This is a genomic window from Vreelandella sp. H-I2 (assembly GCF_052959335.1).
The window spans coordinates 1-461,373 of sequence record NZ_JBRAMC010000004.1 but is presented as its reverse complement, the minus strand read 5'-3'; the positions used below and the strand labels follow the sequence as shown (position 1 = coordinate 461,373).

The following is a 461,373-nucleotide window of genomic DNA, read 5'->3' as shown; positions in this document are numbered from 1 at the left end:
TACCCGCCAGAGCCTTTCCTGCACCTGGCGGCGGGGATCAAGGAAGTGGTGAACGTGCCGGTGATCCACGCTCAGAACATCAAGGATCCCAACCAGGCCCAGCGTATCCTCGAAGGGGGCTACGTCGACTTAGTGGGCATGACCCGGGCACATATTGCCGACCCGCACCTGATCGCCAAGATCAAGATGGGCCAGATCGACCAGATTAAACAATGCGTCGGGGCCAATTACTGCATTGACCGTCAATATCAGGGCCTGGACGTACTGTGCATCCAGAATGCTGCCACGTCGCGGGAATACATGGGTCTGCCGCATATCATCGAGAAGACCGAGGGCGCCAAGCGCAAGGTCGTTGTGGTGGGCGGTGGCCCCGGCGGCATGGAAGCAGCCCGTGTCGCCGCTGAGCGCGGTCACGATGTCACCCTGCTTGAGGCCGCTGACGCCTTGGGTGGACAGATCACGATTGCCGCCCAGGCACCCCAGCGTGACCAGATCGCCGGTATCACCCGCTGGTACCAACTGGAGTTGGCGCGTCTTAAAGTCGACCAGCGGCTGGGTACCCGCGCCGATGAGGCGACGCTGCTCGACCTGCGTCCAGATATCGTTGTCCTGGCCACCGGCGGTCAGCCTTTCCTGAGCCAGCACCCCGAGTGGGGCTACTCGGAGAATCCCGAAGAGAGCCTGGTGGTCAGCACCTGGGACATCCTCTCCGGCAAGGTAGCGCCCGGCAAGAACGTGCTGATCTATGACGCCATCTGCGAATTCTCCGGCGTTTCGGCGGCGGATTTTCTGGCCGACAAGGGCGCCAAAGTGGAGATCGTCACCGACGATATCAAGCCCGGTGCAGCGGTGGGCGGCACCACCTTCCCCACCTACTACCGCAGCCTCTACGAGAAGGAGGTGATCATGTCCTCCGACCTAATGCTGCATAAGGTTTACCGCGAGGGCGACGGTCTGGTGGCGGTGCTCGAAAACGAGTACACCGGTGCTTTGGAAGAGCGTGTGGTGGATCAGGTGGTGGTGGAGAACGGCGTACGGCCCGATGAGGCGCTCTACTACGCCCTAAAGGAGCAGTCCCGCAACAAAGGGCAGGTCGACCTGGAGGCGCTCTACGCTATCCAGCCTCAGCCCAGCCTGAGCGAAGAAGGGGACGGCTTCCTGCTGTTCCGCCTGGGCGACTGCACGGCACCGCGCAATACCCACGCGGCCATCTACGATGCCTTGCGAATCTGCAAGGACTTTTGACTTAGGCGAAAGCCAACAATAAAGCGGGGCGCCAGAGCAGCCCCGCCGCCGAAGCTAATGGCACCAAAGATGAGGTGAGCACCATGCTCGAAACGCTCTTGCCGATACTGATTTTTACTGCCCTGGCCCTGGCAGTAATCGGCGCTGTACGCCGGATACGCCTGTGGCGCCAGGGGCGCCCCTCGCGAGTTAACTTGCTACAGGGGCTTGCGGCTATGCCGCGCCGCTATTTGGTAGATCTGCACCATGTAGTGGGGCGTGACAAAATGATCTCCAACACCCACGTGGCCACCGCCGGCGGCTTCGTGGCGGCCGCCGTGCTGATGATCCTGGTGCACGGTCTGGGGATCGCCAACCCACTGCTAGGCGGGTTACTGCTACTGGCTAGCGCCTCCATGTTCGTCGGCAGCCTCTTCGTGGCGCGGCGGCGGCTTAACCCTCCTGCTCGGCTCTCCAAAGGCCCCTGGATGCGCCTGCCCAAGAGCCTGATGGCGTTCTCGCTGGGTGTCTTCCTGATCACGCTGCCCACGGTGGGCCTGCTGCCCGAAGGATTGCTTGAAGGAAGCGGCAGTTGGTTGCTGGCGCTGGTGTTAGCGGGCGTCGTGGCCTGGGGCCTGGGTGAAATGTTTTTTGGCATGACATGGGGCGGGCCCATGAAGCACGCCTTCGCAGGTGCCTTGCATCTTGCCTTCCATCGTCGCGCCGAGCGCTTCTCCACGAAAAAAGGGGGCGCTGGCCGCTCAACGGGTCTCAAGGCGCTAAACCTTGAGGATGAAGCGGCGCCTCTGGGCGTGGAAAAGCCTGCCGATTTTACCTGGAACCAGCTGCTGGGCTTCGATGCCTGCGTGCAGTGCGGTCGCTGCGAAGCGGTTTGCCCGGCATTTGCCGCCGGTCAGCCGCTCAACCCCAAGAAGCTGATCCAGGACATGGTCGTGGGCATGGCGGGAGGCAGCGATGCCGCCTATGCCGGCTCCCCCTACCCGGGCAAGCCGGTGGGCGAGCACGCGGGTACACCCCACGGGCCTATCGTGGCGCTGGAAGGAAAGGCGTTGGTTGACGCCGATACCCTATGGTCGTGTACGACCTGCCGCGCCTGCGTGGAAGAGTGCCCGATGATGATCGAGCACGTGGATGCGATTGTCGATATGCGCCGCCACCTGACGCTAGAGCGTGGTAAGACGCCCAACAAAGGGGCCGAGGTGCTCGATAACTTGATCGCTACCGACAATCCCGGCGGTTTCGATCCTGGCTCACGGCTTCACTGGGCGGCGGATCTCAATCTGCCGCTCATGGCTGACCTCAAGCAGGTCGACGTGCTGCTGTGGCTGGGGGATGGCGCCTTTGATATGCGCAACCAGCGCACCTTGCGCGCACTGGTCAAGGTGTTGAAAGCCGCCGAGGTAGACTTCGCCGTGTTGGGTAATGAAGAGCGCGATAGCGGCGATGTGGCCCGGCGTCTGGGTGATGAGGCGACGTTCCAATCCCTGGCGAAGCGCAATATTGCCACTCTGTCCAAGTACCGTTTTCTGCAGATCGTGACCTGCGACCCTCACAGTTTTCATGTGCTGGGCAATGAGTACGGTGAGCTAGGGGGACATTATAAGGTACGTCACCACAGCACCTTCATTGCCAAGCTGTATGAGGCCGGTCGACTGGCGTTCGCGCCTTGGAAGGGGGGCAGCGTCACTTATCACGACCCCTGTTATCTGGGACGCTATAACGGCGAGTACGAGGCACCGCGCAACGTGCTCAAGGCGCTGGGCATTGAGGTCAAGGAGATGGAACGCTCCGGTTACCGCTCGCGCTGCTGCGGCGGCGGTGGCGGGGCACCGATTACCGATATTCCCGGCAAGCAGCGGATTCCCGACATGCGCATGAATGACGTCAAGGAAAGCGGCACCGAGCTCGTCGCGGTGGGCTGCCCGCAGTGCACCGCCATGTTGGAAGGGGTGGTGGATGCCAGCGCCGAGGTGCGTGATATTGCTGAGCTAGTGGCCGATGCCCTGGTAGAGCGTCCCGCGGGTGATGCGTCTGGCGGATCCCGTCGGCCTGCTGCAACGAAGACTGCTGAGGAGGTGATCGTATGAGTGAGATACTTCGCCGCGACCCGCGTCGCGAGTGGATCGCCCGGAACCGTCTGCATCCCGAGTACGCCAGCGTGATCGCCGCCCTTGGTGGAAACACGGGTGGCGGAGCGGTTAGCGAATGGATGGGCCCCAACAGCGTGGTGCGCAAGAACCCTCGTGCCATCGGCTTTATCGGCCCCAATGGCGTCAAACGGATTGACCGTAGTGGCCTCCAGCAAGGAGGGCAGTCCACCGCGACAACGACGGCGGCCCGCGATAGCCGCCGCACGGTGACCATAGATCAACCCGCCTTCCTGGTGGCTGTGGTGCCCGACCTGACCGGCGGGCGACTCTCTGGACATGACAAGGATCTGCTGGGCTTGGCCCGGCGCCTGGCGGATGCCGACGCCAAACAGCCTGGTGCCGTGGTGGCGATCCTGTTTGGTGAGCATAAGGAAGAGGCGCTGGGCGAGGCCGGCATTGACCGGGTCGTGCATCTGGACGATGAGTTTTACGCGGGGTTTGCGCCTGAGACGCGCCTGGCGGCTTTAAGCGCCGTCGAGCGGGAGATGACGCCGCGCTTCTGGCTGCTGCCGGACTCCCCGCTGGGGGGCGCCGATCTGGGGCGGCGTCTTTCCTTGCGCTTGGGCGAACGCGCTGCCACGGGGGTGTGGCATGTGGAAGCTGATAATGTGGCCGCTTTGGGTTGGCGCTGTACTGCCCGTGGCGCTGCCGGAAGTCTGGATATTCAACGCCCTCTGCCGCGGGTTGCGCTGGCGCTGGCCGAGTGCGCCGAGCCGGTGGACGAGACGCTTCATGCGGCCGAGCACCTGAGTCTGGCGGCAACAATCCCCACCACCCTATCGCGTATAGAAGACCTGGGGCAGGTGGCCGTGGATCCCGCTGGCGTAGCGCTGGCTGAGGCAGAGTTCATCCTCTCCGGCGGCAACGGCGTGAAAGAGTGGGATGCCTTCCACCACGCCGCCAAAGTGCTCGGCGCCACCGAAGGGGCGTCCCGTGTCGCGGTGGATGACGGCTTTATGGCCCGTGACCGTCAGGTGGGCGCGACCGGCACCTGGGTGACCGCACGAGTGTATATGGCGGTGGGTATTTCAGGCGCTATTCAGCACCTCCAGGGCATTCAGCGCTGCGACAAGGTAGTGGCGATCAATCTCGATCCGGGGTGCGACATCATCAAGCGCGCCGACCTGGCGGTGATTGGCGACAGCACGCAAATTCTGGCCGCATTAGTGACCATGGTGGAACAGCAGCGGGGAGGGCAGCGCGATGCAGCCTGATCTACACCAGAAGCAACAACAACAGGGAATCGACGTGGCGGTGCTGGTCTCCATCGGCCGTCACCCTACCACCGGCCGTGCGAGGCGCGCAGAGCAGGATGCCCGGGGCCTGGAGCTTGCCCTGGCCATGGAAGCCGAACTGCCGTGCACCCGGATTAACGTCCTTCACGCTGGCCCCCAAAGTGATGATGGAGAGGCGGCCCTGCGTGGCTACCTAGGAATGGGGCTGGAGTCTATGACCCTGCTGGAGCAGCCTGAGGGCAGCGATGCTATTCTGGCCCTGGTGGAACATTTAGCCGCAACCTCACCGCAACTGGTGATCACCGGAGCACGGGCAGAGCGCGGTGAAGGTTCGGGGCTTTTGCCCTATGCGTTGGCAGAACATCTCGGCTGGCCATTGGTTAATAGTTTGGCGTCGGTAGAGAAGGTGGAGAATGGCGTGGTGACGCTGCTTCAGGCGCTGCCACGGGGGCAGCGTCGCCGTCTCAAGGTGCGCCTGCCCGCCATCATCAGCGTGGATGAAGCGGCGCCGGCGGCGCGTCAGAGCGCCTTCGGTCCGGCGCGTCGGGCCACCTTTGCGGTCACACCGACTACCCCTGAAGCCGACAGCGAGCTGGCCCAGTGGCATCTGGCCCCTGCACGTAAGCGGCCTAAGCGTCTGAAAATCGTTAAAGCCGCTTCGGCCAGGGATCGCTTCAAGGCAGCAGCTTCCAAGGCCGAGGGCAAGGGCGGACAAGTGTTCACCGATATGACTCCCGAGCAGGGCGCCGAGGTGATCTATAAGCTGCTTAAGGAGGAGGATGTGTTGCGCTAGTCTCTATTCATTGCTTACGTTTAACTTCCTTTCCAGCCCGCCATCCACGCGGGCTTTCTTATCTTCGCGGCCTTGTCTTTGCGATGAGTCAGCCCGCTATTTGCTCGCAAAACCTGGATGTAACCGTAGGCGCTGCCGCTCAAGATGCAGGCCTCGCCAAGCGTGTAGCATCAGCACCGTGATCACGACGGCCCCGCCTGTGAGTGTTGAAACGGTAGGCGTTTCGCCCAGTAACCACCACACCCAGAGCGTACCCAGCGCGGTTTCGACTAGATAAAACAGTGCCACTTCGGTGGAGGGCAGATAACGGGTAGCGCTGTTGATCAGCACCGTGGCCAGCGGCATCTGGATAAGCCCCATCAGCGCCAGCACGCCATAGCGTGGAACGTCCAGCGAAAACGGCGAAGCCAGAGGTAGCGCAATGGCCGCCGAGAGCAAGCCCCCACCGGCAATCACCACGATGCGGTCAATGTCCGGGTAGCGGCGCAACACCGTCAGATTACCGCCTATCGCTGTCGCCGCGGCGAGCGCATAAATATTACCCACCAGCATGCCGTGGGCGCCCTCTCCCATAAAGACCAAGCTCATGCCCAGCATGCAGATGACAATCGCCACCAGCGTTCGCAAGGAGACACGCTCTTTAAGAAAGACCCGTGAAAACAACGCTGCAAACAGAGGAGCTGTACTGAGAATTACCACCACATTGGCCACGTTGGCGTTCATCACCGCCAGCACGAACAGCGCCGAAATCAGCCCCAGCAGAATGGCCGAGGCCAGTGAGGAGAAAGGGGTGACGCGCAGCGTGGCCAGCCGGTTGCCCGTTAGAGACAGCAGCCCCAGCACACAGAACATCAAGAAGCCGCGCCAGAACACGATGGTCCAGCCGTTGGTATCGGCAAGGCGAATCAGCAGGCCGTCGAAGCTGAGAAACACCACGCCCAGTACCACCATAAGCAGGCCACGCTGATAAGCACTCAACTGCATTACATTGACTCCCGGTTGGCGAAAAAGATAACCGCCCGCCCAAAGGCGAGCGGTTGAAAAATGCGCAGCGAGCCAATGGCCGTTGGCCCGCTAAGTTCCCCTTAACCTAGTGAGTGTCGGCCATGGCCGTGCGCGCGGCAGCGGCTTTCTGATGGCGAGGACGGACTACCCAGTAACCCACGCCCCCGGCAAGTAGCAGCATGCTACCGCAACCTATTGCCAGCAGGTAAGCACCGTAAACTGCGCCGGAGGGGAGCGCGAAACCCTTGGCGAAACCCGCCAAGGTGACCGCGTACTGTTGCCATAAGAACAGCCCAATAGCGATTCCAGAGAGCATGGTGCATAGCGCTATCCAGCGGGTACCGGACACCCAGCCGCTTAGCTCACGGGTATCAAATTCATGCAAAAACGCTCGATAGGCTTTCTCAGTCTGGCTTACGCGGGTCATGGTCGAGACCAGCACGATGGCTGCCAATGCCATCAGTGTACTCAACACTACAGGGTGCAGATACACCGGTAAGCTGATCCATTCGGCCTGCACCATCAACGATAGCGCAACATTGCTAACAAATCCGACCACTAGGCCCCCGCTGGCGCCAGCAGCGGTAATTCGCCGACTCCAGATACTCATCAAAGCAACCGGACCCCAGGAGGAGGCAAATAGCGTGGCGGCAAACCAAACCACTGACATAACTGCTGGCGGCTGAAAAAGCGCCAATATCAGTGCTATTAATCCCGCCGAAAGCACCGCGATACGGCTTTTACGCATGGCAGACTTCTCGTCCAGCGAGACGGGCAGGATATCGTTTGAAAGGCTAAAGCCGATAATCGACAGGAACGTCGAGCAGGACGACAGCCCAGCGGCGAAAACGCCGGTGAGAATGACTACCCCAAGCCAGGTAGGCAGTATGTTGAGCGCTACCCAGATCATGGAGCGTTCGGGTTCCAGCTGCGGGTCATACAGATTGATCGCTGCGCCGGTCATCATCATCAGGGCATAGAAGACGGCGAGTGCCACCGCTGTCAGCATGGCCGAGCGCATGACCACGTGCTCGTTGCGCGCCATCAGGTAGCGGCTGGATTGCCAAGGGCTCGCCGCCAATACCGCCGCCCAGACGAGGCCCAGCGTCAGGCCCCAGACAAGCGCTTCGCCGGGCGATGAGAAGCTGGCTTCCGGTCCCTCAATAACGCCATGCCACAGCGCAATGCCGGGCTTGTCTGTTTGGCTTAGCAGGCCTTCAACAACCCCGCTCCAGCCGCCCAGGTCCTGGATCACATATAGAGACCCACCCACCGCGGCCAGCGAGAAGATCACAAACATAATGGTATCGGTCAGCATTACGCCGGGTGAGCCAGAATAGAGAATGAAGCCGGTGTAGGTCATCCATACCAGTACCAGACCGAGCCAATAGGGCATACCGGTCAGTTCGGAGAACATAATACCTGCCCCCTGCATGACCCCCAGCAGGTAAGCGCCCAAGCCGATAATGGTGGTGAGCCCGGCAATGACTTGAACGTGGCGTGAGGCAAAGCGCTTGCCAAAAAACTCCGGCACGGTTCTGGCGCCGCTGCGCCGCAGGTAACGGCCAAACACCAGCGCGCCCAGCAGGCAACCCGAGGTGCTGACCGCTGCAAAGATCAGCATGACAAACGGATAGCCCTGATAGGCAAAGCCCGTCTCGCCGAGAAAGGCGCTGGTGCTTAAATAGCTGGCCACCAGGGTGCCAAGGATGAAAAAGGTAGGCGCATTACGACCAGCGACCAGATAGTCATCCAGGCCTTTCACGCGCCGCCCGGCCAGATGGCCGATGACAAAATAGCCGACTAGGCTTAACAGTATTGCGATGGTATAAATCATGAGCATAACCATGGAGTTGATAACGGGATTGTTAATATTGTTCAGTCATCGTGCAGCGCTTTGCCAGTGCGCTCATTGCTGCCAGCGGCACCCAGTGAGGGAATTACGACAAGACAGGGGCTAAGCAGAGCCAGGAGCCAAACAAAAAGGGCGCCATTGAAATGGCGCCCCGCGAGTAGCGGAAAGATGTTTATCCCGCGACTTTTGGCATTACGTTGAGCTCGCGCCACTCTTTGTGAAGCCCCTTGTAAAGGCTGAAGCACATCAACAAAAGCACCAGCGTAAAGGGCAGCCCCGTGGCGACCGCGCCCGCTTGCAGTGCGCTGAGTGCCGTGCTTCCACCGCCGTATAGCAGCACGCCTGCAATAATACCTTCCAGCGCCGCCCAGAACACCCGCTGGCCCTTGGGCGCATCGGTTTTGCCGCCGGCGGTGATGCTGTCGATCACCAGGGAGCCTGAGTCTGACGAGGTAATGAAGAATACCAGTACCAAAATAATCGCCAGTGTCGAGGTAATACCGGTCAGGGGGAGTTGTTCCAGCATGTGGAACATAGCGAGTGAGACGTCGCCAATGCCGTTGGCCAGTTCACCAATGCCGTTTGAAGCCTGATAAAGTGCCGTTCCACCAAAGGCACTCATCCATACCAGCGTGACCAGCGTGGGTACCAACAGCACCGCGATCAGGAACTCACGCACCGTGCGGCCCCGGGATACGCGAGCGATAAACATGCCCACAAACGGGGACCAGGAGATCCACCACGCCCAGTAGAAGATGGTCCAGCCGTGGTACCAGACATCGTCGTCGCGGCCAATCCAGTTCGACAACGGCAGAAGATGGCTCACGTAGTCCATCGCGGTGGTGCCAATGCCGGTCAGAATCATCAAGGTCGGTCCGGCGATGAACACAAACAGCAGCAGCGCCGCGGCGATGACCATGTTGATGTTCGAGAACAGCTTGACGCCACCGTCGAGGCCCCGCCATACCGAGAACAGCGCAATCACCGTTACCACCACAATGATCGCTAGCTGCGTTCCGATGGTGTCGGGAATGCCGAACACGTAGGCAAGCCCGCTGGCCGCTTGGGTAGCACCAAAACCAAGCGAGGTGGCCAGGCCAAAAATGGTCGCCAATACGGCAAGAATATCGATGATATGCCCTGCCCAGCCGCGGGTTCGCTCGCCCAGAATCGGATAGAACGCTGAGCGAAGCGTGAGTGGCAGACCCTTGTTATAGGCGAAGAAGGCCAGCGACAGCGCGACTACGCCGTAGATCGCCCAAGGATGCAGCCCCCAATGAAACATGGTGGCCCCCATGGCCGCACTGGCCCCCGCCGGGGTGCCCGCTGGCGTATTTAAAGGCGTGCCGTACCAGTCGGTGTAGTAGGCCACCGGCTCAGCAACGCTCCAGAACATCAGACCGATGCCCATGCCCGCCGCAAACAGCATGGCGAACCAGGAAGTGCGTGAGTATTCCGGCTTCGCGTCGCTGCCGCCCAGACGAATCCGCCCGAGTGGCAAGCAGATCAGTACAAGACAAAACACCACAAAAATATTGCCTGCAATCATAAACAGCCAATCGAAGTGTTCAATCGACCAATTCTTGGCAAGCCCCAGGTGAGTATTAGCAGCATCTGGATAAACCAGTGCGTAGATAATAAACAGTAGGATGGCTAGAGCGGAAAGCGGAAAGACGGGGTTATGAAAGTCCAACCCCAAAATCTGAGTATTGTCCTGTCCGGGCGACAGAACCGGGTCGTCGTTGTTATTCATCAGGTTTCCTTGGTGGCTCTTGTTAGGTATCGGAGTTGCGTTACCTTGCCGACGCTAGGAATTGTTGGGCCTGTTTCAAAAGAGGAGTGTCGTGAAAGCGACCTCTATCTATTCGTTCTGGCTAGAATGTCTTGAATAGATATGTGAGTGCCTTTTTGGGGTAAGTTCCAAGACGCGGAGGGGATAGGGTGGAAAAGCGCAATCAACCATAACGAACAGAACAATAAACTACAGGAGCCAGCCATGAATGCAGCCAACCGCGGAGTGGTCTACAAAGGGCCGGGTGAGGTCGCCGTTGAGTCCATCGCTTATCCTGAACTCGCCCTCGGCAATCGCAAATGCGAGCACGGCGTGATTCTCAAAGTAGTCACCACTAATATCTGTGGCAGCGACCAGCATATGGTACGTGGCCGCACCACCGCGCCATCGGGTCTGGTGCTGGGGCACGAAATTACCGGTCTGATCGTCGAATGCGGTCGCGACGTCGAGTTCCTCAAGCCGGGCGATCTGGTCTCGGTACCGTTCAATATTGCCTGTGGTCGCTGCCGTAACTGTAAAGAAGGCCGCACTGGTATCTGCCTCAACGTCAATCCCTCCCGGCCTGGAGCCGCTTATGGCTATGTGGATATGGGCGGCTGGGTCGGTGGCCAAACTGAATACGTCATGGTTCCCTATGCCGATTTTAACCTTCTGAAGTTCCCCGATACCGAGCAGGCCATGGAGAAGATCCAGGATCTCACCTTGCTCTCCGATATCTTCCCCACCGGCTTCCACGGCTGCGTTACCGCCGGTGTTGGTCCGGGAAGCACCGTTTATATCGCTGGTGCTGGGCCCGTGGGTCTGGCGGCAGCGGTTTCCGCTCAACTGCTGGGTGCGGCCTGCGTGATTGTCGGCGATATGGTCGAAGAGCGTCTGGCCCAGGCGCGCAGCTTTGGTTGCGAGACCATCGACCTGACCCAGGACGGCGACATGGCCGACAAGATCGAGGTGATCCTGGGTGAACGTGAGGTCGATGCGTTTGTCGATTGCGTCGGCTTCGAGGCCCACGCCTGTGGCTGCAATCATGGCAAGGAAGCACCAGCTACCGTGCTGAACTCGGCGATGTCGCTGACTCGCGCGGGCGGGCAGATCGGTATCCCCGGCCTCTACGTGACCGAAGACCCGGGTGCCGCTGACGACGCCGCCAAGCAGGGGGCGCTGAGCATGCGCTTTGGCCTTGGTTGGGCCAAGTCCCATAGCTTTCATACTGGACAGTGCCCGGTGATGAAGTACCATCGCCCATTGATGCAGGCAATCCTGTTCGGCAAGGTCAATATCGCCGATGCGGTCAATGTCCAGATGATCACCCTGGATCAGGCGCCCCAGGGCTACGCCGACTTCGATGGCGGTGCGGCCAAGAAATTCGTCATTGATCCCCATGGCAGTGTGGCTTAAGAGCTTATTAATTCAGCAACTTATTAACTCAGCAACTTAGTAACAGCTGTAACGCCTACCTGAGGGCAGGTTAGTGCGAGATAATTTGAGACAGCGCGACCCTAGACGGCGCCCCGCGGGGTGCCGTCTTTGTTCATTCGGCATAAAGCTGATCAAGATAATAATGAGTAACCCATGACCGTCCAGACCGTGATCCCCAAGCGCCGCTTTCGCGGCAAGCCCCGCGGCCGTGAACTCGACCCCCTTCTTCTTGAGGAGTTGCGTGAGCTGCTGGGTGACGAACGCCAGGACGCCACGTTGCGCCGCCGCGACCTACTGATTGAACACCTGCATGTTATTCAGGATACGCGTGGCCATCTGCTGCTGGCGGACCTACGTGCCCTGGCGGCCTACATGAACCTGCCCATGGCCGCGGTCTACGAGACCGCCACCTTTTATGCGCACTTCGATGTTATTCACGACGACCAACTGCCGCCGCCTGCGGTCACCATTCGCGTGTGTGATTCTCTAACCTGCCAACTGGCCGGAGCCGAAGCGCTTAAGGCACAGCTGGAGGCGAGCGTGGATATCGAACAGGTGCGGGTGCTGCGTGCTCCCTGCATGGGACGATGCGACACGGCGCCGGTGGTGGAGGTTGGACACAATCATGTGCCGTTTGCTACTCAGGCGCGTATCGCGTCGTTGATCGAGGCGGCGCATTTTCACCCTGACCCCGTCGCCTGGCAGCGACTTGACGACTATCGCAGCGAAGGTGGTTTGGCATTGCTTCAGGCCTGCCGCCAAGGTGACGTCACGGTAGAGACATTGATGGAGGCAATGCAGCAGGCCAACTTACGCGGCTTGGGCGGCGCGGGTTTTCCTACCTTCAAAAAATGGACTTTCGTGCGCCAGGAGGCCGGCCCCCGTTACTGCGCTATCAATGCCGACGAGGGCGAGCCCGGAACCTTCAAGGACCGCTATTACCTTGAACGCTCGCCGCATCAGTTTCTTGAAGGTGCGCTGGTCAGCGCCTGGGCGATAGACGCCGCGGCGCTGTATATCTATCTGCGCGATGAGTACCCGGCGTTGCATGTCGTGATGCGCGAAGCCATTGGCGAGCTTGAGGCCGCTGGCTTGGTAGCGCCTGGCTATATTGTGCTGCGCCGCGGCGCTGGCGCCTATATCTGCGGCGAAGAATCGGCGATGATCGAGTCGCTGGAAGGCAAGCCGGGCAAGCCTCGACATCGCCCGCCGTTTGTGGCCCAGAAGGGGCTCTTTAACCAGCCGACGTTGGTCAATAACGTCGAGACTGTCTACTGGATTCCGATGATCTGGCAGCGTGGCGCGGAGGCCTTCTCAAGCCAGGGTCGCAACGGCCGCGTGGGTCTGCGCAGCTTCTCGCTTTCGGGTCGCGTCAAACAGCCCGGGGTCTATTTGGCCCCTGCGGGCATCACCCTCAACGAGTTGATTGACGAATATGGCGGCGGCATGGCTGAAGGTCACCGCTTAGCGGCCTACCTGCCCGGCGGCGCCTCTGGCGGTATTCTGCCCGCAGCCAAGGCCGATATCCCCCTCGACTTCGATACCCTTCAGGAGCACGGCAGTTTTATCGGCTCGGCCGCGGTGATCGTGCTCTCCGACCAGGACGATCTGCGCGGGGTCGCTACCAATCTGCTGGCCTTCTTTGCCGATGAGTCCTGTGGTCAATGCACACCCTGCCGGGTGGGCACCGAAAAAATGCTCACGCTGCTCGAGCGGAATGAGTGGGACGCCGCGCTGATGACACAGCTCTCACAGGTGATGATCGATGCCTCCATTTGCGGGCTTGGACAGGCGGCCCCTAACCCGGTGCTGGGGCTGCTCAAGGACTTCCGCGGCGAACTTGCCGCTCAGAACGTCATCGTCAGGGGGTAGTGGGATATGAATTTGGACATGAGTATGAGCGAGCAGAGCTTAAGCAAATGCTTCACGCTGACGCTGGATGGCGTCGAGGTCAGCGCTTACCCCGGTGAAAGCCTCTGGCAGGTGGCCAAACGCGCCGGCGAGACCATACCCCACCTGTGTTTCAAGGATACCAGCGGCTACCGTGCCGACGGTAACTGTCGCGCCTGTATGGTGGAAATCGAAGGTGAACGGGTGCTGGCCGCCAGCTGCCTACGCCAAGCGGCGCCCGGTATGGTGGTCAATAGCGCGAGCTCCGAACGCGCGCATACGGCCCGCAAGATGGTCATGGAAATGCTGTTGGTCGACCAGCCTGAGCGGGAAGATAGCCCCGACCGTGCGAGCCATTTCTGGGCCATGGCCGATCAGTTGGCCATTGATGCCACGGCGGTGCGCCGTAAGCTGCCGAGGCGCGAAGAGCGCGAGACGGCTACCGTGCACCATGTAGCCTCCCGGGCAGGTAGTCTAGAGCAGGACAGCAGTCACTCTGCCATGCGTGTCAATCTTGACGCTTGCATCGAGTGCAACCTGTGCGTGCGCGCCTGTCGCGAAGTACAGGTCAACGACGTGATTGGCCTGGCGCACCGTGGGGCGGCGTCCAAGATCGTGTTTGACTTCGACGACCCCATGGGCGATAGCACCTGCGTGGCCTGTGGCGAGTGCGTTCAGGCCTGCCCCACCGGCGCCCTGATGCCCGCTACCCTGGTCAACGCAGAAGGCCGCGGCGATTCTACCGTGGCCGACCGCCAGGTCGATTCGGTATGCCCCTACTGCGGGGTAGGTTGCCAGCTTACCTACCATATCAAGGACGATGAAATCCTTTATGTGGAGGGCCGCGACGGTCCCTCTAACGAGAGCCGACTGTGTGTCAAAGGGCGCTTCGGCTACGACTATCCGCGCCATCCATCCCGGCTTGTTACCCCGCTGATCCGACGGGAGGGCATCGCTAAAGGGCTTGACCCGGACTTCGACCCCGCCAAGCCCCTGAGCCATTTCCGCGAGGCGAGCTGGGATGAAGCACTGGAGGTGGCCGCTCGCGGGCTTGTCGGCCTTAAAGAAGCCCATGGACCTGATTCCCTGGCAGGGTTCGGCAGCGCCAAGTGCTCCAATGAAGAAGCGTGGCTGTTCCAGAAGCTGGTGCGTACCGGCTTTGGCTCCAACCATGTGGATCACTGCACCCGCTTATGCCATGCAAGCTCGGTGGCGGCGCTGATGGAATGTATTGGTTCAGGCTCGGTCACTGCCTCCTTTATGCAGGCAAGCCAAGCCGACGTGGTCATTCTTACCGGCTGTAATCCGGCGGTGAATCACCCGGTGGCGGCCACCTTCTTCAAGCAGGCCGCCAAGCGCGGCACCAAGATCGTAATTCTCGACCCCCGTGGTCAGGCGCTGGATGCGTATGCCCATTTGAGCGTGCGCTTTTCACCGGGTGCCGACGTGGCCCTGTTTAATGCCATTCTCAATGTGATTATCAGCGAAGAGCTTTATGACACGGCCTATATCGCCGAGCATACCGAGGGCTTTGAGGCGCTGAAGATGCATACGGTCGACATGACCCCCGAAGCGATGAGCGGCTTGTGTGGTGTTGAGCCAGACACCATCCGTGACGTGGCAAGGCTTTATGCCAACGCCGAACGGGCGATGATTTTCTGGGGCATGGGCATTTCCCAGCACACCCACGGCACCGATAACGCCCGCTGCCTGATCTCACTGGCCTTGGCCTGCGGACAGACCGGGCGCCCTGGCACCGGCCTGCATCCTTTACGGGGACAGAACAACGTGCAGGGGGCATCTGATGCGGGCCTGATCCCCATGGTGATGCCGGACTACCAGCCGGTCAGCGATAGCCAAGTACGTGCGGCGTTTGAAGAGCTGTGGAATACCAAACTGGATCCCACTCCAGGCCTCACCGTGGTGGAAATCATGGACGCCATCACCGCAGGCACCATTCGCGGCATGTATATTCAAGGCGAAAACCCGGCGATGTCCGACCCGGATCTGGCCCATGCCCGCGCCGCCCTGGCTAAGCTGGAGCATCTGGTGGTACAGGATCTGTTTGTCACCGAGACCGCCCAGTTCGCCGATGTCATCCTGCCTGCCTCCGCCTGGCCCGAGAAGAACGGCACCGTCACCAACACCAATCGCCAAGTGCAGATGGGGCGTGCGGCGGTACCACTACCCGGCCAGGCCAAGCCGGACTGGTGGATTATCCAGGAGATGGCCAAACGTTTTGGACTGGACTGGGATTATCAGCATCCACGGGACGTCTTCGCCGAGATGAAACGCGGCATGGCCTCCCTCGATCATATTTCCTGGGAGCGTTTGGAGCGCGAGCAGTCGGTGACCTACCCTTGCCCAGCGGAGGACGCGCCGGGGCAAGACGTGGTCTTCAGCGATGCTTTCCCCACCATCAGCGGCCGGGCGAAATTCGCGCCCACGCGGCCACTGCCGCCTGATGAGCCGGTCGATAACGACTATCCGACGGTGCTGACCACCGGGCGCCAGTTAGAGCACTGGCATACCGGGTCCATGACCCGCCGCGCCAAAGTGCTTGATGACCTGGAGCCGGAAGCGGTAGCGAGCCTGGCGCCCGCTGAGTTTATTCGACTTGGAATGGCGCCGGGTGATGATCTGATGATCGCCACCCGGCGAGGGTCTATCACTCTCAAAGCGAGGACGGACCCGGGCATGCCAGAGGGTATGGTCTTCGTGCCTTTCTGTTACGAGGAAGCGGCGGCCAACCTGTTGACCAATCCGGCGCTGGATCCTTATGGCAAGATCCCGGAGTTCAAGTATGCCGCCTGTCACTTGAGCCGCTCGGAAACCGCGATGTTGGAGGAGACCGACGCTTAAGGTAAGTGGGGGACCCACAGGATATTGCCAAGGAAGGCAGTCAATAGGCGCGAGCCTTAAGGACATAAAGCTTTAGGTGTATAAACACTGTGGCCCGCATAAGCGGGCCACAGTGCATTCAGGGAAACCTCAGCCTTGCGCTATCTTTAGTGAAGGGGTGTCTTGGCCTAAGTTCTCTAGCATGCGGGTGGCATACCAGTCGACAAAATCGATAACGCCGAACTCGTAGGTTTCCGAATAAGGGCCGGGTTGATACGCGATGGAGTTGATGCCGCGCTGGTTCTCTTCGGCAAGTTGGCGGTCCTGGTCGTTGGTTGCATCCCATACGCGGCGAAGCTTTTCGGGATCGTAATCAACGCCTTCAACTGCATCCTTGTGAACCAGCCATTTGGTGGTCACCATGGTTTTCTGCGGGCCAAGTGGCAGCACGCGGAACACTACGGCGTGATCACCCATAAAGTGATTCCAGGAGTTGGGCAGGTGCAGGATGCGCAGGGAGCCCATATCAGGGCTCGACAAGCGCCCCATCAGCTTTTTGCAGCCGGGCTGGCCATCCATCGTCATCGACACAATGCCATCCAGCAGCGGCGTGCGGGTCAGGCGATTTTGCTGGCCAAACCGCTTCAACTGGTAAGGCACCTGATCCTGATCCCAATCTGCCTGTTTGCGCGCTACCAGTGTCTTGTAAGCGGGCGTGGCGCGGGGGTCTTCGGTGTCATCAAACTCTTGTAATGAATTAAGCAGCTCAGGGTGGGCGCCATTGCAGTGATAGCACTCACGGTTGTTTTCGATGACTAGCTTCCAGTTGGCTTGCTCGACGATACTGGACTCTACGGCGACCTTGACGTTATCCATCTGGTACGGTTCAAGATAGTGATCCAGCGTTTCCAGAAAATCATCAATCGCGGGTGGCTCTTCGCTCAGGTTGATAAAGATGAAGCCGCCAGCGGTGCACACACTGACCGGTTTGAGCCCAAACTGGTCGAGGTTGAAGTCAGTGCCCATATCGCTACCGGCAAACAGCAAGCGGCCATCAAGCTCGTAGGTCCATTGATGATACGGACATACTAGCTTTGCCACCTTACCTTTATCTTTTACACAGAGGCGCGACCCGCGGTGGCGGCACACATTGTGAAACGCATGGATAGTCCCTTCACTGCCACGCACAATCACGACGGGATTATCACCAATATCCAGCGTCATGAAGTTGCCCTTGGTAGGGATCTCGCATGTCATGCCAGCGAACAGCCATTCCTTCTCAAAGACCTCCTGCATATCAAGCGCGAACAGGCGGGCATCGTTATAAAATGGCTGCGGAAGCGAAAAGGTACGTCCTCTTTCCTGCAGCATCTGGGCCGTTGATGCACGAGCCGCAGCGAGTGGATCGTCCATGATGTAAGAAACACTTTTTTCCATACCAGTATCCTCGTAAACCACCGCTTCCCCTTAAGGACTGCGAGTCGGCCAATAATCAAGATTGCGTGTCTTGTTGTTCTGTTGCGTAACCTGGCGTTTTGTACAAATGGGACCTGACGTTAGTGACACGATTGTGTTGTAGGCTAACCCCTGCCAGTTATCTACCCGCGACATCAGGTGGCGTAGAGGCGACTAAAACAGAAAATTCTAAACGTTCACGAGTGGCACGAGGTAAGTGTGAGTCGTTATCAGGTAAGTCGGCTAGCAGGCGCATCCCCAAAATGCAGCTCAAGGTACTGGACGTATAGCGAATACGGTTCGGTGATGCATGGTGACGAAGGCTGTTCAGGCAGAGGCGATAATGACAACTAATTTCTTCAATCCGGTCACGACCCAAACCTGGACCAACGGCCGCCACCAGGTGCGTTGCGTTAAGGTGATCCAAGAAACCCAGGATGTACGCACGTTTTGCTTTATGGCCGAGCAGCCTGTGCTGTTTTTCTTCAAGCCCGGTCAGTTCGTGACCCTCGAGCTTGAGATCGATAATCAGCCCATCATGCGCTCCTATACGATCTCTAGCTCTCCCTCCATTCCGTACAGCTTTTCAATCACCGTTAAGCAGGTGCCGGGCGGTAAAGTATCTAACTGGCTACATGCCAATTTAAAGGTGGGTGATGAGCTGGTGGTGCACGGGCCGGTAGGCAATTTTAACTCTATCGATTTCCCTGCCGACAAAGTGCTGTTTCTTTCTGGCGGTGTGGGCATTACGCCCTTGATGTCCATGACGCGCTGGCTTTTCGATACCAACGCCGCTGTTGACGTTGAATTCATACACAGTGCCCGCGCCCCACGCGATGTCATTTATCACCGCGAACTGGTGCATATGTTTTCGCGCATCCCTGAGTTCAAGCTGCATATCATTTGTGAGAACAAAGAGGATATCGGTGAGGCCTGGGCCGGCTACCGCGGTTACCTCACTCAGCCGCTGTTTGAGCTAATAGTGCCGGACTTTATGGAGCGGGAAATATTTTGTTGCGGTCCTACCCCCTACATGAATGCCATCAAAAATATTTTGAAAAGCAAGAATTTTGACATGAGTCATTACCACGAAGAGTCGTTTGGCGCCACGCCGGTCGACGTTCGTGAGGACGTGCTTGAACTGGCCGAACAGGCAGAGGTCGACGCCGAAAATGTCGATAGTAGTGATTTGCACAGCATCGAATTCGCCTCTTCTGGAAAAAGCGTCAAGATCCAGCCTAATGAGACGGTCCATGCGGCAGCGGCGAAGCTGGGTCTGCATATTCCCAAGGCGTGCGGCATGGGGATTTGCGGTACGTGTCGCGTAGAGCTCAAATCAGGTGAAGTAGAAATGGAGCATAACGGCGGCATTACGGATGAAGATGTCGAAGAAGGTTATATCCTGTCCTGCTGTAGTCGTCCTAAAGGCGATCTGGTAGTCGATTTTTAGCACCAGCGATAATGTATGTTCCCTTCAATTAATCGCCCTATACGGCACTCGCTGTATAGGGCGTTGTGTATTTAATCACTAATTAATAATTGACCTTAACGAAGCATTTTTTCTCGGCTGACTTGTCGCCATGGCGCGTTGGATCGCCCCGTCGTGACGAGATTTTTGGTCTTTTCCTTTTGCTTTTTCGGCGACTCATCCCAAGCCGTAACCTAATTGTTACCGATGTCGCAAATACATCGCGTGGTGACGTCGGCAAGCATCTTGGGCCCGGACTCCAACGATAGTATCGCGGTAACAACGCGTTGATAGGGACTTTGGTTGAAAGCGACCCGGGTTTATCAGCATTAAAGAGTATGTCCAGCACTTAATAAAAAAGTGACTAATGAGGAGGCGGTAATGCTTCAAAATAATTTTTCCCCTAATGCTCGCTTGGCCCATTACGACAGCTTGCTTGCCGAGGCAATCGCTGAAGAAACGGAACGCCAGGAAGCGCATATTGAGTTGATCGCCTCCGAAAATTATACCAGCAAGCTTGTTATGGAAGCGCAAGGTACACAGCTAACCAATAAGTATGCAGAAGGCTATCCAGGTCGCCGTTACTACGGTGGCTGTGAGTTCGTTGACAAGGTTGAAGCCTTGGCCATTGAGCGGGCTTGCCACCTTTTTAGTGCCAATTATGCCAATGTGCAGCCGCACTCCGGGGCCCAGGCCAATGCTGCTGTGTTCATGGCGCTGGTATCGCCGGGCGATACGGTATTGGGTATGAGCCTGGCCCACGGCGGCCACTTAACCCATGGTGCTGCACCCAACTTTTCGGGTAAGCATTACAACGCCGTGCAGTATGGCCTCAAGCCGGAAACCGGTGAGATTGATTACGAAGAAGTCGAGCGCTTAGCTCGCGAGCACCAGCCGAAGATGATCATCGCGGGGTTCTCGGCTTACTCTCGCGTGGTGGACTGGCGGCGTTTTCGCGCCATCGCCGATGAGGTAGGCGCTTGGCTGATGGTCGATATGGCCCACGTCGCTGGCTTAGTGGCCGCTGGCCTCTATCCGAGCCCGCTCCCTTACGCTCATGTGGTCACCACCACCACCCATAAAACGTTGCGTGGCCCACGGGGTGGCTTGATTCTCTCCGCCCATGGCGACGAAGCGCTGTATAAAAAGCTTAATGGCGCGGTTTTCCCAGGCCAGCAGGGCGGCCCGCTGATGCATGTGATTGCCGCTAAGGCGGTGGCGTTTAAGGAAGCCATGAACCAGGAGTTTGTGCGCTACCAGCAGCAGGTGATCGATAACGCCCAGGCCATGGCCAAGGTGTTCATGGAGCGTGGCTACGACGTGGTGTCCGGCGGCACCGACGACCACCTCTTTTTGGTTTCGCTTATCCGCCAAGGCATTACCGGTAAAGATGCGGATGCTGCACTTGGTCGCGCACATATCACGGTGAATAAAAACACGGTGCCCAACGACCCCCAAAGCCCCTTTGTGACGTCTGGCCTGCGTATTGGAACCCCCGCGGTCACCACGCGAGGCTTCGATGCCGAAGAGTGTAGCGAGCTGGCTGGATGGATCTGCGACATCTTAGATGAATTGGCTGCAGGCAAAGAAACGGCGTCCATTGAAGCCGAGGTGCAGGCCAAAGTGACCGACGTGTGTGCCCAGCATCCTGTTTACGCTGAGTCCGCCGCTGAAGCCGTCGAATCCATTGCTTGAGAGGAGGCCCCTATGCAACGCTATTCCGGCTTCGGCCTGGTCAAGCACGCGCTGAGCCACCACGAGAATTGGGAGCGCCAGTGGCGCAACCCCACACCCAAGAAGCAGTACGATGTGATCATCGTCGGTGGTGGCGGGCACGGCTTGGCGACAGCCTATTACTTGGCTAAAGAGTTCGGCGTCAAGAACGTGGCGGTGATTGAGAAAGGCTGGCTGGGCGGAGGCAACACCGCCCGTAATACAACCATCGTACGTTCCAACTATTTATGGGACGAATCGGCTGCCCTTTATGAACACGCCATGAAACTGTGGGAGGGGCTTTCCCAGGATCTTAACTACAACGTGATGTTCTCCCAGCGCGGGGTGCTCAACCTGGGTCATACCCTGCAGGACATGCGCGATATCCAGCGTCGGGTGAGTGCCAACCGTCTGAACGGTATTGACGGCGAAGTGCTGGATGCCAAGGGTGTGCAGGAACTGGTGCCGATCATGGATTGCTCTGCGAGCGCGCGCTACCCGGTGATGGGTGCCTCCTGGCAGCCGCGGGCAGGGGTGGCACGCCACGACGCGGTAGCCTGGGGCTATGCGCGTGGTGCCGATGCTCACGGCGTGGATATCCTGCAGCAGACCGAAGTCACCGGCTTCAAGATTCGTGACGGACAGATTTACGGTGTACACACCAACCGTGGCGACATTGAAGCTAAAACGGTGGGTTGTGTGACTGCCGGTAACTCCTCCGTGCTGGCCAAAATGGGCGGCTTTAACTTGCCGTTGGAGTCCCATCCGCTGCAAGCCTTAGTCTCTGAGCCGATCAAACCTATTCTCGATACGGTGGTGATGTCGAACCAGGTGCATGGCTACATCAGCCAGTCCGACAAGGGCGACCTGGTGATCGGCGCGGGCATCGACGGCTATAACGGCTATGGCCAGCGCGGCAGTTATCCCACCGTGGAGCACACGCTCCAGGCGATCGTTGAAATGTTCCCAATCTTCTCTCGGGTACGCATGAACCGTCAGTGGGGCGGCATCGTCGATACCTGCCCTGATGCCTGTCCGATTATCTCCAAAACGCCGGTGAAGGGGCTGTACTTCAACTGCGGTTGGGGTACCGGCGGCTTCAAAGCCACACCAGGGTCGGGGCATGTATTCGCTGCCAGCTTGGCCAAGGGGGAAATGCACCCCATCGCCGAGCCGTTCTCCATGTTCCGCTTCCATAGCGGAGCGCTGATCGACGAACACGGCGCTGCCGGCGTGGCCCACTAGGGTACATACGAGAGGAGTATCCGCATGTTCTATATCTACTGCCCCTACTGCGGCGAACACCGTGAAGAAGAGGAATTTCACCCCAAAGGCCAGGCGCATATCGAGCGACCCAAGGAGCCCGAGGCGTGTAGTGACGAAGAATGGGGTGACTACCTGTTTTTCCGTGACAACCCGCGTGGCGTGCATCATGAAATGTGGGTGCACGCGGTGGGTTGCCGCAAGTTTTTCAACGTGACGCGTCACACCGTGAGCTACGAGATTCTCGAGACCTACAAAATGGGTGAGCAGCCCCGTATTACCGCCGAGAGCCTGGCGAGCCAGCAAACGCAGGGCAATGTGCAGGTGGCCTGTGGTGGTCAACAGACCGTGGGCGCCACCAATGCCGCAGTGCCATCGGCCAAGGGAGAGCAGGTATGAGCCAGTCCAAGCAACAAGTGTACCGTCTTAACACGGGCGGCCGTATCGACCGCTCCCGGACACTGAGCTTTACCTTTAACGGTCAGCGTTACCAAGGGCACCCCGGGGATACCCTGGCCTCGGCGCTGCTGGCCAATGGCGTGGATATCGTTAACCGCAGCTTTAAATACTCGCGCCCCCGCGGCATTGTTGCCGCCGGCGCCGAGGAGCCCAATGCCATTGTGCAGCTGGGCAGCAGCGAAGCTGGCCAAGTGCCGAATGTGCGCGCCACTCAACAGGCGCTGTATGACGGCCTGAGCGCGAGCAGCACCAACGGTTGGCCGAACGTTCAGCGCGACCTGATGGGCCTGTTCGGCAAGCTGGGCGGGCAGTTTATGCCACCGGGGTTCTACTACAAGACCTTCATGGCGCCGGCCTCGATGTGGCTGACCTACGAGAAATATATTCGCAAGGCGGCGGGGCTAGGACGCAGCCCCATGGAAGCCGATCCGGATAGCTATGATCACTTCAATCAACACTGCGATGTACTGGTCGTCGGCGCAGGCGCCGCGGGTCTGGCGGCGGCGCTGGCCGCCGCACGCAGCGGTGCACGAGTGATCGTTGCCGATGAGCAGGAAGAGATGGGCGGCTCGCTGCTGGCCAGCCGCGAAACCCTGGAAGGCAAGCCGGCGGATCAGTGGGTTGCACGAGTACTGGACGAGTTGGCGAGCTGCGAGAACGTCACGCTGCTGCCGCGTACTACAGCCAACGGCTATCACGATCATAATTTCGTTACCCTACATGAGCGGCGCACCGAACACCTGAGCGATACGGCGCCGGTGGAAAATGGTCACCGTCAGGTACGTGCGCGCCTGCACCGGGTACGCGCCGGCCAGGTGATCCTATCCACGGGCGCTCACGAGCGGCCATTGGTCTACGCGGGCAATGACGTGCCGGGCAACCTGCTGGCTGGCGCTGTGTCGACCTACATTCGTCGCTATGGCGTGGCACCGGGCCGCAAGCTGGTGCTCTCCACCAGCAACGACTACGGCTACCGCGCTGCCCTGGACTGGAAAGAGTCTGGCTGTGAGGTCGTCGCTATCGTGGACGCCCGCGAGGCGCCGGCGGGGGATTGGGTCGATGCCGCGCGCGCCCAGGGCATCAATATTATTACGGGCAGCGCCGTTATCGAGGCGAAGGGCAGCAATAGGGTTGCTGCAGCGCGGGTCGCCAAGATTGATATTGGCGCTTTCAAAGTCAGCGGCCCGGTTCAGGAATTGGCCTGCGACACCATCGCCAGCTCCGGCGGCTACAGCCCGGTGATTCACCTGGCGTCGCATACCGGCGCGCGGCCTACCTGGCGCGACGATATTCTCGGCTTCGTGCCGGGGTTGGTGAAGGGCGTTCAGGCATGTGGCGGTGCCAACGGCTGCTATGCGCTGGGAGACGTACTGGCGGAAGGTGTCGAAGCGGGCATCAAGGCAGCGGCCGCCATGGAGCATGTCGTTCAGACGGTCACTCTGCCGAGCGCCGAACGTCTGCAGCAAGGGCCTGCGGTGGCGCTCTTCCAGGTGCCCCATGAGAAGCCCACGCTGCGCGGCCCCAAACAGTTCGTCGATCTACAGAACGACGTCACCGCTGCGGGCATCGAGCTTGCGACCCGGGAAGGCTTCGAGTCCATCGAGCACATCAAGCGCTATACCGCGATGGGCTTCGGTACGGATCAGGGCAAGCTGGGCAATATCAACGGCATGGCGATTGCCGCCCGTTGCTTGAATCGCTCCATTCCCGAGGTGGGCACCACGGTGTTCCGTCCTAACTACACCCCGGTCACCTTTGGTGCCATTGTTGGTCGCCACTGCCGTGATCTGTTCGACCCCGAACGCTACACCGCGCTGCACCAGTGGCACGTGGAGCGCGGCGCCGAGTTCGAGGACGTCGGTCAGTGGAAACGCCCCTGGTACTATCCACAAAAACGCGCAGGGGCCGCCAATGGCGAACGCGAGAGTATGGCGGAGGCGGTTGCCCGCGAGTGTCTGGCGGTGCGCGAGAAAGTCGGTATCCTCGATGCCTCGACGCTTGGCAAGATCGATATTCAAGGGCCAGATGCGCGTGAGTTCCTGGCGCGGATTTACACCAACAAGTGGGAGAAGCTGGCAGTCGGCAAGTGCCGCTACGGCCTGATGTGCAAAGATGACGGCATGGTCACCGATGACGGCGTGACCAGCTGCCTTGCTGAAAATCACTTTTTGATGACCACCACTACCGGTGGCGCTGCCGCGATCCTGGAATGGTTGGAATTATGGCATCAGACCGAATGGCCGGAACTGGATGTCTACTTCTCTTCAGTGACTGACCACTGGGCCACCATGACCATCACTGGCCCGGAAGCGCGCAAGCTGCTCGCTGAGATCAGTGATCTCGATCTTGACCGAGATAGCTTTAAGTTTATGGATTGGCGGTCCGGGAAAGTGGCGGGGGTGCCTGCCCGAGTCTTCCGCATCTCCTTTACCGGCGAGCTGACCTTCGAGATCAACGTTCAGGCCAACTACGCCATGCATGTGTGGCAGACCCTGTTCAAGCATGGCGAGAAGTATGGCTTGACGCCCTATGGCACCGAAACCATGCACGTTCTGCGTGCTGAAAAGGGCTTTATCATCGTGGGGCAGGAAACCGACGGCTCCGTTACGCCGGAAGACCTGGGCATGCATTGGGCGATCGGCTACGACAAACCCTACTCATGGATTGGCAAGCGAGCCCTGACGCGTTCCGATACCAAGCGCGAGAACCGCAAGCAGTTGGTGGGACTCAGGCCGAAAGACCCGAAGGTGATTCTCGAAGAGGGGGCCCAGATCGTGCTTGATCCTAAGCATGCGATCCCTATGCCGATGGTGGGTCACGTCACCTCCAGCTACTACAGCCCGATCCTGGACTCAGGGTTTGCGCTAGCGGTGGTCAAGGGTGGCCATCAGAAACTAGGCGAGACGGTCTACCTGCCCATGGCGGATGGACAAACCCATGAGGCTGAGATCGTCAGCACCATTTTCTACGACCCCAAGGGAGAGCGCCAGCATGTCTAACGCGGCTACTTTCGACACCCGTACTGATACCGCTATCCCGGTAGAATCCCCGTTAGCCTATAGCTATCGCCGCAGCGGTGCGCCCCAGGCCAGCGGCCCAAGCCGGCTTCAGCTACGCGAGCGGGCAATGCTTGGGCATTTGATCCTGCGGGGTGGCGCCATCGTGCTTGATGAGGCAGTGCGCGACGTACTGGGAATTAGCTTGCCAGGACAGCCCCAGGCGTTGGTACAAGATGCCAGCGGTGAACGTTCTATCCAGTGGCTTTCCCCAAACGAATGGCTGGTGATCGTACCTGGTGGCGAAGAGTTCCCTCTGGAGACGAAGCTGCGTGAGCATCTGGGGGACGCCCATTTCGCGATTAGTGATGTCAGCGGTGGTCAGACGTTGCTAGAGCTTTCCGGCGAAGCAGCCCGAGAGCTGTTGATGAAAACAGTGATTTACGATGTTCACCCCAGCAATTTCCCGGTGGGCAAGGGCGTCACGACGGTCTTCGCCAAGACGACCACTATTCTTCGTCGCCCTAGTGAAGAGCGCTGGGAGTTAGTGGTACGGCGCAGCTTTGCCGACTACTGCTACCGCTGGTTGCTGGATGCAGCGGCAGAGTATGGCGTCAACGTACAACAATAAGCGGGCAGGCCGGAATGTCGTTCCGGCCGCTATGATCTTCCGCAACGGTCTGCCGCTAACTGAGAAGCATGCACTATGAGCCGAATGAGTGATACCTGGATACTTGCCGCCCAATGCCCTAGCCGCTTGGGGACGGTGGACGTCGTCACACGTTTTCTAAAAGAGCAGCAGTGCTATATCACTGAACTCAACTCTTTCGATGATCGGCTTGGCGGGCGATTTTTTATTCGTGCTGAGTTTCGTCCAGAGCGAGACGGGTTCCATAAAGAGCGCTTTCACGCCGATTTTGCGGCACGGGCAAGCGAATTCGACATGCAGTTTGAGCTGACGGCGCCGGGCAAACGTACCGGCACCGTGATTATGGTCTCCAAGGCCGATCACTGTCTGAATGATCTTCTCTACCGTTATCGGACGGGCCAGCTTCCGCTGGATATCAAAGCGGTGATTTCCAACCATCCCGATCTGGAGCCGCTGGCAACATGGCATGACTTACCCTATCACTATCTGCCGATCACGCCAGAGACGAAATTGCAGCAGGAAGCCCAGGTACGCGAAATCATCGCGGATACCGACGCTGAACTGGTGGTGCTGGCAAGGTATATGCAAGTGCTTTCGCCATCCATGTGTGAGCTATTAGCCGGCCGGGCCATCAATATTCACCACTCGCTGCTGCCCGGTTTTAAGGGCGCTAAGCCTTATCATCAGGCGTATGAGAAAGGGGTTAAGCTGGTCGGCGCAACGGCGCACTACATTAATAATGACCTTGATGAAGGGCCAATTATTGCCCAAGGGGTCGAGCCTGTGGATCACACCCACTACCCAGAGGATCTGGTTGCCAAGGGGCGTGATATCGAGTGCCTCACCTTGGCTAGAGCGATCAGCTATCACTTAGAACGCCGTGTGTTCTTTTATTCAGGGCGCACAGTCGTTTTTGGCAACTAGTTTTTTGGTAACTAGTCTTTTTGTAACCAATGCTTTTTACCTAATGCTGTTGTTAATAAACGCAAACAGTTTGAGTGCGCTTTTATAACTGGGTTGCTGTCGTTACTTAGCTTTTTTCAGAGCGATACGTAACCCCTTGTTATGTGTGAGAAGTTATGTGTGAGAAGTCGTGCTTAAAAGTATTATTTTATAAATATAAAAATATCATCAATAAAAGATAGATTAGTTTTATTTATCATCACATCAATAACTTATATGAAATTGTCAGGCATCGCCTGATTTTCCCCTGTTTATACGTCAAGAGGTGCTCCAATGCCTATCAGTGTTTTCGACCTTTTTAAGATTGGAGTAGGCCCCTCCAGTTCCCATACCGTCGGGCCCATGCAGGCGGCTTTTAAGTATGTCACAACCCTGCGCGAAAACAGCCTGCTCGATGAGGTAGGGCATCTTGAAGTCCATCTTTATGGCTCGTTATCCGCCACCGGTATCGGACATGCCACCGATAACGCGATTATTATGGGATTGATGGGTGAACGCCCTAGCACAATAGATCCCTCGATTATTGAGCCAGCCATCGAGGCGCTTAAAGAGAGCCAGTCATTACAGCTGGGTCGACAAAAAGCAGTGACGTTTGTTTGGGAGAGTGACCTCTATTTTCATGAAGAGAGCTTGCCTCATCACCCTAATGCCATGAAGCTGGCGGCTTTTACGCATCAGGGCGACTTGGTGTATGAAAATACCTATTACTCGGTGGGCGGCGGCTTTGTGGTTGAACAGGCTCAGGTGGATATGCCGCTGGACGATTTGGGTGGCGTTACCATTCCTTATAACTTCGATACGGCAGACGAACTCTTGGCGCTATGTAAAAAAGAACAGCTCAGTGTCAGTCGGCTGATGCTGGAAAATGAGAAAGTCTGGCGGACGGAGGAGGAGGTCAGAAACGAACTGTGGCGTATCTGGCAAGTGATGTGTGAATGCATCGACAATGGATTAACCCACGAAGGGATACTGCCGGGCGGGTTAAAAGTTAAGCGCAGGGCTAAGCTGCTTCACCAGCGTCTTCAAGCGGCAGAGCAGAATGATTGCCTGATAGCCTCAACGTTCTCAGCGATGGAATGGGTGAATATTTTTGCCCTCGCCGTTAACGAAGAGAATGCTGCAGGTGGGCGCATGGTCACTGCGCCCACCAATGGCGCCGCAGGCATCATCCCCGCCGTCTTACACTACTATATGAAGTTTCAGCCCAACGCCTGTGAGAAAAACGTGGTGGATTTTTTGCTGGCGGCAGGCGCCATTGGCATTCTGTGTAAGAAAAATGCCTCGATCTCCGGAGCTGAAGTGGGCTGCCAAGGGGAGGTCGGGTCGGCTTGTGCCATGGCCGCCGCTGGCTTGGCTGATGTGATGGGCGGCACGCCCGAACAAGTCGAGCATGCAGCCGAAATCGGCTTGGAGCACAATTTAGGGTTAACCTGTGACCCCGTTGGAGGGCTGGTTCAAGTCCCTTGTATTGAGCGCAACGCTATCGCAACGGTAAAGGCGATCAATGCCGCTCAGATGGCACTACGCGGCGATGGCACTCACTTTATATCGCTAGATAAAGTGATTCGTACCATGCGCGATACAGGGCGAGATATGTTGGATAAGTACAAAGAAACATCCAAAGGTGGGTTAGCGGTTAATGCTATTGAGTGTTAACAAGCGCCTGCTGGAGTAGCTACAAACGCCGGATACCCGCTGAGGGAGGAATCCGGCGTTTGTGTATGGGGGCGGCCACTAGTCAGTTGATCTGATCTGCTGTTTTTGAGGCTTTCTGAGCCTGTACTTATCAGCCACTTGCAGGCATAGTTCTTGAGTTAGTTTGAAGGCTAACAAAATATTTTTGCCTAGCTAATTCGGTCCTGTTTAGGAGGTGCCTTTTAGTATGTTGATATATATTGTCTTTTTGATGATTTTTGTGGGAGTGACCGTTGCTTTATATCAGGTGTACGAAATTCATTACAATATCAACGTCGGCAATGATAAGAAGTTGTCGAAGGCCGATAAAAACCGCTTAAAAACACTTTCTGACCAAGCTAAAGCCGCCCAACAAAACCATGCATGGGAAGATTTCGATCAAGTGACGGTCAATGCCTTGGGCTCTGAATTCACTCGGGATATCGCCTTGGCAGCGTTTTCTGAAGGGAAAGCAGGCAGCTATGCAGTCCCTTTACTGCGGCGTAAAAAAAGATTGAGCTTTAACGGCGTTAGAGAAGGTGCAGAGGGAAAGCGCATAAAAGTACGCCATTTACCGTTTTGGAAAACAACGCTGCCACATATCAATATACGAGCAGCGTTGATTATCCTGGTGATTGTTAATTGTTTCCTGGTTCAGCTATTAGCGGCCATGACTATCTACACGATTAGCTATCCGATATCGACGCCTTTGCTGACCTGGCTAAACGAACCCTTGATCGTCATGCTGGCTATTTATGCCTTTATCTTCATGACCTTCCTTATCTCAACGTTTGATAGGTATATGCACGACCTTTATCAACTTGGAGAGTTATTTAAGAAAAAAGCTGTTTAAGAAAGCCGCTGTTTAGACATCGGAGCAGCGCGTAATCTCATTAGCTAGCTGTTCCAGCAGCGCATCGTAAAGGCCAGTATCCAGCGTCAGACCCACGCCTAAGGGATCCATGACACCGATATAAGCGGACGTATCCCCAAAGACGTTATTGACCATCTGCGGATTGAACTGGGGTTCACTGAAAACGCACTGGATATTTTCGTCATTCACCAGCCTTTGCAATTCCTCAATACGTGCCGGGCTGGGTGACGATGCATCGCCGATGGAAATGGCGCCTGCCGCGTGCACATTAAAGGCCTCCTCGAAATACTGGTAAGCATCATGGAAAACAATAAAGCGTGTGTCGGCGCTGCTGGCTAAACGGTCTTGAAGAGTCTCCTGAAGGCTGGTTAAGTCCTTGTTGCCCTGGGCGGCGTTGTCGCGATAGTACGCTGCGTTATCAGGGTCGATCTCACTTAGCTGCTCGGCGATGGCATTCAGCCAACGGCGGGCATTGGCAGGATCCAGCCAGGCATGGGGATCCATGCCGGTATGGCTGTGATCATGGCCGTGATGGTCATGATATTCATGGCTGTCTTCATGATGGTCGTGGTTGTGGTCGTGATCATGGTGCCCGTGACCGTGTTCATCCCCATCGTTGAGCGCAAAGGTCGCGCCTTCGCGGTATTCCAATGTGGTGATGCCGGGCACATCCATTAGCTCAAGGTGGTGTGCATCACCGGCTAGGTTGTCAATGGGGCCTGATAGCCAGGGCGTCAGCGCGTCGCTTACCCATATCACCAGGTCAGCATCATCGAGAGATTGTGCTTCAGAAGGCCGTAGCGAGTAACCATGCGGTGAGGCACCGGGTTGAATAAACAGCTCAGGATCGCCGCGCTCCCCCATCACCTTGGCGACCAGCGAATACACGGGTGGAATATCCACCGCCACACGCGGCACGTCTGCGGCGGCAACCAGCGGGAAAGCCGCCAATAGCGGCCAAGGAAAACGAGCTAAGCGGTTATTCATCAGGGGTCTCCTCATCATCAACGATGGCTTTTGCTGGGCTCGAGCATTGGCATCGATACTCGCCTATGCTTGATCAATATGTTATAACATAACAAATAAACAAAAGACGACCTTCGATTATGCGGCTTGCTCAGTTCCCTGATAGCGATGCGATTCTGAACGTTCGCCACTTGAACGTGCGCTTTGGCGGACAGCATATCCTTGAGAACATCAGTCTCGATTTATATCGAGAGCAAGTGGTGACCTTGATTGGCCCCAACGGTTCGGGGAAATCCACTCTGGTGAAAACGCTGATCGGGGCAGTAAGGCCCACGTCGGGCCAGGTGACTATCGCCCCGCAGCAACGTATCGGTTATGTGCCCCAACGGCTGCACCTGGATCCCACCCTGCCCATGACGGTTAAGCGCTTTATCAACTTGCCGCGTCGCCATCCCCATCGCGACGTACAAAAGGCGCTGGAAGATGCTGGTGCCGAGGCTTTGATCAATGCGGCTATGAGCGAACTTTCGGGGGGGCAGTTTCAGCGCGTGCTGCTGGCCCGGGCGCTGCTGACAAAGCCCGACATTCTGATTCTTGATGAAGCGACACAGGGGCTCGACCACCGAGGCACCGCAGAATTCTACCAGCATATCGAAACCGTGCGCCGCACCTATGGTTGCGCTGTGTTGATGGTCAGCCACGATCTCCACGTCGTTATGCGTACCGCTGACCACGTGCTGTGCCTGAATCGCATTATCTGTTGCGAGGGCAAGCCCGAGCAAGTGGCCTCATCGCCGGACTATCAGGCGCTGTTTGGCGATCAGACCGCCCAGACCTTAGCCCTCTACCGCCACCATCATCAGGAGGCTGCCAATGTTGGATGATTTTATGTGGCGGGCGATGATCGCCGGTGTATTGGTGGCCATGGCCGCCGCCCCGCTGGGGTGTTTTGTGGTATGGCGGCGCATGGCCTACTTCGGCGATGCGACCGCCCACGCCGCTATTCTGGGCGTGGCGTTAGCGCTGTTATTGGACGTCTCCATCTTCTTAGGCGTACTGACGGTCGCCCTGGTGATGGCAAGCTGTGTGTCAATGCTCAGTGGACGTGGCTATGCCATGGATACCTTGCTCGGGGTAATGGCGCACTCCGCCCTGGCCATCGGCCTGGTCGCCGTGTCGTTTCTTGCCGGGGTGCGCATCGACCTGAGTGCCTATCTGTTTGGCGATATTCTGGCCGTTGGGAAAACGGATATCTGGATTATCGGCGGCGGAGTGGCCCTGGTGCTGACGCTGCTTTTCTGGCGCTGGTCATCGTTATTGACCTCCACGTTAAGCGACGAGCTTGCTTATGCCAGCGGCATCCAACCACGGCGCGAACAGCTGGTGCTCACCTTGGCGCTCGCTGTAGTCGTCGCCGTGGCGCTGAAGGTAGTGGGCGTACTGCTGATAGCCGCCTTGTTGATCATCCCGGCGGCCACCGCCCGGCCTTTTTGCCGCACGCCAGAAGCGATGGCGATTCTGGCCGCGGGGATTGCCATGCTGGCGGTGACGGCAGGGCTGAGAACCGCCTATGTGATGGATACGCCGACTGGCCCGACAATTGTCACGCTGGCTGCTGTGCTGTTCACCCTGGCCACAGGGCTGACACAAAGCTGGCGCTCACTGCGTCAGCGCCTCCAGCTTCGCGCCAAAACGGCAGCCTCTCCCTCAGATAAGTAAAAGGGGCGGCCAGCGGTATCCACTCGCCGCTGCACAACCTGACCCCAGCTATTTTCTTAAGAACGTTTCAGGAGTCATTTATGTCTTCGCTACCCGCCACTCAGTGGACGCTGCCAGACCATGCCGCCGGGGATCACGACATCAGCGTGTTGCCGCGTATCTTTGAAGACGCCATTAACATCGCGATCTTCCAGCGCCCGCTGCCCGCCGATATTGCCTTTAGCGCTCAGGCGCAATGCCAAACGGATCGTGCCTGGCAATATAGCTGGCTTGGTCACCCTGATGAAGCCTTCATCGCCGACCTGCGTCGTCACCTTCCCGCCCCGGACGCGGCGACCCCGCTGATTGAGGACATGGCGACGATTGCCGAAGCCATCGCCTTTCTGTTTGACACCCAAACCGTCGGTATTCGCTTGCGCCTGCTTAATAGCGCCATGTGCCCGCGCTTTCACTGCGATAACCTCCCCGTGCGCATGGTCACCACCTATTTCGGCCCGGGCAGCGAATGGCTGCCCGAGCACGCCATTAACCGAGAGGGACTGGGCGCGCCGCATCCCGAACGACCCGATATCGCAACTGATACCAGCGCTATTCAACGCCTTTCGCCGGGGGATATAGCGTTAATCAAAGGAAGCGGCTGGGTAGGCTGCGAAGAGCGGGGTCTGGTGCATAGAAGCCCTGCGCTGGAAAACGGTAGCAAGCGACTACTAATGAGCATTGACCCCTTTTAGTGGCTAATAGCAATGTCTCTGGAATCGCTTACCGATGATATGGGTAATCAAATGATGAATAACCAACGTATGCATGAAAAGGCGTTCAGCGCTGGTTTACAGCAAGCGCTAGCCAATCAAGCGCTAGAGGAAAAAGAATGGAAAACCAAACTACTAGCCATGCCTGCCAGCGAGTACATGAACGACGAGCAGCTGGCGTTTTTCCGCCGACAATTGCTGGCCGAGCGTAGCGAGATTGAAGTGCGCTTAAGAGAAATGAAGGAGATGATTGCCTCCCATGAGCGTGATAGCGATGAATCGGATCAAGCCTCCTTTGAGGAGGAGTTACGCTTAGCATTGCGCCAAGCGGACCGCGAGAGTCGATTGCGCAACAATATTACAGCCGCCTTAAAACGTATTGAGAGCGGTGATTATGGTTATTGCGAAGAGACCGGCGAGCCTATTGGCTTACCCCGGCTGATGTTCAGGCCCACCGCGAAGCTGTGCATTGAAGCGAAAGAGCGCCAGGAGAGTAGAGAGCACCACTACCGCAAAGCGAGGTGGGAGTGAGCTATTGCGCAGGAGCCATCATTAATACCGATCAATGTACTGACCGGCTTCCTAGGCAATGGAAAAACCATGCTTCTTAACCGCTGGGTTCATCAAACCTCCCTGCACAATATCTTGGTAGTGATTAATGAGTTTGGTGCTATCGGCTTGGATCACCAGCTGATTACCCAAAGCAATAAGCAAGCAGTAATCGAAATGAGCAGCGGTTGTTTATGCTACACCCTGCGTGGCGACCTGGGCCGAACGCTGCAACAAGCGATGGAAAACCTGGCTGAGTTGTACAATTTTTTCCACACCTCCCAAGAGGTAACCCAATGACAGCTTTAACCTTACCCGATGTAGCTAGCCAAACCAGCCGTTCTCCATGCACCTTAACCTGGGTAGGTATGGAAGGCGTTGCGTTACCTATACTTCTAAGCAGTCGAAGTGTGACAGCCAAAGTAAACGCCGGCGTCAGTCTTGACGTCACTAAAGCTCGGGGTATTCATATGTCCCGGCTGTATTTGGCGCTCGCACCGCTGGAGGAAGCACCGCTGACACTGCCCGCCCTCAAGGACGTACTGAGCGAATTTTTAACTAGCCAAACAGGACTCTCCCAGCATGCCTACCTAAGCTTCGAAGGCGAACTGCCTCTCAAGCGGGAAGCACTGATTAGTCCGCTTGTCGGGTGGAAAAGCTACCCCTTCTCCTTGCACTGCCAATTAACGCCTAATGGTTTTCAGGCTGAACTGGGGCTGACGGTGGGGTATTCGTCTACCTGCCCCTGCTCGGCGGCGCTAGCACGGCAGCTGATTCAGCAGGCCTTTGAGGAAGATTTTGCGGAAATCCCGTTAACCAAACCTGCGGTATCTGCGTGGCTAGGCAGCGAAGACGGGATACTCGCAACGCCCCATAGTCAGCGCAGCAGTGTCGAATGTAGTTTGCGTTTATCTGAAAGCGAAAGCGGAGAATTGCCCCTCGCAGATTCGATAGAAAATTCGATTGACCGTATCGAGCGAGCACTCGGTACCGCGCTGCAAACCGCGGTAAAACGTATCGATGAACAGGCCTTTGCCCTCGCCAACGGACAAAACCTGATGTTTTGTGAAGACGCGGCAAGGCGGCTGGATAAAGCACTCCGGCAAGCGCCGGGAGTGTCGGGTTTTCAGCTTAAGGTCGTGCATGCCGAAAGCCTGCACGCCCATAATGCGGTGGCGCGGAGTGAGTGGAATTGGTGAGTCCGAACGCAGAATAGCTTTTACTAAGGGGCTAAGGCGCTGCCACTGCGCAAGTGGAGATCAACGCGGAGCGGTCGCCATCGCCCCGCGCTAGTCTGCGGACAATGACATCGGTCCTCAAAGCCGCGCCTTGCCCTGGCGGTAGTACGCCTGGTGATTTTCGCTGGGTACCATGGCACCCCCCGTTGTCCAGACAAGATGCGTGGTGTTTGAAAGCGTGCCCTGCAGCCCAAGCGTGGCGCGTTCATCTGCCGAGATGCTCATTAGGCGCGCAAAGCCCGGTAACCCGGCCACGGCGGAAGGCTCAAGGTCTAGGTTTTCACTGTCCTTAATAAGCGCCACCAGCGCGTAGAGATGCTCATCACTGACGGTGTAGATGCCGTCCAGAAGCGGCTCCATCACTTTGCCTACAAAGGCAGATGCGCGCCCAACGGCCAGGCCGTCGGCGCAGGTGAGGTTATCAAGGCCGATGTCCTGAACGCTGATGCCGTTATGAAGCTGCGTGTACATACCCAGCAGCATGCAGGGTGAATGGGTGGGTTCGGCAAACAGGCAGTGGACGCTATCGCCAAATACGTGTTTAAGGCCAAAAGCGATACCGCCAGGTCCGCCGCCTACGCCGCAGGGCAGGTAGACGATCAGTGGGTGCTCGTTATCAACACGTACGTTTTGCGCTTGTAACTGCTCTTTCAGGCGCAGTGCAGCCACGGCATAGCCCAGAAACAGTGAGGTCGAATCCTCATCATCGACAAAGTGGCAGCGCGGCGTGCGCAGTGCTTCTTCACGCCCTTGCGTTACGGCAACGCTATAGTCGGATTGATGTTCAACAACCTGCACGCCCTTTTCACGCAGCAGCGCCTTTTTCCAGGCGCGGGCATCCGCCGACATGTGCACGGTCACGTTGAAACCCAGCTTGGCGCCGATAATCCCGATGCTCAAGCCCAGATTGCCGGTCGAGCCGACCACGATCGAGTGCTGTGAAAACAGCGCGCGAAATGGTTCCGAGGCAAAGTAGGTGTAGTCATCCTCATGAGTTAACAGGCCATGGGTCATTGCCAGCGCCTCGGCATGGAGCAGCACTTCATAGATGCCTCCACGCGCCTTAATTGACCCGGAAATGGGCAAATGGCTATCGCATTTGATCAGAAAGTGATCGGGCGGTGCCACATCAAGCCATTGGGCCACCGCGTGGGCGGCACCGTCTGCTCGATTTAAGGAGGATTCGATGATGCCATCCAGGGTTGACGTTTCGGGAAATGCCTGTACGAAATAGGGTGCAAAGCGCTTAAGGCGCGCGGCGGCATCCTCAATATCGCTGAACTGAAGCGCAAGCTGATGCTCTACTTCGGCGAAGGGGCGCCGCTTGGGATTGAGCCATATCGTTTCATTGCTCTGGCGTATCGCGTTGAGCGTAGTGTCCGTTTTGGCATCCAAGATGCCAAGCCAGTCCTCACGTGTAGAAGTACCCATAGCCTTACCTATGAAAGTTAATGCCAACCAGCAGTAATAAAAGCGAAAAAATTCGTTTGAGTAACAGCGGGTTGAGCCGGTGTGAGAGGCGCGCGTCAAAGCGTGCGGATAACATGCTGGTATCCCTAATAACCATTAGCGGGGGTAGGTAAACATAGACCAAGCTTCACTTGGGCAACCCTTCGGCGCACAGGCCACACGCCGCCGAGGCGGCACAGTGTGCTTCATGGAAAAAAACGCGCCAGCTCAAAAGAGGGACTGTCAACGCGCCGCCGCCAACACCAAAAATACTTGCGAGTATTCCAGCTGTAGAGCCAAGGAGTATGTAGATAATCAGTTCCAATGTAGTCTGTTTCCCTCGGCTAGTGAGAATATCCCGTGTGACCCGAGCGGGAGAGTTGGTTTGGGCTAGGCAAACCCTAAGAAACCTTCTGCTCTGCTAAGTGGCTCGACCTGGGCCAAATACGCCAAGTCGACTTTGGGTCGTTCAAGCATCGCGTCGCCAATAAATAATGTCTCAAGTTCACGAGCAAAGGCGAGAGTTTGCAGATCGCTTCCCCGGCGGCCGATAATCTGCAGGCCGAACGGCATGCCGTTTTGATCGCGCCCGGTGGGGAGTGTGACCGATGGGTGGCCGGCGAGTGTCGAAGCGTAGGCCATGGAGAGCCAGTGGTAATAGCTCTGGGTCGGCTCACCGTCGATTTCGCTTGGGTAGAGTTCGTGCCAGTCGCGCGGGCTGATGGTCGTGGTCGGCGCGAGGATAAAGTCGTGGTGCTCGAAAAACACCTGCCAATCGCGGTAAAGCTGTTGCTGATTGGTCAAGGCGCGCACCACGTCCAGCGCGGAGTAGCTTTCGCCTTCGCGCACGTTATCGCGCACGTTGGGGCCGACTTTATCCGGGTATTGCTGGAGCAAATCGCGGTGAATGCCGGAAAAGCAGAGCGCGCGAATCACGGCGAAGGTGTCGTCGGCGTTTGAACACTTCGGGTGGGTGTCGTCCAGGCGGGCAAACACGTGACCGAAGCGCGAGAGCTTGTCGTGGAAGCTCTCCTTGATGAGCCGTTCGGTCATGGCGAAGCCGAAATCCGGCGTGAAGGCGACCCGTTGGCTGCACAGATCGACACGGGGCAGCTGGCGAAACGCCTCCGGCGTATAGACCGGCTGGCCCTCTACTACCGGGGTCCAGGGGTCGCGGCGATCGGGGCGAATCATGGTTGATAGCATCAGCGCGGCATCATCTACGCTGCGTGCCATGGGACCGTTGAGCGACATGGGTAGCCAGCCAAGCGCCCGGCTATGCCCCGGCACCAAGCCGGGCGAGGGTCGAAAGCCCACTACGCCGCAAAACGCCGCCGGGTTGCGCAGGCTGCCGCCGGTATCCGAGCCGGTGGCCAGCGGCGCCATACCGCAGGCCAGCGCTACGGCGGAGCCGCCGGAGGAGCCCGCCGCCGAGCGGGTCACGTCGAAAGGATTGGCGGTCACGCCGTAAATCGCATTACGGGTGTTGCCTCCGGCGCTCCACTCGGGATTGTTGGTCTTGCCCATCACCACTGCGCCGGCCTGGCGAAGCTGGGCCACCATGGGGTCGTCGCCCTGGGCCACGTTATTGGCGTAGATCTGGCTGCCGAAGGTGGTGGGCAGCCCGGCCACATCGACCATGTCCTTCACACACAGCGGTAAACCATGCAGCGCGCCAAGCGGCTCGCCTTTGTCGATGGCGCGCTGGGCGTCGCGGGCAGCTTGATACATGGCGTCCACATCCTGGGCTACCAAGGCGTTCACGGCGGGGTTGGTCGCCTCAACGCGGACCAGGCAGCTCTCGGTCAGCTCGACGGCGGAGAGTTGTTTGGTTGTGAGCAGGCGGCGCGCCTCGAAAGCGCTCAAATCACAAGCATTCATGTCTAGTTTCCTATCAAGAAGTTACGCCACCGGGGCGAAGGCGGCGAAGTCCCAGGAGCGCCCGGGGGCCACCTTGATCAGCTGGCGTGTATAGGTGGCCTGCGGGTTGCCCAACACCTGCTGGGCGGGGCCGTACTCGACGACCTGGCCTCGATGCATGACCAGCACGTCGTCACAGATTTGCGCCGCGACGCGCAGGTCGTGGGTGATGAACAGAACCGCCACCCCCAGGCGTTTTTGCAAGTCCTCCAAAAGTGCCAGCACCTGCGTCTGCACCGAGACATCCAGCGCCGAGACGGCTTCGTCGGCAACGATCACATCCGGCTCCATGGCCAGCGCCCGGGCGATGGCGATCCGCTGGCGCTGCCCGCCGGAGAACTGGTGGGGAAAGCGGTCGATGGCGTCCGCCGGTAGGCCGACCAGTTCCAGAAGCTCCTTGGCCTTAATGAGCGCGGCCTTGTAGGAGTGACCGTAGTTGGTGGGGCCTTCGGTCAAACTCTGGCCGATGGTCAGGCGCGGGTTAAGCGATCGGTAAGGGTCCTGAAAGACCATCTGGATGCGCCCGCGATGAGGCTTGAGGCTGCGTGAATGCAGGCCTGCGATGTCCTGTCCGCTCACGCGAATGGTGCCGCCGGTCGGGGTGATCAAGCGCATCACGCAGCGGGCCAGGGTCGATTTGCCTGAGCCCGACTCGCCCACGATTCCCAGCGTGCGGCCCTGTTGAAGCTGGAAGGAGACGTTGTTGACCGCGTGGGTGCCGGCGCGTCTGGGGCGCAAGTAGCTCAACAGCGTGCGGCGCGGGGTGAACTCCTTGTGCAGCTCGGCCACGTCGAGTACCTGGCGGTTCCACTGTTCGGCGCGTGGCGGGCGAGGTGTGAGGCTCGGCACCGCCGCCAGCAGGCGCTGGGTATACGCCTCCTTGGGCGCGCTCAGCACCTGATGAACCGAGCCCTGCTCGACGATTTCGCCCTGATTCATCACGCAGACGCGGTCGGCGATATCGACCACGACGCCCATGTCGTGGGTGATGAACAACACGGCGGTGCCGTGCTTTTGCTTTAGCTCGCGAATCAGCTTGAGGATCTGGTGCTGGGTGGTCACGTCCAGTGCCGTGGTCGGCTCGTCGGCAATCAATAGCCGCGGTTTAAGCAGCAGCGCCATGGCGATCATGATGCGCTGGCGCTGCCCACCGGAGAGCTGGTGCGGAAAGCTCTCGAAGACCCGCTGGATATCCGGCAGATGCACCTGCTCGAGCGCCTCGAGCACCTGGGCGTGGCGTTCGGCCTTGGAGGCCTGGGTATGGCAGGCCAACACCTCATCAAGCTGTTTGCCTACGCTAAGAACAGGGTTGAGTGCGGTCATGGGTTCTTGAAAAATCATCGCCATGCGGCTGCCACGAAGAGCGCTCAGGCGCTTCGGCGTGGCGTCCAGAAGCGACTCGCCGTCGAGGGAGATGCGCCCGCCGGTCGCGGCCAGGCTGCGTTTGGGTAAAAGGCCCATGGCGGTCAGCGACGAAACGGACTTGCCCGAGCCGCTTTCGCCCACCAGGCAGAGCGTCTCGCCCGTCTGAATATCGAAGGAGACGCCTCTCAGGATCGGTCGTGGCGTGCTGTCCGTGGTGTTGACCACCAGGGAGTCGACGCTCAATACGGGGGTATTGGAGCTCATGTCAGCCCTCCTTGCGTTTCATGGTGGGATCCAAAGAGTCGCGCGCCGCATCGCCGAGCAGATTGATCGACAGGATACACAGCGACAGCAGCAGGCCCGCCCAGAAGATCAGCGCCGGTTTCAACTGAAAATAGATGCGCCCGTCGGACATGATGTTGCCCCAGGTCGGCGTCTCCGAGCTCAGCCCCACGCCGAGAAATGAGAGCGTCGCCTCGGTGAGAATCGCCGCGGCGCACACGTAGGTGCACTGCACGATCAGCGGGGCGAAGGTGTTGGGCATCAAGTGGCGCCATAGGATCAAGCGGGTCGGCGTACTCATGACCACCGCGGCTTCCACGAATGCCTCTTCCCGGGTGGCGAGCACCTGGGAGCGTACAAGGCGTACGATCTGAGGGATTTCAGGAATGGTGATCGCGATCATCAGCATCCAGAGATTCGCGGAAGTGAGCGAGACGATGGCGATGGCGGCGAGAATGCCCGGAATCGCCATCAGGCCATCCATGAAGCGCATTAGCACCGCGTCGATGGCGCGAAAGTAGCCGGCGACCAGTCCCAGGGGCAGGCCTATCAGCACAGTGAGAAACGCCACTCCCAGCCCTACCATCAGCGATACGCGTGCGCCATACACTACACGGGAGAAAAGATCCCGGCCGTAGGCGTCGGTGCCCAGCCAGTGGGTCGCATTCATGTCTTGAAGACGGTTGGCCGGTGATAGCGCGGTCGGATCAAAAGGCGCTATCAGCGGCGCGAACACTGCCATCAGAACGATCATGGCAAGGAGAGTGCCGGCGATCGGTGTGGTGGTGCGCGCCTTGAGCCCCAGCGCTTTACTGGTCAAGGCGTGTAGAGAGGTTTTCGCCGGCCGTCCGTGTAGTCGAGGTTGTGTATGCATCAGTAACGGATCCTCGGGTCGGTGATGGCGTAGGAGAGATCGATCAAGAGATTAATCAGTACGTAAAGACCGGCGGTAAGCAAAATGATGGCCTGAATGACCGGGTAGTCGCGTGCCAGAACGGCATCGATGATCAACCGGCCAAGCCCGGGGATGTTGAACACGCTTTCGGTCACCACCACGCCGGAGACCATCAGCGCAAACCCGGTACCGATGACGGTGAGAATCGGCACGCCGGCGTTGCGCAGGGCGTGGCGAAACAGCACCAGACGCTCGCCTAGGCCCTTGGCGCGGGCGGTACGGATGTAGTCCTCCTTGAGTACTTCGAGCATGCTGGCCCGGGTCATGCGCGCGATCAGGGCGATATATACCGAGGAGAGCGTCAAGGCGGGCAGCACCAGGCGGCTGGCGAACTCGCCAATACCGTTATCCAGGCTGCGATAGCCCTGGACCGGCAGCCAGCCGAGCTCGATGGCGAACACCTGGATCAGGATGTAACCAATGACGAAAACCGGTACCGAAAAACCGACCACGGAGACCGACATGACCAGATTGTCGATCCAGCTACCCTGACGCCAGGCGGCCACTACGCCGAGCGGCACGGCAATTAGCACGGTGAACGCGATAGCGGCCAGGGCCAGGCTGATGGTGGGCTCCAGGCGCTGGGTGATCATCGACAGCACCGCGGTCTGAGAGATCAAGGATGTTCCGAAGTCGCCTTGAAGCATGTTGCCTATCCAGATGAAAAACTGGGTATGCAGCGGCTGATCCAGCCCCAGGGCCGTGCGAATACTGGCCACCTGCGCTGGGCTTGCCATATCGCCGGCAATGATCACCGCCGGGTCGCCCGGGGCCAGGCGCAGCAGTAAGAACACGGAGAGCGCCACGACCAGCATGACCGGAATCGCGGCCAGCAGTCGTCGAATGAAATAATTAAGCATGGAGAGTTCCTCGAGTCGTCGGCAAAGCGCAACGCACCCCTGCCCACGGTGGGGCAGGGACGTGCATTAGTCGGCTTTCTGCATGCCCCAGAACACGGGAACGGGGCCTTCCACGACGTCGCTCAGCTCGTCGCGCCAGGAGACGACATTCTGGAACTGACCCAGAGGAATGACCGTACCTTGTTCCATGGCGTGCTGCTGAACCGCATCCGCCAGAGCTTGGCGCTGCTCGTCGCCTTGCGCCATGGCATACTCGGCGCGCAACTCCTCCATTTCCGGGTCAGTGGGCCAGCCAAACCAGCTCTCATCTTCTCCGGTACCGATCAACAACGGGTTGATCGAGGGTGACCAGATACTGTCCACGCCGAAGTTGGTGAATATCATATCCCAGCCGCCTTCGCTGGACGGGGCGCGGCTGGCACGCTGGCTGACCAGGGTCTGCCAATCCATCTGGCGAAGTTCGACGTTGAAGCCAGCGCCGCGCAGCGCTTGGGCGACCACGAGCGGGGGCGGGGTGAGGGTGGCCACATCCGAAGGCTGCAACAACACGACCGGGGTCTGGTCGTAACCAGCTTCTTCGAGCAGCGCACGGGCCTGCTCCAGGTCGCCGCCAGCAAGTAGCGATTCGCCCCCGGTTTCGGTCGAGAGTGGTGTGCTACAGCCAAATACCGAGGCACAGGTTTCATAAAAGCGCGGGTCGCCGACCAGCGCCGCCATGACATCTTCCTGGCTGATTGCCAAGAGCGCCGCGCGGCGAATGCGTATGTCGTCGAACGGAGGATGCAGGAAGTTCATGCGGGCCAGTGTCTGCATGCCCAGCGGGTCGAGCACCTCGGCGTGAATGTCCGGATTGCTCTCCAGAAGCGGCAACAGATCGAAGGGCGTGCGCTCGATATAGTCAATATCACCGCTGTTGATGGCGTTGACCATGGTCTGCACGTCGGGCATGTGGATCCACTCGACCCGATCGACGTACACCTCTTTGCTGCCAGCCGTGCCGGAAGGGGCCTCGTCGCGCGGTACGTACCCCTCGAAGCGCTCGTAAACCGCTTTTACGCCGGGCTGAAACTCGTCCCCCAGAAAGCGAAACGGGCCGGAGCCGATCTGGTTGGGCAGCGGATGGCCGGGCTTAACCGAGGCGACCGCTTCGGGCATCATAAACGCCGCTACCGCCGAGGGCTTGGAGAGCAGGCCGATCACATCACCCAGTGGGCTTGAAAGCGTGAGCTCGAAGCGCTGGTCATCGAGTTCGGTCAAGCTTTCCAGGTGATCGAAGATGAGCATGCCGCCGGGGTCGAACGCGCCCCAGCGCTCCAGCGAGGCGATGCAGTCGGCGGCGGTGACCGATGTATCGTCGTGCCAAGTCAACCCGTCACGCAGGGTGAAGGTATAGGTCAACCCGTCATCGGAGACCTCCCAGTCGGCCATCTGCGGCTGCGGGTTCAGATCGGCGTCGAGCCCGAGCAGCGTGTCGTAGATCATGTAACCGTGGTTGCGGGCGATAGTGGCACTGCTCGAAACCGGGTCCAGCGCTCTCAGTGCGGAGTGCATGACCGCACTCACGGTCGTATCGGCCAGCGCCGGTGAGCTGAACGAAAGTGCCCCAGCCATGCCAAAAGCAGTGAGCATCGCTGTTTTTGAAAAGCGGGAGGTAGTCATTAGTGTGTGCATCGCAATCTCCGTTGAAATTATTAATGGCTGGCGACAAACGAAATAGCATTGGGCAAGCAGCGGAAGGTTATTTTTCTAATACGCCTTATTAATTTGCCTCTGCAATCGATACTAGCGCTGGTAAAAGTCATCACGTTAGATGTATTTTTCGAATGCGGTATTGCCTTTAAAGCAATGCAATTTACGAACCAGCCACGAGAGAGATCAATGAACGAACGTCTCCTAATCGACTCAGCGTTGCGTTATTTTCTAGAGATTGTGCGCCATGGTTCGATTAATAAAGCGTCGCATCATCTGCATGTGGCCCCTTCCGCCGTTAGCCGCCAAATTGCTCGTCTTGAGGCGGAACTTGGGAGTCAGCTATTTGAGCGTCATCCCACCGGTATGCGCTTAAGCCCATCCGGAGAGCTTCTAGCGGCGCATGCCCGTAAGGCTCGCCTGGATGCCGTTCGTGTTGTTGAGGAAATTACCGGTCTTGAGGGAATACTGCGCGGCACGGTACGCATTGCCAGTATCGAGGGATTGGCCAGCTATTTATTACCGCACGTCATCAGTGAATACCGTAAAAAACATCACGGTATTCACTTTGATTTGATGGTCACGTCGTCCACTGATGTGACGCAGCGGGTTTGCGAAGGTTTGGCAGATATAGGCCTTACCATTTCGCCCGCACCAGCAAAGAACATTATGGTAGAAAAACGGATTATGGCGCCTATTCACGCAGTGATGCATAACACTCACACGTTGGCGGCTAAAAAAAACGTTTCACTGGCGCAACTCAGCCATTATGCACTGGCGCTGCCTACCGAGAACACCACCATTCGTCAGCTGTTTAACGTTAGCTGTAGTCGGCAGGGACTGTTGATAGAGCCAGTGATGGTGAGCAATTTTGTCACCACTTTGGTTCACTTTGCTGCCAGTAATGGGGGAATTACGCTTATTGGCGATGTCTCGGTGCGACACTTGAGTGACGCAACCCAGATCGTGTCTCTGCCCATTAGGGATCGAGAAATGAGTGGACGCACAATTGAGGTGCAAACTCTGGCTGGGCGCACCTTACCCAAAGGTGTGGCAGATTTTCTGGGCGATTTATGCGTAGCATTAGATCCTGTTGAGCCATGAGTTCATGCTGATCTAGTCAGCGTGAACGTCTATATTTTATTTTTGCTCCTATCAAACACCTTTAGACGCTGCCAGCTTATACAAAAACTTCAGGCTAGCGTTGCGGCGGCAAGCGAAGTGATGTCGCCGTGATCATAAGCGGGATTTACTTCCACTACATTCATGCCGACTAGCTCCATGCTGACCATGCCGCGAACCACTTTCAGCAATAGGTCAGCGGACATGCCGCCGCAGACCGGAGTAGGCGGGGTTGAGGCTGTCGATGTCCAGGCTAATGTAGGCGGGTGATAGCCCACCCGGGCGCGGATCTTTTCGAGCACCGCTTTGGGGCCGTTACCGTTTACCCAGTCGGCATCCAGCATTTCATAGGGATGGTTGTGGCGATCGTAGCTGGTGCGAATGCCAATTTGCAGGGAGTGGGACTGGTGAACATCCATGGCTCGCCTAGCGCACGGAAGGTTGAAGATAGTTGGCCTTAAGTGCGGCGCTTGTTTAGGATCATTAGCGAACCTTGATAACAAAATAGCGAGCCGTTCTCATGAAGCCAGAAACCATCGCCCTTCACCATGGCTATTCACCTGATTCACAAAATGCCGTGGCAGTGCCGATTCATCAAACCACGTCGTTTTCTTTCGATAATGCGCAGCATGCGGCGGATCTGTTTGATCTTAAAGTCGAAGGAAACATTTACTCGCGCATCATGAACCCGACCTGTGCGGTGTTGGAGCAGCGGGTAGCCGCGTTGGAAGGCGGTATCGCCGGGTTGGCGGTGGCCTCTGGCATGGCGGCGATTACCTATGCGATCCAGACCATTGCCGAAGCGGGCGATAATATTGTCTCGATCAGTGAGCTATATGGCGGTACCTACAATCTGTTTGCGCATACCTTGCCACGCCAAGGCATCCAGGTACGTTTTGCGGATAAAGACGATATTGACGGCATTGAAGCGCTGATTGATGAGCGTACCAAAGCGGTTTTCTGCGAAAGTATTGGTAACCCCTCGGGGGGAGTGGTCGACCTAACAAAGCTTGCCGACGCGGCGCATCGTCATGGGGTGCCGGTGATTGTCGATAACACTACGGCAACGCCGTTCTTATGTCGGCCGATTGAGCACGGCGCGGATATTGTCGTTCACTCTGCCACGAAGTATATCGGTGGCCACGGCACCACGGTGGGTGGTGTGATTGTTGATTCGGGCACCTTTCCCTGGGCTGAACATGCCAATCGTTTCCCGCTGCTTAACGAGCCTGACGTTTCGTACCACGGTGTGAGCTATACCCGCGATGTGGGTGATGCGGCCTTTATTGCCCGTGCCCGCGTAGTGCCGCTACGCAACATGGGAGCGGCGCTCTCTGCCCAAGCGGCTTGGAATCTTCTACAGGGGTTGGAAACGTTGTCACTGCGCATCGAGCGTATCTGCGCCAACGCCTTCGCCGTTGCCAATCATCTGGAAAATCATCCGTTAGTCACCTGGGTGCATTACGCAGGCTTGGAAAGTCATCCCGATCATGCGCTGGCGCAGCACTATATGCAGGGCCATGCCTCGGGAATTCTTAGCTTTGGTATTGAAGGTGGCCAGGCCGCTGGTGAGCGGTTCTACGATGCATTAGCGCTGATTCTGCGGCTGGTGAATATCGGTGATGCTAAGAGTTGCTCTTCCATTCCCGCCTCAACCACGCACCGTCAACTGAACGAAGACGAACTAAAAGCGGCTGGCGTCACGCCGGATATGGTGCGTCTGTCGATAGGCATTGAACATATCGACGATCTGCTGGCGGATATTGATCAAGCGCTGGCGGCCTCTCAAGGGTAGCCTGTTTTGCCCCCGCCTTCTCAATGCCTCAAGGCAAGAGATGGCGGGGGCTAAGCCCTCAAACGCGCTTAGATGCCGCCAGGGTATATAAGAACTCTAAACCCAGCGTCGCGGCGGCAAGCGACGTGATGTCGCCATGATCATAGGCAGGGTTCACTTCCACCAGATCCATACCGACCAATTCCATGCCAACCATGCCGCGAATCACTTTCAACATTAGATCGGTGGACATTCCGCCGCACACCGGCGTGCCGGTGCCAGGGGCATAGGCTGGGTCAAGGCCATCGATATCCAGGCTAATATAGGCCGGGTGGTGACCCACCTTGGCGCGAATACGCTCCAGTACGGCGGCAGGGCCATGGTCGTTAACCCAGTCCGCATCCAGCACCTCGTAAGGGTGGTTGTCGCGGTCGTAGCTGGTGCGAATACCAATTTGCAGCGAGTGTTCTGGCACTAACAAACCTTCTTTAAGGGCGTGGTAGAACATGGTGCCGTGGTCAAAGCGAGTGCCGTGTTCGTAGGTGTCAGTGTGTGCATCAAAATGGATCAACGCCAACGGGCCGTGAACGCGGGCGTGAGCGCGCAGCAGCGGCAGGCTAATGTAGTGGTCGCCACCCAGCGTCAGCATTTTTTTGCCTGCGCTTAGCCAGCGGTGAGCGTGATTCTCCAAATTATCGATCAAACTTTCCGGTTCGCCGTACGCGTAATCAACGTTGCCTGCATCGCACACCTTAAGGCGCTCTTCCAGGGCGAAGTTCCAGGGCCAGCGCTTGCCTTCCCAGATCAAATGCGCGGTACTTTGGCGAATGGCGTTTGGGCCCATGCGGGTGCCCGAGCGGCCAGAACACGCTAGGTCAAAGGGAACGCCACTCACCACAACGTCGGCGTCGGTTGCCTTGGGATTCGTTGCTTTCTCTACGCCCATAAAGGTCGAAATTACATCGCCATAAAGACTGGGCATCGTTTGCGCTAGTGGGTGGGTCACCGTCGTATTTCTCCTTACGTATCGGGTAATCGCTGATTGGCGCAAACAATAAGGAATAATTGGTGATAAATTAAATGAATGTTTAGAATTGAATCATTCGTGTTATGAATGACGAGTATTTATGCGCTCACTACGCCATTTTGACCTAAACCTGCTGTTGGTATTTGAGGCGCTAATGCGTGAGCGCCATGTCACTCGCGCGGCAGAAAAGCTGCACTTAAGCCAGCCAGCCCTGAGCCATGCGTTGAAACGCCTGCGTGAAGCGCTGGAAGATCCGCTGTTTATCCGTACCGAAAATGGCATGCAGCCAACCCCCCGGGCGCAGGTGCTGCAGCCTGTGGTACAGCAGGCGTTAGCACTGCTACGGGAAGGCCTAGCACCGCCAGCGGTGTTTGTACCAGCCAAAAGTAAGCGGCGTTTTACGTTGGCGACCACGGATTATTTTGAAGAGGTCATGTATCCGACCTTTCTCAGTCAGCTACTGGCCTATGCACCGGGGATCAGTTTTTCCATTGAACTCATTACCCCCGATGTGCTGAGCGAGGGGCTAGAGCAACGCCATGTGGATATGGTGGTAGGGCTGGACAGCCAACGTACGCTACCCAGCGGCGTGATTCAGACGCCTTGGATGGATGAAGAGTTGGTCTGTCTAGCGGCGAATCATAATAATCGAGTAGGCAATTCTCTGGATATTGCTCAGTTTTCTCAAGAGCTCCATGTGGAACTGGCCGATATCAGCGGCCTGTTGCCCAGTAATATCGATAGTTGCTTAGTCCGGCATGGCTTAACCCGCCGGGTGATCTCTAAAAATCTTAACTACATCGCTGCAGCGCGGGTAGTGGCGCTAACAGAAGCGATCATGACGCTCCCACGCCAAATGGCCGAACGGTTCGTCGCTATGCTACCGGTGCGTTTGGTAGAGCCGCCCAAGGAGCTACCGGCGCTAAACATGACACTGATTCAGCATGGCCTATATGCCAATGAGCCTGCTAATGCGTGGCTTTATGAGGTGCTGACTGAGTTTGCTAAAAGATTTAACTATCAAAAAGGGACGAATCATCAAGCGTGACGGCACTATACAAACCAGCTTATGTTGTCGTTATACAACTCAGTTGAATCAAAGGTTGTATAGTATCAGGCAGGCACGCCGTTAGATCCTAGACTGCTAAAAGGTGAGAGGTTTTTTGCCTTAAATGTCCCGCGCTTAACGTTTTAGTAGAGCGCTGGTAATTAGATGAGGAGAAAACAAGAATGAAGATAGGTGCTCCGAAGGAGAGCGCTCAAGGGGAGGCGCGCGTTGCGTTAACCCCTGAGAGCGCTAAGCAGATCCAAAAGTTAGGCCATGAGTGTTTGGTAGAAACAGGTGCCGGCTTAGCGGCGGGCTTTAATGACGACACTTATCGCGATGCGGGCGTTACCGTGATGGAAGGGGCTGATGCACTCTGGCGCGACGCTGAGGTGGTCATTAAAGTCCGCGAGCCCTCTGAGCAAGAAGCAGAGCGGCTGCGCGAAGGTCAAACATTGATCTCTTTTTTCTGGCCAGCGCAAAACGAAGCGCTGCTGGAGAAGTGTAAGGCCCAGGGCGCCACCGTGATCGCCATGGATATGGTGCCGCGGATTTCAAGGGCGCAAAAGATGGATGCGCTCTCCTCGATGGCCAATATTGCCGGCTACCGCGCGGTAATTGAGGCGGGCAACAACTTTGGCCGCTTCTTCACCGGCCAGGTAACCGCGGCGGGTAAAGTGCCCCCCGCCAAAGTGCTGGTGATTGGGGCAGGTGTGGCCGGTTTGGCGGCTATCGGTACCGCTACCAGTTTGGGCGCTGTTGTACGCGCTTTTGACGTGCGCCCCGAGGTCTCCGAGCAGATCGAGTCCATGGGCGCCGAGTTCCTGTTTCTCGATTTTGAAGATAGCCAGGATGGTTCTGAAAGCGGTGGCTATGCCTCGCCCTCAAGCCCGGAATTCCGTGAGAAGCAGCTTGAGTGTTTCCGCGAGCAGGCGCCGGATGTGGATATTGTGATTACCACGGCGCTGATTCCTGGCCGTCCTGCACCCAAGCTGTGGCTTGAAGATATGGTCGCAGCCATGAAGCCGGGCTCGGTAATTATTGACCTCGCTGCTGAGAAGGGCGGTAACTGTGATCTTACCAAGCCCGATGAGCGCGTGGTCTCAGATAACGGTGTGGTGGTGATCGGCTACACCGATTTCCCCTCACGCATGGCAACGCAGTCATCGCTGCTTTACGCCACCAATATCCGCCATATGCTGACTGACCTGACGCCCGAGAAAGAGGGCGTGATCAATCATAATATGGACGACGACGTGATTCGTGGCGCCACGGTGACTCACCAGAGCGAAATTACCTTCCCGCCACCACCGCCCAAAGTAAAAGCGATTGGCGCGTCAAAGCCCAAAAAGAAAGAAAAAGAGCCCACGCCAGAAGAGAAAAAGGCCACTGAGCTGGCCAACTTTAAAGCACAGACCACGCGCCAAGTGGGCCTGTTAGCTGTCGGTGGCGTACTGATGCTGCTGCTGGGTCAAGTGGCGCCAGCGTCGTTTATGCAGCACTTTATTGTGTTTGTGCTGGCCTGCTTTATCGGCTTCCAGGTGATTTGGAAAGTGAGTCACTCGTTGCATACGCCGCTAATGGCGGTCACCAATGCAATTTCGGGCATCATTATCTTGGGGGCGATTCTGCAGATTGGCTCCGGCAGCGTTGTGGTTAGCGTGCTGGCGGCAATCTCAGTGCTTATCGCGTCAATCAATATCGTGGGTGGCTTCCTGGTGACACGCCGGATGCTGGCCATGTTCCAAAAATCCTAAGCGGCGGAGAGACGATATGTTAGAGCAAGGATTCGTATCTGCCGCGGCAATTGCGGCGAGTGTGCTGTTTATTCTGTCGCTGGGCGGTCTGAGCAACCAGGAAAAAGCCAAGCGAGCCGTGTGGTACGGCATCGTGGGCATGGCGATAGCGGTGTTCTTTACTGCGCTTGGTCCAGGTATTGGTGGTTACTGGTGGCTGATCCCGATGATGCTGATTGGTGCCGGTATTGGTGCCTACGTGGCGGGGAAGGTCGAAATGACCGAGATGCCCCAGCTTGTCGCAGCGCTGCACAGTTTTGTGGGTTTGGCGGCGGTATTTGTGGCTTGGAGCGCCGATTTAGAGCGTCGCCGAGTCATGGCCGCGCGGGCCGCCGAGGCATCGCTAGATCAGTTTTCTGCCTTTGCTGCGCTGGTGGCTACCAAAGCCCCTGATGAACTGATGTTCCTGCAGATTGAAGTGGTATTGGGTATCTTCATCGGTGCGGTAACGTTCACCGGCTCGGTGGTCGCCTTTGGCAAGCTGGCCGGTAAAGTCGATGGTAAGCCACGCCAACTGCCCGGTGGGCATATGCTTAACGCGGGGGCGGCGGTGCTGTCACTGCTGTTGGCGATTTTGTATATCAACGGGGCTGGCTTCTGGACGTTGTTAGTACTGGCGGCTCTGGCGTTCTTTATCGGTTATCACCTGATCATGGGCATTGGCGGTGCCGATATGCCCGTGGTGGTTTCGATGCTGAACAGTTACTCCGGCTGGGCAGCCGCCGCTATCGGCTTCACGCTCTCCAACGATCTACTGATTGTCACCGGCGCGCTGGTGGGCTCATCGGGTGCGATTCTCTCTTACATCATGTGTAAGGCGATGAACCGCAACTTTATCAACGTCATTTTGGGCGGCTTTGGCGGAAGCACTGGGCCCGCGGCGGAGATAGAAGGCGAGCAGGTGGCGATTGATGCCGGTGGCGTGGCGAGTGCCCTGAACGATGCCGATAGCGTCATCATCGTGCCGGGTTACGGCATGGCGGTGGCTCAGGCGCAAACCGCAGTGAGTGACTTGGTACGTAAGCTGCGCACAGCGGGTAAGACTGTGCGCTTTGGTATTCACCCGGTGGCCGGGCGTCTGCCTGGGCACATGAACGTACTACTGGCGGAAGCCAAAGTGCCTTACGACATCGTGTTGGAGATGGACGAGATTAATGATGATTTCGCCACCACCGATGTGGTGATTGTGATCGGCTCCAACGACATCGTTAACCCGGCGGCCGAGGAAGATCCCAACAGCCCCATTGCTGGCATGCCGGTACTGAAGGTGTGGGAGGCCAAGCAGGTGTTTGTCAGTAAACGCGGCCAGGGCACCGGCTACTCGGGTATCGAGAACCCGCTGTTCTTTAAAGAGAACACGCGCATGTTCTACGGCGATGCGCGGGATAGCCTGAATACGCTGTTGCCTCTGATCGATTAGGCCTAGGCGATAGGTACTGAGCCCGCGAGAGATCGCGGGCTTTTTTTGTTCTGTGCATGGGGTTCTGTGCATGGCATCGATACTCCTGCTATGGTCGGATACCACCTATTCTGTTGAGCACTCGCTATTATGAATCAACGCTCTAACCCTCGAGTGCTGCTGCGCTTGCTGGGTCTACTGCGCCCTTACCGATTACGTTTAGCATTGGCTGGCTTGGCGCTGTTATTGGCGTCGGGCAGCGTACTGCTGCTGGGCAATGGGCTGCGGCTAGTCATCGACCGCGGTTTTCTAGCCGCAGATACTCAAGCGTTAGCGCAAACGCTGGTTCTCATGTTGGTAGTGGTGGCCGTGCTGGCGCTGGCTTCCGCGTTGCGCTACTACCAAGTTACCTGGATTGGCGAGCGCTTAGCCGCTGACCTGCGAAAGCGTGTGTTTGATCACTTGTTAACCCTAGAGCCAAGCTTCTTTGAGAGCGCAAGTTCCGGTCGTGCTGCTGGTGAGATCGCCTCACGCTTAACGGCGGACACCAGCGTACTGCAGAGCCTGTTTGGGTCCTCGGTGTCGCTGGCGCTGCGTAATCTGGTCATGCTGGTGGGGGCGGTGATACTAATGCTGGTGACCCAGCCGTGGCTATCAGCGATGGTGCTGATTGGCATACCGGCCACGCTACTGCCCATCGTATGGTATGGCCGACGGGTACGTAGGCTTTCGCGCACCAGCCAAGATCGCGTGGCCGAACTGGGCCGCTATGCCGAAGAGGCGCTCAGCGGTATTCAAACACTTCAGGCGTTTACTCACGAAGCGGAGGATAAAGCCCATTACGCTCAGCGCGTGGAGCAGGCGTTCGACAGCGCCGTAGAGCGCACCCAGCAACGCGCCTGGTTGACCGGTATCGCCATGCTGGTGGTGTTTGCCGCCGTTGGGTTAATGCTCTGGCAGGGTGGTCAGGCCGTGTTGGCAGGCACCATGAGTGCAGGGGAGCTTTCGGCGTTTATTTTCTACGCCGTGCTGGCGGCGGGGGCTATTGCGACACTGGCTGAGGTGGCAGGCGATGTACAGCGCGCGGCGGGGGCAGCGGAGCGCTTGCTTGAATTGCTCGACACGCCACCCACTATCCAGTCCCCTCACAATCCGCCCTCTCTGCCTAAGCCACTGCGTGGCGAGATTAGGCTGGAAAACGTCCATTTCACTTATCCAGGCAGGGAAACCCCTGCGCTTGATGGCTTTGATCTGCATATTCAGCCGGGGGAGCGGGTCGCCCTAGTAGGGCCTTCAGGGGCGGGGAAAAGTACGCTGTTGGCGCTGTTGCTGCGCTTTTATGATCCCAGCCAGGGGCACATAACGCTTGATGGTAGCGATATTCGCACCTTAGACCTTGCTGCCTTGCGCAGTGCCATGGGATTGGTGGCACAAGAGCCGGTGCTGTTTAGTGGCACAGTGACTGACAACCTGCGCTACGGAGACTCTTCGGCTGATATCGAAAGGTTGCGCATTGCCGCCCAGGATGCCAGCGCGCTCGACTTTATCGACGCGCTTCCCCAAGGCTTTGATACGCCCCTAGGCCCCGGCGGTGTTCAGCTCTCCGGTGGCCAGCGGCAGCGGCTCGCCATTGCCCGGGCGTTGCTCAAAAACCCGGCAGTGTTATTACTGGATGAAGCCACCAGTGCCTTGGATGCGGAGAGCGAGCGGCTAGTACAGCAGGCGCTGGATCGGCTGATGGTGGGGCGCACCAGTATCGTGATCGCGCACCGGCTCGCCACCGTTATCGCCGCAGACCGTTTGCTGGTACTCGAAGGGGGGCATTTGGTGGCGGCGGGAACACACGAGGAATTAATCATTTCCAGCCCGCTCTATCGTCATTTAGCCGCGCTGCAGTTTGGCGGTGAAACGTACTAAAACCGATTCCTTAAAAGGGGAGTTGTTATGTCGAGTTTTTTCCAACGTCTTAATGCTATTAATGCCCCGACCATAGGTTTGGGTTGTATGAACCTCTCCCACGGTTACGGCAGCATCGTGCCTGAAAATGCGGCCCTACGAGCGCTGGATGAAGCGTTTGATATGGGCTATCGCCACTTTGATACCGCCACAATGTATGGAGCAACCGCCAACGAACGTTTGGTGGGCCGAGCTCTTGAAGGCAAGCGAAATCAGGTGTTACTCGCCAGTAAATGCGGTATGTCCATGGACCCTGAGTTGGGTAAGCGCGTGATTGACGGCCGCCCTGAAACGCTGCGTAAACAGTGCGAAGCGAGTCTTGAACGCTTGCGTACTGACCATTTAGATCTCTACTACCTGCACCGTTTGGATCGTCAAGTTCCTATAGAAGAGAGCGTGGGGGCGCTGGGACGATTGGTGGAGGAGGGCAAGATCAGCGGCGTGGGGCTTTCTGAAATTTCGGCGACGACGCTGCGCTGCGCAGTAGCGGAGTACCCTATTACAGCGGTGCAGTCGGAGTATTCGCTGTGGACACGCAATCCCGAAATAGCCTTGCTTGATGCGTGCCGTGAGTTAGGGGTTGTCCTGGTCGCGTTTAGCCCGTTGGGAAGAGGCTTCTTAACGGGCGCTGTTAAAGAGCCAGAACGCCTTGAAGAGGGCGATATGCGTCGCAACATGCCGCGTTTCAGTGCCGAGAACTATCCCCATAATCAAAAACTATTTAAACAATTGGCAGCGCTGGCGCAGGCCTTAAGCGTCACGCCGGGGCAGCTCGTACTGGCATGGCTGAAGGCGAAAGGCGACGACATCATCCCCATACCCGGTACCCGCTCCCCTGATCATATGCGCGAAAATTTAGCGGCGGAAACGCTACGCCTTGATACCAACACATTGTCGCAGCTGGACGCCATGATGACGCCAGACCAAGTAGCTGGTGCCCGCTACAGCGAGGCGCAGCAGGCGGATATCGATACTGAGGAGTTCTCTTTTTGATGGTGATGGTTAAAAGCTATTAGCGCAGTCGCAAAAAGCAAATTGTGACTATGATCGTTCTGCTTTAAAAAGTACCAAGTTAATGAGGCGTTCTTACTAGTACGAAACGCAACGTAGAAGACGCACAACGTCAGTTGGCTTGGTAGCGAATCATCTAATCGCCACCGATAAAAGCAATAAGGGGAGAGAGCTATGAGTGGTAAATGTCCTGTCATGCACGGTGGTAATACATCCACGGGTACGTCTAATAAAGACTGGTGGCCTGAAGGAATCAACCTGGATATGTTGCACCAGCAAGATCGCAAATCAAACCCGATGGATGCGGATTTTGACTATCGGGAAGAGGTCAGAAAGCTCGACTTTGACGCGCTCAAGCAAGACGTCCACGCGCTAATGACGGACAGCCAGTCGTGGTGGCCCGCTGACTGGGGTCACTACGGCGGTCTTATGATTCGCATGGCATGGCACTCTGCGGGCACCTACCGCCTTGCTGACGGGCGTGGCGGCGGTGGTACCGGTAGCCAGCGTTTTGCACCACTCAACTCCTGGCCGGATAACGTCAGCCTTGATAAGGCGCGGCGTCTACTGTGGCCGATCAAAAAGAAGTATGGGAACAAAATTAGCTGGGCGGACTTGATGATTCTGGCCGGCACCGTTGCCTATGAATCCATGGGGCTTCCTGCCTACGGATTCTCGTTCGGTCGTGGGGATATCTGGGAACCGGAAAAAGACATCTACTGGGGTGATGAGAAAGAGTGGCTAGCACCTTCCGACGAACGCTATGGCGATGTCGCAAAGCCAGAAACCATGGAAAACCCGCTTTCTGCGGTGCAGATGGGGCTTATCTACGTTAACCCTGAAGGTGTTAACGGTGTGCCTGACCCGCTGAAGACGGCTCAGCAGGTTCGAGAAACCTTCGCCCGGATGGCGATGAACGACGAAGAGACCGTCGCACTCACTGCGGGTGGCCACACGGTCGGTAAGTGCCACGGTAACGGTGATGCGGCTATACTGAGTGTAGAACCCGAAGCTTCCGACGTTGAAAATCAGGGCTTTGGCTGGGGTAACCCGACCATGGGTGGAAAAGCGAGCAATGCCGTTACGTCAGGCATTGAAGGCGCTTGGACCACCAACCCCACCAAGTTCGACATGGGCTACTTTGACCTCTTGTTCGGGCATGAATGGGAGCTGCGCAAAAGTCCGGCCGGTGCTCATCAGTGGGAGCCCATCGACATCAAAGAAGAGGATAAGCCGGTTGATGCCAGTGATCCCTCTATTCGTCACAATCCGATCATGACCGATGCGGATATGGCCATGAAAGTGGACCCAACCTACCGGGCCATTTGTGAAAAATTCATGGCGGACCCGGAATATTTTAAAAAGACCTTCGCTAAGGCGTGGTTCAAGCTGACTCACCGTGACCTAGGTCCAAAATCACGTTATATCGGTCCAGAAGTGCCCGCTGAAGACTTGATCTGGCAGGATCCTATCCCGGCTGGCAGCACCGACTACAGCGAAGAAGTGGTTAAGCAGAAAATCGCCGAGAGCGGCTTGAGTATTAGTGACATGGTTAGCACCGCGTGGGACAGCGCCCGCACCTACCGGGGCTCTGACATGCGCGGTGGTGCCAACGGTGCACGCATTCGCCTAGTGCCCCAGCGGCATTGGGAAGGTAACGAACCGGCACGCCTCGCCGACGTATTGGCAGTATATGAGCAGATTGCCGCCGATACCGGCGCCAGCGTTGCCGATGTCATCGTTCTGGCTGGCAGTGTCGCGATCGAGAAAGCAGCGAAGGCAGCGGGTTATGACGTACGTGTACCTTTCCTGAAAGGGCGTGGCGATGCGATTGCTGAGATGACCGATGCGGACTCCTTTGCGCCTTTAGAGCCGCTGGCTGATGGGTTTCGCAACTGGCAGAAGAAAGAGTATGTCGTAAAGCCGGAAGAGCTGTTGCTGGATCGCGCTCAACTGATGGGGCTGACAGGGCCAGAGATGGTCGTGCTACTCGGCGGTATGCGAGTGCTGGGCACCAACTACGGTGGCACTAAGCACGGCGTATTCACCGATCGTGAAGGCCAGTTGACCAATGACTTCTTTGTTAACCTGACCGACATGGGCAATACCTGGAAACCGGTAGGTAGAAACACTTACGAAATACGCGACCGTCAAACAGACGCCGTTAAGTGGACAGCTTCTCGCGTTGACCTAGTGTTCGGCTCTAACTCGGTGCTGCGCTCTTACGCAGAAGTCTACGCCCAGGACGATAATGACGAGAAGTTTGTTAAAGACTTCGTCGCTGCCTGGACGAAAGTGATGAACGCGGATCGCTTTGACGTCGTCTAAGTACCAAGCGCTTTAATTCTTGTAAGTAAGCCTGCATCTTCGGATGCAGGCTTTTTTATTAGGCGCTCACTAAAAGGCACACAAGCGGGTGCCTTTTAGCCTTATTCATGATGAGAGCTTAGAACTCTTCCCACTCCGCTACTTCATGCGTTTGCTGAGTGGCCTGGGGAGGGCGGCTAGGCGCTTGAGGTAGTCCAGTGCCTGTCCGTGCTTTATGTGCTGCCGTATAGGGTAGTGCAGAGTTCTCAGCGCCCCCTTCACTGAGCACAAACTCGCTCATTAGTTGATCCAGCCGTCGCGCATTGTCGCGCATATTGGTGGCAAGGTTTGCGCTTTGGTTGACCATGGCAGCATTCTGCTGGGTCATCATATCCATCTCTGCGACTGCTGTGTTGACCTGTTGGATACCTGCTGTTTGTTCTCGCGCGCCGGCGGCAATTTCGGCAATGACATCCGACACCTGGGTGACGCTGCGCCGAATTTCCTGCATTCGTTCAGCCGCAGCCGTGACGATGTCGCCCCCTTCTCGTGAGTGGTTAACGGACATGTCAATCAGCGCACGTATGTCGTGAGCGGCAGAGGCTGAGCGACTGGCAAGTGTACGCACTTCGCTGGCGACCACGGCAAAACCACGGCCTTGCTCTCCGGCACGGGCAGCTTCCACTGACGCATTAAGTGCCAATATGTTGGTTTGAAACGCAATCGAATCAATCAAGCCAATAATATTGCTTATTTTATTGGCCGAATCGTTAATTGCGGCCATTTTTGTTTCCATTTGACTCATTGACTCAGTGCCACGCTCTGAGGCATTGGCGGCCTCTAGCGCTAGACTATTTGCTTGCTCGGAGGCTTGAGAAGTATGTGCAACCGTGGAGTGGATTTGTTCCATAGAAGCGGATGTTTCCTGGAGATTGGCCGCTGCTTGCTCGGTACGCGACGAAAGCTCCTGAGTGCCATCTGCCATATCGCTGGCATCCGATAATACCGTGCGCGCGTTTTGGCGTACTTCTTGAAGGGTTAACTGCATGCGTTCTACAAAGGCATTAAATCCATGGGCGAGGTCGCCAATTTCATCCTGCGTTTTGGCTTCCAAACGGCGTGTTAAATCACCTTTTCCTTTGGCAATATCAGCCATGGCACTGGCGGTATGCTTGATGGGGGCAAGTGAGCGCCGCGCCGCATAGGCAACCACCACCAACAGTATGACCAGCAGCACCCCGCCTGCCAATAGCAGCGATGTTAGCAGGCTGTTTGTGACCGTTGTAAAGGCGGTGATAGGAACGGTGACCCCCACCACCCACGAGGTTCCCTCTACTGGGCTCCACATGAGTACGGTCTGCTCTCCGCTGGGCATGGTTATCTCGCCGGAGCCCGCCGTGCCGCTGAGTATTTGCTGACTCAATGCATCCAGCCCTTGGTAGCCCTGCTGATCGGCATCGGTGTAATTGAGCGACATGCGATACTCTTCCACCGGGTGAGCAATGACCTGCCCTTGGCTGTCGATTAGCCAGCCGTAGCTACCTTCACCAACATTAATATCGGAGGTGATATCAGACAATGACGACAGCGAGAAGGCGATACCGATCAAGCCGATACGGTTGCCACGTTCATCGAAGATAGTTTCGACCATCATTGCTGCGGGAAGGTTGGTTGCCATTGATACGAAGGGGTCTAGGATGAGGCTGTCTGCGGTGCCGTTGACGACGAGCGCTTTGAAATAGGGGCGCTCAGAAATATTCATTGTGGCCCCTTCTTGGTTAATCGTATTGCCAGCAGTATCTGATATAAACAGGGACTCAATGGTGCCATCTGAACTATAGCGCTTGGCGAGCCATTCGGTGTGGTCTTCAAGAGAAGAGTTATGAGCGAGACGTTCGTCCAAGGCTAGCAATGATAGCCAACTGCGATAACCGCTAATCCAACGGCTTATTTCATCGGCGCGCGCTTCAACTTGGCGTTTGCCAGCATTGTCGAGCAACTCTGGTATTGCATGGTTAAGCTGTTGATTGACAATGATGCCTAATATAATGGCCACTATCAGAAGTGGAATAGTTACAGCGGTTAATAATTTCTGCGTCAAGGAAAGACGAGAAAGTTTTTTCATTTGAGCCTCGAAATTTAGCCAGTAGTAGGGCACTTATCCGTACCATGCTCTGGTTGTTATGTGTTTGCCCTGCGATGTTTTGCAACTGTTAACTATTAATAGAAAGTAGTGTTTTATTTTAGATAGCTAATTTAAAATAATTTAATGTTAAATTGGGTAGTTTTTTAATTTTTATCGTAATATTGACATGATCGCTGATGGCTTTTATCAGCATTTTAAGAGAGGTTAGCCACTTAGAAAAAGGTACCCAAACTGAACTGAACCTCAAAAGTTGGTCACTCATCCAACGATTGGGGTGTTTTTCATGGCGAAATACAATGAAGCGTTCAAGCTGCTAGTAGTGCAAAGCTACGCAGAAGGACAACAAGGTTACAATAGTCTGGCCAGACAGTACGGTCTCGGCCCTACAACCGTTAGGCGCTGGGTTAAACACTTTGAACAGCATGGTCTAAGTGGCTTGCAAAAAAAGTTCAGCCACTACAGCGCTGAGTTCAAATTAGCGGTGTTGCAACGGATGAGGCAAGAGGAGCTATCAGCCTTACAAGCGACGACTCTGTTCGATATCCGAGGTGGAACGGGCGTCGTACGGCGGTGGGAAAGACAGTAACATGAAGGAGGCTTCCAAGCGTTGGAGCCTAAAGCCCGAGGACGCCCGACGAAGATGCCCCCAGCAGAGCCCCCCAAGCCCTCACTTCCACTGACTGAAAAGAGCTCGCTGGAGCAGCTGCTCCAAGAGAATGAGTACTTGCGTGCTGAGGTGGCCTACTTAAAAAAGTTGAAGGCCTTGCGTCAGGCCAAAGAGCAAGTCGCGCCAAAAAAGCGTGGGTAGTGCCTGAACTGAGGCAAGGCCGCTCTTTGGCGGTGCTATTAGAAATAGCGGGGCTGTCGCGTAGTACGTTCTATTATCAGGTAAGGGGTCAGCAGTTGGAGGATCGCTGGTCTGAAGCGACGCATTCACGTCATCTACGCGCGTCATAAAGGCCGCTACGGTTATCGCCGAATGTTGTGTCAGGCGGGCGAGCAGGTCAACCATAAGACAGTCCAGCGCCTGATGCAGCACCTGGGTTTGAAGTCATTGGTACGCCCGAAGAAATACCGCTCCTATCGTGGACAACAGGCCAGTGTTCCCAATCTTTTTGCCCGTTAGTTTCAGGCTGAACGACCCAACCAAAAGTGGGTAACCGACGTCACGGAGTTTAATATCCGAGGCGAAAAGCTGTACTTGTCGCCTGTGATGGATCTCTACAATGGGGAAATCGTGTCCTACTCAATGCAGAAGCGGCCGCAGTTCCCGCTGATAGGGAGGATGCTGAAAAAAGCCTTGGCCAAGCTGGCCAACCAAGAGGCGCCGTTACTGCATTCCGAGGTTGGCAATACCAGATGCCCGCTTACCGGCGCACACTCAGCGAGTATGGGGTGTTTCAGAGCATGTCACGCAAAGGCAATTGCCCGGATAATGCCGCGATGGAAAGCTTCTTTGGGACGCTGAAGTCTGAATATTTCTACTTGAACCGGTTCGACAATATTGAACAGTTACAGGCGGGCATCCGACACTATAACCATTACTACAACTACGAGCGCATTAAGACCAAGCTAAAAGGCCTGAGTCCGGTGCAGTACCGAAACCAGGCCTTGGTTGCTTAGTTTTTCACTGTCCAAGTTTATGGGGTCAGTTCAAAGCGGGTGCCTTTTAGCCTTATTTATGATGAGAGCTTAGAACTCTTCCCACTCCGCTACTTCATGCGTTTGATGAGTGGCCTGGGGAGGGCGGCTAGGCGCTTTAGGTAGTCCAGTGCCTGTCCGTGCTTTATGTGCTGCCGTATAGGGTAGTGCAGAGTTCTCAGCGCCCCCTTCACTGAGCACAAACTCGCTCATTAGTTGATCCAGCCGTCGCGCATTGTCGCGCATATTGGTGGCAAGGTTTGCGCTTTGGTTGACCATGGCAGCATTCTGCTGGGTCATCATATCCATCTCTGCGACTGCTGTGTTGACCTGTTGGATACCTGCTGTTTGTTCTCGCGCGCCGGCGGCAATTTCGGCAATGACATCCGACACCTGGGTGACGCTGCGCCGAATTTCCTGCATTCGTTCAGCCGCAGCCGTGACGATGTCGCCCCCTTCTCGTGAGTGGTTAACGGACATGTCAATCAGCGCACGTATGTCGTGAGCGGCAGAGGCTGAGCGACTGGCAAGTGTACGCACTTCGCTGGCGACCACGGCAAAACCACGGCCTTGCTCTCCGGCACGGGCAGCTTCCACTGACGCATTAAGTGCCAATATGTTGGTTTGAAACGCAATCGAATCAATCAAGCCAATAATATTGCTTATTTTATTGGCCGAATCGTTAATTGCGGCCATTTTTGTTTCCATTTGACTCATTGACTCAGTGCCACGCTCTGAAGCATTGGCGGCCTCTAGCGCTAGACTATTTGCTTGCTCGGAGGCTTGAGAAGTATGTGCAACCGTGGAGTGGATTTGTTCCATAGAAGCGGATGTTTCCTGGAGATTGGCCGCCGCTTGCTCGGTACGCGACGAAAGCTCCTGAGTACCATCTGCCATATCGCTGGCATCCGATAATACCGTGCGCGCGTTTTGGCGTACTTCTTGAAGGGTTAACTGCATGCGTTCTACAAAGGCATTAAATCCATGGGCGAGGTCGCCAATTTCATCCTGGGTTTTGGCTTCCAAACGGCGCGTTAAATCACCTTTTCCTTGGGCAATATCTGCCATCGCGTTGGCCGTTTGTTTAATCGGTGCGAGCGCACGTCGGGCAGCAAATGCTACGATAACCAATAAAATGATAAGCAGTAGCGCGCCAGCAATGAGCAGAGATTGCAGCAGGTCGCTAGTCACCGCCGTAAAGGTACTAAGAGGCACATTGACGCCGACGACCCACGAAGTTCCCTCTACCGGGCTCCACATAATGGCGTCACGCTGACCGCTGGGTAGGGTCACCACGCCTGCCCCCGCAGTTCCATTTAACATCTTCTGGCTAAGACTATTCATCCCTTGGTAGCCATGCTGGTCGGCATCGGTGAAATTCAGTGTCATACGGGATGCTTCATCAGGGTGTGCAATGACCTGCCCTTGGCTATCGATCATCCACCCGTAGCTACCTTCGCCTACATCGATTGCTGAGGTAATATCAGAGACCGCCGCCATGGAAACGGTCATGCCCAACAGGCCTACTCGGTTACCTCGTTCATCAAAGACGGTGTCGGCCACAATCGCTGTGGGTAGGCCGCTCACCATCGACACTACTGGATCAATAAGCAGGCTGTCGCTTGTGCCCTCGGAAACGAGGGTTTTAAAATAGGGGCGCTCTGTGACATCCAGCTCCACACCCGCATGAGTTAAGGTTGCGCCTGTAGCATTACTGAAAAACAGGGATTCGATGGTCGCACCGGAAGGGTGCCTTTTAGCCAGCCAGTCCAAATGATTGTTGATAGGAATACTAGCAGCGAGCCGTTCATCTTGCGCCAATACGGCTATCCAATCTCGGTGACCTGTAATCCAGCGACTAATTTCATCTGCACGTGCTTCTATCTGATTAGTACTAGCATTTTCTACTAGGTCCGTGACGGCCCGGTTCAATTGTTGATTGACGACAATACCGAGAATGACGGCCACCACTAATAGTGGAATGGCGACAGCCGCCAGCAGTTTCTGCGTCAGTGAGAGACGAGAAATTTTTTTCATTTGTTGCCTCGACGTGTTGACCAGTAATAGATCACTGCCAATAGAGCAGTGTTGTCCCCTGGCTGTTCTATGATTCCCTGAAAGTTTTCTTGTTACCGTTAATGGTTAACGGCCGTAAATGTACAACCTTTAGTTATTTTTGCTGTTATTGATAATAAAAAAACGTTGTCGTTTTTTTATAAATTAATTATTAAATATCTTTAATATAATTCGCTATTTCTAAAGGGTGAGACCATATCCTCTGGATAATCGATGTCTGTGCACACGCCAGGATCATTTACCGACACGCTAACCACACAATTTTTGTGCCGTTTAATAAGCGATGATGCCCCATGAGGAGAATTTAGTTGGGAGAGTTCTTTCCAAAAATTTATTCCAAAAACAACAGGATGACCAGGTTTTCTCTGATATGAAGGCTGTAAAATATTGTCTGTGGTGGCCATGTCCGCCAATACGGAGCAGGTCTGGTGGTTTACCCACGGGAGGTCGGCAAGCCATACCGCCGCGGCACGATATTTATACATGTTTTTATCGCAGCATAGTTGTTTAAAGGCGTCGCTAATACTATAACCAAGGCCTAAGCGACTGTGCTGGCTAATAATAGTGGATGTCTGTGAAGAAAGACCGAGTGATTGGATGCTGTCTTCGGGTTTAATTACAATATTGATGTCTGAGAAGTGTTGTTGAATATTTGTTAAAGTAGAGTTAAGCAATGTTTTTCCATTACTTAGTTTGGCGACTCTTTTATCACTGCCAAAGCGACTCGACTGACCAGCTGCCATGACAACCACTATAATATCGCTACAACTCATTGCGCGCTTTCCCACGATAGAGACGAAGAATATCTGCCATGACGGCTAACGCAATCTCAGATGGTGTTTTGCTGCCCAAATTAAGACCAATCGGCATGGTGATCCTTGCCAACTGAGTTTCGGTCAGGCCGCCAGAGCGTAATAGCCGCTCTGCCCGCTGTTGCGAGGTTTGCTGCGAGCCCATCACGCCGATGTAAAACGCCTCCGTACGGACGGCCTCGATCATTGCCAGGTCATCAATACGCGGGTCATGGGTCACCGCGACCACGGCGGTATTGGCGTGGCAACCGCCCGAGGCGATAAAAACAGAAGGCAGTACCGCTTGTACTTCCACGCCAGGCACATCGAAATTTTTGCGGGCGTCATCGTTGGGGTCGCAAACAATGACTTCAAAACCAAGCGATTGGGCAAACAGGGCGCAGGGCGAGGAGATAGTGGAGATCCCCGCAATAATTAGCCGTAGCGCTGGGCCAATGCGAATGTTGACGCTGGTGGTGCCGAAGGCAACAGCGGGCTCAGCCAACGTGGCAGGATTGAAACGCTTGCGGCCATCGGTCAACGAGATAGAGCGGGATAGCGCTTGTCGGCCCAGTAAGGTGGCATGCATCACTTCAAGGTGTGTGAGGTTTTCGGCCGTCGGTGCCAATTGTTCTACCAGCACGTCCAAGCTGCCTCCGCATGGCAAGCGGACCGAGGCAGCGCTATCCTCGCCGCCATAACGTATTTGTTGAACAGGCTTGTCGAAATCGCCGCTCTGCAGACGGGCGATGAAGTCTTCTTCAACGCAGCCGCCCGATAATGAGCCGATATACTCTCCCGTAGAACACGCTACCAGCATCGCCCCTGGCTCACGAGGTGAGGAACCAAAGGTTTTCAACACCGTGCAGAGCCACACAGTCAGCCCTTCATTAGCCCATTTCAATGCGCGTTCAATAACCTGCAGATCAAGATGATGCATTAACTAACGGCCTCCAAGGGGTGGTTGTGGGAGGCTTTTAGAATCTCGCGAACGGTCTCAGGGGTAAAGGGCGGATGGGTAAAGCGTACGCCTGTAGCGTCAAACAGCGCGTTAGCAATCGCAGGAGCGCCGGGTAGAGCGGTCGACTCACCGACACCCAGTGGCGGCATTTCCTGGCGGTCAAGCAGCATGAGATCGATAGTGGGAAGCTCGGAGAAACGAAGTACTGGGTAGCCTCCCCACTCTCTGCTGGTAGGCAAGCCGTCCTCGAACGTGACCCGCTCTTTCAAAGTGCGGCTGAGCATCTGGATGACGTTGCCATGCACCTGATGACGGACACCCGCCGGATTCACCATGAGGCCAGCATCCTGCCCCACGTAAAGTCGTTCCAAGACAATCTGGCCGCTTTTCACATTCACCTTGAGCTCGACCACCCAGGCGGCTAGCGCCGCGCCAAAGCCTGGGAATTTGCTGTGCACGTACTGCGCATAGGCAAAACCACGGCCGTAATGCCAATCGGCCTCTCTACGCGGATTCGCATTGGCGACGCCTGTTGGCCAGTTCGCTCGCGCTGCAAGCGCCTCGACAAGCTCGCAGGCGCGGGTATCGTTTAGGTAGCGTAATCGATACTCCACGGGATCTACGCCGGCCAAGTAGGCGAGTTCGTCGATATAGCTTTCGTGAGCGAAAGTGTTGGGTAGTGCCGAGACGCCGCGCAGCCAGGAGGCACGGACAAGGGTGGGCACGTCTTCGCACAGGATCTGTCGATGAGGGTAGCGGTAGGGCGGCACCGATGTCCGGTCACCCATCTGGAAAGGAATGTCGATAGGCGGTACTGCCCCCGTCAACAACAGGGCCAGGGTGGGGGCACTGTTCGAGGGGTAGCGCGCACGAAACCGATAGGCTGCTGGGCTGCCGTCGGCATTCAAACCTCCCTGGATCTGCATCGTCTGGGCCGCTCCCTTGGGCTCCCAGAGGTGCTCCTGCGCGCGGGTCAACTGCACGCGAACCGGTCGGCCGACTGCCTGGGAAAGCAGTACAGCATCGGCACCCACATCATCAGCGCAGTTGCGTCCGTAGCAGCCAGCAGCCTCCATGCGGGTAATGGTAATGACACTCTCATCAAGGCCGGTTAGCCGCGCCAGATCGGCACGCAGGCTGTGCGGGTTCTGGGTTCCCGACCAGACGTGAATTGCGTCCTCCTTGGCATCGGCGACCGAGCAGGAGGGGCCAAGAGAACCATGCAACTGAAAGGGCCAGACATAGTGACGATCAATGCGCTGGTGGGTGTCGGCAAGGGCACGCTCTGCATCGCCTTCGTCGAGCAGCAGACGCTCTTCGCTGGGCAGGTCCAGTATCGCCTGTTCGATACTACTCAATGAGGGCAGGCCTTCGACTGGACGCCACTCGACCTTGAGTTGCCTGGCAGCGTTGGCGGCCTGCTCTTCCCGTTCGGCCACGACGCCGACAAAGTCGCCGATGACGACAACACTTACCACGCCTGGCAGGTGTGCCACGGAGCTTTCGTCTACCGTGATTAAACTGGTGCCAATGAAGTCGCCGTTGTCGTGACCTGCATACGGCGGCCGGACAACCCGCCCATGCAACATGTCGGGCAGGCGCAGGTCGTGGACAAAGGTCAATTCGCCTGTGGCTTTGCCGGGTATATCCACGCGGGCGGCGGATTGACCCACCAGCGTGTAGTGGCTGGCAGGTTTGAGCGGTGCGCTATCGGCCAGCTGCAAGGCGTGGCGACTACCGCGCAACAATTGGCCGTAGCTCACTGGCGGATGGCGCTTGTCGCCAGGCTGGAGATGGCCGTCCTGGCAGGTGAGCAGGGAGCGCTCAGTGTCGAAGTGGCGAGCAGCTAGCGTGAGCAGGTACTCGCGCGCCTGCGCAGCGGCCCGCCGCAGTGGTTCGGCGGTGATTTGAATGGTCGCGCTGGCAATGGTGGGCCCTTGATTGGGCACATCGAAGGGGTGGCCGAGCACCATAGTGACGCCATCGAAGGGAACGTTTAGTTCCTCTGCCACGATTTGTGCCAGCGCCGTGCGTATGCCGGTACCCAGATCCACGTGCCCGTTGAATGCGAGGATATGGCCGTCACTCAGTATAGCAATGAATATCTCGGGTTCATGTGGGGTGAAATCAGAGTGTGTACCTGGTTGTCCCGGCGCAGGCTTGGGGGGCGCAACAGGATCCCGGTAGATCACCAGTAGATCCGACTCGTGAAGCAACGACTGCCTTGTATAGTCTGATTTCACAGCCATGATGCACCTCCCGAGCTATCTCTGAGTTTCATGTGTTTGTGTCGATTTGTGCTGATCGTTGAGCCAAAACTAAGGTAAAATTATAGCGTATACGCCATAAAAGCATGCTGGATTGATCCAGCGCAAGCAGTAATTCATACGTTGATGCATCATCGTGATAACCAGTGCCATACTTGATTTGCGATGTCGCCAATATTTAAGGATAGGTAATGACAACGGATAGTGCGCTCAATCACTCGTCTTCTGGCGAGCACCCTACGCCGACAGAGCAGGGGTATGATTTTTCCGAACAGGTAGGCCATCTACTACGCAAGGCCTATCAGCGGCATACGGCTATTTTTCAGCGCTACAGCAGCGACAAGCAGTTAACCGCCATTCAGTTTGTCACGCTGTGTACAGTGATGGAGCGTGGGCCTAGTTCACTTACCGATATCGTCAATGCCACCGCGATTGATCCTGCCACCATCCGTGGGGTTATTAAGCGCCTCAAAGCACGCGAATGGATTGCTTTAACAACCGATCCTAATGATCAGCGCAAAGTCATGGTGGTGATCACCGAGTCTGGAGCTGCCCTGGTAGAGGAAATGGTGCCCAGTGCCAAGCAGATCAGTGATCAGACCATGAAGAACCTTAATCCAGCGGAACGCGTTGCCCTGATGCATCTGCTGGAAAAAATGAATGCGGATGGATGACGCCATGAGAGTGGAGGGTTCCACTTTCATGGCAAGTGGCTTGCTAGCGCTCCTCTAAGTAGCTCAGTGCTTCATCCAGACCTATCACATCACCATACTTGCTATCGATATCAAACAGGTTGGCTTCATGGGGGGCTGGGTGGCGGTCGCCCACGCAGTCTCTAATCACCATCACGCGAAAGCCATATTGCAGGCCATCCACAGCGGTGGCGCGAATGCAGCCGCTGGTGGAGCAGCCGGTAATGATCAGCGTGTCTATTCCCATGGCGACTAGCGTGGAGGCAAGCGAGGTGCCAAAGAAGGCGCTGGCATACTGCTTGGTCATTACCAGCTCATCTTCACGGGGGACCACCTCGGGGCAGAACTCCGCGTAAGGGTTGCCCGCCACCATCGCCCGCATGACCGGTGCCTTCTTGACCCAAATGCCGCCATCGATCTGATCCGGGGCGTGATACAGAATGTTGGTGTGGATAACAGGCGTACCTGTACGTCGCGCGGCATCCAATAGCGGCGGCATATTGGCCACGGCGTCCACCACACCCTGGGCAAATAGCGGCGAGCCGGGGGTGGTGTAGCCCTGCATAAAATCAACTACCAGCAACACGGGTTTTTTACCAAAACCAATGCGCCCATCCCAGACGCCTTTGTAGTTGTTATCTAAGCTGTCATCTAAAGAGCTGTCACCAGCACCGCTGCTGCTGGTTGCCTGGCTGGGATTCGTCATGGCGCTATCTCCTAATAAGCCCCTGATAAGAGTGCACCCGCACCTGGGACAATAGGCTCCAGGTCGAGCGCCTTAAGCATGGCGTAGGTGGTCGCGATAGCCGCGGTCACCACTGGTTTGCCGGTCAGGGCTTCGACTTTGGCGACAGCCGGTAACGACGGCATTTGCACACAGGCTGACAGCACAATGGCATCGACATTAGTTAAGTCGAGACTAGCAACAATCTCAGGAAGGTTGGCGGGGTCGTGGCGAGCAACGTCCAGGTTATTGGGAATCTCAAGCGCGCGGTAGTCGAGCACGTCTATCCCTTCCTGGCGAATGTAGTCGACTACCATTTCGGTCAGTGGCTTCATGTAAGGCGCCACCACTACCACCCGCTTGGCTTTCATCACGCCTAGCGCATCGACCAGGGCACCGGCGCTGGTGACCACCGGCGTGTCGCAGCCGTTCTCTTCGGTACGGCTGCGCAGACGCTTTTGCGACTCTCGGTGGTAACCAGGCCCCATCGCCATGATGGCCACCAGGCAGGCGTAGCCCATCACATCCACTGCGGCATCAGAAAGCTCCAGGGCGCAGCGGTCTGACTCTGCATCCATGGCGGCTAGCTCGTCCTTGCTGACGTTTTTCATGCGCATGCGGCTGGAGTGGAAAGTAAAGCGCTCAGGCCGGATTAACTGACGCGCCGTCAGCATGGCGGGTATTTCGGTCTCCATGGTGATATTGGAGCTGGGGACGATCTGGCCGATACGGTATGTCTTGGCCATGGAATTGTTAGACATAGGGCTGTGATTCATGATCATTGGCCTTTGTTAGAGTTGCTTGCCCAGGAAGTCTTCAAACGCGGCAAAAAAACCGTCGAGATCATCCCAGGGAATCATGTGACCCGCTCGTTCCGCGGTGGAAATGCGAATCGTCGGTAGCAGGGCGCTTATTTCGGCGCGATCTTCATCCTGAATAACCCCACCTTTACCCGCACACATCAGCAGCGTCGGCACTGTGATAGCGGGGAAGTCCTGATGGATATCGACGCTGTGGAACTCTTCAAACGCCTGAACAATGGCGGGCTCAAAGCAAGTGTGTAACCACTCGGCGCGTAACCGCAGTTGCTCGTCGCTCCAGGTGGGGCAGTAGTGGCGCATGGTCTCGATATCGGTACCACGGGTGCAGTCGCGAATCGAATCCACGTACCAGGGCAGCTTGCTGGGATACTCACGACGCCCTGGTCCTGACACCGGTGGATCGATAAGTACCAGCTTGTCGATGCCTTTGGCGCCGCGACTCATGGCGCGCAACCCAAAGCGCGCCCCCATGGAGTGGCCGGCCAGGATGACACTGTTCAGCCCCAGCGCATCGATAAAGGCAATCACATCGTCGGCGCAGGTGTCGGTGTCATAGGCGAGGTCTGGCCCGGTGGACGACAAGCCGCGTCCACGAACATCCAGCACATAAGTGTCGAAATGCTGACCGAGCCGCTCGGCCACAAAGCCCCAGGTGATGGCCGGGCTGGTAATGCCCGGTATCAGCACCAGCGGCTGGCGAGCAGTGTCAGTGCTGTCGCCGAAACGCAGATAGTGTTGGCGAATACCGTTAGCTTGAATATTGGCGCCGTAAAGGTAGGTACTGCTCATGCTGGGCTCCCTTGACTGGTTGGTTGCTTCAGCGGTACTTCAAATGGGTCATAGGCAAATACCCAGGCCGGGTCTTCGTCTTCCCGTAACCAGGTATTGTCGTGGGAAACCTGCTGAACCCGCGAGGCGCGTTCAAAACGGTTAGTGCGGTAAAGCTCGAATGCCTGCTGGTAGTGCTCGGCACCCACTTCCTCCAGGCAGCGCACCAGCATGGCGGCATCCTCGATCGCCATGGCTGCGCCCTGAGCCATATGCGGCTTCATCGGGTGGCAGGCATCGCCCAGCAGCACCAGTCGATTTTCATGCCACAGTGGCAGCGGGTTGCGCTCCAACAAGGGCCATTTGGTGACGGTTTCAGTGCAGTCAATCAGTGCTTGTACGGTGGGGTGGTAACCCTCGAATGCTTTGCGCATCTCTTCTCGCGAGCTGTCGACGAAGGAAGTGCCGTGATTCCAATCGGGCTCAGGCACACCGGTCACGTAGTAATACTCCTTCTCGTCGCCAGTCACGAAGTACACCATCATGTGCCGATCTTCCGACCACCACTTCACGCAGGCTTCGAAATCCAGGTCATATGCCTTGAGTTTTTCGGCAGAGATGATGGCCCGGTGAGCGACCCAGCCGCTATAGATCGGCGCCTCGGGGCCTAGTAGCTTCTCGCGTAGACGCGAATTGACCCCGTCTGCGCCGATCACCAGATCGGCCTCTTCCGTCGAGCCGTCTGCGAAGGTCATCACGACCTTGCCGCCGCTGTCGTCGACATCGATCAGGTGCTTATCAAAATAGAGGTTGTCCTGATCGAGCGTACTGACCATCAATTCGTGTAGATCACCACGGTGTACGGTGATGTAGGCCGCACCATAGTTTTCGCGAGCGAACTCGCCGAGCGGGATGCGCGACTGATACTCGCCGGTCATGCCGTTGCGGCTGAACCAGTAATCGGGGTGTGAGCCCATGGCATTGAGCTTCTCTTCGATACCAATGCGACGCATCACTTTCATTACGTTGGGGCCAAGGTGAATGCCTGCCCCAAGACGCGCAAACGCTGGTGCCTGTTCGTACACCTTGGTGGGGTATCCCGCTTGCTGCAGCAGCGCGCCTGCAGCGGCGCCGCCAAGGCCCGCGCCAATAACGGCGATGGTGGGTTTGTTGTTCATATCCTGCTTTCCTCGCTGTTTTATTCGCCTATCACTCGTTTCTGAATGTGTTCGTGAATGCTATAAAACAACGTATACACCATTTATTTTTTGGTCAAGAATTAGTTTCGAAATTATTTTTTAACTCAAACAAGGCGATATTTTTAAATAAGATCATGAATTTAATGAATTTGTTGTCATTTTTTTGGTTTTATGCAAAAACTTGAAAAACGCATCCATTGAGTGCTATACGTTTATTAGGCTTATTTTTATAGCGTACGCACCTTTAATGCTCGATGGATGTTAGCTCTGCACTTAGCTGGTGCAAGTCGATTGGCCGTATGTGAAAGGGAGATGAAAATAGGCGGGTTTAAGGCGCTACGAAGCTTGTTTGGCAGGCGGTGTTTATTAGTAATATCTAAGTCATATCCAAGCCCTATTCAGAGCAAGAGGGCGGGCTTAACAATAACGATGATGATCCCCTATGACGCTAAAGCTAACTATCAATGGGCAAGAACGCGAGCTGGCTGTGCCGCCGCAGACACCATTGCTCAATGTGTTGCGTAACGACCTGGCGCTCAATGGACCCAAGTATGGCTGTGGTTTAGGCGAGTGTGGGGCATGCAGCGTATTGATTGATGGCATGGCCGCACGCACCTGCGTGCTGCCCGTGTCTGCTGCCGTTGGTCATGAGGTAACCACCCTTGATGGTCTTTCCCAGGGCGGTGAGCTTGATCCTGTACAACAAGCCTTTATCGATGCTCAGGCAGCCCAGTGTGGCTACTGTTTGAACGGCATGATCATCACTATTCGTGCGCTGCTAAATCATAATACCCAACCCTCTGTGCAGCAGATTCGCACCGCTTTAGAGCATAACCTCTGCCGGTGTGGCACCCATGTTGAAATTCTCCAGGCAGCGGAGCGTGCCGTGATCCTTAACGCGGCCGCGTTGCAGGAGGCTCCTCATGAGTGAAGGGCCGATGCTCCATGGCCAGCAAAAACAGGCCGGCATCCCCGCGCTGCTTGCGCAGTCACGTTTTGGTGTCGTCGTGCGTCCAGCGTACTACCGGTGGAATGGCGAGCGTTTTGAGAGTGATCGCTTAGTGGGCGTCGATAGCAGCCGCATTGCTTCGCTGTCAGCATCTATTGAAGTCGTGGTGGAAGGGAATTTTGTGGGGGTGGTTGCCGATAGTTTGGCCTTGGCGACCGATGCTGCTAAACAACTGAAGGTTGAGTGGCAGGCTGTTCACCAGACGCCCGAAAAAGCGCCTGAAAGCGATCAAGCGCCCTCTGAATCGCCTCTTGTTAAGCCTGGCCAGTCATACACGCATTCGAACCATGGGTATGGATGGCCGAGTCGCATGCGCTGGGGCAATCACCCTAGCTGGGTAATTGCCGATTGCCGCGACCAACAATTAAGTGTGTGGGGGCAAACCGCCACCCCAGCGGCGCTTAAACAGGATCTAAGCCGGTTAACCGCGCTGGATATTAGCCAGATTGAGCTTTACAGCGCCGATGGTGTACACGCATCAAGTCAGGCCTCTGGGCTGGGTCGCCATTGCGGTGACGATGCCGCCGTGGATGCGGTGTTGATGTCGCGGGCGGTGGGCGGCCCGATAGCCGTTTGGCTTGATGCCCGCTACGACAAAGATGTTCAGGCATTGGGCCAAGCGCAGCGAATTAGCCTAAAAGCGGATATTGCCAGTAGTGGTGAGATAGCCCGTTATCACTATCAGCAGGCCAATCTCACGGGAGAGGTGGCTGCCGTAGGGTTGTTGTTAAGTGGTAGGGCCGCGATAACAACGTCTAGCGCTGAGGCCACCGCCGGCGAGCAAGACACAACGCCGTTCTCGCCCTATGTATTTCGCGACCAATACCTTGCCGCACGCTCCCAGCCAGACTCGCTCTCCACCAATTCTACCTTGATGGGGATACAGCAGACGTTCGCTCGGGAATCTTTTTTAGATGAGGTTGCCCGCGAGAGTGACCAAGACCCTGTCGCGCTGCGGCTTCGACATCTTGACGATGCGCGTGGTATTGAGCTGATTGAGTCCGTTGTTAAACGGGCCGAGTGGCAAAGGGCGTTCAATTCATCAGCAAACTCTTTACCCCAGGATCTACTGCGCGGGCGGGGCTTTGCCTACTCTCAGCTGCCCGATCGGAATCAGCGCGTGGAGTCGGGAGTGCGCTCTGCCTGGATTGCCGATGTGGAGGTCAATCGTGTTACCGGTGATGTTCAGCTTACCCGTTTGGTAGTTGGTCAGGACGTCGGCTCTGATTTGGATACTGATCGCCTTCAGCAAACGCTACAGGCCCGGGTATTGAGCGAGGCGCGCCCCCTTTTGGGGCAAGCGCCCAGTTTCGATGAGTGGGGTGACGGCAGTCGTACGCTGACTAAAAGTGAATATTCAGCAGGATTACCAGCCAGCGCTTCTTCGCCAAGTCCTGTTGAGGAAGGTGTTAATCAAACCGTCGGTGAAGACGTATTAACTGGGGCGGAGCTATCGCCGGGTGTTGCGGTAATAGCCAATGCGCTTTTTGATGCCACCGGCCTGCGTTTTCGCCAACCGCCGTTTACCGCCAATCGCGTACGCCAGGCACTCGAAGCCTCGTCCATTGAGGAGGCAGGGCGCCCATCTAAATTGAAACCGCTGCGGTCAATGAACCGGCGCTGGTTAGCCGCTGCAGCGTTTACCACCATTGCGGGCACTGCGGCCGTGGCGTGGCCATGGAAAGGGGCCATTGCGCCTGTCTCACGGCCAGCCGCCAACCTCTATTCCGCCGAGACCATTGAGCGCGGGCGACTCGTTGCGGCTACAGGCGACTGCGCGGCGTGTCATACCACAGAAGGTGGTGTGACCAATGCAGGTGGGCGTGGGTTTGAGACACCTTTCGGGACGCTCTACAGCACTAACATTACACCGGATGAGGCGACGGGGATTGGTCAGTGGTCTTACGCAGCCTTTGAGCGCGCCATGCGCCACGGCATTAGCCGTGATGGCAGCCACCTTTATCCCGCGTTCCCCTATACAGCGTTTGCCAAGACCAGTGATGCCGATTTACAGGCGCTTTACGCCTACTTAATGGCTCAGCCTCCTGTAGAGACTGAAAAAAACGCCAATGCGCTCACTTTCCCCTTCAGTGTGCGTAGCTTAATGGCAGGCTGGAATACGCTTTATCACGATGCAACTCCTTTCCAACCTGATCCCATGCAAAGCGAACTGTATAACCGGGGAGCCTACCTTGCCGAAGGATTAGGCCACTGCAGCGCTTGCCATAGTCCCCGCAATGCCATGGGCGCTGAGAAAAACGGCGAGTCGTATTTTGCCGGTGCCTTTGTAGATGGTTGGGAAGCGCCACCGCTTAATACGCTGTCGCGTGCGCCCATCCCGTGGAGTGAAACATCGCTTTACGACTATCTGCGCCACGGTGAATCTGCGCTTCACGGCGTTGCCTCTGGCCCTATGGCCCCGGTGGTAGCGGGGCTGGCTGAGCTGCCTGAATACGATGTGCGGGCTATTGCTCACTATGTGGCCGCCCAGATGCAGGCGCCAACAGGTAATAGCGATGCGGCTATGGCGGAAGCTACGCAGCGCGTAATCAGTGCAGCCGTTAGCTCAACAGAAATGGAGGCAGGGGAGCGGCTCTTCGAGGGCGCCTGTGCGGCGTGCCATGTCGATTCTGGCGTTCCTACCTTTTCGAGGGCGAGCACTAATCTGGCGCTGAATACCAATTTGCACAGCGATCATCCCGATAACGTTATTCAGTCAATTTTGGGCGGTGTTCACGCCGAACACGTTCCCGGTATTGGTAGCATGCCAGGCTTTGCCGACAGCTTTAGTAATACCCAGGTCGCTGATTTGACGACCTACCTCCGAGCGCGTTTTGCCCCAGAGAAAGCGCCTTGGCAAAAAGTAAAACAACGTATCGCTGATTTACGCCAGCCTCACCACAACAACACTCACTCTTTTCCCTGACGTAATAAAACGAGGTGGATTATGAAACGCAGTAAATGGATATGGCTTGTATGGGCAGTGGTCCTGCTGAGCTACCTGGTGCCTTATACCCTTTTGAGCGGTGTAGCGCTCTGGTACGGAAGCTTCCTGTTTTGGATGTTGGCAGGGTTGGCCATCATTGCGCTGAATGTGTTTATCACTAAAGATTTTGAGGAGCACAGCAATGACTGAGTCACTCATCTGGTGGTCCATTGCCATCTACTTATTGATCGCTATTGGCATTGCGATTATGTCTCGCCAAGGCCCTTCCGAAAGTATGTCGGGATATTTCCTGGGTAACCGACAAATGAACGGCTTTGTCTCCGCGCTGAGCTACAGTGCCACGACGTATAGCGCGTTTATGATGGTGGGTTTGGCAGGTCTTACCTATGCCGGCGGCGTTGGCGCCCTAGGCTTTGAAATTATCTATTTTGCCGGGGTTTCCCTGGTGGCTATTTTCGGGCCCAAATTCTGGGCGGTGGGCAAGAAGTTTGGCTTTGTAACCCCCAGTGAGATGCTCGGCCACCGCTACAACAGCAAACATGTGGCCATGGCTGTCTCGATTGCCAGCTGTATCTTCCTGATTCCCTACTCGGCCGTTCAGCTCGCGGGTGTCGGTTACCTGTTGCAGGGTATTACTGACGGCGCGATTACCTTTACTACCGGGGTGGTGCTGGCCACTGTCATCGCCATCTTTTTCTCCTACATCGCGGGTATTCGTTCGGTGATGTGGACCGACTCGCTCCAGGCCATCATGATGATTGTCGCCTCGACGCTGGTGGCCTTCCTGGTGATCCAGGGCTTGGGTGGTTTCGGCGCACTATTCGATACGCTGGCAACAGAGCACCCTCAGTCGCTGACGGTGCCTGGCCCTGGCCTGTTCAGCTTTGTCACTTTCCTGGGGCTCACCATTCCCTGGTTCTTCTTTAGTATCTCCAACCCACAAGTCAGTCAACGCCTGTTTATGCCCTCTTCGCTGCGCTCCATGCGCCACATGCTGATTGGCTTCCTGGTGTTTGGTTTTATCTACACCATGGTCTCCGTGCTGTGGGGGTTCTCCGCCTTAGCGGCCTTCCCTAACCTTGCAAGTGCGGATTTGGCCACGCCCACGTTGCTGGCCTCGGAGTTTGTACCGCCAGTATTAGGGGTGATCGTGATGATCGGCATCATGGCCGCCGCCGTCTCTACCATCGATTCGATCATGCTGACGCTGGCGTCCATGGTCTCCCGCGACGTCTATGCGAACGTTAAACCGAACGTCAGTGAAAAGCGCCAACTGCTGGTGGGCAAGTTCGTAGTGCCGGTGATTGCACTGATGGCACTGGCCTTTGCTGAGCTGCAGCTTGATCTTATTGCGGTGCTGTCGGTGGCTGCTTCCTCTGGTCTGGTAGCCATGGTGCCCGCACTTATCGGTGCCTTCTACTGGAAGCGCGGTACTGGCGTCGGTGCACTGGTAAGCGTGGTGGGCACCAGCGCCTTTGTACTGCTGATGTATGCCACTGGCAATTCACTGCTGGGCCTGCCCGCTGGCGTATGGGGCATTGTGGTCGCTAGCGTGCTGTTTGTTGGCGTTAGCCTTATGACCAAGCCTCATCAAGCCTCTTCGGACGCCTTCTTTACCGCCATCGCGGAAGAGCTGGGTAAAAAGCGCCGTACTACCACCGATCAAGCGACGAAAGAGGCGGCTGCCTAATTGACGTTCAGCTTTGAACCGATAACACCATAGAGCGCTTGGTGTGCCCAAAGGCGAGCACGAGCGCTCTCAGCTAACACTTCCCGGTACGCAATAGCTGTGCTTTCGCCTGGGGAGTTAGGAGACTTTATGGATCACGCAAGCTTTGCTGAAATTTGCCTCCATCAGCTAAAAATGTCCGGCGTACATGAAGGCGAAAAACTCGTCGTGTTGACCCAGGGCAGCGAACGCCTTGATTATGCGGATGCCTTTATGGCGGCAGGGCAACGCCTGGGCGCCAACATGTACCACATGCGGTTGCCCGCGCCGTTACCGACAGGTGGCTGGGCCGTGGGAGCAACGGGACTTGCCAGCATGCCCGATGCGGTGGAAGCGCTAAAGAACTGTGACATGCTGATCGACTGTATTTTCCTCTTGTTCTCGCCTGAGCAAATGGCGATTCAAGCCGCAGGTACGCGCATACTAACGGCGGTTGAGCCGCCGGAGCTGCTGGCCAGAATGCTGCCCACCAAGGAGTTAAGGGAAAAGGTCGAACTGGCCGCCGCGCTGCTGGAAAAAGCCAAAGTGATGCGCATCACCTCACCCCATGGCACCGACGTTACCTACCAACTGAATACTTATGAGACGGTTGCTGAATATGCCTGTACCGATGAGCCGGGACGTTGGGATCACTGGCCCTCTGGCTTTGTCTTTACCGGCGGTGACGACGATGGTGTTGATGGCACCATTGTGGTGGCGCCGGGTGACATTCTGCTACCCCAGAACATGTATGTCAGAGAGCCCTTTACCTACACCATCGAAAAGGGCTGGATTACCGATATACGCGGCGGGCTCGATGCCGAGCTAGTGAAGTCCTATATGGATAGCTTCAATGACCCGCGCGGCATGGGCATGAGCCATGTGGGTTGGGGCATGAACCCGAACGCCAAATGGCATCGCATGGTGCCGGGGGAGTTTCCGGGAGGCATGGGAATGGAGCCACGCAGCTTTTATGGCAACGTGATGTTCTCCACCGGCCCGAACAGCGAGCTGGGCGGGTCTAACGATACTGCCTGCCATCTGGATATTCCGATGCGCAACTGCTCCCTCTTCCTGGATGACGAGCCCATCGTCGTTGACGGCGATATCGTCGTTAAAGAGCTGCAGATGGCGAGAGGCTAATACATCAATAAGGAGTGATTCTGACAAAAGCCCCCGCTCGGGGGCTTTTCAGGTTTAATGCCAAACCATTAACTGCTTGCGATAATCCTCTTGCGCTTGGCTGGCGCTGACCGGCGTCAGCCATACCTGGGTGCCGGGCAGGCACTGGGCCAGGGTGGCGCAGGCGCTTGGCGTGAGGGCGCCCAGGCGCGGGTAGCCGCCTATTGTCTGGCGGTCATTCATCAGTACGATGGGCTGGCCGTCTGGCGGGATCTGTACCGCTCCCAGCGGAATGCCTTCGGAAATGATGCCCGTCAGGGAGCCGTGCAGGGCGGGGCCTGTCAGCCGCACGCCCATACGATCGGCACGGTTATCCACGGTCCACGGTTGGTTGAAGGCTTGGAAAAGAGAACGGCCGCTGAAGGCGGCGACTTGCGAACCGAGCACGATGGGTAAGCGACAGTTCGTCGCTGGCATCTGAAGCCCTTGCCCTTCAGCGATACGTCGAACCGCCGGGGCGGCGCCTTTCCAGGTCAAGCGGTCACCCGCTTTTAGCGGTTTGCCATCTTCGTGCAGGCCGCCCAGTTGCTCGCGGGCGGTGCAGGCGCGGCTACCCAGCACTTCCGGTGCATTCAGCCCGCCTGGGAAGGCGAGATAAGCACGCAAACCTTGGCGCGGCTGGCGAAATACCAAACGCTGGCCGGGTAGGAGTTTAAAACTGACATTGGGCGCGAGCGGCTTGCCATCCAATTGGGCATCCAGATCGGCGCCAGTCAGCGCCAGGCGCACTTCGCTTTCGGTTTCCAAGCTCAAACCGCCACCCATGATAATTTCCAGCGCGGCGCTGTGGGGTGTGTTACCCAAGAGCCAGTTGGCCCAGCGAAATGAGATCCAGTCGGCGGCACCGCCTTGGGTAACCCCTAGGTGACCAACCCCAAAGCGCCCGGCATCCTGGATCAGTGCCAGCGGCCCCGCCTGTTTAACAACCATCCCTGTTCGTGGTTCTTTCATGGCGACTTGATTCATGGCCGCTCCTCCATGGGCGTGGTATCACCACCGTCCGCTTCAAACTCCTCGCGGGAGATTGCTCTAAAGCGCACCTTATCGCCAGGGCGAAACAGTGGTTCACCGCGCTTGGCGTATTCGAATAGTGGCACGTTGGTGCGGCCCAGAATGTTCCATCCTCCCGGCGAGAGCAGCGGGTAGATCGCCGTTTGCCGGTCGGCGATACCGACGCTGCCAGCGGCTACCTTGCGACGCGGGGTTTTCAGGCGTGGCGTGGCCAGCGCTTCGTCTACTAGTCCCATAAAGCCATAGCCGGGCGCGAAGCCCAGCGCGAACACGCAGTAGTCATGGTTACAATGCTGCTGGATCAGCTCGTCGACACTCAAGCCCGCGCGTTTAGCGACCAGGGGCAGCTCGGGTCCGACGCTTTCGTCATACCACACGGGAATATCGTGTAGCTCCCCCGCCTGGGTGTCTGCGGGGGATAGCCCGGAAAGCGCCTGGTTGATCAGCTGGCAGGCCGCGCTGTGGTCCAGTTGTTCACAGTCGTAGTGCACGAGTAGCGTGGTATAGGAGGGCACCAGATCAATCAAAGCGGCCCCGAAAGCACCGCGCAGCGCTTGGTCGGCGGCGATCACCCAGGCCATATTGGCTTCGTCGATGGTGTCGAACAGTCGCACCATCAGGGCATCCATGGCGGCGGTTTCAACACGTACGTTAGTGCTTCTTTCAGCTTTTTTTTCAGTAATGGGTTTCACGCCTGCTCCAGCGCCTGAAAGGCCTCGCGAATGGCGCGCACGGCCGCCACTGACTCGGGGTTATCGCCATGAACGCAGAGCGTATCGCAGGGTAAATGCAGCGTAGTGCCGTCGAGTGCGGTGAGCGGCTCGCCTTTGGCCAGTATGACCGCTTGGTTTACGATGGTGGTCTGGTCGTGGTGCACGGCGTTGGGTAACCGGCGCGAAGCCAGATGACCATTGGCGTCGTAAGCGCGGTCGGCAAAGGTTTCGAACCACAGGGTAATACCCAATTTAGCGGCTAGCTCGCGGTGCGGCTCGGGATTGGCGGTCGACATGATCATTAATGGCAGGCTGGCATCGTAAGCACGCACGGCGCGCATGACGCCTTCGAGTAGCGCCGGGTTGGCAGCCATATCGTTATACAGCGCCCCGTGGGGTTTGATGTAGCTGAGCCGTGCGCCTTCGGCTTGGCAAATGCCTGCCAGGGCGCCAACCTGGTAGAGCACCATATCTTCCGCTTCTTCGGCCGAGCAGGCCATGGAACGGCGCCCAAAACCCATCAAATCAGGGTAACCCGGGTGCGCGCCAATGCGTACGTCATTTTGTACCGCTAGCTTGACGGTGCGGCGCATCACATGGGGGTCAGACGCGTGGAAGCCACAGGCGATGTTGGCGCAATCGACATAGGGCATCGCCTCGGCATCTAAACCAATAGTCCAGTTGCCGAAACTTTCGCCCATATCGCAATTAAGCAGGGGAATGGCCATAGCGACTCCTGTCGTTGATGCAGTGGGTGCTTGCACGTGGCTGATGTTGAAATAAAATCCAACACCAATATATGAACACGGCATCCTGAGTGCCAATCGTTTTTGACGATACTAACTATCGGGCCCTCCTATCATATTGTTATTTGGTGGAAAAATAGTTGACGCTTGGGCACGATACGCTTATCACAGTAAGCGCGGGGCGTGATAATAACGTTGGTGAAACAGCGCTGCCGAAGGTGGTCTCGACGTTGCATAGTGATCTTGTGTTCACGAGCATCAGCACCCAGCCGTCAGCGTTGCGTGTCAGCAAGACGGCGCTTAGTCACTCTCAAAAGTCATTCGTAGGCGTGTCACTATGCTCGATTTTAAGGAACTTGAGGCGTTTGTATGGGCGGTGAGGCTGGGCTCCTTCCGTAAGGCGGCGACCCGTTTGCACCTGACCCAACCCTCGGTTTCTGAACGTATTTCACGTCTTGAAACCGCCGTGGGGGAGCTACTGCTAGAACGTGCCGCCCGGCCCATTCAGCCCACCATGCGTGGACGTGAGTTCTTTGTGCATGCGGAGCGAATGCTGCACCAGCGTGACGAGGCGATGAGGCTTTTCGATGATGAAGAGGCGTTTTCTGCACCATTGCGGCTCGGCACGATTGAAACCATTGCCCATAGCTGGTTTCCCGAGTTTATGCGCCGGCTTACCGAGCGCTATCCGCGCCTGACCATCGAACTGACGGTGGATTATTCGCCGGTGCTCAATGAGCGGCTACTCGGCAACGAATTGGATATCGTGCTGGCGATGAATGGATATTCACCCCGGAAGCAGATCGATTATGAATCATTGAGCCCTTATGAGATGGGCATGTTCGTCTCCCCCCGGCACGCGCCGTTGCTCAGCGAAAGTGCCGACATCTGGGGCAGGCAGCTGCCATTTATCTCCTTTGGCAAGCTGGCGCGCCCCTATACGGAACTGGTGAACTACCTGGCAGAGCAGGGCGTGGCCAGCCCACGTATTCACAGCGTCAGCACGTTGATGACGATAGTCCGCATGACCACTGAAGGGTTGGGGATTGGTGCCTTGCCGGTGGCCACTGTGCTGGAAGAGTGGCAGCGAGGGGAGCTTTACCGGCTTGAACTGCCGGTGCCGTTACCGGCGATGCACTATGATGTGATATGGCGTCACGCTAACCATCCGCGCTTTTGTCGCGGTGTTGCCCGCTTGGCCCAAGAGTGTGCTTGCCGCTATGCACAAGCGCGCCGTGCCGATATGACCACAACACTTTTCTCCGGGCGTTGGGTTGCCACCCGCGCCTTCTCTGGTACCACCAAAGCACCACACTGTTAGCACCATACTATTAATAGAAATAAGAGGGTTCTCACAATGCGCAAAACATTAACTTCCACACTGCTTCTGGCCACCGCCTGCGGTTTAACGGTCACGGCGCACGCCGCAGAGTGGACCATGGCCACACCTTACGGTGATGCCAGCTTTCACACCCAAAACAACAAGCAGTTCGCCGAGGACGTGGCCGAAGCTACCGATGGCGAGTTAACCATTACCGTACATAGCGGCGGCTCGTTGGTATCGCATGGCGAAATCAAGCCGTCGGTTCGTCGGGGCACCATTGATGCGGGCGAAGTCTTCCTCTCGGTACTTTCCAATGATGATCCCATTTTCGAAGTGGACACACTGCCAGGGGTCGCCGGCAGCTACGATGATGCTTACGCATTGTGGGAAGCCACCAAGCCCATGATCACCGAGCTATTCGCCTATGAAGGGTTGATTCCGCTTTACGCGGTCGCCTGGCCTGCGCAAGGAATCTACACGTCAGAGCCGCTCACCGACCCTGAGCAGTTTGAAGGACTGCGTGTGCGTGCACCCAACATCAATACCCAGCGTTTCGTCGACAACCTGGGCGGTAGCCCCACGGAAACCGAAGAGTCTGATATCCCGACCGCCTTCAGCACTGGCCGTGTGGACGCCATGATTACCTCGAGCTCTACCGGCAACTCTATGGCGGCTTGGGACTATGTCACCGACTACACCGACGCTAACCTGTGGTTGCCCAAGAACATTGTTTTCATCAGCCAGCGCAGTTTCGATGGCCTGGATGAAGCGACCCAGGAAGCCCTGATGGAAGCCGCCGCTGAGGCTGAAAAACGTGGCTGGGAAATGAGCCGCGAAGATAACCAGGCAAGCCTGGAGGCATTGGAAGAGAACGGTATTTCAGTTTCTGAGCCAAACGAAGCCGTTTCAGAGGCGCTGCAAGCCGCTGGTGATGAGCTGTTTGAAGATTGGCAGTCTCGCGCCGACGATGAAGCCAAGCAGGCGCTGGAAACTTACCGCGAGCAACGCGACAGCTAATAGCCGAATCATTGTCTCTTGCAGGGGCCGCGGCAACGCCTCCGCCCCTGCTTTTTCCGCGCGCTTTATGAGGCTGCGAACATGACGTTTAAATTCGACAAACTCTATCGCCTCGGTGCTTGGGGGGCGGCGGCGTGCATGGTGGCTATCTGTGCGCTGATAGCACTCCAGGTGACCTTCCGCTTGGTAGATGCGCTGCTGGTGCTGGTGGGTGTGAGCCGGCTAGGCATGAGCATTACCGGCGTTTCAGAAATTGCGTCTTACTTATTAGTCGGTGCGACCTTTCTTGGTTTGGCCTACACCTTTGTGCATCACGCCCATATTCGCGTGACGCTGCTGATTACCCGTCTACCACCGGCAATCCGTGTGTGGTTTGAAGTCTTCTGCCTGATGATTGCGCTCGCGATTAGCCTGATGCTCAGTTACGGCTTGGTTGGCTTGGCGCGCGAGAGCATTCAGTACAACGATGTCTCTTCGGGATTTGTGTCGATCCCACTGTGGATCCCCCAGCTCGTGCTAGCGTTCAGCGTCGGCTTGCTCTGTTTAGCTCTGGCTGAAGCCTTATTGATGGCGCTAAAAACTGCCATTCGCGACCCCTCGAGTTTTCGCGAAGCGTCGGCCCCAGATGACAGCGAGGGGTATTAAATGATGGCCTTACTATTTTTTCTAAGACCCCCGCTTTTAGCTATCTCTCTTTTAACTGCGCTTTTGCGACAAGCGTTTCTGCCCCTTAAATCGGAGAGATCCTCGTGCTACTACTAAGTCTCGCCACCATTTTTACACTTGTGCTGCTACTGGGGAGCGGAGTATGGATCGCCTTCGCGTTGATCGGTACTGCCTGGATAGCGCTCGAGTTCTTTAGCTCCTTTTCACCGGCTTCAATTCTGGCCTCCGATTTCTGGGGGGCGAGTTACGGCTGGGACCTGACGGCGCTGCCCATGTTTATCTGGATGGGCGAGATCCTTTTTCGTTCGGGGCTTGCCGATAATATGTTTCGCGGCCTGTCACCCTGGTTAAACCGCCTGCCCGGGCGCTTGCTACATACCAATATCATTGGCAGCGGCATGTTTGCGGCCGTGTGCGGGTCTTCAGCGGCCACCTGTGCCACTGTGGGCAAGATGACGCTGCCGGAGCTTGAACGGCGCGGCTACGACAGCAACATGGCGATTGGTACGCTGGCCAGTGCTTCGACCTTGGGGCTGCTGATTCCGCCTTCCATCGTCCTGATCGTCTACGGCGTGGTCACCGAACAGTCGATCTCCAGGCTGTTTATGGCGGGTATCGGCCCCGGCCTGATGATCCTGGCGCTCTTCATGAGCTATCTCATCGTGTGGGCACTGCTCAAAGGCAACCGTGAAGGGTTGACCGGAGAAGATGAGTCGGGAATGAGCTTTGGCGAAAAGTTACGCAATACCTGGTCGCTAATGCCCATTCTGCTGCTAATTGGCGGCATTATCTTCTCGATCTATGGCGGCTTGGCGTCTCCCACCGAGGCTGCTGCAGTCGGTGTGGTACTGTCGATCGTGATTGCCCGCTTCAATGGTCATTTTGATCGCAATATTTTCAAAAGCTCGCTGTTTGCCGCGGTGCGTACCGCCTGCATGATTGCTTTCATCATTGCGGGGGCGTCTTTCCTGACATCGGCCATGGGCTTTACCCAGGTGCCGATGAAGCTCGCTCAGGCGATTGGTGAAATGGGTCTGTCGCCCACCATGCTGTTGATTGCGCTTACCTTGTTGCTGCTAGTGATGGGCTGCTTTCTTGACGGTATTTCGCTGATTTTGCTGGTCACGGCGATCATCATGCCGCTGGTGAGTGCGGCAGGATTTGATCTCATCTGGTTTGGTATCTATTTGGTGATCGTCGTCGAAATGTCGCAGATTACCCCACCCGTTGGTTTCAATCTGTTTGTGATTCAAGGGCTGACTGGTAAAGATATCTTGACCATTACGCGCGCCACGCTGCCGTTCTTTTTATTAATGCTACTGGCGATTGCCTTAATGCATATCTTCCCCGGCATTGCGCTCTATCTGCCCGAGGCCATGACCCGTTAACACTGACCTTTGACTACTTAGCCATTTAACCGCGATAGGAGCGTCATCGTCCTGTCATCAATGTTGGCATACCCTACGCGCCGCCAACCCGCGATGAAAGGAGTGCTCCCATGCGCCTGGCCCTGTTTGATCTTGATGACACCCTCCTGGATGGAGACTGCAGCGACCGCTGGAATTTATGGATGATAGAGCAAGGTTGGGTCAGCGATGCCGACGCCTTTATGGCGCGTGCCGAGCAAATGCACCAGGCCTATCACGCGGGCAAGCTAAAGCTTGAAGAGTATTTAGCCATGACCCTGGCGCCGTTGCGCGGGCGCCGGGTAACGGATGTGCAAAAAGAGGTCGAGCGGTTTGTCGCCACGCACCTACAGCCGCGAATTTTTGAACAAGCCTGGGCCTGCCTGGAAACGCATCGCCAGGCAGGCGATACCCTGCTGTTGATTTCTGCTTCTGCGCGGCATCTAGTGCAGCCCATTGCGGAAACTCTAGGGATCGAGCACGTGCTTGCGGTAGAGCTGAGCATCGAGCACGGCATCAATGAAGACGCGCGTTATACCGGTGGTAGCGAAGGCATTTTTTCCTATCGCGGCGGCAAAGTGCTGCGCCTGAAGCAGTGGTTGGTCGAGCAGCAGATTACTCCCAGTCACACCACTTTTTACTCAGACTCCCGCAACGACCTCCCGCTGCTGCAGTACGTGGATTGCCCGGTGGCGGTCAACCCCGACCCCGTGCTGGCTGAGGTGGCGAGCGTTGAAGGATGGCGGCGGTTAGATTGGCGAATACCTAGAGTCACGTCAGGCTCTCCGCCACAGGCCCTATGTCAGCGCCTGCCAAATCAGATTAAACCCAACTAAAAACATGGCTAAAATCACCAGCCGGTAGAAGAGCGTCTCGTTGACGCGACTTTGCAGCCAGAGGCCGTTGCGCACGCCGATCCAGGCGATGGGCACCAGCAGCAGCGACGCCCAGGCGCTGGTGACGTTGATCTCGCCAAGCCACATATAGGGCGCTAACTTGATCACGTTGACTACGGCAAAGGTCACTGCGCAGGTAGCGATAAACGTCTCTTTCGATAGTTTACGCGGCAGTAGATACACGTTTAGCGGCGGCGCGCCTGCGTGGGCCATAAAGCTGGTAAAGCCGCAGACACTTGCAGCTGGCAATGCCCAGCGGGTGGAGATAGGTTTCTTGGCAACGGGCTTGAGCACCATATAAGCGGCGAACAGCAGGGTGATAATGCCGAGCGTCAGGCGTAAGCCTTGTTCGCTCAGGCTGCCAAACAACAATGTTCCCACCGCCACGCCGACAAACAAGCCCGGCACAAAGCGCCACACTTCGGTCATATCATGCTTGCCCCACCACGCTTTGACGGCAAACACGTCCATCACCAGCAGTAGCGGCAGCAGTAGCCCTGCCGCTTGGGTTGGGCTAATCGCCAGTGCCATGAGCGGCACCGAGAGCGTGCCAAAACCACCCGCGAAACCGCCTTTTGAAACGCCGGTCAGGTAAACGGAAAATGCAATTAACAACCAGGCGATGACGGAGTAGTCGGGGAGCATGGATAGTCCTTGGTAACCAGTTATTAAAAGATTCAATGCGAAAACCCCGCGTAAGGCGGGGTTGCAAAGCATAGTACTGGGCAAACGTTAGCAGGCAAATGGAGTGATGTCTCAACTATCACACACAGTACAGGCGCATTGATTATAAAATAATCAGCGTGGCGAGCCCTAAGAACGACAAAAAGCCGACCACATCAGTTACGGTGGTTAAAATCACGGCACCCGATAACGCCGGGTCGATTTGCAGCCTTTTCAATACCAGTGGAATTAACACGCCCGATAAGTTGGCTAGGCTCATATTGATAAAGATGGCGAGTGTTATCACTAAGGTAATCAGCGGATCGTTAAACCATAGATAAGAGATGCCGCCGACTACCAGTGCCCACACTAGGCCATTACTCATTCCTACCCACATCTCTTTATTATACAGCCAGCGTTTATTGTTACCGGCGAGTTGTCCTAGCGCTAAACCACGTATGACAACGGTGAGGGTTTGGCTTCCCGCGATCCCGCCCATGCTCGCGACGACAGGCATCAAGATGGCTAATGCCACAATTTGATCCAATACCGCTTCGAATTGGCCAATAACGAAGGCCGCTAAAAAAGCGGTCAGTAAATTAATGCCCAGCCAAATACCGCGGCTTTTCGCGCTGCGCACAATCGGCGTGAATACCTCTTCTTCATCACTAACGCCTGACATATGCTTGAGCGTCATGTCGGCATCATCTTGGGTGATTTCTAATACGTCGGCAGCATTTAGCTGCCCGACCAATAATCCGTCGCTATCGCATACCGGCACAAAAGGGAGCTCTTTAGAGCGCAACAACACGGCAGCATCACTGACCTTCATTTGATCATTTAAGGTAAACGGATCATCCATATAATCATCCACCACGGTTTCTTGTGGCTGCTTGATTAAATCAATCAGGGTCAGTGTGCCGAGTAAACGCTTATCCTTGTCGGTGATCATTATTTGCTGCGATTCTTCGTCGAGCAGGTGGTGAATTCGAATATATCGCTGTACCGCTTCTAATGAGACGCCTTGCTTTACATTGACTGTCTCGGGGTCCATATAACGCCCGACGACATCTTCCTCATAGGCGTGAAGGTTCTCCACCTGTGCGCGAATGTTCTGATCTAAGCTGGCGTAAACGCTGGTTTTTATCGCCTCGTCAGCAACATCTAATACTTCTGCAGCGTCTTGAGCATCCAAGCCTTTAACAATTTGCTCTACGTCGCTGGCCGATAGGTCTTCTACATAGTCAGCACGAATGCCTTCATCGACTTCTGCTAGCACTTCACCAATTATTTCTTCAGGGATGTATTCCCAAAGCATATCTCGGGTTTTAGCGGGAAAAGACTCCAGTGTGCGTGCAATCGATAAGATATCGAGCTCAGTGAATAGCTCTTTTAGGGCGGATGTATCTTCTTCATCTAGCAGTTTTTGAAGATAGAGCAGCTGCTCCTCTGCGTTGGTATATTTTTCATCATCGCGCATGGAGTCCATCCTTTTGGAAACTAATATTTAACACAACGATTTGAAAGCTCGTGATGGCTCACTATGGATCTTATCGACAGGTTGGGTTGAAAGCCATGAAAGGTATTTGCGAAAGCACAGGATTGGTTAGAAAGGGGGGATTGATTGGTAAGTTTCTTGCGCGATTATTTTAGTGCTGGAAGTGCTTGAGGATGTGCTGCCGCCTGATCGAAGTTCATCGTTCAGGCGGTTCTGGTGAACTACTGGAATGGCTCAACCATTCCGAAACAGGAAGCTGTATGCATTCAGCGCTGGTACGCCGCCTAGGTGGGCGTAGAGAACTTTGGAGCCCGCTGGAAACTCACCGTTGCGCACCCTGTCGATCATGCCGTGCATGGATTTACCTTCGTAAACGGGGTCGGTGAGGACACCTTCCAGGCGGGCACACAGGCGAATGGCTTCCAGCGTGCCTTCGTTGGGCAGACCGTACTCGGGGCCGCCGTAGCGGGTGTCCAAAATGACATCGTCATCGCTAATACCACCTTCCAATTCCACCAGCTCGGCCGTATTGCGCGCAATGCGCAGGATCTGTTCACGGGTTTGCTCAGGCTTGGCAGAGGCGTCAATGCCAATCACTCGCTGGGAACGGCCATCGGCGGCAAATCCCACCACCATGCCCGCCTGGGTGCTGCCGGTGACCGAGCACACCACGATATAGTCAAACGTGAAGCCCAGTTCTTTCTCCTGCAGACGCACCTCTTCAGCAAAGCCTACAAAGCCTAAGCCGCCGTAAGGGTGCTCTGAACAGCCTGCAGGGATGGGGAAGGGCTTACCACCGCGCTGGCGAACATCCTCCATCGCCTGCTCCCAACTGGGGCGAATGCCGATATCGAACCCCGCGTCATCCATGCGCACATCGGCGCCCATGATGCGGGACATCTCGATATTGCCCACGCGGTCATACACCGCATCAGAGTAGTTAACCCAGTTCTCCTGAACAAGTACGCACTGCATACCCAGGTGAGCGGCCACAGCGGCAACCTGGCGGGTCTGGTTGGATTGAATGCCGCCAATCGATACCAGCGTATCGCAGCCCTTTTCCAGCGCTTCAGGAATCAGGTACTCCAGCTTGCGCGTTTTGTTGCCGCCAAAGGCCAGGCCGCTGTTGCAGTCTTCGCGCTTGGCGTAGAGCTCTACTTCACCGCCTAAATGTTCGCTTAGCCGCTTGAGCGGCGTAATGGGAGAGGGGCCAAAGGTGAGCGGGTAACGTGGAAAGCGTTCGAGGTTCATAGCAATCTCCAGCTTTAAACATTGGATGCGATATAGGGCGGTTAAGGTTGTTGTGAACAATTGGCGTGCTCTCTGCTATTTATAGTAAGTGTTAGCTATGATTTTTGTGTTGCAAAATTGGCTGGTTTGGAGCAATGAAAATTGCCTTAAAGTTTCTTTTATGGTTTTAAATATTGTTTATAGGTAAATAAGGTAAATAATAGTGCGCTCAAAAACCTTCCGCTCACGCGCCGAGCCTGACACTCAGGCGGCTGAGCTAGACCGAACCGATCGGCGACTTCTTAAACTGCTTCAGGACGATGCCACGCTCTCCAATGTGGCACTGGCAGAGCAGGTGAGCTTGAGCCCTGCGGCGTGCTTACGCAGGGTGGAAAGGCTCAAGCGGGATGGGGTAATCAGCCGGGTGGTGGCGCACTTAGATCCGGAGCAGCTCCAGGCGGGTATGGTGGTGTTGATTGGCGTGGTGTTGGATCGCTCGACGCCGGAATCCTTCGCCGCCTTTGAAGAGGCGGCCCAGAAGGTGTCAGGCTGCATGGAGTGTCACGTCGTCACCGGGGAGTTTGATTACTTTATGCTGGTGCGCACCCGGGACAGCCAAAGCTTCAACAGGCTGCACGCTGAACAGTTGCTCTACCTGCCCGGCGTGCGTCAGATCCGCTCGTTTATGGGGCTGCGACAGGTGGTCTCTACCCATAAGGTGCTGGTTTAGTCTCTTGGAAAGCGCGCTTCCAGCTCGGCCACCTGATCTGGCGTTAGCCCCTGCGGGTTCTCGCCCCGTAGCAGCAGGTAGAGCTTGGCGGTCTCTTCCAGCTCTTCAGTGGCATACACCGCAGCTTCGAGGTTTTTCCCCGCTACCACTGGGCCGTGGTTGGCCAGCAGTACCGCGCTGTGTTTACCGGCTAAGCCCCGCACCGCATCGCCCAGTTTAGGATCGCCGGGAATGTGATACGGCACTAGCGGTAGCTTGCCCACCCGCATCACGTAGTAGGCGGTGAGCGGTGGTATGCAATCGCAGGGATTCACTTCGGGCAAACAAGAGACCGCCACCGAGTGAGTGGAGTGCAGATGCACAATCGCACCGGATTGCGGGCGCTCCTCGTACATCGCCATATGCAAAAACTGCTCTTTGGTGGGCTTATCGCCACTCAGCAGTTGGCCGCTATTATCCAGATGGGATATCCGCGCAGGATCAAGTCGCCCCAGGCAAGCGTTGGTGGGTGTCATCAGCCAGCCGCCATCGTCCAGGCGCACGCTGATATTGCCGCTGGAACCCATGGTCAGGCCGCGATTAAACAGCGACTTGCCCAGGGTGCTTATCTGTTCCCGAAGACTGTTATGGCGATGTGAGTGGATGCTCATGCCAGCACCTCAAACGCCCGAGTAAAGAAGTCGACGCCACCGAAATTGCCAGACTTCAGCGCAAGCGACAATGGTGCCTCGCGTACCGCCAGTGGAGCTTGAGTCCAAGGCACCCCGGGATCAATCTGCTCACCAATCCGTAGGGTAGTTATCCCTAACGCTGAGACTACTGCACCGGAGGTTTCGCCTCCGGCGACCAGCAACCGGCCCACACCTTCGTTAACTAGCGCGACCGCCAGTTGGCTCAATGCTTCTTCCACTAGCAGCCCGGCACGCTCTACCCCTAACGCTTGTTGGGCCGCTCCTACTTTTGTTGGATCTGCAGAGGCATAGATCAGTACCGGAGCGTTGCTGGATAAACGTTCCAGGGCAAAGGCCAGCGCCTGCTCCCACTGTTTGTTACCTTCGCTAAGCGATAAAGGATCCAGCGCAAAGCCTCCCGATGGGTGGCGTTCCAGAAAATCTGCCACCTGGGCCAGCGTGGCGCGGGAGCAACTGCCAGAAAGCACCAGCGCGCTACCGGAAGCTGGGGACAAACGGCCCGCCTCATTTATGGTGTCTAACCAACTTTGGGCACGATACTGGGCGGGTAGCGCCTGCCCTAAACCAGAGCCGCCGGTAACTAAAGGCATCGCAACGGTAGCTTCAGCCAGGATGTCCAGATCCTGTTCGTCCAAGGAGTCACAAATAACATGGCGAACGCCCTGCTCTGCCAACGCAGATAAATGAGCACGAGTTGCGTCAGCCCCCTGGGCCAGCACGGTACGGTCGGCTAAACCCACTGGGTGTGGTGTTTGGCGAGAGAGCACTCGCACTAGGTCGGCATCCTTCATCGGCGTGAGCGGGTGGTGCTGCATACCGCTGTCGTTGAGCAAGCGGTCGCCTACAAATAGATGGCCCTGGTAGACCGTGCGGCCATTAATTGGGAAGGCGGGAACCATCACCGTTTGAGGCGCTTCTAACGCTTCCAGTAAGGCATCCGCAACTGGACCGATATTGCCCTGGTCGGTGGAGTCAAAGGTGGAGCAGTACTTGAAGAACAACTGTCGGGCCCCCTGCTGGCGAAGCCACTCAAGGGCAGCGAGTGAGTCCGCCATGGCTTCGTCCATCGGGCAGGAACGCGATTTCAGCGCCACGACCACCGCATCGATATCGGTGAGGTCGATCTCTTGCTGGGGCACGCCAATCACCTGCAGGCAGCGCATGCCACCGCGCACCAGGTTATTTGCAAGATCCGTGGCCCCAGTGAAGTCGTCGGCAATAGCGCCTAATACAATTGTCATACGTTGCGTCCGTTGTCAGGGTTCAGGGAGTGGCGGCTTTCATGCGAGCGCGCTTAATCAGTGGCGAGATAATCGTCACTGCCAACAGTAGTGCTGCAATGGCCAGCAAGGTGGCGCTGATGGGGCGGGTGAAGAAAATCGAGATATCCCCTTGGGACATTGATAATGCCCGTCGCAACTCGCTCTCTGCGATGGGTCCGAGTACCAAGCCTAAAATGATCGAAACCAGCGGGAATTTTAGTTTTTCCAGTAAGTAGCCCATGACGCCAAAGCCAAGCATCAACCACACATCAAACATAGAGTTGCGTACCGAGTAGGTACCCACGATGCAGCACATGAGAATGATCGGGCCTAGCGCTGAGTAGGGAACGTTCAATAGCTTGGTGAACAGGGTAATAAATGGCTTAGAGAACAATAGAATCATAAAATTGACGATAAACAGGCCCGCGAACACGGCATAGATTAGGCTGCTATGGGTCATCATAAACATTGGGCCCGGCTGCAGGCCGTGCATGATAAACGCCCCAAGAATTACCGCTGTAGTGCCGCTACCTGGAATGCCCAGGGCAAACAACGGTACCAAGGCACCCATGGCAGCAGCGTTATTCGCAGACTCTGGCGCAGCAATACCTTCTGGCGCTCCTTTACCAAACTTCTCAGGGTGTTTGGACCAGCGCACGGTTTCGCTATAGCTCACCATGGCGGCGGTACTAGCGCCAATGCCTGGTAAGATGCCAATGATGACGCCAATAATAGAAGAGCGCGTAAGCGTGGTGCCGATTTGGCGCAAGATAGGTAGATCAAAGATTTTAACTTTTACTTTCGTAATCGGCTGATGGCTGTCTTGATCTAGGGAGCGTTTCATCACTTCAGAAACGGCGAACAGCCCTACGATCATAGGTATCAGTCCCACCCCTTCCATAAGGTTCAGGTTATCGAAGGTATAGCGGCTGGTGCCGGTCAGTGGGTCAATACCAACGGTGGCGATAAACAATCCAATCGTGGCGCCAATCAGTCCGTAGATCAGGCGCCCACCTAAAGAAGCCACCACGGTTAAGCCTAGGACGGCAAGGGCAAAATACTCAGGGGAAGAAAATTTCAGCGCCACCTTCGCCAGCATAGGAGTAAAGATAATCAACGCAATAGTACCCACCAAGCCCCCAATCGCAGAGCTCAGCACACCAATGCCCAGCGCTTTGCCTGCTTGACCTTGCTGAGTCATCGGGTAGCCATCGAACGCTGTCATTACCGCTTCCGGCGTTCCTGGGGCGCGGTAAAGAATGGCGGTAATCAAACCCGAAAAAACGGTTGCGCCATAAATAGCAGTTAGCAGCATAAAGGCGGTGGTTGAGTCCATGCCATAGGTCACGGGCAACAGGATGACCACAAGAATAACGCCGCTGATACCGGGTAGAGCACCGCCAATAAAACCAATAAATACGGCAGAGGTAAGCAATAGCAGGTTGAGTGGCTGCATCACTACAGCCAGCCCGCCTAGAAAATTCTCTAGCATCATCAACTCCTAAACAGGTAGCAGTAGCGGTTGTCGGCAAGCTTCTTAGCAATAAGTGTCATAGCGGGATGCCAAGCAGCATGACGAAGACACCCTGCATCAGCAGTGTGGCAATCAACACGGTAATTAGAATCGTGCGCAAGGAGCGAGCCCCAAGCAGCAGCGTACCTACCAACGTGAAAGCGATACTGGCGATTAAGAAGCCCACCATGCCGATTAACCAGGTGTAAATAATGGTGGCGGCAATCAGCCACCAGTGGCGCGTGGTCGCTAGAGTAAAGCGTTGCGCTGTGACTGGATCATTCTGAGGAGGACTCTTTTCTTCCGGTACTTCGTCATAAATTGTGCCTCGTCTTGCATCACGCCAAGTGATCAGTAGCAGGGCGCTGCCCAACCCAAGAAGCGCAATGACTAGCGTCAGAGGCCATACGCGGGGGCCGATAAAGGTAGAAACCTCAGCGGAGCTGGGAAACTGCAGTGTGGGCACTAAGCTGACCAGTGCTAGCAACACCACCGCGAATGCGAAGAGAGAAATCCTGGCGTGCATGATAAACCCCGAAGGGAACGTGGCAGGACCTGCCTGATAAAAATAGTCCCAGCCAGTGAGTTAAAAAAGCAGGCAAATTTATTGCCTGCCTTCACTTAGCACTTAATTCGATTTTTATTGATCGTTATTAAGTAGGCGCGAATAGAGTTCATAGTTATTTTCTAGGCGCTGACGATATTCGTCGCTGCCCATCCAGCCTTCACGATAAGTAAGGTTTACTCGCTCGGCGTATGTCTGGTACTCCTCAGAGTCGTAAACCTTTTTGAACGTATCTTCTAAGCGTTTCAGAAGCGGTTCAGGTGTGTCGGCGTGGACAAAAATTGCACGGTCGTTGCCATCGGTTAGATCCCATTCGTATTCAGCTGTCGTTGGAACATCAGGATAATCGGCCAAACGCTCATCGCTGAATACCAGGATTGGCATCATTTGGCCCGCTTCCATATAGCTCAGCAAAGGGCTAAGCGACGTGGTGGTCGCGTCGATATTGTTGCCCAGAACATTAGCGGTGGCATTGCCTGTGCTGTCGTAAGGAATGAAATTCATATCCAGGCCGGATGCATCACGCAACGACAGAAATGAAACGTGGTCAGGGCTAGCGGTGTGAGTGCCGCCCACAGTGACCTCGCCTGGGTTTTCCTTGGCGTATTCCAAGAACGTTTCAAAATCCGGGTAACGCTCTGGGTTGACGAATAATGCCATTACATCTGACTGCATCCGTGCCACTGGCGTGAGTTGATCTAAGCCGATTGGGTTTTGTCCCGCTGCTAAAGACGTCACTAAGGTGGTGGAAGCGAAATCAAGGGTATGGCCGTCAGCTGCGCCAGTAGCGGTGCGCTGGTGCGCTAATGCACCAGAGGCGGAGGGCAGGTTGATAACTGTAATATTTGCGCCGCCCAGGGCTTCTTCAAACATCGGGCGAACCACACGAGCGAAGTTATCCGTACCACCACCAGCGCCTGCCGCTACTAAAAACTGGATAGTCTTTGTCGGATAATCCGTTGCCTCATCGGCGGTGACGGCTGTGGCGACGCTAACCAGCGCGACGCCGAGTGTTGCCATTTTTAGAGTAGATTTAGTGAGCATAGTATTTCTCCTATCTGATTGTTATTGCTTTTAATTCCCGTTAGGGAGGTTTAGTTTAGCGTGCTGTAGATAGCGGCTTTTGGAGCTAAGTTGTTTTGTTGAAACAACTGATCCTGCTTTTCACGAAGCTGTTTTAAGGTTGATTCAGGCAGTGCCACATCCGCTAAGGTAATGGGCTGATTGGGGGCAATGTCTCGGATCACGTGAGCGCCTGGCAGTAGATAAAAAGGCACTTTTGCTTCTGGTGCTAGCGCCGCGGCGGGATGCAACTCTGGACGTAGCCCTTCGATGTGCCTGTGGTGGCCGCGCATTTCGAGGTGCTGGCCTGCTCTCATGTGCTGGGTTGCCCGCGCTGTTAGGTCGAACCTGGGTTTCGTAGCGTGACCACCGCCGGAGGTTTGACCATTGATGACTACATCGAGAAGTGAAATGGGTGCTTCTAGACCAAGCAAGTGGCGAGGCAGATAAATCATCGCACTACTGCCGTTGTGGCTAAGTACATGGCCTTTATCCCTCAGTAGGGACCAAACATGCGCATCTTCGCAGCGCACTACTACAAAAACGCCGCCTGCAAAGCTCAGTTCATCTGGTCGGCGTAGGCAATTAAACACTTCCAAGCGCTCAAGCCCCTGCAGTACCCCACCTTGGTTTTGAATGTCCAATAGGGTCGGTACTTCCGTGGTGCGCAGCACCATGGCATGAAACTCAGGGCGATCCGGACTTAGCCCCGTGGCGTTGGCTACGTTGACCATTTCGCACAGATCAGGCACTGAAATTTGTGGAATCGCAGCAAGTAGCTTGCTACGCGCTTCCACCACATCGCGTTCGCCGCCTGCCGGTAATTCCCAAAGTTCGCTCAAGCCAGGGGCGGGAAAGGCGGTGCCGTTGCAAGTAACGGTCTCGTTTTCCTCATCCCAGATAAAGTCGTATTCGCTGCTTTTACCTGCTGCAATAATCTCAAAGCCAAGGGTGCGGGCCCACGTCAGTAGGCCAATAAGCAGGCTAGGCTGGTCACCATCTAACGGCGTGAATAGACGGCCCTGTTGATAGGCAAGGCGAGTCAAATAGGGGCCAACCACAGATTCTGTCTCTTTAGTGGCAATGCCAACGTGTTTACCTGCCAGCAGAGCAGCTTCTGCATAGCGCGCGCCTACGTCTGGTATGCCGGTAGATTCCACTAAAATATCGAAAGGCAGGTCTTGAACAGTCTCAAAGGCAGCCGTGGCGATAAACAGCCCGTTTTGCCAAGCTTTTTCAGCATCATTTTTAGAATGGCATACCATTATCTGTTCATTAGGGATGCCTGCGTGACGCAGCGCTTCAGCTGCTTTTTCAGGATTAATGTCGATTGCAATACGTGCTGATAGTTTTTCCATTTGGCGCGCTTGTCGCAAAACGCCGCGCCCAAAGTCACCCGCGCCCGCGATGCAGGCCTCAACAACCTTGCCTTTTTCAAAATGTTGTAAGTAGTTCATAAGGTGTTGGTATTCCCTTTACTGGTCAAACTGCTGCGATGACATTTTCTAACGTCATGGCGCTATAGCGGTGAGCGTTTCAGAAATTCTATGAGTGAAATGTAGTGGTATACCATTTTAGGGGTCAATTGATGGGAGTTTATACTTTGGTATCGAGTAGGCCGTTTTTTTATTTATAGCATTGATAAATATGGATTTAAAAAATAAGCGTATGAACGTAATTTGTTTGAAAGGATTTTTTTGGTATGCCATTCTTGATGTTCGCTTACTATGTGAACATGCCAATGGAAGAAGTCGCCCAGCCAAATCAGCCCGGACTTGTGGAGAAAGTCGCGAATTATTTACGTGAACATATCGTGATGGATCATTTTCAGCCTGGCCAGCGTTTACCCGAGCGAACACTGGCGGTTGAGCTTCAAGTATCCCGTACCCCGTTACGAGAGGCGCTGAAGATTCTTGCTGCGGAAGGTCTGGTGGTGATATCGCCAAACCGGGGGGCCGTTGTGGCGGACGTAAGTCCCGCTGATATGAAAGAAAAAGCGTATGTCTTGAGTGTGCTTGAGCAGGCCGCGGCAGAGCTAACGTGCGCCAACGCCAGTGATGATGATATTGCGGAGTTGCAGGCGCTTCACTATGAGATGAAGGCTTCATTCTTAAGACGTGACCGGCAGAACTATTTTCGCCTAAACCAGGATATCCACAACCGGATTGTGGCGTTGTCGGGAAATACGACATTAATTGATATGCATGCCAACCTGAGCCGTCAGCTCTATCGTGTCCGCTACCTTTCAAATCAAAAAAATGAAAAATGGGCAACGGCAATGGAAGAGCACGAAGCCATTCTTGCGGCTTTGAAGGCTCGAGACGGCAAGCGCGTAGGCCAGGAGTTACGAAATCACCTGGGCAAGACATGGGTTAAGTATGCTAATGGGGAAGCTTTGCCTTAGGTACTCGCACAAAGTTTTCTATTTTTTTGTAATCAGCCAGAGGCAAACTAAGTAAAAAACCCCTCAGGTGCTTTCTCTTACGATTAGCTTGATGCCTAAATCAATCCTCTTTTCTGGGTTACCTCCCTTGAGCCGATCAAGTAGCAATCTCGCGATATGCATGCCGATCTCTTGCCGAGGAGGTTCCACCGTGGTCATTGGCGGTACTGTGCTGTCAGTGAAGTCTTGGTTGCCGAATCCCACAATAGCCAAGCGCTTGGGTATCGACCAACCTTGTCGTTGGCATTCAAGCATGGCGCCTAGGGCGACCATGTCATTGGAGCAGAACACTGCTTGGATCTCAGGATGGTCATTGACAAGAGTGCACAGCAATTCGCCAGCTTCTGCGGTATTGCTTCGCCCGGTAAGTTCGCGGACCAGCACCGAGCCGCCAGTGGCGGCGATTGCGTCGTGAAAACCCAGATAACGCTCGTTAGCACGGATATCGCGCTGAAAGTTTGTGCTCAAAAAAGCCATGTGCTGATAGCCGTTGCGCATGAGGTGTTCCGCCACTAGTCGCCCACAGGTGCGGTGCGAAAAGCCCACAACCATGTCCAATCCTTCCTGGCCGTAATCCCACATTTCAATGATTGGGATATCGCTATTGCTCAGCAGTGAGACCGATTTTCGGCTATGCGAGAAACCAGTTAATACTAGCCCAGCAGGATTCCAACTTAGGATCGAGCGGATCAGTTCCTCTTCTCGCGAAGCATCGAACTCGGTGTTGCCTATCAACAGTTGGTAGCCAGCTGCGCGAAGGTTCCTTTCCAGTGTCTCAAGAGTCTCCGAAAAGAAGGAGAAGGTAATCGTGGGAACGATCACGCCGATAATATTGGAGCGCGACGAGGCCAGACCACCAGCCATCGTATTGGGTAGATAACTCAACTTATCAATCGCCGCCTGGATTCGCTCGGCCCTGCGAGAAGAGACCTCATCGGGACGACGCAGATACAGTGATACGGTACTTGGAGAAACATCCGCGAGCTGTGCGACTTCGCTCATGGTGGCTCGTTGTGAACTTCGTTTGTGTTTTTTCACTTTCCCTCTCTACCCGTTTTCTTTTTGAAACAAATCCTTGCATGCTTTTGATCAGACTGAACGGTTATCTCACCACTTTGAATTTACTATAGGTAATGCTGGATAAAACGCGTGCCGGTGATGACATTAGCGCAGACCTTGAGTGATAACCCGATAGCTAGCTATTCGACCAATGGACAATCATTTCATCATTGACCTCTCATATCGTAGCGCTACGATTAAGGCGTGGAAAGTACACCAATGATATAAATTGATGTTCAATTCAAAATAAAAGCATCAGATATACAAAATTTCGTAGCGATACGAAAAGGAGATTACAATAATGAAGCCTATACACCACTCTTTGGCTCTGATAGTTCTCATCGGGGCCTCACATGCCGTTCAAGCCAAAGAGACCTTAGAAATCGTTGTCCCGTTCGCGGCGGGCGGCGCCACGGATATTGTCGCACGTAGTTTCGAACCGATTTTCTCTGAGAAGCTTGATGTCACTTCGGTGATACGCAACCTTGCTGGCGCCAGCGCCACGGTAGGTACCAGCGAGGTCGCCAAGAGTGAAGGCAATCCCAACATCATTGGCTACGAACCGGCTGGTGCACTCAGCATTCAACCCTCATTGAAAAACCTTCCCTATGGGCCGGAAAGCTTCACTTATGTTTGCCGAACCACGTCCAACCCGATGTTTCTGATGGTGTCTAAGTCGTCTGATATCGAAAACTTCGACCAGCTTGTTGCTGCCTCTCAGGAGCAGCCGCTGCTCTATGGCTCTTCAGGCCCAGGCACTTTACCGCATTTGGCACTGGCAGCACTGGTGATTAACAGCGACCTGCAGGCCGAGCATGTGCCCTATAGCGGATCCGGCCCGGCGATGAATGCGTTGGCGGGCAACGAGATTCAAGTCATGGCTGATACCGAGACCATTCTCGGAAATTATGACCTTCGCCCTTTAGCCGTCTTCTCGGAGCAGCGCGTGGAAGGCTACGACGAAGTGCCGACCATCGGCGAGCTTGGGGGGGTGCCGAACATAGACTTCTCCGTTTGGCAGGGTGTCGTGGCGCCCAAGGGCATCAGCCAGGAGCGTGCCGATCAGTTTACTCAGGCGTGCAAGGACACCGTGGAGTCCGATGAGTTCAAGAGCTTTGCCGAACGGGCCAACGTCAACGTTGCCTACCTCGGGCCGGACGAATTCGAATCGTTCGTGAAGGAGCGCTTCGAAGCCAACAAGCAGGTGCTGCGTGATGCAGGCCTGCTTGATTGAAACGACCAAGGCATAACGATTTAGCGAGGTAAGCATCATGGTTGCGAGATTGGCCCATCCCAGGGTGTTGCTGGCCCTGGGACTGTTCCTGACCGGTGTCGTGCTAGCGTTCCATGCCTGGGGCGGTCCCTCCGATGCCATGCTGGTTCCGCGCATTGTGCTGACCTTGTGGTGCGGGGTCGCCCTGGCGATCACGATTGTTGAGTTTTGGCGTGCCTTGGGGCTAGGAAGCTGGTCGCTATCGGCACTCCCCGTGCTGATGGTAGCCATGCTGATCGCCGCCATCGCTATGGCAAGCCTGGGGTTTTTGATCTCCTCGCTGCCGCTCGTCGCCCTGACTCTGTGGATGTTTCGTCTGCATCGCCCACTACCGTTAGTCGTGGGCACGCTCGTGATCGCTGGTGGCTTGTGGTTGTTGTTTCACCACGTGCTGCTGATTCGGTTGCCCACACTATTGACCAGCGGAGCGCTGTGATATGGATACCATTCTTGCCGCGGTAAGTGATGCCGTCACTTGGCAGGCATTACTCGCCATCGTCATCGGTACCTGGGCGGGGATAATCATCGGTGGGTTGCCCGGCCTCGGATCGGTAGTGGGACTGACCATCTTCCTTCCTTTTACCTTCGGCATGGACACCATTACCGGTATGGCGTTGTTGATAGGTGTCTACTGCGGCTCGGTCTACGGTGGGTCGATTACTGCCATTCTCATTAACACCCCCGGCACGCCCCAGTCGGCAGCAACCACCTTCGATGGCTATCCCATGACCCAGCAAGGGCGTGTCGACGAAGCGCTGGGCTGGGCGACGTTCGCGTCCTTTTTTGGCGGTGTATTCTCCTGCGTAATCCTGATTTTCTGCGCGCCGCAACTCGCTAAATTCGCCGTCAACTTCGGCTCGATAGAAGTCTTCGCTCTCATCTGTCTGGCAATGATGTGCATCGTGGGTGTTTCCAAGGGTAGCGTTATGAAGGGGTTGGTTTGCGGAATGATCGGTTTTTTTCTCTCCATGGTGGGGTCGGATCCCATCACAGGTGCCGATCGTTTTACCTTTGGCAGCTATGCCCTGTCTTCAGGCTTAACGCTGATTCCGGTAGTGGTTGGCGCGTTCGCACTCTCGGAAATCTTCATGCGCTTTGCTTCGAGAGACGATCCCAGCGCGAAAATCCCTGAGGCGACCTTGCGGTTTCCCAAACTCGACGAGTGGTTCAAGCGTTTGATCGAGCTGGTGCGTGGCTCGTTGATCGGCAGCTTCATCGGCGCATTGCCGGGAACCGGGGCAGCCGCTGCAGCGTTCATCAGCTATGCCACGGCGCAAAAGCTGTCTCCCCGCCGCGATCGCCTGGGCAAGGGCGAGCCTGATGGCATCATTGCTTCGGAGTCGTCAAACAATGCGGTGACCGGCAGCTCGTTCATTCCTACGCTGGCGCTAGGCATTCCTGGCGATGTCGTTACAGCGATGATGATGGGCGCGATGGTGATCCATGGCATCACGCCGGGTGTGCGATTGATGGTCGATCAAGCACAGACGGTTTACTCCCTGTTCGTTGTGCTGATCATCGTCAACGTTGCCATGCTGATCTTAAGCAAACCCTCTATTAGCCTGTTTCGTTACCTGTTCCGGCTGCATCAGAGCTACATCATGGCCGCCATCGTGATCTTCAGCTTTATCGGTGCCGCGACGGTGCGCGGCAACCCACTCGACTTGGTGGTAGCCGTCTTGACCGGCATTCTGGCCTACGCTCTGCGCCGCGCTGATTATCCGATGGCGCCACTTGTCATTGGTATGGTGCTAGGCCCCGAGCTGGAAAGTTCGTTGCGTCGCGGTCTGCTGATCAAGCGCGGCGATTTCCTTGAATTTTTCACCCATAGCGGGATTTCCATGGTGCTGTTTTCGTTGCTCGCGCTGTTCATCGTGTGGACCGTGTGGTCGAGCATTACCCAGCAGCGGCAGGCATCGACCAACCCTCCACACGCCGAGAGTGATTCAGCCAAGTAAGGCCCTTTTTCGAATTCATACTGGATACGCAACATCATGATCATTACCGACATCAAGACACATGTGCTTTCAGCTCCGCTTGAGCAGCCATTCGCCTTCTCTCAAGGGTGGGTGCATCAGCGCACGGCCATGTTGGTCGAGGTCCACACAGAAGATGGCCTGGTCGGCTGGGGTGAGTCGATCAATCATGGACTTCAGCCACCGCAGATCGCTCAGGCAGTCGTGGAGTATGCCCTCAAGCCGCTGCTCATCGGCCGGTCGGTGTTCGATCACGAGGTGCTATGGGAGGAAATGTATAACCACACCCGCCCTTACGGGCAGAAAGGTGCGGCCCTATTTGGCATAGCAGCGATAGATATTGCGCTATGGGATCTTTTCGGCAAGGCGCTGGGGCAGCCGATTCATCGGCTCATGGGCGGCGCGTTTCGGCGAGAGATCCGTCCCTATGCTACCGGCTTCTACCGTCGCAAGGATGGGCGCTATCCCGAGGACATTGTGGAAGAGGCCTTGCGCCACCAAGCCAATGGTTACCGGGCGATGAAGATCAAGACCGGCTTCGGTGTTAACTCGGATATCCGTGACATGCGCGCCGTGAGAGAAGCGGTCGGTGACGACGTGCAACTTATGATGGATGCCAACTGCGCCTATAGCGTTCCGGCGGCACGTCGCATCCTCATGGAGCTCGAAGAGACGCGGGTGCACTTCTTCGAGGAACCGCTCAGTCCCGAGAATCGTCATGGTTACCGCGAACTCAAGGGTGTATCAAGCACTTACGTGGCTGCTGGCGAGAACGAGTACACCAAGATTGGCTATCGCGAGCTGATCAGCGAGGGGGCGCTGGATATCGTCCAGCCCGACCTGGGGGCCGCTGGCGGCTTTACCGAGTGCCGCAAGATAGCTGCCTTGGCGCAGGCTTGGCACGTACCGCTGATTCCCCACGTATGGGGCACCGGTATCGGCCTCGCCGCTGCCGTGCAATTCATTGCCACGCTGCCGCCACAACCGCTGTCACTGAACCCGGACGAGCCAATGCTCGAGTATGACCAGTCAGCACACCCCTTCCGCCAGGAGCTGATCAGCGGTGAATTCGCGCTCAACAGCCGGGGTTGCGTGGAGCTACCCGACAAACCTGGGCTGGGTATCGAGATCGACCGAGACGTCATCGACCGTTATCGACTCTGAAGCGCGCACGTTCTAGCCAAGGGAGCAATGTATGCACAACGCGAAAAAAGTATTAGTGCTGGGCGTCGACGGTCTGATCCCCGAGTTGGTCGACAGGTTCTGCCACGAAGGGATTCTGCCCCATATCGATCGATTGCATCGCGAGGGTGGCACCACACGACTTATGCCCTACATCTCAACCTGGGGCGATACCAATTTCGTCAACTTCCTGACCGGGCAGGCGCCAGGAAATAGTTGGGTGGGGCAGCGTATCTCTCCCAGCGGGACACGGCACTTGTTGGAATTGATGACCGAAGCGGGACAGAAGTGTGCGTTGGTGCACTTTCCCGAGTCTCTCAAGCCCACCGGCAACAAGGATCTCTGCCTAGCGCCGTTCTGGAGCGGCAAAGGTCCGGCACCGATGGAGATGGCGCCAGCCGGCCTGCACAGCACGGATCTCTCCCAGTGGCCCGATGTCCCCCAGAACGAGGCGTTGGGATGGCCACCGAGCGGTAGCCTTGCCCATCACCAGAAGCACAACCGCCACGCAATCGAGCACTCGGAGGATGGCTATTACGCCGTTATCCGGCTCAATGCCGGCAATACCCTGTCAGTGACCTTGAGCCCCACGGGCGACACGCGGCTACAACTGACGTTACAAGAGAGTTCGGCGACACTGGAAATAGGCGAATGGAGCGACTGGCTGCCCGTCGAGGCGGGAGACGAGCGGGGGCATGTGCGCTTCAAGCTGCTGGCCTACGATGCCGAGCGGGGACACGTGGATCTGCTGCAATCACAGGTCACCATGCCCGAGCGGTTGGGCAACCAACCTGAGCTGGCCGAAAAGCTAACTCGACGCCACGGGCCATTCATTTCCAAGTGGACCGTTTCAGCGGACCCGGACACGCCCTATTACGAGACCAGCTTCGAAGAGGGGCGCTACCAACTTGAGTGGCTTATCGATAGCGCTCTGACCTTGCTGGATGAGGAGGACTTCCACCTGTTCGCCACGGTGTTCCGTCTCAATGACGAAACCCATCACACCTGCTTGGCCTATTGCGACCCCGAATCCCCCTTCTTCACCCCTGATGGCCAGGAACGTTACCTAAACACCATCCGCAGTGCGTACCAAGTACTCGACGATGCGGTGGGCCGCCTGCTGGCCGGGCGGCGCGACGACACCGTGATCGTACTCGCCTCGGATCATGGCGACGTGCCGAACCACTACCTGTGCGATATCCACCGACGGCTGGCCGCGTTCGGTCTCTGTACGCTCGACGACAATGGCCGACCAATACGTCAGCGCAGCCAGGCCTTCCTCAAGGATGAGCGCGGCGGCCTGGAAGTCTTCGTCAATCGAGACACCTTGGAGGAAGGGACCGTTGCCGAGGCTGACGTGGCCGAGGTGCAGACACGCATACTCAAGGCCCTGGCCACGTGGTACATCGATACCCCGCAAGGTGAGCGCAATGTGGTCGCTTTCGCCCTCAAGAAACAGGATGCCAGTGTGCTGGGATACTGGGGTGATAACGCAGGGGATGTGCTGTTCGCCTACGCCTCGGGGTTCGTGTGGGGCGTCAATCGACGTGGCGATACCGTGGCCGCCGTTGAAAGTGCCGGAGCCAACCACGGTCCCCAGGTACCGTCCGCCAGCACCGCATTCGCCTCCAACCATGGTTTGGCGATTCTGCACGGTGAGGGAATACTGCCCGGCTCTAGGTTACCCTTCAATACCCAATGCGGCATCCAGCGAATGGACAATGCCGGGGCCACATTCGCACGCCTGCTAGGCCTGGACACCACTACGCTGGATGGCCTGCCGCTGGGTGCGCTATTAACCGACGATGTCAGATAATGAAGGCATGCCTGAGCCAGCACGATGATACCCAGTGGTCTATTTATGAAGCGTTGAAAGGCTCAAGTGAGACGGGGCATCAGCCGCGTGGTGGGGGCGCTTGACGACGGAACAGACGGTGTCGGACGGCACGCCGAACAACGGCTCCACCTGCCCGGCGTGCGTCAGATCCGCTCGTTTATGGGGCTGCGACAGGTGGTCTCTACCCATAAGGTGCCGATTTATGCAGCTGGTACCGTCAACATCCACGGCCGGTAGGCCAAATGGGCCATGGTGCTAACAGCACTGACTGCCTGTTTTGATACGCTTTTACTTTGCCGACCTCAGTTTATGCACTTTCTGGCCGCACTAACGTATTGACATCCTCATCACCTCCCCCCTTATGAATGACTGATCTAACTAAAACTTATACAAGCCTTTCAAAGGCTGTTGCAATTGTTCACATTCTAAAGCATTTAAAATATAGCGATATCAACCACTTTACGTCACTATTCTTGTTACAAAACGGCAAGAGTTTGCGTCAGTATTGACCAAGCACGTCGCCTAACCCGCCCTAACTTATCTTGGAATATACCAATGCATTTTAGAAACTTATCGATTGGCAAGCAGCTTGGAATGGGCTTCTTGGTCGCTGTACTGTTTTTGGTTTTCACCGGAATATTAAGTTCGGTTAGTCTTAAAAATGTCAACGACACTATGCGGTCTCTGTATGTTGATCGTGTTGTCCCGTTAAAGGGGCTAAAAGTGATCTCAGATGCTTATGCTGTCAACGTGGTTGACGCTGTCAATAAAGCGAATACAGGTTTGATCACTGCAGAGGAGGCTCTGGATGCCGTTCAAAGGGCTCGAGAAGATATTGCGCGCGAGTGGGAAGCGTATATGGCTACAAAGCTTACCGCGGTAGAAGCCAGTCTGGCGGCTGAAGCACAAACACTATTTGGTCCAGCCAATAGTGCCCTGGATGAATTGGAAGGTGCGCTGCAAAATCTCTCAGGCATGGTCAGGGGGCAGTTGGACGCCTATGACGGCCAGTTGTATGCATCGATTGATCCGATTAGTAGCCAAGTTAGCGAAATTATCGACTTGCAATTGGTCGAAGCAAGAAAAGGGATGGAGCATGGCGAAGCTCAATATCGTACGTCAATGCTAGAAACACTGGGACTTGGAATCGTCGCTATTCTGATATCGATCGTGGTGGCGATCATTATTACCCGCGGTATTACCCGTCCATTGAACCAAGCCGTGAATCAGGCGAAAGCAGTGGCGGCGGGAGATTTGTCTGTGAGCATCGAACCGCTTTCAAACAACGAGATTGGCCAGTTGTTGCTGGCACAAAAAACGATGGTCAATAGCCTGGCTAAAGTGGTTTCGGAAGTACGCGGCAATGCTGAAAGCGTGGCGACCGCCAGCGCCCAGATTGCCCAGGGCAATGTCGATTTGAGTCAACGAACCGAAGAGCAGGCATCAGCGCTTGAAGAGACATCTGCCTCCATGGAGCAAATGGGCTCCAGTGCGCTACAAAATGCGGACAATGCACGTTCTGCCAATCAATTAGCCTCCAATGCCAGTGTAGTGGCTAAGCAGGGCGGTGACGTGGTTGGTCAAGTGGTGCAGACCATGCGTGAAATCAACAACAGCAGTAGCCAGATCAGTGACATAGTGGGCGTCATTGATGGGATCGCCTTTCAAACCAATATATTGGCCTTGAATGCATCGGTAGAAGCGGCTCGTGCTGGCGAGCAAGGTCGCGGCTTTGCTGTGGTTGCCAGTGAAGTGCGTAATTTAGCCCAGCGCAGTGCTGAGGCGGCGAAGGAAATTAAAATCCTGATTGGTACCAGCGTTGAGCGTGTGGCGCAAGGCACCACACTGGCTGATCAGGCAGGTACCACGATGCATGAAATTGTCACGTCGATTCAGCATGTCAGCGATATCGTGGGTGAGATCAGCAGCGCCAGCAGCGAACAAAGCAAAGCGGTGGGCCAGGTCAGTCAGGCAATTACTCAAATAGATCAAACGACTCAGCAGAATGCTGCTTTGGTAGAGGAATCTGCCACTGCAGCTGCCAGCCTTAGAGGGCAAGCCGACGAACTTGTGGCGGCCGTCGAGCAGTTCAGGCTTCCTAATTCAAATAATCCTGGTTCGAAGGACGTCAGCCTTGCGCTTCTCAACCCCGCACCTCGTGCTCTTCCTACGTCAGCGTTCTAATCCATCTGTCATGAAGATTGTCGTGTGAACTGAATAATAAGCTGACTTAGAGATACCAAGTAGAAAGGAAGAGCCTTAGTTCTTTAACCTAGGCTCTGGCCGAGTGGTTAGCCAAAGCGCAATCACTATCAATAGGGCTATCACTACCCAGCGTGTCCAACCAGGGCCGAGCGACCAAGCAGTGATGAGCGCACTCAACGCTATCGTGCAAACGGCAAAAATCTTAGCGCGCCTGGGTATGGCGCGCTCTTGCTCCCAGTTAACCAGTAGAGGGCCGACATAGTGGCGGGAGCGGATCCAAACCTCGAAGCGTGGCGAGCCTCTGGAGGCGCAGTAAACCGCCATTAGCATAAACACAGTGGTAGGCAGCAGGGGGAGAAAAATGCCTAGTACTCCGATGCTAAAACTCAACCCTGCCAAGCCCACCCAAAGAATACGTATCAGCGTCATCTAGTCACATTCCTATGGGCCTTATCTCTGCACTTAAGTTATAAACGGCTGTGAATGGAAATTACCTCATTATGATAGTGAATTTTAGATCCCTACTAAAAATAGCCAGCCACTTGGGAAATGTCCTCACCATTTAATATCCCCGCCTGCCAGCGTAGTGTTAGCCAAGCTAATAAATAGTCATAGCGGGCACGGGACAGGTCGCGTAGCGCCTCGAAGCGTTCACGTTCGGCGTTTAGCACGTCCAAATTGGTTCGTTCGCCGCCCAGAATGCTTTTACGCGTGGCTTCCAGGCGTGCTGTCGCGGCGGCGACCGCCTGCTGATAGGCCTCAATGCGCTGTTGGCTGCTACGGGTTAAGCGGTACTGGCGCTCAACATCGCTCAGCAGTTCTATTGTGGCGGCGTCCAGTTCATGGCGCGTTTGTGCATAGGTGCTGTCTGCCTGACGGCTAGCCGCCACGACTTTGCCGCCTGAATAGAGCGGTAAGTTGACCTCCACACCAATACTGTCGGTGTCGTAACGCTGACCAATGACGTTTTCAGAGTTGGAGTCGGATATCTGGCTGCGTGCGTATAGGCGCACATTTGGCAGGTGTCCGGCGCGTTGCTGGTTCAGTTGGTGACGAGCAGCTTCCAGTAGGCTGCGCTGGGCGGCCAGTTCAGGATTATGGGCCAGCGTGCGTTCGTGCCACTGTTCCAGTGATAACACTGGGCTTTCCGGGGTAGATTGTACATTGCGGGCTAGCCGGTCGGCCTGCAATGGGGCGAGTGAAGCGGGTGGGACACGTGTGCCGGTTAGGGCGCGCAGCGCATTGTGGGCATCACTCAAGCGGTCTTCGGCTTCAATCAGTTGGGCTTCCACTAAGCGTGCCTGGGCAGCAATCTCTAACTGGTCGGTACGAGTGCCCTCGCCATAATCGATAAAGCGCTGGCTACGCTGGTGCTCTTCTTGCAGGGCGCGCAGGTGGGCTGTCGCCAGTTCGATATCGTCGTGGGCGTAAAGCACCCCCGTGTAGGCCTGAAGAACTTGAACGGCTAGCGCTTGACGGGCGCGCTCAAGCGTTAGTTCAGCGGCTTGGGCCTTTGCTTTGCCAGCTTGATACTGGGCGAAAGCCGCCGCATCCAGCAAGGGCTGTGTTAGCGTGAAGGAAGAAGAGTAGCTGGTGTAATCCATATCGCTGGTGGTCGTGCCTCGCGGTGTTTCCTGCTGCACTTCCGACCAGTTTTTAGCCCGTGAGTAGCGATAGTTGACTGAGGGCAGTAACGCTGATCGTCCTAGCGCTCGGGCCTGTTGCCCGGCTGCACTCTCGCTCTGTGCGGCCAGCCAGCCTGGATCATGCTGTTTGGCCAGTTCGTAGGCCTCACGGAAGTCCAGTGCGAACGCATTGAAAGAGCAGCAGAGGCAAGCAAGCAACAACCAAGTGCGATATCGCCGTGATGCAGTGCGAATCATGCATCCCCCCAAGCCGTGCGGGCGCGGTCAAGCAGTGGCTTAAACAGATAGTTGAGCAGCGTGCGTTCGCCAGTGCGCACAAAGGCTTCGACCGGCATACCCGCTTTGAGTGGTTGGCTGCCCAAGGGTGAGAGGTCATCGGCGGCTACTTCGACATACATCCGGTAATAAGGCAGCCCTGTCTGTTCATTGGTTAGCCGATCGGCGGAAACCTGGCTGACAACCCCGGGTATGCGTGGTGTGCTGCTACGCTCGAAAGCGGTAAAGGAAAGCTCAACGGGCAGGCCCGCGTGCACTCGGTCAATCTGTTCAACGGGCAACTGGCCCTCCACCAATAAGGGTTCGCCCTGGGGGACAATTTCCATCAGTAAGGCACCGGGCTGGGCCACACCGCCTTCGGTATGCTGGGTTAGCCCCACCACCGTTCCTGAGCGAGGAGCGCGTATCTCGGCATGGGCCAGGTCAAACTCGGTGCTTGCCAGCTGGCTAGTTAGCTCCTGTGCACGTAAGCGTGCCTGGGACAGTAGTTCCTGCACGTCACGCTGATACTCTACATTACGTTGGGTCAGACGAAGCTGTAACTCATCGATCTGGCGTTGGGTCTGCTGCAGCGTGCCGGTCTCTGTGGCAATGTTGGCCTGCAGTTGGGCATAGCTGTTTTCGATTTCCAGCAGCCGGTTGCGGGGAATATAACCGTCGGCAGCCAGCTCGCGCAGGTTGTTGCGCTGCTCACCCAAGGCTGACAGGCGCAGCCGCTGTTGGGTCATCGAGGATTCTAGTCCCGCCGCCCGGGCACGCTGACCATCAAGGTTGGCCTCGATTCCTGATATTTCAGCGGCCAGCGCATTGCGCCGGCTGGTGAATAGCTGGCGCTGCAATGCCAGCATGGTGCCGACGTCCACATCGGCACTACTCACCAGGTCAGAAGGCATGCTAATGGTGTTTAATTGGTCACGCTCGGCCTCCAAGCGTGCTGTTTCTGCCAGTGATGATGCCCGCTGTAAGCGCAGTGCACTGGCTTGATGTTCCAGTCGTGTGGTGTCAAGGCTGATAAGCGTTTGACCTTCTGTCACTTGGTCTCCTTCACGTACCCACAGCCGCTCAATCACACCGCCGGTTGGATGCTCAACCGCCTGTCGATTGCCGGAGACAACCACTGTTGCGGGTACCGCGATACCATTATCCAACGGTGCCCAGGCTGCCCAAGCCACAAACAGCGCTAAGCCTCCCAGTAGTAGCCAACTTCCTATACGTAGCGGTCGTCGCTTACGGCGCATGGCGAGTGCTTGCCAGTCGGGTGTGGCTGAAGAGGTTTGTGTTTTTGCAGCAGGCGGCGCCTGGGAGATATCGCGAAGGGTCATGCGCGCTGCTCCTGACGATTGATGGAAACATTGCCGTAGGTATAAGCGCCTTGCGCATACGGGGTGGCCATCGCGCCATTGGCAGGTGCTGCCGCTTGGCGGGCAGCGCTCAGGGTTTGCAATATCTCTTCAGTGGGGCCGAACTTCTGCAGGCGGCCTTCACGTAGTACTAGCAAGTGAGAGGTGGCCTTGAGTACCTGAGGGCGGTGGGTGATCAGCACCACCGTAACGTGGCGTTCGCGCAGTCGCTGTAACGCTTCCAAGAGTGCTTTTTCTCCGGCGTCATCAAGGCTTGCATTGGGTTCGTCCAGCACAACGAGCGCCGGGGGGCCGTAGAGCGCCCTGGCCAGAGCAATACGCTGGCGCTGCCCGCCCGAAAGGCCGATCCCACTACCTCCCAAATAGGTGTCGTAGCCATTGGGGAGTGCCAGAATTAGTTCGTGTACGCCCGCGGTTTTAGCGGCCTCGACGACCTTCATGGGGTCTGGTTCGCTGAAGCGGGCGATATTCTCCGCCACGCTACCGGCAAACAGCTCGACATCCTGAGGCAGGTAGCCGATATGAGGCCCCAGCAGTGCCTTGTCCCAGTGCTGGATATCGGCACCATCCAGCCGCACGGTGCCGATCTTCGGCTTCCAAACACCCACCAGCAGTTTGGCCAGAGTAGATTTGCCTGACCCCGAAGGCCCGATAACACCGAGCGCGCTGCCTGCTTCCAATTGGAAGCCCACTTGAACCAGCGTGGGTATCTTTCCGCCGGGCGGCATGGCGCTCACCGGCTCCACATTAAGTTTGCCTAGTGGGGCAGGGAGATCCATGCCTGGCTGGCGGGCCGGGTGTGCTGTTAGCAGGTTACCCAAGCGTTGGTAAGCCAGCCGTGTCGATGACCACTGCCGCCAGGCATTGATGACCTGATCAATGGGGCTGAGCGCACGGCCCATCAGGATAGAGCCCGCGATCATCGTGCCAGGACTGATCTGCCCGCCAATCGCTAGCCAAGCGCCCAGCCCCAATACCAGTGACTGCAACGCGACGCGCAGGCTCTTGGAGATAGCAGTAACTAGAGCGGTACGCTCGCTGGCCAGTCCCTGCAGTGCGACAAAGCCATCGTGGAGGAGTGACCAACGGCGTGTAAAGGCCGACAGCATACCCATCGACTCGATGGCATCGGCATGGCGCAATTGTGCTTCCGCCATGGCATTGGCCTGTACAGAAAGCGAACCCGCTTCACGCAGCGGCGGCTGGGAAAGTCGTTCATTCAGCCACGCTAAGCCCACCAGTACCACGGCACCCCCCAGCGCCAGGCAGCCAATCCAGGGGTGGAACATAAACATCACCAGCAAATACAACGGGAACCAGGGGGCATCGAAGAACGCGAATACCGCGTTGCCGGTGATAAATTGGCGCAGCGAATCAAGATCCCGCGTGGCTTGCCCCGCCTGGGCTGCCTGGCCGCTTAGCCCGCGCTCGAAGGCCGCCGCGTAAACCCGCTCCCCCAGTTGTTCATCGAAGCGTTCGCCAATATGAATGACTGCCAGGCTGCGTATGTACTCCAAGGCACCCATTAACGCCAACAGCCCCAGCGCCATGCCCGTTAGCATCATTAGCGTGGTGGTATTGCCGGAAGCCAGTACGCGATCATAGACCTGCAGCATATACAGCGGCGGCACTAGCATCAGCAGATTGATAACCGCACTGAACAGCCCTACCGAGCGCAGTGTGCCGCGATAGCGGCCGAGTGCTCGGTAGAGTTCGTTTCCGGGCTGGCGTTGGGAGGGGGTCATTAGCTATGTCCTTGAAAATAGACGTAACAAATCAACGAATCGCCATAGCAATGCGTCTCGAATTCGTTCTCTCATTAGTGCTTTGGTCACGTCTCTGCTTGACTTCTCGTCTCATCGGGCGAGAATGCCGAGGCACCGCGCCAAGGCATATCGCCCATGACGCGGTGTTTGAACGTTGCGGCAAGGGGATTCCCCTTGCCTTTTTTATTAGGTGTTTATAGCGATGGCGTTGTTCACGCAGCCAGAGCGAAATCGGCGTCGCTGAACTCTTGAACGCCCGTTGCTGAAGCCGGTGCAGAGAAGAGGTCTCCCAGTTCTGCGGTATCAAACTCGTTCTGAGTCAGCAGGCCTTCGGAAACAATATAGTCTTCCAGTGCACTGGTGTTGCCGTTCATCAGACCCCACACGATATCGTGCACGTCATTTCCTGCACCGCTACCACTAGCGTCAAGGCCGTCGATGGCTAGCTCCCAGTTATTAAGGTCGAATGAGCCACCGGATGGTTCAGTCAGGCCATAACCAAACTGCACGCTGTCCAGGTTTCCGGCTAAAACGTGAGCGCCGATGTCATACTGCAGTCCATCAGCTGTGTCGCTGCCGGCAATAAAGGCGTATGAGTTGTTAGCACCGGAAATCGCGTACTCCTCGCCGGACAGCTGACCACTACCAGTGTTGAAACCACCAGTATTTGATTCGCCATGATCAGAATTTTGGAAATTGAATGACCACTCATCAAGATAGTCGGCCAGTGACCAGCTGTCATATTGAGCGTCGTAAGTGATATTGAATGACATGGTATTACTCCTTTTCGGTTTAATATGAAGGAGGCGTATCCTCCTTCATGGTATTCACCCATTAGGGTGAAATCGTTACCCAGGGGCTAGAAACGGTATTCCAGCATGCCCTGAAGGGTTCTTCCGCGGGCCAATGCCACGTTTGCAAGGTTGGTATCGCCCATCGCAACCAGATATGCCTCGTCGGTAACGTTATCCATGGCCAGACTGAAGGTCAGGTTGTCGTTCATGTGATAGAACGCGTAGAGGTCGTAAACTTCGTAGCGTGGCCAAACGGCCAGGGCGTAATTGGTATAACTGCGCTCTGCGTGGTCAATGCTATTGCCCTCGCTATAGCGCCACCGTCCTCCGATATCCAGCCGCCCATTGAGGAAGCGGAGGCCAAGTGTGGCGGAGGCGCGGTCAGCGGGCATAAAGACAGCATTGCCCATGGCACCGCCACAAGATACGATGCTGTTACCTTCGGGATTATCAACCAAGATAGAGCCATTTTGGCGTATTGTGACGACGCGGCCACTAGTAAGCGTACGCTCCCGTTCAAAGACTTCACCGCTAGGTTCCAGACGGCTGGCGCCACCGAGATAATAAGTGTGATGGCAAAACTCGTTGCTGCCTATCATCTGGGTATAGCTCAGGTCGGCATAGGCAAAGCCCGCATCGTAGTTAAGCTGATACTCCACGCCCCGAAAACGGGTGCTATTTAGGTTGTTAACGTAGGCAGAATTACCTAATGAAGCGCTGTGGTAGGCATAAGGCAGGGCTACACCTGTTGCCATGTAAGTAAAGTTGTCGATCTTATTATCAAAGTAGGCCACTTTGGCAGAAAAACGGTCATTGCCGGTCAATAACCCACGCTTGATAATATTGAAGCCTGCTTCCCAGTTTTCTGAACGTTCAGGCTCTAAGTATGGGTTGGGGTACATGTTTTCTGACCCCCCGCCATGTGGACGGCCTGTTTGAAAGCTTTCCGTTACCGCTGGTGGACGCCAACCCTGGCCATAGCTGGTGTACAGTTGTAGCCAATCCAAACCTGGGTTAATGCCAATGCCTAACGTAGGCGATAAACGGCCATCATTTCGATCGACATCATAAGTAATAGGTACCGGGCGGATTTGCCCATCAGGATCCCAAGTCGGCGTATTATCCATATATCGGCGTGTTGTCAGGCCGGTTTGCCCTTGGAGGCGGTAATGGTCATAACGCAAGCCCCCCCAAACCGATAGCCAGTCGCCGTGTTGGTAGTCAATGTTGGCAAACAGGCTACCCATCTGACGCTCGCCTTCCGGTGTTAACCCCGTGGCATATGGCAGGTCAGTATCAATCGAAGGTGACGCCTGCTCACCGCCAGGCTTAAAGGTGTCCTGAAATATCTCAGCTCCATAGTTGATGGCTAAATCGCCCGTACTACCGAGATGAAGGCGCGATGTATTTTCTACCTGAGTGCCTATCGTATCGGTACGAAAGAGGGCGGTATAAGCAGGGGTCGTGGTGGAAGATGTTTCTAACCTATTATTCCACTGCTCATTTTCGGTGGTAACAAAATAGACTTTTGATGAGAAGTCGATAAGTTCATTATCAATAGGATTATAAGTGTAATCCAACCCATAGCTGGTAGATGTGATGTCGTTCGAACCTAGAAGCCGATACTCAATGTCTTCAAGTACCCCTGCTCTCGTGGTGTTTTCAAAGCGTGCATCGTACCCAAAGGCATTGGTATCCAAATAGGTAAACTGAAGCCTATGGTCCGGGTTACCATCAATATTCCAGCCAAATTTGGCGAGTCTGGAATCCATATTGCTGGAGGTATATTCGACCGGATTGTCGATCAGCATTTGTAGCCGCCCTGGCTGCTGCCACTCTTGGGCGATATCATCACTTAAGTTGCCGACCCCAGATGAGCCCGCATGGTAGTCACCAAAATTCCGTTCACTGTAAGCTAGTAGCCCATCCACCTCTTCATTACCGAATGCAACGACGGCACTGCCATTGAAGTGTGTGCCGTTGCCTTGACTGCCTATACCGTGACCTGCTCGTACACGACCACCGTAGCCTTTTTCTGTATCAAGAAAGTCGCTGGCGTTAATAGTGCTGAAGGTAGCTATACCGCCCAGTACGCCAGCGCCCCCTTGACCCGCGCTGGTTCCTTTATCAATAGTGACCCCTGAAATCAACTCAGGGTCGATATACATGGTGCCATTGCGCTGCTGGTGGCCGTTTTGGTTGAAGTTCTGTCGCATGCCGTCGATATTCATATTGACGCGACCATAATCCTGGATGCCGCGAATATTGACCGACAGCCCTGGGTCACGTTGATCAACGGCGGAATAAACTCCCGCAGTTTCTTCCAACATATCAGCGGCATGGCGAGGAGGGCGGCGGTCGATCTGCTCCCGGCTGATAACACTCACCGAACGCGGCTCGTGATAGACCCAGTCGTCACCAATACGATCAGCTGATACCGTCAGAGTGCTAAAGGCTGTTTGGTTGCCCACGGTGATTGAGGTGGTTGGTTCCAGTAGTTCTGCCGTTCTGCCATTGCGGTATGAAATGGTCAGTGATGAGTCGGCTAGCAGTGTGCGAAGTGCTTCATCGGCAGTCATTTCGCCGCGTAAGGCCGGTGCGGTACCGTTGATGGGCTGGCCATCCTGACGGACGACAGCAATCTGCGTGGTAGCGGTAAATTCACCCAGCGAGTAGAGCAGGTGCTGCTCGGGCAGGTCGAACGTATAGCGTTGTTGCACAGGGTTTTGCTGCGTCGCCTCGGATGAGTCCGGCGCGGAGGACTGGGCCTGTGCCAGTACCTGGGTTTGCGCGGCCAGCAAGCCCAGCATAATAGCGGTTGTGGTATATCGACGCTTAGGTTTAAGGCTTGCCTCAAGCGGCTTGAGTGGGAAACCCTTGAATTGCATGAATGTAAAGCCTCTTTTGTTTATGCAAATAATAATCGTTTGTATAAGCCTTAACGTTCGAGGGCGGGGATTCCCTCATCAAAAAATGCATTTATTTTAGTTTTTTGTGTTTTGAGTGAGGAAGGAGGGGGAAATGCGGCTTGTATGGGCTTCAAACATCCGTATCAACACGGTCAACAATTATGTAAGAACTACTGATTGCCGGGGATGTTTAGCGGTGTTGTAGTTGCCCTGTTAGCTTGTTGTCTCGTCAACCAGAGAAGAAAGGCCAATCAATATTTTCAGTCTCCTTACTTTATCAATGTTGGCCTTGAGGCCTTTATTGGCAGGTAACGTTAGTTATCTGCCTTGCATACCCGCTGGGCGGGTATGTTCGTTGGCAGCGCAATCGCGCTGCCCTTAATTTAAAAACGCAACTCCGCCCCCGCCATCAGCGTGCGGCCTGGCCCATAGCTCTTGGAGAAAATATCCGAGTAGCCGGTCACGTAGTTACGATCGCGCACGTTGAGCATGGTGGCGCGCAGCAGCAGGTTGGGGTTGACTTGATAGCTGGCGTAGAGGTCCCAGGTTACGTAGCTGGGCCACAGGTCGAAGTCGAAATCCTCCGGGCCGCCCGCGGCGCTGTAGTTAAGGCGCGTACCCACATCCAGGCGCTGATCGAACCAGCGGGTGCCGAATACCAGACTGCCGCGATCCATCGGTAACTGGCGAGCGCTGTTCATGCCGATCACATCGATACCGCAGTAGGTTTGATGGTCGAGTTGATCCTCGCGGGAGTCGTAACCCGCTTCGATCGCTTCATTGTGAGCATCGGGGTAGCTGCCATCTTCGTTGGGTATATCGTCTTTGATCCAGCCGCTACCCAGCGGGCGGGTCTTCTGGCAGAACTGATTGTCGCTACCCAGTACATGGGTATAGTTGGCTTGGGTGTACCAGCGCTCGGCGTCGTAATCGATCTCCAGCTCCAAGCCACGGAAGTTCATCGTTAGCAAGTTGGGCACGAACATAGTGTGGCCCAGCCCCGTACCCGGCTGCCCCGGCATTACGTTAACCATGGAGGTAATCAGGTAGTTGTCCACACGGGTATCGTAGTAGGAGAGCTTGCTGAAGAAACGATCCCCATCCCTAAACAGATCCTGGGCGGTAAAATTGGCGCCCACATCCCAGTTGCGTGAGGTTTCCGGTTCAGCATAGGGGTTGGGGAACAGCACCGCGAAGGGGTCGCCGGGGTGGCTGCCCTGCATCAGGGTTTCGGTCAGCGCGGGTGGCCGCCAACCGCGGCCCCAGTTAGCAAATAGCTCGACGTTCTCATTGGGGCGGTAAGCAGCAGACAAGGTAGGGAGCAGTTTGTCGAGCGAATTGTCGACATTATACTCACTCAAGACCGTTTTCGAGCGCCAACTGGGTCTGAAGTTGGCACTCGTGTCATACCCGGCGAGTGTGGTAGGGTCATTGACGAATGCCTGCTCTTGGGGAATTCGATCACACTCTCTTTGGCGATTCGCCTCTGGAGTATTCGGACTGTAACACTTTTTTTCTGCGCTATTTAATCTGGCCTGCGCGTGACTCAGCGCCATTGCATAGCGATCATAATATTTCCATTCCGCCCCAGGAAGTTGGGTCGAGCCTTTGAGCTTGTAGTAGTCGTAACGCAGCCCAGCCGCAAAAGTGAAGGTTTCATTTTCCCACTGTAAGTTGCCAAAGGCGCTGGCAATACTGCGTTCGCCGTTGGGCTGCATGGTGTTGTCGTTAGCGCCAAGCTGACGGCCACCGCGCTCTTGCGTCGTCGTCGATTCGCCTTTATCGATAAAGTATTCGATCCCGTGGTTAGAGGAAAAGCCATCCATTCCGCCCAGTGAAAAGCGCGCTGTATTCTCCAGTGTAAAGCCGTAGGTATCGATTTGAGTGCGGTTATTGTTATCCAGACCCGCCCGGCAGGCGTTGTAGTACATGTCCTGAACCGGATTGGTCTCGCAGACGCCCATCATCCAGGCCAGCTCGGTCATGTTGGTGCCACCCTGAACCACAGGCCGGCCAGCTTCGATATAACGCTGCCCTTCTGTTGAAACGAAGTAGGCGTTAGCCTCCAGATCGATCAGAGGGGAGGAAGGATTAAGGTTGTAGCGCAGGCTGACCGAGTCGGACGTTGTGCTGGCATCGCCATAGCGCCGCCAGGCGTCATCGCCATCGCGCACGCTACCATCGACGGGGTCGAGCACCTGACGATCGGAAACGTTGTTATAGGAAAGCTCGGTGCCCAGGTAGGAAAACGTCAGCGATTGGTCGTCATCAATATGAAAGCGCGCCTTGAACAGATTTGAATCCTGCTCATTATCCGTAAATCTGACGCGTTCGACGTCTTGCTCTATCTGCTGGTGAAACTCATCCTGAACTCCTACCGTTAGGAAATCGTAGTTTGGCCGACGGCGCCCAGGCGCATATTCGCCAAAATTACGGTTGCTGCGCGCCGCCAGAAGTTCCCAGCGGTCGCCAAGGCGCCCAGCCACTGCTGCGCTACCAATAAAGTGGACCCCATTGCCTTCGCCGCCCACGCCCGTCATGCCACGTAGCCGCACGCCGATGTCTTTACCCGGTAAAAGAACATCGTCCACATCGATGGTGCGGAAGTTAGCACTACCGGCGATGGCACCTGCACCATGTACCCCCGTGCTGGCGCCTTTCTCGATGACGACATCCGACAATAACTCGGAGTCGACATACATGGTGCCATTGCGCTGCTGGTGGCCGTTCTCGTTGAAGTTCTGGCGCATGCCATCAACCATCATGTTGACGCGTCCAAAGTCCTGCATACCGCGGATATTGACTGACAGACCTGGATCCTGGGCATTGACCGCACTGTAGACACCCGGGGTCTCCTGCAACATATCGGCCGCATGGCGAGGCGGCGTTCGGTCGATCTGCTCGCGGCTGATGACGCTGACCGAGCGCGGTTCGTGATAGACCCAGTCATCACCAATACGGTCAGCCGATACCGTCAGGGTGCTAAATGCCGTTTGGTTGCCCACGGTGGTCGAGGTAGCCTGTTCCAGCAGTTCTGCAGTTCTACCATTGCGGTAGGAGATGGCCAGAGACGAGTCGGCAAGCAGCCTGCGTAGTGCTTCGTCTGCTGTCATTTCGCCTTGCAAGGCGGGGGCGGTACCATCAATTGGCTGAGCATCCTGGCGAACTACAGCAATCTGGGTGATGTTGGTGAATTCGCCAAGCGAGTAGAGTAGATGCTGTTCGGGAAGGTCGAACGTATAGCGCTGCTGCAAAGGGGTTTGCTGCGTCGCGTCGGTTGAGTTTTGCGCTGAGGGTTGGGCCTGTGCCTGAGTGACAAGCAGGCCCAGTATTACAGCGGTTGCGATTGGCGATCGGGGGAAAACCTTAAAATGCATCGAGATAACGCTCCCTTGTTAAGTTAATGATAATTGTTTTTATAATCATTAACGTTTAGGGGGCCGGTTTTCCTCATCAAAAGAACATTTTCAACTAGGGTTGGGTATGCAAATTAGCTGAATAAGGGGCTTGTGCCGCATCGCCTGTCACGGAAATGGCTAGTGAAATAGCGATAATGGCGCTGTGCAGTAGCGAGCCCCCAATGATCGAAAGCAATAGTGGCAACCATACGCTGTGTGCTTCACCTATTAGCCCATATAGAGTACCGAAGCACATCGCTATTAAAGTAATGATACATAAGCATGCGGCCCACCAATTGAGCAGTAGTGTTGCAAAGGGCAGGCAGCAGGTAAGAAGCTTTGGTTTGTGATATCGCGCTATTTTTTCCATTAGTGTTCCCTTTTTAAGAGTAAATCCCGACGCTAATGACGTTTTGTCATATTATTAGTGATTATTTAGCGCCAACGACTCGACGAACGTGAAGGCATCCCGGGCTCCCCTGATAGCCTGACGCTCCTGCTCCTCTGATAACGATATTGCATCCAGTTGAGCAATAAAAAGCCGCCAGTGCAGTCCGCGGCCTGCATCACTGGGAGCAAGGTGGCGAGCGCCAAAATGGGCAGATAGGCCCAACTGGCTTGCATACTTGAGCAGAAATGCTGCGCCAAGGTTCGATCCTTCATTAACATAGAGCCATCCCAATGCAGCCGCTTGGGACCCAACAGTCGGAGGGGGTATGGGGCTCACGTTCAGTTCTTCCGTCTTAATAGATAAGTCATTTATATCGAGTATTACGGAGTTAAAACGACAACGCTGTTCTAGCCGCAGTAACTGCTTGCAGAGATCCGGTTGCTCGTAGAGCGGAGCGGTGTGGCGCTGGAACTGGTATTGCACCGAGAGGAAGCGCCTGTAGCCATCTAGGCTGGTAAATGGTGAAAGTGCCATAATGGCTTTATCGACTTGCTCATGTGCGGTATGGGTAGCAATTTTCAGGCGCTTGCTAAGTGGCAGTGTGCTTGCTGGTTTTGTTTGAGAAAGTAACGCTTCCATAAGGCCCTCGCGAACGGTGGGTGAAGAGCAATGGCCGGACATCAGCAGTGATTAGCCCTGGCCCTCTGGTAAGGCAACGGCTAATTGTTAGCCTGTGCTTGTTGAACGCAGCCAAATAACATCGCCGGGGAGTCGGTGAGCTTTGATTGCAGGTATGTTTTTTAATGTATCCATCAATGTTTCTGGGCGGCCCGTGGGAAAGCTGCCGGAGAAACTCAAGTTAGCGAAGTCTCGGGCATCGAAAAGTACCCGCCCGGCCAGTGAGCGCTCGAGCTGCTCAGCAATGTCGTCAATCCCTGCTTGATCGAAGATAATCCGACCCTCTTTCCAGGCCAGCACCAGCCGAGGATCTATCGTGTGGACTTCCTGAAGTTCGCCGTTGAGTACGATAAGCTGTTGTCCAGCGTTCAAAAGAACTTGGTTGTGGTGGGTATCACGAACGGCTACTTGGCCTTCTTCAACGGTAATGGTGACTCGAGAATGAAATCGGCTAACGGCGAAATGTGTTCCCAGCACACTGATAAAGGTATCTCCAGCGGTAAGTTGTAATGGTCGCTGTGGGTCGTTGGCGACATCAATCCACATTCGCCCACGCCTAAGCGCTAGTACTCGCTGGGTATCGTCCAGCGTGACATCGAGCGCACTGTTGCCGTCCAAAAACAGCGATGATCCGTCTTCCAGTAACGTCTGTTGTACCTGGCCCGATGAAGTAGATATGTCTGCCATCCAGCGGTCCACTCGTGCTGGATCGCGCCAAAGCTCCAAACTTAGCAGTATGGTTACCATTAAAACGGCTGCTGCTGCCCATCCCCCCCAGTGGTTAATTGTGGTCCGCTGTGAACGAGATTTCTGTACCGGGCGCTGCTGGTCTTGCTTCAGCCATAACAACTGGGCTGGCGCTTCGATCTCCTCCCACAGATGGATAGCTTCTTGATAGGCCGTTTTGTGCCTATCACAGCGAGCCAGCCAGTCCTTAAAGTCCAGTCGGTCTTGAGCCGTGGCACTCTCGTCTTTGAGGCGTAAATACCAACCGATAGCAGCATCCAGGGTTTCTTCATCGATATGTTGTGAGCCTGCTGTTTTGCCTGAGGAGGATGTGGTCACGGTATTACCTCGTATCTGAGTGCAGCGTATTATTATGGTTACAACGTTTGACACGCCTATCTTCCTCATCCTTGGTTCGTTTTTGCCACTCCCGACATAGGCGCATTGCACGCATCATATCCTTCTCAACAGTGCTGACTGAGATTTCCAGGCGTGCGGCGATAGTGTTGTAGGTTTCTCCTTCGACACGGTTAAGAAGAAAAACATGCTTAGTTCGTTCAGGCAGGGTGTCTAATTGTTCTATTAACCGTTGCCATTGCTGCAGCGTCATTGCCAGCTTTTCTGGACTAGGTGCTTGAAAGTATTCATAACTACCCTCGTGCTGTTCGTCTTTCTGATGCCGTTTGCGTACTGATTGGGCACGCAAGTGATCAAGTGCCAAGTTGTGAGCGGTACGGTGCAATAGGCCTGGCGTATCTGCATCAGAAGGAGGACGCTGCCAAAGCTTTATGAAAGCGTCCTGAGCAAGATCTTCTGCCTCGCTGGCGTTACCCACGATTTGCCTAAGCCGTCTGATAAGGCGCTGGCGCTCGTTCAAGAACATATGCAGTAGTGACGAAGGTGGCTTGCTCATGGAAGTATTCGCAGGTTCCCTGGCAGGAGAGTCAAGGCGCTAAGGCGAGTAACGGCTTGCCGTGAGGGAGGTCCTCTATGCGCTGCAGTTCGGCCGCGTAAATGTTTGCGATGGTCGCAGGATTGAGCACTTGGCTAGGTAGGCCGTGGTCAATACGCTGCCCTTGATGCAGCAGCCACACGCGATCAGCATAAGTACTGGCGAGATTAAGGTCGTGGAGTACGCAGACAATCGCCATGTGGTGCTGGCTCGCCCAGCTGCGTAGCTGGCGCATCAGGCGCTGCTGCTGCCCGATATCCAAGGCGCTGGTGGGCTCGTCCAGCAGTAGAAGTCCGCCATCCTTGGCGGTAGGAGCACACCTTGAAAGGAGCTGGCAGGCGCCTCGGGCGATCATCACTCGTTGGCGTTCGCCACCGGAAAGCGAGAGCACGCTGCGCTTGGCTAAGTGTGTCAAATCTAAGTCGTTTAACAGTTCAGCGACCAGTGAGTCTGGTGGGTTACTGCCTAAACTCATTAGTTCATCGGTTTGCCAGTCAAAGCCAGGTAGCTCCTGTTGGGCAACCAGCGCCCGGCGGTTGGCAAGCTCGGCAATTGGCCACTCACTTAGGCGCTTGCCATCCAGATGTAGTTCGCCCTGCTGAGCAGGGCGAAAGCCCGACAACATGCTGAGCAGGGTGCTCTTGCCCGCGCCGTTGGGGCCGACAATGGCCAGCAGCTCGCCGGGTCGAATCGTGCCGTCTAGTGGGGCAATAGCGGGGGTGGTGGTTAAGCCAGCCTGATGGAGCGTTAGCATGCTCGGTTCCTGCGCATCAGTAGGTATAAGAAGTAGGGGCCGCCGAGCAGGCTGGTAAGCAGTCCTACAGGAATTTCCGCAGGAGCCGCAACGGTGCGGGCTAAGGTATCGGCGACGACTAGCAACAGTGCACCGCCTAACATGGAGGCGGGTAGCAATAATCGGTGGCCAGGTCCTAACCACAGCCGCAGGCAGTGGGGCACCAGCAGGCCTAGAAAGCCAATCACCCCAGTGAGAGCTACACAAATGCCCACCCCCAGCGAGGTAGCGATAACCACACGGCGTTTTAATCGAGCCGCGTCCAGTCCCGCCGCGTGAGCGGTCGCTTCACCTAGCTGGAGCAGGTCGAGTTCGCGAGCGCTGTGCATTAACAGCCAAAGGGCAACAGCAATGAGTACCAAGGCTAAGGCCGTGGTGCGCCACAGGGCGTTAGTGAGCGTGCCCATGCCCCATAAGCTAAGCTGGCGCAGTTGCTCATCACTGGCGATAAAGGCTAAAACCCCACCGCCCGCCCCGGCCAACGTATTGATAGCCAAGCCAGCCAGTAGCAGGGTCATTACCGCAGCACTGCCGCCGCCCTGGCGCTTGGCAATGCCAAAAACAATCAAACAGACGCATAAGGCGCCCAAAAAGCCTGCTGCAAACTGACCGTAAAGGCTGCCTGCGCCGCTGTCTTGAAACAGCACAATCCACAGCGCTACAAACAGCCCCGCACCACTGGCAAGGCCAAGTAGGGTAGGGTCGGCCAATGGGTTACGAAATAGCCCCTGCATGGCGGCGCCGCTCCCAGCGAGCATCGCCCCTACCGCGACGCCAAGCAGTAATCGGGGTAGTCGCAATTGCCACCACACCTGAACACTGAGCGGGTCGGCTTGGTCGCTGAATAGCCCCCACGGGGAGATGCCCAGCGCACCGGAGCTGGCTCCCCAGCATAGAGCCAACAGCAAGGCAGCGGTTAAGCCGACGAGAACGCGGGTTGTACGGTTTACCGGTAGCTGCACGCGAAAGCGGTAAGCGTTGATAATGGTCATCATGGACTTAACTGGGCGGTGGCGGTTATGCCTAACAGAGCTTCGACGCCCTGACGCAAGGTGAGCAACTGATCAGGGGTACGAGGGCCAAAGCCGAGCAACGCTTGGTCGTTAATCACGATAAACTGCTGCTCGCGTCCTGCGGGGGTTAACGCCATGCCGGGCAGTTGCCACAGTGCGTCCTCTCCGCCCATCGCTGCCAGCCCTCGTTCGGAGACAACCACGATGTCGGGGGCTTCGCGGGCCAGAGCTTCGGCACCCACATTGTGATAGCCCTGCATCTCGGCAAAGGCATTTTCCAGGCCCACCGCTTCGAGCGTGGTATGCGCTGCCGTGTTACTGCCCGCCGCACGGGGCGTTAAGCCGCTATTCTGCATAATAAACATGGCACGGGTCGAGGGTAGGGCTGGCAGGTTGGCTAACCGGTCAAGTTTCTTGTTCAGTGTGGCCGCCAAGGCATCTGCTTCCTGGCTGCGATTGGTTAGTTGACCAACGGCGCGGACTTTTTCGGCCATGGCATCGAGGGAGGGCGGGGCGTTGATGAGAGCTACCTCAAGCCCCACCGCTTCTAGCTGCTCCAGCACCTCTTTGGGCCCTGCGTGCCCGGCGGCTAACACGTGGTCGGGCTGAATAGAAAGCACGCTTTCCGCAGAGAGTTGACGTAGATAGCCGACTGACGGTAAAGCAGCCATTTCCGGCGGATAAAGCACAGTATCGTCCCGCGCGACAACGTTAATATCGGCATCCAAGGCGCCCAGGATTTCGGCGATATCTCCGCCGAGTACTAGCCAACGCCCGTCAGCATGCCGGTGCTCATCGGCATGGGCTAGCGGTGCGCCTACCAGCAGCCATCCCAATGCTATGATGCCAAGCAACAGGCGTGTCTTTAAGTGGTGCTGGATCATGCGACCTCCTCGCAGCTTCCTAGCTCGTCCAGTAGTTGCCGCCACTCGCGTCTTTCAGTACCCCCTTCCTGACGCTCCGCGTAAAGCTGCAGCACTAACGAGCCTTCGGCATCGAAGGCTTCAATGCTGGTCACGCCACCGTCGCGGTTGGGCTTGCTGACTTGCCACACTTGGTCAATCGCAGTGTCATCAAGGTGCAGGGTGAATTGCTCGCCAAACAGGTTTAACCAACCGCGAGCACGTTGGGGAGCGGGTAAATCACCGGTACGGATCTGCACGCAGCCGGGGCTGGCGACAAACAGCATCAAAGGCAGCGCACGTTGGCTTGCCTGCTGAAGCACTGTTTCCAGGGCGTTCACAGGTAGCGCACGGGTATAGCGACCTTCCATTAATTGGTTGGCCTCGATACGCTCCAGTTGATGGCGCTGAAGGAGAGCAAAGAACTGGTGTACATCGCGCATTGCACCCCACTCGCTAGCGAGGTTCGGCGCTTCAGGCAGCGGGCGCTTTAGGCGCGGCATGCTCTGGGTAAACGCCGGTGTGTCCCGGGTGCCCAAGGCGGCTAATGCACCCCAAGGGCGCGGCAGTGGGTTCTCCAGGGCAAAGCATTTGTGAACGGCGCAGCCATGCTGGTTGAATATCTGCAGGCTCCAACGCCACGGCGGCGCTGGCTCTTTTGCGTCAGGCATTGGGTCACGAATCAAACAAGCCCAGTGCCAGTGTGTGTAGAGTAGCCGAAGGTCCAGACCACAGGGATCGAGTAATAAACCTGTTTGTGGCCCGCCGCGGAGCTCAGGGTAATCGCCGGTTTGTTCTAGCACGGCCAGTCGTGAGCGGGTTAGGGCTTTAACCCGCCCCAACTGCGGCAGGTAAGCGGCGATATCGCTGGGTGAAAGTGGCAGCGTCCATACATCGCGCCCTAAACGGGCGGCCTGGAGTTCGCCTTCGCTGATCGCTAAGCGTTCGGCAATCTCAATGGCGGGAAGGCGTGGCTGAGCGGCGCGCGCCGCATCAAGGGCTTCGAGAATGGCGATCTGTTGGGACGGAATCATAACGCACCTCTTTTATGGTTCACTGGTTGGGTTTACCACTGCCAGTTAAGAGTGGCGAACAGGCTGCGCCCGTCGCCCAGGCTGCCGTCAGGGCGGTACCAAACCTTGTCGCCAAGATTGGCTAGGCGCAGCGAGGTATCCACGGCCGGAGTGATTTGCCAGGCGAGATGAACGTCGTGCAGGCCATAGCCGGGCAGGTGTTCGTCGTCGCCCTGCTTATCGAAGGATTGGGCAAAGCGAGCTTGCCAGCCCAGGCGGATATCACTGCTGTACAGTGCCACCTCGCTGCCCAAGGTGGCTTCCAATGGAGTTTGACTACCCAGCGGTTCATCTGAGTCGCGATCTTTACCGGAAACCTCCGAGAGGCCTGCAAAGCTTGTCAGGAATGGGAAGGTGGTAGGCTGCCAGGTAACTCGGGCGTCATAGCCCCAAAGCTGGGCGCGCTGAACGTTTACCGCCTGGGTGGTGCCCGCCATAATATCAACCTGGGTATCGATAAAGTCATCCGCGCGAGTATCGAAGTAGCTGGCGCGCAGTTGCCAGTCACCCTGATGCCACACCACGCCGCTCTCCCAAGTGTGGCTGGATTCAGGCGAGAGATTGGGGTTGGGAATCCAGTAGTTGTCCGGCGTGCAGAAGGCGGGCCCTGCGCAGAAACCCGCGAAGTGGCGCTCGTTAGCATAAAGCTCGGACAGGCTGGGGGCGCGGAAGGCTTCGGCGTAGCCGGAGAATAGCATCAAAGCGTCATCGGGCCGCCAGGCAAGACGAAAACGCGGAGACACTTGGTCGTGGACGCTGTCGGCATCGTTTTGTCCGCTGGCGTCGTAGCGGTCGTAGCGGGCACCCAGGCCAACGTCGAACTGCCCGGCACCGCCATCGGCCAGATAGCGCCCAGCGGTAAGCGTGGTGTCGAGATAGGCTGACTGGGTATCGATGTCGGCTTTAGGAAAGCCATTCGCTTCGCCATCTGGCCGTTGGCGTGCCTGCTCCAATTCGGCGCCGAACACCAGCGTTTGCGAAAGCCAGCCGTGATCCATGGTGTGGAAGCCGTCGCTCTGGAGACCGGTCCGCTCCAGCGTCCGGTTGGCCTGGGCCTCATCAATATCCTGCTGGCTAAAGGTAAGCCGTGAAGTGACTTCGGTTGCCCCACTGGGCTGCCAGCGGTGGCCCAACTGGACGTTGTTGCTTTCCACATCCCGGTCGCGCAGCGGATTGCTGGCATCGGTTGAAAGCTGTTGTGGGTTGGCGGGCTGGGTGGCGTCTTCATCGTAGTGCTGCCAGCTCATAAATACCCGCTGGTCGTCGCTTGGCTCCCAACCACCTTTTAGCAGCAGGCTATTGAGCGTGGCATCCTCTTCTGCTTCATCGCCACCTGCGCGGCGGATATCGCCCGATTCACTGCGGCCGATTGAAAACAGGCCATCCACCTGACCGTTGGCGGTATCGCGGCGGCCAAAGGCGGTAAGGCTTCCCCGCAGCTCATCGCTGGCAGTTGCACCGCCGACGGAAAGGCGCACGCCGCTATCTTCGCCAGGGGCAAGCAGGTTGTTGGCATCCACGCTGGTAAAGCTGACGACCCCGCCCATGGCATTGCTGCCATATAGGCTTGAGAGCGCGCCACGCGCTATCTGCACTTCTTGAATCAAACCAGGGTCAAGGAAGAAGTTGCCGATGTGGCCAGTAGAGATATCCTGACGAACGCCATCCAAGCGCACCAACACCCCTTTACTGCCAAAACCGCGCATGCTGAGTGTTTGGCCATTGCGGCGGCCTTGTCCTGCGACGTGCAGGCCGGGTTGGCGGCTAAGCACATCTTCGACTCGGCTAGCGGTGGTCAGTACGGCGTCATCGCGATCAATAATATCGATAATCAGCGGTGCCCGGGAAAGGTCGGTAGGCGCTCGGGTGCCGGTGACCGTCACCGGGTTAAGTTCGGCATCATCTGCTTGGGCGGCTAGCAGGGGGAGTAGCGTTAACAAGAGGCCATTAAAGGTGCGTATGTGTTTCATGTACCAGAGAGTTCCAACAAAGAGAGGTGGAAGACATCGCTGGCTGGTTGCAGTAAGGCTGCAGGTGGCTGGCTATGATGAGTGACTAACTTTTATATCAGGCGTTAAGAATTAATTTGCCGCTTTTGGTGCGGCGTAAAACGTAGCGGCGCTGTTCATGGTGAATTATCAGTTGGCCTGAACTGCCAAGTAATTCTCTACTATCCACCTCGCGGGGCATTGAGGATGACGTATCTCCCTGACTAGAGCCCTTCTCGGGTAACTGCATGAGAGAATAACTCCTATGTTAATGATAACTATTAACGTTAATTTAGCAGAGTTCTGAGTGTCCCTCAATAGGACTTGGATAGTAAAAGCGTCCAACACTACAAACGTCATTCATCTCACTGCAGGTGCTCCGTCATCATGCTGTCACTTAGCCTCTTTAGAGTCTTCTCAAGCTCAATCGTGACCTAAAAACGACCAGGGGGAGAGCAAAATGAGTAAAGAGATAGAAGATCATCGCCTGTTTAATCACAGCAGCAATCAACCTTTCGCCGAGGTGTTGGCACGTCATGTATCCCGACGTGATGTTATGCGCGGTGGCTTGGGCGTGGCGGCTGCTTCGATGCTCAGTTTCAGTGGCGCTGCCCAAGCACTTACTGCAAGTGGTACGCAGAAAGCACCCCTGACACTCGCTTTCGAAGCGGTGCGCGGCTCACTTACTGATGCGATCGTGGTACCGGAAGGCTATGTGGCCCAGGTGTTAGTGCCTTGGGGCACGCCGTTAAGTGCGGGCGACACGTGGCAGGCTGATCAGGTGATGACCCCTGAGCGTCAAGCGGCAAGCGTGGGCATGCATCATGACGGCATGGCTGGTTTTGCTCTGGACGCCGATAACGCCTCGCGTCGTTTCGTGCTGGCACTGAACAATGAATATATCGACCAAGCTGCGCTATGGGCGCCCCAAGGCGGCCCCACCAATGCCGAAGAGGGCAAGCGGCCAGCAGATGAGTCACGCACCGAGATCAACGCCCACGGTGTCACTCTGGTAGAGGTAGAGAAAGATGCTGACGGCCGTTGGACGCATGTACCGGGATCGCGCTATAACCGCCGCTTCACCAGTGCGACGGTGATGGATCTTTCCGGTCCTGTAGCGGGCAGCGGCTATGTAAAAACGCAGTTCTCTCCGACGGGCATGCAAACCCGTGGCACGAATAATAACTGCGGCAACGGGGTCACGCCCTGGGGCACTTACATTGCCTGTGAAGAGAACTGGCCCGATATTTTTGTCAATCGTGGCGAGCGCTTCCAAGACGACGCCCGCATCGGCATTCCTACGGACAAGAGCCGTTACGGCTGGGATACCTCTAGTGGCGATGCCACTGAAGAAAAAGGTGAGTTCGCTCGCTTCGATATTACCCCGCGTGGCGAAAATGCAGAGAATGACTATCGTAACGAGGCTCGCACTTTCGGTTATCAGGTAGAGGTCGACCCTTACAGTGACGCCCGGGCGGTTAAGCGGACGGCATTAGGGCGTTTTCGCCATGAAGGGTGCTGGTTAGGCAAACTGGAAGCAGGACAGCCGGTGGTTTACTACTCAGGTCATGATGCGCGCAATGAGTATGTGTATAAGTACGTCTCCAGCGCTGCCTGGGACCCTGCCGATGCGAATCGTCCAGGTGAAGCCTACGACCGTCTTTCCATTGGCAGTAAATACCTGGATAACGGAACGCTATTTGTAGCCCGCTTTCACGCCGATGGTAGCGGTGAGTGGCTGCCGCTGACACCTGAGACCCAGACGCGCGATGGCCGCACGCTGGCATCGGCATTGGGGCTGGCCGATAACGATAAAGCGGGCATTATCATTAACACGTGCGATGCGGCGGATTTGTTGGGTGCCACGCCGATGGATCGCCCTGAATGGGCGTCAGTCGATCCCGCGTCGGGCGACGTCTATCTCACCCTAACCAATAATAGCCAGCGTACTGCTGAGGATACCTCTCCCACTTTCACCAACGACGGCGAGCGGTTGGAACAAAGGGGTGTCGGTTACGATCTAGCACCGACCAACGCCGCTAACCCTCGCGCCAATAATGAAGCGGGACACATTATCCGCTGGCGTGAAAGCCGTCTGCCGAACGCCTTTACCTGGGAAGTGTTCGTGTTTGGTGCGGCTACCGATGATACGGATAACCACTCGGGGTTGACTGAAATGAACCAGTTCGCCAGCCCTGATGGTCTTTGGTTCGACGAGCGCAGCGACGGGCAGGGCATTCTCTGGATCCAGACCGATAACGGCTATGATGGCATCACGGAGTACACCAACGACCAACTGCTTGCGGTCGTGCCCAACGGGCTGGACGATATTCAAGGTACCGGGCCGGTGGTTAACAGTAGCAATCAGCAGCAGCTAAAACGCTTTGCGGTAGGGCCGAACGGCTGCGAAGTCACCGGTATTTTTGCTACGCCGGATAAAACCGCGCTGTTTATTAACATTCAGCACCCAGGTAACTGGCCGGCCGATGACGATGCGTTGGCTCAAGACGCTACTGTCGCGGCTAGCGGCCAGGTACGGCCTCGGGCAGCTACTGTGGTGATACAAAAACGCGACGGTGGGCCAGTGGGGGTGTAGTTGAAGAGATTATAACGGTTTGTGTTTAGCTCATAAGCTAGACAGTAAGGCTAGTAAGAAGGGTGGGCTAGTTTGATTAAGCCCACCCTAAATACGGGGAAAGTTCGGGTACGTTAACCCGCTTTCTTGTTAACGTTTTCTTTGGCTAACGTGGTTAGCTTGTCATCCGTAGACTTCTCTTCCTTGAGAGTCTCGGCCAGGATATTTTTAGCTTCGGTGTAACCTAATTGTTCCGCTAAAGAACACAACGTGCCGTAAGTAGCGATTTCATAATGCTCCACTTTTTGTGCAGCACCAATCAGACCTGCATCACGTATAGCGCCTTTTTCGGTCGCTTCAATCAGTTCCTGGCCTTCCTCAATCAAGCTCTCCATGGCATAACATTTCAGCCGTTTGATGCGGATGTCAGGCACGCTATCAGCGACTTGTTCAAGTCTTTCTACCTGGCCTTGGGTCTCATCAAGGTGATGTTTAAAAGCGTCGACCAGTTTAGGGTCATCCGCCGCTCGTGCCATCTTGGGGAGCGCGCGGGTAATTTGTTTTTCTGCACTATTCGTTTCAGAAAGCAGGCGAACGAAAAGCTCGTTAGCGTTTTTAATAACCATGTTTTGCTCCATGCTGGTTGGTAGAAAATTAGCAGTCGCAACTCCATGCGATCATTTAAAGCTAGCAACGAATGTGAGGTTAATAAATATATATAAGTTAAGTTTTATAATGGATTATGCGCCAGGTTTTTTAACGCTTGGATAGCATCCTCCTTCAATGGAAGCTGATTGGCCCATAGGATATCTTCGCGACGATAACCAATATCTCTCAATACTTGGCCGTCGTAGGCTAGTAACGGCAGTATGTGCCGGCGGAAAAGGCGCCGACGCCGATAGCGCCACCAGCACATATCGAGCGCATGGATTACTCTCATTGACGGCATCGCGGGCATGTAGAAATGCAGTTGGGGTGGCTTGGGTGGTGGCACCAGCCGACTAGCTTTTTCCCAGGCTTTATGGGCATGTTGGGTAGGATCTTCACACTTCATTGCGCACCTCCTTTTCACTAGCTGCACAGTCAATGGCGCCAGGGCGCCTACTGGTCAGCGGTGATCAGTGATTCATAAGCGGAGGGTCGCGACCTCTGGTTATCAGCTTGGTACTTTGCCTTGGTTCAATCAAACGAAAAGATCTACACTGTGTGTTAAGTTTTTCTGAAAGGCAGGCGTGATGAATCAATTATCGACGATAACTCCCAGCCGGGCTGCCTTACCGCTACTGGATAGCGAGGTGCTGCGCACCTTTGTGATGATCGCGGAGAGTGGCAGCTTTACCCGGGCCGCCCAACAGCTGTTTCGCACTCCTTCCGCGCTGAGCATGCAGATCAAACGTCTGGAAGAGACGCTCGGGCAAACGCTATTTGTTCGCGAGGCGCGCTATGTGCGCCTGACTGCCGAAGGTGAAATGCTACTGGGCTATGGCCGCCGACTATTGAAGCTTAATGCCGAAGCCGTTACTCAATTTTTAGCCCCTACCTTAGAAGGGCGTGTGGGGCTGGGAATAACTGACGATGTGGTAGGGCGTATTTTGCCCACTGTGTTAACCCAATTTGCCCGCTCGCACCCGGCGGTGCAGGTCGATGTGGTGGTTGGACGCAGTATAGATTTGCTCGCTAGGTTGGATGAGGGGGAGCTTGATCTGGCGCTGGTGATGTCTGGAGAACCTGGACAGGCGGCACGTGGTGAAGTGGTTCGTAGTGAACCGCTGGTATGGGCGGGTCGTGAGGATGGAGTTGCCGTACAGCGTACGCCGTTACCGGTGACCCTGGCTCAGCAGGGGTGTGCATGGCGTAGAATTGCACTCCATGCGCTGGATAGCGCCGGCGTGAATTACCGAATCGCCTACTCCTGCGACCACTGTGCCGGACAAGAGGCCGCTATGCTGGCAGACCTTGCTGTTTCACCGTTTCCGAAAAGTCTGATTCGGCCACCGCTCAAGCGGCTCCACAATGATTCGCTGCCCCCACTCGGTGACTATCAAGTCGCGCTGGTTAAACGGGCTGGCAGTGGGGGTGCCAGCGAGGTATTGGCTGAGCGAGTGGTAGAGGCGTTTCGGGAAGGGTGAAAACGCTCTAGGCTAACCCTCCATTAAGGTACGAAGCGGGAGTTGTTCTTTATTGATAGGGGTCTTGATAACGATATAGCTGAAGTACTTTTCAATGCCGATTTCGCCCTCGATAAGTGCCTCCATCACACGCTGATAATGGGCAATGCTGCGCGTGATAAAGCGCAATAAATAGTCATAGCCGCCGCTAATAAGGTGGCACTCCATGACTTCATCGACCTGGCGAATTTTTTGTTCAAAACGCAGAAAATCTTCGCGATGGTGATCCGACAGGGTGACCTCCGTAAAGACAGTCACGCTTTCCATCATTTTCGACAGATTGAGACGGGCTTGAAATGAAGTGATATAGCCAGCGGCTTCTAATCGCTTGACGCGCTGTAGACAGGGGCTGGGCGATAGCCCGACAGCATCGGCCAAATGCACATTAGTCATTCTCCCATCTGCTTGAAGCTGAACGAGAATATTGATGTCGATACGATCAAGGCGAACGCTAGCCACCATGCAAAATCCTTTATTTGTTATGGGGCGGTAAGAGCCGCCCCGTTGATTTAATTTGCTACCTTTGTCTAAAGCAATTCGCCGCGTAGAGCAAGCTGATGCTGATAAATAAAATCGCTGAGTGAGACACACGACTGACTATGGGGCTGATCCGCTTTGGCATTTCGCGTGATGCGGCAGTGCCCCCCTCGGCTATTCTTCGCAGCTGGGCCTGCCGTTAAGAGCAGAACCTCTCTTTCTGCCTCCATCTCCCGAAGTTTGGTACGCGCGGCCACAAAGCTGCCAGTGGTGAGCCGCTCATTCGCTGAAAGGCCGATGCGCTGATTAAACGTAAAGAACTCCTGCTCATTGAGGGACGTCACTACTCTGAGCTGGTAGAACTTGCGCAGATAGTGAATAGCCCCAGGAGCATCTTCATAAAGTGAGCCAAAGCCAAGTGAGCTGGCAAACTCAATTCCTTCTTGCCAATCCACCTCCAGCCCCCAGCGGTTAGCCAGGGCGCGGTAGACAGTACAGTGAGCCGAAACGGCGCCCATCTGCTCATCCGTGAGTTCATGCAGCGCCTGTACATAGTCTGCTAATACCTGCTCCTGCGGTGGCGGGGCAGGCATCAACGCTAACAGCGGCGATAGGCCCCGCACAATATCTCTATCACGATCAATCAGCACGCCATGGGCATCCATGCATAGCGTCGTATAGTCGGTCAGTTGCATGACGTCCTGCTCTCCTGGCTGTTGCGATTAACTAGTGCGTGGCGCTGGATAACACTTTGTCTAAAATCGCCACTGCTTCGTCGATTTGTTCGTCGCTCGTATTAAGCGGTGCCAGGAAGCGAATGACATTGCGATGAACACCGCACTTGATAACCAGCAAGCCTGCTGCACGACAGTGATCGATGACTTGTTGCACTAGCGCAGCGTCTTCAGGTGTTACCCGTGGGCCGTTGAGAAGCTCAATGGCAAGCATCGGGCCTTGCCCGCGTACTTCGGCAATCAAAGGGTGCTTGGCCTGCAGCTGGCGCAATCCTGTTTCCAGCCGTTTGCCCATGGCGATACCACGTTCAAGCAGTTGCTCATCGGCAAAAATATCCAGTACCGCCAGTGCCGCCGCACAGCTTAGCGCGCTGCCGCCATAGGTGCCGCCGAGCCCTCCCGGCGCGGGAGCTTGCATCATCTCGGTACGCCCAACAACGCCCGAGATCGGCAAACCTCCGCCCAGGCTCTTAGCGACAGTGACCAGGTCAGGCTGGATATGGCTGTGTTCAAAGCCAAACATCTTGCCCGTGCGCCCGAAGCCGGTCTGAATTTCATCGGCGATGAGCACAATGCCGTGGCGTTCAGTCAAGGCGCGAAGTGCCTGCATAAACTCGACTGGGGCAGGCAGGAAGCCACCATCACCCTGTACCGGCTCGATCAGGATAGCGGCGACCTGATCGGGGAGGACTTCAGTGGCGAACAGCGTATCCAGCTCGGCAAGGACGTCCTCACTGCTGACGCCGCGCAGCGCATCCGGGTAGCTCACGTGGTGTATTGCAGGGGGAAAAGGGCCAAAATTTTGTCGATAGGGCTGGCTCATGCCGGTAAGAGTAGTGCCCAGTAGCGTGCGTCCATGAAAACCACCGCGAAAGGCAATCACGTTAGGGCGCCCGGTGTGGGAGCGGGCAATTTTGATGGCGTTTTCCACCGCTTCAGCACCGGAGGTAAAGAGCACGCTTTGGTAGGCGTTGTCACCGCCGACCAACTGGGCCAGCTGGCTAGCCAGTTCTATATAGCCAGGGTAGGCAGCCACCTGGAAGCTCATATGGGAAATACGTTCCACCTGGGCCTGAACCGCCGACACCACCCGTGGGTGATTGTGGCCGACATTGAGTACGCCGATACCCCCCACGAAATCCAAATAGCGATTGCCGTCGACATCAAAGACTTCGCTGCCGCGGGCATGGGAAATTACGATAGGATGGGCGTTCACCACGCCGCGGGGAATGCACTGCTCGCGCTGGCTTAACAGGGAGTGGGAAGTGTTGGCGTCGTTATTCATCTGCGGGCTCCTTAAACGTAGTCACGGTATAGTCACGATTGTCATGTTGCGGTGTGCTGACGTTTTGAGCTTACCGCTGTTAGCAAGCTAGATACGCTTGGCATGGCGTTGGTAACCGCGTAATCCTTCGTATTTGCTAGCTTGTGCAGCATGATTCACTGTCATGGCGAGGACAGTGTAATCTGCGTCTAAAGCGTGGATTTAGGCGCAGCGCTTTTCTTCATGACCGCCAAATCGGTATCCGCTGCCTCTTAGACCACCGTAGGATGAAGTTTTAGCTAAGGACACGATGCGATGGCACTGCTATATAAATCTGACCCGGTGCGCGGGGCTCGGTGGAAAGCGCTTTTTGCCCAACACGCGCCTGATATTGAATTCCGCCAATGGCCCGATATTGGCGATCCTAACGAAATTCGCTATTTGTTAGCGTGGCAGCCTCCGGAAAACGTAATAGAGTCCTTACCATCCCTTGAAGTGCTATTTGCCACTTCCGCGGGGGTCGATCAGTTTGATTTTGACGTACTGCCCCCGCAACTGCCGTTGGTGCGTATGCTCGACCCTGCCATTGAGAGCGGAATGATTGAGTACGCCGCCTTCGCAACGCTGTGGCTGCACCGCCGCATGGGCGACTATGTACGCCAACAGCGCGAAGGACAGTGGCAGGCGCATATGTTGGTGCCTGCGGCTCAGCGGCGTATTGGAGTCCTGGGTTTAGGCCAATTGGGCAGTACGATAGCCTCGCATTTGGCAGGCTACGGTTTCGCTGTTAGTGGCTGGGCTCGCTCATCGCGACAGGTGCAAGATGTTGCCTGTTATCATGGGGAGGCAGCGCTGGATGAGTTTCTCGCCTCCAGTGATATTCTTATTTGCGTGCTGCCGCTGACCGATGCCACTCGCGGTATTCTCAATAGAGACCTTTTTGCGCGTCTGCCCGAGGGGACGGCCTTGATTAACATGGGCCGTGGCGAGCACTTGGTTGATCAAGACCTGACTCAAGCCCTTGATGACGGCCATTTGAGTGCCGCGGTAATGGATGTGTTGAGTGAAGAGCCTCCCGCCGATGACCACCCCTTCTGGCGAGACGAACGAATTTTGCTAACCCCCCACGTGGCCGCGATGACGCAGCCCGATAGCGCCTTTCCCGTACTGTTGGACAACCTGCGGCGTCATCAACGCGGTGAGCCAATGATTGGCCGTGTTGATCCTCAGCGTGGTTACTAAGCTGAGATGAGAAAACGGCGTGAAGCGCCCGCCATAGAGTGGGCACTTCACGCACGTCATCAGGGCTAGTCCAGCCCACCCATATGAAACGCTTTCTCCTCCAGATACTCATCAAGCCCCTGCCGAGCGCCTTCACGGCCCAGGCCAGACTGTTTCATGCCCCCAAACGGCGCGACTTCCATTGAAATAGAACCGGTGTTGAGGCCGACCATGCCGAACTCCAGCGCTTCGCCGGCCCGCCAGGCCCGGCGCACGCTTTCGGTGAAGAAGTAGGCGGCTAGCCCAAAGGGCGTCGCGTTGGCAATACGAATAGCGTCTTCTTCGTTGTCAAATTGCATAATGGGGGCGACAGGACCAAAAGTCTCTTCCTGGGTGACCAGCATGGCTTCGGTTACCTTGGTGAGCAGTACCGGCGCCACAAAGCGATCCTGACCACTGGGCACCTCACCGAGCACTCGTTCAGCACCATGGGACATGGCGTCATCGAGATGGCGGGCGACTTTGCTCACCGCCTGGTCATTGATAAGTGGGCCGATAGTGGTGCCTTCCTCCATGCCGTCGCCACAGCGCAACGCTTCGATTTCGGTCGCCAGGCGGGCCACAAAGCGGTCATGAATGCCGGATTGAACCAGAATGCGGTTGGCGCAAACGCAGGTCTGACCGGCATTACGGAACTTGCTCGCCATGGCACCAGCCACCGCCAGTTCCAGATCGGCATCGTCAAACACGATCAGCGGAGCATTGCCGCCCAACTCCAGGCTGAGGCGCTTGATATCGTCGGCGCTCTGGCGCATCAGCAGGCTACCCACCCGGGTCGAACCGGTGAAGGAGAGTTTGCGCACGGTGGGGTTGGAGGTCAGTTCACCGCCAATGCCTTCGGGCAGCCCGGTGACGATATTCACTACGCCGGGGGGGAAACCCGCACGCTCCGCGAGTACTGCCAAGGCCAGTGCTGAAAGCGGCGTCAGCTCCGAGGGTTTGATCACGATCGGGCATCCGGCCGCCAGGGCCGGGGCGCACTTGCGGGTAATCATGGCGATGGGGAAGTTCCAGGGCGTAATCGCACCGCACACGCCTACCGGCTGTTTGAGGATCACAATGCGGCGATCCGCGCTGGGGGAGGGGATGGTCTCGCCGTAGGCACGGCGTGCCTCTTCCGCAAACCACTTGATAAAACTCGCGCCGTACTGGGTCTCGCCACGCGCTTCGCTGAGGGGTTTGCCCTGTTCCAGGGTCATCAATACCGCCAGATCCTCGCTGTTTTCCAGGATCAGGGCATGCCAGCGCTCCAGCAGTGCTGCTCGCTCTGCCGCTGTGCGGGCACGCCAGGCGGGCCACGCCGCTTCGGCGGCCTCGATTGCCCGGCGGGTTTCGCTGGCACCCATGCTGGGTACGCTAGCCAGCGCTTCGCCGGTGGCGGGGTTAGTAACGGTCAGCGTGGCCGCATCGTCGGCGTCGCACCATTGTGCGTTGATAAAGGCCTGCTCGCGTAGCAGGTCACTGTCACTGAGGGGCAGCGTCGGCATGCTTTTCTCCTTGTCATTGATAGGGCTAGTGATTAAACGGGCGCGGTTGACGGCTGCGTATGGGTCGACCATTGGCACCCCTCCAGCCAGCCAGGCTGTAGTTCAGGCACCGAACCAATCAGCTTGCGGGTGTAGTCGTGCTGGGGGTGATTGAGCACCGTGCTGCAGGGGCCGAACTCCACACACTCACCCTGGTAAAGCACCATGACGTCATCGCACAGCGAGCGTACCGTCGAGATATCGTGGCTGATAAACAGGTAGGCAACGCCCAGTTCACGGCGCAGTTCGGCCAGCAGCTCGAGAATCGCAGCACCTACCACGGTATCCAGCGCCGAGGTCACTTCGTCGCAGAGGATCAGATCGGGTTCTGCGGCCAGCGCCCGGGCGAGGTTGACGCGCTGTTTCTGGCCACCCGATAGCCCGCTGGGCTTGCGGTCGAGCAACGTGCGCGGCAGTTTGACCAAGTCCATCAACTCTTCGACCCGCCGCTGTCGGGCATCGCGGCTCATATGAAAATAGGTTTCCAGCGGCCGGTTGAGCAGCCGCCTGACCGAGTGGGCCGGATTGAGCGCATTGTCGGCGCTCTGGAAGACGATCTGGATCCGTCGGAACTGGTCCGCTGTGCGCCCTCGCAACGTTGGCGATAGCTCATGGCAGTTAAATTGCACTCCCCCCTGGGAGGGTGCTACCAAGCCCGCCACTGCCCTGGCAAGCGTTGACTTCCCCGAACCGGACTCGCCAATGACGCCCAACACCTGACCGCGATCAATCCGCAACTGAATGTGATCAAGCACGATATTATCCGGCTCGCCTCTACGGTTGCGGTGCCCATAGCCGACTTGCAAGTCATCAATGCGCAACAGCTCTTCACCCGTGGAAGAGGAGACGGGTGAAGATGAGTGGATTTCTGGCCGGGCAGCCGCCAGTAAGCTACGAGTGTAGGCATGGTTCGGGTGTTCCAGAATTTGCGCAATGGGCCCTTGCTCCTGCTCTTCACCTGCCTGAAGCACCAAGACGTGATCGGCAATCTGTGCGACGACAGCGAGATCGTGAGAGACGTAAAGCGCCGTGGTTCCACGCTCACGCATAACCCGCTTAAAGGCCCGCAGCACATCGACCTGAGTAGTTACATCCAATGCGGTGGTAGGCTCATCCAGAATCACCAGTGCGGGATCGGTAATTAAGGCCATCGCGGCCATCAGCCGCTGTAGCTGGCCCCCTGAGACCTGATGAGGGTAACGGTTGCCGATATGCTCAGGGTCGGGTAATGCCAGTTCGCCAAATAGTTGAATGGCTTTCTGCTGCGCCTGTTGTCGATCCATAACTCCGTGAATTAGCGCACCTTCGATGACTTGTTCCATTAGCCGGCGCGAGGGATTGAACGCCGCTGCCGCGCTTTGAGCGATATACGTCACTCGGTGACCGCGCAGTGCGCGGGTTTCCACAGCTGAAAGCGACAGTATGTCGGTTTCTCCCAACTGCACACTGCCGCCGGCGATCCGGCAGCCACGACGGGCGTACCCCATCATCGCCAGCGCAATGGTGGTCTTGCCCGAACCGGATTCTCCGATTAGTGCCATCACTTCGCCTGGCTTGAGCGCGAAATTGATCCGGCTGACGATAGTGCGCTCATCCTCACCAGGCGGGGTCGCACAGATATCAAGATCGCGTACGGTCAGCGATTCACCTTGCATAGCGTCATTCCTTCTGGTTGTCGCGGCTGTTCGAGAGACTGTCGATTAACAGGTTGGCACCGACAGTTAATGAGCCAATCGCCAAGGCTGGCGCAATCACTGCCAACGCCCCCTGGCTAAGACCACCGATGTTTTCACGCACCAGGGAGCCCAAGTCGGCGACCGGCGGCTGCACGCCTAAGCCCAGAAAGCTCATGCCGCTAAGCAGCAGTACGATGAACACAAAACGCATGCCCATATCGGTGAACACGGGTTGGATCATGTTAGGAAAAATTTCCACGGCGGCTATGTACAGTCGTCCTTCTCCCCGAGTACGAGCGACCTGCACGTATTCCAGGGTGGCGAGATTTTTGGCCAAGCTATGGGCAATGCGAAAAGAGCCCGGCGCATAGCTGAGTACTGCCGCGAGGATAAGCAGAGGAATAGAGGTGCCAAAAGCTGAGACCATTACCAGGGCCATCATTTTGCTGGGGATCGAGATGAGCGTGTCGAATATCCGGCGGATACTCTCTTCAAGCCAGCGCGGTAGTAACACTGTTAGCATGCCAAAGCCCGCTCCAACTAGGGTTGACAGTAACGCGGCCACCAGCGCCAGCCCCACGGTATAGCGAGCCCCCGTCAATATACGGCTGAGCATATCGCGGCCCATGTAGTCGGTGCCGAGTAGATGGGCAGCACTTGCCCCGCCGTATATCTGATCAGATACAAAGGCCCCCATTGGGTAGGGTGCGAACAGTGGCCCAAACATGGCCACTAATAGCCAGAAGCTAAATAAGCCAAGACCGATCCAGCGGGTTAGTTGCAACCGGGAACGGTTGCGTTGTTTTGGTGAAGTAATCGGCAGGCGACTGCCTGCCATGGCATGTTGATGCGTGTTGCCCTTGGCGGATGGAATTGCCTTGGTGTTATTCATTGGTTTCGCAGCCTCGGGTTAGAGAGGATCGCGCACAGGTCGGCTAGCATGACCAGGAGCAGATATGCACCGCAAAAAATGATTGCGCAGGCCTGTACCAGGGCGAGATCGCGATTGGAAACCGCATCGACCATCAAGCTGGCGATGCCTGGATAATTGAAGATGGTTTCGACAATAATGACACCACCGAGCAGGTAAGAGAGGCTCAGTGCCACTGCATTGGCAATCGGGCCGACGGCGTTAGGCAGCGCATGGCGCAGCACTCGCCGCATTGGTGGAACGCCTTTGAGCCGCGCCATCTCAACGTAAGCGCTGTCGAGTTGGTCGATTAAAGCGGCCCGGGTCATACGAGCCATTTGGGCAATCAATACGCAACACAGAGTGAGCACCGGCATCGCGTAAACTTTCATGAAAGCGCCCAAGCTATCGACGGTGGACACATAGGAGAGCGCCGGTAGCCAGCCGAGTTGCACGGCGAAAATCAGTACTGCCAGCGTGGCCACCAGAAACTCGGGTACCGCGACCATCGACAAAGTGATCAGGTTCAAGGCGCGGTCTAGGGCGCCGCCTCGACGCATGGCGGCAGCGATACCCATAATGAGCGCCAGGGGAACCGATATGACAGTTGTAATGCCGGCTAGCAATAGCGAGTTGGGGAGGCGGTCATTGACCAGCTGTATGACTGGTACACCATTACTGGCGGAATTGCCAAGATCACCAGTGATAAAGCCACTTAGCCATTGCCAGTAGCGTAGTATAGGCGGCTGGTCAAGGCCTAGTTGGGCGCGTAACGCCTCCACCTGTTCAGGTGTAGCGAATTGACCGAGAACCTGCTGAGCGGTATCACCTGGGAGTAGTGACGTAATCGCAAATATCACCAGAGTGACCAGTAGCAGAGTAATAAGGCTGGAAGCCAACCGCCCCAATACAAGTCCTACGAGCGAGTTATTCATTTTTTATCTCCGACTCATGGGCCAAGTTCATCAACATCGGAGAGGCGCTAACCGCTCCGATAGTGATATCCATGGTCTTCATTAGCAGTAAGAAGAGCAGGGATTACCCTTTCCACCAAACATATTCGGCGAACATATATGCCATAAATGGCCCAAGAGGTACGGTACGTTCCATGCCGCCAATACGGGCGTTGTAGCCTTCGACGTCATTGAGGAAAACGGGGATGCCGATGCCGCCCTCCTCGTGGATAATCGTCTGCATGTCTGCATACATCTGCTTGCGTTTGGCCAAGTCTGGTTCACTTCTGGATGAGATAAGCAGTTGATCAAATTGCTCATTTTCCCACCCTGCTTCATTCCAAGGAGCATTGGATAAGAAAAATTGTGATAGTAAAATATTGGCTGTTGGACGTGGTGCTATGGTGCCAAAGCCCAAAGAGTGTTTCATCCAGTGGTTAGACCAGTAACCATCTTCTGGGACGCGGTTGATATTAAGCGTTAGCCCTGCCTGGGATGCGGACTGTTGCAGCATGACAGCCATGTCTTCAGAATATCTGGCCGCCGGGGACGATACTATCGGGATAGTGGCGCCACTTAGGTCTGCTTTGGCAAGCAAGGAAGCGGCACGTTCGGGATCGTACTCTCGCTGTGGCAGCTCATTAAAGAAATAAGGTGAGCTCGGTGCAATAGGTTGATCGTTGGCGACCTCGCCATGCCCACGGAGTGCGACGCGCTTGATTTGTTCTCGATCAAAGAGATACTTCATCGCTTCTCGGAATTCAGGGCGGCTGGTTGGCTGCTGATCAAAGCGCATAATTAAGTTGGTGTATGTGCCTGAATTGTTGGATTTTACAGTCCCGTTTTCGCTTCTGTTAATTTGTTCGACAGAACTCCCGCCGATGTTATAGATCATATGAACGTCTTCAGAAAGAAGAGCATTAACTCGCGAAGATTCATCCCCAATGCCGACTACCTCAATAGCATCCAGGTAAGGATATCCATTGCGCCAATAGTCTTCGTTCCGCATCCCTAGTGAACGCACGCCAGGAATGAACTCTTGGCATTTGAATGGGCCTGTACCCACGCCTTTTGAGAAGTCGGTGGTGCCGTCTGCCACAATCACCAAGTGCGAGACGGCCAGGATAGAGGGCAACTCAATATTGGGGGAGGAGAGGTTGAATTCGACGCGCTGGTCATCGAGAGCCCTGATACTTTCGATTTGATCGACCATGGAGGCGACCTTTGAACCGGTAGCAGGATCTTTATGACGCATGATCGAAAAGATCACATCCTGAGGGGTAAGCGGCTTACCGTCATGGAAGGTAACCCCGCGCCGCAGGGTAAAGATCCAGTGGCTGCCGTTATCAGTGTTTTCAAATGATTCTGCCAGGCAGGGTTGAGGCGTCAGGCTCTCATCGAACTGCGTCAGGCCGTTATAAAACATGTAGGCTCTACAATAGTCGATCCCCGTTGTGCCTAATGCAGGGTCGAGGCTTTCTGCAATCGAAGTTGAGTGAGCGGCAACTCGAATACGGCCGCCATACTGAGGCGACGCGGTTTCGCTATCCGCCCCCCATGCCGAAGAAAAACCGGGAAAGGCACCAGCCGCGGCCGCAAATACGCCCGCTGAGCCAAGAACTTTCATGGCTTCGCGTCGAGATAGCCCGCGCTGCATGGCGTTGTAAACCTGCATGCTTTGTTCAGGAGAAACAAATAGGTCGTCGGAGTTTTTTTCGTGTGTCATAAGCCTTCTCCTTACTGCGATTAAGTGTTTTTGTGAGTCTGGCAGCGTTTGCTTAGATCTTTGTTGTAATAATCGTTTTTATTACTTACTTGGCGAGTCTTGGTAGCAGTGGTCGGGCTGTGATTATGGCTTAATGCAATCGGTCCTGTAGTCGGTACCAGCTACCCACCAAAGGTAAAAACCATGGTTTGCCGAAATGGCCGGGAATCGCTGGCCATTTAGTGTCTTTCCAGGGGTGGCTTTGGCGATTGCCCAGGATGACATTGGCGAGAACGTGCCCCATATGTACCGACATCTGCACTCCATGGCCGCTATAGCCCATGGCGTAGTACATTCCGTTGTGTTGGCCAGCATGGGGTAGCCGATCTTTGCTCATATCCACCAGCCCGCCCCAGCAATAGTCGAGCTGCACCCCTTTCAATTGGGGAAAGGCCTCTTCCAGGCCGCGGCGGAGTATCTCGCCGCTTTTGGCATCCGAGTGGCTACCGGACATGGCAAAACGAGCCCGCCCGCCAAACAGCAGACGGTTATCGGCGGTAAGGCGGAAGTAGTGACCGACAATGCGACTGGTGACATAAGAGCGCCGCTGGGGAAGCAGCTGGGCACACTGCGTTGCTGAAAGAGGCTCGGTGACAACGATAAAACTACCCACTGGCACCAGACGGCGGCGAAACCAGCTCAGCGGGCCTGTTTGCGATGCGCCAGTGGCCAGTAGTACGTTTTCGGCGCGAATATCGCCACTGGGTGTGCCTAATCGATACGCTGATTTCTCGCGGTTCAAGCGTGTCATCGGCGTATGCTCAAAAATATGTGCGCCATGACTGGCCGCCGCTTCGGCTAAGCCGATGCCAAAGCGGCCCATATGCATTTGGCCACCGTTATGCAGCAGCAGTCCGCCATAATAGAGCGGCGAATCGACCTCCGCTTTCACAGCGGTTGCGGAGAGCATCTCCACGTCGTTATCCACATCACGGCGGATGGCGTCGCAGGTGCGCGCCAGTTTGTCGTAGTGTTCCGGCTTAGCCGCCAGTTTCAGCTTGCCGTGGCGCAGGTAATCGCAGTTGATGGACTCTTCGGCAATCACCTGCTCGACGCTGGAGACGGCCTCGGCGTAGGTGGTGTAGTGGGCAATCGCCTGCTCGCGGCCAAGTTGTTCGACCAGACTGGCGTAGTCTTGGGCCACGCCGGTATTGCACTGTCCGCCGTTGCGCCCTGAAGCTTCTCCAATGAGTTGGCCCGCCTCCAGCAGCGCTACGCGGGCACCGCCCTGGGCCAGCGTGCGGGCAGCGGATAGCCCGGTAAAACCACCGCCAACCACCGCAACATCGTAGTGCTCTTGGGTGAATTCCTGCTGGCCTCCGTAGAAAACGGGGGCAGTGGACAGCCAATAGGAGTCGAGTTGCATACACTATTTCTCCGGGGCGTGAACAGTTTCTACTTAGAGGCCAACGAGGGAGGGCAGCCCGCGAATGTCAGCAATTTGGGTGGCACCATAGCCTTGACAGAAGGGTTCGTGATTGCGTGCAACGAAGGCTTTATTTTTAATACCCATTAGGTGGGCTGACATGAGGTCATAGCGGAAGCTTGATGAAACGTGTAGAAGCTCTTCAGGGTGGCAGTCCAAGCTGTCGATCATGGCTTCAAAGGCGGCTAAACGGGGCTTATAGACTTTGAACGTATCAGCTGTGAAAACCTTGTGAAAGGGCACCTCAAGCTTTTTTACGTTAGCCATGATTTGGCTGTCATCGGCGTTGGAGTAAATCACTAGGGGGATTTTGTCGGCAATTTTAGCCAATCCCTCAATGACGTCCGGGTGTGGGCCCCAAGTAGGTACGGCCTGATAATACAACATGCCTTCGTTGTCACGGTATTCGATGCGCCAGCGTTTACATGTGCGCTCCAATGCTGTGCAGAGGATCTCAGCAAAAGGTTTCCATTCGCCGAGAACTTCATCGTAACGGTAAGAGGCAAAATCCTTTATGAAAGACTCCATACGTTCGGCATCAGGAATACGATCAGCGAAAATTTCGCGCGTCATTTCCCCCATCTGGAAGTTGGTGAGAGTGCCGTAACAATCAAAAGTGATATATTTCGGGCGCATGATGTTACTCATATTGTTTGCTCCTCTTCTATATGGCTCAGCGCGATTGGCGACATCTCATTACAGCACTCTCAAGCAGATGACAGACGCTAAAAATGACCGCCTAGCTAACACAAATCGCTTTTTTTGGGATTAAAGCAGCACAGAGTGCGGCAGAAGGATTTTTTCAGGCCATCGCCGCGCTGGTACTTATGGTGTCGGCGGTTCGTTTTTGCGAAGTTCTGGGTAGCGTTGTAACAAGCTGTTAAAAAGGTCGTGCACGAGACCTTTATCTGGAGCCATTAAGTCCTCCGACAATCGCTCATCTAGTGCGTCAAATAGTTGATGCTTTACAAAAAATCGCCATTCCACGGGTAGCGAGGCTAAGATTGACGTCAATTCATCATAACGATTGCGTGTCCAGCGGGATTCAAATTTGGTGCGATATTGACCGTACTCAAATGGTTCGTCAGGGCTTTTAGATGCGGAAGAACGATGACGAAGTTCACGACGTAACGTTTCGGTAGCTTGTTGATCAACAGCGCTATCAGAGATGACGACCCCGTACTGCATTCGCGCGTTATCGAGCGAAACATAGCCGCATTCGAAGTCTCTAAACACGCGTTCGGCTTCACGTTCAAGCGGATCGCCAAAGCCTCCGGCACCTGCGCCAGTTAGGCGGATCACATCTCCTGGTTGACAGTGCACGATATCTGCATTGCCTAGCGCTTCCGGCAACGAAGAGTCAGGATTACGTATGAACTGAGCGTTAGCACCCGCCTGCCCACCTAAAACTCCCCAGGAAGCAAAATGGGTGCGATCACGGTTACGTGCTGAGACCATGCTACCAGGCGAAAAGACCTGAAATTCCATACATAAACCTAATCCACCACGATAATAGCCTGCTCCACCCGAGTCTGGTGACAGGCAGTAGCGGGTTATTAAAATGGGAACTTCTGTCTCATTAATCTCTACTGGAGTATTGCGAAGAAAGGCTACGTTAGCTCCAGAGCCATCAGTGCCATCTCCATGAGGCATTCCGCCGGCACCACCCCCGACTGGACCTAATGAGGCCATTACCGTACGGCCGGTTTGATCCATGGTCTTTACACCCAAAATGGCAAGACCGCCAGCCGCACAGGCTGGCAGCCTCTCTGGGATTGCCCGAGAAAAAGCGCCGAAAGTAAGCATGTGGGTTAGTTTACAGGTGAGACTACGCATGCCGACTGCGGCAGGCGCTACGGCGTTGACCACACTGCCTTCCGGCAGCACACAACGCACAACTCGGTCTAGGCCAGCATTAAGAAGGATGTCATCCTGCAGGGTATAGAGCACATAATGGTACCCTACGAGTGCTAACGCATGACGCTGCATTCCCCCTGTCGGCATGTTGAGGGAAGATGCAAGTTGTGGATCGCTACCCGTATAATCCAGGATTGCCTCCCCGCCCCTGATCTGCAGATTGAGTGCCACTCGCATAGGCTTTCCTCCGACGCTGTCCTCGTCGGCATACTCGGCAAAAAAGTAGTCACCATCAGGGATTGACTTCAGAATCTGTCGTGCTTGTTGCTCAGAATAGTCGAGCATTGCACCCATGCCGGTGCGAAAGTCCTCAAGGCCGAAACGTTCTATGATCTCTAAAACGCGCTTCTCACCGTTTAAAAGCATCGCAATTTGCGCCTTGAGGTCGCCGCGATTCTGTTCAGGCGCGCGTACATTGGTTGCCATGATGGCAAGCAGAGCTTCGTCTAGCACTCCCTCGCGAACGATCTTTGTGGGGGGAAAGCGAATACCCTCTTGCTCGATTTCACTTAGCGAGCGGGACAGCGAGGCGGGGACGGCTCCTCCCATATCGGTATTGTGAATATGTCCACCGACGAAGCAGACTAACTCTCCCCGATAGAATACGGGTTTCCACATCACGATATCCGGAGTATGAGTCGCGACACAGCCGCTATAGGCGTCGTTGGTCATCGCGATATCACCCGGCGCATATTCACCTACTCGATCAAGCACAGGCCCATAATCGAGCCCGATATACCATGTGGCTCCCAAGGTTTTGGGCGAAGCGAATGCGAGACCTTCTGGAGTGACGAGAGCGCAGGAAAAATCTTCAGTTTCTTTAACAAAGGTGGAATGAGCTGTACGCACCAGGGTATAAGCCATACTTTCGGCGGCAGCTACGCAGTAATTAGCAAAAATTTGTAATACCGAGTTGTCGAATGCCATCTCAGTGCTCCTCAGATGCAACAGTGGAATTGATCAGGTGTAGATTGCCCCAGTTGTCGACCTCAACTTTAAAACCTGGTAATACACAGGTTGTACTATCGTCTTGCGCCACGATGGCCGGGCCGTCGAATTGATGTCCGCCTAACAGATCCTCACGGCGATATAGAGCAACTAAACGTTGCGCACCATCCATCCAAACATCGACCATTTGGTGAGGTTCAAGAGGCGAGATAGCATTCTCGATTGGTTGCAGTGAGGGCCGGGGGGTAGGTACGGTAATGATCAGTCGAAGCGACACGATTTGGATGACGGCATTTTCGTCCCGATACTGATAAAGGCGCTCATGTTCGCAATGAAATGCCTCGCGTAGAGATGCCAGCCGAGCTTCTCTTACATCTCCAGTATCGATCGGCGTCTCGATTTCAAAAGACTGCCCTTTGTAGCGCATTTCGGCGGAAAGCGTTATTTCGGACTTAGCATCATTTCCTACTTCTTCGCGAACCCAATCTCGAGCATCTCGTTCTAATGCATCCATATCATCTGCAAGATGCGTCAGTACGGTTTCGTCGAGGTCGTACCAGGTGATGCGAACAAAATCATTGCGAGTGTCGGCGATTAGCCCGCCCAGCGCACTTAGTACGCCTGGTGTAACAGGCACCACAACTTCCTGCATGCTGAGTTCTCGAGCGAGATAGCAAGCAAGCATAGGCCCGGCGCCACCAAAGGGCATTAGAGCGAATTGGCGTGGGTCGATGCCAAACCGTGAAATCATTCGGCTTATACCAGCATACATTTCGGAGATTGAAACATTAATGATCGCTTCGGCAGTCGACTCAATGCCACGCCCTAGCTTGTCAGCCAGCACCTTTATTGCATGACGTGAAGCATCTACATCAAGACTGACGGTGTCGTAACCCAGTGCCGATTGGCCGAGAATGCCCATAACCACAAAAGCGTCGGTAATTGTCGGTTCAATACCTCCTCTTCCATAGCAGATTGGACCTGGCGTTGATCCGGCACTGTCTGGGCCCACCTTAAGAACGCCAAGTTCATCGACTCGCGCAATTGAGCCACCACCATCACCGATCGAGGTTACTGATACGGAAGGAATGTGAATTTGATAGTCGCCGATGTACTCCCCGGTTGCGTACTGAGGTTGCCCGTCAACGATTAGGGCTACGTCGGCAGTTGTACCTCCTATATCCAGGCTCATGACATTATTCAGTCCGCAAAGGCGAGCAACCCATGCTGCACCAATGACACCTGACGCCGTTCCGGAAAGAATCATCTGTACGCAGTCGACTTTTCCACGCTCGGCGCTCATCACTCCGCCGTTTGACTTGGTAACCTGCAAGGGAGCCCTCACGCCAGTATCAACTAGGGCGCTCTGTAAAGAACTAAGGTAGTGCGAGACTCGTGGTTGTACATAACCACCGATGACGGCCGTTAACGTTCGCTCATATTCACGGATGGTTGGCCAAACATCACTGGCGCACGAAACAAAGAAGCCTGGCATTGCTTCTTCAATCATGTCGCGTATGCGATGTTCGTGATCACTATTTCGATAAGCATGGAGAAGCGATATTACGACTCCCTCACACCCGCTATGGCGCAGGCCTTCAATGGCCTCTCTCACACTGTCTAGATCAAGCGCAATAATCTCCTTGCCTTGTGCGTTGATGCGACCGTCAATGCCGAAGGTATGGTTGCGACTGATCAGTGGAGTGGGTCGAGTAGACATCAGATGGTACATATCTTGTGTCTTGAGTCGAGCAATGTTGAGCACATCTTCGAAATGACGATTGGTGATTAGTCCTAGACGAATACCTTTCCTTTGCACAACAGCATTTACACCTACTGTCGTGCCGTGTGTGAACTTTATTACCTCCGAAGGATCGATCCCATAACGTTCTCGTAACGTCTCCATGCCTTTAATTACTTCACTTCCAGGGCTATCTGGACGAGAGAACACTTTGAGGCTGGTCAATGTGCCTGAGACATCATCAAACACGGCAAAATCCGTGAATGAACCACCTATATCCACACCAATTCTAAGGCTCATAGGATAGAACTCTCCTGTGACTGATTATTTAAATGAGTTATGTAAGTCATTGAGTGTCGGACGAAGATTGCACGCCCCTATTCCATTTATCGATACGATCACGTACCTGGAAATAGCTCCCTAGCAGTGGCATGAACCAGGGGCGGCCTGTGTAAAATGGATGGCCAGGCAGCGGGGTGCCGAATGCGTTAAGCTCAAGCGGTTTTTGTTCGATGAGGTGTCGTGCCAGTTGATGCCCTAACCAGCTCATCATAGTGATGCCGCTACCATTACAACCCAGCACGTAGTAACAGCCGTTGGCGTCCTGTCCCATATGAGGAAGTGCATCCAGCGTTACCGCCACGCGCCCGCCCCAGCTAAAGCTGACCCGGATATCACGCAACTGTGGAAAGCGCTTAACCATTTGCTGATGTAAAATGGCCGCGCTCTGTCGGGGGTTTAGTGTGTAAAATCTAGCTCGTCCGCCGAAAAGTAGACGCTGTCTATCCGGTGAGTAACGGTAATAGCTGGTTACGCGGCCGGTTTCAGCGACACTTCGACAGCGAGGTATAAGGGTTTGCTGTAAAGACTCAGGTAGAACTTCCGTTGCGATCTGATGAGAAGTTACAGGAACTACACAGCGTCGCAGCTGCGGCGTCAAGGAGCCTGTATAACCATTGGTGGCAATCACAACTCTGGCCGCCTTCAACGTACCGCGGGCCGTTGTCAAAATGTAGGAGGCTCCCTCGCGTCTGATAGAGCTGACCGCTGCGTTGCTACAGAGCAGCGCACCTGCAGCCAATGCGGCTGATAAGATCCCGGCGTAATATTTCGAGGGGTGCAGCTGTCCAGCATGATTAATCAGAATGCCGCCAATGTAGGCATCAGAGTCCAGCTCTTCTCTGAGTTCTTCTCTGCTTAGGAGGGAAGCATCGGTTTCGCTTAAGGCATTGAGTTTCGGCAGCCGTTTCTCCCATTGTTCGAGGTGCTGAGGTGTCCAAGCGGCTGCAATCCTTCCCCTGCGATGATAGTCGCAATTGATTCTGTGCTCATCTATAAGTGATTCAAGAAAACGATAGCTTGCCGCTGCTTCGCGCAACTTAGCTTCTTCCTTCGACGAATCACCAGTGGCTTTGCCTGGCCGTTTGGACATGCTTTTGCCGACGTTGACCCCTCCTGTTACTTGGCCGCCACTCAGTGTGCTAGCACCAATGCCAGGTAAGCCAGCCTCCAGTACCGTTACAGTCTCACCAGCTTTGGCTAATTCAAGCGCACAGCACAGCCCCGCGTAGCCAGCACCAATCACAGCTGTACCGGTTTCGGATGGCACCTCCGCTGGCGCAGGATCTTGAGGTTGCCAAGCCTCCCACCAGAAGGGCGTCTCTCGAAAATCGTCTGAAAGCATATGTTTTTTCGATGACATGGCATTATCCTGAAATTTATGACTTCACGAGGCCATGCCAATTGCTTTGGCATAGCTGTTTCAATTTCTCAGAGCTTCGTTATAGCGCTCGACAACAAGTGCTTTTGCGCATAACGCATTGTGAAATAGGCTGGCAGCGATCTCTTACATGCTGCGCATTTGGGAATCGGCAAAGTTGCAGTAGCAATCAAAAGTGATGTACTTAGGACACGTAATTTTGCTCATGGGGCTTCGTCCTCTGTTAATTGTTGTATTGATGTCGCTATTCATTACAGCACTCTCAGGCAGGCGCTAGACGCTGAAAGTGCACACTTGTCTGGTACAATTCATCTTTTTTTTAGGTAGGGGCAGCACACAATGCGGCAGGAAGTCACAACCTTTTCTTGCTAATGGCTCAGGCTTTCATCAGTGATGCGTATGACTTGGTGGGGTGTGGGCTCTACCATCTGTGTCGTATTGGTTGCTAAATCGAGAGCTATTCTTTGGGCGCCTAGTGCAATAGAAAAGCCGTGACGACGGAAGAAATGAGAGCTTTAAGCCCCGTCAGCACAGATGACTGTTAAGGTTTATATCAACCCCGTGTTAAGCCCAAGCGGCACTAACATGCTCTTCATGACTATTGAGTGCGCGTACAACAAAATTTTGGCAAATGTAAGTGCCTTGTTCACGCGCCAGATTCGATGACCTAGCATTTCATTGGGTGTTCGGCATGAGCGTTTTTGGGCGACCAAATGCCATTAATACAATTCGTAAGGAGACCGGGGCGCACTCTCTCGTTTTGGTACTCAATATGTGGCTGATAAACTCCTTTTCGTACGCTTATTATCCCATGTCTTATATTTGTGGCTTGGTTACCGGTGGTGTAAACAACTATGCCACCGATAACCACCACATTAACTTCACGGGAAATGCCGGACTGTCGTGCACGGCGTCCACGTTGATAAACAGACTTGCTACCTCTAGTTGGTAGAGAAAGTAACTATCCAATACGTTGCGCAATTCACTGGTTGAGGTCGATCAGCACGCTTTTATGCTGCAGGCAGGCCTCAAAGGCCGCCCGGCCTAGATCCCGACCTACCCCAGAGCGCTTGTAGCCGCCAGTGGGCAGAATGTAGTCGTTACTTCGGCCGTAGCGGTTAACCCATACCGTGCCCGCCGAGAGGCTTCTTACGGTACGTAGCGCGCGCCCCAAGTCAGCGGTATGAATGCCTGCAGCCAAACCGTAAACATCGTGTTCAGCTAGCGCTAACGCCTCTTCTTCATTTTCAAAGGTTTGGATAGTTAACACCGGGCCGAAGATTTCTTCCGCCACTGCAGGATTGTGGCGGTCATCTGTATACAGCAGGGTAGGTTGGTAAAAGTGGCCACCATCATTTCGTTCAAAGCGCTCTCCACCGCTCAGCAGCTCAGCGCCAGCTGCGCGGGAACGCGCCACGATGGTTTCAATGCGCTCCAACTGGGTGTTGGAAATAATCGGTGAAAACCAACCGCCTGTTTGCCATGTGTGGCCAGGGTTGATGGCTTGGAACAGTCCGCTAAGCCGATCAATCATGGGCTCAAGCAGTTCGCGTTGGATCAATAATCGCGAGCCTGCGACGCACACTTGCCCAGCGTTGCCGGTAATTGAGGCGACAAGGGTTTGAGCGGTGCGATCAATATCCGGAATATCCGCAAACACCAGTTGGGGGCTCTTGCCACCGAGCTCCAGGGTGACCGGTTTGGGCCCGGTTTCTGCACAGGCACCCATAATGGTGCGCCCGGTGACCGTTGATCCGGTGAAGGTCACCTTGGCCACATAGGGATGGCGGCATAACGCGTCACCGGTTAACGGCCCATTGCCCTGGATGACGTTAAAGACCCCTGGCGGCATGCCCGCCTCAATAGCTAACTCGGCCAGTCGCACGGCGGTGAAAGGGGTCATCTCCGAGGGTTTAAGCACCACTGTGTTACCCGCCGCCAAGGCAGGGGCTACTTTCCAGCAGGTCATACTGAGCGGGAAGTTCCAAGGCGCTATCGCGCCAACAACGCCCAGCGGCTCGGCAATCTGCATACCCAGGTGATCGTGGGCGGTCGCGGCCACCTCGCCGCCGTGCTTATCGGCGAATTCCGCAAAGAAGCGAATGCCCTCAGCGGTATAGGGCACATCCCAGGCCCGTGTCTGATCAATCGGCCGGGTGGAGCCGAGGGATTCCAGCGGGGCGAGATAGTCAATATCGGCTTCAATCAGATCCGCCCAGCGTCTCATAATGCGTGCCCGTTCCCGCGGCGCGCAGCGTGACCAGTTGCCACGTAAAAACGCTTGGTGAGCACTGGTCACCGCATCATCGACGCGATTGGCATCGGCCACGGGCAGTTCGGCATAGACGGCCCCGTCGGAGGGGCGCGATACGCTGAGAGCACTTGGGTCAATAATCCGCTGGCCCTGAATAAAGTGCGCACAGGGAAGGGCAATACGCCCAGGATCGAAACTCGGCATGATTGTTCTCGATGTCAAAAGGAGTGGGTAGGATCCGTTAGGAAACCAAAGCGTAGCTACCATCCTAGATCGAAAGCCCCAGCATGGGGTGCTGAGTGCGAGCTCCTTGGGCGCATGTGATGCCTTCGGCTTTGTCTCATTCGACCAGATCTGCTGAATTGCCGTAAGCCTCAACTTAGAGCGAGGAACAGCACCTTCCTGAGTGCCAAAGTAGCTGCAAACCGATCAATATCAACTCAAGGAAAATAGTGCGATGACTCACTCCCCGTCGACGGCTGCTTCAGCTACCGGCCCCTCCCGCCTTGAACGTGAGAGCATAAACTGGCGAATAATGACCATTAACGACCTCCATGCGGCGCATAGACTGTCGCTCCGGCTAGGCTGGCCTCACCGCGTCGATGATTGGCAGCAGATACTTAACGTGGGAGAAGGCGTCGTGCTAGAAAGCGTCGATGGTGAGTTGGTGGGAACCGGACTCTGTTTCAATCAAGGGCTGTGGCTACCCTGGGGCTGGTGATTATTAGCGACGAGTGGCAGGGCTAGGGGCTCGGGCGCGAGATGATGACACGGCTGACTATATGATCTTTGGCGCCGATCTTGCTGCCGGTCACCACTACCACTGCTTTGACTTTGACGATTCAGTGATGCCATTGGCAGTAGGTGCGTTGATGCAGGTAGCTCTTACAATATAGCGGCTGGGTGTTGTTAGATATAAGGGTAAACGGGTGATGATAGTAAAGGAGAAACAGTCCCATCCATTTTGGATGGGACTGAGCTCTAGCTCAATACGCGACGCAGAAACGCTGATTGGTGTGTCGTGGGTTTTCCAACTCATTGATCATGGCGATAGCGTAATCCTGCACGGAAATACGGCTGTTGCCTTCGCTATCGGTCAGTAGCGTATCGCCGCCCAGCCGGAAGTTGCCCGTGCGTTCACCGGGGAAAATCTCAGCAGCGGGGGAGAGAAACGTCCACGCTTGCGCCGTTTGCCCGCGCAGCGTTTCAAGGGCCGTTTGCGCCCCCTCCGCCGTTGCTCGGTACTCTGCTGGAAAACCAGGTGCCTCTAACAAAAGCTTACCCGGCGCTACTTCAAGTGTTGCCGCGCCACCCACTATCAGTAGCCTAGGCACAGAAGCTTGTTGAGTGGCTGACAAAATCGAGTGAAAGCCTTTGAGGTAATAGCCGTAAACATCCTCTTGGGCGTGGCCACTAAAGGCGCTGATAACGGCCTCGGCACCGTGTAGCTGCTCGGCAAGCGCATCAGTATTTAACACATCACTTTTCACGGTAGTGAGATTCTCCTGTGGCGCTACCCGCTCGGGCCGAGTCACTAACGCCGTCACGTGATGGCCGCGAGAGAGCGCTTCGGTTAATAGGGCGGATCCAATGAAACCGCTAGCGCCAATCAGTGCAATCTTCATAACAGTTCTCCTTAAGTAGGTTGTTGCTGCATTGTCGGCCGCTTTATTGATTTGAAAAATAGCGATTAACGTAATTTACTGTTATTGATTTCATAACAATAGGGCGTTAAATGACCATCGCCAGCGAATTCGATTTAAACGCTTTACCGATCTTTATCGCCCTGGTGGAGGCAGGTAGCTTTACCAAGGCGGCGGAGCGTCTAGGCTGCACGAAAACCCGGGTAAGCCTGCAAATTCGCCAGTTGGAGGTGCGCCTGGGCGTAACGCTGTTCCTGCGTACCACGCGACGGGTTCAACTTACCCAGGCCGGCGAGGCGCTTTATCATCAATGTCAGCCGCTATTAATAGAGCTACAGGGGACGCTTACCAGTGCCGTGAGTGACACCCAACAGTTGCATGGCGAGCTGCGTATCACGGCACCTGAAGATTACGCCGCCGGGGTATTGAGCGAAGCTGTGGTGGCGTTCAGTCGCTTGCACCCGGCGCTGCATATAGAGCTACGCAGCGGCGACCAGATAAGCGATATGGTGCAGGAGGGTATCGACTTGGCGTTTCGTTTAGGCTGGTTAAAAGACTCCACGCTACGCGCCCGGCGTATAGGCACTTTTCAACAGCACGTGGTGACTGCTCCTGATTACCTGGAACGTCACGTCACGCCCTCACACCCCAAGGCGCTGGAAGACCATGCATGGATCGCTTTTACGCCGTTAAAAGCGCCGTTAACCTGGGCTTTCCAGCGGCGCGATGAGCGGCATGAGGTGCAGATGAGCGCGGGGTTGGCGGCCAACTCAACGGCGAGTTTAGTTGCGCTGATGGTCGCTGGCGGCGGTCTCTCCGTATTGCCGGATATTACCGCGGCACCTGAGATCGCTGCTGGGCGCTTAGTGCGCGTGCTTGACGAGTGGGCACTGCCTGAAGGCGGCGTTTATGCGGTGTATCCGCCAGGGCGGCACATAACCGCCAAAGCGCGCGCATTTATGACCTTTTTTGATGCCTGGTTATAAGCCAGCACTAAGTACTACCGCCGGTTTGGAGCGTAAAGCCCACATCGTGCTGGCGGCGGTAGACGTTTTTGCCGCTTAGCCGCCGAATGAGTTCTTTGGCGGCTAAACGGCCCATCTCTTCTCTGGGTGAAAGAATGGTCGTGAGCTGAGGGGTTACGTGCTGACCAAGCGGGAGGCCGTTAAACCCGGCAATGGCGATATCCCCTGGCACGTTTAGCCCTTGCCGTTGAGCCGCCAGTAGAGCGCCTGCCGCCAAGTCGTCGTTGGCAAAGTGAATGGCCTGGGTATGAGGGTATTGCGCGAGCACTTGAGCCAACCCTTCAGCGCCCGCCTGCAGGCTGCCCAGGGTGTCTAGTTCCAGTAGTGGGGCATCGACCCCTTTCTCCCTTAGCACCGCTTTATGTCCATCAAAGCGCATGCGGGCGCGATAATCCTGCGATAGCCGGGCGCCCACATAAACAATTTGGCGGTAGCCTTGATCGATCAGGTGGGTAGCCATACAGCGGCCGGCGGCCACGTGATCCAGCCCGACGTTAAGATCCATGCCTTTACCCAGCTCCATGACTTCCATAATGGGGTGATCCCAGTTCGCCAGCAGCGTATGACACGCTGTGTTGTGGCGTAGCCCAGCGGTGACCAGTGCCGAGCATGACCAGCCCAGAAAAGTACGCACCAACTGATATTCGCGGTCTAGATCGTAGTCGGTGTTACCCAGCAGGATCTGATACCCCTCGGCTTCCAGCGTCTCCTGCAGCCCCTTGATGACCTCCACAAACACACTATTGATTAGTGACGGCACAATCACCGCAATCAGCCGCGAGCGGGAAGAGGCTAAGCTGCCGGCCACCAAGTTGGGGACGTACCCCAAGCTCTCCACGGCTTGAAGAACACTACGCCTTGCGCTATCGCTAACTTTTTCGGGGTAGTTCAGCGCTCGTGATGCCGTAATCGGGGATACCCCTGCGGCTTGTGCCACTTGGCTGAGCGTGACTTGGTCGGAGCTTCGGCGCTGCCTGGTGTTGGTGGGCAAGCCAGCGTTAGGCGAGTCTTTAGACATTGGTCGCAGGGCCCTAATGTTCAGCTTGTCGTTACGCAGAGAATAATCTAAAACGAATGGTAGCGCTATCATGACAGCGCTACCATTTGTCTTGCGGCCACGGGCAATTCGGCAACGGGTAATGTAGGAGAACGGCACCGCGACGATAGCAACAAAAACAACAATACTTTCACCACAAGCGAGGTGTCGGCAGGTGAGTCAAAACGATCAACAATCACTTCAAGTAGGCGTTATTGGTCTCGGTGCCATGGGCATGGGCACTGCTACCGTATTGCTCCAACACGGCCTTACCGTCACGGGCTGCGATATTGCTGCAGAGGCGCGCGATGCCTTCGTGGCGGCAGGGGGCCGCAGCGTTGCAACACCTGCCGAGCTTGCTCATTGCCATATTGTGTTGGTGGTTGTCGTGAATGGATTACAGGTTGAGCAGGTGTTGTTCGGAGAGCAGGGCGTGGCCAGCCAATTGGCGCCGGGCAGCCTGATTATGCAGTGTGCCACGGTGGCGCCTAGCCAAGCCAAACAGCTGGGTGAGCGCTTATCGGCGCAGGGCTTAATGATGCTGGATGCGCCGATTAGCGGCGGTGCAGCGAAAGCCAAAAGCGGTGAGCTCTCGGTCATGGCGTCCGGCACACCTGAGGCGTTCAGCTTCGCCCAACCAGCGCTTGATGCCATGGCCGCTAAAGTTTATCAGTTGGGTGATGTACCTGGGGTAGGCTCCAGCATGAAGTTAGTCAACCAATTGCTAGCGGGTGTCCATATTGCCACCGCCGCCGAAGCCATGGCGCTGGGCATTCGTATGGGGCTCGACCCCAAGGTCATTTATGACGTCATTACCCACTCGGCGGGTAATTCCTGGATGTTCGAGAATCGTGTGCCGCATATTCTGAGTGGTGACTACACGCCGCTTTCGGCGGTGGATATCTTCGTCAAAGATCTCAACATCGTTCATCAGACCGGACGAGAGCTGGCGTTGGCAACACCGGTAGCGTCTAGCGCTCTGCAGCAGTTTACCGCTGCCAGCGGTTCAGGTTTTGGTCGCGAAGATGACTCGGCGGTGATTAAAGTCTACCAGCGGTTATCGGGCATCGCGTTGCCAGAAGCTGCCAACGACGCCCAGGGAGCCTAATAAAAATGAGCATGGGAGCGAACATCGTATTAGGCGCCATTGCCGACGACTTTACCGGGGCCACCGACCTTGCCAATAATCTGGTGCGCGGCGGTATGCGCTGCCTACAGGTGATTGGCGTACCCCAGCAAGAGATTGACCTCGCTGATATCGATGCGGTGGTAATGGCGCTCAAATCCCGCTCCTGCCCGGTAGAGGAAGCAGTTAATGATTCGCTCGCTGCGTTAGATTGGCTGCAAAAGCAGGGCGCCCGGCAGTTGTTCTTCAAGTACTGCTCCACCTTTGATTCCACCGACCAGGGCAATATTGGCCCGGTGGCGGATGCCCTCCTCGACGCCCTTGGGGCTAGCCAAACCGTAATGGTGCCCGCTTTCCCGATTAACGGCCGCACGGTTTACCAGGGCCATCTGTTTGTGGGCGACCGTTTGCTCAACGACAGTGGCATGCAGCACCACCCCTTAAACCCCATGCAGGATGCGGACTTAGTGCGCGTACTTACTCGCCAAACGCCGCACCCGGTGGGGTTGGTCAACCGCGCTGTGCTTGCCCAGGGGCCAACGGCCACCCGCGCTCATTTATCGGCGCTGGAAGCACAAGGCGTTCGCCATGTGATCTGTGATTCCCTGGATGAGCAGGATCTGAACGTACTTGCCGAAGCGACGGTTTTACTGCCCTTAGTCACCGGCGGCTCTGGTCTAGGGCAGGCTCTGCCTGCCCAGTACCGTGCCCAGGGCTGGTTAGCCACCATCACTGAACCGGGGCGTTTATCGCCTGCCTCCGGCGGGGCGCTGGTACTCTCCGGCAGTTGTTCCCGGGCCACGCTGGCCCAGGTGGCGGATTTTCTGGCCAAGCATCCTGAAGGTGGCTTCGCCCTGGATCCCTTGGCGTTGGCCGAAGGGGGGCAACAGCAGGAGCAGGCGCTGGCCTTTGCCCAGAAGCGCTTATCTCAAGAGGCGCCGGTACTGCTCTACGCCTCGGCTGATACTGAAAAGGTTAACGCCGCCCAGCAAGCCCTTGGCGTTGCGCGTGCGGGTGCGTTAGTGGAAGCGGCGCTGAGCCAGTTGGCTGTCAACCTTGTCGATGACGGCGTTGGCCGGTTGCTGGTCGCCGGGGGCGAAACCTCGGGGGCGGTGGTGTCGGCACTGGGCATCACGACCCTGCGCATTGGCGAGCAGATCGACCCCGGCGTGCCCTGGACCCAGGCCCCGCTGGTGGGCCGCGAAGCGCCGCTGTCGCTGGCGCTAAAATCTGGCAACTTTGGTGGCGTCGACTTCTTTACCCGGGCGTTTGAGGGGCTGGTATGAGCATCCACTTGCATCGCCATCCCCAGAACAGTTTGCGGGAGCAGATCAGCACCCTGGGCAAATCGCTATTTGAGCGCGGCTTGACCATGGGCTCTAGCGGCAATATCAGCGTGCGGCTAGATGATGGCGGCTGGCTGATGACACCCACCAACGCTTGCCTGGGAAGGTTAGATCCGGCGCGCATCTCTCATCTGGATAACAGCGGCCAACTGCTGAGTGGCGATAAGCCTACCAAAGAGCAGTTTTTGCATATGGCGATGTACGAAGAGCGCCCGCAAGCCGGTGCGATTGTGCACCTGCACTCCACTCATTCGGTGGCGGTCTCTTGCCTGCCCGATGTGAATCCCTGCGACTGCATACCACCACTCACTGCCTACTACGTGATGCGGGTGGGCAAGCTGCCGCTGGTGCCGTATCACATTCCCGGCGACCCCAAGCTGGGCGATGCCGTGAGGGGCTTGGCGGGCCAGCATAGCGCGGTGCTGCTGGCTAACCACGGCCCAGTGGTGGCGGGCAAAAACCTCGAAGCAGCGATCTACGCCACCGAAGAATTGGAAGAGACCGCCAAGCTTTACCTGTTGCTGCGGGGCGAGAACCCAAGAGGATTAACACCTGAGCAGGTGGCGGAGCTGGAAGCGCGTTTTCCACGGGATTAACGACGCACTTCACTATGACGTACTTAACAATAAGAAACAGGACAACAAGAGCACCACGATGATTCGATTAGCCGCCAACCTCAGCATGCTGTTTAACGAACACGCCTTTATGGATCGCTTTAGCGCCGCTGCGGACGCGGGCTTTAAAGGCGTTGAGTACCTGTTCCCGTACGCCTATGGCGCCGATGAGTTAAGCGATGCGCTGAACAAGCACCAACTGGAGCAAGTGCTGTTTAATCTGCCGCCAGGCGATTGGGATGCTGGTGAGCGAGGCTTGGCGAGCTTGCCGGGTCGAGAAGGGGAATTTCGTGACTCGGTGGTTGAAGGGTTACGTTACGCCGAGGCGCTCAACTGCCCTCGGGTGCATGCCATGGCGGGACTGCTCCCGGGAGGTGCCGATGCCGCGACCCAGGCTCAACACCACGCCACCTATATCCGTAATCTGCGCTTTGCAGTGAGTGAAGCGGCCAAGGTGGGTCGGGACATACTGATCGAGCCGATTAATACGCGCGATATGCCCGGCTTTTTTCTCTCTCGCCAGGCGCAGGCCATGGCGGTCTTGGAAGAGGTTGGGGCAGAAAATCTCAAGCTACAGTTTGATCTCTACCACTGCCAGATCATGGAGGGCGACTTGATCCGCCACCTTGAACGCCAGTTCAGCGTCATCGGCCATATTCAGGTCGCAGGTGTGCCCGAGCGTCACGAGCCGAATGTTGGAGAAGTGCACTATCCGGCTATTTTCGAGCGCTTAAGTGCGCTGGGCTACACCGGTTGGATCGGCTGTGAGTATAGGCCCAAGGCTGATACCCGTGCGGGGCTAGGGTGGGGCGAAGCCTGGGGGCTAACCACTCACTGATACCCGCCAGGCCAAATAAAAAATAAGTAACGCGCAAACAATAACAACAGTGCATAGGAGCAAAACGATGCATATCGCCATTACCGGCGCGGCAGGCTTTCTAGGCCAGCGGTTGGTGCAACAGTTGCTGACGAGCGGTGAGCTTCGCCAGCAGCCGATTACGCGGCTAACGCTGATCGATCAGATAGAAGCACCGCTGCCTGATGCGGGAAACATCACCGTGACATCAAGGGCACTGGATATTACCGAACCCGGCGCACTGGATAGCGTACTGGAGCAACGCCCTGATGTTATTTATCACCTCGCGGCGGTCGTGAGCTCCGCCGCCGAAGCCGATTTGGAACTCGGCATGCGGGTTAATTTTGACGCTACGCGGGCGCTGCTGGAGGGCTGCCGGGAGCAGGAGCTGACCGATACCCGCTTGATTATGGCCAGCTCCGTGGCGGCCTACGGGGGTGAGCTGCCGGAAGTGCTGGATGATAGGACGGCCCTTCACCCGCAAAACTCCTACGGTGCCCAGAAAGCCATGTGCGAGCTGCTCATCAACGATTACAGCCGCCGAGGGCTTATCGACGGCCTAGTGCTGCGCCTGCCTACTATCGTGATTCGCCCTGGTCGGCCGAATGCCGCGGCCTCCAGCTTTGCTTCGAGTATTCTGCGTGAGCCGCTCAATGGCGAAGAGGCGGTTTGCCCGGTGCCCGTTGAACTGCCGATGTTTGTGATGTCGCCAGGCAAGGTGGTGGATGCGCTAATTCATGGGGCAGAGGTGCCGAGTGCGGCGCTGGCGCCTTTTAGGGCCTTTATGCTGCCGGGCATCACCGTCACAGTGGCCCAAATGCTGGATGCGCTAGGTGACGTCGCGGGAGAAAAAGCGCTTTCACTGGTACGCCATGAACCCGACCCACGCATTGAAGCCATTGTGACGAGCTGGCCCGCTCGGTTTGAAACCACGAAAGCCAAGCAGCTGGGCTTTGTGGGTGATGACAACTTCAAGCAGATCATCGATGCGTTCGTTTCTGAACCATCATGACTACCTCACCTACCCGCAACGGTAGGAAACTGCCAGGGCAACCCCCGCGGTCGGGTAAGTTGCCTCAATGACCACCCTCACAACAATATAAAGAGGGCACTACAATGACGAAGCAACACATGACACCAACGCTCAAGCGCCATGTTCTGGTGGCAGCGATTAGCGGTATCGCCACGGCAGGTATCGCACTTCAAGCCCACGCGGCGACAGAAGTGAACCTGGGCCATACACTCTCCTCGACTTCGCACTACTCGGTCGGTGCTGATGCGTTTAAAGAGACGCTTGAGCGATTATCCGATGGCGAGTTCACGGTCACCGAGCACACTTCTGGGTCGCTGGGCGGCGAGCGGGAGATGATCGAAGGCCTGCAGATCGGTACGGTCGATGTGGTGATTACCTCCACTGGCCCGCTGGGTAACTTCGTACCGGAAAGCTATGTACTCGACCTGCCGTTCCTGTTTGAGAACTACGACCAGGCTCGCTGTGTGTTGGATAGCGAACTGGGCGATGAACTGTTGGAAAAAATGGGCGAGCACGACTTGGTGGGTTTGGCGTGGTCTGAAAATGGTTTTCGCCACCTAACCAATAGCCAGCGCGAGATCGCCACGCCCGCGGATGCCGAAGGCCTGCGCGTACGCACCATGGAGAACGCGGTACACCAGGAAGCGTTCCGCCAGATGGGCGCCCGCCCAACGCCAATGGCCTTTCCGGAGCTGTTCACCGCGCTTCAGCAGGGCACGGTAGATGGCCAGGAAAACCCCATCACCGTGATCGTCGCCACCAACTTCTGGGAAGTACAGGACTACCTCTCGCTCACCGGGCACGTCTACTCACCCGCCATCGTGTTGGGATCGCCGATATTGCTCGATGGCCTGAGTGATGAGGAGCGTGGTTGGTTTATGGAAGCCGCGGCGGCGTCTGCCGAAGCGACCCGCGAAGAGGTGTCGCGTCTGGAGCGTGACGGGGTGGTACTGCTGGAAGAGAACGGCATGACGGTGAAAACCGATATCGATATTGCCCCTTTCCAAGAAGCGGTACAGCCTGCCTACGAGATATTCACCTCGGAATACGGCACTGAAATGCTTGAGCGCGTTCAGGAAACAGCCAGCGGCTGTTAAGTAACACTGTCGAGCGCTTCCCCACCTCGGCCTCCGGCATCGCGGAGGCCGCTTTGGCATGGTGAACTCTTATGCTAGCGGTCTTTCTTCGTTTTGAGCACCAGTTAACCCGGCTCGCTATGCTGCTTGCCGTGGCGATGCTGGCAATCTCGGTGACGCTCAGTTTTTATCAGGTGCTTACCCGGTTTGTCTTCAATGCGCCCTCGACCTGGACGGAAGTGGCCTCCCGTGCGGCGATGATTTGGTGCGTGTTTCTGGCCGCTGCCGCCACCTTTCGGGGCGGTTATATGATGGCGGTAGAGGTCGTTTATAAGCTAGTGCCGGCGCGCTTTCTGACACTACTGGAAGTCGCCATTGTGGTGTGCTGCCTGCTGGTATTGGGGGTGCTGATTCACTACGGCATTCAAATGACCCTGCGGGTGAGCAACCAAACCATGTCAGGCATGAATATCTCGATGGCATGGGCGTATGCAGCGATTCCGACGGGCGCCTGCTTTGCCATTGTGGCCGTGGTGGCGAGGCTGCTCGCACAGCTCACTGGCCGGGAAAAGGTAGGCCCTGAAAATAGCGAGATCGTGCCGGAGGCTGAAGCACCCCAGGGTGCGCCGCGATCAGAGCGGGAGGTACAGCCATGAACATGGTTATCGGCCTGTCGCTGATCATTCTGTTTACCTTCGGGGTGCCGATTGCGATTTCGATTATCCTGGCCTCGATTATCGGTATCGAATTCTTCACGCGCCTGCCACTGCTGCTGGTGCCACAGCAGATGTTTATCGGCATCGATAAATTTCCGCTAATGGCGATTCCCTTTTTTATCCTCGCCGGTAATCTGATGGCCGCTGGGGGCATCTCCCAGCGTTTGGTGGACCTGGCGAAATCCATCGTTGGCCGCGTGCAGGGCGGGCTGGCGATGTCCTGTGTATTGACCTGCATGATGTTTGCAGCGGTTTCCGGATCAAGCGTGGCAACGACCTTTGCCATTGGCGCCATTCTGATTCCCGCCATGGTCAAACATGGTTATCCCAAGCCGCTGGCCGCCTCCATACAAGCCTCCTCAGCAGAGCTTGGGGTGTTAATTCCGCCCTCGATTCCCTTGATTCTTTACGGCGTGAGTACCGATACCTCTATTGGGCAGCTGTTTCTGGCGGGCATTGGCCCCGGCATACTGATTGGCTGTGCTCTGATCCTCTTTCTCTACCTGTTCTGCAAAGTGCGGGGCTACGGAAAAGACGACTATAAAGACAGCACCGGTTTTATGATCTCGGTGAAGCGTGCCTGGGTCGCGATGCTGATGCCGGTGGTCGTGATTGGCGGTATCTACGGTGGGGTATTTACTCCCACGGAAGCCTCCGCCGTGGCCGTGTTTTTTGCGCTGATTGTGGGTGGTTTCTACTACCGTGAGCTGAAGGTCGACGACCTCTGGTCGATTATGCGCCAGAGCGTTGTTTCAACCGCTGCCGTCATGCTGATCATTGCCGCCGCCTCGCTCTTCAGCTTTCTGCTCAGCCGTACGGGGCTGCCTGCGCAAATAGCCACTCTGGTCACCAATACCATCAACGACCCGCTGATGTTTCTGCTGGTGGTCAATGCCTTGCTGTTGGTTGTCGGCATGTTTATTGAAACCTCCGCCGCTATTTTAGTGCTGGCACCGATCTTGACGCCGATCGCTATTCAGTTCGGTATTCACCCTGTTCATTTTGGCCTGGTCATGGTGGTTAACCTGGCCCTTGGCATGATCACCCCGCCGTTGGGCGTGAACCTGTTTGCTGCTTGTGCAGTGGCCAAAATATCGATCGATCAGATGCTGCCCTGGCTGGTGCGCTTTGTGCTGGTGGTGCTGGCCTGCCTGATGGCAATTACCTATATACCGTGGATTTCCATGGGGCTGGTGAATATCTTCTACGGTTAAGCAACGCGCATTTTAGGTTAAAAAAGCACAATAAAAGGAGTGCTGTATGTCTCAAGCATTAACGTTGCCACCGCAGCAGGCGCTGATTGGTGGAGAGTGGGTAAATACCGCCGCTACGCTTCAGATAGAAGCCCCCGCCACAGGAGAGCCGCTGGCGCGCATTGCGCGAAGCCAAGGGGAAGAGGTCAATGCAGCGGTGCAGGCAGCGCGGCTGGCCTTTTCCGGCCAATTAGGCGAGTGGGCTCGCTGGACTGCCCGGCAGCGCAGCGAATGGCTACTGCGCTTTGCCGATGTGATCGAAACACATCATGAACAGCTATCACAGCTCGAGTGTGCCGATACCGGCAAGCCGATGACCCAGGCCAAGGGGGATATATCAGCCTGCGCACGCTATTTCCGCTTTTATGGCGGGGCGGCGGACAAGCTGCACGGTGAAACCATTCCGTTTGAAAACGACTTCGCCGTCATGACCCTGCGCGAGCCTTACGGTGTGTGTGCCCAGATCATTCCCTGGAATTACCCCTCTCAAATTTTCGGACGCTGTGTGGCGGCGGCTTTGGCGGCGGGCAATACCATTGTGCTCAAGCCTGCCGAAGATGCCTGCCTGAGCGTGCTGCGCCTGGCGGAGCTGGCGGTACATCACGGATTGCCCGCTGGTGCGCTCAATGTGGTACCGGGGCTAGGGGCTGAAGCGGGCGCGACGCTGGCTGCCCATCCCCAGATTGACCACCTTTCCTTTACCGGCTCACCTGAAACCGGCACGCATGTGGCCCAGGCCGCAGCGCAACACCACGTGCCCGTGACGTTAGAACTGGGCGGTAAGTCTCCCCAGCTCGTGTTTGCCGATGCGGATCTGGAAAAAGCGCTGCCTGCCGTCGTGCGCGGGATTATTCAGAATGCCGGCCAGACCTGTTCGGCGGGTAGCCGCCTGCTGGTACAGCGTGAAATCGCCGATAGTGTGGTGGCCAATCTGTGTGAGCGCTTTGCTGCTTTGCGCTGTGATGCTGGCGAAGCCGATGCCGACTGTGGCCCGCTGATCAATGCGCGTCAAAAAGCCAAACTGGAAGAGCGTTTGTCGGCGGCCAAAGCTGACGGCATTCGCGTCGCAGCTATAGGAGAGCTAGCGTCGAGCGCACCGTCTGGAGGTCACTTTGTGCTACCGCAACTATTGACCGATATCCCCCAAGAGCATGAAGTGTTGCGGGAAGAGCTCTTTGGGCCCGTACTGGTAGTGCAGGTGTTCGAGGATGAAGCAGAATCGCTAGCCCTGGCCAACGCAACGGATTTTGGCTTGTGTGCTGGTATTTGGACCCGCGACGGTGGACGACAGCTGCGCTTGGCAAAAGGGATCCGCAGTGGCCAAGTGTTTATCAATAATTACGGCGCCGCCGGTGGTGTCGAGCTACCCTTTGGTGGCGTTGGGCGTTCAGGACACGGTCGGGAAAAAGGCTTTGAAGGGCTGCGGAGCTACACACGCATTAAGACAGTGGCTATTAAGCATGACTAGCTAGTTTCAAGAGCGGAGCTATCTTCAAGAACGGAACTATCTTCAAGAACGGAGTTATTATAATGACAACAGTTCGCCAAGTAGGCATCGTCGGGGTTGGTTTGATGGGGCATGGCATCGCCAGCAGCCTGCTGCGTGCAGGCCATCAGGTCAGCTTTCTTGAACACCCAGGTAATCAACCGGTGGAAGACCTGCTTGCGGCCGGTGCTACCGCGCTGAGTACCGGTAGCGAAGTGGCAAAAAGTGCTGACGTAGTGATTCTATGTGTCACGGGGTCGCCCCAAGTAGAAGCCGTTTTGTTTGAGCCTGGCGGCGTAATGGAAGGGCTGAAGGTAGGCAGTGTCATTGTGGACTGCTCGACTGCTTTACCCAGCTCGACAGAGAGAGTCGCTGCAAAGGTCGCGGATGCAGGTGGCCGCTTTATGGATGCCGCCATGACGCGCACGCCGAAAGAGGCCGCAGAAGGGCGGCTCAACTTAATTGTCGGTGCGCCCAAGGCACTGTTTGATGAAACGCTGCCGCTATTGCAGGGCTTTGCCGAAAATATTGCCCATGCGGGCGATGTGGGCGCAGGGCACACGCTCAAGTTGCTGCACAATTTTGTTTCGCTTGGGTTTTCTGCGGTATTGGCAGAGGCCACAGCGGCTTCACGTAAAGCGGGTATCAGCGATACAGCACTGCTGGAAGTATTGGGAACAGGTGGCGGTGGCGGCGTGGTGCTTGAGCGCTTGCGCCCTTATATTGCTGAAAACGATCCTTCGGGTTTCAAATTTACAGTGGCAAATGCCAGCAAAGATTTAGACTACTATCACACCATGACTAGCGAGCTTGGGGTGGAACGTGGAGTCGCTGGGGCAGTGCATGCACTTTATACGTCTATTGAAGACAGTAAGATGTCGGTACCGGAAATTATTGGTGTTTTGGTGCAGCGGGGTTAATGTTTGATTGTAAATGCCTAACTCTAAGGAACCTTTCCAGGCAAAAGCAATCTAAGCAAAATGCCTCAATTTTTACTTTCTTTGACGTTCTATCTTTGACGTTTTATTGCTTACAGTGCGGTAACAAATTGCAATAAATAATATCATTAAAGTAATTTTAGTGGTAAATATAAGCGGAATCTTGCGATGGAAAGTGAGAAATCGCTTAGAGGCAGATGCTAACAGTGCAGGTGCATGACACTAGGGTGGCTGTATTCAGCCATATGCCGCACGGCTATTACACAAGGATGAGTAAATAGAATGTATCAGCACTATTCGCGTCCAGGGATGGATGCAAATGGCGAACAGCCCGGCCACGCTGTGGCGATTCTAAGCGTGCAGGAAGGCCCATCAGGCATCCATATTGTGGATGTTAATACTGACTACCAGCGATTATGGGGCGGTAGTCGAGAGGCATGGCTAGGTGCTGCCCCCATCGTGGTTCAGCAAAAAGCGGCCAACCAGCAGATTATCACCCAGCTTTATAAGGCGCTGTACCCACTTACTAACAGCGAAGATAGTGTCTTTGAAGGTATTAGCGGTCGTGAAGTATCCCGCTGGCATAACGGCAAGCGCCGGCATATCGAGTGGCGAATTACGGCGATGGGCGGTTTTCATAGGGGTCACTCTACCCTGGTGTTAACCCAGCGTGATGTTACCGAACAGGTGGAAAAAGAAGCCCAGCTCGAGCGGCTAGCGACAACAGATATGCTAACAGGGCTGGTTAACAGATCGCAGTTCGATGTGATACTGAAAAGTGAGTTAAACCGACAGCACCGCTACGCCCGTCCGCTTTCCCTGATTATGCTAGATATTGATTACTTCAAAGACATTAATGATAGCTACGGCCATGATGTGGGTGATCAAGTGCTGATAGAGCTTGCCCATCTGCTTAAGCGTAACTTACGTAAAGCAGACTGCTGTGCGCGCTGGGGGGGTGAAGAGTTTATGCTACTAGCCCCTGAAACATCGCTTGAACAAGCCGTGCGGCTAGCAGACAAAATCCGAAGCGCTATCAAACACACTGCTTTTCCCCTTCAAAACAGCGTCACGGCTAGTTTTGGTGTCGTAGAGGTTCATTCATCAGAATCGGTTAAGAGCGTGATGAAAAGAGTGGACAACGCCCTTTATCTAGCGAAAGAAAAAGGGCGTAATCGTGTCTCAACGGGCGGCTTATTTTGCTCCGCGAAGCAGGCTTAAGCCTAGTCGCGATCGATCGCAAAAGGGGCCCACGCCTGCCGAACCGACATAATTTCCAAGCGATTGATATTGATATGGGGTGGCAAGGTGGCTAGGTAGTAAAGCTGCTCTGCAATATCTTCCGCTTGAAGCGGCGTTGTACCTTTATAAAGTGCGTCTGAAGCGGCCTGATTACCCTTGGTTCTCACTAGCGTAAACTCGGTTTCTGCCATGCCGGGAGCTAGGTCCGTCACACGCACGCCCGTTCCCAGTAGGTCGCAGCGCAAGTTATAGCTAAACTGCTGAACAAACGCTTTTGATGCCCCATACACATGCCCCCCCGGATAGGGCCATTGCCCCGCGACTGAGCCGAGATTAAGAATGCTCGCGCCTTCGCTGTTTTTGAGTAACAGCGGCAGCGCTGCGTGGGTGACGTTAACTAACCCGGTGATGTTGGTATCGATCATTGTGTGCCAATCTTGCAACGCCACCTTTTGTGCGGGTTCCGGCGCTAGCGCTAACCCCGCATTGTTAATCAAGCATGTCAGTGGCAAGAAGCTTTCAGGTAGGCTACCAATGGCGTCAGTGACTGAATCACTGTCGCGAACATCCAGCGCCAGTGTCAGTACGGGTACCTGCTCGGAAAGCTCCTCCTCGAGCGCTTTTAAGCGTTCTACCCGTCGCCCGGTTAAAATCAACGACCAGCCCGCTTTTGCAAAGCGCTGGGCTGCCGCTTTACCAAATCCTGATGTAGCTCCGGTGATAAGTACGCTGGGCATAGTGAAACTTCCTTGGTTGTTAGAAAGATATTGGTTCTTTATTAATAGACCATACTTATAATAACCATTGGAACCCTATCCCAACTGCCGGCGCCAGCGATTTTTATTGGTGGCTAACTCGGCGGGGCTATCATTGGCCCTGCCGTTAAGGTGTGTATTGGAGGCTACAGGGGCCGCGGCTGGGCTGCTCGCTGCGTGCGGGTGTTTTTATCCCCCACCGCATCCGCCAGCAGTTCGGCGGTGATGGCGGAGAGTGTCCAGCCCAGGTGGCCGTGGCCGGTGTTGTAGAACACCGTGGGTAATTTGCCGGGGCCGACCTTAGGCAGCATGTTAGGTAGCATTGGCCGCAGGCCCGCCCAGGGCACTACGCGGCGGGTGCTGACGCCGGGGAAACACTCTTCCACCCAGCGGATTAGCGGGCGGATACGGTTGTCACGGATATCGCGGTTATAGCCGTTAAACTCGGCGGTGCCTGCAATACGGAAGCGGTCATTGCCCAGGCGGCTGGTGACTAGCTTGGTTTCATCATCAAGCAGGCTTACCGTGGGCGCCGCCTGCTGAGAGGCTGCATCATCGAGTTGCACAGTAATTGAGTAGCCTTTCACCGGGTAGATATTGACCCGGTCGCCGAGCTTGGCGGCTAGCGCGCGGCTGCTGACCCCTGCACACACCACCACGCTATCAAAGCTTTCACGTACTGGGTCGTCGCCCACCTCAGCAGTGACCCAGGCGTGTTGTTGATCCGCGCCGATATCCTGCACGCTGTGACCATATTTAAGCGTTACGCCGCGGCGCTCTGCAGCTTGAGCGAGGCCGTGGGTAAACTTATGAATATCGCCGGTGGCATCGCTTTCGGTAAAGAAGCCGCTGTAGTAATTGCCCGCCAGCGTCGGTTCGATGGCGCGCATCTCGTCGGGTGTGACCGCCCGGCGTTTCAGACCACCTTGGTTGAGCAGTTGCGAGACCTTGGCAGCGTGGTCGTAGCCTGCCTTGTCGCGGTAGATATGCAGGATGCCTTTCTGCTTTAAATCGAAATTAATCTGCTCGTCTTTTGCCCACTGAAACAAGTGCTCCCTGGCGGCAATGGCTAGGCGTGCGGTTTCGGTCGTGTTCTCAGAGTAGCGGGGGATTGAGGCGATAAACTCACCAAACCAACTGAGCTTATGCCAGCTCGGGCGGGGATTGACCAACAGCGGGGCGTCGTTTCTGAGCATCCAGCGCATGCCCTTGATCACGGTTGGCCAGTGATTCCACACTTCGGCATTCGAGGCCGATAGCTGGCCTCCGTTGGCAAAGGACGTCTCCATCGCTGCGTAGCGGTGCTTTTCAAAAACGGTGACGTCATAGCCACGTTTGGCCAGGGCGTAGGCGCTGGTAATGCCGGTGATACCACCACCGATAACGGCAATGCGTTGCATAACTCTCTCCAGATTGTATGAGCGTCGGGGAATCCCACCTAACGGCGTAGCTACTGCTGGGCGTACCCCTTCCGTCATGGAACCTGAGAGATTCACGCATTCATTGGATGCGCTTGCTCCTTCGGTGGGCTGAGTGACGCAGTCATCAGCCGCTCTTCGGAAAGTGATGGTAATAGCGGTCCGGTTGCCTGAGAGTTTCCGGGGTTGTTGCTCCTTCGGCGCTGGCGTCATCTACTCTAGATGCGTCAAGCTCTCCCGCTATCACTTTGTTGCTAGTTAATTGCTTTTTAATGTGACTAGTTTACCCAATCAGTTTTAGCATGAAATCCGACCAAGGTCGTGAGCGCTTATTTCACGGGCCGGGCACGCTCAATAATCGCTGCGCAATCGAGTCCAGTAGGTAGCGTGCCTGTGTTGAGGCCACTGCGGTCGGCAAGCCGGCCAGCGCAGAATGCATCGGCTACGTAAGCAGGGGCATGCTGAACCAGCAGAGCGCCCTGTAACGCCAGGGCCATGCTATCCGCCAGTTGGCGGGCGCGGTACTGGAGCGCTTGAGTATCCTGCATCTCCCGCTTTAATTTGTGAATAAAGCGGTCAAGATGTTCATTAGCGCCCTTTGAAAGTGCAACTTCGGCAAAGAAGGCATCAAGTACCTCGGGCTGCTTTTCAATCGCGCGCAGGATATCCAAACACTGCACATTTCCGCTGCCTTCCCAAATGGCGTTGATGGGCGACTCGCGGAACAGGCGCGGCATTATATGAGTTTCCATCACGCCACTGCCGCCGATCACTTCCATTGCTTCATAGGCGTGATGGGGTGTGCGCTTACATATCCAGTATTTGCCGACAGGGGTGGCGATCCGCGAAAGCAGGCGCTCATGCTCGTTGTCTTGATGATCCATGGACCGGGCCATGCGCAGCATCAAGGTAGTGGCAGCTTCGCTCTCAATGGCGAGATCGGCGAGCACGTTCTGCATCAGCGGCTGCTCGCTGAGCCGTGCCCCAAAGGCATGGCGATGAGAAGCATGGTGAATCGCCTGGGCGGTGGCTTGGCGCATCCCAGCAGCTGAGCCAATCATGCAGTCGTAACGGGTCATGGCCACCATTTCGATGATGGTACGCACGCCGCGCCCCTCCTCACCTATCATCCAGGCAAAGGCGCCGCGCAGTTCCGTCTCGCTGGAGGCGTTCGCTACGTTACCCATCTTGCGTTTCAGTTGCTGGATGTGAAGAGGGTTCTTGCTGCCGTCGGGCCGCCAGCGCGGCAATAGAAAGCAGCTCAAGCCGCCGGGTGCTTGTGCGAGCACCAAGAAGGCATCGCACATCGGTGCTGAGACAAACCATTTATGCCCCACCAGTTCGTAGGCTTCGCCGGGACCGCCTTGGTCAATCGGGTAGGCTCGAGTGGTATTAAGACGGACATCCGAGCCACCCTGCTTTTCAGTCATCGCCATGCCGAGGGTGACGCCCTGTTTCTCGAAGTAGGGTACGTTGCGTGGGTCATAATAGGGTGCGGTAATTTTGTCACCCCAGCTCTCAAGCAGGTTGGGCTGGTGGCGAAGCGCAGGCAGAGCAGCAAATGTCATCGTGATCGGGCAGCCATGCGCCGCCTCTACCTGTGTCTGTAAAAAGTAACTCGCGGCTCGGGAAACGTGGGCGCCTGGCTGTGGATTCCGCCAGGGGCTGGCGTGCAATCCATGTTCCACCGACGTTTGCATAAGCTGATGGTAGGCGGGATGAAACTCTACCCAATCGACCCGGTGGCCTTGTCGGTTATGGGTCATCAGTTGCGGTGGGTAGCGGTTGGCGTCAAAGCCTAAGGCAATGGCCTCAGAAGAGCCTGCCCACTGACCAAACGTTTTGAGCGGGGCATCGTCCTCAGACCCGCTTTCACGTTTAACGCCCTCTTGAAGCGCGCGATCTGCGGCATAGCTATTGTAGTTTTCCAGCGCCGGGGGCTGGTTTTCCACTCGATGAGTGCTGGCGTGGAGTTGTTCGGCAAGCGGATAGCGGTGTGTCATGATGTAAACCTGGATCGTGGCTAAGTAATTGTGTTTATTTAAACGATCGTTTTATGGTTTTTAGCATAGTCGTTTGAAAGCGGGAGCGCTAAACAATCAGGATGGCGAATCTTGGCCGTCCCTTAGTTTTGCTCAGTGAGCGTATTTAAACGACAATGCCACGCTTATCCTTCTCAGCCTTGGGTACTATCGATGCAGCCAAATGCAATGCAGGCAAACGGTTTTTTTGACGAAATAGGCGAAACTATCGGCGAAGCCATCCGCGTGGTGGTTGAGTTTTTATTAGGTATTTTTACTAACTTTTTCGGTGCATTCGGCGATTTTATCGACGGCTTAACGCGTTCGCTGGGGATCAACGATTCTTTTTTCAGCATTGCCGTATTAGTGGTCGGGCTGCTTATTCTTTGGGGCGGTTTGCGGGCATTCCTGCGTGGCTCTTTGGTAGGCGGTATTCTACGCACCCTGCTCGGGCTGTTTATCCTCTCGTGGCTGATGATGTAATCAGAGGCTTGTTCTTTCTTGAGCTAGCGATCTTGAGTTAGCTTCAACACGGGTATGACAGATTGTCATTTGCTTATTTGGTGCATTTTGTCATCATTCGCACTTATTTTGTGCAAAGCGAGTGCAATGAAAACTTACCTTGGAAAGATGCGCGGGCAGCCAATTAAGCGTGCCCGGGTAGGCTGGCAGGATGCTTTTTGGTCATGGGTAGGCGCCTTTACTGGAATGGCGGTTATTTGCTGGTTAAGCTCGGCGTGGCTGTCGCATCAGTTGCTTATCGTTGGGTCGTTCGGGGCAACGTCAGTTCTCATTTATGCAGCACCGGAAAGTCCTTTTGCCCAACCCAGCCACGTATTGTTCGGCAGCGTGCTTTCGGCAGCTACTGGCGTTGCTTGCTACCAATGGCTGGGAGCGACACCACTCTCGATGTCGTTGGCCGTATCGCTGTCGATACTGGTGATGCAGTTGACCCATACAGTTCACCCTCCGGGAGCTGCGGCTGCACTCATTGCGGTAGGCGGCGGTTCCAGCGTTCACCAGTTGGGGTGGTGGTATCCTCTTTTGCCGATCGGTATGGGCAGTGTAGTGATGCTCATAATTGCCATCCTGGTGAATAATCTTGCCCGGCATCGACGTTATCCACGCTACTGGTGAGGTTAGATACGGCTCAACTGTAGTTCCAGGTCAAAGATATGGGCGTCTGTCGCGCCTAGTTCACGTAGTGCCGTCGCAAGGTTGAGTAAGTACTCTTTATTGGGACCGCTTGGGCCATGTGCGTTGGCAATTTGCTGGGCGATTTCGGTAAGTGGCGCCTCGCCAAGAAAGGCCGGATTGTCTTCGCTGGCCAGATAAATCAGCCCTTCGCTCTGTTTGGCTGCTTCGCCATTCTCAGCAAGAAACGTCAGCAATACTTTTTCTCGCAAATAGCCGTTCTTCTCGCGTACATCCAACGGCGCAAGCACTTCTGGCGTAATACGGTAAGCCATACCATGGCAAATCGAATCCTTGGCGCGGATCAGCGTTGCTACCCGCCCGGGTGATTCAAGTGTGCCACGATGGTCGTGGGAGCCTTGCCAGAAACGCCGTTCCCAACCTTGAATATAGGCTGGGCGACGCTCTAAATAGGCGAAGTCAGCCTTCCAAATCAGCGATCCGTAGCCGAATAGCCATATATCTGCATGGCCATCGAAGAAGTTTCTTTGCTGGTTAAGCGCGGTGGTATCAAGCATCGTTATCAAGCAACATTTTTAAGGAGCGTCTTTCAAGTAACATGGTGAACAACGACTTTGTAAAACAATCATCTTAACATGCGATGGTTGCTCACTTACCTGACAACATTGAAAATTACCGGAGGTAGCCATGCGCGCGATTTTTCTGGTCGATAATGGTTCGCTACGCCCGCAAGCAACGCTTAATTTGCGTCGCGTGGCCGCTTCGCTTAGTGAGCAAATAGGCGAAACCGTTCAGGCCGCCTCATTGCTGCACTCCAATAAGATTCCCGCGGACGAGGTGGATGGCATTCCCGCCACGACGCTTGGCCCCGCCGCTGAACGTAGTGCCGAACAAGGGGCAACAGAAATTATCGTGTTGCCGTTCTTTTTTGGCCCCAGTAAGGCCCTAACCGGCTACCTGCCTGAACGCATGGCAGCGATGCAGGAGCGCTTTCCTCACGTAAAGGTGCGTGTAGCCCAGCCCTTGGTGGATGAGTTGGGTGATAACGACCTGCGTCTAGCCCACCTGCTGGCCGACAACGTGCGCGAGCAGCTTCGGTCTGGTGCTAATCCGCATGTGGCGCTGGTCGATCACGGCAGCCCCATCCCTGACGTTACCGCCGCGCGAAATCGCTTAGCAGGACAGCTTAGCGTATTACTAGCCGACGACGTAGCGTGTGTTGCCGCTGCCTCCATGGAGCGTCGCGAGGGCGATGAGTACCGCTTTAACGAGCCATTACTTGAGAATCTGCTAGCGCTTCCCGAATTCAACCCAGGGCCGGTCATCCTGGCAATGCTGTTTCTGTCGCCGGGGCGCCACGCCGGGGAGGGTGGCGATATCGCTGAAATATGCGCGGCGGCTGAACAGCAGCATCCAGGGCTTTCTGTTACCACGACCAAGCTGGTGGGCGAACATCCGGGTATCGTCGATATTCTGGCGACTCGTTTACGCCAAGCGCTTGATGATGAACGCTTTCTACTCGATATCCCGGCAGTCGCCTGATATGACGAAAGTCTGATGGGTGAATACCCGTCCAATAGCGCGTAGAATCGCGAGCCTTTCTATTACTGTCAATGACACGCTAACCGGGCTCCTTTTGTGATCGCAACCGCCAATATCACCATGCAGTTTGGGGCCAAGCCCCTGTTTGAAAATGTCTCCGTTAAATTCAATAACGGCAATCGCTACGGCCTGATTGGCGCGAACGGCTGCGGCAAATCCACCTTTATGAAAATTCTCGGTGGCGATTTGGAGCCCTCTTCGGGCCAAGTAATGCTGGATAGCAGTACACGGCTGGGTAAGCTGCGTCAGGATCAGTTTGCGTTTGAAGATGAGCGGGTGATCGACACCGTTATTATGGGCAATGTCGAACTGTGGTCGGTCGCCGCCGAGCGCGAGCGTATTTACTCGCTCGCAGAGATGAGCGAAGAAGACGGCATGTCCGTTGCCGATCTGGAAGTGCGCTTTGCCGAGCTTGATGGCTACACCGCCGAGTCCCGCGCGGGTGAATTATTGCTCGGCTTGGGCATCCCCATTGAGCAGCACTCCGGCCCCATGAGCGAAGTGTCGCCCGGCTGGAAGCTGCGCGTACTGCTGGCTCAAGCGCTGTTCTCCGACCCCGATGTACTGCTGCTGGATGAGCCGACCAACCACCTGGATATCAATACCATCCGCTGGCTGGAAGATATTCTCAAAGCGCGCAGCAGCACCATGATCATCATCTCTCACGACCGCCATTTCCTGAACAGCGTCTGTACGCATATGGCGGATCTGGATTACGGCGAAATTACACTATTCCCCGGTAATTACGATGACTACATGACCGCGGCCACTGCAGCGCGCGAGCGACAGCACTCGGATAACGCCAAGAAAAAGGCACAAATTGCCGAGTTGCAGCAGTTTGTAAGCCGCTTCTCCGCTAACGCTTCGAAGGCCAAACAGGCTACTTCACGGGCGCGCCAAATCGATAAAATCAAGCTGGAAGATATTAAGCCCTCCAGCCGGGTCAGTCCTTTTATCCGTTTTGATCAGGCGAAAAAGATTCACCGTAATGCCGTCAATGTGGATGCTATTACCAAAGGCTATGACGGTGAACCGCTGTTTAAGCGCTTATCCATGACTGTTGAAGCTGGCGAGCGCATCGCTATTATCGGCCCCAACGGCATTGGCAAAACCACGCTGCTCAAAACCCTGGCAGGCGAGTTGCATCCGGATGCGGGTGAAGTGAAGTGGACAGAAGCCGCTGAAGTAGGCGTTTTTGCCCAGGATCACAGCGATGACTTTGCCGTCGATGCCACGCTGTTTGAGTGGATGTCGAGTTGGACCACCAGCGGCGAGCAAGTGGTACGCGGCGCGCTGGGACGGATGCTGTTTTCCAGTGATGATATCGGTAAATCGGTGAAGGTGATTTCCGGTGGCGAGCAGGGACGCATGCTGTTCGGTAAGTTAATCCTCACTCAACCCAACGTGATGCTGATGGATGAGCCGACCAACCACCTGGACATGGAGTCGATTGAGGCATTGAACCTGGCCCTTGAGAACTACCCCGGTACGCTGCTGTTTGTTAGCCACGACCGTGAATTCGTTTCATCGCTGGCCACGCGCATTATTGATATGCAGCCGGAAGGCATTGTCGACTTCAGCGGTAGCTACGATGACTACCTGCGTAGCCAGGGGGTCGTGTAACCAGAAAAGCGACGCTAGCCAATAATGCGCTCAAAGGTGTCATCGGTGGTGGGCTCGCGCTCCGCATTAAGCATGGCACCGCTAAAGTGTGTCTGCATTTCCTTGGCGAGTTCTACGTAGACGTGCATTTGTTGATTACGCCGCTTGTGCAGCGGCGGCTTTACTAACAGGCTAATGCCTTTAATGGGGGCGTGCGTTTCACCATGGAGTAGGTCGGGCATTTCGCCGGGTGGAAAGGCGTTGGTAATGGTAATTGGGTTGGCGGGTTGCTGCCCGTCAATCAAAAATATCTTTTTGATTGAGTCGTAACGGGCGCCTTTTTCTCGCAACCATTCGGTTAGGCGCTCGTCTGACCGTTCACTAGGCTGATCGAAAATAATAAAAAGAGAGTGCTGCTTTATACTGCTATTGCGCTTCGCAGGAGTGGTGGATTCAGGTTGCTCCGGCGGGCTCTTGGTTTGAAAAGTGACTGAGTTAGCGGCAGCCTCTTTCGCTGCACGCCGTCGTCGACGCCAGGGAACAACGACATAAATAAATATTGCCGTCGCCAGAGTGCCCAATACCAGCGATACGAAGGAGAGTAATATGATGGTGGTCGTACGATCCATATTCTCAAAAACCCTCTGATGTTTTAATTTGTTGTTTTAATGAGTAATTAAACGCTATTTAACCGATGAATAGTGGGTTAAGGGTTAACGCAAGTAACACCCCGAGCTAGTAAGGCACACCATCAGCCACGAGACCGAAAACGGGCATAAGTGTTGGCGGTAAGGCCCACTGCTAATATGGAAACCTCTAGCGCCAAAATTTAATTTAGCATCCATCACCTATTTTTAAAACGAAAGAATCAACCATTTATTGGCGCTTACTTACTATTAGGCATTAAAAAAGCATCACCGAAGTGATGCTTTTTAGCCAAAATAATTCAGCTATCAGCCAAACGTATGCTGTACTAGCTCATACGATCATAACCGTTATTCATAAACGGGTAGTCGGTATAGCCTTTTTCATCACCGCCGTAGAAGGTTTCATGGTTCGGCTCAGTAAGTGTCGTGTTAACACGGAAACGCTCTGGCAGGTCCGGGTTGGCGATATAGGGGCGGCCGAAAGCCACGGCATCGGTGGTGTTTTCGCTGATGCGTTTCTCGGCGTGTTTGGCGTCGTAGTTGCCGCAATAGATCAGGCTGCCGCTAAAACGTTCGCGCATCTGCTCGCGGAAACCAGCGGGAAAGGTGATGTCGCCGCCCGCCCAGTTGGGCTCGTTCAGGTGCAGGTAGGCCAGCCCACGCTTGGAAAGCTGATCGGCCATGTAGAATGCCATCGCTTCCGGCTCGTCGTCGGTCAACCCAAACAGCTCAATAAATGGTGTCATGCGGATGCCGACGCGGTCAGCACCGTAAACATCAATCACGGCATCAACCACTTCCAGCGGGAAGCGGGCACGGTTTTCCAATGAACCACCGTACTGGTCGGTACGCTGGTTGGTGCCGGTCGCCAGAAACTGATTGAGCAGGTAGGCGTTCGCCGCGTGGACTTCGACCATATCGAAGCCCGCACGCTTGGCACGCTCGGCCGCTTGGCGATAGTCCTCAACGATGCCGGGGATTTCATCGGTTTCCAGCGCACGCGGTGTGCTAGTGGGATGCTGGCCCGCAGTGCCGTCTTCGAACTCGACGAAACACTGCGCGCCTTCGCCTTTTAAGGCGCTTGGTGCAACAGGCTGTTGTCCGTCAGGTTGAACCATCTCGTGTGAAATGCGCCCAACGTGCCACAGCTGTAGCGCCATGCGACCGCCTTTGGCGTGAACAGCGTCAACAACGCCTTTCCAGCCCGCTTCCTGCTCGTCGGTCCAGATGCCCGGCGTATACACGTAGCCACGGGCAGTAGGAGAGATGTTGGTGGCTTCACTGATAATCAACCCCGCGCCAGCGCGCTGCCCGTAGTAGGCTTCCTGCATCTTGCCCGGCACGCTATCCGGCGTACGCGAACGGGTTAGCGGCGCCATAATAACGCGATTGGGTATTGATAGGCTGCCCAACTGGGTTGGTTTGAACAGTGTCTCGAAAGCCATCAAGTAAGCTCCTTTTGAATGCTTCGATGAAATAGTAGGTGCCAGAATAGACCAGTTTACTAGTTAATGCCACCCAGATATTACCAGGGCTTAGATGAGCAGGTATCCTTGACAGAGGCGTCCAAACGGTAGGCCTCTCTGGTACCCTTGCAGATTATTTGTCAGGAATTTCTCGACAGCATGTTAAAAAACGCATCGCAGCGACGACCTTATCAGGTGGCGGAAACCATCAAGTGCTGGATTGTGGATCGGCAGTTAAAGCCAGGGGATCGATTGCCGAGTGAGTCGGAGCTAATGGACACTTTGCAGGTATCGAAAGGTACGGTACGCGAGAGTACGCGAGTGCTGGAGGCTCAGGGGCTGGTCGAAACCCGTACCGGCCCTGGCGGTGGTGCCTTTGTGCGCGAAATGAGCGATGCAAAAGCGGTGTCTTTGTTGAGTAATTATCTGTTTTTTAAAGATATTTCGATCAAGGATATCTATCAGATACGTCTGGCATTAGAGCCTGAACTGGCTGCCTCGCTGGTGGGAAAAGTGAATCCAGCCGATATGGCGCGCTTGCGTGAGAGTCTGCATAGCTACTCAGACCCCGCAGACGATAGCGAGACTGAGCGCCAGCAGCACCTCGATTCCCTGCATTTTCACTTGATGCTTGCCGAGTTGGCTGGCGGCAATCAGTTGCTGACCTTTATCATTCGTTTCACAATTCAAGTGCTCTCGGATCTGACGATATACCATCGCCTGTATGAGCCAGCCACCTATGATTTTGGCCAGGTGGGGTGTCGCTATCATGCACAAATACTGGATGCGATTGAGCTAGGGGATGCCGAAAGCGCCTACAGTATCATGCGCGAGCACATGCTGGATGCCCAGCGGGTGATGAATCAGCAGGAGGCTCAGGTTCGCCGAGGCTTTTTACCTGAGCCACTGAAGTAATCAGCGGTAGATGCTGTGCTATGGTTGCCCCAGCTGTTGTAGAAATGCCATGACCACGCGTGTTGCCGCTTCACCGTCTTCGGCAGTAATGGCTTCGTCCGGATGGTGGCTCAGCCCGTCCTTGCAGCGCACAAACAACATGCCGATGTCAGTCAATGCCTGCATGGCCAAGCCATCGTGCCCCGCACCGCTAAAGAGCTGTTCTGCAGGCTGGCCAACCTGGGCGCAGGCTTTTTCGAGGGACGTCATCATCCAGTCGGCACAGGCGGTGGCATCGGCGCTGTAAGTGTTTTCCATCTCCAGCACTAGCCCTCGGCGAGTCGCCACTTCCTCCATTGCGGCGTAGACAGCTTCGCGACCGCGTTGCCGAATGACGCGCTCCGGTGAGCGGAGCTCGACAGTGAAAGTAACCTCGGCAGGAATGACATTGACGGCATTTGGGTGAACGTCGAGCTTGCCCACCACGCCGACCAGCTTATCGGTTCGCTGCAGCACGCTATCGACGGCCAGTACCATTTCTGCCGCGCCGACTAACGCATCATATCGCATGGGCATCGGTGTGGTGCCCGCATGTCCGGCCTTACCGCGCAGCGTGACTCTATGGCGTTCAATGCCGGTCAATGCCGTGACAATGCCCACCGCATGATGCCGCTGCTCAAGAATAGGCCCCTGTTCGATATGTACCTCTAAAAAACCCAGGGTGTTGGCGGGGTCGCGGGCGACAGCGGGTATCTGCTCCGGGTTACAGCCGAAGGCGGTCAATGCCTCGGCAAGCGTCACGCCTTGTGCATCCTGGGCGTCAAGCTGGTCAGGCGTTACATTACCCGCCAGTGCTTTGCTGCCAACTAGCGTGGTAGGGAAGCGCACGCCCTCTTCGTCACCAAACGCAACCACCTCGATGCCGAAGGGGAGTGTTACCCCTTCGCGCTTAAGCGCTTCCAGTGCCAGAATAGGCAGCGCAACGCCCAGCATGCCGTCGTACTTACCTCCTTCGATCACCGAATCCTGATGGGATCCCATGATGAAGGTTTTTTCACCTGCCTGTGCCCTAGGGCAGCGACCAACGAGATTGCCGGCCGCATCCAGTTGTGGGGCAAGCCCAGCTTGTTCCATCCAGCGGCTGATTGTAGGCAGTACATCTCTGTGCTCCTGGGAGCAGAACAGTCGCGTAACACCGGCGCCAGGAGCCGAGCAGCGGGCGGCTTCGTCCAGGCGATCGATCAACACCTGCCCCAACTCACCTTGAGCAAATGGAGTGTGAACGGCGGTTTTGGTCATAAACTCTCCGTTAGGCGATAGGTACCAACAATCCCAGCAGCGTGGAAGCGCGTCTAGCGTAGCGGCAGTTGGCGCCAAAAAGCTTGGAAATCGTCGCTCATGAACTGGTCAGCCAAGGCCCTCAGGGCGGCCACGACGTCTTCCGACCAGTCAACGCGCAAATCAATGGGTGCTTGCTGAAACGACTCGATACGTAGCGCGGCTGAGCGGGTACCACGCTTATCGCCGCCCGCATCCAGCGCGGCAGCGAGAGCGCCAATGAGGTGCGCCAGCAAGTGTTGGTCGTGATGATTCGAATAGCGGGGCGCCTCGCTGCGTTTGATGGCGGCGCCGCTGTTGGTGGCGCTAAGGCTTAAGAACTGCTCTACAAAGACCTGAACGACATCGCTGCTTTGCAGCATGTTGCCAACGGCAGCGACGCCGGGAAAGCGGATGTCTGCCACTTCAGCGATGTTCTCGCTTCCCGAATGCACCGATGAGCGGCCATGGGCATCCATCACCAAGCATTGGCGCAGCGTAGCGTCGCTATCTTCGCTAATCGCCGCATTAAGGGCTTGCTCTGCATTGGCACCATCGACAAGGGCGTTATGCACCCGAGCCGGATACCAGGGATTGGTAAACCTGCCCTGGGTGACGCACGCTCCAACGCCCCGCCAGCAGTGATGCACATAGCCACCTACCGCCACTCCACCGGTGGCAGTAATAGTGGCAACCGTGCCTGTGGCCGGGTGGCAGTGAACCAGTGAAAGTGTCATCGTGGCAATGCGGGCTTAATAGCCCACCAAGTGGCCAATCACCAGCCCAATCCAGGACAAGACATATACCAGCACCATAAAGGGCAGAATTGCCTTGAGCCACTGGGCGTAGGAGACGCGACCAAGTGCCAGCATGGCCAGCGTACCGCCAGAAGTCGGCACGATCAGGTTCGTCAAACCGTCGCCAACCTGGAACGCGGTGATCATTAGTTGACGGCTCATGCCGACAAGATCCGCCACGGGAATCAGAATAGGCATGGTCACTAACGCCTGACCGGAACCGGAAGGTATGAAGAGGTTGATAATACCCTGCACTACACTAGCCATAATGGCGGAGAAAATTGACGGTATACCGTCTATCAGCGCGCTCAGCGAGTTGACGATAGTGTCGATAATGACGGCCTGTTCAAGAATGACCTGAATAGAGGCCGCTACCCCGATTACAAGCGCACCGGCGGTAACGCTGGCAGCACCTTCCATCATTTGTTTAACGATGCCGTTCGCCGACAGGCCGTTCAAGGCCCCAATGATGATCGCCAGCAGGAGGAATGTGCCTGCAATTTCGTTGATGTACCAGCCACGGGTAAACACACCAACTAACATGGCGATCAACCCACCCACAAACACTACCATGGTGAGTATGTTGCGTTTGGTCAGGCGGTATTCGCTAAGGGGCCTGCTTAATGCCTCCGCATTGTCGGGCTCCTCAAACTCCATCTTGACGACACGCTTGCAGATATACAGCGACAGCAGGGCCAGCGATGAAAGTACCAGCAGCGTGCGCAGCCAGGCGCCGGAAAAGGTCGGTAGCTCAGCTATACCTTGGGCAACCCCGACGGTATAAGGATTGATCGGTGAAAGAGCAAAGCCGATCCCGATGCCGCCGACGGCCATCGCGGTACCTACCAAACTGGAGCAGCCAATGGCACTGGCGATGAGCACCGCAATGGGGACTAACGCAATATTGTTCTCAAACCCGACAGCGACACCGAAAAAGCCGTAGATAAAGGTACCGACGACGATAATTACGTTACGCCGCTCAACGCCAACGCGATTAACCGCCACGCCGATCGCATTTTCCAATGCACCGGTCTTTTGCAGGATATGAAACAGACCACCGGCGATGAAGACGATAAACAGATACTGTGAGGCGGAGATTAGGCCTTCCGGAATCGCCACGAAGATATTGAACAGGGGAATATTGGCGACGTCTTCCAGATAGGCAAAGGAACCCGGCACCACAACCGTACGTCCATCCTGGGTAACCCGTTCAAACTCACCGGCGGGGATAATAAACGTCAGTAAATAGGTGGCAACAAGAATGATAAAGATCAGCACCATGGGGTCGGGGACCGCCTGATACCATTTTTTACGCGAGCCGGAGGCTGCCGCGGTTTGTTGTTCAGCCATGGGTGTGCCCTTTCTTGTGATGTGTCTCAGCGTGGACGCTCGTTGGCGCCTTACTTTGAATTTATCATGATAAATAGCAGGGTCAAGTAAGTCTGAATTTTCAACTAACAGGAACTCACCGATAAACTGTCTGCCATCCTAGTAGTTAATGTCGCGTCCCTAAGCGACCATTTATCCTATCTGATGCGCGACTTTCTCCACGATATTAATAGCGAGTTGGCGCCTGAAGCTCGCGAGCTGGATATTGAAACCCTGGGCCGCCGAATGAATGTGGTCGGTGGGCCAAGCGAAATGGCCTTTCCTAAAAATGTGGGGCTGTTGTTCTTTAACGAGCAACCCGAGCAGTTTTTCCCAGCCACTCAGATAGATGTGGTGTATTTTCCAGACGGTGCCGGTGGCGATCATTTTGAAGAAAAAATATTCAAGGGCCCGCTGGGGCGCATAACCCGCACGGCATTGGACTACATTAACCGAAACTATTTAAAAGAGGGCGTGACAAAACACGCTGATCGCCCACAGGCCGAGCGTTTCTGGAATTTTCCGCTGGTCGCCATTGAAGAAGCAGTGGTGAATGCGGTGTACCACCGCTCTTATGAGATTCGTGAGCCCATTGAAATCCGTATCGATGGCCAGGAGCTTGTGGTGCTCAGCTTTCCAGGACCAGACCACTCTATTCGCTTGCAAGACCTGCAAGCAGGTAAAGCAGTCAGCCGCCGCTACCGCAACCGGCGTATTGGTGAGTTTTTAAAAGAACTGGATTTAACCGAAGGCCGTTCAACGGGCGTGCCGAAAATTCTTCGGGTCATGAAGGCGAACGGTTCGCCAGAGCCGGTGTTCGAAACCGACGATGAGCGCAGCTACTTTTTAATTCGTTTACCCGTTCACGAGGGGTTTGCGGTCGACAAAGAGGCAGTGGCCGAAGTCACCCCCGAAGTCACCCCCGAAGTCACCCCCGAAGTCACCCCCGAAGTTACCCCTGAGATTTTCCGACTGCTTGAGTCATTTGAAGGTGAGTTGGGAAGAGCTGGCTTGATGGCTGCTTTAGGGCTGAAAGACGAAAAACATTTCAGAGAACATTATCAGCAAATCGCAATTAAGCAGGGTTTAATTGAAATGACGATTCCTGATAAACCCCGCAGCCGCCTGCAAAAATATCGATTAACAGCCCTAGGGCAGCAAGTGCTTGCCACAAAGGATGCGCATCAATAAACACTGCCCCTAACCTTTCCAAGGTCTGGAGCTTCTCTATTGACTGCTACCTGCTGGCAATCGCCAAGAGATACTTCTTCTGGCTTCCCAATGCTCGCTCAATTCCACTTCGCCCAGGGCCAACGCCGTTTGGAGGGAGTGTCGATCTGCTGCAGTGCGCTTGAAAGCGGCAACATAATGGCACCCAACTGGCGATAGCAGACTGCGCTGTTCAACACGCCGGGGCACTGCTTTAGCAGCAGGTCGCACTGCTGCGAGGCGATAAAGAGTTGCTCGACCACCGCGGGCGCAAACAGCGGCTTCGCTTGCTGGCAGCAGCGGGTCAGCTCACGTGAGAGCATCGAGAGCATGCTGGTATCCATCCAGCAGGGCAGCGGGTCTTCCAGGCGGCCAGCAATAGAGTGCTGCACCGCTTCAAAAGAGGTACGCAAAAACATGACCGTTTGGCGAAGTTGCCGCTGCTCGCTAGTCATCTCACTTGTCCCTCACCCTGGTGGCTGCCGATGGGAGTAGAGCCCATCACCTATACGTTAATATAAAGCGAGTGTTTCTCATTTGCATCTTTGGCGACAATAGCGCTCCTCTATGGGCCTGTCAATGCTGCGCCTATCGGAGGCTGCGAGCTTAAGGTTAGGCACGTGCTTCGAACAGTTGCCAGTCGTTATTGGTTAGCGGTTTGGCTCCCTGCTCGGTTACCACCACGGTATCGCTGATTCCGACGCCCCACTGGCCGGGCACACGAAGGCAGAGCGGTAAATGAAACACCATATTCGCTTCAAAGGTACGCGACTGGCCTGTGGCGATAAAGCCCGTGCCCTCTACCCAGCTAGGCGGAAACTGCGCGCCCACGGCGTAGCCAAACACGCCGGAGAAAAAATACTGGTCGCGCTGCGGGGCGAGTAGGGCATCAGCCGCTTGGGCAGCAGCATCAAAACTATTGCCGGGCCGCATGGCGTCGCACAGCGCCTCGAATATAGAACGACAAAGGTCGCGGGTGGCTGAGAGGGCCGCATTTGGTGCGCCCGTTACTGCGGTACGCATCATGGGGGCTGTATAGCGCTGGTAAGAGGCGCCAAACTCCAAGAACACTGGCTCGTTAGGCTGAATCACGCGCCGTTTATGATTGACGTGTATCACGCCAATGCGATGCCCACTGGTCACGATCGGCTGCAGGCTCATAAACTCGCTGCCGTTTTCCAACAGCGCTTTAGCGCCAATAGCCGCAATATCGTTATCGGTCATGCCCGGGCGAATGGTTTGAATTGCCGTCTCTAAACCGAGTGCCGTAATACGGGCACTCTCATGTAGCATCTCTAGTTCAGCAGGGCTTTTCACAATTCTAATGGCGTCGACTAGCGCGCCTGCTTCGCTGAAGCGTTCGCGGCCGATGGTCTGCATCAGCGCATCAATCACCCCAAAGCGCAGCCCGCTGCTCCAGCCGTCTATACCGATGTGCTGGCAGGGGATAAGCAGATCCGCCAGCGGGGTGATGATTTCATCCAGGTTTTCCCAGCGGTAGCCGATAATCTCATCGACCCGAGCAGTGATCACCGCCGCACCGGTTTCAATCGAGGCAACTTGCAGCACTAGTTTCTCTTGCGTGCAGACCAAACAGGCATGAACTGAGACTTCAAAGGTGTGGTAGCCAGTGAGGTAGTTAATATCCGCGGGATCGGTAAGTAGCAGCGCCTCTAACCCTTGCTCGGTCATCGCCTGGCGCACCTTGTCCAGGCGCGCTTGGTATTCGGCAGCGGGAAAGGGCACTTCACTCTGGGCAAGTGTTTCAGTGAGGGCTTTGCGGTAGTGATGATAATCCATAGCGACCTCCGTTGATGGCTATGGTCAGTATAGGCATCAACGGCAAGCCCGCTTTTATCGCCCTCAACGCTAGCGGGTGAGCAGGAATAACCCTTGCAGAAAGTAGAAAATGCCAATGCCGGTCACGATCCAGCGGGTCCAGGTGCGGAAATTGGCATCGGTGAGACGGTGTAAAATGCGGTTCCCCGCTTGCGTGCCGAGCATGGCAAACGGTGCAGCTAGCAATACGATGCCCCATTCGCCCGCGCTAAGTGCCATGGCAGCACCCAGGTAGAAGATGATTTTAATGCTGTGAGCCACTACCTGAATCATCGCCTTGGTGGCGACGACTTGGCGGCGGTCCATGCGTGATCGCACAAAGAAAATATCGATCAGCGGCCCGGAAACCCCGGCGGCAATGGTTAACCCGCCTGATGCAATGCCGCAGCAAAATGCATGACTGGCGCGATTGGCATTGAGATGAAACCAGCGCTTGGGCAGCCATACCAGTATTGGCAGCAGGCCAATCAGCAGCGAGACGCTGGCGGCATTGGGGCTGTAGTTGAACAGTAATAGCAGGCCAGCGGCGCTCAACACGCCCAGCGCCATGAAAGCGACGATGCGCCAGACGATATAGTGCCGCGAGAGCCAAGCGCGCGACCCATTGGCCGTGAGCTGTATCACGCCATGCACAGCCATCGCCGTACCCGCAGGAAATACCAACAGCAGAAACCACAGCAGCACCAAGCCGCCCGCCATCCCAAATACGCCGGAAAGCATCGAAGTGAAAAACACCACACTGACCAGCGCCACACCCATCCATAGTGACATCATTTATCCCTTAACTACGGCAAAATGGCCAGACCTGGTAAAACTTGCGGCACTGAAACTCCGCTTCACAGCTGTTGAGTTGGGCCCGGTAACGATTAGCGCGCGCTGCCACTTCTCGACCCGCCCTCAATACTTGCGGTTTGCCCCGATACGTGCCGCGTTGGTAGCCACCAGCGCCTTCATGATACGCGTAATAAAGGTGTTCAGGATTACTCAGTGATATTCCCGCCTGCTGCTGGGAACGGCGGTTGTACCAGCCGATAAAATCGGTGGCGTGCTTCATATGCGTTCGCCGTGCAAATAGGCTGCCCGCTTGGTCTTCGTATTCGCCCCATACCGGGTCCTGTGCCTGGGCATAACCCTTGGCTGATGAGGGGCGTGGGCCGGGAATAAAGCCCAGGTAGTATTTACGATCCGGGCGGATATGGCTGCGAAACGAGGACTCTTGCTGAATAAACGACATCTGAGTCGCAATCGGCGTGCCCCATTTCTGCTCAGACTCCTGAGCGTAGTCGTACCAAGTGGGCTGCTCGCGGAATATCTCGCAGAGATTGGTTTGATCCTGGGGCGGGTTGGGAGCAAAGGTAGCGCAGCCAGAGAGGAGCAGCACAAAAGCTAATGATGCCCAAAGACGTAGGCGAGCGAACGCATTTGAAGAGGCAACGGTAAAACTATTAACAGGGCAGCGCATAAAAGTCCTTGTGAATAAGCTCTTGTGGATAAGTCGTTGAAAGCTTGTGTCTAAGATGTTGAGAAGTGCTTTCTTCATCACCTATGCGCGATTGATCGCTTCTAACGTAGCAGTGCTTCCAGACTGCGACGTAGCCGCTGCGCTTCACGCACCAGCGTTTCCCCTGACAGCATGCCGACGCCCATCACCAAGCCGACCCTTGGGTCGGTGGGCGCACACACCGGGCTTAAAGGTCGCACGATTAAGTGCTCTTTCAGCAGTGATTGGGCGATGCCCACATCGTTGACGCCCGGCGCAAACTCAACGCAAAGGCTGATCGCGCTGCTGGGCGGTGAAACGCTACGCACCTGCGGTAGCGAACGCAGTTGGTCATGCAGCACCTGCTGACGCCCTAAGTAGTCGCGCTGGATGCGCCGGCACCAGGCGTCCAGGTCGCCATCAAAAATAAACTGGGCCAGTACGGCTTGATCCAGCATGCGCCCTTCGCGGAACAGTTCGCTACGCAGGCGGTTCATCGGCGCCGCCAAGTGGCGTGGAACTACTAAATAACCCAGCCGCAGCCCCGGAAACATCATCTTGGAAAACGATCCTACCAGCAAGTGGCGCTCTGATTGGGGAGAAAAGAGCAGGTTAGGGTGGTCGTCGCGATTGAACTCGTAATCATCCTCGACAATGTAAGCGGGCGATAAGGCATCGCATAAGCGTTGCTTATCGATGGCGCTGGTGGGCACGCTGAGTGGGTAGTGATGCGAGCCGGTTAGGTAGGCCAGCTTCACCGGGGCAGCAATAGGCGGAAGGTTGTGCCCCTGTTCTGGCAGCCACGGCACCGCTTCAATGTTCAAACCAGCGGCGGTAAATACGTTGCGCGCTCCCCAGTAGCAGGGCGACTCCATGGCAACGGTGTCACCCACATCCGCCAGTGCCATGGCACACAGCTCAATGCCGTTATGGGTGCCGTCAGTAATGATGATCTGCTCAATATCGCAATCAAGGTTGCGCCAGCGCGCTAGAAAGTCGCGAATGGCGCGCTTTAGTGGGCCGTAGCCGCCAGTGGAGTAAGAGAGCAGCAGGGCGTTTTGCGGCACCGTCACGCTCGAATAGAGCTGGCGCCACTTACGCATCGGGAACTGGGCGATGTCAGGAATGCCGGGCACAAACGCGCCGCTTTGAATCATGCTGGCACCGGGGCCACCCAGCACCCGTTGGGCGCGGGATGAGAGCTCGGCGTTGCCGGGTGGGGGCGAGGAAGGGATAACCGGTTTGCTGGTCCAGGTGCCTTGACCGTGGGCGGTTTTCAACAGTTGCTCTTCCAACAGCGTAGCGATCGCAAGGGCGAGGGTTTGACGGGCGACGTTGATCGCCTCGGCCAATACGCGATGCGAGGGCAAGCGCAGCCCGCTGGGCCACTGCTGGGTAATGGCTTGGCGCAGCGCTTGCTCGATTCGCACCTGCTTACTTAGCCGCTCCGGCTGGAGTGCATAAAGTTGCATAAATTGGTGCAAGACCTGCTGGCGATCCATATCAACGCCTCCTTTCCCGCGTGAAACCCGCCATCGCTAGGCGCTTAGACGAAAGCATAAAGTAAAAAGCGCACCCATATAGTCCGTTTTGAAAGTGGTCTAGTCGAACGGCAGAGTGGTGCATTCGCGTTATTGCCCCCGCCTGCTAGCGTATAACTATTCCGCTACTGGAATCAGCATACCGCGCCCCTGAGCGCCCACGACAACATCCAATAACTCGCAGGATATTTTTATAATGACGACACCTTCATCAGAACAGGATGGGCTTGTCCGGGTACTCGCCCGTGGCGATGTTCTAGCGTTGGCTTTTGGTGCGATGATCGGCTGGGGCTGGATCGTATTAACCGGCACCGCGATTCAGTCCGCTGGCAGTCTAGGCGCCATTATAGCCTTTATTATCGGTGGTTTAGCGATTGTGTTGGTCGGCCTGACCTACGCCGAACTCGCCGCTGCCATGCCTAAAGTCGGCGGTGAACACGTTTATAGCTACCGCGCTCTGGGTCATTTGCCCTCTTTTCTATGCACCTGGGCGATCATTTTAGGCTACTTGAGCGTGGTCGCGTTTGAAGCGGTCGCGTTGCCGACCGTCATCGAGCACCTCGCGCCCAACTATGCGGTCGGTCATCTATGGACCATTGCCGGTTGGGAAGTCAAAGCCACCTGGGTAGCGGTAGGCGTTGGCGGTTCGCTGGCCATGATGGTGATTAACTATTTTGGCGTTAAGACCGCCGCACTGCTGCAAAAGGTGGTGACCGGGTTGATTCTGCTAGTGGGCGTGATGTTTGTCACCGGTTCGCTGTTTGAAGGCGAAACCATCAATATGCTGCCGCTATTTGCCCAGGCGGATACCGGCGTGTTTGCGGGCATCGTCGCGGTGTTGGTCATGGTGCCGTTCCTATTTGTGGGTTTTGACGTCATTCCCCAGGCGGCGGAAGAGATCAACTTGCCTTACAACGCCATCGGCAAAGTGTTGATGATGTCGGTCATTCTGGCGGTGGTTTGGTACGCGCTGATTATTCTGGCCACTAGTCTGGCGCTCGATAGCACCGCGTTGGCGGCAAGCTCACTGAGCGTGCCGGATGCCATGGGTAGCCTGTTCAACGCCGCGTGGGCCAGCAACTTAATGGTCATGGCGGGTATTGCGGGCATCATTACCAGTTGGAACGCTTTCTACATTGGCGGCTCGCGGGCGATTTATGCCCTCGCTAAAGCCGGCATGCTGCCAGCGCCGTTTGCCAAGCTGCACCCGCGCTATAAAACCCCGACCAACGCCATTTTCATGATGGGCTTTCTCTCCTGTTTGGCGCCCTTCTTTGGCCGCCCCGCGCTGGTGTGGATCGTGAACGCCGGTGGCTTGGGCATCGTGCTGGCGTACCTGTTCGTGGCGATCTCCTTCATGGTGCTGCGGGTACGCGAGCCGGACATGCCACGCCCGTTCAAAGTCAGCAACGGCAAGCTGTGCGGCACCTTAGCGGTCTTACTCTCTTTCGGTATGGCGTGCCTCTACCTACCCGGTAGCCCGGCGGCCCTGAGCAGTGCTGAATGGACCATTTTTGCCGGCTGGGCGGTTTTAGGCTTGGCGTTATATATCCATGCACTGCGCACCTATGGTCGTGATTACAGCGACCGTCATATGAAGATGGACCTGTAAGCCTTTTACTTCGTTACCTAGGAGCCATGTATGAGCTTTATCGAACAGTGGTTACATGATGCAGTACCTGCCCTGGTGGGCAGCGAGTGGCGTAAAGGTCAGCAGAGCTTTGCTGTCGATAACCCCGCCACCGGTGAAACCATTGCCCGCGTGGCAGAATTAAACGCCGATGACACCCGCGACGCCGTGGCGGCCGCCTATGAAGCAGGCGCCGCCTGGCGCGCCACGCCCGTCAAACAGCGCTCGGCCCTGCTGCGCCGCTGGTATGAGCTGACCATTGAGCACGCTGATGACTTGGCCCGGCTGATGACGCTGGAGCAGGGCAAACCGCTGGCGGAAGCTAAAGGCGAAGTGACCTACGGCGCGTCGTTTATCGAATTTTTCGCCGAAGAAGCCAAGCGCATGGCGGGTGAAACCCTGCCCAGCCACGGTGCCGACAAGCGCCTGCTGGTGCTGCGCGAGCCGGTCGGCGTGGTGGCGGCGATTACCCCCTGGAATTTCCCGCTGGCGATGATTACCCGCAAGTGCGCCCCGGCCCTGGCTGCTGGCTGCACCGTGGTGATTAAACCTGCTGAAGCCACGCCGTTAACCGCGCTTGCTGCCGCTTACCTAGCACTGGAAGCAGGCTTGCCCGCAGGCACCATTAACGTGGTGACCGCCTCCAAACCGGCGGAGGTTGGCGAAGTGCTGACCACTGATTCACGCGTGCGCAAAGTGTCGTTCACCGGCTCCACGCCGGTAGGCAAGCGCCTATTGGCCCAGTGCGCCAGCACGGTGAAGAAAACCGCCATGGAGCTGGGCGGCAATGCGCCGTTTATCGTTTTTGATGACGCCGACGTGGACGCCGCGGTGGAGGGCGCCCTTGCCTCCAAATTCCGTAACGCCGGGCAAACCTGCGTGTGCACCAACCGCTTCCTGGTGCAAGACGGCATTTACGATGCGTTCGTCGAGAAGCTCACCGAACGTGTGAATGCTCTAAAGGTGGGCGATGGTCTGGCAGACGGCAGCATTATCGGCCCGCTCATCAACCAGGCGGCAATAGATAAAGTGCAGCGCCACGTGGACGACGCGCAAGGCAAAGGCGCACGCCTTATATGTGGCGGCAAACTCCACGCTGCCGGTGAGCGCTTCTATACGCCCACGGTGCTGGCCGATGTCACCACCGAGATGGCCGTGGCTGATGAAGAGACCTTCGGCCCCGTGGCGCCGGTGTTCCGCTTCAAAAAAGACGAAGAGGCCATCCAGATGGCCAACGATACCCCGTTTGGCCTAGCCGCCTACTTCTACGCCACGGATTACCGCCGCATCTGGCGCACCATGGAGCAGTTGGAGTACGGCATGGTCGGCGTCAATGAAGGGCTGATCTCCACCGAGCTGGCGCCGTTTGGCGGAGTAAAAGAGTCCGGGCTGGGCCGTGAAGGTTCCCATCACGGGTTGGATGAGTTTACTGAACTGAAATACGTCTGCGTTGGCGGTTTATAAGGAAAGCTATGATGACTAACCAAGAATTGAACGAGCTGAAAAACCGCTACGTGGCCAACGGTGCCGCCACGCCGACCACCCAGTTTGCCGAGCGCGCTGAAAACGCCGAACTGTGGGACGCCGACGGCAAACGCTGGATCGACTTCGCGGGCGGCATCGGCGTGCTCAACCTGGGCCACCGCCACCCGAAAATCGTCGCGGCGGTCGAAGCGCAGCTCAAGAAAGTCATGCACACCAGCGCAGCGGTCATTTCCTACGCGCCCTACGTGCAGCTGTGCCAAAAGCTCTGCGAACTCACCCCGGTACGCGGCCCCGAGCGCAAAGCAATGCTGGTCAACACCGGTGCCGAAGCGCTGGAAAACGCCGTGAAGATTGCCCGCGCCGCCACTGGCCGCACCGGCATCATCACGTTCGATGGCGCCTTCCACGGCCGCACCATGATGACCTTGGCGATGACCGGCAAGGTGCTGCCCTACAAAAACGACTTCGGCCCGATGCCGGGCGACGTGTTCCGCGCACCGTTCCCCAACCCGCTGCACGGCATTAGTGAAGAAGCCTCGCTGAACGCCATTCGCACGCTGTTCAAAACCGACATCGCCCCGCACCGCACGGCGGCCATCGTGATTGAACCAGTGCAAGGCGAAGGCGGTTTCTACATTGCCTCACCGGACTACCTCAAAGCGCTGCGCGCGCTGTGTGACGAGCACGGCATTCTGCTGATCGCCGACGAAGTGCAGTCCGGCTTCGCTCGCACCGGCAAGCTGTTTGCGCTAGAACACAGCGGCATCGAGGCGGACATTCTCACCACCGCCAAGAGCCTTGCGAACGGCATGCCACTTTCTGCAGTAATAGGTAGCGCCAAGGTAATGGACGCTTCCGGCCCCAACTCCCTGGGCGGCACCTACAGCGGCAACCCGCTCTCCTGCGCAGCGGCCCTGGCGGTAATCGAGGCCATCGAAGAAGAGAACATCCTGGCCCGCAGCGAGCAGATGGGCAAAATGCTCGCCGAACGTTTCGAGGTATGGGAAGAACGTTTCCCTGCGGTAGCTCATGGCCGCCAGCTCGGCGCCATGGCCGCCTTCGAGCTTGTGGATGAAAACGGCAAGCCCGACGCCGCCCTGACCGGCACGCTCTGCGCCAAAGCCCGCGGGAAAGGCTTGATCCTGCTTTCCTGTGGCTTCTACGGCAACAGCATACGCATTTTGGTGCCGCTGACCGTATCCGGCGAGGTGCTGGAAGAGGGCTTAAGCATTATCGAGCAGTCGCTGGAAGCGCTTAGCTAATACGCCGCGTTAGGCATCTATAGCCCGCCCCCACCACAAGCGTTCGTTGTTGGCGGGGCGGGCTTTTGGTTTTTAAGGCTCTGATGAAAGCGGCAGGCCGTTCGCTGACGGCCTGCCAGGGGTAAAGAAGCGGAGGCGCTAGTCCAGCACCTCGGGTTCGTTGGCATTCGACGGTGTCAGCAGATAGTAAAGCGCGGGCACCACCAGCAGCGCCAGCAGCGTGGCCGAGATCAGCCCGAAAATGATCACCAGCGTCAGCGGCCGGTAGCTTTCACTGCTCACCGCCAGCGGCACCAGCCCGACGATGGTGGTGACGGCGGTGGTCAAAAGCGGGCGCAGCCTTCGCGCCGCGCCGGCGGAGGCTGCTTCGGCCACGCTCATGCCCTCCTTGAGGAAGCCGTTCATGGTATCGACCATGATGATACCGTTGTTGATCGCGATGCCGATCAGCGATACCAGCCCGATCATGGCGAAAAACGAAAACGTGATCCCGAACGCCCAGAAGCCAAGCGCCGTGCCGATGATCGCCAACGGCATGGTGGCGAAGATGATCAGCGCCTGGCGGAAGCTGCTGAACACGATGACCAGCACGCCGACCACCAGCACGATGGCCACCAGCATGGCGATCCCCACCGAGCCCAGCGTATCCGCCGTCTCGGCGGACTCGCCGCCCACCGCGATGCGATAGCCTGCGGGCCAGTCGCGCTGCAGCTCATCAAGGCGCGGCGAAATCTCGTTCATGATCTCGGTCACCGTGCGGCCCTGGTTCTTGGCAAGCACAGTCAGCGCGCGTTCACCACCGACGTGGGAAATGGCAATCGCGCCTTCCGACTGGACGGGATTCAGAAGCTGGAACATAGCGATGGAGCCGCCGTCCGGAAGGTAGGCGCGCACCCGCGAGAACTCCTCGACATTGCTCGGCCCGCCCGCCTCGCCGGGCTGGCTTGGCCACTCCATCCCTAGGCGAATGTCGAGGTCGTCGGTTTCACCGGAGGTGGCGAAGGTGCCGATGATATCCGAGCTGTAGGCGATGCGGATCTGCGAGGCGAGCTCATCGTAGGAGATACCGAAGAAGCTCAAGGCGTCGCGGTTGGGGCGCAGCGCCAGTTGGGGCTGTGGCGCGCCCAGGTTGTCGCGTACATCTACCACGTTCGGGGTCGAGGCGAGCACGTCCTGCACCTGAAGCGACAGTTCCTTCAGGGTGTCCATGTTGCCGCCCAGCAGTTGGATCTCGATGGGGTCCCCCGGCGACGGCCCGCTGCTTTCCGGCACCACGAGCAGCTCGGCCCCGGCGACGTTGTCGTTCAAGAACGCGGAAAGCTCTTCGCGCAGCGCCTCCGCCAGCACGTAGGAGTCCGCTTCGCGCGCCTCGCGCGATTTGAACATCGCCGAAAAACCGATGAAGTTCTCGGCGTCGCTGGGTTGCAGCGAGCCGCTGCCGGCGAACGGGCTCTTGAGTCCCACCAGCTTGCTGATGCTCGCAAAATAGGGTTTGTCGCGCAGAATCTCGCCGACCTGGTCGGCCACCACCTGGGAAGTCTCCAACGGCGCGGTGGGCGGAAGTTCGATATTAATCCCGAGGCGCTCGCCGTCCGCCGGGGGGAAAAGCTCAAGGCGTGTTTGGGTAAACGCGAACAGCGAGACCACGAACAGCACGACGGCGCCCAGTACCCAGAGCCAGGCGCGGCCGCGGCTGGCCACGATATAGCGACCGTTAAAGCGCTCCACATTGTCGACGGCGCGCTGGGTGACCCGGTCTGCCAGGCCCGGTTTTTCATCGCCTTCGGCACGGCGCTGCTTGCCCAGAAGCGCCCGCGAGAGCGGCACCGCGCAAAGCATCGCGACCACGAAAGAGAGCACCAGACAGATGATGATCGTGGCCGGCAGTATGCGCACAAAAGCGCCCATGGTGCCGCCAATCGACATCAAGGGTGCCATGGCCAGAAGTGTGGTCACCTGTGCGGCGAAGACAGGAATCGCGTAGCGTTTGACGGTGGCCAGCACGGCCTGGCCGAAGGTACGCCCGTTGCGGTAGATCTCGTCGTGCAGGCCCTCCATCAAAATGATGAACACATCGATGATCATGACCAGCGCGATCACCATGCCGATGATCACCAGCTCGTTAAGCGAGTAACCAAGCGCCCCGATGACCAGCAGCACCCCGGCAAAGGTGACGGGCACGGCGAGCCCTGACACGATCGCCTCGCGCCAGGAGATGGTGATGAACAAAATGGCAAACACGACCAGCATGGTCTGCAGGGCGCTGGTAAAGACGTCCGTCAGCGATTCCCAGATCTGTACGGCATCGTCCTGAAGCACTGAGTAGCTCACCTGGGAAGGCCAGGTGCTGGCCGTTTCCAAATCGGCGAGCGTGGCGCGAATGCGCTCCACCACCTGCACGGTATCGGCGCCCGGCGTCTTGGTGATCGACATCTCCAGCGACGACTCGAAGTCGCTGCCGCGCTCACTGAAAAACGCCCGCGACTGCTCGGTTTCCTGCATACGCTTGACCGTGGCGACCTCACCCAGGGTCAGCGCGCGGGAGCTTTGGTTGTTCTCCAGGCGTGATACGGGCAGCGCGCGCAGGTCGTCGATATCGGAAAAGCGGCCTTCCAGACGTACCACCGCGCCCATTTTCTGGCTGCGCACTTCGCCAAATGGCTGCTCGATATTGGCTTGCTGCACGGCGTCGCGAATGGTGGTGGGTGAGAGCCCCAGTGCCAAAAGCCGCTCCGGGTCGATGAGGATCTGGACGATATCCTCACGCTCGCCGCCGATATTGACCTCGTTGATGCCCTGCACGCGCTCCAGCGCATCGCGAATCTGCCGTGCGGTCTGGTTGAGCGTGGCGGAGCCGGCACTGCCGTGCAGCGCCAGGGTCAGAATCGGCCGGTCGTCCACCGAGCTCTGGCTGATGTTGGGGCTTTCGACCTCGGCGGGGAAGCCGGATTCCGCATCGGCAACGGCGGCGCGCAGACGGGTCATGGCGTCGGTGGTGTCGGTCGAGGCGTCGAACTCGACGGAGATGACCGACAGCGAATCGAAGGAAGCGCTGTTGACCTTGTTTACGCCGCTGAGCGTGGTGATTTCATCCTCGATCAGGTCGGTGACCTGCTCTTCTACCGAGCGCGGGTCAGCCCCGGACCACACCGTCGTGATGCTCGCCTGGGGAATATCGAGGGCGGGCAGCGCCTCCTTGACCAGCGCCGAGTAGGCGAACAGCCCACCCAGCAGCATAGTGATGGTGAGCAGAATGCCAAAGATCGGTTTGAGGAAGAAAAAGCGCATCAACCGGTGGGCGCTGCGCACCTCGTCGGTTTCGCGTCGCGCCGGTGGCGTTTCCCTGGCTGTAACGTCCGAACTCATGGCTGGCCCCCGATGAGCGTGACGCGGTCGCCGTCGTTTAGCCGGGTGCGCCCTTCGGTCACCACCTGCTCACCGGGGGAGAGTCCCTCCAGCACTTCGCGGCGCTCGCCGGCCTGCTGGCCGAGCTGCACGCTGCGCTCTTCCACTCGGCCGCTCTGTTCATCAAACACGAACACGAACGCTTGATCGTTCAAAAAGCGCAGCGCGTTGAACGGCACGCTCAGTGCCTCGGTTTTCTCGGGCTCGGCCATCCAGACGGCGACGAAGGCGCCGTCCTGTAGGCGCGGGTCGTCGCCGGTGGTGCGAATGATGACCTCGAAGGTGCGCGACTGCGGGTCGACCGAGGGGCTGATCGCATGGATTTCGCCGACCTCGCTCTCGCCAAGCGTTTCGGGGTCGAGGCTATCCGCATTCTGCGGTGGTCGCCCGCCAATAACGGCGCGCGCCCCGACTTCGACACGGTTGAAATTGTACGACGGCAGATCCACCCGCACCTCGAAACGCGACGGGTCGATCACCAGCGCCGGCACCGTTTGAAGCGCGCCTTGCTCGGTGGAGGAGTCCACTGTGCTGGGCATGAAGTAACGCCCCTGCTCAATATTGAGCCGCGCCAGTACCCCGTCGATGGGCGAGACCAGCCGCGACTCCTCGAGCATGACCTCGGCCTGGGCAATCTGGGCACGGGCGCTGTCGCGGGTGGCCAGGGCTTGCTGAACCTCCACGCGCGCCTGATCCAGTTCCTGGGCGGAGGCGGAGCGCTGGTTGACCAGAGTCTGGTAGCGCTCCTGGGTAACCCGCGCAAGCGAAAGGCTGGCCTCGGCTTCCTCGAGCGAGGCGCGCGCGGAGGCCAGCTCCGCTTCCAGGCGCCCGGGTGCCTGATGGGCAATCAGTTGCCCCTGTTCCACCGGCATGCCCACCCGCAAGTCCTGATCCACAAAGGTCACCTTGCCTGGCTCGGTAAAGGTCAGGTACTCCCGGCGCAGGGAACGCGCGGTGCCCTGACTGTAGGTCCAGCCTTGCAGCGCGACTACTTCGGCGGGCTCGACGCGCACGCTGACCGCGGGCGCCTGCTGGATCTCGGCGTCCTCGGTGGGTGCCGCTTCTTCACTCCCGCAGGCGCTGAGCAGCAGTAAAAATGCCAGGCTACCGGCGATGGTTTTCATGTTCATAACGCAGAAGTTCCTGTAAAGGACGGGTCGAACGCGGAGACAGCATCAAAACCACCCCCTAAAGCAAGATGTAAGTCGATGCGGTTTTCCAACCGATCATATTGGGCGGTGATCGTGGCGCTACGGCTATCCAGCGCCCGCTGATAGCTCTCCAGCACGTTCAGGAAGGGCTCGATGCCCTGCATGTAGCGGTTGAAGGAGACACGCACCGCGGCCTCGGCGCTTTCGGCGGCATCGTTGCTTTCGGCGACGCGCCGGGCCAGCAGGTCGTCCACCGCTAGCGCCGTCTCGACTTCCGACAGGGCGGTGAGCGCGGTATCGACGTACGCGTAGAACGCCTCGTCACGTTGGCCGCCGGCGATGTCGGCCTGGGCGCGTAGCCGTCCGCCCTGAAAAATCGGTTGCACGAGATTGCCTGCGATCGTCCAGATGAACGAGCCGCTGCTGAACAGATCGGCAAGCTCGCTGCCCGTCGAGCCGGCGCTGCCACTTAGCGAAATCGAAGGTAAAAAGGAGCGCTCCGCGGCGGTCAGCCGGTAATCAGCCGCCTGCAGCGCCCACTCGGCACTGCGCACATCCGGCCGGCGCGCCAGCAGCTCGGCAGGAACGCCCGCCGAGGGCAACGGAGGTACGGCGGGAAGCTCGCTGATAGTGATCAACTCCCCGGCCGGGTATTCCCCCATCAGCCTTTCCATTTGTCGCGTCACTCGGGCTAGGTTTTCACGGCGCTGCGCAAGCCCGGCCCTGGCCGAGCCCAGGTTGGCATTAGCCAGGGTAAGGTCGGTCGGCGAGACGATCCCGGCGTTGGCGCGGTTCTCGACCTGACGGGCGAACTCCTCAAGCGCCTCGACCGTGTTTTCGGAAAGCTCCACCTGGGCGCGGGCCTGCACGACACCGAGATAAAGCGACACGACATCTGCCGCCAATGATTGATGCATGCTTCTGAGCTGCTCACTGGCGGTAAAAAAATCCGCCCGCCCCGCGGCAGAGAGCGTCGACAGCCGTCCCCACAGATCGACCTCCCAACTGACGTCCAGCGAGGCGTTGTGCGTATTGGATATGCTCTCCCCACCTCCCTGCGCTCCCGGACGGCGTTGGCGGGAACTGTTGAGTCCCGCGCTGACTTGGGGGAAAAGGTCCGCCCGCGTGGTGCGCGCCTGCGCCTCGGCGATACGCGCCTGGGCGATGGACTGCGCAAGCCCAGGGTTATCGTCCAGAGCATTTCGTACGAAGCGATTCAGCGACTCGTCCCGAAACGCTTGCCACCACGCATCGGCGACGAAGACCTGCTGGCCGCCCGCCGCTAAAAAAGTATCGGGGAGTTCGACCGGCGGTGGGGCAGACCTGGGCGAGGGGGTAGTCGCGCAGGCTGTCAACAACAGCCCCAGGCCTGATAGATAAACCAACCGGCTAAATCCATTTGAAGGTATCGACATGTGTTCAGTCCGTTGAAAGGAGTCGTAGCATTACTTCGCGGTGGCTTTCCTTGATGGCGGCGATCTCGGAGGCGGCACTTTCGCTTCCAATAATCATTTGCCAGAACATGGCCAGTACTGCCGGTGAAAACGCCAGGGCAATTTGCCCAGATGTCAGGGTGGTATGTGACGTATGCTGGCGCAGGTAGCTCTCCAGTACGCGTTGACGCTTTTGGATATAGGGCCGATAGGTCTGCTGATACCACTGCTGGACTCTCTGCGGGTTCCTACCGCTTTCGACGATCAACAGCCGCATGATGGTGAGTCTGCGTGTCGTTTTGTTATCGCCATAGAGCATGTCCAGAAAGCCATCGACGGCAAATTCCAGTGTAACTTCGTTGCTCAACGACCAGGCGTCGTCGGTTGTGATCGGCAGCATAATCGCATCGAGCAGTGCTTCGAACAGCGCTTCCTTGCTCGTAAAGTGCGCATAAAGACCCGCTTTGGTGATGCCTGCCTTACGTGCAATGCGCTCAACCGTGGCGCCTTCAAAGCCTGAAATACTGAACTCGTCAAGCGCGGCATCCAGTATGTATTGACGGCGAACAGTCGCGCTCAAGCGCGTACGCTTGGTCGGCGCAGTGCCCGCGGTGGGTGTTTGCGTCATGAGATTACTTACCCTGCAAAAAAGGCTTACAAAAGTGCTACTATACCTTAACGACCGTTTGGTCGTTAAGCCTTTGATCAATCGCTGATTCAGGGCATAGCACTGGATGAGAGGCCTTCGCAGCCAAAAGACGCGATTCTCCTTTTACCCATGCTGGCGCATGTTAATCACGAACCGCTTAAGAAAGAAGCACATGACTCATGTACATCCAGGACGCTGGCGGCTGATGTTGGCATTAGCCATCGCTAGCTTTACGACCGGCTCGACAGCGCTGGCAGCACAGTGGGACGGCACCCTTGGTGCCGGGGCGATTTATACGCCGGATTATCTGGGTAGTGATGACTATGAATGGAATGCCTTTCCGGGGTTCGAGGCGACCTACGACAAAACGTTCGTTGTCAGTATGAGAAACGGCATTGGCTGGAACATCGTCAACCAGAACGGCTGGCAAGTAGCACCTTTTATCGGTTATACCTTTGGCCGTGATGACACCGGCGACATCGATGACCTGGATAAGGTCGACGGTGGCGCAACAGCCGGTCTGCGCATTAGCTACCAGGGCAATGATTGGCGCTACAGCGCATCAGCAGAAACGCCCTTCACCGGCGATGTCGATGGCTACCGTTTCGCTTTAAAGGCTAATCAAGTCACACGTTTTGGCGAACGTACTGTGGTTACTTTTGGACCGAGCATTGCCTACACCAGCGCCGGTTGGACAGACGATCTATTTAGCGTCTCTCCCTCTGAGAGCGTACGTTCAGATATCAATGCCTATGAGCCGGACGATGGCTTTTTTGCGATTGGCGCTGATGCATCGCTAAGCTACTACCTGACAAGCCAATGGTCGGTAACAGGTATTGTCGGCGCCTCCATGCTTACCGGCGACGCCAGCGACAGCCCGATCGTCAATGATCACGGCAGTGACATGCAGTGGCGGACAGGAGCATTCATCAACTATCACTTTTAAGCTGGGTGTCTTAGTTATACTGATACTTAGCAGTTGAGAGATAGTCGTTGCTAAACCTATTCGTCATCACACCAGGACGTTACCATCAAGCCAGCATTTGCGTAATTCATTCAGCAGAACCCTTTCAATAGGAGCGTCACCATGTATATCGCCATGAACCGTTTTCGGATTGCCCCAGGCCGTGAAGAGGACTTTTTAGAAGTGTGGCGCAACCGCGACTCTCACCTGGATGAAGTGCCAGGCTTCAAGCAATTCAAGATGCTGCAGGGTGAAAGCCAGGAAGATCACACCGTGTTTATCTCCCACAGCGTTTGGGAATCCGAAGAAGCCTTCCGCGACTGGACCAAGTCAGACGCGTTCCGCAAAGCTCACGCCAACGCCAAAGCGCCGGAAGGTATCTACCTTGGCCCGCCCAAGTTTGAAGGTTATAAGGTGGTGCTGTAAGGCTCGTGTTGCTCAATTGAGTCAGTTGTCAGCGGGGTGGTTGCCCCGCTGTAGCGTTAACTAAAATAACGCCAAGCCAATAGAGAGCAGTACGCTGTAAAGCAGCGTTGAAATGGCCGTTTTCTTCAGCATGCCGGTGAGAATTTCGCCATCACGGCTATGGTTTAATGTTCTGGCGGCATCGGTCAGCGGCTTGGCTACCAGCAGGCAACTCCATCCCACCAGCGATACCGGCAGCGCCACCAAGTAGATTAACGTCAGTAACAGCGCCAATCCTAGCAGTGCCCAATGGTAGTGAATCGCGTTAGCGCGGCCCAGCCGCACCGCCAGAGTAATCTTGCCGTTACGCGCATCGCTTTCGATATCGCGCACGTTATTTACATTGAGCACGGCGGTTGCCAGCAGCCCACACGCTGCAGCGGGCAGAAAGGGCAGTCCGCTTAGTTGCTGGGTATAAAGGAAGTAGGTACCCATAACACCGAGCAGTCCGAAAAACACAAAGACTGAAATATCGCCCAATCCACGATACCCATAGGGCGTGCCGCCCAGCCCAACGGTATAGGTTACCGCGGCTAATAAAGCGGCTGCGCCTAGCAGCATGAAGGTGACAATATGTCCCCACTGGTTTCCGAAGGCGGTAACCAATAATGAAAGCCCTAAGAGCGCTGCAGCAGTGGCCGTTATTATCATCCCTTTGCGCATTGCTTGGGGGCTAAGCATCCCAGAAGAGACCGCCCGCACCGGCCCAATGCGCGCCTGGTCGTCGGCGCCGGAAGCCGCGTCGCCATAGTCATTAGCTAGGTTAGAGAGTACCTGTAGCGCAATGGCGGTCAGCAGGGCTAGCAAAAGCACCAAGCCATTAAAAGCATCCATGCTAGCCGCTAACCCAGTACCCAATAGTATAGAAGCGCACGCCAGTGGTAGCGTGCGAGGGCGTGCGGCTAACAACCATGCTTGGTAGTGGCGGTGCTTACTGTGTTGTTCCATTACGTCGATATTCCTGTTGACCGTTTTCATTTAATAAACATTCGGAAATGTATAATTAAGTGCTAAAAAGTAGATCTAAGTCAAAATATGCCGACTTACCTTGCTCCACACTGCAAGCACCTTTAGAGCAGGAGTTTACGCGATGATTGGCGACTTATTTAGACATAACAAATATATGGCGGTAGTTTGGTTACTGCTTCGGCTTTATTTAGGCATCACTTGGTTAACCCTTGGCATCGGTAAGATAACCGGTGGTTTTAATGCCGAAGGCTTTCTGCGCAATGCCGTGGCGAACCCCGTTATGCGGGAGGGAAGCACGGTTTACCCTAATTACGTCGCCTTTCTGGAGAATTTCGCACTTCCCAATGCGGATTTGATCAATGTCATGATACCCCTGGGTGAGGTGTTGGTGGGCCTGGGTTTAATTGTTGGCGTGCTGACTTCCTTTGCTGGGTTTTTTGCCATTGTGATGAACATGTCCTTTTTGATGGCGGGCACGGTGTCCACCAATCCTTGGATGATTGCACTGACCTTCTTTTTACTGGTAGCGGGTGCCAATGCCGGTCGGCTTGGCGGTGATCGCTGGGTGCTACCCTATATTAAGAATAAGCTAGGCTTAAGGTACCAAGCGGCCGCTAGCAGGTAATTGTAAACGCGGCCTAACAGGCGAATTATGCACTCCACACACTCTATTGAAGTACTCAAGCATCAGCTTGATACCCTTGTTGAAACTGTTGGAAAAGGGGTTGTCCGCCTGAGTGCCCCGTGCCATGTTGGTAGCCTCGCGGGGTGGTTAAATGCGCAGAGTGTGTTTCCACGACTCTACTGGCAATCGCGCGATGCTGGCGCTGATGAATATGCAACGCTAGGAGCTGTAAAAGATTTTGTTTCTCTGACGACGCTGCAGGCGGACCTTACTGCGCTAGCCGCTTTTGACGGTGAACAGCCAGACTATTTCGGGGGCATGGCCTTCGATCCCGAAACGCCTGGGTGGGAGCATTTTCCTGGCTGCCACTTTTTGCTGCCGCGTATAGAGCTTAGGCGCCATCAAGGTGAGGCGACGCTATCACTCAACCTGCGTTTTGATGACCGTTGCCCGGAGGCTGAGATAGCCCAGGCTCGTGCCTGTTTGGCTGCGCTGGAAGAGGAGCAACCGCTGCCTAGCCTATTGCCGCATATTTATCAGCGTGAAGACCGTCCCACCCTGAAAGAGTGGACGGCGTCGGTGGCGCAGGTCACTCATCCTGATCAGTTGGGTCACACACCTAAAGTAGTGCTTTCCCGGGAGACCTGCCTGACGACACCTGAAACGCCTAGCCCTTGGTCGCTGCTAGCACGCTGGCAGGCAGGTGTCGCCGACTGCTTTCACTTTGGCGTTCAATTGACACCGCATGAAGCGTTTATTGGTTGTCCGCCGGAGCGGCTCTACAAGCGCGAAGGTAGGCATTTAATGACCGAAGCGTTGGCGGGTACCACGTGCCGTGGGCAGGATGCCCAGCAGGATCAAACGCTTGCGAATAAACTACTTGCTGATAAGAAAAACAATCTGGAAAACCAGTGCGTCTATCAGCAACTTTTGACCCAGCTTGAGTCGCTTTCTTCTCAAGTCCAGATGGGCGAGGCGCATATTGTTAAGCTGCGCTCGGTGCAGCATATCCGACGCCTGATTCACGCCGAGCTCCACAGTCACATCACCGACCAGCAACTGCTTGCAGTACTGCCGCCTACCCCGGCAGTTGGTGGTGTTCCCCGCGACTCGTCGCTGGCTTTTATTCGCCAGCATGAGCGCCATCAACGTGGCTGGTACGCGGGGGTTTTCGGTCGAATTAGTCACGCCAGTAGCGACTTGGCGGTCGCTATCCGTTGCGCCCATATCAGCCCAAAAACGATTCGGCTGTATGCCGGGGCAGGCATTGTGGCAGGCTCACAGCCTGAAGAGGAGTGGCGCGAACTGGATACCAAAATCGCTGATATCATGTCGCTACTCGGAATGGGATAACGTAGATGACAGCACCGACATCGAGCGGCTTTATGAAAAAGCACGCCACCTTTAATCATGTGTGGGCGGCGCTAATGCTGGAAGAACTCTACCGCTTGGGTGTCCGCGACGTAGTGCTGGCGCCAGGCTCCCGCTCATCACCTTTGACCATGGTCGCCAGCGAACATCCCGGGCTGCACTCCCACTGCCACTTTGACGAGCGTGGGCTGGGGTTTATGGCGCTGGGTATTGCCCGGGGCAGTCAGCGTCCGGTGGTCATTATCACCACCTCAGGCACTGCCGTGGCGAACCTTTACCCGGCGGTGATAGAGGCCAAGCTGCTCGGCGTGCCGCTCATTGTGCTCTCTGCCGACCGCCCCATTGAGCTACTGGATAACGGCAGCAACCAGGCGATTGATCAGCGCGATATTTTCTCGCGCCACACCATTGCCTATCACGACCTGCCGTCGCCAGACGCTGACATCAAAGCCGCGTTTCTCCTCAGCACGCTTGATCAAGCCATTGATCAACAGCGCCGCTCCCCTGGACCCATCCACATTAACTGCCGATACCGCGAACCGCTTTACCCCGGCTGTTGCCTGGTGGATGCCAGCGACTATCTCGCTCCGCTGGGGAACTGGTTAACCGCCTCCAAACCTTGGAGTGCATGGCAGGTCAGTGCTGCGGTTCCAGCGCTCAACAGCGAGTGGGAAGCGCTTGCCCAGCAGCGCGGCCTGATTGTTGTTGGCAGGGTTGAAGACAGAGTTGAAAAGAGAGTTGAAGACCTTGTTAATGACTCCCAACAGGCGCAGCAGATTGTTGAGCTATCCAAGCAGTTGGGTTGGCCGCTGTTAGCGGATGTGCAGAGCCAGATCCATTTTGATCCTCAAAATCTAATTCATTTTGACCTGGCGCTGCATGACGAAGATTTCAGCGCTGAACTTGCTAAAGCTGAGGTGCTGCTACAGTTTGGCGGTCGGCTGATTTCCAAGCGATTACGCCAGTTTATTGCCCAGCAGTCGTGGCAGGATGCCTGGTTGGTTGATCCGCAGCCTCAGCGGCTGGACCCTGATTACTGTGTTAAGCGCCGTTTGATATGCTCGCCTGCCGACTTTATCGCTGATTTGCCGACGATTCCCGAGCAATCTCCTTGGCATCAATTGGCTAGCCTCCAGCGCCGCACCAGTCAGCTTATCGAGGAGTTCTGTATAGCATTCTCAGAGTTGGGTGTCTGCCACCAGCTAGCGCAGCTAGCTAAAGGGCAACTGTTTATAGGCAACAGCCTGCCTGCACGGCTTATGAATATGCTGGGTACGCATCGCCAAACACCGCTGCGGGTATTTGCCAATCGCGGTGCGTCCGGTATCGATGGATTGATTGCCACTGGCTATGGCATTAGCTGCACTCGCCAAGAACCCACTACTATTTTGCTGGGAGATACCAGCGCGCTACATGACCTCAACAGCCTGGCGTTGATGAAACAAGCCACCCAGCCAGTGGTGGTGGTTATCCTCAATAACGATGGCGGCAGTATTTTCCATATGCTGCCGGTGCCTAAAGAGGGTGATTTGCTGGAGCGCTATTATCGACAGCCTCACGGCTTGAGCTTCGAGTTTGCGGCGAAGATGTTTGGGCTTGGCTACGTTGCGCCAGAGTCGCTGGACGCCTTTGCGACAGCCTATAGCCAAGCTCTAATGGTGGGCGTTACGTTGATCGAGGTTAACGTACCCCATCAGCAGGTCGCCGATGACCTGACAGCGTTAGGAGCCGCACTTCGGGGCGGACTGAATGAGTAGTCAAGCTAAGCCAACCCTGGTCATGCTGCACGGCCTGCTGGGCGATCGCCACGACTGGGCGGGGGTGAGTGATGGCTTGGAAGGCGTCGATTGCTTAACGTTGGACTTGCCTGGCCATGGCGAGAATCAAAGCGTCCAGACAGCCTCTTTTGAGGCGTTTCACTACTGGCTTACTAACACATTGGTGACTCACGGTATTCGCTGCTACTGCCTGCTGGGCTACTCCCTGGGCGGGCGCTTGGCGCTTTATCATGCTAGCCGTCAGCCATTAGGTCTTGCCGCCCTCTGGTTGGAAAGCGCCCATCCAGGGCTGGCTGCCAGCGAGCGACCCGCCCGCATTGCCCACGATGAACGCTGGGCAACACGTTTCGAGCAGGAACCAATGGAGGGTGTACTTACTGACTGGTATCAGCAACCGGTGTTTTCCGACCTAACCGAGGCCCAGCGTCGTCGGCAGATTCAACGCCGTCTTGCTAATCATGGGCCAGCTGTCGCGAATATGCTGCGTGCGACATCACTCGGCAAGCAACCGTCTCAATGGACATGGCTGGCAAACACGTCGCTACCGGTCAGCTATTTTTCGGGTCTGCGGGATGCCAAGTTCCTCACGCTGGCTTCTCGTCTAAAAACGATGGCCCCCCGTCTGCGCCAGATCACGCTAGACGGGGGGCACAATCTTCATGCTGAACAGCCTGGTGAAATCTCACAACAGCTCAACGCTTGGTATCAAACGTTTGGCTAAACCACTGGTCAGCTAATCACCATTAACCAGGGTAGGCCGATCACCAGCCAAACCACTAAAAATAGCAACCCGAAGATTGCTCCTAGCCGCCAGAAGAGTGTGCTGGGTAGATAGCCACTGCCGTAGTAGACGGGGCTTGGGCCCGTGCCGTAGGGGGTGAGAATGCCCATAAAGCCCAGCGTGGGAAGTAGCAGCAGAACAAACATCTGCATATCCAACCCGGCAATCCCCGATGCCGCTGCCAGAATCACCGGCAGCAGGGCGGTAACGTGCGCTGTCACGCTGGCGAAGAAATAGTGAAGTAGATAGAAGATGGCCACCAGGGCCACCATCGCCATCAGCGGGTCGAAGTGGCTGATCTGCCCGCCGACCACATTGCCAAACCAATTAACGAAACCCACTAGGCTCAGTCCACCTGCTAGCGCTACCAAGGTGGCAAACCATACAAAGGTATTCCAGGCGGCATGATTATCGAGAATATCCTTCCAACTCACGATGCCCACTAACAGCATCCCGCAGATAACCAATAAACCTACCAGTGACCCAGAGATAACACTGCCCGCAAAAACCCACAGCAATAGGGCAGTGACCACCATCATGACCAGTATTATCTCATTCCGGGTCAGTGCACCCAGCTTGGTTAGCTCCTTTCCAGCCCAATCGGAAATTTCATTACCCGCTTTCACCTCTGGGGCACATAGCCAATAGCTCAGTAGCGGCACCAGTAAAAGCAGCAGAATGCCCACCGGCACGACGGCTATGAACCACTGCCCCCAGTTGATACGGATACCGGTGGTGCTTTCGGTTAGTGCGATAGCCAATAGGTTGGGTGCCAGCGCGGTCAAAAATAGTGAGCTTGTCACACAGGTAGATGCGAGCGCTGTCCACATAAGAAAACTGCCCATGCGCTTCATGCTGGGATCATTAGGGTGGGAGTCGTAAAGCGGTGGCAGGTTACGAATTACCGGGTAGATGGTACCCGCACTACGCGCCGTATTAGAAGGCGTAAAGGGCGCAAGAATGCCATCGGCAATCATTACAGCGTAGCCCAGGGCTAAAGTGCGTTTACCCATTGCCTTGACCAGCCAGAGTGATATCCGTCTGCCCAAGCCGGTTTTTTCGTAACCCAGGGCAAACATAAAGGCGCCAAAAATTAGCCAGACGGTGGAGTTGGTAAAGCCCGACACGGCCCATGAGAATGCTTGGTTGGCGGCATTAAAGCCGTCAGATGCTAGTTGCTCCGGAGAGAACAGCACCCACCTCGAAAGCAGGGCCACCAGCGTAACGCCGACCAGTCCCACCACCGCCCCGGGCAAGGGTTCGAGAATCAAGCCAACGACACAGCCAAGAAAAATGGCGAAGAAGTACCACGCATGGGGCGCAAGCCCCGGTGGAGTGGGGATCAGCGCGACAATAATAGCGACTGCTAACGGCGCTAGTAGTTTCCATCGCGGTGAGGGTTGGGCATTGGTTGTCATGCGGTACCTCTCTTCAGTGTTTAGCGTATTTACTTTTGTCGCTTGGTGGGCAGCTATCTGCCTGGCAGTAATTGCTCTGAAGAGTAAGCGGTGCGGCATTAAGGTAAAAGCAACGATAACTTAATTTTTAACTTCCTTGATGTAAGTCAATACTCCTTTCGAGTAATAATCGCGGCCAGCTAGGGGTATGGTAATTTGAAAAGAAGAAGGCGCCGCAGAGTATCGCCATTACGACCTGACTAACGGAAGGAAGCGTTATGCAACAGCGAGATTTCGATATCGTTATTGTGGGTGGAGGAGGAGCAGGTCTACGCGCTGCCATTGGCGCGGCCGAGCAGGCCAAGGAGCAGGGTACACCCCAGCGTATTGCTCTGCTCTCCAAGGTATACCCCATGCGCTCTCATACCGTGGCCGCCGAAGGTGGCGCCGCCGCCGTCACCAGTGCCGAGGACTCCCATCAGGCCCACTTTGACGACACTGTGTCAGGCGGGGATTGGCTGGTTGAACAGGGCGTCGTTGATTACTTTGTCCACCACGCTTATCAAGAGCTGGTACAGATGGAGCGCTGGGGCTGCCCCTGGAGCCGTAAAGACGATGGTCAAGTGCAGGTGCGCCGCTTTGGCGGTATGAAAACCGCCCGCACTTGGTTCGCGGCCGACAAAACCGGCTTCCATATGCTGCATACGCTGTTTCAAACTTCGCTGAAATACCCTGAGATCGAGCGTTTTGATGAGTACTTCGTAGTCGACTTGGCCGTTCATGAAGGGGCTGTCATCGGCGTGATAGCCCTGCAAATCGCCACCGGTGAACTGACCTTGCTGCGCGCTAAAGCGGTGATTCTTGCTACCGGCGGCGCAGGGCGCCTGTTCCGCTTCAATACTAATGCGGGCATTGTCACCGGCGACGGCATGGCGATGGCCTACCGTCACGGCGTGGCACTGCGGGATATGGAATTTGTGCAATACCACCCCACTGGCCTGCCCGGTTCCGGTATTTTAATTACCGAAGCGTGCCGGGGCGAAGGGGGTATTTTGCTCAATAAAGATGGCTATCGCTATCTGCAGGATTATGGCCTAGGCCCGGAAACACCGTTGGGTAAGCCGGAAAACAAGTATATGGAGCTGGGCCCGAGGGACAAACTTTCCCAGGCCTTTTGGCAGGAGCAGCAGGCGGGCCGCACCGGCAAGTATGGCGATAGCGACGTGGTCTATCTCGATCTGCGTCACCTGGGTGAGAAATATATCTTAGAGCGTTTGCCGTTTATCTGCGAACTGGCTAAATCCTATATCAATGTCGACCCGGTGAAAGAGCCGATTCCCATTCGCCCGGCGGTTCACTACACCATGGGCGGGATTGAAACCAACCCACAGTGTGAAACCTCGATTGCCGGGCTATACGCCGCTGGGGAGTGCGCCTCGGTGGGGCTTCACGGTGCCAACCGGCTAGGCTCCAATTCGCTAACCGAGCTACTGGTGTTTGGCCGCTTGGCCGGTGAGCAAGCAAGTCAACGCGCGGCGCAAACCGAGTGGGCCGATATGCGCTTGCTGGAAGCTCAGGGTGATCGTCAGCAAGCCAAGCTACTGCGCCTCTGTGACGGAACCGGCAGTGGGGAGAACTGGGTAGAACTCAAGCACGCCATGGTTCAGGCTATGGAGAGCGGCTGCGGTATTTATCGCACTGAAAAGGGCATGCAGGAATCGCTTGATACCATCCGCCAGCTACGAGCGCGCTACGACAAGGTTCGCGTTAACGATACCAGCAAAATATTCAATACCGAGCTGCTTGAGTTTATCGAATTTGGGTATGGCCTGGATATTGCCGAGGCCTCATGTCTGAGTGCTCTGGAGCGTCGTGAATCCCGCGGTGCTCATCAGCGCTTGGATGAAGGCATGCAGAAACGCGATGACGTTAATTACCTCAAACATAGCCAGGTGTTCTATCAAGGCGAAGCCAATGCCGAGTTGCACTGGCAGGATGTCGATGTCCGGTTTTCCGCACCGGCTGAGCGGGCCTATGGCGATGCGGGCAAGGGGGGCAAGGTATGAACACCCAGCAGATCAGCACCAAACAAGTTAGCGTCAAACGCTATCTGCCAGACAGCTCGGCTGAACCCTTCTGGCAGCAGTACGAGTTACCGGTGGACGACAGTACCTCGCTACTGGATGCCCTCAACCATATCAAAGAGCAGCTCGATAGCACGCTGAGCTACCGCTGGTCGTGCCGCATGGCGATTTGTGGCTCCTGTGGGGTCATGGTTAACGGCATTCCCAAGCTCGGCTGCAAAACTTTTTTGCGTGATTATGACGGTGATATCCGCATCGAGCCGCTATCCCACTTCCCCGTACAGCGGGATCTGGTGGTGGATATGGAAATATTCCTTGAGCACTTGGCCGCGGTTAAGCCCTATTTGATCGATGACAATCCGGTAAAGCCGTATGACCCGCAGGCGCCGGAAACCTATCAGCAGTCACCCGAACAGCTCGCCCGCTACAAGCAGTTCGCTAACTGCATTAATTGCGGCCTCTGCTACTCCGCCTGCCCGCAGTTTGGACTTAATCCTGAGTTCCTTGGCCCGGCGGCCCTAACGCTGGCCCACCGTTACAACCTGGATAGCCGCGACCACGGCAAGAAGCAGCGCATGGCGGAGCTCAATCGCCACGAAGGGGTGTGGAGCTGCACCTTTGTGGGCTTTTGCTCCAAGGTGTGCCCCAAGCACGTCGACCCGGCCGCTGCGGTGAATCAGGGTAAGGTCGAGGCGGCCAAACACACGCTTATTGCGCTGTTTAAAGGTTAAGGGAGGAGAAGTCGTGGATAAACTATCATCGCAACGCCTGCCGCCACTGAAACGCAACTGGTGGCTCAAGCACCGCTTTTTTAAACTCTACATGCTGCGCGAAGCCACAGTATTGCCGCTGGTTTTCTTCACGCTCTGTTTACTCGCCGGTATGGTTGCACTTCTTCAAGGGGCAGAGAGCTGGCAAGGGTGGATCGCCTTTATGCGTTCCCCCATTGTATTCGTGCTGAATCTTCTTGCGTTGGCCGCCAGCCTGTTTCACGCCGCCACCTTCTTTGTGCTATTCCCGCGGGTAATGCCGCTGCGTATCGCCGGGCACAGCCTTCCTGACCAAGCCATTGTTGCTGGGCAATGGGCAGGTGTAGTCGCGGTCGCGCTGCTGTTTTTCTGGCTATTGGGGAGGGCATAAACATGGAAAAAATAGCCATGAACAAGCAACGCAGTCAGCACAAACAGGCCTTTGATGAGCCGCTTTGGTGGGGGCTGTTTAGCGCGGGCGGCGTCTGTTTTGCCGTCTTGCTACCCGCCGTGATTTTATTTATAGCGATTTTATTGCCCCTTGGCCTACTGCCCGCCGATGCGCTGAGCTATGAGCGAGCATCAACGCTGCTGTTTAGCGTATCGGGCTTTCTGTTTGTTGGCGCGGTGGTTTGCCTACCGCTATTTCATGCCGCCCACCGCTTGCGCCATGGGCTGTTTGATATCAGCGTGGGCAATGACGCACTTAACAAAAAACTGATGTACGGTGGGGCTGCGCTGCTAAGCATTGTAGCCTTGGGCATAGTCGTGGCGGGCTTTTTTAGCTAAACGGCTTACTGTCCTCACCTTATCCCTGACAGATAAAAAAGAGACAGGCATGATCAACGGACTCAATGAAACGGAACTCTATGCCCCAATCGAGTGGCAGGATCGCTCCGATGGCTATCAAGATATTTTGTACCACACCAGTGCCGAGGGCATTGCACGCATCACCATCAATCGCCCCGAGGTACGCAACGCCTTTCGCCCGCTAACGGTCAGCGAGATGGCTCAAGCACTTAATCGCGCCCGTCACGACAGCGCCATTGGCGCCATTTTGCTCACGGGCGCAGGTGACAAAGCGTTTTGTTCCGGCGGTGATCAGCGCATTCGCGGTGACTATGGCGGTTACCAGGATGAAGAGGGCACCCACCACCTCAACGTGCTGGATTTCCAGCGCGATATTCGCACCTGCCCCAAGCCGGTGGTCGCCATGGTGGCGGGCTACGCTATCGGCGGCGGCCACGTTTTGCATCTTATGTGCGACCTGACCATTGCGGCCGACAACGCCGTCTTCGGCCAGACGGGCCCCAAGGTAGGCTCTTTTGATGGTGGCTACGGTGCCTCCTATATGGCACGCATTGTGGGCCAGAAAAAGGCCCGGGAGATCTGGTTTCTGTGCCGCCAATACAGTGCCGCCCAAGCGCTGGAAATGGGGCTGGTCAACCATGTGGTACCGCTGGGCGAGCTTGAAAAAGAGAGCGTGCGCTGGTGTCGCGAGATGCTACAGCACAGCCCCATGGCGTTGCGCTGCCTAAAAGCCGCCCTCAATGCCGACTGCGATGGCCAGGCCGGTCTACAGGAACTGGCAGGCAATGCCACCATGCTCTACTACATGACCGAAGAGGGGCAGGAGGGGCGTAACGCCTTTAACGAGAAGCGTCGCCCGGATTTTTCCCGCTATCCGCGTAACCCTTAATGCAGCTGGCGCTTTACCGCTACTCCCTACCGTTTCGTCAGACGTTGATGTTTAAAGGGCATAGGCTCAAGAGCCGGGAAGGGCTGCTGGTTTCCATCAATGGGCAGTGGGGCGAGGTCGCGCCGCTGCCTGGCTTCTCGATGGAAACCCTGGCGCAAGCAGAAGCGGAGAGCCTTGCCTGCCTGGCTGCATTAAAGCGCGGCGACACCATCTGCCCGGCGTTACCGTCGGTGCAGTTTGGGTTCGACTGCGCCCAGCGCGCGTGGCCCGCTGATCTTCCTGCCCCTTTGCCGCCTTATCCGCTGCTTCAGGGCACGCCCGCGTCTCTGATGCCGTCGCTTTCAGACTCCCATTGGCAGGCGTCGCCGCCGAAAAGACTCAAGCTCAAGGTGGCACGCTACGCCATGGCAGAGGAACTGGCGCTGATCGAACAGCTTGGCGAGCGCTTCCCCACCACCCAACTGATTCTGGATGCCAACGCTGGCTGGACACGGGCAGACGCCCAGCGCTTCTGCGAGCAGCTAACTCTGGAACAGATCGACTACCTGGAAGAGCCTTGTGCTAGCTTTGCTGACACCATCGCGGTCGCGGAGGCCACGGCGGTTGGCGTGGCGCTGGATGAAACGCTTTCCCGCGGGGATGCGTGGCAATGTCACCCGCAGCTAAAAGCGCTGGTCATTAAACCCACGTTAATCGGCTCGCTAACCGCCTGCGAAGCACTCGTTCAGCGAGCAAGCGAAGACAACCTGCGCGTGGTGATTTCCTCGAGCTTTGAATCCGATCTGGGCCTTGGACTGCTGGGCCGGTTAGCCAGCGAATGGGCGCCCAATGAACCGCCGGGGCTGGACACAGGCCAGTGGCTGACGGCGCGGGTTATCCATGTCTCGGGCGAAGTGATGACACACTCACTGTGCTGTCTCTATCGGGCCTCGTCGATATAAAACCCTCATAGCATCAACAGGAGCACTCAGCGTGATCGATACCTGCCCCATACACGTCTGGGCTAAAGAGACCCCTGAGAAAATCGCCATAGAGGCTGGCTCTGTATGCCTTGATTATCGCACGCTCGATCGCCGCGTAGCGTCGTTAGCACAGCAGTTGGCGCGGCAAGGGTTCGTGCCCGGGGGTCGGCTAGTGGTTCCCGCCAAAGGCTCGCTTGATTCCTTGCTGCTCGCCTGGGCTTGCTTACGCGCCGGGCTGATTTTCTGTCCGCTCAATCCCGCGTTTCCCGTAACCCAGCAGTTGGGTCTGGCCAAGCGACTTCAGGCTGATCGCGTCTGCCAACCGGAGAGTGACAATGCTTATCCCTCGGAGCTTGTGCCGGTCATTCTCGATTTTCTCTCAGAAACCGAGGTGAGCTCGTCGCCGGTGCTTGATAGCAACCAGCTTTGCAACACGATTTTTACTTCCGGTTCCAGCGGTACGCCCAAGGCGGTGCTGCATCGCGTGGCCAATCATTTGGCTTCCGCGCGTGGTTCAGCATCGTTTATTCCCGTTGATCAAAACAGTGGCTGGCTGCTCTCGCTGCCGCTGTTTCATATTGGCGGCTACGCTATCCCGTTTCGTGTTTTTCTTGCCGGGGGGCGGGTGATTCTTGATGATGCTCCGCAAACACTTCCCGCGCGCCTTGAGCAGCAGTCAATCACCCACCTTTCTCTGGTGCCGACCCAGCTGTGGCGGCTGTTGCAGGCAGGTTTTACGCCCCAGCGTACTCAATTGCGCGAACTGCTGCTGGGCGGCGCGGCGATTCCCGCCCCGCTGGTGGCGAAGATGACATCGCTGGGGCTAACACCGAAAGTTAGCTATGGGCTGTCCGAGATGGCCAGCCAGGTATGCACTGGCATACCCACCTCGCCGGGCGTCGTCGGTAGGTCGCTGCCAGGCCGTGAAGTGAGGGTGGTTGAGGGTGAGATACAGGTACGCGGCGAAACCTTGTTCTGCGGTTATTTGAATAATGGCGAGATTGATCCAGCCCTCAACGGTGAGGGATGGTTCGCTACCCGTGACAAAGGGCACTTTACTTTGGGAGGCGCGTTGGTGGTGGAGGGGCGGCTCGATAACGGCTTTATCTCCGGCGGCGAGAATATACAGCCGGAAGCTATCGAGCAGCGCTTGGTCGACCACCCCAGCGTCGCCCAGGCGCTAGTGGTGGCGGTGCCCCACCCCGAGTGGGGGGAGCGCCCGGTAGCGTTTATCGATTGGCACGGAGAGGCCGTATCGGAACAAGCGCTAAATGCTTGGGTACGCGAGACGCTACCCGGCTTTATGGTGCCCGGTGCTTGGTTAGCCTGGCCGCCAGGAGTGGGCTTTAAACCCTCACGCAGGCAGTTTGCTGAGCTGGCGCGGAAGCAGTTGGTCAATAAGTAGCCAACCAGTGTGGTTATGCCATCCCCGGTGGTGTTAGTGGCGGCAAGTAGCGTTCAAGTAATTGGGCAGCATGCAGCACCTTGAGGTCTTGATATTTGCCTGCCACAAGATGCAACCCTACCGGCAGCCCCTGGCTATCCAGCCCACAAGGCAGCGAGGCGGCGGGTTGCTGGGTGAGATTGAAGGGGTAGCTAAACGGCGTCCAATCCATCCAGTCGCGATAGCGGTCACCCGGCGGTACGTTGTGGCCCGCAGCGAAGGGCGCAATGGGCATGGTGGGCGTGACCAGCAAGTCATACTGCTCATGAAATGCCGCCATATGAGCTGTTAATTCGCTACGTTCTCGTCGGGCGGCAAGGTAGGCGGAAAGCGATACGTCTTGACCTCGCCTTGCGATATCCAGAAAGCCTGGGTCGAGGGCCGCCTGCTGCTGCCCGTCCAGTTTTTCGAGTGCTTGAGTGGCTCCCGCAAACCAGAGCGTATTGAAGGTCTTGAGTGGATCGCTAAAGCCAGGATCAATCTGCTCCACCGTGGCGCCCAGCGCTTCGAGATGACCAACGACCTCCGCAACTCGCCTAGCAATATCGGGGGCTACGTCTACATAGCCAAGGTCAGCACTAAAGGCGATTCGCCAGCCGCGTAGATCTGCAGGAGGGGGGGTTAGCCAGTTCGGCCCAAGCGGATTGCCGGAGTAGCCATCCCGAGCATCAGGCTGCGCCATTACGCTAAGCATTAGTGCGCTATCAACCGCGGTGCGGGTCATTGGCCCCAAGTGGGAGAGCGTACTCATGGTGCTGGCGGGCCACTGGGGCACCCAGCCAAAGGTCGGTTTAATGCCAAAGGTGCCGGTAAAACTGCACGGTATGCGGATAGAGCCCCCGGCGTCGCTGCCTTGGTGCAGCAGGCCCAGGTTAAGCGCAGCGGCAGCCCCCGCGCCACCCGATGATCCACCCGGCGTGAGTTGCGTATTCCACGGGTTGCGAGTGATACCGTGAAGTGGATTATCGGTGACGCCTTTCCAGCCAAACTCTGGTGAGGTGGTCTTGCCGATTACGATAGCCCCGGCATTGCGTAGATGTCGGCTGATCGGTGCATCCACCTCCCAAGGGCCATCCGGTGACGTGGTCGTCGAGCCCAGCCGTGTAGGCAGGCCTTTGGTTAAGGTTAAATCCTTAATGGTGACAGGAACGCCGTCCAGTGGACCAAGCGGCGCCCCTGCTTGCCAGCGCTGTGCGGATTCTGCTGCCAAACGCCGGGCCTCTACCTCATTAACGCAGGTAAACGCATTTACCTTGGGGTTATCCCGCGCAATGCGCGCCAAGCAGTCATCGACCAGCATTTCTGGCGAGAGCGACCCCTCGCCGAAGCGTGTCAATGCGTCGACTGCTGTCAGGGTTTCAAAAGAGTCAGCCATCGTTACTCCCCACTTTCTACACCGGCAGCATTTAGCATGGCGTGCAGTAAAACGTTACAGCCTGCGTGAACGTGCTCCGGTGTGGCGCTTTCAATCTCGTTGTGGCTAATGCCATCCTTGCAGGGAATAAAGATCATCGCGGCAGGGGCAACGCGACCAACAAACATCGCATCGTGGCCTGCGCCGCTGATGATATCCATATGGGAAAGCTCGAGCTGCTCTGCACTTTGGCGTACTGCGTCCACGCACGCTTTGTCGAAGTATTCAGGGGCGAAATTGGCAGTGGGTTCCAGGTGGTATTCAAGGCCATGGCGTTGGCAAATCTCTTCAACAGCGGCGGTGACGGCCTGGCCCATTGACTCAAGCGCGTCAGGCTCCCAATGGCGCATATCCAGGGTCATTTTGACCTGGCCGGGAATCACGTTACGCGAACCGGGGTGCAGCGTCATACAGCCCACCGTGCCACGCCCGTGGGGCTGATGATCTAAGGCGATACGGTTGAGCGCTTGGGTAACTTCCGCAGCACCCATCATGGCATCCCGGCGTAGGTTCATCGGCGTAGGGCCTGCGTGGGCTTCAAGTCCGGTCAGGGTTAAATCAAACCACTTCTGGCCAAGCCCACCGATAACCACGCCAATGGTGGTGTCGGTGTCTTCAAGAATAGGGCCTTGCTCGATATGCGGTTCAAAGTAGGCTTTGATTTCGTTTGGTGAGATTTCATCGCTACCACGGTAGTGAATGGCGTCCAGTGCATCGCTTACCGTGAAGCTATCAGCGTCGGTGCGCGCCATCATGGCATCAAACTCAAGCACGCCACTAAACACACCGGAACCCATCATGCAGGGTGGGAAGCGGCAACCCTCTTCGTTAGTCCAGGCGACGACTTCGATAGGGGATTGCGTGGTGATGTTGTGCTGGTTAAGAGTGCGAATTACTTCCAGACCGGAGAGCACGCCAAAACAGCCGTCGTACTTACCGCCAGTGGGTTGGCTATCAAGATGGCTACCTGCCATCACCGCTTTGGCGTTGGGGTCGCTGCCTTCTCGGCGGGCAAAGATATTGCCGATATTATCAATGCGAATCGTGCAGCCCTCGGCACGGCACCACTGGATAAACAGGTCGCGCCCTTGGCGTTCTAGGTCGGTAAGTGCCTGACGATTGACGCCGCCTTTAGGGGTGGCGCCCAGCTTGGCCATCTCCATTAGCGCTTCCCAGAGGCGGTCACTGTCTGTACGTAGGCTGGTGATATCAGATGTTGGCGAAACGTAGGTGTTCATCTCAGTATCCTCGCAAGGTTAAACGGACAGGTTTTCCGTTGGTAAGTCATGTAGCTTGGATCGATGGATCTGAATATTGGGAGAATCGTTGCTGATCAGCATCTGCGCAGCCATTTCCGCTTCCAGCGCGCTCATGTGGTGCTCTGCATCGGCCATATGTTCTGCCATTACCTGACGCACACGCTGAGTATCTTCAGCGCGGTAGGCTTCCACCAACTGGCGGTGGTAGTCCTGATTGGCGTGATCGAACTGCTTACGTTCGGGAACGTAAGCTTTTTTGATCACCACCAAGTCGCGCAGCATGTCGTTTAAAAACTGGCACATAAACGCTAGCAAAGGGTTAGGGCAGACACGGGCAAGCAGTTGGTGAAATTCGAGCTCCAAAAAGCGCTGGTGTCGGTGATCCTCTTCATTACTCGCGCAGCAGGCACAGGCCGACATATTGGCTTCCAACTCCTGGAAATCGTGCTCGGTGAGCCTTCCCACTGCTGATGCCGCTAGCTCTACTTCCAACAGCTTGCGCAACTGGTAAACTTGCTTGCCATCCAGTTGCTGGAAATGCAGAAAGTTACGCAGCATGCGGCTGGCGGGCTCCATCCCCGGTTGGTTGATCACCGCGCCCCCTTTAGGGCCGGTTTTTAAAGTGACTAGCCCCTCAACCTCAAGAATCTTGAGCGCTTCTCGCACCGTCGCCTTGGCACTACCGTAAAGCTCCATAAGCGCTTTTTCGTTCGGCAGTCGGTCGCCTTCTCCCAAAGACTCGGCAGCAATCCAGCGCTTGATATCATCGCTAATCAGCTCGGCAAGCTTGGGTCGGCGCCGTGAGGCTGAACCAGTGTTTGAAACTGTCTTTGAAACAGGGGCTTGAGCCATCAACTCACTCCTGATTTGTAGTTAGCGGCGTTGGTCGTTTCTTGGGTGTATGCAGGCAAGCGCTCGGGGTGGTACTCGACATCATAGTCGTAGCGTGCCTGGGTAAAGCGCTCTACTACCGCTGTATCGCGACGATGCAGCCCATGGCTTAGGCCCACAAACAGCACAGTGTTCAGCAACAGTCCCCAAATACCCGCGTGGTAACCAAAGGGGGCGCTTAGCGGGCCAAAGGTCATCAGTAGTACACAGGCAACGCCAGCCCATAGCCCAGCGAGAGCCGCAGTGGGGTGGGCTTTTTTCCAGGTGATAGCGCCAATGGTAGGAATAACCAGTTGTGCGGTACCTGCTAGCGCAGCAATACCGATAGTCACCAGCACGCCGGGAACGGTTAGCGCCATGATATAAGCTGCCAGAGAGAAGCCTACTAACGATAAACGACCGATATAAACGATCCGTGCCTGACTTGCTTCACGGTTCACATAGCGCTTATAGATATCCATCGTCACTACGGTGGAAACTGCATGAATCTGCGAATTCGCTGTAGACATAGCAGCAGACGCGCCCGCCGCCATAATCAGCGAGGCAAGCAGGTAGGGGGCGTACTCCATCAGCATGATGGGCAGAATTTGATCGGGATTTTCTACATTGGGCTCAAGCAGCACGCCGGAGTAGCCAGATAGTACCGAACCCACATAGGCAAAGGCGGCTAAACCAAGTAAAAAGGGCATTAAGTTAAACAGCTTGCCATGTTTGACCGAGTACATGCGCAACCAGATTTGTGGGCCCATAAAAGCACCAATAGCCGTAATGGCGAACAGCGAGAACCACATAGGATATCCCATTGTGCCGTTAGGCCCTGGCATGGTGAGGTGTTCGGGAGATGTTTGCTGAAGCTGGCTAAATAGGGCAGTTGGACCGCCTACCTGGGTTGAAATATAGAAGCCTGCGTACATCATGCCGAAGAACAGCAGAGCCCCATAAATAACGTCGGTCCAGGCGATAGCACGAATGCCGCCAATCCATACGTAAATAATAATGATGAAGTAGAACAGCAGCGCGGCGAGCCAGAAAGGAATCAACCCACCAGAGGCGACTTCGATTAAGTAGGCGCCGCCCGTTAGCTGTATCTGTAGATAGGGTACGGTAAAAAGCAGTGTAATAGCGGCAACGGTAATGCGCAGCGCCTCGCTATTATAAAAGTCACCAATTAAATCCGAAGGTGTCAAATAGTTGAATCGTTTGCCTAAAAACCAAACCCGTTTACCGATCCAGTAGTACATAAAACCAAACAGCAGGTTCCAGGCTAGCGCGGTAAGAAATACCGGCCCATTGGTATAGAAAGTGGCGTTAGAGCCTAGGAAAGCAAACGCACTCCACCATGTCGCCGCCACGGTGAAAAATACCGCAATACTGCCCATGGCGCGGCCTTGAACAAAAAAGTCTTCACTGGTTTCTTGCGATTGACGTGCTGATAAGACCCCCACCATCAAGGGGATAATCATAAACGCCGCAATAATTAATAGACTGCCGGTCATGTTTAATCCCCCGTCTTAGTGTTGTTTAGTGGCGCCTTCATGATCTGATGTTGGGCTGCCCCAGTTGGTGAAATAAGCCACCAAAAAAAGCGCCGTTAGAACAAACCACCAAAACAAGTTCCATACCAATAGGAAGGGGATGCCCATCAACATGGGCTCTATTCGGTTGGCCAACATAATGACGGGGCTTTCCAGCATAAGGAAACTGAAAAGCATGACGCTGTAAATCGACAGCTTGAGGGGAGTTAAATACTTCATAGCGAGTTTGCCCTATGTGCATAGTGAATTGTTTATGTTGAGTTTGTGAGCGTTATTTTCAGTACGCAGCTACCAACAGCGTGCTTCTTGGAAGCAACGATATTGGTGCCAATTATCGGTTGGGTGTGCTCCATATATTTGTTGTATTTATTCGTATAAATATAATGATTAGGTGTTTTTTTAACCGGCGTCAAGGTCGATAAGCATGTCAAGATGCCTTGTTACGTATAGATTTTCTAACGTGAACAAAAGAAAAGCATAATTTTATAAACGTGTTTGCTGGCGCATGCTGAGACCAAGTCTTATAGCGATGGAGCTGGACAGCATGTTTGGAATAAAAAGCAATACGAAGCCTGAAGCATCGAGCTCTTCTATGGAGAAGGTATCTTCTAAAACGGCACTTAATCAGCACTACTGGATGCCGTTTAGCTCGAATCGAGATTTTCGTGCCAACCCGCGCATGATTACCGGGGCGGAAGGGCGCTACTACATAGATGACCAGGGTCGTAAGTTATTCGATTCGCTTTCCGGGCTGTGGACCTGCGGCGCGGGGCATAACCGCGAAGAGATCCAGAAAGCCGTAGCGGCGCAGCTAGGCAGCCTCGACTTTGCGCCTGGTTTCCAAATTGGCCACCCGCTGGCGTTCAGACTGGCGGAAAAGGTGGCCAGTCTTACGCCTGCTGGGCTTGACCATGTGTTTTTCACCAATTCGGGGTCAGAAGCCGCCGATACCTCGGTGAAGATGGCCAAGGCCTACTGGCGGCTAAAAGGTAAGCCAGAGAAAACCCGCATGATTGGCCGCGCCAAGGGCTATCACGGGGTCAACATTGGCGGCACCAGCCTGGGTGGGATTGGGGGCAATCGCAAACACTACGGTCAGTTGATGGATGTAACCCACCTGCCGCACACTCTTCAAGCGGGTCACGCCTTCACCCGTGGCCAAGCGGAAACTGGTGCCGAGCTTGCCGATGCATTGCTCGATCAAATCGCCTTACATGATGCCTCCACCATTGCCGCGGTGATTGTTGAGCCAATGTCCGGCTCGGCGGGGGTGATTGTGCCACCTAAAGGCTATTTGGATCGGCTGCGCGAGATCTGCACCGCTCACGATATTCTGTTGATTTTCGACGAAGTGATCACCGCCTTTGGGCGCAGCGGCGCGACCACAGGCGCAGAAGCGTTTGGCGTGACACCGGACATCATGAACGTGGCGAAGCAGATCACCAACGGCGCCATTCCGATGGGGGCGGTGATCGCCTCCAGCGAGATTTTCGACACCTTTATGCACGCTGGTGGCCCTCAGCATGCGGTTGAATTCACCCATGGTTACACCTATAGCGCCCACCCCGTGGCTTGTGCAGCCGGGCTTGCCGCGCTTGAGATGATGGAGCGTGAAAACTTTCCCGCCCAGGTCAGTGCCATTGCGCCGACATTTGAGCAGAAGCTACACGCCTTGAAAGGCCGCAATCACGTTGTCGATATTCGTAACTACGGCTTAGCGGGTGCCATTCAGCTAACGCCGCGGGAAGGCGACCCCATTATTCGCCCAAGGGATGCTCATATGGCGCTTTGGGAGGCTGGCTTCTACGTGCGCTACGGCGGCGACACGCTGCAGTTTGGCCCTCCCTTTGGCACTACCGAGGCCGAGCTGGAACGCTTGTTCGACGCCGTGGCCACCACCCTGGATTCGTTAGCCTAAGAGTCGTTGGCATAACCGACTGACCTAAATTTCAGAGAGTTTAAATATGAGTGTTGTTTCCCATCTGATTAACGGCGAGTTAGTTGAAAGTAAGCGTACGCTGGATGTCACCAACCCCTCCACAGGCAAAGTGATTCGCCAAGTGGCGGATGCCAATGCCGCCGATGTAGAGCGAGCCATTGCCGCCGCCCAAGCGGCGTTTCCCGCCTGGCGCGATACGCCGCCCGCTAAGCGTGCCCAGGTGATGTACCGCTTTAAGCAATTGCTCGAAGATAACGCTAACCGCTTGGTGCAACTGGTCAGTGAAGAGCATGGTAAAACCCCCGAAGATGCCATGGGCGAACTCAAGCGTGGCATCGAGAATGTCGAGTACGCCTGCGGGGTGCCGGAGCTGTTAAAAGGCGAGTACTCCCACAACGCAGGGCCGGGCATTGATGCCTGGTCCAATTTCCAGCCGTTGGGCGTGGTGGCGGGCATTACCCCGTTTAACTTCCCCGCCATGGTGCCGCTGTGGATGTATCCCATGGCCATTGCCTGCGGTAATACCTTCATCCTCAAACCATCGGAGAAAGACCCGTCCGCCTCAATGGCCGTGGCAGAGCTGCTGCAAGAAGCGGGGCTGCCTAAAGGCGTGATGAACGTGATTCACGGCGGTCGCGAAGCAGTGGAAACACTCTTGGATGCCAAAGCTGTTAAAGCCATTTCCTTTGTCGGCTCAACACCGGTTGCCGAAGCGATTTATTCGCGCGGTTCCGCCGCGGGCAAGCGCGTTCAGGCCTTGGGTGGTGCAAAGAACCACGCCGTGGTGCTGCCGGATGCCGACTTGGAAAACGCCGCCAACACATTAATGGGCGCAGCGTTTGGTAGCTGCGGCGAGCGTTGCATGGCGATATCAGTAGCGGTATGCGTGGGCGACGAGACCGCAAACCGTTTGGTTGAAACCTTGCTACCCAAAATCGCCCAACTAAAAGTCGGCCCCGGCACCAAGCGAGATCTGGATATGGGGCCGCTGGTGACCGCTGAGCACCGGGATAAAGTCCTCGGCTACATCGAAGATGGCGTAAAGGCTGGCGCGACACTGGTTGCCGATGGCCGTGACCTTCAAGTCCCAGGCTATGAAGAGGGCTATTTCGTTGGCGGCTGCTTGTTCGATAACGTCACCGCCGAAATGCGCATCTACCAGGAAGAGATCTTTGGGCCGGTGCTTTGCGTGGTGCGCGTGGGTAGCCTGGATGACGCCATGCAACTGATCAACGATCACGAGTACGGCAACGGCACCTGCCTGTTTACTCGCGATGGCGAAGCTGCCCGTCGCTTTACCGATGGTATCGAGGTTGGCATGGTCGGGGTGAACGTGCCGCTCCCGGTGCCCGTGGCCTACCACAGCTTTGGTGGCTGGAAGCGCTCGCTGTTTGGCGATCTCCACGCCTACGGGCCGGACTCGGTGCGCTTCTATACCCGCCGCAAGGCGGTTTCCCAGCGCTGGCCATCGGTCAGTGAAGCAACCCAGGCTGAGTTCTCATTCCCTGCCAATCAGAGTTGACGTCTTAGGGTAACTAAGACATCTTCTCAGCACCATCGCCACGCGATGGTGCTTTTTTTGGTACGTACTTTAGGCGTAAAAGGGACGAAGATAGCGTGGCGAGAACCCAGGACGAAATTCGGCAAACCAACGTCAAAAAGATTCTCCAGGCGGCTGAACAGCTGTTTGCCGAAAAGGGCTATGCTGGCGCCTCCATGGGGGAGATCGCCCAACTGGTCGACCTTTCAAAGTCCAATGTTCACTACTATTTCTCGACCAAAAAAACGCTGTATCAGGATGTCTTGCTGGAGCTTCTGGAAGTATGGAAGCAGGAGGCACTCTGTTTTGAACTCTACGATGACCCACGCGTGGTGCTCTCCACCTATATTCGCGCCAAGATGAGCCACTCGCGTAACCGCGCGCACGGTTCCAAAGTATGGGCCGCCGAAGTCATGCAGGGCGCGCCGATCCTTAAAGATCGCCTGCGCGACAATCTTTACGAGTGGGCCAAGCTTAAAGAGTTGAAAATTCGCGAGTGGGTCGGGCCAGATCAACCCTGTGGAGCCCTCCTACCTACTGTATATGATTTGGGCCTCAACTCAGCACTACGCTGATTTCTACTAACAAATCTTCCTGCTTAACGACGACCAACCGCTGGATGACTTACAGCTCGAAAAAGCCGTGCAGTCGGTGACCTCGGTGATTTTGCGGGGCATTGGGCTGACGGCTTGAGCAGCTCTCAACGACTGAGCTGAACGGATGTATCAAACTTATGCCGCTTACGCGACAGTAGCGTGCGGAACTTGCGCAGGTTGTCATCGCCATAGAGCACACGATCACAAAAGCTATCGTATCCATCTAAATCAGCAACTGTCACGATCAATACAAAATCACACTCGCCAGTTACCTGATAGCACTGCTTCACTTCAGGGGCGCTTAGCGCTGTTGTTAAAAAACGCCTGTAGAGTGATTTGTTATCCCGCTCCATGGTGACTTCAACCACCATGTGTAGGCACTGCCCTAGGGCGTCAGGGTTGAGTAGTGCTACCTCCCGTTCAATGATTCCAGCGTCGCGTAATCGATTAACGCGCTTTAAACAGGCAGAGGGTGAAAGCCCTATCGCATCCGCTAGCGCCTGGTTGGTCAGGCTGGAGTTACGCTGAAGCTGGTCAAGGATTCGTCGATCAATGGCGTCCATGAAATAAAATGTCCTTTCTGAGTTCATAAAGAACGAATAGTGATTGTTAGTGTGGAATTGAAAAGAAGATTCTGCGCGAGTCCCGTTATCATAACCGTTGTTCTAATGATGGCAACGGAGGCTTGATGCAGATAACAATTCATCATCTATTGGCTTGGATAACCCACTTATTACAAGACGCGCTGCGCGTGTACCTGACGTTGCTCAAAATCCTGATTCCGGCGTTGCTTATCGTCAAAGGATTAGAACTCTTGGGTGTTATCGGCTGGCTGGGAATGGTATTAGCTCCCTTAATGAGCATACTCGGCTTGCCCGAGCAGTTGGGCGTTGTGTGGGCGGCGGCGCTCTTTACCAACTTGTACACCGCCATTGCGGTATTTCTTCAAGTAGCCGGTGATATGCACTTGAGTGTCGAGCAAGTAACGGTGCTGGGTGCGTTGATGCTGGTAGGGCACTCGATTCCCGTTGAGGGAGCCGTTGCCAAGCGCGCTGGCGTACCCTGGTGGGCTACGTTAGTCCTGCGTGTAGGTGGGGCTTTGCTGCTTGCTTGGCTCTTGCACTGCTTTTATTCGTATTTTGGTTTGTTACAAGTACCTGCAGCATTGGTATGGCAACCACATTTATCGACAGCGCCTACGCTAGGCAGTTGGGCGATTGCACAGCTTGAAACGTTAGCGCTTATCTTTGTGATTATTTTAGCGCTGATTGTGCTCCTAAAACTTCTGAAAAAGCTCGGCCTGGAGCGCTGGATTCATCTTGGCTTGCTACCGCTACTCAAGCTATTAGGTATTGGCCGTTCGGCAGCTAATGTAACGGTGATTGGTTTTACGTTGGGATTAAGCTACGGCGCAGGGCTGCTGATTCGTGACGTGCAGAATGGGGTGCTTAGTAAGCGTAATAGCACGCTTGCACTATGCTTTCTCGGCCTCTGCCATAGCGTTATAGAAGACACGCTGCTGATCTTGATGCTGGGGGCCGATATAGCGGGCATCTTGTGGGCAAGGCTACTCTTTGCCGTTATTGTCACCGCGATGATTGCCCGCTGGCCTAAAACTTGGGTAATCAACAAATAGGTAGCTACACCGGCTGCCATAAACATTGTTTTTTAAAGATTCTTTGAATGGTAAGCACTCTGTATGCTTAGCACTGGGGCGTGCGGGGTGAAATAAAAGCGCTGCTACCTTCTTAATTGACACTTCGTAAGCCGCCAAAAAAAATTGTTATTGCCCCCCTTGAAAGCTGTTTGAAAGCTCCTATTTTGCAGGTTACGGAGGCGCTGCTCTCTAGCGTGGCTGCCTCTTTTGATCATCTGTCTACTCTAGGAGGTGTTCGCTATGTTTGACGATCTCAAGCGTTTTGAAACCGGCTCGCCTCGACAGTTTGACTGGTTTAGTCAACTGCTGGACGGCTTCTTTCCCGACGGTAATGCGATGGATATTCGCTCGGTGCCGCGGGGTAGCTTTCCGATGATTAACGTCGCCCGCAGCGATGACGCCGTGCGCGTCTATGTGTTTGCTGCCGGGTTGGCACCTTCGGACCTGACCATTGATGTACAAGACAATGTGCTCACCCTGCGTGGCAAACGCGAACCGGTAGGGGCCAGTAACGAGGATGGTAGCTCGCGCCCGGTATTTCGCCGTGAGCGCCCCAGTGGTGAGTTCGTGCGGGCTATCGCACTGCCTGACGGCTTAGATGCCGAGCGGGCTGAAGCGCGCCATGCTCATGGCGTGTTTGAGATTGTGCTGCCTAAGCGGGAGGAGTTAAAACCGCGCCGTATTGATGTTCAGGCAGCCTGAGTCATGTTTATGAACCTTGATTAAGGAGGCGATAAACCATGAATAATGTTGTTCGTTCATCTAACCACTCTCCGCTTCAGCGGCGTGATGAAGACAAGCGCTCTCAGGAAACCCTGCTGCCAGCGGTGGATATCATTGAGGAGTCTAACGCTCTCAAGTTGGTAGCGGATATGCCCGGCGTCACTCACGAAACCCTTAACGTCGAGCTCGACAACAACGTGCTGAGCTTGGAGGGTGAAATAGCGTTGAACATGCCCGAAGGAATGAGTGCACTGCATGCCGAGGTGCGTGGACAGCGGTTTGCACGTCGTTTTAACCTCAGCCACGAAGTTGATAGCGACGCCATTACGGCCACTATCGTCAATGGTGTGCTGACGTTAACGCTGCCCAAAAAGGATAGCCACCGCACGCGACGCATCGAAGTCCAGGCGGCATAACGCAATTGGCGAACTTACTGCCCCGTGTTTTTCCTTTAGTACATGGGGCGGTACTTTCCCAGGTTATATTTAAGCTCTATGCTCTATTGAAGAAGTGTTTGACGTACACTTACACTTTATTACAAATTAAGAGCAAAGGAGTGTTTCATGACCACCGATATAGCCGCTTTGCTCGGCAACGATGCCGAGAGCCTTCTTAACCATACGTGTCAGGGAATTCGCCGCGATAGTTTGCATTTACCCGGCCCCGACTTCATCGATCGGGTCATGGTCGATAACGACCGCAGCCCCGCGGTGCTGCGTAATATGCAAAACTTCTTTAACCATGGTCGCTTGGCAGGCACCGGCTACCTTAGCCTGTTGCCGGTAGACCAGGGTATTGAGCACTCGGCTGGCGCTTCTTTTGCACCTAATCCGCGCTACTTCGATCCGGCCAATATTGTCGAGCTGGCGCTCGAAGGCGGCTGTAACGGCGTGGCCTCGACGCTCGGTGTGCTGTCGTCGGTGGCGCGTCGCTATGCGCATAAGATCCCGATGATGCTGAAGCTAAATCACAACGAAACGCTGAGCCATCCGGCGATATACGATCAAACGATGTTTGCCGAAGTAGAGCAGGCGCACGATATGGGCTGCGTCGCGGTAGGCGCGACGATTTACTTTGGTTCCCATGAGAGCCGTCGGCAGATCATGGAAATTAGTGAGGCCTTCGAACGGGCCCATCAGTTAGGCATGGTGACGGTATTGTGGGCGTATCTGCGTAACCCTGCCTTCAAGCAGGACGGCATTGATTATCACGTGTCTGCCGACCTCACCAGCCAAGCTAACCACATGGCAGCCACCCTCAAGGCGGATATCGTCAAACAGAAACTGCCTGAGAATAACGGCGGCTACACGGCGGTCGGTTTCGGTCATACTCACGATAATGTGTATAGTGAATTGACTACGGATCATCCTATTGATCTGGCCCGCTATCAGGTCGCCAACTGTTTTATGGGTCGGGCAGGATTGATTAATTCCGGCGGCGGCTCCAAAGGACACACTGATCTCGGTGACGCGGTGCGTACCGCTGTCATTAACAAACGCGCCGGGGGGATGGGCTTGATTTCGGGACGCAAAGCGTTCCAAAAGCCAATGAACGAAGGCGTTGACCTGCTGCATGCCATTCAGGATGTCTACCTCTCTAAAGACGTAACGATTGCCTGATAGCAGCGAGCACTATTGCTGCCAAAAGTGCTGCTAGGGGCGTTTAGCACCGGTTATAACGCTACTGATGTGTGGTCAACACGCCCCTTCCAATGACTACCGCACTACCACTCACCGTCACCAATCCTGGCTTAATGGGCCCGTTGGCGGCGGTGTAGATCACGCTTGGTCGTCCCATCTCAACACCCTGATGAACCCGGCAATGTAAGGCGTTGGATTGCTTATCGGCTAAGTAGCCGGTGAGGGCTGCCGCTGCACTGCCGGTAGCAGAGTCTTCGCACAGGCCATGCTCTCTTGAGAACATCCGGCTGCGAAGCACTGTTTCCGCGTTATCCGACGTCTCAATCACATACAGGTATACCTGTTCGGCGCTGCTAGCCGTAACGGCATTCGCCCATGTCGTTGGCGATATGTTGACGCTCTCTAATGCTGCGACATCCGCAAGCTCAATCAAGTGGTAGGGCAACCCGCAGGAGGCAACCACCGGGTCGCCAATAACCTGATGACGGCCAAGGCCGAGTAGTGTCGCTGCGCTGGCGTGATCAAGCGTGCTGTCTGTCAATTTGGCCGCCTGAGCGGTGGTAAACGTTGCTCTTCCCTTCTCATAGCTTATCGCCAGCTCACCCACGGACGGCTGCAGCACGAGCGTTTGTTGCCGGTCAACCAAGCCGAGTTCGGCGAGTAGCTGCGCGGTACCCACGGTGGGGTGCCCGGCAAACGGCAGCTCCTGAGTTGGCGTAAATATTCGCATCGGATAGTGGTGCGGCGCTTTTGCAGCACCTAAAAATACCGTTTCGGCGAGATTCAACTCGTTGGCGATAGCCTGCATGGTACTTGTATCAAGCGTTTCGCTATCGGTAAAAACCGCCAATTGATTACCTGAGAACGGGGTGTCAGTAAATACATCCAGCAGGTAATACTCGACGCTGTTCATGGAGAATCCTTATTAATATTTGCGTGTTTCCAAAAAGCTCTTTTACCTTCTTTTTTTGCCTGTGAACGACTAATGCCAATATCTTTTAGGAGTCGGTCATCAAGTGCCAGCAGTTGGCGACGGCTGCGTCGGCATTCACGGTAGCAGCGTAGACGATAGCGAAGCTGAGTGAGGCTGAAGCGGGGCATGGTTAATCCTCCGGTGGTTTGCCTATTCAGATTACTCAGTACGCTATTTGTGATACAGATATAGAGTTTTTTATTTTTAAGATACAGGTAAGGTGTATTATGCCTCTGTATGGCCTCTTTATGGCTGTCTGTATTGTTTTTATGGCCGGGGATGATAGTTGTCATGACACGTTATGAAGAGATTGCAGCAATATTGAGGGAACGAATCGAACACGGTATCTATCGTGTCGGTGATCGCCTGCCCTCTATCCGAGCGGTGTGTCAGGAACTGGGCGTTAGCATCTCAACGGCTCAGGAGGCCTACCGGCAGTTGATGGATGTGGCCTTGATCGAGTCGCGGCCAAAGTCAGGCTACTTCGTGTTGCCGAGCAGGGTGCCTTCAGTGCTGCCATCGGTATCTCGCCCTGCCCAGCGGCCGCTGGAGGTTTCCCAATGGGATCAAGTGCTGGAGTTGGTGGCAACACATCGCGATGAAAGTCGACTTTTATTAGGACGTGGCGCTCCAAATTTGGAATATGAGTCGCTACGCCCACTGTCGAAAATTCTTGCCGGCCTGCATCGCAGTAATGACCTGATTGGATTCAATTACGACAAACTCAGCGGTAGCCCTGAGCTTCGCCAACAGGTGGCGCGGCTGGCTATTTCTTCGGGCTGTTTGCTGCACCCCGACGACATCATGGTCACCACCGGCTGCCAGGAGGCGCTTTCTATTTCGTTGCGCACACTCACTCAGCCTGGCGATGTAGTGGCCGTTGATTCACCCAGCTTTTACGGCACCATGCAGATTCTCAAAGCTAACGGCTTAAAAGCGCTGGAAATCCCCACTGATCCGCAAACGGGTATCAGTCTGGAAGCGTTGGAGCTGGCTTTGGAGCAGTGGCCAATCCGCGCGATCCAGATCACGCCTACCTATAATAACCCACTGGGCTACACCATGCCGGAAGCGCGCAAACGAGCGCTTTTTCAGCTCGCCCAACGCTTTGATGTGGCCATTGTCGAAGATGACATCTACGGCGAATTGGCGTTTTCCCACCCAAGGCCGCGTACGGTGAAATCTTTTGATGATGATGGTCGCGTATTGCTGTGTAGTGGCTTTTCCAAAACATTGGGACCTGGGCTACGGGTCGGCTGGCTAGCACCGGGCCGTTATCTTGATCAGGCGCTGCATATGAAATACGTCTCCACCGGTGCCTCGGCCACGCTGCCGCAGCTAGCGGTGGCGGAGTTCGTGGCTAAAGGGTATTACGAGCGCCACCTTCGCTTCGCCACACGGCAGTATCAGCGCCAACGAGACATCATGATCAGTTGGGTGCAGCGCTACTTCCCCAAGGGCTCAGGTATCAGCTACCCGCAGGGCGGTTTTTTGTTATGGGTAGAGCTGCCTGCTGCCGTGGATTGTGTGCGCTTGAACGAGCGTTTGGCCAAGCGTTCTATCCATGTGGCGCCGGGGTCACTTTTTTCAGCCTCGGGAAAGTTTCGCCAGTGCCTGCGCCTGAACTATGCGTTTACGCTAACCCCGGCGATAGAAGAGGCCGTGCGCACGGTGGGGGAAATGGCTACTGAGATGGTTGAAGAGGCGCAGGCGCATGTAGTGGGCATCACCTAGGTTCATTCATCATTCGAGGTACCCATGCGTCGTCAATCTCTCACCTATCGGTCGTTCGGAAGGCCGCTTGAAAAGTTAAAGATGGAAACAATGGGAGTTCCATGCATGGGTGAGGAAGAGCTCACGGTGAAGATGTCGTATGCCCCGGTGAACCCGTCTGACCTGATTCCCATCAGCGGTGCTTACTCGCATCGTATAAGGCTTCCCGCTGTCGCCGGTTACGAAGGGGTTGGTCGCGTTATTGATGCTCCGCAAAAATATTCTTACCTAATCGGTAAGCGAGTTCTTCCATTGCGAGGCGAGGGTACTTGGCAGACGATTTTAGGTTGCGATGCTGCTCTCGCAGTGCCCGTCCCCGATACCATCTCTGATGCCGTTGCCGCACGGGCCTATATTAACCCCTTGGCTGCCTTGACCATGCTTGAGACTTGGCCTGTAAAGGGAAAGCGTGTCCTTCTCTCTGGAGCAGGGTCCAATTGCGCTGATTACCTCGGGGCGTGGGCATATAAGCACGGCGCCAAGGAAGTCGCTGGCATATACCGTTCTGAAAGTAGAGTTGTACGCCTGGAAAAACTGGGTATCAAACCGGTATCTATACAAGATATCTCGCAGATCTCGCGTGTGGCCCGTGAGTCTGACGTGGTGTTCGATGCTCTAGGGGGGCCAGTTGCGGCAAGTATATTGCAATCAATGGCATCGGGGACGACATTTATCGCCTACGGCTTATTGACGGGGCAGGCGATTCAAGTGAATTCCAAGCCCAGGGCTCTCTATAGAAAGTTTCACTTGCGTGATTCTTTATCCAGGATGTCCGTAGACGCTTGGCAGAACAAATTTTTAGCTATCTGGGGTCTTTTAGACCAGATAGAGATGCCTGGCTATCAAGTGTTTCCTGCCCAAGACTGGCGACAAGCCGTCGAGATGGCGCTTTGCGCAAGTGGTCAGAAGGTGCTACTGAACTTCTCCACTCTTGGGCAATGAGAGAGGCTTACGTAGCCGGAATAGCCATCCCAGAAGGACTCTTCGCTAGGTTTGGTTAGCTTTTCTGGAATTATTTCTGTGTCTGTGCTGCACATCCGCGTACCTTACAAGGTGAGGTTGTCCTGGCGAACCTCCAGCTGTTCCAGGCGCTGCTTCAAGAGCGCTGGAAAGCGCGCATACCAGGTTTGATTGAGCGGAGAAGGGTGCGGTAGCGGGTAGAGTGTAAAGGTTTGTGCTTCACCCTGATCATCCTCTAGGGTCACCTCGAGACTGCTTTCAAAGCGATCCTCTTGCTTCCAAAAGGCTTCCAGCCTGTCGCGCTCCTCTTTTGGGCGGCCGATACCGAACCACAGGAAGGCTTCGCGCCCCAGCGTAATCAGTGTCCGTCCTTCCCAGCGCGAGATTAGAACCTCATTCATCAGGCCGTGAAAGTGGCGCTTGACCTTCATGGACCATGCCTTGTTGCCCACGGGCTTGTAGGGCACGGTGTTGATCCAGAAAAAGTGCTCGCCTACGGCTTTTGATGCCTCAAAGTCCGGCATCTCCTCGCCATACAGTTGCATGTAGAGCGCCTTTCTGACCCACTGCCCGCCGGCCCCGATGAAAGGTTCGCCGTGGCGTACCTCATCACGCCCTGGGTCGCGCCCGAAAAAGCCGACGCGCAGATTCGGCTTGCCAAGCCCGATGATCGGCTCAAGTGGATCGCGATTGAAGCGTTCGTAGGCCTCGACATCGATCCCTTCGATGTCTGCTGCCAGCGCTCTGAATCTCTCCTGCTGCCGCTGGGTCAATGCCATCTTACATCCTCGTCGTCGTCGGGGGTTTCGTCCAGTCGAACCACTCTTGCGCCGTTCGCCACAGGCACATACCGGCGAAATAAGCTGAGGTAATGCCCCAACCCCAAAGCGCCCAGGTTGCGTGCTGGGGGCTGGAGAGCACCAGTGACGTAGCGCATACGCACCATGCTAACGTGACAGCGATATTGAGCGGCATAAGTGTTTTTACCCGGAAGGGGTGAAGAAACTTCATTCTCGTGACGGTAAGCATGGCCAAAAATAGGATAGTCGCAAAGGTGAGCCAGGGTGGCAGGTCGAGAATATAAAAACTCGCCGCGGCGATATTCCAGGCGGCAGGAAAACCCACAAAGTAGTTATCCTGGCTTTTCATATTCACGTTGCAAAAACAAAATATGGAGGAGAGTAGAATGGTGAATACCGTGAGCAGCCCCGTACCGGCTGGCAATGGAATAAAGTAGTAGATGAACAGTGCAGGGATAAAGGCCCAGGTAAGGTAATCGATGACCATATCCAGCGTGGAGCCGTCGAAGTGAGGCAGTATCGTTTTCACCTCATATTTGCGCGCCAGCGTACCATCGAAGCCATCGACTAGCATTGCCGCACCCAGCCAGAGCAGGCAAGCGACCGGGTTGTCGTCGTTAAGCGCAAGCAGGGCCATGGTGCCTAGCAGTACACCGCTGGCGGTTAACGCATGCACACTCCAGGCCTTACATCGCGATGCATACGTGTCTGCGTGCGAAGAGAGCGGTTTAGCCACATTAAACCCCATTACGAACGTCGTGTTCTGTTGCTGTTTTCATGGATAAAGGGTGCCAAACGCTACAGTAGTATCACGATGCTGTGGAACACGCAGGCAGTCGACTCACTCATAGCATGGCTACTCTTGGCGCTATTCGCTAGTGGTTGTTATGGGACAATACAGTTGCTTGGCACGGGAGTCTTTCTGACAAATTATTCTTCATGCAGGCTGAGCCACGCCTGGCTAAGCCAGCGCCCTGCTGTCAGTAGTTCGTTTTCGGTGGCACCGGCATAGCCCAATACCAGCCCGGCGCGCTGCGGCTGGCCTAGATAGTAGCGAGATAGGGGTGAAAGCGTGATATTCGCCTTGTGTGCCAGTTCAATAAGTCGCCGTTCCTGTGTCTGGTTATCCAGCTCGGCCACCAGGTGCATACCGGCATGGCCCGATGAGAGCGTAAGGCCCTGTTCAATTGCCGGTGTCAGGGCGTTTCTCAGGCACGCTTGCCGCTGGCGGTAGTGGCCACGCATGCGGGCGATATGGCGGGAAAAGTGCCCCTTGACGATAAACTCGGCCAGTGCCGACTGCGTTGGGTAATTGCCCTCCCGGTGAAGCCGGGCGTGGGCAAGTCTGAAAGCGTCAACCAGCGCTTCGGGAAGCACTAAATAGCCCAGCCGCAGCCCTGGGTAGAGCACTTTGCTGAACGTGCCGACATAGATCACCGCCGTCTGTTCGGCAAGCCCCTGCAGCGAGGGAACCGGTGGCGTGTCGTAACGGAATTCACTGTCATAATCATCCTCAATAATCCAGGCGCCATGCCGGGCGGCGTGATCCAGCAGCGTCAGGCGGCGAGGAACCGGCATGGTTACCCCGCTTGGGTACTGGTGAGACGGCGTAACGTAAATCAGACTGGGCGATGAGCCAGGCGTGGGGCACAGGGCGGGATTCATGCCGTCTTCATCCACCGGCACCGGGGTGATCGACAGTCCGGCGGCCAGAAACGCGGTATGCGCCCCGCCATAGCCCGGCTCCTCCATCCAGACGCTTTCGCCGCTGTCGGTCAATAATTGCACAATCAGTTCAAACGCCTGCTGGGCCCCTTGAGTAATCACGATCTGTTCAGGCCGACAGCGCACTGCGCGGGAGAGCGTCAGGTAATCGCACAGCGCGTCCTTCAAGGCGGGTAAGCCACCCAGCGACTGATAGGAGAACCAGGCGGTATCAGCTTGGTGAAAGTGGCGCCTTAACAGGCGCTGCCACTGGGCATGCGGAAAAAGGTCCAGGCCTGGAATGCCGGGAGCGAAGGCATGATAGTGCTGGCTTAGCGTTCCGCAGAGGTCAAGCAGCGCCTGCCCCCGGGCTGAGTATTCAACGAGTGCGGTGGCTGGCTGGTCAACGGGAAGCGGCATCGTAGGCAGTTTTGCTACATACAAGCCAGCCCCGCGCCGGGAAACAATCAGTCCTTCAGCCTGCAATCGGTCCATGGCAGCCAGTACGGTATTACGGCTAATGTTTAGCGCTTGTGAAAGATGCCTTGAAGACGGCAAAGGTGCCCCCGCCTCCAGCTCGCCGCGTTGAATCCAGGTACGCAGCGTGCTGTAGAGCTGGTACACCAATGTCATGTCACCGCTGGCGCTGACTCGCAGGGCTAGCGCATCAATCAGCCATTCACTAGACGCGGCACGACGCATCACTGGTACCCTCGTTATTTTATAAAGTGGCTCTTATGCAGGTACCACTATAACGGCAGACTGTGAAAATCAATAACATGACAGGAGAGCCTCATGAGCCATGTTCGGGCCGCCGTACTCAACGATCTGGATGCGCTGACCGTACTGTTGGATGAGTACCGGCAGTTTTATCAGCAAAAGAGCGACCCTGATGGCGCTCGACACTTTTTGAGCCAACGCTTCGGGCTAGGGGACGCCTTTATTCTGGTCAGCGAAAATGCGCTCGGCGAGGTTGATGGATTTGTGCAGCTCTATCCCGGCTTATCCACGGTGGGGCTGAATACACGCTGGACGCTGAACGACCTGTACGTATCGCCTACAAGCCGGGGCCAAGGGACTGGCCGTGCCTTGATGCAAGCCGCCGCCCAGCTTGCCCGCGAACATGGTGTGGCGCGCCTGGTATTGATGACCCAGGTAAGCAACGAGCGTGCGCAGGGGCTTTATGAGTCGTTGGGCTGGCAGCGCAATACGGCGTTTTATGGTTACTTGCTGGATGTAAACTGAGATAAGTGTTTGCAAAATCTTTATTTACAACTGCGCTTATCGACGATGAACAGCAAGACAGTATTAAGCGATTCAGGCTCGTCACGTGGCCGGACCTGAATCGCAGTGCATCAAACGTCGCTTAGCTTGCGGGCTCTATGTAAGCTTTCCATGGTGTTGAGACACGCCTGGGCGGCTTCCTTGCCCTTGGTAACAAAGTGCTGGGTGTAGAAGTCGTGGTGCGTGCTGTGTTCATGAAAGTGGTGCGGGGTCAGTACCGCCGAGATCACCGGTACCTGGGTGTCGAGCTGGACGCGCATCATGCCATCAATAACCGCATGGGCGACAAAGTCGTGGCGATAGATACCGCCATCCACTACAAAACCCGCGCCAACAATCGCGCCATAGCGGCCGCTCTCGGCGAGCACTTTGGCCTGCAGGGGGATTTCGTAGGCGCCGGAAACGGTAAACGTATCCACCTGATCGGCGCTAAGCCCGCAGCGTTCTACCTCGTAGATAAACGCTTCATACGCTTTTTCGACGATATCCTGATGCCAATGGCCTTGGATAAACGCAATACGCTGAGAGGTGGTATGAAGGGAAAGCGTTAACGGAAATGTCTGATTCATGGTCATTCTCTTGGATAAGTTGCACCAGAATCAGGGCACGCGACACAATTGACAGGTAGCCGTACACAATGGCCAAAGCCACGGTTGTATCGCCTGTCTAGGGTGCCGTTCTCTTTCATCCGGACTATCACCGTCGGCTTCGGTTTTTCACCGAATCTGCTGACCTCAAGCAATCGCTTGCTTGAGCGCTCGCGGGCTTAGCTGCCTGATAAAGGCTGCATCACCGCCGGTGGGGACTTTCACCCCGCCCTGAGAACTTTGCTGTAGGAGCGTGTTAGCCCCTATCAGCCCGGCTATCTTACGCGGATTGTAAAAGCGCAGCTAGGGCGCATCAGTCGGTGAACATACATCGACCCACTGTGCGTTGACCAGTTCAGCCAGTCGCTGGGGGCTTAGCCTTACAGCACTAGTGGGAGAGCCTGCCGCGGGCAGCACCTCGTCATAGGCATGGAGCGACTCATCGCAGTAAACCGGCACATTGGTAGCGAGTCCAAACGGGCAAACGCCGCCGATGGGATGACTGGTAAGCTCCATCACCGTGTCCGCATCGAGCATTTTGGCTTTGCCGCCGAAGGTATCGCGGATCTTGCGGTTGTCGATACGCGCATTGCCGCTTGCGACAATCAATAACGGTTGCTCCCCAACTTTAAACGCAAGCGTCTTGGCAATTTGACCCGGCGCTACGCCATGGGCCTGCGCCGCAAGCTCGACGGTCGCGGTGCTGGTCTCCAGCACTTCAATAGTGATATCCGGCGCGTGCTCGGCAAAAAACTGACGAACGGTCTCAATGCCCATCATGGGCTCCCTTAGTAGATGAAAGGGTTAATCTAACGTGTCGTTACTGCATTAGCCAAGCTATGGAGGTTTGTGATGTTGGCCGGTTCGCGCTGCATGATGATCTCGCCGTGGCGTTTCGGGTAGCTGTCGAAGCGTCCCTGCAGGTGAATGCTCTCGGCTGGGCAGGAGACAAAGTTAATGCCCGAGCGCTTGAGCAACAGAACCAGCTTTGAGCATTAGGCATTGTCGTAAGAGTGCATCGCGGTGGTATGGCTGGCGGTCATGCGGCCAAAAGCCCGCGCATCAACGTTTCGACAATGCTCTCGCGGGCATCATCCAGCGAGTACTGCTGGGTGTCTTGCAGCCAATCAAAGCAAGTGCCAATCAAAAAACTGTGAAATTGGCGGCGTGCGCTTTCGGGCGTAAGGTCGGCGCGGAGGAGGCCGGCTAGCTGCGCCTGTTCGAATAGTTGCTCGACCCGCACTTCGGCATGCTCTGAGAGCCGCGTAATCATGCTTATGCGCGGATGGTCGTCTTCCAGTTTCTCGCAGCGGTGTAGCACGATAGTGGCGGCCCGCTGGAGCGGCAGGTCGTGACAGATCCCGGCTAGCGAGCGCTGGGCTATTTCACGTAGGCAAGCGATCGGCGTCGCGCCGAGGCGGAGCGCTGCATCATCGACAATCTCATCCAGCGGGATTCGCACTCGTTCAAGCAGCGCATTGAACAGTGCGGCTTTGTCTTCAAAGTGCCAATAAATGGCTCCCCTTGTCACCCCCGCCGCTTCAGCAATGTGCGCCAATGTAGTGCGCGACACGCCTTGAGCTAAAAAGGTGGTCTCTGCCGCGTCCAGAATAGTTTCTCTGGTACGTTCGGCGTCTGCCTTACGACGGGACATAGCGGCTCCTATGGATAGAGGTAGTGGTATTTTGGCATTGATAGATAGCAAAGTCGCCGAATGGTGATTATTATACACTTCACTGACATTCATGAATGTCAGTGAAGTGTATACGCTATCCCGCGTCGTTTTTACAGTTAGGTATTTTCCGAATTAAAATTTGAAACTTCGATTTAAAGCCCAGGTTTGAAATTCAGATTTGAAACTCAGGGTTAAAAAGCTGCACTGTCCGCCATCAAGGAGCCTGCCGTGCCCGTTACTCTTCTCCGTTATCTGCCAGTCACGCTGGTCCTGCTGATGCTAATGGGCTGCGAGCAGCCGCAGGCGCAGTCAAACGAGGTGGTTAGACCCGTGAAGTTGATGACATTGCAGTCGGCAAATGCCTCTGCCTTGCGCCAGTTTCCAGCACGGGTGGAAGCCTCTACTCGAAGCAATTTGTCGTTTCGTATGGCGGGGGAGCTACTGGAGCTCAATGTGAGTCCCGGTCAGCAGGTAAGTGAGGGTGAGCTGATTGCGCGCATTGATGATCGCAATGCGCAGAGCGCACTGGATAGCGCTCGTTCGCGCTTGGAGCTCGCCAAGGCTCAGCTAGAGCGCATGCGCTATACCCTGGAACGCGGCGCGGTCAGTCAATCCCAGTTTGATGAGGCGGAAAGCGAGTGGCGGGCTGCCCGGGCCAACTTCGAGCAGGCTCAGGAGCAGGTCACGCATACCCAACTGCGCGCCCCTTATGATGGCGTGATCGCTCAAGTACCGGTGGATAACCGCCAGATTGTACAGGTGCAGGAAACGGTTGCGGTGATTCAGCAACCAGGCCAGTTAGATGTGGTGTTTCACCTGCCCGAGCAGATTGTTCAACGCATGCCGCGAGGCAATGATGCCCCTTTCGGTAATGGTTTGGCGTATGAAGTACGCTTTGGTAACAGCGATAAACCCTATCTTGCTCAGCTAGCGTCCTACACCACCCAAGCCAGCGCGCAGAGCTTGGCATATGAAGTTACCCTCACGCTTCCCCAGCCCGACGACATCACCTTGTTGGATGGCATGAGCGCTAACGTACGGCTGGACTTAAGTGAGTTGCAATCCACTCACGCTACGCCGGTTTGGCATTTGCCGCCTGAGGCGGTGAGTTATGCAGGTGGCGATCCTGATCAAGCCCAGGTATGGCGATTTTCCGAGTCAGAAAGCGTTGAGGCGGTGCCGATTAATGTCGGGGCCTTAACGTCGAACGGATTAGAGGTCAGCGGCGAATTAGCGGCAGGTGACCGTATTGTGGCCGCCGGTGCTCACCGCTTAGCCGCGGACACCCAGGTGACGCCGTGGGAAAAAGAGCAGGGGCTTTGATATGGTCGACTATTTTTTACGTCACCGAGCAGCCAGTTATTTAATGACAATCGTGCTGCTGGCAGGTGGCGCGCTGTCGTTTTTAGGCATGGGCCAGCTAGAATTCCCTGAATTCACCATTCGCAACGCGCTCATCACCACACAATACCCTGGTGCAACGCCTGAAGAAGTCGAGCAGGAGGTCACCTCGACTCTGGAAGAGTCGATTCAGGAGATGTCGTCGATCAAACGCATCAGCTCGGTGAGTTCTGACGGCCTTTCGCAGATTACCGTCGAGCTGGAAAGCACTGTGCAAAACGAGGAGTTGGAGCAGCTGTGGGATTCGCTGCGCCGTAAAGTACAGGATGCCCAGGCAGCACTACCACCGGGAGCCAGTCAGTCACGGGTTAACGACGATTTTGGCGATGTATTTGGCTTCATGGTTAACCTGACTGGCGAAAGCTACCGCATGCCCGACCTGGCCGACCATGCTGATTTTCTCAAGCGTGAGCTGACATTGGTAGAAGGGGTCGAGAAAGTATCGCTGGGCGGTGAGCATGAAGAGCGCATTTACATTGAAGTCGACCGCGAGCGCTTGCGCGCACTGAATATTCCGCTAACCCGTCTACAGCAGTTATTCGATACCCAGAATGCGGTGGCCAATTCAGGGCATCTTAAACAAGATGGTCGCCGCTTCAGAATCACGCCGACGGGAAGTGCGGCAAACATTGAGGACCTGCGCGCGTTAATTGTCAGTGAAGGTGATGGCGAGTTGGTACGGTTGAGCGATGTTGCTGATGTGAGCCGAGAACTGGCGGAGCAACCCCAGCAGCTTTATCGCGATATGGGCAGGCCGGCCATCTCGCTGGGAATCTCGTTTAAAAGTGGTGTGAACGTGGTCGAGGTTGGTGAACGGCTGCAACAGCGTATCGCGGAGCTGGAATCACGCACGCCGCTGGGTATGGAACTCAATGTCGTTTACGACCAGCCGCAAGTGGTCGATGAGGCGGTATCGGGTTTCCTGATGAGCTTGATCCAGGCAGTGGCTATTGTGATCGTTGTGCTGATGCTGTTTATGGGCTGGCGCAGCGGTCTATTGATGGGTTTTATCCTGCTGATCACCATTATTGGCACCTTTATGCTGATGCGTTTTCACGGCTTGCAGTTGGAAAAGATCTCGCTGGGTGCGCTGATTATCGCCCTTGGTATGCTAGTAGACAACGCCATAGTGGTCACCGAAGGCATGCTGGTCGGGTTAAAACGTGGGCACAGCATCCGTGATTCAGCCCATCAGGTAGTTCGCCAAAACGCATGGCCGTTGCTGGCGGCCACGCTGATTGCGATTGCTGCCTTTGCGCCCATTGGCCTATCGCCCGATACCACGGGTGAGTTCATCGGCTCGCTGTTTTTCGTGCTGCTTTACTCGTTGCTGCTCAGCTGGATTACCGCGCTGACGCTCACGCCTTTCTACTTCAAGCTGTTTTTCCGCAATGTGGCCCCGGGCGATGGTCAGGAGGACCCCTACAAAGGGGTGGTTTATCGGTTTTTTAGCCGAGCGATCATCACGGGCATTCGGTTTCGTTGGGTCACGCTAGTGCTGGTGGGAGCGATATTGGCTGGCGCGGTGGTCGGCTTTGGCTCGGTTAAAAATGCCTTCTTCCCAGCGTCGAACACACCGATCTTTTTTGTCGATTACCGCATGCCGGAAGGCACGGATATCCTCGAAACTCAGCGTCGTGTCAGTGAACTGGAAGACAGCGTGATGGAAATGCCGGGCATTCGTCACCTCACCACCACGGTAGGTGGCGGCGCGCAGCGCTTTACCCTCACCTACTCGCCGGAAGACCGCTATGCCAGCTACGCGCAGTTGATCGTCGAAACCGACGATAAAGCCACTCAGCGTGAACGCATGGCCGATGTTGAACGGGTGCTTAAGCGCCACCACAGCGATATCGACTACAAAATTGCGCCGCTGGAAGTCGGCCCTGCGCCCAAAGCCAAGTTGGAAGCACGCTTCTATGGCAGCGATCCCGAGGTGCTTCGCCAATTGGGCGACCAGGTGGAAGCCATGTTCCGTGATACGCCCCATATGACTAGCGTACGCACCAGCTGGCGAAACCGAGTACAAGCGATTAAACCGGTATTTATGGAAGATACCGCGCGCAGATTAGGCGTTACCCGTGACGACTTGGCCAGCACGTTGGCATTGAGTACCAGCGGCAGTCAGGTGGGCGTTTATCGCGACGGCAGCGATCTGATTCCCATGGTGGCGCGGGCGATTCCTGAACAGCGTCACGATGTAGATAACCTCGGCTCGCTCAATGTTTGGAGTGCCGAGCAAGGGCGCTATATCACCGCCGACCAAGTGATCAGCGATATCACTACCCAGGTGGCGGACCCGCTAATCATGCGCCGCAACCGTGAACGCATGCTAGCGGTGTACGGCGAGCCGGATCCGCTAAGGGGTGTGACCGCCGCCAGTGTACTGGCCGGCATCCGCCCTCAGGTGGAAGCGTTGGAATTGCCACCTGGCTATCGGCTGGAGTGGGGCGGCGAGTATGAGACGGCTGGCGAGGCCCAGAGCGGGCTATTCTCTTCGCTACCGTTGGGGCTGGTGATGATGTTTATTATTACCGTGGTGCTGTTTAACAACTTCCGCCAACCATTAGCCATTTGGTCGCTGGTACCGTTAACGATTATCGGCGTTGTTGGGGCATTGTTGCTCACCGGTTTGCCTTTCTCTTTTATGGCACTGCTTGGCACGCTGAGTTTAATTGGGATGGTGATTAAAAACGCTATCGTGCTCGTCGAGGAGATCAACGTGCAACTGCCGTTGCATCAAGATCGCTACCATGCTGTGGTACGAGCGGCCGTTAGCCGGGTGCGCCCGGTGGCCATGGCCGCGTTGACCACCATGCTGGGGATGATTCCGCTGATTAGCGATGCCTTCTTTGCCAGCATGGCGGTAGCGCTGATTGGGGGGCTCGGTGTCGCGACACTGCTCACGCTGATAGTACTGCCGGTAGTTTATTGTGTGCTCTACCGGATACGCATACACCGCGATAAATAATTTTTTACCGCAGAACTCGATTGCAATACCTGAAAAATAAACTCAAGTGCCGCCTCATGTTTTATATCGGATGCAGTATTGAAGAGCGTGTCGCGCTAGAGACCAATTGTTAACAAATATGAACTCGATGTTTTAGGTTGAGTGAGGGTTGTAATATCAGTTAACCCCAAAGATAACTGACCTTTCCTAATTAAATGGGGCAAGGTCAGTTTCTTTATTAACTTAAAGCAGAGCCGAAGCGAACATGCTATCGGATCGAGGCTACTTATCTATGAATCGACTACTTAGCAATGTCTCAGTGAAAATGAGTTTGACTCTTATTCTTGCTATTTTTTCAGTGTTAATCTTAATAATTGCATTTCTCGGCCATCGGGCAGGCGAAGAGGGCAACTCCTCCCTCAAAGAGGTAGACTTGGCAGCAGATCAAATGCGGTCAGTGAATCAGAGCCAGTTAGCTGTTGCTAACGCGCAGCTTTCTTACATTTATAGCTTTGTTGCGGCCAATGAAGGAGATGCTAACTCAGCTCGTGGCTACTTGGATCAAGCGCAAACGTTGCAGCAGAATGCCCAAGGTTACTTTTCAGAGTTTGAGGCAATTGCTTCTCAGTCGGCGCTTGTTGAAACGTTGAGTACTGCTTTTCACAGCTTGATACAGCAAGGATTAATACCGCTAGAAGCCTCATTGGTAGGGGGTAATGACGCTGAGTTTCGTAGTGCAAGAGAGATGGCCAGTGATTTAAACCAGCAGCTTATAGCGGCAAGTGTTGCTTACAATGATCATATGGCTGAACAAAACGGCCTAATGGTTGCCGACTATGAAAACGATATGCAACTGATTGACTATATTGATTTAGCGGTGTTGTTAATTGCAGCGTTAATGGTTCTGTTTGTTCGTATCGCCATGGTGGGGTCGATTGTAAAACCGTTGAATGAGGCGGTTACTCACTTTGAGCGTATTGCCCAGAACGACTTGTCGGGTAAAGTGAGTGACCGCGGGCGTAACGAGATAGGTAAGCTGTTTAGTGCCATGCAACATATGCAGAGTGGTCTGGCCAGAACGGTGTCGGAAGTGCGTGATAGCAGTGGTTCGATTCATATCGGAGCGCGAGAAATTGCCAGTGGTAATGCAGATCTATCGTCACGCACCGAGCAGCAGGCAGCATCGTTGGAGGAAACCGCCGCTAGCATGGAGCAGTTAACCGCCACGGTAAAACAGAATGCTGATAATGCCCGCCAGGCGAGCCAACTGGCCAACGATGCTTCCAGCACGGCCGTTCAAGGTGGCGAAGTCGTCGAACAAGTTATTACCACGATGCATGGTATTTCCGATAGCTCACAAAAAGTCACCGATATTATCAGCGTCATCGACTCTATCGCGTTTCAAACCAATATTCTGGCACTTAATGCCTCGGTGGAAGCAGCACGGGCGGGCGAGCAAGGCCGTGGCTTTGCGGTCGTGGCCAGTGAAGTACGCAACCTGGCGAGCCGCAGCGCCGATGCGGCCAAAGAGATAAAAGCACTGATTGATGCATCGTCAAACCAGGTAAAAGAGGGATCAATACTAGTTGAGAGCGCCGGTGTAACGATGCGCGAAGTGGTCTCTTCGGTGCGCCGAGTGACCGACATTATGGACGAAATATCGGCTGCTTCTCAGGAGCAGAGTTCGGGCATTGAGCAGGTCAACCAGGCGGTTGCCCAGATGGATGAGGTGACCCAGCAGAATGCAGCGCTGGTACAGGAAGCCTCTTCAGCCGCAAGCTCGCTGGAAGACCAGGCGGCAAGGCTTGAAAGTGTGGTTGCAGCCTTCCGTTTAGCGGAAGGGGAGAGCCGTACTCAACAGGCCCCACTAACCTCGTCTAAAAATCCGCTACAGCATTCATCTCAACAGCCCGCGCTTTTGCGTCCGGCGTCGCGTACTCAAGCAAGCAGCCCAGCGAAGAGTAGCGCTGAAGATGATTGGGAAGCTTTCTAAGCTAGGTTTCTCGCCATTGAGATTGCTCGCTACGTAGGTTTCTCGCTACCTAGGCTGCAATACCCCCTCGTAAAAAGGGGGTATTTTTTTGTGAGCGCTTAGTTAGCTGTCGAGTTTAGTGCGGAAGAGACTTCTTCAATCTGTAAGCGCAAACTCTGCAGACCGCCGCCGGATAGATACCAGAGCGCCGGGGTCAGCATCACCACCTGCGCTTTTTCGGCACCAGCGTCTGACAGTGCTTGGGTTAACGCATCCGCGTCGGCGGGCTCATCACCAATCGCTGCGCTGCGGTCAACCACTAATACAATGTCTGGATTAATTTCGGAAATGGCATCATCAGAAAGCGGTGTAAACGTACGTTCGCCACGCTTTTCCGACGTGACGCTGTCGGGCATCTCAAGGGCGTCTACCTCCAGCACTTCGTGCACCACAGGGTGCTGATTGAGCATCAGGTTACCGCCGTTATGAGTCACGACCAGCGTGCGAGGGGCGTTACTCAGCGCATCGCGCCGGGACTCAATCTCAGCGTGCAGGATTTCAAGCGCCTCTTCCGCGTCGCTATCCGCGCCTAAGCGGCTGGCCAGCTCGCGTACATTGGCATCAAAAGCGGCTAAATAATCGTCACCCTGCAGGCTAGTATTAAGCAGGGGGGCGATTTCGCCAAGTTCGGTTTCCCAATCGCCCTGGCGGCCGGTGTAGAGAATCAGGCTAGGTTCGCTTTCACTGATGGCGTCCATATCCGGCGAACGTAAGCCGCCGATATCGGTGTAGGTCTCTTCGGCGTACTGCTCCAGGTAGTTAGGCAAGCTGGCTTTTGGTACACCTACCACCTGCTCGCTTAACCCGAGGGCATCAAGGGTATCCAAACTGCCTAAATCAAAAGTGGCGATACGCTGGTCGGCGTTAGCGCTGACGGCTGAACACAGCAAGGTAACGGCAGCGGTGGTGATTGTCGGTAACTTCATTGTGCTTCCTTTTATGAGAAAAAGTTTTATATGCAATAGTTTCTCATATTCTCAAGAAAGAGGTGTTTTGTCGTTACTTGATGAAGGAACATCATGTTGCGGAGAGTGTCTCCGCTCTTTTTTACTCTGCGCTTCTTACGAAACTTAAAAACGCGTCGACGACTCGGTTAGGGCGACGGTCATGACGGGTGATAAGCACAAACGGGATGCGATAATGTTGTGTCCCTGCTTGCAGTGCCCGCATTTTACCCGCGGCTACCCACTGGGCAGCCATGTGTTCAGGCAAAAAGCCAATAAAGCGCCCGGTAAGTATCAAAAAGGCGGCGCCTTCACGGTCGGATGCTGATGCACGCAACGTGAGCGCATCATGTACCTGTCGTGCCTCAGCGGGTAGCGGATAACGGGGCGAAATAGCGGCATATTGGGCGATATCCGCAAAGCCGAGCCTGTTATCGTGCTCGGTAAACAGTGGATGGCCTGCTGCACAGTAAAGGTACGAAGGCTCATCATAGAGGTGTCGGGTTTCTAAACTGGTGGGCAGGTTCACTGCGGGCACCACGCCGACATGTAAGTGACCATCCATAACGCCCCGAATGATGGCATCAGAAGGCTCCATATAAATATGTAACGTTACTTCATGTTTCGGTGCGCTAAGCTCTGCCAAAGCATTGGTAACGTGCATGGCCGGTAGCGTGACTAAGTTATCGGTAATGCCGATATTCAGTTCACCTTTAACGGTTTGATGCAGGGCGTTAACGTCGCTTTTAAAGGTTTCAAGTGCGGTGAGTAGCGTAAGCCCCGCCTGATAAATATCTTTTCCCTCTTCGGTTAAACTAAACCCACCACGCCCACGCTGGCAGAGCGAAAAGCCTAGCCGCCCCTCTAAATCATTCATGTGCTGACTAATCGCCGAGCGACTAATACCGAGTGTCGTTTCAGCTGCTGTAAAGCCGCCACACTCAACCACCGTCTTAAAAATGCGGATTAGGCGTATTTCGTAGTCGCCCATTTGGCCCAGCGATGCCATCACAATTCCTTGGGAGTTAGGTTATTTATGTATAACGCCGCGCTTGTTAGCAAACTAACTGCGATAAAACTGGTATACATCATAAAAGCACCGCGGCACTATCGAATACAACCCGAATACAACCACCGTCTACCACCAGCGTGTAGAACCACGGGTTAGCACGTGTGGTATATCATTTTAGTTATTTTTACACTGTAACAGGTGCCCTCATGGGGAGACCTGGATAAGGCCTCTGCGCAATGTCTGTCACTTCCATTGATGTCAATGATGATGTTTTGAAGGCTAAGCACAAATACCGCCAACAGCGCCGCTATGTGGTGGCGCTGTATCTGCTTGCGCTTTTCATCATAGTGGTGCTTTTCGGTTGGTTAATGAGCGAGCAATATAAACAAGAAATGACGGCCGCCGAGTCACGGATTACTGCGCGTTCTAATGTCGTCAATGAATGGGCAAAAGGTGTTTTTGCGCAAAGTGGTCAAGCGCTATTCGGACTCGCGGAGTTACTGGCGCTGCAAGGAATGCCTGAAGCTGGCAATGTCCAGGCGCTGCATCGGACCTTAGAAAATCTTACCTTGTATATACCTATGGTCGATGAGATCGCCGTCTTGGGGTCTGAAGGGCGAATGCTGGCGAGTGGCAGCGACGATGCCAATACCAATGTTGATATCAGCGAAACGCAGTTTTTTAATGCGTTTAAGCAAGGCGGGCAGCGGGAGCTAGTAACGCCGCTTTACTGGTCTGAAAGTGAACAGCAGTTCTATTTGTACCATGGCCGAGGCTTAGATGGCCCAAACGGCGATTTTGCAGGCGTTGTGATTGCTCGCATTGTTCCGCGCGTCTTTGCCGATGCACTTCATCAGATGCACGTGTATGAGGGCGAGAGCATTGCATTGATCGATTCTGATTCGAAGTTAATTGCTAGACACCCCTCCCCAGGGGAGCAATTTCCTATCGGCTTGAACATTGCGAGTACGCAACCCTCTCAGGACGAGGCAAGAAAGCTGGAAAGCGGGGAGACCGCTTGGTCGTTAAGAGCGGTCTCACCCATTGATGGTCGTGAGCGTCTATTTCGTATGCAAAGAGTAGGTGATTATCCAATGCTGGCCATAGTGGGTGTTGACCTTCGCCAACTGCTGGCTGGGTGGCGGCAGCGCGCTTTGGTACTAACACTGGTAATGTGCGCTCTTGCACTGCTTGGGGCCTGGGGCGTGCGACACTATCTCAATCGATTGGCGTTAGCTCATCAACTGCAGCAGCGAATCCTAGAGCGTGAGCAAGCGCGAGCTGAAGCGCAAATATCCGCCGCTGCCTTCCAGACGCATTTAGGGATACTTATTACCGATGCTGAAGGTTTTATTCTTAAAGTAAATGACACTTTTAAGCGCATTACCGGTTATGACGACGCTGATGTGATCGGTAAAAATCCACGAAAATTTAGCTCTGATCATCACAACGCATTGTTTTATCGCCGTTTATGGAAACGACTTGCTAAAACAGGCAATTGGGAAGGCGAGATTTGGAACCAACGTAAGAACGGCGAACTTTTTCCTGAATGGCTAACGGTCAGCGCAGTATATAGTCTCTCGAATGTGCTGACCCACTACGTGGCCACCATGAGTGATATCAGCGAGCGCAAAGCCGCTGAGCAAGAGATACACCAACTGGCATTTTATGACCCATTGACCGGGCTCGCCAATCGGCGCCTGTTTATGGACCGCATGGGTGCTGCTATTAAAGAGCTACATCGCCATCAGCGGTGCGGCGCATTGCTCTTTGTCGATATCGATAACTTTAAGCAAATCAATGACACCCTGGGGCACTACGCGGGTGACCAGCTATTGCAGAGTGTGGCTCGGCGCTTGAGCCAAATGTTGCGCGATACTGATACCTTAGCGCGGCTGGGGAGCGATGAGTTTGCAGTGTTAATTGAGGGTGTTGACAGCAGCCATGCGCAAACCATTCAGCTTGTCGAGCGTATTGCCTATAAATTATTGGCGACTCTTAACACGCCCATCGTGCTTGCCGAGGAAAGTGTCATCGTATCGGGCAGTATTGGCGTTACCATCATGGTCAGCAATGAACACAGCGTAGACGACTATCTACAGCAAGTGGACATGGCGCTCTTTCAGGCTAAGAGTAACGGCCGCCACGGCGTATGCTTTTTCGATCCTTCAATGCAGGCAGCGCTGTTGGCCCATGTGAAATTAGAGGCGGACCTACGTCAAGCGCAAGAAAACCGGCAGTGGATACTCTATTACCAACCCCAAGTGGATCACCTCGGCACTATCACAGGCGTGGAAGCGCTGCTGCGCTGGCAGCACCCCGAGCGCGGCATGGTGTCCCCGGGTGAGTTTATTCCGCTGCTGGAAAGCATGGAGCTGATTAACGATGTAGGTGAATGGGTATTGGAAAGCGCCTGCTGTCAATTGGCACGTTGGGCGCAGAACCCATTGCTCCGAGAACTGACAATATCGGTTAATATCAGCCCGCTACAGTTCCGTGATGAGGATTTTCTGTCCCGTGTAGAAAGGGTATTTGCGCGTACTCAGGCACCACTTTGCCGTTTAAAGCTGGAAGTGACTGAATCACTGTTTGTGGAAGCTCGCGATGAGGCTCGGGAAAAAATGCTCGCCCTTAAAGCGCAAGGCGTGCGCTTCGCTTTGGACGATTTTGGTACGGGTTATTCGTCGCTAGCCTATTTGGCCCAATTACCACTGGATCAACTAAAAATCGATCAATCGTTTGTTCATCAGGTGCTTGAAAGCCAAGCGAACGCAGCGATCGTTGAGAGTACAATTGCCTTGGCGAAGAGCCTTAACTTAGAGGTTATCGCTGAAGGCGTAGAAACCGAAGCGCAGCAGGCGTGGCTATTGTCCCATGGCTGCCATGCTTATCAAGGCTATCTCTTTGGACGCCCGGTGACGGTTGAAGCGATTGAAAAACTAATGTCGCATTAAACCCTTTATGTCGAACCAACAAGCCATTCATTTTAAAGCATCGCCAACGAGAGCAGGCGGGCTTCGATATCAACATTATGGTGTGCCAGCGTATCGGGGAGAATGACCTCCAACCGGGAGTCTTGCCGCCAAGCACTGCTTTCAACGCTGAGCGTGCCCTCAGCACGGTTGAGGCGTTTCCAGCCGTTATCGGTATGGAATACCCCTTTAATACGCGCTTCCCGCGGTAGTTCCCCTAAGCAGGCGGCTAGCCGATCCAGCTCAAAACGCTCGCTTGGGTGCCAGCGTAAACCTGTACTGGTATATCCTAGCGCCGTGCCGGTTTCACACTGAGGCTTACCGGGCGGGGGCGGAAAATCAAAGAATGTCCCTTCCAGGCTGTTTGTTGCCGCCAACTGCTGATGACTGGTAGGCATGTCTTTATTGCTGGCTTTGGCACTGCCGCTTTGGGTCAGTAGCGCTATCGGCAGCTCCCCTTGCTGGGCTTCATGTACCCATTTGCGCGGCGGCCAGCGCTTCGCCACAAAGTCGTGAGCGGCGTTGAGTTGCTCGGCTGTGCTCTGGTCGAGCATGGTGAGCGCCACGGCATCGGCCATATCGAGCTGATCGCGAAAAGTTTCGTGCTGTCGTGCTCGGGTATCCTCTAATCGGCGGGGGTCGAGAGTGGCAATAATGTCGTGCACGTCGACTACCTCATGAAAGGCTTCACCACGGAGCAAGTCCAGCAGCCCTGCCGGGTGGCCGAGGCCGGATGGCTCGATAATCACTCGATCGGGTTTGCTACGTGCCAATAAATTAACCAGCGCTGCCTGCAGCACAAAGGCGAGCTGACAGCACAAGCAACCGCCTGGTAGCCCTTTGATAACGATGTCATCGCGAGCGTCGAACATGGCTTGATCGATGCCGATTTGGCCAAATTCGTTGACCAGAATAGCCCACTTTTCACCCACAGGCTTCTGCTCAATCAGGCTGTGGATAAGCGTGGTTTTTCCGCTGCCTAAAAAACCGGTAATGATATGCACCGGTGTCTTTAATTTCGCTAACCCTGCCAAGGCCTAGCCCCCTGTCATATTCATAAAGCGTACTACTTGCACATCACCATCAGTGGTGAAGTGGTGACGCTCAGGCTTCAGCGGCAGGGCATTGATAATCGCCTCTTTAAGTACCTGCATATCGCCGGGGTGACGGCGCAGCACGGCACGAAGATCCACCGAGTGCTCGTTGCCTAAACACAGCAGCAAGCGGCCTTCTACGGTCACGCGCACCCGGTTGCAGGTGTCACAAAAGTTATGGCTATGGGGGGAGATAAAACCGACGCGGCTGTCGCTATCCGCCATTTTGTAGTAGCGCGAGGGCCCAGGTGTGGTTTCAGTCGTAGGGATCAGCGGGTAGCGTGATTCAATCAGCGCCTGGACGTCGTCGCTGGAATAGAAGGTTTCTGCCCGCGAATGGTCGGAAACATCGCCCAGCGGCATCTCTTCGATAAAGCTAATATCGAGCCCTTCCCGGCGGGCAAAAGTAACTAGGTCGATGACTTCGTCATCGTTACGGCCTTTTAAGATCACAGCGTTGAGCTTGATGCGCTTAAAGCCTGCTTCCTGAGCGGCATGAATGCCGTCGATCACTTTGGCTAAATCACCGGTGCGGGTGAGCTGTTTGAAGCGCTGCGCATCCAGCGAATCCAGGCTAATATTCAGCCGACGTAAACCTCCCGCGTAAAGCTGCTTGGCGTGTTTGCGCAGGCTGGCGCCATTGGTGGTCATGGTGAAGTCGTTAAGGCCCGGCATCGAGCCGATTTCATCGACCAACTGAGTGATATCACGGCGCACCAGCGGTTCGCCGCCAGTGAGACGAATTTTTTCCACGCCGAGTTCGGTAAAGGCGCGGGCGACCATGGCCAGTTCTTCTAGCGTCAGGACCTGTTCGCGGGGCAGGAAGGTCATCTCCTCGCTCATACAGTAAACGCAGCGGAAATCGCAACGATCCGTTACCGAGATTCGCACATAGTTAATGCGTCGGCCAAAGTCGTCAATCAGTTGCTGGGAAGCGTTTGCCTGGCCAGAACGTGGTTGAATAGCCTGTTGAGTCAGTCGTTGCTCGGTCATAGCCATCCCGTTAGTGGTTGTATGCTGACTACCTCGCCTGGTTGTGCGCCGTCTTGGTCATCGGCAAGCTCAATCAAACAGTTAGCAGCCACCATCGAGGTTAAAATACCTGAACCTTGAGCGCCGGTACTGCGCACATGTAGCTGCCCATTGTTATCAGTATGGTAAATGCCGCGAATAAAGTCAGTACGCTTTAAGCGGCTTTTTAACAGGTGATCGGCAATCGCATGGAGGCGTCGGGGCGGCGACATGGGCTGCCCATGGAGTCGATCCAGCAGCGGCGTCACAAACTGTAGGAAGGTTACCATGACCGCTACCGGGTTGCCGGGTAAGCCGACAAAAGGGGTGCGTGATTCGCCCAGCCAGCCGCAGGCCATGGGGCGCCCTGGGCGCAGCGCTACGCGCCAAAAAGCCAAACGGCCCAGTTGTTCCAGAGCGGTGCGCGTAAAGTCGGCCTGCCCTACCGATACACCGCCGCTGGTGATGACCAAATCGCTCTGTTCGGCGGCCTGTTGCAGCGCTGTTTTAGTCGCGTCTAGGTCGTCTTGCAGAATGCCCAGATCAATCACCTCGGCACCCTGTTCGGTCAGCAGGCCCATTAGCGTAAAGCGATTAGTGTCATAAATGCCTGCTTTGGGTAGCGGCTCGCCAGGGGCAGTGACTTCGTTGCCGGTGGAGAATATCGCTACTTTGGGGCGACGGCAAACGGTCACTTCGGCATAACCCAAGGAGGCTAAAAGCCCCAGAGACGCCGCATCAAGCCGTGCCCCCTCATGCAGAGCCGTCTCGCCAATAGCGATATCTTCACCGGCCTGGCGGACATGTTGGCCGTGTTTGAGGAGTTCTGGCGACTCGATGATCACATGCGCAGGCTTCTCATCTGAGGGTTCGCGCAGCTGTTCACTCATCACCACTGTATCGGTGCCCGGCGGCAATGGGGCGCCGGTGGTGATGCGCACGCAGTGACCGGCAGGTACCAATTCGCTGCGATACTGCCCGGCCAACACCTCACCGGCCAGCGGCCAATGGGTTTGCTTGGCTCCAATACCTTGTCTGGGCAAGGCTAGTGCTACGCCATCCATGGCCGCGTTGGTATTTTGCGGCACGTTAATGGGGGCCTGAATGGCGGTGGTCAAGCGGCGGCCGTGAGCCTGCGCCAGCGGGATCTGTTCGCTGCCCAGCGGCTGCTCAATCAAGGTGGCGAGCGCCTGGCGCGCTTCGTCAACGCTAAGCATTTTCTCGCCAAGGTCAAAGCAAGAGAGCGTCATCTGGTCTCCTTTACTGAATGTTTCAGCAGCGTCGCTTCCAGGCGTAGCTTCTCTTCCTCGGTATTTAGGTTGGCAAACGCATCGGGACAGTCCGACATATCGACCTTGCACCACGCATGGCGAGCATACCAGCGGTCAATCTTGCGCTCGCCTGCGGCGAGCGTTGCGGCCAAATCATCGGCCAGCGAAGTGCGCATTAGTGCAACGACAGGGTGCAAGCGATCACCATCAAAGGCGACGGCGATGTCCTGATCACCAATGCCTTCCACCATGCGCGCGACTAAATCATCAGGCAGGGCGGGGGAGTCGCAGGGAGCGACCAGCAACCAGGGCGTTTTTGCCGCGCGCAGGCCGCTATAGATTCCCATGAGAGGGCCTTTAAACCCGCCTTCTACATCCTCAATCACACGGTCGGCAAAGAAGCGATAAGCGTCGGCATTGCGGTTGGCGTTAATCAGCAGCTCGGCCACTTGGCCCTCAAGACGTTTAACCACATGACCGACTAATGGCAAGCCTGCAAAGGGCTCAAGTCCTTTATCACGGCCACCCATTCTGCGTCCTTCGCCGCCCGCCAGAATCATGCCGGTGAGTTCGTGAGTGGGTATCATGCGCTTGCCTCTTTAGATGAACGAGCCTGAGATGGTCGATTAGGTATCGCATCCAGTGTCAAGCGATTTTGGGTATTAATAGCCTGGAAATGGCGGCCTTTAGCGCGGGCAATCAACATGACGCCGAAGCGTTCAGCCAGTTCGACGCCTTTTTGGGTAACACCTGAGCGCGAGACCAGCACGCTAATGCCCATTTGTGCCACTTTTAGCACCATCTCTGACGTCAGCCGTCCGGTGGTGTAGAAAATATCCGCATCGGCACTGTCGGCTTGTTGCAACCATTGGCGCCCTGCCAGGGTATCCACCGCGTTGTGCCGGCCGACATCCTCGACAAAGTCGAGCACGTCGGTTTGGCGGCAAAGCGCGCAGCCGTGAACGGCACCCGCGCTACGGTAGGTCTCATTATAGGCATTAAGGTTTTGCAGCAGTTGATAGAGAGTAGACTGTGTCAGTTGCGTATCGGGGAGCGCCGTGAGGGCGGTTTGATCCAATAGCTTGCCAAATACGGTGCCCTGACCACAGCCGGTGGTAACTGTACGAGTGCTTAACCGTGCTTCTAGATCTTCGGGTAAGTGGCGTGTAATCACGACCGCGGCTTCTACCTCCCAGTCAACCTGCACGGCGGCTAAATCCTCGGCAGCACGGAGTAGCCCCTGATTGCGTAGATAACCCACTACCAATGCTTCGGGGTCATCACCCAGCGTCATTAAAGTGACGATTTCACGCTTGTTGAGGTAAACCGTCAACGCCCGCTCAGCGGCAATCGCCTGCTGGCGCGCATCGCCATATTCATCAACGATGCTGATCTCGGTAGTGGCCGGTAAGCGGGCTCGGCTTAACTGAAGGGCGGGCATCCGCAATCCTCGCTGCTAAAATGAAAGCATCTGTCTCTTACACTGACTCTGACTATTGTATCTGAGTGAAAATACCTGAGTAAAAAAGTCGGAGTTGACGATGATGGCGCCGGGAATGCTTACTTGTCTACCCATTCAAGCGCTATCCTTTTAAGTACTGTTTTTTCTAAGTACTGTTTTCTCTAAGTGCTATTTTTTCACATGCATCCATGCACGGTTCAGGGTTTTTAAAAATATGAGCGATAACCTACGCCCTATCAGTATCACTTTGGTGGCTGAGCCCAAGCAGGTGAAGCGTTTTACGCTGACGCAGTGGCGCATTGCTGAGCTTGCGCTTGGCGACCATGGGGCTGATGTGCTTAATCTTCAGCTTTCAATGACCGAGCGTGCTGCCTACCGTTTCAATCTAACGTCTACTACGCCGCGGTTATTCGTTCGGGCGGGCTTTACCGGGCAAACACCAAAGCCGGATGCGATTACCGCCAGTCAGGACGTCGCGGCTGGCTGGCTGGATGGCGAGCAACAAGTGCTGGAAGCCGCCATGCCAATGGCCATTCAGGTCTGGCTTGAGAGCTACCTGGCACGTCATGGGGAGGCACCGATGGAAATGCGCAAGAAGAAACGCAAAGGGGCTGGGCGCGCCAAAGACGCGCCCACCAAGGAGCAGCCTTAATGAGCCGCCTAGAGCGCTGGTCGCGACTGAAGCGTAATGCTCAAAAAGAAGAGGACGCCTCTCCAGCCACTTCAACTGTCTCAGAGCCAGTTGATGAAACGTCCACTGAACCCAATGCTGCGATTTACAGTGAGGGCGAGCAGACTTACAAGGCAGAGGAGCCACTTTCACCAACACCAGGGCGAGAAATTGAGCCCGGTAGCCTCGACCACACATTGCCAGACCCCGAGACGCTGGAAGCGGGCAGCGACTTCAGCGCGTACATGGTGCCGGGCGTCAGCGGCCCTTTGCGTCGGCAAGCATTGAAACGCCTGTGGGCCACTGGTAATTACAATGTGCGCGACGGCTTGGACGACTACGACGCCGATTATAATAAACTGCTTAAGCCCATGGCATCGGAGCTTGCCAGTAAACTGCGTCGCTGGACTCATAAAGTTGAAGAAACGGTCGATAAGCAAGTAGAGGATACCCAACCCGAGACCCAGAAAGACGTAGTCGCTAGCGAGCAAACAAAGGGACAGTCGGGTGAATTAGAGGATGAACCATCAACGTTGCGCGCTAACAGTGCCAACGTCGTAAAAAATACCTCAGTAGACGACCAGTCTGATTATCTTTCTGATACCCAGAAGAAAACATGAGATTGTTATTTAATACATAATAATCAGTTTCTTATAGTTGTTTCGGGCTAAAAGCGTTGGTGGCGTTAAGAGTAATTAGGTTGGCAAATATCGCATTTCGCCATAGGCTGAACTTAGCGTCAACGCATTGTTATGCCATAATAGTTAAATAATATAACTCAAAATTATAATAAGAATTATTCACTGACCGTGAGAATGCATGAACCAACGAATCCAACTGGCGTCGGTAGACGACCAGCGCAATGCCGAGGCTCGGGAAACGGTACGTCGACGTATCTCGTGGCCCGCTAACTTAACGCCAGCCAATGTGACCTACCACAGTCAAGGTCATGCCCTGCTGTTAGGCAGTGAGCGCGATACTCGACAAGCGGCACGTGCCCTGCAAGGACGCGGGTTAGCTTCGTTGACGTTAATTTTTACTGCGCCCAACGCCGCAGTTGTTGACGACGAGGTGAATGATAGCGACTTGCTCGCTGCCACCGAGATCCTCACTACCCAGGCGCTGACCCGTGCCCAATCAGAAAAACTACACATTAATGGCCACCTGGGCGCGTTTAACGCGACGCTGAATAGCGATGAGCCGCTTAATCTCGGCCGTGCCTTGATTGGGCGCGAAACGTTTGATCTGATTCTCGATTTAAACGACATTCCTTGCTTGCCGGTTGAATTGCCGCCTCCCGGCTACGTGGTAGTTGACTGGCAGCAGGCGGAAGCAAGAAGCAATGCGCTAGAACAATTTGCCGAATTGATGGGCGAATTCGACAAGCCGCGCTATTTTCAAGTCAATAGCGACTTATGTGCCCACTCCAGCAGCGGAAATGTAGGTTGTACTCGCTGTTTGGATGTTTGCCCAGCGGATGCCATCTCCTGTATCCAGGGCCGGATTGAATCCCGTATTGAGATCGATCCCTTCCTCTGCCAAGGCGTAGGGAGCTGTACCAGCGCTTGCCCCACGGGTGCGATTGAATTTCGCTTGCCCGAAACACGCCGGCAGCAGGATACGCTTTCCGCTTGGCTAGGCGCGTATCGCGAAGCCGGTGGCCAAGCGCCTGTGCTGCGTTTTATTACCCATGACTCCCAAGACGCCGAACGTGCTTTAGGCGTTATGCCCGCAGGCCACGTCATTGATGCCCCTTTAGAAGAACTGGGAGCGGCGGGGCATGATCAGTGGCTAACCGCTCTGGCCGCTGGTGCTGCTGAAGTACGCATCCAGTTACACCCCAATATACCCGCCCGCTTAAGCACTTTTTTAACCGATCAAGTCGCCCAGGCGCATGCCTTGTTGGGTGCACTGGGTCATGACCGTGCTCGTGTAACGCTGATAGAGGTAGCCGATGCAGAGGCTCGCGACGCATTGCCGACACTCACGCCTTTGACGGAAGCGCCGCTCAACCTGCCCGAACCTGAAAAGCGCGCGCGCTTTAACCGTGTGCTGGCGCGATTGGCCGAGTTGGGTAGCCCCAGTGGTGAGCGAGTGGCTATGCCGTTAGGCGCTGCTTACGGCGCCATTCAGGTCGATAGCGACGCCTGTACGCTGTGTCACGCCTGTGTCAGTAACTGCCCGACGCCTGCACTAAAGTCAGGCGGTAAAACGCCAGCACTTAGCTTCCTCGAAGCGGACTGCGTGCAATGCGGTTTGTGTGAGCAGGCCTGCCCGGAAAATGCGATTACCTTGATGCCCGGTTTCCTGGCATCAAGTGCTCGCGAAACGCGGCATATCTGTCACGAAGAAGCGGCTTTTGAGTGCATCAACTGCGGTAAGCCGTTTGCCACCGTCAGTACGGTAGCGACGATTAAACAGAAGTTGGCCAACCATCCCTATTTTGCCGGTGAAGCGATGATTCGTTTGGAAATGTGCGAAGACTGCCGGGTGAAAGATGTCTGGAAAACCATGATTCGCGATCCCGACGCGCAACTGAAGGTATAAGCCGATGACGGATTCACTGCCCACGCTTAAAGAAGCGGATGCGCTTCGCGCCGATATCTACCAACTGCTTGCCACGCTGTTGCGCCAGCCCCCAGATGCCGAACTACTGAGCTGGCTGGCTGACCTCGACATCGAGCAAGACGGCAGCCGTCTGGCGGAATGCTGGCATGCACTGGCAGGTGCGGCGCAGAAAGCCGATATTGAGCAATTACAGCGTGCCCACTTTCGCCTTCTGGTCGGCGTGATTCAAGGTGAAGTGGTGCCGTATGCCTCATGGTACCGCAATGGCGAATTGATGGAAGCAGCGCTGGTGGCGCTTCGTCAAGACCTGCGAGTGCTCGGCTTTGAACGTAGTGAGCATACGCGGGATCCCGAGGACCATCTCGCCGCACTGTGTGAAGTAATGGCGATGTTGATTGAATCCGAAAACCCAGAGCAGGCCTTCTTTTTTCAACAGCATTTAGCGCCCTGGTCAGTCGATTGTTTTGACGACCTGGGGCAGGTAGATGCCGCTTTCTATGCAGCGCTAGGGCAGTTGGGAAGCGCTTTTATGGAGAGTGAGCAGGCTCGTTTGATTAGCGACGCGAGCCATACGCCGGTACGTATTGTCGAGCTATAATAGCTGATACGGCATCGGTTACATGGCGCCCTATCAACCCGTGACCAAGCACTCCGATGAGAGCGCGAAGCAACCTGATAACAAAGGCCTAAGCTCCGGTGTCACCAGCCCCCTGTGACAATAGGCCCAGTATAAAAAAGCATGTAAGAGGAGAATCCCATGCAGCCGTCTTCAAAACTGTCTTCAACTTCAGCAGCACACAATTCTGAGCGCCGCCGGTTTATGAAAACCGTAGGGTTGGGTACCGCCGCTGCAGGCGCTGCGGCGGCCGTCGGTCATATCACCCTGGCTCAGGCTGACACTGCCCCGGTGAAAAAAGAAAAACAAACGGTTAACTACCGTGAGACTGATCACGTCCGTGCTTACTACGCCTCGCTGCGTGACTGACGGCGGAATGCCAGGAGATTTGCCATGCGCTTAACTCGCAAAACAGACACCCCCAAGGCCTCCGGGCTGGGTATTTCCCGCCGCCAATTCCTCAAGCGTAGCGGTGCAGCCACCGGCGGTGTGGCTGCTGTGGGCTTCATGGGCGCTCCGATGATGCGGCGCGCCGAGTCGGCTGACAAAACCCCCGTGCTGGACTCACCGGTCGAGGTCAAACGCACTATCTGCTCCCATTGTTCAGTAGGTTGTGGCGTTTATGCCGAAGTTCAAGAGGGCATTTGGACCAAACAAGAGCCCGCCTTTGATCACCCCATTAACCGTGGCGCACACTGCGCGAAAGGCGCCTCGCTGCGCCAGCACGGTCACTCAACGCGCCGTCTTAAGTACCCGATGAAACTGGTGGCCGGTGAGTGGGAGCGCATGAGCTGGGAAGACGCCGTTAACGAAATCGGCGACAAACTGCTTGAACTGCGCGAAGAGCACGGCCCGGACAGCGTTTATTGGCTGGGTTCGGCGAAGTTCAGCAATGAGCAGGCGTATTTAATGCGCAAGCTGGCCTCGTTGTGGGGTACCAACAATACCGATCACCAGGCGCGTATCTGCCACTCTACGACCGTGGCGGGCGTAGCAAATACCTGGGGTTATGGAGCGATGACTAATTCGCTCAACGACATGCATAACAGTAAGGCGATTCTGTTCATTGGCTCTAATCCCAGTGAAGCGCACCCGGTAGCGATGCAGCATATCCTGATCGCAAAAGAGCGTAATAACTGCGACATCATCGTCGCCGATCCGCGCTTTACCCGTACCGCCGCTAAGGCTAACAAGTACGTACGCCTGCGTCCTGGCTCTGATGTGGCGTATATTTGGGGCCTGCTGTGGCACATTTTCGATAACGGCTGGGAAGATAACGAGTACATCAATCAGCGCGTTTATGGGATGGATGAAGTGCGCGCCGAAGTCGCCAACTTCCCGCCCAGCGTCGTCGAAGAAGTGACCGGCGTACCCGAAGCCGAGATGTTTGACGTCGCCAAACGCCTCTCCGACAACCGGCCTGGCTGTGTGGTCTGGTGTATGGGCGGCACCCAGCACACCACCGGCAACAACAATACCCGCGCTTACTGCATTCTTGAGCTGGCGCTGGGGAATATCGGTGTGGCGGGCGGCGGCGCTAACATCCTGCGTGGCCATGATAACGTACAGGGGGCGACCGACCTGGGCCTTGGCTGCGATTCATTGCCTGGTTACTACGGTTTGGCGGAAGGTGCCTGGCAGCACTGGGCGCAGGTGTGGGATCTCGACTACGAGTGGCTTAAAGGCCGCTATGACGATACCGAGTATGCCGATGGTAAGCCCATGTACACCGCCGGTATTACCGTGTCGCGCTGGGTCGATGGCGTGCTCGAAGAGGACGAGAACATTTCCCAGCGTACCGCGCTGAAAGCGATGTTCTATTGGGGGCACGCGGTTAACTCCCAGACCCGCGGCGTCGAGATGCAAAAAGCGATGCAGAAGCTCGAGATGATGGTCATCGTTGATCCTTATCCCACCGTTGCCGCTGTTATGCACGACCGCAGCGACGGCGTTTATCTGCTGCCAGCGGCCACCCAGTTCGAAACTACCGGCAGTGTCACCGCGACCAACCGCTCGCTTCAGTGGCGTGACCGCGTGATCAAGCCGCTGTTTGAGTCCAAGCCCGACCACGAAATCATGTACCTGTTCGCCCGTAAGTTGGGCTTCGGTAATGAGCTGGTTAAGAACTATCAGATGAACGGTGATGAGCCGTTGATTGAAGATATTCTGCGCGAAATCAACCGCGGTATGTGGACGGTCGGCTACACCGGGCAAAGCCCCGAACGCCTCAAAGAGCACCAGCAAAACTGGCACACGTTCAGCTTCGAGAACCTGCGCGCAGAGGGCGGCCCGGCGGATGGTGACTATTACGGCTTGCCGTGGCCCTGCTGGGGCACGGCTGAGTTTAAGCACCCGGGCTCGCCTAATCTTTACGATACCAGCGTACCGGTGATGGAAGGCGGTATGGGCTTTCGCGCCCGTTTCGGTATCGAGCGAGATGGTGTCAACCTACTGGCGGAAGGTTCTGCACCGGTGGGAGGCGATATCGACGATGGCTATCCGGAGTTCAACGACCAACTGCTCAAAGACCTAGGCTGGTGGGACGACCTGACCGCCGAAGAGAAGCAGGCGGCGGAAGGCAAAAACTGGAAAACCGACCTGTCTGGCGGTATCCAGCGTGTCACGATTGCGCATGGCTGCGCGCCCTATGGCAACGCCAAAGCTCGTGCCGTGGTATGGACCTTCCCCGACCAAGTGCCGAAACACCGCGAACCGCTCTACACCACACGCCGTGATTTGGTTGAACGCTTCCCTACCTGGGACGATTTCGACTCGATTATGCGCCTGCCCACCATGTACAAAACCATTCAGGACCGTGACAACACGGGTGAGTACCCGATGATTCTCACCTCAGGGCGCCTGGTTGAGTATGAAGGGGGCGGTGAAGAGACGCGTTCCATGTCGTGGCTTGCCGAGCTCCAGCAGGAAATGTTCGTCGAGATTAACCCGGCGGATGCCAACGACCTTAGCATCAAAGATGGTGATCAGGTCTGGGTCGAAGGGGCTGAAGGGGGCCGCGTGAAAGTCAAAGCGCTGGTCACGCCTCGCGTTGATCGTAACGTTGCGTTTATGCCGTTCCACTTTGGCGGCATGTTCCAGGGCGAAAGCCTGCGCGACCGTTACCCGGATGGGTCTGACCCGTACATCATCGGTGAAGCGGCCAACACTGCGACCACCTACGGTTACGACCCGGTGACACTGATGCAAGAGACCAAGTGCACCATTTGCCGCATTGAGCGCGCTTAAGCCCCACCCGACCTGACAGCACGACGGTGCGGGAGCCATCCCGCACCGGCATGAGGAGAACAACATGGCTCAAATGAAATTTATGTGTGACGCCGAACGCTGCATTGAGTGCAACGGCTGCGTCACCGCCTGTAAAAATGCCAATGACGTTGAATGGGGCATTCAGCGCCGCCGGGTAGTGACGCTCAACGACGGTGAAGCGGATGAAATGTCCATTTCCGTCGCCTGCATGCACTGTGATGACGCTCCCTGTATGGCCGTCTGCCCCACCGATTGTTTCTATAAAACTGACGATGGCATCGTGCTGCACGATAAGGATCTCTGCATTGGCTGTGGTTATTGCCTTTACGCCTGTCCCTTCGGCGCGCCGCAGTTTCCCCAGCAGGATGCGTTCGGCGAGCGCGGTAAAATGGACAAATGCACCTTCTGCGCGGGCGGCCCGGCCGAAAGCAAAGAAGAGGAGTACGAGAAGTACGGCTCTAACCGTATTGCTGAAGGCAAACTGCCGCTATGTGCTGAAATGTGTTCCACCAAAGCGCTGCTAGCGGGTGATGCCCAAGACGTCGCTGATATCTTCCGCCAGCGCGTCGTTCATCGCGGCCATAAAGATGGTGCATGGTCCAATAACCCTCAGGCCAGTGCCGACAACCTAGCCTATGATGCTGCCCATAAAGGGTAAGGAGGCGTGTCATGAACCTGTTGACTGCACAGGCACCCGGTGGGGTGCCAAGCTCAGGTAAAGGGCTCGCCCTGGGCATATGGCGTTTTATGCTGGTGGCGTTTGCGCTAGTGCTCAGCCTCGGTTTCACGCAAGTGGCCGTTGCCCAAGCGGATCCCAATCGTGAAATGACCACCGCCGCCCCCGGCATTACCGCCGATCAGTGGCGTCAGGTACGTAGCGGAGAAACCGGTCCCAACTATCGTGATTCACGCGCCGACAGTAACTACAGCCTGATCAATTCAAGCGGTGAAACCTGGCGGCAGATTCGTAACCGCTGGGTGTCACCCTTTGGATTGATCGCCGTATTTGGCATGGCGGCGCTGATCGCTCTGTTCTACTTCATTGTGGGACGTAAGGAGCTTGAAGCACCGCGGACAGGTCGTTTGCTATTGCGCTGGACGCTAATGAAGCGCGCACTGCACTGGACGGTAGCCACGCTATTTATCATTCTGGCGCTGACCGGGATGACGCTGCTGTTCGGTAAGTTCGTGTTCCGGCCGCTGTTTGGCGATGGAATTTGGGCCTGGATGATTGCGGCCACAAAAGTGCTGCACAATTACCTGGGGCCAATTTTTGGCATTCTGCTCGTAATACTGCTGGTCAGCCTGATCAAAGAGAACATTCCCAAAAAGCACGACTGGGTGTGGTTTAAGAAAGGCGGCGGTATGATTGGCAAAAAGCATGTCGATGCAGGCTTTGCCAATGGCGGCGAAAAAGCATGGTATTGGATGCTGGCAACGGTGGGCCTATTGGTGATCGCCAGCGGGTTTGTGCTCGACTTCCCCAACTTCAATCAGGGCCGCGACACCATGCAGTGGGCGAATATTATCCACGCTGTGGGGGCATTGGGGCTGACGGCGGTTTCCTTAGGCCATATCTATATCGGCACGTTGGGTACCGAAGGTGCGCTAGAAGGTATGACGACTGGCTACGTGGATGAATGCTGGGCCAAAGAGCATCACAACCTATGGTACGAAGAGGTCAAAGACCAAACGCTATCGGAAGAAGAGGTAGCGGCTCGTAAATCAGCTGGTGGCAGCAGCGAGCCATCGGCGCCTCGAACCAGCTGATAAGCTGTTTATTGAGAGCTTAGACACCGCCTTCTGGCGGTGTCTTTTGTTATGCTGCACCTTAAGTTGTTAATAGCCAGAAACCACTTTGCGAGAGGAAAGGTTATGTCAGCATTTGATGAGTTAGACCCAACCACGCGTACAGAGCTCGAAGCCGCTGCGTTTCGTCGCTTGCTAGACCATCTGGATGACAACAAAGATGTCCAGAATATCGACCTGATGATCTTGGCCGACTTTTGCCGCAATTGCTTGTCTAAATGGTTGGTGACCGCTGCTGAAGCGCGAAATGAAGCCCTTAGCTATGAAGAGGCCCGTGAGTACGTATACGGCATGCCCTATAGCGAGTGGAAAGAGTACTACCAAGGGAAAGCGACACCCGAGCAGCTGGCGGCGCTAGAGTCTCGCCAAGCACAAAAAAAAGCGAAGGGGTAACGACATGGAACCAATGGTGCCCCTCACGATTGCTGTACTGACGGTCTCTGATACGCGTACTGAAGAGACCGATCGCAGTGGTCAAGCCCTCGTGGAACGGCTAACCAACGCCGGTCACACGCTCGCTGAGAAGCGTATCGTACCTGATGATGTCTACCGCATTCGCGCCGTCGTGGCAGAGTGGATAGCCGATTCAAATGTGCAGGTAGTGATTACCACCGGCGGCACTGGTTTTACTGGCCGCGACTCAACTCCCGAAGCCATTGCCGTTTTACTCGACAAGCGCATTGAAGGCTTTGGTGAGCGTTTTCGCCAGCTTAGCGGTGACGAGATCGGCAGCTCGACGATTCAAAGCCGTTGTCTGGGTGGTCTCGCCAACGCCACGGTGGTGTTCTGCTTGCCGGGCTCAACCGGCGCCTGCCGCACGGGCTGGGACGGTATTCTGGCCGAACAGTTGGATAGCCGCCACAAGCCCTGCAATTTCGCCAACCTGGTTATCCCAGGCCGGGGGCAACATGGCTGATCTGCAGCCGATTTCAGCCGCGTTGGAAGCGCTGCTGGCAGACGTAAGCCTACTCGGCGCAGAGAGCGTTTCGCTGGAAGCCGCCGCTGGGCGTGTGTTGGCCGAAGCCGTCACGGCGCAGCTAGATGTGCCGCCGTTTGATAACAGCGCGATGGACGGCTACGCCTTGCGCGCCGACGATGCGGGGCAGTGGCTACCGGTGAGCCAGCGTATTGCGGCAGGCACACCGACTCAGGCGCTTGCGCCCGGCAGTTGTGCACGAATTTTTACAGGTGGTGAGATCCCTCCCGGTGCCGACTGTGTGGTCATGCAGGAACGCGTTGAGGTTGACGGCGAGCGTGCGCTGATGCCCGCCGACATTCCAGTGGGCGATAATGTTCGCCGTCAGGGGCGCGATGTGCGTCAGGGCAGTGTGCTATTGAATGCCGGTGAGCGTCTTGAAGCCGCAGCACTTGGCCACTTGGCAGGCCAAGGCGTGACGCATGTGAGTGTACGACGAAAGCCCCGTGTCGCCCTGTTATCGACAGGCGATGAGATCATTGATCCAGGTACCCCGTTACAACCAGGCCAGCTGTATAACTCCAACCGGCCGATGCTTAAGCGCCTGTTGGAAAACTTTGGTGCCGAGGTGGTGAGTACCGTGAGCGTACCAGACAGCTATGCCCGCACCGTTGACCTGTTAACGGCTGCTGCCGATGAAGCGGATTTAGTCGTGACCACCGGCGGCGTGAGTGTTGGTGAAGAAGATCACGTCAAAGCAGCGCTGGAAGCGATTGGCCAACTCGATATGTGGAAGCTGGCCATTCGACCCGGCAAGCCATTGGCGCTGGGTCGTTTGCCTCGCTGTGATGGCACCCAGGCAAGGTTTGTCGGCCTGCCGGGCAATCCGGTCTCTGGGTTTGTCGGCGCCTGGTTGTTTTTACGCCCCTTGCTGGGCGAAATGATGGGCTGTCCGACGCTAAAATCACTGCCAAAGGTGACCGCGAAAGCAGGGTTTGCCACCTCGACGGGACCCCGGGAACACTATATGCGCGTGACACTTCAGTTCACGCCCAGCGGGGTGACGGCGAAGGCCTTTGTTGATCAGAACTCCGGTGTGCTCTCATCGTGCATCAATGCTGATGCCTTTGCGGTCATTCCGGCCAATAGCGACATAGCCGAGGGCGATGCCATTAGCTGTTTGTGGCTGGCGAGTTAAAGGCTAAGGGCTAAGCTTGCTTGCATCCAGCAGCAGTATCAACTGCTGCTGTTCAAAAGTGACGCCACACAGGGCTGGTGAGAAACGGCGGTGCTTGAGCAAGTTCGGCAGCGGATAGAGCGTGTTAGCAGGCAGTTGCTGAAGCGTAATGTCACCGCTTACGCCCAGTTGCCAAGTGCTGTTTTTTTCACTATCGGCAGTTTGAACGTCACGCAAAGTCAGCCAGCGGCTTGAGGGAAGCAGTGAGGCGTCCGCTTCATGGAGCAGCGATTGCGCATAGGCAGTTCGCAAGGCCGTGGGTTGGTCGGTCATGGCGAGCACATGGCTCGCTTCCAGTGCTGCGCGATAGGGGCCTACGCTAAACAGCACTAGGGTAACCTGGGCTTGCACCTGTTGGTCGCAACGCTTCATCACCTTAACCCAACCCCTGCTGGTAGGCAGTGAACAACGCCTCAGGGTCAAGCAGGGCAAGCGCTTGACGTTCATCTATTTGCCATAGCGCACTGACATAAGGGCGCAGCGTGCTGGAAAGCGTTTCGGGGGGTGGTTGCAGCATGCTCTGGGGGAGGTCGCAAACATCATCAAGCTGCTCTATACGCACGCCACTGCGAATGCCCGCCGCAGCCACTAGCAAAATCATCCCCTGCGAGTTGCCTTCCGGTATGGGTAAGCCGAGGAGAGAATGAAAACTGATCACTGATTCAATTTTGCCACGTAGGTGTAGTACGCCCTCGGTAGAGGCTGGTAATCCCGGGACATAATAGACGGGCTGGTCGCTGGGTAAAATTTCACTCACTGCGCTGCCGGGAAGCGCAAAGTGCTGGCCATTGAGCCTAAATAGCACGAGTTGCTGGGTGGGCTCATCGACATCCACCATGCTTTCAGCATCGCTGTGTGCCTCTAGTATTTCGTTTAAAGACTGGGCGTGCTGAAGGTTATTTGCTTGGCTATCGCGGGGAGGCTCAGAGGTCATTGGCTAGCTCCGTCACCACCTGATTGCGACCCTGGCGTTTGGCGCGGTAGAGCGCTTGGTCGGCGTTCAAACGTAGTGATTCGGTTGATGGTTGCTCAGGGAAACTACTAATCCCTGCGCTGAACGTACAGCGAAAGCGGACGTCACCGGCGTGAAAGTCGACCAGCGAAAAGTCGTTACGCAAGCTGTCGATTAACTCAGCGGCCTTCTCAGCGTTAATGCCTTTCAGCAGCACAACAAATTCTTCACCGCCATAGCGGCCAATGATATCAGAGAGCCGTAGACGGCTTTTTAACAGCCTCGCTAAGGTAATAATCACTTGGTCGCCCGCCAAGTGACCGTGAATGTCGTTAACCTGCTTGAAGTTATCGATATCGATCATTGCCATGGCGTGCTGGCTCTTCTCACGGTGTGCCTGGGCCAGTGCCTTGCTGATGAGTTCGGTGGTGGTGCTATGGTTATACAGGCCGGTCATACTGTCGCGAGACATTAATGACCGAAGCAGTCGTAGACGTTCGGCGCGTAGCTGCACAGCAGAAATAAGGTCTTCGGGCTGCACTGGCTTGGTAATAAATGCTTCAACACCGGCGGCCATGGCGGAAACCTGCTTTTGGCTGTCGGTTTCACTCGAGAGATAGATAATCGGCAGACCTAGATATTCCGGCTGCTGACGGATGATCGTCGCCAGCTCCTCACCAGAACACACCGGCATATACATATCTACCAACAGTAAATCAGGGTTAAAGCGTTCCAGGGCCGCGAGTGCATCGGTGGGATGGTGCACTTGTTGAGCGAGCATGCCGGCTTCTTCAAGCAGCACAGCGTGGTAGGCGGCCGCTTCGGGTTCATCATCGACTACGAGCACCTTCAGCGGCCCTTCCGCTATTGGCGCAGTGAGCTCATCAACGGCTAGCATAAGGTCCAACGGTTTTACCGGCTTGGTAAAGTAACCACTGCAGCCAGCGCGAACAGCACTTAGCCGCGAGTGAAAATCACTGTGAGCCGATAAAACGATCGCGGGTAGTGGTTGGCCGGTCAGTTTTTTCAAGCTAGTTAGAGTTTCTGTCCCTGCCGTCTGACCGTGAGGGAATTGCACATCCATAATGACCGCGTCAGGTCGTCGATTGAGTACCGCATTAAAGAAGCTTTCAGTATCGAGGAAATGGACCACCTCATGGCCAAAACAGCGCAGATGATGAATTAACTGATCAACCTGTTCGGGTTCATCGTCACACAGGTAAATCAGCCGTTGGCGCTTATTACGCAACGGCTCAGCTTGGTTGGTAAGCTCAAAGCTGTTCACCGCCGCCAAGGCTTGTTGTTGACCATGATGGGAACGTAAATGCTGCTGCTCATCGCGAAGTTGTTGTAGAAGTTGGGTAATATAGGCGTCGATGTCGCCACGGGTTGGAACGGTGGTGAGTGCCTCCTCCGCCTGGTCAGCAAGCATCGCAAGCCGTTCAAAGCCTAGCGATCTCCCGGTCCCTTTTAAGCTATGAAAGAAGCGGTGCAGCTCCGGTGCCAGTCGCGTTTGTTCTTCTGGGGACGAGCAGCTCTGTTGCCACTGCTCGGCGATTTGCACTAAGCGAGAAGAAAGCTGCTCAATAAAACGCTCACGTAGCTGAGTTAGCTTATCGTGCAGCGAAGGGGCGGGCTTAGACATCAAACTACCTACGTGAGTGATCGAAAGCGGCGATCCATTCCATTCTTTTATCCCTGCTATCCCAACAAGATTGCTTACCGGACGAGCGCTTGATTAACGGCTGCTGCCAGGCTGGAAGCTAAGTCTGCGTCTTTACTTAAACAAGCGCTGAGGCCAGGTGTCCGACAAAGTGCCTCATCCGGAGTATCCCCAGTGAGCAAAATAAAGGGCAGGTGGTTATCCTGCTCTCTGAGCATCGCCAAAAGCGCTAACCCACTGATCAGAGGCATGTGCATATCGCTGATAATCAGCCCGATATCGTTGCGAGCATCTAACTGGTCGACGGCTTCCATTGCATCACAGGCCAGTGAGGCTGTATGACCTTGTGACTCAAGCAGTGCTGCCGTCATTTCCCCTGCCAGTGGATCGTCGTCTACGACCAGGATATGCATTTATTACCTCGTGATGGTTGTTTTCTGAGTGACATTTACGGTTACCCCAGCAGGGCTTGCAGTGTCTCTACTAAATTATTCTGATCAAAGCTGCCTTTAACGATATAAGCGTCGGCACCGACTTCTATGCCGCGTCGGCGATCAGCCTCTTTTTCTCGCGAGGTGATAATAATAATCGGTCGATGACGGTAAACTTCATTTTCGCGCAGTCTTGCTGTCAGCGCAAAGCCATCCATTATCGGCATTTCAACGTCAGTAAGCACTGCATCAAATGGCTCGGCCAGTGCTTTGGCTAATCCGTCGCGACCATTTTCAGCCAGCGTGACGTGATAGCCCCACGCTTCAAGCACGTCTTTTTCTATTTCGCGAGTATTTAGTGAGTCGTCGACCACTAAAATTCGCTGCGCAATAGTGGCTGCTGTGCGCTCAGAGCCAGAGCGCTGCGCAGTGCGGCGGGTAAGCTCTAACAGCGCGGGTACATGCAGTAGACTTACGAGTGTGTTGCGGCCCATCGAGACCATGCCTGATACCAGAGGCAAATGGCTTAGGTGCGTGGGCAACGGCTTGATGACCATGTCGCGTTCATCAATCAATGAATCAATAATTAAAGCGAGCTTTTGATGCCGCTGATGGACGACCAGCAGTAAGGTGGTGTCGGTAGCGCTACTAGCGGGAAGTTCAAGCAGGTGCGCAAGCGATACGACAGGGACGAATTCATTGCGTAAAATTAGCGTGCGCTGGCCAGCCGCTTCAATTAAAGACTCAGCCGAACACTCCACTAGCTCTGATACATAAGGCGCTGTTACGCCTAGTTTCATACCGCCGACGCTGACCAACAGTACCCGCATCATCGCTAGTGATAAAGGCAGACGCATGGTAAAGCGTGTGCCGCGGCCACGTTCGCAGGCAAGCTGTAAATCGCCGTTAAGTTCGTCGACTACGGTGCGTTTCACCACATCCATGCCGACACCGCGCCCAGAAAAATCAGTAATCATGCTTTTGGTAGAAAAGCCGGGCAGGAAAATCAGTTCTAGGGTTTCCTGTTCGCTGAGTGCATTCAACTGTTCTTCAGTGATGAGCTGTTTGGCGAGCGCTTTCTGACGCACCGCATCAAGCGCAATGCCCGCTCCGTCGTCATGCATCTCAACCACCACCCAGCCAGCATCTTGCCACGCTTCAATCTTCAACTGGCCACGAAGTGGTTTGCCCGCCGCTTGTCGTACCAAAGGCGTCTCTACGCCATGATCCAGCGCATTACGCAGCAGGTGGATGAGTGGATCAGACAGGCGATCAATCATCTGGCGATCAAGTTCGATTTCGCTGCCGCGTACACGACAGTCGACCTGCTTTCCGAGGGATTGAGCTAATTCACGAGACATCTTCGCGAGCGGGTCAAACACCACGCTTAGCGGCAGCATGCGCATCTGTAGCGCTCGGTCATGCAGGTCGCTCATCAGCGAATCATGGGTTAAAACACTATCTTTCAGTTCACGGTTAAAGGCGTGAAAGGGCACCTGCTGCTCGATAGGAAGTGTGGCACATAGCTCTCGAGCTTGGTCAACTAACGAATGTAAGTGATGATGGCCAGAAAGGACTTCACCCATCAACCGAATTACATCGTCCAATCGGTCTAAGCGAACCCGAACGGTATCGCTTAGTCGTAACTCGTTTTCGGAGGCTAGCGCGGAAGGGGGGAAAGATGTAGCAGTAGAAGATATAGCTGTAGAAGACGTAGCTATAGAAGACTTAGCCAGGGAAGATTGCGTTGAAGGCGCAGCGGAGACTGGCAGGCTGGGTTGGGTTTGACTATGAGCCGCATTTTCAAGCGCGCTACACAATGTCTCATCAACTGCAGATAATTCCTCCCCCGTTGCCCCTTCGGCTAACTGACTGACAAAGTCTGTAAGATCATCGACTGCTTGATTTAGCAGACTGGTAATCTCAGGCGTTATGGCAAGGGTTTCGTCGCGCAGAGCGCTTAGCAACTCTTCAGTGCTATGCGCCAACGCCGTAATAGGCGTTAGCTTAAGCATGCGCGACGAGCCTTTCAGGGTATGCGCTGCGCGGAACAATTCGTTGATCTGTTCGCGATCGGCATAACCCTGCTCCAATGCGTTGATTCCTTCGCGCAAGCGGGGCAGTTGATCGGCTGCCTCTTCCACAAAGCGCTGTATAAAACGGCGAATATCCAGCGCCATACTATTACACTCCCTGTGAATCACTGGACGTTGCCAGTGTAGTGTTGACTGCTTTCAGGTGACGCACAGCCAGAAAGCGCGCATCGCCTGGTGGAAGTGGCGATGCGATGGTGCCCAGCCCACCATTCGAGGTGGGGTCGGTCGAAAGCAAGCGAACGACGGCAGCATAGCGACGTTGACGTTGGAGTGGTTCGTCGGTCAGTTCGCCCTGGCGATAAAGCTCCGCTAAATAGAAGTGCGCTGGCCAGCACTCCGGCATGACGTAGATGGCCCGTTTAAAGTGTTCACATGCTATGCGGGGCTGTTGCTGCCAACGAGCGACTAAACCTGCTAACACCAGTGCATCAACTGACCATGGCTGTTGTGTTAGCAATGTCTTTAGCAACGAGGCAGCTTCATCGAAGGCATTTTGATTGAGCAGTTGATACGCAGTATGCAGTTGCTGGGTAAAGCTTGCTGCCTTCTCGTTTTTTGTTTCTTGCTCGAGTGATGCGGCTGGTTTGTCGTCAACTGTGCTGGCTAATTGATCGCTATTTTCAATGCTAACATCGCCCTTGTTACCCATGTCGAGCCAGGAAAACGTTGGGGAGGCTGCCGTTGAGGTCGCGGGCTGTTTCGCGCAGCGGAAATAAAACACTCCCTGAGCTTCGGCCAGTTCAAAAATGCCGAGATCATTACCCAAGATTTCGGTAACGCCGCAGAGTAAAATGCCATTCGGTTTTAGTAATTGACTAAGCTGCTGGTGAATACGGCGTCGGGTCGGCTCGTCAAAGTAGATCGATACGTTACGGAACAAGATGACATCAAAAGGACCGCCGGGGCTGTTCTCATTAGCGCTTAGCAGGTTAAAAGGACGAAAGGTAACCCATTGCCGTAGAACCTCATTGAGCTTAAAGCGGCCTTCATAGGGGCTGAAGTAACGCGCTTTAAAGGTGGGCGAGAGGGCACGAAATGCCATGCCGCCATAAATAGCTTGGCGTGCCTTGGCGAGAACTTGATGGTCCAGGTCGCCACCGGAGAGATTGAACAGCGTTCTGGCGCGCTCACCAAAGCGCTCATAGAGCAACATAGCAACGCTATAGGGCTCTTCACCGGAAGAGCAGCCTGCGCTGAAGATGGATAGCGGTGCCTCCCCAGCGGCTAAGCGTTGAGGTAAATAGGCGTTGACCAGCCAGTTCAAAGCATCAGGCTCGCGACAAAAATAGGTTTCGTTAACCGTCAACTGACTGACAAACTGATCGAACAGGGCTGGATCGCTGGTTAATTTGTCGAGGAGTTGTGTGGTGTCGGTTAGCTCTGTTATGGCTTGTAAACTGGTGACCGCCCGTAAGAGACGGGCTTCGGCTAAGCCCTCAAGATGTAAACCGCAGCGTTTATAAACGAGAGTTTTAAAGGGGGCAAACGCGCTCATGCCAAAGGCTCCGATCGGCTAGCGACATAGCCGCACACATCGCGAAGCAGTCGATGCGAGAAATCTTCAAGTGGCAGTTCATACTGAATAACGCCTGCATTGACCGCTTCCTGGTTCATGCCATAAATAACCGAGCTGTTTTCATCTTGAGCGAAGGTGGTGCCACCAGCCTGGTAAATAGCCCGCATGCCATTCACACCATCCCGGCCCATGCCGGTCAAAATAATGCCAATGGCGTCACTGCCATAGACCGTGGCGACACTCTGCAGCAGAACATCACAGCTAGGGTGATACAGGGATTTTTCGGGGCTGGGCTGGAGCTGGAAGCGATGGCGTGAGGACACGCATAAATCACGTTCGGAAGGTGAAAGGTATATATGCCCTGGGCGTAGCTGCTCGCCTTCTTGGCCAACACTAACCGGCATGGTACACAACGATGTCAGCCACTGTGCCATGCCATCAATAAAGCCATGGCTGATATGTTGAGCGATCACAATAGGAGCTGGAAAATCGGCGGGAAGTGGTCGCAATAAACGCACTAATGCTTGAGGGCCACCGGTCGAGCAAGCGATGGCGATGACATGCTGAAAGTCACGTGGAATACTCTGTGTTGCGGTGGTTAGTTTAGGTATGGGAGGTGCATAGGCTGTTGCTAAACCGCGCCGCCGTAGGCGAGTGATCACCGCCACACCCGCAAGCAGGCGTACGCGCTCTAGCAGGCGCTCAGCGTCTGACGCTTCGAACGTCGGTTTAGGCATCACTTCAAGCGCGCCTGCTTCAAGCGCGCGATAAGCCGTTTGGGCATCTGAACGGTCGCTTACCACCAGGATGGGAACCCCTTTGTGGTGCATGATCTCTTCGATCGCACTCAGGCCATCCATGACCGGCATGTTGAGATCCATGGTGATCAGTTGGGGCGCTAAGCGCTTGGCAAGCTCTACCGCCTCACGGCCATTGGTGGCTTCACCCACGATCTCAATATCACCGTCTCGGCTGAGGATATCGCGTAGCACGTCGCGGGCTACCTGGCTATCGTCGGCAATGACTACCCGAATTACGCTCATCCGGTATCCTTGATCAGCGATCTTTATTAGTTAGAGTGAACTCCTGCACCAGCGCATTAAGCTCAGCGGACATATGAATCATATCCTGGCTGATGTCGGTAATGCTGCGTACCGAATGCGCGTTGCGTGAACTTGCCGTATCGATATCGCGCAGCGCCAAGACCACTTGACTACTGGCCGTTTTTTGCTGCTGGGTGGAGAGCGATATCTGCTGAGCCGCACTGCTGGTTTGACTAGCCGCCTTGAGCAGCGCTTCCAGATCTTGCGCTGTGCTAATGCTTGCCTCAACACCCTGCTCAATTGAGCTGGCGCCTTTTTCAGAGGCCACTACCAAGCGATTAATCGCCGTCTGGATATCATCGGTATGTCCTTCAATCTCTTGGGTGGAATCGGTGACACTATCCGCTAAGCGTCGTATCTCGCTAGCGACAACTGAAAAGCGTCGACCTGACTCCCCCGCACTAGAGGCTTCCAGAGCAGCATTAAAAGCGATCAGTTTGGTCTGGGCGGCCAGGGTGTTGATCAGGTCCATGACCTTATTGATCTGTTTGGACTTTGCTCCCAGCGTCATGATTTCGGCCAGACTCTGTTCGCTGTCGCTACGTATATCCTGCATTTTTGACTGTAGCAGTTGCATGGCCGTACTGCCTTTACGGCTGCGTTCTAGTGTCTGGTTGGCAACATCGACGACTGATTGGGAGTGATCGGCTATTTGGGTCGATGAAGTGGAAAGCTCTTCCATGGTGGAGGTGATTTCGGCTACCGAAGAGGCCATTTCTTCTACCGCCGCCGCCATCGTTTGGCTAACTTCATGATTAATATCACTGCCATGCACACCGGAGAGACCAGCCGTCTTGGCCAAGCGATCGGCTACCTGCGTCAGTGCTTGAGAATTTTTGGCCACCGCCGCAATAGCGCGGGAGAGGCGCTCAAGAAGCTCATTTGTCTGGTTGGCCAAGTCGCCAAGTTCTGCTTTGTCGTCGGTGCTGACACGTCGGGATAGGTCCAGGCTATGGGTAATATCTTTAAGCTGACGCTGGAAATCAATCAAGGGATGAATAAGCTTACCGGTCAGCGGGTAGAGCACCAGCAACCCCACTAACAAAATGAGTAGACCAATACCACTGGATTCCAGAAAGCGATCACGGCTTGCCGACAGGTACGCCTCTTTATCGACTTCGACCATCAGATAGCGCTGTAGCTCCGGTAGCCAGAGCGTACTAATCAGTAATGTTTGGCCGTCGCGTTCAATTTCGTTTACTTGCAGTTGATCGCCCCTTAGAAAGTGTTGTGACGCTTGATCCGTTAAGGACGCTGCTGCTACCTCGTCACTTAGAACGGTTTCGCCACTGCGAACAAGCAATTCTCCTTCGGGGCTCAGCAACGAGGCGCGGCCATTATCGCCTAGTCGAAAGTCTTCAATTAAAGTGGCCATTTCGGAGAGATCTAACCCTGCTCCGGCCACGACCAGCGGTCGCCCGTTAGTCGCATCTAACGCGCTTCGGTAATTAACATACACGAAGGCATCATTGGGCGAGAATGTATCGCTATCTAAATTCAATTCATAAGCAGCATCGCTGTCAGTAAAGTGGTAGTACCAGTCATCGTCGTTGCCCGGGGGCTGGATAGTGCGCTGTAGAAATTCGCCATTGCGAAGCTGAAAATAGTAGCCTTGTCCCTGATACTGCGCGGCAATAAAAAGCAGCTCAGTATCCAACTGGACCATTAGGCGTGTGAGATAAGCGGTCACTTCGTCCTGGCGTTCTTGGGGCAGCCCATCCCTAACCCACCGTTCGATAAAGTAGCTATTGGCTAGGCTTTCGGAAATGGCCAAGTCCTGACTAAGGCTAAGGTTGATATGAGCAGCAAGGCCTTCCACCTGAGCAGGTAGCTCTTGATTCAGCAGGTTATCCAGCCGTGCTTGGCTATGGGAGCGAGCTTGAAGATAAAGCGCCAGGAGCATCGCGAGTGCTAAGACTGTCCCAAAAGAGAGAAATAACCGAAGCCTTATAGGTAGAGATTGCCAGCGCGCCATCATGTTCGCCGTTGCTCCAAAATAAACGGTGGCCCTGATAGCGCAGCGGTTTGTCATGTTAACGCTGCTGGGTAACGCTCAGGGTAAGGAAGGTAGAGAAATGATTGCTACTTTAATCACGAGTACGAGAGTAGCAATCACATTAGTCACCCTGATTTCAGCTTTTTTCGCTAGCGATGTCCAGTATTTGTCGGAGGGAATTAGTCTTCATGTTTAAACGATCGCATGAGGCACAAAGCATGAGGAGTCTTTTGTGATCCGTCCAACGTCCTCACGGATGCCCATGCCGCAAGCGCGGTCACCGACTACCCAACTACCGATTAAGGCATGATTGTTACCAAAGCGTGGCATCGGATGGTAAGCCTGTCTGATCCATGGGCTGTCGGTGTAGGGGCCTTCCACCGCTTCGCGCTGACCTGCAGGTGTGATGAGTTCCACGTTACTGCCTTCCCTTGAGAAGAACGGTTTGCGCACCCAGCCCGCTGGTAAAGGTGGGCTGTCAGCGGTCTCGAAAAAAGCTGGCAATAGGTTGGGGTGGCCCTCAAAGTGCTCCCACAGTAGGGGCAAAATACCTTTGTTGGAGAGTACCGCTTTCCAGGGTGGCTCAAACCAGTGGGTATTTAATTGTGGAATGTACTCGCCAAACGCATCATCGGCCATCTCCTCCCAGGGGTAGAGTTTGAACAGCGCGTGGATAGGCTGGTTATCCAGGTCCACGAAGTGCTCCGCGCCGGGTAGCAGGCCGATATCTTCGGTGTAGATAAACGGTGCCTTTAAACCCGCCTGCACTGCTACGTCCTGCAGGTAGTGCACGGTGGCGCGCTCTTCGGCGTTGTCTTTGATGCAGGAGAAGTAGAGCGTGCGTGCATCAATGCGGTCACCAAGGTGCGCCATGGCATTGATTAATCGCTCTTGAATCGAATTGTACTGATCCGCGTGGCGAGGCAGGATGCCCTGGGCAATGGCCTGCTCAAGCCACACCCACTGAAAAAAACCCGCTTCGTAAAGCGAGGTAGGGGTGTCGTAGTTGAGTTCCAGCAGCTTCGCCGGGCCGTCACCGGAATAAGCAAAATCCATCCGTCCGTAGAGGTGCGGCTGACCCGATTTCCACGAGTGATGAATGCTGTCCCACATGTGCTCGGGAAGCGCTAAGCGCTGCATTAGCGCATTGGAGTGGCAGACTTTATCGACCAGCTCCATACACATTTCGTGTACCTCTTCGGTCGGCGCTTCAATGTCCCGCTCAACCTGCTCCATGGTGAACTGGTAGTAGGCGTCTTCTTTCCAGTAAGGCTCCCCGTCAATGGTATGAAAATGAAAGCCCAGCTCATGGGCGAGGGCTTTCCAATTGCTTCTTTCAGGGATATCGATTCGCAGCATGGTGGTATCCGCTAATGGCTAGGAGCCCCAGCCACCCCGGGCCGAAGAGCGTGAACCGAAACCGCTGCGCTGAGACGCAGCGCGGCGATTTTGAACCACTGAGCTGCGCATAGCCTCATTACGTTGGGTGACGCGCTGGGTGGCCTGATTGGTAGCGGTGTTCCAGTTACCCTGATTCTGGCGGTTGCGATATACCGGTTCCTGGTACACCCGCTCAAAGGAGCGGCCACGGTTGGTGTTGGACATCATGCTGCCCACCATGTAGCCCATCATCGCTGGCATAAACCAGCTGCCGCCGCTGCTGCCGGTAGCGGCCTGGGCTTGCTCTTCGGTCGGCGCGGTACAAGCGCCTTCGCCGTGTTCCGCTTCGCACTCTTCAAGGGTGCTAAAGCGTGGCACCTCTTCCAACGAGGCTTCATAGGCGTCTTCGCAGGCGCTACGCGTATAGACATTCTCCTCCACGCACTCCTCGACGCTTTGAAAGCTGCGTGGCTGATCGAATTGGATTTCAGTGATCTGCTCTTCCTGGGGCGGTTGGCCGCAGGCAGTAAGGCCAAAGGCGCTGGCGCCCATCATCGCTAATGACAAGCGCGCGCTGCGTTTACGTCGGGGCAGGTGGGGGGTGTGATCGTGCTTAGACATGCAGGCTCTCCTTTACCACGTCATCGAAGCGGCATTGAGTAAGCCGACTGCTACGGCCACGCTGGCCATTAAAATGCCGTAGGCTTGGTGGCCTTCGGTGATGTGTTGAGACAGGCTTTCGCCTTGCTGACGCAGAAATAGTTTCACGCCAAAAAAGGTGCCTAATTGAACGATAAAGGCAACCACGCCCCAGAGTACAAAATCGATAAAGTTGATTGAGTTCGCCATTGCGCTATAAAGCGGAATGGTAAAACCTAAAATCGAGCCACCGTAAGCGGCAGCGGCGGCCGAGTTTCCTTCTCGAATCAATGTCCATTCGTGGTGGGGGGTAAGTCGGCTGTAGCAATACATAAAGGCGGCGAGCAGCAAAATTGCGGTCACAAGATACGCAATAAATGATGGCAGGCCGTACAGATAATTCACCATGGAGATAGTTTCCTTATAGATTATATTGCGTCGATATCGATGGAGGCCACATCCACCCCCACGTTTTGCACCAGCATAAAGCTGCCTTCACCATCATCTTCGGCGCTCAGCAATAAGTACTCCAGCCGTTCAGCGTCTTGGATGGTGCGCTCATAGAGCATGGCGTGGTGTGTCACGCTACGTGCGGTTAAGCTCTCGGTGGTCATCACCTGTTCTTCAAACATCACCGGTGGCGACCAAACGCTATCGTTGTTACCCCATACCCGCTGATACGTGCATGTTCGCGCCTCGTCTGAGGTAGAGGCTAAGGGAATCGATTGAGCGCCAAGGCCGTCAGACTGTTTATCTTCCCCGTTTATCAAATTATCGAATTCGGCATCCGAGAGATGAGCAACACGGTAAAAGTCGAATAGCTTATATTCAAGCACTTGGCCATTCTCGATATTGGCTTGCAGCCACGTGTCGTTATCCAGATAGAAACGCACGAGTTCTGCCCCCTGACCTAGATCCACATGCCCGACGGCAGCGATGTGATGATAGGCGTCATCATCCCAGCGGAACAGCGCATCCGGGTGGGCGCGTAGGCCAATCAACTTTATATTGACGCGACCGTCCAAGCGGAGACCTTCAAGGTCCTCCTGGCTAACGCCTGTAGGCAACCCCGCCGCCACCGGGCGACCGCTACTCTGCTCAGGCTGCTTTTGCGTGGTAGCGCGAAAAAGTGCTTTTAGGTTGTTGAGCATAGCCTGCCTCGCTAGTGCGGTTAAAAAGCGGAAATGACGTGAGCGCTGAACTTACGCTTGGGGCGCGTTCTTCTTCGCTTTTAGGCGTGCTAACACATCCTCTGCTTTACGCTCTTGGCCACCAATGCCGGCTGCTTTGAGACGCGCTTCCAGCGAACTGCCGCTCTCTTCCGCTGCCATTTCGTCAGCGGCGCTCATCTGCGCTGAGTTAAGCTGCTGACGCTCTTTGATACGTTCCAGCGATTCCATCGCACTGCTCATGGCGCTGTTCTGGCCCGAATGGCGAGCCGCCACGGCAGATTGAGCCTTCTGCGCTGACTCGGTTGCCTTAACCACGCTTACCTGCTGCTTGAGCTGGCGGAGCTGGTTATCGGTGCCGCGAATCGCACCGCGCAGTTTTTCGATGCTGGCATCGTACTCGCTAACAATGGCGCGTTCCGCTTCCAGATCATCCTGAAGCGCGACCATGCGCTCAGCCACTTCAACGGCAAGTTGTTCTTCGCCTTTATCCAGCGCGGCTTCAGCGCTTTTTTCCAGCTCAGCAATTTTGCTTTCCAGCGTGTCGGCTTTATTGCTGTTCAATTGACGTTGGCCCATCAGGCGGGTCAGTTCAGTTTTTGAACGGCTCAGATGATTTTCCGAGTCACGAATTTCCTGGTCTAAAATGCGCAGTGCCTGGGAGTCCACGACCGACTGTCCGGTTTCATTCGCTTTGCCGCGTAGGGCAGTCATAATTTTGCTTAACATTTAAGTGTCTCTTTTGAGAATATCTTTAAATAAAGTGCCACTGGTCGGTGTAAACACTGGTCGGTGTAAATGGCAGTGACGATGACTGACGAACTATCTTAGATAGATACTATTAGATTTTAGATAAACTACGTTAGACGAAATGGGTCTGAATCAGTTCAGCGACGTCCATGGCGGCGCTTGCTGTGGCATGCAGTTCAGCGCAAATAGACTCAAGTTTAGAATCGCCAAACAACTGCCCGTAAGCCACATAAAAGTCGCGCCCGTCAATCTCCACAATACCCACGGAGGCTAGCGGTAACGCAATGCCCTGGCGCAGTAAAACCGTGTTCAGCTCGGTGCTGTTTTTAATGCTGTCTACGGCAACAATGGGCGCCATCGCGATCCATTCATTTTCGCTGCGTGACAAGGTAACCGGCAGGTTACCGTAATCGTTCAGTTCCCAGATTAACGTCTGATTCGTCTCATCCAGGGTGATAGCACCCTCGGGCCATTCAATGGTCGCTGCTTCTCCGTTCGTAGTAGCGGGTTGGCTTATTAACCGGTATAGCTCGCTGGCGGTGATGCCGCTAGTGACGGTAGGCGTAGTCAAGGTGATCTGCTCCATCATTCGTTAGGTGGTTTTACCTTAACACTTAGCGGGACAAATGGTTCAGTTAAGGTTCCCTTACGAAATTGCCCCGCATGGTACGGGGCAGAAGCACGGGCAAACGTACGGGGCAAGAGTTTGGGAAGAGTAGGCTTGCAGGAAGGCGACTAAGGGGTGCGGTAAGTGTCGTTAAATTGCTTGCGCAGTTCATTCTTCTGCACCTTACCCATCGTATTGCGCGGCAGCTCATCGACGAAAAACACCCGCTTGGGCTGCTTGTACTTGGCAAGCCGACCGTCCAGATGGTTGATGACCGCCGCTTCTTCAAGCTGGTCTTCTCCAGGATTAGTGCCTTTTTGGCGCACCACCACCGCCGTGACGCCCTCGCCAAAGTCAGGGTGCGGTAGACCAATGACCGCTGATTCGGCGACTTGATCGAGTTCATCGATCACCTGCTCGACTTCTTTGGGGTAGACGTTATAGCCGCCGGAAATCACCAGGTCCTTGTCGCGACCAACGATGTGCACATAGCCCTGTTCGTCGACCATGGCGAGATCGCCGGTAACAAAAAAGCCGTCGTCCAACAGCTCTTCGCGGGTTTTTTCGGGCATCCGCCAGTAGCCGATAAAGACATTGGGGCCACGAATTTGCAGCATGCCAATCTCGCCTAAAGGCACCTCATCGCCGGTTTCGCGGTTGGTGATGCGCATTTCTACACCAGGTAACGGCATACCCACGGTGCCTGCACGCCGTGCGCCTTCATAGGGGTTGGATAGGTTCATATTGGTTTCGGTCATGCCGTAGCGCTCAAGAATCGCATGGCCGGTTTTGGCTTCGAACGCCTCGTGGGTTTCGGCAGTGAGTGGGGCAGAGCCGGAAACAAACAGCCGCATATTGGCAGTGGTTTCAGGCGTCAGGCGTTCGTCTTGTACCAGGCGTGTATAGAACGTGGGAACGCCCATCATCACGCTGCCGCGGGGCAACTCTTCAAAGATCACATCGGCATCGAACTTGGGTAAGAACAGCATGCTGGCGCCTGCCATCAAGGTGACATTGCAGGCGACAAACAAACCATGAGTGTGAAAGATGGGTAGCGCATGGATTAGCCGGTCATTAGCGCTGAAGTGCCAGGCTGATACCAGGGTTTCAGCGTTAGAGGCGAGGTTCTTGTGCGTCAGCATGGCGCCTTTGGAGCGCCCGGTGGTGCCGGAAGTGTAAAGAATAGCGGCCAAGTCACGTTCACCAAGCGCCACCACATCTTCCCGTGGCGTTGCCTTATGGGCAGCTTCGATTAAGCTGCCATCGGCAGTCTTCCCCAGCGTTGCTACTGCCGGGCAGCCGGTTTCAATAGCCAGTGCTCGTGCTTCATCTTCTATTTTGGGTCGGCAGACAAACAGTGCGGGTTCGGCGTCGTTTAAAAAGTAGCGAATCTCATCGCCGGTGTAGCCCGTATTGAGGGGCAAGTAAACGCCGCCGATACGTAGGCAGGCTAGGTAAAGCAGTATTGCTTCGGGGCTTTTATCTACCTGCACGGCGACACGATCGCCTTGTTTAACGCCCAGCTCGGTTAAGGCGCCGGCGAGCTGCGCACTTTGGGTTAGCGCATCGGTGTAACTGTAGCGGCGGCCGTCGCGGGTGGTAATAAAATCGGCGTCGGCGCGCTCGCGCATTTTGGCGACAAAGGTTTCAAATAGGTTATGGCTCATTTGGTGGTCTCTCCCTTGGCCAGCTTGCGGGCGCGACGAGCGAGGTCGCGCACCTCATTGGAGCAGGCAACGGTGGCCTTGGCGGTATAGTTTTCGTGGTTGCGTTCGATATCGTCCAGTACGTACAGGTAATTGACCATCAGCCCCGCGGCCTGTTTAAAGCCCTTATCGGAGATATCGCCCAGCCAGTTAATGCGGTGGAGTTCGGCGCCGTTACCAAGGTGAAAGCGTGCCACCGGGTTCAGCGGCAAACCGTGGCGGTTCTTTTCTTCAATTAAGTAGCGTGCGGCCAGCGGGCGGATCGCCGCTTTGAGCTGCTCTTCAAGCGTTTTGTCCTGATGCCATCCCGAGTTTTCAAGTCCCTTGAGTGCCTTACGCAGTGACGGAGGAAGCTGCTCATCCTCACGCTGCTCCTGCAACCACTGGGCGAAGCCGGGCACCGGCGAGAGGGTGACGAAGTATTTAAGCTGCGGCAGCTCTTGGGAGAGTTCCTGCACGACCTGCTTGATCAAAAAATTACCAAAAGAGATACCACGTAGCCCGGTCTGGCAGTTGCTGATGCCGAAGAACGCCGCTGTATCGGCATCTTCAGGGTCGTCGATTCCTTTTTTTGTATAACTGCTTTCGCCAGGCCTCTCTCCAGATAGTATTGGCTGAATACGGCTTGGTAAGCCCTTATGCAGAGCGACTTCAACAAAAATCAGCGGCTCATCACCAATTGCCGGATGGAAGAAGGCGAAACAACGCCGGTCACGCGCGTCCAGCCGTCGGCGCAGGTCATCCCAGTCCTGAATTTCGTGAACAGCCTCATAGCGGATGATCTTTTCGAGTATTGATGCCGGTGTATTCCAGTCGATACGCTTGAGCATCAAAAAGCCGCGGTTAAACCAGGAACCAAAGAGATGGGCGAAATCATCATCAATGGCCTTTAGCTCAGGCTGATCGCGCAGTAACACCAGCAGGTCTTCACGCATTTTAACCAGCTCATAGGTACCGTCGCTGGCCAGGTTTAACCGCCGGAAAAGCTCTTGCCGCCGAGGTTCACTGGCTTCAAACAGCCGCTGTAAAGTGGGGTTGTCGCGAGCTTCCCGGTACGCCGTATAGGCCGCATCAATAGGGCCGGGTTCGGCTGCAAAGTCCGTTATTAAACGGTCAAAGAAACTGTTTTTTTCAGCTACCGAGAGAAGTTGGTAAATTGCCAGGGCGCGGCTTGCTAGTGTAATGCTGGAGGCTTCGCCATCGCTTTCAAGCAACTTTTGGCAGGCCTTAACCAACTGCCTATGGTCGGGCGTTAATGTTTCTGGATGGCGGCGGCGCAACAAGGCATCACGCTGGGTGATGTTGTTGAACAGTTCCTGCAAAAACATCATGTTCATGTTTGAACTCCTTAACCCATAATCAAGTTAGGTAGCCAAAGCGCGATGCCAGGGAAGAGGCACAGCAGCAAGATACCCAGCACCATGCACAGCGCGTAGGGCAAGCTTCCCATTAGAATATCGCGCAGCGAGATGTCCGGCGCGATGCCTTTAATAATGAACAGATTGAGCCCTACGGGCGGCGTGATCAGGCCGATCTCCAAGTTGATGGTCAAAATCACCGCAAACCAGTAAGGGTCGAAGTTGGCCGCCAAAATAATGGGTAACAAAATCGGCGCGGTCATCACGATCACGGCCACGGGCGGCAGGAAGAAGCCAGCGACTAACAGGAAGAGGTTAATGACCCCCATCAGCGCCCAGCGATTGATTTCCAAGCCAGCAATCGCGGCCGCTACGGTTTGGGTGATAAACATGGAGGAGAGCGCGTAGGCGAACACTTCGGCAGTGGCGATCACCAGCATGATCATCACGCTTTCGCGCAGCGAATCGCGCATGATTAGCTTAATCGGCCCCAACTGCCACATGCGGTAGATCAAAATAGCCAGCGCCAAGCACAGGAATGCACCCACGCCCGCTGCTTCAGAAGGTGTTGCAACTCCGCCATACAGTGCAAACAGAATACCCGCGACCACGCCCAGGAAAGGCAGAACACGTACTAATGCCTTTAAGTTGGTATCCACATTCTGTTTAACATTGTTTTTTAGCCGTTCAACGGACTCTGCCATGGGGTTGTTATAACCACCGGCCATCTTGCAGGCGATCATGGTCCAGATCATGAACAGGCCCGCGAGCATAAAGCCCGGTACCACCCCGGCAATAAATAGCCGACCGATGGAGGTTTCGGTGGAAATACCGTAGATGATCATGGTGACCGAGGGTGGGATGAGAATGCCCAAGGTGCCGCCAGCGGCAATACAGCCTGCTGCTACCCCGTCTGGATAGCCGCGCATGCGCATTTCGGGAATACCCATTTTGCCAATCGCCGCGCAGGTAGCCGGCGAGGAGCCCGACAGCGCAGCAAAAATAGAGCAGGCACCGATATTGGAAACCGCCAAGCCGCCGGGCAGCTTGCCCATCCACAGATCCAACGAGCGGTAAAGGTCACGTCCGGTGGGGGAGGAGGCTACCGCCGCGCCCATCAGAATAAACATCGGGATGGCGACAAAGCCAAACTCCGCAATGCGATCAAAAAAGGTTTCCCCAAAGTAGGTAAGCTCGGAAAGGCCACGATCATAGAGCAACGCCAGCAGTGATACGCCGCCCAAGGCAAACGCGATAGGGGTGCCAATGGCCATGAGTGCAATCAACGCGATGGCGACAATAATGCCTAAGGTAATGGGATCCATGCTCAGCCCTCCCCACGCAGAATTTCAGCCACATACTGCAGCGACAGCAGGGTGGCGCCCACGGCCATCGGCAACAGTGCTGGCCAGAGCGGCGGATTCCATACCGAGCCGGTGGTCCACTCGCCATGGAGTGCTTCGAAAACGTAAATCCAGCTGGCATACGCCAACGCAGCACAAAAACCTAAGCCAAACAACGAGGCGATTAAGCGCATGATGGTGCGTGTAATGCCGCCCAGTGCGTCGGGAACGATCGTGATGGCGACGTGGCCACCCGTCATCAATACGTAGGGGCTGCCCACCAACATCGCAGCCGTTACTGAGAAGATGGTGAATTCGGTCTGCCAACTGGTACTCATGCCCAGTAAATAGCGAATAAATACCATCTGACAAATCACGAGTACGCCAGCGATAAACATGGCGCAGGCCAAATAGGCGGATAGCCGCGAAAGCATATCCATGACGCGAATGTAGCCGCCAATGATGCCCCCACGCGCAAGGGTTGTGTGTGTCGTTGCAGGTGCCATAGTTCCCTCGTCAAGCTGGTCATCTCGCCAAGCTAAGCAAGCATCAGTAGAAAATGGCCATTCCGAGCGGAATGGCCGAGCCGTTAGGCATTTATCAGTTGCTTACTCGACAGCCAGCGCCGCATCGATGATGGCTTGGCCGTTGGGAACATTCTCGGCAAAGTTTTTGTAGGAGGTTTCCTTGGCGATATCGAGCCAAGCGTTGTAGTCGTCTTCGCTCATACTGACCACCTCAACACCATTCTCTTCGTAGAGGTCGACCATTTCTTGGTCAATGGCGGCAGCTTCTTCAGCGAAGAACGCTTCGGCGGCTTCACCCGCTTCCATCAGTGCTGCTTGCTGTTCCTCGTTAAGTCCTTGCCATACCTGCTCGGAAATAAGGATGGGTTCGTACATGTACCACAGCGCGAAGTCGCCGGGTTCAGTCAAGCACTCAACCTGCTCGTAAAGCCGGAAGGAGATAAACGACATCGACGAGGTATTGGCCGCATCCAATACACCGGTTTGCATGGCGGTATACACCTCAGAAGAGGGCATGGACGCGATGGAGGCACCGGCGGCTTCAAGCATCTGTTCGAACGCAGGCCCGGCGGCGCGGAAGTTCTGTCCCTCGACGGTGTCGGGGGAGGTGACGCACTGTTCGCTAGACGCAAAGCCTCCCGATAGCCAAGCATCTGCAAGCACCCGTGCGCCGCCTTCGCGAATGACTTCTTTAATCATGTCCATATATTCAGAATCATTGAGACGCTGAGCATGTTCCTGGTTGCGTACTAAACCCGGCATCAGCGTAGCCGAGAACTCTGGATGGCGGCCGCTAGCGTAGTCGAGCGGTAGCGAGGTGATATCGAGGCGACCACGGGCGATGGCGCCCCACTGTTCACGTGCTTTGAACAGGGATTGGCCGGGGTAAACTTCAATGGTCAGCCCAACATCCGCATCGGCTACTTCGCGGGCCATCATTTGCACCATTTCGTCGCGAACATCTCCCTGCCCCCCGGGGAATTGATGCGATGCACGTAGCACGGTATCGGCAGAGGCGTGGGAAGCCACAATGGCGAGACCAAGAGCGGCAGCAGTTGAGATCAAATAGCGTTGCATGAGGCGTCTCCAACAGTTGTTGTTGTGTGTTTGGATTGACTATATGTATCTATCAGACGAGCTGATATATATATCAATAGGCGCTACGTATGCTAATGTCAACTTTATGACAGCATTAAACGGCTAAGATGGGCCGCGATCCAAGGAGGTTAAACATGACGGGCACCAAGCGATCCAACGCTCAGCGATTAAGAGATTCTCTTGAGGATGACATCATCAATGGCCGCCGTTTACCGGGAGAGCGCCTGGATCCAGAAGCCTTGGGTCGTGAGTTTGAGGTCTCGCGTACCCCAGTGCGCGAAGCCTTTCAGCAACTGGTCGCCAGCGGCTTGGTGACTGTTTCGCCCAAAAAAGGGACCTTTGTGGCGAAGGTGGGCATTGATCAACTGATCGAGATGTTCGAGGTGATGGCGGAGCTTGAGGGCATGTGCGGACGCCTGGCGGCACGGCGGATTACCGAACTAGAGTTGGCCGCATTAAAAGAAGCCCACCAGCGCTGCGAAGCGGCAGCCCTCGCTGGCGACAGCGACGAGTATTACTACGAAAATGAAGGGTTCCACGACTGTATCTACACCGCTAGCCATAACGCCTTTTTGGCCAGCGAAGCGCGGCAGCTTAAACAACGCTTAAAGCCTTATCGTCGCCTACAGCTGCAGGTGCGACAGCGAGTCACTAATTCGCTCAGCGAGCATCAAACCATTGTGGAAGCCATCGAGCAGGGCGATTCTGTGGCGGCGCAGCGGGCGCTGAGCGATCATGTGCTAATTCAGGGCGAGCGTTTTAGCGACTTCGTTTCCAGTGTACGCCGCATGGAGGCGCCGTTAGAACGAACGGGCTAATCCCGTTCATAATCAAACACCGTTTGAGATGCATGTCCGTATCGGTGGGGTAATCGTCCTTGCCGACATAGGGCGCAGCGCTGACACTCTCTCTAATGCTTCGATTTCCCGTTAGCGGAGAGAGATTGTGACTCGCCATGTTGCTCTATTTGCCTACCCCGACTGCCAACTGCTGGATGTCAGTGGCCCCTGGCAGGTGTTTGCCAGCGCCAATGCGCTAAGCCCCCAGCCGCTCTATCAGTTAACCCTGGTCGCCGATGCCGCCGGCCCGGTAGTCACCAACGGCGGCCTAGTCGTGCACGCCACCCATACTTACCAGCAACTCAATCGTTTACTGCCCCTGGATACGCTATTGGTGACGGGCGGTAGTGGCGTTATGCAGCAGCGTGAAATAGCTGCAGTGAAGCAGGTGCTTTGTGAGGTCGCCCCAGAGGTGAGGCGGCTAGGTTCGATCTGCTCCGGGGCATTTTTGTTAGCCGCCGCGGGGCTGTTGGATGGCTGCCGCGTCACCACCCACTGGCGCCATGCGCAGCAATTAGCCGAGGAGTACCCCGCGTTAAGCGTTGAGCCCGATGCGCTCTATATCGAAAGCAACGGTCGCTATACCAGCGCAGGCGTAACGGCGGGGATTGATTTGGCGCTTTCGCTGGTAGAGGCAGATCACGGTGCTGATCTAGCCGGTCGAGTGGCCCGTGAGCTAGTGGTATTTCTGCAGCGCCCAGGAGGGCAGTCACAGTTCAGCGAGATACTGCGACACCAACAAGAGGCGGGCCCGCTGCGCCGCTTGCTAGATCAACTCCACGCCGACCCCAGCATTGATCACGGGCTTGAGAGCATGGCCGACCTGATGGCGGTCTCCCCACGCCATTTAACCCGGCTATTTAGGCGTTACTTAAATACCACCCCCGGCGCTTACCTGACCCAGCTACGCCTTGAGCAAGCGCGCTTGGCGCTGCTCAGCGGGCGCGAAAACGTATCCCTTGAGCGCTTGGCACAACGCTGGCGGCTGGGTGGTGCGGAGCAGCTGCGCCGCCAGTTTCAGCGCTACTATGGCGTATCTCCTTCGGTCTATCGCCAACGCTTTGCGCATTCCCATACCGATTCACTTCAGGAGAGTACACCATGCCTTTAACCGTCACCCTTCTATCGCTCTGCCAAGCTCTGCTGGTCAGTGGCAACGTGCTGCTGATCACCGTCTCTCCGTTAATTGGGGCGTCTTTGGCGCCAAGTGCGTCATGGTCGACCGCGCCGGTCGCCACCCAGTGGCTGGGGCTGATGTGTGCCACCATTCCCGCTTCATTAATTATGGCAAGGCTGGGCCGAAAGCGCGGCTTTATACTGGGCAACCTTGTGGGACTGGTGGGTGCACTGGTCGCCGTGCAGGCACTGATCGGCGAGCGCTTTGGGCTGTTCTTGCTGGCAACCTGGCTGATTGGTATCGGTATTGGCTTTGGTCAGCTCTATCGCTTTGCTGCCGTGGAGGCCGCCCCTGCGCCGCTGCGTGACCGGGCGATTGGCTTGGTGATGGGTGGCGGTGTGTTGGCCGCATTTGCCGGGCCATGGTTGGCCAGGGTGAGCCGTGAGTTGGGCGAGGTGCCGTTTCTGGGCAGCTTTGTGGGCTTGGCAGCGCTCTACGCACTGGCGCTGGTGGTGCTGATGCTGACGCAACTGCCTCCCGCATCACGCACCCACGGCGAAGGCACTGCGCTGCCACTGGGTAAGATACTCTGCCAGCCTGGATTTATTGTGGCGGTGAGCGCTGCGATGGTGGGTTATGGCGTGATGAACTTGGCCATGACTGCCACGCCGCTCGCCATGGCGGGTGCAGGGCACCACTTTAACCACGTTTCAATGACCATTCAGTGGCACGTGGTAGCGATGTTTTTACCCTCGTTCTTTACTGGCCATTTGGTCACCCGCTTCGGCGCCAAGCAAGTCATTGTGGCAGGCTGCCTACTGCTGGTGGCCAGTGCCTTGGTCGCTCAGTTGGGTATCGGTTTGGCCGGTTTCAACGTGGCGCTGATTTTGCTGGGCTTGGGCTGGAACTTTACCTTTTTGCCCGCCACCGGGCTGCTCACCGAGAGCTACCGTCCGGTGGATAAAGCGCGCACCCAGGCCGCCAACGAGTTTTTAGTCTTTGGCACCGCCGCGATCACTGCGTTGCTCGCTGGGTCCTTGGTCAGCGGTTTAGGCTGGGCGACGCTTAACCTAGTGTTGATCCCCATCGCGCTGGTGCCCTTGGCGGTGCTGGCGTGGCAGCACCGAACCCGGCTGGCAAACGCTTAAAAATCCCCCGGCGCGCACTGCAGGCAAGTAAGCCCGAGCGCGCGCCACTGGGCGACCACCGCGTCACGGTCATCCAGCACCAGCCAAGGCGCAAAGCCGTCGCTGCGCATGCGCTCCAGTAACGCCTCTTTTACCGCTTCATCATCCACATGGTCATCGCCCTCAGGGCGCAGGTACATGGCATCAAAGGGGATGGTGTGGCGCTCTAGCCAGCGCTGGGTATGCTCACGGTGGCTATCCGGGCGACCACTGCAGATAATGATCTGCTGTCCCTGGGCCTTGAGTATTTTGACCAGCCTGGCGACCGCTTCGATCACCGGTGCTTCGGCCATATGGGCAAAGAAGGGATCCCACTGTTTCTGGCTACCCAGCACCCAGTCGCTGACCTGATGAGGGTGGAACTCGGCGAGCGTGCCGTCGACATCGACAATAACTGCGGTCATACAAAATTCCCTACAGATGAAAAGGTGGCTGGGTAGGCTTGAGCAGAGAAATACTGATCAGTGCAGAGACGATCGCTCAGAAGCCTACGCCACGCGGTTAGTTCGTTATCGCTCAACGAGGTAAATAGCGGCACTACTTGAGCGGCGCCCAGTTGGTCGGCGAGGGCCACCAGGTGCGACGCGCGCAGGTGGACATTCCAGCGTTGCCAGCTGATTTTGCCTGCCGCTAGCTCTGCGCGGCGATCAGGGGTCAGATAACCCGTGTGAAGCAGGTGGTGGTCGGGCCACTGTTCCGGCGTATCGCTGCGATCACACATCAACATAAGGGTTGGCGGGCAAGCGTTTCGCCGCGCTAACAGCGAGCGAATCGAGTGGTCGAGCCCAGGCCGACGCAGTGTTGCAGGCAGAGCCAAGAGCGCGGCCAGGTTGTCGCGAATCACTGGGTCGATGGCGAGCGTTAACTGCCGGCGGTCAGCTTCTTCCGCCAGCCACAGCGCCATTTCCAGGGCGCGGCCAGTTTCCGGCACCGGAAACGCCAGCGACTGATCAAGGCGCTCACTAATAGCCTGAACACAGTACGCTTGGGGTTGGTCGTAGCTGCCATAGGAAGCGTCTAGCAGCGCAACACGCGCCGGTGGCGGCGTATCAAAGGGAAAGAGTTGCGACTCAAAGCAGGCATCGCCGCTATAGAAAATACCGTCCTCGACCGCTAAATGCAGCCACACACCGCCAAGTGAGTGCCCCGCCTGACCGGTGGTGACGGTAATGCCTTCAACCTCTAGCGTGCCGCGTTCGGGCAAAGGGCGCCACGCGCGGTTGGGAGGCAGTGCCTTGGCTACCAGCGGTGTACAGTAAAGTGGTACGTCTTCCGCCAGCTCGGCTACGCCGCCGATATGGTCAATATGGTCGTGGCTAATCAGTACGGCGTCCACGTCCAATTGCCGCACCCAAGTGATGGTATCGCCAGGATGCAGCGCGCCACCGGCGTCCAGCAGAAGCCGTTTACCCTGAGCTTCTACTACTATCGCGGCAGGCCCTTTGGCGCCTAAACCACTAAGAATCTCGATAGTGACACTCATTGGTCGGGCTCCAGGCACCAGCCCTGCTGAAGGTCGACGGCAACCTGGCTACCCAGCTCAGGAGCGGTGTGGTGATAGGCCAGCAGTGTTTCCCCACTGGGCAAGCACAGTGCGAGCTCATAGCGCTCGCCGCGGAAAATCACGCTTTCTACCTGAGTGATAAGTTGACTTGAGGTAGTCGGAGAGGAATCGATCTGAATATGCTCCGGGCGCACCAGCACGCTTTGGGTTCGCTCGGACTCGATGGCGTTCAGCCCGCCCATCAGGGCAGCGCCCTCAAGGCGCTTTCCAGGGTGGCCGGCGGCGACTTTAAGCTGGCTGCCCTGGCCGATAAAGCCCGCTACCCAGGCGGTTCTCGGCTGGCTGTAAAGGGTCTCGGGGGCGCCCCACTGAACGAGTTTGCCCGCTTTCATTACGGCGATTTTGTCCGCCAGCGCCATGGCCTCGGTTTGGTCGTGGGTGACATAGACCAGCGTAGCGCCGGTACGCTGATGAAAATCGCGGAAGCTGTGCTCCATGGTGGCGCGCAGGTGACGGTCAAGGTTGGCCAGTGGCTCATCCAGCAGCACCACCGAGGGGTCGCTCACTAAACAGCGCGCCAGGGCGACGCGCTGGCGCTGGCCGCCACTAAGGGCCTGGGGCATGCGGTCAGCGTAGGCATCGAGCTCCACCAGGGCCAGGGCCTGCTGCACCTTTTGGTGATACGCCGCCCCACGCAGGCCGCGCAGTTTGACCGGGTAGCCCACATTGTCCGCCACGCTCATATGCGGCCAAAGCGCATAGGACTGAAATACCATGGCCATATTGCGCTGCTCGGGAGGTACATGGGTATCGGCGCTGGCCAGGGTACGATTGGCTAATTGGATCGTGCCGTCATTGACGGTTTCAAACCCCGCCAACATGCGCAGCATGGTGGTTTTGCCACAGCCGCTGGGACCGAGCAGGGCGACAAACTCGCCTGGATTGATCGTCAGCGACAGCGCATCAACGGCCGTCTGTTCGCCAAATCGCTTGGTAACACGATCGATCGATAGCCCTGCGCTAGATGGCACTGCCATGCCTAACTCTGCCATGGAATGACTCCTTTAGGTAAACGCGGCGCCAGTAAACTGAGTGTCAGCATCAGCGAGGCGACCATGATCACCACCAGCACTGACACCGCTGAGGCCAGCACGCTTTCGCCGCCTTCATCAAGGTTGAAAATCAGTACTCCTAGGGTTTCGTTACCGGCGCTCCAGAGCAGCGCTGACACGGTGAGTTCGTTAACCGCCAGCAGAAACACCAGCAGGCCGCCTGCGAACAGCGCGGGCGCGACCAGGGGTAAAATAATGCTGCCCAGGCGTCGCCAGGGTCCTGCACCCGCGAGCTGTGCCGCCTCTTCAAGAGAAGGATCCAACTGCGCCAGGCTGGCGGCGACAGGCTTGACACAGACCACAAGAAAGCGCGCCAGGTAAGCTATAAAAATCAGCCCCAGGGTGCCGTAGAGCGCCACATTGATAATCGGCAGCGGGCGAACAAAGAGCAGGATGCAGGCAATGGCCAATACTACGCCGGGAAGCGCATAGGGGATCTCAATGGCACTGAGTATCACACCCCGCCAACGCTCCGGCAGGCGCTGTAGCCGGTAAGCCAATGGCAGACTGAGCAGCATCAGCACCACAGCCGCGCTGCCCGCCAGCCACAGACTGTTGTTCACCGCTCGCCATGTGGCGCCTTGGCGACCCACCACTTCGGCGTAAGCGTTCAGGGTGGCGGTCTCGGCGTTTAATGGCACGCCCATGGCGGGTACCAGCGAGCTGATGATCAGGGCAAGCAGCGGCGCGACCAGAATAATCAGTAAGATCCCGACGAGCGTGGCGGTCACCAGCGAGCGCCAACTTCCCAGGGTGAAATCATGGGAGCGCCCACTATGGCCGCCCAGCCCGAAGCGGCTGCGATTCATCAATTGCTGCTGCAACGCCACCCCGGCCAATGCCAGTAAACCAATCAGCAAGGAGAGCGCAGCCATCTCTGCCAACACCCCGGTGCCAAAGTTGGCCATACGCTGGTAGATCAGTGTGGGCAGCACGTAATAGCCTGCGGGAATACCCAGCATGGCGGGGATGCCGAAGTTGCCGAGACTCGAGATAAACGCCATCGCGCCCCCGGCGATCAAGCCGCTACGGGTCACGGGTAGAATAATATGACCCCACACTTGGGTTTGTTTGGCGCCGCTAATGCGAGCGGCTTCAATAAGCTCCCGGGGCAGCGAAAGCAGGCTGGTGCGCAAGGCCAGAAATACCAGCGGAGCGCTCTGAATGCCCAGCAGTAAAGCGATCCCTTCAGCCGAGTAGAGTGGTTGCGGGCTGCCCAGTGGGGGCGCCAAGTCTATGCTTTTCAGTAGCGGGCTGGCCGGACCAAAGAGCTGCAGCCAGCTCAAGGCGGTAACCTGGGGCGGAATCATCATTGGCAGCATAAAGCAGAACACCAGCCACGATTTTCCGCGCACATTGGTGAGCGTGATGGCAAAGGCGAATAGACTGCCCAGCACCAGAGCGATCAGCATGCCGAGCCCCGAGGTATACAGGCTATGCCAGAGTGCTCGCCAAGTGCTGGCACTGCTGAGCACCTGCCACAGCGGTGACTGGCGGCCCTGAGCAAGATCGCTCAACGCCTCCATCAGCAGACGCAGGCTGGGTGCCAGGCTCAGCAGTACAATGGCGATCAGCAGGCTTGAAAGCAGCCAGCGGTGCTGGCTGCCGTACTTGTTGTCGTTGCCGGTCTTGTTGTCAAAGATGAGAGCGGGCGTCATGATTACCCGCCGAAGAGGTCGCTAAAACGCTGTTTGAGTTCTTCTTCCTGCGCCAATGCCTGCTCGGTATCAACCGGCATCAGGGTAATGCTATTGCGCTCGGGGAAGCCTTCCGGTGGGGTAACGTCGTTGTGAGCAGGCAAGTAGCCCTGCTGGCTGACCAGCTCCTGGCCCTGCTGGGAGAGCACAAAATCAACAAACTTTTGCGCGGCCTCGACATTCTCTGCACCTTGCATAATGGCGACCGGCTCGGTCACCGCGCTCACGCCCTCTTCCGGGAACACGAATTCGACCGGCGAGCCTTTGGCAGCTTCACGAATTGGCAGGAAATCCACCACGATGCCGTAGGGCTTGGTGCCCGCGGCCACGGCGTTAAATACGCCCCCATTGCCGCCCTGGGCTTCGGTGCGGTTTTCATGAAGCGCTTCGTAATACGCCATGCCAAGGTCTGGGTTGGCAGTGATCGCCGCCATATGGATCAGTGCCGCGCCGGAGTAGAGTGGGCTGGGCATAGTGACCATGCCTTCGTAGTCAGGCTCCAGCAGGTCTTGCCAGCTTTGCGGCTGATGCTCGGCACCGGTGTTATAGACAATCCCGGTGGTGATCAGCTTGGTGCCGTAGTAGTAGCCTTCGGGGTCATACAGGTCGGCGTCATAGGCCTGGCGCTCATCGCTTAGGTAAGGCTGTAAATGGCCCTCCTGCTTGAGTGATTCCATGGTCATGCTGTCGGCAATCAGCAGCACGTCAGGGTTGCTCACCCCGGCCGAAAGCTCTGAGCGCAGCCGGGTCATTAAGCGCGTCGTACCGTCGCGTACCCACTCCACTTCAATATCGGGATAAGCCGCTTCAAAGGCGTCAACGGTCTGTTGGGCATCGCTATTGGGCTGGCTGGTGTAGAGCGTTAGCGTCTCGTTCGCCGCTGCCTGAACCGAAAGGGAAAAGCTGGCTACCGCAACGGCAGCCGTAAGGGCCGATACCGGGATAGATAACAGGGGACGCTTCGACATGGGTAAACCTCCAGTGAGTTAACCACACCTAAGCTACTGTCATCTGCTTACAACAAAGTGACAGTACGCTTTCGTTCAACCTTTTGTGGCTTTCGCTTGCCACGCTTTTTGCTTTCGTTGTGCTGAGAGGTGGTGATGCGTCAGTTCGAACGTCGACAACGGCTGCTGGAACGAGTCCACAGCCAAGGTCGCCAGTCGGTAGATAATTTGGCAGGCGAATACGGGGTTTCTGTACAAACTCTGCGTGGGGATATTCGCCATTTGGCCGAGAAGGGCTTAGTGCTGCGCCGTCATGGTGAGGTGCTGCCATTTCCTGAGCAGGAAAACATCGGTTATGACCAGCGTCAGATCGTTAACGTGGCCGGTAAACGGCAGATTGCGGCGCGGGCAGCGAGCTTGGTGCAGGATCATCAAGCGCTATTTCTAGGCACGGGCACCACGGTTGAGCAGTTGGCCGATGCGCTGAGTGATAAGCAAGGTCTGCATATCATGACCAATAACCTGCATGCGCTGATTAAGCTGTGCCAGTTGAAGTGTGAGTTAGTGGTGGCGGGTGGACGAGTGCGTCGTCGTGACCAGGATGTGATTGGCGGCGATGCCTGGCGCTTTTTTCAACGCTACCGTGCCGATATGGGGATTGTGTCGGTGGGGGGAATGGATAGCCATGGCCAGCTTTATGACTACAACGACGACGAAGTAATGGCCCGTGAGGCGCTGTTGGCCCATGCCGGTTATCGCGTATTAGTACTGGATAAAACCAAGTTCGACCTGACACTACGCTGCGCCGCGGGCCAGTTGGGTGATTATGATGCCGTAGTGACCGATGTGCCGCTGCCAGACAAGCTACGCAGCCCTTTGGCTGCCCAAGGCGTTCGGTTTTTAGGCTAACGGTGCACGTTTCTCGTTACTGCTATGCTGATAGATTGCTAGTGCCGAAGCGAGGAGTGCGATTATGGCAGGTGGATGGGCAAAAGATGGCGCCGAACAAGAGCAGATGGAAAGCACGCTAGAGGATGCGGTGCAGCGTGCGCGTAGCCAGCTGCCCCGCGGCGAAAGTCTTGAGGTTTGCGAAGAGTGTGGCGACCCCATTCCTGAACCGCGCCGTAAAGCGATTCCAGGGGTTCGACTCTGTGTGGTTTGTCAGGGTGAGTTAGACAAAAAGCAGTCGGCCTTTAGCGGCTACAACCGTCATGGTAGTAAAGATAGCCAACTGCGTTAAAGCTGGCAAAGCAAACCCGTTTTCCTCCGATGGTCATCGAGGTTTATTACTTTACCAGTTCCCCCCTATTTAATAATTTCTATGTGTTAACCGTGCGTTACCTGCTGTCTCCGGGTGAGGTGATGCGGCGCGGACGTAATAAATCCGTATCAGTCTAAATTACTCGTCAATGTCTGTTGGTTTTTTTGGTCATTATTTATGAGTTGTTAGTCATCTTCCTTGCCCTTGTTGTGGCACACTATGCTCGTGTTTGGATGTGTTATTTGGCTTGTGTTAGCTACGTATGATGCTGTGATTTATGGGTGAAGGGTGGGGCATTGAGGGCGGGAAATGGTTAATGACGTGTTGTTAGAAGCCGTCGAAGATGAGTTAAAAAGTCGTCCTTGGCGTTTGCGTTTTGCCGATGAGGTGGAGGCCCGCTTTGAGGAAGATACCCAACAACAACGTAGTCTCAATATGGCGGTGGCTGGCCTAATATCAGCGTTTATTTATAGCTTGTTTTTGATCAATGATTATAGTTACCGCCCTGACGCTTTCACAACGGCACTACTCTTGCGTATTGGTATCATGTTGCCTTTTGGTTTGCCGATTCTTTGGTTTGTCTATCGAGGAGTCTCTCCAGTACTTCGCGAAGCGCTTATGGCGAGTATCGTCATTGTTGCTACGGTGTTGTCTTGCCTGATTTTCGTCGCTTCCTTAGAGCCTTACTCTTACTTAGATGTTTTCTCATTTGGGCTGATTTTAGTGGTAGGGAATATTGTTTATTCGCTACGCTTTGGTTATGCCTGCGTATCAACCGCCCTCAGCATATTGATAATGCTAGTTTTTATCCTGGTTTACGAGCCAATGCCGCCAGAAGCGAAGCGGTTAGCCATGTTTACTATTTTCGCTAATGCCACGTTCACTTTAATCGCAAACTATCGGTTGGAGCACAGTGAGCGAACATCCTATTTGCATGTGTTAAGAGAGAAACTGCGGGCTGGGAATTATTTTGAAGATAATCAAAAGCTGTCACAACTTTCAATAACTGACCCACTCACCAATATTGCTAATCGGCGTCACTTCGACACGGTATTTCCTCTTCGCTGGCAGGAGGCGTTAGAAAAGGGCAACTACTTAGGACTCATGATGATCGATATAGACCATTTTAAAGCCTATAACGATCACTATGGCCATTTGCAAGGTGATCACTGCCTTCGCCAAGTGGCAAAGGCAATGCAGGTTAACAGTCGGAACGCGGGTGATTTAGTGGTTCGTTACGGCGGTGAAGAGTTTGTCGTGTTAATGTCGAATGCGACACCTAAAGCAGCAAGTCTAGCAGCAGAACGCTTTCGCTATAGCGTGGAGGCTTTGCAAATACCGCATCATGGCAATCCTGATCTCGGTATCGTCACAGCCAGTGTTGGAACTGCAGTGCTGCGCCCCACAGCACTGCTTACGCCAGCCGACTTATTAGCCTATGCCGACTTGGCTCTTTACGAAGCAAAGCGGCAGGGGCGCAATAAGATCTGGGTCGCTAGCGTTAATAAAATGCCATAGGCCAGAACCGCTAGCTCAGTACCGTCAACTCATAAACATGACGTATGCGCTGTCCATCCCAGTCATAACCGAGATGCCGACCTTGTCGTGTTGCGGAAAGTACCGGTGGCCGCAGCACTGCGGCACATTCGCCCTTAGGGTCTCTGACGCTCGGGTAAACAATACCATCCGCTTTCTCTTCCCAGGCTTTTCGACCAAACACTTGTCCGGCTGACCAGCTATCGGGATTAAGTAGTCCTTGATGATCATTTTGCCCGCGTATATCAATCAATTGTCCCGATAAATCCGATAGGTAAACACGTTGCTGAAGCATGATGGGTGGCTCGCGGGACTCACTCATAAAGCGCTCTGCGTGGTAGCAGGTCTCGGCTATCGCCGTGGCTTCCGTTAGCGCGCAGTAATAAGCGCCAAAGGTGCCATCGGTAAAACGCGAGCCAGTAGCGGGAAAGTGGCAGAAGGCCGCCATCACAGGCGTCCAACCAGGGCCATAACGCCGATCTTCGTCGCGGATCAGATGGATAGTCCCTGCAGCTTCACGCAGCCGTGCCGAGGTTTCACCTTCCAGTTCGTTCAGCAGTTCCCAGTCATCAGCGTTGTTATTGACGTTCTCGAACAAATCGATAGGTGGAAAGCGTGAGGGGACAATACGGTAACTGGGCCGCCATGAGACGTTGCTTAAAGGAAACGTCATGCATGGCCCCCGCCCCGTGCTGCATCTAAATGTTGGCGTACAACGTAAAGGTCAGAGACTTGTCCGTCTAACAGGCGCTCAACCGGCGAATGCCCGGCAAATAGTGGATTGTGGTTGGGCCTCTGCAGCCAGCTGTTAGCCGCCGCCTGGTTGGGAAGCAGTATATGCAGTGCTTTGTAGATGCCTAGAATCAAGGACATCCGTTCCAGATGATTGGCATCCAAGCGAGCTTGCTCAGGCGCCTGCTTCCAGCGCCGGTAGGTTGAATCCGGTACGCCTAAAAGCAACGCTGCTTCACTCTCTTTCAATCCCCATGCGTGTGAAATGTGGGGGTAGGTGCGCATTGCCGCGGCCCCCATTTCACGGCGCTTGTCGGCGGTTTTGTGCTGAATGGCCATAATACCTTTCTCCTCACTTGTCTATAGATTACGCCAAGTGAGCGAGTTTTGAAAATAGCGATCATTTGAGCTTTTTGGATTCCCGGCACGCTGGTTCAACTGCTTGGCTCGGTTTCCTGATGCGCCAAAATGACGGCCAGAAAGCCCTCGCCGTAATCCGCCAGTTTGCGTGCACCGATGCCAGAGATATCGCCCAGTGCCGCTAGGCTCTGGGGTTTCTGCTCGACCAGTTCAGCCAGGGTGGCGTCGTGGAAAATCACATAGGCAGGCACGCCCTGGGCGTCGGCCAGTTCCTTGCGGTGCTGGCGTAGGGCTTCCCACAGCGGGCCGTGGCCCTGTGGGGAAGAGGCGCCTTTGCTGCCTCGTCGGGTGGCCTTGGTCTTGTGGGGTTTGCGTAGCGTGAGGCTCTGCTCGCCGCGCAGCACCGGCTTGGCATTGGCGGTGAGCTTGATGCCGCCGTGCCCTTCCATATCTACGCTCAAAAAGCCGCTGGCAATCAATTGGCGAAAGAGCGCCTTCCATTCGTTGGCCGTGAGGTCTTTGCCGATGCCGAAGGTGCTGAGGTGGTCGTGGCCAAAGCGGGTGATGCGTTCGTTGCTTTTGCCCAGCAATACATCCACTAGGTAGGTCACGCCAAAGCGCTGCTCGGTGCGGTAGACACATGAGAGCGCCTTTTGCGCCGCCACGGTGGCCTCCCAGGTCTCGGGTGGGGTCAGGCAGTTGTCGCAGTTGCCGCAGGGGGCGTCCAGCCGGTCGCCAAAGTAGTGAAGCAGTGCCTGACGGCGGCAACTGATGATCTCGCACAGCCCCAGCATGGCGTCGAGTTTCTGCTGCTCGATACGCTTTTGCTGGTCGGCGGCGCTGGAGTCCTGCTGCATCTGGCGCAGGGTGATTACGTCCTGAAGGCCGTAGGCCATCCAGGCATCGGCATGCAGGCCATCGCGCCCGGCGCGGCCGGTCTCCTGGTAGTAGGCTTCGATGCTCTTGGGCAGGTTGAGGTGAGCGACAAAACGCACGTCGGGCTTGTCGATGCCCATGCCAAAGGCGATAGTGGCCACGACGACCACACCATCTTCACGCAGAAATCGGGTCTGGTGGTGCTGGCGCTGCTCGGGGGGAAGCCCGGCGTGATAGGGCAGTGCAGTCAGCCCCTGGCGCTCTAGCCAGGCAGCGGTCTCCTCCACCTTGCGCCGGGAGAGGCAGTAGACGATACCCGCCTCGCCGTCGTGGTTGTCGCGGATAAAGCGCAGCAACTGCTCCTTGGCGTTACCTTGATTCTCGGCGATATGGTAGCGAATGTTGGGCCGGTCAAAGCCGCTGTTGTAAAGCGCCGCCTCCTGGAGCTGCAAATGCTCCATGATATCGCCCCGGGTAGGCACATCGGCGGTGGCGGTTAGGGCGATGCGCGGCACTTGGGGGAAACGCTGGTGTAGCTGGGAGAGCTGGCGATACTCCGGGCGAAAATCGTGGCCCCACTGGGAGACACAGTGGGCCTCATCGATGGCGAACAGCGCAATCCGGGTCTGTTCCAGCAGCATTTGCATACGCGCCGTGGCCAGCCGCTCGGGGGCGACATATAAAAGGTCCAGTTCCCCCGCCCGTAGGCGATTCTCTACCGCGACTGCCTCGTGGTAGTCGAGGCTGGAGTTGAGGTAGTCCGCCCGAACCCCGTTCTGCTTAAGCGCCGCTACCTGGTCCTGCATCAGCGCGATCAGCGGCGAGACCACAATCGCGGTGCCTTCGCGCAGCAGTGCCGGGATCTGATAGCACAGCGACTTACCACCGCCGGTGGGCATCAGCACCAGCGCATCGCCACCGGCTATTACATGCTCAGTGATGGCCTGCTGCGGGCCGCGAAAGCTGTCGTAGCCAAATACCTCCTGAAGTACCTTGAGGGTTGCCGGGTGAGGGTCGCCGTGCATCAATGCTCTCCATGTCTCGTGCTTGAGAGAGAATTGTCGCACGAAAAACCTGGGGGGCGTCTGCCTAGCGGATCCCTGCCCTTAAAAACGACTGCACGAATTGGCGCTGAAAGAGCAAAAAGGCAATGAGCAGCGGGGCGATACTAAGCAGTGTGGCGGCGCTGACGGTGGCCCAGTTAACGCCGGTTTCGGGCGCGGAAAATACCCCTAATCCTACCGTTAACGGGCGGCTCTCTACCGAGTTGGTAACCACCAGCGGCCAGATAAAGTTGTTCCAGTGGTGACTAATCGAGACCAGCCCGTAAGCAAGGTAGGTGGGCTTGGCTAGCGGTACGTAGACCTTCCATAGAATTTCCAGCCAGTTACAGCCTTCGATGCGGGCGGCGTCTTCCAGCTCCCTTGGGATGGTTTTAAAGGTTTGGCGCAGCAGAAAAATACCCAAGGCGCTGGCCACGTAAGGTAAGCCAATCCCGGTGATGGTGTTGATCAGCCCCAGCTCACTGGCGATGCGGTAGTTCTCGACAATCAGCACTTCTGGGAAAACAAAGAGCTGAATCAGCACCAGCATAAACAGAACGTTCTTGCCGGGAATCGGGAAGCGCGCAAAGGCAAACGCCGCCAGGGTACAGACCACAAACTGACCGATCACCACCCCTGTCACCAGCGCAAAGGTGTTCAGGTAGTAACGTGCAAAGGGCGCTTGAGACCAGGCGTTAGTGAAGTTCTCCAGCGTCAGCGGGGCGAAGAGCTCAAAGTTCACCATAAACTCGCTGGGGTGGAAGGCGGCCCAAAAGGCATACAGCAACGGAAAAATCCAAATAATCGCCAACAGCCACGCGGCCACGGTTTCCAGTGATGGAATTGAGACGAAGCGGGAGCGGGGTGCATAGATAGTCGTCGTATTCATTGGTAGTGCGTCCTACGATCTAGAATCGTGAACTTGAGCGTGGCAACGACGGCGAGTACCAGCAGAATAACCACCGTAATGGTGGCGGCTGTAGTGCCATCAAAAAACGAAAACGCGTTCTCGTAGACGTAGTAGAGCAGTAGGTTGGTGGCGTTATTCGGACCACCTTTGGTCAAAATAAACAGGTGATCCACCACCCTTACCGAGTTAATCAGGGCGTTGATGAGCACAAACAGCGTGGTGGGCATCAATAGTGGGAAGGTGACCCGCCAAAAAAAACTCCAGCGGCTGGTACCTTCAAGGTCGGACGCCTCTTTTAGCTCGGGTGGCATACTTTGCAGCGCCGCCAGGTAGAAGATCATAAAAAAGCCGGCTTCTTTCCACACCGACATCACGATCACCGAGCTTAACGCAACGCTTGGATCGCCCAGCCAGTTCACCCCGGAGAGGCCCAACATGCCGAGCAGTTTATTGAATAGACCAATCTGTGGCGCGTAGAAAAACATCCAAATATTGGCAGCGGCGATCATGGGTAGAATGGTCGGCGTAAAGTAGGCCATGCGCACAACGCCGCGCCCGCGCAGTTTGCCGTTAACGAATAGCGCCATGCATAAGGCCAGCGCGATAGAGGTGGGGATTGTACCGACGGCGTAGATTAAGTTGTTGCGAGCTACTTTCCAAAACGTCGGGTCATCGAACAATACCTGATAGTTTTCAAGCCCTACAAACTCAGTAGGGGCGCCCCGAAAGCCCGGTAAAAACAGGCTATTGATCACCGTCGTGATCGTCGGTAGATAAGCGAAAGTCGTCAGCAGTACCGCCGCCGGTAACAACAGTAGCGCACCGTAAAGCTGCATTTTATGGGAGGCGGTTAAGGACATGATGAAACACCGCAAGTGAAGGAAGCCGGGGCGAGCCCCGGCGAACAGTGAAACCTATAACAATTAACGGGCGTAGCGGCGCAGCACGCTATCGGCCTCTTGCTGCGCCTGATTAAGCGCTTCTTCCGGTGTCATTTGACCGGTCAGCGCCGCTTGTACGGCGTTATCCAGGGCGCGGCGAATGCGGCCACCCTGGTAGGTGGAGAGCTCCGCCGTGCCGTGTTCAAGCTGGTCGCGGGCGACGGCGGCGGGTGGGAACTCTTCAACATAGCTTTGTAGTGCCTCGGTTTCGTAAGCAGCGGGGCTGACGCCCATATAACCGGTTTCAATCGACCAGGCGGCGGCACGTTCTGGGGCGGTCATCCAGCGGATAAAGGTCATCGCCGCGCGCTGCTCCTCTTCGCTGGCGTCTTCAAAAATATAGAAGTTGCCGCCGCCAGTGGGACTGCCACGCTGGGTTTTCATCGGCAGCATGGCAACGCCAAAGTCGAAATCAGCTTCGCTGCGCACGGCGGTCAGGTTGCCGGTGGTGTGCCACATCATGGCGGTGGACTGCTCTAGGAAGTTCTGGCGCAGCGTGCCCCACTCGATGGTGCCATCGGGCATGGCATTATGCTCGTCAGCAAGCGATACCCAGTACTCCAGCGCTTCAACCGCTGCGGGGTCGTCAAAGTAGACCTCAGTGCCATCTTCGCTCATCAAGCGATGACCGTTCTGAAAAGCAAAGGCCTGGAACATCCAGTAGGGGTAGCCGGTAGAGGGCACCATCACGCCCCACTGGTCGCCGTTGGAGGCTTCCCGAACAGTGGCGGCCATCTCGGCCATCTCTTCCCAGTTTTCAGGCGGTGTTTCCGGATCTAGGCCAGCGGCTTCAAAAGCGTCCTTGTTCCAGAAAAGCACAATGGTGGAGCGCTGAAAGGGGATGCCGTAGGTTTTGCCATCCAGCTGGCCATTTTCCATCAGGCCGGGGTAGAAGCTATCCAGCCACTCGCGCTCCTCGTCGGTTTCGACTAGGTCATCGAAAGCCACAATGGCGTTCTGCTCAATCAGCTCGTACAGATCGATGGAGAACATGACTGACAGTTGCGGCGTGTCGCCAGCTTCCATGGCCGACATGGCGCGTACGCGGGTGTCGTCGTAGTTCCCGGCGTAGATCGCTTCGACGTTGATATCGGGGTGTTCGCTTTCAAACTCCGCTACTAGGTTGTCCACCACATCGGTGAGCGCCCCGCCCACCGAGACCGGGTAGTACATGGTCAGATCAACGCTATCAGCGTTAACCTGGGCGGCACTTAATAAGCCTGCTGCCAGGGCCGTCATCGCAAAAGGGATCCGCGCACGCATAAAAGACTCCACAAGTATCAGGACTGAATCAAGGTTAAAAAGCGATCAGTGTTGGAAAGAGCCCACCGCCGGTGGACGAGGAATGCTGCGGATTGGCGGAGCGAAATCGCTTAGTGGCATATCATCGCGCCGTAGGCCGTTAGCATCGAAAAGGTGTATGTTCTTGGACGCCCAATAGAGGCTGCATAGCTGGCCAGTCAATAGCGGTTTGCCGCTTAATCGAACGCGCAGGGTATGCGAGCCCACCTCGACATAGGCAATGGTATCTGCCCCCAAGTACTCTTCACTTAATACCTTGGCGGGTACGCCTGGCGATGCCGCTGGCCGTAGCTCAATATCTTCTGGGCGCACGCCCAAGTGTCCACCGGCGGCCTCCATTGGTGCCACGGGCGTGCTCGGCTCACCTTCGATGACGGCGCTAGTCTCACCGGCCACCAACGGCAGCAGATTCATCGCTGGACTACCAATAAAGCTGGCGGCGAAGGCGCTGGCGGGTCGGTTATAAAGTTCGTCAGGGGTGCCGTCCTGCACGATTTTGCCGTGTTGCATCAGAATGACGCGATCGCCCATGCTCATGGCTTCGACCTGATCGTGGGTGACGTAGATCACCGTCATGTTTAGGCGGCTCTGGAGCGCTTTGATTTCCCGACGCATGTCGCTGCGCAGTCGGGCATCCAGATTGGAGAGCGGCTCGTCCATCAGACAGATTGGATGCTCGGAGATAATCGAGCGTGCCAGGGCGACCCGCTGGCGCTGACCACCGGAAAGCTTGGCAGGTTTGCGGTCCAGGTAATCGGTGAGATCGACCAGTTCGGCGACCCTGACGAGCCGTTCGCGCTGTTCGGCTTTGGGCACTTTGCGGCTACGCAGGCCAAACACGATGTTGTCGGCAACGCTTAAATGCGGAAACAGCGCATAGGACTGGAACACCATGCTCAGGCCACGATCCCCGGGCGGCAGGCGCGTCACGTCGCGCTCGCCAATATGAATATGCCCGCTGCTTGCTTCTTCCAAGCCTGCGACCATGCGCAGCGTGGTGGATTTTCCACAGCCCGAAGGGCCCAGCAGAATGACAAATTGCCCAGGCGTGACATCGAAGGAGATGTCGTCGACAGCCGTGGTCGCGTCCCAACGTTTGGTGACGCGTTCCAGGCGGATACGCGATTGATTAGACATAGCACACACATCACCGGCTGTTGGTTGTTATTAGGTCAGCTTGTGTTGAAGATGTTGCCGTTGTATGACACTTATATAACAAACTTGTGTCAAGCGAAAAATTTACTTGGCGACTTTAATGCCGTAGCGCTGCAGCCTGCGCACCACGCTGGATTGGCTGATGCCCAGCCGCTCGGCGATGGCGTAAGTGCTAGGAAGTGTGTGGCATAGCGCTTGTAGCGCTTCTCGCTCCAAGCGTTCGAGGTACTGTTTGAGGTTTTCTTCCGGCGCAAGCGGTGCCACCAAAGGTGCGGGGGAGCCACTCGGCAAGCTGTCGGCGCGCTGTTCGGTATGTGCCTGTGCGGTAGGGACTTCAATTTGATCGGTGGGGCTTGAGAGCCAGGCCCGCTCCAGCCAGTTTTCCAGCTCGCGAACATTCCCTGGCCAGTCGCTGCCCATGAGGGTCGACCATACCTGATTGCCGAGAATTTTTTGCCGCCCATAACGTTGATTCAGCCTTTTTAAGCACGCTTCGACCATATCGGGGATATCCTCGCGGCGGTCGCGCAGCGGCGGCAGGGTGACCGGGATCACGTTGAGACGGTAGTACAGATCCAAGCGAAATAGCCCGGCTTCCACCTGTTTTCCCAAGTCCTGATTGGTCGCCACCACCAAGCGGAAATCGACCCGACGCGAGCGCGTATCGCCCAAGCGAGTCAGGCTGCCATCTTGGATGACTTTGAGCAGCTTGGTTTGCATCAACAGCGGCAGCTCGCCGATTTCATCAAGAAACAGCGTGCCACCCTCGGCCTGCTCTAGCAGCCCGGCTTTGCCCTGGCGAGCAGCACCGCTGAAAGCGCCGGGCTGGTAGCCAAACATTTCGGACTCGAACAGATTTTCAGGAATCGCCGCGCAATTGACGTCGATAAAAGGGCCGTTATGACGCTGGCTCCAGCGATGTAGCTGCTTGGCAAAAGCGGTCTTGCCCACGCCGGACTCCCCTAGCATCAGCACATTGGCGTCTGAAGGGGCGACCCGCTTGAGCAGCAGGGCAATTTCCCGCATCACATGGCTTCTGACCTGCAGGTTATCCAGGGCGTCATCCAACGCCTGCTCTTCGGCATCCGGCGCAGCCTGGCTGCGTTTTAAATGTTCGCTAAAGCGTTTTTGGAGCAGCGCGTATTCGTCCTGCAGCAACTGGAGGTCGGTTAAATCCCGCGAGCGACTGATAATGCGTTCCAGCTTGCCATTCACGAACACAGGGTAAGCTTCTGCAATGACGCGGCGGCCTGTGCCTGTGATTTGCATCAATTGCGCGGGCCGACGGGTGCGCATGACTTCCAGGGTGATGGAGGGCTTCAATACCCCGGCGGCCTGAAGCTGTTGAACGCTGCTGGAAAGTAGCTCTTCTCGCGACACTCCATAAACCGCTTCGGCACCTGGGCTGACATCCACGATCTGCCCATCGCCACTGACGATAAAAAAGTGGTCGTTGGCGGTTTCTACGATGGTTTGCAGTACGTGCTTGTCTATTTCACTCATTGTGTTTCTCTCGCGCCATCCCTTTCACTGCAGCCAGCCTTGCCCAAGCGATTCATAAATGAATGATTGATTCATTTATGAATCGTTGGCGTGCTTGTTTGATGCATTTTTGCATCCTTAGGCCGGTAATCCTACCTGTTTATCGCTAGCGCAGGGTTGGCACGTTCTGTGCAGGTTGTAAGAGCATAAGCAGAGCATCAGCAGAAGATAAGCCATAAGCAGAAGATAACAAGGCTGCGCTGGCCACTTAGATTTAGCCCCTATCAGCGCCATAACAATGCCTAAGGAGATAACGATGTCAGAGTTTAATCAGCCGCTGGGCGGCAATACCATGCCGCGCTTTGCAGGCCCCGCGAGCATGATGCGCCTGCCTACCCAAGAGACTGCAGAAGGTTTGGATGCTGCGTTTATTGGTATTCCCATGGATATTGGTACTTCGAACCGCCCCGGCACACGCCTTGGGCCACGCCAGATTCGCGATGAATCGCGCATGCTACGCCCTTACAACATGGCCACCGGCGCCGCGCCGTTTGAAAGCCTGCAAGTAGCTGATATTGGCGATGTACCGATTAATACGTTCCACCTGCCGAAAAGCGTCGACATCATCACGGCCTTCTACGACGACGTGTTGAAGCATGACTGCATTCCGCTGACGTTGGGCGGCGAGCACACGCTGACGCTGCCGATTCTGCGCGCGATGGCGAAAAAGCACGGCCCGGTAGGATTGATTCATATCGATGCCCACGCCGATGTGAACGAGCATATGTTTGGCGAGCTGATTGCCCACGGGACACCGTTTCGTCGTGCCCAGGAAGAGGGTCTGCTGGCCCACAATAAGGTAGTGCAAATCGGCCTGCGCGGGACCGGTTACGCCCCTGAGGATTTCGACTGGTGTCGCGAGCAGGGCTTTCGTGTGGTGCAGGCTGAGGAGTGCTGGCATCGCTCGCTGACGCCGCTGATGGCTGAAGTGCGCGAAAAAATGGGCGATATCCCGGTGTATATCAGCTTCGACATTGACGGCTTGGATCCTTCTGTTGCCCCCGGTACCGGCACGGTGGAAATGGGCGGGCTGACTTCGGCCCAGGGGCTAGAAATTGTTCGCGGCGCGGCGGGCCTAAATATTGTCGGCTGCGACCTAGTGGAAGTATCACCACCCTATGACCCCAGCGGGAACACGGCATTAATGGGCGCCACGCTGCTGTATGAAATGCTCTGTGTATTGCCAGGCGTTAAACACAGCGAATGACGCCAACCGGATGGCTAACAAATAAATAGCGACTAAATAATAACAGTACTGACCTAACAACGCCGCCAGCCCACTTCCAATAATCACTTTCAATGGGTGACCCCTATGCCGTATAGCAACGTTAAATCGGAACAGCCGACCTCGTCGGCACCGATTCCCCGCGCGCACTTACTGAAATTTCTCATTCCATCGCTGATTGGGGTGTTGTTGTTTCTCGTCCCTTTTCAAATGGGTGACACCATTAACATTGGCATGGGCTTAATGGCCGATGGCCTACAAACCCTGCTGGGCTCGGCACTACCCGCCATCGCAATGGCGGTGCTCTGTCTCTCGGTAGTGGCAACGCTTTATGCCAAGCTGGCGCATCCGGGCTGGGCCGATAAAGGCGTACTGCATGAAATGTTTCATGTCGGGCCGTTATGGTTTGTGATGCGTGTATTAGGCGCACTGTTTGCCGTGATGACTTATTTCCAATTTGGACCTGAGTTCATCACCGCCTCTTTTACAGGGGGCGTCATGCTCAATGACCTTGCTCCAGTGCTGCTAACCTTCTTTTTCTTTGCCGCGCTGCTACTGCCGTTCCTGGTCGAGTTTGGCTTTATGGAGTTCATCGGCAGTATGGTGCGCAAGCCGTTTCGGGTGATCTTTAATTTGCCGGGACGCAGTGCTATCGATGCCACCGCCTCATGGATGGGCTCGGGTACCGTAGGGGTGCTGATCACCACACAGCAGTATGAGCAAGGCTTCTATAACCAGCGCGAAGCGTCGGTCATTGCTACCAATTTCTCTGTGGTATCGATTGCGTTTGCGCTGCTCGTCACCAGCTTCGTCGATATCAACCACCTGTTTGTGCAGTTCTACTTTACGGTGGTGGTGTCCGGCTTGATCGCGGCGGTGATTGTGCCGCGCCTACCGCCGCTGTCGCGCAAATCCAATGACTACTACGAGCCCGTGGGCTGCCAGTTGAGTGAAGAACGCACTGAAAAAGTGGGCCTGTTTCGTTACAGCTTGATTCAAGCCACCAATCGCGCCGCTGGAGCTCCCGGCCCTCGTGAACTGGCGCGCCTGGCATTAATCAACGTCATGGATATTTTCCTTGCGCTGTTGCCTCTGGTATTTGCCATTGGCACGGTGGCGCTCATTCTGGCGGAGTTTACCCCGCTATTTACCTGGCTCTCTTACCCCATGGTGCCGGTGTTAGAACTGCTTCGGATTCCTGAAGCAGAAGCGGCGGCGCCCGCCACCCTGGTGGGCTTTGCTGATATGTTTCTGCCCGCGGTGCTGGCGACCAATATCGAAAGCGAGCTCACTCGCTTTGTGATTGCCTGTCTGTCGCTTACTCAGCTGATCTATATGTCGGAAATCGGCGCGCTGCTGCTGAAGTCGAAAATTCCCATCAAGCTCTGGGAACTGGTCGCCATCTTTCTGCTGCGTACCGCGATTACGCTGCCGATCATCGCCTTTATGGCCCACGCGTTTTTCTTCTAAGGGGCCAGTAATGAACGTTGAAGCAACACGTAAACAACCCGACATGACCTGTGCTGAGCTACTCATTCGGTTATTGCGGGATACTTACGGGGTGAGCGCCCTGTTCGGCATCCCCGGCGTGCATACGGTCGAACTTTATCGCGGGCTGGAAGGCAGCGATGTGCAGCATATAACCCCGCGCCATGAGCAGGGCGCAGGGTTTATGGCCGACGGCTATGCCCGCGCCAGCGGCCAACCAGGGGTGTGCCTGATTATCACCGGCCCAGGCATGACCAACATTGCCACCGCCATGGGCCAAGCCCTGGCGGACTCCATCCCCATGCTGGTGATCTCCAGCGTGAACCGCCGCGATACCTTGGGCCTAGGGCAAGGACGGTTGCACGAACTGCCCAGCCAACAGCAGATGATCAGCGGTGTGGCGCGGTTTAGCCACACGCTACTGGATGCCAATACTCTGCCTGAAGTACTGGCCCGCGCCTTCGCCGTTTTCAACGAAGCTCGCCCAGGCCCGGTGCATATCGAAATCCCCATCGATCTGTTCAATGCGCCGGTCAGCGCTCCAGCTAGTTGGCAAGCGCCCACGCTTTACCGCGCAGCGCCTGATCCAGAAGGCTTGGCCGAGGCTGCACGCTTACTAAAAGCAGCGAAGCAGCCCTTGTTGCTATTGGGCGGCGGCTGCGTTTCAGCGCCGGAAGCCGCACGAGCATTAGTTGAGCAACTGGATGCACCCACGGTGACGACCATCAACGCCAAAGGGCTGCTTGGTCGTGATCACCCGCTGGACTTAGGTGCCAATGCCGCGCTGCCTGCAGTAAGAGAGCTTGCCGCTAACGCCGATGTCATTCTAGCGATAGGGACCGAACTGGGTGAAACCGACTACGACGTCGTTTTTGACGACGGTTTTCACCTCAACGGTACGCTGATTCGGATCGATCTTGATCCTGAGCAACTGGTGCGTAATCAGCGCACCACGTTGGGCCTGGTGGGCGATGCCGGGCGCAGCTTGGCGCTTTTGCTGGCGCATTTTTCGGCGCCGCTGAAGCGTCAAGGCGCCGAGCGAACGGTCGCCGCTCTGAGCGCGCTTGGTCTGGCAAACGATTCGGCGTTTAGCGACTTCGTGCCCCTCTATGCAACGCTTGTCGAACACCTTCCTGGAGCCATTTTGGTAGGCGATTCCACCGCGCCGGTGTATGCCGGTAACCACTTGGTTAGCCAGCCCGCGCCCAGGCGCTACTTCAATGCGTCCACTGGCTACGGCACCTTGGGCTATGGGTTGCCCGCGGCATTGGGAGCACAGCTGGCTCGGCCAGACCTACCCGTAGTGGCGCTGGTGGGAGATGGTGGTGTGATGTTCACGCTGTCGGAAATCGCTACCGCCGTGGAAGCCCGGCTGCCAGTGGTGATCGTTTTGTGGCACAACGCCGGTTACGAAGAGATCCGGCGCTACATGGACGCCAACGGCGTGGCGCGCTTAGGGGTGGATATTCAGGCGCCCAACTTCCTCACCCTGGCCGAAGGGTTTGGCTGTCCCGGCATGCTGGTGGAGAGCCCCGCCGAGCTTGCCAAGGCGCTTGCCAACCGTGAAACAAACGGGCCTTTATTGATCGAAATTGACGCCGCTGCTTGGCAGAAAAGCCTGATATCAACAGGAGATAATAATGAAAAATAAACATGTGCTCGGGCAGGACACACTATCTGCCGACGACGTTGAACACAGCCTTGGGCTGCCGGGAACCTTTGCACTGTGGCTCGGCGCCAATGTGGTGGTTACCACCATCCTGACCGGCATGTTTTTAGTCCCTGACCTGACCTTTCAGCATGCGATGTTGCTGATCTTGATTGGTTCGGCGATTGGCATCATTCCGCTCGTGTTAATCGGGGTGATGGGACAGCAAACCGGCATGACCACGATGGTACTCGCGCGGGGTACTTTTGGCAGAAAAGGGGCTAACTTCCCCGCCTGGGTGAATCTATTGGCGCTGATTGCTTGGAGTTGGATTCAGGCGCTGCTAGCTGGCATGAGTCTGGATTACGCCGTGGAAAGCTTTACCGGTTACTCAAATGTGGCGCTCTTCACAGTTATCTGTGAATCATTGGTTGTGCTGATTGCCTTGCGCGGCCACCTGGGGATCGAGAAGGTCGAGAAAATAGCGGCACTGCTGATGCTGGGGCTCTCGGCGGTGGTGCTGTTCGCGCTCAATCGTCATTACGATCTACCGAGCATTACCCAACTGGAGCCCGAAGGCGTGCTGGGCGGCGGCGTGGTGTTCGATATCGTGGTCGCGACGGCGTTTTCCTGGATTCCCTTGGCGGCGGACTATAACCGCCATTGCCGCTCGCTAAAAGCCGCGGTGGTGGGTACCTGGGGCGGCTACGTGGTGGCAACGCTGGTGGCAATGGGCTTGGGCGCCACGGTGTCAGCGCTTTCGATCAGCGTGGGTATGGAGCCCACCTACGATCCGACGACCCTGCTTAGCGGCTTCGGATTCGGCCTGCCCGCTGCCTTGGTGATTTTCTTCTCGGTGCTGACCACCAACGTAATGTGTGTCTACAGCGCGACGCTTTCGTTTATGAGCGTGCGCCCTAAGGTGCCTTTCTGGAAACCTGCGTTGATCATTGGCGTGGTGTCAGTGGTAGGTGCGCTGATCCCTGGTATTCTCGATCAGTTCCAAACCTTTCTATTGATTATCGGCAGCGTCTTTATTCCGGCCTTTTCGTTGATGATAGTCGACTACTACCTGCTGGGTCGCCAGCGCTATACCTCTGCACAGCTGATCCAGGCTGAACATAGCCTTCCCGCCTTCAATTGGCTGGCGCTGGGCAGCTACGCGGTCGGCGCGTTACTGGCTTACTACTGGAACTGGGTCGCGCCGCTTGAATTTGGTGCGTCGTTGCCGGTGTTCGTGATTACCGGTGCGCTCTATTTTGTGGTCAGTAAAGCGGTTGTCGGGAAGCGGGTGGCCGTATGACCCTTCAGCGTATCAGCGCAAAGCAGTGGTACCGTACCACTCTCAAGGAGGACGGTATCACTCTAGTGGATGAGCCGTGGATCAAGCCTTTTTACCGCTGCAATATCTGGCATGTTCAGGGTAGCAAGCGTGGCATGGTCGTGGACTTTGGCTTGGGCGCGGTGCCGCTGCGCGAACAGGTGGCGTTGCTAAGCGAGCGCGATCTTTTAGCGGTGGCTAGTCATACCCATTTTGACCATATCGGTGCGGCTCAGGAGTTCGGTTGTTGCCACGTTCATGCCGCCGAGGCGGAGATACTAGCCTCGCCCGATAATACGCGCACACTCGCCGGCCAGTTTCTCAGCGACGATATGTTCGAGGCGCTACCCCCCGAACCCTATTCTCATGAACGCTACTGTATTCAGGCGCCGCAAATGGTATCCCCGCTAAAGGATGGCGAGATACTAGATTTGGGGAACCGGCAGTGGGAAGTCATTCATACGCCTGGCCACTCCCCAGGTGGTATTGCGCTGTGGGAGACGAAAACCCAAACACTTATCTCCGGTGACCTGATTTACGATGGCCCACTCATTGAAGATCTGTGGCACAGCGACCTCTTTGATTATGCCGCCAGTATGCGCCGGCTACGCCAGTTGCCGGTTCGTACCATCCATGGAGGCCATTTTCCCAGTTTTAGCGGCCAGCATTTACGCCAACTTATCGATGATTGGCTTCGCCAACACGAGCTTTAAGGAGCCTCAATCGTGTCTACGACATCTAAAATAGAACACGCTTCCCTGCTTGATAAACAGTTCATCAACAACCAGTGGGTGCCCTCAAAAGGCACGCGCTTGCTCGACGTGATGAATCCTTACCGCGAAGAGCGTATTGCCCAGGTAACCGCTGGGGATGCGGCCGATGTCGATGCGGCGGTACAAGCCGCCCAGCAGGCGCAGCCTGAGTGGCAGACATTGGGTGGTGCCGCACGTGCAAAGTATTTGGAAGGGTTTGCCGATGCACTGGAAGCCCGCCGTGATTCGATTACCACGCTGTCAGCGACCAACAATGGCAAGCCGTTGGCGGAGGCGGGGATCGACCTGGAAGATGCCATTGCCTGCTATCGCTACTACGCCAAACAGGCTAAAGCGCTGGATGCTCGCCAGGGTGAGTTAGTGAGTGTTGAAATGGAGGGTGTTGAAGCTCTCACCTATCACGACCCCGTGGGCGTAGTGGGGCTGATTGCGCCGTGGAATTTTCCCCTCGTCACCAGCGCTTGGAAGCTAGCGCCTGCTTTGGCAGCCGGTTGTACCGCTGTGCTTAAACCATCGGAAGTGACACCGCTCCCTGAGTTAGTGTTGGCAGAAATCGCTCTAGAGATTGACCTGCCCGCGGGTGTGCTCAACTTGCTCAACGGCGACGGTGAGGGTATCGGCGCACCGCTCACCAACCATCCTGGCGTGGATAAAATCTCCTTTACCGGCAGTAATCGTGTGGGTGAAGCGGTCATGCAGGCGGCAAGCGGCCGCACCGCGAGCGTGTCGCTGGAACTAGGCGGCAAATCTCCCATTTTGGTGATGGAAGACGCCGACCCGGCGCAAGCTGCTGACTGGGTGATGGCGGGCATCTACTTCAATGCCGGGCAAATCTGCTCAGCAACCTCGCGCCTATTGGTACACGAAGACGTAGCGGAAGCACTCTACGCCGCGCTTGGAGAGCGAATGGATGCGCTAACGCTGGGCGACCCGCTTGCCGAAGGCACCGACTTAGGCCCGCTGACCAGCGCCAAACAGCGTGACGCCGTGCAACGCTATCTGGACCTTGCCGAGCAGGAAGGGCTTACATCGGTGCGCGATGCAAAACATCGCACGCTACCCGAAAAAGGCTATTTCCTGGCACCCACGCTTTACCGCGATGTGCCGGTGGAGAGCCGCCTGTGGAAAGAGGAGATTTTTGGCCCGGTGCTCTGCGGACACAGCGTAGCAAGCGAAGCCGAGGCGGTTCAGCTTGCCAATGACAGCGTCTATGGTCTGGCAGCCACGGTGATCAGCGGCGACCCCGAGCGGGCAAAACGCATTGGCCGCCAGCTAAAAGCCGGCAGCATCTGGTACAACAGCGAGCAGCTGGTACTCCCCGAAACCGCCTGGGGCGGCTTCAAGCGTAGCGGCATTGGCCGCGAACTGGGCCCCTGGGGGCTAAGTGCTTACCTGGAAGTGAAGCATGTGATTGGGCCAGCTTAAGCATCGCGCACCGGCATGTCATAACGCCGGGTCGATTTCCCGGCTGTTACAACCTGACACGGTACGTACGATGAGGCCGGGAGGTTAAAATAAAAATAGGCCGTGATATAATATTAAGTACTTAATAATTATTAAGTTTTCGTATGCTCTGCCTTGCTATTGGACTTCTCTATATCAACAAAAAGCTTTTCTGTACTTTACCTTCTGATGACAGTGGACACCCATTGTTTCTTTGAATAAAGTCCAAGCCTTCTTACTGCATAAAAGCTTGAATCTGATCAGCAACTGCGGCTAGTGCCTAGGTTGCCTTATGCTAGGCTGGCAGCTCTCAACAGCCTATAAATTGACTAGCCAAGCAAGGACGCTAGCAATGAGTGCTAGCGGTATTATGATGAATTTACGGCGATAGAGCAGTATTAGTGTTTACTATTCCTGTACCACATCGATAGTTGCTAAAACATAGCGCAGAACAATAAATCGCTAAAGATATTTGCCAGTGCATAGATACCAGTGCGTTAATTCGGTTGCTTCGCAAAATAAATACCCATCTTGCAAAGGACTAGTCTCTTCGGGATTTTCAAGAGCGTCCGATAAGGAAGAAACTACTCCTTCCTCAAAATATGCCCCATTCGGAGAATATCTAAGGTACCACCAAGGTGTGTACAAAGGAAAACCTTTGACTTCAAAAGGTCTTTTGATTCTGAAGAAAGCTTCAAAATAGCACTCTGGAAAGTATCCGCAAATCTTTGTGAAACTAGCATTTTTTATATTAAGGCTTGAGTCTTCTATGCTCTTTATGGCCGCGCTAGGAATATGGTTTTCTAGTGTTGCCGGTTTGGCACGAAACCTGCCATCACGTACATAAGCCTCGGCTTTTCCATTTTCTACTATAATTTTTAATATGTCGTTTTTATCTATAAAATCGAAGAGTAATTCAGCTCTCTCAGTGAGCTTCGGGTCAGGCTGATAATTCATTACGCCATAAATATATCTTTGCCAGGTAAGAAAACTGACGATGATAACTAGCGGTATGATGACGATTTTTCGGCGGTAGAAACGCATTAGTTTGTTACTCCCTGGTTATTTGCATTTGTTGCGCCCTCTAACCTCCTCCTAACGCCTTGGCACGTATGGGGTATTTTGGAACCCACTTTCTCCGGATACTCTACCTGAGTAATCTCATTCATCAGCAGAGATCCTGTTATTTCTTGCGGAGTAAAACGCTCAAACATTGATATACCTAAGCGAACCGAAAGATAGTCAGTAACGTCATCAAAGCGCCTAAGCCCTGATCCGTTAGTATCGTTTCGGTTTTCTGGCCATTTAAATTCTGTAATATCGCTTGCGTACTGCGCAAGGCCAGCGCCGTCTAGTAAAGCGTCTTCAGAAAATCCTATGTAACGGCCTACATAACCGTAGTGAATATTGGACCAGATGTCGTAAAAATACTCATAGCCTTGGTATTTATGGTGATATTGCCTAGTCGTTATCCCTAATGTTGCAAACTGTCTAGCCCTTTCTGGGGCTACCTCTGGGTCAAAATATTGTTTGTGATCCCACACGCCTCCAGGCATCGTGAGACGTGCCCAACTAGCAAGTGCAGCCCGGCGGGCATGCCGTTCGATTTGCATAAAATTCGGCCTTGCCATGTTACGGGCAAGACGCTGAACACTGTTTAGAGACTCGGCTTCCCGTTGCCAGCGAGCCATTGCCTCTTGAGTGCTGTAGGCATTCTGTCGTTTTATGCGCTGGCCGTCTTCGGATGCTACGTTGGCCTGAATTTCCTCAACTATCCACTCAGCGATCTCAGGTGCTTGGTCTTTATGTAAGCAAGGCACAGTGACGATAAAAGGATCATCCAGCGTGGCTGGGGTGGTGACTGTTTGTGCGATACGTTGCCACTCGGCCATTTCAGTTGCTCCTAATCAGAATATCGACCACCTCGGCGGCAATGTCTGAATCCATAAGCTCCGCTTCACCTTGGGCGTTGGTAAGCCCCTCTTTGGTATCACCACCTTCTAGCACCAACTGATAGGGTTCATGAGCAAGAGGGGAGCCAAATTCGTCGCGAAACACTACGCGACGGTTGTAGCGCGGCGGTTGAATAGCAGGAGGTGATGAAGCGTTTGTGCCACCCCTTGGCTGGCCGGTGATAGCTGTGGAGGCCGCAATAACGACCCCGCCGCAGGAGGTTTTACTACCGTGAATAGCTGCGGCGGCGCCTTCAATGGGGTACCAGTCATGGCCGGTGACGATACTGGCACCGCAGGAGCTGCGGTCACCAACACGGGCGACTGGCAGGCCGTCAACAAAGGTGGTGGAGGCCGCACTAACAATACGGTGAGGGCCACCGCTGCAGGGGCAGGCAACCTGGTCACCCAGCTTGGCTTGTTCCATGGCGGTATAATCGTCCTAATTAAACCGATAGAAAGAAGCTGGCTTAACTACTTGCCAGTTCCAACAAACTCAATTCATCTAAGTTGAATTGATTGTCATTGAACATATCAGGATGGACTTATGCAGTAAACATTGCTGTTAATAAAACTGAGGCTGCGTAAAGGTGAGTGATTGTGAAGGGACTAAGGCAAAGTTATGTCGCTTGCTGTGATGGCATCGCATAACGCCGGGTCGACTTGCCCGCCTTAACCACCTGCCCCGGCACATCGTGGCCGATAAGGTCGGGGAGGGTGGCGGCAACATCCAGTAGCGCATCCAGGTCGACGCCGGTATCGACGCCCATGCTTTCAAACATATGCACCAAGTCTTCGGTACATACGTTGCCCGTTGCCCCTGGGGCGAAGGGACAGCCGCCCAGCCCGCCTAATGAGGCATCGAAACGGGTAATGCCCGCCTGCCAAGCCGCCAGCGCATTGGCCAGCCCCATGCCGCGAGTATTGTGAAAGTGCAGCGTAAACGCCGTTTGCGGCCAGCGCTCAAGCACGGCTTCGCACAGGCGTTTGACCTGGGCGGGGTTGGCCATGCCGGTGGTATCACAGAGCGTAACGCCCTGAATGCCCAAGTTGATAAGCTTCTCGACCAGTTCCAGTACCCGTACTTCGGGAACCTCGCCCTCAAACGGGCAGCCAAAGGTCGTGGAGAGGGAGGCGTTGATAAACACACCGCTGTCTTTAGTAACGTCCAAAATTGCCGCGAACTGTTCAAGGGACTGTTCCGGTGTCATGCGCAGGTTGGCCAGACCATGGCTATTGCTGGCTGACATCACCAGATTGATCTCATCCACTTGGCATTTAAGCGCCCGCTCGGTGCCTTTGATGTTAGGCACCAATACGGTGATATCGACCCCTTCCCGGCGCTGAATGCCGGTCACTACATCAGCGGCGTCACGCAGATTGGGAATCGCTTTAGGTGAAGTGAACGACGATGCTTCAATGCGCCGTAGACCAGTGGTGGAGAGCGCATCGATCCAGCGGATCTTCTCTTCCGTTGGTACAAACCGCGCTTCAATCTGCAGGCCGTCCCGGGGGGCGACTTCGTTGATTTCGATCTTTGCAGGGCAGGGCGTTGGCTGGCTCATAGGCTTATGCATAGTGCAGTCCTCAAATAATGCCCGCTTGTCGCAGCTTGGCGCGGGTTTCGTGATCAATACCCAGCTCATCCAATACGTCGTCGGTATGCTGGCCAAGCGTGGGGCCGCCGTCGCCAATTCGGCCTGGGGTAGCGCTTAGCTTGGGCAGTACGCCGGGCACTTTTAGCGGTTTGCCGTTGGGGCGAGTGAACGCTTGAATCATCTCCCGTGCCAGGTAGTGGGGATCAACTGCGATGTCTTCTGCCGTGTAGGGATAGCCTGCGGGCACGCGGGCATCATCCAAGGCCTGTAAAATGGTTTCTCTTGGGCGCTCTGCGGTCCAGGCTTGAATGGCGGCATCAATCATGTCGGCTTGCTGGCTACGTCCATCGTTATGGGCCAGGGCCGGGTCGTTGGCGAGATCATCACGGCCTATCACGCCCATCAAGCGCTTGAAGATACTGTCGCCATTACCGGCAATCAGAACGTAATCACCGCCTTTACAGCGGTAGGCGTTGGAAGGCGTAATGCCAGGCAGGGCACTGCCGCTGGGTTCGCGCACCTGGCCGCTGGCATCGAATTCCGGCAACAGGCTCTCCATCATCGCAAACACCGACTCATACAGCGCGACGTCGATCTCCTGGCCCAGGCCGCTGCGGTTACGCTCTTGAAGCGCCAGCAGCGTACCGATGACGGCATAAAGTGCGGAAAGCGAGTCACCTATACTGACACCCACGCGCACCGAAGGCTCTCCCGGCTGGCCGGTGAGATAACGCAGCCCACCCATGGCTTCGCCAATCACGCCAAAACCTGGTTTGTCGCGGTAGGGGCCGGTTTGTCCATAGCCGGAAATATGCACCATGATTAGCCGTGGATTGAGTTTAGAGAGTGCTTCCCCGCCCAGCCCCCAGTTGTCCAGCGTGCCGGGGCGGAAGTTTTCCACCACCACGTCAGCCTCGGTGGCGAGCTTTCGCACCAAGGCCTGGCCCTCTTCGCTCCTTAAATCCAGCGCCACCGAGCGCTTGTTGCGGGTTTGCACATGCCACCACAGCGAGGTGCCATCCTCTATCATTCGCCATTTGCGAAGTGGGTCGCCGGTGCCGGGCGGTTCGATCTTGATGACGTCGGCGCCGAACTCCCCCAGCAGTTTGGTGGCGAAAGGCCCTGCTATCAGTTGGCCAAGCTCAAGCACTTTTAAGCCCTTTAGCGGAAGCTGGCGGGCTTCGGTAGCGTTCATCTAGGCTTTCCTCTAGTTGTCGTTATCGTCATTGATATTCAGCATGCGTGAGCCGACCTAGGTCGACAATTAGGCAATCGGTAACAAAGGGTTCGTGGTTAGCGAAGGGGTGCGTTAGCATAATGCGCTTGTCTTATGGGAGTCATGTGTCATGCGCCGCTTCGATTTCGTCACTCTTAAGCTGTTTATTTCCGTAGCGGATGAGGGCCGCCTGACCGCCGCCGCTGAGCGCGAGCATTTAGCGCTCGCCGCGGTGAGCAAGCGGATCAGTGATCTGGAGGCGCTGGTAGGCACCACGTTACTTTACCGTCGTCCTCGCGGCGTTGAGCTGACCCCCGCAGGCCAGGCGTTCTTGCACCATGCCCGGCGTATTCTGGATAATATTGAGCGCCTTCATGCCGAGCTTAGTGAGTATGGTGAAGGCGTGCGCGGTCATGTGCGTATCCACTCCAATACCTCGGCGATCATCGCCTTTCTCCCCCAGGATCTCAGCGCCTTTTCCCGCCTTTACCCTGAAATCAAGATCGACCTTCAGGAACGGGTCAGCAGCGAAATCATTGCTGCCGTGCGTGATGGCCTGACCGATGTCGGGATTTTCGCCGGACATGTGCCGGCCCCTGACCTTCAACAGCTCTCCTACCGGCAGGATCGGTTAGTGCTGATGACGCCCATTGACCACCCGCTGGCTGAGCGTGAAAGCATCGCCTTTAATGAAGCATTGGCCTTCGACTTTATAGGCTTGCAGCAGGATGCCTCGCTTCAATCGCTGCTGTATGAGCAGGCGACCCTGGCAGGTAAAGCGCTGCGTATGCGTATACAGGTGCGCAGTTTCGATGCTATTTGCCGGATGATTCACCACGGCATGGGCGTTGGCGTACTGCCTGAGCAAACTATCTACCGTGACCTGGGCGACCTGCAGCTCAAAAGCATTCCACTCAGCGACCCGTGGGCTCAGCGCGAGTTGGTGATTGGCATGCGCCGCTATTCCTCACTGCACGTGACGGCCCGGCATTTGGTCGATCACCTTACCCAGCATATAGTCGAGGGCTAGCTGCAAAAGAGAGCCAGTGGCTTCGCGCTTCGTGAAAGCGGCAACCTCAGCTTTCGTGACACAACGGTATTGTGGCGGCTCATGACTGCCTAGTTAAAGAGCCATTGATAGCGGACAGGTATTCATCTTTGGTCGTATGGTCGGCACCGGTCAGCCAATAGAGCGCGCTATAGCAGCGTTTCTAGCCATCGTATTTGACGAAGCCAGCCTTCTTGAACGTCGATTTGAGCCCATTGACGGCTTGTTTCAAGATCGAACGAGCATCACACCCAACAACGACAACCGTAGAGAGTCATCCCATGCGGAAACAACTGCTTGCCACGCTGGCTACCCTAGGCATGCTAACGACGGCGCCGTTCGTCTTGGCGAACCCTATCGAAATTCAAGTCAACAACACCATGAGCGAAGGCGGCTCAGAAAGCGCAGCGGTAGAGCGCTTTGCGGAGTATCTAGAGGAACAAGCTCCCGGCCGCTTTGAAGTGCGCCCTTTTTTGGCGGGTTCGCTGGGTGGTGAAAACGCCGTGTTGGAACTGCTTAACCTGGGCCAAACCCAGCTCTCTCTGACCGGTGGTAACTGGCGCCAACAGTATGCGCCTGAATATGACGCCATTACGGTGCCCTTCGTGTTCACTACCTGGGATGAAGTCGACGCCTATATGGAGAGTCCTTCCGGCCAAGCGCTGGTTGAGAAAGCCGAAAGCCAGGGCGGGCTGAAATATTTTGGTTTGCAGCATCGCGGGCCCCGCCACATGACCGCTAACAAGGAGATACACTCCCCGGCTGATCTGGAGGGTTTCCGCCTGCGCCTGCCCTCACTGCCGGTATGGCTGGAAGTGTGGGAAGAGATTGGCGCTCAGGTGGTCAACGTGCCCGCGCCAGAGATTTATCTCGCCATGCAGACGGGCCAGGTCGATGGCCACGAGAACTCGCTATCATCCCCCTATACCCGGCGCCTATGGGAAGTACAGGACTACCTGATCATGACCAGTCACGTACAGTTCCCGTGGAGCTGGGTGGCCAGTGCTCGCTGGTGGGATGGCTTAGAAGAGGAAGATCAAGCGCTGATCGAAGAGGCCATTGAGGTGGCTCGCCAGTATGGGTCAGAGCAAGAACGCGAACTCGATGATTTCTATCTGCAAGCGCTGCAGGATGAAGGCATGACCGTCATTGAACCGGATGTGGCGCCTTTCCGCGAGGCAGCGTTACCGGCCATTGATCGTGTCATGGCTGACATGGCCGAGGGCGTTCGTGAAGATGCGCTGGGTAACGACAGCGAGTAACACGAAACGGACAGAGATCGCGGCGGCCCATTGGGCCGTCGTTGTTTTTCCTGTCACGTAAGCTTTCATGGCCAATAAATTTTCATTTACGACCAAGAAGACGTCAGGGTAAGGAGTTCTCCTGTGGAAGACGCGGTAGCGCCCAACAAGGGGCCGGATCGAATTGCTTTCTATACGCTGCGCGGCGTTACACGCCTGTGCGATGGGGTGGGCGTGGCGCTGATGGCCGCCATTCTGCTGCTGATCGTGGCGGCCGTGATTGCCCGCGACCTGCTGGGGCTGGGGATGCCCTGGACCGAAGAAGTGGCGTCCATGCTGGCAATTTACGCGATTGGCTTCGGGTCGCTATCCGCCTGGGTACGCAGCGAGCATCTGGTGGTCGACTTGTTTAGCCATAAGCTTTCCGGGCTGGGTAAGAATATCCAGTATCGGCTCACCGCGCTGATCTCCTGCGGCTTTTTTGCGCTGGCCGCCTGGGGGGCTTGGATCATGTCGGACATGAGTGCCAACAATAAAACCGTTTCGCTAAGTATCAGTTTCAGCTACCTTTATTACGGCCTCTTTTTCAGCTTTGTGGGCATGGCGCTAATTGCCTTTTGGCAAACGCTGCGCGGCCCGGTGGTGTGGTTGGAAGCGCCCCATGAAGAGGAGGCCTCTCAACCATGAACGAACTACTGATTTTCGTCGGTGGCCTGTTAGTACTGATGGCCATTGGCTTGCCCGTGGTGGTCGCCATTGGCGTGACCTCCTTTATCGCCCTGGTGGCGACCGGCACCGGCGGGCTACCCGTCGAGTTGCTCCCGCTGCGGATGGTGCAAACCCTCAATAACTTTACGCTGCTGGCGATTCCGTTGTTCATTCTGGCCGCCAATATTATGAATATTGGCTCCACCACCACGCGGATTTTTGATTTCGCTACCGCGCTGGTGGGGTTTACCAAGGGTGGCCTCGGCCACGCCAACGTGGTGGCAAGCTCCATTTTTGCGACGATGTCGGGTACCGCTGTGGCCGATGCCGCCGGGCTTGGCAGTATCGAAATCAAGGCCATGAAAGAGCGTGGCTACGAGTTGGGCTACTCAACCGGCATCACTGCCGCGTCCAGCGTGATCGGGCCAATTCTGCCGCCCAGCATTGCCTTGGTTGTTTACGGCTGGCTGGCCAATGTGAGTATTGGCGGGCTGTTCATGGCGGGGCTGCTGCCGGGTATTTTGATGGCGCTGCTGCTAATGGGCATGACCGTATTGTTATCTGCTAGTGGCCGGGTGGTGATGCCTAAACCCACGCCTTTCGACGCCTGCGAAGTCGTCCGTACCGGCAAGCGCGCTATTCTGCCGCTGATGATGCCAGCGATTATCGTTGGCGGTATCTGGGGTGGCTTCTTCACTCCCACGGAAGCTGGTGCCATTGCGTCCCTTTACGCAGTGATTCTGGGCGGCCTAGTGTATCGTGACTTGAATTGGCGGGACCTCTTCAACGCCTTTCGCCGCACCCTGATGTTCAGTGCGGTCATTCTGCTGATTATCGCGGTCTCCAGCTTCTATGGCTGGATACTGGTACGCATGGGCATTCCTCAGGCGTTAGCGGGCCAGGTCGCCAGCATCGATATGCCGATGTTTGCGCTACTGCTCTGCTTTGCGCTGTTTTTCCTGCTGATCGGCTGCTTTATGTCGGTGATCGAAAGCATTCTGATTTTTACGCCGATTGTGGTGCCAGCGGCGCTCAGCGCCGGGTTAGACCCCGTGCATTTCGGTATTGTGATGGTCATCACGCTATCGGTAGGGGTGATTACGCCACCGTTCGGCACGGTGCTGTTCCTGATGGTGGGTATTACTCGGCTACGCTACGGCCAGGTAGTCACTGCCATCTTGCCGTTCCTGCTGCCGATCATTGCGACCATTTTGCTGTTGATCGCCCTGCCGGGGCTGGCTACATGGCTGCCGGACGTCATGGGCTATTGAGCTAAATAGTTGCCTGATGTAGAAGCCCCGCAGGTTGTTCCCGCGGGGCAGATGGGCGTTGCTACTACTGCTCCTTTGCAGGCAATATCCTGCCTGGATTCATCAGCCCCTTGGGGTCGAACAGCGCTTTAACGCCACTGATCAGTTCCCGCTCAATTGGTGAGAGCCGCGCTAGGTAAGGCGCTTGCTTTTTACGGCCAATGCCGTGCTCGGCGCTGATGCTGCCGTTGACGTCGTCAAGCACCTCAAACAGCCGCTCCTCCAGGTCGTGCAGGTGGGCTTTCTTATCGCTATCTGCCATGGATAGGGGCGGCAGAATATTGAAGTGCAGATTGCCGTCGCCCACGTGTCCGTAGGCAATGATCTCGCACTCAGGTGACGCCGCCATAACGACGTCACTGGCCCGGCTGACGAAGTCGGGAAGCGATGAGATGGGCACCGAGATATCGGTGCGCAAATGCTCGCCGCGCCGCCGTTGGCCCTCCAGCATGCTCTCGCGGAACTGCCACAGCTGGGCCGACTGGGTGTCGCTCGACGCCAGCGCACCATCCAGCACCAGTTCACGTTCCATGCCGGTTTCCAGCAGTTGTTCCAACATTGAACCCAAATCTACCGGTCCTGTCGCCGCTACCTCCATCAGCACGTACCAGGGGTAGGCGCTATCCAATGGGTCGCTTAGCTCGGGAGTCGCTTCGATCGCCAGTTCAATGCAGCGGCGGGGGATCAGCTCGAAGGCCGTCAGTAAGTCGCAACAGTCGCGTCGCGCCAAACTATATAGATCAATCACCGCCTGAACGGAGGGCAGACCCAGCAGCGCAGTGCGGTTTTGGGTAGGCCGCGGTGAAAGTTTGAGTACGGCGCCGGTGACAATGCCCAAAGTGCCTTCACTGCCCAGAAATAGCTGTTGAAGATCGTAGCCACGGTTGTCTTTATGCAATGCATTAAGGCTTTCCCAGATGCGCCCGTCGGGGAGCACCACTTCAAGGCCCAGCACCAGTTCGCGCATCATGCCGTAGCGCAGCACGTTAAGCCCGCCCGCATTGGTGGCAATATTGCCGCCGATCTGGCAACTGCCCTGGGCGCCTAACGATAGTGGAAAATCGCAGTCCTGCTCGGCTGCGGCCAGCTTGACGTTCTCAAGGATGCAGCCGGCGTCTACCGTCATAGTGAAATTAATCGGGTCAATGGCGCGTACGTTATTCAAGCGTTCCAGGCTGATGACCAATTCCTGGCCGTGTGCAGCGGGCAAGGCGCCTGCCACCAAACCGCTATGGCCGCCCTGGGGGGTCATCGCGATACCATTCTCATAGCAGTGCTTGGCAACTTCGGCGACTTCTTGCGTATTCGCTGGCCGTGCCACGGCTAGCGGCATGCCCAGCGTATCGCCCGCCCAGTCACTGGTGTAACGTGCCATGGCGTCGGGCTCACGGATGAGCCCGCGCTCACCGAGCAGGCTGGTTAACGCATTTAAAAAGGAAATGGTGTCTGTCATTAGGCCTCTTCCTGCCAAGCAGCACCTTCCGGGAAGCGGTGCTGTACTTGGGACTCTGGGTACATGGCAATACTGTAACCCGGCGCGTCAGGGACTTGGTAGCGGCCACGGTGTATCACGACCGGGTCGATAAAGTGTTCATGAAGATGGTCGACGTATTCCAATACGCGCCCCTCAAGGCTGCCGGATACTGCAATATAGTCGAACAGGGAGATATGCTGGGTGTACTCGCATAGCCCGACGCCGCCGCCATGGGGGCAAATAGGCACGCCGAACTTGGCCGCCATCAGCACCACCAAAATGACTTCATTAAGCCCGCCCAAACGCGCCGCATCGAGCTGGCAATAGTCGATGGCATCCGCCTGGAAGAACTGCTTAAACATCACTTTGTTCTGGCAGTGCTCGCCAGTGGCGACGCCAATCGGCGCAACGCGGTGGCGAATTTCGGCGTGGCCGAGAATATCGTCAGGGCTGGTGGGCTCTTCAATCCACAGCGGATCGAACTCAGCCAGTCGGCGCATTTTGGTGATCGTCTCGTCGACTTCCCACACTTGGTTGGCGTCCATCATCAGCACGTTGTCCCAGCCGATCTCCTCGCGCAGCAGCGCCGCACGGCGGGCATCTTCTTCGGTGTCGTCGCCAATCTTTTGCTTAAAGTGGGTCCAGCCTTCGGCAAGGGATTCCTGGGCCAACCGGCGCACTTTCTCGTCGCTATAACCCAACCAGCCTGCAGAAGTGGTGTAGGCGGGATAGCCGTCACTACGCATTTCGGCTTCCCGGGCTGCTTTGCCGGGGGCCTGGCGGCGCAGCAGGCAAATCGCCTCTTCCGGGGTTAGCGCATCGGTGACGAAGCGGAAATCAAGGCAGCGCACCAGCTGTTCGGGCGTCATATCCACCAGCAATTTCCACACCGGCTTGCCTTCGTTTTTTGCCCACATATCCCATACGGCGTTGACGATGGCGGCGGTGGCTAGGTGAATCGCGCCTTTATCGGGGCCAATCCAGCGGAGCTGGCTATCACCGGTCATTTCCCGCCAGAACGTGCCCATGTTGTCGGTGATAGATGTCAGCGAGCGACCCTCAATCAGTGGCGCCAGCGACCGGATGGCGGTGACCACAATCTCGTTGCCGCGTCCGATCGTAAAGGTTAATCCGTGCCCCTCGGGGCTACCGTCATCGGTATGCAGGATGACGTAAGCGGCGGAGTAGTCCGGCGCAGCATTCATGGCATCCGAACCATCCAGCGAGCGCGAGGTGGGGAAGCGGATGTCCTGAATTTCGACGCGAGTTATCGTTGTCATGGTGCTCTCTTGGCGGTGCGATGAGTGGCGTATTGCTGGTTAGAATCAGCGCCGGGCTAAATGGCGCATCAAGTCACGAATACCGTAGGTCCAGGGCGGCAACTGGTCGCTTCTGCCTACCCGATTGACCAAAGCGCCGAGCGCTGGCGTGGCGATGGTGACGCGATCACCGAGATGGTGGGTGAAGCCCTGGCCCATACCGTCGCGATCCTGAATGGGTGAGAACATGGTGCCAAGAAACAACATAAAACCGTCGGGATATTGATGGTGGTCGCCGATGGTCTGGTGCACCAAATCCAGCGGGTCGCGGCTGATCTCGCGCATGTCGCTTTCGCCTTGGAGCAGGAAGTTGTCATTCTCGCCTTCAATGCGCAGCGATACTTGGCAGTTGCGCACGCTCTCGATGTCAAAGTGGTCATCAAACAGGCGGATGAACGGGCCAAGTGAGCAGGAGGCGTTGTTATCTTTTGCCTTGCCGAGCAACAGAGCACTGCGCCCCTCAACATCACGTAGATTAACGTCGTTTCCCAGCGTTGCGCCGCGCACCTGGCCGCGGCTGTCTACCGCCAGAACAATTTCCGGCTCGGGGTTGTTCCACTGTGAGGAGGGGTGCAAGCCCACTGGCGTGCCAAAGCCCACCGATGACAGCGGCTGGGCTTTGGTAAACACCTCCGCATCGGGACCGATGCCGACTTCCATATATTGTGACCAGCCGCCACGTGCCTGAAGCGCTTTTTTAAGCGACATCGCTTCGTCAGAGCCGGGCTTGATTTTGGAAAGGTCGCTGCCAATCAGGGCTTGAAAATCATCACGCAGGGCGGCGGCACGAGCCGGATCGCCGCCCGCTTGCTCTTCGATCACACGCTCTAACAGGCTAACGGCAAAGGTCACTCCGCACGCCTTAATAGCCTGCACGTCGCAGGGGGCGAGCAGGTAGGGTGCCTGTGGCTGGGGCAACTGCGAGTTTGCCAGCAATGCCTCGATACTACCCAGGTTAGGGCCTTCTGCACGCCTTACCACCTCCTGCACATCGTCGCGTTCCAGCAGGTCAGCCATGGTCGGGCCAAAGGCGGTGATGTCGAACACTTGGCCGTTTTGCACGGTAATCAGCGCAGGCCCGGGGTGCGGGCCTTCCAGCCATACGCGGCCCACCAGTAGCGCTTTATCCAAGTCAGCGGGAAGCGTGTCCGTCAGAGAAAGTGGTTGCACGTGCGTCTCCGGTAGTCGTTCACAGTAGTTGTTAACAAATGATGTTCAGCTAGCGATTGGTGCGTCATCGCCTATCATGTTATGGATATGCTGTTGTATGACAGGTATGCCAGTTCTATGCTCACTCTAGCGCACTGCGCTATTTCGGGTCGATAGTTAAAGCGGCAAAGTCGTGCGTAGTTTTGCCTCGGGCTTCAACAACAAAAAACGTTAAGGAGTGTTGCATGTTAGACGAGTGGAAAGGAAAGCGAGTGCTTATTACCGGTGCCAGCCGAGGAATCGGTGCGTCGGTTGCTAAGCAACTGGGCGCGCTGGGCGCTCATGTGGCGGTGCACTATTACAATAGTGAAGCGCTCGCCGAAGCGGTGGCTCAGGCCGTTCGTGATGTCGGTGGAGAGGCGTTCACTTTGAAAGCAGACGTCAGTCATTCCAATGAGACCCGACGTCTGGTCGATGAGGCTGCCGAACGCCTGGGCGGTTTGGACCTGTTGATCAATAACGCTGGTGACATGTTGGGGCGGGTTGGACTGGATGCGATGGATGATGACCAGTACGACCGGGTCATGGATCTCAATGTGCGTTCGGTGATTATGGCCAGCCGAGCGGCGCTACCCCATTTCCGCCGTGGGGGAAGCGGTAATATTATTCACACCACCTCAATCGCCGCACGCAACGGTGGGGGAGCAGGGGGTGGGTTATACGCCTCGGCGAAAGGCTTTGTGAGTACGGTGACGCGCAATATGGCCAAAGAACTGGCGGGCGATAATATACGCGTCAATGCCGTGGCGCCGGGCACCATTGCGACCGACTTCCATGTGCGGCATTCAAACGAAGCACATTTAACTGCCGCTTGTGCCTCGATACCCATGGGGCGCTTAGGTACAGCGGAGGAATGCGTCGGCGCCTATGTCTTCCTTGGCACTGATGCATTAAGTGGCTACGTCACAGGTCAGATCATTGAGGTTAACGGCGGGCAGCTAATGCCATGAAAATCTCTCACCCGACTTCTAACCGACATAAGCGCTATGAAATTGCGATCACCATGGGCGATCCTGCAGGCATCGGCCCGGAGATCATTTGTCGTGCTTTGAATGCTATGTCGGCAGCCGAGCGTGCCTCTGCGCTGGTGGTAGGAGATCCTGCTATATTCCGCCGCGCGACCGCCAGTATTGGCGCCGACCTGGCGTTTGCAGCCCTTGAGCAAGCTGAGCACGAGGAAGGCAGCGTGGCGGTTGCCGAGGTGAAAGTACCGCCGGGAGTCGAAATTCCCGATGGCCAAATCAGCGCCAGTGCCGGGGATATGGCGTTTCGCTGTGTTCAGAAAGCCGTTGAGCTGGTACAGGCGGAGCGGGCCCAGGTAATCGTCACCGCGCCGCTTAATAAAGCAGCGCTGCATGAGGCCGGACACCATTACGATGGCCATACCGGCATGCTGGCCTCGCTTACTGGCGCGCCCTCATCGTTCATGTTATTGGCATCGGAAACACTCTCAACACTGCATGTCTCGACCCATGTTTCGCTGCGTGAAGCGATTGATCGCGTAACGCCTGAGCGCATTATTGCCACCGTTGAAGCGGGGCATGCGCACTTGGTCGCGCTTGGCATGCGTGAACCGCGTATCGCGGTGGCCGGGCTCAACCCGCACTGCGGCGAAGGCGGGATTTTCGGCGACGAGGATAGCCGCTGTATCGCCCCGGCGGTGGAACGATTACGCCAGCGTGGCTTTGCTGTGAGTGGGCCCATCTCGGCGGATACGGTGTTTTACCGCGCCTCGCAAGGCGAGTTCGATTTAGTGGTTGCCCAGTATCACGACCAAGGCCACATCCCTGTCAAGCTGATCGCCTTCGACACCACGGTAAATGTCAGCCTTGGGCTGCCGCTTCAACGTACCTCCGTGGATCATGGCACCGCCTTCGACATTGCCTGGCAGGGCAAGGCCGATGCCACCAATATGGCGTCCGCGATTGCCTATGCCCGTCGGTTAGCCAGTGGCGCTGTTTCATGAGTGGCTGTCAGGTGGCGATTATTGCCGACGACCTGTCAGGAGCGCTGGATGCTGCTGCGCCCTTTGCTGCTCGCGGGGCAGACGCCCGAGTAGTGATCAGTCTGGAGGCATTAGCGGAGACGCTTGAAAAGTGGCAAGGGCAGTGGCCAGAGGTCATTGCCGTCAGTACCGAATCCCGTCACTTGCAGGCCGAGCAAGCCGCGTTGCGGGTAAGCGAAGCGGCTCGGCTGTTGACGCAAGCGGCCCCGAGGCAATGGTTCAAGAAGGTCGATTCGACCCTGCGTGGCCAGGTCATTGCCGAGTGCCGGGCGTTGCGTAAAGCGCTTGGTTTACCCTTGCTACTGGCACCTGCGGTGCCGGCTCAGGGAAGGGTCGTTAGCAATGCGGAGGTGTGGGTCGAGGGACATCGGCTGGCTGAAACGGATTACCAGCACGATGCTCGCTCAGCGCCAATGATAGGTCCTATTGATCAAGCTTTTGCCGCCAACGGCTTGCCCCTGCAGCGCTATCGGCCAGGGCAGATAACACCGCTTCCCAGCGCAGACTGCATCGCCGATGCCGAAAGTGACGAGGAACTCGCGGCAATTTATGGCCTCCTCAATACCGGCAGAAGCCGTGCCATGGCCGGTGCGGCGGGGCTGGCGGCAGCTATTGCTCAAGGCTGCTTCGGGCCTCCCGGTGCGCTGTTTCGCTCACTTCTCAGTGTTAATAAAGTGCTCTATGCGGTGGGGTCGAGAAGTTCTCGCGCTGCGGAACAGCTCCAGCAGTTACGCCAATGCGCACCCGATTTAGCCGTTATAGCGTGTGCTGATAAACCCTACGGAACCCACGCGTTAAGTGCCTGTGTGGTCGTGCCAAGCTGCCATGCAACAGAGCGAACGGCGAGTGAAGTGGCTGACGCGATGGCCGCCCAGGTGGCGTCGATTACCGCCACTTGGAAGAAGTACGAGGAGAGTTTGCTGTTTTTAACCGGTGGGGATATCGCTATGGCGGTGCTCTCTCAGCTAGGCGCGAGTTATATCTGCGTTGAAACAGAGTGGTCGTCTGGGGTGGCGCTGGGGTATGTGAACGGTGACAAGCGACAGCGCGTGATGACCAAAGCGGGAGGCTTTGGCGACCCTCAACTGCTAGTGCGTCTGCATCAGCAGGCAAAGCTAACGGCTGGAAGTGAATAAGAACGCTTGAAAATCGTTATCTGATGGTTGCGCGATAGCAGGCGACCAGCTAGGTTTGAAACAGGTGGTATGACACGTATACAGCTAGACGATAAGTTATGCTGGTTGTCGCCGCTTACATAATAACCAATACATCACAATAAACCGCAGAAAATCACAAAAACCAACAACAAATCCAATGGTTGTGAGGAGTATACGATGAGCCATAAACGCCAACACCACCGCAATATGCCTTACCTGCTGACTGCCACACTTATCGCTGGCGGTCTCTCAGTGACTGGTGCTGTGCATGCGCAAGAAGAACTCAACTTCGCTCACGTCTACGAGACGTCTGAGCCCTACCATGAATGGGCACTGTGGGCAGCAGATGAAATTGAGGAACGTACCGACGGCCGTTACTCAATCAGTGTTCACGCGGCATCGTCGCTGGGTAAGGAGTCGGATATTAACGAAGGTCTGCAACTTGGCACGGTTGATCTGATCTACACCGGCAACCAATTCGCCGGTCGTTTCTACGGCCCGGTAGGCATCGCTGGCGCGCCTTATATGTTCCGTGATTTTGATCATTGGCAGGCCTACGCGGACAGTGATCTGTTCGAGGAAATCGCCCAGGGCTACCAGGATGAAACCGGTAACGTACCGCTAGCCATGAATTACTATGGTCGTCGCCACGTGACCTCCAACGAACCGATCAATACGCCGGAGGATATGCAGGACCTGAAAATCCGTACACCGAACGCGCCGATGTACATGATGTTCCCCGAAGCGGTGGGGGCCAACCCAACACCGATCGCTTTCTCCGAAGTCTATCTGGCACTGCAGCAAGGTGTGGTGGATGCCCAAGAGAATCCGCTGCCGACCATTCGCGCCAAGGCGTTTCATGAGGTGCAGGACTATATCAACCTGACCGGGCACATCACCGATTCGTTGATCACCATCGCCGGTGGGCCGCTATGGAATCGGCTCTCTGAAGAAGACCGCGAGATTTTCCGTGAGGTCTACACCGAAGCTGGCGAGCGTATCACCCAGGATATCCTGGCATCCGAGGAGGAGTTGGTGGCTTGGTTCGAAGAACAGGGCGTGACGGTCAATGAAGTGGATATTGAACCCTTCCGCGAGGCCACAATACCTGCCCATAACGGCGAGGCCGCGACCTGGGACCAGGAAACCTATGATCGCCTGCAGGCCATCGGACAATAACGCTGGGAGGCCGGTCCTTCTAAGGCCTCTTCTTATCCTGACGCTGCTTTCGTAGGCCACGACTCGCCCCACCCTCAGTTTGGGTGGGGCGACTGGGAACCTTCTATGAACCAACACGATGCCACTAACGAGATCAGCTTCGCTGGCCTCGACGACGACTCCTTCGATATCCATGAGTACGCCATTGAGGATTTCCTAACGCTGGGAATTTTCTGGCTTCTCGCTCTGGATGTCTTTCTACAGTTCTTCAGTCGCTATGTGCTCGGCAACTCCATCGCCTGGACTGAAGAGATGGCGCGCTACCTGCTAGTGATGGTGGGCTTTCTGGGTAGCACCATGGCCGTGCGCAAGGGGTCGCACATTGCCGTGGAATTCTTCTATCGCTACATGCCGATGTGGCTTGGGCGGTTGATGGCGACGCTAGTGGATCTGATTAATATCGCCTTTTTCTCCATCATGATCTGGATCACCTTCAAGCTGGCCGATCGTACCAGTGCGATGATGGTGTCGGTGGACATTCCTAAAAGCTGGCTCTACTACCTGGTTATGTTGGGCTTCATCTTGATGCTGGTGAGAGGTGTTCAGGTAGCGATTCGACACTGGCGCACGGGATCTCATGAGCTGCTTAATAGCCAAGAATAAATCAGCCAAGAATAAATCGTCAAAACGATAGTCTCCCGGAGATCACACCCATGCCCAACATTTTGTCCATGCGGCGCAGTGGCGCCATGGTTGCGCCGCTGATCGCGGCGGTCGCGATACTTGGCTGCATAGCGCTGGCCGTGACACAACACTATCTACTGTTTCTGTTCGCGGCGCTGTTCACGCTATTGGTAATGGGGGTGCCTATTGCCATTAGCCTCGCTGGTTCATGCCTGCTCTACATACTGCTGACCGGCAGAGTGCCCGATGTCGTGGTAGTGCACCGTATGATTAATGGTATCGATAGTTTTCCGCTGCTGGCGATTCCGTTCTTCATTCTTGCCGGTAACCTGATGAACAACGGCGGCATTACCTCGCGCATCTTCGATTTTGCCAAGGCGTTGATGGGATGGATGCGCGGCGGTCTTGGTCACGTCAACGTGGGCGCTAGTATTGTCTTTTCCGGTATGTCTGGCGCAGCGGTAGCCGATGCTGGTGGGCTTGGTACCATCGAAATCAAAGCCATGAAGGATGCTGGTTACGACGAAGAGTTTTCGGTCGGTATCACCGCGGCGTCTTCGACTATCGGCCCCATCATTCCGCCTAGCCTGCCGATGGTGATATACGGCGTTATGGCGTCGGTTTCAGTGGGGCAGCTGTTTGTTGCAGGCTTGGTGCCTGGTCTATTGATGGGCCTAGTGCTGATGGCAATGATCACGATCATTTCTCGGCGGCGCGGTTACACCCGTGACGCGGTGTTCTCACTTCCAGTGCTCGGCTACACCTTCAAGCGTGCCTTTCTATCGCTTCTAACCCCGGTCATTATCGTCGGCGGTATCATGAGTGGTGCCTTTACACCCACAGAAGCGGCCATCGCTGCGGTGGTGTATGCGTTGGTATTGGGAGGCGTCGTCTATCGAAGCCTGACTTGGCGCCGCTTGCTCAAGGTCAGCATGGAAACCATCGAGACCACGGCGGTCATCCTGCTCATCGTTGCCGGTGCCTCGATATTTGCCTGGATACTCACCAGCAATCAGGTCACGCAACACGTGGTGACTCTGCTCGGGCCATTCGCTGACAACCCAATCGCCACGCTGATTATCATAAATTTGGTGCTGATTGTGGTGGGCTGCTTTATGGAGACCATCGCGGCGATCACCATCTTGGTGCCGGTGTTATTGCCCGTAGCGGTCACTGCCGGTGTCGATCCGGTTCACTTCGGTGTGATCATGGTGCTCAACCTGATGATTGGTTTGTTAACTCCACCAGTGGGGATGGTGCTTTATGTGCTGTCACGGGTCTCCGGCATCTCTTTCGAGAAGTGCATGCGCGGCACGCTGCCGTTTCTGGTGCCGCTGGTGATCGCGCTGTTGTTGGTCACTTTCATACCGGCCATCTCGCTGTGGCTGCCCACGCTGCTTTACCGTTGAGAGGAAAGATCAACTTATGACTGATCCCAAGCAGGATTTTAGCGTCGATCGAGAGGATCTGGAGCGCTTTATGGGCACAGCACTAGCAGCGGCGGGCGCTGATCAGGCGTCAGCAAACGCGGTAACCCGTGCGCTGGTCACCGCCTCACGAATGGGTACCGATAGCCACGGGCTACGCCTGCTGCCCCACTATTTACAGGCGCTCAAGGGCGGGCGCATCAAGGGCGCTCCCAACATGGTTTTTCATCAGCGCTTAGCGGCTACGGGCTTTTTAGATGCCGATCATGGTTTGGGGCACTTGGCGGGTTATTCAGCGATGGAGCACGCCGTGGCGATGGCGGAGGAAGTCGGTATGGGTGCTGTTGCGGTGGGTAATTCATCCCACTTTGGGGCGGCAGGGTGCTATGCATTAGCGGCAGCGGAGCGCGGGTATCTCGGTATGGCGTTCTGTAACTCGGACCCCTTTGTGCTGTTACACGATGGAGCTAAACCCTTTCACGGCACCAATCCTATCGCTTTTGCGGCGCCTGTCGCGGGCGAACAGCCTTACCTGCTGGATATGGCCACTAGCTCGGTTCCTTGGAATCGCGTTCAGCAGTACGGTGCCATTGGCCGCGAACTGCCGGATCAAGTCGCGGCAAATGCTGCCGGTGAGGTGAGCCGAGTTCCTAGTGAGATCGCCGCGCTGTTGCCATTGGGCGGCAGTGACTTTGGTTTTAAGGGCGCGGGACTGGGCGGCATGGTTGAGGTGCTGAGTTCGACGCTATCGGGCATGCAACACGGCTTTAAGCTGCTTCCCATGGGCGGGCCGGATATGTCGACACCACGCGGCGTCGGGCATTTTTTCCTCGCCATGAAACCTGATGCGTTTGTAGAGGAGGGCACGTTTGCCAAGGGGATGGCTGACTACTTAGCTGATCTACGTGCTCAGCCCGCTTCCCCCAGTGCCAGGGTAATGGCGCCGGGGGACCGGGAGTGGCGCTGCCAGGCCAAACGCGATGCAGAGGGGATCCCGCTCGATTCTGCTAATCAATTGGCCTATGCCGAGATCGCTGAAAAGTATCAGATAGCGCCGCTCACTCGACTCGATTGAAGGGTTGGATGAAGGATATTGATAAGAAATGCAGTAAAATGGCGGCCAATTTCAGGTTAATTAAGGGTGACTGCCTATGAGCAGATACCGGATCGAGCGTAAAACGCTATCCGAACAGGTCGCCGAACAGCTCGAAGCGGAGATTCTCGAGGGGCGGCTGAGTGAAAATGATCAACTGCCGTCAGAAAGAGAGTTGATGGAACAGTTTGGTGTCGGCAGGCCGGCGGTACGTGAAGCGCTGTTTCATCTCCAACAGCTTGGCTTGATTGCCATTAATAGCGGTACTCGCGCGAGGGTAATTCGTCCCACCGCCGAGGCGGTGATGGCGCGGCTTTCCGGCGTCACCCGGCAGCTGCTTTCTAAACCCGATGGTCAGCAGTACTTCCAGGAAGCGCGTGCTATGTTCGAGATATCGCTGGCGCGCTATGCCGCGCGCAGTGCCAGTGAAGAAGACCTGGCGCGGCTGCGTCTGGCGCTTGCCGATAATCGAGACGCGATCGGCGACGAGGCGCGCTTCAAACGCTCCGACAATGACTTCCATGGGGTGCTGGCAAGCATCGGCCAAAACCCGATTTTCGATGCCATCCACGTGGCGCTTTCAGAATGGCTGGATGATCGACGTGCCCAGGTGCTGCAACAGAAAGACGAGGACAAGGCCGCCACCGCCGCGCACACCGAAATTGTCGAAGCCATTGAGTCGCGTGACCCGGACGCTGCTGAAGCGGCGATGCGGCGTCATCTGGACCGCCACTATGGTACCTACATGCAGCTCAAGCAACGCCTCGCGCCGGCGCCCGAATGATTCGTCGTGTTGTGAGACTGTTGTGAGACTATAGCGACACGCCACGCTTCCAGGGAATGAAGTCGTACTGGGCAAGCGCCACTGCGCGCGGCCGGTAACGCCCGGACGCTGTCTCTATACACATCTTGAGCAAGCGATCGGCCAGCGCGCCGATCTCTACCTCACCGCGAATGATCGGTCCGGCATCGAAGTCGATGACGTCGCTCATGCGCGTGGCAAGCGTGCTGTTGCTGGCGATCTTAAGTACCGGCGTGACCGGGTTGCCCGTCGGTGTGCCAAGCCCCGTCGTAAACATGATCAGGTTGGCGCCGGAACCGGCAAGTGCAGTAGTGGACTCGACGTCATTGCCTGGGGTGCACAGCAGGCTCAGCCCTGCGCGTGTCTGTGGCTCGGTGTAGTCGAGCACATCGACCACTGGGCTATCACCGCCTTTCTTGGCTGCTCCCGCGGATTTCATGGCATCGGTTATCAAGCCATCACGAATGTTGCCAGGCGACGGGTTCATCGAGAAATCAGCGCCGACCAGCGCCGCATGACGCTGATAAGCCGACATCAGTTCACTGAAGCGCTCGGCCACAGCATCGTCACTGCAGCGGGCGATTAGCTCGTGCTCCACGCCACATAGTTCCGGAAATTCGCTGAGGATACCGCTGCCGCCTAGCGCCACTAAGCGATCGATCACTGCGCCGACTAGCGGGTTGGCCGAGAGCCCGGAAAAGCCATCCGAGCCGCCGCATTCCACGCCGATGCTGAGTTTCGACAGCGGCGCGGGCGTGCGTTCTACTTGGTTGGCCATGGCCAGCCCGTCGAAGATGGTGGTCAGCGATTCGCGTATCAGCGCTTGCTCGCTGAGACTTGCCTGTTGCTCAAGATAGTGGACAGGACGGAGCCCCTTGGGGTCGCGCGCCTCTACCGCTGCCTTGATCATGTCGATCTGTGCTTTCTGGCAGCCAAGGCTCAATACCGTAGCACCGGCCACATTGGGGTGGCAGATATACCCGGCAAGTAACTGGCAGAGCGCTTGGGCGTCGTCGTCCGTACCGCCGCAGCCGAGGGTATGGGTCAGAAACCGTACGCCGTCGACATTGGGAAACAGGCGTTCACGGAGGGGCGATGACGGCTCGCCCTTATCGCCATGCAGGAGTTCCCGGGCAAGCTGCTTGTACTCGCGGAAAGGGTCTTCACCCAGCGCGTCGGCAACGCACTGGCGCAGCACCTCGATGTTACGGTTTTCACAGAACACCAGTGGAACCACAAGCCATACGTTGGCAGTGCCGACTTGGCCGTCAGGTCGGTGGTAACCATCGAAAGTGGCACCCTGAAAATGCGCAACGTCAGGCGCCTGCCAGTTGCCGCGTTTCGCCTGAGGTGTGGTGCTGGCAGTGCTGTGCTCGATATTGTCGGTAGTGATGGCCGCCCCCTGAGCGATGGGACGGGTCGCGCGACCCACGGTGACCCCGTACATGATCACGGTGTCACCGGGTTCAAAGGCCGCAAGCGTGAACTTGTGCTTGTGGCGGATCGCCTCGGTGAGAGTGATGTGTTGGCCGTTGTCGATGATAAGGGTGCCTGCGGGAAGATCCTTCAGGGCAACACGAACATTGTCGGCGGCATGCACGCGCAGGGTATCCAGCTGGCCGCTGTCACTGGCAATGGTCTGGTTCATGACGAGGCTCCTGGTGTGAATTGTCGGGGTATGTCGTCGATTTCAATCATGGCCTTGACCACGCCGGTGGCGGGGGTGCACCAGGCGGGCATGCGCTCGGGCACATCGGCCAGTTCTGCGCGGTGGGTGATCATCGCATCAGCCTTTAGGCGACCGCTTTCCATCAGTTGGGTTACTTGATCGAAGTCGGTGCGAGTGGCGTTGCGGCTGGCCAGCAGGGTTAGCTCCTTGCGGTGAAAGTCGGGGTCGCTAAAGCTGATATCGGCCTTGACGATACTCACCAATACGTAGCGCCCGGCGTGCCCTGCCAGGTCGAACCCGGCCTGCATCGCGGCGGGGTTGCCGGTGGCATCGAACACCACATCGGCGAGCTCGTCATCGCTCAAGCCCTTCAGGGCGGTGTCGATATCATCCTCGTTGGGGTTCAAGGTCAGTGTGATACCAAGCTTGTCACGACAGAACGCCAGCCGCTCAGGATTGGTGTCGAGCACTACCACCTGTGCTCCGCGCTCACGAGCGATTTGAGCCACCCCCATGCCGATGGGCCCGGCGCCGCACACCACCGCCAGTTCACCCTGGCCGAGTTCGCTGCGGCGCACCGCATGGGCGCCAATGGCCATGCACTCGACCAGCGCCAGCTGATCAAGTGCAAGGGTATCGGACACTACTAAATGATCGAGGGGCACCGCCAGGGTGTCGCACATACCGCCATCACGGTGGACGCCAATCACCTGCATCCGCTGACAGCAATTGGTGCGCCCATGGCGACAGGCGCGGCATTCACCGCAGTGCAGATAGGGAATCACGTAGGCGCGCTTTCCGACCAGGTCAGCATTACCTTCGCTACCCACCTCGACGACCTCGCCGGCCAGTTCATGGCCGAGTACACGAGGATAGCTAAAATAGGGTTGATTACCGCCATAGGCGTGAATATCGGTACCACACACCCCGATACGGCGAATATGTAGCAGCGCTTCTTCCGCGCCACAGCTCGGGGAATCACGCTGCTCTAGTGTCATGTGACCCGGTTCAGCACATACGACGGTTCGCATCTCGCTCTCCTGGCTCAGCGCTTCTGGTCGGCAACGACGGTTTGGTGCTGCTCGCCAAGCCCCTCAATGCCGAGGCGCATGCGCTGGCCCGGCTTGAGGTAAACCGGCGGTTGTTGACCCATGCCGACACCGGGCGGTGTGCCGGTGGAGATCACATCGCCCGGCTGCAGGCTCATGAAGCGGCTCAGGTAGCTGATCAGAAAAGGGATCTGATAAACCATGGTGCGGGTGTTGCCATCCTGGTAGCGCTTGCCGTCCACCTCGAGCCACATGTCGAGCTGATGAGGATCTGCTACCTCGTCGGGGGTGACCAGCCAGGGGCCCAGCGGGCCGAAGGTATCGCAGCCCTTGCCCTTGTCCCAGGTGCCGCTGCGTTCGAGCTGGAACTCACGCTCGGAGACATCGTTGACCACGCAGAAACCAGCCACATGCTGCATGGCATCGGCTTCGTCGATGTAACGACCGGCCTTGCCGATCACTACGCCGAGTTCCACTTCCCAGTCGGTTTTCTCGGAGTCACGGGGAATGATTACGTCGTCATTCGGGCCGCAGATGGCGCTGGTCCACTTGTTGAAGATGACCGGCTCTGGGGGAACCTGCGCGCCGGTCTCGGCGGCATGGTCGGAGTAGTTCAGGCCAATGCAGATAAACTTGCCCACGCCCGCCACACAGGGGGCGATGCGGGTGTTAGCGGGCACCTCTGGCAGGCTTTCAGCATCCAGTGCCGCCAGCCCTTCGAGGGCGCGACAGTCAAGGTATTCACCGGCCAGGTCGGTGACATGGGCTGAGAGGTCGCGGATTATCCCGTTGTTATCTAACAGCCCGGGCTTTTCATGGCTGTGCGGGCCAAAGCGTAGCAGTTTCATCAGTCGGTTCCTTGGTTGTCTCGTGGTTCGACGTGCATGGGATCAGATCAGCCAGCCACCATCGATGATCTGGGCGGTGCCGGTGGTGTAAGCGGACTCATCGGCGGCCAGATAGGTGGCAAGGGCGGCTATTTCTTCCGGGCTGCCCAGGCGCCCCTGAGGCTGCCTGGCGATAAACTCGGCGTAGACATCGTCTTCGTTTCGGCCCTGCCGTTTGGCTTGTTCACTAATGCGCTGGCGCAGCGAGGGCGAGTCCACAGTGCCGGGGCAGATGGCGTTGCAGCGAATTCCCTGGCCGATGTAGTCGGCAGCCACCGACTTGGTCAGGCCGAGTACCGCGGCCTTGGTGGTGCCGTAGGCGCAGCGGTTAGGGACGCCTTTAAGGCTCGATGCTACTGAGGCCATGTTGATGATGCTGCCGCCGTTATTGTCGAGCATGGCCGGCAGCAAGGCGCGAATCAGGCGCATCATCGCCATCACATTGAGTGACAGCGACAGCTCCCAGTCTTCGTCGCTGCCGTCCAGCAGCGAACCGTTAGCCACGTACCCGGCGCAGTTGAAGAGGATGTCGACGGCGCCAATCTCGTGCGCCAGCGCCTCGATGGCGGCGATGTCCAGCACATCGAGCCGGCGTGCGGTGATGCCAGGGGTATCGGCCAGTTCGACCAAGCTCTGGGTGTTGATATCAGTAGCAATGACCTGCGCGCCTTCAGCGGCGAAGCGCAAGGCGGTGGCCCGACCAATCCCCTGGCCTGCGGCGGTGATCAAGGCCGTCTTGTTGTTGAGTCGCATGGCGGTTCCCGGTGCTATTGTTATTGATCAGGTACTGTTATTGATCCGATGATGACGCGCGACAAGCATGAAACATCATATGGTATGACAGGATGCTAGGATGATGTTTAGCTGAGTATGGCCTAGTTGTTGGGAGTTGCCAACATTGTGTGAGGGACTATGTGTGATGCGCTATGAAACGCAAAAAGGGACGACCGAAGCCGTCCCTTATGCGTACTGGATAACGAAAGTTTAGAGTGCGTCGATGGGGGCTCTCGTTGCTAGCGTTGCAAAAACCTTCAGTTGCCACGCACGGCGGTGAGATCAGGTAGCCAGGTCACAATACCGGGAAATGCGATCAGGATGACCAGCACCACCAGCAAGGTGGCGTAGTAGGGCAGCATGGCTTTCACTAGTTGCTCCATGGAGACTTTGCCGACCCCGCAGCCAACGTAAAGGCAGGTGCCCACGGGCGGTGTCAAAAGGCCAATGCCCAGAATAAAGGCCATCAATACACCAAAGTAAACCGGGTCGACGCCGACCGACGTGACGATAGGCGTCAGCATCGGCGCCATAATCACCATGGCAGGCGTCAAATCCATCACAAACCCTACCAGCAGCAGTAAGCCCGCAACGATTAACAGTAGCAGGAACGGGTCTTGGGTGATCGCCTGCACTTGGGTAACCAGCGTTTGAGGCACCATATTAATGGTCAAAAACCAGGCGATAACGGTGGCAAAGGCCAATAGCAGCAAGACCATACCGGTTAAGCGGGCAGTACGGATCAGCATTCCCCAGAGCGCAGTGATCTTAAATTCCCGGTAAACGACCAGAGAGATAAACAGCGAATAAAGCAGTGCCGCCACGGCGGCTTCGGTGGCGGTAAAAACGCCGCCGATGATACCGCCGATGACGATCACTGGGAGTACCAGCGCAAGCCAGGCGGCTTTAAACGCTTGCCACAACACATCAAAGCGGAACTTACGGGTCTCACCGGCATGGCCGATGGTGGCCATAATGAAGGTTGTTGCCATTAGACCAAAACCGATCAGGATGCCTGGCACAATGCCGGCAATGAACAAGCGACTAATCGATGTCTCGGTCACAATGCCGAAAAGAATTAGTGGGATAGAGGGCGGAATAATAATGCCGATGACCGACGAAACAGTATTGATCGCCGTCGCCTGGGGCGCCGTGTAGCCCTGCTTGGTCATGGAGGGAATCATCATCGCCCCAGTCGCGGCGGTGTCTGCCACGGCCGAACCGCTAATGCCACCGAAGAACATCGAACCGGTAATCGCCACCTGGCCCAGACCGCCGCGCACGAAGCCTACCAGGGCGCCCGCCAACTCCATCAACCGGCGGGCGATACCACCGTTGCTCATCACTTCACCGACCAGGATAAAGAACGGAATCGCCAGCAGCGGAAAACTATTGACCCCGCGAATCGACTGCTCAATCAGAATTGATAACGGAATATCAGAGAGCAACGCCATTACCACGGCGGCAATGCCCAGGCCAAAGGCAATGGGTAGGCCAAGTGCCAGCGAGGCAAAAAGAATACCTAGGAAGATCCATAGCATGATCTAGCGGCCTCCATCGGCGTTCGGTGTCACATGGGGTGAACGTATTTGTTGAATGCTCTGCCAGGCACGCCAAATAGCCACAGCCGAAATAAAGCACGCGCAGAGAACGAAGGAAACATTGACGAGGTTCCAGGGCACATTAAGTATCGCAGTGCGGCTTGTTGCACGGGACATCACGATAAAACCACCCCAGATGATGACGCCCATTAACACAGTAATAATGGTGTGCTGAAGCAAATACAGCATATGGGCGGCCCGCGGTTTTAGTCGGCGAACCAGAATGTCCACGGCGATATGCTCATAACGGGCGAAAGCCGCCGCAGCACCAATAAAAATTAGCCAGATAAACAGCATGCGGGCCAGCTCATCGGCCCAGGGCACTGAGTTATTGAAGAGGGCGCGGCCGACCACATTGGCAGACACCGAGACGATTAGCGCCACCAGCAGAGCCGCTATTACGTGTTCCATGGCCAACGTTAACCAACGAAACACAACAGGGCCGCGGCGCTGTTCGGTGTCAATCTCCAACGGTTGGCGTTGGGGATCCTCAAAAAAAGACGCGGTATCAGGGAGTTGCGTATCTGGTGTGGTCATGGGTTCTCCCCAAAGACGAGTGACGAGAAGGCAAGAGGCGCTTGCCTCTTGCCTGATTTAGTCAACGTAAGCTGAGTAGCCGAAAGCCGGACAGCTGCGTGCTGCTTATTCCGTTTTAGATGATTCAGCAATCTGTTGGAATTCAGCCACTAAGTCTTCGCCAATGCGTGGAGCCCACTCGTCGTAAACCGGCTGCACTGCTTCTTGGAAGGCGGCAATCTGCTCGTCATCAAGACGGGTAATTTGCATGCCTCGCTCTTCAAGTTGCTCACGCGCCCAGTCGTCATACTCGGCTGAAAGCTGGATTTCGTAATCCGCTGCCTGCAGGGCGGCTTCCTGTACAAGCTCCTGATACTCGGGGGCGAGGCTATCCCAGGTACGTTCAGAGATCATCTTGATAAAGGGCGTATAGACATGCCGTGTTTCGGAGCCGTAGTCCTGAACCTCATAGAAGTTGGAGGTTAGAATGGTGCTCCAGGGGTTTTCCTGGCCATCGACGACACCCTGTTCCATGGCAGAAAACAGCTCACCAAATGCCATTGGGGTTGGGTTAGCACCGAGTGCTTCCCAAATGGCCAAGTGCACCGGGTTTTCCATGGTACGAATCGACAGGCCGCGAACATCCATGCCTGCTACATCCTCTGGCGAAGTGACTTCCCTGGCGCTATTGGAGAGCTGTCGGAAGCCGTTTTCTGAGAAGGCCAGGGCTTTCAGACCAGTACCATCAAACGCATCAAGCATCTCCTGGGCAGCATCGCTGCGCATGGCCTCAATGGCTGCTTCCCGGGTGGGTAATAGGAAGGGTAAGTCGAAAACAGCCAGTTCTTCGACGTAGCCGGTAGCGGGTGAGGAAGAGGGGTACGTCATATCCAGCGTGCCGGTCTGCAGCATTTCCATCATCTGCACATCGTCGCCGAGCTGGCTGTTGGGGAAGATGTGAACGTTGATGCGCCCTTCGGTGCGCTGGTTAAGAATGTCGGCAAAATATCGGCTAGAAATGTATTGTGGCGAGCTGTCAGCCAAACCAAGCCCCATGCGTAAGGTGACACTGCCGTGGTCTTCTACGGTGGCGCCGTCAATCTCGGGGGGATCAGATAGATCAGGCGTTTGTGCATAAACCATACCTGAGCTGAACAGCGTGGCGCCGGTCAATAACAGGGTACGCTTCAAAAGATAATGCATAGTCGTCACTCTCCTGGCGTGCTGCAGGCTGCTTTGAAGAGTATCTTCCAAGCGAGCTACAGCGTGGTTGCTATTGTTGTTGTGTAAGCAGTACTCAATAAAGAAATGAGCACCACAAACCTTAGATGAATGTCTAACGTTTTCACTGTATGTTCAACATATACTTTTGTATGTATCGACGTCGAAGTTAAGACAGCGTAACGTCGTGATCAATCTCTCTGATTAATTCCTTCAATCTTTACTCTAGGCGTGGAGTGACACCATGGCCAATTTTGAGCGAATAACGCCTGAGCAGTTGCGTTCGCGCTACTGGTTCGATAACGCAGATCATCCTGGAACGACAGCGCTCTGCATCGAGCGCTATCTTAATTACGGCATTACACTGGATGAACTGACCAGTGGTAAGCCGATTATTGGTATTTGCCAGTCAGGGTCTGATTTAACTCCCTGCAATCGCCACCACATTGAGTTGGTTAAGCGAGTTAAAGACGGCATTCGCGCTGCAGGCGGCGTACCGTTTGAATTTCCGATGCACCCTATCCATGAAAATGTGCGGCGGCCTACCGCCGCGCTGGATCGCAACCTCGCCTACTTGGGCATTGTGGAAGTGCTGCACGGCTACCCCTTAGACGGAGTGGTATTGACCACCGGTTGCGATAAAACCACTCCTGCTGCACTCATGGCGGCGGCAACAGTCAATATTCCTGCCATTGTTCTTTCCGGCGGGCCAATGCTTAACGGCTGGCGCGGTGCCGAGCGGGTAGGTTCGGGCACGATTATCTGGGAACTACGCAAACGCCTGGCAGCGGGCGATATCGACTACGCGGAGTTCCTTTCTCGCGCGAGTGATTCAGCGCCGTCGATAGGCCACTGTAATACCATGGGGACGGCGTCCACCATGAACTCAATGGCGGAAGTATTGGGTATGAGCCTGCCTGGTTCGGCGGTGATACCGGCGCCCTATAAAGAGCGTGCGATGGCGGCCTATGACACCGGAACAAGGATTGTCGATATGGTCTGGGAGGACCTGCGCCCGCTAGACATTCTGACCCGTGAAGCGTTTGAAAACGCCATTGTGGCGTGTTCGGCCCTGGGCGGCTCATCCAACGCGCCAGTACATATCAACGCAATTGCACGTCATGCGGGCATCGAGATTAACAATGATGACTGGCAGCGCTTAGGCCATGAAATACCGCTGCTTGCCAACGTCATGCCTGCCGGTGCCTTCCTGTGCGAAGAGTTTCACCGCGCTGGCGGCGTTCCTGCGATCCTTCATGAGCTACAAACGGCAGGCAAGCTTCACGACGATGCACTGACGGTCAACGGCCATTCGCTGGGCGAAAATCTGCAGGGCCGCGAAACCCAGGACACTGATGTGATTTGTCGTTACGGCGATCCGCTGGTCGAACACGCTGGCTTCCTAAATCTCAAGGGCAACCTGTTCGATTCGGCACTGATGAAAACCAGCGTGATCTCAAGAGATTTCCGCGAGCGCTTCCTGAATGATCCCAATGACCCTGAAGCCTTTGAAGGTAAAGTGGCTGTGTTTGATGGCTCGGAGGATTACCACGCACGTATTGATGACCCGGCGCTGAATATTGATGCGCGCACCATCTTGGTCATGCGTGGGGCAGGGCCGGTCGGCCACCCTGGCGGTGCCGAGGTGGTCAATATGCAGCCGCCGGAGGCGCTAATCAAACAGGGCATCGAATCCCTGCCTTGCTTGGGCGATGGCCGTCAGTCGGGCACGTCCGGCTCACCGTCGATTCTCAACGCCTCCCCTGAAGCTGCCACGGGCGGCGGATTGGCGCTGCTTGAAAGCGGCGACCGGCTGCGGGTTGACCTTAAGCGAGGCGAGGTGCAACTGCTAATTGACGCAGCTGAGCTGGAAATGCGCCGTGAACGTTTGGCAGAGCAGGGCGGCTACCGTTACCCCGGCCACCAGACGCCTTGGCAGGAGATCCAGCGCAGTATGGTTGAGCCGCTGGACCGTGGAATGACCCTGGAGCCCGCCATCAAGTACCGTGACGTGGCACGCCAGCATCAGCCCAGGGATAACCATTAAGGCGCGATCACCAAAGGGATTAGCACTAAGATGAGCCGTTTTAGTACTTTGTCGCATCGGCAGCAGGGCCTGCTGTTGACCGGTGGTGGCGCGATCATCATGGCGCCGGATGCCCTGCTGATTAAGGTGGCCGACTTACCCGATGCGGAGATACTGATGTGGCGCGGTTTTCTCTCCGCGCTGGGCTTTTTGCTAATTGCCCTGTTGCGCTATGGTCGAGGCACCCTGGGGGCCTATCGTAGCTGCGGCTGGACCGGTATCGCCGTGGCGCTGTTGTTCAGTCTGACAACTTGCGGCTTTGTGCTTGGCAATCAGTACACCAAGGCGGGCAACGTGCTGATGATTCTGGCCAGTTCGCCGATTATCGCCGCTGTGCTCTCCTGGATTATCCTCAAGGAGCGTTTGCCCCGGCGTACTTGGCTGGCGATTTGGCTCTGCATGGTCGGTATTGCGATGATCGCGCTGGATGATGCAGGTGCAGGCTCGTGGATGGGTAACGCCTTTGCCTTGATGGCGGCGACCACCTTGGCGATTAATTTTACCCTCTGCCGTACCCGCCCAGGTGTGGATATGAGCCCTATGCTGGTGTTCAACGGCCTTATTGTCGGCAGCACCGCTGGGCTGTTTTGGCTGGCGGGGAGCGAGCCGTCCCTGTCAGCCACCAACCAGCTTGCCGTCGTGGTTCTGCTGTGCCTGATTATCGTACCCTGCGGGGTGACCCTGCTGCAGCGTGGGCCGCTCTATCTACCTTCAGCCGAGGTGGGTCTGCTGTTGCTGCTGGAAGTGGTGGTGGGGACGCTATTAGCTTGGTGGATTTTGGGTGAGCAGCCTGCGCCTGTGGCGCTGATCGGCGGTAGTTTGGTGCTGGGTACTTTACTGGCCAAAGGGTTCTACGAACGGCGACTAGAAATGCGGCAGCGTGCCAGCGTGTCATCCGCGCCGTCGATAACAGCAGACCGGTCAAGTACGGTATGATTGTCAGGAATCGAAATAGGGTCTTATCGTAGTGACGTCATCTCCCAGTAAGCCAGTAGCTCGCCCCAGTATCGCCGAACATCTCGCCGAGGAAATCTTCGGTGGGCGCTATCATCCCGGTGACTTAGTGCCGCGTGAAATGGATCTATGCGAACGTTTTGCTATTAATCGCTCGGCGGTGCGCAGCGACCTGCGTCAGTTGGTTGAAGCGGGCATTATTGAGCGTATTTCCGGTCATGGTTCCAAAGTGCGCGAATACTCCGAGTGGCATATTCTTGACGTTCAGGTGACCGATTGGTTGACCCGCTATGCTGCGCCTAACCCGGAGATTCAGCGCGAGATTCTCGCCTTTCGCCTGGATGTAGAACCCTATGTGGCGATGACTGCTGCAAAGCGCGCCAAAGCACGTGATTTAGTCGCCATTGAAGAGGCCTTTGAAGGGCTAGGGCAGAATCTACGTAACGCCACCTGCGAGGAAGAGCGGCGGTTGCATAGTGAGTGTGACGTAGCCTTCCACGAGGCGATTTTTAAAGCAACGCATAATATCGTCTGGGCACAGCTATCGCATATCCTGCGTCCTTCTATTTTTCTGCTCGTTTCCATGTCCAACGAGAATGCCGTGGACCCCGAAGAGAGCCTGGAGCGCCATCGTCAATTGATGGAGAGCATACGCCTGCGTCGCCCTCGGGAGGCATTCTTAGCCGCCCAGGCGGTGTTGGCAGGCACTGCCGCAGCGTTGGGGCTTGAGCACAGCTTCAGCTCATTAGGGCGCAGCGTTGAGTTGCCCCACACCGCTCCATAACCCTATTTCAATGGTCAATAACAAAGGCAAGCGTATGTCTGACTTCAACCTCGGCCTGGTGGGCGTGGGCAAAATCGTCCGCGACCAGCATCTTCCGGCCATCGCCGCCACCCAGAACTGTAACCTTATCGCCACGGCGGATCCCCACGCCTCACTGTCGGATCTTCCCGCTTATCAAGGCCTGGAGGCGATGCTCGACGCTCATCCTGATATTACCGCCGTCTCAATCTGCACGCCGACGCACTTGCGCTACTCCCAGGCGCGGGCAGCGCTGATGCGCGGCAAGCATGTGCTGCTTGAGAAGCCGCCGGGGGCGACGCTGAGCGAAGTGGAGGATCTGATTGCTACCGCTTCCAAGCAGGGCGTTAGCCTGTTTGCCGCTTGGCACTCGCGGTTTGCCCCCGGCGTAGCTCACGCACAGCAGTGGCTAGCCGAGCGTCAGGTGCAGCGGGTTGAGATTGAGTGGAAGGAGGACGTACGGGTATGGCATCCAGGGCAGGCATGGATTTGGCAGCCGGGTGGCATGGGTGTTTTTGACCCCGGTATTAATGCGCTATCGATTGCCACGGCCATTCTGCCTCAGCCGTTTTTTCTGCAACAGGCGCGGCTGCTGACGCCGAGCAATACTCAAACCCCGATTGCCGCCGAGCTATCATTTACTGACCCTACTGGCGCAGAGATTGAGGCAGATTTCGATTTCCGCCAGAGCGGGCCGCCCACCTGGGATATGCATATCGAAACAGATGAAGGGCGTTTGAGCCTTACAAAGGGTGGCTGTCGTCTGGTGATCAAGGACGAAGTTATAATTGAAGCCGAAGAGCGAGAGTATCAGGGACTCTATGCACGTTTTGCTGAGCTAATCGCAAATAAGCGCAGCGAGGTGGATATTGCCCCGCTGCGCCAGGTCGCCGATGCATTTCTATACGGTCATCGTGAGGCTACCGACGCCTTCGTTGAGTAGCGTTCGAGCGACTCTCGTTTATTCACGCTTGCCATCGACTAGGCGTGAGACGCCAGCCGGGTTGCCGTCACGAATCGCTTCGGGCAGCAGCCCTTCCGGCAGCGCCTGGTAGCACACCGGGCGTAGGAAGCGGAAAATCGCCGCGCTGCCCACCGAGGTGGTGCGTGAATCAGAGGTGGCTGGGTAAGGGCCGCCGTGAACCATAGCGTGGCACACTTCGACACCCGTCGGCCAGCCGTTGGCCAGGATGCGTCCGGCCTTGCGCTCCAGCGTTGGCATCAATTGCTTAGCCGTCGCCAAGTCAGCGTCATCCATCTGTAGGGTAATGGTGAGCTGGCCTTCCAGCTGAGCCGCCACACGGGCCACTTCCTGGGCGTCAGCACAGGCGATTACCAGAGATGTCGAGCCGAATACCTCTTCCTGTAACGCCGGGTCACTTAGAAACGCCTCAGCCTGGGTAACGAACAGCCCCGCTTGGCAAGGGTGAGCTGTCTCGCCTGCTTGCCCACGGGCGACCTCGGTGACTTTGTCGTGGCTGGCGAGCCGACCCATGCCCTGCTGGTAAGCATCATGAATACCCGGCGTGAGCATGGTTTGGCCTGCGCTACCCTTAACGCCTTCACCGGCTGCCGCAACAAAGGCATCCAGCTCAGGACCTTCGATCGCAATAACTAGCCCAGGGTTGGTGCAGAACTGCCCAGCGCCCATATTGAGCGAGCCGACAAACCCTTCAGCAATCGCTTTACCGCGCGCCTTGAGCGCTTCGGGCAGCAGGAACACCGGGTTGATCGAGCTCATTTCAGCATAAACCGGGATCGGCTGTGGCCGTGCCTGGGCAGTGGCCATCAAGGCCGTGCCACCGCTGCGTGAACCGGTAAAGCCAACGGCTTGAATGCGCGGGTCGGCGACCAGTGCCTGACCGATTTCGCGGCCCGAGCCAAACAGCAGCGAGAAGACGCCCTCGGGGAGATCACACTTAGCCACAGCGCGCTGAATGGCGCGGCCTACCAGCTCAGAAGTGCCGGGATGGGCAGAGTGGCCCTTGACCACGACCGGGCAGCCAGCCGCCAGCGCGGAGGCGGTATCACCACCGGCCACACTGAAGGCGAGCGGGAAGTTACTGGCACCAAACACCGCCACGGGGCCTAGCGCAATATGGCGCTGGCGCAGGTCGGCACGCGGTAGCGGTTCACGATCGGGCATGGCCGGATCGATGCGCACATCCAACCACTCCCCGGCGCGTACGACCGAGGCGAACAGCCGCAACTGGCCGCAGGTGCGACCCCGTTCGCCTTCTAGGCGCGGGCGGGGCAGGCCGGTTTCGGCCATGGCGCGTTCAATGAGGTCATCACCGATCGCTTCGATTTCAGCGGCAATGGTTTCAAGGAATGTGGCCCGCGCCTCTAAGCCGGTTTCGCGATAGCTATCAAAGGCTGCTTCGGCTAGCGCACAGGCCTGCTCAACCTCGGCTTTGCTGCCTCCGGGGTAAGCAGGCGTTAGCGTTTCGCCGGTGGCGGGATTGACGGCTTGAATGTCAGCCTGTTGGCCGCTGATGGCCTGCTGACCAATCAGTAATTTACCTTCCAGAGTCATACATCCTCCTGCTGGCTTGATTTGCGTTCGCTGATTTACTTGCGTTAGAGCGCTTTAACGGTGACCGCGGGTGTATCTGTTTCTATCCGGAGCGAATTACGCAGAGGGCGACCGAACTCGTTAATACATATCTCAAAGCGGTCGCCTTCGCGTACCTGAATATTGTCAGCAAAGCTTAGCGTAGCAGTGCCGAAAAAGTGCACGTGGACATCGCCAGGGCGTCGGAAACCTGGGTATTTAAAGTGGTGATATTCGAGGTTGGCCAAGCTATGGGCCATGTTGGCTTCGCCGGTCAAAAAAGGCTTCTTCCATAAGGTCTCGCCATTGCGCTGAATAGAGCTGGTGCCTTCTAAATGGGCCGGCAGCTCGCCAATCAACAGTTCGGGGCCAAAACTGCAGGCGCGGAGCTTGGAGTGAGCCAGCCATAGGTAATTGAAGCGCTCGGTGACATGGTCAGAAAACTCGTTACCAATCGCATATCCGACTCTCCAGGGTAGACCCTCCTCGCCAATAACGTAAAGGCCGGCAAGCTCGGGCTCCTCGCCTGCATCTTGCGCGAATGCCGGTGAGGGGATTTCTGCCTCCGGCGCCATCACGCACTGGCCATCGCCTTTGTAGAACCATTCAGGTTGCGCACCAGTTTCGCCCGCGTTGGGTTTGCCGCCTTCCACGCCTAGCTTGAACATACGCATGGAGTCGGTCATGTCTTCTTCAGCCGCTTGGGCCTGTTTTTGAGACTGAGCGTGCATGGCCGAACGGGTGTCGGCGCTGCCCAAATGGGTAAGGCCTGTGCCGGTAACCAAGCAGTGTGCTGGGTCGGGATGGGTCAGTGGCGGCAGCAAGCGCTTATCGTCTACTAACGCTTGATAGTCGAGGCGGGTGTCGGTCATTGCGGCGGTTACCGCGTCGCTCATCGGTTGGCCAGCACTAATGGCACGGTTGGCTAACGTGTAGGTATCGCAGTCGAGCAGCCTAACCTGCTCTTCGCTCTCGACCAGGGCGGCGCGGACCTGGCCCTGGTGGTCACACTGAATCAGACGCATAGGCTATTCCTAACACTTATTGTTATGAGAAGGGAGTTAGACAAAATAATTTTGAGACCCACATAGAGTGTCTAATGTTGAACATTTGAATAAATTGTTCAACATAAACTTTTGTATGGCTGGTTAATAAAACGGGTCTTATTTCCTAGCGTCTACTGCTCGCTAAGCGCCCTGCGCAATAATTTCCCGCAGTGTGCTCATCAATACAGCGGCGCCGGGCGAGAGGCGCTGGTGGCGCAGACTGACCAGCCCATAAGGTTGAACACTGAGCGTTTCGCTGAAGGGCAACAAATGAAACCGCTGCGGTGGGCAGAGCAGGTCAGCAACTTCCCGGGTGGTGACCGTAATGGTGTCGGATTTATCGACTAGCGCCAGCGATAGCAGCAGGTCCGCAGCATCGACGATCTGGCGCGGCGGCACGACCTGATGGTGCAGAAACAGGCTATCCACTCGCTGGCGCATCAAAGCACCGGTGGGCTGCAGTGACCAGGGGTAGGCTGCCATATCCGCTAGACTCAGCGGCGTTTTTTCCGCTAATGGATGCCCCTTGCGGCATACAAAACACAACTCTTCCTCACCAATCTCCTCAAATACAAAGCGCTCGGCATCGATGCCTGCTGGAATGCGGGTAATCGCAAAATCCAGCTCGCCCTCCAATAAGCGAGGTACCAACACTTTGCTGACATCCACATCGACGCTGATCTTTAGCCCAGGCCGGTCTCGATGCACACGCTCAATTGCGCTGGTCAGTAGCGTTACTGCTGGCGCCATTACCGTGCCGACCGCCACCGTGCCTGCACTGCCCGCGCTAAGTGCGTTCAACTCTTCACCGGTATGATGTAAGGCCGAGAGCATGCTGTGGGCGTGGCGAATCATAATCTCGCCGTACCAGTTAGGGGTTAGCCCGCGTGGGTGCCGTTCAAATAAACGAATACCTAGATTGGCTTCTAAGTCGCTCAGTAGCTTTGATGCAGCGGGCTGGCTCATATTGAGCTGGGAAGCGGCACGATGCAGATTGCGCTGCTCGTCCAGGGCTAAAAATAGCTGAAAATGGCGCAACTTTAGTCGCACGTCTAGAAACCAGTTCTCACCGAGAACGCCCATGGGATAAGACCTGAGTTGTTATTGATACTGAGAAGTATATCGATATTGATGAGTTTGTATATTGGTTGGTTATGACGGAATTCTCTACTGTAGGGAATGTATTGGCGTTAAGGATGCTGGCTTAACAGCCTCCACTAACAACAAAAGTATGTCTCCAGGAGAATGCTCATGCCTCTCATGTACAGCCAAGTATTAAGAAGTGGGTCGCCATTGCTGCTCAGTGCTATTGCCGCGATGCTACTGGTAAACACAGCGCAAGCGCAGAATGACTCTGAAACCGCTGACAGCATTCAGACGTCAGTGTTTGGCCACCTACCGGATGGCCGTCAGGTCGATCTCTACCAGTTTACCAACAGCAATGGCGTTGAACTGCGGGTGATCAACTACGGCGGCATCATCGTGTCGCTGAAAACTCCCAATGTCGCGGGTGAGTTCGACGACATCGTGCTGGGTTTCGACTCCCTGGAGGCCTATCTCTCCGATGAGTATCGCCAGGCTAACCCCTACTTCGGGGCCATCATTGGGCGCTACGGCAATCGCATCGCGGGTGGTCAGTTCTCCCTTGAAGGGGAAAGCTATTCACTAGCCACCAACGATGGCAGCAACCATCTACATGGCGGCGATCAGGGCTTCGATAAAGTGCTGTGGCAGGCCGAGCCTTTTGAGAACGATGCTGGCACCGGTTTGGTGCTGCGTTACACCAGCGAGGATGGCGAAGAGGGTTACCCCGGTAAGTTGGAGGCCGAAGTCACCTATACGCTGACCGATAATGACGAACTGATGGTTGATTACCGGGCTGTGACTGACAAGGCGACACCGGTCAACCTCACCCAGCACAGCTACTTCAACCTTAAAGGCGAGGGCAGCGACAGCATTCTCGACCATCAGTTGATGATTAATGCCTCGGAATTCACCCCGGTAAACGAGTCACTGATTCCCACCGGTGAGATCCGCTCGGTGGAAGGTACACCTTTCGACTTTACCCAGGCGACCGCCATCGGTGAACGGATTGAGCAGGATAACGAGCAGCTCGATTTCGGAGGCGGTTATGACCACAACTTTGTGCTTAACCGCGACGAGGCCGCACAGGATGAGCTGGTATTGGCCGCTAAGGTATGGGAGCCGCAGAGTGGCCGCATGCTGGAGTTTTCCACTACCGAGCCAGGCATCCAGTTCTATTCCGGCAATTTCCTTGATGGCAGCCTGACTGGTAAGCAGGGCCAAGCCTACGAACATCGCTCCGGCTTTGCATTAGAAACCCAGCACTACCCCGACTCTCCCAATCAAGAGGCGTTTCCCAGCACGATCTTAGAGCCGGACGAGACGTATCGCTCACGCACGGTATACCGCTTTTCTGCGCAACAGGATTTCGATTCATAACGCCCAGTAAGCTTGTAATATAAAAATTAATTATCAATAAAAACAACGCCATAAATCGCAGGAGTATAACAATGAAATTGACGACCACCTTTACGCGTTTGGCTCTCGGTAGCGCCATTATGCTGGCCTCCTTAGGCTCAGTTCAGGCTCAAGAGGATGAGGTGAAGATCGGCTTTATCGTTAAAAAGCCGGAACAGGCATGGTTTATCAATGAACAGGAAGCGGCCACGGCAGCCGGTGAAGAGCTTGGCTTCGAAGTGGTGCGCCTTGGGGGCGAAGATGGTCAGGAGGTGCTCAGCGCCATTGATAACCTCTATGCTCAGGGAGCCGAAGGCTTTGTGATCTGCCCGCCGGATGTACGCCTGGGGCCCGCGATCATGAACCGCGCCGAGCAGTACGGAATGAAAGTAGTCACCGTGGATGACCAGTTTGTCACCTCCAGCGGTGAACCGATGGAAGGCGTGCCGCACCTGGGTATGTCAGGTACCCAAATTGGTCGGCAAGTAGGCGAGGCAATTAACGCCGAAATGGAAGCACGCGGTTGGAATCCCGAAGAGGTTGCCGCGCTTCGCATTACCAATAACGAGCTCCCCACAGCGGTGGAACGCACGGATGGCGCGACCGAAGCGCTGTTGGCATCCGGTTTTCCTGAAGACAATATTTTCGATGCGCCTCAGCAGAGCACCGACACCAGCGGTGCCTTCTCTGCCGCGTCGCCAGTGCTTTCTCAGCACGGCGATTACGAGCACTGGGTGATCTATGCCCTCAATGAGGAGAGTGTACTCGGTGGCGTGCGGGCTACCGAACAGTACGGCCTGGCATCCGAGGATGTGATTGGGGTCGGCATTAACGGCTCCGGCGCTGCCTTTGCGGAGTTCTCCCGCGACAACCCCACCGGCTTCCATGGCACCGTGGCAGTGAGTTCTACCATGCATGGCCGCCAAACAGCCGAAGACCTCTACCGCTGGATTAGCGAAGGTGAAGAGCCACCGGCCAACACTGAAACCTCTGGCACGCTGATGACCCGGGACAACTGGCAGGAAGTGCGTGAAGAGCTGGGTTTATAAGGCGTTGGGCCTGTCACGTCTGCCGGAGTTGAATCATGTCTGATGCTTATCTACGTTTCGATGCGATTAGTGTCGTTTTCCCCGGCGTTCGTGCGTTGGATGGCGTGAGCTTTGCGGCTCACGCCGGCCAAGTGCACGCCCTGATGGGCGAGAACGGCGCAGGTAAATCCACCCTGCTCAAAGTGCTTAGCGGCGTTAACAGGGTTGCCGAAGGTGCACTCTGGATCGATGGGCGGCGCCATGTCTTTAACAATGCTCGGGAGGCGTTGCGCGAGGGGATCGCGATTATCTATCAGGAGCTGACGCTCTCACCCAATATGTCGGTGGCCGAAAATCTGCTGCTAGGGCAGCTGCCCACACGGGGGGGATTTGTAAACCGCCGTCAGTTGCGTGAGAAAGCACTGGCAATACTCGCCGACCTGGGTGAGGGGGAGATCCATCCTTCGACCAAGGTGCGTGAACTCTCCATCGGCCAGCAGCAAATGATCGAAATTGGTCGCGCCTTGCTGCGCGACGCCAAGGTTATTGCCTTCGATGAACCCACCAGCAGCCTCTCGATTCAGGAAATTCGCCAGCTTAAGCGCATCGTCAAACGGCTGCGTGACGAAGGCCGGGTGGTGCTCTACGTCACCCACCGCATGGAAGAGGTGTTCGAGATGTGCGATGCGGTCACTATTTTCCGTGATGGCCAGCACATCCGAACCCACGAGGACATGTCCGAGCTAAATCATGATCTTTTAGTAAGTGAAATGGTTGGCCGGGATATTGACGATGTCTACGGCTATCGTGCTCGCGAACATGGTGACGTGATTTTGAGCGTGGAAGGTATCCAAGGGCGCGGCCTAAAAGCGCCGGTCAGTTTCTCCGTTAAGCGCGGTGAAGTGTTTGGGCTGTTTGGTTTGGTGGGGGCGGGGCGTAGCGAGCTGCTGCGTCTTGTCTGCGGTGTCGAGACACCCAAGGCAGGCAGTGTTCACTTTAACGGTGAAGCACGACGTTTTAAAAGCCCCGCTGAGGCAATTCGTGCCGGTATTGCCATGTGCCCGGAGGACCGAAAATCCCAGGGGATCTTCCCCGTGGCCAGCGTGGCCGACAACCTCAACATTAGTTGTCGACGCTTTTTTAAACGCTGGGGATTATTCCGCCACCCCGGACGCGAACGGCGCAATGCCGAGTCGTATATCCAGCAACTCAGTGTTAAAACGCCGGGCCCGCGCACACCGATCGGCAAACTTTCCGGCGGCAACCAGCAAAAGGTGATTCTGGCCCGCTGGCTCGCCGAGGAGATCGATTTATTTGTGATGGACGAGCCGACCCGAGGTATTGATGTCGGTGCTCGGCGGGATATTTACTCGCTGCTCTACGACTTGGCTGAACAAGGCAAAAGCGTTGTGGTGATCTCTAGTGACCTGGCCGAGGTCAGCTCGATTTGCGACCGCATTGCCGTGATGCGTGACGGAGAGCTGGTGGAAGTGGTGCCGCGTGAGTCGGCCACCCCGGAGCGCCTGCTGGGGTTGGCGCTACCCGCCTAGTCGGTTTTTCAGTACTTTTTTAAGAGACAGGTTCAGGACAAACACTATGACAACCAACAATGTAACCCAAGGCGATACCACGCCTGCACGCCCAGCGGGGCGCCAGGGGCTCATCAAGCCGCTGCGCACACTGCTCGACACCTCAGGATTAATTGCCGTTTTCTTGCTGTTGTTTGTGGCGTTAGCAGTACTCATTCCTGACTTTCTGACCGGGCGAAATATGGTCGGGCTGCTGCTATCGATCACGCTGATCGGCAGCTTGGCGACCACCATGATGCTAGTACTTGCCCTGGGGGAGGTGGATCTTTCGGTCGCTTCTATCGTGGCCTTTGCGGGGGTAGTTGCGGCGGTGGTGACCTCCAGTACCGGTAGCGTTTTTATCGGTGTTATTGGTGGCGTTGTGGCAGGCGGTGCGGTAGGTGCTTTCAATGGCCTGGTGATTGCCAAGTTCGGCATTAATTCACTGATTGCGACCCTGGCCGCGATGGAGTTTGTCCGTGGGCTTGCCTATATCACCTCCGGTGGTGACGCCGTCATGATTACCGTGCCGGGCTTCTTCGACTTGGGCAGCGCTTCATTTCTGGGCCTGACGTTACCGGTGTGGACCATGTTGGCCTGTTTTGTAATTTTTGGCGTAGTACTCAATATGACCTCTTTCGGGCGCAATGTGCTGGCCACTGGCGGTAATTCGGAAGCTGCTTCCCTAGCGGGGGTTAACGTCCGCCGCCTTAAAATTATTGTTTTTGGCTTGCAAGGTGTCGTCGCGGGCGTGGTCGGCGTGCTGTTGGCATCGCGCATGGGACTGGGCGATCCCAATACCTCCATGGGCCTGGAACTGGCGGTGATCTCCGCCTGTGTGCTGGGCGGCGTGGCGCTATCCGGCGGTGTGGCCACCATTACCGGCGTGGTGGTCGGTGTGCTGATTATGGGCTGCGTGCAGAACGCCATGGGCCTGCTCAACGTGCCGACCTTTTACCAATACCTGGTGCGTGGTGCGATTCTGCTGTTGGCGGTGATGTTCGACCGTTGGAAACAGACCCGTCGTCAGCGGGCCTGACGCTTAAACCGTTCCCCTTTATTCGTTAGTCACTTTTTCCCGGTTTGTACGGAGGCTTTGTTATGTCTGATCGTCAGCGCCCATTACGTTCTGCCCAGTGGTTTGGCACCGCCGATAAAAATGGTTTTATGTACCGTAGTTGGATGAAAAACCAGGGCATTCCCGACCATGAATTCCAGGGCAAGCCGATCATCGGTATCTGCAACACCTGGTCGGAGCTGACCCCCTGCAATGCGCACTTTCGGAAGCTGGCGGAACACGTAAAGCAGGGCGTGCTGGAGGCGGGCGGCTACCCGGTGGAGTTCCCGGTGTTCTCCAACGGCGAGTCCAACCTGCGCCCCACGGCAATGTTCACCCGCAACCTGGCCAGCATGGATGTGGAGGAGGCGATTCGCGGCAACCCCATCGATGCGGTGGTGCTACTGGTCGGTTGCGACAAGACCACCCCGGCGCTACTGATGGGCGCGGCGAGCTGCGATATTCCCACCATCGTGGTCACCGGCGGGCCGATGCTCAACGGCAAGCACAAGGGCAAGGACATTGGCTCCGGCACCGTGGTGTGGAAGCTCTCCGAGCAGGTTAAGGCTGGCGAAATATCGCTGCACGACTTTATGGCCGCCGAGGCGGGGATGTCCCGTTCGGCAGGTACCTGCAACACCATGGGCACCGCTTCCACCATGGCCTGTATGGCCGAATCGCTGGGCACGTCGCTGCCCCACAACGCGGCGATTCCGGCAGTCGATTCCCGCCGCTACGTACTCGCCCATTTATCGGGTAACCGCATCGTCGAGATGGTCAACGAAGACCTACGGCTCTCCAAAATCCTCACCAAGGAAGCGTTCGATAACGCCATCCGCACCAACGCGGCCATCGGCGGTTCCACCAACGCGGTGATTCATCTCAAGGCGATTGCTGGCCGTATTGGTGTCGATCTAACGTTGGACGATTGGAGCCGGGTCGGGCGCGGCACGCCCACGGTGGTGGACCTGCAGCCCTCGGGGCGCTTTCTGATGGAGGAGTTCTACTACGCCGGTGGCCTGCCCGCGGTGCTTAGACACCTGGGTGAGGCCGACCGACTGCCGTTCAAGGACGCCTTAACCGTCAATGGCAAGACGCTGTGGGAAAACGTCCAGGACGCCCCGCTGTACAACGACGAGGTGATTCGAAAGCTGGATAATCCGCTTACGGCAGATGGCGGTATCTGCGTGGTGCGCGGCAACCTCGCCCCCAACGGTGCCGTGCTCAAACCCTCGGCGGCCACCGCCGAGCTGATGCAGCATCGCGGCCGTGCGGTGGTGTTTGAGGACTTCGACGACTACAAGGCGCGCATCAACGACCCGGATTTGGATGTTGAAGCCAATGATATTTTGGTTATGAAACACTGCGGCCCGCGGGGTTATCACGGAATGGCGGAGGTGGGCAATATGGGCCTACCGCCCAAGATTCTCGCCCAGGGGATTACCGACATGGTGCGTATTTCCGATGCTCGCATGAGCGGCACCGCCTACGGCACTGTAGTGCTGCACGTGGCCCCGGAAGCCGCCGCCGGTGGCCCGCTGGCGGCGGTGCGCAATGGCGACTGGATCGAACTCGATTGCGAAAGCGGCCGACTAAACCTGGAACTCAGCGACGAAGAGCTGGCCTCACGTCTGGCCGAGAGCGACCCCACCGCCGCCTCGACACTCATCGCCAGCCAGGGCGGCTACCGCCAGCTGTATATCGAACATGTGCTCCAAGCCGACGAAGGCTGCGACTTCGACTTCCTGGTCGGCTGCCGGGGTTCTGATGTGCCGAGGCATTCGCATTAACTGACGGATTTGGTCTGGCTGGCTAATAGCGTCTGGGCATCGGTGGCTTGTAGCGCCATGGCGATGGCTCCCATGCAGGTCATGTCACGATCCCAGGCGCAGCTCTCTATACGCGTAGTGCCTATCAGTTCGGCCACCAGGGCTTCGTCAATGGCAGCGTGCATAGCGGGCTGCATAGCGCCAAAACCACGTACACCAGAACCGGTGATCAGCACTAGATCGGGGTTAAACAGTGCCAGAATATTGGCGATACCATAGCCCAGCGCCCGGCCCGCTTCGGTGTAGATACGCTGTGCAGCCGGGTCACCGTTTAATGCTAATTGGGTTAGCGCCTGCATCTGCTCCTCTGATGGGTGCGCGCTGTCGCCGGTAGGCAAGTTGAAATGGCCTGCGGCGGCTCGGTAGAGTGCGTAGTCGCTAGCGTAGGCTTCGATACAGCCCCGTCGCCCGCAGGCGCAGAGGGCGCCCTCCGGCTGGTATTTGCTATGGCCAAACTCTGCCGCCGAGCCATTGGCCCCCAGAAATGGCACGCCGTTAATCAACACCGACATGCCGATGCCGTAGCCCAGCATAATGACCACCAAATGAGGATAGCCTGAGTAGGCTGGCTGCGCTGCCAGCACGCTGGCGATACAGTTGGCATCGTTCTCGAGCAGCACGCTACAGTGAAAACGTTCCGCTAAACGAGAGGATATTGGCACGTTGCGCAAGCTCAAGGCGGGCGACCAAATAATAGTGCCACTTTGTAACGACACCACGCCTTGCACCGCCAGGCAGATCCCCGCCAAACGTTGAAATCCCTTCAACTGCTGAGCGCAGACAGCACTGATCTTCTCTTCCAATAACATTGCTAGTTCATCGGCGCTCAGCGTCAGAGTGGGCACAATGTGATGCTCGCTATGGCGTACCTGGCCCAAGAAATCACCCACCACCACCTGGATCTCATTGATCGATAGCTTGATGCACACCACGCAGGCGGCATTAGGGTCGAGTTGAACCAGTGTTTTTGGCCGGCCACGCCCGGTGGGGCGGAGTGTTTCAGGGGGGCGTTCATTGATCAGGCCCTGCTGGATTAAATCGGCGCTGATCGAGGTAATGGTGGCGGAGCTAATGCCGTTCAGTGCGCCCAGGTCGACACGTGCGACAGGTCCTTGGTCACGCAGCGTGCGAATTACCGCTAGTGTGTTGTCGTGGCGGCTGGTATCAGTCGACGGAAGCGCCATAAAAAGTGCCGTTATTGTTTGAGGTGAAAAATCACAAAATGCGACCTAAGTTGCATATGCATTTATTTATTTTAGCACCTAAAGTAAATAAAGCATCGCACGATAGCAAATAATGTGAGAAAGCCTTAAACGGATAATAACAACAGTAACAACAGGTGGCTCCATGCTCTTATCAGCGCGCAAACTCTGCCGTTCGTTTGGCGATAACCAAGTGTTGTTCGACGTTGATCTCGATCTGCAGGCGGGTGAAGTACATGCCTTGCTTGGCGAGAACGGCGCGGGAAAATCGACGCTGGTCAAAATTCTGGCAGGTTACCTTAGCGCGACTTCTGGCGACGTGATTGTGGACGGCCGCCAACGGCATTACCGCTCCAGCGGTGAGGCAGAAGCCGACGGTGTGGTGATGATTCATCAGGAACTGGCACTGGCGGAACAGCTCAGCGTGGAGGAGAACATCTTCCTGGGCCGCGAACTGCGCCGGGGCCTGTTTCTGGACCGACGTGTCATGCGCGAGCGTAGCCGGGCGGCGCTGGCAGAGCTTGAAACGCATGTTGATCCACGCGCCCGCGTGAAAGACCTCAGTACCTCCGATCAGCAGATGGTGGAAATCGCCAAGGCGATTACCCGCGACGTGCGCGTGCTGATCATGGACGAACCCACCGCCACCTTGACCGAAAACGAGGTAAAGGTGCTGTTTGCGCTGATCGACCGCCTGCGCCAGCGGGGCGTGGCCATTTTGTATATCTCCCACAAGTTGCGTGAAATCGAGCAGATTGCTGACCGCGTGACGGTGCTGCGCGACGGCCACTTAGTGGATAGCGGCCCCATGGCCGGGCGCAGCAAAGAGGAGTTGGCGCGGTTGATGGTGGGGCGTGAGATCACTGAAATGTATCCGCCGCGTACCCTCCTTCCTGACGATGCGCCGGTAGTGCTGGAAGTGTGCGATATGGTGGTGCCCGGTGCCGTTAAGCAGGCCAGCTTTACCCTGCGCCGGGGCGAGGTGCTGGGGTTCGGCGGCATCGTGGGGGCGGGTCGCACCGCATTAATTGAAGCGGTGCTGGGCTTGCGCCGCAAAAGCGCCGGGCAGGTGCTGCGCCACGGCCAGCCAGTGGTAATGCGCCACCTGCGTGATGCGGTATATCAGCGCATTGCCTATCTCACCGAGGATCGCAAGGGCAAAGGGCTGGTGCTCAACATGGATCTGCGCTCCAACGTTACCTTGCTCAACCTGCGCGCTCACTGCCATCCATTAATTGACCGCCGCCGTGAAGAGCAAGCCTTTCAACAGGCGATTGAACGCTTCGATATTCGGCTGCGCACAGCTGCTCGCACCGCTGCTGAACTCTCTGGCGGCAACCAGCAGAAGCTGCTGCTCGCCAAGGTGATGTCCATCGACCCGGAAGTCGTGATTATCAATGAACCGACGCGTGGCATCGATGTGGGCACCAAACATCAGATTTATCACTTTATCCGCGAGCTAACAGATTCAGGCTGCTCGGTGATTCTGATCTCGTCGGAGATGGGCGAGCTGATTGGGCTATCCCACCGAGTGGCGGTGATGTGTGCCGGCGTTCTCACTGGCGTACTTGAAGGTGAGCAGATTAACGAACAAGAAATCATGCAGTACGCATCCGGCATTAAGGGAGTAGGGGTAGATGAGCAGCGTCATGGCTAATAACGAAAAGTCCGATAACATAACGACCCGGCAACGAATGCCCGCCTCAAAACGGTTCGCTGTTGACCTAAAAACCTGGGGGCCGTTTGTGGCGCTGTTGGCGCTGGCGGTACTGGGTGTGCTGATCAACCCGGCGTTTCTGGGGCTGGATAACCTTTCGAACATGCTCACCCGCAGTGCCTTTATCGGCATTATCGCCATCGGCGCCACCTTCGTGATTACCGCCGGTGGGCTGGATCTTTCCGTGGGGGCAATGGCGGCCTTTATTGCGGGTGTCATGATAATTCTGATGAACAGCCTCGTGGAGCAGTTCGGCGCGGGGTGGACCACCGTGCTATTGGGAATTGGCGCGTCGCTGCTGTTGGGGGTATGCGCTGGTTTTATCAACGGCATGGTGACGACGAAAGGCAAGATTGAAGCGTTTATTGTCACTCTCGGCACCATGGGGATTTACCGTTCGCTGGTGACCTACCTTGCCGATGGCGGAACCCTCACTCTGGATTGGGCCGTGCGCGATATCTATCGCCCGGTCTACTACGGCAGCTTTTTGGGCATCACTATCCCCGTGTGGGTGTTTTTGGCAGTGGCCGTCATAGGTTACATCTTGCTCAACTACACCCGCTTTGGGCGCTACTGCTTTGCCATCGGCTCCAATGAAAAAGTCGCCGAATACAGCGCCATTCATGTGGATCGCGTGAAAACTCTGACCTACATGCTGCAAGGCGTGTGTGTGGCGCTGGCAACGATTATTTATGTGCCGCGTTTGGGCTCTGCCTCGGGGGCTACCGGGGTGTTGTGGGAGCTTGAAGCGATTGCCGCGGTGATTATTGGCGGCACCATGCTGAAGGGTGGGCATGGACGTATCTGGGGCACGGTAGTGGGTGCCATCATGCTGACCATGATTGGCAATATTCTCAATCTAACCGATGCCATTTCCAACTATCTCAACGGTACGGTGCAAGGGATCATCATTATTGTGGCGGTCTATTTGCAGCGTGCGTCATGGAGAAAAACCGGGCCTTAACGCCAAACCTACACCAACCATATAACAACGATAGCAACCTGACACGTTCAACTGCCTAACACGTCTCAACCGCCAAAAACGTATCAACAAGTCTAACAACTACAAAGACAAAAGGAGCATTACGATGCCGACTATCAAAACCGCCGTAGCAACGTTAGCTACCACGGCAGCCATAGGGCTTTCCAGCGCCGCCGTTGCCCAGGAGTTCACCATCGGTGTTTCCATTCCAGCAGCCACTCATGGTTGGACTGGCGGGGTCAACTACCATGCCGAAGAGGCCAAAAAGCGCCTTGAAGCACTCTACCCGGATATTGAAATCACCATCTCCACCGCGGGCACCGCTGGCGAGCAGGCTAATGACCTGGAAGATTTAGTATCACTGCGCAACATCGATGCCTTAGTCGTGCTGCCATTTGAGTCGGGCCCATTGACTGACCCGGTGCGCCGGGTTAAAGACTCAGGCGTGTTCGTCACGGTGGTCGATCGTGGGCTAACGGAAGAGGGTATCGAAGACCTTTACGTGGCGGGTAACAACCATGAGTTAGGCCGCGTTTCCGGCGAGTATATTCGTGAGCAGCTGGACGATGAAGGCGACATTGTGGTGCTGCGGGGTATTCCCACAGTGATTGATGACGAGCGTGTGCAAGGTTTCCAAGAGGCGATCGAAGGCTCTGAGATCAATATCCTCGACATGCAGCACGCCAACTGGAATCGCGATGATGGCTTCGAGGTCATGCAGGACTATTTAGCACGTTTCGAGAACATCGATGCCGTTTGGGCGCAGGATGACGACATCGCGCTGGGTGTCATTGAAGCGGTACGTCAAGCAGACCGTGAAGATGAGCTGTTTATCGTCGGTGGGGCGGGCATGAAGGACATTATCAAACGGGTCATGGAGGGCGATGAGCTGGTACCGGTGGACGTGCTCTATCCGCCCGCGATGATTGCCACCGCGATGGACCTGACCGTGCAGCACTTTGTCTCCAATGGCCCCGTGCTGGGCGAATACATTCTGGGTTCGCCGCTGATTACCCAGGAGAACGCCGAGCAGTACTACTTCCCCGATTCGCCGTTCTGATCGCTTGTTGATTGCTTATTGATTGAGTAGTCATTAATAGGCGCGGGAAAACAGCATTACTTCTTCCCGCGCCTAACCAAGCGCTTAATCCAAACGATATGAGAGAGTCCTATGAAAACCATCAAAGGGCCAGCGCTCTTTCTCGCCCAGTTCGCCGGTGACGATACCCCTTTTAATAGCCTGGATAGCATTGCGGCCTGGGCGGCAGGGTTAGGTTATAAAGGTGTGCAAATCCCCAGTTGGGATGCGCGCCTGTTCGATTTAAAGCGCGCCGCCGAAAGCCAGACCTACTGTGACGAGGTCAAAGGAACCCTGGCTGGGCATGGCTTGGCACTTACTGAGCTTTCCACTCACCTGCAGGGCCAACTGGTCGCCGTGCATCCGGCTTATGATGAGATGTTTGATGGCTTTGCAGTACCCGAAGTGCGCGGCAATCCCAGTGCGCGCCAGGCTTGGGCCGTTGAACAACTGAAATTGGCCGCCCAGGCATCGCAAAATCTCGGCCTAACCGACCATGGCACCTTTTCGGGCTCGCTGGCGTGGCCCTACGTCTATCCCTGGCCCCAGCGCCCGGCAGGATTGATCGAAACCGCGTTCGATGAACTGGCGAAACGCTGGCGGCCAATACTGGACGCCTTTGACGAGGCGGGTGTGAATCTCTGCTACGAGATTCATCCCGGCGAGGACCTGCACGACGGCATCACCTTTGAGATGTTCCTCGAGCGGGTCGGCAACCATCCACGCTGCCACATCCTTTACGACCCCAGCCACCTGATCCTGCAGCAACTCGACTACCGCGGCTTTCTGGACGTGTATCGCGACCATATTCAGATGTTTCACGTTAAAGACGCCGAGTTTAACCCCAGCCCCAAGCAGGGCGTTTACTCCGGCTATCAGTCGTGGACGGAGCGCGCGGGCCGCTTCCGTTCCCTGGGTGATGGCCAGATCGACTTTAAGTCGATCTTCTCCTGGATGGCGGCCAACGACTACCACGGCTGGGCGGTGCTGGAGTGGGAATGCTGCCTGAAGCATCCGGAAGTCGGTGCCCGGGAAGGCGCGAGCTTTATCCGCGACCACATTATTGAGGTGACCGAGCGGGCGTTTGATGACTTCGCTGACGGCGGCTCCGACCAGGCTGCCAATCGCCGCATCCTCGGTCTTTAATAACGTGCCTCAATTAATTCAACCCCATTAATTCAACGACAGCGAAGGGCAACACGACATGAGCACTCAACACGACACGCCGCGTCGGCTGCGACTGGGTATGGTCGGCGGTGGACAGGGAGCATTTATCGGCGGAGTGCATCGCATCGCCGCGCGGCTCGATGACCACTATGAACTGGTCGCCGGGGCCTTTGCCTCTGACCCCGAGCGCAGCCGGGTTGCCGCAGCGGAACTGCACGTGGCGGATGAACGCGCCTACCCCGATTACAAAGCCATGGCCGAAGCGGAGCGCAAGCGGCCGGATGGTATTGACGTGGTCGCCATTGTAACCCCCAACCATGTGCACTTCGACGTAGCGCGCACCTTTCTAGAAGCGGGTTTTCACGTCATCTGCGATAAGCCGATGACGATCACCCTTGAGGAGGCGCAAACCCTCGCCGAGCTGGTGGAGCGGACGGGACTCTTCTTCGGCTTGACCCATAACTACTCCGGCTACTCGCTGGTTCGCCAGGCGCGAGAGATGGTGGCCAACGGTGAGCTGGGCGAGCTTCGCGTCGTGCAGGTGGAGTACCCGCAAGACTGGCTCTCCACCCGCCTGGAAGAGAGCGGCGTCAAGCAGGCCGAGTGGCGCACCGACCCCAAACGCAGCGGCCCGGCAGGTTGTTTGGGGGATATCGGCACTCACGCCTACCACCTGGCGCGCTACGTCACCGGGTTGCAACTGGAATCACTTGCTGCCGATATGCACACCTTTGTTGAAGGCCGTGCGCTGGATGACAACGTGCATATGTTACTGCGCTTTAAAGGTGGCGCACGGGGAATGCTGTGGTCGAGCCAAGTGGCGCCGGGCAATGAAAACAGCCTGCAGCTACGCGTTTATGGCAGTAAAGGTGGCCTGGCCTGGCGCCAGGAAACGCCCAATCAGCTAGTGCACTCACCGCTGGGAGAACCTCCACGGATATTGACCCGGAACGGCCCGGGCCTGGACGAAGCGGCCATGGCGGCCGCGCGAATTCCGCCGGGGCACCCGGAAGGCTACCTGGAGGCGTTTGCTCAGCTCTATCGTGATTTCGCCGTGCAGATTCAGGCTCATCAACGAGGCGAAAGTGCCAACGCAGTGGTGATGCCAACGCCCGGCGTCACCGATGGTGTCGATGGTTTGACGTTCATTACCCGCGCACTGGCCTCGTCCGCCGCCGGTGGGCAGTGGGTGGATATGTAGAAACGGTCTTCGGCAATAACAATAAATGGAAGAGAGACACCTATGAACCAACCTTCAGCGCGCTATGCGAGCCTTGAGCAGCGGGTGGTTTTTATTACTGGCGGCGGCAGTGGCATCGGGGCTTCGCTTACACGCGCCTTTCACCATCAGGGCTCACGGGTGGTGTTTGTCGATATCGACGATGAAGCTAGTGAGGCGTTGGTCTCGGAGCTAAGAGCCGAGACAGGCGAAGCGCCGCGCTTTCATCACTGCGATATTCGCGACGTAGCAAGCCTACAGCAAGTGATCGCCGAGACCGGCCAGCACCTCGGCCCAATCCATACCCTGATTAACAATGCTGCAAGTGATGATCGTCACCGCTGGCAGGATGTGGATGTTACCTACTGGGATGAACGCATGTCGCTCAACCTGCGGCCGATGTTCTTTGCTGCCCAGGCGGCGGCTCAACAGATGATCGAGACAGGAGGTGGCTCGATCATTAACTTTGGCTCAGTCAGCGTACAAATGGCGCTGGGCGGCCTGCCCGCCTATGTCACTGCTAAAGCCGCAGTGCACGGCTTAACCCGCAGCCTGGCACGCGACCTGGGTGAGCATAATATCCGCGTTAATACGCTGGTGCCCGGCGCGGTGATGACCGAACGTCAGCTCGAAAAGTGGATTAGTCCCGAGGACGAAATCACCATTCAAGAGCGCCAGTGCCTAAAAATGCGCCTTGAGCCCCAACATATCGCTCCCGCCGTGCTGTTTTTAGCCAGCGCCGAAAGCCATGCAATTACCGGTCAGGAACTGGCGGTGGACGCTGGGTGGGCTTAGAGGAGGTCTGCCGGCTATGGTGTAACGCCTCGTTTTGCGTAATGATTCGATCCTTGCCCCTACAAGGACGTTTCGATGCCTGTGAAATGGACGCCGCTGAATTGGACGCCTCTAAAATGGACAGACAAGCCCCAGTTGCCCAAGGCGGAAGGCCGTATAGAAGCGATTGATTTGGCGCGTGGTCTAGCCATTGGCTTGATGATATTAAGTCACGCTGTCAGTGGCCTCGTCGGCATTCGTAATGTGCCCGATTGGGGCATGGTGCCGATCCATTTTCTGACCAAGTTCTCCTCTTCGCTGTTTATTATGGTGTTTGGCATCGCGCTGGCCGTGGCGTTTCTTTCGCATACCCAAAGTGACGATTGGCCAAGGCGCCGCTTAAAACTCTGGCTACGTGCCGTAGAAGTATGGTTCTGGTACAAGGCGCTGACTGTCTTTGAAATGCTTCCCTACTACCCACCCAGTGAAATTGTCGATGCGTTGCTGTATGGCCGCTTTGCGATTTGGGTCGAAATCTTAGGTTTCTACGCCATTGCGCTGCTATGGGTGCCGCTGATACTACCGCTATGGGCGCGGGCGCCGCTGTGGAGTCGACTCGCCACCATTGGCGCATTAACCGCGCTTACCGTCTGGCTGCAGAGTCTTACTTTTGGTGGCAACGATATCCTCAAAGCGTTGCTGGTGGATCACGAAGACCACTATACCTGGGGGCAAATTAGCCGTGCGCCGTTAATTTTGATTGGTCTGTTAATCGGAGAAGCCCTGTTGCGCTGCTACTCTGACCCCGCCACACGACGACGTTTAGTGCTTACGCTATTGGGCCTGGGCGCGCTGATGATTGCAGGGTTCTATGGCTTGGCTTTTGCCAGTGGTGATGTGCACGCAGCGATGCTGGCAGTAGCGAACAATGTCGGCAAACACCCACCAGGGCTTGAGTTTATGCTGTTTAGTCTTGGCGGCGCCTTGGTGTTGTTAGCCCTTGCTCTGGCGGGCGGTGCTAAAGCAGCAAAAGCATTAGTGCCGCTAACGATTGTCGGCTCTGATGCCCTCAAGGCGTTTATTTTCCATATTGTGATGATTTTTTTGGTGCTGCGCTTTTTGTTAGAAGGCGAAGGAATGTATACCTATCCACAGTCGCTTGGCATTGGCGGGCTGTTGATAGTTGGCGCCGCCGCGTGGATTTGGCTAACTCGCTGGGTGAACAATTACCGTTAACTAAAAGTTCGGAGTTATTTTGCGACACTGGATACAGTACGGGCTTGTGGCGGTAGCGCTGATGTTGGCGCTACCCGCTTATGCAAACAGCGACGAGACCAACGGGTACGAGACAAACTGGTACGATGCTCATTGGTACTATGAGGTAGATAAAAAGAGCGCCTGGCAGGGCGATTTAACTGCACGCTTGAAGGCTATCGAAGGCGTCTTTGAGGGCGAGCTGGGCGTTTATGTACAGAACCTCGCCAGCGGTGAAGCATTTTCCTGGCGCGCCGATGCCCCTTGGTATTTAGCCTCGCTGATTAAAATACCGGTGGCGGCGCAAGTGTTGGCCGAACGACAGGCAGGCACCTTGACGCTGGATGAGCGATTAACACTTTCGCGTAGCGACTTTGTCGACGGCGCGGGCCCAACCAACTGGCACGACCCCGGCACACCGATCTCCATTCGCTACTTGATGGAGCAAATGATCACCGTCAGCGATAACACCGCCACGGATATGTTGATTGATCGGGTAGGGCTTGAAGCGGTGAATCAGCGCGCCGGCATGATGATCGCGGCAAGCGGTGGCAACCCCGATGACATCGGACCCATCTCAAAACTGGTCGGCGTCCGCCAAGGTGTTTATGGCGAGCTGCACCCGGATGCACGTGCGCTTGGCGGAATGGATTTTATCGCTCTGCGTCAGCATCCGGTAAGTCAGCGCGCCCAGGCGTTGGCCCGCGCGCTAGGCGTTAGCACAGCATCTTTCACCCAGCCTGATTACGATCACGCCTTTGATGCCTATGAAGCTACCGGCAAAAACGTGGGCACCTTACGCGCCTTTGGCGACCTACTGGCTAGCCTAGACGGCGGCATGGATGACTTAAGCACCGAGCAGCGACAAACCCTATTCGCGGTGATGCAGGGAACCCGTTCCGGTAAGCGGCGTCTTAAAGCGGGCCTGGGCAGCGGCGTAAGCTTAGCCCATAAAACCGGCACTCAGCAGCGGCGTAGCTGCGATGCCGGTATCGCCGAGCGTGCCAACGTTGAGACTACCACCGAAGGGCCCTGGGTGATCGTTAGCTGTGCTCGCGGGCCAGTGGCGGTAAGTGCTCACGAACGCGCCTTGGCCAAGGTGGGTGAAGCGTTGCGCTATAGCGGAGCCCTGGGTAAGCCGTGGTAAACTATCGCCCCGAATGATTCTCAGAATTACTTAGTCAGGAGCAACCAATGACACAAGCCAGCGCCCGCCACATTCTAGTCAGCAGCGAAGAGCAGTGCCTAGCACTCAAAGAAGAAATTCAAAACGGTCGCGACTTTGCTGAAGTCGCCAAAGAGCACTCCAGCTGCCCCTCCAGCCGCCAAGGTGGCGACCTCGGCAGCTTTGGCCCCGGCCAAATGGTGCCTGAGTTCGATAAGGTCGTCTTCAATGACGAGGTCGGCCAAGTGCACGGCCCGGTGAAAACCCAGTTTGGTTATCACCTGCTAGAAATTACCAGCCGCACTTAACTTTTCCTAACCAAACACTCTTAATTTCGCCTAAAAGGCCGTCAAGCACCGCGGTCACTTGATCGCGGTGTGAGGAGTACGCCTTGAACGACCCGATTATTAGCATTAACGGCCTGAATAAAACCTACGAGGGTGGTTTTCAGGCGTTAACCCACATTGATTTAACGATTCAACGTGGCGAAATTTTTGCCCTGCTCGGCCCCAACGGGGCGGGCAAAACCACCCTTATCAGCGTGGTATGCGGCTTGGTCAATCCGACCGCTGGCCATGTGCTGGTCGATGGGTTCGATAATCTTACCCACTACCGCCAAGCCCGCGAGCGCATTGGGCTAGTGCCTCAAGAGCTCACCAACGAAGCGTTTGAAACCGTTTGGAACACCGTTAGTTTTAGCCGCGGCCTGTTTGGTAAAGCGCCTAATCCTGCGCATATCGAGAAAGTGCTTAAGTCGCTGGCGCTTTGGGATAAGCGCAACAACCGTCTAATGACGCTTTCGGGTGGCATGAAGCGTCGCGTGCTGATCGCCAAAGCGCTCTCGCATGAGCCGCGCATTCTGTTTCTGGATGAGCCCACCGCCGGGGTCGATGTTGAACTACGCCGAGAGATGTGGGATGTCGTGCGCCAACTGCGCGATAACGGCGTTACTATCATTCTGACCACCCACTACATCGAAGAAGCCGAAGAGATGGCTGACCGTATCGGCGTCATTAATCGCGGCGAGTTGGTGCTGGTGGAAGAGAAAGCCGCTTTGATGAGCAAGTTGGGCAGTAAGCAGTTGACCCTTAACCTGCACAACCCGTTAACCGAGGTGCCTGCCAACCTGCAACGCTTTGAACTGAGCCTAGCGGCTGAAGGGCATGAGCTGATTTATACCTACGACGGTAGCCAGGAAGAGGATAGTCACGCGATTTCTGAGCTATTAACCGCCCTAGAGCGGGAAGGCGTCACGTTTAAAGACCTGAACACCCGGCAGAGCTCGCTTGAAGATATTTTCGTTGATTTGGTTAAGGAGCGCGCATGAACCTGCATCCTGTTCGCGCCATCTATATGGCGGAAATGGCGCGCACGCGCCGAACGCTACTGCAAAGTATTGTCTCGCCGGTCATTTCTACGTCGCTCTACTTCGTGGTGTTTGGTGCGGCGATCGGCTCAAGAATCAGTGAGGTCAACGGGGTCAGCTATGGCGCCTTCATCGTGCCTGGGCTGATTATGTTGATGCTGTTAACACAAAGTGTTTCAAACGCGTCCTTCGGCATCTTCTTCCCCAAGTTTTCGGGCAGCATTTACGAGCTGCTTTCAGCGCCTATTTCACATTTAGAGATTGTGATTGGCTACGTAGGGGCGGCGGCCTCGAAATCGATTTTACTGGGGCTACTCATTCTGGCGACCTCGAGTTTTTTCGTACCGCTGGAGATTGCCCACCCGTTTTGGATGCTGACCTTCTTAGTGCTTACGGCGGTCACCTTTAGCCTGCTCGGCTTTATCATCGGTATTTGGGCGGATGGCTTTGACCGGCTGCAACTGGTACCGCTGCTAGTGATTACCCCGCTGACCTTTTTGGGCGGTAGTTTCTACTCTATTGATATGTTGCCGCCGTTTTGGCAAACCATCACCTTGGCCAACCCCGTGGTGTATTTGGTGAGCGGCTTTCGCTGGAGCTTTTACGGTATTAGCGATGTCAGCTTAGTGGCAAGTGTGGGCATGATTACCCTGTTCCTGGTGGCTTGCCTGGCCACGATTGGCTGGATTTTTCGCACCGGCTACCGCCTTAAACCCTAATTCACGTTTAGCCATCTTTAAAACGAACCTCTGGAAACTAGCAGACCCCTATGCCGTTACTGCAAAGTATTGTGCACCGCCTTGACCCCACGCTTGACGGTGAGCGCTTAACCCTGACCGCTGCGCCCGGCTCTTCTGAACCTCAGTTCTCTGAAAAGCAGTCTTCTGAGTCCGGCGACGACCCGGTGATGCCAAGCCTGGTGGGTGCGCTGAATGACACCTACAACACCAAGCCCAAAGGCTGGGGGCGCTTTGCAGAGGAGGGCGAACAGGCCGGACCGCTGGCCATGTGGCTGCGCGACTACCTTGCGGGTGACAAAAGCTTTGCCGAGTTCTCTATTGCACTGGCTGAGCGTCTCGCCAAGCAACTTCAAGAGCAGTTGTCGGTAAGTGGTTACTTAGTGATCAGCCACCAGCGCCAGGGCGATACGGAAACCCTGTTGGTAGCCTTAGTGCATCAGCGCGAAGGGATCGGTATCAATAGCGATCACCAAGCGGTGCCCGCCGCGCAGCTCAACACCAGCCAGCTCACCCTCGCGGCGCGCATTAACCTCACCCAGTGGCAGAGCGATGCGCCGAATGCGCAGTATGTCTCGTTCTTGAAAGACCGCGGCGGCAAAAAACTCGCTGAAGGCTTGGTGGCCTTGTTGGGCATGGAAGAGGGCGTCGATGCCCCGGCGGAAACCCGTACGCTGCTCAAAGCGTTCAGCGACTACGTCGAGAAAGAAGATTACGACGACGAAGTGAGTCGCGAAAAAACCGACACGCTAGTGGACTACGCCAACGAACAGCTGCGCCGTGGCGAACCGATGACACTGGAAGAACTTTCCGGGCTGGTTAACGAACAGCAGCCGAAAGCCTTTTACGAGCATATTCGCAACGCCGATTACGGCCTCTCGCCGGAAATCCCTCCTGATAAGCGCACCTTGAGCCAGTTTCGCCGCTTTACGGGGCGTGCAGGTGGTGTCTCGATTAGTTTTGACTCACATCTGCTTGGCTCAAGCATTGAGTACGACGCCGCTCAGGATCGCCTGATTATCAAGCAAGTGCCCAAACAATTGAGAGAACAGCTCACCAAACAGGACTAAGCTAAGGACGAGCTGCACCTACTCAGGAGAACCCGATGCTGAACGCCATTAGTGATTTCTTCCAGCGCACCCTGGCGCAACCCGAACAGCGCGAAAATCAAACGCTCACATTGGAGTTGGCGACTGCCGCCCTGCTGTGTGAAATCGTCCGCGCTGACTACGACACCACCGATGAAGAGCTTGACGCACTTCGCAGCATGCTAATTGAGCGCTATCGGCTAAGCGTAAGCGACGTAGAAGAGTTGATGGCGTTGGCACAGGCGGAAGTGGATGACGCCGTCGATCACTATCAGTTCGTCAGCCTTATCAAAGAGCATTATAACTACGACCAGCGCTGTGAGCTGGTCGCACAAATGTGGCAACTGGCTTGGGCCGACGGCAATGTTGACCCGCTCGAAGAACACCGTATTCGCCGCTTGGCGGATTTGCTCCATGTTAGCCATAGCGATTTTATCCGCACCAAACTGCAAATTGAGGAGCGCAATAACCACGATGCATAACCGCAACGAAGAATCGGATTTAATGGACTTAATTGACTCAATCGAGAACATGGAGCAGGACGCTCCTCGAATCAGCGTTGATGATGTCGTTAATGCCGTGGGGCGGCGCTCATTTGGGCCGCTATTGCTGGTCGCCGGGCTGATTACGCTTACCCCCATTATTGGCGATATACCCGGTATGCCGACGCTAATGGCTGCGCTGGTGCTGCTTGTATCAGTACAATTGCTAGCGGGGTGTGAAGCGTTTTGGTTGCCCCGTTGGCTGCTGAAGCGTTCCCTTTCGCGTCAAAAGTTTGATAAGGGCATTCATTACATGAAAAAGCCCGCCCGCTGGATTGATGGGCTGTTGCGGGTTCGCTTGCCGTGGCTGACGGGATATATCGGTATTCGCGTGACGGCCGTGGTTTGTTTATTGATCGCTCTGGCGATGCCACCGATGGAGTTTATTCCCTTTTCGGCCAACGGCGCGGGGCTGGCGCTGACGCTGCTCGGGCTGGGGTTGGTGGCCCGCGATGGAATCGCATTACTGCTAGGGTTTACGCTATTCGGCGCCACCTGCGTTTTTATCGCGGTGAATCTGCTTTAAACAAGGAACTTTTAGCCAAGGAATTGTAATGTCAGACGCTTCACCACCTACGCCGCCTAAGCCGCCGGAAAAGCAGGGGCATTGGGAGCGGCGCATAGAGACGGCGCTATGGAACTCACGCTTTTTAGTCATGCTTGCAGTGATACCCAGCCTGTTGGGCTCATTAATACTTTTTATTGTTGGCACCGTGGATATTTTAAAAGTGGTGGCCGATGTGCTGGGTTACTACCTGTTGGGCGGCACTCAAGATATCCATGACAGTTTGGTGCCCGATATCATCATTGCTGTCGATATTTATCTGATTGCCATCGTCTTGCTGATATTTGGTTTAGGCGTTTACCGGCTGTTTGTCTCCCGTATTGATCAAGCGGAAGTGCGCTATCCTCAACACCCCTTTAACGTCGCATCGCTTGATCAATTAAAAGACAAAATTGCCCGCGTGGTCATTCTGGCGGTGATTATTGAATTTTTCCGCGCCGTGGTGGATATTCGTTTTGCCACGCCGCTCGAAGCCATCTATTTAGCGCTCTCCGTATTAGCGCTGGCGGCCGCTATCTACTTGATGGGGCTGGGCCACAAAGGCGAGTAAGCGGTCTAAAACGCCGCCTTTTCGCTTGGCGATAAAAGCCCCACTACCAATCTATTCAACTGATGCTGGAACTGCCCGCCCGGTGAGGGTGGGCTGGGGTTCGAGGTGATCACTGCCGTCATCTTTCGCTCAGGAATAACGTACAGTGCTTGACCACCGTAGCCGCGGCCGTAGTAAACATCTTCACCTGCCAACTGGGTAATAAACCAACCGAAGCCGTAACCGTCCCCGGTCCAGCGTGACGTGCCGCGTGGCTGCCACGACGCCTCTACCCAGCCTTCTGGCAGAACGCGCTCGCCATTACCTGTTTCATCAAACACGATGCCATCATTGCGATACAGCTCGCCCACCTCTATCAGCGCTCGCGGCGAGAGCTGCATATCATTGCCGCCAAAATAGATGCCTTGCGGATCACGTAACCAGGGGCGAATAGAAATATTGAGCGGGCCACCCAGTAAACGCTGAGCAAGCGCATGGGTCGTTTCGCCGCTGGCGTGGGTGAGGGCGGCAGAAAGCAGATGGCTGGTGCCCGTGGAATAGAGCATCTCTCCACCAGGTTCATCGACAAAAGGGCGGGTCAGTGCATCGTTAACCCAGTTGTCGCTAGCCACCCAGGCGCCATAGTTACTGCCGGAGGTACGCTCCAACCCTGCTTGCTGGGCGAGTAGATGCGCCACGGTGATCTCGCTGACTTTTGGATCAATACCGCTAGGCAGGTGTTCGCCAAACAACTCAACCATGGGTTGATCAACGGATTCGATAACACCCGCTTCAATCGCCGCGCCAGTAATCGCGGCCAGCACGGTTTTGGACAGCGACTTGATATTGGTAGGCGAGGCAACACCCGGCCCGCCCTGATGATGCTCATGGATAATGTCGCCGTCATAGGCCACCACCACGCTGTGGATGCGGTTTAGCGCCTGGGCCTGTTGGTCGAGTGCCTGCAGTGCATTCGCTGACGGTTCATTTGCTGCTGCAATAGAGATAGAGAACAATGACATAACAGCAAACGAAACCAGTAAAGCAGTAGCGTGCATTGCAGCACCCTCTGTAACAGTGGCAAAGGTTTGAGGTGTAGATGACGGGGAGGTTCCTCAAACGCTTCGGATATGACGAGAGATGTCACTTCCGAGTAAGGAAATGTACCTAGACTACGCAAAAGAAGAAAAAGCCTGCTAGGCTATGGGGGTAACTTAAGGGCAAGCAACTATTTGATTTTCCCCGAAACGCAATAAGCAAGGAGCGCAAAAATGCGTAATATTATTTATATCATTGGTCTTATCGTGGTAGTTCTCTTCATTCTTTCGATGCTCGGTCTGCGTTAAGCCCAAACAAAAACCGCCCGTAGGCAGCACCTACGGGCGGTTTTTTTATGCGCAGTTTTAATGCCGCATGGATAGGCCTAAGCGCAATCAGCGGCCCCTTGGCCAAACATATCAAACATCATTTCACGGCCAAGGCGGGTCAATACAAGTCGGCCATGCTCATTTAAAGTGGCCGCTTCACTGGCTTCCATTACCTGTTGGCAGGTGGCCCAGGTGGGCGCTGCCGCGCTAAGCGCTAACAGTTCACGGCGGGCTAAGCCACGCTGGGGCAGGGTAATGGTTTCAAGGACATGGCCGTTATCGTAGAGCAGCTCAGCGGCAACCGACAAACATTGGCGAAGGCTACGCTGAATATTCGCGGCGTTAGATAGCCCCTGAGGCGATTGAATAGGGCGTTGTACAGCCATTTCTGGAGACATTAGTTCGGGAGGCATCGTGTGTTCTCCTGCAGTCAGCCCAAGGTGGGCTTGTTGCAGTGCATTATAAACTAACGTCTAGATTAGACCAAGGTCTATCATTAGGTGAAGATGGGATGCTTAATGTGTTTTAACTGAGTTTACCTCAGACTATAAGAACGTTATTTATCGCTTAGCACACACGTTCTGTAACATTTAAATACCTAAAATAGAGTGCAATTATTCAAGTTTACGGTTGAATAGCCGAAGGTATTCATTAATACATCGATAGGCTTCTGCATGGGGCAGCGTAAACATTAGCGTAACGACGTTATAAAAAAGGACGGTAAAGCATGGCTTCCATTTCATCACTCGGTATTGGCTCAGGGCTAGACCTCAACGGCTTATTGGATCAATTGCAAAAGGCCGAGGAAAAGAAGCTTGTTCCGATTTTGGAGCAGCAGGAAACCCAGCAGACCAAGATTTCCGCCTATGGTCAGCTACAGAGCGCGCTCTCGCAGTTTCAAACTGCAGCAGACGCACTCAATGACAGTACTCTTTACGAAAGCCTCTCCACTAACGTGGGTGGTTCAGCCATCACGGCGTCTGCCGATGCGGAAGCGCAGGTTGGCAGCTATAACGTCACTGTGAATACCTTAGCTACTCGTGGCACGCTCGCTTCAGAAGGGGTGGCAGCTGCTGATCAAGTAATTACGGATGCTGACCACAAGTTAACCCTGAACTTCGCTGATGGTACCACCCAAGAGATCGATATAGCGTCAGGCAGCACCCTCGAAGATATCCGCGATTCAATTAACGCCAACGAAGATTCCGGTGTTAACGCGACTATCATCAATGACGGCACCGATTACCGCCTTGCGCTTAGCTCTAGCGAAAGCGGTGCTGATGCTTCTATTACCAATTTCAGCTTCGATGGTACGGCACCGTTTACTGCCGATACCGCTAACACACTACAAGGCGGTACTGATGCATCGCTCACCGTTAACGGCATTGACATCACCAGCTCTTCCAATCAGGTTGAAGGCGCTATCCAGGGCGTGACACTTAACCTAAAAGAAGTGGGCGATAGCACGGTTACCGTTGAGCAGGACACTCGCGTTGTTCGTGAGGCTGTTACCAACTTTGTGGAAGCCTACAATGGCCTTAAAGATAAAATTGGCGATTTAACCAGTTTCAATTTCGAAACCGGCGCAGCGGGTGAGCTTTTAGGCGACAGCACCATCCGTACTGTCGAGTCGCGCTTGCGTGATGTGCTGGGTGGGGCTGTTGAGGGTGAGTTCTCCATTCTTAGCGATATTGGTATTTCGCACAAGTACGATAGCGGGCTTGGGTATAGCAAGCTTGAGATCGATGATGACAAACTTGATGATGCCATTGCCAATAATCAAGGCGCGCTTGCAACCTTCTTCGCAGGCGATACAGATGGTGCGGGTATGGCGGGGCAAGTTAATACTACTGTCGAACAATTGCTTAGCCCTAATGGCCGAGTGGAAGGAGCGATTAGCGGGGCGGAAAATCTTAGCAAATCGCTTGTAGAGCAATATACCCGTATGGAGCAATCAATCGAGCAAACGATTTCTCGTTACCGCACACAGTTTGGCCAGCTGGATGGTATGATTGCGCAAATGAACCAAACCAGTAGCTATCTCACCCAGCAGTTTGATGCGCTGGATGCGCAGCTAGGACGTGGTTAATAATCCCCACCGACTCATCAATACTCTAAAACGCCTGCTCTAAGCAGGCGTTTTTGCTGGCAAAAGAAAAACAACCCATTTAGCGAAAGAAAAAGAGCTAAAGTCATCCGCTAATCAGTCGATAAGATTGTATATGACAATTGCCAGCGTACACTCATGCGCTGCATGTTTTGGTTTAGCCTTTTCACTGAGGAACACCCAGTATGGCGACGATAACCTCCCTTGGAGTTGGCTCGGGTCTTGACCTGACTGGCCTATTGGATCAACTGCAGAAAGCAGAGCGCGGTAAGCTTGCGCCCATCACGCAGCAGAAAACACAACAGCAAGCCAAAGTTTCAGCCTATGGCCAGCTGCAAACATCGCTGAACGCTTTTAAAGACGCAGTAGGGAAAATAAACGACCCTGAACTCTATCAGAGCCTGTCTGCCAATGTGCAGGGAGAGGGCGTAAAAGCCACAGCCACAGCCGATGCATTGCCCGGCAGTTACCGCGTTCAAGTTAGCCAGTTGGCCACTGCGGGTACGCTCGCTTCCGGCCGTGTTGATGATCAAGATGCTACGCTCGATTTACAAGGGGCGACTGCGTTTCAGCTTAGCTTTGGCAATGGCGATAGTATTGATATTGCACTGACAGCCGGTAGCAGCCTAAGCGATATTCGTGATGCGATTAATGCGGACAAAGAGTCGGGAGTCAGTGCCTCTATCATCAATGATGGCACGGGCTATCGATTGGCGTTGAGTTCAAAGGAAAGTGGTGCTGAGGCCTCCATCAACAGTTTTAGCTTTGTGGATGCCGATGGCGCGGCTGTGGCTGGGCCCTTTGGTGAAGATGCCGCTACCCAACAGATGGGTAAAGATGCTGTGTTGAAGGTAAATGGCATTGATATCACCAGTGCCAGTAACCAAATTGAAGATGCTGTTCAAGGCGTCACACTCAACATTGCAAGTTTAACGTTGGACGACGGCGAGACGGCTACTAGCACGGTAAGCGTCGAGCGAAATACCCTGGCGGTGCGCGAGGCGGTAGGTGCGTTTGTCAAAGCCTATAACAGCTTAGAAGGGACAATTAATAACCTTACAAAATACGATAGTAAAACCCAAACCGCCGGTAAGTTGCTAGGAGACAGTACGGTGCGCACCATTGAGTCTCGGTTGCGCAGTGTGATGATAGGGAGTGTGGCAGACGGTGAGCTTTCGACCCTTAATCAGTTGGGGATTACCTTGCAGCGTGACGGTACGCTGAAGCTTGATGAAGACAAGTTAAGTGATCTAGCGGCCAAGAACCCCGACGCGCTCAACGATTTTTTTGCTGGTAAAGATGAAGCAAGCGGTATGGCAGGGCAGCTAACCACGACGCTAAATAACTTGTTAAGTGACAACGGGACTATCAAAGGCGCTATTACGGGGGCGGAGAACCGCGTAAAAAGTTTAGATGAACGCTACGAGCGTATGGAAAAGACGATTGAGAGCACCATCGCCCGATATCGCAAGCAATTTGGTCAGTTGGATGGCATGATCGCACAAATGAACCAAACCAGTTCTTACCTCACCCAGCAATTTGATGCACTTGATGCACAACTAGGCCGCAAGAAATAACGTTAATCCCAAGATCGAATGAACAAACGGCCTCCTATAATTGTGAGGCCGTTTTTATATGTGAAGTAATGCAATGCCATGATCAAGCAATCACATTGCGAGCCGGAATGGGTGCACTATAGGAGGCAGCTTTAGCTCGCAACTCTTTACCTTCAGCTAGCCACTCCCAAGCTATTAGCAAGTATCCATACAAGCATGAGTCACCTGCTATTTCAGTTACCAACTTTTACATCTTTTTTTACCACTTCCCCTAAAGATCCCCCTCGCGCTGCCGTTAATTAATATAACGGCACAAACAGTGGCCGAAAGCAGGCCTCAGGGCCAGTGTCCAAAGCAAGGAGTCTCACACCATGTCAGTGATCAATACCAACATCACAGCGATGATCGGCCAAAACAACCTTGGCAAATCACAGAACGCACTGTCTACCGCGATGGAGCGTTTGTCCTCTGGTCTGCGCATCAACAGCGCTAAAGATGACGCCGCTGGTCAAGCCATCGCCAACCGCATGACCTCACAGATCACTGGTCTGTCACAGGCTCAGCGTAACGCCAACGACGGTATCTCCGTTGCGCAAACCGCTGAAGGTGCTCTTAACCAGGTAAATGACAACCTGCAGCGTATTCGTGAACTTTCTGTTCAGGCATCTAACGACACCAACTCAGCGAATGACCGCAAGTCTATCCAGGACGAAATTGATCAGCGTCTGACCGAGATCAACCGTATCTCTGAGCAGACTGACTTTAACGGCGTTAAAGTACTGGCTCAAGACCGTAGCTTGTCTATCCAGGTAGGTGCCAACGACGGTGAATCAATCGACGTTACCTTGGAAAAAATCACGGCAGGTACTCTGAACCTTGCTAGCTTTAATGTTAACGGCCCGCAGGGTGACTTGACTGGTCTTACAGGCGGTGGAGCTACAGCAACTGCAGCTTTTGAGAAAGCATACGGTACTGCAACTAGCATCAATGATTCTACAGTAACGGATTTCAGCGCGGATCTGGCAACTCAGCTTGGCATTGCAGGTGGTTCAATTGCTACTGGTGGAACTGCCCAGGTTGATGAAGCTGGTAACTGGTATGTAGATGTGACTATCACTGCTGCTAGTGACGCTGAGGTCAACTCTTTGAACCTTCAGGGGCTTGAGTTCGCTGGTACTGGCGCCGCGAATGAAAAGACGTTCCGTGTTGCACTGGATCCAGCAGATGCTGATATCACTACTACCCCTAATACAGCAGAATTTGATGTTGATGGCTCCACGTTGGGCGCTAAAGATTTGCTCAGCGGAGCTACTGCTAATCCGATGGAGCAGTTGGATTCTGCGTTGAAGCAGGTGGACGAATTGCGCTCTGGTTTGGGTGCGATCCAAAACCGCTTTGAGTCTGCGATCACCAACCTGCAGACCAACGAAACCAACCTCTCTGCTGCCCGATCACGTATCGAAGACGCTGACTACGCAAGTGAAGTAGCGAATATGACTCGTGCTCAGATCCTGCAGCAGGCGGGTACCTCGGTGCTGGCCCAGGCTAACCAAACGCCGCAGAACGTCCTGTCTCTGCTGGGCTAAACCTTTCCTAGTCGCTAGAAGGCTATCGGTAGGTACAGCGAAACAGGCCCTGTTTACAGGGCCTGTTTTTTTTATGGAGGTTGTGTGCCAGTTGTTATGATGGCCTGAGCCCTTTTTCCAGCAGTGAGTCTATATATGAGTCGTCATAAATCCCGTCGGTCTTCCTCAGTTAAGCAAGCCAATAGGGCAAATTCATTGCCCGTTAATCCTCATACTACCCGTAGAAGCAAAGGGGACGCTCTGCTTAAAAGTGGGAAGTGCTTGGAAGCAGCGGCTGAGTACCAAAAGCTAATTGATGAGAATAAGGCTAACCATGAGGTTTATGGGCGCTTATCAGAAGCCAAATATCGATTGGGTGACGTTCAAGAAGCTGAGACTTTATTAGCTAAAGCTTTGGAAATAGAGCCAAATTACGCTGAAGCGCACCACGGCATGGCTTATTTATTACACCAGCGTCGTCAAAATCAGCAAGCATTAACTCATATACAGACAGCCTGCCGTTTAGATACTGGTAAAGCTGAGTACCTTTCGCTGCAAGGAATGGTATGGGTCGCCTTGCATCAGCATAGTGAAGCATTAAATTGCTATGAAAAAGGGCTCCAAATTTCTCCTGGCTATGCATCACTATGGAATAATTATGGTAATGCATTGAACGACTTGGGCCGTATTGATGGAAGTATGGCTGCTTACCGTAAAGCCTTAGAGCTTCCTAATAGTAGTCGTTTGGCTTTTTCAAACCTGTTAACAACAGCCCATTATCATCCCGATATGTCCGAAAAGGATATTTTAGACATTATTAAGCAATGGGGGGTCAAGTATTCTCCTTCGCATGTTGATAGAAGACCTGAAACCAGTAAGGTTTTGGATCGTAAGTTAAAAATTGGAATGATTTCTGATGGTTTTCGGAGTCATCCCGTCGGTCAAATGATCATATCCGTACTCGAAGAGTGTGGTAAAGCACAATTTAAATTCTTTTGTTACTCTACAAATAATCATGAAGATCACATAACTAGTAGGTTCAAAGAAGTTGCTGATGTTTTTTTATCAGTTGAGTATATGAGTGATGAGCAACTTGAACGTAGAGTGTTAGAAGATAACATTGACATACTTTTCGATCTTTCCGGGCATAATGCTGGTAATCGAATGATGGTTATTGAAAATGCACCCGCTCCTATTATAGTCAAATGGGTTGGTGGTTTAATTAATACCACTGGTGTGTCTTCAATAGATTATTTGCTAAGTGATAGAATAGAAACTCCTTTAGGCGTTGATGGTAATTATACGGAAAATATAATTCGGATGCCTGATGATTATATTTGTTATGCACCTCCTCGTTACACGCCTACAGTGTCATCGTTGCCAGCTAAGAAAAATGGGTATATAACTTTTGGATGCTTTAATAATGCTACTAAATTAAACAAACAAGTGCTAGCTCAATGGTCTGAACTGTTGCATCAGGTGCCCAATTCCCAATTGTACCTTAAAAGCATGCAGCTCGGTAATCCTGAAATGCGTGAGCGTATTATTAACTTAATGGAGGTAGAAGGGGTTTCGGCAGATCGACTACGTATTGAAGGGCCTTCCTCTCATATTGAACTCCTCCAATGTTACAATGATGTGGATATCTCTTTAGACCCATGGCCATATTCAGGAGGATTAACTACTTGTGAATCTTTATTAATGGGAGTTCCGGTCGTCTCCCTTCCTGGCCCTACCTTTGCAGGACGGCATAGCGCTACCCATTTGGTTAATGCTGGCATGTCAGAACTTGTTGTTAGCTCTTGGGAAGAGTACCGAGAAAGAGTTTTGGAGCTTGCATCGGATTTAGATAGCCTTGCCACCATTAGGCAGCATCTTCGCCAAGTCTTATTAGAGTCGCCCGTATGTGATGCCTCCCGGTTTTCAAAACACTTTACCGATGCAATGCGTGCCATTTGGCAACGCCATTGTGAAGGAAAGCAGCCTGCCGCTTTAACATTCGATAAAGCGGGGCAGGCGCAATTTGAAGATGAAGAAACTCCCATTGACGTTGTTTACGCAGAAAGTATGGAAGTCGAGGCGACCGGGTTTAACTGGTCATTACCTAGCAAGATTATAGCACTTGATAATGGCTCAGAGCTGGTTCAAAATCAGGGCTTGGAAGGCTTACGCCAGTTAAACGCTTTTGGTATTGTTTCATTCGACCCTGCCAGCCGAGTGGAAAACCCGAACCAATTCGAAGGTAGCGATGATGTACAAGTTTTCCCCCATGTAGTGCTTGGGGATGGCAACCCTGCGACGCTTTACTCCTGTTTAGACCCAGCATTGAGCAGCACCTTGGAACCGCTGCCAATGGAGCAGCAGCACGGAGCCAACCCAGCTGGTACGAACGTCCTTGCTAAACTTCCGATCAATACCATCGCGTTAGATAGCATCAAAGGGCTGGATAGTTTGGATTGGTTAATTCTGGACGATTTAAGTGATTCAACGGCGATACTTGAAAACGGCAAAAAAGCTCTTAAAGATACATTAGTCATTCAAGTGCGTATTGCCTTTCAACCTACGCATAAACGACAGCCAAACTTAGCTGAAATTCAGCACTGGATGTCACGTCATGGTTTCCGTCTATACCGTTTCAACAACCAACAGCACTTAAGCCACCTGCCGGTCAGCGTGCCTGCAGAAATTCGCCAAGCTACCGAGCTTCAAAGTGTCGATGCCGTTTTCCTCCCCACTCACGAGCGGCTGGCTGAGCTAAATGCAGGCCAACGTTCAAAGCTTTCTTTTTTGTTGCATACGGTGTACGGCATCAAGGATATGGCATATAAAATTTTGGCTGAAATAGATGCAGATAAAGCTGAGAAATATTTGCTTGAAGAGAAGTTGTATGTTGGTCCTTCAATAAAAAATGAGCCTGTTATGTCTTTAAGTGACGAGAATGAGACAATTTCAGATGACCTTGATCAATTGATGAAGTGAGATAGACTATGTTGCCTATTCAAAATGAATCCCCAGAGATTGTAGAGAAAAAACGAACAGTTTCTGAAAATACGGATGACAGTGAGTTCATGACGTTGCTTCGAACTGTTAAGAAAAAAGAGCTTGCTGCTTTTGTAAAGCTGTTAATGCCCTATATATCTGACCTAGAGTTAAGGCAGCCGCGTGTTTGGGGAGATCGATCTCGGCTTAATTTGGAGCAAGCAACGATTCCTATTAATGATCTTTTGGTTAACACCAGGTCGGGGAATGTAACTATTGGGGAGGATTGTTTCTTTGGGCATCGATGCATGCTTTTGACTGGAAGTCATGATTATAAAAAAACGGGCATTGCTCGTTTAAAAGCAGTGCCAGATAGTGGTAGAGATATAACCCTAGAGAGAGGAGTTTGGCTCGGGTCTGACGTCACCGTTCTTGGTCCTGTGCATATAGGAGAGAATGCAGTTGTAGCTGCCGGTAGTTTAGTAACAAAAGATGTTCCCAAAAATACGATTGTTGCTGGGAGGCCAGCAGTGCCTGTTAAAAAAATTGACGGTAGTAATCTATGAACAAAACAGATAAAAACATTATTTTTACTGTGACACATGGTCGTACTGGAACAACCATGTTAACAGAAGTGTTTAAAATATTTGAAGATACACGTAGTGAACATGAGCCTGAACCTAATTATGCTTCACTATTACCTAAGGTGAAAGAAAACCCGCGATACGCTATTAAATTTTTAGAGGAGAAAATTGAATTTATAAATAAGTTCGATGAGTCTAATTATGTAGAAACAAGTAATGTCTTTGGGAAAGGCTTTTTTATCCCATTGATCAGGATGGGGGTTTTTCCTAAGTTGGTTTTTCTTAATCGAGAGTTTCGTGAGGTGGCTAAAAGCCTCTTTAAACGTGGTAGCTTCCCCATGCGAACTAAAATGGGTATGCACTTTTCTTCTGACCCCTCTTATCCTGGAACATTGCCTATCTTTCAGCCGGAAAGCCTAACTGACTATCAGATCTGTTTTTGGGGAGTGTTAGATTCTTACTTTCGCCAGCTTAAGGCTGCAGATATTTATAATAAGCTAGGTAAAGATTATATATGGGCTTCAACAAGTGATTTTAACGATTTTCACAAAACTTTAGCAATTGGTGAAAAACTTGGTTTGAAGGTGGAAAATAAGATTAAAGCTAAAGAGACGCATGATATTGCAGCAAATATCCATCATAATGCTAATAAAAATCCTGGTAATGGTATAAGTGTTGATTTCGATGAAGGAGAAAAAGAGGTGCTTGACCGTGTAGCTTTTTATGAGCCTATATTTGTAGACGAAGTGCTAGTTTCACCTTTTTTAGATAAAAGGCTGGCAGAAAGCATGTCTTGAGTTTATCAGTAATAAAATGTTTTATAATATAGTTTATAAACGATGCGCTGGCGCTGAGGTGGCCTATCCCCCTAAAACTAACACCATGAACTCGATGAGATTTCCAGTTAATTTTTGTTGACGGAGATCTCACTATGAAAAGACATGTTATATCGAAGAGCCGATTATTGGCGCTATTAAGGAACATGGGGCAGGCGCCAAGGTAGACGACCTATGCCGCAAGTTGGAAATTGCCAGTGACATCTTCTGCAACTAGCGTAGTAAGTACGCAGGCCTTGAAGTGAATGAAACGAGGCGCTTGAGGGAGCTTGAAGCGGGAAACAAGAAGCTGAAAAAGCTTCTGGCTGACAAGCTCCTGGAAGTTGAGGCCATGAAGGATGTGCTGTCAAAAAAGTGGTAACGCCTGAAGCCCGAAAAGCGGCTGCACGGCATCTGGTTGATTGCCACCAGATCAGCGAGCGTCCGCTAACCCTGCGAATTCTCAGTCCCGTATCGTGGATGTTGACGATGCAGTGGAAGTTGCCAACATGACCTGTGCACAGATCATGCAGCAGGCTGGTACTTCAGTACTGGCTCAGGCCAACCAGACCCCGCAAAACGTTCTTTCTCTGCTGGGTTAAGCTGAAGCTTGGCGGCAAGGCTAAAGCAGTAAGTGCCGATGGGGCCGATAGGCCCCGTTTCTTTCTGGAGGCTCTATGAAAGCCACTGAGCATCAGGAGGTGATTGAAAAGCTTGAAGCGCTGATCCGTGAAACCCAAGCCACCATCGACCGTATCGAGATCTATGGGCTTAACAATACGATGCCCGACGATTACCAAGCGTTATTGGATATTTTAGACAATGCCATTAAGCAACAGCGTGAACATACGTTGGCGATGCTGCGCTAGACACATGCTTTAAGGCTGCCCTAGTCCATTATCAACTTCCTCATTTTAACTTCTCCTCTCCCACTAATTGATTAGCCCGCTAAGTTGGCCCACCTCGTTTTTTCGATGAGAAGTAAGTTATAGTGAGCCGAAGGGCAATTATAAAAATTCAAATCACGTACTCTTACCTAGCGGGAAACCACCTATGGATCCGCATAAACTGACGGTCACCTTGGCGATAGCAGCAGCCTGGCTGAGTTTTAACTGCTTGATAGTATTTTGTTATTATCTGCTGAGCGGTAGAGGCGTGCTGGAAAGTGGGATGTGGCGAGGCGGGGAGTGGTTGAGGTCTGGGCAGAAGTTGGCACCTTCCGCTAAGCCCGAGGTGCCTTCACCCCTAGGTGGCGAGGTGGCTATTGATCAAGCCGCTATCAATAGTAACGCCATTCAGTTGAATAGCGCCTCTACGCTACCCGAAGACGATAGAGTTGAAGAAGCGGTTCCTGAAAGTGAAGACACTGACGTCAATAGCGCTAACCACGTACTCTTTGTAATGTTTAACCAGCCTGATCTCGCACTCAATAATAAGTTACACACGACCCTGCAAAATTGGGAGGCCCACTACGACGCTGCGCTGCATGTTTACAGCGTGCCGGGTGTTACCCCACAAAATCCGGTATTGGTCACTAATGCTTACCCCCCAGGGGTGATGCCGTCCGCGGATACCTTCCAGCAAGAAGAGCACCTAATTAGCGGTGTGAGCGTGATTCTCAAAAAGCCCAAGAGCAGGCGCGGGTTTGATAAGGTGCAGTTGGAAAAGTTTGTGGCGTTTACTCAGGAGCTAGCGGCGCTTGGGGGTGACATATTGGATGCACAGCGCCAAGCGGCCACGGCGAATACGTTCTACGCTATACAGCACAAGTAACCCGCTAGGGCTGAGCATATATTCAAAATAAGAATAAAAATTAACTTTAATATTCTTTTATTCGTTTTTGTCGTGGGGGTAAGATGGTAGCCATTACATCCGCATGGCTTTTTGTGCAGGCTTTCTATGCGGTTATTCGTATCGTCGGGCTATCAACCAACGAGGAAACAGAATCATGCCACTACCACGCAAGTTGACTACCACTCTCGCTGCGCTTTCGTTGAGCGTTGCTAGCGGCCTATTCGCCACTTCTGCTCAAGCCGATACGCTGCGCGTGGGTATGTCGGGCGGTTATTTCCCCTTTACGTTTGTGGAGCAGGACGAGCTTAAAGGCTTTGAAGTCGATGTTATGAATGCCGTGGGTGAGATAACCGGTGATGACATCGAGTTTGTTACCGCCAGCTTCTCTGGCTTGGCCGGTATGCTTGAGTCTGGCCGTATCGACACCATTGCCAACCAGATCACGATCACTCCTGAGCGCGAAGCCAAGTATGCTTTCACAGAGCCCTATGTGTATGACGGGGCGCAGGTCGTGGTGCGAGCGGGTAATGACGCTATTCAAGGCGTTGAGGATCTGTCCGGCAAAAGCGTTGCGGTAAACCTGGGCTCCAACTACGAGCAGTTGCTCCGTGAACAGCCGAATGCTGACGAAATCGATATTCGTACTTATGAATCTAACATTGAACAGGATGTGGCATTGGGCCGGGTAGAAGCGTTTGTGATGGATCGTGTGAGTGCTACGCAGGTCATCAAGGAGAAAGGCCTACCATTAGAGCTGGCGGGTCAGCCGTTCTCGACGATTGAAAATGCGCTACCGTTCCGTGATGACGAAGCTGGCCGGGAACAGCGTGACCGTGTTGATGCAGCGCTTGCCGAGCTGCGCGATAATGGTGAGCTACGTGAGATATCGGAAAAGTGGTTTGATACGGATATCACCCAGCCATAACGTTTAGGCTACCCTGATTTAATGCGGCTGTGGCATTGCCACGGCCGCTTGCTTATAAGCGGTATAACTTATGTTAAAAAAATATGCTTAACCTTGAATATATGTGGGGGCTGTTGCCGGTTCTGCTGCGCTATTTGCCCCTCACGCTTCAGATGGCGACGATCGCCATGCTCTTTGCGCTGATCCTGGCCTGCCTGCTGGCGGTGGTTCGCGTATCGAAAGTGCCGGTGTTAAATGGGCTTTCGCTGCTATTTATCTCGTTTTTCCGCGGTACGCCGTTGCTGGTTCAACTGTTTCTCTTCTACTACGGCTTGCCGCAACTGATTAGTTCGTTGATCGCGATTACTGGTGTTACCGCTGCAGTGCTGGGGCTGACACTGCACTTTTCTGCCTATATGGCCGAATCTATTCGTGCTGCGATTGTAGGGATTGACCGCAGCCAGACAGAAGCCGCGCTCTCCATCGGGATGACCCAGTCCCAGTTGATGCGGCGTATTATTCTTCCCCAAGCCACTCGCGTGGCGACGCCTACGCTGATGAATTATTTTATCGATATGATCAAGGCGACCTCATTGGCCTTTACACTAGGGGTTACCGAATTAATGGGAGCCACGCAAAAAGAGGCGGCGGGCAGCTTCCTCTATTTAGAAGCCTTCTTACTGGTGGCGCTGATTTATTGGGCGATTGTGGAAGTACTCTCCTGGGGGCAACGCCGGTTAGAAATTTACTTAAATAAGGCCTACCAACGATGATTTCGCTGCAAGGCATCACCAAGCGCTTCGGCGCCCACACGGTGTTTAGTGATGTTGATTTGAGCCTTTCCAAGGGCGAGATCATCGTCGTTATTGGTCCTTCCGGTACGGGTAAGTCAACGCTGCTGCGCTGTATTAACTTCCTTGAACGACCGGATGCCGGGCGGTTGCAGGTGGGTGACTTGAGTGTTGATACGCAGCATGCCAGCCGGGCAGACATTCTGGCTTTGCGCCGCCGAACTGCGTTTGTGTTTCAGAACTATGGCCTGTTCGCCAACAAAACTGCGCTAGAGAATATTTGCGAAGGGATGATTGTGGTGGACAAGCTGCCGAAAGCTAAGGCCCATGCGCGGGGCAGGGAGATTCTGGAGCGCATCGGCCTGGCGGAAAAAGCCGATGCTTACCCGGCTTCGCTCTCGGGCGGCCAACAACAGCGGGTGGGGATTGGCCGCGCCATGGCGGCGAATGCCGAGGTGATTCTGTTTGATGAACCTACGTCGTCGCTTGATCCGCAGTGGGTTGAGGAAGTATTAAGCCTGACGAAGCAGTTGGCAGAAGAGCGTCAAACGATGATTGTCGTCACCCATGAGATGCAGTTCGCTCGGGATGTGGCAGATCGCGTGGTATTTATGGACGAAGGCGGCATCGTCGAGCAAGCCCCGCCTGAAGAGTTATTCACCGCACCCAAAGACGAGCGCACGCGCCATTTCTTGCGCAAAATATTATCGCCCACCGGGCAGGCAGTGCCATAACGGCTGAGCTTGGCTTCAGGTAGGTCAAGTCTTAATTGTGCAGGTTCATCTGCAGCGTGTTTACGAGCGAGACTCGCTGCTATTGTTCATCGCGCATTTCAAAGCGCCATGCCGCTATTGGTGCCAAATATAAGTGTTAACGTTGCGGAGAAGCGGCTTCCTGAAATTAGAGACCTACAAACCCTTGGCTTGCATCCGGTCACTGAATGCCTTTAGACCGTAATCGTTTAGTTGTTTCTTTTTTTGCCTTAAAGAGTCGATTTCTGATCTCGTCAGTCGTTCTGAAGCCGATAAGATAGTTGGCTTCGTTTGTAGTAAGCGCTTCTGTTCTAATTCCGAATATTTCTTTGATTTCATTGCCAAATCTCTCCTTCAGTAAACGTGACGTTTTTTTCGAAGGTACGAAGTCATGACTTCTTCCAGCATTGCATAACACGATGGTTCCTTCCACTCTCCCGCCATTAATCAAGATATAATTAGCTAGCTCTGCTAATGTCCCGCCCAAATTAGTAACATCGTCGACCAATACATAGGTTTGCCCCGAAACAACCTCTCCTTCGAAGGATGGCCGTAATGACATTCGCTCCATTGGGTCGCTTTCTTTTAGGAATCAATGCAGAGAGCCTCAATGATTTTACCATAATGGAGCTTGTTCACCTTACTAGCATCATTCTACGCGCGCTTGGTCATGCTTACCTAGCGCCCTGCCGAAGCATGTGGCATCTGCTACCTTCTTGTCCCTAGTTTGAAGAGATGTCGCGCATGTTATGCTCGTTTCCAGCTCACTTTTTTTGAGGTTGCTATGCTCATTATCACGAAGGTGTTACTGAAAAGTGTTGAGCAACTAGCCTGCGAGGCGGGCGAAGCGATTATGAGGTGTCAGTGCTTAACCTCGATTTTGTGGTGTGGGGCAAAGAGGGTATTAAAGAGAGTATTAAGGCTGGCGTGCAGTATTGACAACCGCTGGCAAGCACGGTTAGTGCGTGATAGACTATGCCATCCTCTCAGACAAGACCCGTGAATGGGCAGCTTCATTTAACTGCCTGTTGTACGTTTTGGTAGGGTGAAACGCCTGCCAAATCAACTGGTTGATATAGAAGTGTCATGTTGCGGAAATGTCGAGCTGTGATAGCGCAGCCGACAAACACATATTTAATTTCGTTGTCGCTTAAACGGCAACCTTTATTCTCCAAGGAGATACCCTGTGGCGAACAGCAAGCAAGCTCGCAAGCGCGCCCGCCAGGCCGAGAACCGTCGCGTCCTGAAATCCAGCCAGCGCAGCATGGTCCGCACCTACATCAAGCGTGTAGTGAAAGCGATCGGCACCGGCGACCACGCCAAGGCAATGGAAGAGTTCAAGGCAATGCAACCGGTCGTTGACCGTATTGCTGACAAAGACGTGCTGTCTAAGAAGAAAGCAGCTCGCCTGAAGAGCCGTTTGAACAAGCGTATTAAGGCACTGGCGGCGTAAGCCGGCAGGCGCCATAAAAAAAACCGGCTACGGCCGGTTTTTTTGTGCCTGGATGATTTTTTCTGGCTAGTTTTTCTGGACGGTTTTTCTGGATAGCTTATGACGGCGATAAAAACACCTAACACGACGCCTGGTACTAACGTGGTCCGGCGCGGGCTTATGCGTTCAGGCCTCGTCGTTAGTGCGATGACAATGCTGTCGCGGGTGCTGGGGCTAGCGCGTGATGTGGCTATCGCTACCTTATTGGGGGCGGGAGATGGCGCCGATGCGTTTTTCGTGGCGTTTAAGATTCCTAACTTTCTACGCCGTCTGTTTGCGGAAGGGGCCTTCAACCAGGCATTTGTCCCCGTGCTCTCAGAGTACTCCACCCAGCGTAGCCGGGAGGAAATACGCGCGCTGCTGAATGCCACGGCCGGTAGCTTAACGGCAGTGCTGGCACTGATTACAGCCGTGGCCATGCTCTGTGCACCGTGGCTCATTTGGGTGTTTGCCCCCGGCTTTGGCAGTGAACCGGAAAAATTGGCGCTGACCGCCGATATGCTGCGCTTAACGTTCCCCTATTTATTGCTGATTTCGCTGACCGCTTTTTCAGGCAGCGTGCTGAATACTTGGAATCGTTTTGCAGTACCCGCATTTACCCCCGTGCTGCTTAATCTTTCGCTGATTGGGGCGGCCTTGTTTTTAATGCCGCTTATGGAAGAGCCCGCCATGGCGCTGGCCTGGGGCGTGTTGATCGCTGGGGCTGCGCAGCTGGTTTTTCAGGTGCCGTTTTTATTACGTTTAGGGCTGATGCCCACACCGTGGCCAAACTTTGCCCATGAGGGCGTGCGTCGCATTCTAAGGCTGATGGGGCCAGCGCTGTTCGGGGTGTCGGTATCACAGATCAACCTGCTGTTGGATACCGTTCTGGCCTCATTGCTGGCAGCGGGGAGTGTGTCGTGGCTCTATTACTCTGACCGTTTAGTGGAGTTGCCGCTGGGCGTGTTTGGGGTAGCGATTGGGACGGTTATTTTGCCCGCGCTCTCTAAGCGCCATGCGGAACAGTCCAAAGAGCACTTTGCCGCCATGCTCGATTGGGCGATTCGGATTGTATTGCTGTTAGGCTTGCCTGCGGCGCTAGCACTGGCGGTATTGGCCGAGCCACTGCTGATTACGCTGTTCCATTACGGCGCAATGACCGATAACGACATACAAATGGCGGCGATGAGCCTGCGCGCATACGCCTTCGGCTTGGTGGCCTTTATGTTAATCAAAGTATTGGCGCCGGGCTTTTTTGCTCGTCAAGATACCAAAACCCCAGTAAAAATTGGCATTGTCGCCATGGTTGCTAACATGGTGTTTAATTTACTGCTGATTTGGCCGCTGGCCCATGCTGGGTTGGCATTGGCGACTGCGCTGTCGGCATTTTTGAACGCTGGCCTACTGGGTTACTTGCTGTATAAGCAAGGTGTGTTGGTCTTTCAGCCGGGCTGGAAGCGTTATTCTGTGCAGTTGCTGGGTGGCAGCGCTTTGATGTGTGCGGCACTCTATTTTATAGCGCCCGATTGGCAGGCATGGCTCACGTTTGGCCTTTGGCAGCGGGTAAGCTGGGTCACTGGGCTGGTCATCTTGGGTGGCTCACTCTACTTCGCGTGGCTGGCAGCATTAGGCTTACGCGTTCGACATTTTAAAATGCACTCATAACGCTGCACCCTGGCGTGTAGGTTCGTTATAATCAGAGGCTTTGTCCTCCCACTGGCTGAGGTGCCATGCGCGTCATTCGAGGTCTGCACAACTTGAAAGCGGCTCATCGTGGCTGCGTTGCGACGATCGGTAACTTCGATGGTGTGCACCGCGGTCATCAAGCCATTCTTCAGCAGTGCCGTGAACATGCCGCACGCTGGCGTGTGCCGCTGACAGTGGTGGTGTTCGAGCCCCAGCCGCGCGAGTTTTTTGCCGGTGATCAAGCGCCACCGCGGTTAACACGCTTGCGCGAGAAGGTGCGGCTACTGCGCGATTTTGGCGCTGAGCAAGTGCTGGTTTTACCGTTTAACGACACGCTGCGCAGCCTGACGGGGCGCGAGTTTATCGATCAGGTATTGATTGATGGGTTAGGCGTTAAACACTTGGTGGTGGGGGATGATTTCCGCTTCGGCTGCGATCGCCGCGGTGATTTTGCCCTACTGGCGGAAGTGGGCCGTGAGCAAGGCTTTGGCGTTGAGCACACACGTACTTTTACCGTGGATGACGAGCGGGTTTCCAGTTCGCGGGTGCGTACCTTGCTGGCCAGCGGGAATTTTTCCGCCGCAGCGCGTTTGTTGGGCCGCCCCTATTCGTTACATGGCCGTGTGGTACGCGACCAGCAACTGGGGCGTACGCTTGGCGTTCCCACCGCCAATCTGCCGTTGCTGCCTCAGCCGTTAACGCTGCGCGGTGTTTTCGCAGTGGTGGCGGAACTGGCAAACGGGAAACGCTACCCGGCCGTTGCAAACGTCGGCTTCCGGCCCACGGTGGGTTCAGATCGGCCGACACTTGAGGTACACCTGCTGGACTTTACCGGCGACCTTTACGGTCAACGCATGACGGTATACCCCTGTACGCGCCTACGGGGTGAGGTCAAGTTCGACGACCTTGATGCACTTAAAGCGCAAATTGAACGTGACCAGGACCGTGCCCGCCAGTATTTAATGGTGGCGGCGGCCGACCAAGACAGTGCTGAAGATGGTAGTACTGATCAACGTTATTCTCTTCCGCTGGCCTCGGCCCCGCTTGGGCGTGAGGCGATGTCTTCAAATGCGGCGTCTTCAAATACGATTTCTTCTGATTCTTATTCGGCGGATGATGCCGCCGATGCTAACGACGGCTGACCAGACCATGGATTATAAGCACACGCTGAATTTGCCTGAAACTGATTTCCCCATGCGCGGCATGCTGCCGAAGCAAGAGCCGGGCCGGGTGTCCCAGTGGCAGGATATGAACATTTACCAGCGCCTGCGAGAAGCGCGCGCAGGTGCGCCGCTGTTTGTACTGCACGATGGCCCTCCCTACGCCAACGGCAGTATTCATATTGGTCACGCCGTTAATAAGATCCTCAAAGATATTATCGTTAAATCGAAGAATTTAGCCGGTTTCGATGCCCCTTACGTGCCAGGTTGGGACTGCCATGGCTTGCCCATCGAGCACAAAGTAGAAACCACTCACGGAAAGCATTTGGCACCGGAACACGCTCGTGAGCTGTGTCGTGAGTACGCCGGGGCGCAGGTTGAAACCCAACTGGCTGATTTTGTTCGCCTGGGTATCATCGGCGATTGGGATCACCCGTACCGCACCATGGATTTCGCCAACGAAGCAGGCGAGATTCGTGCCTTGGCCGAGATGGTCGATGCGGGCTACGTGTTTAAAGGCTTGAAGCCGGTTAACTGGTGCTTTGACTGTGGTTCAGCGCTGGCGGAAGCGGAAGTCGAGTATCAGGACAAGAAGTCCGATGCCATCGATGTGGCTTTCCCGGTAGAAGACGCCGACAAGCTGGCGGCCGCGTTTGGCTTAGCTGAACTGACTAAGCCGGCGGCGGTGGTGATTTGGACCACGACACCGTGGACCATCCCCGCCAACCAGGCGCTGAACGTTCACCCTGAGTTTACCTATGCGTTGGTCGATACTGGCGAGCGCCTTTTACTGCTAGCAGAAGAACTAGTGGAAAGCTGCTTGGAACGCTTTGGTTTGCAAGGCGAGGTGATTGCCACTACCCAAGGCAAGCAGCTTGATCTGATCAACTTCCGCCATCCGTTCTACGATCGACTCTCGCCCATTTATCTGGCGGATTACGTCGAGTCTGAAGTCGGTAGCACCGGTATTGTGCACTCCGCACCCTCTTACGGCATGGATGACTTTATCACTTGCCGCGAGCATGGCATGGAGTTTGACGACATGCTCAACCCGGTGCAGGGCAATGGCGTTTACGCAGATGATTTGCCGTTCTTCGGCGGCCAGATGATCTGGAAGGCTAATCCCAATATCGTCGAGAAGCTGCGCGAAGTGAACGCGCTGATGGCGCATATCCCGATCAAACATAGTTACATGCACTGCTGGCGGCACAAAACGCCGGTGATTTACCGGGCCACGGCGCAGTGGTTTGTGGGCATGGATATTAAAGGCAAAGATGGCAAAACGCTGCGTGAAAGCGCTTTGGAAGGCATCGAAGCCACCGCGTTTACGCCCGCTTGGGGGCAGGCCCGCCTGCACAGCATGATCGCCAACCGCCCCGATTGGTGTATCTCCCGCCAGCGCAACTGGGGCGTGCCGATCCCATTCTTTTTGCATAAGCAAACCGGCGAGCTGCACCCGCGCACCGTTGAGCTAATGGAAGAGGCGGCCAAGCGCGTTGAGCAGGAAGGCATCGATGCCTGGTTCAAACTCGACCCGGCTGAACTGTTGGGCGCGGAAGCGGCGGAATATGACAAAGTCACCGATACGCTGGATGTCTGGTTTGATTCCGGCACGACCCACCGCCACGTACTTCGCGGCTCGCACCCTCACGGCCATGAAAACGGCCCGCGGGCAGATTTGTACCTGGAGGGCTCTGACCAGCACCGTGGTTGGTTCCACTCGTCGCTGCTCACCGGTTCGGCGATTGACGGTCACCCGCCGTACCGTCAGCTGCTGACCCACGGCTTTACCGTTGATTCCCAGGGGCGCAAGCAGTCCAAGTCGCTGGGCAATGTGGTAGCGCCTCAGGAAGTGATGGACAAGTTAGGCGGCGATATTCTGCGCCTGTGGGTCGCCTCCACCGATTACTCCGGTGAAATGGCCGTCTCCGACGAAATTTTGAAACGCACCTCTGATGTGTATCGCCGGATTCGTAACACCGCTCGCTTCCTGCTTTCTAACCTAAACGGGTTTGATCCAGAGCGTAATCAAGTCGCGTTTGGCGATATGCTGGCGCTGGATCAGTGGGTGGTGGATCGTGCCCACCAATTGCAGGCGCGGATCGAAAAAGCCTACGAAGAGTACCGCTTCCTGGATGTGTATCAGCAGGTACACGGCTTCTGCGCGCGGGAACTGGGCGGTTTCTATCTGGATGTCATTAAAGACCGCCAATACACCACACAAACCGATTCTTTAGCACGGCGCAGTGCACAAACCGCGCTTTATCACGTGGTGGAAGCGCTGAGTCGATGGATCGCGCCGATTCTCTCTTTCACCGCTGAAGAGATCCACGAGAATATTCCTGGTAAGCGCGGGGATAGCGTGCTGCTCGAGACCTACTACACTGACCTTGGCACTCTGGAAGAGAATGCCGAGCTGGGCCGTGCTTTCTGGGAGCAAGTGCTGGAGGTCAAGCACTCGGTGAATAAGTGCCTGGAAGATGCCCGTAATGCCAAAGTGATTAAGGGCAGCCTGGCGGCCGAAGTGACGCTGTACGTCAGTGATGAGCTGCAGGCGACTCTGGCTAAACTGGGTGACGAGCTGCGTTTTGTCATGCTGACCAGTGAAGTCACGCTTAAGCCCCTGTCTGCTGCAAGTGGGGCTGATGCGAGTGAAGCCGAAGCCACCGAGCTTGAAGGCTTGAAAGTGACGGTTAAGGCGAGTGACAACACCAAGTGTGAGCGCTGCTGGCACCATCGCCCCGATGTGGGCACTCATGCTGATCATCCAGATTTATGTGGTCGCTGCATTAGTAACCTCCCCGAGGGCAGCGGTGAGGTTCGCTACTATGCTTGATAAGAGCCCGCCTGATGCAAGCGCGCGGCCGACCATGCAGCGGCCGTTGCGTTGGCTGTGGCTAGCGTTGGCGGTGATTGTGCTGGATTTGGCCACGAAATACGTGGCCAGTAGCCAGCTGGGTTACGCACAGCCGGTGGAAGTGTTGCCGTTTTTTAATCTGACGCTGCTGCATAACACTGGCGCGGCGTTTAGCTTCCTAGCCACGCACCCCGGCTGGCAGCGCTGGTTTTTCGCCATTATTGCGATTGGCGCGACGGTAGGCTTAACAATTTGGCTCTCACGTATCAAACACGATGAAAAACTGTTGGCGATAGCGCTGCCGTTGATTATCGGTGGTGCGCTGGGGAATCTCTATGACCGCTTGGTGCATGGCTATGTGGTCGATTTTCTCTCCTTTCACGTCGCAGGGTGGTACTACCCGGCGTTTAATGTGGCGGATATTGCGATTACCCTGGGGGCGGTGGCCCTGATTTGGGAATCTATTATGGGTGAACGGCGGCGCAAAAAAGCGCACGGAAACGTTTCATAACGGTCTGGTCATGAAGGTCTGTTAATAACGGTCTGCCCTAACGCGAAGACATTCACGAAAAGTCATTTATAGACAGGTAAGGATGGTAATGAGCGACTACCGTATTGACGAAGGCATGGAAGTGACGCTGCACTTCACCTTAAAGCTGGAAGATGGCACCTTAGTGGACTCTACAAAAGAGAAAGCACCGGCCACTTTCGAGTTTGGCGATGGCAATCTTCCGCCCGGTTTTGAGCATCCTATTAAAGGCATGTCTGCAGGCCAGGAGGCTACCTTTCAGATAACCCCTGAACATGCTTTCGGCCAGCATAACCCGCAAAATATTCAGACATTGAAACGCGCAGACTTTGGCGATGAAGCGCCAGAAATTGGCATGGTGATGTCGTTTGCCGATAAAGCGGGAACGGAATTGCCAGGCGTGGTCAAAACCATTGACGGTGGTCGTATTGAGGTGGATTTTAATCATCCGTTAGCGGGCCGCACGCTCACCTTCGAGGTTGAGGTACTGGACGTTAAGCCGGTGACCACTCATTAAGCTCAGCCCACTAGCCGGCAGCGATCGAACTCACTAAGCAGATGCGGTTTCGCATCAAGGCGCTATTAATGCATTCACCAAGCACGCAGTCACCAAGCACTCAATCTTCCAGTGCGCAGCAGGCACAACCCATCGAGATTAAATTGGCTAATCCACGCGGCTTTTGCGCCGGTGTGGATCGCGCGATCGATATCGTTAATCGTGCCCTTGATGTCTTTGGCCCGCCCATTTATGTCCGGCATGAGGTCGTTCATAACCGCTTTGTGGTCGAAACGCTGCGCGACCGCGGGGCCGTGTTTGTTGAAGAGCTGGACGAAGTGCCTGACGATGTCATCGTCATCTTTTCTGCCCACGGTGTTTCCCGCGCGGTACAAGCTGATGCTGAGCGTCGTGGTTTGAAGGTGTTTGACGCCACTTGCCCGCTAGTCACCAAGGTGCATCTGGAAGTGTTGCGCTACGCCAAACGAGGGCAGGAGTGCATCCTGATTGGTCACGAAGGCCACCCTGAAGTAGAAGGCACCATGGGGCGCTACGATACCTCACACGGTGGGCGCATCTACTTAGTAGAAGACGAGAAAGATGTCGCTAAACTGGAAGTGCGTGATCCTTCCAAGCTGGCTTTTGTGACCCAAACCACACTGTCGATGGATGACACCGCCAAGGTGATCGACGCCCTGCGGGATAAGTTCGCTGACATCCAAGGGCCACGCAATGACGATATCTGCTACGCCACGCAGAATCGTCAAGATGCCGTGCGCGAGCTAGCGGCCCAGAGTGATTTGTTATTAGTGGTCGGTAGTCCCAATAGCTCAAACTCAAACCGCTTGCGTGAGCTTTCTGAGCGCATGGGCACCCCCGCCTACTTGATCGACAACGCCGAGCAGATTGACCCTCAGTGGCTGGAAAACGTGGCGCGTGTCGGGGTGACCGCTGGCGCCAGTGCACCCGAAGTACTGGTAAAAGGTGTGATCGCCAAGCTGCAAAGCCTTGGTGCATCGATGCCCGAAGAGTTACAGGGCCGCGAAGAAACCATCACGTTTTCTATGCCCAAGGAGCTACGCGAAAAGGTAATTGTGAGCGGCTAAGAAATGGAATCGTGATGCAAAGCATATTAGTTTGCGACATACTGAAACGGTATGAGTCGACTAATACAGGAGCAAAGCCGCGTGTCTTATGTTTCTCATCCTTTTACTGGCCGTTCTTTCTTGAAGGGCCAGCGCGGCTTTACCCTCATTGAGTTAATGATTGTGCTGGTGATTATTGGCATTGTCGCCTCTATTGCCTACCCCAGTTATACCCGTTATGTACAAAAATCAGTGCGCACCGATGCGCATGCGGGCCTTATGCAGGCTGCCTCCGAGCTTGAGCGCTGCTATACACGTTCATATACATATAGCGATTGCCCTATTAATAACACCTCTCCAGAAAACAATTATAAGGTTGAGGAGAGTATTAATGGTGACGGCTATCTACTAACCGCCAGCACTGACCAGAATGACGGTTGCGAAGAAGTGATTACGCTCAGTTCGAGTGGCGAAAGGTTACCCGATGCCTGCTGGTGAGTTGAGTAAACAACGCGGGTTTACCCTGATTGAGCTGCTAGTAACGCTAATAATTGCAACGATCATCGCTATTATGGCGGTGCCTGCGTTTGCCGGTTTTCTCGCTCGCCAACAGTTAACGGGCGACGTCAACGAAATGATCTCTATTCTGAGTTTTGCGCGCAGCGAGGCGATTAAACAGCGTAGTGATGTATCCGTTATCTTTTCTCCCCCCAATACCGCAATGACAAATCGCCGCCCTGAATCTTGTAGAAATAACGAAGTCGCTCAAGAGGCTAATGAAAGTGGTGAAGAAAACACCACCTATCGTTACTCGGATTGGTGTTATTGGGTAGCCAAAAGCGATGCGACCGATGAGATTTTGCGGTTAGGGCAGGCAGCTAATATAACCACGCCAGATCAAGCGTTCTCGCTCACTTTTCAAAGTTTAGGTGATGCAGATATTGATAGCTGCCGTGCTGATAGCTCCGTCCCTTGTCGCATTACGCTCAATCCGCAACAAGACGACATCGACCCTGTGACACTTATTATTAATACGACAGGCAGCATTCGTAGAGGCGAGCCATGAGACAACAACGTGGCTTTAGCCTCATAGAGGCGCTCATTGCGTTGTTGGTTCTTTCCATCGGCCTGATCGGTGTAGCGGCCATGCAGCTTAAAGCATTGCAAAGTGCCAATGCAGGCTACCAGCGATCAGTGGCAAGCGTCGCCGCGGTGGATGCACAGGAACGGCTCTGGGCCGAGTTGGCCACGCTTGAGAACGACGAAACCTGCGCTAGCATCGACCTAGCGGCGTTTCAGCAGCAATGGAAAAATGACTGGTTTGCAGATAACGACCATAACCCGCTTCAGAATGCCAATGATGTCGAAAGCAGCATCGTCAAAGGCAGCGCCGGAGACGAGTGCCTGTTTACCGTGACCATGGTGCTGGGTAATGGCGAGAATGACCGATTTGACTACACCTTCCGTCTCCCAAGGCTTGAGGTGCAGCAATGAAACAGCGCCAACACGGATTTACCCTAGTGGAGCTTATGGTGGCGATGACGATCGGTACGGTCATTATTTTAGGTGCTGGCCAGCTGTTTTTAACCACCTTTCAAACGTTTCAAACCGTTGACAAGGTTAGTCGTAAACAAGAGACATTAATTTTTGCGGTAAGCACCCTGACTGAAGCAGGTCGTAAAGGAGAAATTGGTGACTACGCTATCGTCCCAGATGAGCGAAGCTCTGACAGTGGTACGCGTCATTTCTGTGTTCTGCAAGATGAGGCCCAAAACCAGCCAGTAGTTGATCTCGCCCAAGTTGATGACGCGACAGCCTGCCCAACTCTTTCTGAATATAGTGGTAATGATGTGTCTCGCATAATCAGGTTGTCCATTGGCGATTGCCGAGAAGGCGGGAGTGCGATGTGCGATGAGCTTACCTTTACTATCAATGAGCGAAATAAAGTCATCACGTCACAAGAGTCAGCTCCATGAAACAGCAGCAAGGCGCAGCGCTAGTGATTGTTATGGCACTACTCGCCGGGGCGCTAATGTTAGGCATGTCAGGTATGCAGAGCGCGTTGATCGATGAGCGTTTAGCGGGTAATTATCGAGCTTCAATATTGGCTCAAATGGCAGCAGAATCGGGCGCGATTGCTAGAGTGGGCCAAAGCTCCGAAATCGATAGTAACGTGAGCTGTGAAGAGTTAAGAGAGTCGATTAAAAATACCACTGCTAACCCTGGAGGCTTTTCTGAATTTAATGCAATTGACTCGTTTAAAGAAAATAGTAGTGTGTCAATTGGGTATTATTACGCTGAGTGCCAAAATGGCGGAATAAATTCTGAATTAATTATTGGCCAAGTTAAAAGTAGTGCAGAGGAACCGATTAATAATTTTATAGCAGTTTATTATTATTTATTTTCCCTTGGTGATGGCGGGGGGGCTGAACCATCACCTGATAAAGGAAGCAGTTTTGGTAATGGAGCAATAGTGGCAGGGGGCGGTGGCATTAATTTAACAGGAAGTGCCCACGTAAGCGGCGGTCTTGTTACTAGCGGTGACGTAAAGATAAAAGGAGGTGCTACGCCACCTGACTCAATCGATGCGGCCGGGTCGATTGATTCTCCAAGTTATTGGGACGAAGAAAAATCGGAAAATTTTCGAGAAAATGTCATTTTTGAATCGGTTGAAGAAGATCCGCTTAGCATCCATGACATCTATGCGTCTGTAGATAGAAAGACACAGTCGCTGACAAAACATCCATATGAATATACCAGTGTTCGCGTTGGGCAATGGCCTCTTGTTGATGCCACGATCAGTGGTAGTGGACTCGTTGGTTTTAATGAGTCTGAAGAACCTGGAGAGAATCAAGTAATGGCGGCAGCCGTTAATTACGATGTATCCGAGGTGCCGAAAATAGCAGGTGATTTTCCCGTGGTGAGAACAAGGGACTTTAACCAAACGAATGGTAGCTTAACAGTGACAGGGGATGCAGTTCTTATCGTGGATGGTGATTTAACACTTGGAGGCGGTGGTGATGAAGGGCTTATCTTTGCAGGGGATAGTTCCTTAACCGTGCTGGTGACAGGTAATGTAGATCTAGAAAGTTCGTTGCAAATGAAAAACTTGACTGTGAAGACTGAAAGCGGGAACCCAAGGTTCGCTATTTATTCGTTGGGCGAGCGCGTCACAATCGCTGGAAGTGCCCAAGTGATGGCCATGATTTATGCCCCTTTTGCTACTGTTGATATCGTGGGAAGTAGCGGTTTGCGAGGTGTTGTATGGGGACGGCGCGTTGATGTGAGTGGTGCAGGCCGTATTATCGGGGAGGGGAGTTTTGGCGATGAACCTGGCAATGCAAATAGCGGAACGGGGAACGGCAGCTGGGCACCGTTTAACTGAAGGATATTAAGCGATTATAGAGCTTCCCGAGCCTCTACTTGCAATTTCCAGCGTGGTAGACTCCAATTCTCAGTTCGTTCCGCATTATTCCAGTGATAGGCTAATTTCCAATGAGTCAGACCCGCGTCCTTACCGGTATTAACACCACCGGCACGCCCCATTTGGGCAACTATGTTGGAGCGATCAAGCCCGCCATTGAGGCAAGTCAGGATTCCAACGTGCAGTCGTACTATTTTCTGGCCGACTATCACTCCCTGATCAAGTGCCAAGACCCCAAGCGGGTGCAGCAGTCTCGCCTGGAGATTGCTGCGACTTGGCTTGCGCTAGGGTTAGATACCGATAATGCGATTTTCTACCGCCAATCGGATGTTCCAGAAATTCCCGAGCTCACCTGGATGCTCTCCTGCGTGTGCGCCAAAGGCTTGATGAACCGCGCCCATGCTTATAAAGCAGCAGTGGCTGAGAACGAAGAAGCAGAAAACCAAGACCCAGACAAAGGCATTACCATGGGCCTGTTTGGTTACCCCGTGCTAATGGCGGCCGATATTTTAATGTTTAACGCCAACAAGGTGCCGGTAGGGCGTGACCAGATTCAGCATATCGAGATGGCTCGCGATATCGCAGGGCGCTTCAATCATCTCTATAAAGGTCAGCATTTTGTTCTCCCGGAAGCCGTCGTTGATGACAAAGTACAGCTTCTGAATGGCTTGGATGGACGCAAGATGTCCAAAAGCTATGATAATACGATTCCGCTCTTTGCCTCTGAGAAGAAACTGCAAAAGCTGGTGCGTAAAATTAAAACTAACTCGCTGGAACCCGGTGAGCCAAAAGATCCCGATAGCTGCACACTGTTCCAAATTTACTCAGCCTTTGCGACTTCGGAAGAAACCGAAAGCCTGCGCCAACAGTATGCCGATGGTATTGGCTGGGGCGATGCAAAGAATCTGGTATTTGAATACCTGAATGCCCACTTGAGCGCGCCGCGTGAACGCTATAACGCACTCATGGAAGACCCAGCCCATATTGAGGCGGTTCTGCAGAAAGGCGCGGAGCGGGCACGGGAAGAAGCCGCCGTAACAATGGATCGCTTGCGCTCAGCCGTTGGCCTGGGGCGGTTTGTTTAGAACTTGTCCTCAGCCTCTGTATCAAGAGCGATAAGTCTGTAACGAGACAGTAGAAACAACGAAGCCCATTCCGGTTGGAAAGGGCTTCTCTTGTTTCTAGCCTATATTTTCAGGCATCGCCTAGATATTTAACGATAACTTAACCTTCAATCGGGGCGCGCCAATCATCCGAGCCGGAAGTTCCTGCCACCGTGTGTTCCCAATCAATCTTGCGGTAAGCCAGCGATACATCCATCAATTGTGTGAACTCAGATTTATTGATGTCTTGGGCGTGCGGCATGCGTAGGTTGATATCAACGATAGTGGCATCCGTCAATGTAGTGGTGAAAAAGTGTTCCTGCTTACCTTCGACAGAAGTGCGGTACCACTTCAGCTCAACATTGGGCAGCATCTCGCCAGAGGCAAGTGAGTTATACATCAATGGCACTGATTTATTCAGGGCAACAGTAAAGATAAAGGGTTTGTGAGCACGCTGACCTGAGGGCTGACCAGACTGTGGGTCAGTCGGTACGGTAACAACATGCTTAAACTCTTGAACCAGCATCTCATCTTCATGGCCTTCAACATAGATGTTGCCGACGGAATCAGGTGTAAAGGCGCCTGCTGTGATGTTGCCCTGCGTTTGGCCTTCAATGCTGATATAACATGGTGTTGGCATGGTCTGCTCCTTGAGTGGAATAGTTAGTGATGTCGTATGGACACCCTAATTAGAGCAAGTAATATGCCACATTTTTTTTTACCTTAACTTTCAATAATTTAATTTTTTTTAACTTTATATGTTAATTATTATTAGGCGAAAAATGGCCTGGCTTAAGCAACTACTCGCTTGTTGGGCAACCAATTGCTTACTTACTTTAAATATAATTTAGCGTCTTGATTGGTAAAGAAAGATGTTTCTTAAGTTTCGGCTGGTAACGAAGCTGCTCTTGTTGTCATTTTTTAAGCTGAAGTTGGTGCATTAAAATCTATCATTATTGGTGTCTGATCACTTTTTTCAAAATTCTTTGTGTGTTATTTCTGTCAATAATCTTAAGAGATTGCCGATAGAAACTGTAAGAAATATCTTACAAATTATAATTATCATATAATGTGCTGATTATTTTGGCCTATATTCCGTTAATTTCGCCTAAAAATGCAGAAAATAAAAAAAATCGATGATGGGGTTTATAAAGGAGAAAAATTCCGGTGCTTATTAGTAATAGAGGCCGCTTGGCTTAGTTTTTCATAATTCGTTACCTTCCCGGGATTGAGAACCATTCACGGTTACATTGATACATCTCTCTTCAGGGCTAACTATCATGGCTAAGCAAGGAACCGTTGCACCGAAAGAACGCATCAATATTAAGTATGTACCCGCTACCGGTGATCAGCAGGCTGATACTGAATTGCCTTTAAAGCTATTGGTGGTAGGGGATTTTAAAGGGGGGGAGGAAGAGACACCTATCGAGGAGCGTCAATCTGTTTCTGTTGATAAAAACAACTTTCAGTCGGTGATGCGCGAGGCGGGGTTAAGCCTACAAACTGCGGTGCCCAATCGCCTTGAGGAAAGCGATGAGCCAACAGATATTGCGGTCAAACTTTCCTTCAACTCACTCGAAGATTTCTCTCCTGATGCTGTTGCAAAACAGGTGCCTGAATTGCGCAAGCTAGTGGAATTGCGTGAGGCCCTGGTTGCTTTGAAGGGGCCGCTGGGCAATGTGCCTGCTTTCCGAGATCGGCTGCAAAAACTGCTAGAAAACGACGATGCCCGCCAGCAGTTATTGAATGAGCTGGCATTGCTGGATGTTGATAAAGGCAAATAACTCCTCTCTATTGGCAGCGTTTTTTTATTGCAGATCAGCGTTCTTTTATTGCAGAGCAGCGGACTCGAGGCACAGCTATGAGCAAGACAGTAAAGCAACAGAACACAGCGGCAGAGACGAAAACAGAAATCTCTTTGCTTGATCAGGTAATGGCGCAAACACTCATGGCACCCGCCGATGAGGGTTACGATGTTGCCAAGCAGGGGGTGGCGGCTTTTATTGCAGAACTGCTAAATGGGGATGATGCGGCTCCAAAGGTTAACAAATCACTCGTTGATAACATGATTGTCGAGCTGGATCGCAAAATCAGCCATCAAGTAGATGAAGTTCTGCACGAAACAAATTTCCAACAATTAGAGTCGGCTTGGCGAGGCTTGAAATTACTGGTTGATCGCACGGATTTCCGCGAAAACATTAAGCTTGATGTGTTGCATGCCACCAAGCAGGAACTGCTGGAAGATTTTGAGTTTGCGCCTGAGATTAGTCAGAGCGGTCTTTACCATCATGTTTATAACGCGGGTTACGGTCAGTTTGGCGGAGAACCGGTAGCAGGCATCATCGGTCATTACGACTTTTCTCCCTCCACCCCTGACATGAAGTTGTTGCAACATTCGGCAGCCGTGGGGGCGATGGCGCATGCGCCCTTTATGTCCTCTGTTGCGCCCGCCTTTTTTGGCATCGAGAGCTTTGAAGAGCTGCCAAACATTAAAGACTTCAAGGCTATTTTTGAAGGGCCAAAATACGCTCGTTGGCGTAGCCTCCGTGAGTCAGAAGATGCCCGCTACCTTGGCTTAACAGCGCCGCGTTTCTTATTGCGCACACCTTATGACCCGGTAGAAAACCCGATTAAAACGTTTAACTACCGCGAAAATGTCAGTGAAAAGCATGAGCACTATTTGTGGGGGAACACCGCTTACTTATTGGCGGAGCGCCTAACCGATAGCTTTGCCAAGTATCGCTGGTGTCCCAATATCATTGGCCCACAAAGTGGCGGCGCCGTTGAAAACTTACCCGTACATACCTACGAGGCATTTGGCCAGTTGCAAGCCAAAATTCCTACCGAAGTACTCATTACTGACCGCCGCGAATTTGAAATGGCCGAAGAGGGCTTCATTTCATTAACCATGCGCAAGGGTAGTGATAATGCTGCCTTCTTCTCAGCCAACTCTGTTCAAAAACCTCAGGTCTTTCCAAATACGGCTGAAGGTAAAGCCGCTGAGACTAACTTCAAGCTGGGTACTCAGCTTCCCTACATGTTCATCATTAACCGCTTGGCGCACTACGTAAAAGTGCTTCAGCGAGAGCAAATTGGCTCATGGAAAGAGCGTCAGGATCTGGAACGTGAACTCAATGCCTGGATTCGGCAATACGTTGCTGATCAAGAAAACCCACCAGCGGATGTTCGTAGTCGTCGGCCGCTGCGTGCCGCCTCTATTCAAGTGTCTGATGTTGAGGGTGATCCAGGCTGGTATCAGGTCTCTATGGCTGTTCGCCCGCACTTCAAGTACATGGGTGCGAACTTCGAGCTCTCGCTGGTTGGTCGTCTCGATAAAGAGTAAAGGGCGGCAATTATGACCACAGATGGCAGTGGGTTGTTGGGGAGTGAGTTCTTGGGCAGTCGCTTATTTGAACGGCTTGCTGAGCCTCGCCAGTCCGCGTTGCGAAAGGACGCAGACGGGGTGACAGAGGTCGTTGAGTCGATCAAACGTCACTTGGTTGAATTGCTCAATAGTCACCCTGGGAACAGTGCATGCGCGCCGGACTTAGGATTACTCGACTTTAATGATGCAACGATTGGTGTGCTGGACTTGGAGCGCAATATTCAACAGGCCATTTGTCAGTGCATCGAGCGTTATGAGCCCCGAGTCAAACGTGTGGACGTAGCGTCTTTACCAAATCATGGCGACCCGTTGCAATTGCGCTTTCAGGTACATGCCACTGTCGTTTTGGGAAGAGAAAACACGCAAGCGACGATCGATTTGTTGCTAAACAACAAGCGTTATCAGTGTCTCAACTGATAGGCCTGAGAGGCACGAATGCTGAATCGCTACTATCGAGACGAGCTTAATTTTTTAAAGCGCCAGGGCCGGGAGTTTGCTGATGCAAATCCCGGTTTAAGCCGCTTTCTATCTGAGCGCAGTACGGATCCTGACGTCGAGCGGCTATTAGAAGGGTTTGCCTTTCTCACTGGTCGTATGCGGGAAAAAGTTGAGGATGATTTTCCTGAGCTTACCCACTCTTTAATCAGCATGTTGTGGCCGAATTATCTTCGCCCAGTGCCTAGCATGACAGTGGTGCAGTTTACCCCCAGTTGGTACTCCTTGAGCCAGCAGCAGCGGGTTAAACGTGGAACAGAGCTTGCCAGTGAGCCGATAGAGGGCACGCCATGCCTGTTTAGAACTTGCCATGATGTCACGCTCTATCCATTGGCGCCGCTAGGTGTTGTTGCACGCCATACGCGAGAGTCTTCGATCGTTGAGCTAGCGATGGAAATTCGCAGTGATCAACCGATGAATACCATGGGTATAGATTCATTGCGTTTGCATTTAGGGGGCGATAGTTACACTGCGCGCACGCTGTATCTATGGATGAGCCATTACTTGGCAAAATTGGAGCTCGAGGTTGATGGTCAAACGCAGCGGTTACCTTCAAATGCGCTTAACGCAGTAGGGTTCGAGCGCGATCAGGCTCTCTTACCTTACCCGCAGAATGTTCATCAAGGGTATCGCATCCTGCAGGAGTATCTCTGCTTTCCTGAAGCTTTCCACTTTTTTGATGTGGCTGGACTCGGCCACTATCTGCCAGATGGAGCCGCTAGCAAGGCCACTTTGCGCTTTGTATTTTCTCGAACACTACCGACTGATATCCGTGTGCAGGACGAGCACTTGGCGCTTTATTGCACACCAGCGATTAATCTTTTCGAGCACGATGCTGAGCCTATTGATTTAAGTGGCGAGCGCAGCGAATACCGAATACGGCCTAGCAGTCGTGCTCCCTCCCACTACGAAATTTTTAGTGTTGATACTGTTCAGGGCCATTTAGAGGGGGGACGTAAAGAGAGGCAGGAGAAGCCGCGCAACTACGTACCTTTCGAGAGTTTTCAGCATCAAATTGAGCGAGATCGGGGAAGAGAAGCGCTCCACTTTCGTATAAGGGTGCGCGAGAGCCTGCGTAGTGATGGCTTTGATCACGATATCGCGTTTGTGCGCAGTGATGAACGCGATTGCCTGGGGCGCCGTGAAACGATCTCTCTGCAACTGACGTGCAGCAATCGTGAGTTGCCTGAGCGACTGACCATTGGCGACTTATGTGTAGCTACGGAAGAGAGTCCGGCTTACGCAACGTTCCGTAATATTACCCGGCCAACCCCGGTGTTACGACCTGCCCTCGATGATGGGCTGCTGTGGATACTAATTTCCAATTTATCGCTGAACTACCTTTCCCTGCTAGAGCGTGATGCGCTGTGTTCAGTACTGCGTGCCTATGATTTCCGTGCGCTAGTGGACAGGCAGGCAGAACGGATCGCACAAAAAAGGTTATCGGGCATTCTAGAAATAGATACGCAATCTGTTGACCGGTTGCGCAAAGGATTGCCCGTACGTGGGCTGCGCTCGGTGATGACGTTGGATCAAGAAGCCTTCGATGACGAGGGGAGTCTTTACCTGTTTGGCAGTGTGCTGGCGCGTTTCTTCTCGCTCTACGCAAGCATCAACTCTTTTCACGAACTGCATGTCATTAACCGCCATAACCAAGAGCGCTATCAATGGACCTTACAGGTGGGGCAGCAGCCCCTGATGTAGCGCTGGCACCTGTCATGCGGGGAGCACGACGCTACGAGTTTTATCAACTAGTAGAGCTTCTGCACCGTCATCACAACGATGATTTGGAGCAGCGGCATGGCGGCAGCGTGCCTACATTTCAGCGGGTGCGCTATACCGCATCGGCTTCGCTAGGGTTTCCAGGCAGCGATGTGCTGGCACTGAAAGAAAAGCAAGCGGGCCAGTATGAGATGGAAGTCAGTTTTTTTGGCCTGCAGGGCGCTCAGTCGCCGCTGCCCGGCTACTACTTGGAAACCTTGGCGCATAACGCAGCCCATCAAGAGGGGAGCGCCGGAGATTTCCTCGACTTCTTTAACCATCGACTGCTGACGCTCGTTCATCGTAGCTGGCGTAAATACCGCCACTATATTCGCTATCAAGATGATGCAAAGGATGGCTTTTCTGCGGCTATCTTCGCGCTGGTAGGGCTTGCTGACAGTGATTTGCGCGGTGAGACGTCGATCAACTGGAGCAAAATGCTTGCTTATGCAGGCTTGTTGGCTGGGCGCTCGCGCTCGCCAGATGTGGTTAGCGGCATTGTAGGCCACTGCTTCGACTTGGCTCGCGTAGAGATAGAAGAGTGGGTGCAGCGCTGGGTAGAAATTCCTCTTGATCAGCGCAGTTGCATGGGCGTCTCGGGAATGACACTGGGCGGCGACATGGTCGTCGGTGCGCGTGTCGCTGATGTGAACGGCAAGTTTGCGCTGTGTTTGCGGGGCTTAAGCCTAGCTCGATTCAGGGACTTTCTTCCCGATGGTGAAGAGCATAGCCCTCTCAAAACGCTGGTCAGCTTTGTTTTGCGTGAGCCCTTGGCTTATGACCTTGAACTCGAATTGCTGGAGAGTGAAGTAAAGCCCATGCGTTTAGGCGATGCCGGATCATGCCAACTTGGATGGACCACTTTTGTTGATCCCGAACACGATGACTGCACCACGCGTCGTTGTGTCCGTATACAGATGACGAGTTAACGCATGCAGCACAATCAAATTGACGCCATTACGTTAGTAGTTACTAACAGCGAGCAGCTTGAAGGCCGTTCAACCAGTAGCTTTGTCTTCCATCAGGAAGGAGGGACGCTAGGCAGCGGCCAGCACGACGATTGGTTACTGCAAGATCATAGCGGGCGAATTAGGCCCAGCCACGCCGAAATTATCAAAATTGACGGCAAGTTCTGCCTGGTAGACCTGAGCGGTCACACCTTCATTAACCGGACCACACTGCCGATTGGGCGTCATCGGAAAGTAGCTTTACGCGATGGCGACGAGCTTTTGATCGGCGAATATTGCTTGAAAGTCCATCTCGGAGACCGGCATGCCTGGCAGCCTGGCATCCACTCACTTGCCACGCTGATTGACGAAGAACACGACGAAGTCTCAACCCATGGCGTTGTTTGGTCAGTGCGGGGCGGTGAAACCTTTAATCACGATGCAGAAAAAGGTGACCCGATGGAGGCGTTAGGTGGAGCTTTGCCGGGTTCGACTGCACATGACCCGATGGTTGCACTAGATGAAGAGAATCAATCGTCACTACCCACCATGGAGCCGTTAGAGGCGATGACACTCTCACATCGCCAGCAAACGTATCAAAGGCATGAAACTCAAGCGTCGGCTTATCTACACAACCGTGGGCAATGGCAGCAACAAGAGCACCATGATGAAGCCTTAAGCCTACCTGACATTAAAACACCAAACGGCACAGCAACGCGGAGGAGCAGTGGTATGGATGAGCGGCAGATAAACGATTTGGAGCGCTCGGTTGGGGAGCAGTTGGAAGATCGCTGGCAGAAGCCGACAGCACAGACGCTTGGCCATGTTGGTGCAGACCCGCTGCTAAGGGGCTTAGGTCTCGATTTACCCTTTCGTGATAGCGAGGAGCAGCAGGCTTTCTTAGAAGAGGCGGGGCAAACCCTGCGTGCGACCATTGATGGCCTACGGGTGCTGCAGCAATCCCAGAATGACAGTAAGTACCCACTCCGTGATCGTCGTTTACAGCCAATCGAAGATAATCCACTGCGCCTGGGGCAATCCTACGATGAAACCGCTCAAACCCTATTTTCTGCCCAGCGTAGCCCGGTGCACTTATCAGCACCTGAAGCAGTAGCCGAGTGTTTACGTCACCAGGGGCAGCATCAAGCTGCTGTGGAAGAGGCGATTGGTCATGCACTCGGGTCAATACTTGATGCGTTCTCCCCTGAAGCGTTACTCAAGCGTTTCCATGCTTACCGTGGTGCCGGTAATCGCATTGAAGATGAAGGCGGCTGGGCATGGGAGATGTATCACTACTATTACCGTGAGCTCAATTCTGGCCGCCAGCAGGGTTTTCAAAAGCTGTTTTGGGAAGTTTTTGAGCAAGCCTACGACCAATCGGTGCGACGCCAGCAGCGGGAGGAAGCATGAGCATGCAGAGCATGAGCGTGCGAAATATGGCACGGCTTGCCTGGTTTCTTTGCATCGTCTTGCTTTTGGCAGGCTGTGCCTCGACCCGTGAAGCCACGGGCAAGGCATGGCAGGTAATACAGGATCCATCGATTCCTGTCGGCTATCCAGAAGATCAGCCTACGACAGTTGATCTAAGCATGATTGCCGAGCCAAACGTCAATCCCAATGTGGACGGGGAAGGTACTCCGCTGCGCTTCCAGGTACTGCAGTTAAAAGATGACTCCATGCTGATGGCGGCCGACTTAGGGCAACTGAGCCGTGATCTGGAAGAGGCGTTAGGTACCAACTACCTCACCCATGATGACTTTACCTTGCTACCAGGGCAGTGGAAGTTTTACGAACCGTTCGAAGTTGATGAAGAGACGCGTTACATCGGGCTGATTGCTTTCTACGCCACCCCCAACGATGCCGAGTGGAAGAAGGTCGTTAAGGTGAAGAGCCGCGGCGAGCATTACCACCTGCTGGTTCACCTCCGGAATAGCGAAGTAGAACTAAGGAGGGAAGAGTAATGTCCAGCCGTAATCGAGTGGTATGGAGTGAAGGCCTGTTTATTAAGCCACAGCATTTTCAGCAGCAGCAACGCAGTTTAGAAGGGCTAATTGATGCACGGCTAAAAGGGATTAGCCATTATTTATACGGCTTTCATACGCTGGAATTAAATAACGAGTTTCTCAGTTTTGGGCGCATTGCCATTAGCCGTGCCAGCGGGGTTATGCCGGATGGTGTCGCCTTTCAGCTACCGGCCGATGATGTCGAGCCAACGCCGTTAGAGATCAGCGATGCCAGCATTACCAACCAAGTGGTCTACTTAGGACTGCCGTTGGCAACCGATGGCGTGGGCGAAGTGCGCTGGCCGGGAGACGACCTACCTGCGCGTTATCGCCTCTCTTCACGCAGCGTTCGTGATCTTCACTCTCGCGATGGTGCGACAGCGGAGTTGGAAGTGGCCCGGGTTTCTCCGCGTTTGCTACTAGAGAGTGACGACCGTAGTGGCTACGCCTGTCTATCCGTAGCGCGGATTGTTGAGCGTCGCCCGGATGGCAGTTTAGTGCTTGATGAGCAATTCCTGCCTACTTTGCTCAATGTTCAGGCAGCACCAGGGTTACAGCGATTCGTGGGTGAGATGGCCGGTTTAATGCGCGAGCGGGCACGCAACATTGCTCAACGCCTCTCTACGCCGAATCAAGCAGGCGTTGCTGATGTCGCTGACTTTATGCTGCTACAACTGCTAAACCGTGCGCAACCGCGTTTCCAACACCTTGCTCGGCTGGGCCAGCTCCACCCGGAGCGGCTGTACGACACCATGCACGAAGTCGCCTGTGAACTGGTGACCTTTACCGACGAATCGCGGTTACCGCCAGAGTGTCCGGCCTACGAGCATGACCATCCTGAACGTGCTTTCCGACCGCTGATGAAGATGCTGCGTCAAGCGCTTTCCACTGTACTAGAGCCTCGGGCTGTTGCCATTCAGCTTCAGGCGCGCCGCTTTGGTCTGCTGGTGGCGCCCCTTACTGACGTTAGCCTCATCGAATCGGCGGAGTTCATTCTGGCGGTTCGCGCCGACATGCCCAACGAGCGGTTACGCAAGCTGTTTTTGCAACAAACCAAAGTGGCCAGCGTCGAGCGTATTCGCGACCTCATCAGCCTGCAACTACCCGGTGTTCCGCTTGAACCCTTGCCGGTCGCGCCCCGCGAACTGCCCTATCACGCGGGCTACACCTATTTCCAACTGGACCGCCAGAGTGAAGCGTGGGGCATGCTCAACGGGGCCAGCGGGTTCGCCTTCCATGTCGCCGGTGAATTTCCAGGGCTGGAAATGCAGTTCTGGGCCATCAGGAGTTAAGCCATGCAACATCTCGCAACGGGTGATCAACGCTTTGTAAGGCCACGTGGTGCACACGACAAAGTTCGCCATGAGGATCTGATAAATGAGCGTGGTTTGGAACATCTGATCCATAGCCATGCTGAACAACTAGATGCTGACGAGGACTACTGGTTTCGCCTGCGTGGGCACAATCTTAATCCCCTGGTGGACGCCGCTAGCAGCCTGCTTGGCATGGTGGTGCGAGTGCGACAGCTAGATAGTGCAGGCGATATCGAGCGTCTCTATCGCCAGGTAGTGGATGAAATTGCCGCCATTGAGATTGAGCTGACGGAACAGGGCTATGACCGCGCCACATTGCTCGCCTATCGCTACGTGCTCTGCTCCTTCATTGACGAAGCGGTTATGGGAATGCCCTGGGGGCGGCAGAGTAAGTGGGCTGAGCACTCGCTGTTGACGCGTTTTCATAATGAAACCTGGGGCGGCGAAAAAGTGTTTTCAATCCTCTCGCGGCTACAGCAAGAGCCCCAGCGCTACCGAGATATGTTGGCGTTTATTTATCTCTGCCTATGCCTTGGCTTTGAAGGCCGCTATCGAGTCGCATCCCACGGGCGCGATGAATATGAACAAATAGTTCGTGCTCTGGGCGATCAACTGGCCACGCTTGACCAGCCGCCTGAGGAAGCGCTGACACAGCCGTTGCGTAATGTTGTGAGAGTTCGCCAACGGCTACGTAGTGGCTTTCCTGTATGTGGCATTTTCAGCCTGTTTGGGTTAGCCATGGTGGCGGTGTATTTGGGCCTGTCTTGGTCGCTTGACCAACAAGCCGAGCAGATAACCTCGCTTCTTAACCAAATTTACCGTTAGGAGACTCCATGCTCAGGGTAGAGCTACCAGCGCTTATTGGCCGGCTAAATACGATCACACGCCAAGGACTTGAGCAGGCCGCCGTGCTAAGCGCGCAGCAGCAGGCGCCTGAAGTCGCCGTCGCGCATTTGTTGCAAGCCTTGCTTGATCAACCGCTGTGCGATGTACGTTGTTTATGTAAAACATTCGCCATTGATGTGGCTGAGTTGCGTGCGCAACTGGCTGAAGAAACGCGTCCACCTAGGGACCTTGACGTAGCCACTCCCAGCTTTTCACCCTTGCTGGTGGAGCTGCTTCAGGATGCCTGGCTGTTGGCCACCACGGAGTACCAGCATAGCGAGCTGCGCGGTGGGGCGGTGCTAACTACCTTGCTTCATAATACCGACCGCTATTTAGGAGCAGGCTCTGCTCGACTGTTGGCGGACATCAATCGGGAAAATCTACGCCGCCACTTGGAGCGTCTTACGGCCGATTCAGCCGAAGCGCCTCGGGATGATGCCGATGCGGATCAACGCCAGGCTGCCCGTCCCGCTGGCGATGACAGCGCGCTGGCGCGCTTTGCCACATCGCTGACCGAACAAGCGCGTAATGGCGAGCTTGACCCCGTACTAGGGCGTGATCCGGAAATCGACCAAATGCTCGATATCCTGGGACGTCGGCGCAAAAACAACCCCATCGTGGTTGGCGATGCAGGGGTGGGAAAAAGTGCCGTGGTAGAAGGGTTGGCAGCCCGTATTGTGGCAGGGCAAGTGCCCGTTGCGCTGGCAGACGTTGAGCTGCTGACCCTTGATTTGGGTGCGCTGCAAGCCGGTGCCGCGGTGAAAGGCGAGTTTGAAAAGCGCCTTAAAGCGGTGATTGACGAAGTCAAAAATGCCCCGCGGCCTACGCTGCTGTTTATTGATGAAGCACACACGCTGATTGGCGCTGGTAATCAGGAAGGCGGCGGTGATGCGGCCAACCTGCTCAAGCCTGCTCTGGCGCGGGGCGAGCTGCGTACCATCGCCGCCACTACCTGGCGTGAGTACAAAAAGTATTTTGAAAAAGACCCGGCGCTCTCGCGTCGCTTCCAGCCCATTGCGCTTTCCGAGCCAAGCGTTGCGCAAGCGCTGGTCATTCTGCGCGGTTTACGTGATGTGTATGAGCGCGCCCACGGCGTGCTGATCGGTGAGAGCGGCCTGCGAGCTGCCGCGGCGCTCTCTGCCCGTTACTTGGCCGGTCGGCAATTGCCCGATAAAGCCATTGACGTGCTGGATACGGCCTGTACCCGATTGGCGCAGGCACTGGATACTCCGCCGCGTAAGTTAAGCCACTTGCAGAGCGAGCATACCGCCGCGCTGCGCGAGCGTGATCAGGTCGAGCGTGAACGTCTGCTGGGACGCGAACCCGATAGCGAACGCCAACAGGACTTAACCGAACGCTTAGCCAAGCTGGAAAATGAGTTGGCAAGCCTGGAAGCCGCCTGGCAAGCGCAGCGTGAGTGCGTCGATGCCATTGTGGCGATGCATCGCCAGTTGCTAGACGCGCAAGAGGGCGATGAAGCCGAGCCAATACCAGAAGGCATACATCAAGAGCTTGCCGAGCGTGAGCAACAGTTAGCCCAGCTCCAAGAATCTTTCGCGTTGGTGAACCCCAGCGTAGAAGAGGCGCAGATTGCCCAGGTGATTGGTGATTGGACGGGGGTGCCGGTCGAGCGCATGACCAGCGACGAGCTCACAAGGCTCACCGAACTGCCGACGCATCTGGAGTCGTTAATCCAAGGGCAGAGCAGTGCTATTGAGCGTATTCACCGCCATTTATTGACCGCGCGGGCTGATCTTCGCCGCCCAGGGCGTCCCCTGGGCGCGTTCCTGCTGGTAGGTCCCAGCGGCGTGGGCAAAACCGAAACCGTGGTACAGATTGCCGACCAGTTGTATGGCGGCCGTCAATTTCTTACCACCATCAATATGTCGGAATACCAAGAGAAGCATACGGTTTCGCGCTTGATTGGCTCGCCGCCGGGGTATGTCGGGTTTGGCGAGGGCGGGCTACTGACCGAAGCGATTCGTCAACGCCCTTATTCGGTGGTGCTGCTGGACGAAGTCGAAAAAGCCCATCCCGATGTGCTTAACCTCTTCTACCAGGCGTTTGATAAAGGTGAATTGGCCGACGGGGAAGGGCGCGTTATTGATTGTAAAAACGTGCTGTTCTTCCTGACCTCTAACCTTGGCTACGAGGCCATCGTTAGCTACGGCAATGACCCAGTGGCGCTGGATACCGCGCTCTACCCGGTGCTGGCAGAATTTTTCAAACCAGCGCTGTTGGCACGGATGGAAGTGGTGCCCTATTTACCGCTGGACGGCGATACCCTGCGCGACATCGTCAAGACCAAGCTGGATACCTTGGCAACCCGCATTCGCGAGCGCCATCGCCATGCCGAGGTGGTACTGGATGACAGTCTGGCCGAGGCGATTTGTAAACGTGCAACGCGGAGCGAAAACGGCGCGCGGATGCTTGAGTCGGTGATCGATGGCGAACTGCTGCCACCGCTTTCACGTGCGTTGCTGGAGCGCATGGCGCGTCGTGAACCGGTGACTCGGGTAGCGCTAGGTATCGATGCCGAGCAGGGCACCTTTACTGCGGAGGTAGCGTGACACCATGACGCTTCAAGCCCTCGACACTTTCGCTAACAACGGTTCGCGCTCAACTTCACCGCTAGCCGCTATGCGCATCGCATTAACACTGGTGGAAAGTGCTAGCACAGAGGCGCTACGCCAACGTGCAGCCCAGGTATTAGGAAATGGATTAGGGCTTGATTGTGCTGAATGTCTCTATGTAGAGGGGAGTGGGCGTTGGCTTGGGCGGGATGATGATGCAGCACAGTTTGATTGCAGTGACTTCAGCCACCCCTATGCCCACGTTATCCGAAGTGGCAAAGCCATCACGTTAAGCGTTGGCGATGCCCGTACGCGCTTGGATCATGCAGAGTTTCAATCCCAGGTCGCCCACTTTGCGGGCGCCAAGCGTCTCCAGGTGAGACCGCTGCGCGCCCAGGATGGCGAGCAAGAGTGGCTGGGCGTGCTGTTGATGGTGGGAGAAGAAGATACCTTCACCACCCTTGATGAAGATCCTGGTATGGCGGCGTTTGAGGCGTTGCTATGCAGGCTGTGGGCGCGACTCTCTCGGGAGCAGGGTGAACGCCATCGTTCACGGGCGCTGCGTGATTCGTTAGTCAAGCTGAATGACGGTGCGCGCCGCCAAGCGTTGGCTGATCAATTATCAGCAGAGCTACTGGGTCAATCCAGTGCCATGCAGGCCCTGCGGCGTCAAGTGGTCCGCGCGGCAGAAACAAACTTGGCTGTTTTGCTGCAGGGTGAAACAGGCACCGGTAAAGACCGGGTAGCACGTGTTATTCATCAGTTTTCCGCTCGTGCGAAAAGTCCGTTTATGGCGATTAACTGTGCCGCTATTCCCGAAGCGCTGTTGGAGTCCGAGCTTTTCGGCCATGCCAAGGGGGCATTTTCTGGCGCCGACCAGGCCCAGGAAGGGCTAATCAGCCAAGCCGATGGCGGTACGCTGTTTCTTGATGAAGTGGGCGATATGCCCCTCGCGCTGCAAGCCAAACTATTGCGGGTGCTGGAAAGTGGCCGCTATCGCCCTCTAGGGGCAAGCGAAGAGCGCTGTGCTGACTTGCGTCTAGTAGCGGCCACTCATCAACCGCTGCGGGAACATATTCGTACCCAGCAATTTCGTGCCGACCTCTACTATCGGCTGGGCCAATTCCCCCTCAACCTACCTCCGCTTGCCGAACGGCGCGATGATATTGCTCAGTTGGCGCAATCATTTATTACCGATTTCTGCTTGCGAGAGGAGCGTGAAGAGGTGGGGATTACGCCGGCGGCGTTGCGCTTACTCAAACAGCGAGACTATCCCGGTAACGTCCGTGAATTGAAAAACCTGATTGACTACGCCTGTGCCATGACGCCGCAGGGCGCGGATATAGATGCCTATGTGCTTCCAGGGGAGCAGGAGGTTGAGTCACCCCGTGCATCAACACCGCAGGGAAATAGCATGGCATTCACTTTGCCGAACGATATCGACGATTTACGTCAAGCACTTCGCGACGTTGAAACCGCCATTATTCGCCAGCGGTTAAGGCATTTTGGCGGCAATCGCGCCCAAGCTGCTGCAAGTCTTGGCTTACCTAAGCGAACACTGGCACATAAATGCCAACTGCTAGAACTGGATACCAAATGAGAGTGTCGTTACTAATCCGCCAGTGGTCATGCTGGGGGCTACTTGTCATCGCTGTTTTGGGGAGTACGCATGCATTGGCGGGTGAGCACCAGACAATGCTCGAAAACGCCTTGGCATGCACTGATGAGACCTCGCGGCTAGAGCGTTTGAGCTGCTATGACGATGTATTCAAAAACACCTCCTCACCGACCGAGGAGAGAGATCTACCCGATTTATGGCACGCGATAGAGCGTCAAGAGAGGGGGCGTAATAGCGATGCACTTGGCTTGGTGATGGGGCACGTCGGCGAAGATGTGTTGATGAGCGTTCCTGCACTGGGTACCACACCGCCACGGCCCATTATGGTCATGGCCTGTGAAAAACAAATTACGCGATTTCAGCTTCACTTGCCGGAGCCTATCGATAACGCCCGTGTTGATCTACAGCTAAGCACCAATAGTGCCAGTGTAAGACAGCAGTGGCGAGTGCGTGATGCTGGACATGTCATCAATGGGGGCCGTGGGTTGCCCGCCATCGAAACACTACGCCAACTGCTGAGCGCTAACGAAGTCACGATTAGTAGCGAAGTATCGCGTCTAGATGGGCTGCGTTTTGATATTACCGGTCTCCGCCAACTCATTCAGCCGCTACGCGAAGCGTGCCGTTGGTAAGGGAGTATTAATGATGCGCATCACTGCTGAAATTCATCTTGACCCTTTATTAGCGCCGTTGGCAGGTAATGATCAAGGGCACCCTGTTGGCATTCCGCTTGAAGAGACGGGCGATTACCTGACTCTCGATGCTGAAATGATGAAAGTCGGTTCGCTGCAACATGCCAATGTCGCGTGGGAGACGGCTGAAACGCTCGCTATTCGTATGCTCAGTGAGCGTGGTAAGGACTTAAAAGTATTAGGCCATTTACTTCACTGCCTGCAGCACGATGGTAACGGTGTGCGTTTCGCCCTCTCGCTGCGCTTACTAACCTGCGCACTGGAGCAGCCCTGGTGGGAGCACGCCTATCCGTTTAATGGCCCACGAGGTGCCAAGTTACGTCCCCGGCTGTTTCAGCAATTTACCCAACGTAGCGTCAAGCTTGCCAACGGGCTCGATTTTCATAATGCAGAAGATGAGTTCGAGGCGTGCCAAAGCGCACTCACGGAGTTACAGACACGAGTAAAGCAGCGTTCGTTGCCAGGAGACGCGCTTAACGAACTAAGCCGCCAACTCATAGCTCAGCGGCCGAGCCAGTCATCCGCTTCATCCAATAGCCATCACCCTACTCAGCAGGGAGCGCGTAATGAGATAGAACAAAGCCCCAACGCTGAACAAGCTCCCTCGGCTCATGGTTCAGCCCAGGCACCGGCTAAAGCGCCAGAGTTGCGCTTAGAAGCGGGCAACGAGCGCTCTAACCGTCAGGCGCTACTCAAAATGGCTGATTTTTTGAGCGAACAGTCGCCTGGTGAGCCGCTTGCTTATCGCCTCCGTCGCTACGCAGTCTGGAGTGCCATCCAAGCGCTGCCAGCGGCTAAAGCGGAGGGGAAAACCATGGGTAAAACCTTGGGAAAAACAGAGTTAGCGCCAGTCTCGGCAGACCGTATTGCCGATTATCGTGAAGCGCTTGCTCGCGGTGGCGACAGTGAGCTTTGGCAGCGGATCGAAAATAGCCTGGCGGTTAGCCCCTACTGGCTGGAAGGCCACCGGCTCAGTGCTGGTCTTGCCAAACAGCTTGGCCATCCCCGTTGCGCTGAGGCTATTCGTGATGAAGCGCAACGCTTTGTAGAGCGGCTCCCCGGCATCGAAACCCTGACGTTCAATAACGGAACGAGTTTTATAGACGATGAGACGCAGCGCTGGCTGTACAGCAACACAGCTGGGGGCGGTGGGGCTGGTGGACATGAAGCTTGGCAGGTGGGGTTTGAAGAGGCTCGAGACGCAGCAGGAAGTGGTGATATTGGTGCTGCATTATCAGTACTGGATCAAGGGCTTAGCTCAGCCCGTTCACCGCGTGAAAAAGCCTATTGGCGCCTGGCAAGTGCTGATCTGTTAAACGAAAACGGGCTAGAGAGTTTAGCGCAGCAGCACTATCACACCTTGCATCAATACGTCATCGATCTGGCGTTAGAGCAGTGGGAGCCTGCGCTGGTGGCGCGCCTGAAAGCAGCGGTTAAAGAGACGTACTCATAATGTTCATCATTAAAGGGACGAGGGACAAAGACTAATGTGGTCAACATTAAAATCAAAACTAAGCCGCTGGGTGCCAGGTATGTCGCAGGCACAATCAGCGCAAAATCGGGCTAATGCTCACGGCAATAAAGCCAAAGGGCTATTGCGGCTCTCAACGCTGCTCTGGGCAGTCCTGATAATCGTGTTGCTGATCGCGATCTGGTGGCTTGGGCCTCGGTGGGAAGTGGGTGGTGTTATGCCCCTCGCACCGTTTACGAATCGCTTGTTGGCCACATTGGTGGTGGTCACTCTGATCGCCGTGGTATGGGGTGTTCGCTTGGCACGCCGTTTACGCAGGCTTGATGAAGAGCGGCAGCAAGAAGATGCGCGCCAGCAAGACCCGATTATGTCTCAAGTCGAGCGACAGGAAGCGTCTCTTAATAGTGTGTTAAGCGAAATTACCGAGAGCCTCGGAGGGGGAAATAGTAGCCGCTACCGTCTGCCATGGTACTTGGTGATGGGAGTGGAGAACGCAGGTAAGACCAGCTTGATTAACCGTTCTGGGCAAAATTTTGCATTGACCCATGTCATGAAGGCATCCGGCCAAAGCAGCAAGCAAGGGCAGCTCGGTTTTGATTGGTGGATCGGTGATAAAGCCGTATTGATCGACCCCGATGGTGAACTACTGACGCAAGGCGCCATGGAAGGAGGCGAACCGCAGGCGCTACAGAGCCGGCTATGGGATCATTTTGTCGGTTGGCTTGAGCGGAACCGGCCCCAGCGTCCTCTGGATGGTGTGGTCTTGGTGCTGGATCTAGCCCGGCTGAGCCATGCTCAAGTGGCGGTGCGTAAAGCGTATGCGGCACTGCTACGCAGCCGCCTGAGAGAGTTGATGGAGCGTCATGGCACCCGTCTGCCGGTTTATGTGACGTTTAGCAAAATGGACTTGCTGCACGGCTTTGATGATTTCTTTCGGCACTACTCCCGTGATGCTCGCCGTGCGCCGCTGGGGTTTACCTTTACTCCGGCATCAATGGACACCGCTGGCAAGTGGGAAACTGAGTTTGAAGCTGACTACGACGCTATGCTGGCGCGTTTAAACCAACTGATGCCGACCATGCTCTCAGAGTGTCGTGACCGCGAAGAGCGTGAATCAGTATTCCGTTTTGTACGTCAGTTGGCTGGCCTGCGCGATGTGCTGTTTGGCTTCTTGACCGAGGCATTATCCAGTGACCGTTTCTCCACAGCAGCGATGGTACGTGGCACTTATTTTACGTCCGTCTACCAGCAGGGCGTTCCCGAAGATCCTTTTGTGGATGCCGCTGCGCGCCGTTACGGCATGGATGACAGCGTTCAGCCAGCTCACCGTGCTACACGCAGTGCGCTCTACTTCACCGAAGAGCTGTTCGATAACGTCATTTACCCAGAAGCGGGTTTGGCCGGGGATAACGCCAGGGTCACTCAACAGCGACGTCGCGCACGAACGCTTAGCCTTGCCGCATGCTTGATTATGGGCATAGGTCTAGTGGGTGGCTGGACACATTTCTATCAAAAAAACAGTGTTTCTCTTGCTGCTGTGGAGGAGCGTGCCGAAACGTTTTTAGCTACTCAGCCTGAGGCATTTCAAAGCGATGACCCCAGTGGTTATGAATTTTTAGAGCCCTTAAATCGGCTACGGTATGCGCTGGAAACTTTTTCTGAGTACCGCACGCACACGCCTTACCTGGCGGATATGGGACTGTACCAAGGGCACATCATAGGGGCACAAATTGAGCGTGCCTATCTCGCCATGCTCGAGCAACAATTCCTACCTGCCTTGATGATCGGCATCATGGACGACATGAACCGTGCAGAGCCAGACAGTAACGAAAAGTTGGCACTGCTGCGTGTGCTGCGCATGATGTCTGATGCTAGCGGCCGACAACCGGAGCGGGTAGAGCGCTTCATGGCACAGCGCTGGCAAGGCTATTTTCCCCAGCAAGGCGAGGTCCAAAAGCACCTCTTAACCCATCTGGATTACGCGTTGGAGCATAGCGATCTGGAGGGCCATATCGCTGAAGGCCAACAGCTTCCCGCTCAGGCGATGGCCCCTCTTCGTGGCAGCCTAACGGCAGCCCAAGAAGAGCTTTCACGCCAACCGATTGATGAGCGTGTTTACGCCGCGCTTAAAGTAGCCGGTAGCCGCCAAGGGGAACCACTTGATTTGCGCCGTAGCGTGGGAACGCTATTCGATACCGTGTTTATGGCGCGTAACGACAATCCCAACCATGTTCGCTTACCGCACCTGGTCACCCGGGACGGCTTCGAGAACTACTTTTTACAAGAGCTTGAGCGAGCCACAGAGCTGGCGTTGATTGATGTTTGGGTACTGGGACAACGCAACAATATTGACTTTAGTGATGCCGATAAGCAGCAACTGCAAACGGCGCTACGCGAACATTACGTTAGTGATTACCATGTTAGTTGGCGCGATGCCCTGCGTGATACTCAGTTGGTTCCTCTGCCGGATATCCACCAAGCCATCGTGGTGGCGGATGCGTTGGTTGGCGCGCAGCGGCCACTTGATCGGCTATTGGCAGCTGTAGAACGCAATACCAGCCTTTATCCTGAACTGCCAGGCGATGATGAGCAGGCTCGTAAAGCGCTGCAACAATCCCAGCGCTACCAGCTTGCGTTAGCCATTGAACAGCCGTTTACACCTATCAATCAGCTAAGCCAGGAGCGTAACGACAACCCTTCATCGCTTGAAGAGATAAAAGCCGCGGTAACGGCGTTGCGTGACTACTTGCTTGAAATTGAAGAGTCGAGCGATGCCGGCCGTGCTGCCTTCATCAATGTGCGGGATCGGCTCGCGCTGCGTGGTAATGACCCGATTTTCAACCTTCAGCGAATTGCAGATAACACGCCTCAGCCGGTAGGCAATATGCTGCATGACTTGGCCGATCAGAGCTGGCACTTGATGATGGCCAGCGCGACGCGTCACTTGGAACATCTCTGGCTTGATGATGTCGTCGCGCCTTATCAAGAGCGCCTGGCCGGCCGCTATCCTCTCGCCCCAGGTGCCAGCCGAGAGGTGGCGCTGAACGATTTTGAAGATTTCTTTGCTCCTAACGGAACATTGGACGCTTTTTATGAAGAGAGCCTAAAACCCTTTATTGAAGGCGCCCCAGAGTACTTGGTGGATGCCGAGGGGAATTCACTGCTCCGCGATAGCCTGCTTACGGCCGTTCAACAGGCCGAACAGATTCGTCGCGCCTATTTTAGCCGTGATGGTGCCTTGGATGTTGAGTTTGCTCTGGAGCCCATCAGCCTAAGCCCCGATAAGCGGCGCAGTGTGATCAGTGTTGATGGTCAACTGATTGAATATGCCCACAGCGCCAGCCAACGCGTTTCGATGATTTGGCCCAATACCCTGCGCGGCGGCACAGAAAGTCTCATCACCATGGTGCCCAGCGAAGTGAACCGTTCTCCCCGCAGTGTGAGTCAAGACGGCGCCTGGGCGTGGTTCCGGTTATTGGAACAAGCCGATATCACCAGCATTAGCGAGCGAGAGCTGGAACTGCGCTTCAACGTGGATGGCGGCACGATGCGCTATCGCCTGTTCGCCAATGGCGCACCCAATCCCTTTACGCGGCCACTGGCATCGGGGTTTCAACTGCCTTCCGCCCTCTACGCTGATCGAGGTAGCGATGCTGACCAGACTTAAGCAGCTGTTTACGCCAGGAGCGCCCCAACCTTCAATACGCCAAAAGCGGCGTATGGCAAAACGCGCTCGCCCGTTAGAAGAAGCGCGCGGTGAGGATATCGATAGTTTTATTAAAGCGGTCTACCAGGCGGATGCCAAGGGGCACTCCCCGTGGGTACTGCGCGATAAAAGCGTATTGGACACTCTGCGTAGGGCGTTGGAGTTTACGGTTCATCATGGCTTATGGCTGCAGCTGGAAGAGAGCCAAGTGGCTCACTGGCAAGGGCGGCTGCTGGCGCTTCGCCACGGGGAAGGGCCGCCACTGGGGATGGTGCTTGCCTGCCGACCGGATGATGAAGCCGCTTGGCAACTGCGCTATTTCTACATCGACCAGGAGTGGAAAGGCAGCGGCCACGGCACTCGCCTTTTGATGGCGGTGCGCCGAAGTTTAAGCGGTGTGCCGCTGCAAACACGCCTCCCTCTGGCCTGCCACTCGGCGATTGATAGCCTAGAAGCGGCAGGCTTTACCCGCCAATACGTAGACGCCTTCGATGTTGCCAGCTATGAGGCGCCCGCCATGTGGGATGAGTAATCCGACAGCGCAACGGCACAGTGGCAGGCAGGTCGAATAAGCAGAACCGGAACAGGAGCAGTGATAATGGGCCAGAAATTTGTACTCGTAGGTGATATGGGAACCGACCACGATGGCTTTCCCCCGACGCCCGTCCTAGCCGGTAGTGGTACGGTCATAATGGATGGAAAACCGGTGGCACGGGTGGGCGATCCGTTAGAGCCCCACGACAAAACCAAGCATCCCAAGCACCCACGGTCGATTGCACAAGGTTCCAGCACGATTCTTATTGACGGCAAACCTGCTGCATTGACCGGCCACGCCATCGATTGCGGCGGCGTTGTGATTGGCTCGGGTTCAGGGGAGGGAAGTTGATATGGGGAGTAGAAGAGGTAGTTCAGTCGCGCCTGGATTTGCAGCTGCGGCTGTGTTCTCTTCGCTTTCATCGTATGCCGGTGGTGAAGAGGAAATGCCAGTACACGAGTTGTATGGGGTCTATTGCGTTGTTGATGTCGAGAAATACCGAGGCAGTTTAACAACTCATGAGCGGGCGCTTAGCCATCGTCATGAAACCATTGTGCTCAGTGAAGGTGACTTTCTATTTTGGGATGGCACTCACTACCTAAATCCTATCTATGAGATTGAAGAACATCCTAACGCAGCTCAAGAAGGGCACATACCCGATGCGAGTCAGCGGATGGGGACTTTCTACGGTTTTGGGTTGGAAAGAGACATTGTCACAACATTGAGTGTGCATGAGCTTTCAGATCAACAGCCATCTTATATTTTTGAAGTAATGGGCAGGCAACTTTGGCTTTTTCTTGACGGCTGGCTTTACACGCTAGAACAGATGACCTCTCACACCTGCGATCGCACGGTAATTTAAGGAAGGTAATATGTCAGGCCTACAATTTACCCTAACGCTACCCGGCGTAGACGAGATCGCGGTGATCGATTTCACCCACCGTGAAGCACTCTCTCAGCCGTTTGAGCTGGCGCTCAACCTGGCCAGCAAAGATGGCAACCTTAATGCTGCCGAGCTGCTGGATCGCGAAGCCACTCTCACCATCTGGCAGGACGGCGAACCGCTGCGCCGGGTGCACGGGATTGTCAGCGAGTTTGGTCGCGGTGACCGAGGCCACCGCCGCACGTTTTACTCCCTGGTATTGCGATCTGCCCTGTGGCGGCTTTCGCTGCGCCAGAACTCGCGGATCTTTCAGAAAGTCGACCCGCTCACCATCATTAATACCCTGTGTGATGAGCGGGGCATTACCGATGTGAGTTTTGCCGTCTCCCGCGAACCGGAGCAGCGTGAGTACTGTGTACAGTACCGCGAGACCGACCTCGCCTTTATTGAGCGTTTAGCTGCCGAAGAAGGCTTGTTCTACTTTCATGAATTTGAAAAGAGTGACAGCGGCACCCACCGCTTAATCTTTGCCGATGATCCAAAAGTACTGACCAACGTGGGCGAGCGCATCTACCACAGCCGCGCAGGAAGTACCGCCCCCACTCGCCATGTGCGCAAACTCAGCCACACGGCACGCGTGGCCGCCGCGACGGCGACGTTAAAAGATTACAGCTTTAAAAATCCGGCGTATGCGCAGTTGCATGAGCATCTGGGCCGCGATGTTGAGCAACACGGACAAAACGCCGATTACGAACACTTCGACTACCCTGGCCGCTACAAGCAGGATGCCTCCGGTAAGCCTTTTACCCGCATTCGCCTGGAACAGCTGCGCCGCGAGGTTATTACCGCCCAAGCAGAAAGCGATCTGCCCGAACTTGCCCCAGGACTGCGCTTCACCCTGACTGATCACGATACCGAAAGTCTCAACCGCGATTGGCAGGCCATTGAAGTAAGCCACTTCGGCGAGCAACCCCAGGCGCTGGAAGAAGACGGCATCACCCAATCAGACGGTGCCGGGATGACCCGCTACCACAACCAGGTCACGCTGATCCCCGGTGATGCGCCCTGGCGGGCGACGCCCAACCCCAAACCCCGCGTCGATGGCCCCCAGGTGGCCTTTGTGGTCGGCCCGGAGGGCGAAGAGATTCACTGCGACGAACACGGCCGGGTCAAAGTGCAGTTCCCCTGGGATCGCTACGCTGAACCCAACGACACGGCAAGTTGCTGGGTACGCGTCGCTCAAGGCTGGGCGGGCGGCGGCTATGGCAGCATCGCCATTCCGCGCATCGGTCACGAAGTGATTGTCTCCTTCCTGGAAGGCGACCCCGACCAGCCGCTGGTCACCGGGCGCACCTACCACGCCGTCAATACCGCGCCCTACCCGCTGCCGGAACACAAGACCCGCACGGTACTGCGCACCCAGAGCCACAAGGCCGAGGGCTTCAACGAACTGCGTTTTGAAGACCAGGCCGGCGAAGAGCAGATCTGGCTCCACGCCCAGAAAGACCTGGAGCTACTGACGCTTAACGATCGCACTGAAGAGATTCGCCACGACAGCCACCTCAAGGTGCACAACGACCGCATCAGCGAGATCGACAACGACGACCATCACACGGTGCATAACAATCGTCACACCCAGATCGATGGCGACGACCACCTGATGATCGACGGCACCCGCCACGAAAAGGTCGGCCAAGCGCACCTGATGGAAGCCGGTCAGGAAGTGCACCACAAGGCAGGCATGAAGGTGGTGATCGAAGCAGGCGCGGAAATCACCCTAAAAGCAGGCGGCAGCTTTCTGAAAATCGACCCCAGCGGCGTCACCATTGTAGGTCCGCAGGTCAAGATCAACTCCGGCGGCAGCCCCGGCAGTGGTAGTGGGCAGGCCGCGCAGGGGCCTCTTCTCTCGCTTAACGCTGAAAGTGAGAACCATGAGGTTGTACTTCCCGTTTTTCCTAACTCATCAGAGCAGCTAAAACAAGTTGCGAAAGAGGGGCTACTCCTCAGTGCTCAATGCTATCAGCAGGCAGATGGCAGCTGTCCATTAGCTTCATGCCCGTGTAAATGAAGGTTATGTAATGAGTGAGTTTTCAGTGTTAGAGATGTTGCATAAAAAAGAAGACGAATCGGTATTTATACTGCTGGATGAGGCTGTCTTTCCAGCGATGCAATCCATATATGACTATGAAGTATCACCTCAGGTTTCACCTATATATTATGGAACTCGGCATGAAGCATCGCTAGGTGTAAGCCCTTGTTTATATAAACCTAGTGCCAAAAGTCAGGTGTGGGATCATGAGAAAGATTGGCGCAAAAATGGGTTGGTTTTTGTAAGTTCTTACTCCCATTTTGAAGTCCTTGAGTACCTAAAGAGCTTAATAAGCGTACGTCTTCCTAACGATCAGCTAGCCTACTGGAGGTTTTATTCTCCAGAATGGTTCTCAAAAATAATGCGGGCCCTGAGTGATGAGGATTTTTCAAAGTTCAATGGGCCGGTTAATCAATGGGCGGCATATGCTGGTGATAGCTGGGAATTATATAATTCTGTCAGGCATGATTTTTTTGACACAAATAAACAAGAGGGATGGTTTCAGCTATCTCAAAATTGCATCGAAAAACTAAAAAGCGCAAAAAAAGAAGATTTTTATCTTCGCTTGGAAAAAAAGTTGGCTAGTGAAATAAGTAAAGAGAATTTTGAAAATGTGTGCAGGGAAGAAATTTTAAGCACTGTTAATATAGCCGAAAAATTGGGTTTTAAAAGTAGTTATGAAATTGAATGGTTCACTGTTACGAATTATAAATACTTTGACTTAATGGAGAGAGACGATATCAAAAAATTGATTGAGAATGTCGAAGTAGCAGCACTTGAACGACAGCTTCAAGTTGAAGAAGCTATTTGGGGAATTAAAGAAGGGAGGTCGGATTGATGGGCTATATAGTGCAAAATGGTGATACGTTAAGCGGGATTGCTAGAGAAAAAGCGGTCTCAGTTTCCTCTATCATGGAGCTCAACCCTACACTGGCTAACCCAAATCGACTGCAAGCGGGCATGGAATTAATCCTTCCAGAGACTAGTGAAATAAATGATAGCCGTTGTCCAGATGACATCATGGCTGATAGTCCTTGCGTAGAGCAAGAAGAAGTCGAACCAGGATTCTATATTGTAGAGCGACCACAAACAGTTGAAGAACTGAAAGAACACTTATTTTCAAGCAATCTAAGCAGTGATGTGGACGCAATGCTTGAGCGCTTAAACCCGCAGCTGGGTGAAGGTGTTGTGCCTGGCCAAGTTGTTGTTCTAAGCGATCCAAGAAGCATGCAATGTACGCGTGAAGAAACACTTTTGATGCAAATCGCGAGCGACGTCAATGAAATAAACGCTGAGTTAACTCATGAGGAAGCTCAACGAACGGTTGACTATTACAATTTATTAGGTGCTGCAACAAGTGGGGCTGGAGCGGCTATCGGTAATACGGCGTCAGGCATAAAAAACCACACCCAACAGATCGAAACAAAATTAAGGCAGCTGGAAAGGCTGTACCAGCGTACCTATGAACGAACGGGCCGACTGAATAATCCAGAATTTTACGCTAGTCGACAAGCTTTGTTCAGGGAACTTGATACCTTGCTTGATCGTGTGACGCGGATGGGATTGGGGATACCCGAACATCCTAATTTACGTCATGCACTAGGAGTGACTACCAAGACAACGGTGCATCATTGGCGACAGGCAGGGTCGGCGGCATCAGGTATACCGGGCTATGCAGATAACTATGCAGGCATTGCTAATGCGAGCAAATGGATGGGGAGAGCCGGTTATTTAGGGCTAGGATTCAGTGCAGTTTCTGCATATTCAAATACAGTTGAAGCATGTACCTCTGGGCGGGAAGAAGAGTGCCAAAGGGCTCGAATTAGAGAGGGAGCAAGCTTTGGTGGGGGGGTTGCAGGTGGTGCAGTGGCAGGTGGTGCTGCGGGTTATTTAGCCGGGGGGATTTGCGTGGCTCTGGGTGTCTCTACTGCTGGTGCCGGCGCTCTAGTGTGCGGTCTAGTTGTGGTTGGCGGCGCTGGGTATGTTGGTGGGGACGTAGGTGGAAAACTAGGTGGGCTAGGGGGAGAGGCGTTGGGGGAATTTATATACGGTAACGAAAATGAATGAATTTAATATGGTTTTTGGTTTATTTGCAGTTTTCATAATAGCTGTTGCTGTTTTGTCACTTTTAATATGGGGAGTGATGTTGCTTTTTTATATGGAAAAAGTAGATCAGTATTTCGATAGCCCCGACTTTCCACATAGAGGGATTAAAGGCTTATGGCCTTGGGAAATGGGTAGAGCGGCAAGCTATGGATTTTTTTTATTTTTCCGAAACTCTAGGTTTGTCCGAAAAAAATTCCCGCATGCTTTCGATACGGTCAAAATGGATAAGATACCTGGTAAAATAAAATTTATTGTGGCATTTCCTATTTGTACTTATATTCCTTGTGCATTATTTATACTGGCAGGAGGGACGTTTTTATATATAAAAGAATGGTTTTTTTGAAATCTGTAATGTGTTTTGAAAAGTCTGTCTGGTTGAAGCTGTGGGATACACAGTTTTAGCTTTTTGATCAAGGGGAATATGTAAGTAGATGGCAGGTTCCTCGCGCGGTGGCAGTTATTTCTACTGAAGCTAGCTGATCAAGAGAAAGTGCTGTTCAAGTAATGCTCCCATGCGAGTCTCCCTTAAAGCATGGCAGGTACAGCCAGCCGGTTAAGATAAGGCCTCGGGATGGCACCATTCAAGCCGCAGAGCGCTGGCTGGATGCGTCAGCGGAGTTAACGCAGGCGCTAGTAATTAACGCAGACGTGAACGATGATCATGCCATCCTGTCAGGCAGTACGTCCGCACATCGTCCTACGGAACGAGGCTATAGTACCGAGCATTGGGTGATCGGTATCCAGCTTGAGCAACTGGATGGTGAAGGCGACTACCAAGCAAACGAAACATATATCTATATTGACCCCCGTGGCGGTGTAGGCAGTGGTAAGCGCTATACGCCTTCCTCTTTTTCTCGGCGCGGCGACCCAGGTCGCTGGCAGCGGATAGAGGCGTAATTTTTATATGTCAAAACAAACAGGATGTCACTTATGAGTCAGAAGGCACCGGACTTGCCTCAGCCCGACACAACCCAGCCCCATCAGGCAGGGGAAACCCAATCCATCCCCGGTGGCCGTATTACATACTTGGCCCCAAAACCTCTGTCAACGGCGCATGATGCGCTGGATATGAACGGCACTCTTAACAACCTTAACAAAGCCTATCTGGATGTGGGTGGCGGATATATGGATGCTTTTGGCTGGCAACTATTGACCGGCGTGGCGTTTGGCTTTTTTTTATTATTCGGCGTGATTGTTCCAAGTCTTTTTTTATTAACAATGCTGGATGCTTCGTACGAGTTCGTTCTGTTTTTTTACAGCGCTTTTTTATTGACAGGTCTAGGAGGGGGGGGATTGGGTTTTTAGCGATGTACTCTGGGCACTGGACTAGTCTTCGGCGTTTGCGGGATACCCTCCCAGTTCGCTTTCACCGCCAGCGCCGCGAAGTTTGTTTTGTGCTGGAGGACACTCAGGAAACGGTGATCGTCCCCTGGGAATCGCTGATGGCCTGGGTAGTAGAAGCCCGTGGTGTGTCTCAATACGGCGTTCAGCAGCAGTTCGGTATGGGATTTGGCTACGCACATCCAGAAACTGGCCAGTGGCTAAAGCTTGAATTTATGACCATGGCAAAACCCTTGGCCATCAGCCACTGGGAAGCGGTGCGTGCCTATATGGAGTACGAGGTCAATTCACTTGCCGACGTGCAAGACCCTCAAGTCGTCAGAGGCAAGGATGACCCTCCCTGGGAAGGCGTACACACCCTGCGTAATGCGCGGCGACATATCAATCAGCGCCGAGCTAACGGTGAAATCGGTTGGTTGTATTGGAGCTGTTGGTACGCGATCGACATCATCCAGCTCTGGAATCTGCCAGGTTACTTAACCGAGTGGGATAACAAACGGCTGAGGAAAGCGCGGCCCAATCTATTACCTGCCGAAATGGTGGAGTGGTCGAAACCGCTGTCTGAAGAACAGTGGGCCAAGCCCAGCGCGGAACTGGTGAGACTCTCCGAAGAAGTGCGCATTATTCGCCAACAAGATCCTGCTTTGTCTATTGAAAGTGTGTTCACCGAAGCCTACCGGCGGCAGGGGGGTGAAGCCTAAACATGTTGACGCGACAAGGATGTCAGTTATGAGCCAGCAGGCACCGGACTTGCCGCCCCCAGATATCCTCCGGCCCCATCAGGCCGGAGATGTTCAATTCTTCCCTGGTGGCAAGGTTATTTACCTGTCGCCGACTCCCTTACCCACGGGAATAGCCCCTCTGGATTTCAACCAGGCGATTGGGGAAGTAAACGATGCTTACATGGATTTCGGGGGGAGTCTTCCCACGCCTTTTACCTGGCAGTTTACGTTAGGCATACCCTTTATAGGTTTTTTAATGTTGGCTTTTCTTATTCCAGTGTTGGGGGGGGGGGCTAATGTGGTTCATTGGAAAGGATATTGCCCTATTTTATGAAGGGTTTGACGGGCTATTTAATGAGGTATTCACTCAGGCAGTAGTGTTCTGCACATTGATATTCATATTAGCCTTGTTTATCAAAGCCCACTACCACTTTAAGTTCCGCGAGGCTCTTCCCACCCGTTTTCACCGTCAGCGTCGCGAGGTCGCCTTTGCGCCGGGAGGAGGTAAGCCACCCATCATTGTGCCCTGGGAAAGCGTGGCGGCTTGGGTGACCCAGGCTCAGGGGGTGACGCAATACGGCGTACAGCGTCAGTATGGCTTGGGGATAGGCTTTATCGATCCTGAGACAGGGCAGCAGCACTTTCTAGAATTATCACAGCCCGGCATGCCACTGGCGTTGGGGCTTTGGGAAGCGGTGCGGGCCTACATGGAGTACGAGGTCAACACCCGCGAGGAACTCCAGGATCCGCATGGGTTGCATCGCCCCGGCGATCCGCCCTACGAGGGCGTGCATACCTTCCACAATGCCCGGCGCCGGTTGCACCGTCGCTACCGCGAGGGCGAAATAGGCCTGTTCAAGGTCACGATGTGGTACCTGTGGCACATTCTCGACCTATGGACGATTCCCTTCCATCTTGCCGAATGGGAGATAAGCGCCATCCAAAAAGCCGGTCAGAAGACCCTGCCTGCGAGCCTTGATGAGTGGTCGCAACCCCTGCCCGAAGCCCAGTGGGCCAAGCCTAGCGAAGAGCTCATGCGCCTATCAAAAGAAGTCAGACAGCGCCACGCGCAACAGCCAAGCCGGCCGATCACCGCCATCTTCGCCGAGGTCTATGGCGAGGAGACGACAATTTCAGCCTGACGTGGGCAACACATTGCCCCCCCCTCTTGTTACTTGATTTAAGGCTCCCCTATGTCGGCCACGCAACACCCAACGCCGCGCCCGGATATCCTACGGCCCCACCGGGCTGGGGATATTGAGTCCTTTCCAGGAGGCAAGGTTATTTATATATCGCCTACCCCCTTGCCCACGGGAGCGGCGCCCTTGGATTTCAACCAGGCGATTGGGGAAGTAAGCGACGCCTATCTGGACTTTGGTGGAAGTCTTCCCACGCCTTTTACTTGGCAGTTTACGTTAGGCATACCTTTTATAGGATTTTTAATGCTAGCTTTTCTGCTGCCTTTGATTGGGGGGGGCAATTGGAATATATGGAAAAGATGTTGATGCATTTTTTCTAGTTACTGGGCTCGTATTTGATGAGGTATTTGCTCAGGCTTTAGTCATCTGCACATTGTCATTAATATTAGCCCTAGTGATTAAAGCCCATTACCACTTCAAGTTCCGTGAGGCTGTCCCCACTCGTTTCCACCGCCAGCGTCGTGAGGTGGCTTTTGCTCCAGGCGGAGGTAAGCCACCCATCATTGTGCCCTGGGAGAGTGTGGCGGCCTGGGTGACTCAAGCGCAGGGTATGACGCAATACGGCGTACAGCGCCAGTATGGCTTGGGCATAGGGTTTATCGAGCCTGAGACAGGGCAGCAGCATTTCCTGGAATTATCACAGCCCGGGATGCCATTGGCATTGGGGCTTTGGGAAGCGGTGCGGGCCTACATGGAGTACGAGGTCAACACCCGCGAGGAACTCCAGGATCCGCATGGGTTGCATCGCCCCGGCGATCCGCCCTACGAGGGCGTGCATACCTTCCACAATGCCCGGCGTCGATTGCACCGCCGCTACCGGGAGAACGACATCGGCCTGTTCAAAGTCACGATGTGGTACCTGTGGCACATTCCCGACCTATGGACGATTCCCTTCCATCTTGCCGAATGGGAAGTCCGCGTCATCCAAAAAGCCGGTCAGAAGACCCTGCCTGCGAGCCTTGATGAGTGGTCTCAACCGCTACCCGAAGCCCAGTGGGCCAAGCCTAGCGAAGAGCTCATGCGCCTATCAAAAGAAGTCAGACAGCGCCACGCGCAACAGCCAAACCGGCCGATCACTGCCATCTTCGCCGAGGTTTATGGCGAGGAGACGTCACTTTCGGCCTGAGGCAACGAGAGTAAGTACGCAGCCAGCGTTTTCAATGATATTCATCAATAAACCAGTATTGGAGAGTAAAGAAGTGACCGAAAAAGCAGTAGGCGCAAAAGAAGAGAACGCTTTAATTAAAAACATTGATTTTGAGTGCCCCTCATGTGCCTCTTGCTTCTCCGAAGAGTCGCAATGGATTACTGGACTTTTGCAAGCCCAGACGGCCACTTGCCCGCATTGTAAAAGCGAGCTGTTGATCGGAACCGAGGATAAGGAGCGACTGGCGAGCGTGATGAAGAAAAAAGAGCAATTCGGGAAGGCGATGTTTGTCTTTATGCTGCTCTACACAATAGGGGGACTAATCGTCTCTCTCTACTTTGGCGGGCTGGGTTTTATTCTTTATATGCCCGTTGGGCTCGGGATTTTCGGTTTATTGAAAGCATTCGTTGATAATCAGGCTGATCTAACGATTAGTCTAAACCAAACCGTATAACCGGAATGCCGACGATTAAATCGAAAGTTGGCGTACGCTAATATTAGCTAAATGATGCCTGTATTGCTTCCCAAATCGGTATTGATTCTAAAGTGATTGAATATAACCCGAATGTTTAACACCAGCTCCACAGAAGCGTTGGCCCCCATGCGAGCCGGCGAGCGGGAAAGCCGTGCCGGGAGTGAGCAGTACTGCCTGAGCCCCTTGCCGCTACCGGTGGATAGCGACTACGCCGTGGATGTGGCCCATATCGATGTGCACCACGATGAGTCCATCATGGATATTCGCCAGGGTGCCAGCCCGGATAGCATGATGACGGCGGGGCATATGCTGAGCGTAGGCGTCGTAGCCATGATGGCTTTTTTCCTTGTTGTATGGGTAGGTATCGGGGGATTCCCTCCTGACCCGCAGTTAGCAGCCTTTTTTGGGGGGGGCTCTATTTCGTTGTTCTTTTTACGTTTGTCGCTGGTATCGTCGCGGTTAACTTGGTACTAAAGCGTATGCCGCCTATTCGGTTGCACCGCCAGCGTCGTGAAGTAGCCTTTGTGGTCGATCCTCCGGGGCGTCTCTGGCTGCCTGCCCCTCACAATCTTTGGATGATTTCTATCGTGGGGATCGCCTCAGCCATTCCGGGTGGCATGGGCATCATTGAAATAGGCGAGTGGCTGCGCGGTGCCCGGGAAAATTTCCCCTTGGGGTTAACGCTATTGCATATAGGTGCCATGGCTTTTCTCTTTGTTTACCCCCCTCTTTACGATCTCATCTGCCGACTCTGCAAGCGTGAGCGCCGCACGGTGCTGGTGCCCTGGGAAGATGTCGTCGCAGTCTGTGGGTTTAACCCCAACCTGGGGCCTGGGGCGGTCACTGGCTTTGGCTGGAACTTTGCGTTGCTGCCACCCGACCCGAAGCGCCCTGGTTATACCTTGCCAGGGGCGGGCATTATGGTCGGCGTAGGGGGGCTACCGGGGGCGCTGGCCCAGTGGGAGTACATTCGCCGCTTTATGGAAGAAGGCGCTGATGCTATTACGCCTTCCGCCAAGGAGTGGGGCGTGGAGTGGTACGACGCCTACGTGGCCCGTGAAAAAGCCGAATGCGAGCGTACGAATGACAGCGCCCGCTGGCGGCGCTTTCGGCGCAAGCGGCTATGGGAGCATGCTCGCTTCGCTCACTGGTACACCGAGTACCGCATGAAGCACATCCTGCCGAAAGCCGTCCCGAAGGACTGGCTGGCGGAGTGGTCGAAGCCCTTACCTGAGTCACAGTGGGCCATGCCGTCTGCTGCTGTCACCGAATTAAGCGAGCACCTGCGTGCCGCCTATCAGCGCGGGGAGAAGTTTGTGGAAATGGGCGATATCGAAAAGCGCTTTGGGATGGCGGTACTCACCGGTAGCCAAAAAGCTTACCCCACTTTTTCTTTTAGGACGAATGCTCAACCGATGTGAATAAAGATTAAAGAAATTGCATTAATCTTTGCTGCTCCGGTGAAGCTATTACTAGCATTCGCCTGGAGCAGCTACCCGAACATAGCCCGCTATCACAACCAGGTCCTACTTATCCTCGGTGATGTTCCAAGGGTTTTTCCCCTCAGTTGGACACTGAGATGCAGTCCGCTATCTAACCTTGATGTGACTGCCAGATTGGATCATTTGTTAAAAAAGCGAAGGTTTCTCTTACATCATGTCTCATTAAGCGTCCACTTCTCGCCAATAGCTGCAGGTCATTTTCTTCCCATCTTGCGTATGACGTTCTCAATTTCTCTTTCAGCGGTTTTCGTATAAAGAAATAGCGAAAATACCTTGCTGTACAGAAATGGAATATTTTTTCTGTTATGTCCGCTTATCTAAAGCCAAGCTAGCTCGTGTCAAGTGCAGCTCAAAACTGTTCTTCCTGGTGGTGCTCAGTACGCATTCATGTAACCGTATGATAATAAACACTATCCATAACATATTATAAGTTATGGATGTAAGCATGTGTTTTAGAATGGTGCTAAGAAATCATTCGCCCGAGAGGTAACAGAGTGGCTCTCCTCGATACAGTAGTGATGCGGGGCCTTAGCATTCAAGGTGCGCTGTCTCCTGAAGACAAGGCGCTTTTGCTGGGCCTTGAACTCAGCCCTCGGCGCATGTCAGCCAACGAGGTGCTATGGCAGGAGCGTGCGGATGCGGATCTTTTTTGCGTGGTCAAGGAGGGCTGGGCATACTCCTATCGCAGCTTGAAAAATGGTTCTAAGCAGAACCTCAAGTTCTACCTTCCAGGCGATATCATCGGCATGCGCGATTTTGGCTTCGCCCGCCGATTATCAAGTGCGGCGATGATTAGTAAAGGTGTGGTCTATCCGTTCTCCTATCAGCAGCTTTTTGAACTCTTTGGACGTTCAAACCTGGCCGTCGGCATCATGGCCACCGCGATTCGTCAGCAGGCGATACTCTCCGAGCGGCTGATCTATCTTGGCCAGTATGCCGCCCACGAGCAACTGGCACACTTCCTCTACGAATTCTACCTGTGACTCAAGCGGATCGGGGCAGTGGAGAACAATACCTTCCTCATGCCACTCACTCAGCAGTTGATTAGCGACGCGCTGGGGATGAGCCCGGTACACGTGAGCCGGACCTTCTCGATGCTGCGTGATAAGGGGCTGGTTATCCGAGACCGTCAGCAGGTGACGCTGCCCGACCCCGAGGCATTGGCGAGTCTAGTAGGGTTTAATGACAGCTATATCGATGAGCTCCTACCTCCCATGTTTACTGAATTTCTAAGCAATAGCCCATAAATCCCCGATCGGAAAAGCGCTGGTCGCCTCTTTTTGCTTGGTTAGTAGCTTGGAGCATCAGGTAAAGAAACGACGATTTTTTCGAATTTCTGTCTTCGGAAAAGCCTGGCTACAGCTTTTCATCTTGCCCCATCATAACGTCGCCCTTAATCGAACCAGTAGTACCTGCAATAATTTGCCCTAGCCAATCTTGCGATAAGACAGTGATACGTCCGCAAATTGAGAGAAATCAGGTTGGCTAATGACCTATAGTAGTTTGCACACAGGGCAAGTATGTCTTCTATTTTGACGTTAGCTTGTTGCTGGCAACGCATCTACAAAGGGAATATTGAATGCGAAGCACCTACCGACATCAGATGTTTACGGAGCAGGCGCTCATTGTATTAGCGCTGGCGGTCATTGCATTAATGTTGTGGAAAATTGTTGGTCTGCTGATCTTAATTTTTGGCGCAGTGGTGGGAGCCGCTGTGCTGCAAACCTGCATGATGCCTCTACTGCGGTTGGGCGCGCCCAGGTGGCTGGCGCTGTTAACCGTGATTATCGCGTTATCGCTGGCGCTAGGCTTGATGAGCTGGGCATTTGGTGCCCAGGTATCTGCTGAGCTGGAATCGCTAGCCACTCTGTTACCTGAGGCCTGGGAACAGCTACAGGAACAACTTGAGGGGACGCAGTTGGCGCCCTTGGTGAGTGATGCTGCTGATCGGGCAAGCAGCTTATTAGAGGACGGTATTTCTCAGGTCGGGATGTTTGTGGTCTCGATGGGAGGCAGTCTTATCAGCTTCTTCGCGCTAATTGTGGGCATGGTCTATTTTGCTGCACAGCCGGACCTTTATCGCCGTGGTTTATTGTTACTCGCGCCGGTTAAAAGCCGGCCACGCTTGGGCGAAGCGCTGGATGAGAGCGGTAGGGCACTCCGTTATTGGCTTGGCGGGCAGTTAGTGGCCATGGCGGTAACCGGGCTCTTGGTGGGCATCACTATGTGGCTGTTAGACGTGCCAGCTCCGCTTGGCTTGGGGCTAGTGGCTGGGCTATTGGATTTTGTGCCCCTGGTGGGGCCCTTGATCGCCGCTATTCCAGCGTTGCTGCTTGCTTTCACAGTGAGCCCTCAAACCACGCTGTTTGTGCTGATTGCGTATACCATTATTCAGCAAATAGAGGGCAATATTTTACAGCCACTGGTACAACAGCGTGCCGTAAGCCTACCCCCCGCGTTGCTGTTATTTTCGTTATTTGCGGCAAGTTCTTTGTTTGGTTTAGCCGGTTTGTTATTGGCCGCACCGCTAACGGTGGTCGCGTTTGTATTGGTGAACCGGCTGTACGTCACCCGGGATGAAGACGCGCAGTAGTTATATGTCTTCATCATCAATAGCGCAGCACAAATAATTGTACGCTCTATAGTGGCAGCGTTAAGCTTGTCACCATTATCCATACTGACTAAAAGCGCCTGTTTTGTGACAGGCGCTTTTAGCATTGCTAAAGGTGAATGTATGTCGACTACGGCGGTTACTGCGCCTCAGAGTTATCGAGTATCGTTGATCGCCACGGTGGCGATTGTGCTGGGTGCGCTGCTTATAGGGGTAGTGTTTGAGGCTCATATAGGCCTATTGATGATTGTTGGTGGGCTGTTTGGCATGGCGCTGTATCACGCTGCATTTGGTTTTACCTCGGCGTGGCGTGTCTTTATTACCGAGCGGCGAGGGCGCGGCCTGCGCGCACAGATGGTGATGCTGACGATCACTGTGGTGCTGTTTTTCCCTGCACTCGGCGCTGGCACTCTGTTTGGTAATGAGGTGTCGGGCTTTGTAGCGCCTATTGGTATTTCGGTGCTCGTGGGGGCGTTCTTATTCGGATTGGGTATGCAGTTAGGCGGTGGCTGCGCTTCGGGTACGCTGTTTACGGCGGGTGGGGGTAACGCACGAATGTTGATCACCCTGGTATTTTTTATTGTCGGCTCAGTAATCGGCTCGGCGCACTTTGCCTGGTGGCAGAGCTTACCTGCCTTCCAGCCGGTATCACTGGTCAATGTTGCCGGGGTGAGTGGTGGGATCGCGATTAGTCTCGTGCTGTTTGCAGCCATAGCTGCTCTTACCTGGGTGATGGAGAAGCGTCGGCATGGGCAGTTAGAGCAGGCGCCTAGCGTCAATAAGCACGGTTACGAGCGCTGGTTGACAGGACCTTGGCCGTTGGTCGCTGGCGCCGTAGCGCTGGCGCTTTTGAACTTTGTCACCTTGGCATTGGCAGGCCGGCCATGGGGGATTACATCAGCGTTCGCACTGTGGGGCGCCAAGGGCTATGAGCTTGTTGGCGGAGATGTAAGCCAGTGGGGCTATTGGCAAGCGCCGGGCAATGCAGCGGCCCTTGAGGCCAGCGTATGGAGCGATATCACTACCGTAATGAATGTTGGTATCATGCTCGGCGCGCTTGCTGCGGCTAACCTGGCCGGTCGCTTTGCCCCTAATTTTAATATTCCGCTAAAGTCCATTTTGGCAGCTGTGATTGGCGGCCTCATGTTAGGCTATGGTGCGCGCTTGGCGTATGGCTGCAATATCGGCGCCTACTTCAGCGGCATTGCGTCGGGTAGCCTGCACGGCTGGGTATGGTTGGTCGCTGCGTTCGCCGGCAATATGCTGGGTGTAAAGCTAAGGCCCTTCTTTTTTGGGGGCGTAGAGGGGCGAAAGCCAATTGCAAAAACGAGCTAATTTTAAAATAAAGCTCTAAAGTAGAAGAGTAGCGCCTCGGTTTGAGTCTTATTCAACCGAGGCGTTTTTATATCTTCACCGTCGGTCTCTTCCACCTTTGTCGCAGGAGCATGTTACATTACGACCAAACGCCGCAAACGCCTGATATTGCTGCATCGCAGCAGTGATTGACATAAAAAGAGAGTGCTTATGACTACCCAAAGTAAACGCCCCCTATACCTTCCTTACGCCGGTCCTTCTTTGCTCGAAATGCCGCTATTGAATAAAGGCAGCGCGTTTACTCAGCAGGAGCGCTTGGCGTTTAACCTGATTGGTTTGCTACCCCAAAAAGTGGAAACCATTGAGGACCAGTTGGAGCGGGTCTATCGGCAGTACCAACTGTGCCATAGCGATCTTGAGAAACATATTCATCTGCGCGCGATTCAAGACGATAACGAAACGCTCTATTTCCGCTTAGTCTCTCAGCATCTTGAAGAGATGTTGCCGATCATCTATACCCCTACGGTCGGTCAGGCGTGTCAGGAATTCTCCAATATTTATCGTAACCACCGGGGGCTGTTTATTAGCTACCCTGACCGCGAATATATGGATGACATCCTGCGCAGCGCCACGAAAGATAACGTCAAAGTGATCGTGGTGACCGATGGTGAAAGGATTTTAGGCCTGGGTGACCAGGGTATCGGGGGCATGGGTATCCCGATTGGAAAGCTGGCGCTGTATACCGCCTGTGGCGGCATCAGTCCCGCCTACACATTACCGATCATGATTGATGTGGGCACCAATAACAAAGCGCTGTTAGACGACCCTATGTACATGGGCTGGCGCCACGAGCGGGTGGGGCAGGAAGAATACGACGCTTTTATGGCGGCGTTTATTGCCGCGGTTAAACGTCGTTGGCCTAATGTACTGCTGCAGTTTGAGGACTTTGCCCAGGCCAATGCGGTGCCGCTGTTAGAGCGTTACCGCGATGACCTATGCTGTTTTAACGACGATGTACAAGGCACGGCTTCGGTGGTGGTCGGTACGTTGATGGCAGCCTGCCAGGCGCGCGAAGAAACCATTGCCAACCAACGTGTGGTATTTGTCGGTGGCGGTTCTGCGGGCTGTGGTATTGCTGAACAGGTAGTCGTCGCCATGGAAGCCGAAGGCCTGACCGAAAGCGAAGCGCGTGCGCGCATTTTCATTGTTGATCGAGAAGGCCTAATGACCAGCGATCAAGAGTGGCAGCGCGATTTTCAGCGCCGTTTAGCCCACGACCCGTCGCTGGTGGCCGAGTGGAATGGTCAAGACCTGGAAGAGACAATTGCCCAGATCAAGCCAACGGTATTGATCGGTGTTTGCGGTCAGCGCGGTATCTTCACCGAGCAGGTCGTGCGCACGATGCACGCTGGCTGTGAACACCCGGTTATCATGCCACTCTCTAATCCTACCTCCCAAGCAGAGGCTGTGCCGGAAGATGTCATTCGCTGGACCGATGGCCAGGCCTTGGTCGCGACTGGTAGCCCCTTCGCGCCGGTTGTCTTCAACGGCCGCACTTATCCGATTGCTCAGTGTAACAATGCCTATATCTTCCCAGGCATTGGCTTAGGGGTGATAGCCGCCAGCGCTAATCGAGTGACCGATGAGATGTTGATGAGTGCCTCGCGGGCGTTGGCCCGTGAAGCACCGCTGGTTAAAGAGGGCAAAGGCGCACTGCTGCCGCCGCTGTCGCGTATTCGCGATATCAGCAAGTCGATTGCTTTTGAGGTGGCCGCACAGGCGCAGCAGAACGGCGTGGCGCTGAAAACCAGTGGCACGACGCTGCGAGAGTTGATTGAGAAAGCATCCTGGTCGCCGGATTACCGCTCCTACCGTCGTCGCGCTTTCTAAAAAAAAAGCCCCCACCGAGGTGGGGGCATGCAAGCATTGGTAAGTTTTACCGCTAGGCTGCGCCGATCATCTTGCGCAGCACGTAGTGGAGGATACCACCATGGCGGTAGTAAGCCAGCTCGTTTACCGTATCAATTCGGCACTTGGCATCAACGCTACGTTCACCTTCGGCATTTTTGATCACGATTTTGACCGTGCCACCCGGTGTCAGGTCGCTTAAACCGGCAATCGAAATCTCCTCATCGCCGGTTAATCCCAACGTATGACGGCTTTCGCCTTCTGCAAACTGAAGCGGCACAACGCCCATACCGATCAGGTTAGAGCGGTGAATGCGCTCAAAGGACTCGGCGATAACAGCGCGAACGCCTAGCAGACGGGTGCCTTTGGCCGCCCAATCCCGCGAAGAGCCGGTGCCATACTCTTTACCGGAGATCACGACAAGCGGTTTACCTTCCTCTTTGTACTTCATGGCCGCATCGTAGATAGCCATCTGCTCGCCGCTGGGCACGTGGCGTGTTTCACCACCGACGACGCCTTCGAGCATTTCATTTTTGATCCGCACGTTGGCGAAAGTGCCGCGCATCATGACTTCATGATTACCCCGACGTGAGCCGTAAGAGTTAAAGTCGACTGGCTTTACACCGTGCTCCTGCAGATAGCGTCCAGCGGGGCTATCAGGCTTAATGGCACCTGCCGGGGAGATATGGTCGGTAGTCACCGAATCACCCAGCATCGCCAGTACACGGGCACTGTGCACATCTTCAATGGCATCCGGCTCGCGTCCCATACCCTCAAAGAAGGGCGGATGCTGAATATAGGTCGACTCAGGCCATTGGTAGACTTTGCTCTCTGAAACGTCGATCGCTTTCCAGACCTCATCACCCTCAAACACCGCGCCGTACTCTTTACGGAACATCGCGGTATTGACCTTCTCGACGGCGCTGGCGATCTCTGCCTGAGTGGGCCAGATGTCTTTTAGGTAGACGGGTTCGCCACTGCTGTCTTTACCAAGAGGTTCCTTGGTGAGGTCACGCTGAACGTTACCGGCCAGGGCGTAGGCGACCACCAGGGGCGGTGACGCCAGCCAGTTAGTTTTAACCAGTGGGTGAACACGGCCTTCGAAGTTCCGGTTACCGGAAAGTACCGACGCGACGGCAAGATCGCCATCGTTAATGGCCTGCTCAATCTCATCCGGTAGTGGGCCGGAATTACCGATACAGGTTGTGCAGCCGTAGCCGACCAGGTTGAAACCCAGCGCATCCAGGTCATCGTTTAACCCAGCGGCTTCCAGGTAGTCGGTAACCACTTTAGAACCCGGCGCCAGGGAGGTCTTCACCCATGGCTTGGTCACTAAGCCTTTTTCGCGGGCCTTACGTGCTAGCAAGCCTGCTGCCATCATCACGCTGGGGTTGGAGGTGTTCGTGCACGATGTAATGGCAGCAATGACCACCGCACCGGGGTCAAGGCTGAAGCCCTGCTCATTAAGCTTAACGGCCCGGCTGGTGTCGTGTTCGAAGCTGCGCTCTATACCCACGGCGGTTTGGCCACCTTCAGAAGAGAGTTTGCCCCTTTCGGTGGGTTTTGCCTTGGTATCTTCCTGCATGAACTTGTTGAAGGCTGCCGCCATGTCTTGCAGTGCGACACGATCTTGGGGGCGTTTGGGGCCAGCAAGACTGGCTTCCACTTCGGTCATGTCCAAGTGCAATGCGTCGGTAAATATTGGTTCGTCGTTGGGTTCGCGCCATAGTCCCTGCGCTTTGCTATACGCTTCGACCAGCGCAACTTGTTCATCTTCGCGTCCGGTTAGGCGCATGTAGTTTAAGGTTTCTTCATCAACCGGGAAAAAGCCGCAGGTGGCGCCATATTCAGGAGCCATATTGGCAATGGTGGCACGGTCCGCTAGCGGCAGGTCTTTCAAACCGTCGCCGTAGAACTCAACAAATTTACCCACCACGCCTTTTTTACGCAGCATTTCGGTAACGGTCAGTACCAAATCGGTCGCGGTAATGCCTTCACGTAGTTTGCCCGTCAATTTAAAGCCAATGACTTCCGGTATCAGCATCGATACCGGCTGACCGAGCATCGCTGCTTCGGCTTCGATACCGCCCACACCCCAGCCAAGTACGCCCAGGCCGTTAATCATGGTGGTGTGAGAGTCGGTGCCAACGAGCGTGTCGGGGTAAGCGAAGGTTTTGCCGTCTTCGTCCTTGGTCCATACCGCTCTGCCTAAATATTCCAGGTTGACCTGGTGGCAGATGCCGGTACCGGGGGGCACTACGCTGAAGTTGTCGAACGCCTGTTGGCCCCAGCGCAGAAACTCATAGCGTTCACGGTTGCGCTGCATTTCAATATCAACGTTCTCTTGGAATGCGGCGGGGTTACCAAATTTATCGACCATTACAGAGTGGTCAATGACTAGGTCGACGGGTGAAAGGGGGTTAATTTTCGCTGGGTCTTCGCCAAGGCTCTCGACAGCCGCGCGCATGGAGGCTAAATCCACCACGCCGGGGACGCCGGTGAAATCCTGCATTAATACACGCGCTGGACGATAACCTATCTCACGGCTGGATTTACCCTCGGTCTGCCAGTCGACCAGGGCCTGCATATCTTCTTGGTATACGCTCTCGTCGTCGGCGAAGCGCAGTTGGTTTTCGAGCAGAATTTTGAGCGTCTTGGGGAGCCTGTCGATGCTGCCCAGCGCCTCGGCCGCTTGGGGGAGGCTGTAGTAGTGATACGTTGTACTGCCAACCTCTAGGGTGCTTAGCGTATCGGGTGTCTTGCTCATGTCTCTCTCCTCTAATTGCTGAGTATTGCATTTAGCGTGACGGTCACTGTCTTCCTTTAGTATGGCTTAACCCTGTATGGCTTACCCCAGCATGGCGTTAACTTAGTAATAGAACATGGGTGTTTGTTTAGGGCCTTTCAAGGTTTCTTCGCCTAATAGCGTAGACGAAACCTTGCAATAGCTTGTACTTGGCACCATTTCAGGCAGAATCTTTGCCAAATCATTTAGACAGCTATCAACAAAGCTATCAGTCAGATCTTTACAAGGTGGTGTCATGGAAACTCGTCATGAGCGTTTGATTATTCTTGGTTCCGGCCCGGCAGGCTATACGGCTGCCGTGTACGCCGCGCGGGCAAACCTGAAACCGCTACTGATCACCGGTATTCAGGCAGGTGGCCAACTGACCACCACAACCGACGTGGATAACTGGCCGGGCGATGCTCAAGGCGTGCAAGGCCCTGAATTGATGGAACGTATGAAACAGCATGCCGAACGCTTTAATACGGAAGTGCTGTTTGACCATATCCATGAGGTCAGCTTAGGTGAAAAACCGTTTACGTTGAAAGGCGATAGCGGCATTTATACTTGTGATGCGCTGATTGTGGCTACCGGTGCCAGTGCGCGTTATCTGGGGTTGCCCACCGAGCAGCAGTTTATGGGCCAAGGGGTGTCGGCTTGCGCGACGTGTGATGGTTTTTTCTATCGTAACCAGGAAGTCATTGTGGTAGGTGGCGGGAATACCGCTGTGGAGGAAGCGCTTTATCTTTCTAACATCGCTTCTAAAGTGACCCTGGTGCACCGCCGCGATACGCTGCGGGCAGAAAAGATCTTGCAGGATAAATTGTTCGAGAAAGTCGAGGCAGGCAAGATCGTTCTTGAATGGTTCCAGGAAGTCGAGGAAGTGCTTGGCGATAACTCCGGGGTGACGGGTATAAAAGTTAAATCTACCAAGGATGGCGCCAGTAAAGAGGTCCATGCGCCTGGGCTGTTTATTGCCATTGGCCATAGCCCCAACACCGGCATTTTCGCTGGTCAGTTAGACATGAACGGCGGCTATATCAAAGTGAACTCAGGATTGGAAGGTAATGCTACTGCGACTAGTGTGCCCGGCGTATTTGCCTGTGGCGATGTGATGGATCACATTTATCGTCAAGCGATCACGTCAGCGGGCAGTGGCTGCATGGCTGCGCTTGATGCCGAGCGTTATTTGGACGGTATTGCCGGGTAACGTTGCATTCTGGGACGAAGCGTCTAGCAATCGATAGGCGCTTCGTCAATTCTCAGACGTCCCAACTGGCTGAGCACCAGCTTTTTACCCATCGAGCTTTCGACACTGTTGCCTGAACAAATGGCAAAACTGCCATTATAACCGCTGGTATAGCCCATTGAGTTGTAACGTATCCGTGACCAGCCGCGGCTGTAAGCGACCTCGGTGTTCTCTTGAGCTGGGATCACACGCAAAATGTCGTCGGCTTGAACGCTATCTGTTTTATCTCCCTTTATGATCATGAGCTCACCACTCCATTCGCTATCGCAAGCTGTTCGACCTTCAGAAGCAGGGCAAATCGTAATCTGGCTGCGTTGACTGATCGCCGTATTTCTCGCTAATGAAAACGCACTTTGGAAGCGGTTGACTTCACTGGTCTGTGCAATACGCTCGCCTAATGCCTGAAAATTGGGCAACCCCCAGGCAGCGATGATGCCAACCAGTAATAGCGAGATCAGTAGCTCAAGCAGCGTAAACCCGTTTTTAGGTAGGGTACGTGTGCTGTTATGGCCATCGTTCATCGCCTCTCCTGGCTTGATTTTGTTTATGGCCGCGCTATGCTCACTGCCCGTTATTAACGACCTGATCACCTGGCGGCTAAATCAGCCTAGGCGATAGCCACTATTTTTTATGTAAGCCAAAACGGACAATCTTGTGAGCGATTTCTTAATTATTGGCGGTGGCGTGATCGGCATGATGACGGCGCTGCAGTTGGCTGATGCAGGGCAACAAGTAACGCTGGTCGAGCGAGGTAGGTGTGGGCAGGAGGCCTCATGGGCTGGCGGCGGCATTGTTTCGCCGCTGTATCCCTGGCGTTACGGTGCTGCAGTATCTCAACTGTCACGTTGGTCGGAAGGTGCTTACCCCTCGTTGGCACTTCGGTTATTGGAAGAGACGGGAATTGATCCCGAGTATCGCCAAAAAGGGTTGCTCTACCTGAATGTGGACGATGCCGAAAAAGCACTGCATTGGGCGCGTCAGTTGGGTAAACCGCTAGAACGGGTGGAGGAAGATTTCGTCTACAAGAAAGAGCCCAATGTGGTGATGGCTGGCGACAGCGCGCTGTGGATGCCGATGCTGGGCAGTGTGCGCAACCCGCGTTTGGCCAAAGCGTTAAAGGCGCGGCTAACCGCGATGCCTCAGGTAACGCTGAGAGAGCAGTGCGAGGTCAGTGGCTTTATCCATAAAAATGGCCCAGTGAAGGGCGTGGTGACGTCTCAGGGGCCATTAGAGGCTGAGCGAATTATTGTTTGCGGGGGTGCCTGGGCTGCTCAGTTACTGGTTCAGCTTGATGTGCAGTTGCCGGTAAGGCCGGTAAAAGGGCAAATGATCACCTACCAAGCGCCCAAGGACTTGGTACAGCGCGTCGTGTTAAAAGATGGGCGTTATATCATCCCGCGTGCAGATGGTTTGCTGTTAGTGGGCTCGACTCTTGAAGAAGCTGGGTTTGATAAGACCACTGACGCGGCTGCACTGGCATCGCTAAAGCAGAGCGCAGAAGCCATACTGCCCGCCTTGGCGCTGTGCCCGGTAGCGCATCAGTGGGCTGGTTTGCGTCCTGGTTCACCAGAAGGCATACCGTTTATTGGCGCGCTACCGGAATGGCCCAATGTATTCGTCAATGCCGGGCACTATCGCAACGGCTTGGTATTGGCGCCTGCCTCAACCCATTTATTGGTAGACCAACTGCTTGGACGTGAGCCGGTGATTGATCCAGCGCCTTACCAGCCCACGCCAAAGCGACTTATACACACTTAAGGGGATTCATTTTTATCCTGCTGCTCTTGTAAAAAGCGGTCGCGATGCGCGCCGCAACAGAACCACTGCTCCTGGTCGCGCAACGCTTCATCTTCAGGTACGTGTACTTCGCACCAGCGACAGCGCACCATTTTGCCACCTTCATGGCGATTGACCTGTTTATGCTGCGCTTCATGTTCGAGCTTACGTTGCCGGTAGATGCCGTAAAGCTTTAAACCGGCATAGAATATAACGGCGAAGATAATCAGCCGAATGATCAATAGGTTCATCCTTCTTTTGTCTCCCGAATTAGGGATTTAAGGGGTGAATGGTCGCATGGCCTTTGCCAGTTGGCAGCCCTTGCGGGACAATGTGTATGCGACGGTTAACTCAATTTTAAAGATTCTCAAGAGATTTTAACGCCCATGCAAGACTTAACGCTGGTAATGGCCCAACTCGATCCTCTGGTCGGGGATATTCCCGGCAATGCCGCACGTGCGATTGAAGCAGTACGTGAGGCGCGGATCGAGCATGGGGCAGATATTGTTGTCTTTCCTGAGCTTTTTTTGTCGGGCTACCCGCCGGAAGATTTACTACTGCGTCCCTCTATGGAGGCCCGACTGCGTGAAGCTCGCGCCCAAATGGCATCGAAAATTTCCCGCGATGTATTGGTGATTATCGGCTACCCCGGCGTACGTGAAGGGCGTTGTTATAACTTGGCTGGCCTGCTTTATAACGGCCAGTGGGAAGGTGAGTATGCCAAGCAGGCGTTGCCTAACTACCAAGTGTTCGATGAGCAGCGTTACTTCACGTCTGGCACTGAGCCGCTTGTTTATGAGCATAAGGGCGCCAAGTTAGGCATTTTGATTTGCGAAGACCTATGGGATGGCGTACCGGTTAGGGCTGCCACTGATGCAGGTGCTGAAGTGCTGATTAGCTTGAATGCCTCGCCTTATCATCAAGACAAACCCGCTGAGCGGTTGGGTTTATTGGAGCTGCACGCTCAAGACGTTAACCGACCCATTGTGTATGTAAATACCATTGGTGGTCAGGACGAGCTGGTGTTTGATGGCGGCTCTTGCTGTGTTAATGCCAGTGGGCAAGTACAGGTGTTGGCGCCGTATTGGCAAGCAGGCTTAATGCCAATACAGTTTCTGCAAACGAGTGCGACGGTGTGGGAGCCCCAGCCCGGTGAGATCGATCCCGAGGTAGAGCCGGAAGAGAGTCTCTATTGCGCGCTAGTTACCGGGCTACGTGACTATGTTAATAAGAGTGGTTTCGACGGTGTGGTATTGGGGCTTTCCGGCGGTATTGATTCGGCGCTCTCGTTGGCCATTGCGGTTGATGCGCTCGGACCCCAGCGGGTGCAGGCGGTAATGATGCCGTATCACTACACGGCGGATATTTCCAAGCAGGACGCTGCAGAGCAAGCCGAGATGTTGGGCGTGCACTACGAGGTTATGCCCATTGAGCCCATGGTAGAGGCGTTTATGGGGACACTCGCAGACAGCTTTGCAGGAACCGAGCGAGATACCACTGAAGAGAATCTTCAGTCGCGCTGTCGCGGTGTGCTGCTAATGGCGATTTCCAATAAAAAAGGCTTGATGGTACTGACGACCGGTAATAAAAGCGAAATGGCGGTGGGCTACGCCACGCTGTATGGCGATATGGTGGGTGGTTATAACGCGATTAAAGATGTCTATAAAACCTGGGTGTATCGCCTGGCTCGCTGGCGTAATACGCAATCGGCTGCCATCCCTGAACGAGTGATTGAACGCCCACCCAGCGCAGAACTGGCACCCGATCAGCAGGATAGTGATTCGTTGCCTGACTATGATGTACTTGACGCCATCTTAGTGAGTTACATTGAGGGCGACATGAGTGCTGAAGCGATCATTGCTGCCGGCTTTGACGATGAAGATGTCTATAAAGTGGTTAAGCTGGTTGATCGTTGCGAGTATAAGCGCCGACAGGCACCCATCGGCGTGCGAGTAACCCCGCGCGGCTTTGGCCGGGACCGCCGCTATCCGATTGTAAATGGCTGGCAGCCCGGCGATTAAGCAACCTTCAGTTTTGTGAATCCTAAATTTATCAAGCCCGGCAACCGGGATTAAAAGTTTGCCCACTCAGGTTCTGCCTGCTGCGTTATGGTGGCAGGCAGGGCGGGCTTGTTGGCGGCACTAGAGCGCGTTTGTGCAGCTGTTAATGGGGTGTTCTGTTGGGCTTTTGGATGCATATTGCTCGGCAGCTTAAAGACGGCCATGGCATGTAAAAGAGCGTGAGCGTTTTGGCGCAGATTATTGGCGGCGGTGGCGCTCTCGTGTACTAGGGCAGCGTTCTGCTGGGTGACCTGATCCATCTCAGTCACTGCTCGGCCCACTTCTTGAACACCGGTACTTTGCTCTGCGCTAGCGTGGCTGATCTCCTTCATAATGCTGGTTACCCGTTCGATAGCCGCGACGATCTGTTCAGTCGATCTACTGGCTTCTTCAGCGCGTTCATTGCCATGGTTGACCCGCTCTAGATTGCTGGAAATCAGAGTATTAATTTCTTTTGCGGCATCCGCACTGCGCTGGGCTAAGCGACGCACTTCTTCTGCGACTACGGCGAAACCACGGCCGTGCTCGCCAGCGCGGGCGGCTTCGACCGATGCGTTGAGGGCCAGGATGTTGGTTTGAAAAGCAATCGCATCAATCGTGGATATGATACCCGCAATTTCCTGTGAACTTTTATTCAGGTCGTTCATGGTATCGACCACCTGATGCACAGCTTCACCTCCGCGGGTAGCTGTGTGTGAAGCGCTCGTCGCTTCCTGGCTGGCCTGCTCTGAGTTTTCGGCGTTGAGTCTAACGGTGCTATTAAGCTGTTCCATAGCAGAAGCCGTTTCTGCGAGAGCGCTTGCCTGCTGTTCTGTGCGTGAGGAAAGGTCATTATTGCCTTCAGCAATTTGTTCGCTGTTACTGGCAACTGCTTCTGCAGAAGCACGAACCTGCGTCACGATAGTTTGTAGCTGATGGGCCATCGCAACTTGAGACGCCATTATACTGTGGGTATCGCCTTTCTTTAGGTGTCCAAGGCTGGTTAGCTCGCCGCGTCCAATGGCTTCTGCAAGCGCTTTAACTTCATGGGGTTCGGCACCTAATTCGCGCAGCAATTGACGGGATAAGAACACCGCTATCAAACCGCCCACCAGCAGTGCAAATAACGTTAGTCCCAACATTTGCATTTGAAAGCCTGAGGCGGTGTCGCGGGCTGTCGCCGTGGTCGCGTCGTTGAGCGCTTGCTGAAGATTGATAAACTGATTAATGCGGTTAAGCCACTCGGTGTAAGCGGGACCAGCCTGCTCCAATAATAGCGTTTGTGCATTGGCATACTCATCTGCCTGGCGGGCTGCGATGACTTGCTCGGTCAACCCCTGTGTGAGCGTGGCTTGTTCATTGATACTACCAATAATGCTCTGCTCTTCAGCAGTACCGGCATACTCGTTGGTCACCTGCTGCATACCCGTTGTAGCGGTACGGTATGCATCACTCAACCGTTCCATTTCATCCTCAAGTGAATTGAGGTTGCCATTACCTGCTGTGATGACAATATCGCGAAGCACGATAGCGCGATCATGTACGCTGCCTCGCCAGTCCACCGCGAAGCGCTGTTTAGTGCCATTAACGTCATTGATTGTCGTTAGGTCTCGGTCAATTTGATTGACCTGGTAAACACCCACCGCTGTTAACAGCATCAGCAGCCCCAATAGGGTGGAAAAACCTAGCGTTAAGCGTGTGCTTATTTTGGTCTTGGAAGAACGGGCGTTAAGAAGTGACATTGATTGCTCCCTCAGGTGCCGTTTAGGCGCTTTTTTATTTAAGGAAAGCTAATCATATACAGTTGTACAATACTTGTATAGATAATATCGATTATTTGTACAGGTCGTGCTTTTTTTTAGCGAGTCGCTGAAAGTTAATGTTTTTCTAGGTGCTCTCACAAAAAAACCACGCCGAGGCGTGGTTTAGTAAGCGAAAGTTGTACAGCGTTTAATTAGTGTGGCCTTTCAAAGCCTTAATCATTTTGATCTAAATGCTTAGGTATAAAACGACTGCCCTGCAACTGCTCATGGTCTGGCGCGTTTTCTTGCAGTACAGCTAAGACTTCACTGGCGCGATCATCCATGTCTAGTCCTCGGTAACCTTCTACCATAGTGGCCAATGCATCACGGGTAGCGCTGGATTCTGGATAGTTTTCGATGACCCAGCGGCCACGCTCAACAGCTGCCAAATAAGCCCCGCGGCGCAGGTAGTAGTCGGCAACGTGCAGCTCATGGCGAGCCATCAACTCGCGCAGGTAGACAATGCGCTGCTGAGCATCGGCGGCGTATTCACTTTGCGGGTAGCGTTGAATCAACTCGCGGAAGTCATTATAGGCATCTCGAGAGGCGCCCAAGTCACGCTTTGAGATGTCAATCAGGCGCAGGCGCTCTAGGCTAAAACGGCCCGCTTGCCAAGCAGAAAGGCCGCGGAGATAGTAGGCGTAGTCTACTTGCGGGTGGTCGGGGTGAAGACGAATAAAGCGGCTAGCTGCTGCCCGGGCTTCTTCCCATTCGCTGTTTTCGTAGTAGGCATAGATCAGCTCAAGTTGTGCTTGCTCTGCATGTGCGCCAAAGGGATAGCGGGTGTCTAGCGCTTCTAAGCGCTCTATCGCAATCGGGTATCGGTTGCTATCTAGGGCCGTGCGGGCCAATTCATAGAGCTCACGCTCCTGCACACCAGCAAATTCATCATCTTCTTCTTCGCTGGTATCGTTACTCGCACAGCCCGCTAAAAGGGCAAGGCTTAGGGCTAGAGCACCAAAGCGGTTGGCAGCTGAAAAAACGCGCATCATCATCCTCGTTGCAAACAAGCCTCAATCACCAAAAAGCGGCGATGGCCATAAGTAGAAATGGTAGAATAGGTCGCAGTCCGCCCACTATAAAACACCTCGGCATAAAACGCAGGCTTAGCGACGTTTCGTCGGTTGTCGTCAACGGGTGTTTTTCCAGGCCGGGGTTAATTTTTTCGCTTTGCTGGGGCTTTTTGCGTCTTAAAGAGGTTTTTCATGTCTCGAATAGTTGAAGACACGCAGCGCGTGCCCGCTACGTTAGCCGGTGCACGGTTGGACCAAGCGGCGGCGGAGTTGTTCAGCGATTACTCGCGCGAACGCTTAAAAGCGTGGATTAACGCGGGTGAGTTGACGGTGGATGGCGCACAAGCCAAGCCGAAAGTAAAGCTGCATGGCCATGAAGTGCTGGCGCTGCAGGCCACTATTGAAGACGACACGCGTTTTGAAGCGCAGGACATTGCGCTGGATGTCGTTTATGAAGACGACACGGTCATGGTGATCAATAAAGCGGCGGGTATGGTAGTGCATCCAGCCGCTGGCAACCCGGATGGCACGCTATTAAATGCGCTACTCCATCACCACCCGGCACTGGCGGAAGTGCCCCGGGCAGGTATTGTCCATCGTTTGGATAAAGACACCACCGGCTTGATGATGGTGGCAAAAACGCTACCTGCGCAAACAGCCCTGGTTGATCAGTTGCAGGCACGCAGCGTGTCGCGCCAATACGACGCGGTGGTCATTGGTAAGCCGGTATCGGGTAGTACCATTGATGCGCCGATTGGCCGTCATCCTAAAGACCGCAAGCGCCAAGCGGTGACGACATCGGGCAAACCGGCGGTTACCCATTTTCGTGTGGTTGAGCGGTTTCGTGCACATACCCATGTGCGCTGTAAGCTCGAAACCGGACGTACCCACCAAATTAGGGTGCACATGGCCCATGCCCGTTATCCGCTGATTGGTGACCCTATGTATGGCGGGCGTGCCAAGTTGCCGCCAGGCGCGGCGGAGCCGTTGAAGGAGATTTTGCGGGAGTTTCCTCGCCAGGCTCTCCATGCGCGGAAATTGATTTTCAAACACCCGGTAAGTGGCGAAACATTAACCTTTCGGGCAGACCTTCCCGATGATTTGCTAATGTTGTTGGATTACCTGCGCGAAGATAATGAGACGATGCGATGAGCGATGCCATAAATTTACGGCCGACGCTTTTAGTGCCTGACTGGCCTGCGCCGGCCAATGTTCGTGCCTTTGTGACCACCCGCGAATCGGGACCTAGTCAGGGTGAATTCGCTGCTTTTAATACGGCCGCTCATGTCGGTGATAACCCGGATCATGTCGCGCTATGTCGGCGATTGTTGCAAAAAGAGATTGGGGATGAGCGGCCACTGTTGTGGCTGAACCAAACGCATGGCGCCCGCGTTCAGCAGGTTTACCAACCTGATGTTGCAGACGCGGATGCCGCGCTTGCGACCTCCAACGAGTACGCTTGCGTGGTGCTGACGGCAGACTGCCTGCCGGTGATGTTCTGCAATCGAGCGGGTACCCAAGTGGCGGTTGCTCATGCAGGGTGGCGCGGCTTGGCAGGCGGTGTATTGGAAGCGACGATTGCCGCCATGAATACGGACCCCGACGACATTTTGGTGTGGTTAGGGCCCGCTATTTCAAATGCCCAGTTTGAGGTTGGCCCGGAAGTCTATGGCGCTTTTGTGGCGGTGCATCCTGATATCGCTGATGCTTTTGACCATAGCCCCTATCGATTGGGCCACTATATGGCCGACCTTTACCGGCTGGCGCGGTTTCGGTTAGAGGCGTTGGGCGTTAATCACATAAGCGGTGGTCACTTCTGTACCGCCTGTGAATCGCGCTTTTATTCCTTCCGTCGCGATGGTGGCAAAACGGGACGCATGGCAAGCGTGATCTGGATCAATTAACGCCGATAAATGATCCCATAAGCCAGCGGTTTACTGTAATACCTCTTGAAAAGCGTGGAACTGACGCCATTTAACTTGTCAAGCTAATAGTGATTTAGCATGTCTAATGACACGTTATCGGGTCACGCGGTGCGTCCAAACGCACGGCTACCCCAGGAGGAACTTCATGCGTTTTGATAAATTTACCGCCAAGCTTCAAAGCGCGATTGCCGAGGCGCAGTCGCTCGCCGTTGGCCGCGGCCATAATCAGCTAGACCCAGCACATTTGCTGCTAGCCCTGATCGACACCAAAGACACCGGTATTAAAGCCCTGATTGAAAAAGCCGAGGGTAATCCCTCGCGCCTGCGCGATGGGCTGGTACAGCAGTTAGATAACTTGCCCAAGGTGGGGCAGTTCGACGGCGAAGTGCAACCTTCTCGAGACTTCGTCAAGCTTTTCAATTTAACCGATCGCGAAGCACAGAAACGTGGCGACCAGTTTATCGCCAGTGAGCTAGTGCTGTTGGCGGCGCTGGAAATGAATTCAGCGATTACCAAGTTGCTTAAAGAAGCGGGCATTAATCGTAAAGCCCTCGAAGCGGCTATTAATAGCCTGCGCGGCGGCGCTACGGTCGATGATCCTAACGCTGAAGATCAGCGCGAAGCGCTCAATAAATACACCCTCGACCTTACTCAGCGGGCACTGGATGGCAAGCTCGATCCCGTCATTGGTCGTGACGATGAGATTCGCCGTACCATTCAAGTGCTGCAACGGCGCACCAAAAATAATCCTGTCTTAATCGGCGAGCCGGGCGTGGGTAAAACCGCCATCGTCGAAGGGTTGGCTCAGCGTATTGTTAACGGCGAAGTGCCCGAAGGTTTAAAAGACAAGCGTGTGCTCTCGCTGGATATGGGCTCGCTGTTGGCAGGTGCCAAATTCCGCGGCGAGTTTGAAGAGCGCTTAAAAGCGGTACTCAAAGAGCTCTCCCAGGAAGAGGGACGGGTGATCCTGTTTATCGACGAGCTGCACACCATGGTCGGCGCCGGTAAAGCCGAAGGCGCGATGGATGCAGGTAATATGCTAAAGCCCGCGCTGGCCCGCGGCGAGCTGCATTGTGTGGGCGCAACGACGCTAGATGAGTACCGCAAATATATTGAGAAAGACGCGGCCCTGGAGCGGCGCTTCCAGAAAGTGTTGGTAGATGAGCCTTCCGAAGAGGACACCGTTGCGATTCTGCGAGGCCTCAAAGAGCGCTACGAAGTGCACCATGGCGTGGATATCACCGACTCGGCAATTATTGCCGCGGCCAAGCTTTCGACGCGCTATATCACCGATCGTCAACTGCCCGATAAGGCCATTGACCTGATCGATGAGGCTGCATCGCGCATCCGTATGGAATTGGACTCCAAGCCCGAAGAGATGGATCGCCTGGATCGGCGCCTGATTCAGCTCAAAATGGAACGTGAAGCGCTCAAGAAGGAGACCGATGAGGCGACCAAAAAGCGCCTGGAAGCACTCAATAACCAGATTCACGAATTAGAGCGCGAATACGCCGATCTTGATGAAATCTGGAAAGCCGAGAAAGCCAGTATTCAAGGTGCTGCCCAGTTCAAAGCCGAACTTGAACAGGCGCGTATTGACCTGGAGCAGGCGCGTCGTCAGGGCGATTTGGGACGTATGTCGGAAATTCAGTACGGCAAGATCCCGGCATTGGAGAAGCGAATTGCCGAAAGCGGTGAAGGCGAAACGGACACCTCCAGTCACCAGTTGCTGCGCTCTAACGTCACGGAGGAAGAGATCGCTGAGGTGGTCTCGCGCTGGACGGGCATTCCTGTCTCCAAAATGCTGGAAGGCGAACGCGATAAGCTTCTGCGCATGGAGGAGGCGCTGCATGAGCGGGTGATCGGTCAGGATGAAGCCGTCGAGGCGGTAGCCAACGCGGTACGCCGCTCGCGGGCGGGGCTTTCCGATCCCAATCGTCCCAATGGCTCCTTCCTGTTCCTCGGTCCCACCGGGGTGGGTAAGACCGAACTGTGCAAGTCGCTGGCTAACTTCCTGTTCGATACTGAAGAGGCGATGGTGCGTATTGATATGTCGGAGTTTATGGAGAAGCACTCCGTAGCTCGCTTGATCGGTGCGCCTCCTGGCTATGTCGGCTATGAAGAGGGTGGCTATTTAACCGAAGCCGTGCGGCGCAAGCCATATTCCGTGCTGCTACTTGATGAGGTGGAAAAAGCCCACCCGGATGTCTTCAATATTCTGCTCCAGGTGTTGGAAGATGGCCGCTTAACCGACGGTCAGGGCCGTACGGTGGACTTCCGCAATACCGTCATCGTGATGACCTCTAACATGGGCTCGGATATTATTCAGCGCATGGGCGGCGACCCTAGCGGTGATCAAGAGCGTGACTATGAGGCGATGAAAAACATGGTCATGGAGGTAGTGGGTAATCACTTCCGGCCTGAACTCATTAACCGTATCGATGAAGTTGTGGTGTTCCACGCCCTCGGCCAGGAGCAGATTCAGGCGATTGCCGGTATTCAATTGGAGCGCTTGAAGGTCCGCCTTGCTGAGCACGACTTGAAACTTGAGGTCAGCCCTGAGGCCATGGCGCAACTGGCGGTAGTCGGCTTCGACCCCGTGTATGGAGCGCGGCCACTCAAGCGGGCAATTCAAAGCCGTATTGAAAACCCGCTGGCGCAAGATCTGTTGGGGGGCAAATTTGCACCCGGCGACACCATTCATATCAATGCGGATGAGGGCAAACTGGTATTTACCTCATAAGCTGATACTTGCTTTATTAACCTGCCCAATTAGCCCCGCTGGCGAGCGCCAGCGGGGCTTTTTTGTGCACGCTTTTACTACCTTTGGTGGGCTAGCCCCGATAGGAGGTTGACAGGCTGCCAGCGCTAATGGAATCTTGTCGGTTCCTGATTTGCGGGCGCGGACTCCACGGGCAACCCCTAATCCCCGCGCGAAGGGTAGGCGAAGGCCTCTACCCGCCGAAGGACTTCCGGGCTGGGCTAACCGCTCAACCTGGCCAACGCCCCGACACGGCGATCCGCCGTGATGAGAGTGCAGGCCCTAACCGGGCCATATGCCAGGGTTTGGCATCAGGTGCCGGCATGGGCCGGCAGCGGCATACCGCCGCACTCGACACCACAGGATGTCCTGTGGATCGCACTCGAGACCTCTAGGGGAGAAATACAGTGGAACTGCTTTCCGGCGCAGATATGATCGCCCGCTTCTTGCAAGATGAGGGCATCGAATACATTTATGGTTACCCCGGCGGTGCAGCGCTGCATATTTACGATGCACTCTTCCGCCAGGACAAGGTGAAGCACATTTTGGTGCGTCACGAACAAGCGGCTACCCACGCTGCCGATGGTTATGCCCGAGCCTCGGGTAAAGCGGGCTGCGTGCTAGTGACCTCAGGCCCGGGTGCTACGAATGCCGTCACCGGTATTGCCACCGCCTACATGGACTCAATTCCCATGGTGGTGCTGTGTGGTCAGGTGGCGAGCCATTTGATCGGTGAAGACGCCTTCCAGGAAACCGATATCGTCGGTGTGACACGTCCGATCGTGAAGCATAGCTTCTCGATTCGCCACCCGTCTGAAATTCCAGAAGTGTTGAAAAAAGCCTTCTATTTGGCGTCGACCGGCCGCCCCGGCCCAGTGGTCGTCGATATACCTAAAGATATGACCGCCCCCACCGAGCGCTATGAATACGTTTACCCGAAAAAGGTCAAACTGCGTTCGTACAACCCGGTTACGCGCGGCCATACGGGGCAGATCAAAAAGGCTGTGGAAATGATGCTCAAAGCCAAGCGCCCGGTATTTTATACCGGTGGCGGCGTGGTGACGGGCAAGGCCAGCGAAGGCCTGACCGATCTGGTCAAACAGTTGGGTTACCCGATTACTACCACCTTAATGGGCATTGGCGCGTACCCTCAAAGTGACCGGCAGTGTTTGGGCTGGTTGGGCATGCACGGTTCTTATGAATCGAATATGGCCATGCACCATGCCGACCTGATTATTGCCATTGGGGCGCGTTTTGATGATCGCGTGACCAACAATACGTCAAAGTTCTGCCCCACAGCCAAAATCATTCATGTGGATGTCGATCCAAGTTCGATTTCTAAAACGGTGCGTGCGGATGTGCCGATCGTGGGACCGGCTTCCAGTGTTATCAATGAGATGATCAGCTTGGTGCAGGGCCATACGATTGCCCATCCTGAAGCATTGACGGAGTGGTGGGAGAAAATTGATGGCTGGCGCGCCGATCGTGAAGGCAAGCTTTACGAGTCTTCCAAGCCGGGTGAATTGCTTAAGCCTCAAGAAGTGGTCGAAGCGCTTTGCCGTGTTACTCGGGGCGAAGCCTACGTGACAACCGATGTTGGTCAGCACCAGATGTTCGCGGCGCAGTACTACAAATTTGATAAACCCAACCGACTGATTACCTCGGGTGGTTTGGGCACGATGGGCTTTGGCTTTCCCGCCGCGATGGGGATTAAGCAGAACTTCCCGGATGATGACGTGGTATGTGTCACCGGTGAAGGCAGTTTCCAGATGATGATGCAGGAGCTCTCCACCTGTAAGCAGTACGGGGTGGGCGTTAAGATCGTCAACCTTAACAATGCATCGCTGGGCATGGTGCGTCAGTGGCAGGATTTGAACTATAAATCACGTCACGCTCACTCTTATATGGAGTCGCTACCTGACTTTCATATGTTGATTGAGGCGTACGGGTTTACGGCGATTACTGTTAATACGCTTGACGAGCTTGAGCCAGCGCTAGAGCGTGCGTTTGCTGACAAGCATGAGCTGGTATTTCTTGACGTGAAGGTCGACCCCTTTGAGCACGTCTATCCGATGCAGGTGCCGTTAGGCGCCATGCGTGACATGCTGCTGTCTAAAACGGAGCGTACCTGATGCGTCATATCATCTCGATTCTGTTAGAAAATGAACCGGGTGCGCTGTCACGTGTAGTCGGGTTGTTCTCCCAGCGTAATTTCAATATTGAAACGCTTAACGTGGCGCCCACGGAAGACCCGTCTCTGTCGCGCTTAACGGTGACTACCGTGGGCGATGACCGAGTGATTGAGCAGATTACCAAGCATCTCAATAAGCTGATCGATGTGGTTAAGTTGGTGGATCTCACCGAAGGTAACCATATCGAGCGTGAACTGATGTTGGTCAAGGTGAAAGCGCTTGGTGCGGCGCGCGATGAAGTGAAGCGCACGGTGGATATCTTCCGTGCGCAAATTGTCGATGTCACCCCAAGCCTCTATACCGTGCAGATCACCGGCGACGCGGGCAAGCTGGATGCCTTTTTGCAGGCCATGGCGCCAGTGGGAATTCTTGAGGTTGCCCGCACGGGGGTTTCGGGGATTGCCCGGGGTGATAAGGTTTTGTCGCTTTAAGCCCGAAAAGACGTCGCTTTAAAAGCAAGCACTTAAGCGTAAGCAAAAGCGCCGCTTCTTCACCGGAGCGGCGCTTTTTATTAGTTATTAGTTTGTTAACGCTCGCTGACCTCGGCACCCAGGGCATCAATGCAGCAATTGGCTGGCTGAGTGGCACTCACCGTGTAGAATGAGAGCAATCACTGTTCACGTGACTTCACTTTTAATGGATGAAACCTATGACACAGGACGCTCGCGATCAAGAGCACTCAAACTCTGGGCAACCAAATTCAGGCCAGCTTGATAAGGCTGGTAAGGCTGAACAGCCAGACAATGCTGACCAGTCAGAAGTCGTTGGCAACGAGGATTTGGCGACTGCCTTCTTGCGTGAAACCGAAGTGGTTGAGGAGACCGTTGAGGATGGTAAAAAGATTCGTCGCCGGGGTATCTATTTACTTCCTAACTTATTCACTACGTCGGCGCTTTTTGCCGGCTTCTTTGCGGTTGTCGCTGGCATTAATGGTGAGTTTACCTCAGCTGCCGTCGCGATCTTTATTGCCATGGTGCTGGATGGCTTGGATGGCCGTGTCGCACGAATGACCAATACGCAAAGTGAGTTTGGGGCTGAGTATGATAGCTTGGCGGATATGATTTCCTTTGGTATGGCGCCCGCGTTAGTTGCCTTTACCTGGATTCTTCAAGACATTGGTAAGACAGGCTGGGTGGTCGCCTTCCTTTACGTTGCCTGCGCAGCGCTTCGTCTTGCGCGCTTTAATGTCCAGATTGGCAGTGTTGATAAGAAATGGTTTATCGGCTTGCCAAGCCCCTCTGCCGCAGCGCTGGTAGCCGCGAGTGTATGGACTTTTCATAGCTTTGATGCGGATGCCTTTGGCTTCAAGCTATTGATGTTGGTAGTGGTGGCAGCAGCAGGCGTATTAATGGTGAGCAATATCCGCTACTACAGCTTCAAGGATCTCGACTTTAAAAAGCCAGTACCCTTTGTGGTGCTGTTGGCCATTGTTCTGGCTTTCGTAATGATCTCTGTTGAGCCTTCCGTGATGCTGCTACTGCTGTTTGGTACCTACGTGGCTTCAGGCCCTTTTTTGGCTGTTATGCGCAAAGCAAAAACCAAGAGCTAATGCCGGTTACAACTTTTTCATGTTTTTTTATAACGCCCCCTTGCCAACCCGGCAGCGAATCCGTAAAGTACGCATCCGCTGCCGGGGACGCCAAGCGTTACCAGCGGTGCATAAGGTGTAAAAACCTTGGTTTGTCAACGAGTTGGCGGTTTTAAAATCGCATGTTGACAACCAGCAGGAAATGCGTAGAATACGCCTTCCTCGCTGAGGCAAGCCAAGTCAACGGCCAGCCAGGTAGCTCAATGAGCCACCACAGCGAAACAGCTCTTTAACAATTTGATCAGGTAATTCATGTGGGCGCTTGCTGATGTTAGTGACAAATCACTAAATATCAAGGCAGGCGAACACAACGATACTCTTAGGAATATCACAGTGAATTCGTTTGAACCTTGAGCCAAGTTTGATCCGCTTTTGCTACTGTCGGCTAGTCCGTCGGTTAGCGAGTGAGGATCACAATGATTTTAAACTGAAGAGTTTGATCATGGCTCAGATTGAACGCTGGCGGCAGGCCTAACACATGCAAGTCGAGCGGTAACAGGTCCTTCGGGATGCTGACGAGCGGCGGACGGGTGA

The 461,373-nt window shown here is 55.3% G+C and carries 397 protein-coding genes, 1 rRNA gene, 5 pseudogenes and 2 riboswitches (1 of these 405 only partly in view); of the genes and pseudogenes, 232 read left to right on the top strand and 171 right to left on the bottom strand.

Annotated features, from left to right (window positions below):
- The 4 genes from dgcA to etfB all read left to right on the top strand — a co-directional run.
- On the top strand, nt 1-1,245 hold the 3' portion of the coding sequence (dgcA, locus tag ACUVOF_RS12800) for a dimethylglycine demethylation protein DgcA (RefSeq protein WP_447044723.1). It extends 828 nt beyond the left edge of the window; the window shows 1,245 of its 2,073 coding nt (coding positions 829-2,073); the start codon falls outside the window, past its left edge; the stop codon is at nt 1,243-1,245.
- Nucleotides 1,246-1,328: 83 nt separating this feature from the next.
- Complete coding sequence (locus tag ACUVOF_RS12795) at nt 1,329-3,332, top strand: (Fe-S)-binding protein (RefSeq protein ID WP_447044722.1); 2,004 nt, start codon at nt 1,329-1,331, stop codon at nt 3,330-3,332.
- Nucleotides 3,329-4,609 carry an electron transfer flavoprotein subunit alpha gene (gene etfA, locus ACUVOF_RS12790; RefSeq protein ID WP_447044721.1) on the top strand — a complete coding sequence of 427 codons (1,281 nt, stop codon included), beginning with the start codon at nt 3,329-3,331 and terminating at the stop codon, nt 4,607-4,609. The genes ACUVOF_RS12795 and etfA overlap by 4 nt, the downstream gene beginning before the upstream one ends.
- Complete coding sequence (gene etfB / locus ACUVOF_RS12785; RefSeq protein ID WP_447044720.1) at nt 4,599-5,423, top strand: electron transfer flavoprotein subunit beta; 825 nt, start codon at nt 4,599-4,601, stop codon at nt 5,421-5,423. Before etfA ends, etfB begins: the two co-directional genes overlap by 11 nt.
- A gap of 96 nt (nt 5,424-5,519) precedes the next feature.
- On the opposite strand, the gene ACUVOF_RS12780 is transcribed toward etfB, so the two are convergent.
- The 3 genes from ACUVOF_RS12780 to ACUVOF_RS12770 all read right to left on the bottom strand — a co-directional run bounded on the left by ACUVOF_RS12780 (nt 5,520) and on the right by ACUVOF_RS12770 (nt 10,036).
- A complete protein-coding gene (locus ACUVOF_RS12780) occupies nt 5,520-6,407 on the bottom strand; it encodes a DMT family transporter (protein ID WP_447044719.1) in 888 nt (295 codons plus the stop codon).
- 106 nt (nt 6,408-6,513) lie between these two features.
- Nucleotides 6,514-8,265, bottom strand: a complete 1,752-nt coding sequence (locus ACUVOF_RS12775) for a sodium:solute symporter family protein (protein ID WP_447044718.1) — start codon at nt 8,263-8,265, stop codon at nt 6,514-6,516.
- 190 nt (nt 8,266-8,455) lie between these two features.
- Nucleotides 8,456-10,036, bottom strand: a complete 1,581-nt coding sequence (locus ACUVOF_RS12770; RefSeq protein WP_447044717.1) for a BCCT family transporter — start codon at nt 10,034-10,036, stop codon at nt 8,456-8,458.
- A 243-nt stretch (nt 10,037-10,279) separates the two neighbouring features.
- On the opposite strand from ACUVOF_RS12770, the gene fdhA reads away from it, so the two are divergent.
- The 3 genes from fdhA (at nt 10,280) to fdhF (ending at nt 16,243) form a co-directional block, all read left to right on the top strand.
- Nucleotides 10,280-11,470, top strand: a complete 1,191-nt coding sequence (gene fdhA, locus ACUVOF_RS12765; RefSeq protein WP_447044716.1) for a formaldehyde dehydrogenase, glutathione-independent — start codon at nt 10,280-10,282, stop codon at nt 11,468-11,470.
- A 174-nt stretch (nt 11,471-11,644) separates the two neighbouring features.
- On the top strand, nt 11,645-13,363 hold the full coding sequence (locus ACUVOF_RS12760) for an NAD(P)H-dependent oxidoreductase subunit E (RefSeq protein ID WP_447044715.1): 1,719 nt from the start codon (nt 11,645-11,647) through the stop codon (nt 13,361-13,363).
- Between the two features lie 24 nt (nt 13,364-13,387).
- Complete coding sequence (gene fdhF / locus ACUVOF_RS12755; protein WP_447044714.1) at nt 13,388-16,243, top strand: formate dehydrogenase subunit alpha; 2,856 nt, start codon at nt 13,388-13,390, stop codon at nt 16,241-16,243.
- Nucleotides 16,244-16,372: 129 nt separating this feature from the next.
- On the opposite strand, the gene ACUVOF_RS12750 is transcribed toward fdhF, so the two are convergent.
- Nucleotides 16,373-17,659 (bottom strand): aromatic ring-hydroxylating oxygenase subunit alpha, encoded by a 1,287-nt coding sequence (locus ACUVOF_RS12750; protein ID WP_447044713.1) that lies wholly within the window; start codon nt 17,657-17,659, stop codon nt 16,373-16,375.
- Between the two features lie 361 nt (nt 17,660-18,020).
- Between ACUVOF_RS12750 and ACUVOF_RS12745 the strand changes: the two genes are divergently transcribed.
- The 9 genes from ACUVOF_RS12745 (at nt 18,021) to ACUVOF_RS12705 (ending at nt 29,715) form a co-directional block, all read left to right on the top strand.
- On the top strand, nt 18,021-19,127 hold the full coding sequence (locus tag ACUVOF_RS12745) for an FAD-binding oxidoreductase (protein WP_447044712.1): 1,107 nt from the start codon (nt 18,021-18,023) through the stop codon (nt 19,125-19,127).
- Nucleotides 19,128-19,526: 399 nt separating this feature from the next.
- Nucleotides 19,527-20,840: a serine hydroxymethyltransferase gene (glyA, locus tag ACUVOF_RS12740; protein WP_447044711.1), complete on the top strand. Its 1,314-nt coding sequence runs from the start codon at nt 19,527-19,529 to the stop codon at nt 20,838-20,840.
- Between the two features lie 12 nt (nt 20,841-20,852).
- A complete protein-coding gene (locus tag ACUVOF_RS12735; protein ID WP_447044710.1) occupies nt 20,853-22,103 on the top strand; it encodes a sarcosine oxidase subunit beta family protein in 1,251 nt (416 codons plus the stop codon).
- Nucleotides 22,104-22,127: 24 nt separating this feature from the next.
- Nucleotides 22,128-22,520: a sarcosine oxidase subunit delta gene (locus ACUVOF_RS12730; protein ID WP_447044709.1), complete on the top strand. Its 393-nt coding sequence runs from the start codon at nt 22,128-22,130 to the stop codon at nt 22,518-22,520.
- Nucleotides 22,517-25,579 (top strand): sarcosine oxidase subunit alpha family protein, encoded by a 3,063-nt coding sequence (locus tag ACUVOF_RS12725; protein WP_447044708.1) that lies wholly within the window; start codon nt 22,517-22,519, stop codon nt 25,577-25,579. Before ACUVOF_RS12730 ends, ACUVOF_RS12725 begins: the two co-directional genes overlap by 4 nt.
- Entirely contained in the window at nt 25,572-26,207 is a 636-nt protein-coding gene (locus tag ACUVOF_RS12720) for a sarcosine oxidase subunit gamma (protein ID WP_447044707.1), read from the top strand. The genes ACUVOF_RS12725 and ACUVOF_RS12720 overlap by 8 nt, the downstream gene beginning before the upstream one ends.
- Before the next feature lie 75 nt (nt 26,208-26,282).
- Nucleotides 26,283-27,149, top strand: coding sequence for a formyltetrahydrofolate deformylase (gene purU / locus ACUVOF_RS12715; protein WP_447044706.1), 867 nt, complete (start codon nt 26,283-26,285; stop codon nt 27,147-27,149).
- A gap of 312 nt (nt 27,150-27,461) precedes the next feature.
- The gene (locus tag ACUVOF_RS12710) at nt 27,462-28,844 is read left to right on the top strand and encodes an L-serine ammonia-lyase (RefSeq protein WP_447044705.1); all 1,383 of its coding nucleotides are present in this window, start codon (nt 27,462-27,464) and stop codon (nt 28,842-28,844) included.
- A gap of 226 nt (nt 28,845-29,070) precedes the next feature.
- Nucleotides 29,071-29,715: a hypothetical protein gene (locus tag ACUVOF_RS12705; RefSeq protein WP_447044704.1), complete on the top strand. Its 645-nt coding sequence runs from the start codon at nt 29,071-29,073 to the stop codon at nt 29,713-29,715.
- A 12-nt stretch (nt 29,716-29,727) separates the two neighbouring features.
- Here the strand turns inward: ACUVOF_RS12705 and ACUVOF_RS12700 are convergent, their stop codons facing one another.
- Entirely contained in the window at nt 29,728-30,723 is a 996-nt protein-coding gene (locus tag ACUVOF_RS12700) for a zinc ABC transporter substrate-binding protein (RefSeq protein ID WP_447044703.1), read from the bottom strand.
- A 119-nt stretch (nt 30,724-30,842) separates the two neighbouring features.
- Between ACUVOF_RS12700 and ACUVOF_RS12695 the strand changes: the two genes are divergently transcribed.
- The 6 genes from ACUVOF_RS12695 (at nt 30,843) to folE2 (ending at nt 34,918) form a co-directional block, all read left to right on the top strand.
- On the top strand, nt 30,843-31,586 hold the full coding sequence (locus tag ACUVOF_RS12695) for a metal ABC transporter ATP-binding protein (protein ID WP_447044702.1): 744 nt from the start codon (nt 30,843-30,845) through the stop codon (nt 31,584-31,586).
- A complete protein-coding gene (locus ACUVOF_RS12690; protein WP_447044701.1) occupies nt 31,576-32,421 on the top strand; it encodes a metal ABC transporter permease in 846 nt (281 codons plus the stop codon). Before ACUVOF_RS12695 ends, ACUVOF_RS12690 begins: the two co-directional genes overlap by 11 nt.
- Before the next feature lie 80 nt (nt 32,422-32,501).
- A complete protein-coding gene (locus ACUVOF_RS12685; protein ID WP_447044700.1) occupies nt 32,502-33,152 on the top strand; it encodes a DUF1826 domain-containing protein in 651 nt (216 codons plus the stop codon).
- A 159-nt stretch (nt 33,153-33,311) separates the two neighbouring features.
- Nucleotides 33,312-33,701, top strand: a complete 390-nt coding sequence (locus ACUVOF_RS12680) for a TraR/DksA C4-type zinc finger protein (protein WP_447044811.1) — start codon at nt 33,312-33,314, stop codon at nt 33,699-33,701.
- Between the two features lie 3 nt (nt 33,702-33,704).
- Complete coding sequence (locus tag ACUVOF_RS12675) at nt 33,705-34,019, top strand: GTP-binding protein (RefSeq protein ID WP_447044810.1); 315 nt, start codon at nt 33,705-33,707, stop codon at nt 34,017-34,019.
- A complete protein-coding gene (gene folE2 / locus ACUVOF_RS12670) occupies nt 34,016-34,918 on the top strand; it encodes a GTP cyclohydrolase FolE2 (RefSeq protein WP_447044699.1) in 903 nt (300 codons plus the stop codon). Before ACUVOF_RS12675 ends, folE2 begins: the two co-directional genes overlap by 4 nt.
- A gap of 117 nt (nt 34,919-35,035) precedes the next feature.
- On the opposite strand, the gene ACUVOF_RS12665 is transcribed toward folE2, so the two are convergent.
- From ACUVOF_RS12665 to ACUVOF_RS12640, 6 genes are all read right to left on the bottom strand, one after another.
- A complete protein-coding gene (locus ACUVOF_RS12665) occupies nt 35,036-36,388 on the bottom strand; it encodes a D-serine ammonia-lyase (protein ID WP_447044698.1) in 1,353 nt (450 codons plus the stop codon).
- A 408-nt stretch (nt 36,389-36,796) separates the two neighbouring features.
- Nucleotides 36,797-38,287: an amidase gene (locus tag ACUVOF_RS12660; RefSeq protein ID WP_447044697.1), complete on the bottom strand. Its 1,491-nt coding sequence runs from the start codon at nt 38,285-38,287 to the stop codon at nt 36,797-36,799.
- A gap of 21 nt (nt 38,288-38,308) precedes the next feature.
- Complete coding sequence (locus tag ACUVOF_RS12655) at nt 38,309-39,955, bottom strand: ABC transporter ATP-binding protein (protein ID WP_447044696.1); 1,647 nt, start codon at nt 39,953-39,955, stop codon at nt 38,309-38,311.
- 1 nt (nt 39,956) lies between these two features.
- The gene (locus ACUVOF_RS12650; protein ID WP_447044695.1) at nt 39,957-40,847 is read right to left on the bottom strand and encodes an ABC transporter permease; all 891 of its coding nucleotides are present in this window, start codon (nt 40,845-40,847) and stop codon (nt 39,957-39,959) included.
- Nucleotides 40,847-41,788 (bottom strand): ABC transporter permease, encoded by a 942-nt coding sequence (locus ACUVOF_RS12645; RefSeq protein ID WP_447044694.1) that lies wholly within the window; start codon nt 41,786-41,788, stop codon nt 40,847-40,849. Before ACUVOF_RS12645 ends, ACUVOF_RS12650 begins: the two co-directional genes overlap by 1 nt.
- Before the next feature lie 66 nt (nt 41,789-41,854).
- Entirely contained in the window at nt 41,855-43,459 is a 1,605-nt protein-coding gene (locus tag ACUVOF_RS12640) for an ABC transporter substrate-binding protein (protein WP_447044693.1), read from the bottom strand.
- A gap of 207 nt (nt 43,460-43,666) precedes the next feature.
- Here ACUVOF_RS12640 and ACUVOF_RS12635 point away from each other — a divergent pair, with 207 nt between their 5' ends.
- The gene (locus ACUVOF_RS12635; protein ID WP_447044692.1) at nt 43,667-44,581 is read left to right on the top strand and encodes a LysR family transcriptional regulator; all 915 of its coding nucleotides are present in this window, start codon (nt 43,667-43,669) and stop codon (nt 44,579-44,581) included.
- Between the two features lie 89 nt (nt 44,582-44,670).
- Here ACUVOF_RS12635 and ACUVOF_RS12630 read toward each other — a convergent pair whose 3' ends face one another.
- Nucleotides 44,671-45,018, bottom strand: a complete 348-nt coding sequence (locus ACUVOF_RS12630; protein WP_447044691.1) for an arginase family protein — start codon at nt 45,016-45,018, stop codon at nt 44,671-44,673.
- A gap of 101 nt (nt 45,019-45,119) precedes the next feature.
- On the opposite strand from ACUVOF_RS12630, the gene ACUVOF_RS12625 reads away from it, so the two are divergent.
- Complete coding sequence (locus ACUVOF_RS12625) at nt 45,120-46,394, top strand: O-acetylhomoserine aminocarboxypropyltransferase/cysteine synthase family protein (RefSeq protein WP_447044690.1); 1,275 nt, start codon at nt 45,120-45,122, stop codon at nt 46,392-46,394.
- 58 nt (nt 46,395-46,452) lie between these two features.
- Here ACUVOF_RS12625 and speB (ACUVOF_RS12620) read toward each other — a convergent pair whose 3' ends face one another.
- Nucleotides 46,453-47,355, bottom strand: coding sequence for an agmatinase (gene speB / locus ACUVOF_RS12620; protein WP_447044809.1), 903 nt, complete (start codon nt 47,353-47,355; stop codon nt 46,453-46,455).
- Between the two features lie 145 nt (nt 47,356-47,500).
- On the opposite strand from speB (ACUVOF_RS12620), the gene ACUVOF_RS12615 reads away from it, so the two are divergent.
- From ACUVOF_RS12615 to katG, 6 genes are all read left to right on the top strand, one after another.
- Nucleotides 47,501-48,448: a LysR family transcriptional regulator gene (locus ACUVOF_RS12615; protein ID WP_447044689.1), complete on the top strand. Its 948-nt coding sequence runs from the start codon at nt 47,501-47,503 to the stop codon at nt 48,446-48,448.
- Between the two features lie 182 nt (nt 48,449-48,630).
- On the top strand, nt 48,631-50,202 hold the full coding sequence (locus tag ACUVOF_RS12610; protein ID WP_447044688.1) for a Re/Si-specific NAD(P)(+) transhydrogenase subunit alpha: 1,572 nt from the start codon (nt 48,631-48,633) through the stop codon (nt 50,200-50,202).
- 16 nt (nt 50,203-50,218) lie between these two features.
- A complete protein-coding gene (locus tag ACUVOF_RS12605; RefSeq protein WP_447044687.1) occupies nt 50,219-51,661 on the top strand; it encodes an NAD(P)(+) transhydrogenase (Re/Si-specific) subunit beta in 1,443 nt (480 codons plus the stop codon).
- A gap of 129 nt (nt 51,662-51,790) precedes the next feature.
- Nucleotides 51,791-53,557 (top strand): ABC transporter transmembrane domain-containing protein, encoded by a 1,767-nt coding sequence (locus tag ACUVOF_RS12600; RefSeq protein ID WP_447044686.1) that lies wholly within the window; start codon nt 51,791-51,793, stop codon nt 53,555-53,557.
- Between the two features lie 27 nt (nt 53,558-53,584).
- A complete protein-coding gene (locus tag ACUVOF_RS12595) occupies nt 53,585-54,589 on the top strand; it encodes an aldo/keto reductase (RefSeq protein WP_447044685.1) in 1,005 nt (334 codons plus the stop codon).
- Nucleotides 54,590-54,781: 192 nt separating this feature from the next.
- Nucleotides 54,782-56,935, top strand: a complete 2,154-nt coding sequence (gene katG, locus ACUVOF_RS12590; protein WP_447044684.1) for a catalase/peroxidase HPI — start codon at nt 54,782-54,784, stop codon at nt 56,933-56,935.
- A 118-nt stretch (nt 56,936-57,053) separates the two neighbouring features.
- Here katG and ACUVOF_RS12585 read toward each other — a convergent pair whose 3' ends face one another.
- Nucleotides 57,054-59,039 carry a methyl-accepting chemotaxis protein gene (locus ACUVOF_RS12585; RefSeq protein WP_447044683.1) on the bottom strand — a complete coding sequence of 662 codons (1,986 nt, stop codon included), beginning with the start codon at nt 59,037-59,039 and terminating at the stop codon, nt 57,054-57,056.
- Between the two features lie 304 nt (nt 59,040-59,343).
- Here ACUVOF_RS12585 and ACUVOF_RS12580 point away from each other — a divergent pair.
- Nucleotides 59,344-60,683: pseudogene (locus ACUVOF_RS12580) on the top strand (IS3 family transposase).
- A 69-nt stretch (nt 60,684-60,752) separates the two neighbouring features.
- Here ACUVOF_RS12580 and ACUVOF_RS12575 read toward each other — a convergent pair.
- From ACUVOF_RS12575 to ACUVOF_RS12560, 4 genes are all read right to left on the bottom strand, one after another.
- A complete protein-coding gene (locus tag ACUVOF_RS12575; protein WP_447044682.1) occupies nt 60,753-62,738 on the bottom strand; it encodes a methyl-accepting chemotaxis protein in 1,986 nt (661 codons plus the stop codon).
- A gap of 200 nt (nt 62,739-62,938) precedes the next feature.
- Complete coding sequence (locus ACUVOF_RS12570) at nt 62,939-63,520, bottom strand: nucleotidyltransferase family protein (RefSeq protein ID WP_447044681.1); 582 nt, start codon at nt 63,518-63,520, stop codon at nt 62,939-62,941.
- A 19-nt stretch (nt 63,521-63,539) separates the two neighbouring features.
- The gene (locus ACUVOF_RS12565; protein WP_447044680.1) at nt 63,540-64,508 is read right to left on the bottom strand and encodes an XdhC family protein; all 969 of its coding nucleotides are present in this window, start codon (nt 64,506-64,508) and stop codon (nt 63,540-63,542) included.
- Nucleotides 64,508-66,778, bottom strand: coding sequence for a molybdopterin cofactor-binding domain-containing protein (locus ACUVOF_RS12560; RefSeq protein WP_447044679.1), 2,271 nt, complete (start codon nt 66,776-66,778; stop codon nt 64,508-64,510). Before ACUVOF_RS12560 ends, ACUVOF_RS12565 begins: the two co-directional genes overlap by 1 nt.
- 209 nt (nt 66,779-66,987) lie before the next feature.
- Between ACUVOF_RS12560 and ACUVOF_RS12555 the strand changes: the two genes are divergently transcribed.
- Complete coding sequence (locus ACUVOF_RS12555; protein WP_386080664.1) at nt 66,988-67,470, top strand: MarR family winged helix-turn-helix transcriptional regulator; 483 nt, start codon at nt 66,988-66,990, stop codon at nt 67,468-67,470.
- A 43-nt stretch (nt 67,471-67,513) separates the two neighbouring features.
- Here ACUVOF_RS12555 and ACUVOF_RS12550 read toward each other — a convergent pair whose 3' ends face one another.
- The 4 genes from ACUVOF_RS12550 to ACUVOF_RS12535 are packed head-to-tail and all read right to left on the bottom strand — an operon-like array spanning nt 67,514 to nt 70,979.
- Nucleotides 67,514-68,194, bottom strand: coding sequence for an N-carbamoylsarcosine amidohydrolase (locus ACUVOF_RS12550; protein ID WP_447044678.1), 681 nt, complete (start codon nt 68,192-68,194; stop codon nt 67,514-67,516).
- An 11-nt stretch (nt 68,195-68,205) separates the two neighbouring features.
- Nucleotides 68,206-68,958 carry a maleate cis-trans isomerase family protein gene (locus ACUVOF_RS12545; RefSeq protein WP_447044808.1) on the bottom strand — a complete coding sequence of 251 codons (753 nt, stop codon included), beginning with the start codon at nt 68,956-68,958 and terminating at the stop codon, nt 68,206-68,208.
- A gap of 45 nt (nt 68,959-69,003) precedes the next feature.
- On the bottom strand, nt 69,004-69,822 hold the full coding sequence (locus tag ACUVOF_RS12540; protein WP_447044677.1) for an alpha/beta fold hydrolase: 819 nt from the start codon (nt 69,820-69,822) through the stop codon (nt 69,004-69,006).
- Nucleotides 69,819-70,979, bottom strand: coding sequence for an FAD-dependent monooxygenase (locus ACUVOF_RS12535; RefSeq protein WP_447044676.1), 1,161 nt, complete (start codon nt 70,977-70,979; stop codon nt 69,819-69,821). Before ACUVOF_RS12535 ends, ACUVOF_RS12540 begins: the two co-directional genes overlap by 4 nt.
- Before the next feature lie 463 nt (nt 70,980-71,442).
- Between ACUVOF_RS12535 and ACUVOF_RS12530 the strand changes: the two genes are divergently transcribed.
- From ACUVOF_RS12530 to ACUVOF_RS12510, 5 genes are all read left to right on the top strand, one after another.
- Nucleotides 71,443-71,931, top strand: coding sequence for a (2Fe-2S)-binding protein (locus tag ACUVOF_RS12530; protein ID WP_447044675.1), 489 nt, complete (start codon nt 71,443-71,445; stop codon nt 71,929-71,931).
- Entirely contained in the window at nt 71,924-74,935 is a 3,012-nt protein-coding gene (locus ACUVOF_RS12525) for a c-type cytochrome (protein WP_447044674.1), read from the top strand. Before ACUVOF_RS12530 ends, ACUVOF_RS12525 begins: the two co-directional genes overlap by 8 nt.
- 21 nt (nt 74,936-74,956) lie before the next feature.
- Nucleotides 74,957-75,145: a hypothetical protein gene (locus tag ACUVOF_RS12520; RefSeq protein ID WP_022521540.1), complete on the top strand. Its 189-nt coding sequence runs from the start codon at nt 74,957-74,959 to the stop codon at nt 75,143-75,145.
- A complete protein-coding gene (locus ACUVOF_RS12515; protein WP_447044673.1) occupies nt 75,138-76,646 on the top strand; it encodes a sodium:solute symporter family protein in 1,509 nt (502 codons plus the stop codon). The genes ACUVOF_RS12520 and ACUVOF_RS12515 overlap by 8 nt, the downstream gene beginning before the upstream one ends.
- 129 nt (nt 76,647-76,775) lie before the next feature.
- Nucleotides 76,776-77,807, top strand: coding sequence for a leucyl aminopeptidase (locus ACUVOF_RS12510; RefSeq protein ID WP_447044672.1), 1,032 nt, complete (start codon nt 76,776-76,778; stop codon nt 77,805-77,807).
- A gap of 54 nt (nt 77,808-77,861) precedes the next feature.
- Here ACUVOF_RS12510 and ACUVOF_RS12505 read toward each other — a convergent pair whose 3' ends face one another.
- From ACUVOF_RS12505 to ACUVOF_RS12495, 3 genes are read right to left on the bottom strand one after another with little or no spacing between them, the layout of a single operon-like run.
- Complete coding sequence (locus tag ACUVOF_RS12505; protein ID WP_447044671.1) at nt 77,862-78,812, bottom strand: 5-oxoprolinase subunit C family protein; 951 nt, start codon at nt 78,810-78,812, stop codon at nt 77,862-77,864.
- Nucleotides 78,809-79,549, bottom strand: a complete 741-nt coding sequence (gene pxpB, locus ACUVOF_RS12500) for a 5-oxoprolinase subunit PxpB (protein ID WP_447044670.1) — start codon at nt 79,547-79,549, stop codon at nt 78,809-78,811. The genes ACUVOF_RS12505 and pxpB overlap by 4 nt, the downstream gene beginning before the upstream one ends.
- Nucleotides 79,546-80,298, bottom strand: coding sequence for a 5-oxoprolinase subunit PxpA (locus tag ACUVOF_RS12495; protein WP_447044669.1), 753 nt, complete (start codon nt 80,296-80,298; stop codon nt 79,546-79,548). Before ACUVOF_RS12495 ends, pxpB begins: the two co-directional genes overlap by 4 nt.
- 355 nt (nt 80,299-80,653) lie before the next feature.
- Between ACUVOF_RS12495 and ACUVOF_RS12490 the strand changes: the two genes are divergently transcribed.
- The 5 genes from ACUVOF_RS12490 to ACUVOF_RS12470 all read left to right on the top strand — a co-directional run bounded on the left by ACUVOF_RS12490 (nt 80,654) and on the right by ACUVOF_RS12470 (nt 85,565).
- Nucleotides 80,654-81,637, top strand: coding sequence for a LysR family transcriptional regulator (locus ACUVOF_RS12490; RefSeq protein WP_447044668.1), 984 nt, complete (start codon nt 80,654-80,656; stop codon nt 81,635-81,637).
- Between the two features lie 36 nt (nt 81,638-81,673).
- Nucleotides 81,674-82,657, top strand: coding sequence for a TRAP transporter substrate-binding protein (locus ACUVOF_RS12485; protein ID WP_447044667.1), 984 nt, complete (start codon nt 81,674-81,676; stop codon nt 82,655-82,657).
- A gap of 81 nt (nt 82,658-82,738) precedes the next feature.
- Nucleotides 82,739-83,302, top strand: coding sequence for a TRAP transporter small permease (locus ACUVOF_RS12480; protein ID WP_447044666.1), 564 nt, complete (start codon nt 82,739-82,741; stop codon nt 83,300-83,302).
- A 104-nt stretch (nt 83,303-83,406) separates the two neighbouring features.
- Nucleotides 83,407-84,711 (top strand): TRAP transporter large permease, encoded by a 1,305-nt coding sequence (locus ACUVOF_RS12475; RefSeq protein ID WP_113270980.1) that lies wholly within the window; start codon nt 83,407-83,409, stop codon nt 84,709-84,711.
- Nucleotides 84,712-84,821: 110 nt separating this feature from the next.
- A complete protein-coding gene (locus ACUVOF_RS12470) occupies nt 84,822-85,565 on the top strand; it encodes an HAD family hydrolase (RefSeq protein ID WP_447044665.1) in 744 nt (247 codons plus the stop codon).
- Here the strand turns inward: ACUVOF_RS12470 and ACUVOF_RS12465 are convergent.
- From ACUVOF_RS12465 to ACUVOF_RS12455, 3 genes are all read right to left on the bottom strand, one after another.
- The gene (locus tag ACUVOF_RS12465; RefSeq protein ID WP_447044664.1) at nt 85,527-86,270 is read right to left on the bottom strand and encodes a sulfite exporter TauE/SafE family protein; all 744 of its coding nucleotides are present in this window, start codon (nt 86,268-86,270) and stop codon (nt 85,527-85,529) included. The genes ACUVOF_RS12470 and ACUVOF_RS12465 overlap by 39 nt on opposite strands.
- Before the next feature lie 142 nt (nt 86,271-86,412).
- Nucleotides 86,413-87,768 carry a magnesium transporter gene (gene mgtE / locus ACUVOF_RS12460; protein ID WP_447044663.1) on the bottom strand — a complete coding sequence of 452 codons (1,356 nt, stop codon included), beginning with the start codon at nt 87,766-87,768 and terminating at the stop codon, nt 86,413-86,415.
- A 252-nt stretch (nt 87,769-88,020) separates the two neighbouring features.
- The gene (locus ACUVOF_RS12455) at nt 88,021-89,037 is read right to left on the bottom strand and encodes a 1-aminocyclopropane-1-carboxylate deaminase (RefSeq protein WP_447044662.1); all 1,017 of its coding nucleotides are present in this window, start codon (nt 89,035-89,037) and stop codon (nt 88,021-88,023) included.
- Nucleotides 89,038-89,239: 202 nt separating this feature from the next.
- Here ACUVOF_RS12455 and ACUVOF_RS12450 point away from each other — a divergent pair, with 202 nt between their 5' ends.
- Nucleotides 89,240-89,746: an Lrp/AsnC family transcriptional regulator gene (locus tag ACUVOF_RS12450; RefSeq protein WP_447044661.1), complete on the top strand. Its 507-nt coding sequence runs from the start codon at nt 89,240-89,242 to the stop codon at nt 89,744-89,746.
- Here the strand turns inward: ACUVOF_RS12450 and otnC (ACUVOF_RS12445) are convergent.
- The 6 genes from otnC (ACUVOF_RS12445) to ACUVOF_RS12420 all read right to left on the bottom strand — a co-directional run bounded on the left by otnC (ACUVOF_RS12445) (nt 89,743) and on the right by ACUVOF_RS12420 (nt 96,297).
- Nucleotides 89,743-90,396, bottom strand: coding sequence for a 3-oxo-tetronate 4-phosphate decarboxylase (gene otnC, locus ACUVOF_RS12445; RefSeq protein ID WP_447044660.1), 654 nt, complete (start codon nt 90,394-90,396; stop codon nt 89,743-89,745). The genes ACUVOF_RS12450 and otnC (ACUVOF_RS12445) overlap by 4 nt on opposite strands.
- Nucleotides 90,393-91,679: a 3-oxo-tetronate kinase gene (gene otnK, locus ACUVOF_RS12440; protein WP_447044659.1), complete on the bottom strand. Its 1,287-nt coding sequence runs from the start codon at nt 91,677-91,679 to the stop codon at nt 90,393-90,395. Before otnK (ACUVOF_RS12440) ends, otnC (ACUVOF_RS12445) begins: the two co-directional genes overlap by 4 nt.
- Before the next feature lie 22 nt (nt 91,680-91,701).
- Complete coding sequence (locus ACUVOF_RS12435) at nt 91,702-93,192, bottom strand: tripartite tricarboxylate transporter permease (RefSeq protein WP_447044658.1); 1,491 nt, start codon at nt 93,190-93,192, stop codon at nt 91,702-91,704.
- A 58-nt stretch (nt 93,193-93,250) separates the two neighbouring features.
- The gene (locus tag ACUVOF_RS12430) at nt 93,251-93,739 is read right to left on the bottom strand and encodes a tripartite tricarboxylate transporter TctB family protein (protein WP_447044657.1); all 489 of its coding nucleotides are present in this window, start codon (nt 93,737-93,739) and stop codon (nt 93,251-93,253) included.
- 114 nt (nt 93,740-93,853) lie between these two features.
- Complete coding sequence (locus ACUVOF_RS12425) at nt 93,854-94,822, bottom strand: Bug family tripartite tricarboxylate transporter substrate binding protein (RefSeq protein WP_447044656.1); 969 nt, start codon at nt 94,820-94,822, stop codon at nt 93,854-93,856.
- Nucleotides 94,823-94,872: 50 nt separating this feature from the next.
- Nucleotides 94,873-96,297: a flagellar biosynthesis protein FlgA gene (locus tag ACUVOF_RS12420; protein ID WP_447044655.1), complete on the bottom strand. Its 1,425-nt coding sequence runs from the start codon at nt 96,295-96,297 to the stop codon at nt 94,873-94,875.
- A 245-nt stretch (nt 96,298-96,542) separates the two neighbouring features.
- On the opposite strand from ACUVOF_RS12420, the gene ACUVOF_RS12415 reads away from it, so the two are divergent.
- Complete coding sequence (locus tag ACUVOF_RS12415; protein ID WP_447044654.1) at nt 96,543-97,244, top strand: GntR family transcriptional regulator; 702 nt, start codon at nt 96,543-96,545, stop codon at nt 97,242-97,244.
- A gap of 63 nt (nt 97,245-97,307) precedes the next feature.
- Here the strand turns inward: ACUVOF_RS12415 and ACUVOF_RS12410 are convergent, their stop codons facing one another.
- Complete coding sequence (locus ACUVOF_RS12410) at nt 97,308-98,285, bottom strand: LacI family DNA-binding transcriptional regulator (protein WP_447044653.1); 978 nt, start codon at nt 98,283-98,285, stop codon at nt 97,308-97,310.
- Nucleotides 98,286-98,643: 358 nt separating this feature from the next.
- On the opposite strand from ACUVOF_RS12410, the gene ACUVOF_RS12405 reads away from it, so the two are divergent.
- The 6 genes from ACUVOF_RS12405 to ACUVOF_RS12380 all read left to right on the top strand — a co-directional run bounded on the left by ACUVOF_RS12405 (nt 98,644) and on the right by ACUVOF_RS12380 (nt 106,794).
- Complete coding sequence (locus ACUVOF_RS12405; protein WP_447044652.1) at nt 98,644-99,576, top strand: Bug family tripartite tricarboxylate transporter substrate binding protein; 933 nt, start codon at nt 98,644-98,646, stop codon at nt 99,574-99,576.
- Between the two features lie 37 nt (nt 99,577-99,613).
- Nucleotides 99,614-100,051, top strand: a complete 438-nt coding sequence (locus ACUVOF_RS12400; RefSeq protein ID WP_447044651.1) for a tripartite tricarboxylate transporter TctB family protein — start codon at nt 99,614-99,616, stop codon at nt 100,049-100,051.
- A gap of 1 nt (nt 100,052) precedes the next feature.
- A complete protein-coding gene (locus ACUVOF_RS12395) occupies nt 100,053-101,573 on the top strand; it encodes a tripartite tricarboxylate transporter permease (RefSeq protein ID WP_447044650.1) in 1,521 nt (506 codons plus the stop codon).
- A 63-nt stretch (nt 101,574-101,636) separates the two neighbouring features.
- The gene (locus ACUVOF_RS12390) at nt 101,637-102,755 is read left to right on the top strand and encodes a mandelate racemase/muconate lactonizing enzyme family protein (protein ID WP_447044649.1); all 1,119 of its coding nucleotides are present in this window, start codon (nt 101,637-101,639) and stop codon (nt 102,753-102,755) included.
- Between the two features lie 31 nt (nt 102,756-102,786).
- Nucleotides 102,787-104,589 (top strand): alkaline phosphatase family protein, encoded by a 1,803-nt coding sequence (locus ACUVOF_RS12385; RefSeq protein ID WP_447044648.1) that lies wholly within the window; start codon nt 102,787-102,789, stop codon nt 104,587-104,589.
- Nucleotides 104,590-105,165: 576 nt separating this feature from the next.
- Complete coding sequence (locus ACUVOF_RS12380; protein WP_447044647.1) at nt 105,166-106,794, top strand: methyl-accepting chemotaxis protein; 1,629 nt, start codon at nt 105,166-105,168, stop codon at nt 106,792-106,794.
- 75 nt (nt 106,795-106,869) lie between these two features.
- On the opposite strand, the gene ACUVOF_RS12375 is transcribed toward ACUVOF_RS12380, so the two are convergent.
- From ACUVOF_RS12375 to hemP, 16 genes are all read right to left on the bottom strand, one after another.
- Nucleotides 106,870-107,244: a YbaN family protein gene (locus ACUVOF_RS12375; protein ID WP_447044646.1), complete on the bottom strand. Its 375-nt coding sequence runs from the start codon at nt 107,242-107,244 to the stop codon at nt 106,870-106,872.
- 95 nt (nt 107,245-107,339) lie between these two features.
- Entirely contained in the window at nt 107,340-108,698 is a 1,359-nt protein-coding gene (locus tag ACUVOF_RS12370; protein ID WP_447044645.1) for a TolC family outer membrane protein, read from the bottom strand.
- Entirely contained in the window at nt 108,695-110,059 is a 1,365-nt protein-coding gene (locus ACUVOF_RS12365) for an HlyD family type I secretion periplasmic adaptor subunit (protein ID WP_447044644.1), read from the bottom strand. The genes ACUVOF_RS12370 and ACUVOF_RS12365 overlap by 4 nt, the downstream gene beginning before the upstream one ends.
- The gene (locus ACUVOF_RS12360; RefSeq protein ID WP_447044643.1) at nt 110,056-111,843 is read right to left on the bottom strand and encodes a type I secretion system permease/ATPase; all 1,788 of its coding nucleotides are present in this window, start codon (nt 111,841-111,843) and stop codon (nt 110,056-110,058) included. Before ACUVOF_RS12360 ends, ACUVOF_RS12365 begins: the two co-directional genes overlap by 4 nt.
- A gap of 233 nt (nt 111,844-112,076) precedes the next feature.
- On the bottom strand, nt 112,077-112,637 hold the full coding sequence (locus tag ACUVOF_RS12355) for a heme acquisition protein HasA (protein WP_447044642.1): 561 nt from the start codon (nt 112,635-112,637) through the stop codon (nt 112,077-112,079).
- Between the two features lie 86 nt (nt 112,638-112,723).
- Nucleotides 112,724-115,546: a TonB-dependent hemoglobin/transferrin/lactoferrin family receptor gene (locus tag ACUVOF_RS12350; RefSeq protein WP_447044641.1), complete on the bottom strand. Its 2,823-nt coding sequence runs from the start codon at nt 115,544-115,546 to the stop codon at nt 112,724-112,726.
- Between the two features lie 404 nt (nt 115,547-115,950).
- Entirely contained in the window at nt 115,951-118,944 is a 2,994-nt protein-coding gene (locus tag ACUVOF_RS12345) for a TonB-dependent hemoglobin/transferrin/lactoferrin family receptor (protein WP_447044640.1), read from the bottom strand.
- Between the two features lie 445 nt (nt 118,945-119,389).
- Nucleotides 119,390-119,995 carry a biliverdin-producing heme oxygenase gene (locus ACUVOF_RS12340; protein ID WP_447044639.1) on the bottom strand — a complete coding sequence of 202 codons (606 nt, stop codon included), beginning with the start codon at nt 119,993-119,995 and terminating at the stop codon, nt 119,390-119,392.
- Nucleotides 119,996-120,082: 87 nt separating this feature from the next.
- The gene (locus ACUVOF_RS12335; RefSeq protein WP_447044638.1) at nt 120,083-121,099 is read right to left on the bottom strand and encodes a FecR family protein; all 1,017 of its coding nucleotides are present in this window, start codon (nt 121,097-121,099) and stop codon (nt 120,083-120,085) included.
- Between the two features lie 4 nt (nt 121,100-121,103).
- Complete coding sequence (locus tag ACUVOF_RS12330) at nt 121,104-121,673, bottom strand: RNA polymerase sigma factor (protein ID WP_447044637.1); 570 nt, start codon at nt 121,671-121,673, stop codon at nt 121,104-121,106.
- Nucleotides 121,674-121,704: 31 nt separating this feature from the next.
- Nucleotides 121,705-122,466 (bottom strand): ATP-binding cassette domain-containing protein, encoded by a 762-nt coding sequence (locus ACUVOF_RS12325; protein ID WP_447044636.1) that lies wholly within the window; start codon nt 122,464-122,466, stop codon nt 121,705-121,707.
- Nucleotides 122,460-123,500, bottom strand: coding sequence for a FecCD family ABC transporter permease (locus ACUVOF_RS12320; RefSeq protein WP_447044634.1), 1,041 nt, complete (start codon nt 123,498-123,500; stop codon nt 122,460-122,462). The genes ACUVOF_RS12325 and ACUVOF_RS12320 overlap by 7 nt, the downstream gene beginning before the upstream one ends.
- A complete protein-coding gene (locus tag ACUVOF_RS12315; protein WP_447044633.1) occupies nt 123,497-124,402 on the bottom strand; it encodes a heme/hemin ABC transporter substrate-binding protein in 906 nt (301 codons plus the stop codon). Before ACUVOF_RS12315 ends, ACUVOF_RS12320 begins: the two co-directional genes overlap by 4 nt.
- Entirely contained in the window at nt 124,399-125,454 is a 1,056-nt protein-coding gene (locus ACUVOF_RS12310; protein ID WP_447044632.1) for a ChuX/HutX family heme-like substrate-binding protein, read from the bottom strand. Before ACUVOF_RS12310 ends, ACUVOF_RS12315 begins: the two co-directional genes overlap by 4 nt.
- A gap of 32 nt (nt 125,455-125,486) precedes the next feature.
- Entirely contained in the window at nt 125,487-127,463 is a 1,977-nt protein-coding gene (locus tag ACUVOF_RS12305) for a TonB-dependent receptor domain-containing protein (RefSeq protein ID WP_447044631.1), read from the bottom strand.
- 97 nt (nt 127,464-127,560) lie between these two features.
- Nucleotides 127,561-127,731, bottom strand: a complete 171-nt coding sequence (hemP, locus tag ACUVOF_RS12300) for a hemin uptake protein HemP (RefSeq protein WP_444673084.1) — start codon at nt 127,729-127,731, stop codon at nt 127,561-127,563.
- 210 nt (nt 127,732-127,941) lie between these two features.
- Here hemP and ACUVOF_RS12295 point away from each other — a divergent pair, with 210 nt between their 5' ends.
- Entirely contained in the window at nt 127,942-130,077 is a 2,136-nt protein-coding gene (locus tag ACUVOF_RS12295) for a PhoX family protein (protein ID WP_447044630.1), read from the top strand.
- A 113-nt stretch (nt 130,078-130,190) separates the two neighbouring features.
- Here the strand turns inward: ACUVOF_RS12295 and ACUVOF_RS12290 are convergent, their stop codons facing one another.
- A complete protein-coding gene (locus ACUVOF_RS12290; RefSeq protein WP_447044629.1) occupies nt 130,191-130,682 on the bottom strand; it encodes a YciE/YciF ferroxidase family protein in 492 nt (163 codons plus the stop codon).
- Nucleotides 130,683-130,786: 104 nt separating this feature from the next.
- A complete protein-coding gene (locus ACUVOF_RS12285; RefSeq protein WP_447044628.1) occupies nt 130,787-131,110 on the bottom strand; it encodes a hypothetical protein in 324 nt (107 codons plus the stop codon).
- 181 nt (nt 131,111-131,291) lie between these two features.
- On the opposite strand from ACUVOF_RS12285, the gene ACUVOF_RS12280 reads away from it, so the two are divergent.
- On the top strand, nt 131,292-132,185 hold the full coding sequence (locus tag ACUVOF_RS12280) for a LysR substrate-binding domain-containing protein (RefSeq protein WP_447044627.1): 894 nt from the start codon (nt 131,292-131,294) through the stop codon (nt 132,183-132,185).
- A gap of 12 nt (nt 132,186-132,197) precedes the next feature.
- Here the strand turns inward: ACUVOF_RS12280 and ACUVOF_RS12275 are convergent, their stop codons facing one another.
- From ACUVOF_RS12275 to gabT (ACUVOF_RS12265), 3 genes are all read right to left on the bottom strand, one after another.
- Nucleotides 132,198-132,686: an Lrp/AsnC family transcriptional regulator gene (locus tag ACUVOF_RS12275; protein WP_447044626.1), complete on the bottom strand. Its 489-nt coding sequence runs from the start codon at nt 132,684-132,686 to the stop codon at nt 132,198-132,200.
- 65 nt (nt 132,687-132,751) lie between these two features.
- Entirely contained in the window at nt 132,752-133,396 is a 645-nt protein-coding gene (locus ACUVOF_RS12270) for a hypothetical protein (protein WP_447044625.1), read from the bottom strand.
- 31 nt (nt 133,397-133,427) lie between these two features.
- Nucleotides 133,428-134,720, bottom strand: coding sequence for a 4-aminobutyrate--2-oxoglutarate transaminase (gene gabT, locus ACUVOF_RS12265; RefSeq protein ID WP_447044624.1), 1,293 nt, complete (start codon nt 134,718-134,720; stop codon nt 133,428-133,430).
- 294 nt (nt 134,721-135,014) lie between these two features.
- Here gabT (ACUVOF_RS12265) and ACUVOF_RS12260 point away from each other — a divergent pair, with 294 nt between their 5' ends.
- On the top strand, nt 135,015-135,941 hold the full coding sequence (locus ACUVOF_RS12260; RefSeq protein ID WP_447044623.1) for a 2-hydroxyacid dehydrogenase: 927 nt from the start codon (nt 135,015-135,017) through the stop codon (nt 135,939-135,941).
- Between the two features lie 65 nt (nt 135,942-136,006).
- On the opposite strand, the gene ACUVOF_RS12255 is transcribed toward ACUVOF_RS12260, so the two are convergent.
- The 11 genes from ACUVOF_RS12255 to ACUVOF_RS12205 all read right to left on the bottom strand — a co-directional run bounded on the left by ACUVOF_RS12255 (nt 136,007) and on the right by ACUVOF_RS12205 (nt 153,020).
- On the bottom strand, nt 136,007-137,467 hold the full coding sequence (locus ACUVOF_RS12255; protein ID WP_447044622.1) for an NAD-dependent succinate-semialdehyde dehydrogenase: 1,461 nt from the start codon (nt 137,465-137,467) through the stop codon (nt 136,007-136,009).
- A 32-nt stretch (nt 137,468-137,499) separates the two neighbouring features.
- Entirely contained in the window at nt 137,500-139,161 is a 1,662-nt protein-coding gene (locus tag ACUVOF_RS12250) for an ABC transporter ATP-binding protein (protein ID WP_447044621.1), read from the bottom strand.
- Nucleotides 139,162-139,165: 4 nt separating this feature from the next.
- A complete protein-coding gene (locus ACUVOF_RS12245) occupies nt 139,166-140,074 on the bottom strand; it encodes an ABC transporter permease (protein WP_447044620.1) in 909 nt (302 codons plus the stop codon).
- On the bottom strand, nt 140,071-141,027 hold the full coding sequence (locus ACUVOF_RS12240; protein WP_447044619.1) for an ABC transporter permease: 957 nt from the start codon (nt 141,025-141,027) through the stop codon (nt 140,071-140,073). The genes ACUVOF_RS12245 and ACUVOF_RS12240 overlap by 4 nt, the downstream gene beginning before the upstream one ends.
- Nucleotides 141,028-141,130: 103 nt before the next feature.
- Nucleotides 141,131-142,771, bottom strand: a complete 1,641-nt coding sequence (locus ACUVOF_RS12235; protein ID WP_447044618.1) for an ABC transporter substrate-binding protein — start codon at nt 142,769-142,771, stop codon at nt 141,131-141,133.
- A gap of 130 nt (nt 142,772-142,901) precedes the next feature.
- Entirely contained in the window at nt 142,902-144,176 is a 1,275-nt protein-coding gene (locus ACUVOF_RS12230; protein WP_447044617.1) for an NAD(P)/FAD-dependent oxidoreductase, read from the bottom strand.
- A 33-nt stretch (nt 144,177-144,209) separates the two neighbouring features.
- Nucleotides 144,210-144,884, bottom strand: a complete 675-nt coding sequence (locus tag ACUVOF_RS12225) for a haloacid dehalogenase type II (protein ID WP_447044616.1) — start codon at nt 144,882-144,884, stop codon at nt 144,210-144,212.
- Between the two features lie 177 nt (nt 144,885-145,061).
- Entirely contained in the window at nt 145,062-147,080 is a 2,019-nt protein-coding gene (locus ACUVOF_RS12220; protein WP_447044615.1) for a hydantoinase B/oxoprolinase family protein, read from the bottom strand.
- A 1-nt stretch (nt 147,081) separates the two neighbouring features.
- Entirely contained in the window at nt 147,082-149,142 is a 2,061-nt protein-coding gene (locus tag ACUVOF_RS12215; RefSeq protein ID WP_447044614.1) for a hydantoinase/oxoprolinase family protein, read from the bottom strand.
- 46 nt (nt 149,143-149,188) lie between these two features.
- The gene (locus ACUVOF_RS12210) at nt 149,189-150,544 is read right to left on the bottom strand and encodes an NAD(P)/FAD-dependent oxidoreductase (protein WP_447044613.1); all 1,356 of its coding nucleotides are present in this window, start codon (nt 150,542-150,544) and stop codon (nt 149,189-149,191) included.
- Nucleotides 150,545-151,544: 1,000 nt separating this feature from the next.
- A complete protein-coding gene (locus ACUVOF_RS12205) occupies nt 151,545-153,020 on the bottom strand; it encodes an aldehyde dehydrogenase family protein (RefSeq protein WP_447044612.1) in 1,476 nt (491 codons plus the stop codon).
- A gap of 253 nt (nt 153,021-153,273) precedes the next feature.
- On the opposite strand from ACUVOF_RS12205, the gene ACUVOF_RS12200 reads away from it, so the two are divergent.
- Nucleotides 153,274-153,537: a hypothetical protein gene (locus ACUVOF_RS12200; RefSeq protein ID WP_447044611.1), complete on the top strand. Its 264-nt coding sequence runs from the start codon at nt 153,274-153,276 to the stop codon at nt 153,535-153,537.
- A gap of 265 nt (nt 153,538-153,802) precedes the next feature.
- Here ACUVOF_RS12200 and ACUVOF_RS12195 read toward each other — a convergent pair whose 3' ends face one another.
- Nucleotides 153,803-154,441 carry an NAD(P)-dependent oxidoreductase gene (locus ACUVOF_RS12195; protein ID WP_447044610.1) on the bottom strand — a complete coding sequence of 213 codons (639 nt, stop codon included), beginning with the start codon at nt 154,439-154,441 and terminating at the stop codon, nt 153,803-153,805.
- A 110-nt stretch (nt 154,442-154,551) separates the two neighbouring features.
- Here ACUVOF_RS12195 and ACUVOF_RS12190 point away from each other — a divergent pair, with 110 nt between their 5' ends.
- On the top strand, nt 154,552-155,445 hold the full coding sequence (locus ACUVOF_RS12190) for a LysR family transcriptional regulator (protein WP_447044609.1): 894 nt from the start codon (nt 154,552-154,554) through the stop codon (nt 155,443-155,445).
- Nucleotides 155,446-155,452: 7 nt separating this feature from the next.
- Here the strand turns inward: ACUVOF_RS12190 and ACUVOF_RS12185 are convergent, their stop codons facing one another.
- Nucleotides 155,453-156,502 carry a LacI family DNA-binding transcriptional regulator gene (locus tag ACUVOF_RS12185; protein ID WP_447044608.1) on the bottom strand — a complete coding sequence of 350 codons (1,050 nt, stop codon included), beginning with the start codon at nt 156,500-156,502 and terminating at the stop codon, nt 155,453-155,455.
- 193 nt (nt 156,503-156,695) lie between these two features.
- On the opposite strand from ACUVOF_RS12185, the gene ltnD reads away from it, so the two are divergent.
- The 11 genes from ltnD (at nt 156,696) to ACUVOF_RS12130 (ending at nt 168,185) form a co-directional block, all read left to right on the top strand.
- Nucleotides 156,696-157,628 carry an L-threonate dehydrogenase gene (gene ltnD, locus ACUVOF_RS12180; protein ID WP_447044607.1) on the top strand — a complete coding sequence of 311 codons (933 nt, stop codon included), beginning with the start codon at nt 156,696-156,698 and terminating at the stop codon, nt 157,626-157,628.
- A 5-nt stretch (nt 157,629-157,633) separates the two neighbouring features.
- Entirely contained in the window at nt 157,634-158,932 is a 1,299-nt protein-coding gene (otnK, locus tag ACUVOF_RS12175) for a 3-oxo-tetronate kinase (RefSeq protein ID WP_447044606.1), read from the top strand.
- Nucleotides 158,929-159,588: a 3-oxo-tetronate 4-phosphate decarboxylase gene (gene otnC / locus ACUVOF_RS12170; RefSeq protein ID WP_447044605.1), complete on the top strand. Its 660-nt coding sequence runs from the start codon at nt 158,929-158,931 to the stop codon at nt 159,586-159,588. Before otnK (ACUVOF_RS12175) ends, otnC (ACUVOF_RS12170) begins: the two co-directional genes overlap by 4 nt.
- A gap of 58 nt (nt 159,589-159,646) precedes the next feature.
- Nucleotides 159,647-160,444 (top strand): 2-oxo-tetronate isomerase, encoded by a 798-nt coding sequence (gene otnI / locus ACUVOF_RS12165; RefSeq protein WP_447044604.1) that lies wholly within the window; start codon nt 159,647-159,649, stop codon nt 160,442-160,444.
- Nucleotides 160,445-160,511: 67 nt separating this feature from the next.
- Nucleotides 160,512-161,474: a D-erythronate dehydrogenase gene (gene denD / locus ACUVOF_RS12160; protein ID WP_447044603.1), complete on the top strand. Its 963-nt coding sequence runs from the start codon at nt 160,512-160,514 to the stop codon at nt 161,472-161,474.
- A 104-nt stretch (nt 161,475-161,578) separates the two neighbouring features.
- A complete protein-coding gene (locus ACUVOF_RS12155; protein WP_447044602.1) occupies nt 161,579-162,592 on the top strand; it encodes a TRAP transporter substrate-binding protein in 1,014 nt (337 codons plus the stop codon).
- A gap of 71 nt (nt 162,593-162,663) precedes the next feature.
- Nucleotides 162,664-163,227 carry a TRAP transporter small permease gene (locus tag ACUVOF_RS12150; protein WP_447044601.1) on the top strand — a complete coding sequence of 188 codons (564 nt, stop codon included), beginning with the start codon at nt 162,664-162,666 and terminating at the stop codon, nt 163,225-163,227.
- Nucleotides 163,224-164,501 carry a TRAP transporter large permease gene (locus ACUVOF_RS12145; RefSeq protein WP_447044600.1) on the top strand — a complete coding sequence of 426 codons (1,278 nt, stop codon included), beginning with the start codon at nt 163,224-163,226 and terminating at the stop codon, nt 164,499-164,501. The genes ACUVOF_RS12150 and ACUVOF_RS12145 overlap by 4 nt, the downstream gene beginning before the upstream one ends.
- Before the next feature lie 46 nt (nt 164,502-164,547).
- On the top strand, nt 164,548-166,008 hold the full coding sequence (locus ACUVOF_RS12140; protein ID WP_447044599.1) for an aldehyde dehydrogenase family protein: 1,461 nt from the start codon (nt 164,548-164,550) through the stop codon (nt 166,006-166,008).
- 62 nt (nt 166,009-166,070) lie between these two features.
- The gene (locus tag ACUVOF_RS12135; RefSeq protein ID WP_447044598.1) at nt 166,071-166,946 is read left to right on the top strand and encodes an NAD(P)-dependent oxidoreductase; all 876 of its coding nucleotides are present in this window, start codon (nt 166,071-166,073) and stop codon (nt 166,944-166,946) included.
- A gap of 300 nt (nt 166,947-167,246) precedes the next feature.
- On the top strand, nt 167,247-168,185 hold the full coding sequence (locus ACUVOF_RS12130) for a diguanylate cyclase (RefSeq protein WP_447044597.1): 939 nt from the start codon (nt 167,247-167,249) through the stop codon (nt 168,183-168,185).
- A gap of 2 nt (nt 168,186-168,187) precedes the next feature.
- Here the strand turns inward: ACUVOF_RS12130 and ACUVOF_RS12125 are convergent, their stop codons facing one another.
- From ACUVOF_RS12125 to ACUVOF_RS12115, 3 genes are all read right to left on the bottom strand, one after another.
- Nucleotides 168,188-168,943 carry an SDR family NAD(P)-dependent oxidoreductase gene (locus ACUVOF_RS12125; RefSeq protein WP_447044596.1) on the bottom strand — a complete coding sequence of 252 codons (756 nt, stop codon included), beginning with the start codon at nt 168,941-168,943 and terminating at the stop codon, nt 168,188-168,190.
- A gap of 164 nt (nt 168,944-169,107) precedes the next feature.
- Nucleotides 169,108-170,361 (bottom strand): D-amino acid dehydrogenase, encoded by a 1,254-nt coding sequence (locus ACUVOF_RS12120; protein WP_447044595.1) that lies wholly within the window; start codon nt 170,359-170,361, stop codon nt 169,108-169,110.
- A gap of 166 nt (nt 170,362-170,527) precedes the next feature.
- Nucleotides 170,528-170,629, bottom strand: a riboswitch (glycine riboswitch).
- Nucleotides 170,630-170,708: 79 nt separating this feature from the next.
- Nucleotides 170,709-172,382, bottom strand: a complete 1,674-nt coding sequence (locus tag ACUVOF_RS12115) for an isovaleryl-CoA dehydrogenase (protein WP_447044594.1) — start codon at nt 172,380-172,382, stop codon at nt 170,709-170,711.
- Nucleotides 172,383-172,589: 207 nt separating this feature from the next.
- On the opposite strand from ACUVOF_RS12115, the gene ACUVOF_RS12110 reads away from it, so the two are divergent.
- Nucleotides 172,590-172,883 carry a hypothetical protein gene (locus ACUVOF_RS12110; RefSeq protein WP_113269488.1) on the top strand — a complete coding sequence of 98 codons (294 nt, stop codon included), beginning with the start codon at nt 172,590-172,592 and terminating at the stop codon, nt 172,881-172,883.
- Between the two features lie 126 nt (nt 172,884-173,009).
- Nucleotides 173,010-173,537, top strand: a complete 528-nt coding sequence (locus ACUVOF_RS12105) for an HPP family protein (RefSeq protein WP_447044593.1) — start codon at nt 173,010-173,012, stop codon at nt 173,535-173,537.
- Nucleotides 173,538-173,539: 2 nt separating this feature from the next.
- Here the strand turns inward: ACUVOF_RS12105 and ACUVOF_RS12100 are convergent, their stop codons facing one another.
- The gene (locus ACUVOF_RS12100; RefSeq protein WP_447044592.1) at nt 173,540-174,112 is read right to left on the bottom strand and encodes a gamma-glutamylcyclotransferase; all 573 of its coding nucleotides are present in this window, start codon (nt 174,110-174,112) and stop codon (nt 173,540-173,542) included.
- A gap of 130 nt (nt 174,113-174,242) precedes the next feature.
- On the opposite strand from ACUVOF_RS12100, the gene ACUVOF_RS12095 reads away from it, so the two are divergent.
- Entirely contained in the window at nt 174,243-175,097 is an 855-nt protein-coding gene (locus ACUVOF_RS12095; RefSeq protein ID WP_447044591.1) for a sirohydrochlorin chelatase, read from the top strand.
- 96 nt (nt 175,098-175,193) lie between these two features.
- On the top strand, nt 175,194-176,780 hold the full coding sequence (locus ACUVOF_RS12090) for an ABC-F family ATPase (protein WP_447044590.1): 1,587 nt from the start codon (nt 175,194-175,196) through the stop codon (nt 176,778-176,780).
- Nucleotides 176,781-176,794: 14 nt separating this feature from the next.
- Here the strand turns inward: ACUVOF_RS12090 and ACUVOF_RS12085 are convergent, their stop codons facing one another.
- Both ACUVOF_RS12085 and ACUVOF_RS12080 read right to left on the bottom strand, forming a co-directional pair.
- Nucleotides 176,795-177,388, bottom strand: coding sequence for a cell division protein ZipA C-terminal FtsZ-binding domain-containing protein (locus tag ACUVOF_RS12085; protein WP_447044589.1), 594 nt, complete (start codon nt 177,386-177,388; stop codon nt 176,795-176,797).
- A gap of 344 nt (nt 177,389-177,732) precedes the next feature.
- Nucleotides 177,733-178,851: an alkene reductase gene (locus ACUVOF_RS12080; RefSeq protein ID WP_447044588.1), complete on the bottom strand. Its 1,119-nt coding sequence runs from the start codon at nt 178,849-178,851 to the stop codon at nt 177,733-177,735.
- Between the two features lie 180 nt (nt 178,852-179,031).
- Here ACUVOF_RS12080 and ACUVOF_RS12075 point away from each other — a divergent pair, with 180 nt between their 5' ends.
- Nucleotides 179,032-179,787 carry a FadR/GntR family transcriptional regulator gene (locus tag ACUVOF_RS12075; RefSeq protein WP_447044587.1) on the top strand — a complete coding sequence of 252 codons (756 nt, stop codon included), beginning with the start codon at nt 179,032-179,034 and terminating at the stop codon, nt 179,785-179,787.
- A gap of 18 nt (nt 179,788-179,805) precedes the next feature.
- Here ACUVOF_RS12075 and ACUVOF_RS12070 read toward each other — a convergent pair whose 3' ends face one another.
- Genes ACUVOF_RS12070 through ACUVOF_RS12060 form a run of 3 tightly spaced genes read right to left on the bottom strand, consistent with a single transcriptional unit; the run spans nt 179,806 to nt 183,230 of the window.
- The gene (locus tag ACUVOF_RS12070) at nt 179,806-181,065 is read right to left on the bottom strand and encodes an allantoate amidohydrolase (protein ID WP_447044586.1); all 1,260 of its coding nucleotides are present in this window, start codon (nt 181,063-181,065) and stop codon (nt 179,806-179,808) included.
- A 53-nt stretch (nt 181,066-181,118) separates the two neighbouring features.
- Complete coding sequence (locus ACUVOF_RS12065) at nt 181,119-181,820, bottom strand: DUF1028 domain-containing protein (protein WP_447044585.1); 702 nt, start codon at nt 181,818-181,820, stop codon at nt 181,119-181,121.
- 15 nt (nt 181,821-181,835) lie between these two features.
- The gene (locus ACUVOF_RS12060; protein WP_447044584.1) at nt 181,836-183,230 is read right to left on the bottom strand and encodes a YfcC family protein; all 1,395 of its coding nucleotides are present in this window, start codon (nt 183,228-183,230) and stop codon (nt 181,836-181,838) included.
- 183 nt (nt 183,231-183,413) lie between these two features.
- Between ACUVOF_RS12060 and ACUVOF_RS12055 the strand changes: the two genes are divergently transcribed.
- The gene (locus ACUVOF_RS12055) at nt 183,414-184,439 is read left to right on the top strand and encodes a Fic family protein (RefSeq protein ID WP_447044583.1); all 1,026 of its coding nucleotides are present in this window, start codon (nt 183,414-183,416) and stop codon (nt 184,437-184,439) included.
- Nucleotides 184,440-184,537: 98 nt separating this feature from the next.
- On the opposite strand, the gene ACUVOF_RS12050 is transcribed toward ACUVOF_RS12055, so the two are convergent.
- From ACUVOF_RS12050 to ACUVOF_RS12030, 5 genes are all read right to left on the bottom strand, one after another.
- Complete coding sequence (locus ACUVOF_RS12050) at nt 184,538-184,912, bottom strand: hypothetical protein (protein ID WP_447044582.1); 375 nt, start codon at nt 184,910-184,912, stop codon at nt 184,538-184,540.
- A 157-nt stretch (nt 184,913-185,069) separates the two neighbouring features.
- Nucleotides 185,070-186,257: a M24 family metallopeptidase gene (locus tag ACUVOF_RS12045; protein ID WP_447044581.1), complete on the bottom strand. Its 1,188-nt coding sequence runs from the start codon at nt 186,255-186,257 to the stop codon at nt 185,070-185,072.
- A 69-nt stretch (nt 186,258-186,326) separates the two neighbouring features.
- Entirely contained in the window at nt 186,327-187,067 is a 741-nt protein-coding gene (locus tag ACUVOF_RS12040; RefSeq protein ID WP_447044580.1) for a TSUP family transporter, read from the bottom strand.
- A gap of 10 nt (nt 187,068-187,077) precedes the next feature.
- Nucleotides 187,078-187,758: a transglycosylase SLT domain-containing protein gene (locus tag ACUVOF_RS12035; RefSeq protein ID WP_447044579.1), complete on the bottom strand. Its 681-nt coding sequence runs from the start codon at nt 187,756-187,758 to the stop codon at nt 187,078-187,080.
- 101 nt (nt 187,759-187,859) lie between these two features.
- Nucleotides 187,860-189,278 carry an aminotransferase-like domain-containing protein gene (locus ACUVOF_RS12030; RefSeq protein ID WP_447044578.1) on the bottom strand — a complete coding sequence of 473 codons (1,419 nt, stop codon included), beginning with the start codon at nt 189,276-189,278 and terminating at the stop codon, nt 187,860-187,862.
- A gap of 235 nt (nt 189,279-189,513) precedes the next feature.
- Here ACUVOF_RS12030 and ACUVOF_RS12025 point away from each other — a divergent pair, with 235 nt between their 5' ends.
- Genes ACUVOF_RS12025 through gabT (ACUVOF_RS12015) form a run of 3 tightly spaced genes read left to right on the top strand, consistent with a single transcriptional unit; the run spans nt 189,514 to nt 193,694 of the window.
- A complete protein-coding gene (locus tag ACUVOF_RS12025; protein ID WP_447044577.1) occupies nt 189,514-190,929 on the top strand; it encodes an APC family permease in 1,416 nt (471 codons plus the stop codon).
- Nucleotides 190,930-190,959: 30 nt separating this feature from the next.
- Entirely contained in the window at nt 190,960-192,411 is a 1,452-nt protein-coding gene (locus ACUVOF_RS12020) for an NAD-dependent succinate-semialdehyde dehydrogenase (RefSeq protein WP_447044576.1), read from the top strand.
- 11 nt (nt 192,412-192,422) lie between these two features.
- Entirely contained in the window at nt 192,423-193,694 is a 1,272-nt protein-coding gene (gene gabT, locus ACUVOF_RS12015; RefSeq protein ID WP_447044575.1) for a 4-aminobutyrate--2-oxoglutarate transaminase, read from the top strand.
- Nucleotides 193,695-193,832: 138 nt separating this feature from the next.
- On the opposite strand, the gene ACUVOF_RS12010 is transcribed toward gabT (ACUVOF_RS12015), so the two are convergent.
- From ACUVOF_RS12010 to ACUVOF_RS11995, 4 genes are read right to left on the bottom strand one after another with little or no spacing between them, the layout of a single operon-like run.
- A complete protein-coding gene (locus tag ACUVOF_RS12010) occupies nt 193,833-197,060 on the bottom strand; it encodes an efflux RND transporter permease subunit (RefSeq protein ID WP_447044574.1) in 3,228 nt (1,075 codons plus the stop codon).
- Nucleotides 197,057-198,229, bottom strand: coding sequence for an efflux RND transporter periplasmic adaptor subunit (locus tag ACUVOF_RS12005; RefSeq protein WP_447044573.1), 1,173 nt, complete (start codon nt 198,227-198,229; stop codon nt 197,057-197,059). The genes ACUVOF_RS12010 and ACUVOF_RS12005 overlap by 4 nt, the downstream gene beginning before the upstream one ends.
- Nucleotides 198,226-199,665 carry an efflux transporter outer membrane subunit gene (locus tag ACUVOF_RS12000; protein ID WP_447044572.1) on the bottom strand — a complete coding sequence of 480 codons (1,440 nt, stop codon included), beginning with the start codon at nt 199,663-199,665 and terminating at the stop codon, nt 198,226-198,228. Before ACUVOF_RS12000 ends, ACUVOF_RS12005 begins: the two co-directional genes overlap by 4 nt.
- Before the next feature lie 4 nt (nt 199,666-199,669).
- Nucleotides 199,670-200,311, bottom strand: a complete 642-nt coding sequence (locus tag ACUVOF_RS11995; protein WP_447044571.1) for a TetR/AcrR family transcriptional regulator — start codon at nt 200,309-200,311, stop codon at nt 199,670-199,672.
- A gap of 193 nt (nt 200,312-200,504) precedes the next feature.
- Here ACUVOF_RS11995 and ACUVOF_RS11990 point away from each other — a divergent pair, with 193 nt between their 5' ends.
- Both ACUVOF_RS11990 and ACUVOF_RS11985 read left to right on the top strand, forming a co-directional pair.
- Nucleotides 200,505-201,278 (top strand): MipA/OmpV family protein, encoded by a 774-nt coding sequence (locus ACUVOF_RS11990; RefSeq protein WP_447044570.1) that lies wholly within the window; start codon nt 200,505-200,507, stop codon nt 201,276-201,278.
- A 141-nt stretch (nt 201,279-201,419) separates the two neighbouring features.
- Complete coding sequence (locus ACUVOF_RS11985; RefSeq protein WP_447044569.1) at nt 201,420-201,722, top strand: antibiotic biosynthesis monooxygenase family protein; 303 nt, start codon at nt 201,420-201,422, stop codon at nt 201,720-201,722.
- A gap of 60 nt (nt 201,723-201,782) precedes the next feature.
- On the opposite strand, the gene menA is transcribed toward ACUVOF_RS11985, so the two are convergent.
- On the bottom strand, nt 201,783-202,709 hold the full coding sequence (gene menA, locus ACUVOF_RS11980) for a 1,4-dihydroxy-2-naphthoate octaprenyltransferase (RefSeq protein WP_447044568.1): 927 nt from the start codon (nt 202,707-202,709) through the stop codon (nt 201,783-201,785).
- 142 nt (nt 202,710-202,851) lie between these two features.
- Between menA and ACUVOF_RS11975 the strand changes: the two genes are divergently transcribed.
- The 4 genes from ACUVOF_RS11975 to menH are packed head-to-tail and all read left to right on the top strand — an operon-like array spanning nt 202,852 to nt 207,225.
- Nucleotides 202,852-203,355, top strand: coding sequence for a DoxX family protein (locus ACUVOF_RS11975; protein WP_447044567.1), 504 nt, complete (start codon nt 202,852-202,854; stop codon nt 203,353-203,355).
- A 27-nt stretch (nt 203,356-203,382) separates the two neighbouring features.
- Nucleotides 203,383-204,708 (top strand): isochorismate synthase, encoded by a 1,326-nt coding sequence (locus tag ACUVOF_RS11970; RefSeq protein WP_447044566.1) that lies wholly within the window; start codon nt 203,383-203,385, stop codon nt 204,706-204,708.
- Nucleotides 204,709-204,713: 5 nt separating this feature from the next.
- The gene (gene menD, locus ACUVOF_RS11965; RefSeq protein WP_447044565.1) at nt 204,714-206,483 is read left to right on the top strand and encodes a 2-succinyl-5-enolpyruvyl-6-hydroxy-3-cyclohexene-1-carboxylic-acid synthase; all 1,770 of its coding nucleotides are present in this window, start codon (nt 204,714-204,716) and stop codon (nt 206,481-206,483) included.
- Nucleotides 206,476-207,225, top strand: a complete 750-nt coding sequence (gene menH, locus ACUVOF_RS11960; RefSeq protein ID WP_447044564.1) for a 2-succinyl-6-hydroxy-2,4-cyclohexadiene-1-carboxylate synthase — start codon at nt 206,476-206,478, stop codon at nt 207,223-207,225. The genes menD and menH overlap by 8 nt, the downstream gene beginning before the upstream one ends.
- An 8-nt stretch (nt 207,226-207,233) precedes the next feature.
- Here menH and ACUVOF_RS11955 read toward each other — a convergent pair whose 3' ends face one another.
- Nucleotides 207,234-208,703, bottom strand: coding sequence for an anion permease (locus ACUVOF_RS11955; RefSeq protein ID WP_447044563.1), 1,470 nt, complete (start codon nt 208,701-208,703; stop codon nt 207,234-207,236).
- A 257-nt stretch (nt 208,704-208,960) separates the two neighbouring features.
- Between ACUVOF_RS11955 and frdA the strand changes: the two genes are divergently transcribed.
- From frdA to ACUVOF_RS11920, 7 genes are read left to right on the top strand one after another with little or no spacing between them, the layout of a single operon-like run.
- Nucleotides 208,961-210,748 (top strand): fumarate reductase (quinol) flavoprotein subunit, encoded by a 1,788-nt coding sequence (gene frdA / locus ACUVOF_RS11950; RefSeq protein ID WP_447044562.1) that lies wholly within the window; start codon nt 208,961-208,963, stop codon nt 210,746-210,748.
- A complete protein-coding gene (locus ACUVOF_RS11945; protein ID WP_427028951.1) occupies nt 210,745-211,497 on the top strand; it encodes a succinate dehydrogenase/fumarate reductase iron-sulfur subunit in 753 nt (250 codons plus the stop codon). The genes frdA and ACUVOF_RS11945 overlap by 4 nt, the downstream gene beginning before the upstream one ends.
- 13 nt (nt 211,498-211,510) lie before the next feature.
- On the top strand, nt 211,511-211,906 hold the full coding sequence (locus ACUVOF_RS11940; protein ID WP_290702214.1) for a fumarate reductase subunit C: 396 nt from the start codon (nt 211,511-211,513) through the stop codon (nt 211,904-211,906).
- A 17-nt stretch (nt 211,907-211,923) separates the two neighbouring features.
- The gene (frdD, locus tag ACUVOF_RS11935) at nt 211,924-212,304 is read left to right on the top strand and encodes a fumarate reductase subunit FrdD (RefSeq protein ID WP_447044561.1); all 381 of its coding nucleotides are present in this window, start codon (nt 211,924-211,926) and stop codon (nt 212,302-212,304) included.
- Between the two features lie 49 nt (nt 212,305-212,353).
- Nucleotides 212,354-213,214, top strand: a complete 861-nt coding sequence (gene menB / locus ACUVOF_RS11930) for a 1,4-dihydroxy-2-naphthoyl-CoA synthase (RefSeq protein WP_113269299.1) — start codon at nt 212,354-212,356, stop codon at nt 213,212-213,214.
- Nucleotides 213,214-214,155 (top strand): o-succinylbenzoate synthase, encoded by a 942-nt coding sequence (menC, locus tag ACUVOF_RS11925; protein WP_447044560.1) that lies wholly within the window; start codon nt 213,214-213,216, stop codon nt 214,153-214,155. The genes menB and menC overlap by 1 nt, the downstream gene beginning before the upstream one ends.
- A gap of 31 nt (nt 214,156-214,186) precedes the next feature.
- A complete protein-coding gene (locus ACUVOF_RS11920; protein WP_447044559.1) occupies nt 214,187-215,581 on the top strand; it encodes an AMP-binding protein in 1,395 nt (464 codons plus the stop codon).
- A gap of 13 nt (nt 215,582-215,594) precedes the next feature.
- On the opposite strand, the gene ACUVOF_RS11915 is transcribed toward ACUVOF_RS11920, so the two are convergent.
- The 5 genes from ACUVOF_RS11915 to ACUVOF_RS11895 are packed head-to-tail and all read right to left on the bottom strand — an operon-like array spanning nt 215,595 to nt 220,938.
- Complete coding sequence (locus tag ACUVOF_RS11915; protein WP_447044558.1) at nt 215,595-216,995, bottom strand: amidase; 1,401 nt, start codon at nt 216,993-216,995, stop codon at nt 215,595-215,597.
- A gap of 2 nt (nt 216,996-216,997) precedes the next feature.
- Nucleotides 216,998-218,272 (bottom strand): Zn-dependent hydrolase, encoded by a 1,275-nt coding sequence (locus ACUVOF_RS11910; RefSeq protein ID WP_447044557.1) that lies wholly within the window; start codon nt 218,270-218,272, stop codon nt 216,998-217,000.
- Between the two features lie 18 nt (nt 218,273-218,290).
- Complete coding sequence (locus ACUVOF_RS11905; RefSeq protein WP_447044556.1) at nt 218,291-219,145, bottom strand: FadR/GntR family transcriptional regulator; 855 nt, start codon at nt 219,143-219,145, stop codon at nt 218,291-218,293.
- A complete protein-coding gene (locus ACUVOF_RS11900) occupies nt 219,145-220,680 on the bottom strand; it encodes a sodium:solute symporter family protein (RefSeq protein WP_447044555.1) in 1,536 nt (511 codons plus the stop codon). The genes ACUVOF_RS11905 and ACUVOF_RS11900 overlap by 1 nt, the downstream gene beginning before the upstream one ends.
- Nucleotides 220,681-220,695: 15 nt before the next feature.
- Entirely contained in the window at nt 220,696-220,938 is a 243-nt protein-coding gene (locus ACUVOF_RS11895; protein ID WP_447044554.1) for a hypothetical protein, read from the bottom strand.
- A gap of 325 nt (nt 220,939-221,263) precedes the next feature.
- On the opposite strand from ACUVOF_RS11895, the gene ACUVOF_RS11890 reads away from it, so the two are divergent.
- From ACUVOF_RS11890 to ACUVOF_RS11880, 3 genes and pseudogenes are all read left to right on the top strand, one after another.
- Nucleotides 221,264-222,637 (top strand): aminotransferase class III-fold pyridoxal phosphate-dependent enzyme, encoded by a 1,374-nt coding sequence (locus ACUVOF_RS11890; protein ID WP_447044553.1) that lies wholly within the window; start codon nt 221,264-221,266, stop codon nt 222,635-222,637.
- 46 nt (nt 222,638-222,683) lie between these two features.
- Entirely contained in the window at nt 222,684-224,180 is a 1,497-nt protein-coding gene (locus tag ACUVOF_RS11885) for a CoA-acylating methylmalonate-semialdehyde dehydrogenase (protein WP_447044552.1), read from the top strand.
- 194 nt (nt 224,181-224,374) lie between these two features.
- Nucleotides 224,375-224,783 (top strand): annotated as a pseudogene (locus tag ACUVOF_RS11880) (TetR family transcriptional regulator C-terminal domain-containing protein).
- A gap of 115 nt (nt 224,784-224,898) precedes the next feature.
- On the opposite strand, the gene ACUVOF_RS11875 reads toward ACUVOF_RS11880, so the two are convergent.
- Nucleotides 224,899-225,357, bottom strand: coding sequence for an Lrp/AsnC family transcriptional regulator (locus ACUVOF_RS11875; protein WP_447044551.1), 459 nt, complete (start codon nt 225,355-225,357; stop codon nt 224,899-224,901).
- Nucleotides 225,358-225,482: 125 nt separating this feature from the next.
- Between ACUVOF_RS11875 and ACUVOF_RS11870 the strand changes: the two genes are divergently transcribed.
- The 4 genes from ACUVOF_RS11870 (at nt 225,483) to ACUVOF_RS11855 (ending at nt 228,793) form a co-directional block, all read left to right on the top strand.
- Nucleotides 225,483-226,430, top strand: coding sequence for a hypothetical protein (locus ACUVOF_RS11870; protein ID WP_447044550.1), 948 nt, complete (start codon nt 225,483-225,485; stop codon nt 226,428-226,430).
- Nucleotides 226,431-226,691: 261 nt separating this feature from the next.
- Nucleotides 226,692-227,153 (top strand): Hsp20/alpha crystallin family protein, encoded by a 462-nt coding sequence (locus tag ACUVOF_RS11865; protein WP_447044549.1) that lies wholly within the window; start codon nt 226,692-226,694, stop codon nt 227,151-227,153.
- Nucleotides 227,154-227,191: 38 nt separating this feature from the next.
- The gene (locus ACUVOF_RS11860) at nt 227,192-227,590 is read left to right on the top strand and encodes an Hsp20/alpha crystallin family protein (RefSeq protein ID WP_447044548.1); all 399 of its coding nucleotides are present in this window, start codon (nt 227,192-227,194) and stop codon (nt 227,588-227,590) included.
- Nucleotides 227,591-227,737: 147 nt separating this feature from the next.
- Nucleotides 227,738-228,793 (top strand): class I fructose-bisphosphate aldolase, encoded by a 1,056-nt coding sequence (locus tag ACUVOF_RS11855; protein WP_447044547.1) that lies wholly within the window; start codon nt 227,738-227,740, stop codon nt 228,791-228,793.
- A 61-nt stretch (nt 228,794-228,854) separates the two neighbouring features.
- Here the strand turns inward: ACUVOF_RS11855 and ACUVOF_RS11850 are convergent, their stop codons facing one another.
- Nucleotides 228,855-229,727, bottom strand: coding sequence for a PhzF family phenazine biosynthesis protein (locus ACUVOF_RS11850; RefSeq protein WP_447044546.1), 873 nt, complete (start codon nt 229,725-229,727; stop codon nt 228,855-228,857).
- Complete coding sequence (locus ACUVOF_RS11845; protein ID WP_447044545.1) at nt 229,724-230,080, bottom strand: DUF1127 domain-containing protein; 357 nt, start codon at nt 230,078-230,080, stop codon at nt 229,724-229,726. Before ACUVOF_RS11845 ends, ACUVOF_RS11850 begins: the two co-directional genes overlap by 4 nt.
- Between ACUVOF_RS11845 and ACUVOF_RS11840 the strand changes: the two genes are divergently transcribed.
- Together ACUVOF_RS11840 and ACUVOF_RS11835 are read left to right on the top strand one after the other, a co-directional pair.
- Nucleotides 230,079-231,521, top strand: coding sequence for an aminotransferase-like domain-containing protein (locus ACUVOF_RS11840; protein WP_447044544.1), 1,443 nt, complete (start codon nt 230,079-230,081; stop codon nt 231,519-231,521). The two genes, ACUVOF_RS11845 and ACUVOF_RS11840, sit on opposite strands and share 2 nt — an antisense overlap.
- A 90-nt stretch (nt 231,522-231,611) precedes the next feature.
- Nucleotides 231,612-232,502 (top strand): zinc-dependent alcohol dehydrogenase family protein, encoded by an 891-nt coding sequence (locus ACUVOF_RS11835; RefSeq protein WP_447044543.1) that lies wholly within the window; start codon nt 231,612-231,614, stop codon nt 232,500-232,502.
- Between the two features lie 104 nt (nt 232,503-232,606).
- Here ACUVOF_RS11835 and ACUVOF_RS11830 read toward each other — a convergent pair whose 3' ends face one another.
- The 3 genes from ACUVOF_RS11830 to pdxR form a co-directional block, all read right to left on the bottom strand.
- Complete coding sequence (locus ACUVOF_RS11830; protein ID WP_447044542.1) at nt 232,607-233,299, bottom strand: uracil-DNA glycosylase family protein; 693 nt, start codon at nt 233,297-233,299, stop codon at nt 232,607-232,609.
- A gap of 1 nt (nt 233,300) precedes the next feature.
- Nucleotides 233,301-234,068 carry a phosphatidylcholine synthase gene (gene pcsA, locus ACUVOF_RS11825; RefSeq protein WP_447044541.1) on the bottom strand — a complete coding sequence of 256 codons (768 nt, stop codon included), beginning with the start codon at nt 234,066-234,068 and terminating at the stop codon, nt 233,301-233,303.
- A 182-nt stretch (nt 234,069-234,250) separates the two neighbouring features.
- Entirely contained in the window at nt 234,251-235,726 is a 1,476-nt protein-coding gene (gene pdxR / locus ACUVOF_RS11820; protein WP_447044807.1) for a MocR-like pyridoxine biosynthesis transcription factor PdxR, read from the bottom strand.
- Between the two features lie 93 nt (nt 235,727-235,819).
- Here pdxR and ACUVOF_RS11815 point away from each other — a divergent pair, with 93 nt between their 5' ends.
- A complete protein-coding gene (locus ACUVOF_RS11815; protein ID WP_447044540.1) occupies nt 235,820-236,269 on the top strand; it encodes a GNAT family N-acetyltransferase in 450 nt (149 codons plus the stop codon).
- A 110-nt stretch (nt 236,270-236,379) separates the two neighbouring features.
- Here the strand turns inward: ACUVOF_RS11815 and ACUVOF_RS11810 are convergent, their stop codons facing one another.
- The 4 genes and pseudogenes from ACUVOF_RS11810 to ACUVOF_RS11795 form a co-directional block, all read right to left on the bottom strand.
- Complete coding sequence (locus ACUVOF_RS11810; RefSeq protein WP_447044539.1) at nt 236,380-236,877, bottom strand: 6,7-dimethyl-8-ribityllumazine synthase; 498 nt, start codon at nt 236,875-236,877, stop codon at nt 236,380-236,382.
- A gap of 103 nt (nt 236,878-236,980) precedes the next feature.
- Nucleotides 236,981-237,138, bottom strand: a riboswitch (FMN riboswitch).
- 60 nt (nt 237,139-237,198) lie between these two features.
- Nucleotides 237,199-237,672, bottom strand: a complete 474-nt coding sequence (locus tag ACUVOF_RS11805; RefSeq protein WP_447044538.1) for a YbaK/EbsC family protein — start codon at nt 237,670-237,672, stop codon at nt 237,199-237,201.
- A gap of 107 nt (nt 237,673-237,779) precedes the next feature.
- A pseudogene (locus ACUVOF_RS11800) lies at nt 237,780-237,941 on the bottom strand (cytosine deaminase); the annotation flags it as partial.
- Entirely contained in the window at nt 237,935-238,549 is a 615-nt protein-coding gene (locus ACUVOF_RS11795; protein ID WP_447044537.1) for a TetR family transcriptional regulator, read from the bottom strand. The gene ACUVOF_RS11795 and the pseudogene ACUVOF_RS11800, both read right to left, overlap by 7 nt.
- A gap of 249 nt (nt 238,550-238,798) precedes the next feature.
- On the opposite strand from ACUVOF_RS11795, the gene ACUVOF_RS11790 reads away from it, so the two are divergent.
- The 3 genes from ACUVOF_RS11790 (at nt 238,799) to ACUVOF_RS11780 (ending at nt 244,914) form a co-directional block, all read left to right on the top strand.
- Nucleotides 238,799-239,893 (top strand): efflux RND transporter periplasmic adaptor subunit, encoded by a 1,095-nt coding sequence (locus ACUVOF_RS11790; protein ID WP_447044536.1) that lies wholly within the window; start codon nt 238,799-238,801, stop codon nt 239,891-239,893.
- A 1-nt stretch (nt 239,894) separates the two neighbouring features.
- Complete coding sequence (locus tag ACUVOF_RS11785; protein WP_447044535.1) at nt 239,895-242,942, top strand: efflux RND transporter permease subunit; 3,048 nt, start codon at nt 239,895-239,897, stop codon at nt 242,940-242,942.
- A 271-nt stretch (nt 242,943-243,213) separates the two neighbouring features.
- Nucleotides 243,214-244,914: a methyl-accepting chemotaxis protein gene (locus ACUVOF_RS11780; protein WP_447044534.1), complete on the top strand. Its 1,701-nt coding sequence runs from the start codon at nt 243,214-243,216 to the stop codon at nt 244,912-244,914.
- 98 nt (nt 244,915-245,012) lie between these two features.
- Here the strand turns inward: ACUVOF_RS11780 and ACUVOF_RS11775 are convergent, their stop codons facing one another.
- Both ACUVOF_RS11775 and ACUVOF_RS11770 read right to left on the bottom strand, forming a co-directional pair.
- On the bottom strand, nt 245,013-245,879 hold the full coding sequence (locus ACUVOF_RS11775) for an ABC transporter substrate-binding protein (protein WP_447044533.1): 867 nt from the start codon (nt 245,877-245,879) through the stop codon (nt 245,013-245,015).
- 121 nt (nt 245,880-246,000) lie between these two features.
- A complete protein-coding gene (locus tag ACUVOF_RS11770; RefSeq protein WP_447044532.1) occupies nt 246,001-246,906 on the bottom strand; it encodes a LysR family transcriptional regulator in 906 nt (301 codons plus the stop codon).
- A 239-nt stretch (nt 246,907-247,145) separates the two neighbouring features.
- Between ACUVOF_RS11770 and ACUVOF_RS11765 the strand changes: the two genes are divergently transcribed.
- Nucleotides 247,146-249,863: a bifunctional diguanylate cyclase/phosphodiesterase gene (locus ACUVOF_RS11765; RefSeq protein WP_447044531.1), complete on the top strand. Its 2,718-nt coding sequence runs from the start codon at nt 247,146-247,148 to the stop codon at nt 249,861-249,863.
- A 32-nt stretch (nt 249,864-249,895) separates the two neighbouring features.
- On the opposite strand, the gene ACUVOF_RS11760 is transcribed toward ACUVOF_RS11765, so the two are convergent.
- The 5 genes from ACUVOF_RS11760 to ACUVOF_RS11740 are packed head-to-tail and all read right to left on the bottom strand — an operon-like array spanning nt 249,896 to nt 254,698.
- Nucleotides 249,896-250,915 carry a CobW family GTP-binding protein gene (locus ACUVOF_RS11760; protein WP_447044530.1) on the bottom strand — a complete coding sequence of 340 codons (1,020 nt, stop codon included), beginning with the start codon at nt 250,913-250,915 and terminating at the stop codon, nt 249,896-249,898.
- Nucleotides 250,916-250,918: 3 nt separating this feature from the next.
- Nucleotides 250,919-251,968: a GTP 3',8-cyclase MoaA gene (moaA, locus tag ACUVOF_RS11755; protein WP_447044529.1), complete on the bottom strand. Its 1,050-nt coding sequence runs from the start codon at nt 251,966-251,968 to the stop codon at nt 250,919-250,921.
- On the bottom strand, nt 251,965-253,236 hold the full coding sequence (moeA, locus tag ACUVOF_RS11750; RefSeq protein WP_447044528.1) for a molybdopterin molybdotransferase MoeA: 1,272 nt from the start codon (nt 253,234-253,236) through the stop codon (nt 251,965-251,967). The genes moaA and moeA overlap by 4 nt, the downstream gene beginning before the upstream one ends.
- Nucleotides 253,233-253,844, bottom strand: coding sequence for a molybdenum cofactor guanylyltransferase MobA (gene mobA, locus ACUVOF_RS11745; RefSeq protein ID WP_447044527.1), 612 nt, complete (start codon nt 253,842-253,844; stop codon nt 253,233-253,235). The genes moeA and mobA overlap by 4 nt, the downstream gene beginning before the upstream one ends.
- On the bottom strand, nt 253,841-254,698 hold the full coding sequence (locus ACUVOF_RS11740; protein WP_447044526.1) for a formate dehydrogenase accessory sulfurtransferase FdhD: 858 nt from the start codon (nt 254,696-254,698) through the stop codon (nt 253,841-253,843). The genes mobA and ACUVOF_RS11740 overlap by 4 nt, the downstream gene beginning before the upstream one ends.
- Before the next feature lie 235 nt (nt 254,699-254,933).
- Here ACUVOF_RS11740 and ACUVOF_RS11735 point away from each other — a divergent pair, with 235 nt between their 5' ends.
- The 11 genes from ACUVOF_RS11735 to ACUVOF_RS11685 all read left to right on the top strand — a co-directional run bounded on the left by ACUVOF_RS11735 (nt 254,934) and on the right by ACUVOF_RS11685 (nt 265,763).
- Nucleotides 254,934-255,371 carry a DUF3305 domain-containing protein gene (locus ACUVOF_RS11735; protein ID WP_447044525.1) on the top strand — a complete coding sequence of 146 codons (438 nt, stop codon included), beginning with the start codon at nt 254,934-254,936 and terminating at the stop codon, nt 255,369-255,371.
- Nucleotides 255,371-256,009 (top strand): DUF3306 domain-containing protein, encoded by a 639-nt coding sequence (locus ACUVOF_RS11730; RefSeq protein WP_447044524.1) that lies wholly within the window; start codon nt 255,371-255,373, stop codon nt 256,007-256,009. The genes ACUVOF_RS11735 and ACUVOF_RS11730 overlap by 1 nt, the downstream gene beginning before the upstream one ends.
- A gap of 199 nt (nt 256,010-256,208) precedes the next feature.
- Nucleotides 256,209-257,936 (top strand): 4Fe-4S dicluster domain-containing protein, encoded by a 1,728-nt coding sequence (locus tag ACUVOF_RS11725; protein WP_447044523.1) that lies wholly within the window; start codon nt 256,209-256,211, stop codon nt 257,934-257,936.
- 4 nt (nt 257,937-257,940) lie between these two features.
- Complete coding sequence (locus ACUVOF_RS11720) at nt 257,941-258,555, top strand: TorD/DmsD family molecular chaperone (protein WP_447044522.1); 615 nt, start codon at nt 257,941-257,943, stop codon at nt 258,553-258,555.
- A 159-nt stretch (nt 258,556-258,714) separates the two neighbouring features.
- On the top strand, nt 258,715-258,942 hold the full coding sequence (locus ACUVOF_RS11715) for a twin-arginine translocation signal domain-containing protein (protein ID WP_447044521.1): 228 nt from the start codon (nt 258,715-258,717) through the stop codon (nt 258,940-258,942).
- Nucleotides 258,943-258,966: 24 nt separating this feature from the next.
- On the top strand, nt 258,967-261,819 hold the full coding sequence (locus ACUVOF_RS11710) for a molybdopterin-dependent oxidoreductase (RefSeq protein WP_447044520.1): 2,853 nt from the start codon (nt 258,967-258,969) through the stop codon (nt 261,817-261,819).
- Nucleotides 261,820-261,883: 64 nt separating this feature from the next.
- Nucleotides 261,884-262,498: a formate dehydrogenase FDH3 subunit beta gene (gene fdh3B / locus ACUVOF_RS11705; protein ID WP_022521832.1), complete on the top strand. Its 615-nt coding sequence runs from the start codon at nt 261,884-261,886 to the stop codon at nt 262,496-262,498.
- Nucleotides 262,499-262,509: 11 nt separating this feature from the next.
- Entirely contained in the window at nt 262,510-263,610 is a 1,101-nt protein-coding gene (locus ACUVOF_RS11700) for a formate dehydrogenase subunit gamma (protein WP_447044519.1), read from the top strand.
- Nucleotides 263,611-263,715: 105 nt separating this feature from the next.
- Nucleotides 263,716-264,042 (top strand): DUF1244 domain-containing protein, encoded by a 327-nt coding sequence (locus ACUVOF_RS11695; RefSeq protein ID WP_447044518.1) that lies wholly within the window; start codon nt 263,716-263,718, stop codon nt 264,040-264,042.
- A 4-nt stretch (nt 264,043-264,046) separates the two neighbouring features.
- Nucleotides 264,047-264,565 carry a molybdenum cofactor biosynthesis protein B gene (moaB, locus tag ACUVOF_RS11690; protein ID WP_447044517.1) on the top strand — a complete coding sequence of 173 codons (519 nt, stop codon included), beginning with the start codon at nt 264,047-264,049 and terminating at the stop codon, nt 264,563-264,565.
- Entirely contained in the window at nt 264,558-265,763 is a 1,206-nt protein-coding gene (locus ACUVOF_RS11685) for a molybdopterin molybdotransferase MoeA (protein WP_447044516.1), read from the top strand. Before moaB ends, ACUVOF_RS11685 begins: the two co-directional genes overlap by 8 nt.
- Before the next feature lie 3 nt (nt 265,764-265,766).
- On the opposite strand, the gene ACUVOF_RS11680 is transcribed toward ACUVOF_RS11685, so the two are convergent.
- From ACUVOF_RS11680 to dctP, 19 genes are all read right to left on the bottom strand, one after another.
- A complete protein-coding gene (locus tag ACUVOF_RS11680) occupies nt 265,767-266,174 on the bottom strand; it encodes a hypothetical protein (protein ID WP_447044515.1) in 408 nt (135 codons plus the stop codon).
- A 4-nt stretch (nt 266,175-266,178) separates the two neighbouring features.
- Nucleotides 266,179-266,736 carry a chemotaxis protein CheW gene (locus ACUVOF_RS11675; protein ID WP_447044514.1) on the bottom strand — a complete coding sequence of 186 codons (558 nt, stop codon included), beginning with the start codon at nt 266,734-266,736 and terminating at the stop codon, nt 266,179-266,181.
- Nucleotides 266,726-268,399: a diguanylate cyclase gene (locus ACUVOF_RS11670; RefSeq protein WP_447044513.1), complete on the bottom strand. Its 1,674-nt coding sequence runs from the start codon at nt 268,397-268,399 to the stop codon at nt 266,726-266,728. The genes ACUVOF_RS11675 and ACUVOF_RS11670 overlap by 11 nt, the downstream gene beginning before the upstream one ends.
- Before the next feature lie 74 nt (nt 268,400-268,473).
- Nucleotides 268,474-268,830 (bottom strand): response regulator, encoded by a 357-nt coding sequence (locus ACUVOF_RS11665; protein ID WP_447044512.1) that lies wholly within the window; start codon nt 268,828-268,830, stop codon nt 268,474-268,476.
- Between the two features lie 41 nt (nt 268,831-268,871).
- Nucleotides 268,872-271,028: a hybrid sensor histidine kinase/response regulator gene (locus ACUVOF_RS11660; protein ID WP_447044511.1), complete on the bottom strand. Its 2,157-nt coding sequence runs from the start codon at nt 271,026-271,028 to the stop codon at nt 268,872-268,874.
- A 4-nt stretch (nt 271,029-271,032) separates the two neighbouring features.
- A complete protein-coding gene (locus tag ACUVOF_RS11655; protein WP_447044510.1) occupies nt 271,033-272,439 on the bottom strand; it encodes a CheR family methyltransferase in 1,407 nt (468 codons plus the stop codon).
- A complete protein-coding gene (gene cheB, locus ACUVOF_RS11650; protein WP_447044509.1) occupies nt 272,436-273,503 on the bottom strand; it encodes a chemotaxis-specific protein-glutamate methyltransferase CheB in 1,068 nt (355 codons plus the stop codon). Before cheB ends, ACUVOF_RS11655 begins: the two co-directional genes overlap by 4 nt.
- 13 nt (nt 273,504-273,516) lie before the next feature.
- On the bottom strand, nt 273,517-275,541 hold the full coding sequence (locus ACUVOF_RS11645; protein WP_447044806.1) for a methyl-accepting chemotaxis protein: 2,025 nt from the start codon (nt 275,539-275,541) through the stop codon (nt 273,517-273,519).
- Between the two features lie 210 nt (nt 275,542-275,751).
- The gene (locus tag ACUVOF_RS11640) at nt 275,752-276,918 is read right to left on the bottom strand and encodes a glutathionylspermidine synthase family protein (protein WP_447044508.1); all 1,167 of its coding nucleotides are present in this window, start codon (nt 276,916-276,918) and stop codon (nt 275,752-275,754) included.
- Nucleotides 276,919-276,936: 18 nt separating this feature from the next.
- Entirely contained in the window at nt 276,937-277,560 is a 624-nt protein-coding gene (locus tag ACUVOF_RS11635) for a DUF1190 domain-containing protein (protein WP_113269363.1), read from the bottom strand.
- Between the two features lie 12 nt (nt 277,561-277,572).
- A complete protein-coding gene (locus ACUVOF_RS11630; RefSeq protein WP_113269364.1) occupies nt 277,573-277,986 on the bottom strand; it encodes a DUF350 domain-containing protein in 414 nt (137 codons plus the stop codon).
- 20 nt (nt 277,987-278,006) lie between these two features.
- Complete coding sequence (locus tag ACUVOF_RS11625) at nt 278,007-278,729, bottom strand: DUF2491 family protein (protein ID WP_447044507.1); 723 nt, start codon at nt 278,727-278,729, stop codon at nt 278,007-278,009.
- Nucleotides 278,730-278,780: 51 nt separating this feature from the next.
- On the bottom strand, nt 278,781-279,476 hold the full coding sequence (locus ACUVOF_RS11620; RefSeq protein ID WP_447044506.1) for a PspA/IM30 family protein: 696 nt from the start codon (nt 279,474-279,476) through the stop codon (nt 278,781-278,783).
- 133 nt (nt 279,477-279,609) lie between these two features.
- On the bottom strand, nt 279,610-280,068 hold the full coding sequence (locus ACUVOF_RS11615; RefSeq protein ID WP_447044505.1) for a DUF2170 family protein: 459 nt from the start codon (nt 280,066-280,068) through the stop codon (nt 279,610-279,612).
- Between the two features lie 164 nt (nt 280,069-280,232).
- Complete coding sequence (locus ACUVOF_RS11610) at nt 280,233-281,771, bottom strand: malonate--CoA ligase (protein WP_447044504.1); 1,539 nt, start codon at nt 281,769-281,771, stop codon at nt 280,233-280,235.
- Nucleotides 281,768-283,147 carry a malonyl-CoA decarboxylase gene (locus ACUVOF_RS11605; RefSeq protein WP_447044503.1) on the bottom strand — a complete coding sequence of 460 codons (1,380 nt, stop codon included), beginning with the start codon at nt 283,145-283,147 and terminating at the stop codon, nt 281,768-281,770. Before ACUVOF_RS11605 ends, ACUVOF_RS11610 begins: the two co-directional genes overlap by 4 nt.
- A gap of 11 nt (nt 283,148-283,158) precedes the next feature.
- Nucleotides 283,159-284,493, bottom strand: coding sequence for a TRAP transporter large permease (locus ACUVOF_RS11600; RefSeq protein WP_447044502.1), 1,335 nt, complete (start codon nt 284,491-284,493; stop codon nt 283,159-283,161).
- 2 nt (nt 284,494-284,495) lie between these two features.
- Nucleotides 284,496-285,017: a TRAP transporter small permease subunit gene (locus ACUVOF_RS11595; protein ID WP_447044501.1), complete on the bottom strand. Its 522-nt coding sequence runs from the start codon at nt 285,015-285,017 to the stop codon at nt 284,496-284,498.
- Nucleotides 285,018-285,119: 102 nt separating this feature from the next.
- Nucleotides 285,120-286,115, bottom strand: a complete 996-nt coding sequence (gene dctP, locus ACUVOF_RS11590; RefSeq protein ID WP_447044500.1) for a TRAP transporter substrate-binding protein DctP — start codon at nt 286,113-286,115, stop codon at nt 285,120-285,122.
- 155 nt (nt 286,116-286,270) lie between these two features.
- On the opposite strand from dctP, the gene ACUVOF_RS11585 reads away from it, so the two are divergent.
- The 3 genes from ACUVOF_RS11585 (at nt 286,271) to ACUVOF_RS11575 (ending at nt 289,240) form a co-directional block, all read left to right on the top strand.
- Nucleotides 286,271-286,954: a GntR family transcriptional regulator gene (locus ACUVOF_RS11585; RefSeq protein ID WP_447044499.1), complete on the top strand. Its 684-nt coding sequence runs from the start codon at nt 286,271-286,273 to the stop codon at nt 286,952-286,954.
- Between the two features lie 127 nt (nt 286,955-287,081).
- Nucleotides 287,082-288,086: a GlxA family transcriptional regulator gene (locus ACUVOF_RS11580; RefSeq protein WP_447044498.1), complete on the top strand. Its 1,005-nt coding sequence runs from the start codon at nt 287,082-287,084 to the stop codon at nt 288,084-288,086.
- Nucleotides 288,077-289,240, top strand: coding sequence for an MFS transporter (locus ACUVOF_RS11575; RefSeq protein ID WP_447044497.1), 1,164 nt, complete (start codon nt 288,077-288,079; stop codon nt 289,238-289,240). Before ACUVOF_RS11580 ends, ACUVOF_RS11575 begins: the two co-directional genes overlap by 10 nt.
- Here ACUVOF_RS11575 and ACUVOF_RS11570 read toward each other — a convergent pair.
- From ACUVOF_RS11570 to ACUVOF_RS11550, 5 genes are read right to left on the bottom strand one after another with little or no spacing between them, the layout of a single operon-like run.
- Nucleotides 289,237-289,683 (bottom strand): phosphatase domain-containing protein, encoded by a 447-nt coding sequence (locus tag ACUVOF_RS11570; protein WP_447044496.1) that lies wholly within the window; start codon nt 289,681-289,683, stop codon nt 289,237-289,239. The genes ACUVOF_RS11575 and ACUVOF_RS11570 overlap by 4 nt on opposite strands.
- Nucleotides 289,680-290,762: an MBL fold metallo-hydrolase gene (locus ACUVOF_RS11565; protein ID WP_447044495.1), complete on the bottom strand. Its 1,083-nt coding sequence runs from the start codon at nt 290,760-290,762 to the stop codon at nt 289,680-289,682. The genes ACUVOF_RS11570 and ACUVOF_RS11565 overlap by 4 nt, the downstream gene beginning before the upstream one ends.
- The gene (locus ACUVOF_RS11560; protein WP_447044494.1) at nt 290,759-291,835 is read right to left on the bottom strand and encodes an ABC transporter ATP-binding protein; all 1,077 of its coding nucleotides are present in this window, start codon (nt 291,833-291,835) and stop codon (nt 290,759-290,761) included. Before ACUVOF_RS11560 ends, ACUVOF_RS11565 begins: the two co-directional genes overlap by 4 nt.
- Entirely contained in the window at nt 291,823-293,553 is a 1,731-nt protein-coding gene (locus tag ACUVOF_RS11555; protein ID WP_447044493.1) for an ABC transporter permease, read from the bottom strand. Before ACUVOF_RS11555 ends, ACUVOF_RS11560 begins: the two co-directional genes overlap by 13 nt.
- Before the next feature lie 2 nt (nt 293,554-293,555).
- Nucleotides 293,556-294,560, bottom strand: coding sequence for an ABC transporter substrate-binding protein (locus tag ACUVOF_RS11550; protein WP_447044492.1), 1,005 nt, complete (start codon nt 294,558-294,560; stop codon nt 293,556-293,558).
- 135 nt (nt 294,561-294,695) lie between these two features.
- On the opposite strand from ACUVOF_RS11550, the gene ACUVOF_RS11545 reads away from it, so the two are divergent.
- The 3 genes from ACUVOF_RS11545 to ACUVOF_RS11535 all read left to right on the top strand — a co-directional run bounded on the left by ACUVOF_RS11545 (nt 294,696) and on the right by ACUVOF_RS11535 (nt 297,318).
- The gene (locus ACUVOF_RS11545; protein ID WP_447044491.1) at nt 294,696-295,448 is read left to right on the top strand and encodes a DeoR/GlpR family DNA-binding transcription regulator; all 753 of its coding nucleotides are present in this window, start codon (nt 294,696-294,698) and stop codon (nt 295,446-295,448) included.
- A gap of 64 nt (nt 295,449-295,512) precedes the next feature.
- Nucleotides 295,513-295,779: a DksA/TraR family C4-type zinc finger protein gene (locus ACUVOF_RS11540; protein WP_447044490.1), complete on the top strand. Its 267-nt coding sequence runs from the start codon at nt 295,513-295,515 to the stop codon at nt 295,777-295,779.
- Nucleotides 295,780-296,109: 330 nt separating this feature from the next.
- Entirely contained in the window at nt 296,110-297,318 is a 1,209-nt protein-coding gene (locus ACUVOF_RS11535) for a diguanylate cyclase domain-containing protein (RefSeq protein WP_447044489.1), read from the top strand.
- 10 nt (nt 297,319-297,328) lie between these two features.
- Here ACUVOF_RS11535 and ACUVOF_RS11530 read toward each other — a convergent pair whose 3' ends face one another.
- The 8 genes from ACUVOF_RS11530 to ACUVOF_RS11495 form a co-directional block, all read right to left on the bottom strand.
- Nucleotides 297,329-298,009 (bottom strand): RES family NAD+ phosphorylase, encoded by a 681-nt coding sequence (locus ACUVOF_RS11530; protein ID WP_447044488.1) that lies wholly within the window; start codon nt 298,007-298,009, stop codon nt 297,329-297,331.
- The gene (locus tag ACUVOF_RS11525; protein WP_113269383.1) at nt 298,006-298,407 is read right to left on the bottom strand and encodes an antitoxin Xre-like helix-turn-helix domain-containing protein; all 402 of its coding nucleotides are present in this window, start codon (nt 298,405-298,407) and stop codon (nt 298,006-298,008) included. The genes ACUVOF_RS11530 and ACUVOF_RS11525 overlap by 4 nt, the downstream gene beginning before the upstream one ends.
- A gap of 95 nt (nt 298,408-298,502) precedes the next feature.
- A complete protein-coding gene (gene recQ, locus ACUVOF_RS11520) occupies nt 298,503-300,329 on the bottom strand; it encodes a DNA helicase RecQ (protein ID WP_447044487.1) in 1,827 nt (608 codons plus the stop codon).
- 64 nt (nt 300,330-300,393) lie between these two features.
- Complete coding sequence (locus tag ACUVOF_RS11515) at nt 300,394-301,236, bottom strand: carbohydrate ABC transporter permease (protein WP_447044486.1); 843 nt, start codon at nt 301,234-301,236, stop codon at nt 300,394-300,396.
- Nucleotides 301,233-302,117: a carbohydrate ABC transporter permease gene (locus ACUVOF_RS11510; RefSeq protein WP_447044485.1), complete on the bottom strand. Its 885-nt coding sequence runs from the start codon at nt 302,115-302,117 to the stop codon at nt 301,233-301,235. Before ACUVOF_RS11510 ends, ACUVOF_RS11515 begins: the two co-directional genes overlap by 4 nt.
- Before the next feature lie 63 nt (nt 302,118-302,180).
- Entirely contained in the window at nt 302,181-303,461 is a 1,281-nt protein-coding gene (locus ACUVOF_RS11505; protein ID WP_447044484.1) for an ABC transporter substrate-binding protein, read from the bottom strand.
- A 45-nt stretch (nt 303,462-303,506) separates the two neighbouring features.
- Nucleotides 303,507-304,637 (bottom strand): ABC transporter ATP-binding protein, encoded by a 1,131-nt coding sequence (locus ACUVOF_RS11500; protein WP_447044483.1) that lies wholly within the window; start codon nt 304,635-304,637, stop codon nt 303,507-303,509.
- Between the two features lie 102 nt (nt 304,638-304,739).
- Entirely contained in the window at nt 304,740-306,158 is a 1,419-nt protein-coding gene (locus ACUVOF_RS11495) for a sigma-54 interaction domain-containing protein (protein WP_447044482.1), read from the bottom strand.
- Nucleotides 306,159-306,453: 295 nt separating this feature from the next.
- Between ACUVOF_RS11495 and speB (ACUVOF_RS11490) the strand changes: the two genes are divergently transcribed.
- The 6 genes from speB (ACUVOF_RS11490) (at nt 306,454) to ACUVOF_RS11465 (ending at nt 314,077) form a co-directional block, all read left to right on the top strand.
- The gene (gene speB, locus ACUVOF_RS11490) at nt 306,454-307,404 is read left to right on the top strand and encodes an agmatinase (RefSeq protein WP_447044481.1); all 951 of its coding nucleotides are present in this window, start codon (nt 306,454-306,456) and stop codon (nt 307,402-307,404) included.
- A 105-nt stretch (nt 307,405-307,509) separates the two neighbouring features.
- Nucleotides 307,510-308,892 (top strand): YjiH family protein, encoded by a 1,383-nt coding sequence (locus tag ACUVOF_RS11485; RefSeq protein WP_447044480.1) that lies wholly within the window; start codon nt 307,510-307,512, stop codon nt 308,890-308,892.
- A gap of 10 nt (nt 308,893-308,902) precedes the next feature.
- Nucleotides 308,903-310,561 (top strand): 5-guanidino-2-oxopentanoate decarboxylase, encoded by a 1,659-nt coding sequence (locus tag ACUVOF_RS11480; protein ID WP_447044479.1) that lies wholly within the window; start codon nt 308,903-308,905, stop codon nt 310,559-310,561.
- Nucleotides 310,551-311,861, top strand: a complete 1,311-nt coding sequence (locus ACUVOF_RS11475) for a purine-cytosine permease family protein (protein WP_447044478.1) — start codon at nt 310,551-310,553, stop codon at nt 311,859-311,861. Before ACUVOF_RS11480 ends, ACUVOF_RS11475 begins: the two co-directional genes overlap by 11 nt.
- The gene (locus ACUVOF_RS11470) at nt 311,858-312,592 is read left to right on the top strand and encodes an MBL fold metallo-hydrolase (RefSeq protein WP_447044477.1); all 735 of its coding nucleotides are present in this window, start codon (nt 311,858-311,860) and stop codon (nt 312,590-312,592) included. Before ACUVOF_RS11475 ends, ACUVOF_RS11470 begins: the two co-directional genes overlap by 4 nt.
- 12 nt (nt 312,593-312,604) lie before the next feature.
- The gene (locus ACUVOF_RS11465) at nt 312,605-314,077 is read left to right on the top strand and encodes an aldehyde dehydrogenase family protein (protein WP_447044476.1); all 1,473 of its coding nucleotides are present in this window, start codon (nt 312,605-312,607) and stop codon (nt 314,075-314,077) included.
- Nucleotides 314,078-314,557: 480 nt separating this feature from the next.
- On the opposite strand, the gene ACUVOF_RS11460 is transcribed toward ACUVOF_RS11465, so the two are convergent.
- From ACUVOF_RS11460 to ACUVOF_RS11440, 5 genes are all read right to left on the bottom strand, one after another.
- The gene (locus ACUVOF_RS11460; protein ID WP_447044475.1) at nt 314,558-315,139 is read right to left on the bottom strand and encodes a hypothetical protein; all 582 of its coding nucleotides are present in this window, start codon (nt 315,137-315,139) and stop codon (nt 314,558-314,560) included.
- Complete coding sequence (locus ACUVOF_RS11455) at nt 315,139-315,987, bottom strand: polymorphic toxin type 44 domain-containing protein (protein ID WP_447044474.1); 849 nt, start codon at nt 315,985-315,987, stop codon at nt 315,139-315,141. Before ACUVOF_RS11455 ends, ACUVOF_RS11460 begins: the two co-directional genes overlap by 1 nt.
- Before the next feature lies 1 nt (nt 315,988).
- Complete coding sequence (locus ACUVOF_RS11450) at nt 315,989-316,474, bottom strand: PAAR domain-containing protein (RefSeq protein WP_447044473.1); 486 nt, start codon at nt 316,472-316,474, stop codon at nt 315,989-315,991.
- Between the two features lie 193 nt (nt 316,475-316,667).
- Entirely contained in the window at nt 316,668-317,612 is a 945-nt protein-coding gene (locus tag ACUVOF_RS11445; protein ID WP_447044805.1) for a hydroxymethylglutaryl-CoA lyase, read from the bottom strand.
- A gap of 22 nt (nt 317,613-317,634) precedes the next feature.
- Entirely contained in the window at nt 317,635-318,840 is a 1,206-nt protein-coding gene (locus ACUVOF_RS11440) for a CaiB/BaiF CoA transferase family protein (RefSeq protein ID WP_447044472.1), read from the bottom strand.
- A gap of 151 nt (nt 318,841-318,991) precedes the next feature.
- Here ACUVOF_RS11440 and ACUVOF_RS11435 point away from each other — a divergent pair, with 151 nt between their 5' ends.
- The 4 genes from ACUVOF_RS11435 to ACUVOF_RS11420 all read left to right on the top strand — a co-directional run bounded on the left by ACUVOF_RS11435 (nt 318,992) and on the right by ACUVOF_RS11420 (nt 323,129).
- Nucleotides 318,992-319,891, top strand: coding sequence for a LysR family transcriptional regulator (locus tag ACUVOF_RS11435; protein ID WP_447044471.1), 900 nt, complete (start codon nt 318,992-318,994; stop codon nt 319,889-319,891).
- Nucleotides 319,892-320,190: 299 nt separating this feature from the next.
- Nucleotides 320,191-321,171 (top strand): TRAP transporter substrate-binding protein, encoded by a 981-nt coding sequence (locus ACUVOF_RS11430; RefSeq protein WP_447044470.1) that lies wholly within the window; start codon nt 320,191-320,193, stop codon nt 321,169-321,171.
- Nucleotides 321,172-321,294: 123 nt separating this feature from the next.
- Nucleotides 321,295-321,837 carry a TRAP transporter small permease gene (locus tag ACUVOF_RS11425; protein WP_447044469.1) on the top strand — a complete coding sequence of 181 codons (543 nt, stop codon included), beginning with the start codon at nt 321,295-321,297 and terminating at the stop codon, nt 321,835-321,837.
- Nucleotides 321,834-323,129 carry a TRAP transporter large permease gene (locus tag ACUVOF_RS11420; RefSeq protein WP_447044468.1) on the top strand — a complete coding sequence of 432 codons (1,296 nt, stop codon included), beginning with the start codon at nt 321,834-321,836 and terminating at the stop codon, nt 323,127-323,129. The genes ACUVOF_RS11425 and ACUVOF_RS11420 overlap by 4 nt, the downstream gene beginning before the upstream one ends.
- 64 nt (nt 323,130-323,193) lie before the next feature.
- On the opposite strand, the gene ACUVOF_RS11415 is transcribed toward ACUVOF_RS11420, so the two are convergent.
- From ACUVOF_RS11415 to ACUVOF_RS11405, 3 genes are read right to left on the bottom strand one after another with little or no spacing between them, the layout of a single operon-like run.
- Nucleotides 323,194-324,621: an FAD-binding oxidoreductase gene (locus ACUVOF_RS11415; protein WP_447044466.1), complete on the bottom strand. Its 1,428-nt coding sequence runs from the start codon at nt 324,619-324,621 to the stop codon at nt 323,194-323,196.
- On the bottom strand, nt 324,621-325,922 hold the full coding sequence (locus tag ACUVOF_RS11410; RefSeq protein ID WP_447044465.1) for an L-fuconate dehydratase: 1,302 nt from the start codon (nt 325,920-325,922) through the stop codon (nt 324,621-324,623). Before ACUVOF_RS11410 ends, ACUVOF_RS11415 begins: the two co-directional genes overlap by 1 nt.
- 45 nt (nt 325,923-325,967) lie before the next feature.
- Entirely contained in the window at nt 325,968-327,131 is a 1,164-nt protein-coding gene (locus tag ACUVOF_RS11405) for a fumarylacetoacetate hydrolase family protein (protein ID WP_447044464.1), read from the bottom strand.
- Nucleotides 327,132-327,355: 224 nt separating this feature from the next.
- Between ACUVOF_RS11405 and ACUVOF_RS11400 the strand changes: the two genes are divergently transcribed.
- The 8 genes from ACUVOF_RS11400 to nanR all read left to right on the top strand — a co-directional run bounded on the left by ACUVOF_RS11400 (nt 327,356) and on the right by nanR (nt 335,478).
- Nucleotides 327,356-328,120 (top strand): SDR family NAD(P)-dependent oxidoreductase, encoded by a 765-nt coding sequence (locus tag ACUVOF_RS11400; RefSeq protein WP_447044463.1) that lies wholly within the window; start codon nt 327,356-327,358, stop codon nt 328,118-328,120.
- Entirely contained in the window at nt 328,117-329,136 is a 1,020-nt protein-coding gene (gene pdxA, locus ACUVOF_RS11395) for a 4-hydroxythreonine-4-phosphate dehydrogenase PdxA (RefSeq protein ID WP_447044462.1), read from the top strand. Before ACUVOF_RS11400 ends, pdxA begins: the two co-directional genes overlap by 4 nt.
- Nucleotides 329,133-330,311 (top strand): four-carbon acid sugar kinase family protein, encoded by a 1,179-nt coding sequence (locus tag ACUVOF_RS11390; RefSeq protein WP_447044461.1) that lies wholly within the window; start codon nt 329,133-329,135, stop codon nt 330,309-330,311. The genes pdxA and ACUVOF_RS11390 overlap by 4 nt, the downstream gene beginning before the upstream one ends.
- Before the next feature lie 198 nt (nt 330,312-330,509).
- Nucleotides 330,510-331,511, top strand: coding sequence for a sialic acid TRAP transporter substrate-binding protein SiaP (locus ACUVOF_RS11385; protein WP_113269407.1), 1,002 nt, complete (start codon nt 330,510-330,512; stop codon nt 331,509-331,511).
- 105 nt (nt 331,512-331,616) lie between these two features.
- Nucleotides 331,617-332,153, top strand: coding sequence for a TRAP transporter small permease (locus ACUVOF_RS11380; RefSeq protein WP_113269408.1), 537 nt, complete (start codon nt 331,617-331,619; stop codon nt 332,151-332,153).
- 50 nt (nt 332,154-332,203) lie between these two features.
- The gene (locus ACUVOF_RS11375; protein WP_113269409.1) at nt 332,204-333,583 is read left to right on the top strand and encodes a TRAP transporter large permease; all 1,380 of its coding nucleotides are present in this window, start codon (nt 332,204-332,206) and stop codon (nt 333,581-333,583) included.
- Between the two features lie 16 nt (nt 333,584-333,599).
- Complete coding sequence (locus ACUVOF_RS11370; RefSeq protein WP_447044460.1) at nt 333,600-334,676, top strand: Ldh family oxidoreductase; 1,077 nt, start codon at nt 333,600-333,602, stop codon at nt 334,674-334,676.
- A gap of 76 nt (nt 334,677-334,752) precedes the next feature.
- Nucleotides 334,753-335,478, top strand: coding sequence for a transcriptional regulator NanR (gene nanR / locus ACUVOF_RS11365; protein ID WP_447044459.1), 726 nt, complete (start codon nt 334,753-334,755; stop codon nt 335,476-335,478).
- 28 nt (nt 335,479-335,506) lie between these two features.
- Here nanR and ACUVOF_RS11360 read toward each other — a convergent pair whose 3' ends face one another.
- The 7 genes from ACUVOF_RS11360 to ACUVOF_RS11330 form a co-directional block, all read right to left on the bottom strand.
- Complete coding sequence (locus ACUVOF_RS11360) at nt 335,507-337,144, bottom strand: UxaA family hydrolase (protein WP_447044458.1); 1,638 nt, start codon at nt 337,142-337,144, stop codon at nt 335,507-335,509.
- The gene (locus ACUVOF_RS11355) at nt 337,141-338,196 is read right to left on the bottom strand and encodes a zinc-binding alcohol dehydrogenase family protein (RefSeq protein ID WP_447044457.1); all 1,056 of its coding nucleotides are present in this window, start codon (nt 338,194-338,196) and stop codon (nt 337,141-337,143) included. Before ACUVOF_RS11355 ends, ACUVOF_RS11360 begins: the two co-directional genes overlap by 4 nt.
- Before the next feature lie 14 nt (nt 338,197-338,210).
- Nucleotides 338,211-339,062: a fumarylacetoacetate hydrolase family protein gene (locus tag ACUVOF_RS11350; protein WP_447044456.1), complete on the bottom strand. Its 852-nt coding sequence runs from the start codon at nt 339,060-339,062 to the stop codon at nt 338,211-338,213.
- 42 nt (nt 339,063-339,104) lie between these two features.
- Entirely contained in the window at nt 339,105-339,854 is a 750-nt protein-coding gene (locus ACUVOF_RS11345; RefSeq protein ID WP_447044455.1) for an SDR family oxidoreductase, read from the bottom strand.
- Nucleotides 339,855-340,132: 278 nt separating this feature from the next.
- Nucleotides 340,133-341,416, bottom strand: a complete 1,284-nt coding sequence (locus ACUVOF_RS11340; protein ID WP_113269416.1) for a TRAP transporter large permease — start codon at nt 341,414-341,416, stop codon at nt 340,133-340,135.
- Nucleotides 341,417-341,419: 3 nt separating this feature from the next.
- Nucleotides 341,420-342,013 (bottom strand): TRAP transporter small permease, encoded by a 594-nt coding sequence (locus ACUVOF_RS11335; protein ID WP_447044454.1) that lies wholly within the window; start codon nt 342,011-342,013, stop codon nt 341,420-341,422.
- A gap of 105 nt (nt 342,014-342,118) precedes the next feature.
- Nucleotides 342,119-343,195: a TRAP transporter substrate-binding protein gene (locus tag ACUVOF_RS11330; RefSeq protein ID WP_447044453.1), complete on the bottom strand. Its 1,077-nt coding sequence runs from the start codon at nt 343,193-343,195 to the stop codon at nt 342,119-342,121.
- A gap of 262 nt (nt 343,196-343,457) precedes the next feature.
- On the opposite strand from ACUVOF_RS11330, the gene ACUVOF_RS11325 reads away from it, so the two are divergent.
- Genes ACUVOF_RS11325 through ACUVOF_RS11310 form a run of 4 tightly spaced genes read left to right on the top strand, consistent with a single transcriptional unit; the run spans nt 343,458 to nt 347,998 of the window.
- Entirely contained in the window at nt 343,458-345,260 is a 1,803-nt protein-coding gene (locus ACUVOF_RS11325; protein ID WP_447044452.1) for an IlvD/Edd family dehydratase, read from the top strand.
- A gap of 30 nt (nt 345,261-345,290) precedes the next feature.
- The gene (locus ACUVOF_RS11320; RefSeq protein WP_447044451.1) at nt 345,291-346,235 is read left to right on the top strand and encodes a DMT family transporter; all 945 of its coding nucleotides are present in this window, start codon (nt 345,291-345,293) and stop codon (nt 346,233-346,235) included.
- 31 nt (nt 346,236-346,266) lie between these two features.
- Nucleotides 346,267-347,037, top strand: a complete 771-nt coding sequence (locus tag ACUVOF_RS11315; protein ID WP_447044450.1) for a FadR/GntR family transcriptional regulator — start codon at nt 346,267-346,269, stop codon at nt 347,035-347,037.
- 34 nt (nt 347,038-347,071) lie between these two features.
- The gene (locus tag ACUVOF_RS11310; protein WP_447044449.1) at nt 347,072-347,998 is read left to right on the top strand and encodes a Gfo/Idh/MocA family protein; all 927 of its coding nucleotides are present in this window, start codon (nt 347,072-347,074) and stop codon (nt 347,996-347,998) included.
- Between the two features lie 18 nt (nt 347,999-348,016).
- On the opposite strand, the gene ACUVOF_RS11305 is transcribed toward ACUVOF_RS11310, so the two are convergent.
- From ACUVOF_RS11305 to ACUVOF_RS11295, 3 genes are all read right to left on the bottom strand, one after another.
- Nucleotides 348,017-349,591 carry an aldehyde dehydrogenase (NADP(+)) gene (locus tag ACUVOF_RS11305; RefSeq protein WP_447044448.1) on the bottom strand — a complete coding sequence of 525 codons (1,575 nt, stop codon included), beginning with the start codon at nt 349,589-349,591 and terminating at the stop codon, nt 348,017-348,019.
- Between the two features lie 44 nt (nt 349,592-349,635).
- Complete coding sequence (gene araD1, locus ACUVOF_RS11300; protein ID WP_447044447.1) at nt 349,636-350,634, bottom strand: AraD1 family protein; 999 nt, start codon at nt 350,632-350,634, stop codon at nt 349,636-349,638.
- A 162-nt stretch (nt 350,635-350,796) separates the two neighbouring features.
- Nucleotides 350,797-351,738 carry a LysR substrate-binding domain-containing protein gene (locus tag ACUVOF_RS11295; RefSeq protein WP_447044446.1) on the bottom strand — a complete coding sequence of 314 codons (942 nt, stop codon included), beginning with the start codon at nt 351,736-351,738 and terminating at the stop codon, nt 350,797-350,799.
- Nucleotides 351,739-351,906: 168 nt separating this feature from the next.
- Here ACUVOF_RS11295 and ACUVOF_RS11290 point away from each other — a divergent pair, with 168 nt between their 5' ends.
- The 5 genes from ACUVOF_RS11290 (at nt 351,907) to ACUVOF_RS11270 (ending at nt 358,579) form a co-directional block, all read left to right on the top strand.
- Nucleotides 351,907-353,118 (top strand): aldose epimerase family protein, encoded by a 1,212-nt coding sequence (locus ACUVOF_RS11290; RefSeq protein WP_447044445.1) that lies wholly within the window; start codon nt 351,907-351,909, stop codon nt 353,116-353,118.
- A gap of 71 nt (nt 353,119-353,189) precedes the next feature.
- Nucleotides 353,190-354,185, top strand: coding sequence for an arabinose ABC transporter substrate-binding protein (locus ACUVOF_RS11285; protein ID WP_447044444.1), 996 nt, complete (start codon nt 353,190-353,192; stop codon nt 354,183-354,185).
- Nucleotides 354,186-354,220: 35 nt separating this feature from the next.
- Nucleotides 354,221-355,714 (top strand): L-arabinose ABC transporter ATP-binding protein AraG, encoded by a 1,494-nt coding sequence (araG, locus tag ACUVOF_RS11280; RefSeq protein WP_447044443.1) that lies wholly within the window; start codon nt 354,221-354,223, stop codon nt 355,712-355,714.
- 46 nt (nt 355,715-355,760) lie between these two features.
- The gene (araH, locus tag ACUVOF_RS11275; protein ID WP_113269429.1) at nt 355,761-356,771 is read left to right on the top strand and encodes an L-arabinose ABC transporter permease AraH; all 1,011 of its coding nucleotides are present in this window, start codon (nt 355,761-355,763) and stop codon (nt 356,769-356,771) included.
- A 62-nt stretch (nt 356,772-356,833) separates the two neighbouring features.
- Nucleotides 356,834-358,579, top strand: a complete 1,746-nt coding sequence (locus ACUVOF_RS11270) for an IlvD/Edd family dehydratase (protein ID WP_447044442.1) — start codon at nt 356,834-356,836, stop codon at nt 358,577-358,579.
- Here the strand turns inward: ACUVOF_RS11270 and ACUVOF_RS11265 are convergent.
- Nucleotides 358,576-359,802, bottom strand: coding sequence for an ROK family protein (locus ACUVOF_RS11265; protein ID WP_447044441.1), 1,227 nt, complete (start codon nt 359,800-359,802; stop codon nt 358,576-358,578). The two genes, ACUVOF_RS11270 and ACUVOF_RS11265, sit on opposite strands and share 4 nt — an antisense overlap.
- A gap of 163 nt (nt 359,803-359,965) precedes the next feature.
- On the opposite strand from ACUVOF_RS11265, the gene ACUVOF_RS11260 reads away from it, so the two are divergent.
- From ACUVOF_RS11260 to ACUVOF_RS11190, 15 genes and pseudogenes are all read left to right on the top strand, one after another.
- Entirely contained in the window at nt 359,966-361,477 is a 1,512-nt protein-coding gene (locus ACUVOF_RS11260) for a sugar ABC transporter ATP-binding protein (protein WP_447044440.1), read from the top strand.
- The gene (locus ACUVOF_RS11255) at nt 361,470-362,501 is read left to right on the top strand and encodes an ABC transporter permease (protein WP_447044439.1); all 1,032 of its coding nucleotides are present in this window, start codon (nt 361,470-361,472) and stop codon (nt 362,499-362,501) included. Before ACUVOF_RS11260 ends, ACUVOF_RS11255 begins: the two co-directional genes overlap by 8 nt.
- A 124-nt stretch (nt 362,502-362,625) precedes the next feature.
- Nucleotides 362,626-363,579 (top strand): ABC transporter substrate-binding protein, encoded by a 954-nt coding sequence (locus tag ACUVOF_RS11250; RefSeq protein WP_447044438.1) that lies wholly within the window; start codon nt 362,626-362,628, stop codon nt 363,577-363,579.
- A 111-nt stretch (nt 363,580-363,690) separates the two neighbouring features.
- Entirely contained in the window at nt 363,691-364,743 is a 1,053-nt protein-coding gene (locus ACUVOF_RS11245; RefSeq protein ID WP_447044437.1) for a sugar phosphate isomerase/epimerase family protein, read from the top strand.
- A gap of 58 nt (nt 364,744-364,801) precedes the next feature.
- Nucleotides 364,802-365,965 (top strand): Gfo/Idh/MocA family protein, encoded by a 1,164-nt coding sequence (locus ACUVOF_RS11240; protein WP_447044436.1) that lies wholly within the window; start codon nt 364,802-364,804, stop codon nt 365,963-365,965.
- A 42-nt stretch (nt 365,966-366,007) separates the two neighbouring features.
- A complete protein-coding gene (locus tag ACUVOF_RS11235) occupies nt 366,008-366,778 on the top strand; it encodes an SDR family NAD(P)-dependent oxidoreductase (protein ID WP_447044435.1) in 771 nt (256 codons plus the stop codon).
- Nucleotides 366,779-366,853: 75 nt separating this feature from the next.
- Entirely contained in the window at nt 366,854-367,993 is a 1,140-nt protein-coding gene (locus tag ACUVOF_RS11230) for a heparan-alpha-glucosaminide N-acetyltransferase domain-containing protein (RefSeq protein ID WP_447044434.1), read from the top strand.
- A gap of 61 nt (nt 367,994-368,054) precedes the next feature.
- Complete coding sequence (locus ACUVOF_RS11225; RefSeq protein ID WP_447044804.1) at nt 368,055-369,158, top strand: serine hydrolase; 1,104 nt, start codon at nt 368,055-368,057, stop codon at nt 369,156-369,158.
- A 38-nt stretch (nt 369,159-369,196) separates the two neighbouring features.
- Nucleotides 369,197-369,484, top strand: a pseudogene (locus tag ACUVOF_RS11220) (peptidylprolyl isomerase); the annotation flags it as partial.
- A gap of 83 nt (nt 369,485-369,567) precedes the next feature.
- The gene (locus ACUVOF_RS11215; RefSeq protein ID WP_447044433.1) at nt 369,568-370,503 is read left to right on the top strand and encodes an ABC transporter ATP-binding protein; all 936 of its coding nucleotides are present in this window, start codon (nt 369,568-369,570) and stop codon (nt 370,501-370,503) included.
- The gene (locus ACUVOF_RS11210; protein ID WP_447044432.1) at nt 370,500-371,261 is read left to right on the top strand and encodes an ABC transporter permease; all 762 of its coding nucleotides are present in this window, start codon (nt 370,500-370,502) and stop codon (nt 371,259-371,261) included. The genes ACUVOF_RS11215 and ACUVOF_RS11210 overlap by 4 nt, the downstream gene beginning before the upstream one ends.
- A gap of 50 nt (nt 371,262-371,311) precedes the next feature.
- Nucleotides 371,312-372,349, top strand: coding sequence for a nucleoid-associated protein (locus tag ACUVOF_RS11205; RefSeq protein ID WP_447044431.1), 1,038 nt, complete (start codon nt 371,312-371,314; stop codon nt 372,347-372,349).
- Nucleotides 372,350-372,384: 35 nt separating this feature from the next.
- The gene (locus ACUVOF_RS11200) at nt 372,385-372,849 is read left to right on the top strand and encodes a tellurite resistance TerB family protein (RefSeq protein ID WP_447044430.1); all 465 of its coding nucleotides are present in this window, start codon (nt 372,385-372,387) and stop codon (nt 372,847-372,849) included.
- The gene (locus tag ACUVOF_RS11195) at nt 372,842-373,435 is read left to right on the top strand and encodes an exopolysaccharide biosynthesis protein (RefSeq protein ID WP_447044429.1); all 594 of its coding nucleotides are present in this window, start codon (nt 372,842-372,844) and stop codon (nt 373,433-373,435) included. The genes ACUVOF_RS11200 and ACUVOF_RS11195 overlap by 8 nt, the downstream gene beginning before the upstream one ends.
- Before the next feature lie 28 nt (nt 373,436-373,463).
- On the top strand, nt 373,464-374,024 hold the full coding sequence (locus ACUVOF_RS11190; protein ID WP_447044428.1) for a YqhA family protein: 561 nt from the start codon (nt 373,464-373,466) through the stop codon (nt 374,022-374,024).
- Between the two features lie 5 nt (nt 374,025-374,029).
- Here the strand turns inward: ACUVOF_RS11190 and ACUVOF_RS11185 are convergent, their stop codons facing one another.
- Both ACUVOF_RS11185 and ACUVOF_RS11180 read right to left on the bottom strand, forming a co-directional pair.
- A complete protein-coding gene (locus ACUVOF_RS11185) occupies nt 374,030-375,061 on the bottom strand; it encodes a serine hydrolase domain-containing protein (RefSeq protein WP_447044427.1) in 1,032 nt (343 codons plus the stop codon).
- Nucleotides 375,062-375,426: 365 nt separating this feature from the next.
- Nucleotides 375,427-375,783 carry a hypothetical protein gene (locus tag ACUVOF_RS11180; RefSeq protein ID WP_447044426.1) on the bottom strand — a complete coding sequence of 119 codons (357 nt, stop codon included), beginning with the start codon at nt 375,781-375,783 and terminating at the stop codon, nt 375,427-375,429.
- Between the two features lie 314 nt (nt 375,784-376,097).
- Here ACUVOF_RS11180 and fliD (ACUVOF_RS11175) point away from each other — a divergent pair, with 314 nt between their 5' ends.
- From fliD (ACUVOF_RS11175) to ACUVOF_RS11115, 13 genes and pseudogenes are all read left to right on the top strand, one after another.
- Nucleotides 376,098-377,459, top strand: coding sequence for a flagellar filament capping protein FliD (fliD, locus tag ACUVOF_RS11175; protein ID WP_447044425.1), 1,362 nt, complete (start codon nt 376,098-376,100; stop codon nt 377,457-377,459).
- Nucleotides 377,460-377,662: 203 nt separating this feature from the next.
- Complete coding sequence (gene fliD / locus ACUVOF_RS11170; RefSeq protein WP_447044424.1) at nt 377,663-379,054, top strand: flagellar filament capping protein FliD; 1,392 nt, start codon at nt 377,663-377,665, stop codon at nt 379,052-379,054.
- Nucleotides 379,055-379,404: 350 nt separating this feature from the next.
- The gene (locus ACUVOF_RS11165; protein WP_447044423.1) at nt 379,405-380,619 is read left to right on the top strand and encodes a FliC/FljB family flagellin; all 1,215 of its coding nucleotides are present in this window, start codon (nt 379,405-379,407) and stop codon (nt 380,617-380,619) included.
- Nucleotides 380,620-380,754: 135 nt separating this feature from the next.
- A complete protein-coding gene (locus tag ACUVOF_RS11160) occupies nt 380,755-383,577 on the top strand; it encodes an O-linked N-acetylglucosamine transferase, SPINDLY family protein (protein ID WP_447044422.1) in 2,823 nt (940 codons plus the stop codon).
- Nucleotides 383,578-383,585: 8 nt separating this feature from the next.
- Nucleotides 383,586-384,143, top strand: coding sequence for an acyltransferase (locus ACUVOF_RS11155; protein ID WP_447044421.1), 558 nt, complete (start codon nt 383,586-383,588; stop codon nt 384,141-384,143).
- A complete protein-coding gene (locus ACUVOF_RS11150) occupies nt 384,140-384,958 on the top strand; it encodes a hypothetical protein (protein ID WP_447044420.1) in 819 nt (272 codons plus the stop codon). The genes ACUVOF_RS11155 and ACUVOF_RS11150 overlap by 4 nt, the downstream gene beginning before the upstream one ends.
- 151 nt (nt 384,959-385,109) lie before the next feature.
- Nucleotides 385,110-385,352, top strand: a pseudogene (locus tag ACUVOF_RS11145) (transposase); the annotation flags it as partial.
- 46 nt (nt 385,353-385,398) lie between these two features.
- On the top strand, nt 385,399-385,578 hold the full coding sequence (locus tag ACUVOF_RS11140) for a flagellin (RefSeq protein WP_447044419.1): 180 nt from the start codon (nt 385,399-385,401) through the stop codon (nt 385,576-385,578).
- A gap of 75 nt (nt 385,579-385,653) precedes the next feature.
- Nucleotides 385,654-385,845, top strand: coding sequence for a hypothetical protein (locus ACUVOF_RS11135; RefSeq protein ID WP_447044418.1), 192 nt, complete (start codon nt 385,654-385,656; stop codon nt 385,843-385,845).
- A gap of 184 nt (nt 385,846-386,029) precedes the next feature.
- Nucleotides 386,030-386,749, top strand: coding sequence for a hypothetical protein (locus ACUVOF_RS11130; RefSeq protein WP_447044417.1), 720 nt, complete (start codon nt 386,030-386,032; stop codon nt 386,747-386,749).
- A 175-nt stretch (nt 386,750-386,924) separates the two neighbouring features.
- Complete coding sequence (locus ACUVOF_RS11125) at nt 386,925-387,695, top strand: amino acid ABC transporter substrate-binding protein (RefSeq protein WP_447044416.1); 771 nt, start codon at nt 386,925-386,927, stop codon at nt 387,693-387,695.
- An 83-nt stretch (nt 387,696-387,778) separates the two neighbouring features.
- Complete coding sequence (locus ACUVOF_RS11120; RefSeq protein ID WP_113269456.1) at nt 387,779-388,447, top strand: amino acid ABC transporter permease; 669 nt, start codon at nt 387,779-387,781, stop codon at nt 388,445-388,447.
- Nucleotides 388,444-389,199, top strand: a complete 756-nt coding sequence (locus tag ACUVOF_RS11115; protein ID WP_447044415.1) for an amino acid ABC transporter ATP-binding protein — start codon at nt 388,444-388,446, stop codon at nt 389,197-389,199. The genes ACUVOF_RS11120 and ACUVOF_RS11115 overlap by 4 nt, the downstream gene beginning before the upstream one ends.
- Before the next feature lie 199 nt (nt 389,200-389,398).
- Here the strand turns inward: ACUVOF_RS11115 and ACUVOF_RS11110 are convergent, their stop codons facing one another.
- Nucleotides 389,399-389,779 carry a phosphoribosyltransferase gene (locus ACUVOF_RS11110; protein WP_447044414.1) on the bottom strand — a complete coding sequence of 127 codons (381 nt, stop codon included), beginning with the start codon at nt 389,777-389,779 and terminating at the stop codon, nt 389,399-389,401.
- 624 nt (nt 389,780-390,403) lie between these two features.
- Between ACUVOF_RS11110 and rpsT the strand changes: the two genes are divergently transcribed.
- The 13 genes from rpsT to ACUVOF_RS11045 all read left to right on the top strand — a co-directional run bounded on the left by rpsT (nt 390,404) and on the right by ACUVOF_RS11045 (nt 403,010).
- Entirely contained in the window at nt 390,404-390,670 is a 267-nt protein-coding gene (gene rpsT, locus ACUVOF_RS11105) for a 30S ribosomal protein S20 (RefSeq protein ID WP_022521977.1), read from the top strand.
- Between the two features lie 159 nt (nt 390,671-390,829).
- Nucleotides 390,830-392,353, top strand: a complete 1,524-nt coding sequence (murJ, locus tag ACUVOF_RS11100; RefSeq protein WP_447044413.1) for a murein biosynthesis integral membrane protein MurJ — start codon at nt 390,830-390,832, stop codon at nt 392,351-392,353.
- Between the two features lie 65 nt (nt 392,354-392,418).
- Nucleotides 392,419-393,516: a bifunctional riboflavin kinase/FAD synthetase gene (gene ribF / locus ACUVOF_RS11095; protein ID WP_447044412.1), complete on the top strand. Its 1,098-nt coding sequence runs from the start codon at nt 392,419-392,421 to the stop codon at nt 393,514-393,516.
- Nucleotides 393,500-396,370 carry an isoleucine--tRNA ligase gene (ileS, locus tag ACUVOF_RS11090; protein WP_447044411.1) on the top strand — a complete coding sequence of 957 codons (2,871 nt, stop codon included), beginning with the start codon at nt 393,500-393,502 and terminating at the stop codon, nt 396,368-396,370. The genes ribF and ileS overlap by 17 nt, the downstream gene beginning before the upstream one ends.
- Nucleotides 396,363-396,902 carry a signal peptidase II gene (gene lspA, locus ACUVOF_RS11085; protein WP_447044410.1) on the top strand — a complete coding sequence of 180 codons (540 nt, stop codon included), beginning with the start codon at nt 396,363-396,365 and terminating at the stop codon, nt 396,900-396,902. The genes ileS and lspA overlap by 8 nt, the downstream gene beginning before the upstream one ends.
- A gap of 88 nt (nt 396,903-396,990) precedes the next feature.
- Entirely contained in the window at nt 396,991-397,437 is a 447-nt protein-coding gene (fkpB, locus tag ACUVOF_RS11080; RefSeq protein ID WP_447044409.1) for an FKBP-type peptidyl-prolyl cis-trans isomerase, read from the top strand.
- A gap of 68 nt (nt 397,438-397,505) precedes the next feature.
- A complete protein-coding gene (gene ispH / locus ACUVOF_RS11075) occupies nt 397,506-398,522 on the top strand; it encodes a 4-hydroxy-3-methylbut-2-enyl diphosphate reductase (protein ID WP_113269463.1) in 1,017 nt (338 codons plus the stop codon).
- Between the two features lie 81 nt (nt 398,523-398,603).
- Nucleotides 398,604-398,999: a type IV pilin protein gene (locus ACUVOF_RS11070; protein ID WP_447044408.1), complete on the top strand. Its 396-nt coding sequence runs from the start codon at nt 398,604-398,606 to the stop codon at nt 398,997-398,999.
- Entirely contained in the window at nt 398,986-399,567 is a 582-nt protein-coding gene (locus ACUVOF_RS11065) for a pilus assembly FimT family protein (protein WP_447044407.1), read from the top strand. Before ACUVOF_RS11070 ends, ACUVOF_RS11065 begins: the two co-directional genes overlap by 14 nt.
- Entirely contained in the window at nt 399,564-399,995 is a 432-nt protein-coding gene (gene pilV / locus ACUVOF_RS11060; RefSeq protein ID WP_447044406.1) for a type IV pilus modification protein PilV, read from the top strand. The genes ACUVOF_RS11065 and pilV overlap by 4 nt, the downstream gene beginning before the upstream one ends.
- A complete protein-coding gene (locus tag ACUVOF_RS11055) occupies nt 399,992-400,477 on the top strand; it encodes a PilW family protein (RefSeq protein ID WP_447044405.1) in 486 nt (161 codons plus the stop codon). Before pilV ends, ACUVOF_RS11055 begins: the two co-directional genes overlap by 4 nt.
- On the top strand, nt 400,474-401,886 hold the full coding sequence (locus tag ACUVOF_RS11050) for a pilus assembly PilX family protein (protein WP_447044404.1): 1,413 nt from the start codon (nt 400,474-400,476) through the stop codon (nt 401,884-401,886). The genes ACUVOF_RS11055 and ACUVOF_RS11050 overlap by 4 nt, the downstream gene beginning before the upstream one ends.
- A 110-nt stretch (nt 401,887-401,996) precedes the next feature.
- A complete protein-coding gene (locus ACUVOF_RS11045) occupies nt 401,997-403,010 on the top strand; it encodes a tryptophan--tRNA ligase (RefSeq protein WP_447044403.1) in 1,014 nt (337 codons plus the stop codon).
- A 139-nt stretch (nt 403,011-403,149) separates the two neighbouring features.
- Here ACUVOF_RS11045 and ACUVOF_RS11040 read toward each other — a convergent pair whose 3' ends face one another.
- Nucleotides 403,150-403,668 carry an Hcp family type VI secretion system effector gene (locus tag ACUVOF_RS11040; RefSeq protein WP_447044402.1) on the bottom strand — a complete coding sequence of 173 codons (519 nt, stop codon included), beginning with the start codon at nt 403,666-403,668 and terminating at the stop codon, nt 403,150-403,152.
- Between the two features lie 640 nt (nt 403,669-404,308).
- Between ACUVOF_RS11040 and tssB the strand changes: the two genes are divergently transcribed.
- The 35 genes from tssB (at nt 404,309) to ACUVOF_RS10865 (ending at nt 441,691) form a co-directional block, all read left to right on the top strand.
- On the top strand, nt 404,309-404,812 hold the full coding sequence (gene tssB, locus ACUVOF_RS11035; RefSeq protein ID WP_447044401.1) for a type VI secretion system contractile sheath small subunit: 504 nt from the start codon (nt 404,309-404,311) through the stop codon (nt 404,810-404,812).
- 77 nt (nt 404,813-404,889) lie between these two features.
- The gene (gene tssC / locus ACUVOF_RS11030) at nt 404,890-406,371 is read left to right on the top strand and encodes a type VI secretion system contractile sheath large subunit (protein WP_447044400.1); all 1,482 of its coding nucleotides are present in this window, start codon (nt 404,890-404,892) and stop codon (nt 406,369-406,371) included.
- A 12-nt stretch (nt 406,372-406,383) separates the two neighbouring features.
- On the top strand, nt 406,384-406,830 hold the full coding sequence (gene tssE / locus ACUVOF_RS11025) for a type VI secretion system baseplate subunit TssE (RefSeq protein WP_447044399.1): 447 nt from the start codon (nt 406,384-406,386) through the stop codon (nt 406,828-406,830).
- An 18-nt stretch (nt 406,831-406,848) separates the two neighbouring features.
- A complete protein-coding gene (gene tssF / locus ACUVOF_RS11020; RefSeq protein WP_447044398.1) occupies nt 406,849-408,612 on the top strand; it encodes a type VI secretion system baseplate subunit TssF in 1,764 nt (587 codons plus the stop codon).
- Nucleotides 408,576-409,598: a type VI secretion system baseplate subunit TssG gene (gene tssG, locus ACUVOF_RS11015; protein WP_447044397.1), complete on the top strand. Its 1,023-nt coding sequence runs from the start codon at nt 408,576-408,578 to the stop codon at nt 409,596-409,598. The genes tssF and tssG overlap by 37 nt, the downstream gene beginning before the upstream one ends.
- A gap of 3 nt (nt 409,599-409,601) precedes the next feature.
- Nucleotides 409,602-411,026: a type VI secretion system-associated FHA domain protein TagH gene (tagH, locus tag ACUVOF_RS11010; RefSeq protein WP_447044396.1), complete on the top strand. Its 1,425-nt coding sequence runs from the start codon at nt 409,602-409,604 to the stop codon at nt 411,024-411,026.
- Entirely contained in the window at nt 411,023-411,577 is a 555-nt protein-coding gene (tssJ, locus tag ACUVOF_RS11005) for a type VI secretion system lipoprotein TssJ (protein WP_447044395.1), read from the top strand. The genes tagH and tssJ overlap by 4 nt, the downstream gene beginning before the upstream one ends.
- Complete coding sequence (gene tssK, locus ACUVOF_RS11000) at nt 411,577-412,911, top strand: type VI secretion system baseplate subunit TssK (RefSeq protein ID WP_447044394.1); 1,335 nt, start codon at nt 411,577-411,579, stop codon at nt 412,909-412,911. Before tssJ ends, tssK begins: the two co-directional genes overlap by 1 nt.
- Nucleotides 412,912-412,914: 3 nt before the next feature.
- Entirely contained in the window at nt 412,915-413,757 is an 843-nt protein-coding gene (gene icmH / locus ACUVOF_RS10995; protein WP_447044393.1) for a type IVB secretion system protein IcmH/DotU, read from the top strand.
- A gap of 8 nt (nt 413,758-413,765) precedes the next feature.
- A complete protein-coding gene (gene tssH, locus ACUVOF_RS10990) occupies nt 413,766-416,387 on the top strand; it encodes a type VI secretion system ATPase TssH (RefSeq protein ID WP_447044392.1) in 2,622 nt (873 codons plus the stop codon).
- 4 nt (nt 416,388-416,391) lie between these two features.
- Nucleotides 416,392-417,990, top strand: coding sequence for a sigma-54 interaction domain-containing protein (locus ACUVOF_RS10985; RefSeq protein ID WP_447044391.1), 1,599 nt, complete (start codon nt 416,392-416,394; stop codon nt 417,988-417,990).
- Nucleotides 417,987-418,640: a type VI secretion system-associated protein VasI gene (gene vasI, locus ACUVOF_RS10980; RefSeq protein WP_447044390.1), complete on the top strand. Its 654-nt coding sequence runs from the start codon at nt 417,987-417,989 to the stop codon at nt 418,638-418,640. Before ACUVOF_RS10985 ends, vasI begins: the two co-directional genes overlap by 4 nt.
- A gap of 10 nt (nt 418,641-418,650) precedes the next feature.
- Nucleotides 418,651-420,153: a type VI secretion system protein TssA gene (tssA, locus tag ACUVOF_RS10975; protein WP_447044389.1), complete on the top strand. Its 1,503-nt coding sequence runs from the start codon at nt 418,651-418,653 to the stop codon at nt 420,151-420,153.
- A 79-nt stretch (nt 420,154-420,232) separates the two neighbouring features.
- Nucleotides 420,233-423,838 (top strand): type VI secretion system membrane subunit TssM, encoded by a 3,606-nt coding sequence (gene tssM, locus ACUVOF_RS10970; RefSeq protein WP_447044388.1) that lies wholly within the window; start codon nt 420,233-420,235, stop codon nt 423,836-423,838.
- Nucleotides 423,822-424,409, top strand: coding sequence for a GNAT family N-acetyltransferase (locus ACUVOF_RS10965; RefSeq protein WP_447044387.1), 588 nt, complete (start codon nt 423,822-423,824; stop codon nt 424,407-424,409). Before tssM ends, ACUVOF_RS10965 begins: the two co-directional genes overlap by 17 nt.
- Before the next feature lie 36 nt (nt 424,410-424,445).
- Entirely contained in the window at nt 424,446-424,763 is a 318-nt protein-coding gene (locus ACUVOF_RS10960) for a type VI secretion system PAAR protein (protein ID WP_447044803.1), read from the top strand.
- A 1-nt stretch (nt 424,764) separates the two neighbouring features.
- Nucleotides 424,765-425,274: a hypothetical protein gene (locus tag ACUVOF_RS10955; protein ID WP_447044386.1), complete on the top strand. Its 510-nt coding sequence runs from the start codon at nt 424,765-424,767 to the stop codon at nt 425,272-425,274.
- Between the two features lie 10 nt (nt 425,275-425,284).
- Nucleotides 425,285-427,363, top strand: a complete 2,079-nt coding sequence (locus tag ACUVOF_RS10950) for a type VI secretion system Vgr family protein (protein WP_447044385.1) — start codon at nt 425,285-425,287, stop codon at nt 427,361-427,363.
- 10 nt (nt 427,364-427,373) lie between these two features.
- Nucleotides 427,374-428,222, top strand: coding sequence for a DUF4123 domain-containing protein (locus ACUVOF_RS10945; RefSeq protein WP_447044384.1), 849 nt, complete (start codon nt 427,374-427,376; stop codon nt 428,220-428,222).
- Nucleotides 428,222-429,451 (top strand): LysM peptidoglycan-binding domain-containing protein, encoded by a 1,230-nt coding sequence (locus ACUVOF_RS10940; RefSeq protein WP_447044383.1) that lies wholly within the window; start codon nt 428,222-428,224, stop codon nt 429,449-429,451. The genes ACUVOF_RS10945 and ACUVOF_RS10940 overlap by 1 nt, the downstream gene beginning before the upstream one ends.
- Nucleotides 429,444-429,833 (top strand): hypothetical protein, encoded by a 390-nt coding sequence (locus ACUVOF_RS10935; protein ID WP_447044382.1) that lies wholly within the window; start codon nt 429,444-429,446, stop codon nt 429,831-429,833. The genes ACUVOF_RS10940 and ACUVOF_RS10935 overlap by 8 nt, the downstream gene beginning before the upstream one ends.
- Nucleotides 429,834-429,994: 161 nt before the next feature.
- Entirely contained in the window at nt 429,995-430,387 is a 393-nt protein-coding gene (locus ACUVOF_RS10930; protein ID WP_447044381.1) for a hypothetical protein, read from the top strand.
- A 33-nt stretch (nt 430,388-430,420) separates the two neighbouring features.
- Complete coding sequence (locus tag ACUVOF_RS10925) at nt 430,421-430,795, top strand: hypothetical protein (protein WP_447044380.1); 375 nt, start codon at nt 430,421-430,423, stop codon at nt 430,793-430,795.
- 89 nt (nt 430,796-430,884) lie between these two features.
- Nucleotides 430,885-431,532 carry a hypothetical protein gene (locus ACUVOF_RS10920; protein ID WP_447044379.1) on the top strand — a complete coding sequence of 216 codons (648 nt, stop codon included), beginning with the start codon at nt 430,885-430,887 and terminating at the stop codon, nt 431,530-431,532.
- A gap of 28 nt (nt 431,533-431,560) precedes the next feature.
- The gene (locus ACUVOF_RS10915) at nt 431,561-431,887 is read left to right on the top strand and encodes a hypothetical protein (protein WP_447044378.1); all 327 of its coding nucleotides are present in this window, start codon (nt 431,561-431,563) and stop codon (nt 431,885-431,887) included.
- On the top strand, nt 431,850-432,695 hold the full coding sequence (locus ACUVOF_RS10910) for a hypothetical protein (RefSeq protein WP_447044377.1): 846 nt from the start codon (nt 431,850-431,852) through the stop codon (nt 432,693-432,695). The genes ACUVOF_RS10915 and ACUVOF_RS10910 overlap by 38 nt, the downstream gene beginning before the upstream one ends.
- Before the next feature lie 451 nt (nt 432,696-433,146).
- Complete coding sequence (locus tag ACUVOF_RS10905) at nt 433,147-433,878, top strand: hypothetical protein (protein WP_447044376.1); 732 nt, start codon at nt 433,147-433,149, stop codon at nt 433,876-433,878.
- A 73-nt stretch (nt 433,879-433,951) separates the two neighbouring features.
- Nucleotides 433,952-434,353, top strand: a complete 402-nt coding sequence (locus ACUVOF_RS10900; RefSeq protein WP_447044375.1) for a hypothetical protein — start codon at nt 433,952-433,954, stop codon at nt 434,351-434,353.
- Between the two features lie 111 nt (nt 434,354-434,464).
- The gene (locus tag ACUVOF_RS10895; RefSeq protein WP_447044374.1) at nt 434,465-434,848 is read left to right on the top strand and encodes a hypothetical protein; all 384 of its coding nucleotides are present in this window, start codon (nt 434,465-434,467) and stop codon (nt 434,846-434,848) included.
- Nucleotides 434,849-434,853: 5 nt separating this feature from the next.
- Complete coding sequence (locus ACUVOF_RS10890) at nt 434,854-435,795, top strand: hypothetical protein (RefSeq protein WP_447044373.1); 942 nt, start codon at nt 434,854-434,856, stop codon at nt 435,793-435,795.
- A gap of 575 nt (nt 435,796-436,370) precedes the next feature.
- Entirely contained in the window at nt 436,371-436,859 is a 489-nt protein-coding gene (locus ACUVOF_RS10885) for a Crp/Fnr family transcriptional regulator (protein WP_447044372.1), read from the top strand.
- A gap of 18 nt (nt 436,860-436,877) precedes the next feature.
- Nucleotides 436,878-437,123 carry a helix-turn-helix domain-containing protein gene (locus ACUVOF_RS10880; protein WP_447044371.1) on the top strand — a complete coding sequence of 82 codons (246 nt, stop codon included), beginning with the start codon at nt 436,878-436,880 and terminating at the stop codon, nt 437,121-437,123.
- Nucleotides 437,124-437,455: 332 nt separating this feature from the next.
- Complete coding sequence (locus tag ACUVOF_RS10875; protein WP_447044370.1) at nt 437,456-438,469, top strand: AI-2E family transporter; 1,014 nt, start codon at nt 437,456-437,458, stop codon at nt 438,467-438,469.
- 141 nt (nt 438,470-438,610) lie between these two features.
- Complete coding sequence (locus tag ACUVOF_RS10870) at nt 438,611-439,822, top strand: YeeE/YedE family protein (RefSeq protein WP_447044369.1); 1,212 nt, start codon at nt 438,611-438,613, stop codon at nt 439,820-439,822.
- Between the two features lie 189 nt (nt 439,823-440,011).
- A complete protein-coding gene (locus ACUVOF_RS10865; protein ID WP_447044368.1) occupies nt 440,012-441,691 on the top strand; it encodes an NAD-dependent malic enzyme in 1,680 nt (559 codons plus the stop codon).
- A gap of 52 nt (nt 441,692-441,743) precedes the next feature.
- On the opposite strand, the gene acnA is transcribed toward ACUVOF_RS10865, so the two are convergent.
- Nucleotides 441,744-444,476: an aconitate hydratase AcnA gene (gene acnA, locus ACUVOF_RS10860; protein ID WP_447044367.1), complete on the bottom strand. Its 2,733-nt coding sequence runs from the start codon at nt 444,474-444,476 to the stop codon at nt 441,744-441,746.
- A gap of 274 nt (nt 444,477-444,750) precedes the next feature.
- Here acnA and trxB point away from each other — a divergent pair, with 274 nt between their 5' ends.
- Nucleotides 444,751-445,704, top strand: coding sequence for a thioredoxin-disulfide reductase (gene trxB / locus ACUVOF_RS10855; RefSeq protein WP_447044366.1), 954 nt, complete (start codon nt 444,751-444,753; stop codon nt 445,702-445,704).
- Nucleotides 445,705-445,727: 23 nt separating this feature from the next.
- Here the strand turns inward: trxB and ACUVOF_RS10850 are convergent, their stop codons facing one another.
- Nucleotides 445,728-446,264, bottom strand: coding sequence for a GspH/FimT family pseudopilin (locus ACUVOF_RS10850; protein WP_447044365.1), 537 nt, complete (start codon nt 446,262-446,264; stop codon nt 445,728-445,730).
- A gap of 133 nt (nt 446,265-446,397) precedes the next feature.
- On the opposite strand from ACUVOF_RS10850, the gene thiO reads away from it, so the two are divergent.
- The gene (thiO, locus tag ACUVOF_RS10845; RefSeq protein WP_447044364.1) at nt 446,398-447,501 is read left to right on the top strand and encodes a glycine oxidase ThiO; all 1,104 of its coding nucleotides are present in this window, start codon (nt 446,398-446,400) and stop codon (nt 447,499-447,501) included.
- Here thiO and ACUVOF_RS10840 read toward each other — a convergent pair.
- Complete coding sequence (locus ACUVOF_RS10840; RefSeq protein WP_447044363.1) at nt 447,498-447,770, bottom strand: PP0621 family protein; 273 nt, start codon at nt 447,768-447,770, stop codon at nt 447,498-447,500. The genes thiO and ACUVOF_RS10840 overlap by 4 nt on opposite strands.
- Before the next feature lie 135 nt (nt 447,771-447,905).
- Here ACUVOF_RS10840 and ACUVOF_RS10835 point away from each other — a divergent pair, with 135 nt between their 5' ends.
- On the top strand, nt 447,906-449,540 hold the full coding sequence (locus ACUVOF_RS10835) for an NAD+ synthase (protein ID WP_447044362.1): 1,635 nt from the start codon (nt 447,906-447,908) through the stop codon (nt 449,538-449,540).
- Between the two features lie 50 nt (nt 449,541-449,590).
- On the opposite strand, the gene ACUVOF_RS10830 is transcribed toward ACUVOF_RS10835, so the two are convergent.
- Both ACUVOF_RS10830 and ACUVOF_RS10825 read right to left on the bottom strand, forming a co-directional pair.
- Entirely contained in the window at nt 449,591-451,300 is a 1,710-nt protein-coding gene (locus ACUVOF_RS10830) for a methyl-accepting chemotaxis protein (protein WP_447044361.1), read from the bottom strand.
- A 233-nt stretch (nt 451,301-451,533) separates the two neighbouring features.
- On the bottom strand, nt 451,534-452,349 hold the full coding sequence (locus ACUVOF_RS10825; RefSeq protein WP_447044360.1) for an outer membrane protein assembly factor BamD: 816 nt from the start codon (nt 452,347-452,349) through the stop codon (nt 451,534-451,536).
- Between the two features lie 216 nt (nt 452,350-452,565).
- Between ACUVOF_RS10825 and rluD the strand changes: the two genes are divergently transcribed.
- The 7 genes from rluD to ACUVOF_RS10790 form a co-directional block, all read left to right on the top strand.
- Nucleotides 452,566-453,525 (top strand): 23S rRNA pseudouridine(1911/1915/1917) synthase RluD, encoded by a 960-nt coding sequence (gene rluD / locus ACUVOF_RS10820; protein WP_447044359.1) that lies wholly within the window; start codon nt 452,566-452,568, stop codon nt 453,523-453,525.
- The gene (gene pgeF, locus ACUVOF_RS10815; RefSeq protein WP_447044358.1) at nt 453,522-454,277 is read left to right on the top strand and encodes a peptidoglycan editing factor PgeF; all 756 of its coding nucleotides are present in this window, start codon (nt 453,522-453,524) and stop codon (nt 454,275-454,277) included. Before rluD ends, pgeF begins: the two co-directional genes overlap by 4 nt.
- A gap of 166 nt (nt 454,278-454,443) precedes the next feature.
- Nucleotides 454,444-457,041 (top strand): ATP-dependent chaperone ClpB, encoded by a 2,598-nt coding sequence (gene clpB / locus ACUVOF_RS10810; RefSeq protein WP_447044357.1) that lies wholly within the window; start codon nt 454,444-454,446, stop codon nt 457,039-457,041.
- 425 nt (nt 457,042-457,466) lie between these two features.
- Nucleotides 457,467-459,191: an acetolactate synthase 3 large subunit gene (locus ACUVOF_RS10805; protein ID WP_113269485.1), complete on the top strand. Its 1,725-nt coding sequence runs from the start codon at nt 457,467-457,469 to the stop codon at nt 459,189-459,191.
- Complete coding sequence (gene ilvN / locus ACUVOF_RS10800) at nt 459,191-459,682, top strand: acetolactate synthase small subunit (RefSeq protein WP_007113940.1); 492 nt, start codon at nt 459,191-459,193, stop codon at nt 459,680-459,682. Before ACUVOF_RS10805 ends, ilvN begins: the two co-directional genes overlap by 1 nt.
- A gap of 209 nt (nt 459,683-459,891) precedes the next feature.
- Nucleotides 459,892-460,800: a CDP-diacylglycerol--serine O-phosphatidyltransferase gene (gene pssA / locus ACUVOF_RS10795; RefSeq protein ID WP_447044356.1), complete on the top strand. Its 909-nt coding sequence runs from the start codon at nt 459,892-459,894 to the stop codon at nt 460,798-460,800.
- Between the two features lie 463 nt (nt 460,801-461,263).
- A 16S ribosomal RNA gene (locus tag ACUVOF_RS10790) occupies nt 461,264-461,373 on the top strand; the annotation flags it as partial.

Coding starts and splice junctions, on each gene's coding strand:
- ACUVOF_RS12005 (WP_447044573.1), bottom strand. CDS start 198,229: ATGAACATGAAAACCATCGCCGGTAGCCTGGCATTTTTACTGCTGCTC.
- ACUVOF_RS11735 (WP_447044525.1), top strand. CDS start 254,934: ATGAGCGATAACCTACGCCCTATCAGTATCACTTTGGTGGCTGAGCCC.
- ACUVOF_RS12375 (WP_447044646.1), bottom strand. CDS start 107,244: ATGACGCTGATACGTATTCTTTGGGTGGGCTTGGCAGGGTTGAGTTTT.
- ACUVOF_RS12380 (WP_447044647.1), top strand. CDS start 105,166: ATGCATTTTAGAAACTTATCGATTGGCAAGCAGCTTGGAATGGGCTTC.
- pcsA (WP_447044541.1), bottom strand. CDS start 234,068: ATGGGGTTTAATGTGGCTAAACCGCTCTCTTCGCACGCAGACACGTAT.
- ACUVOF_RS11390 (WP_447044461.1), top strand. CDS start 329,133: ATGAGTGGCTGTCAGGTGGCGATTATTGCCGACGACCTGTCAGGAGCG.
- ACUVOF_RS11975 (WP_447044567.1), top strand. CDS start 202,852: ATGATTGGCGACTTATTTAGACATAACAAATATATGGCGGTAGTTTGG.
- ACUVOF_RS11210 (WP_447044432.1), top strand. CDS start 370,500: ATGAACCTGCATCCTGTTCGCGCCATCTATATGGCGGAAATGGCGCGC.
- ispH (WP_113269463.1), top strand. CDS start 397,506: ATGCATTCACCAAGCACGCAGTCACCAAGCACTCAATCTTCCAGTGCG.
- ACUVOF_RS11375 (WP_113269409.1), top strand. CDS start 332,204: ATGCCCAACATTTTGTCCATGCGGCGCAGTGGCGCCATGGTTGCGCCG.
- ACUVOF_RS12505 (WP_447044671.1), bottom strand. CDS start 78,812: ATGAATCAAGTCGCCATGAAAGAACCACGAACAGGGATGGTTGTTAAA.
- ACUVOF_RS10935 (WP_447044382.1), top strand. CDS start 429,444: ATGAATGAATTTAATATGGTTTTTGGTTTATTTGCAGTTTTCATAATA.
- speB (WP_447044481.1), top strand. CDS start 306,454: ATGTCAGAGTTTAATCAGCCGCTGGGCGGCAATACCATGCCGCGCTTT.
- ACUVOF_RS11225 (WP_447044804.1), top strand. CDS start 368,055: ATGTTGGCGCTACCCGCTTATGCAAACAGCGACGAGACCAACGGGTAC.
- ACUVOF_RS12525 (WP_447044674.1), top strand. CDS start 71,924: ATGAGTGAAGGGCCGATGCTCCATGGCCAGCAAAAACAGGCCGGCATC.
- ACUVOF_RS12070 (WP_447044586.1), bottom strand. CDS start 181,065: ATGACCAAAACCGCCGTTCACACTCCATTTGCTCAAGGTGAGTTGGGG.
- tssM (WP_447044388.1), top strand. CDS start 420,233: ATGTCGCAGGCACAATCAGCGCAAAATCGGGCTAATGCTCACGGCAAT.
- pgeF (WP_447044358.1), top strand. CDS start 453,522: ATGAGCGATGCCATAAATTTACGGCCGACGCTTTTAGTGCCTGACTGG.
- ACUVOF_RS12085 (WP_447044589.1), bottom strand. CDS start 177,388: ATGGATCGTACGACCACCATCATATTACTCTCCTTCGTATCGCTGGTA.
- ACUVOF_RS12600 (WP_447044686.1), top strand. CDS start 51,791: ATGAATCAACGCTCTAACCCTCGAGTGCTGCTGCGCTTGCTGGGTCTA.
- ACUVOF_RS11330 (WP_447044453.1), bottom strand. CDS start 343,195: ATGCATTATCTTTTGAAGCGTACCCTGTTATTGACCGGCGCCACGCTG.
- ACUVOF_RS11805 (WP_447044538.1), bottom strand. CDS start 237,672: ATGGGCATTGAGACCGTTCGTCAGTTTTTTGCCGAGCACGCGCCGGAT.
- ACUVOF_RS11340 (WP_113269416.1), bottom strand. CDS start 341,416: ATGCTATGGATCTTCCTAGGTATTCTTTTTGCCTCGCTGGCACTTGGC.
- moeA (WP_447044528.1), bottom strand. CDS start 253,236: ATGACGCTCTCTTGCTTTGACCTTGGCGAGAAAATGCTTAGCGTTGAC.
- dctP (WP_447044500.1), bottom strand. CDS start 286,115: ATGCAACGCTATTTGATCTCAACTGCTGCCGCTCTTGGTCTCGCCATT.
- ACUVOF_RS10910 (WP_447044377.1), top strand. CDS start 431,850: ATGTGGTTCATTGGAAAGGATATTGCCCTATTTTATGAAGGGTTTGAC.
- ACUVOF_RS12350 (WP_447044641.1), bottom strand. CDS start 115,546: ATGCAATTCAAGGGTTTCCCACTCAAGCCGCTTGAGGCAAGCCTTAAA.
- ACUVOF_RS12615 (WP_447044689.1), top strand. CDS start 47,501: ATGCGCTCACTACGCCATTTTGACCTAAACCTGCTGTTGGTATTTGAG.
- tssK (WP_447044394.1), top strand. CDS start 411,577: ATGTCCAGCCGTAATCGAGTGGTATGGAGTGAAGGCCTGTTTATTAAG.
- ACUVOF_RS12455 (WP_447044662.1), bottom strand. CDS start 89,037: ATGAACCTCGAACGCTTTCCACGTTACCCGCTCACCTTTGGCCCCTCT.
- ACUVOF_RS12420 (WP_447044655.1), bottom strand. CDS start 96,297: ATGAACTACTTACAACATTTTGAAAAAGGCAAGGTTGTTGAGGCCTGC.
- ACUVOF_RS12415 (WP_447044654.1), top strand. CDS start 96,543: ATGCCATTCTTGATGTTCGCTTACTATGTGAACATGCCAATGGAAGAA.
- denD (WP_447044603.1), top strand. CDS start 160,512: ATGCATATCGCCATTACCGGCGCGGCAGGCTTTCTAGGCCAGCGGTTG.
- fkpB (WP_447044409.1), top strand. CDS start 396,991: ATGAGCGACTACCGTATTGACGAAGGCATGGAAGTGACGCTGCACTTC.
- ACUVOF_RS11700 (WP_447044519.1), top strand. CDS start 262,510: ATGAACCTGTTGACTGCACAGGCACCCGGTGGGGTGCCAAGCTCAGGT.
- ACUVOF_RS12370 (WP_447044645.1), bottom strand. CDS start 108,698: ATGATTCGCACTGCATCACGGCGATATCGCACTTGGTTGTTGCTTGCT.
- ACUVOF_RS12780 (WP_447044719.1), bottom strand. CDS start 6,407: ATGCAGTTGAGTGCTTATCAGCGTGGCCTGCTTATGGTGGTACTGGGC.
- ACUVOF_RS12000 (WP_447044572.1), bottom strand. CDS start 199,665: ATGTCGATACCTTCAAATGGATTTAGCCGGTTGGTTTATCTATCAGGC.
- ACUVOF_RS11910 (WP_447044557.1), bottom strand. CDS start 218,272: ATGAACACCTACGTTTCGCCAACATCTGATATCACCAGCCTACGTACA.
- ACUVOF_RS11535 (WP_447044489.1), top strand. CDS start 296,110: ATGGTTAATGACGTGTTGTTAGAAGCCGTCGAAGATGAGTTAAAAAGT.
- ACUVOF_RS11430 (WP_447044470.1), top strand. CDS start 320,191: ATGCGGAAACAACTGCTTGCCACGCTGGCTACCCTAGGCATGCTAACG.
- ACUVOF_RS12295 (WP_447044630.1), top strand. CDS start 127,942: ATGAGTAAAGAGATAGAAGATCATCGCCTGTTTAATCACAGCAGCAAT.
- tssF (WP_447044398.1), top strand. CDS start 406,849: ATGCTGAATCGCTACTATCGAGACGAGCTTAATTTTTTAAAGCGCCAG.
- ACUVOF_RS11995 (WP_447044571.1), bottom strand. CDS start 200,311: ATGACGCAAACACCCACCGCGGGCACTGCGCCGACCAAGCGTACGCGC.
- ACUVOF_RS12430 (WP_447044657.1), bottom strand. CDS start 93,739: ATGCACGCCAGGATTTCTCTCTTCGCATTCGCGGTGGTGTTGCTAGCA.
- ACUVOF_RS10930 (WP_447044381.1), top strand. CDS start 429,995: ATGCTCCCATGCGAGTCTCCCTTAAAGCATGGCAGGTACAGCCAGCCG.
- ACUVOF_RS11900 (WP_447044555.1), bottom strand. CDS start 220,680: ATGACCGGCAGTCTATTAATTATTGCGGCGTTTATGATTATCCCCTTG.
- ACUVOF_RS12565 (WP_447044680.1), bottom strand. CDS start 64,508: ATGCATCATCTTGATCTGCAGGTTATTGAACGCGCATTGAAATGGGCT.
- ACUVOF_RS12290 (WP_447044629.1), bottom strand. CDS start 130,682: ATGGTTATTAAAAACGCTAACGAGCTTTTCGTTCGCCTGCTTTCTGAA.
- ACUVOF_RS12065 (WP_447044585.1), bottom strand. CDS start 181,820: ATGACACTTTCACTGGTTCACTGCCACCCGGCCACAGGCACGGTTGCC.
- ACUVOF_RS11660 (WP_447044511.1), bottom strand. CDS start 271,028: ATGGCGCTGGATATTCGCCGTTTTATACAGCGCTTTGTGGAAGAGGCA.
- ACUVOF_RS12515 (WP_447044673.1), top strand. CDS start 75,138: ATGACTGAGTCACTCATCTGGTGGTCCATTGCCATCTACTTATTGATC.
- ACUVOF_RS12595 (WP_447044685.1), top strand. CDS start 53,585: ATGTCGAGTTTTTTCCAACGTCTTAATGCTATTAATGCCCCGACCATA.
- ACUVOF_RS12530 (WP_447044675.1), top strand. CDS start 71,443: ATGACGCTAAAGCTAACTATCAATGGGCAAGAACGCGAGCTGGCTGTG.
- ACUVOF_RS12060 (WP_447044584.1), bottom strand. CDS start 183,230: ATGGCTGAACAACAAACCGCGGCAGCCTCCGGCTCGCGTAAAAAATGG.
- hemP (WP_444673084.1), bottom strand. CDS start 127,731: ATGCAGTTACCCGAGAAGGGCTCTAGTCAGGGAGATACGTCATCCTCA.
- ACUVOF_RS11485 (WP_447044480.1), top strand. CDS start 307,510: ATGCCGTATAGCAACGTTAAATCGGAACAGCCGACCTCGTCGGCACCG.
- ACUVOF_RS12410 (WP_447044653.1), bottom strand. CDS start 98,285: ATGAGCGAAGTCGCACAGCTCGCGGATGTTTCTCCAAGTACCGTATCA.
- ACUVOF_RS11165 (WP_447044423.1), top strand. CDS start 379,405: ATGTCAGTGATCAATACCAACATCACAGCGATGATCGGCCAAAACAAC.
- ACUVOF_RS12470 (WP_447044665.1), top strand. CDS start 84,822: ATGCGCCTGGCCCTGTTTGATCTTGATGACACCCTCCTGGATGGAGAC.
- ACUVOF_RS11310 (WP_447044449.1), top strand. CDS start 347,072: ATGTCTGACTTCAACCTCGGCCTGGTGGGCGTGGGCAAAATCGTCCGC.
- ACUVOF_RS12080 (WP_447044588.1), bottom strand. CDS start 178,851: ATGGCTTTCGAGACACTGTTCAAACCAACCCAGTTGGGCAGCCTATCA.
- ACUVOF_RS11955 (WP_447044563.1), bottom strand. CDS start 208,703: ATGACAACCAATGCCCAACCCTCACCGCGATGGAAACTACTAGCGCCG.
- ACUVOF_RS11525 (WP_113269383.1), bottom strand. CDS start 298,407: ATGGCCATTCAGCACAAAACCGCCGACAAGCGCCGTGAAATGGGGGCC.
- ACUVOF_RS12655 (WP_447044696.1), bottom strand. CDS start 39,955: ATGAGCTCCAATACCCCCGTATTGAGCGTCGACTCCCTGGTGGTCAAC.
- ACUVOF_RS12710 (WP_447044705.1), top strand. CDS start 27,462: ATGCCTATCAGTGTTTTCGACCTTTTTAAGATTGGAGTAGGCCCCTCC.
- ACUVOF_RS11205 (WP_447044431.1), top strand. CDS start 371,312: ATGCCGTTACTGCAAAGTATTGTGCACCGCCTTGACCCCACGCTTGAC.
- ACUVOF_RS12360 (WP_447044643.1), bottom strand. CDS start 111,843: ATGACCCCCTCCCAACGCCAGCCCGGAAACGAACTCTACCGAGCACTC.
- ACUVOF_RS11810 (WP_447044539.1), bottom strand. CDS start 236,877: ATGAATCAGACATTTCCGTTAACGCTTTCCCTTCATACCACCTCTCAG.
- ACUVOF_RS11440 (WP_447044472.1), bottom strand. CDS start 318,840: ATGAACGCTACCGAAGCCCGCCAGCTTCCGCTAAAGGGCTTAAAAGTG.
- ACUVOF_RS12585 (WP_447044683.1), bottom strand. CDS start 59,039: ATGAAAAAACTTTCTCGTCTTTCCTTGACGCAGAAATTATTAACCGCT.
- ACUVOF_RS11845 (WP_447044545.1), bottom strand. CDS start 230,080: ATGACAACTATCATCCCCGGCCATAAAAACAATACAGACAGCCATAAA.
- ACUVOF_RS10875 (WP_447044370.1), top strand. CDS start 437,456: ATGCGAAGCACCTACCGACATCAGATGTTTACGGAGCAGGCGCTCATT.
- ACUVOF_RS12630 (WP_447044691.1), bottom strand. CDS start 45,018: ATGGATGTTCACCAGTCCCACTCCCTGCAAATTGGCATTCGCACCAGC.
- moaB (WP_447044517.1), top strand. CDS start 264,047: ATGGAACCAATGGTGCCCCTCACGATTGCTGTACTGACGGTCTCTGAT.
- ACUVOF_RS11620 (WP_447044506.1), bottom strand. CDS start 279,476: ATGTTAAGCAAAATTATGACTGCCCTACGCGGCAAAGCGAATGAAACC.
- ACUVOF_RS12150 (WP_447044601.1), top strand. CDS start 162,664: ATGCTAGCGGTCTTTCTTCGTTTTGAGCACCAGTTAACCCGGCTCGCT.
- nanR (WP_447044459.1), top strand. CDS start 334,753: ATGAGCAGATACCGGATCGAGCGTAAAACGCTATCCGAACAGGTCGCC.
- ACUVOF_RS11050 (WP_447044404.1), top strand. CDS start 400,474: ATGAAACAGCAGCAAGGCGCAGCGCTAGTGATTGTTATGGCACTACTC.
- ACUVOF_RS12730 (WP_447044709.1), top strand. CDS start 22,128: ATGTTCTATATCTACTGCCCCTACTGCGGCGAACACCGTGAAGAAGAG.
- icmH (WP_447044393.1), top strand. CDS start 412,915: ATGCAACATCTCGCAACGGGTGATCAACGCTTTGTAAGGCCACGTGGT.
- ACUVOF_RS11730 (WP_447044524.1), top strand. CDS start 255,371: ATGAGCCGCCTAGAGCGCTGGTCGCGACTGAAGCGTAATGCTCAAAAA.
- ACUVOF_RS10825 (WP_447044360.1), bottom strand. CDS start 452,349: ATGCGCGTTTTTTCAGCTGCCAACCGCTTTGGTGCTCTAGCCCTAAGC.
- ACUVOF_RS11180 (WP_447044426.1), bottom strand. CDS start 375,783: ATGCCTCCCGAACTAATGTCTCCAGAAATGGCTGTACAACGCCCTATT.
- ACUVOF_RS11560 (WP_447044494.1), bottom strand. CDS start 291,835: ATGGCAGAGTTAGGCATGGCAGTGCCATCTAGCGCAGGGCTATCGATC.
- ACUVOF_RS11905 (WP_447044556.1), bottom strand. CDS start 219,145: ATGGCTCAAGCCCCTGTTTCAAAGACAGTTTCAAACACTGGTTCAGCC.
- recQ (WP_447044487.1), bottom strand. CDS start 300,329: ATGCACGGCGACCCTCACCCGGCAACCCTCAAGGTACTTCAGGAGGTA.
- ACUVOF_RS11115 (WP_447044415.1), top strand. CDS start 388,444: ATGATTTCGCTGCAAGGCATCACCAAGCGCTTCGGCGCCCACACGGTG.
- ACUVOF_RS10835 (WP_447044362.1), top strand. CDS start 447,906: ATGCAAGACTTAACGCTGGTAATGGCCCAACTCGATCCTCTGGTCGGG.
- ACUVOF_RS11740 (WP_447044526.1), bottom strand. CDS start 254,698: ATGCCCGCCCTTCAGTTAAGCCGAGCCCGCTTACCGGCCACTACCGAG.
- ACUVOF_RS12045 (WP_447044581.1), bottom strand. CDS start 186,257: ATGGATTATCATCACTACCGCAAAGCCCTCACTGAAACACTTGCCCAG.
- ACUVOF_RS12610 (WP_447044688.1), top strand. CDS start 48,631: ATGAAGATAGGTGCTCCGAAGGAGAGCGCTCAAGGGGAGGCGCGCGTT.
- ACUVOF_RS12010 (WP_447044574.1), bottom strand. CDS start 197,060: ATGAGTTCGGACGTTACAGCCAGGGAAACGCCACCGGCGCGACGCGAA.
- fliD (WP_447044424.1), top strand. CDS start 377,663: ATGGCGACGATAACCTCCCTTGGAGTTGGCTCGGGTCTTGACCTGACT.
- ACUVOF_RS12465 (WP_447044664.1), bottom strand. CDS start 86,270: ATGCTCCCCGACTACTCCGTCATCGCCTGGTTGTTAATTGCATTTTCC.
- ACUVOF_RS12745 (WP_447044712.1), top strand. CDS start 18,021: ATGACAACTAATTTCTTCAATCCGGTCACGACCCAAACCTGGACCAAC.
- ACUVOF_RS10945 (WP_447044384.1), top strand. CDS start 427,374: ATGAGTGAGTTTTCAGTGTTAGAGATGTTGCATAAAAAAGAAGACGAA.
- ACUVOF_RS11510 (WP_447044485.1), bottom strand. CDS start 302,117: ATGTCCTTAACCGCCTCCCATAAAATGCAGCTTTACGGTGCGCTACTG.
- ACUVOF_RS11970 (WP_447044566.1), top strand. CDS start 203,383: ATGCACTCCACACACTCTATTGAAGTACTCAAGCATCAGCTTGATACC.
- ACUVOF_RS11200 (WP_447044430.1), top strand. CDS start 372,385: ATGCTGAACGCCATTAGTGATTTCTTCCAGCGCACCCTGGCGCAACCC.
- ACUVOF_RS11415 (WP_447044466.1), bottom strand. CDS start 324,621: ATGACAGACACCATTTCCTTTTTAAATGCGTTAACCAGCCTGCTCGGT.
- ACUVOF_RS12625 (WP_447044690.1), top strand. CDS start 45,120: ATGAAGCCAGAAACCATCGCCCTTCACCATGGCTATTCACCTGATTCA.
- ACUVOF_RS12050 (WP_447044582.1), bottom strand. CDS start 184,912: ATGACTAGCGAGCAGCGGCAACTTCGCCAAACGGTCATGTTTTTGCGT.
- trxB (WP_447044366.1), top strand. CDS start 444,751: ATGGAAACTCGTCATGAGCGTTTGATTATTCTTGGTTCCGGCCCGGCA.
- ACUVOF_RS12230 (WP_447044617.1), bottom strand. CDS start 144,176: ATGCAACTCGACTCCTATTGGCTGTCCACTGCCCCCGTTTTCTACGGA.
- ACUVOF_RS10830 (WP_447044361.1), bottom strand. CDS start 451,300: ATGTCACTTCTTAACGCCCGTTCTTCCAAGACCAAAATAAGCACACGC.
- ACUVOF_RS11795 (WP_447044537.1), bottom strand. CDS start 238,549: ATGTCCCGTCGTAAGGCAGACGCCGAACGTACCAGAGAAACTATTCTG.
- ACUVOF_RS10895 (WP_447044374.1), top strand. CDS start 434,465: ATGTTTAACACCAGCTCCACAGAAGCGTTGGCCCCCATGCGAGCCGGC.
- ACUVOF_RS12025 (WP_447044577.1), top strand. CDS start 189,514: ATGACGACACCTTCATCAGAACAGGATGGGCTTGTCCGGGTACTCGCC.
- ACUVOF_RS11565 (WP_447044495.1), bottom strand. CDS start 290,762: ATGAGTGTCACTATCGAGATTCTTAGTGGTTTAGGCGCCAAAGGGCCT.
- ACUVOF_RS12200 (WP_447044611.1), top strand. CDS start 153,274: ATGACTCACTCCCCGTCGACGGCTGCTTCAGCTACCGGCCCCTCCCGC.
- ACUVOF_RS11480 (WP_447044479.1), top strand. CDS start 308,903: ATGAACGTTGAAGCAACACGTAAACAACCCGACATGACCTGTGCTGAG.
- ACUVOF_RS11540 (WP_447044490.1), top strand. CDS start 295,513: ATGGCAGGTGGATGGGCAAAAGATGGCGCCGAACAAGAGCAGATGGAA.
- clpB (WP_447044357.1), top strand. CDS start 454,444: ATGCGTTTTGATAAATTTACCGCCAAGCTTCAAAGCGCGATTGCCGAG.
- ACUVOF_RS12185 (WP_447044608.1), bottom strand. CDS start 156,502: ATGTCTAAAGACTCGCCTAACGCTGGCTTGCCCACCAACACCAGGCAG.
- ACUVOF_RS12250 (WP_447044621.1), bottom strand. CDS start 139,161: ATGCAAGGTGAATCGCTGACCGTACGCGATCTTGATATCTGTGCGACC.
- ACUVOF_RS11625 (WP_447044507.1), bottom strand. CDS start 278,729: ATGCTCAACAACCTAAAAGCACTTTTTCGCGCTACCACGCAAAAGCAG.
- ACUVOF_RS10865 (WP_447044368.1), top strand. CDS start 440,012: ATGACTACCCAAAGTAAACGCCCCCTATACCTTCCTTACGCCGGTCCT.
- otnI (WP_447044604.1), top strand. CDS start 159,647: ATGATTCGATTAGCCGCCAACCTCAGCATGCTGTTTAACGAACACGCC.
- ACUVOF_RS12635 (WP_447044692.1), top strand. CDS start 43,667: ATGAACGAACGTCTCCTAATCGACTCAGCGTTGCGTTATTTTCTAGAG.
- ACUVOF_RS12120 (WP_447044595.1), bottom strand. CDS start 170,361: ATGCAACGCATTGCCGTTATCGGTGGTGGTATCACCGGCATTACCAGC.
- ACUVOF_RS11765 (WP_447044531.1), top strand. CDS start 247,146: ATGTCTGTCACTTCCATTGATGTCAATGATGATGTTTTGAAGGCTAAG.
- fdhA (WP_447044716.1), top strand. CDS start 10,280: ATGAATGCAGCCAACCGCGGAGTGGTCTACAAAGGGCCGGGTGAGGTC.
- ACUVOF_RS11110 (WP_447044414.1), bottom strand. CDS start 389,779: ATGTCATTACGGCCATCCTTCGAAGGAGAGGTTGTTTCGGGGCAAACC.
- ACUVOF_RS12535 (WP_447044676.1), bottom strand. CDS start 70,979: ATGAACAACAAACCCACCATCGCCGTTATTGGCGCGGGCCTTGGCGGC.
- ACUVOF_RS11295 (WP_447044446.1), bottom strand. CDS start 351,738: ATGGGCGTTCTCGGTGAGAACTGGTTTCTAGACGTGCGACTAAAGTTG.
- ACUVOF_RS11135 (WP_447044418.1), top strand. CDS start 385,654: ATGAAAGCCACTGAGCATCAGGAGGTGATTGAAAAGCTTGAAGCGCTG.
- ACUVOF_RS12345 (WP_447044640.1), bottom strand. CDS start 118,944: ATGCATTTTAAGGTTTTCCCCCGATCGCCAATCGCAACCGCTGTAATA.
- ilvN (WP_007113940.1), top strand. CDS start 459,191: ATGCGTCATATCATCTCGATTCTGTTAGAAAATGAACCGGGTGCGCTG.
- ACUVOF_RS11530 (WP_447044488.1), bottom strand. CDS start 298,009: ATGACGTTTCCTTTAAGCAACGTCTCATGGCGGCCCAGTTACCGTATT.
- ACUVOF_RS11345 (WP_447044455.1), bottom strand. CDS start 339,854: ATGCGACTCAACAACAAGACGGCCTTGATCACCGCCGCAGGCCAGGGG.
- ACUVOF_RS11290 (WP_447044445.1), top strand. CDS start 351,907: ATGCCTCTCATGTACAGCCAAGTATTAAGAAGTGGGTCGCCATTGCTG.
- ACUVOF_RS12095 (WP_447044591.1), top strand. CDS start 174,243: ATGCGCGCGATTTTTCTGGTCGATAATGGTTCGCTACGCCCGCAAGCA.
- menD (WP_447044565.1), top strand. CDS start 204,714: ATGACAGCACCGACATCGAGCGGCTTTATGAAAAAGCACGCCACCTTT.
- ACUVOF_RS12550 (WP_447044678.1), bottom strand. CDS start 68,194: ATGACGAATCCCAGCCAGGCAACCAGCAGCAGCGGTGCTGGTGACAGC.
- menH (WP_447044564.1), top strand. CDS start 206,476: ATGAGTAGTCAAGCTAAGCCAACCCTGGTCATGCTGCACGGCCTGCTG.
- ACUVOF_RS10850 (WP_447044365.1), bottom strand. CDS start 446,264: ATGAACGATGGCCATAACAGCACACGTACCCTACCTAAAAACGGGTTT.
- ACUVOF_RS11350 (WP_447044456.1), bottom strand. CDS start 339,062: ATGAAACTGCTACGCTTTGGCCCGCACAGCCATGAAAAGCCCGGGCTG.
- ACUVOF_RS11770 (WP_447044532.1), bottom strand. CDS start 246,906: ATGGCATCGCTGGGCCAAATGGGCGACTACGAAATACGCCTAATCCGC.
- ACUVOF_RS11550 (WP_447044492.1), bottom strand. CDS start 294,560: ATGTCGAAGCGTCCCCTGTTATCTATCCCGGTATCGGCCCTTACGGCT.
- ACUVOF_RS12030 (WP_447044578.1), bottom strand. CDS start 189,278: ATGGATCGCCAGCAGGTCTTGCACCAATTTATGCAACTTTATGCACTC.
- ACUVOF_RS12245 (WP_447044620.1), bottom strand. CDS start 140,074: ATGAATAACACCAAGGCAATTCCATCCGCCAAGGGCAACACGCATCAA.
- ACUVOF_RS11285 (WP_447044444.1), top strand. CDS start 353,190: ATGAAATTGACGACCACCTTTACGCGTTTGGCTCTCGGTAGCGCCATT.
- ACUVOF_RS12680 (WP_447044811.1), top strand. CDS start 33,312: ATGCCTGCCAGCGAGTACATGAACGACGAGCAGCTGGCGTTTTTCCGC.
- ACUVOF_RS11600 (WP_447044502.1), bottom strand. CDS start 284,493: ATGGATCCCATTACCTTAGGCATTATTGTCGCCATCGCGTTGATTGCA.
- gabT (WP_447044575.1), top strand. CDS start 192,423: ATGACTAACCAAGAATTGAACGAGCTGAAAAACCGCTACGTGGCCAAC.
- ACUVOF_RS12540 (WP_447044677.1), bottom strand. CDS start 69,822: ATGAGCAGTACCTACCTTTACGGCGCCAATATTCAAGCTAACGGTATT.
- ACUVOF_RS12690 (WP_447044701.1), top strand. CDS start 31,576: ATGTTGGATGATTTTATGTGGCGGGCGATGATCGCCGGTGTATTGGTG.
- ACUVOF_RS10915 (WP_447044378.1), top strand. CDS start 431,561: ATGAGCCAGCAGGCACCGGACTTGCCGCCCCCAGATATCCTCCGGCCC.
- ACUVOF_RS11780 (WP_447044534.1), top strand. CDS start 243,214: ATGAATCGACTACTTAGCAATGTCTCAGTGAAAATGAGTTTGACTCTT.
- ACUVOF_RS12225 (WP_447044616.1), bottom strand. CDS start 144,884: ATGAGTAACATCATGCGCCCGAAATATATCACTTTTGATTGTTACGGC.
- ACUVOF_RS11260 (WP_447044440.1), top strand. CDS start 359,966: ATGCTCTTATCAGCGCGCAAACTCTGCCGTTCGTTTGGCGATAACCAA.
- pssA (WP_447044356.1), top strand. CDS start 459,892: ATGAAACCTATGACACAGGACGCTCGCGATCAAGAGCACTCAAACTCT.
- ACUVOF_RS11305 (WP_447044448.1), bottom strand. CDS start 349,591: ATGACTCTGGAAGGTAAATTACTGATTGGTCAGCAGGCCATCAGCGGC.
- ACUVOF_RS11435 (WP_447044471.1), top strand. CDS start 318,992: ATGCGCCGCTTCGATTTCGTCACTCTTAAGCTGTTTATTTCCGTAGCG.
- ACUVOF_RS10955 (WP_447044386.1), top strand. CDS start 424,765: ATGGGGAGTAGAAGAGGTAGTTCAGTCGCGCCTGGATTTGCAGCTGCG.
- otnK (WP_447044606.1), top strand. CDS start 157,634: ATGAGCATGGGAGCGAACATCGTATTAGGCGCCATTGCCGACGACTTT.
- araD1 (WP_447044447.1), bottom strand. CDS start 350,634: ATGCGTCTGATTCAGTGTGACCACCAGGGCCAGGTCCGCGCCGCCCTG.
- ACUVOF_RS11410 (WP_447044465.1), bottom strand. CDS start 325,922: ATGACAACGATAACTCGCGTCGAAATTCAGGACATCCGCTTCCCCACC.
- ACUVOF_RS12695 (WP_447044702.1), top strand. CDS start 30,843: ATGCGGCTTGCTCAGTTCCCTGATAGCGATGCGATTCTGAACGTTCGC.
- ACUVOF_RS10965 (WP_447044387.1), top strand. CDS start 423,822: ATGCTGACCAGACTTAAGCAGCTGTTTACGCCAGGAGCGCCCCAACCT.
- ACUVOF_RS11670 (WP_447044513.1), bottom strand. CDS start 268,399: ATGTCTAAGCCCGCCCCTTCGCTGCACGATAAGCTAACTCAGCTACGT.
- ACUVOF_RS11685 (WP_447044516.1), top strand. CDS start 264,558: ATGGCTGATCTGCAGCCGATTTCAGCCGCGTTGGAAGCGCTGCTGGCA.
- ACUVOF_RS12285 (WP_447044628.1), bottom strand. CDS start 131,110: ATGAAGTGTGAAGATCCTACCCAACATGCCCATAAAGCCTGGGAAAAA.
- ACUVOF_RS12725 (WP_447044708.1), top strand. CDS start 22,517: ATGAGCCAGTCCAAGCAACAAGTGTACCGTCTTAACACGGGCGGCCGT.
- ACUVOF_RS12145 (WP_447044600.1), top strand. CDS start 163,224: ATGAACATGGTTATCGGCCTGTCGCTGATCATTCTGTTTACCTTCGGG.
- ACUVOF_RS12115 (WP_447044594.1), bottom strand. CDS start 172,382: ATGACACACCGCTATCCGCTTGCCGAACAACTCCACGCCAGCACTCAT.
- pdxR (WP_447044807.1), bottom strand. CDS start 235,726: ATGCGTCGTGCCGCGTCTAGTGAATGGCTGATTGATGCGCTAGCCCTG.
- ACUVOF_RS12510 (WP_447044672.1), top strand. CDS start 76,776: ATGGATCACGCAAGCTTTGCTGAAATTTGCCTCCATCAGCTAAAAATG.
- ACUVOF_RS12210 (WP_447044613.1), bottom strand. CDS start 150,544: ATGTCATCGAAAAAACATATGCTTTCAGACGATTTTCGAGAGACGCCC.
- ACUVOF_RS12100 (WP_447044592.1), bottom strand. CDS start 174,112: ATGCTTGATACCACCGCGCTTAACCAGCAAAGAAACTTCTTCGATGGC.
- ACUVOF_RS10950 (WP_447044385.1), top strand. CDS start 425,285: ATGTCAGGCCTACAATTTACCCTAACGCTACCCGGCGTAGACGAGATC.
- ACUVOF_RS12685 (WP_447044700.1), top strand. CDS start 32,502: ATGTCTTCGCTACCCGCCACTCAGTGGACGCTGCCAGACCATGCCGCC.
- ACUVOF_RS11915 (WP_447044558.1), bottom strand. CDS start 216,995: ATGGCTGACTCTTTTGAAACCCTGACAGCAGTCGACGCATTGACACGC.
- lspA (WP_447044410.1), top strand. CDS start 396,363: ATGCTTGATAAGAGCCCGCCTGATGCAAGCGCGCGGCCGACCATGCAG.
- ACUVOF_RS11875 (WP_447044551.1), bottom strand. CDS start 225,357: ATGGACGCCATTGATCGACGAATCCTTGACCAGCTTCAGCGTAACTCC.
- ACUVOF_RS12700 (WP_447044703.1), bottom strand. CDS start 30,723: ATGAATAACCGCTTAGCTCGTTTTCCTTGGCCGCTATTGGCGGCTTTC.
- ACUVOF_RS12275 (WP_447044626.1), bottom strand. CDS start 132,686: ATGGTGGCTAGCGTTCGCCTTGATCGTATCGACATCAATATTCTCGTT.
- ACUVOF_RS11500 (WP_447044483.1), bottom strand. CDS start 304,637: ATGTCTAATCAATCGCGTATCCGCCTGGAACGCGTCACCAAACGTTGG.
- ACUVOF_RS11400 (WP_447044463.1), top strand. CDS start 327,356: ATGTTAGACGAGTGGAAAGGAAAGCGAGTGCTTATTACCGGTGCCAGC.
- ACUVOF_RS11785 (WP_447044535.1), top strand. CDS start 239,895: ATGGTCGACTATTTTTTACGTCACCGAGCAGCCAGTTATTTAATGACA.
- ACUVOF_RS11270 (WP_447044442.1), top strand. CDS start 356,834: ATGTCTGATCGTCAGCGCCCATTACGTTCTGCCCAGTGGTTTGGCACC.
- araH (WP_113269429.1), top strand. CDS start 355,761: ATGACAACCAACAATGTAACCCAAGGCGATACCACGCCTGCACGCCCA.
- mobA (WP_447044527.1), bottom strand. CDS start 253,844: ATGATACCCACTCACGAACTCACCGGCATGATTCTGGCGGGCGGCGAA.
- otnC (WP_447044660.1), bottom strand. CDS start 90,396: ATGAGCATCCACTCACATCGCCATAACAGTCTTCGGGAACAGATAAGC.
- mgtE (WP_447044663.1), bottom strand. CDS start 87,768: ATGCGCGATGATGAAAAATATACCAACGCAGAGGAGCAGCTGCTCTAT.
- ACUVOF_RS10890 (WP_447044373.1), top strand. CDS start 434,854: ATGCCGCCTATTCGGTTGCACCGCCAGCGTCGTGAAGTAGCCTTTGTG.
- ACUVOF_RS12735 (WP_447044710.1), top strand. CDS start 20,853: ATGCAACGCTATTCCGGCTTCGGCCTGGTCAAGCACGCGCTGAGCCAC.
- folE2 (WP_447044699.1), top strand. CDS start 34,016: ATGACAGCTTTAACCTTACCCGATGTAGCTAGCCAAACCAGCCGTTCT.
- ACUVOF_RS12365 (WP_447044644.1), bottom strand. CDS start 110,059: ATGACCCTTCGCGATATCTCCCAGGCGCCGCCTGCTGCAAAAACACAA.
- ACUVOF_RS11675 (WP_447044514.1), bottom strand. CDS start 266,736: ATGACCTCTGAGCCTCCCCGCGATAGCCAAGCAAATAACCTTCAGCAC.
- ACUVOF_RS11720 (WP_447044522.1), top strand. CDS start 257,941: ATGACGGATTCACTGCCCACGCTTAAAGAAGCGGATGCGCTTCGCGCC.
- ACUVOF_RS12720 (WP_447044707.1), top strand. CDS start 25,572: ATGTCTAACGCGGCTACTTTCGACACCCGTACTGATACCGCTATCCCG.
- ACUVOF_RS12035 (WP_447044579.1), bottom strand. CDS start 187,758: ATGCGCTGCCCTGTTAATAGTTTTACCGTTGCCTCTTCAAATGCGTTC.
- ACUVOF_RS11265 (WP_447044441.1), bottom strand. CDS start 359,802: ATGGCGCTTCCGTCGACTGATACCAGCCGCCACGACAACACACTAGCG.
- ACUVOF_RS11255 (WP_447044439.1), top strand. CDS start 361,470: ATGGCTAATAACGAAAAGTCCGATAACATAACGACCCGGCAACGAATG.
- ACUVOF_RS11045 (WP_447044403.1), top strand. CDS start 401,997: ATGAGTCAGACCCGCGTCCTTACCGGTATTAACACCACCGGCACGCCC.
- pilV (WP_447044406.1), top strand. CDS start 399,564: ATGAGACAACAACGTGGCTTTAGCCTCATAGAGGCGCTCATTGCGTTG.
- ACUVOF_RS12255 (WP_447044622.1), bottom strand. CDS start 137,467: ATGCCGACGCTGCCCCTCAGTGACAGTGACCTGCTACGCGAGCAGGCC.
- etfA (WP_447044721.1), top strand. CDS start 3,329: ATGAGTGAGATACTTCGCCGCGACCCGCGTCGCGAGTGGATCGCCCGG.
- tssB (WP_447044401.1), top strand. CDS start 404,309: ATGGCTAAGCAAGGAACCGTTGCACCGAAAGAACGCATCAATATTAAG.
- ACUVOF_RS11370 (WP_447044460.1), top strand. CDS start 333,600: ATGACTGATCCCAAGCAGGATTTTAGCGTCGATCGAGAGGATCTGGAG.
- ACUVOF_RS12315 (WP_447044633.1), bottom strand. CDS start 124,402: ATGATCCAGCACCACTTAAAGACACGCCTGTTGCTTGGCATCATAGCA.
- ACUVOF_RS11610 (WP_447044504.1), bottom strand. CDS start 281,771: ATGAGCCATAACCTATTTGAAACCTTTGTCGCCAAAATGCGCGAGCGC.
- tssC (WP_447044400.1), top strand. CDS start 404,890: ATGAGCAAGACAGTAAAGCAACAGAACACAGCGGCAGAGACGAAAACA.
- ACUVOF_RS11635 (WP_113269363.1), bottom strand. CDS start 277,560: ATGTCTAAGCACGATCACACCCCCCACCTGCCCCGACGTAAACGCAGC.
- rluD (WP_447044359.1), top strand. CDS start 452,566: ATGTCTCGAATAGTTGAAGACACGCAGCGCGTGCCCGCTACGTTAGCC.
- ACUVOF_RS11160 (WP_447044422.1), top strand. CDS start 380,755: ATGAGTCGTCATAAATCCCGTCGGTCTTCCTCAGTTAAGCAAGCCAAT.
- tssG (WP_447044397.1), top strand. CDS start 408,576: ATGGACCTTACAGGTGGGGCAGCAGCCCCTGATGTAGCGCTGGCACCT.
- ACUVOF_RS11665 (WP_447044512.1), bottom strand. CDS start 268,830: ATGCATATCCTGGTCGTAGACGACGATCCACTGGCAGGGGAAATGACG.
- speB (WP_447044809.1), bottom strand. CDS start 47,355: ATGCCCAGTCTTTATGGCGATGTAATTTCGACCTTTATGGGCGTAGAG.
- ACUVOF_RS12260 (WP_447044623.1), top strand. CDS start 135,015: ATGGCACTGCTATATAAATCTGACCCGGTGCGCGGGGCTCGGTGGAAA.
- tssH (WP_447044392.1), top strand. CDS start 413,766: ATGCTCAGGGTAGAGCTACCAGCGCTTATTGGCCGGCTAAATACGATC.
- ACUVOF_RS11830 (WP_447044542.1), bottom strand. CDS start 233,299: ATGGCATTGACCCAGCGGCAGCAGGAGAGATTCAGAGCGCTGGCAGCA.
- ACUVOF_RS12480 (WP_447044666.1), top strand. CDS start 82,739: ATGACGTTTAAATTCGACAAACTCTATCGCCTCGGTGCTTGGGGGGCG.
- ACUVOF_RS12485 (WP_447044667.1), top strand. CDS start 81,674: ATGCGCAAAACATTAACTTCCACACTGCTTCTGGCCACCGCCTGCGGT.
- menB (WP_113269299.1), top strand. CDS start 212,354: ATGATCAACGGACTCAATGAAACGGAACTCTATGCCCCAATCGAGTGG.
- ACUVOF_RS11455 (WP_447044474.1), bottom strand. CDS start 315,987: ATGGCCGAGTGGCAACGTATCGCACAAACAGTCACCACCCCAGCCACG.
- murJ (WP_447044413.1), top strand. CDS start 390,830: ATGCGTTCAGGCCTCGTCGTTAGTGCGATGACAATGCTGTCGCGGGTG.
- ACUVOF_RS12020 (WP_447044576.1), top strand. CDS start 190,960: ATGAGCTTTATCGAACAGTGGTTACATGATGCAGTACCTGCCCTGGTG.
- ACUVOF_RS11775 (WP_447044533.1), bottom strand. CDS start 245,879: ATGAAGTTACCGACAATCACCACCGCTGCCGTTACCTTGCTGTGTTCA.
- fdhF (WP_447044714.1), top strand. CDS start 13,388: ATGAGCGAGCAGAGCTTAAGCAAATGCTTCACGCTGACGCTGGATGGC.
- ACUVOF_RS12640 (WP_447044693.1), bottom strand. CDS start 43,459: ATGCACACACTAATGACTACCTCCCGCTTTTCAAAAACAGCGATGCTC.
- ACUVOF_RS12495 (WP_447044669.1), bottom strand. CDS start 80,298: ATGGCCATTCCCCTGCTTAATTGCGATATGGGCGAAAGTTTCGGCAAC.
- ACUVOF_RS10940 (WP_447044383.1), top strand. CDS start 428,222: ATGGGCTATATAGTGCAAAATGGTGATACGTTAAGCGGGATTGCTAGA.
- tssA (WP_447044389.1), top strand. CDS start 418,651: ATGATGCGCATCACTGCTGAAATTCATCTTGACCCTTTATTAGCGCCG.
- ACUVOF_RS12570 (WP_447044681.1), bottom strand. CDS start 63,520: ATGGCAGCTGGTCAGTCGAGTCGCTTTGGCAGTGATAAAAGAGTCGCC.
- ACUVOF_RS11555 (WP_447044493.1), bottom strand. CDS start 293,553: ATGACGCCCGCTCTCATCTTTGACAACAAGACCGGCAACGACAACAAG.
- ACUVOF_RS12280 (WP_447044627.1), top strand. CDS start 131,292: ATGAATCAATTATCGACGATAACTCCCAGCCGGGCTGCCTTACCGCTA.
- tagH (WP_447044396.1), top strand. CDS start 409,602: ATGCAGCACAATCAAATTGACGCCATTACGTTAGTAGTTACTAACAGC.
- ACUVOF_RS12545 (WP_447044808.1), bottom strand. CDS start 68,958: ATGGCCAAGACATACCGTATCGGCCAGATCGTCCCCAGCTCCAATATC.
- ACUVOF_RS12760 (WP_447044715.1), top strand. CDS start 11,645: ATGACCGTCCAGACCGTGATCCCCAAGCGCCGCTTTCGCGGCAAGCCC.
- ACUVOF_RS11380 (WP_113269408.1), top strand. CDS start 331,617: ATGAACCAACACGATGCCACTAACGAGATCAGCTTCGCTGGCCTCGAC.
- ACUVOF_RS12135 (WP_447044598.1), top strand. CDS start 166,071: ATGACAACAGTTCGCCAAGTAGGCATCGTCGGGGTTGGTTTGATGGGG.
- ACUVOF_RS11870 (WP_447044550.1), top strand. CDS start 225,483: ATGCAGATAACAATTCATCATCTATTGGCTTGGATAACCCACTTATTA.
- ACUVOF_RS12660 (WP_447044697.1), bottom strand. CDS start 38,287: ATGAATGCTTGTGATTTGAGCGCTTTCGAGGCGCGCCGCCTGCTCACA.
- ribF (WP_447044412.1), top strand. CDS start 392,419: ATGCGCGTCATTCGAGGTCTGCACAACTTGAAAGCGGCTCATCGTGGC.
- ACUVOF_RS10840 (WP_447044363.1), bottom strand. CDS start 447,770: ATGAACCTATTGATCATTCGGCTGATTATCTTCGCCGTTATATTCTAT.
- ACUVOF_RS11460 (WP_447044475.1), bottom strand. CDS start 315,139: ATGCGTTTCTACCGCCGAAAAATCGTCATCATACCGCTAGTTATCATC.
- ACUVOF_RS12520 (WP_022521540.1), top strand. CDS start 74,957: ATGAAACGCAGTAAATGGATATGGCTTGTATGGGCAGTGGTCCTGCTG.
- ACUVOF_RS12795 (WP_447044722.1), top strand. CDS start 1,329: ATGCTCGAAACGCTCTTGCCGATACTGATTTTTACTGCCCTGGCCCTG.
- ACUVOF_RS11575 (WP_447044497.1), top strand. CDS start 288,077: ATGCCTTTAACCGTCACCCTTCTATCGCTCTGCCAAGCTCTGCTGGTC.
- etfB (WP_447044720.1), top strand. CDS start 4,599: ATGCAGCCTGATCTACACCAGAAGCAACAACAACAGGGAATCGACGTG.
- ACUVOF_RS12705 (WP_447044704.1), top strand. CDS start 29,071: ATGTTGATATATATTGTCTTTTTGATGATTTTTGTGGGAGTGACCGTT.
- cheB (WP_447044509.1), bottom strand. CDS start 273,503: ATGAGCGTAATTCGGGTAGTCATTGCCGACGATAGCCAGGTAGCCCGC.
- gabT (WP_447044624.1), bottom strand. CDS start 134,720: ATGAATAACGACGCCAACACTTCCCACTCCCTGTTAAGCCAGCGCGAG.
- tssJ (WP_447044395.1), top strand. CDS start 411,023: ATGAGCATGCAGAGCATGAGCGTGCGAAATATGGCACGGCTTGCCTGG.
- purU (WP_447044706.1), top strand. CDS start 26,283: ATGAGCCGAATGAGTGATACCTGGATACTTGCCGCCCAATGCCCTAGC.
- ACUVOF_RS12205 (WP_447044612.1), bottom strand. CDS start 153,020: ATGCCGAGTTTCGATCCTGGGCGTATTGCCCTTCCCTGTGCGCACTTT.
- ACUVOF_RS12040 (WP_447044580.1), bottom strand. CDS start 187,067: ATGTCACTATGGATGGGTGTGGCGCTGGTCAGTGTGGTGTTTTTCACT.
- ACUVOF_RS10870 (WP_447044369.1), top strand. CDS start 438,611: ATGTCGACTACGGCGGTTACTGCGCCTCAGAGTTATCGAGTATCGTTG.
- ACUVOF_RS12155 (WP_447044602.1), top strand. CDS start 161,579: ATGACGAAGCAACACATGACACCAACGCTCAAGCGCCATGTTCTGGTG.
- ACUVOF_RS12310 (WP_447044632.1), bottom strand. CDS start 125,454: ATGATTCCGTCCCAACAGATCGCCATTCTCGAAGCCCTTGATGCGGCG.
- ACUVOF_RS12270 (WP_447044625.1), bottom strand. CDS start 133,396: ATGCAACTGACCGACTATACGACGCTATGCATGGATGCCCATGGCGTG.
- ACUVOF_RS12240 (WP_447044619.1), bottom strand. CDS start 141,027: ATGAATAACTCGCTCGTAGGACTTGTATTGGGGCGGTTGGCTTCCAGC.
- ACUVOF_RS12435 (WP_447044658.1), bottom strand. CDS start 93,192: ATGCTAGAGAATTTTCTAGGCGGGCTGGCTGTAGTGATGCAGCCACTC.
- ACUVOF_RS11655 (WP_447044510.1), bottom strand. CDS start 272,439: ATGAGCGCGTTTGCCCCCTTTAAAACTCTCGTTTATAAACGCTGCGGT.
- ACUVOF_RS12320 (WP_447044634.1), bottom strand. CDS start 123,500: ATGATGACCATTATCAACGCTTACCGCTTTCGCGTGCAGCTACCGGTA.
- ACUVOF_RS11695 (WP_447044518.1), top strand. CDS start 263,716: ATGTCAGCATTTGATGAGTTAGACCCAACCACGCGTACAGAGCTCGAA.
- acnA (WP_447044367.1), bottom strand. CDS start 444,476: ATGAGCAAGACACCCGATACGCTAAGCACCCTAGAGGTTGGCAGTACA.
- ACUVOF_RS12425 (WP_447044656.1), bottom strand. CDS start 94,822: ATGCTCACTAAATCTACTCTAAAAATGGCAACACTCGGCGTCGCGCTG.
- ACUVOF_RS11420 (WP_447044468.1), top strand. CDS start 321,834: ATGAACGAACTACTGATTTTCGTCGGTGGCCTGTTAGTACTGATGGCC.
- ACUVOF_RS11065 (WP_447044407.1), top strand. CDS start 398,986: ATGCCTGCTGGTGAGTTGAGTAAACAACGCGGGTTTACCCTGATTGAG.
- ACUVOF_RS11865 (WP_447044549.1), top strand. CDS start 226,692: ATGTTTGACGATCTCAAGCGTTTTGAAACCGGCTCGCCTCGACAGTTT.
- ACUVOF_RS12385 (WP_447044648.1), top strand. CDS start 102,787: ATGCACAACGCGAAAAAAGTATTAGTGCTGGGCGTCGACGGTCTGATC.
- ACUVOF_RS11515 (WP_447044486.1), bottom strand. CDS start 301,236: ATGAATACGACGACTATCTATGCACCCCGCTCCCGCTTCGTCTCAATT.
- ACUVOF_RS11355 (WP_447044457.1), bottom strand. CDS start 338,196: ATGCGAACCGTCGTATGTGCTGAACCGGGTCACATGACACTAGAGCAG.
- ACUVOF_RS10925 (WP_447044380.1), top strand. CDS start 430,421: ATGAGTCAGAAGGCACCGGACTTGCCTCAGCCCGACACAACCCAGCCC.
- ACUVOF_RS11245 (WP_447044437.1), top strand. CDS start 363,691: ATGAAAACCATCAAAGGGCCAGCGCTCTTTCTCGCCCAGTTCGCCGGT.
- ACUVOF_RS11640 (WP_447044508.1), bottom strand. CDS start 276,918: ATGCTGCGAATCGATATCCCTGAAAGAAGCAATTGGAAAGCCCTCGCC.
- ACUVOF_RS11710 (WP_447044520.1), top strand. CDS start 258,967: ATGCGCTTAACTCGCAAAACAGACACCCCCAAGGCCTCCGGGCTGGGT.
- ACUVOF_RS11725 (WP_447044523.1), top strand. CDS start 256,209: ATGAACCAACGAATCCAACTGGCGTCGGTAGACGACCAGCGCAATGCC.
- ACUVOF_RS11240 (WP_447044436.1), top strand. CDS start 364,802: ATGAGCACTCAACACGACACGCCGCGTCGGCTGCGACTGGGTATGGTC.
- ACUVOF_RS12110 (WP_113269488.1), top strand. CDS start 172,590: ATGCAGGCAAACGGTTTTTTTGACGAAATAGGCGAAACTATCGGCGAA.
- ACUVOF_RS11605 (WP_447044503.1), bottom strand. CDS start 283,147: ATGAACATGATGTTTTTGCAGGAACTGTTCAACAACATCACCCAGCGT.
- ACUVOF_RS12645 (WP_447044694.1), bottom strand. CDS start 41,788: ATGCTTAATTATTTCATTCGACGACTGCTGGCCGCGATTCCGGTCATG.
- vasI (WP_447044390.1), top strand. CDS start 417,987: ATGAGAGTGTCGTTACTAATCCGCCAGTGGTCATGCTGGGGGCTACTT.
- ACUVOF_RS12560 (WP_447044679.1), bottom strand. CDS start 66,778: ATGGCTGTGAAATCAGACTATACAAGGCAGTCGTTGCTTCACGAGTCG.
- ACUVOF_RS12750 (WP_447044713.1), bottom strand. CDS start 17,659: ATGGAAAAAAGTGTTTCTTACATCATGGACGATCCACTCGCTGCGGCT.
- ACUVOF_RS11835 (WP_447044543.1), top strand. CDS start 231,612: ATGGGAGTTCCATGCATGGGTGAGGAAGAGCTCACGGTGAAGATGTCG.
- ACUVOF_RS11850 (WP_447044546.1), bottom strand. CDS start 229,727: ATGAACAGCGTCGAGTATTACCTGCTGGATGTATTTACTGACACCCCG.
- ACUVOF_RS11840 (WP_447044544.1), top strand. CDS start 230,079: ATGACACGTTATGAAGAGATTGCAGCAATATTGAGGGAACGAATCGAA.
- katG (WP_447044684.1), top strand. CDS start 54,782: ATGAGTGGTAAATGTCCTGTCATGCACGGTGGTAATACATCCACGGGT.
- ACUVOF_RS11985 (WP_447044569.1), top strand. CDS start 201,420: ATGTATATCGCCATGAACCGTTTTCGGATTGCCCCAGGCCGTGAAGAG.
- ACUVOF_RS11815 (WP_447044540.1), top strand. CDS start 235,820: ATGAGCCATGTTCGGGCCGCCGTACTCAACGATCTGGATGCGCTGACC.
- ACUVOF_RS11055 (WP_447044405.1), top strand. CDS start 399,992: ATGAAACAGCGCCAACACGGATTTACCCTAGTGGAGCTTATGGTGGCG.
- ACUVOF_RS11495 (WP_447044482.1), bottom strand. CDS start 306,158: ATGAGTGAAATAGACAAGCACGTACTGCAAACCATCGTAGAAACCGCC.
- ACUVOF_RS12555 (WP_386080664.1), top strand. CDS start 66,988: ATGACAACGGATAGTGCGCTCAATCACTCGTCTTCTGGCGAGCACCCT.
- ACUVOF_RS11320 (WP_447044451.1), top strand. CDS start 345,291: ATGAGCCGTTTTAGTACTTTGTCGCATCGGCAGCAGGGCCTGCTGTTG.
- ACUVOF_RS11470 (WP_447044477.1), top strand. CDS start 311,858: ATGACCCTTCAGCGTATCAGCGCAAAGCAGTGGTACCGTACCACTCTC.
- ACUVOF_RS11475 (WP_447044478.1), top strand. CDS start 310,551: ATGAAAAATAAACATGTGCTCGGGCAGGACACACTATCTGCCGACGAC.
- ACUVOF_RS11990 (WP_447044570.1), top strand. CDS start 200,505: ATGACTCATGTACATCCAGGACGCTGGCGGCTGATGTTGGCATTAGCC.
- ACUVOF_RS10985 (WP_447044391.1), top strand. CDS start 416,392: ATGACGCTTCAAGCCCTCGACACTTTCGCTAACAACGGTTCGCGCTCA.
- ACUVOF_RS11335 (WP_447044454.1), bottom strand. CDS start 342,013: ATGACCACACCAGATACGCAACTCCCTGATACCGCGTCTTTTTTTGAG.
- ileS (WP_447044411.1), top strand. CDS start 393,500: ATGCTAACGACGGCTGACCAGACCATGGATTATAAGCACACGCTGAAT.
- ACUVOF_RS12130 (WP_447044597.1), top strand. CDS start 167,247: ATGTATCAGCACTATTCGCGTCCAGGGATGGATGCAAATGGCGAACAG.
- ACUVOF_RS11595 (WP_447044501.1), bottom strand. CDS start 285,017: ATGGCACCTGCAACGACACACACAACCCTTGCGCGTGGGGGCATCATT.
- ACUVOF_RS11860 (WP_447044548.1), top strand. CDS start 227,192: ATGAATAATGTTGTTCGTTCATCTAACCACTCTCCGCTTCAGCGGCGT.
- ACUVOF_RS12075 (WP_447044587.1), top strand. CDS start 179,032: ATGTTAAAAAACGCATCGCAGCGACGACCTTATCAGGTGGCGGAAACC.
- ACUVOF_RS11715 (WP_447044521.1), top strand. CDS start 258,715: ATGCAGCCGTCTTCAAAACTGTCTTCAACTTCAGCAGCACACAATTCT.
- ACUVOF_RS12190 (WP_447044609.1), top strand. CDS start 154,552: ATGACCATCGCCAGCGAATTCGATTTAAACGCTTTACCGATCTTTATC.
- ACUVOF_RS12195 (WP_447044610.1), bottom strand. CDS start 154,441: ATGAAGATTGCACTGATTGGCGCTAGCGGTTTCATTGGATCCGCCCTA.
- ACUVOF_RS12125 (WP_447044596.1), bottom strand. CDS start 168,943: ATGCCCAGCGTACTTATCACCGGAGCTACATCAGGATTTGGTAAAGCG.
- ACUVOF_RS12395 (WP_447044650.1), top strand. CDS start 100,053: ATGGATACCATTCTTGCCGCGGTAAGTGATGCCGTCACTTGGCAGGCA.
- glyA (WP_447044711.1), top strand. CDS start 19,527: ATGCTTCAAAATAATTTTTCCCCTAATGCTCGCTTGGCCCATTACGAC.
- ACUVOF_RS11585 (WP_447044499.1), top strand. CDS start 286,271: ATGACGGGCACCAAGCGATCCAACGCTCAGCGATTAAGAGATTCTCTT.
- frdD (WP_447044561.1), top strand. CDS start 211,924: ATGAACAAGCAACGCAGTCAGCACAAACAGGCCTTTGATGAGCCGCTT.
- ACUVOF_RS11645 (WP_447044806.1), bottom strand. CDS start 275,541: ATGATGGCGCGCTGGCAATCTCTACCTATAAGGCTTCGGTTATTTCTC.
- fliD (WP_447044425.1), top strand. CDS start 376,098: ATGGCTTCCATTTCATCACTCGGTATTGGCTCAGGGCTAGACCTCAAC.
- ACUVOF_RS12775 (WP_447044718.1), bottom strand. CDS start 8,265: ATGATTTATACCATCGCAATACTGTTAAGCCTAGTCGGCTATTTTGTC.
- moaA (WP_447044529.1), bottom strand. CDS start 251,968: ATGACCGAGCAACGACTGACTCAACAGGCTATTCAACCACGTTCTGGC.
- pdxA (WP_447044462.1), top strand. CDS start 328,117: ATGAAAATCTCTCACCCGACTTCTAACCGACATAAGCGCTATGAAATT.
- ACUVOF_RS12220 (WP_447044615.1), bottom strand. CDS start 147,080: ATGGCATTCGACAACTCGGTATTACAAATTTTTGCTAATTACTGCGTA.
- otnC (WP_447044605.1), top strand. CDS start 158,929: ATGAGCATCCACTTGCATCGCCATCCCCAGAACAGTTTGCGGGAGCAG.
- ACUVOF_RS11885 (WP_447044552.1), top strand. CDS start 222,684: ATGAGTGTTGTTTCCCATCTGATTAACGGCGAGTTAGTTGAAAGTAAG.
- ACUVOF_RS12105 (WP_447044593.1), top strand. CDS start 173,010: ATGAAAACTTACCTTGGAAAGATGCGCGGGCAGCCAATTAAGCGTGCC.
- ACUVOF_RS11630 (WP_113269364.1), bottom strand. CDS start 277,986: ATGGTGAATTATCTGTACGGCCTGCCATCATTTATTGCGTATCTTGTG.
- otnK (WP_447044659.1), bottom strand. CDS start 91,679: ATGACAATTGTATTAGGCGCTATTGCCGACGACTTCACTGGGGCCACG.
- ACUVOF_RS12355 (WP_447044642.1), bottom strand. CDS start 112,637: ATGTCATTCAATATCACTTACGACGCTCAATATGACAGCTGGTCACTG.
- frdA (WP_447044562.1), top strand. CDS start 208,961: ATGCAACAGCGAGATTTCGATATCGTTATTGTGGGTGGAGGAGGAGCA.
- ACUVOF_RS11230 (WP_447044434.1), top strand. CDS start 366,854: ATGCCTGTGAAATGGACGCCGCTGAATTGGACGCCTCTAAAATGGACA.
- ACUVOF_RS11890 (WP_447044553.1), top strand. CDS start 221,264: ATGTTTGGAATAAAAAGCAATACGAAGCCTGAAGCATCGAGCTCTTCT.
- ACUVOF_RS11195 (WP_447044429.1), top strand. CDS start 372,842: ATGCATAACCGCAACGAAGAATCGGATTTAATGGACTTAATTGACTCA.
- ACUVOF_RS11445 (WP_447044805.1), bottom strand. CDS start 317,612: ATGAGCCAGCCAACGCCCTGCCCTGCAAAGATCGAAATCAACGAAGTC.
- ACUVOF_RS12340 (WP_447044639.1), bottom strand. CDS start 119,995: ATGGAAGCGTTACTTTCTCAAACAAAACCAGCAAGCACACTGCCACTT.
- ACUVOF_RS11680 (WP_447044515.1), bottom strand. CDS start 266,174: ATGAAGCGTTGCGACCAACAGGTGCAAGCCCAGGTTACCCTAGTGCTG.
- ACUVOF_RS11360 (WP_447044458.1), bottom strand. CDS start 337,144: ATGAACCAGACCATTGCCAGTGACAGCGGCCAGCTGGATACCCTGCGC.
- ACUVOF_RS11570 (WP_447044496.1), bottom strand. CDS start 289,683: ATGACCGCAGTTATTGTCGATGTCGACGGCACGCTCGCCGAGTTCCAC.
- ACUVOF_RS11185 (WP_447044427.1), bottom strand. CDS start 375,061: ATGCACGCTACTGCTTTACTGGTTTCGTTTGCTGTTATGTCATTGTTC.
- ACUVOF_RS12140 (WP_447044599.1), top strand. CDS start 164,548: ATGTCTCAAGCATTAACGTTGCCACCGCAGCAGGCGCTGATTGGTGGA.
- ACUVOF_RS12405 (WP_447044652.1), top strand. CDS start 98,644: ATGAAGCCTATACACCACTCTTTGGCTCTGATAGTTCTCATCGGGGCC.
- ACUVOF_RS11505 (WP_447044484.1), bottom strand. CDS start 303,461: ATGCGTGCGCGGATCCCTTTTGCGATGACGGCCCTGGCAGCAGGCTTA.
- ACUVOF_RS12490 (WP_447044668.1), top strand. CDS start 80,654: ATGCTCGATTTTAAGGAACTTGAGGCGTTTGTATGGGCGGTGAGGCTG.
- ACUVOF_RS11040 (WP_447044402.1), bottom strand. CDS start 403,668: ATGCCAACACCATGTTATATCAGCATTGAAGGCCAAACGCAGGGCAAC.
- ACUVOF_RS11545 (WP_447044491.1), top strand. CDS start 294,696: ATGCGTCAGTTCGAACGTCGACAACGGCTGCTGGAACGAGTCCACAGC.
- ACUVOF_RS12325 (WP_447044636.1), bottom strand. CDS start 122,466: ATGCTAACGCTCCATCAGGCTGGCTTAACCACCACCCCCGCTATTGCC.
- ACUVOF_RS12400 (WP_447044651.1), top strand. CDS start 99,614: ATGGTTGCGAGATTGGCCCATCCCAGGGTGTTGCTGGCCCTGGGACTG.
- menC (WP_447044560.1), top strand. CDS start 213,214: ATGCAGCTGGCGCTTTACCGCTACTCCCTACCGTTTCGTCAGACGTTG.
- menA (WP_447044568.1), bottom strand. CDS start 202,709: ATGGAACAACACAGTAAGCACCGCCACTACCAAGCATGGTTGTTAGCC.
- ACUVOF_RS11125 (WP_447044416.1), top strand. CDS start 386,925: ATGCCACTACCACGCAAGTTGACTACCACTCTCGCTGCGCTTTCGTTG.
- ACUVOF_RS11855 (WP_447044547.1), top strand. CDS start 227,738: ATGACCACCGATATAGCCGCTTTGCTCGGCAACGATGCCGAGAGCCTT.
- ACUVOF_RS12305 (WP_447044631.1), bottom strand. CDS start 127,463: ATGAAACACATACGCACCTTTAATGGCCTCTTGTTAACGCTACTCCCC.
- ACUVOF_RS11130 (WP_447044417.1), top strand. CDS start 386,030: ATGGATCCGCATAAACTGACGGTCACCTTGGCGATAGCAGCAGCCTGG.
- ACUVOF_RS11120 (WP_113269456.1), top strand. CDS start 387,779: ATGCTTAACCTTGAATATATGTGGGGGCTGTTGCCGGTTCTGCTGCGC.
- ACUVOF_RS11190 (WP_447044428.1), top strand. CDS start 373,464: ATGTCAGACGCTTCACCACCTACGCCGCCTAAGCCGCCGGAAAAGCAG.
- ACUVOF_RS11325 (WP_447044452.1), top strand. CDS start 343,458: ATGGCCAATTTTGAGCGAATAACGCCTGAGCAGTTGCGTTCGCGCTAC.
- ACUVOF_RS12770 (WP_447044717.1), bottom strand. CDS start 10,036: ATGAATAACAACGACGACCCGGTTCTGTCGCCCGGACAGGACAATACT.
- tssE (WP_447044399.1), top strand. CDS start 406,384: ATGACCACAGATGGCAGTGGGTTGTTGGGGAGTGAGTTCTTGGGCAGT.
- ACUVOF_RS12665 (WP_447044698.1), bottom strand. CDS start 36,388: ATGGGTACTTCTACACGTGAGGACTGGCTTGGCATCTTGGATGCCAAA.
- ACUVOF_RS11150 (WP_447044420.1), top strand. CDS start 384,140: ATGAACAAAACAGATAAAAACATTATTTTTACTGTGACACATGGTCGT.
- ACUVOF_RS12055 (WP_447044583.1), top strand. CDS start 183,414: ATGCGCGACTTTCTCCACGATATTAATAGCGAGTTGGCGCCTGAAGCT.
- ACUVOF_RS11450 (WP_447044473.1), bottom strand. CDS start 316,474: ATGGAACAAGCCAAGCTGGGTGACCAGGTTGCCTGCCCCTGCAGCGGT.
- ACUVOF_RS12575 (WP_447044682.1), bottom strand. CDS start 62,738: ATGAAAAAAATTTCTCGTCTCTCACTGACGCAGAAACTGCTGGCGGCT.
- fdh3B (WP_022521832.1), top strand. CDS start 261,884: ATGGCTCAAATGAAATTTATGTGTGACGCCGAACGCTGCATTGAGTGC.
- ACUVOF_RS12650 (WP_447044695.1), bottom strand. CDS start 40,847: ATGCATACACAACCTCGACTACACGGACGGCCGGCGAAAACCTCTCTA.
- araG (WP_447044443.1), top strand. CDS start 354,221: ATGTCTGATGCTTATCTACGTTTCGATGCGATTAGTGTCGTTTTCCCC.
- ACUVOF_RS11385 (WP_113269407.1), top strand. CDS start 330,510: ATGAGCCATAAACGCCAACACCACCGCAATATGCCTTACCTGCTGACT.
- ACUVOF_RS12330 (WP_447044637.1), bottom strand. CDS start 121,673: ATGAGCAAGCCACCTTCGTCACTACTGCATATGTTCTTGAACGAGCGC.
- ACUVOF_RS11895 (WP_447044554.1), bottom strand. CDS start 220,938: ATGAAGTATTTAACTCCCCTCAAGCTGTCGATTTACAGCGTCATGCTT.
- ACUVOF_RS12605 (WP_447044687.1), top strand. CDS start 50,219: ATGTTAGAGCAAGGATTCGTATCTGCCGCGGCAATTGCGGCGAGTGTG.
- ACUVOF_RS11250 (WP_447044438.1), top strand. CDS start 362,626: ATGCCGACTATCAAAACCGCCGTAGCAACGTTAGCTACCACGGCAGCC.
- ACUVOF_RS12235 (WP_447044618.1), bottom strand. CDS start 142,771: ATGACACACGAAAAAAACTCCGACGACCTATTTGTTTCTCCTGAACAA.
- ACUVOF_RS11235 (WP_447044435.1), top strand. CDS start 366,008: ATGAACCAACCTTCAGCGCGCTATGCGAGCCTTGAGCAGCGGGTGGTT.
- ACUVOF_RS11945 (WP_427028951.1), top strand. CDS start 210,745: ATGAACACCCAGCAGATCAGCACCAAACAAGTTAGCGTCAAACGCTAT.
- ACUVOF_RS12215 (WP_447044614.1), bottom strand. CDS start 149,142: ATGAGCCTTAGAATTGGTGTGGATATAGGTGGTTCATTCACGGATTTT.
- ACUVOF_RS11155 (WP_447044421.1), top strand. CDS start 383,586: ATGTTGCCTATTCAAAATGAATCCCCAGAGATTGTAGAGAAAAAACGA.